342 protein-coding genes, 8 tRNA genes, 3 rRNA genes and 100 pseudogenes (2 of these 453 cut by a window edge) are annotated in these 461,373 nt (G+C 54.9%); 267 read left to right on the top strand and 186 right to left on the bottom strand.

What is annotated here, in order from left to right; translation table 11 throughout:
• The 7 genes from TKWG_RS13780 to TKWG_RS13750 form a co-directional block, all read left to right on the top strand.
• A protein-coding gene (locus TKWG_RS13780; protein WP_041710316.1) for a DNA-3-methyladenine glycosylase family protein crosses the window boundary here: on the top strand, positions 1-149 show its 3' portion. 475 nt of this gene lie to the left of the window's left edge; only the last 149 of its 624 coding nucleotides appear in the window; the start codon falls outside the window, past its left edge; it ends in the stop codon at positions 147-149.
• 46 nt (positions 150-195) lie between these two features.
• Entirely contained in the window at positions 196-1,155 is a 960-nt protein-coding gene (locus TKWG_RS13775) for an acetyl-CoA carboxylase carboxyltransferase subunit alpha (RefSeq protein WP_014751412.1), read from the top strand.
• Positions 1,156-1,181: 26 nt separating this feature from the next.
• Positions 1,182-2,180: a tRNA lysidine(34) synthetase TilS gene (gene tilS, locus TKWG_RS13770; protein ID WP_081489301.1), complete on the top strand. Its 999-nt coding sequence runs from the start codon at positions 1,182-1,184 to the stop codon at positions 2,178-2,180.
• 426 nt (positions 2,181-2,606) lie between these two features.
• On the top strand, positions 2,607-2,921 hold the full coding sequence (locus TKWG_RS13765) for a PepSY domain-containing protein (protein WP_322786634.1): 315 nt from the start codon (positions 2,607-2,609) through the stop codon (positions 2,919-2,921).
• A gap of 573 nt (positions 2,922-3,494) precedes the next feature.
• Positions 3,495-4,733, top strand: a complete 1,239-nt coding sequence (gene sorA / locus TKWG_RS13760) for a SorA family sulfite dehydrogenase catalytic subunit (RefSeq protein ID WP_014751408.1) — start codon at positions 3,495-3,497, stop codon at positions 4,731-4,733.
• 11 nt (positions 4,734-4,744) lie between these two features.
• Positions 4,745-5,155, top strand: a complete 411-nt coding sequence (locus TKWG_RS21685; protein WP_014751407.1) for a hypothetical protein — start codon at positions 4,745-4,747, stop codon at positions 5,153-5,155.
• Between the two features lie 97 nt (positions 5,156-5,252).
• Positions 5,253-5,906, top strand: coding sequence for a glutathione S-transferase (locus TKWG_RS13750; protein ID WP_041710311.1), 654 nt, complete (start codon positions 5,253-5,255; stop codon positions 5,904-5,906).
• Here the strand turns inward: TKWG_RS13750 and TKWG_RS13745 are convergent.
• Complete coding sequence (locus TKWG_RS13745) at positions 5,899-6,795, bottom strand: LysR substrate-binding domain-containing protein (RefSeq protein ID WP_014751405.1); 897 nt, start codon at positions 6,793-6,795, stop codon at positions 5,899-5,901. The two genes, TKWG_RS13750 and TKWG_RS13745, sit on opposite strands and share 8 nt — an antisense overlap.
• A gap of 126 nt (positions 6,796-6,921) precedes the next feature.
• On the opposite strand from TKWG_RS13745, the gene TKWG_RS13740 reads away from it, so the two are divergent.
• Positions 6,922-7,761 carry a class II aldolase/adducin family protein gene (locus tag TKWG_RS13740; protein ID WP_014751404.1) on the top strand — a complete coding sequence of 280 codons (840 nt, stop codon included), beginning with the start codon at positions 6,922-6,924 and terminating at the stop codon, positions 7,759-7,761.
• Positions 7,762-7,867: 106 nt separating this feature from the next.
• Positions 7,868-9,240: pseudogene (locus tag TKWG_RS13735) on the top strand (MFS transporter).
• 29 nt (positions 9,241-9,269) lie between these two features.
• On the opposite strand, the gene TKWG_RS13730 reads toward TKWG_RS13735, so the two are convergent.
• Positions 9,270-9,950, bottom strand: coding sequence for a GntR family transcriptional regulator (locus TKWG_RS13730; protein WP_014751402.1), 681 nt, complete (start codon positions 9,948-9,950; stop codon positions 9,270-9,272).
• 251 nt (positions 9,951-10,201) lie between these two features.
• On the opposite strand from TKWG_RS13730, the pseudogene TKWG_RS13725 reads away from it, so the two are divergent.
• Positions 10,202-11,763 (top strand): annotated as a pseudogene (locus TKWG_RS13725) (Rieske 2Fe-2S domain-containing protein).
• A 69-nt stretch (positions 11,764-11,832) separates the two neighbouring features.
• Positions 11,833-12,831, top strand: coding sequence for a PDR/VanB family oxidoreductase (locus TKWG_RS13720; protein ID WP_014751401.1), 999 nt, complete (start codon positions 11,833-11,835; stop codon positions 12,829-12,831).
• Positions 12,832-13,009: 178 nt separating this feature from the next.
• Here the strand turns inward: TKWG_RS13720 and TKWG_RS13715 are convergent, their stop codons facing one another.
• From TKWG_RS13715 to TKWG_RS13705, 3 genes are all read right to left on the bottom strand, one after another.
• Positions 13,010-14,998, bottom strand: coding sequence for an acetate--CoA ligase family protein (locus TKWG_RS13715; protein WP_014751400.1), 1,989 nt, complete (start codon positions 14,996-14,998; stop codon positions 13,010-13,012).
• Between the two features lie 113 nt (positions 14,999-15,111).
• Complete coding sequence (locus tag TKWG_RS13710; protein ID WP_014751399.1) at positions 15,112-15,912, bottom strand: enoyl-CoA hydratase/isomerase family protein; 801 nt, start codon at positions 15,910-15,912, stop codon at positions 15,112-15,114.
• A 28-nt stretch (positions 15,913-15,940) separates the two neighbouring features.
• Positions 15,941-16,933, bottom strand: coding sequence for a Bug family tripartite tricarboxylate transporter substrate binding protein (locus TKWG_RS13705; protein ID WP_014751398.1), 993 nt, complete (start codon positions 16,931-16,933; stop codon positions 15,941-15,943).
• Positions 16,934-17,084: 151 nt separating this feature from the next.
• Between TKWG_RS13705 and TKWG_RS13700 the strand changes: the two genes are divergently transcribed.
• Positions 17,085-17,861, top strand: coding sequence for an IclR family transcriptional regulator (locus tag TKWG_RS13700; protein WP_014751397.1), 777 nt, complete (start codon positions 17,085-17,087; stop codon positions 17,859-17,861).
• A gap of 119 nt (positions 17,862-17,980) precedes the next feature.
• Here the strand turns inward: TKWG_RS13700 and TKWG_RS13695 are convergent, their stop codons facing one another.
• Positions 17,981-18,388, bottom strand: coding sequence for a DUF1801 domain-containing protein (locus tag TKWG_RS13695; protein ID WP_041710310.1), 408 nt, complete (start codon positions 18,386-18,388; stop codon positions 17,981-17,983).
• Positions 18,389-18,408: 20 nt separating this feature from the next.
• Entirely contained in the window at positions 18,409-18,960 is a 552-nt protein-coding gene (locus TKWG_RS13690) for a GNAT family N-acetyltransferase (protein WP_041709531.1), read from the bottom strand.
• A 352-nt stretch (positions 18,961-19,312) separates the two neighbouring features.
• Here TKWG_RS13690 and TKWG_RS13685 point away from each other — a divergent pair, with 352 nt between their 5' ends.
• The gene (locus tag TKWG_RS13685) at positions 19,313-20,512 is read left to right on the top strand and encodes an MFS transporter (RefSeq protein WP_041709529.1); all 1,200 of its coding nucleotides are present in this window, start codon (positions 19,313-19,315) and stop codon (positions 20,510-20,512) included.
• A gap of 30 nt (positions 20,513-20,542) precedes the next feature.
• On the opposite strand, the pseudogene TKWG_RS13680 reads toward TKWG_RS13685, so the two are convergent.
• A pseudogene (locus TKWG_RS13680) lies at positions 20,543-21,516 on the bottom strand (glutathione S-transferase family protein).
• Between the two features lie 350 nt (positions 21,517-21,866).
• Here TKWG_RS13680 and TKWG_RS13675 point away from each other — a divergent pair.
• The 4 genes and pseudogenes from TKWG_RS13675 to TKWG_RS13660 all read left to right on the top strand — a co-directional run bounded on the left by TKWG_RS13675 (position 21,867) and on the right by TKWG_RS13660 (position 26,974).
• Positions 21,867-23,365: pseudogene (locus tag TKWG_RS13675) on the top strand (catalase).
• Positions 23,366-23,767: 402 nt separating this feature from the next.
• Positions 23,768-24,676: a LysR family transcriptional regulator gene (locus tag TKWG_RS13670; protein WP_014751393.1), complete on the top strand. Its 909-nt coding sequence runs from the start codon at positions 23,768-23,770 to the stop codon at positions 24,674-24,676.
• Between the two features lie 212 nt (positions 24,677-24,888).
• Complete coding sequence (locus TKWG_RS13665; RefSeq protein WP_014751392.1) at positions 24,889-25,872, top strand: Bug family tripartite tricarboxylate transporter substrate binding protein; 984 nt, start codon at positions 24,889-24,891, stop codon at positions 25,870-25,872.
• Positions 25,873-25,942: 70 nt separating this feature from the next.
• Entirely contained in the window at positions 25,943-26,974 is a 1,032-nt protein-coding gene (locus tag TKWG_RS13660; protein ID WP_014751391.1) for an amidohydrolase family protein, read from the top strand.
• Positions 26,975-27,003: 29 nt separating this feature from the next.
• Here the strand turns inward: TKWG_RS13660 and TKWG_RS13655 are convergent, their stop codons facing one another.
• The 7 genes from TKWG_RS13655 to TKWG_RS13625 all read right to left on the bottom strand — a co-directional run bounded on the left by TKWG_RS13655 (position 27,004) and on the right by TKWG_RS13625 (position 34,067).
• Positions 27,004-27,897 carry a LysR family transcriptional regulator gene (locus tag TKWG_RS13655; protein ID WP_014751390.1) on the bottom strand — a complete coding sequence of 298 codons (894 nt, stop codon included), beginning with the start codon at positions 27,895-27,897 and terminating at the stop codon, positions 27,004-27,006.
• 113 nt (positions 27,898-28,010) lie between these two features.
• Positions 28,011-28,982 carry a Bug family tripartite tricarboxylate transporter substrate binding protein gene (locus tag TKWG_RS13650; protein WP_014751389.1) on the bottom strand — a complete coding sequence of 324 codons (972 nt, stop codon included), beginning with the start codon at positions 28,980-28,982 and terminating at the stop codon, positions 28,011-28,013.
• A 75-nt stretch (positions 28,983-29,057) separates the two neighbouring features.
• Complete coding sequence (locus tag TKWG_RS13645) at positions 29,058-30,044, bottom strand: Bug family tripartite tricarboxylate transporter substrate binding protein (protein ID WP_014751388.1); 987 nt, start codon at positions 30,042-30,044, stop codon at positions 29,058-29,060.
• Between the two features lie 100 nt (positions 30,045-30,144).
• On the bottom strand, positions 30,145-31,167 hold the full coding sequence (locus TKWG_RS13640) for an acyl-CoA dehydrogenase family protein (RefSeq protein WP_014751387.1): 1,023 nt from the start codon (positions 31,165-31,167) through the stop codon (positions 30,145-30,147).
• A 9-nt stretch (positions 31,168-31,176) separates the two neighbouring features.
• Entirely contained in the window at positions 31,177-32,328 is a 1,152-nt protein-coding gene (locus TKWG_RS13635; RefSeq protein ID WP_014751386.1) for an acyl-CoA dehydrogenase family protein, read from the bottom strand.
• 36 nt (positions 32,329-32,364) lie between these two features.
• Positions 32,365-32,829, bottom strand: a complete 465-nt coding sequence (locus tag TKWG_RS13630; protein WP_014751385.1) for a MaoC family dehydratase — start codon at positions 32,827-32,829, stop codon at positions 32,365-32,367.
• Positions 32,830-32,843: 14 nt separating this feature from the next.
• Positions 32,844-34,067, bottom strand: coding sequence for a CaiB/BaiF CoA transferase family protein (locus tag TKWG_RS13625; RefSeq protein ID WP_014751384.1), 1,224 nt, complete (start codon positions 34,065-34,067; stop codon positions 32,844-32,846).
• Between the two features lie 287 nt (positions 34,068-34,354).
• Between TKWG_RS13625 and TKWG_RS13620 the strand changes: the two genes are divergently transcribed.
• From TKWG_RS13620 to TKWG_RS13610, 3 genes are all read left to right on the top strand, one after another.
• A complete protein-coding gene (locus TKWG_RS13620; protein WP_014751383.1) occupies positions 34,355-34,972 on the top strand; it encodes a TetR/AcrR family transcriptional regulator in 618 nt (205 codons plus the stop codon).
• Positions 34,973-35,061: 89 nt separating this feature from the next.
• Entirely contained in the window at positions 35,062-36,174 is a 1,113-nt protein-coding gene (locus TKWG_RS13615; RefSeq protein ID WP_014751382.1) for an efflux RND transporter periplasmic adaptor subunit, read from the top strand.
• The gene (locus TKWG_RS13610; protein WP_014751381.1) at positions 36,171-39,236 is read left to right on the top strand and encodes an efflux RND transporter permease subunit; all 3,066 of its coding nucleotides are present in this window, start codon (positions 36,171-36,173) and stop codon (positions 39,234-39,236) included. The genes TKWG_RS13615 and TKWG_RS13610 overlap by 4 nt, the downstream gene beginning before the upstream one ends.
• Before the next feature lie 729 nt (positions 39,237-39,965).
• On the opposite strand, the gene TKWG_RS13600 is transcribed toward TKWG_RS13610, so the two are convergent.
• Positions 39,966-40,043: transfer RNA gene (locus TKWG_RS13600), tRNA-Arg, on the bottom strand.
• Positions 40,044-40,335: 292 nt separating this feature from the next.
• Between TKWG_RS13600 and TKWG_RS13595 the strand changes: the two genes are divergently transcribed.
• Positions 40,336-40,788: a hemerythrin domain-containing protein gene (locus TKWG_RS13595; protein ID WP_202947713.1), complete on the top strand. Its 453-nt coding sequence runs from the start codon at positions 40,336-40,338 to the stop codon at positions 40,786-40,788.
• Positions 40,789-40,970: 182 nt separating this feature from the next.
• Here TKWG_RS13595 and TKWG_RS22640 read toward each other — a convergent pair whose 3' ends face one another.
• Together TKWG_RS22640 and TKWG_RS13585 are read right to left on the bottom strand one after the other, a co-directional pair.
• Positions 40,971-41,105, bottom strand: a complete 135-nt coding sequence (locus tag TKWG_RS22640; RefSeq protein ID WP_014751378.1) for an entericidin A/B family lipoprotein — start codon at positions 41,103-41,105, stop codon at positions 40,971-40,973.
• Between the two features lie 126 nt (positions 41,106-41,231).
• Positions 41,232-41,804: a ferritin-like domain-containing protein gene (locus tag TKWG_RS13585; protein WP_014751377.1), complete on the bottom strand. Its 573-nt coding sequence runs from the start codon at positions 41,802-41,804 to the stop codon at positions 41,232-41,234.
• A gap of 230 nt (positions 41,805-42,034) precedes the next feature.
• Here TKWG_RS13585 and TKWG_RS13580 point away from each other — a divergent pair, with 230 nt between their 5' ends.
• Positions 42,035-42,484 (top strand): GNAT family N-acetyltransferase, encoded by a 450-nt coding sequence (locus TKWG_RS13580; RefSeq protein ID WP_014751376.1) that lies wholly within the window; start codon positions 42,035-42,037, stop codon positions 42,482-42,484.
• A gap of 153 nt (positions 42,485-42,637) precedes the next feature.
• Here the strand turns inward: TKWG_RS13580 and TKWG_RS13575 are convergent, their stop codons facing one another.
• Positions 42,638-43,321 (bottom strand): FMN-binding negative transcriptional regulator, encoded by a 684-nt coding sequence (locus TKWG_RS13575; protein WP_238534176.1) that lies wholly within the window; start codon positions 43,319-43,321, stop codon positions 42,638-42,640.
• A 298-nt stretch (positions 43,322-43,619) separates the two neighbouring features.
• Between TKWG_RS13575 and TKWG_RS26035 the strand changes: the two genes are divergently transcribed.
• Genes TKWG_RS26035 through bioA form a run of 6 tightly spaced genes read left to right on the top strand, consistent with a single transcriptional unit; the run spans position 43,620 to position 46,812 of the window.
• The gene (locus tag TKWG_RS26035) at positions 43,620-44,156 is read left to right on the top strand and encodes an aminotransferase class I/II-fold pyridoxal phosphate-dependent enzyme (protein ID WP_081489300.1); all 537 of its coding nucleotides are present in this window, start codon (positions 43,620-43,622) and stop codon (positions 44,154-44,156) included.
• A complete protein-coding gene (locus tag TKWG_RS26030) occupies positions 44,048-44,410 on the top strand; it encodes an aminotransferase class I/II-fold pyridoxal phosphate-dependent enzyme (protein WP_081489299.1) in 363 nt (120 codons plus the stop codon). Before TKWG_RS26035 ends, TKWG_RS26030 begins: the two co-directional genes overlap by 109 nt.
• Complete coding sequence (locus TKWG_RS26025) at positions 44,392-44,811, top strand: aminotransferase class I/II-fold pyridoxal phosphate-dependent enzyme (protein ID WP_050981618.1); 420 nt, start codon at positions 44,392-44,394, stop codon at positions 44,809-44,811. Before TKWG_RS26030 ends, TKWG_RS26025 begins: the two co-directional genes overlap by 19 nt.
• A 2-nt stretch (positions 44,812-44,813) precedes the next feature.
• On the top strand, positions 44,814-45,137 hold the full coding sequence (gene bioD / locus TKWG_RS26020; RefSeq protein ID WP_014751374.1) for an ATP-dependent dethiobiotin synthetase BioD: 324 nt from the start codon (positions 44,814-44,816) through the stop codon (positions 45,135-45,137).
• Entirely contained in the window at positions 45,086-45,433 is a 348-nt protein-coding gene (gene bioD / locus TKWG_RS26015) for an ATP-dependent dethiobiotin synthetase BioD (protein ID WP_407636851.1), read from the top strand. The genes bioD (TKWG_RS26020) and bioD (TKWG_RS26015) overlap by 52 nt, the downstream gene beginning before the upstream one ends.
• 23 nt (positions 45,434-45,456) lie before the next feature.
• The gene (gene bioA / locus TKWG_RS13560) at positions 45,457-46,812 is read left to right on the top strand and encodes an adenosylmethionine--8-amino-7-oxononanoate transaminase (RefSeq protein ID WP_202947712.1); all 1,356 of its coding nucleotides are present in this window, start codon (positions 45,457-45,459) and stop codon (positions 46,810-46,812) included.
• 24 nt (positions 46,813-46,836) lie between these two features.
• On the opposite strand, the gene TKWG_RS13555 is transcribed toward bioA, so the two are convergent.
• Positions 46,837-46,929: transfer RNA gene (locus TKWG_RS13555), tRNA-Ser, on the bottom strand.
• 160 nt (positions 46,930-47,089) lie between these two features.
• Positions 47,090-48,351 (bottom strand): annotated as a pseudogene (locus TKWG_RS13550) (aspartate kinase).
• A gap of 343 nt (positions 48,352-48,694) precedes the next feature.
• Between TKWG_RS13550 and TKWG_RS13545 the strand changes: the two are divergent.
• From TKWG_RS13545 to TKWG_RS13525, 5 genes and pseudogenes are all read left to right on the top strand, one after another.
• Positions 48,695-49,564 carry a 2-hydroxyacid dehydrogenase gene (locus tag TKWG_RS13545; protein ID WP_014751371.1) on the top strand — a complete coding sequence of 290 codons (870 nt, stop codon included), beginning with the start codon at positions 48,695-48,697 and terminating at the stop codon, positions 49,562-49,564.
• 240 nt (positions 49,565-49,804) lie between these two features.
• Positions 49,805-50,698, top strand: coding sequence for a 3-hydroxyisobutyrate dehydrogenase (mmsB, locus tag TKWG_RS13540; protein WP_014751370.1), 894 nt, complete (start codon positions 49,805-49,807; stop codon positions 50,696-50,698).
• Positions 50,695-51,860, top strand: a pseudogene (locus TKWG_RS13535) (acyl-CoA dehydrogenase family protein). Before mmsB ends, TKWG_RS13535 begins: the two are co-directional and overlap by 4 nt.
• A gap of 73 nt (positions 51,861-51,933) precedes the next feature.
• A complete protein-coding gene (locus tag TKWG_RS13530) occupies positions 51,934-53,193 on the top strand; it encodes a magnesium and cobalt transport protein CorA (RefSeq protein WP_014751369.1) in 1,260 nt (419 codons plus the stop codon).
• 160 nt (positions 53,194-53,353) lie between these two features.
• Positions 53,354-54,500, top strand: a pseudogene (locus TKWG_RS13525) (NAD(P)/FAD-dependent oxidoreductase).
• 227 nt (positions 54,501-54,727) lie between these two features.
• Here TKWG_RS13525 and TKWG_RS13515 read toward each other — a convergent pair.
• On the bottom strand, positions 54,728-55,276 hold the full coding sequence (locus TKWG_RS13515) for a tellurite resistance TerB family protein (protein ID WP_014751367.1): 549 nt from the start codon (positions 55,274-55,276) through the stop codon (positions 54,728-54,730).
• A 17-nt stretch (positions 55,277-55,293) separates the two neighbouring features.
• Entirely contained in the window at positions 55,294-55,425 is a 132-nt protein-coding gene (locus TKWG_RS26010; protein ID WP_264300241.1) for a hypothetical protein, read from the bottom strand.
• A gap of 225 nt (positions 55,426-55,650) precedes the next feature.
• Here TKWG_RS26010 and TKWG_RS13510 point away from each other — a divergent pair, with 225 nt between their 5' ends.
• Positions 55,651-56,136, top strand: coding sequence for a YajQ family cyclic di-GMP-binding protein (locus TKWG_RS13510; RefSeq protein ID WP_014751366.1), 486 nt, complete (start codon positions 55,651-55,653; stop codon positions 56,134-56,136).
• A gap of 257 nt (positions 56,137-56,393) precedes the next feature.
• Here TKWG_RS13510 and efp read toward each other — a convergent pair.
• The 7 genes and pseudogenes from efp to acnB all read right to left on the bottom strand — a co-directional run bounded on the left by efp (position 56,394) and on the right by acnB (position 67,345).
• A pseudogene (efp, locus tag TKWG_RS13500) lies at positions 56,394-56,950 on the bottom strand (elongation factor P).
• A 96-nt stretch (positions 56,951-57,046) separates the two neighbouring features.
• Positions 57,047-58,366 carry an elongation factor P maturation arginine rhamnosyltransferase EarP gene (locus TKWG_RS13495; RefSeq protein WP_014751363.1) on the bottom strand — a complete coding sequence of 440 codons (1,320 nt, stop codon included), beginning with the start codon at positions 58,364-58,366 and terminating at the stop codon, positions 57,047-57,049.
• A complete protein-coding gene (locus TKWG_RS13490) occupies positions 58,350-59,549 on the bottom strand; it encodes a DUF2863 family protein (RefSeq protein WP_014751362.1) in 1,200 nt (399 codons plus the stop codon). The genes TKWG_RS13495 and TKWG_RS13490 overlap by 17 nt, the downstream gene beginning before the upstream one ends.
• Before the next feature lie 176 nt (positions 59,550-59,725).
• Positions 59,726-62,413 (bottom strand): aconitate hydratase AcnA, encoded by a 2,688-nt coding sequence (gene acnA, locus TKWG_RS13485; RefSeq protein WP_014751361.1) that lies wholly within the window; start codon positions 62,411-62,413, stop codon positions 59,726-59,728.
• Positions 62,414-62,564: 151 nt separating this feature from the next.
• Positions 62,565-63,754, bottom strand: a pseudogene (locus TKWG_RS13480) (aminotransferase-like domain-containing protein).
• A 391-nt stretch (positions 63,755-64,145) separates the two neighbouring features.
• Entirely contained in the window at positions 64,146-64,517 is a 372-nt protein-coding gene (locus TKWG_RS13475) for a glyoxalase superfamily protein (protein ID WP_014751360.1), read from the bottom strand.
• 244 nt (positions 64,518-64,761) lie between these two features.
• Positions 64,762-67,345 (bottom strand): annotated as a pseudogene (gene acnB / locus TKWG_RS13470) (bifunctional aconitate hydratase 2/2-methylisocitrate dehydratase).
• 231 nt (positions 67,346-67,576) lie between these two features.
• On the opposite strand from acnB, the gene TKWG_RS13465 reads away from it, so the two are divergent.
• Entirely contained in the window at positions 67,577-68,551 is a 975-nt protein-coding gene (locus TKWG_RS13465) for a hypothetical protein (RefSeq protein WP_014751356.1), read from the top strand.
• A 212-nt stretch (positions 68,552-68,763) separates the two neighbouring features.
• On the opposite strand, the gene TKWG_RS13460 is transcribed toward TKWG_RS13465, so the two are convergent.
• The 6 genes and pseudogenes from TKWG_RS13460 to TKWG_RS13435 all read right to left on the bottom strand — a co-directional run bounded on the left by TKWG_RS13460 (position 68,764) and on the right by TKWG_RS13435 (position 73,995).
• Positions 68,764-69,039 carry a GNAT family N-acetyltransferase gene (locus TKWG_RS13460; RefSeq protein ID WP_014751355.1) on the bottom strand — a complete coding sequence of 92 codons (276 nt, stop codon included), beginning with the start codon at positions 69,037-69,039 and terminating at the stop codon, positions 68,764-68,766.
• A 59-nt stretch (positions 69,040-69,098) separates the two neighbouring features.
• On the bottom strand, positions 69,099-69,410 hold the full coding sequence (locus TKWG_RS13455) for a hypothetical protein (protein ID WP_238534175.1): 312 nt from the start codon (positions 69,408-69,410) through the stop codon (positions 69,099-69,101).
• A gap of 388 nt (positions 69,411-69,798) precedes the next feature.
• Entirely contained in the window at positions 69,799-71,250 is a 1,452-nt protein-coding gene (locus TKWG_RS13450) for a bifunctional 2-methylcitrate dehydratase/aconitate hydratase (protein WP_014751353.1), read from the bottom strand.
• Positions 71,251-71,289: 39 nt separating this feature from the next.
• Positions 71,290-72,516 (bottom strand): bifunctional 2-methylcitrate synthase/citrate synthase, encoded by a 1,227-nt coding sequence (gene prpC, locus TKWG_RS13445; RefSeq protein WP_014751352.1) that lies wholly within the window; start codon positions 72,514-72,516, stop codon positions 71,290-71,292.
• A gap of 27 nt (positions 72,517-72,543) precedes the next feature.
• Positions 72,544-72,840 (bottom strand): beta/alpha barrel domain-containing protein, encoded by a 297-nt coding sequence (locus TKWG_RS13440; RefSeq protein WP_014751351.1) that lies wholly within the window; start codon positions 72,838-72,840, stop codon positions 72,544-72,546.
• Between the two features lie 166 nt (positions 72,841-73,006).
• Positions 73,007-73,995: pseudogene (locus tag TKWG_RS13435) on the bottom strand (malate dehydrogenase).
• A gap of 177 nt (positions 73,996-74,172) precedes the next feature.
• On the opposite strand from TKWG_RS13435, the gene TKWG_RS13430 reads away from it, so the two are divergent.
• The 7 genes and pseudogenes from TKWG_RS13430 (at position 74,173) to TKWG_RS13400 (ending at position 79,944) form a co-directional block, all read left to right on the top strand.
• Complete coding sequence (locus TKWG_RS13430; RefSeq protein WP_014751350.1) at positions 74,173-74,928, top strand: GntR family transcriptional regulator; 756 nt, start codon at positions 74,173-74,175, stop codon at positions 74,926-74,928.
• A 97-nt stretch (positions 74,929-75,025) separates the two neighbouring features.
• Complete coding sequence (gene sdhC / locus TKWG_RS13425; RefSeq protein ID WP_014751349.1) at positions 75,026-75,439, top strand: succinate dehydrogenase, cytochrome b556 subunit; 414 nt, start codon at positions 75,026-75,028, stop codon at positions 75,437-75,439.
• Complete coding sequence (gene sdhD, locus TKWG_RS13420; RefSeq protein ID WP_014751348.1) at positions 75,439-75,816, top strand: succinate dehydrogenase, hydrophobic membrane anchor protein; 378 nt, start codon at positions 75,439-75,441, stop codon at positions 75,814-75,816. The genes sdhC and sdhD overlap by 1 nt, the downstream gene beginning before the upstream one ends.
• Before the next feature lie 3 nt (positions 75,817-75,819).
• Positions 75,820-77,598: a succinate dehydrogenase flavoprotein subunit gene (gene sdhA / locus TKWG_RS13415; RefSeq protein ID WP_014751347.1), complete on the top strand. Its 1,779-nt coding sequence runs from the start codon at positions 75,820-75,822 to the stop codon at positions 77,596-77,598.
• A gap of 10 nt (positions 77,599-77,608) precedes the next feature.
• Positions 77,609-78,325 (top strand): succinate dehydrogenase iron-sulfur subunit, encoded by a 717-nt coding sequence (locus TKWG_RS13410; RefSeq protein ID WP_014751346.1) that lies wholly within the window; start codon positions 77,609-77,611, stop codon positions 78,323-78,325.
• A gap of 6 nt (positions 78,326-78,331) precedes the next feature.
• Positions 78,332-78,591, top strand: a pseudogene (locus TKWG_RS13405) (FAD assembly factor SdhE).
• 39 nt (positions 78,592-78,630) lie between these two features.
• Entirely contained in the window at positions 78,631-79,944 is a 1,314-nt protein-coding gene (locus tag TKWG_RS13400; RefSeq protein WP_014751344.1) for a citrate synthase, read from the top strand.
• A 448-nt stretch (positions 79,945-80,392) separates the two neighbouring features.
• Here the strand turns inward: TKWG_RS13400 and TKWG_RS13395 are convergent, their stop codons facing one another.
• Positions 80,393-80,791: a DoxX family protein gene (locus TKWG_RS13395; protein WP_202947793.1), complete on the bottom strand. Its 399-nt coding sequence runs from the start codon at positions 80,789-80,791 to the stop codon at positions 80,393-80,395.
• Positions 80,788-83,069: pseudogene (locus TKWG_RS13390) on the bottom strand (NADP-dependent malic enzyme). The gene TKWG_RS13395 and the pseudogene TKWG_RS13390 overlap by 4 nt, the downstream one beginning before the upstream one ends.
• A 621-nt stretch (positions 83,070-83,690) precedes the next feature.
• On the opposite strand from TKWG_RS13390, the pseudogene TKWG_RS13385 reads away from it, so the two are divergent.
• The 12 genes and pseudogenes from TKWG_RS13385 (at position 83,691) to TKWG_RS13330 (ending at position 100,621) form a co-directional block, all read left to right on the top strand.
• Positions 83,691-86,563 (top strand): annotated as a pseudogene (locus TKWG_RS13385) (2-oxoglutarate dehydrogenase E1 component).
• A gap of 33 nt (positions 86,564-86,596) precedes the next feature.
• Positions 86,597-87,833: pseudogene (odhB, locus tag TKWG_RS13380) on the top strand (2-oxoglutarate dehydrogenase complex dihydrolipoyllysine-residue succinyltransferase).
• Positions 87,834-87,923: 90 nt separating this feature from the next.
• Positions 87,924-89,354, top strand: coding sequence for a dihydrolipoyl dehydrogenase (lpdA, locus tag TKWG_RS13375; protein WP_014751342.1), 1,431 nt, complete (start codon positions 87,924-87,926; stop codon positions 89,352-89,354).
• A 213-nt stretch (positions 89,355-89,567) separates the two neighbouring features.
• Positions 89,568-90,571, top strand: a pseudogene (gene zapE, locus TKWG_RS13370) (cell division protein ZapE); the annotation flags it as partial.
• Positions 90,572-90,680: 109 nt separating this feature from the next.
• Positions 90,681-92,087: a tryptophan--tRNA ligase gene (locus TKWG_RS13365; RefSeq protein ID WP_014751340.1), complete on the top strand. Its 1,407-nt coding sequence runs from the start codon at positions 90,681-90,683 to the stop codon at positions 92,085-92,087.
• Positions 92,088-92,260: 173 nt separating this feature from the next.
• Positions 92,261-92,824: a D-alanyl-D-alanine dipeptidase gene (ddpX, locus tag TKWG_RS13360; RefSeq protein ID WP_148274546.1), complete on the top strand. Its 564-nt coding sequence runs from the start codon at positions 92,261-92,263 to the stop codon at positions 92,822-92,824.
• Positions 92,825-93,057: 233 nt separating this feature from the next.
• A complete protein-coding gene (locus TKWG_RS13355; protein WP_041709520.1) occupies positions 93,058-94,608 on the top strand; it encodes an ABC transporter substrate-binding protein in 1,551 nt (516 codons plus the stop codon).
• A gap of 323 nt (positions 94,609-94,931) precedes the next feature.
• Positions 94,932-96,101: an ABC transporter permease gene (locus TKWG_RS13345; RefSeq protein WP_014751336.1), complete on the top strand. Its 1,170-nt coding sequence runs from the start codon at positions 94,932-94,934 to the stop codon at positions 96,099-96,101.
• Positions 96,007-96,822: pseudogene (gene ddpC / locus TKWG_RS22635) on the top strand (D,D-dipeptide ABC transporter permease); the annotation flags it as partial. The gene TKWG_RS13345 and the pseudogene ddpC, both read left to right, overlap by 95 nt.
• Positions 96,822-97,874 carry an ABC transporter ATP-binding protein gene (locus TKWG_RS13340; protein ID WP_014751334.1) on the top strand — a complete coding sequence of 351 codons (1,053 nt, stop codon included), beginning with the start codon at positions 96,822-96,824 and terminating at the stop codon, positions 97,872-97,874. The pseudogene ddpC and the gene TKWG_RS13340, both read left to right, overlap by 1 nt.
• Positions 97,867-98,829: an oligopeptide/dipeptide ABC transporter ATP-binding protein gene (locus tag TKWG_RS13335; RefSeq protein ID WP_014751333.1), complete on the top strand. Its 963-nt coding sequence runs from the start codon at positions 97,867-97,869 to the stop codon at positions 98,827-98,829. Before TKWG_RS13340 ends, TKWG_RS13335 begins: the two co-directional genes overlap by 8 nt.
• Positions 98,819-100,621, top strand: coding sequence for an ABCB family ABC transporter ATP-binding protein/permease (locus TKWG_RS13330; protein ID WP_014751332.1), 1,803 nt, complete (start codon positions 98,819-98,821; stop codon positions 100,619-100,621). Before TKWG_RS13335 ends, TKWG_RS13330 begins: the two co-directional genes overlap by 11 nt.
• A 219-nt stretch (positions 100,622-100,840) precedes the next feature.
• On the opposite strand, the gene TKWG_RS13325 is transcribed toward TKWG_RS13330, so the two are convergent.
• Positions 100,841-101,803, bottom strand: a complete 963-nt coding sequence (locus TKWG_RS13325) for a Bug family tripartite tricarboxylate transporter substrate binding protein (protein WP_014751331.1) — start codon at positions 101,801-101,803, stop codon at positions 100,841-100,843.
• 147 nt (positions 101,804-101,950) lie between these two features.
• On the opposite strand from TKWG_RS13325, the gene TKWG_RS13320 reads away from it, so the two are divergent.
• The 3 genes from TKWG_RS13320 to TKWG_RS27200 all read left to right on the top strand — a co-directional run bounded on the left by TKWG_RS13320 (position 101,951) and on the right by TKWG_RS27200 (position 104,033).
• Positions 101,951-102,901 carry a dihydrodipicolinate synthase family protein gene (locus TKWG_RS13320; RefSeq protein WP_014751330.1) on the top strand — a complete coding sequence of 317 codons (951 nt, stop codon included), beginning with the start codon at positions 101,951-101,953 and terminating at the stop codon, positions 102,899-102,901.
• A gap of 194 nt (positions 102,902-103,095) precedes the next feature.
• Entirely contained in the window at positions 103,096-103,452 is a 357-nt protein-coding gene (locus tag TKWG_RS27205; protein ID WP_407636850.1) for a Bug family tripartite tricarboxylate transporter substrate binding protein, read from the top strand.
• Positions 103,453-103,460: 8 nt separating this feature from the next.
• A complete protein-coding gene (locus TKWG_RS27200; RefSeq protein ID WP_407636849.1) occupies positions 103,461-104,033 on the top strand; it encodes a Bug family tripartite tricarboxylate transporter substrate binding protein in 573 nt (190 codons plus the stop codon).
• 90 nt (positions 104,034-104,123) lie between these two features.
• On the opposite strand, the gene TKWG_RS13310 is transcribed toward TKWG_RS27200, so the two are convergent.
• A complete protein-coding gene (locus TKWG_RS13310) occupies positions 104,124-106,499 on the bottom strand; it encodes a Tex family protein (RefSeq protein WP_014751329.1) in 2,376 nt (791 codons plus the stop codon).
• A 73-nt stretch (positions 106,500-106,572) separates the two neighbouring features.
• Here TKWG_RS13310 and TKWG_RS13305 point away from each other — a divergent pair, with 73 nt between their 5' ends.
• A complete protein-coding gene (locus TKWG_RS13305; RefSeq protein WP_014751328.1) occupies positions 106,573-108,708 on the top strand; it encodes an ATP-dependent DNA helicase in 2,136 nt (711 codons plus the stop codon).
• A gap of 80 nt (positions 108,709-108,788) precedes the next feature.
• On the opposite strand, the gene TKWG_RS13300 is transcribed toward TKWG_RS13305, so the two are convergent.
• Positions 108,789-109,613 (bottom strand): outer membrane protein assembly factor BamD, encoded by an 825-nt coding sequence (locus TKWG_RS13300; protein ID WP_041709515.1) that lies wholly within the window; start codon positions 109,611-109,613, stop codon positions 108,789-108,791.
• Between the two features lie 157 nt (positions 109,614-109,770).
• Here TKWG_RS13300 and TKWG_RS13295 point away from each other — a divergent pair, with 157 nt between their 5' ends.
• From TKWG_RS13295 to phaR, 5 genes are all read left to right on the top strand, one after another.
• Entirely contained in the window at positions 109,771-110,679 is a 909-nt protein-coding gene (locus TKWG_RS13295; RefSeq protein WP_085946370.1) for an RluA family pseudouridine synthase, read from the top strand.
• Positions 110,676-111,482, top strand: coding sequence for a peptidoglycan editing factor PgeF (gene pgeF / locus TKWG_RS13290; protein WP_407636848.1), 807 nt, complete (start codon positions 110,676-110,678; stop codon positions 111,480-111,482). The genes TKWG_RS13295 and pgeF overlap by 4 nt, the downstream gene beginning before the upstream one ends.
• 103 nt (positions 111,483-111,585) lie before the next feature.
• On the top strand, positions 111,586-113,214 hold the full coding sequence (locus tag TKWG_RS13285; RefSeq protein WP_014751324.1) for a PHA/PHB synthase family protein: 1,629 nt from the start codon (positions 111,586-111,588) through the stop codon (positions 113,212-113,214).
• Between the two features lie 51 nt (positions 113,215-113,265).
• Complete coding sequence (gene phbB / locus TKWG_RS13280) at positions 113,266-114,003, top strand: acetoacetyl-CoA reductase (RefSeq protein WP_014751323.1); 738 nt, start codon at positions 113,266-113,268, stop codon at positions 114,001-114,003.
• A 45-nt stretch (positions 114,004-114,048) separates the two neighbouring features.
• On the top strand, positions 114,049-114,624 hold the full coding sequence (gene phaR / locus TKWG_RS13275; protein WP_014751322.1) for a polyhydroxyalkanoate synthesis repressor PhaR: 576 nt from the start codon (positions 114,049-114,051) through the stop codon (positions 114,622-114,624).
• 159 nt (positions 114,625-114,783) lie between these two features.
• Here phaR and TKWG_RS13270 read toward each other — a convergent pair.
• A pseudogene (locus TKWG_RS13270) lies at positions 114,784-115,942 on the bottom strand (GNAT family N-acetyltransferase).
• A gap of 67 nt (positions 115,943-116,009) precedes the next feature.
• Here TKWG_RS13270 and TKWG_RS21665 point away from each other — a divergent pair.
• A complete protein-coding gene (locus tag TKWG_RS21665) occupies positions 116,010-117,095 on the top strand; it encodes a CobW family GTP-binding protein (protein ID WP_014751318.1) in 1,086 nt (361 codons plus the stop codon).
• A gap of 301 nt (positions 117,096-117,396) precedes the next feature.
• Here the strand turns inward: TKWG_RS21665 and TKWG_RS13260 are convergent, their stop codons facing one another.
• Together TKWG_RS13260 and TKWG_RS13255 are read right to left on the bottom strand one after the other, a co-directional pair.
• Positions 117,397-117,606 carry a CsbD family protein gene (locus TKWG_RS13260; protein WP_014751317.1) on the bottom strand — a complete coding sequence of 70 codons (210 nt, stop codon included), beginning with the start codon at positions 117,604-117,606 and terminating at the stop codon, positions 117,397-117,399.
• 417 nt (positions 117,607-118,023) lie between these two features.
• Positions 118,024-118,745: pseudogene (locus TKWG_RS13255) on the bottom strand (haloacid dehalogenase type II); the annotation flags it as partial.
• 438 nt (positions 118,746-119,183) lie between these two features.
• Here TKWG_RS13255 and TKWG_RS13250 point away from each other — a divergent pair.
• The 3 genes from TKWG_RS13250 to TKWG_RS26005 all read left to right on the top strand — a co-directional run bounded on the left by TKWG_RS13250 (position 119,184) and on the right by TKWG_RS26005 (position 121,290).
• Positions 119,184-120,236, top strand: coding sequence for a YadA-like family protein (locus TKWG_RS13250; protein WP_171815167.1), 1,053 nt, complete (start codon positions 119,184-119,186; stop codon positions 120,234-120,236).
• A 314-nt stretch (positions 120,237-120,550) separates the two neighbouring features.
• Complete coding sequence (locus TKWG_RS22630; RefSeq protein WP_081489296.1) at positions 120,551-120,745, top strand: hypothetical protein; 195 nt, start codon at positions 120,551-120,553, stop codon at positions 120,743-120,745.
• Positions 120,746-121,155: 410 nt separating this feature from the next.
• Positions 121,156-121,290, top strand: a complete 135-nt coding sequence (locus TKWG_RS26005; RefSeq protein ID WP_264300240.1) for a hypothetical protein — start codon at positions 121,156-121,158, stop codon at positions 121,288-121,290.
• Between the two features lie 98 nt (positions 121,291-121,388).
• On the opposite strand, the gene TKWG_RS13240 is transcribed toward TKWG_RS26005, so the two are convergent.
• Entirely contained in the window at positions 121,389-121,958 is a 570-nt protein-coding gene (locus tag TKWG_RS13240) for a TetR/AcrR family transcriptional regulator (protein WP_041710271.1), read from the bottom strand.
• Positions 121,959-122,144: 186 nt separating this feature from the next.
• Between TKWG_RS13240 and TKWG_RS27530 the strand changes: the two genes are divergently transcribed.
• Both TKWG_RS27530 and TKWG_RS13235 read left to right on the top strand, forming a co-directional pair.
• Positions 122,145-122,495 carry an MFS transporter gene (locus TKWG_RS27530; protein WP_322786545.1) on the top strand — a complete coding sequence of 117 codons (351 nt, stop codon included), beginning with the start codon at positions 122,145-122,147 and terminating at the stop codon, positions 122,493-122,495.
• 127 nt (positions 122,496-122,622) lie between these two features.
• On the top strand, positions 122,623-123,669 hold the full coding sequence (locus TKWG_RS13235; protein WP_322786544.1) for an MFS transporter: 1,047 nt from the start codon (positions 122,623-122,625) through the stop codon (positions 123,667-123,669).
• Between the two features lie 192 nt (positions 123,670-123,861).
• Here TKWG_RS13235 and TKWG_RS13230 read toward each other — a convergent pair whose 3' ends face one another.
• The 3 genes from TKWG_RS13230 to TKWG_RS13220 all read right to left on the bottom strand — a co-directional run bounded on the left by TKWG_RS13230 (position 123,862) and on the right by TKWG_RS13220 (position 126,534).
• A complete protein-coding gene (locus TKWG_RS13230; RefSeq protein ID WP_014751312.1) occupies positions 123,862-124,689 on the bottom strand; it encodes a DNA-binding transcriptional regulator in 828 nt (275 codons plus the stop codon).
• A 91-nt stretch (positions 124,690-124,780) separates the two neighbouring features.
• Complete coding sequence (locus TKWG_RS13225; protein WP_014751311.1) at positions 124,781-125,524, bottom strand: HpcH/HpaI aldolase family protein; 744 nt, start codon at positions 125,522-125,524, stop codon at positions 124,781-124,783.
• Positions 125,525-125,577: 53 nt separating this feature from the next.
• Complete coding sequence (locus TKWG_RS13220; protein ID WP_171815166.1) at positions 125,578-126,534, bottom strand: Bug family tripartite tricarboxylate transporter substrate binding protein; 957 nt, start codon at positions 126,532-126,534, stop codon at positions 125,578-125,580.
• 202 nt (positions 126,535-126,736) lie between these two features.
• On the opposite strand from TKWG_RS13220, the gene TKWG_RS13215 reads away from it, so the two are divergent.
• The gene (locus tag TKWG_RS13215) at positions 126,737-127,171 is read left to right on the top strand and encodes a hypothetical protein (RefSeq protein ID WP_014751309.1); all 435 of its coding nucleotides are present in this window, start codon (positions 126,737-126,739) and stop codon (positions 127,169-127,171) included.
• A 230-nt stretch (positions 127,172-127,401) separates the two neighbouring features.
• Here the strand turns inward: TKWG_RS13215 and TKWG_RS13210 are convergent, their stop codons facing one another.
• From TKWG_RS13210 to mdeB, 7 genes and pseudogenes are all read right to left on the bottom strand, one after another.
• Positions 127,402-128,058: a hypothetical protein gene (locus tag TKWG_RS13210; protein ID WP_148274545.1), complete on the bottom strand. Its 657-nt coding sequence runs from the start codon at positions 128,056-128,058 to the stop codon at positions 127,402-127,404.
• Positions 128,059-128,087: 29 nt separating this feature from the next.
• Entirely contained in the window at positions 128,088-128,723 is a 636-nt protein-coding gene (locus TKWG_RS13205; RefSeq protein WP_014751307.1) for a flavin reductase family protein, read from the bottom strand.
• On the bottom strand, positions 128,724-129,584 hold the full coding sequence (locus TKWG_RS13200) for an amidohydrolase family protein (RefSeq protein ID WP_014751306.1): 861 nt from the start codon (positions 129,582-129,584) through the stop codon (positions 128,724-128,726).
• A 432-nt stretch (positions 129,585-130,016) separates the two neighbouring features.
• Positions 130,017-131,003 (bottom strand): Bug family tripartite tricarboxylate transporter substrate binding protein, encoded by a 987-nt coding sequence (locus TKWG_RS13195; RefSeq protein ID WP_014751305.1) that lies wholly within the window; start codon positions 131,001-131,003, stop codon positions 130,017-130,019.
• 555 nt (positions 131,004-131,558) lie between these two features.
• A complete protein-coding gene (gene queD / locus TKWG_RS13190) occupies positions 131,559-132,011 on the bottom strand; it encodes a 6-carboxytetrahydropterin synthase QueD (protein ID WP_014751304.1) in 453 nt (150 codons plus the stop codon).
• A pseudogene (gene queE, locus TKWG_RS22620) lies at positions 132,008-132,638 on the bottom strand (7-carboxy-7-deazaguanine synthase). The gene queD and the pseudogene queE overlap by 4 nt, the downstream one beginning before the upstream one ends.
• A gap of 46 nt (positions 132,639-132,684) precedes the next feature.
• Positions 132,685-135,441 (bottom strand): annotated as a pseudogene (gene mdeB, locus TKWG_RS13180) (alpha-ketoglutarate dehydrogenase).
• A gap of 120 nt (positions 135,442-135,561) precedes the next feature.
• Between mdeB and TKWG_RS13175 the strand changes: the two are divergent.
• Positions 135,562-136,041 (top strand): Lrp/AsnC family transcriptional regulator, encoded by a 480-nt coding sequence (locus TKWG_RS13175; protein ID WP_014751301.1) that lies wholly within the window; start codon positions 135,562-135,564, stop codon positions 136,039-136,041.
• A 188-nt stretch (positions 136,042-136,229) separates the two neighbouring features.
• Here the strand turns inward: TKWG_RS13175 and TKWG_RS13170 are convergent, their stop codons facing one another.
• The 3 genes from TKWG_RS13170 to TKWG_RS13160 form a co-directional block, all read right to left on the bottom strand.
• On the bottom strand, positions 136,230-136,907 hold the full coding sequence (locus TKWG_RS13170) for a Hint domain-containing protein (RefSeq protein ID WP_014751300.1): 678 nt from the start codon (positions 136,905-136,907) through the stop codon (positions 136,230-136,232).
• Between the two features lie 14 nt (positions 136,908-136,921).
• Positions 136,922-137,452: a hypothetical protein gene (locus tag TKWG_RS13165; protein WP_014751299.1), complete on the bottom strand. Its 531-nt coding sequence runs from the start codon at positions 137,450-137,452 to the stop codon at positions 136,922-136,924.
• A gap of 607 nt (positions 137,453-138,059) precedes the next feature.
• Positions 138,060-138,136: transfer RNA gene (locus tag TKWG_RS13160), tRNA-Met, on the bottom strand.
• A 70-nt stretch (positions 138,137-138,206) separates the two neighbouring features.
• On the opposite strand from TKWG_RS13160, the gene scpB reads away from it, so the two are divergent.
• From scpB to typA, 9 genes and pseudogenes are all read left to right on the top strand, one after another.
• Positions 138,207-139,319 (top strand): SMC-Scp complex subunit ScpB, encoded by a 1,113-nt coding sequence (scpB, locus tag TKWG_RS22615; protein ID WP_014751298.1) that lies wholly within the window; start codon positions 138,207-138,209, stop codon positions 139,317-139,319.
• Between the two features lie 117 nt (positions 139,320-139,436).
• Positions 139,437-141,000: pseudogene (gene rluB, locus TKWG_RS13145) on the top strand (23S rRNA pseudouridine(2605) synthase RluB).
• Positions 141,001-141,522: 522 nt separating this feature from the next.
• Positions 141,523-142,010, top strand: a pseudogene (rimP, locus tag TKWG_RS13140) (ribosome maturation factor RimP).
• On the top strand, positions 142,007-143,491 hold the full coding sequence (gene nusA, locus TKWG_RS13135) for a transcription termination factor NusA (RefSeq protein ID WP_014751294.1): 1,485 nt from the start codon (positions 142,007-142,009) through the stop codon (positions 143,489-143,491). The pseudogene rimP and the gene nusA overlap by 4 nt, the downstream one beginning before the upstream one ends.
• On the top strand, positions 143,475-143,642 hold the full coding sequence (locus tag TKWG_RS23670; RefSeq protein ID WP_171815165.1) for a hypothetical protein: 168 nt from the start codon (positions 143,475-143,477) through the stop codon (positions 143,640-143,642). Before nusA ends, TKWG_RS23670 begins: the two co-directional genes overlap by 17 nt.
• 16 nt (positions 143,643-143,658) lie before the next feature.
• Positions 143,659-146,642: pseudogene (gene infB, locus TKWG_RS13130) on the top strand (translation initiation factor IF-2).
• A 6-nt stretch (positions 146,643-146,648) separates the two neighbouring features.
• Positions 146,649-147,059 (top strand): 30S ribosome-binding factor RbfA, encoded by a 411-nt coding sequence (rbfA, locus tag TKWG_RS13125; RefSeq protein WP_014751293.1) that lies wholly within the window; start codon positions 146,649-146,651, stop codon positions 147,057-147,059.
• Between the two features lie 14 nt (positions 147,060-147,073).
• The gene (truB, locus tag TKWG_RS13120) at positions 147,074-147,832 is read left to right on the top strand and encodes a tRNA pseudouridine(55) synthase TruB (protein WP_014751292.1); all 759 of its coding nucleotides are present in this window, start codon (positions 147,074-147,076) and stop codon (positions 147,830-147,832) included.
• Positions 147,829-149,642: pseudogene (gene typA / locus TKWG_RS13115) on the top strand (translational GTPase TypA). Before truB ends, typA begins: the two are co-directional and overlap by 4 nt.
• 307 nt (positions 149,643-149,949) lie before the next feature.
• Here typA and TKWG_RS13110 read toward each other — a convergent pair.
• Positions 149,950-150,153 (bottom strand): hypothetical protein, encoded by a 204-nt coding sequence (locus tag TKWG_RS13110; RefSeq protein WP_014751290.1) that lies wholly within the window; start codon positions 150,151-150,153, stop codon positions 149,950-149,952.
• 333 nt (positions 150,154-150,486) lie between these two features.
• On the opposite strand from TKWG_RS13110, the gene TKWG_RS13105 reads away from it, so the two are divergent.
• Positions 150,487-151,377, top strand: coding sequence for a polyphosphate kinase 2 family protein (locus TKWG_RS13105; RefSeq protein WP_014751289.1), 891 nt, complete (start codon positions 150,487-150,489; stop codon positions 151,375-151,377).
• A 228-nt stretch (positions 151,378-151,605) separates the two neighbouring features.
• Here the strand turns inward: TKWG_RS13105 and TKWG_RS13100 are convergent, their stop codons facing one another.
• From TKWG_RS13100 to TKWG_RS13075, 6 genes and pseudogenes are all read right to left on the bottom strand, one after another.
• A complete protein-coding gene (locus TKWG_RS13100; RefSeq protein ID WP_014751288.1) occupies positions 151,606-151,866 on the bottom strand; it encodes a hypothetical protein in 261 nt (86 codons plus the stop codon).
• A 323-nt stretch (positions 151,867-152,189) separates the two neighbouring features.
• Positions 152,190-153,261, bottom strand: a pseudogene (locus TKWG_RS26320) (ABC transporter ATP-binding protein).
• Positions 153,262-153,276: 15 nt separating this feature from the next.
• Entirely contained in the window at positions 153,277-154,191 is a 915-nt protein-coding gene (locus TKWG_RS13090; protein WP_014751286.1) for a carbohydrate ABC transporter permease, read from the bottom strand.
• Positions 154,169-155,104, bottom strand: a complete 936-nt coding sequence (locus TKWG_RS13085; protein ID WP_014751285.1) for a carbohydrate ABC transporter permease — start codon at positions 155,102-155,104, stop codon at positions 154,169-154,171. The genes TKWG_RS13090 and TKWG_RS13085 overlap by 23 nt, the downstream gene beginning before the upstream one ends.
• Entirely contained in the window at positions 155,101-156,456 is a 1,356-nt protein-coding gene (locus TKWG_RS13080) for an ABC transporter substrate-binding protein (protein ID WP_014751284.1), read from the bottom strand. Before TKWG_RS13080 ends, TKWG_RS13085 begins: the two co-directional genes overlap by 4 nt.
• A gap of 15 nt (positions 156,457-156,471) precedes the next feature.
• Positions 156,472-157,452 (bottom strand): annotated as a pseudogene (locus TKWG_RS13075) (TauD/TfdA dioxygenase family protein).
• A 245-nt stretch (positions 157,453-157,697) separates the two neighbouring features.
• On the opposite strand from TKWG_RS13075, the gene TKWG_RS13070 reads away from it, so the two are divergent.
• On the top strand, positions 157,698-158,123 hold the full coding sequence (locus TKWG_RS13070; protein ID WP_014751283.1) for a GNAT family acetyltransferase: 426 nt from the start codon (positions 157,698-157,700) through the stop codon (positions 158,121-158,123).
• A 334-nt stretch (positions 158,124-158,457) separates the two neighbouring features.
• On the opposite strand, the pseudogene TKWG_RS27195 reads toward TKWG_RS13070, so the two are convergent.
• From TKWG_RS27195 to pqqA, 8 genes and pseudogenes are all read right to left on the bottom strand, one after another.
• Positions 158,458-159,451 (bottom strand): annotated as a pseudogene (locus TKWG_RS27195) (bile acid:sodium symporter family protein).
• 169 nt (positions 159,452-159,620) lie between these two features.
• Positions 159,621-160,622: a sigma-54-dependent Fis family transcriptional regulator gene (locus TKWG_RS27525; RefSeq protein WP_456047808.1), complete on the bottom strand. Its 1,002-nt coding sequence runs from the start codon at positions 160,620-160,622 to the stop codon at positions 159,621-159,623.
• Complete coding sequence (locus tag TKWG_RS25070) at positions 160,619-161,722, bottom strand: sigma-54-dependent Fis family transcriptional regulator (protein ID WP_041709509.1); 1,104 nt, start codon at positions 161,720-161,722, stop codon at positions 160,619-160,621. The genes TKWG_RS27525 and TKWG_RS25070 overlap by 4 nt, the downstream gene beginning before the upstream one ends.
• 223 nt (positions 161,723-161,945) lie before the next feature.
• Positions 161,946-163,136: a pyrroloquinoline quinone biosynthesis protein PqqE gene (gene pqqE / locus TKWG_RS13050; protein ID WP_014751281.1), complete on the bottom strand. Its 1,191-nt coding sequence runs from the start codon at positions 163,134-163,136 to the stop codon at positions 161,946-161,948.
• Positions 163,137-163,144: 8 nt separating this feature from the next.
• Positions 163,145-163,408, bottom strand: coding sequence for a pyrroloquinoline quinone biosynthesis peptide chaperone PqqD (pqqD, locus tag TKWG_RS13045; RefSeq protein WP_014751280.1), 264 nt, complete (start codon positions 163,406-163,408; stop codon positions 163,145-163,147).
• Positions 163,401-164,159 carry a pyrroloquinoline-quinone synthase PqqC gene (gene pqqC, locus TKWG_RS13040; RefSeq protein WP_014751279.1) on the bottom strand — a complete coding sequence of 253 codons (759 nt, stop codon included), beginning with the start codon at positions 164,157-164,159 and terminating at the stop codon, positions 163,401-163,403. The genes pqqD and pqqC overlap by 8 nt, the downstream gene beginning before the upstream one ends.
• The gene (gene pqqB / locus TKWG_RS13035; protein ID WP_014751278.1) at positions 164,156-165,085 is read right to left on the bottom strand and encodes a pyrroloquinoline quinone biosynthesis protein PqqB; all 930 of its coding nucleotides are present in this window, start codon (positions 165,083-165,085) and stop codon (positions 164,156-164,158) included. The genes pqqC and pqqB overlap by 4 nt, the downstream gene beginning before the upstream one ends.
• A gap of 63 nt (positions 165,086-165,148) precedes the next feature.
• Entirely contained in the window at positions 165,149-165,223 is a 75-nt protein-coding gene (gene pqqA, locus TKWG_RS13030) for a pyrroloquinoline quinone precursor peptide PqqA (RefSeq protein WP_014751277.1), read from the bottom strand.
• 259 nt (positions 165,224-165,482) lie between these two features.
• On the opposite strand from pqqA, the gene TKWG_RS13025 reads away from it, so the two are divergent.
• The 4 genes from TKWG_RS13025 (at position 165,483) to TKWG_RS13010 (ending at position 168,622) form a co-directional block, all read left to right on the top strand.
• Entirely contained in the window at positions 165,483-166,340 is an 858-nt protein-coding gene (locus tag TKWG_RS13025) for an alpha/beta fold hydrolase (RefSeq protein ID WP_014751276.1), read from the top strand.
• Positions 166,337-166,522, top strand: coding sequence for an alpha/beta fold hydrolase (locus TKWG_RS13020; RefSeq protein ID WP_014751275.1), 186 nt, complete (start codon positions 166,337-166,339; stop codon positions 166,520-166,522). The genes TKWG_RS13025 and TKWG_RS13020 overlap by 4 nt, the downstream gene beginning before the upstream one ends.
• Positions 166,523-166,924: 402 nt before the next feature.
• A complete protein-coding gene (gene gfa, locus TKWG_RS13015) occupies positions 166,925-167,494 on the top strand; it encodes an S-(hydroxymethyl)glutathione synthase (protein ID WP_014751274.1) in 570 nt (189 codons plus the stop codon).
• Between the two features lie 15 nt (positions 167,495-167,509).
• Positions 167,510-168,622: an S-(hydroxymethyl)glutathione dehydrogenase/class III alcohol dehydrogenase gene (locus TKWG_RS13010; protein ID WP_014751273.1), complete on the top strand. Its 1,113-nt coding sequence runs from the start codon at positions 167,510-167,512 to the stop codon at positions 168,620-168,622.
• 152 nt (positions 168,623-168,774) lie between these two features.
• On the opposite strand, the pseudogene fba reads toward TKWG_RS13010, so the two are convergent.
• The 8 genes and pseudogenes from fba to TKWG_RS12970 form a co-directional block, all read right to left on the bottom strand.
• A pseudogene (gene fba / locus TKWG_RS13005) lies at positions 168,775-169,829 on the bottom strand (class II fructose-bisphosphate aldolase).
• A gap of 61 nt (positions 169,830-169,890) precedes the next feature.
• Positions 169,891-171,914 (bottom strand): annotated as a pseudogene (gene tkt, locus TKWG_RS13000) (transketolase).
• Between the two features lie 10 nt (positions 171,915-171,924).
• Complete coding sequence (locus TKWG_RS12995) at positions 171,925-172,806, bottom strand: phosphoribulokinase (RefSeq protein ID WP_014751270.1); 882 nt, start codon at positions 172,804-172,806, stop codon at positions 171,925-171,927.
• A gap of 105 nt (positions 172,807-172,911) precedes the next feature.
• The gene (locus TKWG_RS12990; RefSeq protein ID WP_041709504.1) at positions 172,912-173,994 is read right to left on the bottom strand and encodes a class 1 fructose-bisphosphatase; all 1,083 of its coding nucleotides are present in this window, start codon (positions 173,992-173,994) and stop codon (positions 172,912-172,914) included.
• Positions 173,909-174,829, bottom strand: a complete 921-nt coding sequence (locus tag TKWG_RS12985; protein ID WP_014751268.1) for an HAD-IA family hydrolase — start codon at positions 174,827-174,829, stop codon at positions 173,909-173,911. The genes TKWG_RS12990 and TKWG_RS12985 overlap by 86 nt, the downstream gene beginning before the upstream one ends.
• Before the next feature lies 1 nt (position 174,830).
• Positions 174,831-175,799, bottom strand: a complete 969-nt coding sequence (cbbX, locus tag TKWG_RS12980) for a CbbX protein (RefSeq protein WP_014751267.1) — start codon at positions 175,797-175,799, stop codon at positions 174,831-174,833.
• Between the two features lie 66 nt (positions 175,800-175,865).
• A complete protein-coding gene (locus tag TKWG_RS12975) occupies positions 175,866-176,285 on the bottom strand; it encodes a ribulose bisphosphate carboxylase small subunit (RefSeq protein ID WP_014751266.1) in 420 nt (139 codons plus the stop codon).
• Between the two features lie 66 nt (positions 176,286-176,351).
• A pseudogene (locus TKWG_RS12970) lies at positions 176,352-177,739 on the bottom strand (form I ribulose bisphosphate carboxylase large subunit).
• Between the two features lie 258 nt (positions 177,740-177,997).
• Between TKWG_RS12970 and TKWG_RS25065 the strand changes: the two are divergent.
• From TKWG_RS25065 to TKWG_RS12950, 6 genes and pseudogenes are all read left to right on the top strand, one after another.
• On the top strand, positions 177,998-178,135 hold the full coding sequence (locus TKWG_RS25065) for a LysR family transcriptional regulator (RefSeq protein ID WP_322786542.1): 138 nt from the start codon (positions 177,998-178,000) through the stop codon (positions 178,133-178,135).
• A 146-nt stretch (positions 178,136-178,281) separates the two neighbouring features.
• A pseudogene (locus TKWG_RS27190) lies at positions 178,282-178,826 on the top strand (LysR substrate-binding domain-containing protein).
• A 293-nt stretch (positions 178,827-179,119) separates the two neighbouring features.
• Entirely contained in the window at positions 179,120-179,746 is a 627-nt protein-coding gene (locus TKWG_RS12960) for an amino acid kinase family protein (protein WP_014751264.1), read from the top strand.
• A gap of 170 nt (positions 179,747-179,916) precedes the next feature.
• Complete coding sequence (locus tag TKWG_RS12955; RefSeq protein ID WP_014751263.1) at positions 179,917-180,465, top strand: cytochrome b; 549 nt, start codon at positions 179,917-179,919, stop codon at positions 180,463-180,465.
• 30 nt (positions 180,466-180,495) lie between these two features.
• Positions 180,496-180,705 carry a hypothetical protein gene (locus tag TKWG_RS25050; protein WP_238534172.1) on the top strand — a complete coding sequence of 70 codons (210 nt, stop codon included), beginning with the start codon at positions 180,496-180,498 and terminating at the stop codon, positions 180,703-180,705.
• Positions 180,702-181,442, top strand: a complete 741-nt coding sequence (locus TKWG_RS12950; RefSeq protein WP_238534171.1) for a beta-propeller fold lactonase family protein — start codon at positions 180,702-180,704, stop codon at positions 181,440-181,442. The genes TKWG_RS25050 and TKWG_RS12950 overlap by 4 nt, the downstream gene beginning before the upstream one ends.
• Positions 181,443-181,551: 109 nt before the next feature.
• On the opposite strand, the gene TKWG_RS12945 is transcribed toward TKWG_RS12950, so the two are convergent.
• From TKWG_RS12945 to thdT, 4 genes are all read right to left on the bottom strand, one after another.
• Positions 181,552-182,286, bottom strand: a complete 735-nt coding sequence (locus TKWG_RS12945; protein WP_014751262.1) for a hypothetical protein — start codon at positions 182,284-182,286, stop codon at positions 181,552-181,554.
• Between the two features lie 47 nt (positions 182,287-182,333).
• Positions 182,334-183,245 (bottom strand): quinoprotein dehydrogenase-associated putative ABC transporter substrate-binding protein, encoded by a 912-nt coding sequence (locus TKWG_RS12940; RefSeq protein WP_014751261.1) that lies wholly within the window; start codon positions 183,243-183,245, stop codon positions 182,334-182,336.
• Positions 183,246-183,340: 95 nt separating this feature from the next.
• A complete protein-coding gene (locus tag TKWG_RS22600; RefSeq protein WP_238534170.1) occupies positions 183,341-183,976 on the bottom strand; it encodes a c-type cytochrome in 636 nt (211 codons plus the stop codon).
• 120 nt (positions 183,977-184,096) lie between these two features.
• Positions 184,097-185,944, bottom strand: a complete 1,848-nt coding sequence (gene thdT / locus TKWG_RS12930; protein ID WP_014751259.1) for a thiol dehydrotransferase — start codon at positions 185,942-185,944, stop codon at positions 184,097-184,099.
• Between the two features lie 686 nt (positions 185,945-186,630).
• Here thdT and TKWG_RS25045 point away from each other — a divergent pair.
• The 13 genes and pseudogenes from TKWG_RS25045 to ftsB all read left to right on the top strand — a co-directional run bounded on the left by TKWG_RS25045 (position 186,631) and on the right by ftsB (position 199,543).
• Positions 186,631-186,813, top strand: a complete 183-nt coding sequence (locus TKWG_RS25045) for a carboxymuconolactone decarboxylase family protein (RefSeq protein WP_014751257.1) — start codon at positions 186,631-186,633, stop codon at positions 186,811-186,813.
• 400 nt (positions 186,814-187,213) lie between these two features.
• Positions 187,214-187,594: a hypothetical protein gene (locus tag TKWG_RS12920; protein ID WP_014751256.1), complete on the top strand. Its 381-nt coding sequence runs from the start codon at positions 187,214-187,216 to the stop codon at positions 187,592-187,594.
• A gap of 401 nt (positions 187,595-187,995) precedes the next feature.
• Entirely contained in the window at positions 187,996-188,316 is a 321-nt protein-coding gene (locus TKWG_RS12915) for a DUF485 domain-containing protein (RefSeq protein WP_041709499.1), read from the top strand.
• Positions 188,309-190,025, top strand: a pseudogene (locus tag TKWG_RS12910) (cation acetate symporter). The gene TKWG_RS12915 and the pseudogene TKWG_RS12910 overlap by 8 nt, the downstream one beginning before the upstream one ends.
• Before the next feature lie 154 nt (positions 190,026-190,179).
• A tRNA-Asn gene (locus TKWG_RS12905) sits at positions 190,180-190,255 on the top strand.
• A gap of 865 nt (positions 190,256-191,120) precedes the next feature.
• A complete protein-coding gene (locus TKWG_RS12895) occupies positions 191,121-191,519 on the top strand; it encodes a hypothetical protein (protein WP_041709495.1) in 399 nt (132 codons plus the stop codon).
• Positions 191,520-191,576: 57 nt separating this feature from the next.
• Positions 191,577-191,966: a cupin domain-containing protein gene (locus TKWG_RS12890; RefSeq protein ID WP_014751249.1), complete on the top strand. Its 390-nt coding sequence runs from the start codon at positions 191,577-191,579 to the stop codon at positions 191,964-191,966.
• A gap of 9 nt (positions 191,967-191,975) precedes the next feature.
• Positions 191,976-192,781, top strand: a pseudogene (locus tag TKWG_RS12885) (NAD-dependent protein deacetylase); the annotation flags it as partial.
• Positions 192,782-193,159: 378 nt separating this feature from the next.
• Positions 193,160-194,812, top strand: a complete 1,653-nt coding sequence (locus TKWG_RS12880; protein WP_014751247.1) for a CTP synthase — start codon at positions 193,160-193,162, stop codon at positions 194,810-194,812.
• Between the two features lie 10 nt (positions 194,813-194,822).
• Positions 194,823-195,678 (top strand): annotated as a pseudogene (kdsA, locus tag TKWG_RS12875) (3-deoxy-8-phosphooctulonate synthase).
• A gap of 111 nt (positions 195,679-195,789) precedes the next feature.
• Positions 195,790-197,435 (top strand): annotated as a pseudogene (locus TKWG_RS12870) (MDR family MFS transporter).
• 335 nt (positions 197,436-197,770) lie between these two features.
• Entirely contained in the window at positions 197,771-199,057 is a 1,287-nt protein-coding gene (gene eno / locus TKWG_RS12865; protein ID WP_014751242.1) for a phosphopyruvate hydratase, read from the top strand.
• 30 nt (positions 199,058-199,087) lie between these two features.
• Positions 199,088-199,543, top strand: a complete 456-nt coding sequence (gene ftsB, locus TKWG_RS12860) for a cell division protein FtsB (protein ID WP_014751241.1) — start codon at positions 199,088-199,090, stop codon at positions 199,541-199,543.
• Between the two features lie 173 nt (positions 199,544-199,716).
• Here ftsB and TKWG_RS12855 read toward each other — a convergent pair whose 3' ends face one another.
• From TKWG_RS12855 to TKWG_RS23660, 15 genes and pseudogenes are all read right to left on the bottom strand, one after another.
• Positions 199,717-200,028: a hypothetical protein gene (locus TKWG_RS12855; protein ID WP_014751240.1), complete on the bottom strand. Its 312-nt coding sequence runs from the start codon at positions 200,026-200,028 to the stop codon at positions 199,717-199,719.
• A 1-nt stretch (position 200,029) separates the two neighbouring features.
• Positions 200,030-200,623 (bottom strand): hypothetical protein, encoded by a 594-nt coding sequence (locus tag TKWG_RS21655; protein WP_148274540.1) that lies wholly within the window; start codon positions 200,621-200,623, stop codon positions 200,030-200,032.
• Between the two features lie 370 nt (positions 200,624-200,993).
• Positions 200,994-201,917: an Hsp33 family molecular chaperone HslO gene (hslO, locus tag TKWG_RS12845; RefSeq protein ID WP_014751238.1), complete on the bottom strand. Its 924-nt coding sequence runs from the start codon at positions 201,915-201,917 to the stop codon at positions 200,994-200,996.
• Positions 201,918-201,940: 23 nt separating this feature from the next.
• Positions 201,941-202,462 carry a gamma carbonic anhydrase family protein gene (locus TKWG_RS12840; RefSeq protein WP_014751237.1) on the bottom strand — a complete coding sequence of 174 codons (522 nt, stop codon included), beginning with the start codon at positions 202,460-202,462 and terminating at the stop codon, positions 201,941-201,943.
• A 21-nt stretch (positions 202,463-202,483) separates the two neighbouring features.
• Positions 202,484-203,923, bottom strand: coding sequence for an AMP-binding protein (locus TKWG_RS12835; protein ID WP_014751236.1), 1,440 nt, complete (start codon positions 203,921-203,923; stop codon positions 202,484-202,486).
• Positions 203,920-204,377, bottom strand: a pseudogene (locus TKWG_RS12830) (RDD family protein). Before TKWG_RS12830 ends, TKWG_RS12835 begins: the two are co-directional and overlap by 4 nt.
• Before the next feature lie 86 nt (positions 204,378-204,463).
• A pseudogene (locus tag TKWG_RS12825) lies at positions 204,464-206,034 on the bottom strand (THUMP domain-containing protein).
• A gap of 11 nt (positions 206,035-206,045) precedes the next feature.
• Positions 206,046-206,465, bottom strand: coding sequence for a CopD family protein (locus tag TKWG_RS12820; RefSeq protein ID WP_014751234.1), 420 nt, complete (start codon positions 206,463-206,465; stop codon positions 206,046-206,048).
• Positions 206,466-206,472: 7 nt separating this feature from the next.
• Complete coding sequence (locus TKWG_RS12815; RefSeq protein WP_014751233.1) at positions 206,473-207,753, bottom strand: glutamate-5-semialdehyde dehydrogenase; 1,281 nt, start codon at positions 207,751-207,753, stop codon at positions 206,473-206,475.
• 7 nt (positions 207,754-207,760) lie between these two features.
• Positions 207,761-208,822: a DNA polymerase III subunit delta gene (gene holA, locus TKWG_RS12810; protein ID WP_014751232.1), complete on the bottom strand. Its 1,062-nt coding sequence runs from the start codon at positions 208,820-208,822 to the stop codon at positions 207,761-207,763.
• Positions 208,823-208,827: 5 nt separating this feature from the next.
• A complete protein-coding gene (locus TKWG_RS12805) occupies positions 208,828-209,397 on the bottom strand; it encodes an LPS-assembly lipoprotein LptE (protein WP_014751231.1) in 570 nt (189 codons plus the stop codon).
• Positions 209,398-209,415: 18 nt separating this feature from the next.
• Positions 209,416-212,072, bottom strand: a pseudogene (leuS, locus tag TKWG_RS12800) (leucine--tRNA ligase).
• A gap of 149 nt (positions 212,073-212,221) precedes the next feature.
• Complete coding sequence (locus TKWG_RS12795) at positions 212,222-212,923, bottom strand: helix-turn-helix transcriptional regulator (protein WP_014751230.1); 702 nt, start codon at positions 212,921-212,923, stop codon at positions 212,222-212,224.
• 252 nt (positions 212,924-213,175) lie between these two features.
• A complete protein-coding gene (locus TKWG_RS23665; RefSeq protein WP_171815164.1) occupies positions 213,176-213,322 on the bottom strand; it encodes a hypothetical protein in 147 nt (48 codons plus the stop codon).
• Between the two features lie 32 nt (positions 213,323-213,354).
• Positions 213,355-213,528: a hypothetical protein gene (locus tag TKWG_RS23660; RefSeq protein WP_171815163.1), complete on the bottom strand. Its 174-nt coding sequence runs from the start codon at positions 213,526-213,528 to the stop codon at positions 213,355-213,357.
• A 251-nt stretch (positions 213,529-213,779) separates the two neighbouring features.
• Here TKWG_RS23660 and TKWG_RS12785 point away from each other — a divergent pair, with 251 nt between their 5' ends.
• Positions 213,780-214,037 (top strand): hypothetical protein, encoded by a 258-nt coding sequence (locus tag TKWG_RS12785; RefSeq protein WP_014751229.1) that lies wholly within the window; start codon positions 213,780-213,782, stop codon positions 214,035-214,037.
• 48 nt (positions 214,038-214,085) lie between these two features.
• Here TKWG_RS12785 and TKWG_RS12780 read toward each other — a convergent pair whose 3' ends face one another.
• Positions 214,086-214,754, bottom strand: coding sequence for an LOG family protein (locus TKWG_RS12780; RefSeq protein ID WP_014751228.1), 669 nt, complete (start codon positions 214,752-214,754; stop codon positions 214,086-214,088).
• Here TKWG_RS12780 and polA point away from each other — a divergent pair.
• Positions 214,753-217,469, top strand: a pseudogene (gene polA, locus TKWG_RS12775) (DNA polymerase I). The gene TKWG_RS12780 and the pseudogene polA sit on opposite strands and share 2 nt — an antisense overlap.
• A 29-nt stretch (positions 217,470-217,498) precedes the next feature.
• Here the strand turns inward: polA and TKWG_RS12770 are convergent.
• Both TKWG_RS12770 and TKWG_RS12765 read right to left on the bottom strand, forming a co-directional pair.
• Positions 217,499-218,284: an HpcH/HpaI aldolase family protein gene (locus TKWG_RS12770; protein WP_014751226.1), complete on the bottom strand. Its 786-nt coding sequence runs from the start codon at positions 218,282-218,284 to the stop codon at positions 217,499-217,501.
• 54 nt (positions 218,285-218,338) lie between these two features.
• A complete protein-coding gene (locus TKWG_RS12765; RefSeq protein WP_014751225.1) occupies positions 218,339-219,328 on the bottom strand; it encodes a Bug family tripartite tricarboxylate transporter substrate binding protein in 990 nt (329 codons plus the stop codon).
• A 232-nt stretch (positions 219,329-219,560) separates the two neighbouring features.
• On the opposite strand from TKWG_RS12765, the gene TKWG_RS12760 reads away from it, so the two are divergent.
• Both TKWG_RS12760 and TKWG_RS27185 read left to right on the top strand, forming a co-directional pair.
• A complete protein-coding gene (locus tag TKWG_RS12760; RefSeq protein WP_014751224.1) occupies positions 219,561-220,451 on the top strand; it encodes a LysR family transcriptional regulator in 891 nt (296 codons plus the stop codon).
• 125 nt (positions 220,452-220,576) lie between these two features.
• Positions 220,577-221,301 (top strand): annotated as a pseudogene (locus TKWG_RS27185) (LysE family translocator).
• Between the two features lie 167 nt (positions 221,302-221,468).
• Here the strand turns inward: TKWG_RS27185 and TKWG_RS12750 are convergent.
• A complete protein-coding gene (locus TKWG_RS12750) occupies positions 221,469-222,380 on the bottom strand; it encodes a LysR family transcriptional regulator (RefSeq protein WP_014751223.1) in 912 nt (303 codons plus the stop codon).
• A 173-nt stretch (positions 222,381-222,553) separates the two neighbouring features.
• Between TKWG_RS12750 and TKWG_RS12745 the strand changes: the two genes are divergently transcribed.
• The 3 genes from TKWG_RS12745 to TKWG_RS27175 all read left to right on the top strand — a co-directional run bounded on the left by TKWG_RS12745 (position 222,554) and on the right by TKWG_RS27175 (position 224,642).
• Positions 222,554-223,579 carry a TauD/TfdA family dioxygenase gene (locus tag TKWG_RS12745; RefSeq protein ID WP_014751222.1) on the top strand — a complete coding sequence of 342 codons (1,026 nt, stop codon included), beginning with the start codon at positions 222,554-222,556 and terminating at the stop codon, positions 223,577-223,579.
• Positions 223,580-223,650: 71 nt separating this feature from the next.
• Positions 223,651-224,109, top strand: a complete 459-nt coding sequence (locus TKWG_RS27180; protein ID WP_081489291.1) for a Bug family tripartite tricarboxylate transporter substrate binding protein — start codon at positions 223,651-223,653, stop codon at positions 224,107-224,109.
• The gene (locus TKWG_RS27175) at positions 224,106-224,642 is read left to right on the top strand and encodes a tripartite tricarboxylate transporter substrate-binding protein (protein WP_050981614.1); all 537 of its coding nucleotides are present in this window, start codon (positions 224,106-224,108) and stop codon (positions 224,640-224,642) included. The genes TKWG_RS27180 and TKWG_RS27175 overlap by 4 nt, the downstream gene beginning before the upstream one ends.
• A gap of 51 nt (positions 224,643-224,693) precedes the next feature.
• Here the strand turns inward: TKWG_RS27175 and htpX are convergent.
• Positions 224,694-225,579: pseudogene (gene htpX / locus TKWG_RS12735) on the bottom strand (protease HtpX).
• 183 nt (positions 225,580-225,762) lie between these two features.
• Between htpX and TKWG_RS12730 the strand changes: the two are divergent.
• Entirely contained in the window at positions 225,763-226,647 is an 885-nt protein-coding gene (locus TKWG_RS12730; RefSeq protein WP_050981724.1) for a DMT family transporter, read from the top strand.
• Positions 226,648-226,867: 220 nt separating this feature from the next.
• Here TKWG_RS12730 and TKWG_RS12725 read toward each other — a convergent pair whose 3' ends face one another.
• Complete coding sequence (locus TKWG_RS12725) at positions 226,868-228,007, bottom strand: aromatic ring-hydroxylating oxygenase subunit alpha (RefSeq protein ID WP_041710224.1); 1,140 nt, start codon at positions 228,005-228,007, stop codon at positions 226,868-226,870.
• A 261-nt stretch (positions 228,008-228,268) separates the two neighbouring features.
• Here TKWG_RS12725 and xseB point away from each other — a divergent pair, with 261 nt between their 5' ends.
• The 10 genes and pseudogenes from xseB to dnaB all read left to right on the top strand — a co-directional run bounded on the left by xseB (position 228,269) and on the right by dnaB (position 235,717).
• Positions 228,269-228,523: an exodeoxyribonuclease VII small subunit gene (xseB, locus tag TKWG_RS12720; RefSeq protein ID WP_014751219.1), complete on the top strand. Its 255-nt coding sequence runs from the start codon at positions 228,269-228,271 to the stop codon at positions 228,521-228,523.
• Positions 228,520-229,434, top strand: a complete 915-nt coding sequence (locus tag TKWG_RS12715; protein WP_014751218.1) for a polyprenyl synthetase family protein — start codon at positions 228,520-228,522, stop codon at positions 229,432-229,434. Before xseB ends, TKWG_RS12715 begins: the two co-directional genes overlap by 4 nt.
• Positions 229,435-229,580: 146 nt before the next feature.
• A pseudogene (gene dxs / locus TKWG_RS12710) lies at positions 229,581-230,875 on the top strand (1-deoxy-D-xylulose-5-phosphate synthase); the annotation flags it as partial.
• 93 nt (positions 230,876-230,968) lie between these two features.
• Positions 230,969-231,379, top strand: coding sequence for a transketolase C-terminal domain-containing protein (locus TKWG_RS27170; protein WP_407636929.1), 411 nt, complete (start codon positions 230,969-230,971; stop codon positions 231,377-231,379).
• Between the two features lie 15 nt (positions 231,380-231,394).
• A pseudogene (gene folE2 / locus TKWG_RS12705) lies at positions 231,395-232,190 on the top strand (GTP cyclohydrolase FolE2).
• 389 nt (positions 232,191-232,579) lie between these two features.
• Positions 232,580-232,959: pseudogene (gene rpsF / locus TKWG_RS12700) on the top strand (30S ribosomal protein S6).
• 24 nt (positions 232,960-232,983) lie between these two features.
• Positions 232,984-233,322 (top strand): primosomal replication protein N, encoded by a 339-nt coding sequence (priB, locus tag TKWG_RS12695; RefSeq protein ID WP_014751216.1) that lies wholly within the window; start codon positions 232,984-232,986, stop codon positions 233,320-233,322.
• Between the two features lie 69 nt (positions 233,323-233,391).
• Positions 233,392-233,667, top strand: a complete 276-nt coding sequence (rpsR, locus tag TKWG_RS12690) for a 30S ribosomal protein S18 (RefSeq protein ID WP_014751215.1) — start codon at positions 233,392-233,394, stop codon at positions 233,665-233,667.
• A 14-nt stretch (positions 233,668-233,681) separates the two neighbouring features.
• On the top strand, positions 233,682-234,137 hold the full coding sequence (gene rplI, locus TKWG_RS12685; protein WP_014751214.1) for a 50S ribosomal protein L9: 456 nt from the start codon (positions 233,682-233,684) through the stop codon (positions 234,135-234,137).
• Positions 234,138-234,334: 197 nt separating this feature from the next.
• Positions 234,335-235,717 (top strand): replicative DNA helicase, encoded by a 1,383-nt coding sequence (dnaB, locus tag TKWG_RS12680; protein WP_014751213.1) that lies wholly within the window; start codon positions 234,335-234,337, stop codon positions 235,715-235,717.
• 107 nt (positions 235,718-235,824) lie between these two features.
• On the opposite strand, the gene TKWG_RS12675 is transcribed toward dnaB, so the two are convergent.
• From TKWG_RS12675 to TKWG_RS12660, 4 genes and pseudogenes are all read right to left on the bottom strand, one after another.
• Positions 235,825-236,856: a bile acid:sodium symporter family protein gene (locus tag TKWG_RS12675; protein WP_014751212.1), complete on the bottom strand. Its 1,032-nt coding sequence runs from the start codon at positions 236,854-236,856 to the stop codon at positions 235,825-235,827.
• A gap of 363 nt (positions 236,857-237,219) precedes the next feature.
• Positions 237,220-238,878 (bottom strand): PhoH family protein, encoded by a 1,659-nt coding sequence (locus TKWG_RS12670; RefSeq protein WP_238534167.1) that lies wholly within the window; start codon positions 238,876-238,878, stop codon positions 237,220-237,222.
• 239 nt (positions 238,879-239,117) lie between these two features.
• A pseudogene (locus TKWG_RS12665) lies at positions 239,118-239,602 on the bottom strand (peroxiredoxin).
• A gap of 1 nt (position 239,603) precedes the next feature.
• The gene (locus tag TKWG_RS12660; RefSeq protein ID WP_014751208.1) at positions 239,604-240,047 is read right to left on the bottom strand and encodes an Mth938-like domain-containing protein; all 444 of its coding nucleotides are present in this window, start codon (positions 240,045-240,047) and stop codon (positions 239,604-239,606) included.
• A 388-nt stretch (positions 240,048-240,435) separates the two neighbouring features.
• On the opposite strand from TKWG_RS12660, the pseudogene alaC reads away from it, so the two are divergent.
• The 4 genes and pseudogenes from alaC to TKWG_RS12635 all read left to right on the top strand — a co-directional run bounded on the left by alaC (position 240,436) and on the right by TKWG_RS12635 (position 245,992).
• Positions 240,436-241,559, top strand: a pseudogene (gene alaC, locus TKWG_RS12655) (alanine transaminase).
• Positions 241,556-242,860 carry a homoserine dehydrogenase gene (locus TKWG_RS12650; RefSeq protein WP_014751207.1) on the top strand — a complete coding sequence of 435 codons (1,305 nt, stop codon included), beginning with the start codon at positions 241,556-241,558 and terminating at the stop codon, positions 242,858-242,860. Before alaC ends, TKWG_RS12650 begins: the two are co-directional and overlap by 4 nt.
• A gap of 81 nt (positions 242,861-242,941) precedes the next feature.
• Positions 242,942-244,375 (top strand): threonine synthase, encoded by a 1,434-nt coding sequence (gene thrC / locus TKWG_RS12645; RefSeq protein WP_014751206.1) that lies wholly within the window; start codon positions 242,942-242,944, stop codon positions 244,373-244,375.
• A gap of 388 nt (positions 244,376-244,763) precedes the next feature.
• Positions 244,764-245,992: pseudogene (locus TKWG_RS12635) on the top strand (NnrS family protein).
• 109 nt (positions 245,993-246,101) lie between these two features.
• On the opposite strand, the gene TKWG_RS27165 reads toward TKWG_RS12635, so the two are convergent.
• From TKWG_RS27165 to hpnC, 5 genes and pseudogenes are all read right to left on the bottom strand, one after another.
• Positions 246,102-246,266 carry an FAD-dependent oxidoreductase gene (locus tag TKWG_RS27165; protein WP_407636928.1) on the bottom strand — a complete coding sequence of 55 codons (165 nt, stop codon included), beginning with the start codon at positions 246,264-246,266 and terminating at the stop codon, positions 246,102-246,104.
• Positions 246,266-247,147, bottom strand: coding sequence for a hypothetical protein (locus tag TKWG_RS25025; protein ID WP_238534166.1), 882 nt, complete (start codon positions 247,145-247,147; stop codon positions 246,266-246,268). Before TKWG_RS25025 ends, TKWG_RS27165 begins: the two co-directional genes overlap by 1 nt.
• Positions 247,084-247,713, bottom strand: a complete 630-nt coding sequence (locus TKWG_RS12630; protein ID WP_014751201.1) for an NAD(P)-binding protein — start codon at positions 247,711-247,713, stop codon at positions 247,084-247,086. The genes TKWG_RS25025 and TKWG_RS12630 overlap by 64 nt, the downstream gene beginning before the upstream one ends.
• Positions 247,697-248,577 (bottom strand): annotated as a pseudogene (gene hpnD / locus TKWG_RS12625) (presqualene diphosphate synthase HpnD). The gene TKWG_RS12630 and the pseudogene hpnD overlap by 17 nt, the downstream one beginning before the upstream one ends.
• Positions 248,567-249,412, bottom strand: coding sequence for a squalene synthase HpnC (gene hpnC / locus TKWG_RS12620; RefSeq protein WP_014751200.1), 846 nt, complete (start codon positions 249,410-249,412; stop codon positions 248,567-248,569). Before hpnC ends, hpnD begins: the two are co-directional and overlap by 11 nt.
• An 84-nt stretch (positions 249,413-249,496) precedes the next feature.
• Between hpnC and alr the strand changes: the two genes are divergently transcribed.
• The 16 genes and pseudogenes from alr (at position 249,497) to phoU (ending at position 263,525) form a co-directional block, all read left to right on the top strand.
• The gene (gene alr, locus TKWG_RS12615; RefSeq protein ID WP_014751199.1) at positions 249,497-250,672 is read left to right on the top strand and encodes an alanine racemase; all 1,176 of its coding nucleotides are present in this window, start codon (positions 249,497-249,499) and stop codon (positions 250,670-250,672) included.
• The gene (locus tag TKWG_RS12610; protein WP_014751198.1) at positions 250,662-251,369 is read left to right on the top strand and encodes an SDR family oxidoreductase; all 708 of its coding nucleotides are present in this window, start codon (positions 250,662-250,664) and stop codon (positions 251,367-251,369) included. Before alr ends, TKWG_RS12610 begins: the two co-directional genes overlap by 11 nt.
• Positions 251,370-251,627: 258 nt before the next feature.
• Positions 251,628-252,987 (top strand): annotated as a pseudogene (gene radA, locus TKWG_RS12600) (DNA repair protein RadA).
• A 236-nt stretch (positions 252,988-253,223) separates the two neighbouring features.
• Positions 253,224-253,994, top strand: a complete 771-nt coding sequence (locus tag TKWG_RS12595; RefSeq protein WP_014751197.1) for a sulfite exporter TauE/SafE family protein — start codon at positions 253,224-253,226, stop codon at positions 253,992-253,994.
• Positions 253,995-254,046: 52 nt separating this feature from the next.
• Positions 254,047-254,826: an ABC transporter permease gene (locus TKWG_RS12590; protein ID WP_014751196.1), complete on the top strand. Its 780-nt coding sequence runs from the start codon at positions 254,047-254,049 to the stop codon at positions 254,824-254,826.
• A 5-nt stretch (positions 254,827-254,831) separates the two neighbouring features.
• On the top strand, positions 254,832-256,526 hold the full coding sequence (locus TKWG_RS12585; protein WP_014751195.1) for an ABC transporter permease: 1,695 nt from the start codon (positions 254,832-254,834) through the stop codon (positions 256,524-256,526).
• A complete protein-coding gene (locus TKWG_RS12580) occupies positions 256,526-256,945 on the top strand; it encodes a group II truncated hemoglobin (RefSeq protein ID WP_014751194.1) in 420 nt (139 codons plus the stop codon). The genes TKWG_RS12585 and TKWG_RS12580 overlap by 1 nt, the downstream gene beginning before the upstream one ends.
• Positions 256,938-257,660 carry a 3-deoxy-D-manno-octulosonic acid kinase gene (locus TKWG_RS12575; protein WP_014751193.1) on the top strand — a complete coding sequence of 241 codons (723 nt, stop codon included), beginning with the start codon at positions 256,938-256,940 and terminating at the stop codon, positions 257,658-257,660. Before TKWG_RS12580 ends, TKWG_RS12575 begins: the two co-directional genes overlap by 8 nt.
• 73 nt (positions 257,661-257,733) lie before the next feature.
• Positions 257,734-258,837, top strand: coding sequence for a polyamine ABC transporter substrate-binding protein (locus tag TKWG_RS12570; RefSeq protein WP_014751192.1), 1,104 nt, complete (start codon positions 257,734-257,736; stop codon positions 258,835-258,837).
• A 1-nt stretch (position 258,838) separates the two neighbouring features.
• Positions 258,839-259,962 (top strand): annotated as a pseudogene (locus TKWG_RS12565) (ABC transporter ATP-binding protein).
• Positions 259,959-260,872 (top strand): annotated as a pseudogene (locus TKWG_RS12560) (ABC transporter permease subunit). Before TKWG_RS12565 ends, TKWG_RS12560 begins: the two co-directional pseudogenes overlap by 4 nt.
• On the top strand, positions 260,869-261,669 hold the full coding sequence (locus tag TKWG_RS12555; protein WP_014751189.1) for an ABC transporter permease subunit: 801 nt from the start codon (positions 260,869-260,871) through the stop codon (positions 261,667-261,669). Before TKWG_RS12560 ends, TKWG_RS12555 begins: the two are co-directional and overlap by 4 nt.
• Positions 261,666-261,833 carry an arsenate reductase family protein gene (locus tag TKWG_RS25020; protein ID WP_014751188.1) on the top strand — a complete coding sequence of 56 codons (168 nt, stop codon included), beginning with the start codon at positions 261,666-261,668 and terminating at the stop codon, positions 261,831-261,833. The genes TKWG_RS12555 and TKWG_RS25020 overlap by 4 nt, the downstream gene beginning before the upstream one ends.
• Positions 261,833-262,021, top strand: a complete 189-nt coding sequence (locus TKWG_RS25015; protein WP_014751187.1) for an ArsC/Spx/MgsR family protein — start codon at positions 261,833-261,835, stop codon at positions 262,019-262,021. The genes TKWG_RS25020 and TKWG_RS25015 overlap by 1 nt, the downstream gene beginning before the upstream one ends.
• 17 nt (positions 262,022-262,038) lie before the next feature.
• The gene (gene rpiA / locus TKWG_RS12545; RefSeq protein WP_041710212.1) at positions 262,039-262,716 is read left to right on the top strand and encodes a ribose-5-phosphate isomerase RpiA; all 678 of its coding nucleotides are present in this window, start codon (positions 262,039-262,041) and stop codon (positions 262,714-262,716) included.
• 63 nt (positions 262,717-262,779) lie between these two features.
• Positions 262,780-263,525: pseudogene (phoU, locus tag TKWG_RS12540) on the top strand (phosphate signaling complex protein PhoU).
• A 425-nt stretch (positions 263,526-263,950) separates the two neighbouring features.
• Here the strand turns inward: phoU and TKWG_RS12535 are convergent.
• Positions 263,951-264,222: pseudogene (locus TKWG_RS12535) on the bottom strand (oxidative damage protection protein).
• A 12-nt stretch (positions 264,223-264,234) separates the two neighbouring features.
• Positions 264,235-265,592: pseudogene (argA, locus tag TKWG_RS12530) on the bottom strand (amino-acid N-acetyltransferase).
• 100 nt (positions 265,593-265,692) lie between these two features.
• Here argA and hrpA point away from each other — a divergent pair.
• From hrpA to TKWG_RS12510, 4 genes and pseudogenes are all read left to right on the top strand, one after another.
• A pseudogene (gene hrpA, locus TKWG_RS12525) lies at positions 265,693-269,572 on the top strand (ATP-dependent RNA helicase HrpA).
• Between the two features lie 11 nt (positions 269,573-269,583).
• Positions 269,584-273,108 (top strand): DNA polymerase III subunit alpha, encoded by a 3,525-nt coding sequence (gene dnaE / locus TKWG_RS12520; RefSeq protein WP_041709484.1) that lies wholly within the window; start codon positions 269,584-269,586, stop codon positions 273,106-273,108.
• 86 nt (positions 273,109-273,194) lie between these two features.
• Positions 273,195-274,283, top strand: coding sequence for a glycosyltransferase family 4 protein (locus TKWG_RS12515; protein WP_041710211.1), 1,089 nt, complete (start codon positions 273,195-273,197; stop codon positions 274,281-274,283).
• Positions 274,280-275,161 (top strand): polysaccharide deacetylase family protein, encoded by an 882-nt coding sequence (locus TKWG_RS12510; RefSeq protein WP_014751181.1) that lies wholly within the window; start codon positions 274,280-274,282, stop codon positions 275,159-275,161. Before TKWG_RS12515 ends, TKWG_RS12510 begins: the two co-directional genes overlap by 4 nt.
• A gap of 165 nt (positions 275,162-275,326) precedes the next feature.
• Here TKWG_RS12510 and TKWG_RS12505 read toward each other — a convergent pair whose 3' ends face one another.
• Positions 275,327-275,995, bottom strand: a complete 669-nt coding sequence (locus tag TKWG_RS12505) for an isochorismatase family protein (protein ID WP_041709481.1) — start codon at positions 275,993-275,995, stop codon at positions 275,327-275,329.
• Positions 275,996-276,144: 149 nt separating this feature from the next.
• Here TKWG_RS12505 and TKWG_RS12500 point away from each other — a divergent pair, with 149 nt between their 5' ends.
• The gene (locus TKWG_RS12500; RefSeq protein WP_014751179.1) at positions 276,145-276,516 is read left to right on the top strand and encodes a winged helix-turn-helix transcriptional regulator; all 372 of its coding nucleotides are present in this window, start codon (positions 276,145-276,147) and stop codon (positions 276,514-276,516) included.
• A gap of 217 nt (positions 276,517-276,733) precedes the next feature.
• On the opposite strand, the gene TKWG_RS12495 is transcribed toward TKWG_RS12500, so the two are convergent.
• Both TKWG_RS12495 and TKWG_RS12490 read right to left on the bottom strand, forming a co-directional pair.
• Positions 276,734-277,492 (bottom strand): YdcF family protein, encoded by a 759-nt coding sequence (locus TKWG_RS12495; RefSeq protein WP_014751178.1) that lies wholly within the window; start codon positions 277,490-277,492, stop codon positions 276,734-276,736.
• A 3-nt stretch (positions 277,493-277,495) separates the two neighbouring features.
• Positions 277,496-278,455, bottom strand: a complete 960-nt coding sequence (locus tag TKWG_RS12490; protein ID WP_014751177.1) for a glycosyltransferase family 9 protein — start codon at positions 278,453-278,455, stop codon at positions 277,496-277,498.
• Between the two features lie 140 nt (positions 278,456-278,595).
• Here TKWG_RS12490 and msbA point away from each other — a divergent pair.
• A pseudogene (gene msbA, locus TKWG_RS12485) lies at positions 278,596-280,351 on the top strand (lipid A export permease/ATP-binding protein MsbA).
• 74 nt (positions 280,352-280,425) lie between these two features.
• Positions 280,426-280,788 carry a hypothetical protein gene (locus TKWG_RS12480; protein WP_014751176.1) on the top strand — a complete coding sequence of 121 codons (363 nt, stop codon included), beginning with the start codon at positions 280,426-280,428 and terminating at the stop codon, positions 280,786-280,788.
• Positions 280,789-280,809: 21 nt separating this feature from the next.
• On the opposite strand, the pseudogene rng reads toward TKWG_RS12480, so the two are convergent.
• Positions 280,810-282,272, bottom strand: a pseudogene (gene rng, locus TKWG_RS12475) (ribonuclease G).
• 164 nt (positions 282,273-282,436) lie between these two features.
• Here rng and folE point away from each other — a divergent pair.
• The 9 genes from folE (at position 282,437) to TKWG_RS12435 (ending at position 292,726) form a co-directional block, all read left to right on the top strand.
• Positions 282,437-283,162, top strand: a complete 726-nt coding sequence (gene folE / locus TKWG_RS12470) for a GTP cyclohydrolase I (protein WP_050981723.1) — start codon at positions 282,437-282,439, stop codon at positions 283,160-283,162.
• Between the two features lie 392 nt (positions 283,163-283,554).
• Positions 283,555-284,013, top strand: a complete 459-nt coding sequence (locus TKWG_RS12465; protein WP_171815162.1) for an alpha/beta hydrolase — start codon at positions 283,555-283,557, stop codon at positions 284,011-284,013.
• A gap of 80 nt (positions 284,014-284,093) precedes the next feature.
• On the top strand, positions 284,094-284,474 hold the full coding sequence (locus tag TKWG_RS21635) for a hypothetical protein (protein ID WP_014751173.1): 381 nt from the start codon (positions 284,094-284,096) through the stop codon (positions 284,472-284,474).
• Positions 284,475-285,733: 1,259 nt separating this feature from the next.
• Positions 285,734-287,274: ribosomal RNA gene (locus tag TKWG_RS12460) — 16S ribosomal RNA — on the top strand.
• 240 nt (positions 287,275-287,514) lie between these two features.
• Positions 287,515-287,591, top strand: a tRNA-Ile gene (locus TKWG_RS12455).
• A 12-nt stretch (positions 287,592-287,603) separates the two neighbouring features.
• Positions 287,604-287,679, top strand: a tRNA-Ala gene (locus tag TKWG_RS12450).
• A gap of 521 nt (positions 287,680-288,200) precedes the next feature.
• A 23S ribosomal RNA gene (locus TKWG_RS12445) occupies positions 288,201-291,072 on the top strand.
• 219 nt (positions 291,073-291,291) lie between these two features.
• Positions 291,292-291,404, top strand: a 5S ribosomal RNA gene (rrf, locus tag TKWG_RS12440).
• The 16S, 23S and 5S rRNA genes sit together here with 2 tRNA genes alongside, the layout of an rRNA operon.
• A gap of 356 nt (positions 291,405-291,760) precedes the next feature.
• Positions 291,761-292,726, top strand: a complete 966-nt coding sequence (locus tag TKWG_RS12435) for an acyltransferase family protein (RefSeq protein ID WP_014751172.1) — start codon at positions 291,761-291,763, stop codon at positions 292,724-292,726.
• Positions 292,727-292,890: 164 nt separating this feature from the next.
• Here TKWG_RS12435 and TKWG_RS25010 read toward each other — a convergent pair whose 3' ends face one another.
• The 8 genes and pseudogenes from TKWG_RS25010 to TKWG_RS12405 all read right to left on the bottom strand — a co-directional run bounded on the left by TKWG_RS25010 (position 292,891) and on the right by TKWG_RS12405 (position 297,800).
• On the bottom strand, positions 292,891-293,073 hold the full coding sequence (locus TKWG_RS25010; RefSeq protein WP_238534420.1) for a hypothetical protein: 183 nt from the start codon (positions 293,071-293,073) through the stop codon (positions 292,891-292,893).
• Between the two features lie 38 nt (positions 293,074-293,111).
• Entirely contained in the window at positions 293,112-293,561 is a 450-nt protein-coding gene (locus TKWG_RS25005; protein ID WP_050981611.1) for a type III PLP-dependent enzyme domain-containing protein, read from the bottom strand.
• A 131-nt stretch (positions 293,562-293,692) separates the two neighbouring features.
• Positions 293,693-294,175: a hypothetical protein gene (locus TKWG_RS25000; protein ID WP_050981610.1), complete on the bottom strand. Its 483-nt coding sequence runs from the start codon at positions 294,173-294,175 to the stop codon at positions 293,693-293,695.
• A gap of 45 nt (positions 294,176-294,220) precedes the next feature.
• A complete protein-coding gene (locus TKWG_RS21620) occupies positions 294,221-294,724 on the bottom strand; it encodes a T6SS immunity protein Tdi1 domain-containing protein (RefSeq protein WP_014751171.1) in 504 nt (167 codons plus the stop codon).
• A 66-nt stretch (positions 294,725-294,790) separates the two neighbouring features.
• Positions 294,791-295,264 (bottom strand): TM2 domain-containing protein, encoded by a 474-nt coding sequence (locus TKWG_RS12420; protein ID WP_014751170.1) that lies wholly within the window; start codon positions 295,262-295,264, stop codon positions 294,791-294,793.
• Between the two features lie 377 nt (positions 295,265-295,641).
• Positions 295,642-296,418: an FAD-dependent oxidoreductase gene (locus TKWG_RS26590; protein ID WP_322786632.1), complete on the bottom strand. Its 777-nt coding sequence runs from the start codon at positions 296,416-296,418 to the stop codon at positions 295,642-295,644.
• Positions 296,337-296,894, bottom strand: coding sequence for an FAD-dependent oxidoreductase (locus TKWG_RS26585; RefSeq protein WP_322786539.1), 558 nt, complete (start codon positions 296,892-296,894; stop codon positions 296,337-296,339). The genes TKWG_RS26590 and TKWG_RS26585 overlap by 82 nt, the downstream gene beginning before the upstream one ends.
• 81 nt (positions 296,895-296,975) lie before the next feature.
• Positions 296,976-297,800: pseudogene (locus TKWG_RS12405) on the bottom strand (ferritin-like domain-containing protein).
• A gap of 92 nt (positions 297,801-297,892) precedes the next feature.
• Between TKWG_RS12405 and TKWG_RS12400 the strand changes: the two are divergent.
• The 5 genes and pseudogenes from TKWG_RS12400 to TKWG_RS12375 all read left to right on the top strand — a co-directional run bounded on the left by TKWG_RS12400 (position 297,893) and on the right by TKWG_RS12375 (position 304,230).
• Positions 297,893-298,855, top strand: a complete 963-nt coding sequence (locus TKWG_RS12400; RefSeq protein ID WP_014751166.1) for a D-2-hydroxyacid dehydrogenase — start codon at positions 297,893-297,895, stop codon at positions 298,853-298,855.
• Between the two features lie 141 nt (positions 298,856-298,996).
• Positions 298,997-300,608: pseudogene (locus TKWG_RS26000) on the top strand (GMC family oxidoreductase).
• 497 nt (positions 300,609-301,105) lie between these two features.
• A pseudogene (locus TKWG_RS12385) lies at positions 301,106-301,898 on the top strand (phosphoadenylyl-sulfate reductase).
• A gap of 52 nt (positions 301,899-301,950) precedes the next feature.
• Positions 301,951-302,901 (top strand): sulfate adenylyltransferase subunit CysD, encoded by a 951-nt coding sequence (cysD, locus tag TKWG_RS12380; protein WP_014751160.1) that lies wholly within the window; start codon positions 301,951-301,953, stop codon positions 302,899-302,901.
• A 19-nt stretch (positions 302,902-302,920) separates the two neighbouring features.
• Positions 302,921-304,230: pseudogene (locus tag TKWG_RS12375) on the top strand (sulfate adenylyltransferase subunit 1).
• 292 nt (positions 304,231-304,522) lie between these two features.
• On the opposite strand, the pseudogene TKWG_RS12370 reads toward TKWG_RS12375, so the two are convergent.
• The 5 genes and pseudogenes from TKWG_RS12370 to TKWG_RS12350 all read right to left on the bottom strand — a co-directional run bounded on the left by TKWG_RS12370 (position 304,523) and on the right by TKWG_RS12350 (position 310,401).
• A pseudogene (locus TKWG_RS12370) lies at positions 304,523-305,604 on the bottom strand (sulfate/molybdate ABC transporter ATP-binding protein).
• A gap of 99 nt (positions 305,605-305,703) precedes the next feature.
• The gene (gene cysW, locus TKWG_RS12365; RefSeq protein WP_014751157.1) at positions 305,704-306,615 is read right to left on the bottom strand and encodes a sulfate ABC transporter permease subunit CysW; all 912 of its coding nucleotides are present in this window, start codon (positions 306,613-306,615) and stop codon (positions 305,704-305,706) included.
• Between the two features lie 11 nt (positions 306,616-306,626).
• On the bottom strand, positions 306,627-307,463 hold the full coding sequence (cysT, locus tag TKWG_RS12360) for a sulfate ABC transporter permease subunit CysT (RefSeq protein WP_014751156.1): 837 nt from the start codon (positions 307,461-307,463) through the stop codon (positions 306,627-306,629).
• 25 nt (positions 307,464-307,488) lie between these two features.
• Positions 307,489-308,505: a sulfate ABC transporter substrate-binding protein gene (locus TKWG_RS12355; protein WP_014751155.1), complete on the bottom strand. Its 1,017-nt coding sequence runs from the start codon at positions 308,503-308,505 to the stop codon at positions 307,489-307,491.
• A gap of 322 nt (positions 308,506-308,827) precedes the next feature.
• A pseudogene (locus tag TKWG_RS12350) lies at positions 308,828-310,401 on the bottom strand (TerC family protein).
• Positions 310,402-310,605: 204 nt separating this feature from the next.
• Here TKWG_RS12350 and TKWG_RS12345 point away from each other — a divergent pair.
• Together TKWG_RS12345 and TKWG_RS12340 are read left to right on the top strand one after the other, a co-directional pair.
• Entirely contained in the window at positions 310,606-312,417 is a 1,812-nt protein-coding gene (locus TKWG_RS12345) for an ABC transporter ATP-binding protein/permease (protein WP_014751152.1), read from the top strand.
• A 116-nt stretch (positions 312,418-312,533) separates the two neighbouring features.
• Positions 312,534-312,904 (top strand): annotated as a pseudogene (locus tag TKWG_RS12340) (GNAT family N-acetyltransferase).
• 68 nt (positions 312,905-312,972) lie between these two features.
• On the opposite strand, the gene TKWG_RS12335 reads toward TKWG_RS12340, so the two are convergent.
• Positions 312,973-313,362 (bottom strand): SirB2 family protein, encoded by a 390-nt coding sequence (locus tag TKWG_RS12335; protein ID WP_014751150.1) that lies wholly within the window; start codon positions 313,360-313,362, stop codon positions 312,973-312,975.
• 266 nt (positions 313,363-313,628) lie between these two features.
• On the opposite strand from TKWG_RS12335, the gene TKWG_RS12330 reads away from it, so the two are divergent.
• The 9 genes and pseudogenes from TKWG_RS12330 to TKWG_RS12295 all read left to right on the top strand — a co-directional run bounded on the left by TKWG_RS12330 (position 313,629) and on the right by TKWG_RS12295 (position 321,334).
• The gene (locus TKWG_RS12330; RefSeq protein WP_238534165.1) at positions 313,629-314,144 is read left to right on the top strand and encodes a TSUP family transporter; all 516 of its coding nucleotides are present in this window, start codon (positions 313,629-313,631) and stop codon (positions 314,142-314,144) included.
• The gene (locus TKWG_RS24980; RefSeq protein WP_238534164.1) at positions 314,092-314,346 is read left to right on the top strand and encodes a TSUP family transporter; all 255 of its coding nucleotides are present in this window, start codon (positions 314,092-314,094) and stop codon (positions 314,344-314,346) included. The genes TKWG_RS12330 and TKWG_RS24980 overlap by 53 nt, the downstream gene beginning before the upstream one ends.
• 161 nt (positions 314,347-314,507) lie before the next feature.
• Positions 314,508-316,958 (top strand): annotated as a pseudogene (rnr, locus tag TKWG_RS12325) (ribonuclease R).
• A 101-nt stretch (positions 316,959-317,059) separates the two neighbouring features.
• Positions 317,060-317,794, top strand: coding sequence for a 23S rRNA (guanosine(2251)-2'-O)-methyltransferase RlmB (gene rlmB / locus TKWG_RS12320; RefSeq protein WP_014751148.1), 735 nt, complete (start codon positions 317,060-317,062; stop codon positions 317,792-317,794).
• A gap of 19 nt (positions 317,795-317,813) precedes the next feature.
• A pseudogene (locus TKWG_RS12315) lies at positions 317,814-319,057 on the top strand (cystathionine gamma-synthase family protein).
• A 197-nt stretch (positions 319,058-319,254) separates the two neighbouring features.
• The gene (locus TKWG_RS12310) at positions 319,255-319,527 is read left to right on the top strand and encodes an HU family DNA-binding protein (protein WP_014751147.1); all 273 of its coding nucleotides are present in this window, start codon (positions 319,255-319,257) and stop codon (positions 319,525-319,527) included.
• A 342-nt stretch (positions 319,528-319,869) separates the two neighbouring features.
• On the top strand, positions 319,870-320,802 hold the full coding sequence (locus tag TKWG_RS12305) for a DUF808 domain-containing protein (RefSeq protein WP_014751146.1): 933 nt from the start codon (positions 319,870-319,872) through the stop codon (positions 320,800-320,802).
• A 56-nt stretch (positions 320,803-320,858) separates the two neighbouring features.
• A tRNA-Val gene (locus TKWG_RS12300) sits at positions 320,859-320,934 on the top strand.
• Positions 320,935-321,082: 148 nt separating this feature from the next.
• Entirely contained in the window at positions 321,083-321,334 is a 252-nt protein-coding gene (locus TKWG_RS12295) for a hypothetical protein (protein ID WP_014751145.1), read from the top strand.
• A gap of 129 nt (positions 321,335-321,463) precedes the next feature.
• On the opposite strand, the gene TKWG_RS12290 is transcribed toward TKWG_RS12295, so the two are convergent.
• Positions 321,464-321,688 carry a hypothetical protein gene (locus TKWG_RS12290; RefSeq protein ID WP_014751144.1) on the bottom strand — a complete coding sequence of 75 codons (225 nt, stop codon included), beginning with the start codon at positions 321,686-321,688 and terminating at the stop codon, positions 321,464-321,466.
• A gap of 61 nt (positions 321,689-321,749) precedes the next feature.
• Positions 321,750-322,067, bottom strand: coding sequence for a hypothetical protein (locus tag TKWG_RS12285; RefSeq protein WP_014751143.1), 318 nt, complete (start codon positions 322,065-322,067; stop codon positions 321,750-321,752).
• Positions 322,068-322,371: 304 nt separating this feature from the next.
• On the opposite strand from TKWG_RS12285, the gene TKWG_RS25995 reads away from it, so the two are divergent.
• From TKWG_RS25995 to TKWG_RS12255, 8 genes and pseudogenes are all read left to right on the top strand, one after another.
• Positions 322,372-322,503 (top strand): hypothetical protein, encoded by a 132-nt coding sequence (locus TKWG_RS25995; RefSeq protein ID WP_264300239.1) that lies wholly within the window; start codon positions 322,372-322,374, stop codon positions 322,501-322,503.
• On the top strand, positions 322,500-322,883 hold the full coding sequence (locus TKWG_RS24035) for a metallophosphoesterase family protein (RefSeq protein ID WP_014751141.1): 384 nt from the start codon (positions 322,500-322,502) through the stop codon (positions 322,881-322,883). Before TKWG_RS25995 ends, TKWG_RS24035 begins: the two co-directional genes overlap by 4 nt.
• Before the next feature lie 107 nt (positions 322,884-322,990).
• Positions 322,991-323,506, top strand: coding sequence for an exonuclease SbcCD subunit D (locus TKWG_RS24030; RefSeq protein ID WP_014751140.1), 516 nt, complete (start codon positions 322,991-322,993; stop codon positions 323,504-323,506).
• Entirely contained in the window at positions 323,507-325,450 is a 1,944-nt protein-coding gene (locus TKWG_RS12275) for an AAA family ATPase (RefSeq protein WP_014751139.1), read from the top strand.
• 2 nt (positions 325,451-325,452) lie between these two features.
• Complete coding sequence (locus TKWG_RS12270) at positions 325,453-326,586, top strand: SbcC/MukB-like Walker B domain-containing protein (RefSeq protein WP_014751138.1); 1,134 nt, start codon at positions 325,453-325,455, stop codon at positions 326,584-326,586.
• A 270-nt stretch (positions 326,587-326,856) separates the two neighbouring features.
• The gene (locus tag TKWG_RS12265; RefSeq protein WP_014751137.1) at positions 326,857-327,543 is read left to right on the top strand and encodes a response regulator transcription factor; all 687 of its coding nucleotides are present in this window, start codon (positions 326,857-326,859) and stop codon (positions 327,541-327,543) included.
• A gap of 66 nt (positions 327,544-327,609) precedes the next feature.
• On the top strand, positions 327,610-328,716 hold the full coding sequence (locus TKWG_RS12260) for a sensor histidine kinase (protein ID WP_014751136.1): 1,107 nt from the start codon (positions 327,610-327,612) through the stop codon (positions 328,714-328,716).
• Positions 328,716-330,595, top strand: a pseudogene (locus TKWG_RS12255) (potassium transporter Kup). The gene TKWG_RS12260 and the pseudogene TKWG_RS12255 overlap by 1 nt, the downstream one beginning before the upstream one ends.
• A 337-nt stretch (positions 330,596-330,932) precedes the next feature.
• Here the strand turns inward: TKWG_RS12255 and TKWG_RS12250 are convergent.
• A complete protein-coding gene (locus tag TKWG_RS12250; protein ID WP_014751135.1) occupies positions 330,933-332,153 on the bottom strand; it encodes an argininosuccinate synthase in 1,221 nt (406 codons plus the stop codon).
• A 193-nt stretch (positions 332,154-332,346) separates the two neighbouring features.
• The gene (gene argF, locus TKWG_RS12245) at positions 332,347-333,297 is read right to left on the bottom strand and encodes an ornithine carbamoyltransferase (protein WP_014751134.1); all 951 of its coding nucleotides are present in this window, start codon (positions 333,295-333,297) and stop codon (positions 332,347-332,349) included.
• A gap of 282 nt (positions 333,298-333,579) precedes the next feature.
• On the opposite strand from argF, the gene TKWG_RS24975 reads away from it, so the two are divergent.
• Positions 333,580-333,879, top strand: a complete 300-nt coding sequence (locus TKWG_RS24975) for a DUF3579 domain-containing protein (protein ID WP_014751133.1) — start codon at positions 333,580-333,582, stop codon at positions 333,877-333,879.
• A 442-nt stretch (positions 333,880-334,321) separates the two neighbouring features.
• On the opposite strand, the gene rpsT is transcribed toward TKWG_RS24975, so the two are convergent.
• From rpsT to lpxK, 8 genes and pseudogenes are all read right to left on the bottom strand, one after another.
• A complete protein-coding gene (rpsT, locus tag TKWG_RS12235; RefSeq protein WP_014751132.1) occupies positions 334,322-334,588 on the bottom strand; it encodes a 30S ribosomal protein S20 in 267 nt (88 codons plus the stop codon).
• Positions 334,589-334,779: 191 nt separating this feature from the next.
• A pseudogene (gene murJ, locus TKWG_RS12230) lies at positions 334,780-336,390 on the bottom strand (murein biosynthesis integral membrane protein MurJ).
• A gap of 82 nt (positions 336,391-336,472) precedes the next feature.
• Positions 336,473-337,229: pseudogene (locus TKWG_RS12225) on the bottom strand (3-hydroxyacyl-CoA dehydrogenase).
• An 18-nt stretch (positions 337,230-337,247) separates the two neighbouring features.
• The gene (gene adk / locus TKWG_RS12220) at positions 337,248-337,907 is read right to left on the bottom strand and encodes an adenylate kinase (protein WP_014751130.1); all 660 of its coding nucleotides are present in this window, start codon (positions 337,905-337,907) and stop codon (positions 337,248-337,250) included.
• Between the two features lie 65 nt (positions 337,908-337,972).
• Positions 337,973-338,760 (bottom strand): annotated as a pseudogene (gene kdsB, locus TKWG_RS12215) (3-deoxy-manno-octulosonate cytidylyltransferase).
• A 1-nt stretch (position 338,761) separates the two neighbouring features.
• Positions 338,762-338,938, bottom strand: a complete 177-nt coding sequence (locus TKWG_RS24970) for a hypothetical protein (protein ID WP_238534457.1) — start codon at positions 338,936-338,938, stop codon at positions 338,762-338,764.
• 60 nt (positions 338,939-338,998) lie between these two features.
• Positions 338,999-339,070, bottom strand: a pseudogene (locus TKWG_RS26580) (Trm112 family protein); the annotation flags it as partial.
• 148 nt (positions 339,071-339,218) lie between these two features.
• Positions 339,219-340,099: pseudogene (gene lpxK, locus TKWG_RS12205) on the bottom strand (tetraacyldisaccharide 4'-kinase); the annotation flags it as partial.
• A 667-nt stretch (positions 340,100-340,766) separates the two neighbouring features.
• Between lpxK and xseA the strand changes: the two are divergent.
• A pseudogene (gene xseA, locus TKWG_RS12195) lies at positions 340,767-342,073 on the top strand (exodeoxyribonuclease VII large subunit).
• A gap of 50 nt (positions 342,074-342,123) precedes the next feature.
• Entirely contained in the window at positions 342,124-342,699 is a 576-nt protein-coding gene (locus tag TKWG_RS12190; protein ID WP_014751123.1) for a superoxide dismutase, read from the top strand.
• Between the two features lie 90 nt (positions 342,700-342,789).
• Here TKWG_RS12190 and TKWG_RS12185 read toward each other — a convergent pair whose 3' ends face one another.
• The 3 genes from TKWG_RS12185 to TKWG_RS12175 form a co-directional block, all read right to left on the bottom strand.
• Positions 342,790-343,146 (bottom strand): hypothetical protein, encoded by a 357-nt coding sequence (locus TKWG_RS12185; protein WP_014751122.1) that lies wholly within the window; start codon positions 343,144-343,146, stop codon positions 342,790-342,792.
• 9 nt (positions 343,147-343,155) lie between these two features.
• On the bottom strand, positions 343,156-343,545 hold the full coding sequence (locus tag TKWG_RS22575) for a DUF192 domain-containing protein (protein ID WP_171815161.1): 390 nt from the start codon (positions 343,543-343,545) through the stop codon (positions 343,156-343,158).
• A gap of 174 nt (positions 343,546-343,719) precedes the next feature.
• The gene (locus TKWG_RS12175) at positions 343,720-343,968 is read right to left on the bottom strand and encodes a cold-shock protein (RefSeq protein WP_014751120.1); all 249 of its coding nucleotides are present in this window, start codon (positions 343,966-343,968) and stop codon (positions 343,720-343,722) included.
• Between the two features lie 238 nt (positions 343,969-344,206).
• Between TKWG_RS12175 and clpS the strand changes: the two genes are divergently transcribed.
• The 9 genes and pseudogenes from clpS (at position 344,207) to TKWG_RS24955 (ending at position 351,974) form a co-directional block, all read left to right on the top strand.
• Complete coding sequence (clpS, locus tag TKWG_RS12170) at positions 344,207-344,515, top strand: ATP-dependent Clp protease adapter ClpS (protein WP_014751119.1); 309 nt, start codon at positions 344,207-344,209, stop codon at positions 344,513-344,515.
• A gap of 43 nt (positions 344,516-344,558) precedes the next feature.
• Positions 344,559-346,688, top strand: a complete 2,130-nt coding sequence (gene clpA / locus TKWG_RS12165; RefSeq protein ID WP_014751118.1) for an ATP-dependent Clp protease ATP-binding subunit ClpA — start codon at positions 344,559-344,561, stop codon at positions 346,686-346,688.
• Positions 346,676-346,858 (top strand): ATP-dependent Clp protease ATP-binding protein ClpA, encoded by a 183-nt coding sequence (locus tag TKWG_RS27160; RefSeq protein WP_014751117.1) that lies wholly within the window; start codon positions 346,676-346,678, stop codon positions 346,856-346,858. The genes clpA and TKWG_RS27160 overlap by 13 nt, the downstream gene beginning before the upstream one ends.
• Before the next feature lie 2 nt (positions 346,859-346,860).
• A pseudogene (locus TKWG_RS27155) lies at positions 346,861-347,378 on the top strand (paraquat-inducible protein A); the annotation flags it as partial.
• 156 nt (positions 347,379-347,534) lie between these two features.
• Entirely contained in the window at positions 347,535-348,137 is a 603-nt protein-coding gene (locus TKWG_RS27150) for a paraquat-inducible protein A (RefSeq protein WP_407636927.1), read from the top strand.
• Between the two features lie 89 nt (positions 348,138-348,226).
• Positions 348,227-348,985, top strand: coding sequence for an MlaD family protein (locus tag TKWG_RS21610; protein ID WP_050981609.1), 759 nt, complete (start codon positions 348,227-348,229; stop codon positions 348,983-348,985).
• Positions 348,982-350,073: a PqiB family protein gene (locus tag TKWG_RS12155; protein ID WP_050981608.1), complete on the top strand. Its 1,092-nt coding sequence runs from the start codon at positions 348,982-348,984 to the stop codon at positions 350,071-350,073. The genes TKWG_RS21610 and TKWG_RS12155 overlap by 4 nt, the downstream gene beginning before the upstream one ends.
• A pseudogene (locus tag TKWG_RS24960) lies at positions 350,070-350,636 on the top strand (PqiC family protein); the annotation flags it as partial. The gene TKWG_RS12155 and the pseudogene TKWG_RS24960, both read left to right, overlap by 4 nt.
• 183 nt (positions 350,637-350,819) lie before the next feature.
• Complete coding sequence (locus TKWG_RS24955; RefSeq protein WP_050981721.1) at positions 350,820-351,974, top strand: ABC transporter substrate-binding protein; 1,155 nt, start codon at positions 350,820-350,822, stop codon at positions 351,972-351,974.
• A 254-nt stretch (positions 351,975-352,228) separates the two neighbouring features.
• Here the strand turns inward: TKWG_RS24955 and TKWG_RS12145 are convergent.
• From TKWG_RS12145 to TKWG_RS12110, 8 genes and pseudogenes are all read right to left on the bottom strand, one after another.
• Positions 352,229-353,229 (bottom strand): annotated as a pseudogene (locus TKWG_RS12145) (Bug family tripartite tricarboxylate transporter substrate binding protein).
• A gap of 137 nt (positions 353,230-353,366) precedes the next feature.
• On the bottom strand, positions 353,367-353,813 hold the full coding sequence (dut, locus tag TKWG_RS12140; protein ID WP_014751113.1) for a dUTP diphosphatase: 447 nt from the start codon (positions 353,811-353,813) through the stop codon (positions 353,367-353,369).
• The gene (locus tag TKWG_RS12135) at positions 353,810-354,328 is read right to left on the bottom strand and encodes a hypothetical protein (protein WP_014751112.1); all 519 of its coding nucleotides are present in this window, start codon (positions 354,326-354,328) and stop codon (positions 353,810-353,812) included. The genes dut and TKWG_RS12135 overlap by 4 nt, the downstream gene beginning before the upstream one ends.
• A 66-nt stretch (positions 354,329-354,394) precedes the next feature.
• Complete coding sequence (locus TKWG_RS12130) at positions 354,395-354,814, bottom strand: DedA family protein (protein WP_014751111.1); 420 nt, start codon at positions 354,812-354,814, stop codon at positions 354,395-354,397.
• A 224-nt stretch (positions 354,815-355,038) separates the two neighbouring features.
• Positions 355,039-356,254, bottom strand: a pseudogene (gene coaBC / locus TKWG_RS12125) (bifunctional phosphopantothenoylcysteine decarboxylase/phosphopantothenate--cysteine ligase CoaBC).
• Entirely contained in the window at positions 356,251-356,769 is a 519-nt protein-coding gene (lspA, locus tag TKWG_RS12120; RefSeq protein WP_014751110.1) for a signal peptidase II, read from the bottom strand. Before lspA ends, coaBC begins: the two are co-directional and overlap by 4 nt.
• Positions 356,762-359,629: an isoleucine--tRNA ligase gene (ileS, locus tag TKWG_RS12115; RefSeq protein ID WP_014751109.1), complete on the bottom strand. Its 2,868-nt coding sequence runs from the start codon at positions 359,627-359,629 to the stop codon at positions 356,762-356,764. Before ileS ends, lspA begins: the two co-directional genes overlap by 8 nt.
• Positions 359,619-360,584, bottom strand: coding sequence for a bifunctional riboflavin kinase/FAD synthetase (locus TKWG_RS12110; protein ID WP_041709471.1), 966 nt, complete (start codon positions 360,582-360,584; stop codon positions 359,619-359,621). The genes ileS and TKWG_RS12110 overlap by 11 nt, the downstream gene beginning before the upstream one ends.
• Before the next feature lie 112 nt (positions 360,585-360,696).
• On the opposite strand from TKWG_RS12110, the pseudogene purN reads away from it, so the two are divergent.
• From purN to TKWG_RS12085, 5 genes and pseudogenes are all read left to right on the top strand, one after another.
• Positions 360,697-361,308: pseudogene (gene purN / locus TKWG_RS12105) on the top strand (phosphoribosylglycinamide formyltransferase).
• Positions 361,309-361,407: 99 nt separating this feature from the next.
• Positions 361,408-362,768: pseudogene (locus tag TKWG_RS12100) on the top strand (RsmB/NOP family class I SAM-dependent RNA methyltransferase).
• Positions 362,769-363,151: 383 nt separating this feature from the next.
• The gene (locus TKWG_RS12095; protein WP_014751105.1) at positions 363,152-364,354 is read left to right on the top strand and encodes a DesA family fatty acid desaturase; all 1,203 of its coding nucleotides are present in this window, start codon (positions 363,152-363,154) and stop codon (positions 364,352-364,354) included.
• Positions 364,351-366,613, top strand: a pseudogene (locus tag TKWG_RS12090) (UvrD-helicase domain-containing protein). The gene TKWG_RS12095 and the pseudogene TKWG_RS12090 overlap by 4 nt, the downstream one beginning before the upstream one ends.
• Positions 366,614-366,907: 294 nt before the next feature.
• Positions 366,908-366,984, top strand: a tRNA-Val gene (locus tag TKWG_RS12085).
• 322 nt (positions 366,985-367,306) lie between these two features.
• Here the strand turns inward: TKWG_RS12085 and TKWG_RS12080 are convergent.
• Entirely contained in the window at positions 367,307-367,639 is a 333-nt protein-coding gene (locus tag TKWG_RS12080) for a winged helix-turn-helix transcriptional regulator (protein WP_014751104.1), read from the bottom strand.
• Between the two features lie 147 nt (positions 367,640-367,786).
• On the opposite strand from TKWG_RS12080, the gene TKWG_RS12075 reads away from it, so the two are divergent.
• From TKWG_RS12075 to TKWG_RS24020, 4 genes are all read left to right on the top strand, one after another.
• The gene (locus tag TKWG_RS12075; protein WP_014751103.1) at positions 367,787-368,113 is read left to right on the top strand and encodes a nuclear transport factor 2 family protein; all 327 of its coding nucleotides are present in this window, start codon (positions 367,787-367,789) and stop codon (positions 368,111-368,113) included.
• Positions 368,110-368,892 carry an SDR family oxidoreductase gene (locus tag TKWG_RS12070; protein ID WP_014751102.1) on the top strand — a complete coding sequence of 261 codons (783 nt, stop codon included), beginning with the start codon at positions 368,110-368,112 and terminating at the stop codon, positions 368,890-368,892. Before TKWG_RS12075 ends, TKWG_RS12070 begins: the two co-directional genes overlap by 4 nt.
• A gap of 313 nt (positions 368,893-369,205) precedes the next feature.
• Complete coding sequence (locus TKWG_RS24025; RefSeq protein WP_202947711.1) at positions 369,206-369,460, top strand: hypothetical protein; 255 nt, start codon at positions 369,206-369,208, stop codon at positions 369,458-369,460.
• A 20-nt stretch (positions 369,461-369,480) separates the two neighbouring features.
• Positions 369,481-369,903 carry a class I SAM-dependent methyltransferase gene (locus TKWG_RS24020; RefSeq protein WP_202947710.1) on the top strand — a complete coding sequence of 141 codons (423 nt, stop codon included), beginning with the start codon at positions 369,481-369,483 and terminating at the stop codon, positions 369,901-369,903.
• Positions 369,904-369,927: 24 nt separating this feature from the next.
• Here TKWG_RS24020 and TKWG_RS12060 read toward each other — a convergent pair whose 3' ends face one another.
• The 4 genes from TKWG_RS12060 to TKWG_RS12040 form a co-directional block, all read right to left on the bottom strand.
• Complete coding sequence (locus tag TKWG_RS12060; protein ID WP_014751101.1) at positions 369,928-370,872, bottom strand: alpha/beta hydrolase family protein; 945 nt, start codon at positions 370,870-370,872, stop codon at positions 369,928-369,930.
• Positions 370,873-370,889: 17 nt separating this feature from the next.
• The gene (locus TKWG_RS12055; protein WP_014751100.1) at positions 370,890-371,321 is read right to left on the bottom strand and encodes a PaaI family thioesterase; all 432 of its coding nucleotides are present in this window, start codon (positions 371,319-371,321) and stop codon (positions 370,890-370,892) included.
• Positions 371,322-371,947: 626 nt separating this feature from the next.
• Positions 371,948-372,508, bottom strand: a complete 561-nt coding sequence (locus TKWG_RS12045) for a hypothetical protein (protein WP_014751098.1) — start codon at positions 372,506-372,508, stop codon at positions 371,948-371,950.
• Between the two features lie 45 nt (positions 372,509-372,553).
• Positions 372,554-373,441, bottom strand: a complete 888-nt coding sequence (locus tag TKWG_RS12040; protein ID WP_014751097.1) for a LysR family transcriptional regulator — start codon at positions 373,439-373,441, stop codon at positions 372,554-372,556.
• Positions 373,442-373,694: 253 nt separating this feature from the next.
• Here TKWG_RS12040 and TKWG_RS12035 point away from each other — a divergent pair, with 253 nt between their 5' ends.
• From TKWG_RS12035 to TKWG_RS12015, 5 genes are all read left to right on the top strand, one after another.
• Positions 373,695-374,483, top strand: a complete 789-nt coding sequence (locus TKWG_RS12035; RefSeq protein WP_050981720.1) for a sulfite exporter TauE/SafE family protein — start codon at positions 373,695-373,697, stop codon at positions 374,481-374,483.
• A 127-nt stretch (positions 374,484-374,610) separates the two neighbouring features.
• A complete protein-coding gene (locus TKWG_RS12030) occupies positions 374,611-375,381 on the top strand; it encodes a YoaK family protein (protein WP_014751095.1) in 771 nt (256 codons plus the stop codon).
• Positions 375,382-375,633: 252 nt separating this feature from the next.
• Positions 375,634-376,803: an exonuclease domain-containing protein gene (locus tag TKWG_RS12020; protein ID WP_050981605.1), complete on the top strand. Its 1,170-nt coding sequence runs from the start codon at positions 375,634-375,636 to the stop codon at positions 376,801-376,803.
• A complete protein-coding gene (locus TKWG_RS24015; RefSeq protein WP_050981604.1) occupies positions 376,803-377,048 on the top strand; it encodes a hypothetical protein in 246 nt (81 codons plus the stop codon). Before TKWG_RS12020 ends, TKWG_RS24015 begins: the two co-directional genes overlap by 1 nt.
• Before the next feature lie 158 nt (positions 377,049-377,206).
• Entirely contained in the window at positions 377,207-377,659 is a 453-nt protein-coding gene (locus TKWG_RS12015; protein ID WP_014751094.1) for a YaiI/YqxD family protein, read from the top strand.
• On the opposite strand, the gene TKWG_RS12010 is transcribed toward TKWG_RS12015, so the two are convergent.
• Complete coding sequence (locus TKWG_RS12010; protein ID WP_014751093.1) at positions 377,644-378,819, bottom strand: NAD(P)H-dependent flavin oxidoreductase; 1,176 nt, start codon at positions 378,817-378,819, stop codon at positions 377,644-377,646. The two genes, TKWG_RS12015 and TKWG_RS12010, sit on opposite strands and share 16 nt — an antisense overlap.
• Before the next feature lie 617 nt (positions 378,820-379,436).
• Here TKWG_RS12010 and TKWG_RS23295 point away from each other — a divergent pair.
• The gene (locus TKWG_RS23295; RefSeq protein ID WP_148274537.1) at positions 379,437-379,634 is read left to right on the top strand and encodes a hypothetical protein; all 198 of its coding nucleotides are present in this window, start codon (positions 379,437-379,439) and stop codon (positions 379,632-379,634) included.
• Between the two features lie 112 nt (positions 379,635-379,746).
• Positions 379,747-379,907: pseudogene (locus TKWG_RS22565) on the top strand (DUF1328 family protein).
• Between the two features lie 46 nt (positions 379,908-379,953).
• Here the strand turns inward: TKWG_RS22565 and TKWG_RS12000 are convergent.
• Positions 379,954-381,195, bottom strand: a complete 1,242-nt coding sequence (locus tag TKWG_RS12000) for an MFS transporter (protein ID WP_014751091.1) — start codon at positions 381,193-381,195, stop codon at positions 379,954-379,956.
• Between the two features lie 377 nt (positions 381,196-381,572).
• Between TKWG_RS12000 and TKWG_RS24010 the strand changes: the two genes are divergently transcribed.
• From TKWG_RS24010 to TKWG_RS11980, 4 genes are all read left to right on the top strand, one after another.
• On the top strand, positions 381,573-382,286 hold the full coding sequence (locus TKWG_RS24010; protein WP_041709460.1) for a PIG-L family deacetylase: 714 nt from the start codon (positions 381,573-381,575) through the stop codon (positions 382,284-382,286).
• Entirely contained in the window at positions 382,286-384,052 is a 1,767-nt protein-coding gene (locus TKWG_RS23045; RefSeq protein WP_041709457.1) for a hypothetical protein, read from the top strand. The genes TKWG_RS24010 and TKWG_RS23045 overlap by 1 nt, the downstream gene beginning before the upstream one ends.
• 129 nt (positions 384,053-384,181) lie before the next feature.
• Positions 384,182-384,853 carry a uracil-DNA glycosylase gene (gene ung / locus TKWG_RS11985; RefSeq protein WP_041710184.1) on the top strand — a complete coding sequence of 224 codons (672 nt, stop codon included), beginning with the start codon at positions 384,182-384,184 and terminating at the stop codon, positions 384,851-384,853.
• Between the two features lie 318 nt (positions 384,854-385,171).
• Positions 385,172-385,678, top strand: coding sequence for a Crp/Fnr family transcriptional regulator (locus tag TKWG_RS11980; protein ID WP_322786631.1), 507 nt, complete (start codon positions 385,172-385,174; stop codon positions 385,676-385,678).
• A 122-nt stretch (positions 385,679-385,800) separates the two neighbouring features.
• On the opposite strand, the gene TKWG_RS11975 is transcribed toward TKWG_RS11980, so the two are convergent.
• From TKWG_RS11975 to TKWG_RS11965, 3 genes are read right to left on the bottom strand one after another with little or no spacing between them, the layout of a single operon-like run.
• Positions 385,801-386,355, bottom strand: coding sequence for a carboxymuconolactone decarboxylase family protein (locus TKWG_RS11975; RefSeq protein WP_014751088.1), 555 nt, complete (start codon positions 386,353-386,355; stop codon positions 385,801-385,803).
• Between the two features lie 8 nt (positions 386,356-386,363).
• Complete coding sequence (locus TKWG_RS26570; RefSeq protein ID WP_014751087.1) at positions 386,364-386,990, bottom strand: DUF4286 family protein; 627 nt, start codon at positions 386,988-386,990, stop codon at positions 386,364-386,366.
• Positions 386,987-387,877 (bottom strand): amidohydrolase family protein, encoded by an 891-nt coding sequence (locus tag TKWG_RS11965; protein ID WP_014751086.1) that lies wholly within the window; start codon positions 387,875-387,877, stop codon positions 386,987-386,989. Before TKWG_RS11965 ends, TKWG_RS26570 begins: the two co-directional genes overlap by 4 nt.
• A gap of 274 nt (positions 387,878-388,151) precedes the next feature.
• Here TKWG_RS11965 and TKWG_RS11960 point away from each other — a divergent pair, with 274 nt between their 5' ends.
• From TKWG_RS11960 to TKWG_RS21590, 10 genes and pseudogenes are all read left to right on the top strand, one after another.
• Positions 388,152-388,436, top strand: a complete 285-nt coding sequence (locus TKWG_RS11960) for a Flp family type IVb pilin (RefSeq protein WP_014751085.1) — start codon at positions 388,152-388,154, stop codon at positions 388,434-388,436.
• 26 nt (positions 388,437-388,462) lie between these two features.
• Positions 388,463-389,860: a hypothetical protein gene (locus TKWG_RS11955; RefSeq protein WP_041710177.1), complete on the top strand. Its 1,398-nt coding sequence runs from the start codon at positions 388,463-388,465 to the stop codon at positions 389,858-389,860.
• 1 nt (position 389,861) lies between these two features.
• A complete protein-coding gene (locus tag TKWG_RS11950; protein ID WP_014751083.1) occupies positions 389,862-390,572 on the top strand; it encodes a hypothetical protein in 711 nt (236 codons plus the stop codon).
• A 37-nt stretch (positions 390,573-390,609) separates the two neighbouring features.
• A complete protein-coding gene (locus TKWG_RS11945; RefSeq protein WP_014751082.1) occupies positions 390,610-391,320 on the top strand; it encodes a hypothetical protein in 711 nt (236 codons plus the stop codon).
• A 15-nt stretch (positions 391,321-391,335) separates the two neighbouring features.
• Positions 391,336-392,367 carry a Flp pilus assembly protein CpaB gene (cpaB, locus tag TKWG_RS11940; RefSeq protein ID WP_014751081.1) on the top strand — a complete coding sequence of 344 codons (1,032 nt, stop codon included), beginning with the start codon at positions 391,336-391,338 and terminating at the stop codon, positions 392,365-392,367.
• An 11-nt stretch (positions 392,368-392,378) separates the two neighbouring features.
• A pseudogene (locus TKWG_RS27145) lies at positions 392,379-393,551 on the top strand (type II and III secretion system protein family protein); the annotation flags it as partial.
• Positions 393,552-393,806: 255 nt separating this feature from the next.
• A complete protein-coding gene (locus TKWG_RS27140) occupies positions 393,807-395,921 on the top strand; it encodes an ATPase, T2SS/T4P/T4SS family (protein ID WP_407636926.1) in 2,115 nt (704 codons plus the stop codon).
• Positions 395,918-396,763, top strand: a complete 846-nt coding sequence (locus TKWG_RS11930; protein ID WP_014751079.1) for a type II secretion system F family protein — start codon at positions 395,918-395,920, stop codon at positions 396,761-396,763. The genes TKWG_RS27140 and TKWG_RS11930 overlap by 4 nt, the downstream gene beginning before the upstream one ends.
• A gap of 11 nt (positions 396,764-396,774) precedes the next feature.
• Positions 396,775-397,650: a type II secretion system F family protein gene (locus TKWG_RS11925; RefSeq protein WP_014751078.1), complete on the top strand. Its 876-nt coding sequence runs from the start codon at positions 396,775-396,777 to the stop codon at positions 397,648-397,650.
• Complete coding sequence (locus TKWG_RS21590) at positions 397,647-398,021, top strand: DUF192 domain-containing protein (protein WP_014751077.1); 375 nt, start codon at positions 397,647-397,649, stop codon at positions 398,019-398,021. The genes TKWG_RS11925 and TKWG_RS21590 overlap by 4 nt, the downstream gene beginning before the upstream one ends.
• A gap of 79 nt (positions 398,022-398,100) precedes the next feature.
• On the opposite strand, the gene TKWG_RS11915 is transcribed toward TKWG_RS21590, so the two are convergent.
• Positions 398,101-398,985 (bottom strand): LysR family transcriptional regulator, encoded by an 885-nt coding sequence (locus TKWG_RS11915; protein ID WP_014751076.1) that lies wholly within the window; start codon positions 398,983-398,985, stop codon positions 398,101-398,103.
• 101 nt (positions 398,986-399,086) lie between these two features.
• Here TKWG_RS11915 and TKWG_RS11910 point away from each other — a divergent pair.
• The 8 genes and pseudogenes from TKWG_RS11910 (at position 399,087) to TKWG_RS11870 (ending at position 408,134) form a co-directional block, all read left to right on the top strand.
• Positions 399,087-400,757: pseudogene (locus TKWG_RS11910) on the top strand (acyl-CoA dehydrogenase family protein).
• A 74-nt stretch (positions 400,758-400,831) separates the two neighbouring features.
• Positions 400,832-401,811, top strand: a pseudogene (locus tag TKWG_RS11905) (Bug family tripartite tricarboxylate transporter substrate binding protein).
• A gap of 2 nt (positions 401,812-401,813) precedes the next feature.
• Positions 401,814-402,955: pseudogene (locus tag TKWG_RS11900) on the top strand (CaiB/BaiF CoA transferase family protein).
• A gap of 150 nt (positions 402,956-403,105) precedes the next feature.
• Complete coding sequence (locus TKWG_RS11895) at positions 403,106-404,899, top strand: acyl-CoA dehydrogenase (protein WP_014751073.1); 1,794 nt, start codon at positions 403,106-403,108, stop codon at positions 404,897-404,899.
• Between the two features lie 154 nt (positions 404,900-405,053).
• A complete protein-coding gene (locus tag TKWG_RS11890) occupies positions 405,054-405,698 on the top strand; it encodes a peroxiredoxin (RefSeq protein WP_014751072.1) in 645 nt (214 codons plus the stop codon).
• 589 nt (positions 405,699-406,287) lie between these two features.
• On the top strand, positions 406,288-406,500 hold the full coding sequence (locus TKWG_RS11880; RefSeq protein WP_014751070.1) for a hypothetical protein: 213 nt from the start codon (positions 406,288-406,290) through the stop codon (positions 406,498-406,500).
• A 306-nt stretch (positions 406,501-406,806) separates the two neighbouring features.
• Positions 406,807-407,193 (top strand): 50S ribosomal protein L19, encoded by a 387-nt coding sequence (gene rplS, locus TKWG_RS11875; protein WP_014751069.1) that lies wholly within the window; start codon positions 406,807-406,809, stop codon positions 407,191-407,193.
• Between the two features lie 221 nt (positions 407,194-407,414).
• Positions 407,415-408,134 carry an NUDIX hydrolase gene (locus TKWG_RS11870; RefSeq protein WP_014751068.1) on the top strand — a complete coding sequence of 240 codons (720 nt, stop codon included), beginning with the start codon at positions 407,415-407,417 and terminating at the stop codon, positions 408,132-408,134.
• Between the two features lie 74 nt (positions 408,135-408,208).
• Here TKWG_RS11870 and TKWG_RS11865 read toward each other — a convergent pair whose 3' ends face one another.
• The 3 genes and pseudogenes from TKWG_RS11865 to TKWG_RS11855 all read right to left on the bottom strand — a co-directional run bounded on the left by TKWG_RS11865 (position 408,209) and on the right by TKWG_RS11855 (position 410,949).
• Positions 408,209-408,739 carry an ATP-binding protein gene (locus tag TKWG_RS11865; protein WP_014751067.1) on the bottom strand — a complete coding sequence of 177 codons (531 nt, stop codon included), beginning with the start codon at positions 408,737-408,739 and terminating at the stop codon, positions 408,209-408,211.
• A gap of 52 nt (positions 408,740-408,791) precedes the next feature.
• Positions 408,792-409,681 (bottom strand): annotated as a pseudogene (rsgA, locus tag TKWG_RS11860) (ribosome small subunit-dependent GTPase A).
• Positions 409,678-410,949, bottom strand: coding sequence for a M48 family metallopeptidase (locus TKWG_RS11855; RefSeq protein ID WP_041709453.1), 1,272 nt, complete (start codon positions 410,947-410,949; stop codon positions 409,678-409,680). Before TKWG_RS11855 ends, rsgA begins: the two are co-directional and overlap by 4 nt.
• 53 nt (positions 410,950-411,002) lie before the next feature.
• Here TKWG_RS11855 and orn point away from each other — a divergent pair.
• The 8 genes and pseudogenes from orn to aceA all read left to right on the top strand — a co-directional run bounded on the left by orn (position 411,003) and on the right by aceA (position 419,242).
• Positions 411,003-411,547: pseudogene (gene orn / locus TKWG_RS11850) on the top strand (oligoribonuclease).
• Positions 411,548-411,567: 20 nt separating this feature from the next.
• Positions 411,568-411,993: a holo-ACP synthase gene (gene acpS / locus TKWG_RS11845; RefSeq protein ID WP_014751064.1), complete on the top strand. Its 426-nt coding sequence runs from the start codon at positions 411,568-411,570 to the stop codon at positions 411,991-411,993.
• Positions 411,994-412,101: 108 nt separating this feature from the next.
• Complete coding sequence (gene nagZ / locus TKWG_RS11840; RefSeq protein WP_041710167.1) at positions 412,102-413,130, top strand: beta-N-acetylhexosaminidase; 1,029 nt, start codon at positions 412,102-412,104, stop codon at positions 413,128-413,130.
• Positions 413,093-414,919, top strand: a pseudogene (uvrC, locus tag TKWG_RS11835) (excinuclease ABC subunit UvrC). The gene nagZ and the pseudogene uvrC overlap by 38 nt, the downstream one beginning before the upstream one ends.
• A gap of 50 nt (positions 414,920-414,969) precedes the next feature.
• Positions 414,970-415,542, top strand: coding sequence for a CDP-diacylglycerol--glycerol-3-phosphate 3-phosphatidyltransferase (gene pgsA / locus TKWG_RS11830; RefSeq protein WP_014751061.1), 573 nt, complete (start codon positions 414,970-414,972; stop codon positions 415,540-415,542).
• Positions 415,543-415,584: 42 nt separating this feature from the next.
• On the top strand, positions 415,585-416,916 hold the full coding sequence (locus TKWG_RS11825; protein WP_041709450.1) for an MFS transporter: 1,332 nt from the start codon (positions 415,585-415,587) through the stop codon (positions 416,914-416,916).
• 271 nt (positions 416,917-417,187) lie between these two features.
• A complete protein-coding gene (locus TKWG_RS23655) occupies positions 417,188-417,337 on the top strand; it encodes a hypothetical protein (protein ID WP_171815092.1) in 150 nt (49 codons plus the stop codon).
• 604 nt (positions 417,338-417,941) lie between these two features.
• Positions 417,942-419,242, top strand: a pseudogene (gene aceA / locus TKWG_RS11820) (isocitrate lyase).
• A 320-nt stretch (positions 419,243-419,562) separates the two neighbouring features.
• On the opposite strand, the gene mltB reads toward aceA, so the two are convergent.
• Positions 419,563-420,732, bottom strand: a complete 1,170-nt coding sequence (mltB, locus tag TKWG_RS11815; RefSeq protein ID WP_238534163.1) for a lytic murein transglycosylase B — start codon at positions 420,730-420,732, stop codon at positions 419,563-419,565.
• A 147-nt stretch (positions 420,733-420,879) separates the two neighbouring features.
• On the opposite strand from mltB, the gene TKWG_RS11810 reads away from it, so the two are divergent.
• The 3 genes from TKWG_RS11810 (at position 420,880) to TKWG_RS11800 (ending at position 423,705) form a co-directional block, all read left to right on the top strand.
• A complete protein-coding gene (locus TKWG_RS11810; protein ID WP_014751058.1) occupies positions 420,880-421,806 on the top strand; it encodes a histone deacetylase family protein in 927 nt (308 codons plus the stop codon).
• Positions 421,807-422,024: 218 nt separating this feature from the next.
• On the top strand, positions 422,025-422,774 hold the full coding sequence (locus TKWG_RS11805; protein ID WP_014751057.1) for an electron transfer flavoprotein subunit beta/FixA family protein: 750 nt from the start codon (positions 422,025-422,027) through the stop codon (positions 422,772-422,774).
• Position 422,775: 1 nt separating this feature from the next.
• A complete protein-coding gene (locus TKWG_RS11800; RefSeq protein ID WP_014751056.1) occupies positions 422,776-423,705 on the top strand; it encodes an electron transfer flavoprotein subunit alpha/FixB family protein in 930 nt (309 codons plus the stop codon).
• Between the two features lie 484 nt (positions 423,706-424,189).
• Here the strand turns inward: TKWG_RS11800 and TKWG_RS11795 are convergent, their stop codons facing one another.
• The 3 genes from TKWG_RS11795 to TKWG_RS11785 all read right to left on the bottom strand — a co-directional run bounded on the left by TKWG_RS11795 (position 424,190) and on the right by TKWG_RS11785 (position 427,787).
• Positions 424,190-425,065, bottom strand: a complete 876-nt coding sequence (locus tag TKWG_RS11795; protein WP_014751055.1) for a Bug family tripartite tricarboxylate transporter substrate binding protein — start codon at positions 425,063-425,065, stop codon at positions 424,190-424,192.
• Between the two features lie 112 nt (positions 425,066-425,177).
• On the bottom strand, positions 425,178-426,794 hold the full coding sequence (locus tag TKWG_RS11790; RefSeq protein ID WP_014751054.1) for a sulfatase family protein: 1,617 nt from the start codon (positions 426,792-426,794) through the stop codon (positions 425,178-425,180).
• A gap of 9 nt (positions 426,795-426,803) precedes the next feature.
• Positions 426,804-427,787 (bottom strand): Bug family tripartite tricarboxylate transporter substrate binding protein, encoded by a 984-nt coding sequence (locus tag TKWG_RS11785; protein WP_014751053.1) that lies wholly within the window; start codon positions 427,785-427,787, stop codon positions 426,804-426,806.
• A 139-nt stretch (positions 427,788-427,926) separates the two neighbouring features.
• Between TKWG_RS11785 and TKWG_RS11780 the strand changes: the two genes are divergently transcribed.
• Positions 427,927-428,871 (top strand): LysR family transcriptional regulator, encoded by a 945-nt coding sequence (locus tag TKWG_RS11780; protein ID WP_014751052.1) that lies wholly within the window; start codon positions 427,927-427,929, stop codon positions 428,869-428,871.
• 158 nt (positions 428,872-429,029) lie between these two features.
• Here TKWG_RS11780 and TKWG_RS24945 read toward each other — a convergent pair whose 3' ends face one another.
• From TKWG_RS24945 to TKWG_RS11765, 4 genes are all read right to left on the bottom strand, one after another.
• Positions 429,030-429,170 carry a M48 family metalloprotease gene (locus TKWG_RS24945; protein ID WP_014751051.1) on the bottom strand — a complete coding sequence of 47 codons (141 nt, stop codon included), beginning with the start codon at positions 429,168-429,170 and terminating at the stop codon, positions 429,030-429,032.
• Positions 429,148-429,762 (bottom strand): M48 family metalloprotease, encoded by a 615-nt coding sequence (locus tag TKWG_RS11775; protein ID WP_014751050.1) that lies wholly within the window; start codon positions 429,760-429,762, stop codon positions 429,148-429,150. Before TKWG_RS11775 ends, TKWG_RS24945 begins: the two co-directional genes overlap by 23 nt.
• 350 nt (positions 429,763-430,112) lie before the next feature.
• Positions 430,113-430,820, bottom strand: a complete 708-nt coding sequence (locus tag TKWG_RS11770) for a BPSS1780 family membrane protein (RefSeq protein ID WP_014751049.1) — start codon at positions 430,818-430,820, stop codon at positions 430,113-430,115.
• Between the two features lie 5 nt (positions 430,821-430,825).
• Positions 430,826-431,794 carry a homoserine kinase gene (locus tag TKWG_RS11765; RefSeq protein ID WP_014751048.1) on the bottom strand — a complete coding sequence of 323 codons (969 nt, stop codon included), beginning with the start codon at positions 431,792-431,794 and terminating at the stop codon, positions 430,826-430,828.
• 182 nt (positions 431,795-431,976) lie between these two features.
• Between TKWG_RS11765 and TKWG_RS27135 the strand changes: the two are divergent.
• The 6 genes and pseudogenes from TKWG_RS27135 to yfaE all read left to right on the top strand — a co-directional run.
• Positions 431,977-433,171: pseudogene (locus TKWG_RS27135) on the top strand (chloride channel protein); the annotation flags it as partial.
• On the top strand, positions 433,154-433,759 hold the full coding sequence (locus tag TKWG_RS21575; protein WP_407636925.1) for a CBS domain-containing protein: 606 nt from the start codon (positions 433,154-433,156) through the stop codon (positions 433,757-433,759). The pseudogene TKWG_RS27135 and the gene TKWG_RS21575, both read left to right, overlap by 18 nt.
• Positions 433,760-433,932: 173 nt before the next feature.
• Positions 433,933-434,861: pseudogene (dusA, locus tag TKWG_RS11755) on the top strand (tRNA dihydrouridine(20/20a) synthase DusA).
• Between the two features lie 307 nt (positions 434,862-435,168).
• Positions 435,169-437,441: pseudogene (gene nrdA / locus TKWG_RS11750) on the top strand (class 1a ribonucleoside-diphosphate reductase subunit alpha).
• 28 nt (positions 437,442-437,469) lie between these two features.
• Positions 437,470-438,601 (top strand): annotated as a pseudogene (gene nrdB, locus TKWG_RS11745) (class Ia ribonucleoside-diphosphate reductase subunit beta).
• On the top strand, positions 438,598-438,930 hold the full coding sequence (gene yfaE, locus TKWG_RS11740; protein ID WP_014751039.1) for a class I ribonucleotide reductase maintenance protein YfaE: 333 nt from the start codon (positions 438,598-438,600) through the stop codon (positions 438,928-438,930). Before nrdB ends, yfaE begins: the two are co-directional and overlap by 4 nt.
• Here the strand turns inward: yfaE and TKWG_RS23290 are convergent.
• On the bottom strand, positions 438,884-439,171 hold the full coding sequence (locus tag TKWG_RS23290) for a hypothetical protein (RefSeq protein ID WP_148274534.1): 288 nt from the start codon (positions 439,169-439,171) through the stop codon (positions 438,884-438,886). The genes yfaE and TKWG_RS23290 overlap by 47 nt on opposite strands.
• Before the next feature lie 273 nt (positions 439,172-439,444).
• On the opposite strand from TKWG_RS23290, the gene TKWG_RS11735 reads away from it, so the two are divergent.
• The 3 genes from TKWG_RS11735 to TKWG_RS11725 are packed head-to-tail and all read left to right on the top strand — an operon-like array spanning position 439,445 to position 442,352.
• A complete protein-coding gene (locus TKWG_RS11735; protein ID WP_041709446.1) occupies positions 439,445-440,503 on the top strand; it encodes an alcohol dehydrogenase in 1,059 nt (352 codons plus the stop codon).
• Positions 440,504-440,511: 8 nt separating this feature from the next.
• Positions 440,512-441,537: a diacylglycerol/lipid kinase family protein gene (locus tag TKWG_RS11730; RefSeq protein WP_081489283.1), complete on the top strand. Its 1,026-nt coding sequence runs from the start codon at positions 440,512-440,514 to the stop codon at positions 441,535-441,537.
• A gap of 8 nt (positions 441,538-441,545) precedes the next feature.
• Positions 441,546-442,352: a metallophosphoesterase family protein gene (locus TKWG_RS11725; RefSeq protein ID WP_014751036.1), complete on the top strand. Its 807-nt coding sequence runs from the start codon at positions 441,546-441,548 to the stop codon at positions 442,350-442,352.
• Positions 442,353-442,555: 203 nt separating this feature from the next.
• Here the strand turns inward: TKWG_RS11725 and TKWG_RS11720 are convergent, their stop codons facing one another.
• The 3 genes from TKWG_RS11720 to TKWG_RS21565 form a co-directional block, all read right to left on the bottom strand.
• Entirely contained in the window at positions 442,556-443,014 is a 459-nt protein-coding gene (locus tag TKWG_RS11720; RefSeq protein ID WP_041709443.1) for a CBS domain-containing protein, read from the bottom strand.
• Between the two features lie 235 nt (positions 443,015-443,249).
• Positions 443,250-444,122, bottom strand: coding sequence for a YihY family inner membrane protein (locus TKWG_RS21570; protein WP_171815160.1), 873 nt, complete (start codon positions 444,120-444,122; stop codon positions 443,250-443,252).
• The gene (locus TKWG_RS21565; RefSeq protein WP_050981601.1) at positions 444,079-444,672 is read right to left on the bottom strand and encodes a YihY family inner membrane protein; all 594 of its coding nucleotides are present in this window, start codon (positions 444,670-444,672) and stop codon (positions 444,079-444,081) included. The genes TKWG_RS21570 and TKWG_RS21565 overlap by 44 nt, the downstream gene beginning before the upstream one ends.
• A 335-nt stretch (positions 444,673-445,007) precedes the next feature.
• Between TKWG_RS21565 and TKWG_RS11710 the strand changes: the two genes are divergently transcribed.
• The 4 genes and pseudogenes from TKWG_RS11710 (at position 445,008) to TKWG_RS11695 (ending at position 448,910) form a co-directional block, all read left to right on the top strand.
• Positions 445,008-445,376 (top strand): DUF2069 domain-containing protein, encoded by a 369-nt coding sequence (locus TKWG_RS11710; RefSeq protein WP_041710162.1) that lies wholly within the window; start codon positions 445,008-445,010, stop codon positions 445,374-445,376.
• Positions 445,377-445,378: 2 nt separating this feature from the next.
• Positions 445,379-446,863 carry a protein adenylyltransferase SelO gene (locus TKWG_RS11705; protein ID WP_014751033.1) on the top strand — a complete coding sequence of 495 codons (1,485 nt, stop codon included), beginning with the start codon at positions 445,379-445,381 and terminating at the stop codon, positions 446,861-446,863.
• Between the two features lie 171 nt (positions 446,864-447,034).
• Positions 447,035-448,090: a chorismate synthase gene (gene aroC / locus TKWG_RS11700; protein ID WP_014751032.1), complete on the top strand. Its 1,056-nt coding sequence runs from the start codon at positions 447,035-447,037 to the stop codon at positions 448,088-448,090.
• A gap of 206 nt (positions 448,091-448,296) precedes the next feature.
• Positions 448,297-448,910, top strand: a pseudogene (locus TKWG_RS11695) (glutathione S-transferase family protein).
• A gap of 62 nt (positions 448,911-448,972) precedes the next feature.
• On the opposite strand, the pseudogene fahA reads toward TKWG_RS11695, so the two are convergent.
• A pseudogene (fahA, locus tag TKWG_RS11690) lies at positions 448,973-450,300 on the bottom strand (fumarylacetoacetase).
• A 129-nt stretch (positions 450,301-450,429) separates the two neighbouring features.
• A complete protein-coding gene (locus tag TKWG_RS11685) occupies positions 450,430-451,713 on the bottom strand; it encodes an aspartate aminotransferase family protein (RefSeq protein ID WP_085946391.1) in 1,284 nt (427 codons plus the stop codon).
• A gap of 408 nt (positions 451,714-452,121) precedes the next feature.
• Between TKWG_RS11685 and leuC the strand changes: the two genes are divergently transcribed.
• The 9 genes and pseudogenes from leuC to TKWG_RS11640 form a co-directional block, all read left to right on the top strand.
• Positions 452,122-453,525: a 3-isopropylmalate dehydratase large subunit gene (leuC, locus tag TKWG_RS11680; RefSeq protein WP_014751030.1), complete on the top strand. Its 1,404-nt coding sequence runs from the start codon at positions 452,122-452,124 to the stop codon at positions 453,523-453,525.
• Positions 453,526-453,529: 4 nt separating this feature from the next.
• The gene (leuD, locus tag TKWG_RS11675) at positions 453,530-454,186 is read left to right on the top strand and encodes a 3-isopropylmalate dehydratase small subunit (RefSeq protein ID WP_014751029.1); all 657 of its coding nucleotides are present in this window, start codon (positions 453,530-453,532) and stop codon (positions 454,184-454,186) included.
• A gap of 31 nt (positions 454,187-454,217) precedes the next feature.
• A pseudogene (gene leuB, locus TKWG_RS11670) lies at positions 454,218-455,292 on the top strand (3-isopropylmalate dehydrogenase).
• Positions 455,293-455,438: 146 nt separating this feature from the next.
• Positions 455,439-456,568: pseudogene (gene asd, locus TKWG_RS11665) on the top strand (aspartate-semialdehyde dehydrogenase).
• Positions 456,569-456,570: 2 nt separating this feature from the next.
• The gene (locus TKWG_RS11660) at positions 456,571-456,786 is read left to right on the top strand and encodes a hypothetical protein (protein WP_014751028.1); all 216 of its coding nucleotides are present in this window, start codon (positions 456,571-456,573) and stop codon (positions 456,784-456,786) included.
• Between the two features lie 28 nt (positions 456,787-456,814).
• Positions 456,815-457,578, top strand: a pseudogene (truA, locus tag TKWG_RS24940) (tRNA pseudouridine(38-40) synthase TruA); the annotation flags it as partial.
• A gap of 540 nt (positions 457,579-458,118) precedes the next feature.
• Complete coding sequence (locus tag TKWG_RS11650) at positions 458,119-459,219, top strand: TRAP transporter substrate-binding protein (RefSeq protein ID WP_014751027.1); 1,101 nt, start codon at positions 458,119-458,121, stop codon at positions 459,217-459,219.
• A gap of 115 nt (positions 459,220-459,334) precedes the next feature.
• Positions 459,335-459,949, top strand: a complete 615-nt coding sequence (locus TKWG_RS11645) for a TRAP transporter small permease subunit (RefSeq protein WP_041710160.1) — start codon at positions 459,335-459,337, stop codon at positions 459,947-459,949.
• Positions 459,950-459,951: 2 nt separating this feature from the next.
• A pseudogene (locus tag TKWG_RS11640) lies at positions 459,952-461,373 on the top strand (TRAP transporter large permease); it runs 332 nt beyond the window's last position.

Here is a 461,373-nt window from a genome sequence, read left to right as displayed (position 1 = left end):
TGCCAATCGATGATCCGGGCCTGCTCAAGGCAATCTCGGAGCACTATTTCAGCGGTGAACCTGTATCGCGGTACGAGGTACGTGAAGTAGCGCAATCGTGGCAACCGTGGCGAACAGTTGCGACATGGTACTTATGGCGCAGCCTGTAAAGGCGCAGCAGGGTACGCGTGAACAACCATTCATGACAAGATAACTATGAAATTTACTTTTTTAGAATTTGAAGGACCTATAGCAGAGCTCGAGCAGAAGATCGAGCAGTTGCGCCATGTTTCCTCTGATTCAGCAGTCGATATTTCCGAAGAAATCACCAAACTGCAGCAAAAAAGCGAGAGCCTGACCAACAGTATCTATTCCAAACTCACGCCCTGGCAGACTGCACTGGTTGCCAGGCATCCGCAACGACCATATACCATGGACTATGTCCGTGAAATCTTTACCGATTTTCACGAACTGCATGGTGATCGCATGTATGAAGACGATCTGTCCATCGTGGGGGGGCTGGCCCGATTCTCCGGCGAAGCCTGCATGGTTATCGGCCATCAGAAAGGGCGCGACACCAAAGAGCGCGCCAAACGCAATTTCGGCATGCCACGCCCTGAAGGCTATCGCAAGGCGTTGCGTCTGATGCGTCTGGCAGAAAAATTCCAGTTGCCGGTATTCACTTTTGTGGATACCCCGGGTGCTTATCCGGGTATTGGCGCCGAAGAGCGCGGGCAGTCTGAAGCCATTGGGCACAATCTGTACGCCATGGCGGAGCTGCGGGTTCCCATTATTTCCACGATTATTGGCGAAGGCGGCTCAGGTGGCGCGCTGGCGATTGCAGTGGGTGATGTAGTGCAGATGCTGCAATACTCCACTTATGGCGTCATTTCCCCCGAAGGCTGTGCCTCCATTCTGTGGCGCAGTGCCGACAAGGCACCGGTTGCAGCCGAAGCGCTGGGCATTACCGCGCCGCGCCTGCTGGAGCTGGGTCTGATTGATAAAGTGGTGCCGGAGCCGGTGGGCGGGGCGCAACGCGATGCCGTGAGCATGGCCAAAACCCTGAAACGGTCGCTTTCCGAAGCGCTGCGGCAGGTCTCCGGCATGGACGTTGACGAGCTTCTGGACAAAAGGCTGGAGCGACTCATGTCTTATGGTCGTGTCCAGGATAAATAATTCTTTCTTGCAGCAGCCGGGCTGGCTTGAAGATACTACGCTTCTTGAGCCTTGCATGCTGTTCTTGGCACGATAGACGCAGGCAATATTGCAATTGGGGTAAGCGGCGGGGCCGATTCGGCCATGCTGCTGGTTGCCGCCAGCCAGATTGCCGCGCAGCAAAAAAAACCATTCACGCTGTTCACGTACACCACGGGCTGGTGGCCACGGCTGACGCCTGGGCTGCACATACGGCACAACTGGCGCAGCAGGTTGGCGTGGCTTTTCATTTCCTGCCAGTGCAGGTCGCGTCGGACACCGGCAAGGGCGTTGAAGCGGCGGCTCGGCTGGCGCGCTACAACGCGTTTGAACGTTGGTCAGTAAATCACGATTGCCATCATATGCTGCTTGCCCATCATCGGGACGATCAGGCCGAAACCATGCTGCTGCGTCTGTTGCGCGGAGCCGGCGTGCAGGGCATGTCAGGCATGGCGGCCCATACCCGGCGCGGACCCCTGCAGTTATACCGCCCTTGGCTGGGCGTGGGACGCAGCCGGATTCTGGAAGCGGCTGCCCGCTATGAAACCAAGACCGGCTGGGTGCCCGTGCAGGATCCGACCAACCAGGATGAGAAATATACCCGTGCTGCCGTGCGCACCCTGCTTACCCCCGTTCTGAACAAGCGCTGGCCCCAATGGCAGGGCAACCTGCTGCGCCATGCGCGCGTGATGGCGGAAAGCAGTTTGCTGTTGCAAGACCTGGGCGATATGGATTTGCAGTATTGTCTGCTCACTGAAGACGGGCTTGGCTTTTCTCTGGTCCGCTGGCGTGAGTTGCCGCAACATCGCCAGGCTAATGTGCTGCGCCAGTGGTTGGGCCGCCTGCATATTGCCATGCCTACCGAAGCGCGACTGAATCAGTGGTTGCAGCAATTGCGGCAAGTGCATGCACTGGGACATGATCGCAATATTCTGCTCAAGCATCAGGGCTGTAGTATCGTTTGCCGGCGCGGCCAGGTGCAGGTGCTTCTGGACCCAGTGGATTGATTGATCCTGTTTGGTTGCGCGTGATCCGAAGTGGTCTGCCGCCAAAGACAAGAAGACGTATCAGAGAAAAATAGATTCCCCCTGGCGTACCGTTGTACGAAGCCACTTTGCACAGACAGTGCCCTTTGCCGATTCGTGGACCGGTTTGCAGGAAAAATCCGCGTTTTCATCCCGCCTGGCAATGTGTGCGGCATGACGGGACATCTGCCGTATGCACCCGCTTGCGAGCCAGTAAACCGGGCAATCAGACTGCAATGTGTTTCTGCTGCCAGCCAGATGTGTCAGCATTTTTCAAAATGAACAGACTGCTTTTTTTGTGACTATATTGACTCAGAACGCGGCTTTTTAGTCGTGTCTGCAGAAGTATCAATCTGGAATTTCTGTCCGACTCCTGACATATTCACAAGGTGAGATCATGAAAAAAATATTAACTGCTGGCATGCTTGGTCTGCTGATGGCAGTCGCGCTGCGACCGGGGCCCTGGCGTATCAGGGCGGGCATCGCGGCGATGTTTCTCCTGCACAGGCGATGCGTATTGCCGAAAGGGCCGTAGGCGGCCAGGCCTATAAAGTCGAACCCGACCATTATCGGGGACGGCGCGCGTATACGGTGGATGTCAGAAAGGCCAGAAGGGTGGTGCAGGTGGATGTGGACGCGCGCAATGGAAAAATCCTGAATATGGAACGTCATAGTCGTCGTGGTCCCGTCACGCAACATCCACGGGCATACCATCATCGTTGAACCTGTATTGTCACGTCATGTCTTGCGGCATCGCGCCGAATCATGCCTTGACGCATGGCATCGCGGAATTAATCACAATTGAAATAGTGACATTAGCCGCAGGCAATCAGGTGGTACCCCATTACAAATGAATTTGAGCGTAGCCAGCGAGCCGATACATCGCAAGCAAATCACTATGCCGCAACCGAATCACTGCGGCATCATGGCTACATAGCCCAATATGATTGTCGCGTATCAACTTACTCTGACCTGAATGTTTCGTCATAAAATGCCGGGCATTCTGGTACGGCCGGATTCTGTTGTGGCTACATTATTGCAACAGTGTATCGATGTGTATTTTTGTCGCAACCGGGCATATTGAGTAAGTACTTGATTTAACTTTATTTGCATGCGTGCTGCGCGCTCCTGGTTCCATGAAGGAAATTCAACTGGTTCTATACCGGGCAAATCACTTGTACTAATATAAAAAAAGATATTGCCCTGTCTGTTGCATGCCGGCCATGCCGGTCCACTTGCAGCGACGGCTCGTAGCTGCGCTGTGTGGCGCGCCGGTAATACAAACAAGGAAGAGACATGCAAGACCCAAACCGCTCTCATGCTGCGCGACGGCGCTTTTTGAAATCTGCCGGCTATACAGGCATCGGATTATGGTCCGGCCTGGCGCTGTCTCCGGCATTGGCCGCGGACAAGGACACCATCACATTGCCTTTTGGCAACGGCGAGCGTGTGCTTGAAGCCTTTCCAGGCAAACGTCCCCTTATCGTTCTGACCAATCGTCCCCCGCAGCTGGAGACGCCATTTTCAGTTTTCAACGACGGCCTGATTACGCCGAATGATGCTTTTTTTGTGCGTTATCACTGGAGCGGCATTCCCACAGAAGTCGACTTGAAAAGTTTTCGACTGAAGGTGCATGGCTCAGTCAGCAAGCCGCTGGAGCTGACGCTGGATGAACTAAAGAAACTTCCCAACAAGCAAATCACTGCTGTACATCAGTGTTCCGGTAATAGCCGCGGTTTTTTTGAACCGCGCATAAACGGTGGGCAATTGGGACATGGTGCGATGGGCAATGCCAAGTGGAAAGGCGTCGCCCTGAAAGACGTGCTTGAACTTGCCGGTGTTGCGGGCTCGGCCAAACAGGTGGCCTTTAACGGACTGGACCATCCCCCTGTTCCCAATGGACCGGATTTTATCAAGGCATTGGATATTGATCATGGTATGGACGGGGAGGTAATGCTGGCATGGTCAATGAACGATGAGGATCTGCCTTTGCTCAATGGCTATCCGTTGCGTCTGGTTGTGCCTGGCTACTTCGGCACTTATTGGGTCAAGCATTTGAATGACATCCATGTGATGGACGACGTTTTTGATGGATTCTGGATGAGCAAGGCCTATCGTATTCCAGATAGTGATTGTCATTGTGTAAAGCCCGGAGAGGCACCAGGTAAAACCATCCCGATTGAACGGTTCTCGGTTCGTTCGTTTATCACAAACGTGGCTGAGGATACGCGGATCACGGTAGGCAAACCGCTGGCCTTGCGAGGCATTGCGTTTGATGGCGGTTCGGGAATTAAATCGGTGCAGTTATCGACCGACGGTGGCAGCAACTGGTTGGACACCAAACTGGGCGAGCAAATCAGCAAGTATTCCTTTCGCGAGTGGACCGGCGAGTTCACCCCCCGGAAACAAGGCGAATTCAAACTGATGGTTCGGGCGACCAATCATAAAGGTGAAACCCAGCCCATGCAGGCCAACTGGAATCCGTCAGGCTATCGCATGAACCGCATTGAACAGATTCGTGTAATCGCAGCATAGGGAGCGCAGCAATGGAATATTTATCTATACGTAAACAGATGCTGCGCTGGGTCGTCGTCGGCTGTGCATGGCTGCCTGTGGCCGCCATCGGCGCCGGCGTCGAATTTCCCCAGGAAGCCGGTGGCTATAAGAAAAGCGATTTGCCCGGATACCAGATTGCCAATGGCCTGTGCCTGATGTGTCATTCATCTCAGTATGTTTCGTCGCAGCCTCCAAAGTCATCGCCAAAATACTGGAACGCCACCATTCACAAAATGAAAGACGTTTACAAGGCGCCGTTGCAGGACGATATGATTCCTGCTGTGGTGGAGTATCTGAGCGTTGAATATGGTGGCCAGGACCGCGCAGCAGCGCATGCCGATTATGAAAAAGCCATGGCAGCACTGAAGAATCCTGCTGCCAGCGATAGCAGTAAAAAATAGCGCCGCTTGCATCCTTGGCAGGCGAGTGTGGTAGAGTCAAAGCATGCCTGAGCTTCACGAATGTGAGGCAGGCATCCTTTTTTATCGTGGCTCTGTTATGTCCTATCCTGTTCTCTATTCTTTCCGACGTTGCCCCTACGCGATGCGCGCCCGGCTGGCCATCGCGGCCAGCGCGCAAACCTGCCAATTACGTGAGATCGTTCTGCGCAACAAACCGGCAGCCATGCTGGCCGCCTCGCCCAAGGGAACTGTGCCGGTATTGGTTCTTCCTACAGGGCAGGTGATTGAGCAAAGCCTGGATATCATGTTATGGGCCTTGCGCCAGCACGATCCATTTGGCTGGCTGACGCCGACAGGAGGTTCGTTGGCCGATATGCTGGCGCTCATTGAATCTTGCGAACACGATTTCAAGTGTCTTCTTGACCGCTACAAATATCCGCAACGTTACGAACTGGAACACGGGTTGCAGCACCGCACTCAGGCGGCAGACTGGCTAATGACACTGGAAGGCACTCTGAGCCATACGCCGTATCTTTCGGGCTTGCATTGCGCGCTTGCCGACATGGCCATTGCACCGTTTGTCAGGCAGTTTGCTCATACTGATTTTGCCTGGTTTGAAACGCAGGCCTGGCCGCATGTGCTGCGCTGGCTTGAAGACTGGAAGCAGTCAGCAATTTTTGCGCGCGTGATGCACAAGTATGCGCCGTGGGAAGAAGGGCAGGCACCGGTGCTGTTTCCACCACCTATGTAGGCTGCGTTTTGGCTATCTGATATAACCAATCCTTGAAGATACGAATTTTTGGGACCTGACTTTCATTCGCGCGCCAGGACACCGTGTGAGTGACTACGTTCATTTCTTTAAAAACGCCTTTTCCCAGTTCGATCAGGTCGCCGCGAGCGAGCTCGCGCTCGGCCAGGCGGGTACTCTCCAGTGCCACGCCCATGCCGTCAGTCGCTGCCGATAGCGACATTGCGGCACGATCAAATGATGGCCGAGGTCTGGCCGGCAACCGCAGGTTGTTCAAGGTAAACCAACTGGCCCAGGTCACATTATTCAATTGTGAATCAATCAAAACCAGTTTTTTCATCAATGCCGCCGCGTCTACGCCCGGTTCAATCAGCGAGGGCGAACACAAGGGCACATTTCTCTCGGTGCCAAGCGGCTCATTCACAATGCCGGCACGGTCAATGATCGTGCCATAACAAATAGAAATATCCAGCTCGCGCATGCGAACCAGATCCACCTGTTCCGATCCGGTTGTCAGGCGAATCGTAATATCGGGATGCGCTTTCATAAATTGTGGCAGCTTGGGCCCGAGCCATTTGACTGCCAGGCTGGGGGCGCAATAGAGCGCCAGCACCTGCGCTTTGGGTGCGAGTGATACTTCGGCGCAGGCGGCTTCGATAACATCAAATATTCTTGACAGACTCTCCAGGAACCGCTGCCCTTCGAGCGTGAGCTCAACACGTCGGTTGCGTCGGATAAAGAGTGCGCACCCAAAATAATCTTCAAGTTTGCGGACCTGATGACTGATGGCCGATTGGGTCAGATGCAATTCCTGGGCGGCCAGGGTGAAGCTTTTTAAGCGGGCGGCCGACTCAAAGGCGCGTAGCAGCGTGAAGTGCGGGATATTTCTCATATTTGTCATTATCCATGAATCACATTCATGATTCCATGAAGAACTATCGTTTGTCAAGGGGGCTGCTGCGTGGGACGATGAGGGCGTTCAAATTTCATCTATTGCGTATTTAACAGGAGAAATCGCATGGCAGCTGTACTCGAAAAAACCGGTATCGTGCTCGATGACGGTCGTGTATCCATTTACCAGCCCGAACAAAAAGAGTTGATATTTCCCCAGCTCCCGGAGTTTACGAGTGTCTTGGCACACAGACAACATTTGAAAGAACGGCTTGTTGCCGCGTGCCGCGCTTTTGCCTTGCAGGGGTACGACTACGGTTTTGCCGGACACCTGACCATTCGGGATCCCGAAGATCCGGGATTGTATTGGACCAATCCGATGGCGGTTCATTTTTCACAGGTAAAGGTATCAAACCTGATTCTTGCAGATCACACCGGAAAAGTCGTTGAGGGCAGGCATGCCATTAATCGGGCAGGGTTTGTCTTGCACGCAGCGGTACATGAGCAGCATCAGGATATTGTCGCCATGTGCCATGCGCATACTGTGTATGGGACTGCATTTGCGGCTTTGGGAAAACCACTGGCGCCCATCAGTCAGGATGCTGCAGCGTTTTTTGAAGATCATGTTGTGATTGGCGACGAAGCTGGGCAGGTTGCGGTGGAGGTCAAGGCCGGCCATAAAGTGGCCAATGCATTTGCCGGTGTGAAGGCGGCCATTCATCAGAATCACGGTTTGCTGACGGCGAGCCGTCACAGTATAGAGGCTGCGGCGTTCTGGTTTATTGCGCTTGAACGTTGCTGCCAGCAGCAATTGATGATTGAGGCTACCGGGATCACACCTCGCCTAGTCACACCAGAGCGCGCACGTTATAGCCGGGAACACGTGGGCAGTGAATACATCGGTTGGTTGCATTTCCAGGCAATCTGGGATCAGTTAGTGGCTACGCAGCCTGACATGTTTGATTGATGTTTATATGGCGGCTTTCGCATGGCGTGCGTCATGCGAAACGAACAAGCCTGAGATGACAACAATCAGGCCGGCCAATTAACCCTACTTTTTGGTGGAGACAATAATGCAGATTGAAAATGATGTTGAACAAGGCGCTGTCAAGGATGAGGCAGGGCTCTACAGGAAAGTGATGTGGCGGCTCCTGCCATTTCTCTTTCTTTGCTATATGTGCGCCTATCTGGACCGTATCAATGTGAGCTTTGCCAAATTACAGATGCTGAGTGATTTGTCGTTCAGCGAAGAAGTTTATGGATTGGGTGCAGGGGTATTTTTCATTGGATATATGCTTTTCGAAGTACCCAGCAATTTGGTTCTGTTGCGAGTGGGGGCAAGGCGCTGGATAGCCAGGATTATGGTGACATGGGGAGCTGTATCGGTATGCATGATGTTTGTGTCCAGCCCGACAAGTTTTTATGTTCTGAGATTTTTATTGGGCGTTGCCGAAGCGGGGTTTATTCCTGCCGTCTTGTTGTACCTGACGTACTGGTTTCCCTCTTCGCGCAGAAGTAAAGTGACTGCGCTGTTTCTTACAGGCATTCCTATGTCAGGTGTGATAGGGGGACCTTTATCCGGCTGGATACTGAATGGTATGGGGGGCGTATATGGCCTGTCGGGATGGCAGTGGCTGTTTGTGTTGGAAGGTATTCCAACGATCGTCATTGGCGTTATTGCCTTTTTTTACCTCGATGACAGCGTCGCCGATGCCAAATGGTTGAATAGAGCAGAAAAAAAAGTCATTGCGGCAAATTTGCATGTCGATAAAGAGGGACATCAATTGCATTCGATCAAAGATGGGTTGCTTAATCCCAAGATATGGCTCATGAGCTGTATTTATTTCTTTTTTTCCATGGGGCTATACGGGGTAAGTTTCTGGCTGCCATCGCTGATCAAGGCAACAGGAGTAGACGATCCACTCAATATCGGTATATTGTCTGCCATACCCTATGGGGCAGCGGTGATTGCGATGGTGATGGTCAGCCGCCACTCCGACGATAAGGGTGAACGTAGGTGGCATTTAGCCGTTCCAGGCATTGTCGGCGCACTCAGTCTTTGTGCCAGCGTCATCTTCGCTCATAGCCCCGTTGTGGCAATTTTTGCCCTCACCATAGGAACCATGGGCGTAATGACGACCATCTCTCAGTTCTGGACATTGCCTCCTGCCATTTTGGGCGGAGCTGCAGCGGCAGCAGGCATTGCGCTTGCAAATTCAGTTGGCGGTATATCCGGTATGGTCAGCCCTATCTGATTGGCTGGTTCCAAACTCACACCGGTAATACCGGTAGCGGGATTTACGTTCTCGCTGTCAGCATGATGATTGCGAGCGCGCTGGTCTTTGCCATCCCGGCCAGAATGGTGAACAGTAAAAAGCAAGCAGTCATGAAGGTTCAGAACGAGACCGGGGGCGTACGCCGTCCCGTTGTTGCGGCAGAAATCTGACTGCTGTAAAGACAAGCAGAGTGATCAGGCTATGCCTGGTTGCTTTGCTGTTTTAGCACTTCGTCCAGTCGTTTTACCAGACTGATACGGGCGCGTTGGGTATGTAAATCGGTCAGTTCCACTGCGCGTTTGCTATCGCCTTCTGCGATTGCGCTGGCAATGGCTTCGTGTTCATCCCAAATGGATTGCCGTTGCGCAGATGATTGCAGCACTGCGCCCATCACTCGCCGTAAATGGTTCCAGTGCACGAGAGCACTCTCTGCAATCAGCGGATTGCCCGAAGCCTGGTAGATGGCGGTATGAAAGGCAATGTCTGTATCGATAAGCGCTTTGACGACCCCACTTTGGGAGGCTTGACGACCGTTAATAATCAGTTGCGGATCTATTTTTGCCTTGCGCTCGGCAGCAAGACGAACGGCGAGCATGTCCAGAGCACCCCGGATCTCATAAAGCCTGCCGGTCCAGTCCGGGTCAAGGGGAGAGACCAGAATGCCTCGTCCTGGCGCATCCTGAACAAAGCCGTCTTTTTTCAGTAAGCGTAATGCCTGTAGCACCGGCGAGCGGGAAACCGCCATTTGCTCGGCAATCTCTTCCTGAGTGATGCGCATTCCGGGTGCCAGACTGCCATCGCTAATTGCGTCAAGCAGCGCTTTATACACTTCGTCGACGTAGTCGGGACGGGACTGAAGTTTCATAAGTTTGTTGTTCATGATGTTCTTTTAAGACGTCTGTGTTTGATAAAGCCGCAGGCCACGGGCGCGATATTGCAGACAAGCGCTGCCAAGTCTGCTCGGTTTTACAAATTGTAGCGCATTCTCTGTATACAGAATACAAAATCAAGGGTTTACCCATATGTACAGGGTTTAAGTAGCATCTTATTCTCTGTATACAGAGTTCAGTATACATTAAATTGATAATTAACCCGCAATGGGCATTCACAACCTTGAGAGGACGAGAGCAAATGAGCAAACCAATGGATAAAGCAGAGCAGGGTCGAAGCGCCGGCACTTCGGCTACGGTGACAAAAAAACTGATTCCTTACGGCGGCTATTACACCAATAAGATTCCCGGTCATGATCCCGAATTGACAGAGGTCGGGCCGGGTACGCCGATGGGCGAATACATGCGCGGTTTCTGGCATCCTGTTTGCATGGCAATGGAATTGACCGACACGCCCCGATTTTTGAAAATCCTGGGTGAAGAGTTGGTGGCGTTCAGGGACGGTCGCGGGCGCGTGGGTGTGTTGCATGCCCATTGTGTCCATCGTGGCGCTTCACTGGAATATGGGGCAATTCAGGAACGTGGCATTATGTGTTGCTATCACGGTATGGTGTTTGATGTTGACGGCACCTGCCTGCATGCGCCGTTTCCTAAGGGCGAAGAAAAAGAAGCAGAAAAATTTGCCTGTTCCATTCAGCAGGGGGCATACAAAGCGGTGGAACGCAACGGGCTTATATTTGCGTATATGGGTCCACCGGATAAAGAGCCGCCGTTTCCTGAATGGGAAGGAAATTTTACCGTCGCCGAAGGTGATGAACTGGTGCCATTCAGTAATTTCCAGCATTGCAACTGGCTGCAGGTGCAGGACAATGCGGCAGACAATTATCACACCATGGCATTGCATGCGGCAAAGAATGTGGTTGATGGGCATTATCAAGGCACGACCTTTGATGAAGTTGGCGCCGCTTCCATGGAGGTGCCGCCTGATATGCAATTTATTCCCGTGCATCAGGGTCGGAGCCTGGCTTGCTCAGGAGCCCGACGAGTGGACAAAGACCGGCTGTTTATTCGCGTACAGCACCAGATACTGCCGAATCTGAGCCTGCACGCATATACCTCGGAAGATGCTCAAAGAAAAAGTTGTTCAGCCGTTTTCATATCATCCGCTGGACCGTACCTGTGGATGATGAGAATGCCAAAATGATCGGTTGGCGTGTCATGGGCCCGGGTATCGATACGCGTGGCGTGGGAGACAAAGGCATGGTGGGCTATGAAACCATCGATTTCCTGGAAGGGCAGGTCGCGATGCGTCGACCAGAGCGTTTTGGAAAATATAAGCTGGAAGATATGCCACCCATTCCGTCCAACCACCGGGAACGGGCCAATTATAAAGAATGCCAGTATGCACCTGGCGATTATGAAGCCATTATTAGCCAGCGTCCGATTGCGATTCATGCGCTGGAGAATCCGACCAAATTTGATGCCGGCTTGTATATGTTCAGAAAGCTGTTGCGGGATGCCATCCGTGGTACTAACCCGGCAGCCTCGGCCGATGGCTTCAGGCAATGGCTGTTGGAGACTGGCGGCGCACCCAATAGTTACTGCTCGGGTAATGTCTTTGACCTGCCCGAAGCGCAGACCGTTGAGGCCGAAGTGGCGCAGCGGCGATTTGTCGCCAAGCAGATTGTTGCCATTCTGACAGAAAGCGACAAGCACACGGGTTCTGCCCGCACGGATTTTGTGCGCGACAGGATGGAGCTGCTGGAAAAAACGGCGAAAGACACTTACGGTCAACAGGTGTAAACGACGGGCGGGTACTGTGCCCGCCGCGAGCGCGTTGCACATAACGATATCAACGATGGTAGACAGGATATGAGCACAGATATAACGACGAATCCGGCGAGCGCGACAGCGTCAACGCTTTCATTGCTGATCAGGCAGATCCGTTATGAGGCTGCCGGCATCAATTCATATGAACTGGTTCATCCCCATGGTGACGATTTGCCGGCATTTACTGCCGGCGCTCATCTGGATATACACATACAGCCAGGCTTGATACGGCAATACTCGCTGTGTAATGATCCTTCAGACACAAAGCGCTACGTCATTGCTGTGCTCAAATCCGAGAGCGGGTTGGGCGGATCAAAAACCTTGCATGAAACGCTCAGGGTGCAGGACCTAGTCAAGGTCAGTGTGCCGCGCAACCATTTCCCGCTGCAACCTGATGCCAGAAAAATTCTGCTTTTGGCAGGAGGCATTGGTATAACGCCCTTAAAATCGATGATCCATACCCTCGATAGTTGGTCCATAGATTATCAATTGCATTATTGTGCGAGGGACGCGTCATGCGCGGCGTTCACCGACGCTTTCGCTGACCATACAAAGGTGCATTTGCACTTTGATAATGGCGATCCGGCCCGAGGTTTGGATATTGCATCGCTGCTTAGCGCCCCGGAGGACGGCACACACGTGTATTTTTGTGGTCCTCCCGGTTTTATGCAAGCCTGCACACAAGCGACGCAGGGCTGGCCCGACGGTACCGTTCATTGTGAGTATTTCAAGGCACCGGCGGCTGAGCGTAAAGATAAAGAATCGGATTCAGAATCTGACGGCAGCTTTAAGGTGAAAATAGCCAGTTCAGGCCAGTACATTGGTGTACCTGCCGATAAAAGTTTGATAGAAGCACTGTCCGAGGCGGGAATTGAACTGGAGACGTCTTGCGTTTCCGGTTTGTGCGGGACATGCAAGATTCGCTATCTGGAGGGTGAGGTTGATCATCAGGACTACATTTTGAGTCCCGATGAACAAGCTGAATATCTGACCGCGTGTGTGTCCAGAGCGAAAAGCGAGCTGCTGGTGCTTGATCTGTAAAATATGCAATGACCGATTGCCGTGCCTGCGTTTTGTGGTGCCGGCCTGCCTGGTGAGGAGTCCATGAGATGACAGTGCCGGCAATCCTCTGGTCATTGCATTGCCCAATGCAATCGTTGGCCGGTATTAATTGACCGGACTGGTTGGCCAGATTAATCAGTCGAGTTAATCGGTCCCATCAATCGCCCAGGATCGCAATACCATCTGCCGCTTTGACGCCTTGCCCGTCAGGCAGGACAAACAGCGGGTTTATTTCAGCTTCAATAAGCTTGTCTCCCAGGCTGGCCACCATATTGGAAAAGTTCACGATGGCTTGGGCCAATGCTTGCTGATCCGCTTTAACGCGGCCGCGATAGCCATCGAGCAGAGGCCAGGTACGCAGATCATGCATCATGTCATAGGCCTGGGAAAGACTGAGCCCGCCTTGTTCCGGCAACAGACGCATGGTCGTGTCCTTCAGCAATTCTGCAGTCACACCTCCCATGCCAAGCAAAATGGCACTGCCCAGCGCATCACGATGAAAACCCAGGATCAGCTCGATGCCCGATGTCACCATCTGCTGCACCAGAAACTGCTCAGCACGCACACCGGTTTTGGCATGGACTTCTGTTTGCATCCGGGTAATGCAATCGGCTACCTGCTCTGGCGCAACACCCACGCACACGCCACCGACATCGCTTTTATGCATGATCTGGCTGGACAATATTTTCAGTACAACGGCAGAGCCATATCGCAGGGCGGCAGCCTGCGCCTGCGCCGGGTCCGAAACGATGGTCTGTTCGGCGCCGTCAATGCCGAACCGGGAAAACAGGTCTCTGGCCTGGGCTTCGTTCAATGTTCCCACTAACAGAGCTGCCAGCGGGGGCGACGGGACAGCGCCTGGCGCCTGCAGTGTAGATTCTGCCTGGGTTTGCCACATGGCTTCCAGGGCAATAGCGCAGGACTCCGGTTCCATAAAGGCAGGTATGTGCTTTTGATTGAGCAGACGGGCCACGTTTGGTGCATGGGGGCTGACGAATGCAATAATGGGCTTGTCTGTTTGCGGCAAGCAATCACAAATGGCATCGGCCATCAATTGCGGATTGCCCAGGCTGGATGAACCCACGACCATGACCAGTGCGTCATAGTCGTCACTGGCCGACAGAGCGCTAATGGCGCCGCGCAACAGATCAGGCTGTAAACCGGCCAGGGTCACATCAACCGGGTTGCGATCCAGCGCTGCCGGCATATCGCCCTGAAGTGCTCGTAATGCGGCAGCAGTCTGCTCGCCCGGTGCCGGAGCCTCGAAACCGGCTACACCCAGGCTGTCTGATACTAATGTGCCCGCGCCGCCGGTTGAAGTGAGGATGGCGACACGTCTGCCGCGCAGCTTGCGTCCGGTTGATAATGCGCTTGGCATATCCAGCAGGTCGCTGAATCGCTGGGCACGGATCACTCCGGTTTGCAGGAACAGGGCGTCATACATGGTGTCCTGGCCAGCCAGCGCGCCTGTGTGCGAGACGGCCGCCTGGGCCCCCGCTTCAGATTTGCCGATCTTGAATGCCACGACAGGCTTGCCGGCATGTCGCGCGCGCAAGGCGGCGGCGCGAAATTTCTGTGGATTGCGAATGGATTCGATATACAGTGCAATTACTTTGGTGGACTCATCATCGACCAGATAGTCGATGAAATCGGCCATTTCCAGGTCCACTTCATTACTGGTCGATATCAGTTTGGACATGCCCAGTCCGCGTGCCGCTGCACGCGAGAGCAGGGCGCCCAGAATGCCGCCGCTTTGCGAGACCACGCCAACGTCGCCGACCGGGAACTGGTCCATTTCCAGCGCTCCGCTTGCAGATAGCGGAATGCCATCGGTCAGATTGACCAGGCCGATGGTATTTGGTCCAAGTATTCGCATTGCGCCGGCGGCCTGCTGCAGTTGTTGCTGGCGCTCTTTGCCTTCGGCGCCTGCTTCGGCGTATCCGCTGGCAAGCACGATGGCTGCTGCGGTGCCTTTTTGCGCCAGTTCCCGAACCGCCTGATGCGCACGCCCGGCGCCCAGCAAAATAATGGCAACATCCGGAACGGCCGGCAGGGAGTTAATGTCCGGATAACACGGAACGTCGCCAATATGAGTGACGCGCGGGTTAACGGGATAGATGGGGCCATCAAAGCCATGTTTGCGCAAATAGGCCAGGGCCTGCCTGCTGTTTTTCTCAAGTCGCCAGAGGCGCCGATGATAGCCACGCTGCGTGGCCGAATAAGACGTGATATTGCATTCATGATTGTGTTGCTTTCCCGTTATTTGGCGGTCTTTTTTTCGGCCATCCTGGCCAGGAATGCCATCACGGCTTCCCGGTGCTCGGTGCTGGTGTAACAGATGCCCTGGGCCTGGCTTCCCTGGGCAAATGCCTGCGTTGCAGTCAGCTCGAACGTCTGATTCAAAATGGTTTTTCCCAGTGCCAGTGCAGTGCCTGAACCCGCGCTCAGTTCTTTTGCCCATTGCTGTGCGTTGTCCAATAATGCATCGGGCGAGACCAGGCGATCCGCAATCCCCAAAGTCAATGCTTCCTGTGCGGCGATGGTGCGTCCGCTGAATATGAGATCCTTGGCTTTGGGCAGGCCGATGCGTCGCGGCAGGAAGTACATACCGCCGCCATCGGGAATCAGGCCGCGATTAATATATGACCAGCTGAATGTGGCGGCTTCCGAGGCGACGATAAAATCGCAACTCATGGCGGTATCGGCGCCCAGGCCTGAGGCCGCACCATTGACCGCGGCAATGGTGGGCTTGGGCATGGTATGCAGCAGTGATATGGCATGGTGAACGCGCTGCTGGCGACTCCAGCCGTTGATGGCGACCTCTCCGGGTGCTGCCTGCATGCGTCGCTGCATGCCAGCGATATCTCCGCCTGCGCAAAACCCCTTGCCATTGCCGGTCAGAACCAGCGCCCGAATGGATCTGTCGGCCGCGATTTGTTCCAGAGCTTCGATAAACTCGGTCCGCATATCGTCACTCATGGCATTGCGTTTTTCAGGCCGATTGAGAAATACAGTTGCAATACCGGATTGCACCTGGACGTTGATCAATGTGTGTGTCATATCACTGCTTCCTTTGTTTCGATTGTGACTAGTCCAGCGTAATATTGCTGGATGAAATTACCTTTTTCCAACGCGCTTGTTCGCCTTTGATATAGTCTTCGAGTGCCTTGGGGGTGCCTGTTGAGATCACCAAGCCCTCGCCTTGAACTTTTTTTCTGAATGTCTCGGTGGCGGCGGCTTTATGCGCAGCGGCATTCAGCGTCGCGATGACCTCGGGTGGCGTACCGGCGGGTGCGTACAGGCCATACCAACTGTCCAGCACATAGTCGGGCACCCCGCTTTCGGCAATGGTGGGAGTGTCCGGCAGTGCAGGAGAGCGCTCGGCTGTGGTTACACCCAGTGCCCGCAAGGTGCCCGCTTCCAGGGATGGGCCTACCGCAGCGGCGGTGCCGAACATCGTATCGACATGGCCGCCCAGCAGATCATTGAGCGCCGGCCCTGCGCCCCGATAAGGGACATGCGACATGTTTATTTTTGCCAGAGATTCGAGCAGTTCACCGGCCAGATGCGCCGAGGTGCCGACGCCCTGAGAGGCATAGGTGAGCGTGCCGGGCTTTTGTTTTGCTGTCTCGATCAGATCCTTTACAGATTTGATCGGGCTGTCGGGCCGGACCACGAGCACGCTGGGAGAATGGCCGATCATGCTGATTGCAGCGAATGCCTTATCTGTATCGTAAGGCAGCTTGGGATGCAGATAAGGATTAACGACATGGGCAAAAGTCGCCATCAGCAGCGTGTATCCGTCGGGGCGCGCCCTGGCCACTTCATCCGAGCCGATTGTGGTGCCTGCCCCGGGCTTGTTCTCTACTATCACCGGCTGTTTCAGTTCGCGCGCCATGCCTTCTGCCAGCAGTCGGGAGATCATATCCGTGCCGCCACCAGGGGCGAAGGGGACGATCAGCCGTACCGGCCGCTCCGGAAAGGCTGCATGTGCCGCCTGGCCCGCAAGGGCTGCTGTCAGGCCGGTGATGGCCACAAAGGCTGCCTTCAGGCAAGCACTTGATATGTTTCTTTTTTTCATGAGGTCTCCTGTCATTGTCTGGTTGTTCAGGTACTGCTTTGCAGCGCCCCAAACTTGTGTTGGCGTATCAATATTACGATTGCAGTTTATGCGTTAAACTTGGCAAAAGTAATAACTCAATTTCACTGGATGGAATTGACAAGGAGGACATATGGTCAGCAGTAAAGTGCAGGAACGACTGGGTCGACCGGCTCAAAATCGTTCATTGGAGCGTGGGATCGACATTCTTCGGGCGTTCCGTCCAGGCGCCGACTTGATAGGGAACAGTGAGTTGGCTGAACGCACAGGCCTGGCGCCGGCAACGGTCAGCCGCTTGACGCAAACACTGGTGCGCACTGGAATGCTTGATTACGATGCCCGCGAACGAGCCTATCGCCTGGCGGCGCCGTTACTCAGCTTTGGGCACGCTATGCGTTCAGGATCGCCGGTATTGAAAATTGCAGGGCCGCTGATGCAGCGCGTTGCCCAAGCGCACAAAATCAATGTGGGTATAGCAGTGATAGACCACGATGAAATGGTCTATCTGGAATCGGTGCGCTTCAACAGAAAAGTTTCGCTGCGCAATGTAGTCGCAGGGCAGCGGGTACCCATTGAATTGACTTCACTGGGCCGGGCATATCTGGCAAGCATGACACCGCAGGCGCGCGATGAGTTGATGCAACGCTTGCACCTGCGTCGCCATGCAGACTGGGCTTCGCTGGAACGGCAAATTCAGCAATCCTTGCGGCAGGTGCGAAAATCTGGTTTCTGCGCCGCATCCTGGCAACCGAACGTGATTGCGCTGGCAACGCCGTTGCGTTTCAAATATCAACCCGTTCATGTATTGAATGTCAGCGTTAATACGCATCTGCCGGTAGTCGATATTGTGAGCAGACTCAGCCCCGTTCTGATGGAACTGGCCAGCGCTGTACTTGGAGCGGAAGATTGATTGACCAGCGGTATTAGCGTTGGAACAGATTGAACGGCAGCAGCGAGGCATGAGTCGGGCAGCTAGCGATTGCAATCGTGATTGTTTTAGCGGGACTGTCCAACTCTGGCTTGCGTTGTTTAATCAGTTTTTCCTGCCCGGTGTTTTTTCAATTGCCGGGCTTGCTGCTTTTGCTGATTAAACTGGATCGCGGCCTGGATAAGCTTCTTTAGTGCTGGCTTATTGATTTTATCCCCTTCAAACAGGTCAATAGCGCGCCACTGTTTTCCGTCCAGGCCGGCGTTAAAGAGTTTCTCGGGATCGGGCAAATGGGCACCCTGGGAAAAGGTGAGTTTGACTTTGTTCTTGTGTGCGTTGCCAACCACGATATGGCCGTCGCGAGACCATACCGGGCTGCCCATCCATTTCCAGTCTTCGACGATGTTACTGTCGGCGGCAAGAATCGTCTTGCGCAGCTCTGCCAGCATGCTGCCACGCCAGTCTGCCAGTTTTGCGATCAGATCGTCAATGTGTTCAGAAGCGGCCATGGCAATCATTCTCCAGCGGGTTATCTGGTAAAAGGCGGGGTCGCGCGATAGAGCACATGCTGGCGTAACGGGTGACCTTCGGGCAACGCGGGATGCCCGAAATCATCACTGGCATGGTGGCGCATGCCTAATCGCTGCATGACCAAGATGGACGGCGTGTTGATTGCTGCAGTATAAGCCACGACTTGTGGCAAGCGTAAGGTGTCAAAGGCGTAGGCGAGGGCAGCGCGTGCGCCTTCGCTGGCGTAGCCCATTTTCCAGTAAGGACGGGCGAGACGCCAGCCAATTTCCACACAGGGCATAAACGGGGCATCGAAGGAGGGCACGGACAACCCGATGAACCCGGCAAAATCAGTCACACCGGTAATCTGCACTGCCCAAAATCCAAATTGCGTGGTGTCAAGGCGGTCGCGTATTCGCGCAGCGAGGGCGTCGCTCGCCTGTCGATCCAGCACAGCGGGGAAATAACGCATCACTTGCGGATCGGCATTCAGTTCGGCAAAGGCAGGCAAATCGCTATCGCGCCATGGCCTTAAAATTAAACGAGAGGTAGAGAGCACTGGCGCAGACATGTTTGACTTTTGAAGGGGTGTTCCGGAATATTTTACACACGATACGTTGCTTTGTTCATGCGGGAACACTAGCCATTGCCAATATTTGATCAACGTTGCTTTCGGGTTATTGATCAAAACTATATGTTTCTGATGCTTATTTCTTCAAAATCGTCGAACTGCCAATGCCCAATGTTCAGTGAGTACTTTGCATATATTACCGACGCTTGGCCAATGGGGACTGACGATCTTCTCCAGATGGTCGGGCAATGTCCATGCTGCGGTGCGTTACAATTAAAACTTCGATCATAAAAATCTCAATCAGAGGCATCCGTTGAATACGCAGTCGATTCCAATAAATAAAGTCAAGCTCATGCTTTATTTTCTGTTGTCCGGATTTATTTTGAGTCAGGCTTATCGTACTGTGGGCGGTATCCTTTCGGTCCCATTGAAGACCGAGTTCATGCTCGATAGCGACAGGCTGGCCGGGGTGATCGGTTCATTTCATATTGCATTCGGCTGCCTGCAGGTAGTGATCGGTATTTTGATCGACAACTTTGGTATTCGAAAGACCATTCTTGTTGTTTCTCCGTTTTCAGTGGTGGGCGCGGTGCTGTCTGCCATGGCCGTGTCTCCGGCAATGCTGCAGTGGGGGCAGATTTTGATTGGCTTTGGCTGTGCGCCGGCCTTTCTTGCGTGTATCGTTCTGATGGCCCGGCATTTTTCGGGCAAGCAGTTCTCAATGATGTATGCCTTTGCCTTGGGATCGGGCAGTCTGGGCTTGATTTTTACAGCGACACCGACCGCCTGGCTGGTGGGACATTTCGGCTGGCGTAGTTGCTTTTATATTCTGGCTGTCTTGAGCTTTCTGACCTGGCTGCTGATTTATTTTGGCGTTCGTAATGTGGACAGCGGTCTGGAGGCATCATCGCTCAGTCTTAAACAGAAGACCCTTGTGGCAGTGCGTTCAATATCGGGCTATAAGGCCTTGCTGAAAATTCGGGAAACGCCCGGTATTCTGTCGCTGGTGTTCGTCATTTATGCCGCGTTTTTGACGCTGCGAGGCTTATGGCTGGGGCCGTTACTGGTCGAGCGTCATCACGCAAGCCTGGTTTTTGCAGGAAACCTGGCCCTGCTGCTGTCCATTATTTCGGTATTCAGCCCGATGCTGTTCGGTCGCCTGGATCCGGGTCCAGGCAAACGCTACGCGTATTTATGCGTTCAGCCGTGGGTTCTGGTGATTGCGTTCGTTGTCCTGGCGTATAGCCAGCAGCTGTGGCTCAGTATCGCGGCAATCGTGGTAATTGCAGTGGCCGCCAGCAATACCGTCTGGCAGCTGGCTGACGCCAAAGAGGTGTACCCGCAGAACATGCAAGGGCGCGCCATTGCGCTATTTAACACGTCGCTGTTTCTTGGCGCATCATTTATGCAGTGGATCTCGGGCAAGGCTCATGATATTTTTAATTTGCAGGGCCAAGATATTTTTACCTCGGCCTTTCTGATGTCCGCTATTGTCCTGTCCATAGGAATTATTGCATACATCATATTGCGGCGACCGGCACGCCGAGTGTAAGCGGTGGGGCAGGAGGTAGGGCTTGCTGCTTTATAGCTTACGGCTGGGCGGGCGGTCCAGATCCAGAACCGGACCTAACGGGACGATTCCATTCGGATTGATGGTCTGGTGGCTCTGATAGTAATGCTGCTTGATATGTTCAAAGTCAATAGTGGCGGCCACGCCCGGCCATTGATAAAGCTCGCGGGTGTAGCTCCACAGGTTTGCGTAGTCGGTCAGTCGCCTCAGATTGCATTTGAAATGGCCGTGATATACCGCATCAAAGCGGATCAGGGTGGTGAACAGGCGCCAGTCAGCTTCGGTCACGGTTTGCCCTAGCAGATAACGCTGCTGACCTAACTCAGTCTCCAGCGAATCCAGTGTGGCAAACAGGCTCATAACTTCTTTTTCATAAACTGCCTGGTCGGTCGCAAAGCCCGCCTTGTACACGCCGTTATTGATACTGTTATAAATTCGCGCATTGACCTGATCAATTTGCGGCAACAGCGCAGCAGGCGAGAAGTCAACTGGTGTCGCGCCAATGTCGTCAAATGCGCTATTGAGCATGCGGATGATTTCTGCTGATTCGTTGTTCACAATGGTGTTGCGTTCCAGGTCCCACAGAACCGGCACCGTGACGCGACCACTATAGTCGGGCTGTGCTTTCAGGTAGACTTCATAAAGATAGCGGGCGTTGCCAACCGGATCGCCCACGACGCCGCGCCCGGTTCAAACGTCCAGCCCTTGGCCCCCATGTATGGGTTGACAACAGACACGCTGATCTTGTCTTCCAGACCTTTGAGTGCGCGCAGGATCAGAGTGCGATTTGCCCATGGGCAGGCCAGCGATACATATAGATGGTAGCGTCCGGCTTCGGCCTGAAACCCGCCATCGCCGCTCGGCCCGGGGCTGCCGTCAGCGGTGACCCAGTGACGAAACTGCGCATCGCTGCGGACAAAGCGTCCCCCGCTACCGGCTGTGTCGTACCATTGATCCTGCCATTTTCCATCGATTAATAGTCCCATTGTATTCCTTGCTATTGCGCTGTCGGATCGGATTCATTCTTGCTTGGGCGGCTCCAGCCGGTAGCCAGGCGCGGGGTGCGTATAGCAACGCGCCGCGGTCGCAGAGATGTGCCGGCTCCAGAGCATTGAATGACTCTTTACGGCCTATGATAGCCCCTGCCGCCATGAAATTGCAAAGAAGGCCACTGTGTTTCAGGAGAAAAGACCGCGGCCAGCCGCTATTCGATTAGATGGAACATGAGTAGGATAGACTTTCCCAATTGCCGCCGGAAATGGCTTATATTAACGGTGTGAAGCCGATCATTACAGAGATGGCTTTGCTTATTTTTGTGCAACAGGAGATGTTTTCCATGAATGAATCCAGCAAAAAAAACGCTACTGGCTCTACCACAGGCGCAGGTGCACCTGCGCAAAGTGATCGCAACTCGCTTACTGTCGGACCAAACGGGCCCATTTTGCTTCACGATGTTCATTTTCTTGAGCAAATGGCGCACTTTAACCGTGAAAAAGTGCCGGAGCGTCAGCCACATGCAAAGGGTGCCGGCGCATTTGGCGAGTTCGAAACGACGGAAGACGTCTCTGCATACACGAAAGCTGCAGTCTTTCAAAAAGGCTGTAAGACCGAGATGCTGGCACGGTTCTCTACCGTAGCAGGCGAGGCGGGCAGCCTGATACCTGGCGCGACGTGCGTGGCTTCTCTCTGAAATTCTATACAGACGAGGGCAACTACGATCTGGTGGGTAACAACACACCGGTATTTTTTGTGCGCGATCCGATGAAATTTCCGCACTTTATTCGCAGTCAGAAACGGCTGCCTGATTCCGGCTTGCGCGACAATCATATGCAGTGGGACTTCTGGACCAGCAATCCTGAAACAGCGCACCAGGTTACCTATCTGATGGGTGAGCGTGGGCTGCCACGCACATGGCGGCATATGAACGGTTACGGTTCACATACCTATATGTGGGTCAATGCCGCCGGTGAAAAATTCTGGGTTAAATATCATTTCCATACGAACCAGGGAATGGCATTTTTCAGTAACGCCGAAGCTTCTGACATGGCGGGTAAGGACGCCGACTTTCACAGGCGTGATCTGTTTGATGCCATTGCTCGCGGCGAGCATCCGAGCTGGGTGATGTCGGTGCAGATCATGCCCTATGCCGATGCGGCCAAGTATCGTTTCAACCCCTTTGATCTGACTAAAACCTGGTCGCATAAGGATTATCCGCTGATCAAGGTCGGCACGATGACACTGAATCGCAATCCCGAGAACTTTTTTGCGCAGATCGAACAGGCTGCATTTTCGCCCGGTAATGTGGTTCCAGGTATCGGTCTGTCTCCGGACAAAATGTTGCTCGGACGCGCCTTTGCATACAACGATGCGCAGCGTAATCGGATCGGTACCAATTTTCATCAATTGCCGGTGAACCGCCCTAAAGTTCCCGTCAATACTTATATGTTCGATGGTCAGATGGCTTATGAGCATAGCGGTAATGCACCTGTTTACGCGCCTAACAGTGCGGGACGTGACTGGGCAGACGCCACCGGGAAAATGGACGACGGCTGGGAAACGGATGGCGATATGGTTCGTCAAGCTTATACGCTTCATGCAGAAGATGATGATTTCGGCCAGCCCGGCACGCTTGTTCGCGAGGTCTTCAATGATGATCAGCGCAGCAAGCTGGTAGAGCAGGTGGCCGGCAGTTTGCTGGGAGGCGTGCGCAGTCCGGTTCTGGAGCGCGCTTTCGATTACTGGAAGCGCGTTGATGCAGACGTCGGGCGTCGTATTGAAGAAAAAGTGCGTGCAGGCAATGCACCCGAGCCGGCAGCCGGCGAAGGCGAAGCCTGACCCTGAATCCGGCAGATCGCCCGCGAGCGTGCACATGCGTCTGGCTCAAGTGACTGGCGTAGATCAATGGCCTAGGCAAAGATTTACGCGATGAGCTTAGTTGATGTGTTTAAGCGATGTGATTAGACAAGGCGTGTAAGCGGGTGAGGGCGGTTCAAAACAGCCTTCCGGAGCGTTGAATGCCAACTGTGATAGTTGGTATTTCAGCGCTTTTTTGTTGGCAATATTGATAGTTGCCACAAGCAACTGTGTGATGCCGCCATCATAAGCGCTGCCCCGACGTTGTTAATTTTATCTTGGCAGCGCTATTGACGTGATGGCCGCATAATATCTGTACGACATGTGCTCAAGCATAATGGTATAACCATTTCTGACGCCGGTTTATTCTTAAAGGAGTGGGCGATGGATTTGCGGCAGCTTGAGTGCTTTATTTGTGTAGCCGAATTAGGCAGTTTTACGCAAGCAGCGATGGTGCTTGGCGTAGGGCAGCCCGCGCTTAGCCGGCAAGTCAGAGGCCTGGAGGTAGAACTCAGGCAGACTTTGTTCTACCGCAATGGACGCGGTGTGTCTCTCACCGAACCAGGTAAACGGTTGCTGGCACACGGACGGATAATCCAGACGCAATTTGAGCATGCCCGTCATGATGTAGACGATGCCAGAGGCTGCGCGCTTGGACGTGTGACTATTGGCCTTCCTTACGCCGCAGCTCGGGCGCTAAGCATTCCTTTTATAAGAGCATTCAGAGAGCAATATCCGAAAGCTAGCCTATGTATCACCGAAGGTCTGACTATCCATCTGTACGAATGGCTACAGGCGGGGCGGATCGATATTGCCTTGTTGCACGACCCGTTACCGTCTCCTGGCCTCGATTTATATCCGGTTCGCAAGGATAACCTTCTATTGCTTGCGTACAAGGAGAGGGAAGCGTCGGCCATTGGTCCATCGATACCCTTGCGCAAAGTGGCAAGCTTGCCGCTCATCATCCCTTGTCGACCACATCCGTTGCGCATGATGGTTGAGACCCGGCTGGCCAACATGCAGTTGAAGCCCAACATTGCGCTTGAAATTGACGCGGTAGCAACGATCGTTAAAATTGTCTCGCAAAATGAGGGGTTTGCCATAGCGACGGATCACGCCGTGGCGATCAGCGACGCAAAGGAACATCTGCATATGCGTCGTATTGCCGCTCCGCGCATGATCAGTACACTGGTTATGGCTACTTCAGCGGACCGACCTCGCACAACACTGGTCGTTCGCACCTGCGAACTGTTGCAAAAAATTGTGGGCAACCATTCTCGAGGTACTGGCTAGGGTGCCGGCGATGTCTTGTTGTTCCGGTCAAATACGGCGCTCAATACCTAGTTCAGATATGTATTTTAGGAATATTAGCTAGTCTGAAATGCTTCTTTTATTTGAAACGAAGAACTATTAGCATGGCCCGGTGGTGAAAAAACAATTGTTTCGCTACAGATTTGAGGGCAGTGATACCGCCAGTTACCATAAAAACAGCAGGAGACAAGCTCATGAAACATATCACCGAACAGCTAGTCAGGAAATTTCTCATATGCGTCATTGCGGCTTTTAGTGTCATTGGCGTGCCGGCCAACGCGGCGTATCCAGAAAAACCGATTACATTGGTCGTTCCCTTTCCGCCAGGGGGGGCCGTTGATACATTAGGCCGAATTTTTGCGGACAGTATTAATGCCCAAACCGGTAAACCGGTGATCGTGGAAAATCGGGCTGGAGCCAATGGCAATATTGGCACCGAGGCAGTGGTAAGGGCTGCGGCTGACGGTTATACGGTATTGATTGGGGCAAACGGCCTGGCTACCAACCCGGCGGTGTATCCCAAGCGGGGGTTTAATGAGGTCAGAGATCTTGCTCCGGTCGCTTACGTAGGTTATGCACCGTTAATCCTTGTCGTTACTCGGAATTCTCCGTACAAGACATTTTCTGAAATGTTGAGTGAGGCCAAGGCTAAGCCGGGTGCCATTTCTTTTGCCACGTCTGGTAGTGGAAGCGCGCCCCACCTGGCCTCAGAGCTGCTAAAAATAACGACCGGTACCGACATGCTGCACGTTCCCTACAAGGGAGGCGCACCAGCCAAACTTGATCTGGTTTCGGGTCGGGTTTCTTTTATGTTTCTCAATCCTCTGGAGGCCGTACCCCAGGTGGAAAGTAAAAAGTTGCGCGCTTTGATGGTTGACAATGATAAGCGCATTGCGCAAATGCCTGAGGTTCCTACCGCCAAAGAGCTCGGTTATCCCGATCTAGAGGCAAAAGTCTGGTGGGGATTTGCGGTGCCAAAAGCGACTGCACCTGAAATCGTCCAGACGCTTAATGCATACATCAACAATGCCTTGAAAGACCCCACAGTCCAAAGTAAGCTGGAGAAAATGGCGATTGAAATTGGTGGCGGAACGGTCGAACAATTCAGTACGTTTTATCTTGATCAGGTCGACAAATGGGAGAAGGTAGTAGAAAAGGCCAACCTTCGCGCCAACTGATACTGAATCCAATCAACTGCCTGTAAACAAGTAGACTTGCCTGGCATTGCATGAATTAATAGGATGGGGAATGATTATTGATTGCCACGGACACTATACGACGGCGCCCAAAGCGCTTGAAGATTTCAGAAAGCGCCAGATTGCCATGCTGGCCGAAGATCCGGGTGGCGAGTGTGAGCGAATGCGCCATATTACCGATGAGCAGATTCGCGAATCCCTGGAGACAAACCAATTGCGTATTCAACAGGAACGTGGGGTCGATCTGACCTTATTTTCTCCTCGTGCTGGTGGTATGGCCCACCATATAGGTGATACACGCACTAGTGAGCTTTGGACACGGCATTGCAACGATTTGATTCATCGCGCAGTATGCCTGTTCCCGACCAAGCTGGCCGGTGTTTGTCAACTGCCGCAATCACCAGGCGTAAGCACTGCCAATTGCGTATCTGAACTTGTACGGTGTGTGCAGGAACTTGGATTTGTAGGCTGCAATATTAATCCAGATCCTACTGATGGTTATTGGACAGATCCGCCTCTGAGCGCTCATCATTGGTACCCGCTTTTTGAAAAAATGGTTGAACTGGACGTTCCCGGAATGATTCATACCAGTTGCTCATGCAACCCCAATTTTCATTTCACCGGTGCACATTATCTAAATGGAGATACAACTGCTTTCATGCAGTTTGTCCAATCAGATCTGTTTCGCGATTTTCCTACACTCAAATTGATTATCCCGCATGGGGGTGGGGCCGTGCCATATCACTGGGGGCGTTATCGCGGTCTTGCCCAGAACATGGGCCGGCCGCCATTGAGTACATTGCTTGAAAACGTGTTCTTTGATACATGCGTTTACCATCAGCCTGGCATTGAGTTGCTGTTGAACGTCATACCTCACGAGAATGTCTTGTTCGCCTCGGAAATTATTGGTGCAGTCAAAGGCTTGGATCCGCAAACCGGTTTTAATTATGATGACACGAAACGATATATCGATGCCATTGATTGGCTTACGCCTGATGAGCGTGAACTGATCATGGGCGGCAATGCCTTGCGAGTGTTCGGCCGGTTACGCAAGCAGCTGGAGTTCCAGCAGCGCAGTTCGTGATAGCTCTAATGAGCTTCAGTATTCGGCTATCATGTGCGAACCGACATATCCGAAGCCAGCGCCCTAAATCTGGAGGTAGCCATGGATTCGGTTTCCTGCCTGTATACCAATCCATAGCCGATACGCTTGATAGTCGATTCGTCTTCAAGCCGTTTGTAGATGATGCGATAGCGGTTGATGTTTTCCATCACCGACGGCACCAGGGCCAGCCCAAAATTGCTTTCGACCAGTGATAGTACCGTCTGCACCTGCACGGCCACCTGGGATACCTTTGGCGAGAAGCCGGCAGACTGGCATGCAGCCATCATCGCGTAGTGCAGACCGCGGGCATGCTCGGACGAATAGACGATGAATGGGATGTCGGCCAGATCGCTCAGGCGTACCGTCTGGGTGGCCAACGGGTGCCCCTCGGGCAGCGCCAGAATGAAATGATCGTTCTCCAGAATTTGCATATTGACATCGGCGCTGGCCAATATCGGCGTTCTGATCAGTCCGATATCGAGCTTACCCGAACTGACTGCCTGCACGATTTGTGTCGAGGTGGCCTCACTGAACGAGAGCGAAATTTTTGGATATGACGTACGAAATGCCGATACCAGCTTCTGGAACAGCTGTTGTGTGGTTGAGCCGACAATGCCGATACGCAACGAGCCATTGGTGCCTTCGCGGATTTCAAGCGCCGTTTGTTCCACCTGCTCGGCAGCCTGCAAAAGGCGAATTGAGAGTGGCAGAATATGCGCGCCTTCCTCTGTGAGCGACACGCCTTTGGGATTGCGAAGAAACAGCGCAAGCCCCAGTTCGGCTTCGAGTTTCTGGATCGAGACCGAAAGCGGGGGCTGGGCAATATGCAGTTTTTCGGCTGCCTTGTGAAAGTTCAGCGTTTCGGCGAGCACGACAAAATGTCTGATACGGCGCAGTTCCAATTTGAATATCCTGATAATCGCATACCTGGGGCGTTGCCGGTAGGCATTACGGCAACAGTATGAGCGATTTTATCAAGCCTGGCAGAACTGTGGCTGATGTTGCGCCGGCAAGCTTACTGTTTGGCAATACCTGCGCGCGCCGCCGCCTGCGACCAGCGTTCAATTTCGGTCCGTTGAAAGCGGGCCAAATCGTCTGCGTCGCCAGGGAATGCTTCCCAGTTGATTTTTGCCAGAAAGGCTTTGGCATCGTCCGTTTGATAAATGTCCTCCAGGGTTTTGCTTAGCAGATCGCGCAAGTTATCGGGCAGACCGGCAGGGCCGAACGCTGCTGTCCAGTTGACCATGTAATAGTCAGGATAGCCCAGTTCCTTCAAAGTGGGAATGGACGGGGCGCTGGCCAGTCTATCAGTGCCGGTGACGGCAATGATTTTGACTTTCCCTGCATTGGCCAGCGGCAGTATGGCGCCATAGTCGGCAAATACAAAATCCACCTGGCCTGAAGCCAGGTCGGTGAGTGCTGGTGCTGCCCCCTTGTAAGGAATTTGTCTGGCGCTAATCTGTGCCATGGACAGAAATAATTCGGTTGCAATCCGATAGGAAGCACTTCCGCTACCGTAGTTCATTTTCCCGGGATGTTTTCTTGCATACTCGAGCAACTGGGGAATGGACGAATAAGGTGCAGATGCATTGACGGCAACGCCCATTGCGCCAAAGCTGAGTTTGGCCAGTGGCGTCAGACCCTTGACCGGGTCGTAGGGCAGGGACTTGAACATCGCTACATTGGTGGCGACGGGCGAATTGCTGGCAAACAACAGGGTGTAGCCATCAGGCTTGGCATTGGCTACGGCTTCGGCGGCGATGAAACTGTTGCCGCCGGGTTTGTTTTCCACCAGGACAGGAACCCCGAGTTTGTCGGACATGTTTTTGGCCGCATAACGGGCATTGGTATCGGTCCCGCTGCCGGGCGGAAACGAGACGATCATTTTGATGGGTTTTTCCGGATACGCAGCCCATCCGGCCGCCGGGACAATCGACGCGCCAAGTACGGCTGTGACCCAAAGCGCTGCTAAGGGGAATGTTTTCATGTTGTCTCCATCGTTCTATGTTGAATGTCATGACGCGTATGCTGGCTGGCGAGCCTGCTGCAACATGCATTCGCTTCAATTGGATTTGACGCCGGCTTCCTGCACCACCTGTTTCCAGCGTTTGGTTTCCTGCAGGATAAATTGGCGGTAAGCCTCAGGTGTTGAACCAAGCGTCTCTGTTCCCTGTTTTTGCAGGTTTGCCCTGAAGTCGGGAGAATCCAGCGTATCCCGGATGGTTTTGTTCAGTTTGTCGATAATCGGCTGTGGCGTGCCGCGTGGCACCACGACGCCTTGCCAGGCGCCGATCTCAAAGCCTTTCACGCCGGCTTCGTCGACAGTCGGCACGCCGGGCAACACTTGCTCGTTACGCTGCAAGCTTGCCAGCGCCAGGATCTTCACTTTTTTTCCGCGAATGGCCGACAGGGAATCATTTAGTGTGTTGACCATGTAATCAACCTGACCGCCCATCAAATCGACCATCGCGGGGGCGCTGCCCTTGTATGGCACATGCAATGCCTTAATATCCAGTCCTTTGTTGAGCAAAAACCCACCCAGATGGGTGATGTTGCCCATTCCGCTGGAGGCATAGCTCGTCTTGTGTGCAGCGACATGTACCTTGAGCTGCTGCAGATTGTCTACCGGTATCTTTGGATTGACCAGTACGACCAGCGGCACGTTGGCCGTTGTCGATACGGCATCGAACGCTGTCGTGGGGTCATAGGACAAGTCCGGGTACAGGGCCAGGCTCAATGCAATGGATGATGTGTTGTACAGGATGGTGTAGCCATCGGGCTTGGCGGTGGCCACATGTTGCATGCCGATGGTCGCATTGGCGCCACCGCGGTTTTCCACTACGAACGGTTGCCCAAGACGTTGCGCCAATTGTTTCGCCAGTTGTCTTGCAACGATGTCGGTCGGACCACCTGGTGGAAACGGCACCACCATGGTTACCGGCTGTTGTGGCCATGTGATATTGACGGCAGCGGCTGCGCTGCAAAAGCTGGTCAGAGCACAGCCAAGAAGTGCTGCTGCGGCAGATTTGCGGGTGTTGCAGAAATACATGATCGTCTCCTCATGTGATTGTGGACTGCACCTGCGTGAGCGTGCTTATGGCCAGACTGTATTTAACGGGCCGGCTCGCTGGAACCGGCATCTAGCCTGTTTATTGTTCATCCAGGGCTGAAGTCAGGACTGCAAAAAGCGTGTCATTGTTTTTGTTCAGGATGTGCTGTCCGATTTCAGCCGCCCAGTACTGGGCGGAGCCGAAGCAGGACTTGCACTCCCGGATTCTGCGGGTGTACTGATGCAAGGGGTATTCCTGGCTGATGCCAATCGCTCCGTGTATGGCATGTGCGATATCGGCAATTCTGTCTGCAATATGTGCGATTTGAAATTGCGCAATGGCAAGTTGTTGGGAATTCGGTGCCGTCACAGCATTGTCGTTGTTGGTGGCGGCCATCTGCAATGCCATATCGGCAGCGCACACGTGTTCGGCCACTTCGCTGATCTGATGCTGCACGGCCTGAAATTTGCTTACCGGCCGGCCAAATTGCTGGCGTTGAGCAGCATAGTCCAGCGTGAGTTCGAAGGCTTTTTCCATGGCGCCCACCGTTACTGCCAGCATGGCAAATACACTCAAATTAAATAGATCTTGTGCTGCTTGCTCGTGCAGATCAAGCCTGGTCAGGCTCTGCGCCGGCCAGGCCACGGCTGCAAACAGACCGCCATGATAGGCCTGCAAAATCCGGCGATCTTGACTGTGCGCCAGGAAGCATTGCTGATCAGTGGCGATCAACATATGGTCAACCGAATGGCCATGCCAGGCTTTGTGCAGTGTGGCCGAACGGGCCTGCGCATCAACTTGTAGCGCCGCACTGGCATAGCTGAACATGCCGTCGGGCAGGTCCACACTGTGCGCATGTGCCCAGGCACGTATGACCACGGTCTGGGCAAACGGTATGGGCACATTGTGGTAGCCTTCCATCTTCAGTAATGCAACCGCTTCATACAGGCTGATGCCGCTACCGCCGGCCGCTTGCGGCAGCAGCAGGTCGGCAAAGCCACTGGCGTCAATTTCATTTGATATTTCTCTGCGCTGTTCGGCCGTGATTTGCCGGCCAGGCGATGCGCCTGATGTGAGGTGACCGAACAGTTCGCCAAGGGCATCTTCGAGTAATGTGTCCATGTTGTTTCCTTAGCGCAAGCCCAGGCCGCGTGCAATAATGCCGCGCAGTATTTCGCGCGTACCGCCGCGCAGCGAGTAGCTGGGGCAAATCTGGCTGACGAATGACAGTGTGTTGATCAGCTCTGTAGACGGCATGTGAGCGGGATACAGGCCAAGGCACCGGTCAATCAGTTTGGGAATATCCTGTTCCAGCGACGTGCCGTAGTCCTTGACGAGTGTGGCTTCAAGTGCCGGGTTTTGTCCCTTGGCCAGTTTTGCCGTTACAGCAAGCGACATGGCGCGCAACACCGCCAGTCGCGCTGTGATTTCACCCACCGTGCTTTGAATAACCGGACTGTCCCAACCCTGTTGTCGACATTCGCGGATAAAGCATTCGACCAACGCCATGCTGGAGTACAGGCGTTCCGGGCCGCTGCGCTCGAAAGCCAGCTCTGCGTTGACCTGCTCCCAGCCCGCGCCTTCCTGGCCGATCAGGGCATCTGGCGCCAGTTGGACGTCTGTAAAAAACACTTCCGAAAAATGCGCATCACCGGCCAGATCATGAATGGGCCGGATGGTGATGCCAGGCAAGCTCAGGTCGATAATAAATTGCGATAGGCCTTTGTGCTTGTCCTGGGCGGTACCGCTGCTGCGCACCAATGCGATCATGTAGTGCGAGCGTTGCGCATTGGTGGTCCAGATTTTGCTGCCATTGAGCATCCAGCCATCATCATTTTTTATTGCCCGGGTGCGGATGCTGGCCAGATCGGATCCCGAGTCGGGTTCGCTCATGCCAATACAAAAGAAGGCTTCGGCCTGGCAGATTTTGGGCAGATAGAAGTCGCGTTGTGTCTGGCTGCCATAACGCAGAATCAGCGGGCCGCTCTGCCTGTCGGCAATCCAGTGTGCCGATACGGGCGCACCGGCGCCGAGCAACTCTTCTGATACCACGAAACGGGTGAAATAGCCCTTGTCGGCGCCGCCATATTGCTGCGGCAGGGTAAGGCCCAGCCAGCCTCGCTGCGCAAGTTTTTTGCTGAAATCCGCATCGAACCCCATCCAGGATCGGGCGCGTTCAAACGCAGTCATATGCTGCGTATTTTCCTGGATGAAGGCGCGTATCGGTTGTCGCAGGTTTTCGTCCTGGTCGGGCAGCCGGGCAAGTTCAAGATTGGTCAGCATGGTTGCTCGCTTTGTTGTGCAGAAATCACGTCTGAATTATTGCGGGCGGCCAGCCAGCATGCGTTTGACGTCATAACTGATCACAACCACATCATTTTGATTTTTGATGTCTATATGGGTATCGACGACGGCGCGATTTTGCTTGCTGGTCGGTTTGATGCCCGTGACCAGGACATCGGCATGCACGGTGTCGCCCGCGATAACCGGCGCCAGCATCTTTTTATGCACCTCGAGCAGGGCAAGGCCGGTGCCCTGAACCATCGATTGCATGAGAATGCCTTCGATAATGCCGTAGGTGAGCGCACCGGGTACAGGCCTGCCCGATATGGCACCGGCATCGAACGTCTTGTCAATGAATATGGTTTCGAGCATGCCGGTGCAACTGATGAAATTGATGATATCGGTTTCAGTAATGGTTCGCTTGAAGGTAACAAACTTCTGGCCCACTTGCAGATCCTGCCAGTAAAACCCCATGCCCAGTACTTTCGGGTCGTTTTGCATTTTTTATACTCCTGTTAAGTGGTTTGGTCCGGCCGATCACTGCCTACAATATGCTGCTCGCATAAATGGTCGATTTGTTCCGGGCCATAGCCCAGCCGGTCCAGAATTTCCCGAGTGTGTTCGCCAAGCCGTGGCGGCATTTTTAATGGCACCTGTGAATTGGACAGGTGGATCGGATTGTTGGTGTAGCGGTAACGGTGACCCTGGTCGGTCAGCTCTGAGAAAAAACCGGCAGACTGCAAATGCGGATCCTGTTCCAGCTCATTGAGCGTATTGACACGTGCCGCAGGAATTTCCTGCTCATGGCAAAACTGTAACCAATGGGCGGTGGAATGACGTTTAACGATGCTGCCGGTCAGCTCGTACAGCTGATTGATATTTTGCGTGCGCGCGCTGATACTATGAAAGCGGCCGTCCTGCGCCAGTTTGTCATGCCCCGATTCAGTAAAGAACCGCTTCCAGTGCTCATCGGTATAGGGCATCATGCAAATATGGCCGTCGGTTGTCTGGTAAGGTCGGCGCCACTCGGACAGTACCCGGACATAGCCGGCGTCCAGATCCTTGTCGGCCAGATGACGTCCGTAAAAATGTTCAACCAGCACATACGAGACCATGGACTCGAACATCGGGATTTCGATCAGTTGTCCGCGACCATCACGCTCGCGCTGAAAGAGGGCGGCCAGAATCGCGTGCGCAGCCATCAGGCCGCAGGTTTTATCGGCGGCAATGATCGGCATATAACGGACGGCGCCGGTCTGTTGCCTGATCAGATCCGGTATGCCGGACAGGCCCTGAATAATATCGTCATATGCGGGCATGCCGCTATAGGCGCCATTCGATCCGTAACCCAGCAGCGCCGCGTAGATCAATTTCGGATTGTGTCGGGTAAGCGTGGCCGGGTCCAGTCCCAGTTTGGTCAGTTTCTGCGGACGGATACTGTGCATGAAGACATCAGCTTCTTGTAGCAAGCGCTTGAGCACTTCAAGGCCTTCCGGAGTTTTTATATCGATTGCAATACTTTTTTTGTTTCTGTTGGAACCCAGAAATACGGCAGATAAGCCTTCCTGGTAGGCTGGGCCCGTATAGCGTGTGGAGTCGCCCTGTAGTGGTTCAACTTTGATGACTGTCGCGCCGTAGTCGGCCAGGATCAGAGAGGCGTACGGGCCAAAGACCACGGAGGTCAGGTCAACTATGGTAATGCCGGCCAATGCACTGGGGGAAGAAGTGGTGTCGTTCATATTATGATTTTCCGAATAGGAAAAGCATAATCACAAATACGATATTGGTCCAATATTAAAAATAGATTATTTGATATTTGATGAGTATCAAGTTGGCCCGCAACTATTGTTCACTATTGCCAATGACTCATGCTCATGCCCGATGATCCGGGGGATGCCGTGGTCTCAACCTGCACCTACCAGGTCTTTCGTATTGAGTGAATAAGAGGATTTCGTTATGAATAGTGTCTAAAATACGAAATAGTCACTTGTTGTCGAATGATCCGGCATGAGGTAACCTTGCGTTCATGACCAAATCCATTACTTCCCCCGTCTCGGTGCGTGGCCCGGCTGATCACGATGTGAGAGATCAGATCGTTGCCGCCGCCACTGAGCATTTCAGCCACTATGGCTACGAGAAAACCACTGTTTCTGACCTTGCCAAGGCTATTGGCTTTTCCAAGGCTTATATCTATAAGTTTTTCCAGTCCAAGCAAGCCATTGGCGAAGTCATTTGTGCCCATTGCCTGAACCAGATCGAAACTGAGATCAGGACGGCGGTTGAGGATGCCGAGCGTGCACCCGAAAAACTTCGCCGGATGTTCAGCGTGGGTGTTCAAGCCAGTCTGCGGCTGTTTTTCCGCGACCGCAAACTATATGAGATCGCGTCCTCGGCCGCCGGTGGGCGCTGGCACGCGGTGCTTGTTTATGAGGAACGCATCCAGGGCATGATTACGGATATTTTGCAAGAAGGGCGCAGGACCGGAGATTTTGAACGCAAGACGCCGGTAGATGAAGCGACCATGGCAATCTATCTGGTTATGCGCCCGTATTTGGATCCGCTGTTGTTGCAACACAACTTCGATTATGCCGATGCAGCGCCAGCCCAGCTGTCCAGTCTGGTACTGCGCAGTCTGTCACCGTAATCTGCTCAAATTTGTAGAATAGTGACTATTGACTAAAATGGTCACTTAATGCAAAATGAAAGTCCTCATCAAATTGCCGATGGACTTTCATGTGCCTGTACCGCCTCGCCACCTATACCGCTATTGGCGCGCTCTCGCTGTTGCTCACCGCTTGCAGCGAAAATACGCGCGCTGACCCGCGTGCCGATATCCCGTTGGTCCGTGTGGCTGCGGTGCAGCGCGCCACGCCTGCTGCACGCGCTTTTACCGGCACCGTGGCTGCACGGGTGCAAAGCGATCTGGGCTTTCGGGTGTCCGGCAAGGTACTGGAGCGGCTGGTGGATACCGGACAAACCGTCAGGCGTGGCCAAGTGCTGATGCGTATTGATGCAGTCGATCTGAAGCTGGCTGCCCGGGCGCAGCAGGCCGCTGTCGCTGCCGCTGGTGCACGTGCGAAGCAGACGGCAGAAGACGAAACCCGCTACCGTCGCCTGCGGGGAACCGGGGCCATATCGGCATCGGAGTATGATCAGGTCAAAGCGGCGGCCGATGCCGCCAAGGCTCAGCTGAATGCGGAGCAAGCCCAGGCAGAAGTGGCCCGCAATGCGAATCAATATGCGCAGCTGCTGGCAGATGCCGATGGCGTGGTCATGGAAACCCTGGCCGAACCCGGGCAGGTTGTGGCCACAGGGCAGGTTGTGGTGCGCATTGCCCACGCCGGGCAGCGTGAGGCTGTTATCCAGTTGCCGGAAACGCTGCGCCCGAACGTGGGTGCTATCGCCCAGGCCAGCCTGTTCAGCAAACCGGACGTCGTTATTCCGGCCACACTGCGGCAGCTATCGGATGTTGCCGACCGACTGACCCGTACGTTCGAAGCGCGATATGTACTACAGGGCGCATTCGCCGATGCGCCGTTGGGCACCACGGTCACGGTCAGGATCCCGGACGAGCCAGGATCTGCTGCAAGTGATTGGCTGGTGCCGATAGGTGCACTATCTGACTCGGGCAAAGGGCCGGGCGTGTGGGTTGTTAACGGCGAGTCTTCGACCATAGACTGGCGTCAAGTCACGCTCGTGCGTCTGGATGTCGATAGCGCTTTTATCGCCGGTCCATTCAGGCAAGGCGATCGGGTGGTTGCGCTGGGTGCCCATTTGCTCCATGAAGGCCAGAAGGTCAGGGTGGCCGACCAGCGCGTTAGCCTGGGGCACGGGAGTCAGCCGTGAGCAAGCGCGGTTTCAACCTGTCAGCGCTGGCCGTACGCGAGCACTCGGTAACTTTGTTTTTAATTTGCATGATTTCGGTGGCCGGCCTCATCGCCTTTTTCCAGCTGGGTCGTGCGGAAGATCCGGCATTCACAGTCAAAGTGATGACCGTTATTACTGCGTGGCCGGGCGCGACCGCGCAGGAAATGCAGGACCAGGTTGCCGAGAAGATTGAAAAGCGCATGCAGGAGCTGCGCTGGTATGAACGCAGTGAAACGTATACACGGCCCGGTCTGGCTTTTACTACCGTGACCCTGCTTGACAGCACGCCACCATCGGAGGTGAGCGAGGCGTTCTATCAGGCTCGCAAGAAAATCAGCGATGAGGCGGGCAATCTTCCGTCCGGCGTGATCGGCCCAATGGTCAATGACGAGTACGCAGATGTCACCTTTGCCCTGTTTGCCCTTAAGGCCAGGGGAGAGCCGCAACGCCTGCTCGTGCGTGATGCGGAGAAGTTGCGGCAGCGTCTGTTGCATGTGCCTGGTGTAAAGAAGGTCAATATCGTTGGCGAGCAATCTGAACGAATTTATGTGGCTTTCTCGCACGAACGCCTGGCCACGCTGGGGGTAAGCCCCCAGGCCGTGTTTGCCGCGCTCAACAGCCAGAATGAACTGACGCCGGCCGGTTCGGTGCAAACCAAGGGCCCCCAGGTATTTATCCGCCTGGATGGGGCTTTTGATGAATTGCAGAAAATCCGCGATACGCCTGTCCTGGCACAGGGCCGTACCTTGAAACTATCGGACATAGCGACGGTGACACGCGGCTATGAAGATCCGGCCACGTTCATGATCCGCAATGGTGGCGAGCCCGCTCTGCTACTGGGTATCGTGATGCGCGACGGCTGGAACGGGCTTGATCTGGGCAAGGCAATAGATAAGGAAGTGGCAGCCATCAATACCGATATGCCGGTAGGGATGAGTCTGAGCAAGGTCACCGATCAAGCCGTTAACATCAGTTCAGCGGTCGATGAATTCATGGTCAAGTTTTTCGTTGCCTTGCTGGTGGTGATGTTGGTGTGTTTCGTAAGCATGGGCTGGCGTGTGGGGATCGTGGTCGCTGCTGCTGTGCCGCTCACGCTGGCGATCGTGTTCGTGATTATGGCTGCAACCGGCAAGAACTTTGACCGCATCACCCTGGGCTCTCTTATCCTGGGGCTGGGCCTGCTGGTGGACGACGCCATTATCGCCATCGAAATGATGGTGGTGAAAATGGAAGAGGGCTATAGTCGCATCACCGCCTCAGCTTATGCCTGGAGCCATACGGCGGCGCCCATGCTGGCCGGTACGCTGGTTACCGCAGTTGGCTTCATGCCCAACGGTTTTGCACGTTCTACCGCGGGGGAATACACCAGCAATATGTTTTGGATTGTTGGCATTGCCCTTATCGCTTCCTGGGTGGTAGCGGTGGTTTTTACGCCTTACCTTGGTGTGAAGCTTTTGCCTGAACTGAAAAAAGTAGAGGGCGGCCACGGTGCTCTCTACGACACGCCGCACTATCACCGCTTTCGACAACTGCTTGCTCAGGTGATCAAAGGCAAGTGGCTGGTTGCTGCTACGGTTATTGGTCTTTTTGTTGTTGCTGTGCTGGGCATGGCAGTGGTCAAGAAACAGTTTTTTCCGGTATCTGATCGTCCTGAAGTGCTGGTTGAGGTGCAGATGCCTTATGGCACTTCGATTGAGCAGACCAGTGACACCGCAGCCAAGGTGGAAGCCTGGTTGGCTCAACAGCCCGAGTCCACAATTGTCACCGCTTATGTCGGACAAGGTGCGCCCCGCTTTTATCTGGCAATGGGGCCGGAATTGCCCGACCCGTCTTTTGCCAAAATCGTGGTCCGCACCGATAACCCGGACGAGCGCGAGGCGTTGAAATTCAGATTGCGTCAAGCGATCGCCGATGGTCTGGCTCCCCAGGCGCAGGTTCGCGTTACCCAACTGGTCTTTGGTCCTTATTCGCCTTTTCCTGTTGCTTACCGTATTAGCGGTCCCGATCCCGACAAGCTGCGTCAGGTCGCAAGCCAGGTGCAGCAAGTGATGAATGCCAGTCCGATGATGCGTACGGTCAATAATGACTGGGGAATGCGGGTGCCGACGCTACACCTGGCCCTGCAGCAGGATCGGTTGCAGGCGCTGGGGCTTACTTCCAGCTTGGTCGCGCAGCAATTGCAGTTCTTGTTTAGCGGCATTCCGATCACTGCGGTGCGTGAGGACATTCGTACGGTGCAGGTTGTTGGGCGCTCGGCCGGCCAGGTCCGGCTTGATCCTGCAAGAATAGGTGACTTTACCTTGACGGCTGCCGATGGCCAGCGGATTCCGCTTTCGCAAATAGGCAGCGTTGATGTGCGCATGGAGGAGCCGCTCTTGCGTCGACGTGATCGCATGCCCGCGATTACTGTCCGGGGCGACATTGCGGAAGATCTGCAGCCACCAGACGTGTCGGCGGCCATTACCCGGCAGCTTGAGCCAATCATGAACAAGCTTCCGGGTGGCTATCGCATTGAACAGGCTGGCGCCATCGAGGAGTCCGGCAAGGCAACGGCGGCGATGTTGCCTTTGTTTCCCATCATGCTGGCCATTACGCTGCTTATCATTATTCTTCAGGTCCGGTCAATCTCGGCCATGGTCATGGTTTTCCTGACCAGCCCCTTGGGGCTGATTGGTGTGGTGCCGATTTTGCTGCTGTTCCAGCAACCATTTGGCATCAACGCACTGGTCGGCCTGATTGCGCTGTCCGGAATTTTAATGCGCAATACGCTGATCCTGATCGGGCAGATTCATCATAACGAACAGGCAGGACTCAGTCCATTTGATGCCGTGGTGGAGGCGACCGTCCAGCGTGCACGACCGGTGATTTTAACTGCCCTGGCGGCTATCCTGGCGTTTATTCCATTGACCCACTCGGTGTTCTGGGGAACGCTTGCATACACGCTGATAGGAGGCACCTTTGCAGGGACCATTCTGACGCTGGTTTTTTTACCCGCGATGTATTCCATCTGGTTCAGAATCAAGCCCGACAAGGCAAGTTGATAGGCTTTCGGGCATATCGTGCATGCCCCTGTTCAGTCTGGTCTATTTCAGCTAGGGGCCTTGCGGGACGCCGATACTGGCGCGACGTGATCTAAGCCGTGTAACGGCTTGACGTGCAGGCCTGGCTATGTGAGGCGCAAAAACAGGGTGTTATCGCCAGGAGCTGTGAACCAGCCTGATCGACTGGGCCTCGTTCAGGCGTTTGGCTTCCTGTTCTGCGTAGTCCCGCTCTCCCGGCTCGTATGAGCTTCATACAGGCAACTGCTGCGGTGCCATTTGCACTCGTTGCCGAGATTGGCAGCGACCGGCTTTTTATTGGCGCCTCCACCGCAGCCGGCGACAAAGACGGCGAGAGACAAGACAACGGCACATCGGCCAAATGTTTGAACGGACATGTTTCCTTCTCCCAAAGAGGTGTAGCGGCCATTTTATAGCATGTCTGCCAGACGTCATGAGAATGGTCGGGTTAAACGGGAAAACGGCGCTGTGCGGGTTGTGAGACGAAAAGCGGTTAAAAGCAATAAGACCGGGGGGCGGGCGCGTGACACGCTCCCCCCATGTATGGGGTAGTGGGGCGCGCGCGCCGATCAATCCTGGTTGAACGCCTGTTCCTGCTTACGGTATCGCCAGCCATTCTGAATCGAGTGTTTTTGCGATTCAACAGGTCAATTATGTATGTTTCAACAGCACAAAAAACAAAAGGCCTCCATATGGAGGCCCTAAGTAATGTGGCGCGCCCGGCAGGATTTGAACCCACGACCCCTTGGTTCGTAGCCAAGTACTCTAATCCAACTGAGCTACGGGCGCGCTGTAACTGCAAGAAAAGAATTATGCGCTAAAGAGCATCGGATTGCAAGTTCTTTTCATGTTGAATCTTAAAAAATGTTGATAACGCGCGACATGCCTGTCATTTCAGCTTTTTTTGCTTTGATTTTGTTGCTCGAGTACAACGTCAATTGTTGCATATTCATCCAGGTTGAGGCTAGATGTGGGAGGCGATTGGCTGCAGGTGAATTTTGTTGCCATTTGCTTATGGCTTTACGACGGCCATCGCGTATGGCGCAAAAGCCCCGAATAACGGAAAACACGAAAGGGACCTATGATGGAAACAATTTATGATGCACTGCGCGAGAGCCATGAAACCCAACGCAGTCTCTGTAAGCGGCTGCTTCGTACCAAACCAGGTACGGGCAGCAGGGACGATATTTTCAAGGCGTTGTATGTTGAACTCGAAGCGCACGCGGCGGCAGAAGAACGGTTTTTATATGCGCCCATCCTGATGGATGACAACGGCTTGTCGCCTTCGCGACATGCGCTGGCCGAACACCACGAAATTGAGGAAATGCTGGAGGATTTGCAGTCTGAGCCGTCCAACTCACCAGGGTGGCTGGCGCAGGCCAAGGCGTTGTCAAAAAAGGTGCATCACCATTTGCGTGAAGAAGAGAAAAAATTCTTTCAGGCATCTGGAAAAATTCTGACGGATGCGCAAAAAACAAAACTGGCAAAGCAGTATCGTCGTGATTTCGAGCGGATGAAGAAGGTGCTCGCCTAGAAACCTGGCGACCGGTGCGTTTTACGACACCGGCGCGGCGAATCCGGGAGCGGCGACAGAATAAAAAAAGCTGCCTGTGTCATGCATGCATAAGGGCATACACAAGGCAGCTTTTGGTCGATCACCGATCTTGCCGTCTGTTGTTAGACAGGGAGCATTACCAGGATGCTGACGCCTGAAATTTATTTATGGCGTTCAGCAGCGCCTGATATCGCAGCACCACCGCGTTCCAGATCTTGTCCGGCGCCGGAAATGGTATTGCATGCAGCCAGGCCGAGCAGAGATACCAGTACAGCAACAAGTCCCAATTTTTTCATGATTTATTCTCCTATGTCGGTCTAATTACAAATACAACCGTGATAATCCGCGATTCCGAATAAACTGTCAACGTCCGATTGTCGTTGGGGGAAATTTTTTCAGGGAATGTTATTTCAGCTGACTACTCATTTGGTTGCCACCGATCGCATCCAGTCGCTCAGCTCGTCGGCATGCTCCTCTTCGTCATTAAGGATGTTTTCCAGGAGCCGGCGTGTTGTCGGGTCCTTGTCGCCGATCAGCTCGATCATTTGCGTGTAGGACTCGATCGCGACCCGCTCGGCAATCAGATTCGATTTGATCATCTCGTGCAAGTCTGCGTCGTCGTTGTAATCAGCATGGCTGCGGACCAATAGCGTGTCTGGTGCGAAATCCGGCTCGCCGCCCAGTTGTACGATACGTTTGGCAATGGCATCGGCATGGGCTGATTCTTCATTGGCATGAACCAGAAATTCGTCGGCAATGGCAGGGGACTCCAGTCCCGTCGCGGTAAAGTGGTGGCGCTTGTAGCGCAAAGTACAGACAATCTCTGTGGCAAGCGCATCGTTCAGCAGGCGCACAATGTCTTCACGCCAGGGATTGTCTTGCGCTATAACAGCGCCATCATCCAGGCTTTGCTTTGCTCTTTCAATGGCCGCCTCGTCCAGTTGCAGGCGATTGGCGGTATTTTTTTTCATGCTTGTCTTGCTCTTCTCTTTCATAATAACTCCTGTCTTTAAATAAATATTTAATAAGGAATATCGGATTCAGAATAGTGTCAGATAGAATGAATGCCAGCTAGCCATAGATCTATGTTCAAATAATAACATCAATAGACAAGGCGAAAAAATGACTGACGCAATAGGCAGCGATCATATGCCAACGCTCGTGGCGTTATCGCTGCAATGCTATCGTGGCTGATTCGCAATCGCTTCAACGACAGGAAAAACATATGCAGGATATGGATATAAGACGTGCGCAGGTTGAAGATTTTGACCAGTGGAGCGTGCTATGGCGCGGCTACCTGGCGTTTTATGGCGAGCCGGAAGACGCGCAGACCAGCCAGATAACCTGGCAGCGTTTGATAGACGGACAAGAGCCCATGCATGCGCTTGTGGCTGTCCGGGGCGGCCAGGTTGTCGGGTTTGCGCATCTCATTGGGCATCGTTCTACCTGGTCGCAAAAAGACCGTTTGTACCTGAATGACTTGTTCGTTGCACAGGCTCACAGGCAGAACGGTGTCGCCCGGCAACTGCTTGAGCACGCCCGGGATTTTGCGGCCCGCAACGATTATGATTGGTTGTACTGGACCACTCGTGAAGGTAACGCTACCGCAAGAATGCTTTACGACCAGATCGCCAGCCGAACAGACTTTGTACAGTATCGTATTTCCATAGATTGAACCTGATTCGTTGAGTGTCAGGCTCAACGAACACATCCCCATCACATCGGCGTGTCTATGCTTTGACGGAACATCGCGTGCACATTTTATCGTCGTCCATTGTTAAGCCGTGAGGTCATCCGCCGTTGCTGTTGCTGCGTACAGCTGGGGCCGTCAGGTTTTGCCTGAAGACTCCATCGCCTGCGCCAGCGCGCGCTCGCCAGATAAGCCATCGCCATTGCGCAGGTTTTCAATAACGCCGGCCTGATCTGCCGGGCTGCGATTTTGGCTCAACTTCCATTTCCCTTCGATGCTGGTAACGGTGATCTCCAGCCCGACGATGGCGCGTTTTTGCCGGTCGATAAAATCGGCTGGCGCATCTGTGACGTGCCACGGATCAGGTCTGCCGGTTTCCTGCAGGCGGGTTAATGCGCTGATCTGGCTTTGCAGCCAGTCGGCATCATCTGTGGCGGCCAGGGTGCCTCGCATCTGCGCCATGACATAATTCCAGGTAGGGACCACCTGATGGGTTGTGGCCTTGCTTGCATACCAGGATGGCGAAATGTAGCCTTGTTCACCCTGGAATACCACCAGACAGGCAGGATCTGCCGCCAATAATTTCCAATGCGGGTTGGCCCTCGCCATATGTGCCCGCAATACGCCCTGTTCGCCCTCTTCGGGAAAATACAGAAATGGTATTGGGCTGGCCTGCACGCCGTCCGGGCTCTGCGAAATCAGCAAACCCAAGGGATGCTGGCGTATCAAATTTGCAATTGCCTGGGTGTCGGCAACGCGAAAGTGGGAGGGGTTGTACATGACAGTCTGATTCAAAGTGGGATGCCGGTCAGCGGGTTGCACGCTGTAGTCCTATGTACAGTATACGAAGTGCGATGCACAGGCAAGATGCCCAGACGCACGTACCAGATATAAAAATGGGTTGGCCTGGTTTTGCCAGGCGGCAGGTACCCCGCTTATGCTTGCTTGATCTTTGTTGATAGGGAGGGCAGGGGACTGGATGGTATTTATGTTCAGGTAACATCGTCGTTCGTCTTCTATCTTGCGTCTATTTTTCAAATAATTAAAATTTCATTTGCGATGCCTTCTTTCTAGAATAGGGGCTGAACGTCGCATATGCCCGGTTGATGCCGGGAGTCTCATGTTTGCGACAAAGAGTCAGGTGTTGCCCCATATGTATCATTTTTACGATCAATATTGTGTTGAACAGGCCGCCAAAAGTCGACTGCGCGCATTGCCGCCGGTAGATCTCCCGGTGTCGTTCGATTTTTCCAGTAATGACTATCTTGGTCTGGCCACGCACCCGGATGTCGTGAATGCCGCTATAGAAGCCGCCAGACAATGTGGTGCCGGCTCAACCGGTTCCCGACTGCTGTCCGGCAACTACCGTCTGATAGAGTCTTTTGAGCGGCAGATCGCCCTGGACAAACAGACCGAAGCCGCCGTCATATTCAGTTCTGGGTATCAGGCCAATATGACCGTACTGGCCAGTTTACTGAGCCAGCGAGTCCTGCCGGCGCCACCCATTGTTTTTTTGACAGGCTCAATCACTCCAGTCTCTATAACGCGATGTTTTTATCGGGGGCCGAATATGTGCTATTCGAGCGCAACGACATGGCCGACCTGCGCCGTCAGTTGCAACAGTATTATGTGGCCTCCCGGCCCGCGTTTATCGTGACTGAAACGGTTCACGGGATGGAAGCGGATGTGTTGCCCATCGCGGATTTGCTGGAAATTGCCGCCAGCTACAACTGTTTTCTGTATCTGGACGAAGCGCATGCCACCGGTTTGTATGGTCCGCAAGGCTATGGCCTGTCCACGACCGTTGATCTATCGCCGGTGCCGCATATGGTGATGGGAACCTTCAGCAAGGCTATCGGTGGGCAGGCGCCTATATTGCCTGCAATGCGATCATGCAGCAATTCATTCTGAACAGAACGACCGGCTTCATTTATTCAACGGCGCCATCGCCCATGAGCGTGGCGGCCGCCGCCCAGGCATGGCGTATGGTTCCGACGCTTGCTGTACAACGCCGGCAGGTATTTGCCATGGCCGATTTGCTGCGCCAGCTGCTGCGTGCACGCGGTATAACCGTCATGGGTGATGGCACCAATATCGTGCCGGTATGTCTGGGAGATGAATCGGGCACGCTGGCATTGAAGCAGGCATTGCTTGATGAGGGGATGATGGTATCGGCGATCCGACCGCCCACGGTCCCGACAGGTACGTCGCGATTGCGTATTGCCATTAATGCGCTTCATGACAGCGATAGCGTGCACCAACTGGCCCAGGCCATTGTGCGGCACGTGTCTCGTCCAGCGACAGGGTGTTGAGGATGCGTATTTTTGTCACAGGAACCGATACCGATGTCGGTAAAACGCTAGTGTCGGCCTGGCTTTGTCGGCATTTTGGGCTGGATTATTTCAAGCCGGTGCAGGCGGGCCTGCAACCGATGACCGATAGCGAGTGGGTGAAGATCCATGCCGGTTGTCATACTTACCCGGAAACATACCGGCTGCGGGAGCCGGCATCACCTCATCATGCCGCCCGGCTGGAGGCAGGCGGCTCGCGCTGGACGACATACACCTGCCTGTCGCGCCACGGCTGGTGGTGGAGGGCGCCGGCGGCGTCATGGTCCCGCTGGGTACCGAATGCCTGATGATTGATCTGATCGCCAGGCTGGGTCTTCCGGTGCTGGTGGTGGCCTTAACCAGGCTGGGAACGCTTAACCACACGCTGCTTACCTTGCAGGCCCTGCGCTTGCGCGGTATTGCTGTGCTGGGCGTCATACTCAACGGGCCGCTTTGCGACATGACGGCCCGCACCATTGCAGACTATGGTCGTGTACCCGTGCTGCAGCAAATTCCACCGCTACCGGATGGTGTAAGTGCCTCTGCCTTGATGCAAATTGCGCCGACTGCCGCACTTAAACGTGCTTTGGGAATGCAAGAATGAACATGGACAAAGGGAGTGTAAAAATGAATCGGAGAATGGATTGCACGTTGGCGCAACGGGATAAGGCGCTGGTGTGGCATCCGTTTACGCAGGAGCAAACTGCCGCGCCACGCCTGCCGGTCTCGCATGGGCGCGGCCCTTGGCTTTACGATACGGACAATCGTGCCTATCTAGATCTGGTATCAAGCTGGTGGGTGAACCTGTTCGGGCATGGCTGCCCGCACATCGCGCAAAGTATTGCCGCGCAGGCAAACAAACTGGAGCATGTGCTGTTTGCCGGTTGCACCCATGAGCCTGCCGTGCAACTGTGTGAGTCGCTCAATGCCATGCTGCCCGCGCAACTGGGCAAGTTCTTCTTTTCCGATAATGGTTCTACGGCTGTTGAAGTGGCGCTGAAAATGGCGCACCAGTACTGGAAGAATGCGCATGGGCAGGAGCGCAAGCTGTTTATCGGCTTTGAAGGCGGCTACCATGGTGACACCTTTGGCGCCATGTCCGTTGGCGCGCATTGCGGCTATCACGATCAATTTCGTTCCTTGTTTTTCGAATCCGTAGCGATCCCTTTTCCGCAGACTTGGTGGAACGACCAGGAGGTGCAGGCCAGCGAGCAGGCAGCGCTTGCGGCATTGGAAGCTGCTTTGATACGGCATGCCGGCCAGGTCGCTGCCATGATCATGGAGCCGCTGGTGCAGGGTGCAGCGGGCATGCGTATGTGCCGGCCGCAATTTGTGGCCAAGGCATGTGCGCTGGCTCGTGCACACGACACGTTGGTGATTTTCGACGAAGTGATGACCGGCTTTGGTCGCACCGGTACCCGCTTTGCGTTCGAGCAGACAGGCGTGGTGCCGGATTTCCTATGCGTGTCCAAGGGGATAACGGGTGGTTTTCTGCCGTTGGCACTGACCATCACGGGTGACCATATCTACGAGGCTTTTTTGTCCGAGCAGGCTGATCGTGCATTTTCTCATGGGCATTCCTATACGGCCAATCCGCTGGCCTGTGCCGCAGCCGTCGCGGCCATGGATTTGCTGGTTACCGATGAGACTGCCCGTGCGCTGCAGGTGCTGCCGCAATGTCATCATGAGGGATTGCAACTGCTGCAACAAGCCGTGCCGGCGATACTGCGTCCGCGGGTTACGGGAACCATTGCAGCCTTCGATCTGCCGCCGTCGTATCCGCATTCAGCCGGGCAGTTGCACCAGCGTTTCCTGGAAAAGGGCCTGTTGATTCGCCCCATTGGCCAGACAGTGTATGTGTTGCCGCCTATGTCACCAGTCCTGCGCAGTTGCGGGCAGCGTATGAAACGATGGGGCAGGTGCTTGCGTCGGGGTAAGGGTCAAGCCCGTACAAATGAACGCCAAAATGAAAAAAGCCCTTGAATTTCAAGGGCTTTTAGGTGTTTTTGGCGGAGACGGAGGGATTCGAACCCTCGATGCAGGTTTTAGCCACATGCTTCCTTAGCAGGGAAGTGCCTTCAGCCTCTCGGCCACGTCTCCGAACAATCCGAGATTCTAACACGGTTTTTGTGGCCACCGCCACAAAATTTAGTCAAAATGCCAGCAACAGGCGGAAAATTGAACGGGGTGTGGCGACAGCGCCATTGCCTGGCATGCTTGCCGCCCCGAACCTGTTGTTTCTCTTACAGTCAGGCCGCAATCAGGCCTGTTCGGCTTCCTGGTCCAGGCCGAAGGCTTTGTGCAGGGCGCGAACAGCCAGTTCCATGTATTTGTCTTCAATCAGGACCGAGGTCTTGATTTCACTGGTGCTGATCATCTGGATGTTGACGCCTTCCTTGGCCAGCGTGCTGAACATCTGGCTGGCGACACCGGCGTGCGAGCGCATGCCGATACCCACGATAGACACTTTGCACACTTTGTCGTCGGTCAGCACTTCGCGAGCGCCGACTGCAGGCAGGATGGTGTCAGTCAACAATTCCGTCGCCCGTTTGAATTCGTTACGGTTCACGGTAAAGGAAAAGTCGGTGGTGCCATCTACAGACTGGTTCTGGATGATCATGTCGACGTCGATGTTGGCTTTGGCAACGGGGCCCAGAATGGCATAGGCCACGCCGGGCTTGTCAGGTACACCCAGCAACGTCAGTTTGGCTTCGTCGCGGCTGAACGCGATACCGGAAATGACAGCGGATTCCATTTTTGAATCTTCCTCAAAGGTAATTAATGTTCCTGAATTTTTCTCTTCCTGCAGGGCAATGGCAGGGTCGGTGAGCGATGACAGGACGCGCAGCGGCACTTTGTATTTGCCGGCAAATTCGACGGAACGGATCTGCAGGACTTTGGAGCCAGCGATGCCATTTCCAGCATTTCTTCAAACGAGATAACAGACAGGCGCCGGGCTTCTGGCACTACGCGCGGGTCGGTGGTGTAGACGCCATCGACATCTGTATAGATCAGGCACTCGTCGGCGCCGATCGCTGCGGCAATGGCAACGGCCGATGTATCGGAGCCGCCGCGACCCAGGGTCGTGATGTGGCCCTCTGGGTCAACGCCCTGGAAACCGGTGACGATAACGACCCGGCCGCTGTCCAGCTCTGCCTTGATGCGTTTGTCGTCGATGGACTTGATGCGCGCCTTGGTAAAAGCCGAATCTGTTTTCACAGGCACTTGCCAGCCGGTAAAGCTGCGGGCCTTGATGCCTTCGGCCTGCAGGGCCAGGGCGAGCAGGGCGCTGCTGGCCTGTTCGCCGGTAGAGGCGAGCATGTCCAGTTCGCGACCGTCGGGCAAGTCGGAAATGTCCTTGGCCAGCCCCAGCAGGCGGTTGGTTTCACCGGACATGGCTGAGGGCACAACCACGACCTGATGGCCTGCGTTGTGCCACTTGGCTACGCGTTTCGCAACATTCTTGATTCGTTCAACGGAGCCCATGGAGGTTCCGCCGTATTTGTGGACTATGAGAGACATCGAATTTGCAATAAAAGTTGCCCGAGATCGGGAGTAACCCATTATTCTACAACGAGTCAAATATTTATTCTGGAAAAAGCCCGCCTGTCGGGGCATTGCTTCATGTTACCGCCTGGCGATGCGTACTGCGGGGCCATCGCGTTAATGCTGCGACCGTGTAAGCCGCGTTCGTTATGCGCTTCGCGTGCGGACCCGGACATGTCATGTGATCACAGGCGTGGTATTCTCTTTTTCAGTGAACGTAAACAATGTTTTTTGAGGAGGATATCATGGCAAAAACAAAAATCGTCCAGGTCGCAGCGGCACGCCACTGGTCAATAGTCATCTGCAGGAGAACTACGAGGTGCTGGCCTTGTGGGAGCAAGCAGATCCGCAGGCGTTTCTGGCCGAACATGGCACGGGTGTACGTGGCCTGGTCACCACTGCGGGACATGGACTGAAAAATGAGTGGCTGGACAGCCTGCCTGACCTGGGCGTGGTCAGCAGCTTCGGGGTCGGCTACGATACGATTGATGCCGGTGAGCTGAAAAAAAGAGGCATACAGCTGGGCAATACGCCAGATGTTCTTAATGCGTGTGTGGCCGATCTGGCGGTGTGTCTGCTGCTGGGCAGCGCCCGGCAACTGGTCTGGGGTGATCGTTATGTGCGCGAAGGGCGCTGGCCGGTAGAGGGCCAGTTCCCACTGGCGCAGAGCGTATCAGGCAAGAATGTGGGGATTGTGGGCCTAGGCGGTATTGGCATTGAAGTGGCGCGCCGCCTGGCCGGTTTTGATTGCCAGATCCACTACCATAATCGCAAGGCGCGCGATGACGTCTCCTATGGCTATGAAGCCTCGCTGACGGCGCTTGCCGAGTGGGCCGATTATCTTGTGCTGACATGCGTGGGCGGACCCTCCACGCATCATCTGATCAGTCGGGAAGTGTTGCTTGCCCTGGGACGCAAGGGGACGGTCGTCAATGTTTCCCGGGGTACGGTGATTGACGAGACGGCCATGATCGAGTTACTGCAGCAGGACAAGCTGGGCTTTGCTGCGCTGGATGTGTTCGAGCATGAGCCGGATGTGCCGCCGGCGTTGCGCGAGCATGCGCGTGTGACGCTCATGCCGCACTCGGCCAGCGCGACGGTAGAAACCCGATTGAAAATGAGCCAGCGTGTGATTGATAACCTAGACCGGTTCTTTGAAACGGGCCAGGTAATATCGCGGGTCGTATAGGGAAGAGCGACGCCGCGCGCTGACAGGGCTGCAGAACGTCTTATAAATGACATTCTGAAAGACCATTTCGCAGTATCTTGCGGTATCGACATTTTCGTATAATGCGTTCACGGCCTGCCGCAGCATGCTTATAAACAGTGCGGGTGCAGGACGTGGCCAATTATAGGCAACATTGTCCGGGTCACAGGCGGGGCGGTCGTCCTTTTGTGTGCCGGACGAAAAAAAATAACGGAGACAGCAATGAATATCGGTTTTATCGGGCTGGGTAATATGGGCGCACCAATGGCGCTGAATCTGCTCAAGGCGGGCCATCAACTGCAGGTGTTTGATCTGGTGGACTCTGCCGTGGCCGAGCTGGTCCAGGCAGGCGCGACATCAGCTGCTTCACCCCGGGAGGTGGCAGCCGCCCGTCCCGAGGTGCTCATTACCATGCTGCCTGCTTCGGTGCATGTCCGCAAGGTCTACCTGGCAGAAGATGGGGTATTGGCCGCAGTCGATCCAAGCGTGCTGTTGATAGACTCTTCCACCATTGATCCACAAACGTCGCGCGAGGTTGCCGCGGCGGCGCAACGGCAAGGCAATGCCATGGTGGATGCGCCGGTTTCCGGCGGCACGGTGGGCGCCAAGGCTGGTACGCTGACGTTTATGGTTGGCGGTGAACAGGCTGCCTTCGACAAGGCGCGGCCAATACTGGAGCACATGGGCAAGAATATCGTCTATTGCGGCGGGGCCGGCAACGGGCAGGTTGCCAAGGTTGCCAACAATATGCTGCTGGGCATTTCCATGATCGGTGCGGCAGAAGCCATGAGCCTCGGCGTGTCGCTGGGTATGGATCCCAAGGTATTGGCCGGCATTATCAATACCTCATCCGGCCGTTGCTGGAGCACCGAAGTCTATAATCCCTGGCCCGACGTGGTTGAAACGGCGCCGGCATCCAAAGGCTATGCCGGCGGTTTCGGGGCCGATCTCATGCTCAAGGACCTGGGGCTGGCCACCGAAGCGGCCCGCGCAGCCAAAGTACCGGTAGTCATGGGTGCAACTGCGCAGCAGCTATATCAGACTTTCAGCGCACAGGGCAATGGTCATCTGGATTTTTCCGCCATCATCCAGTCCATGGGAAAGGTTGAGAAATGAGTACATTCGACACAGCGCTAAGCGAAGAACAACGCATGATCCGCGATATGGCGCGCGACTTTTCCCAGCAGGAAATTGCGCCGCACGCCGCCGCCTGGGAAGCTGCGGGCTGGATTGATGATGACGTGCTGCGCCGCATGGGAGACCTTGGTCTGCTGGGCATGGTTGTGCCCGAGGAGTGGGGCGGATCAAAAACGGATTACGTGTCGTATGCACTGGCGCTGGAAGAAATATCCGCTGCTGATGCGGCAACCGGCACGCTGGTGTCGGTTCACTGCTCTGTCGGTTGTGGGACGTTGCTCAACAGCGGCAATGAGGCCCAGAAAAAGCAGTGGCTGCCCGACCTGGCCAGCGGTCGCGCCATCTCGTGCTTTTGTCTGACTGAGCCGCAGGCCGGGTCCGAGGCGCACAATCTGAAAACCCGTGCCCAGTTGCAGGATGGCAAGTGGGTGCTCAACGGCGCCAAGCAGTTCGTGACCAATGGCAAGCGCGCCAGGCTGGCCATTGTGTTTGCGGTGACCGATCCGGATCAGGGCAAACGTGGTATTTCGGCGTTTCTGGTGCCGACCGACACGCCGGGGTTTATTGTGAGCAGGGTGGAAAGCAAACTGGGTATCCGGGGTTCGGATACCTGCGCCATTACGCTTGAAAATTGCACGATTGGCCAGGAAAATCTGCTGGGCGAACGTGGCCGTGGCTTATCGATTGCACTGTCGAATCTGGAAAACGGGCGTATCGGTATCGGGGCGCAGGCGGTGGGTATTGCACGCGCCGCGCTTGAGGCCGCGATTACTTACGCCAAAGACCGTATTCAGTTCAATGAGCCCTGATCAAACACCAGAGTATCGCCAATATGCTGGCAGACATGCATACCCAGGTCAACGCTGCACGGCTGATGGTGTTGCATGCGGCGTCATTGAAGGACAAGGGTATTGCCTGTTTGTCCGAAGCGTCCCAGGCCAAGCTGTTTGCATCCGAGATGGCCGAGAAGGTCTGCTCGCAGGCGATTCAGATTCACGGCGGCTATGGCTATCTGGAAGACTATCCGGTGCAGCGCTTTTACCGCGACGCCCGCATTACCCAGATTTATGAGGGAACCAGCGAAGTACAGCGCATGATCATCACCCGCGGATTGGTTGACTATAACGGGTTTTGCCCCTGAGATCGCTTGCATTTGCGGCAGGCGCGGGTGTAAGGTAAAAATGGTATCATCGCCAATCTGCAGGGAGCCCGTTATGGAAGATGACAAAAAAGCCGATGCCAGCGAAAAAAGCAATGAAAGCATGGGGCCTGCCGGTCCCCGGGAAAATGTGAAAGATCAGGACGGTGCCACCGCCGCTGCAGGCCAGGCCGACAGCAAGGCGGGGGCTCAGCTAGCCGACGCTCTGAAGAACAAGGCGAGCGAGCAGGCCGGCAGTGTTGCCGGCGATAACGTTGCCGCGGCCAATGTCTCCACCGCCGGTGCCCCGCAAAAAAAGGCGGGAGCAACCACTGCGGCAAGCAAAACCACCGGCGTCGATAGCACCTCGGGCGTCGTGGCTTCGGTGGAGTATGTCCGCGGTCAACGTCACGCCGTTATTGCCCCGGAAAAGATTTCCGGCTACAAGCGCGACGCAGATCACCTGCTGTGGACGGGTCTGAAGGATCCGTCTGACGAAGAATTGCGCATGACTTGTAAGAACCTGTCTTTCAGCAAGCTGGCGACCAAGGAGATCGTCAAGCGGCATTACCGTCCGAAAGTGATTGACTATGGCGACTATATTCTGATTGTCGCCGTTACCATTTCGCGCGAAAACAAGAAAATCGTTTATGGCGAGATGCAGATGATTTTCGGGCAGAGCTTTATTCTTACCGTCAGGCGCGGTGAAGCCATGACCAATACGCCTTTGCGCAAGCGCCTGGAGGGCTCGCCGGAATTGATTGCCCGGGGCAGTGACTTTGTCGTGGCCGAGATACTGGATGGGCTGGCCGACAGCTATCTAATGCTGGCCGGCAGCTTTGAAGTTGACGTTGAACAGCTGGAGCAGAAAATGATTCTGCATGGCTTTCGTGAATCGGATGTGCGCAAACTCTACAAGATGCGGCGTGATTTACTGCGTGTGCATACGTCCATCGCGCCTGTCATTGAAATCTGCACCCGCATGTCGGTGGTCAATCTGGCTTTTGTGGAACAGGACTCGCAGGGCTATTATCGTATCGTTGCTGACCGTGTGGCGCGGATTGACGACCAGATGAACGCCTTGCGCGAATCGCTGGCCTTTGCCTTTGAAGCCAGCCAGATGATTGCACAGGCGCACCAGACCGACATTACAAAAAAGCTGGCCTCCTGGGCTGCGATACTGGCGGTACCCACCGCCATCGCCGGGATCTACGGCATGAACTTTACCAATATGCCGGAATTGAACTGGACCTACGGCTATCCGTTGATCATGTTCTTGATGTTCCTGATTTGCGGTCTGTTATTTCGTCAGTTTCGCAAGACCGGCTGGTTGTAAATCCCCATGTAATCCATGGGGTGAGCGTGCTTTTATGGTCAATCTCATTCATAATATCTCAGGGTGTGTCCGGTCTGGCGTTACCCGGCCAGATACGGCGCGCATAACGATGCGCTGATGACAAAAACAGCAGCCATCGGCCAACAAAGCGGAGGAAGATTTGAGCGAGACAGCAGTGTTTGACTATATTGTTATCGGATCCGGGATTGCCGGCGCCTCTTTTGCATATCAGCTGTCGCAGCGGCCGGGCACGATTCTGGTGCTGGAACGCGAGGCGCATGCAGGATACCATTCAACCGGGCGCTCAGCCGCCATGTTTATTGAAACTTACGGACCGCCGCAACTGCAGGCGCTGACCCGTGCCTGTCGGCCATTTTTCGAGCAAGCCCAGTCCAGTGGCTTTTCCGAACATCCGGTGCTGCATCCCAGGGGCTGCATCTATGTGGCAACCCATGCGCAAAAAGAAATTCTTGACAGCACCTATCGTGAGCTGCTTGCCCGCGCCCCGAATGTTGAATGGCTGACCGCGGCGCAGGTCCTGGAACGCGTGCCGTGTATGAAGCCGGATGACTTGTACGGCGGTATTTACGAACGAGATGCAGAGGATATCGATGTTGATGCCTTGCACCAGGCTACCTGAAAGGAATGAAGCGCAACGGCGCTGAGCTGATTTTCTCCGTGGATATTCGCCAGGGACGACGGCAGGACGGGGTCTGGACCCTGGAAAGTGCCGACGGCAGGCAATTTCGCGCACGTCACGTTGTTAATGCCGCCGGCGCCTGGGCCGATGTAGTGGCGCAGGCTTGCGGTGTGCAGGCCGTGGGTATCCAGCCACGCCGACGCAGTGCATTTACTTTCACTGCGCCCGAAGGCTGAACCTGGAAACGCTGCCAATGGTCTGCGATATTGAAGAGACCTATTATTTCAAGCCAGATGCCGGTCAGTTGCTGGGTTCGCCTGCCAACGCGGATGATGTGGAGCCGCAGGATGTCGTGGCCGAAGAGCTGGATATCGCAACCGGCATTTATTACATTGAGCAGGCAACGACCTTGCAGATTCGCAGACCCACGCATGTCTGGGCTGGCTTGCGCAGTTTTGCGCCGGACGGCAATCTTGTTATTGGGTGGGATCCTGCAGCAGACGGATTTTTCTGGCTGGCAGGCCAGGGCGGCTATGGTATTCAATCGTCTGACGGTGTTTCCCGCCTGGCTGTTGCGCTGGCCTTGAACGAGGACGTGCCAGACGACTTGCTGCTCCAGGGCGTAGACCCCGGACTGTTGAGCCCCTTGCGATTGCGTGCAGGCTGAGCTTGCATGAAGGTTTGTTTGAAATCTGCTATGCAATCACCATAAAAAACACCCCAAAGGTGGGAGTGATACCCAACTTTGGGGATGTTGGCCAGCCATAGCGCACCAGGGTAATAAGCGGGCCGCTCTTGCCGGGGCGGACCGGCGAAGCGGCCGGGGTCCGGATTTGAGTTGGCCCGGAGTTACGTGACGCCGCCCAGTTGCCGCGTTTGCCGACCAAAGACGTATTAAGCCTTGGCGACCTGTGTTTCCAGTTCTGCTTTGAGTTCCGGCGTCAGGTCAAGTTGCTTGGCCAGTTCATCCAGATACGCTTTTTCCATGAAGTTCGTACTGTCAATAATAGATACGCTAATGGCATACATTTGCGATGCCAGATGCGGGTCTGTGGCCAGACTGGCGATGGCGACCGGATCTACCGGTTTGGCCAGTTCGGCCTTGAGCCATGCCTGTTCTTCTGGCGTGCTCATTTTGCTGAAATACTGGTCCAGGATGGTCTGTTCGTTTTCTTCGATATGGCCATCGGCCTTGGCGGCGGCAATCATGGCTGTCAGAATGGCCTTGCTTTGCTCTTCGGCCTGCGCTGCCGGCAATTGATTGATGGGCGTCGGGGGCTGTGGCTGGGCTGCTGCTGGGGTAGGGGCAGATGCCTGCATTTCGGGCTGGCGGTCGGACTGGTTTGCCTGCCAGCGCTGGTAGGCACGATATGCTACTGTACCCAACGCGGCCAATCCGCCGTAGGTTGCCAGATTGCTGTTGGCTTTGTGCCCCACCAGCATGCCCAATACACCGGCACTCAGGCTGTTTTGTCACCGTCGGACAGCAGTGACTTGTCGCCGGAGGTGGCATTTTTTACTGATGATCCAGCCTGGTTCATTGCTGATTTGCCGGCGCTGAGCAGGGATTCAAGTATATTAAGTGCACTCATGATGGGTATCCTTATTCAATGGTGGGGACCGATAGCGGCCAAACTGAGTCAGATCAATCGACATCTATCAATGCTCAGACCAAGTCTACCAAGTTTGAGTGTCATATTGCAGTCAGTATTTGCCGGTTTTTTAAATATTTACGTTCGCGATTGCGTCGCTGTTTCGTTGAAACGGCATGACAGGACGCGTAGAATATCCTTTAATTTCAATAGATGGAGAGAGGAATGCCAAGTTTTGACGTGGTCAGTGAAGCCGAAATGACAGAGGTGCGTAACGCTGTCGACCAGGCCAACAAAGAAGTTTCCACCCGTTTCGATTTCAAAGGGTCCGACGCCCGTATTGAGCAGAAAGATCTGGAATTGGTGATTTATGCCGACGATGATTTCAAGGTGGGGCAGGTGCGCGAGGTGCTGCTCAATAAGCTGGCCAAGCGCAACGTGGACTTGCGCTTTTTGGAAAAAGGCAAGGAAGAAAAAATTTCAGGTGACAAACTCAAGCAGTTCAATACCATCAAGAAAGGCGTCACCGGCGATCTGGCCAAGAAAATCGTGCGTATTATCAAGGACAGCAAACTGAAGGTGCAGGCTAGCATTCAGGGCGATACCGTCAGGGTCACCGGCGCCAAGCGCGATGTGCTGCAGGACGTGATTGCCCTGCTGAAAAAGGAAGTGGCCGATGCGCCGCTAAGCTTCAACAATTTCCGGGACTAACAGACTAACAATGACGTGGACTAAGGCAGATGCGTAGAAAGTGCGAGATATTAGTAGCGCCATATTGTTGATTGGCTATTCGGGCTGATCTACCGATGTTGATAAGCGCAATCTGGTATTGCGACAAGCTGCCGCAAATTTGATGACAACATAAAAAAAGCCCGCCTGGCCCGCTGAATGATCAGCCGGGCTGGCGGGCTCTCTCATAATCGGGCTTGCGCATTCCACGGAAAACGCGACGGCCCGATTATGCATCATTACATGACACGGCTGCGGTATTCGTTGGTGCGTGTGTCGATTTCGATTTTATCGCCGATATTGCAGAACAGGGGTACGGCCAGATTGTAACCGGTACTGATGGTGGCTGGCTTGAGCACTTTGCCTGAGGTATCGCCCTTGACAGCAGGTTCCGTGTAGGTGATTTCACGAACAATAATCGTAGGCAGTTCTACAGAGATGGCACGGCCTTCGTAGAACACGACTTCAACGGTCATGCCTTCTTCCAGGTAGTTCAGTGCGTCGCCCATGCTCTCGGCTTCGACTTCGTACTGGTTGTATTCTTCGTCCATGAATACGTACATGGGATCTGCGAAATACGAATAGGTGCACTCTTTCTTTTCCAGCATGACGACTTCGAATTTTTCATCAGCTTTGGAAACCTGTTCGCTGCCCGAGCCTGTCAGCAGGTTTTTGAATTTGAGTTTGACAACAGCGGAGTTACGGCCGGATTTGTTGTATTCAGCTCTTTGCACGACCAGGGTTCGGTGCCCACCATGACGACGTTACCTACGCGCAGTTCTTGTGCGGTTTTCATTAAATATGCTCCGGATGGAATGGATGTGGCAGATTCCGCTGCAGACCTGGCAGGTGTGGTGCCTGAACGCGGACGCCGGCGGAAAAAAGTATGATTTTAGCCTGAGTTGGCGGCTTTTTCATAAAAAATCCGGATGGATTCCGATAATGTCTTGTTTTTAGACAAATTTTCAGCAAATGTGCGACAGCTTCTGCGCCAGCTATCCAATTGCCCGGGTGTATTGAGCAAGGTTGTCAGCTGGTTGGTGAAGTAGGCATGCCTGGATGGTGAATTCCAGCTGCGCATCATGGCCTTGGTCTCTTCGTGTCCGGGAAAAAGCGCCAGCCATGCCTGCAATTTTTTCAGGTGTATATCGTCACTTTGTTCGTATATCTGCCAGAGAAAAGGTTTGCGGGACCAGATCGCCCGGACAAAACTATCTTCGCCGCGTACAAAGTTCAGATCGCACAGCCATAACAATTGATCGTATTCGTCCTGGGGCAGAAAAGGGATGCGCAAAAGCGTGACGCCCGGCAACGCGGTCTGCGGCGCCTGCGCAGCGTCGTCCTTCAATAAGGCAGGGCCTTTGACCTGCGCCGTCCCCAGAGGGGCTGCTGCCCCGGAGGCGGCATTGGACATACCCGGCAACGACGCGGGGGTGTTGCTCATACCAGTATCAGGTATTGAAACGGCGCCATGCAATTGGGTGATGGCATCGCGTTCCAGGTGCGGCAGGACTGACTGGGGTACCAGCAGTACGACCGGTCTGCGTGATTTTCGCAGGGCATGCAACAGGCTGCGATAGGGCGCTGACGCGTAGCAGAACAAACTGACAAACAGCGTGTCATCGTCCAGATAGGCCTGCACCTGCGGCAGGCCAAGACGCTGCAGAAACTGTTTTTTCTTTGCTGAAGAATGCATCCAGCTGCGTCGACGTTCATTTAATCCGGCTTCGCCTATCAGCCCGCCGGTCTGGTCTGAAAAACCGGGAAAGAAGAAATACTTCGTGATGCCGTTGCGTTGCGGTGAAGGCTGGGCGTGAAAGCCCGCCGTCCAGGATTCGGCCGACAGATACTCAAGATTGAGCCATAGCTTGGTATGGCCGGGCATGGCATCAATGTATCGGGCAGGGGGATCGCAGGCGAATGCCTCGATCACCAGTTGCGCCGGCGTATGCGAGGTCTGATTGTCGGTCCAGTGAATGATCCGGATGCCTTCGACCAGTTGTTCATCCAGTTCAGGCTGCACCGCCGGGGCCAGGCGAGAAAAAACGGTCAGATCGTCAACCCAGAGTCTGACCTGTGCCGGCCATTCGCGCTGCAGAGAGCGGGCAAGCCGCCAGCACACGCCGATATCACCAAAATTGTCGACAACCCGGCAGAAGATATCAATATCGAGGTCGTTGCCGCGTGTCAGGGGTTTAGTGGAAGCGTCCAATCGGATCCTCCGATACGTCAGGCATCATCACGGGCATCAACTCGCCGGCCGGATTGGGGAATAACGGTTCGTCCGACACATCACTGCTGCCATCGAGCACTTCCTTGAGGCAAGTGATATGGCGGATGCCGCTATTTTGCAGATGCTCCAGCAAGGTATTGAGCTGGGCAAAGTCGTTGATGGTCTCCAGCTGCTGATCTTCGGTCTCGTCCGGAAAGACCGGCCACAGGCACCCGTAAATCACTTCATGCGATTGCAGCAGCGTAAAGCCGATCCTGATCTCCCGCAGGGCGTCGTCCTGATACAGGGCGACGGTGGCGCGAAAGGCATCGGGCGTGGTGTCAAAGACCGTTTGCAGCCATTGCGTGGCTGCTGTGATGGCTGCAAAACGGATACGTTTGTCAGCCTGGCGATTGGCAATATAAAACGCGTCTGGCAGCATGAGCTCTATGCCGCAGGCCGGCAGCAGCTTCTGGAACAGCGGCGTCGCTGCGGTACGCCAGTTGTCAAGGCAGGCCTGGCGTTGTTCACTGAACGGCCCTTCGGCCTGCTGCCAGCGGAAAACCGCCTGGCCTTTCGGGGTGCAGAAGGCAGCCAGCACGAAGCGGCTGTCCGACATCAACTGCATGTCTTCGGATACCTCATCAACCGGGACTCCGGAACGCACATGCGTGCCGAAAACCTTGCCGGTAATGGCCATCATCCACTGGAAAACGCCGGTAAATGAGCGGGGCATCTGATCGACGCTGAGAATTTGCGGATGGATTGCCATTCGCACATCACTGGCGGCAATATATTGCCCAAGCAACGTGCCGAGCGCGTGCTGTGCGGTGTCATCCAGGATGGGCAAGGGGATCTCGAAACGGGTCCAGGCAATCACAGGGATGGCCACGAACACGCAGTCATAGGTCACGCCATCATGGACCCATTCGCAGGACTCCGATAGCGTTTCTGCATTTTCCAGCAGAATGTCATGGGTTTCGGAGTCGCTGTCGGATAAATGATCCAGCAGTCTTTCCACCGTTTTCTTGCGGTTCTGCTTAAAAATATCCAGAAGAGACGTCTGAATCAGATTTTCCCAATAACGATCTTCAACAATGCAGCCTGATTGTTTCAGGGCAAGGCATAAATCGAGTAGCGGTTGATCGCTGGCGTGCAGGCTGGCTGGTTTTTTCCGGTTCATTACACTTGTAGTTGCGCTGCCGGTCTGTCTTTAAAAGACAGGCCGGGCAGCAAGTTAGGATCGCGTCGCTGCGCTGATCGGGCAAAACACCATTTGTTCGCCCGGGTCGGCGGTGCTGGGATATGTGGCAGAAGACTCAGCCGGTTTTTCCAGCACAGTGCGGACCCTGGCGTCTATTAAAGCAACTGGCGCAGTACGAACGGCAAAATACCGCCGTTCTGGTAATAATCAACTTCAATCGGTGTGTCAATACGCAGCAGAACGATGACATCCTGTGAGCTGCCGTCATCCCTACGGATGGTCAGCGTCACATCCTGCTGAGCCTTGATACCGTTTTCCAAGCCGCTGATATCGAAGGTTTCGGTGCCGGTAATGCCCAGTGTATCGACACTGTCGTTGTCCTTGAACTGCAGCGGCAACACACCCATGCCAACCAGATTGCTGCGGTGGATGCGTTCAAAGCTGCGTGCAATCACGGCCTTGACGCCCAATAATTGAGTCCCCTTGGCAGCCCAGTCGCGCGAAGAACCTGTGCCGTATTCTTCACCGCCAAACACCACGGTGGACACGCCATCCTGAATGTATTTCATGGCTGCATCGTAAATGGACATCTGCTCGCCACTGGGTTGGTGCAGGGTTTCGCCGCCTTCCACACGGCTACCCGTAGGCAACGGCGGAATCATCAGATTTTTGATCCGTACGTTGGCAAATGTGCCGCGCATCATGATTTCGTGATTGCCACGGCGTGATCCGTAGCTGTTGAAATCCGCTTTCATAATGCCGTGCTCGTTGAGCCAGCGACCGGCAGGCGAGGTTTCCTTGATGGACCCGGCAGGCGAGATATGGTCGGTCGTGACCGAGTCGCCAAAGATGCCCAGTGCCCGGGCATTCTTGACCGGCGGCATGGGTGACGGCGTCATTTCAAAGTCGTCAAAGAACGGCGGCTTGGCGATATAGGTCGATTCAGGCCAATTGTAGACGTCTCCGGTCACGCCCTTGATGTTTTCCCAGAGCTTGCCTGGATTGGCTTTGACCTGGGCGTAATTCTGTCGATAGACTTCGGGCTGCATGGCGGCCGTCAGCAGTTCCTGCACTTCCTGTTCGCTCGGCCAGATGTCGCCAAGCCAGACGTCGCCGTTTTTGCCTTTGCCAACCGGCTCGGTCATGAGGTCCTTGTTGATGGTGCCAGCCAGGGCATAGGCGACCACCAGTGGAGGTGAGGCCAGGAAATTGGCCTTGATATTCGGGTGGATTCGGGCTTCGAAGTTGCGGTTGCCGGACAGCACGGCTGCGCAGACCAGATCATTTTCAGTGATGGACTGGTTGATATCGGCCGACAGGTCGCCCGCATTGCCAATACAGGTGGTGCAGCCGTAGGCCGCGACGTCAAACCCGAGCTTGTCCAGGTAGGGCAGCAGGCCGGTTGCCGTCAGGTATTCGGTGACCACTCGGGAGCCGGGCGCCAGCGAGGTCTTGATATGGCTGGAGATTTTCATGCCGGCCTGTACCGCTTTTTTGGCCAGCAGCCCCGCAGCCAGCATCACACTTGGATTGGACGTATTAGTGCAGGAGGTGATGGCGGCAATCAGGATATCGCCATTTTTGAGCTTGGTGCCTGCGCTGGTCTCGAAAGTCTGCTCGAATTTTTCAGGGCTCTGGTTAAAGCCGTTTTCGATGGCCGGTTTGATGAACAGGTCGGCAAAGGTGTCCTTGACGTTGCCGATTTCAATACGGTCTTGCGGACGCTTGGGGCCGGCCAGGGAAGGGGCCACGGTGGACAGGTCAAGGTGCAGCAGCTTGGTATAGCGGATATCCTTGCCCTTGGGAATGCCGTACATGTTCTGGGCCTTGAAATAATTTTCAAGCGCGATCACTTCCTGCTCGGTGCGGCCGGTGCCCTTGAAGTAGTCAATGGTGTGATCGTCGACAGGGAAAAAGCCCATGGTGGCGCCGTATTCCGGCGCCATGTTGGCTATGGTGGCGCGATTGGTCACCGACAGCGTGGTCGTGCCTTCGCCACAGAACTCCACGAATTTTCCAACAACCTTCTCACGGCGCAGCATTTCGGTCAGGGTGAGCACCAGATCGGTCGCGGTAACACCACCACGCAGTTTGCCGGTGAGCTCCACCCCGATCACATCGGGCGTGAGGAAATAAACCGGCTGGCCAAGCATGGCCGCTTCTGCCTCAATGCCGCCCACGCCCCAGGCGACCACGCCAATGCCATTGATCATGGTCGTGTGGCTGTCGGTACCCACCAGCGAATCAGGATAGTAAACATTGTTTTTCTGGTAGACGCCGCGGGCCAGGTATTCAAGGTTGACCTGGTGAACAATACCAAACCCCGGCGGCACGACGCCAAAGGTATCGAAGGCTTGCATGCCCCATTTCATGAACTGATAGCGTTCCTGGTTACGCCGAAACTCTACTTTCATGTTCAGATCCAGCGCTTTTTTGGTGCCGAAATAGTCGATCATGACCGAGTGATCCACCACCAGGTCAACCGGCACCAGTGGTTCGATCCGTTTTGGGTCCCGGCCCATTTTATCGGCCACCGCGCGCATGGCGGCAAGATCGGCCAGCAATGGCACGCCGGTAAAGTCCTGCAGGACGACACGGGCAACCACAAAAGGAATTTCGTCTTCGCGCTTGGCTACGGGTTGCCAGTTGGCAAGCTGGCGTACATGTTCTTCGGTTATTTTCTTGCCATCGCAGTTGCGCAATACCGATTCAAGCACAATTCGAATGGAAACCGGCAGCGACTGGACGTCAACGCCAAGCTGCCTGCCCAGTTCGGGAAGGGAATAATATTTTGCAGTGTTGCTGCCGATACTGAATTCTTTGAGGGTGCTTGTTAACGACATTTTTATCTCCGGGGCGGTTCCGCACAAACAGTATGAAGTGTAGATCATTTTACTCCTTTTTAGCTGTGCGACCGGCAACAAAAAAGGCGGCTACCCCACAGGATAGCCGCCTTTTTCGAATATTACAGTTGAATTTAAATGAGCGGGCGCATCATGCCGTGAAGAGTTTGCCCAGATCGGCAATACCCGCCCGGATTTTTTCTTCGGTTACGGTCACGAAACTTAAGCGCAGCGTGTTTTTTGGCGCATTGACGTTGGGGTAGAAAGGTTCCCCCGGCACATAGGCCACTTTGTACTGTTCAACGGCCTGGGCCAGCGCCTGGGTCGTGTCGAATTTGTCGTCCACTTTAACCCAGATAAACATGCCACCGGTGGGGCGGGTCCATTTGGCCGACTTGGGAAAGTGCTCGTCCATGGCGTCGAGCATGTACTGGCACTGATTGCGATACAGCTCGCGCACCTTGGGCAGATGCGTGTTCAGGAAACCATCCTTGATGGTTTCGTATACGGCCATTTGGGTCACCGTCGCGGTGTGCAGGTCGGTCGCCTGTTTGATTTGCACCAGTTTGGCAATGATTTCGCGTGGCGCTACCAAGTATCCCAGGCGCATACCAGGGGCCAGCACCTTGGAAAAAGAGCCCATGCGCAAGACGGTCGCGCCGGCCTGGCGCCCCAGATGCAGCAGCCCGGGCAACGGTTCGCCCACGTAGCGCAATTCGCCGTAAGGGTCGTCTTCGACAATGGGCACGTTCAGGCGGGCACAGCGCTCGACCAGTGCCTGGCGGCGTTCCAGATCCATGGTGCGACCGGTCGGATTCTGAAAGTTGGGCAGGCAGTAGATAAAGCGGGCGCCGTCGGCTTTCTCGTCGCTGATGTCTTCAGGTATCAGGCCGCCATCATCGGTAGCCACTGGCTCATAAACGGGTTCGAACAGTGAGAATGACTGAAGCGCGCCAGATAGCTGGGAGATTCGACCAGCACTTTGCTGCCCGGATCAATCAGCAGTTTGCCGATCAGATCCAGCGCCTGCTGGGAACCGGAAACGATAAGCACCTCGTCAACGTCGATCTGTGTGCCGCGCGCCTGGAAGTCGCTGACGACCCACTCGCGTAGTGGTCGGTAGCCTTCGGTCGGTCCGTATTGCAAAGCCACCTTTGGGGACTCAGACAGTACCTTGTCGTATGCGGCGCGGATCTGTTCGGTGGGGAAACCCAGATGTGAGGGCAGGCCGCCCGCGAACGACGTAACGTCAGGACGTTCGGTAATTTTCAGGATCTCGCGGATCGCGGAGCTGGTCAGTTGCGTAGCACGTTGGGAAAATTGAAAAGGAACTCGGTTCATAATGACGGTTGGAATTGTTCGGACTGATAGATGAGGCGCAGGTTGCGCACTGGCACAGCCCGGCATCACAGGAATGGCTTTAACCCATACAGAACCGCAAGTCTTGTGTAAAAGACATGTTTATAGAAATTTTGTTAATTCGTATAAAGCGTCTATCTGGTAAAGTATGCTGTTGATTACACCACCACCGGCGCGGCTTTTCAAGCGATTGATGCAAAAGTGCCGAATTTGTGAGCCAAAGGTGGTTTTTGCCGCAAAACTGTTATGGCCAGCTCACCAATACAGCGCCAATAAAGGCTCGCCGCGCAGTCAGGATGGCAGCGCAGCTATGCACATCCGGTGGTTGATACGGCTCGCAGGCTTTTTTTGCGAAGGGTATAAATCTGTCACGTCAGCCGTGTTCATGGTGCTGCTCGCAAAACCTTAGGTGGTTGCCGAAAGGGTCTGCAATATTCATGGTGAAACCCCATGATTCTTTGGTTACGCCCGGGCGTGCAAATGACGCTTTCTTGCTGATCAGTTCTTGCTGCAGCGCGTGGATCCCTTCCATGGGCAGGAAAACGGCGCTACCCGGCGTGCCGTCGCCAAAGTGTTCGCTCAAGTGCAGCACCAGGCTGTCACGGGCAATCTCCATGTATAACGGCAGGTCAGGCGCAAAGCGATGCTCCCAGCGCTTTTCAAAGCCCAGAAAATCCAGGTAGAACGTCTGGGCAAGCGGGATGGAGAAAATGCGCAGAATGGGGATGGGGTGATCAAGATGCATGATAGCGTATCCGAAAAAAGGTCGGTCAGCGGGTATTCGCGCTGCATGAACCAAAGGCGGTCCTTAGCGGCGCCAGGCGCAACAGGGCTATGGTACAGCACTGGCGTGCCGTCGATGAAGCGGCGGCAAGAGACCATCATAAAAATGAGACAAAAAAACCCGGTACTGTGTACCGGGTTGATTGACACGCAAGCGTGCCGGCTTTATGCCGCTCAACCCCGAAGGCAGAGCGATGACCGAATGATCAGATGCCAACAGAATCGGCAATTTCCTTGAAGTCTTCGATTTGGTCGAAGTTCATATAGCGGTAAATGCTTTCGCTGTTCTTGTCGATAATGCCCATGTCGGCCATGTATTCTTCGCGCGTCGGAATTTTGCCCAGACGCGAGCAGATGGCGGCCAGTTCGGCAGAACCCAGGTACACGAAAGTGTTCTTGCCCAGGCGGTTAGGGAAGTTACGGGTACTGGTAGACATGACGGTTGCGCCTTCGCGCACCTGTGCCTGGTTACCCATGCACAGCGAGCAACCCGGCATTTCCATGCGGGCGCCAGCGACCCCAAGTACGCCATAGTGGCCTTCTTCGGTCAGTTGCTTCTGGTCCATTTTGGTCGGTGGAGCAACCCACAGTTTCACCGGAATATCGCGTTTGCCTTCAAGCAGCTTGGAAGCGGCGCGGAAGTGTCCGATGTTGGTCATGCAGCTGCCGATAAACACTTCGTCAATTTTCGCACCGGCCACATCCGACAGGGTTTTGACGTCGTCCGGGTCGTTCGGGCAGGCAACAATAGGCTCGTGCACATCGGCCAGGTCGATCTCGATGACCGCAGCATATTCGGCGTTGGCATCAGGTTCGAGCAATTGCGGATTGGCAAGCCACGCTTCCATGGCTTTAATGCGACGGCCCAGAGAGCGCTCGTCTTCGTAGCCATTGGCGATCATCCATTTGAGCAATGTGATATTGCTGTTCAGATATTCGATAATGGGTTCTTTATTCAGACGCACGGTACAACCGGCAGCAGAGCGTTCTGCCGATGCATCCGACAGTTCGAATGCCTGTTCGATTTTAAGATCGGGCAGACCTTCGATTTCCAGAATGCGGCCGGAGAAAATGTTTTTCTTACCCTGTTTGGCAACGGTTAGCAGGCCATTCTTGATGGCATACAGGGGAATGGCATTGACCAGGTCACGCAAGGTGACGCCGGGTTGCATCTTGCCCTTGAATCGGACCAGCACTGATTCGGGCATATCCAGGGGCATGACGCCGGTGGCTGCGGCAAAGGCGACCAGACCGGAGCCGGCAGGGAAACTGATGCCGATCGGGAAGCGTGTGTGCGAATCACCGCCAGTACCCACTGTATCGGGCAGCAGCATGCGATTGAGCCATGAGTGGATGATACCGTCGCCGGGACGCAGCGCAATACCACCGCGATCACTGATAAAGTCAGGCAACTCGTGGTGGGTTTTGACGTCTACGGGTTTCGGATAGGCTGCGGTATGGCAGAAAGACTGCATGACCAGATCTGCAGAAAAGCCCAGGCAGGCCAGATCCTTAAGCTCGTCACGGGTCATGGGGCCGGTCGTGTCCTGGCTGCCCACTGATGTCATTTTCGGCTCACAGTATGTGCCAGGGCGAACACCGGTGCCTTCAGGAAGGCCACAGCACGGCCGACCATTTTCTGGGCCAGAGTGTAGCCTTTGCCCGAATCTGCGGGGTCAACCGGCAGGCGAAACAGGGTAGATGCAGGCAGACCCAGCGCTTCACGGGCCTTGGCGGTCAGGCCACGACCAATAATGAGGGGAATACGGCCACCGGCGCGCACTTCGTCAAACAGTACTTCGGACTTGACCTTGAATTCGGCGATCACCTTGCCGTCTTTCAGGGCCTTGCCTTCGTAGGGGCGCAGTTCCACAACATCGCCCATGTTCATGTCGGAGACGTCCAGTTCGATCGGCAGCGCGCCGGCATCTTCCATCGTGTTGTAGAAAATGGGGGCGATCTTGCTGCCCAGACAGACGCCGCCAAAGCGTTGTTTGGCACAAAAGGAATGTCCTGGCCGGTGAACCACAGCACGGAGTTGGTGGCCGATTTACGTGAAGAACCGGTACCGACCACGTCTCCGACGTAAGCAACCAAATTGCCTTTTGCCTTGAGTTCGTTCAATTGGCTGATAGGACCGATTTTGCCCGGCTCCTGAGGCTCAATGCCTTCGCGCGGATTTTTCAGCATGGCCAGGGCGTGCAGCGGGATATCCGGACGGCTCCAGGCGTCGGGCGCCGGAGACAGGTCATCGGTATTGGTTTCGCCGGTGACTTTGAAAACGGTAATGGTCAGGCTTTCCGGCACCTCAGGGCGGCTGGTGAACCATTCGGCATCGGCCCAGCTTTGCAATACGGCCTTGGCGTTGGCGTTGCCTTTTTCGGCTTTTTCCTGGACATCATGAAATGCGTCGAATACCAGCAGGGTTTTTTTCAATGCTTCGGCGGCCAGCGTACCCAGTTTTGCGTTGTCCAGCAGGTCAACCAGGGGGCTGATGTTGTAGCCGCCCAGCATAGTGCCGAGCAGTTCAGTGGCTTTTTCATCGGAAATAAGGGTGCATTTTTCTGTACCAAAGGCCACGGCAGCCAGGTAAGACGCCTTGACTTTGGCGGCATCGTCAACACCAGCCGGTACGCGGTGGGTAATCAGATCAAGCAGAAAAGCCTCTTGCCCGGCGGGCGGCGCCTTGAGCAGTTCAATGAGTTCTGCCGTTTGCTTTGCCGAAAGAGGTAGCGGAGGGATGCCCAGCGCATCGCGTTCTGCGGCGTGCTGACGATAGGATTCCAACATATAAGACCCTTGAAATAGAGGAGGAGGGAAATGATTTTCGCCTATCATTATAAGGGTTTAGCGCTATATTAGCAAATGTCTTATATAAGACATAAGACTGAGAGCCACACTGCAGCAGAGGGCGAAACCCGTTACAATCTCCTTCGGCCGACAGCGGGTTTTCAATTCTGTGTCAGGCTGACAGCAGTCAGATGCGGTTTGCCGCCGCTCAACGAATCGTAAGGAAACAAAATGGCCGCAACAAAGAAGTTCACACTTGCCGTTGGTACTATTGCGGTGGTCGCAGCAGCCGCTGCGGCCGCCTGGTTCGGCGCCAATTACTACGCCAAAACCCAGATTGAGAAAAAACTCAACGCCTATCTGGTCGAAAACGACATCCAGAATAACGTGACCTGGGGCTCGCTGGACGCGTCCATACTGGGTAACGGTTCCCTGCATGACGTCAAGGTGGTGCGCAAGGATGACCCGGCAAAGTTTTTTACCATCAAAAACGTCACGGTGCATGAACTGCAGACCGGCAGCGACAACCAAAAAGTGGACTTCGCCTTTTCGGGGCTGGCTGACGAGACCGGCAATAGTCCGTTTCGCGCGGCGTTGATGGAAAAGGCAGGTCAACTGGGCTATGACAGCCTGCCCTTACTGGACGGACGGCTCAAGGGTACGCTGAACGAAAAACAGGATACATCCGACTACGATGTCACTCTGAATCAGCCAGAGGTGGGCAATATCAACCTGGTGCTCAAAGCCGATAAAATCGTCGAACTGGTCAATACCGTTCGTACCCGCGAAGAAGAGCTCAAATCCAATCCGCTGCTGCTGATCAGTGCGCTCTCGCCCGTCACCATACGGCAATTGAATATCAAGTTTGACGACGCCGGCCTGATGCCGCGCGTAGTAAAGGTGCAGCAGGGCGTGGCGCCGGTAGACGGCAAACCGACAGCGCAACAGAAAGAGGCGTTTGACGCCCGCCTGGCCAAATCAGAAAGCGACTGCCGTCAGCAAGCGCCGACGCTGGGGATCGCAGATCCCGAAGGTGTTTGCACTGCGGTCAGCCGTTTCATGAAGAACGAGGCCAAGAGCCTGAATGTGCAGGCCAGCCCCAATCCGCCCCTGCAGCTTATGACATTTGTCATGCAAACGCAGATGGGCAACCCGCAGGGTATTATCAAGGCGGTGCAGCAGCTGAACCTGAAGGTCACCAACTGAACGAACTGGCTGGCCACGGTTGGGCGTTAAATAGAAACAGAACGACCGCAATTATATTTGCGGTCGTGAGAAAGCAGAAGATCAAAGGCTTTGTGTTTGAACGCTTTGCGTATGGCACAAGGCCTTTTTGGTATATGTTGCGTAGCGGCACTGTGCTACAGCGCCGATGAGGCTGGATTGGTATTTACAGCGACCATTTGCAGCACGTTGCTTCAGGCGCGAAGCGGCTGCAGTTCCGGATGGCGTTGGAAATAGGCTGCCGTGTAGCTACAGACCGGATTGATTTTCCAGCCATTATCGCGCGCCAGATCCAGGGCGAACTCGGTCAGCTGGCCAGCAATGCCTCGCCCGCCGACAGCATCGGGCACAATGGTGTGCAATATATGCATGACCGGCGCCTGCAGCCGATAGTCAATGTAGCAAAGGCTGTTCTCAACGGTAGTTTCGATGCGGCCCGCGTCGGGCCTGTGGGTAATGTGCAAGGTCATCGGCAATCCTTTTTTATGAGCGGTCGCAAGCGCAGGGCGCTGCGCCGCAGTAACGGGTATTATTGTTTGGCCGTCAGCATCAGGCCCCAGAAGATAATCATCAGAACAATACCCAACAGGCATGCGCCCCACAGGCCAAGCAGTGGCCAGCGAATGCGCAGCGGAACCGTTTTGGGGTTGACATGCGCCAGCAGGATATTGGCATGGCCGGCGAGCCACACGGTGCTGTTGGGCAGAAACAGACGCAGAAAATAATCCAGCAAAATCGCCCCGCGGATCCCCAGTGGGTAGCGGTTAAACGGTTGCTGTGTCAGATAAGGGTGTTTAAGCAGGGCGTTGGTCTCCTTGAGCGAGACAAAGGCCAGATACAAAATGGAGGCAACGGCAATAACAAGACAGGCGACCAGGCAGGTCTCAGGATAAACGGCAGCGCCGTCGCGATATAAGGATGAAACATGGCAGGCAAATGGTATGGCAAAAGTGAATGGCGAATCCTTTAATAGTAAGCGAATTTTCTGGTAAAGAGGGTAGGGAGATGGCCCGGTGGTGATATTTCCCGCCGGTGCAGCGCGTTTGCCGAATGACAGCGGGTTGCCTGGGGATGGTGCCGGGTAACAGCCACAGCAGCAAAAGAGGCATGTCGAACAATACCCATGAGCGAGCCCTGCGCTTGTCGGGCGCCGCAGGGTCGGCAAGCTCCGGGAGCGCTTTATGGGCGCTCTCCGTGTCGCAGTTCAATGCTCCGATGCGTCAGCCCATTTAAATGACATACATGTCCACGTACTCGTGGACAGGCATGGCTTCAAGCGTTTTCTGATCCAGCGAGGCCGCCAGGATGTTCTCCTGTTGCTTGTCTGGAAACGCCCGTGCCAGGTTGATGCGGAATTTGGCCTCCAGCAGCGGGATGCCTTCTTTACGGCGACGTTTGTGACCTATCGGGTATTCGCAGACGACCTCATCCAGCTTGCTGCCATCGGTAAATTCAACCGTCAGGGCATTGGCGATGGAACGCTGCTCGGGATCATGATAATCGCGCGTGAAGGCAGGGTCCTCGACGCATTCGATTTTTTCGCGCAATGCGTCGATACGTGGGTCAGCAGCGATTTCGTCCTCGTAGTCTCCGGCAGTGAGGCGGCCAAACAGCAGGGGCACGGCGACCATGTATTGAATGCAGTGATCGCGATCAGCCGGGTTATTGAGCGGACCTTTTTTGTCGATGATGCGGATACACGCTTCGTGGGTGCGGATCGTAATTTTCCTGATATCGTCTGCAGTCTTGCCGGCGGTCTTGAGCTGATCATGAATCTGCATGGCGCATTCAACTGCTGTCTGCGCATGAAACTCAGCCGGGAACGAGATCTTGAACAGCACGTTTTCCATGACGTAGCTGCCATAGGGGCGCTGGAACTTGAACGGCTGCCCGTTGAACAGCACATCATAAAAGCCCCAGGTTTTGGCCGTCAGGACCGATGGGTAACCCATTTCGCCTGTTTTGGCGATCAATGCCAGGCGCACGGCGCGACTGGTAGCGTCGCCGGCAGCCCAGGATTTACGACTGCCTGCATTGGGGGCGTGACGATAGGTGCGAAGGCTTTGACCATCCACCCACGCCAGCGATACGGCGTTGATGATTTCCTCGCGCGTCAGGCCGAGCATGTGCGCGACCACCGCGGTAGAGGCCACTTTGACCAGAACGACATGGTCCAGGCCTACTTTGTTGAACGAATTTTCAAGGGCTATGCACCCCTGGATTTCATGCGCCTTGATCATGCCTGTAAGCACGTCGCGCATGGTCAGCGGCGCCTTGCCGGCGGCTACTGCGTTGCGCGAGAGCCAGTCGGCCGTGGCCAGAATGCCACCCAGGTTGTCCGATGGATGGCCCCATTCTGCAGCAAGCCAGGTGTCATTAAAGTCAAGCCAGCGAATCATGGCGCCGATATTGAACGCCGCCTGTACCGGATCCAGCGCAAATTGGGTGCCGGGCACCTTGGCGCCATTGGGCACCGTAGTGCCCGGCACGATGGGACCCAGCAGCTTGCGGCATGCCGGGTATTCCAGCGCTTCCAGCCCGCAGCCCAATGTATCGATCAGGCAGTTGCGCGCCGTTTCATACGCATCATCGCTGGTAATCTTGTAGTTGAGCACGTAGTCGACAATATCGACAAGTACCTGATCGGGTTCAGGACGGACATTCAAAATAGGACTGGACATGTAGTTCCCCGTCACACAATATAAATAATACGGTCGTGATTATTTGCGTTTGGACAGCGGTACGAACTTCCGATCGTCCGGACCGGTGTAATTGGCGGTCGGCCGGATGATCTTGTTGTCGATGCGCTGTTCAATAATGTGAGCTGACCAGCCTGCTGTACGCGCAATGACAAACAGCGGGGTAAACATCGATGTAGGAATGCCCATCATGTGGTAGGACACCGCAGAGAACCAGTCCAGGTTCGGAAACATCTTTTTGATGTCCATCATCACTGTTTCCAGTCTTTCGGCAATGTCGAACATCTTGGTGGTGCCTGCATCCTGGGAGAGTTTTTTTGCCACCCGCTTGATCACCACATTGCGCGGGTCGGATATGGTGTACACCGGGTGACCGAATCCGATAATCACTTCCTTGTTTTCTACACGCTTGCGAATATCGGCTTCGGCCTCGTCAGGCGTGTCATAGCGTTTCTGCACTTCAAACGCCACTTCGTTGGCGCCGCCGTGTTTTGGTCCACGCAGCGCGCCAATGGCGCCGGTAATGGCCGAGAACATATCCGAACCCGTGCCGGCAACAACGCGACCGGTAAATGTAGAGGCGTTGAATTCATGTTCAGCGTACAGAATGAGCGATGTGTGCATGGCGCGAACCCATTCTTTTGATGGTTTCTCGCCATGCAGCAGGTGCAGGAAATGTCCGCCAATGCTGTCGTCGTCCGTTTGCACATCAATGATGCGGCCGTTATGGCTGAAGTGATACCAGTAGAGCAGGGCAGAGCCCAGGCTGGCCATCAGCCTGTCGGCGATGTCGCGGGCGTCGGCTATGTTGTGATCGTCCTTTTCGGGCAGGGTGCAGCCCAGGACTGAAACGGCGGTGCGCATGACATCCATCGGATGACTATGGGCGGGCAGCGATTCAAGCACGGTTTGCAGGTTGGCGGGCAGGCCACGATAGCGTTTGAGCTTCTGCTTGTAGGCGGTCAGTTCAGCCTGCGTGGGCAGTTTGCCATGGATGAGCAGATGCGCGATCTCTTCAAACTCGCTGGAGTCTGCCAGGTCAAGAATGTCATAGCCGCGGTAATTCAGGTCGTTGCCGCTGCGTCCCACTGTGCAGATGGCCGTGTTGCCGGCGACCACGCCGGAAAGGGCAACAGACTTTTTCGGCTTGAAACCGGCAGGATTGTCTCCGGTAGCCGGGGTTGCGGCAGAGGCTGTCGCGTTGGCGGTTTTGCTGGCTTTTGTTGGCTTGGTCGCTTTTGTAGACATGATGAATCTCCTGACTATTGTGAAATATTATCTTTTGCTGGCGAACAGGGCGTCAAGCTCCTGTTCAGAATTGTGCTGGCCGATGCGATCGTGAAGCTCGTCGCGTGTCTGCGTCTGCTCGAAAGGGCTTTTCTGATGGCCATCGTGGCTGACGGTGGTGTAGGCGTTCTGCGCTGCCCTGCTTATGGCACGAAAAGCCGACAGGGGATACAGTACCATACCCACGCCGGCGCTGCCGGGTTCTTCTACGCCGATCATCTGCAGCAGTGTTTCTTTGGAGAGGGCCTGGCCAAAGCGCTCACCTGCGGACACAATGCTCGACATACAGTCTTCGAATACATTTGCTATGCAGAAAGAGAATCTGCGCCTGTGCGATTGAACACTGTCTTTCAGAAGATCATGGTCACCGGTTGCGGGACGTGGTCGTGTTTGGGTCGCAGTACAGTTAAAAAAATAGCCACGACATCGTGGCTATTTGTATATCAATGGATCAGCCCAGCAGATCGGCTACGCCGTCGCGTTCTTCGAGCAGCTCGTTCAGGGTAAAGTCCATGCGTTCACGGGAAAATTCGTTAATTTCCAGGTCTTTGACAACCGTGTACTCGCCGTTTTCCGTAATGACCGGCACGCCGTAGATAATGCCTTCGGGAATGCCATAAGAGCCGTCAGATGGAACACCCATGGTGACCCATTTGCCGTTGCTGCCCAGGACCCAGTCACGAACGTGGTCAATGGCTGCATTGGCTGCCGATGCCGCAGAAGACAGGCCGCGCGCTTCGATGATGGCGGCGCCGCGTTTGCCCACGGTAGGGATGAACGTATCCTTGTTCCACGCATCGTCGTTGATGAGTTTTTCCAGGCCTTCGCCACCAACGGTGGCAAAGCGGATGTCAGGGTACATGGTGGGAGAGTGATTGCCCCAGACCACCAGTTTTTCAATATCCTTGACGGCCTTGCCGGATTTTTGCGCCAGTTGGGTAAGGGCACGGTTGTGATCCAGGCGCAGCATTGCGGTAAAGTTCTTCGCAGGCAGATCCGGCGCAGATTTCATGGCAATATAGGCGTTGGTATTGGCAGGTTGCCGACAACCAGCACTTTCACATTACGGCTGGCCACTTCATTGAGGGCCTTGCCTTGGGCTGTGAAAATTTGTGCGTTGACCTTGAGCAGATCTTTGCGCTCCATGCCGGGGCCGCGCGGACGTGCGCCAACCAGCAGAGCGATATCAGCATCTTTGAATGCGGTCTTGGGGTCGCTGTGAGCAGTAATTTCCTGCAGCAATGGGAAGGCGCAGTCATCCAGTTCCATGATGACCCCTTTGAGGGCCTTTTGCGCTTTTTCGTCGGGAATTTCCAGCAGTTGCAGAATAACGGGCTGGTCTTTACCAAGCATTTCGCCTGATGCAATGCGGAAAAGCAGAGCGTAGCCGATCTGACCGGCGGCGCCCGTGACGGCGACACGTACGGCGGGTTTGGACATAGGGATCTCCAATAAATAAGGGGAAAAAAATGAATATATTTGAAGTGATTTTAACGCTAAAGCTTAGTAGAAATCTGCGGTATCGTCAAATTGTCTTATAACTTATATCTTATATAAGAATAGACAATTCTGCTTGCAATATGAGATAATAAGCAGGTTTTAATTTGTTCATAGAACATGTCTGAAATCCCAACCCCTTCGTTGAAATCGTCTGCTGCGGCATTCAGCCCTTTGTACAAACAGATCAAAGACCTGCTGGTCCATAGTCTGCACGAAGGCGAATGGAAGCCGGGTGAAAGTATCCCCAGCGAACTTGAACTTGCAGCGCGCTTTCAGGTCAGCCAGGGCACCGTGCGCAAGGCGATAGACGAGCTGGCGGCCGAGAATCTGCTGATTCGTCGCCAGGGCAAGGGAACATTTGTTGCTACGCACCATGAGGCGCAGGTTCGTTATCGTTTTTTAAGGTTAAAATCCGATAGCGAAGAAAATGCGGCGCGTGCCCAAAGTGTCTATCTACAGTGCACTCGCCAGCGTGCGACGCAGGATGTGGCCCGTGTGCTTTTGCTGCGTGGCAGCGATTCTGTGATCTATATCCGGCGAATCATGTCCTTTGGTGCGGTTCCCACGGTGCTCGATGAGATCTGGCTTCCGGGAGATGCATTCAAGGGCTTGAGTATTGAAAAGCTTCAGGCAATGAACGGTCCGCTATACGGTTTTTTCGAGACGGAGTTCGGTGTAAACATGGTTCGCGCCGATGAAAAGCTCAAGGCCGTGGCCTGTGATGAAGAAACTGCCGGGCTGCTCAAAGTCGGACAAGGTACACCGCTGCTGCAGGTCAATCGCGTGTCCTACACCTATGGGGACAGACCCATGGAGATTCGCCGCGGTTTATATGTTACAGAACATTATCATTATCGAAATGGTTTAAACTAATTCGATCTGAATGTGCGAGGACCGGCCAGCGGTTCTTCGCCTTTTCACGTGCGTTTTTTATTTTTAATTTGTTGTAGTTTGTTTCCTAGAGGCCGTTATGTCAGACACCCCGTCAAAACAGCGCCCGCAATATCGTAATATCGATATTGCCCAGATTACAAAATACCACCTGCCGGCCGCCGGCAAAGTGTCTATTTTGCATCGAATCAGTGGCGCTCTGCTTTTTCTCAGTCTTCCCATCATCCTGATCCCACTTTTTGCAGCCAGCGTGGCTTCGCCGGAAAGTTTTGCATCGTTGGGCAGCGGGGCGGGTGGTCTCATTCTCAAGCTGATCTTGCTGGTTTTGCTTTGGGGCTTCATGCATCACCTGTGCGCCGGCATCCGCTATCTGGTTCTTGACCTGCATATCGGAATCGACAAGGTCTCGGCACAGAAAAGCGCTGCCGTGGTAATGGGAGTCAGCCTGGCGCTGACCCTGGTGTTCGCCGTTAAAATGTTTGGAGCGATCTGATGGCCAAGGAACTGGTAGGTACTAAGCGGCTGGTTGTGGGTGCCGGCTACGGTATCAAGGATTTCATCGTACAGCGTATTACAGCCGTGATTCTGGCTGTGTATTCAGTCATTTTCCTGATTGCTGCGCTGTTCACCCCCATTAACTACGAATCCTGGAAGGGTTTCTTTACGTTCTCCTGTTGGGGCCTGCCCGTCGGGCAGATTGCCGCAACGCTGGCGTTTTTCTCGCTTGCCTGGCATGCGTGGATCGGCGTGCGCGATATCTGGATGGATTACGTCAAGCCCGTAGGTGTCCGACTGACGTTGCAGGTGCTCACTATCCTGTGGCTGATTGCCGCCATCCTGTATTTCGCAAAAATTGTCTGGAGTTTATAAGCCGTGGTCGCTATCAATTCATCATTACCGCGCCGCCAGTTTGATGTAGTGGTTGTAGGTGCCGGCGGGTCCGGCATGCGCTGCTCCCTTCAATTGGCTCAGGCCGGATTATCCGTCGCCGTCCTTTCCAAGGTTTTTCCAACCCGTTCCCATACGGTCGCCGCACAGGGCGGTATCGGTGCTTCGCTGGGCAATATGAGCGAAGACAACTGGTACTGGCATATGTACGATACCGTCAAGGGATCAGACTGGCTGGGCGACCAGGACGCCATTGAGTTCATGTGCCGTCAGGCGCCTCATGCGGTTTACGAACTTGAACACTTCGGCATGCCGTTTGACCGTAATGCCAATGGCACGATTTATCAGCGTCCTTTCGGCGGTCACACCGCCAACTTCGGCGAGAAACCCGTACAGCGCGCCTGTGCTGCGGCTGACCGTACCGGACACGCGCTGTTGCATACCTTATATCAGCGTAACGTTGCCGCGCGCACCCAGTTCTTCGTGGAATGGATGGCGCTGGATCTGTTGCGCAACGACGCCGGCGATGTCGTGGGCGTTACCGCGCTCGAAATGGAAACCGGTGAGGTCTATATCCTGGAAGCCAAGGCGGTCGTACTGGCTACCGGTGGTGCCGGCCGTATCTGGCAGGCCTCCACCAATGCTTTCATCAATACAGGCGACGGCCTGGGCATGGCTGCCCGTGCCGGTATCTGTCTGCAGGACATGGAATTCTGGCAGTTTCACCCCACCGGCGTGGCCGGTGCCGGCGTGCTTATTACCGAAGGGGTGCGCGGCGAAGGCGGTATCCTGTTGAACAAAGATGGCGAGCGGTTCATGGAGCGCTATGCGCCAACCCTCAAAGACCTGGCGCCGCGCGACTTTGTATCGCGTTCAATGGACCAGGAAATCAAGGAAGGCCGTGGTTGCGGTCCTGATGGCAGCTATGTCGTGCTCAAGCTGGATCACCTGGGTGCAGATGTCATCAACAAGCGCCTGCCGTCCATTCGCGAGATCGCTATCAAGTTCGGTAACGTGGACCCCATCAAGGAACCGATTCCCGTGGTACCTACCATCCATTACCAGATGGGCGGTATTCCGGCCAACTATCATGGCGAAGTGGTTACCTGGGAAAACGGCGAAGAAAAAATCGTCAATGGCCTGTATGCGATCGGCGAATGTGCTGCCGTCTCTGTGCATGGCGCCAACCGCCTGGGTACCAACTCACTGCTGGACCTGGTGGTCTTTGGTCGCGCAGCGGGTAACCGTATTGTGGAGTCGCATCTGGAGCGCCAGATGTCGCATCAGGATCTGCCCAAAGAGTCTCTGGACTTCTCTCTGTCACGCGTCAATGAACTGGAGTCGCGTACAACAGGCGAAAAAGTACAGGACGTGGGTAACAGCATTCGCGCTTCCATGCAGCGTCACTGCGGTGTGTTCCGTACCCTAGAGCTGCTCAGGGAAGGCGTCGGTCAGATCGATGAGCTGGCCGAGCAGGCCAAGCATGTCAAGTTTGATGATAAGTCCAAAGTCTTCAACACGGCACGTGTCGAAGCCCTGGAACTGGCCAATATGACTGAAGTGGCACGCGCCACGATCCAGTCGGCAGCGAACCGTACCGAAAGCCGCGGCGCGCATGCCCTGAATGATCATCCTGAACGTGATGATGTGAACTGGCTCAAGCACACGTTATGGCACTCTGCTGATAATCGCCTGGAGTACAAACCAGTGCATATGAAGCCGCTGACCGTCGAGTCGTTCCCTCCAAAAGCACGTACATTCTAAGCAGAGTATTATGAGCACAAAACGTATCATGAAATTCGAGATTTACCGTTACGATCCTGACAAGGACGAGCGTCCCTACATGCAGAAACTGGAAGTGGAACTGCAACCGACAGACAAGATGCTGCTGGACGCCATTATCCGTATCAAGAATGACGTTGATGACAGCCTGGCCATCCGTCGTTCCTGCCGTGAAGGTGTGTGTGGCTCCGATGCCATGAACATCAATGGCCGCAACGGTCTGGCATGCACGACCAATCTGAACGAGCTCAAAGAGCCGATTGTTCTGCGCCCGCTGCCTGGTCTGCCGGTTATTCGCGATCTGATCGTGGATATGACGCACTTCTTTAACCAGTACCATTCCGTGCGTCCGTATCTGGTCAACGAGACGCCGCCGCCGGAAAAAGAGCGCCTGCAATCGCCCGAAGCCCGCGAAGAACTTGATGGTCTGTATGAATGTATTCTGTGCGCGTGCTGCTCGACTTCCTGTCCTTCATTCTGGTGGAACCCTGACAAATTTGTCGGCCCTGCCGGATTGCTTCAGGCTTACCGGTTTATTGCAGACAGTCGCGACGAGGACACCAATGCCCGTCTTGACAATCTGAATGATCCATACCGTTTGTTCCGTTGCCATACCATTATGAATTGCGCCGACGTATGTCCGAAAGGGCTGAATCCGACCAAGGCAATTGGCAAGATCAAGGAACTGATGGTTCGTCGTGCGGTCTGATCAAAAATGACCACACTAAACGAACTGGAACGGGCACGCCTTCGCTGGCGAGCCGCCGGGGACTGCTTGAAAACGATCTGATTATTACCAAATTTCTGGATCGTTATGAACAGGAGTTGACTGACGAGGATGTCTCGTCGCTCACCCAGCTTTTTGAACTTGATGACAACAGTCTGCTTGATATTCTTCTTGACCGTGCCAATCCGGAAGGTATCTATGATACGCCTAATATACAACGCCTTATCGACTTGATGCGGCAGGGATAGCAGGCAGACCGAAGTCTGGTTTTTTCTTAAGGATGTTAAATGAACCTCTCTGACAAGAAAGCGATTCTGAGCTTTTCAGATGATTCTACGAAGATTGAGCTGCCTATTTACAAGGGCACGGTAGGACCGGATGTAATCGACATCCGCAAGCTGTACAGCCAGACCGACATGTTTACCTATGATCCCGGCTTCATGTCCACAGCGGCCTGCGAATCAGCAATCACCTATATTGATGGTGAGAAAGGCGAATTGCTGTACCGCGGATATCCTATAGAGCAATTGGCAGTCAATTGCAGTTTCCTGGATATCTGCTACTTGATCCTGAACGGAGAGTTGCCCAATTCAGCGCAGAAAGAAGACTTTGACCAGACAGTAACGCACCACACAATGGTCAACGAGCAGCTGCATTTTTTCCTGCGCGGCTTTCGCCGTGACGCCCACCCGATGGCTGTGCTAACTGGCCTGGTTGGCGCGCTTTCCGCGTTCTACCACGATTCTACCGATATAACCAACCCCGAGCACCGTCATATTTCAGCGATTCGACTGATTGCGAAAATGCCAACGCTGGTGGCCATGGCATATAAGTATTCTTTGGGTCAGCCTTATATCTATCCGCAGAACAACCTGTCCTATACAGGCAACTTCCTGCGCATGATGTTCGCTACGCCTTGCGAAGAATACAAAGTCAACGATGTGGTAGAGCGTGCGCTTGACCGCATTTTCATTCTGCATGCCGACCATGAGCAGAACGCTTCTACGTCGACCGTGCGGCTTTGCGGTTCTTCGGGTACTGATCCTTTTGCGGCGATTGCTGCCGGCGTGGCTTGCCTGTGGGGCCCAGCTCATGGCGGCGCCAACGAAGCCTGCCTGAAAATGCTGGAAGATTTGCAAGCCAACGGCGGTATCGAGAAAGTTGGCGAGTTCATGGAAAAAGTGAAGGACAAGAACTCAGGCGTGCGTCTGATGGGTTTTGGCCATCGCGTTTACAAAAACTACGATCCGCGCGCCAAGCTGATGCAGGAAACCTGCAAGGAAGTGCTCGAATCGCTGGGTCTGCAAGACGATCCATTGTTCAAGCTGGCGATGGAAGTCGAACGCATCGCTCTGGAAGATCCTTACTTCGTCGAGCGCAAGCTGTACCCGAACGTCGATTTCTACTCAGGTATCGTGCAGCGCGCCATTGGCATCCCAACATCACTGTTCACCGCGATTTTTGCGCTGGCTCGTACAGTGGGCTGGATTGCGCAGTGGAACGAAATGCTGTCTGATCCCGATTACAAAATCGGCCGTCCACGCCAGTTGTATACCGGCTACTCGGCTCGTGATGTTGGCAATATCGAGACCCGCAAATAATCTCGCGTCTTGCTTGTCGGGAAAACCGCAGAGCTTACTCTGCGGTTTTTTTTCGTCTGACAATTTACACTCGTTTCGTCTGTACTCATCTTTTGCATTTTGCGCTTATGCGGTTTGCCGGCAGCTCGCTCGCCGTGAACGGTCGCTCCTGACCGGGATGACTTGGGGCGCACGATCCTGCCATGAGCGTATGGGCTGGCCGCTAATGACACGGGCGACACCTGACAGCGTTGGGTGAAAAAAAGATATGAAAAAATCGGACTGGTAGAGTAAGTGTGTAAGAGAGCGAGGACAAGAAAAGGAGGACGGTGAAAAAAGGAGGGAAGTAAAAAGGTAGGAGGGAGGTAAAAGGTAGGAGCGTAAAAAAGCCGAACCACGGTTGTGATTCGGCGGGCTGGCGATACTGTGCTGCTGCAGCTTGTGCAGGCAGCAGATTTTACGTACCGGACTAGTTGTTGTACGGGCTATTCATGCTGAAACGGCCCGCGCCGGAAAAAAAGACAGCGACAGCGGTAAACAGGAAGAAGTATTGCGTTTCCAGCCTGAGCGCGCCGTTGCCCGTGACCATGAACAGTTGGCCGCTATGGGCCAGCGCAATGGCAACCAGCATGTTGATTGCGATCAGCACTGCGGCAATACGCGAGTATAGGCCCACGATCAGCAGGATTGGCGCAATCACCTCTCCAATGTACACGGCATACCCCAACCATCCGGGCAGGCCGGTAGAGGCGACCATACCCATAATGCCGCCAATGCCGTTTTGCACCTTGAAGATGCCGTGCATGAGCAGGAGAATGCCAAGCGTCAGGCGCAGCACCAGTTTTGACAGATCATCCGAACGCATTATTTAGGCTCCTCAAGCGTGTCAACGACGGCCAGCGCGGTCATATTGACAATGCGCCTTGTGGTTGTACTGGTGGTCAGAATGTGGACCGGCTTGGCAGCACCCAGCAGAATCGGCCCCATGGCAATGCCGTGGCTGCCGGTCATTTTCAGCATATTGTAGGTGATATTGCCGGTATCCAGATTTGGCATAATCAACAGATTGGCGCGACCGGCCAGGGTGGAGTCGGGATAGGCGTCCAGGCGGATGCGTTCGGACAATGCGGCATCGGCATGCATTTCACCATCCACTTCCAGGTCTGGCCGACGCTGTGCGATCAGGCGACGGGCCGAAGCCATCTTGCGTGACGAATCCGAAGGACGGCTGCCGAAATTGGAGTGCGACAACAGGGCGATTTTGGGCTGAATGCCAAAGCGGATCATTTCATCGGCAGCCTGGATCGTGATGTCTGCAACCTGCTCGTCGGTCGGATCTTCGTTCACATGCGTATCGCAAATGAACAGGGTCTGGTCAGGCAGGATCAGCACGTTCATTGCCGCATAGGTGGTTACGCCTTCCTTCAGGCCAATCACTTCCGACACATATTTGAGCTGGTTGTCAAAGCGGCTGCCAACGCCGCAGATCATGGCATCGGCGTCGCCGCGGTCCATCAGCAAGACACCGATCAGGGTGTTGTGCTTGCGCACCATGGCTTTTGCTACGTTGGGCGTGACACCATCGCGACCCTTGAGCTTGTAGTAAGCCGTCCAGGTTTCGTTGAAACGTTCGTCGTCTTCGGGGTTGACCACTTCCATGTTGGTGCCGGCGGCAGGCGCAGTCTCCAGTTTCTTGACGCGCATCTCAATCACGGCAGGCGTCCGATCAGAATCGGATAGGCCAGTTGCTCGTCGATCACGGTCTGCGCTGCGCGCAATACACGTTCGTCTTCCCCATCGGCATAGACCACGCGTTTTGGTGGCGTGGTGCGTGCCTGTTTGAACAGCGGACGCATCAACGGTCCTGAGCGGTAGACAAAGCCCAGCAGTTGCTGGCGGTAAGCATCCATGTCTTCTATCGGACGGGTGGCGACGCCCGACTCCATGGCCGCCTTGGCAATGGCCGGGGCGATCTGGACGATCAGCCTGGGGTCAAAAGGCTTCGGAATAATATATTCGGGACCAAAGCTCAGGTCCTGCCCTTCGTAGGCCAGGGCGACTTCATCGCTAGGCTCGGCCTGCGCCAGATCGGCAATGGCCTGCACGCAGGCCATTTTCATTTCTTCGGTAATGCGAGTGGCGCCCACGTCGAGCGCGCCGCGGAAGATAAAGGGGAAGCAAAGAACGTTATTGACCTGGTTTGGGTAGTCGGAACGGCCGGTGGCGATAATGCAGTCCGGGCGCACCGCTTTGGCGTCTTCCGGACGAATTTCAGGGTCGGGGTTGGCCAGGGCCAGAATCAGGGGCGAAGGCGCCATCGTGGCAACCATGTCCTGCTTCAGTACATCCTTGGCCGAGCAGCCCAGGAAGACGTCGGTGTCGCGCATCACATCGGCCAGGGTTCGATCCTCTGTTTTCTGTGCGTAACGCGCCTTGTTCGGTTCCATATTCTCGTCGCGGCCTTCCCAGATCACGCCGCGAGAGTCCACAACATAGATATTCTGGCGTGCAACGCCCAGGTTGACCAGCAAGTCCAGGCAGGCAATCGCTGCGGCGCCGGCACCCGAACATACCAATTTGATCTTGCCGATATCCTTGCCGACGATTTTCAGGCCATTGAGAATGGCAGCCGAGGAAATAATGGCCGTACCGTGCTGGTCATCATGGAAAACCGGAATTTTCATGCGTTCACGCAGTTTTTTCTCAATATAGAAGCATTCCGGCGCCTTGATGTCTTCCAGGTTGACGCCGCCCAATGTGGGTTCCAGCGCGGCGATAATGTCCACCAATTTGTCTGGGTCGTTTTCGGCCAGTTCGATGTCGAACACGTCAACGCCGGCAAATTTCTTGAACAGGCATCCTTTGCCTTCCATGACGGGCTTGGAGGCCAGCGGGCCGATATTGCCCAGTCCCAGCACCGCAGTCCCGTTGGTGATGACGCCGACCAGATTGGCGCGCGAGGTGTATTTCGAAGCGGCTATATCGCCTTCGGCAAAAATGGCCATGCAGGCTGCGGCCACGCCAGGCGAATAGGCCAGCGACAGGTCATCCTGGTTGGCCAGCGGTTTGGTCGGAGTAACGGAAATTTTGCCCGGTGTCGGATAGGCGTGGTAATCCAGGGCAAGTTTGTTACGGTCGTGACTCATGGTTTTTATCCTTAAGGTTCAACAATATTGTTATGCTCATTGCTATGCTTGAATCGCAGTTTCGATATGATAACGCCGTTGCCGGCGTTGCGGCGGGAACTTGGCCCCTGCGGCTGCAGGCCGTGACCGCTACGATCTGCATGTGGGGCATTGGCGGTTTCTGTTGGCGTGCTCGGCGCAGTGGCGCGGCTTATGGTTAGCCGCCAGTCAGCGGCAGGGCGCTGGCGATTATCAATCGAGGCTGCGGCGGCCGGGATGCTTTGACCGCCTTGGTCAGGCGAGCCTGTTCAACCAAAGCGGTCAGCCGTCGGTTTGCCTTTGGGCTTTGTCGAACACTTGCGGCCAAACCGATGGCCGCATTCATGCAGCGGGTCTTGTGGCGTGGGTCGTTAGCAACGAATTATCGAAATATACCAAGCACAATCGATTGAAACCGGTAATTTCTTTCATAATCGAAAAAGTTCCTTGGATTAACCCCTCCCGATGGTTATACTTGAATGCATTGGCTATCAAGGCTATGTTATGTGCCTTCTGCCCGCTATCCGCAACTCGGTCTAGCCGTAACCCGGAAGGTATACCTGCATCTCAAAGGGTGAAACACCCGCAACGGTGAAGCGATTTATGACAACGGAAACTGAAAAAAATCTACCTCTTATTTATTTGGGAGTAATGCTCCCTACGTTGAAGAACTGTACGAAGAGTACCTGGCCAACCCGGCTGCCGTGGGGGACCACTGGCGTGACTATTTCGATCAGCTTCAGCACGCACCTGCCACAGACTGCTCCCAAAGTACCCGGGACCAGAGCCATTATTCTGTTGTTACTTCCTTTGCCCAGCGCGCCAAGGCCAATGCCTTTGCCCAGCTGCCAGGGGAGGCGCGCCCACCCTGGAGGTGGCCAGCAAACAGCTTCATGTCCAGTCATTAATCGCTGCCTATCGCACCCTTGGGGTGCGCTGGGCCGAGCTTGATCCGTTGAAACGCCGCGAACGCCCTGAAATTCCGGAACTCGATCCCGCCTTTTACGGTCTGACCGAGGCCGATCTGGATCAGGTGTACTCTGCCACTAACACCTATTTCACCAAACAGGGCACCATGACCCTGCGTGAAATTCTCAATTCCCTGCGTGATACCTATTGCGGTGCTGTTGGCGCCGAGTTCATGCACATGTCCGATCCCAAGGCCAAGCGCTGGGTCCAGGAACGCCTGGAGTCTACCCATGCCAACGGCTCTTTTGATGGCGATACCAAGAAACGCATTCTGCAGCAACTGACCGAAGCCGAAGGGCTGGAGCGTTTTCTGCACACCAAATATGTAGGCCAGAAGCGCTTTTCACTCGAGGGCGGCGAGAGCTTTATCGCCGCGATGGACGAGGTTGTCAATCACGCCGGTGATCTGGGCGTTCAGGAAATTATCGTGGGCATGGCTCACCGTGGCCGCCTGAACATGCTGGTCAATATCATGGGCAAAATGCCCGGCGACCTGTTTGCCGAGTTTGAAGGCAAGCATGCCGAAGGCCTGACCGATGGCGATGTGAAATATCACAACGGTTTTTCCAGTGACCTGTCCACCCGCGGTGGTCCGGTTCACCTTTCCCTGGCATTTAACCCCTCGCATCTGGAAATTGTTAATCCGGTTGTGGAAGGCAGTGTGCGGGCGTCAGGAACGCCGCGCCGATCCTTTGGGGCAGCAAGTATTGCCCGTGCTGGTGCACGGCGATGCGGCCTTTGCCGGCCAGGGCGTGGTCATGGAAACGCTTAACATGGCGCAGACACGTGGTTACGGCACTGGCGGTACGCTGCATATCGTGATCAATAACCAGATCGGCTTTACCACATCTGACCCGCGCGACTCACGTTCAACGCTTTACTGTACCGATGTGGTCAAAATGATCGAAGCACCGGTCTTTCACGTGAATGCCGATGACCCTGAAGCCGTGGTGTTCGCAACGCGCCTGGCGCTGGACTACCGCATGGAGTTCAACCACGACGTGGTCGTGGATATCATCTGCTACCGTAAACTGGGGCATAACGAGCAGGATACGCCGTCGCTGACGCAGCCACTGATGTACAAGAGCATTGGTGCGCACCCTGGCACGCGCAAAATCTATGCCGACAAACTGACCACGCAGGGCGTATTGGCTGATGGTGAAGGCGAAGAGTTCGTCAAGAATTATCGCCGGCTGATGGAAGACGGCCAGAAAACCGTCGAACCCGTTCTGACCGACTACAAAAACAAATATTCTATCGACTGGACACCGTTTCTGGGCGCCAAGTGGACAGACAGTGCCGATACGGCCGTGCCACTGGCCGAACTCAAGCGTATTGGCGAGCGCATTACTACTGTGCCAGACACCTTTACGCCCCACAATCTGGTGAAAAAACTGCTGGCCGACCGCCGCGCAATGGCAATGGGCGAGCAGAACCTGGACTGGGGCATGGGCGAGCACCTGGCGTTTGCAACGCTGGTGGCATCTGGCTATACCATCCGTATTACCGGTCAGGATTCCGGCCGCGGCACCTTCACGCACCGCCATGCGGTATTGCATGATCAAAAACGCGAACGCTGGAACGATGGCACCTATATTCCACTGCAGAATGTCTCCGATTCCCAGGCGCCATTCACGGTCATCGATTCGGTGCTCTCGGAAGAGGCGGTGCTGGGTTTTGAGTACGGCTATTCCTGCTCCGAGCCCAACACCCTGGTTATCTGGGAAGCGCAGTTCGGCGATTTCGTCAACGGTGCGCAGGTCGTGATTGACCAGTTCATCAGTTCAGGCGAAGCCAAATGGGGACGCCAGTCCGGTCTGACACTAATGCTGCCGCATGGCTACGAAGGTCAGGGCCCAGAGCACTCTTCGGCACGTATCGAACGCTTCCTGCAACTGTGCGCCGACCATAACATGCAATGTGTACAGCCCACGAATGCCGCACAGATTTTCCATCTGCTGCGCCGCCAGATGATTCGGCCGTTCCGCAAGCCGCTGGTGATCTTTACGCCGAAATCGCTGTTGCGTAACAAGGATGCAACCTCGCCGCTGAGCGATCTGGCCTCCGGCGAGTTCCACCCTATCCTGGGCGACATGGACAGCAACCTTGACGGCAAGAAAGTCAAGCGCGTACTGGTGTGCTCAGGCAAGGTTTACTATGATCTGATGAACGCACGCAAGGAACGGGAAGCCAGTCATGTTGCGATCCTGCGGGTAGAGCAGCTGTATCCGTTTGCACACAAGTCGTTTGCCAGTGAACTGGCCAAGTATCCGAATGCGACGGAAGTCGTATGGGTACAGGACGAGCCCCAGAATCAGGGACCATGGTTCTATATCCAGCACCACCTGTATGAAGACATGTCTTCCGGACAGCGCCTGGGTTATGCCGGACGTATCGCTTCGTCCTCGCCTGCGGTTGGCTATATGGCCAAACATATTGAGCAGCAAAAAGCCTTGGTGGAACAGGCTTTTGCACCCAAGCTCAAAGGGTTCATTCTGACCAAGTAAGCGGTCTAATTACAATTTTACGGATTATCGAAAATGGCTATTATTGACGTTGTAGTTCCTCAGCTCTCCGAATCGATCTCAGAGGCGTCCCTGCTTGAGTGGAAAAAGAAAGTAGGCGAAGCTGTAACTCAGGATGAAACCCTGATCGAAGTCGAAACCGACAAGGTCGTTCTGGAAGTGCCGGCACCGGCCAGTGGCGTGCTAACTGAAATCGCCCAGGGCGATGGCAGCACGGTCACTTCAGGCCAGTTGCTGGCAAAGATTGACACTGAGGCCAAGTCCGGTGCCGCTGCGCCTGAAGCTGCGGCCGCTGCTCCTGCTGCCGAGCCTGCCAAGCCGAGGCGGCCCCGGCCAAAGCTGAAGCGGCGCCTGCCAAAGCAGCAGAAGCCAGCAAAGGCAGTGCAGGTGTTGCATCGCCCGCGGCCAGCAAAATCCTGTCTGAAAAAGGCATCGCTGCAGGCGATGTAGAGGGCTCTGGTCGTGACGGTCGTGTGACCAAGGCCGATGCCGCATCTGCCAAACCGGCAGCGCCTGCCGCCGCTGCCGCCCCAGCCAGCCTGTCTCTGGACGGCCGTCCGGAACAGCGCGTGCCTATGACTCGTCTGCGTGCGCGTATTGCCGAGCGCTGATCCAGTCTCAGCAGGAAAACGCCATTCTTACGACTTTCAACGAAGTCAACATGAAGGCCGTGATTGATCTGCGCAATGCCTACAAAGATCGCTTTGAAAAAGAGCACGGTGTGAAACTGGGCTTCATGTCCTTTTTCGTCAAGGCAGCGGTTGCCGCACTGAAAAAATATCCATTGCTTAACGCCTCTGTTGATGGCAAAGATATCATCTATCACGGTTACTTCGATATCGGTATCGCGGTCAGCAGCCCACGCGGCCTGGTAGTGCCCATTGTGCGCAATGCAGACCAGCTGTCTTTTGCTGAAATCGAAAAAACCATTGCTGATTACGGTGTTAAAGCGCGCGAAGGTAAAATCAGCCTGGAAGATCTCACTGGCGGCACCTTCTCCATTTCCAACGGTGGTGTCTTCGGTTCCATGCTGTCCACCCCCATCATTAACCCACCGCAGTCTGCCATCCTGGGCGTACATGCCACCAAGGATCGTCCTGTGGTAGAAAATGGTCAGGTGGTCATCCGTCCGATCAACTTCCTGGCCATGTCATACGATCACCGTATCATTGACGGCCGCGAAGCAGTGCTGGGTCTGGTCGCCATGAAAGAGGCGCTGGAAGATCCGCAACGCCTGCTGCTGGAACTGTAATCGACGCAGTCTGAATGCGCCCCTTCGCGGGGCGCGCGTTTTTCATAGGATGCGTTAGCGCATCTGCTCTATCGAAATCAAGAGAATATTATGTCTTCACAATTTGACGTTGTCGTAATTGGTGCCGGCCCTGGCGGCTATATTGCAGCGATCCGTGCTGCGCAGCTGGGCAAGAAAGTAGCGTGTATTGATGCCTGGGCTGATGATGCCGGCAATCCCAAGCCCGGCGGCACCTGCACCAATGTCGGCTGCATTCCGTCCAAAGCCCTGCTGCAATCGTCTGAGCATTTTGAACAGGCCAACCACCATTTTGCCGAGCACGGCATCGAAGTGGGCAGCGTCAAGCTCAAGCTGGATGCAATGATCGGCCGCAAGGACACAGTTGTCAAACAGAACAACGACGGTATTTTGTATTTGTTCAAAAAGAACAAAGTCACGTTCTTCTCCGGCGTCGGCGCGTTCGATGGCAAGGCCGAAGACGGCAGCTGGAAAATCAGCGTCAGTGGCAAAAAAGCGGAAAGTCTGACGGCGAGCCATGTGATCGTGGCTACCGGTTCAGTCGCTCGCGCCTTGCCTGGCCTACCTTTTGATGAAAAACAGATTTTGTCCAACGACGGTGCCTTGCGTATTGCCGGCGTGCCCAAGAAACTGGGCGTAATCGGCGCCGGTGTGATCGGTCTGGAAATGGGTAGCGTGTGGCGTCGTCTGGGCGCAGAAGTGACCATTCTGGAAGCCGTGCCAGAATTTCTGGCTGCGGCCGACGTCCAGGTAGCCAAGGAAGCGCAGAAGGCATTTGCCAAACAGGGCCTGAAAATTGAAACCGGTGTCAAAATCGGCGAGATCAAATCCACAGCCAAGACCATCACCGTACCGTATACCGACGCCAAAGGCGCGGAACAGTCGCTTGTCGTAGACAAACTGATTGTCTCTATCGGCCGGGTGCCTTTTACCGGCAATCTGAACGTGGACAGCGTCGGCCTGCAATTGGACGAGCGCGGCTTCATCAGCGTTAATGAAGAGTGCAAGACCAACCTGCCAAACGTTTGGGCAGTGGGCGATGTGGTGCGCGGTCCGATGCTGGCGCACAAGGCCGAAGAAGAGGGTGTTGCCGTTGCCGAGCGCATTGCCGGTCAGCATGGTCATGTCAACTTCGATACCATTCCCTGGGTGATCTATACTTCTCCGGAAATTGCATGGGTCGGCAAAACCGAACAGCAACTGAAGGCAGAAAAACGCGAAATCCGCACAGGCAGTTTTCCGTTCCTGGCCAACGGCCGCGCCCGCGCTTTGGGCGACACAACCGGCTTTGCCAAGGTGATTGCCGATGCCAAGACAGATGAAGTGCTGGGCGTGCATATTATCGGCCCCATGGCTTCGGAATTGATTGCCGAAGCGGTTACTATCATGGAGTTCAAAGGTGCCGCTGAAGATATCGCGCGTATCTGCCATGCGCACCCAACCTTGTCCGAAGCGCTGAAGGAAGCCGCACTGGCCGTTGATAAACGTGCCCTGAACTTCTGATCGGCTGCACCATGTTGAATACGGCCAGGACACCTGTTATTACCGGTGTCGGCCGTCAGCCTGATATTTCAGTATCGGGCGATCCGGGGTGCCACTGGCACCCCGGCCTGTTCCTGCGGTACTACCGTATTGGTCTGCCTGCCGGGTAGGGCGCGCCGTTGCCAGCTTGCGAGCCCTGCCATTCATCCGAATTGATTCAAATCGACCTGCTTCATGAACGTACTGCAATATTACGAAAAGACCCTTGCTGAGCGCGGCTATCGTGCCGATGACGCTCAGCAGCGGGCCATTGCGCGCCTGCAGGTTTTTGCCGACGAACTGGTTGCCTATCAACAGGAATTGAGTAAACCGTTTCGACGATTTTTCCGCAAGCCCGAGCCGCCGCGCGGCGTCTACATGTGGGGCGGGGTTGGCCGCGGCAAAAGCTTTCTGATGGATTCTTTTTTCATGACGGTACAGATCGAGCACAAGACGCGGATTCACTTTCATGAGTTCATGCGCAGCGTGCACCACCAATTGCAGGCGCTGCGCGGCAAGAGTGATCCGCTGGACGAAGTGGCGCGCATCATCAGCGATAAGTACAAGCTGATCTGTTTTGATGAGTTCCACGTCTCGGATATTGCAGATGCCATGATTTTATACAAGCTGCTGCTTAACCTGTTTGATAATGGCACCAGCTTTGTCATGACTTCCAATTATGAGCCATCGACGCTGTATCCCGATGGCTTGCACCGTGACCGGATCCTGCCTGCCATCGCTCTGATTCAGAAACGCATGGATGTAGTCAATGTAGACACGGGCGTCGATTATCGTCAACGGACGCTGGAGCAGGTGCGCATGTACCTGACGCCGCTCAATGAGGATACCCGGGCACAGTTGCAGCAGGCGTTTGACAGCCTGGCCGAAACGGCGCCCCAGGACACGGATCTGCATATCGAGAACCGGGTCATCCGGGCTGTGGCGGTCGCCGGATCGGTGGTATGGTTCAGTTTTGCGCAGCTTTGCGGCGGGCCGCGCTCGCAAAATGACTATCTGGAACTGGCCAATCGCTATCAGACAATCATCCTTTCCGACGTGCCCCGCATGATGCCCCGGCACTCGTCCGAGGCCCGGCGTTTTACCTGGCTGATTGATGTCCTGTATGATCACCATGTCAAGCTGATCATGTCGGCCGAATGCCTCCCGAGGAACTGTATACCGAAGGAGTGCTGGCCAACGAATTTCATCGGACCGTCTCCCGTATTACCGAAATGCAGTCCAGGGAGTACCTTGAGTCTGAAAGACGATTGTCGGTGAAACTTTAATACTATTGCAGTTGGAATGAATATGAGTGCTGAACAAACTTCCCCAACCAATGGCGCAAGCCGGAATGTGCGCGTATTGACGGGCATTACCACATCCGGAACGCCACACCTGGGCAATTATGCGGGCGCGATCCGGCCGGCAGTTGCGGCCAGTCGCCAGCCCAATGTCGACGCCTTCTTTTTTCTGGCCGACTATCATGCGCTGATCAAATGTGATGACCCGCTACGCGTGGCCAGCTCGCGCCTGGAAATTGCCGCGACCTGGCTTGCCGCCGGGCTGGATCCCGACAAGGTCACTTTCTATCGCCAGTCGGACGTGCCGGAAATTCCGGAGTTAAGCTGGATCCTCACGTGCGTTACACCCAAGGGCCTGATGAATCGCGCCCATGCTTACAAGGCATCGGTGGATCAGAATGTGGCCCGTAGCGTTGAGCCCGATGACGGGGTGAATATGGGGCTGTTTTCTTATCCCGTATTGATGGCCGCCGATATTCTGATGTTCAACGCCAACCGCGTGCCGGTTGGCCGTGACCAGATCCAGCATCTGGAAATGGCGCGCGATATCGCACAACGCTTTAACCATCAGTACGGGGCAGGGCGGGATTACTTCGTGCTGCCCGATGTACAGATTGACGACGATGTGGCTACGCTGCCCGGTCTGGACGGCCGTAAAATGTCCAAGAGCTACAACAACACCATTCCGCTTTTCGAAGGGGGCGCCAAGGCGTTGTCAACCGCCATTGCGCGCATCGTGACCGATTCGCGCGCGCCAGGTGAAGCCAAGGACGCCGACGCGTCCCATTTGTTTCTCATTTACAAGGCGTTTGCAACACCTCAGGACACCGAAGACTTCCGTCGCGAACTGGCGGACGGCATGGGCTGGGGCGATGCCAAGAAAAAACTGGCCACACACTTGGAGACCATTCTGGCGCCGATGCGCGAGCAGTATGTCACACTGATGGACAACCCCGAGCGGATTGAAGATATTCTGCAGGCAGGCGCTGACAAAGCGCGCAAGCTGGCGGTCCCGTTCATGCAGCAAATTCGCGAAGCAGTCGGCTTGCGCAATGGAACACGGGTAAAAAGCGCGGCGCCGGTCAAAAAGAAAAGCGGCAAAACGGCCCGTTTTATCAGTTTTCGTGATGAAGACGGCGCCTTCAGAAGCCGCCTGGTGTCGGCCGATGGCGATACGCTCTTATTGTCAGGTGCCTATGCGGAGCCCAAACAGGCCGGGCAGTTTGCATCGCAACTGCTGTCATTGGATCTGCGCGCGCTTATCCACCGCAATCCCGACTATAGTGTCACGGTTGTGCTGGATGAGCAGGCGCTGGGTTCGAGTCCGGCCATGCATTCAGATATGGAGCGCGAAGCGCTGATCGTGCGGCTGTTGCAGGCAGTGGAGTCGCTGGCGCCTGAGCGCGACGCATAGTCTTCTGGCCGTATCGTTTGGTCCGATGAGTTGGCCGGTAGCGACAAGGGCATGGATGCGCGCGCTTGCCGCGACTGCCCTGGTTGCTTACGCATCCCATGCCGTATAAGATTTGCGATAAGCGAAATCACGCTATGGCAATATTGCCTCCATTTTTCAAACAGAGTCAGCATATGGATACCCGGGTGACCGATCACGATTTGCATATCATCAATGAAGCACAGTATGGCGTTGTCATTGATCTGGTGTATGCCAGCAGCAATAACATCGCAGGGCGTATCGTGTACCAGACCGCGCAGTGCGCATTGCATAAGGATGCGGCGCCGTTATTGCTCCGGGCGTCGGCGCTGGCCCGTTCTGCCGGATACACCCTCAAGGTTTTCGACGGTTACCGGCCGCCAGCAGCGCAGCATATCTTCTGGTCGGCGCTGCCCGATGCCCAGTATGTTGCGGATCCGTCACAGGGATCGCATCATTCGCGCGGCACGGCAGTAGACGTGACTTTGCTGGATGAGCATGGCGTCGAACTGGATATGGGCACGGGCTTTGACGCCATGGAAGACGCGTCGCACCACGATTATGCAGATCTGCCCGCAGCGGTGCAGAAAAACCGGTTGCTCTTGCTGGGTATCATGCTGCATGCGGGTTTTCGGGGCATCAAGTCCGAATGGTGGCATTATGAATTGCCCAATTCAAGCGCCTACCCGATTATCGAAAGCACGCTGGTAACGGTATAGCAAGGCAGAGTGCATTAGAGCGATTCTGGTATAGGGATATATGACTATTTCCTATTCCAATTACATTTGCTAAGATTTGTCCTTCATGTGCAGGGGGGAGTGTCCATTTTTCTCTCCTGCATTCCAGTCATTGTCGCCAATGCCTGTCAACCGCAACACCCTGGTGCAGTCTGCGCAGGGAGCGGCAATCAGGCCGGGCGCCTGTCATCAGGTCAATCTACCGGAGCCTTACCATGTCAGTTCGCCGTACGTTTATAAGAAACGCATTCATGGTGGCCTGTGCCGCCACCCTGGGATTGTCTGTCGGCGTCGCGGCGCAGGCGGCTACGCCCAAGAACATGCTGGTCATCTCCAAGAGTGCCGATCCGCAAATGCTGGATATTGCAGTGACCATGGACAATAATGACTGGTCCATTACTTATCCCAGCTATCAGCGTCTGATCAAATACAAGGCAGGCGGCTCGACCGAAGTGGAAGGCGAACTGGCAAAAAGCTGGACAACCTCTGCCGATAAGCTGACCTGGACATTCACCCTGAACGACGGGCAAAAGTTCAGCGACGGCACCCCTGTTAATGCGCAGGCGGTCAAATACAGTTTTGACCGTCTCATGAAAATGAAGCAGGGTCCGTCCGAACCGTTTCCGGCTGGGTTGCAGGTGACGGTCAAGGATCCCATGACGGTCGAGTTCAAACTGGATCAACCTTTTGCGCCGTTTCTGAATATTCTGGCCAACAATGGCGCGGGCATTGTCAATCCGGCAGTAGAGCAGCAGGCGGGCGGCGCAGACAAATACCTGGCAGGGCATACGGCCGGTTCGGGGCCGTATCAGCTGGCTAAATGGAATAAGGGCCAGAGCCTGATCCTGGAGCGCAACCCGCATTATGGCGGACCCAAGCCCGCACTTGAAAAAGTCGCATTCAAAATCGTGCCCGAAGCATCGGCGCGGCGCCTGCAATTGCAAAATGGTGATCTGGACATCGTCGGCAGCATCCAGCCTGACCAGGTCAAGGCCATGCAAAATGCCAGCGGCGTAGTATTCAAGAAAGTACCGTCGCTCCTGGTTACGTATCTGTATCTGAACAACAAAAACGGACCACTAAGCAATGTGACACTGCGCAAGGCAATTGCCCAGGCAGTCGATTACAACGGCATGATCAACGGTATCATGAATGGCGAGGCAAAACCGCTTAATGGTCCCATCCCCCAGGGGATGTGGGCCCACGACGATGCCGCCCCCGCTTTCAAAACCGATGTGGCGGCCGCCACGGCAAGCATAGGCGGGGCAGCACCGGCCAAACCGCTTACCTTGCTGTACTCCACCAAAGAGCCATACTGGGAGCCCATTGTGCTGTCGGTCCAGGCCAGCCTTCAGGCCGTTGGCGTCAAGGTAAGACTGGAAAAACTGGCCAATGCCACCATGCGCGACCGTCTGGGCAAAGGCGACTTTGATATCTCGATCGGCAACTGGTCTCCGGATTTTGCCGATCCCTTCATGTTCATGAATTACTGGTTTGATTCGTCCAAGCAAGGGCTGCCTGGAAACCGGTCGTTCTATTCCAATCCTGAAGTGGACAAACTGGTGCGCCAGGCTGCCCAAGAGACCGATCAGGCCAAGCGAACAGAACTTTACCAGCAGGCGCAAAAGCTGGCCGTGAAAGATTACGCCTATGTCTATCTGTTCCAGCACAGCAACCAAATGGGCTTGCGCGACAATGTGAAGGGTTATGCATACAATCCCATGCTGCATGATGTCTATAATGTAGCGGATATTTCCAAAGACTGACCAGAACAGGTAATGCCGGGGGCGCATGTGGCGCCCGGCCTGCCATTGGCGTTGCCAGCAGCGCTATAAAACCCCCCGGCAATGGCCACCGTATCAACAACTGGCAACATATCGTTTTTTTTCAATCATAGGAGATGCGGCTGCCGTGTTGACAATGACCAGCCCCAGCGTGATGCCGTGCGTGCCTTGCGGTTATTTTGCAAAAAACAGCCACTTGCGCAGCTTTGTCGTGGCAAGCGCGATTGTTGTGGGTTGATTTAACCGGGTGAAGTAGCGGTCTTGCCTGCAACAAGACGCCGCCACCCATTCCGAAAGGGCCTGTTTTGTTTTTCCAGATATTGTGTAAGCGCCTGCCCTGGCTCATTCTGGTCATGCTGGGCGTATCAGTGATCACTTTCATCGTGTCTCATCTGATTCCCGGCGACCCGGCACGGCTGATTGCCGGAGATCGGGCGACCGAAGAAATCGTGGCCGGCATCCGGCAAAAGCTTGGGCTGGATCTGCCGCTTTACGAGCAGTACTGGGTCTACCTCAAAGGTTTGTTGCACGGGGACCTGGGTACATCCATTCGCACAGGCCGCCCGGTTGTCGACGATCTGCTCGCATTTTTCCCGGCGACCCTGGAGCTGGCCATTGTGGCGCTGGTCTTTTCCATGCTGATTGGCATTCCACTGGGCGTTTTGTCAGCCGTGTACAAAAACTCCTGGGTCGATCAGCTGGCGCGCACCCTGGCCGTGACGGGTATTTCCATGCCGGCATTCTGGCTGGGGCTGGGCTTGCTGATTATTTTCTATGGCCATTTGTCCTGGTTTCCTTCAGGCGGGCGTATCGACAGCCTGCTGGGTGATCCACCAACCGTGACTGGTTTTTTTCTGATTGATTCGCTTATTGCCGGAGACTGGGATTTGTTTTCCAGCACCGTTGAACACCTGGTGCTGCCGGCCTTTACCCTGAGCTTCGTCCATCTGGGCGTGGTGGCCCGGCAGATCCGCTCTTCCATGCTGGAGCAACTGTCCGAGGATTATGTGCGTACCGCCCAGGCCTATGGACTGGGTCGCTGGAAAATTATCCTGGGCCATGCACTACCCAATGCGCTGATTCCGTCTGTGACCGTACTGGGTCTGGCCATGGGTGATCTGTTATACGGTGCCGTGCTGACCGAGACGGTCTTTGGCTGGCCCGGCATGGGTCTGTATGTGGTCGAATCCATCCAGGCACTGGATTTTCCGGCAGTCATGGGGTTCGCGGTGCTGGTCTCGTTTGTCTATGTCCTGCTCAATATGCTGGTTGATCTGCTGTACAGCGTGCTGGACCCACGTATCAAGGATGCAGCTGATGAGCACCGCCAACACTACCACAACTTCGCAACTGTCCTATTCGCTCGCTTATTTCTGGTATCAACTGCGCCGCAGCCCCATGATGCTGCTCGGGCTGCTGCTAATTATCCTCATGTGTCTTGCCGCAATTCTGGCGCCATTGCTGACCGCGCATGATCCGAATGCCATTGATCTGGGCAGTCGGCTGCTGCCGCCATCGGCTGCTCATTTTTTCGGGACTGACGAAGTCGGTAGGGATCTGTTCAGCCGGGTACTGTATGGTGCGCGTCAATCTATTGGCGTCGGTATTTTCGTTGCGTTCGTTGCCAGTGCTATCGGTTCGGTGATTGGCTGCTTTTCCGGTGTCATTGGCCGAACCGTAGATACGATCATTATGCGCACAATGGATATCGTGCTGTCGGTCCCATCGCTGGTACTGACGATGGCACTGGCCGCGGCCTTGGGGCCAAGCCTGTTCAATGCGATGATTGCGATTACGATTGTGCGTATTCCCTATTATGTGCGGCTGGCACGCGGCCAGACGCTGAGCATTCGCGAGATGGCTTATGTCCAGGCGGCTAAAACATTTGGCGCGGGTCGAAGACATATCGTGCGCTGGCATGTCTTGCGCAATGCATTGCCGCCGGTGATTGTGCAAATGACGCTGGATATCGGCAATGCGATTCTCATGGCCGCCGCACTCGGGTTTATCGGTTTGGGCGCCCAGCAGCCTACCGCCGAATGGGGGGCCATGATCGCCTCGGGCCGTAATTTTCTGCTGGATCAATGGTGGTATTCCACATTTCCCGGCGTGGCGATCCTGATCACCGCCATCGGTTTCAATCTTGTGGGCGACGGTGTTCGTGATATGCTGGACCCGAAACAGAAGGTGAAATAATGACGCCGTACAGTGAGCTCAATACGTCGCGGCACGTTGCGGCGTCGGCAGCAGGGCAGGACAGTATCCCGCCGGTCCTGGACATAGATAATCTGCATATTGAATTTCCGATTTACCGGGGCGCTGTCCGGGCGCTCAATGGCGTGACCATTCAGGTGCAGCCGGGGGAAATCGTGGGTATTGTCGGCGAGTCGGGCTCGGGAAAGTCTGTGACTGCAATGATGAGCATGCGTCTGATTCCGCAATCCAACTATGTTGTTCGCCAGGGCAGTATTCATAAATCGGGAAAGAACATACTGGAGGCGTCGGAAAAGCAAATGCGCCAGATTCGCGGCAGCGATATGGCCATGATCTTCCAGGAGCCCATGACTGCGCTGAATCCGACCATGAGAGTTGGCCGTCAGATTACAGATGTCATCAGAAAGCACACTGCGCTGTCCCCGAAACAGGCGCGCGAGCGTGCTATCTCGCTGCTGCGGGATATGCATATTGCCGACCCCGCGCAGGTATTCGATGCCTATCCCTTCGAGTTGTCCGGCGGCATGCGCCAGCGGATCATGATTGCCCTGGCGTTTTCCTGTGATCCATCGTTGCTGATCGCTGATGAGCCGACAACAGCCCTTGATGTTACGGTGCAGAAACAGGTTTTAATGCTGCTGCGCGAACGGGCGAAGAAGACCGGAACGGCCATTTTGCTTATCACGCATGATATGGCAGTGGTATCGCAATTTTGTGAACGTATCTATGTGATATACGCAGGCAGCGTGGTAGAGCAGGGCGCAGTCGCCGATGTGATTGGCCGGCCAAACCACCCATACACCCGCGGGTTGCTTGGAGCGTTGCCTGAAAACGCGAGCGCCGGCGCGCCGCTGCTTGCAATTGCCGGGCAGGTGCCCAATCTGGCCGATCTGCCTGAAGGATGTGCTTTTCGTAACCGCTGCAGCTTGCAGGCGCCGGCCTGTAGCCAGGTGCCACCGCTCATGTCCGTGGCCGGCTCCCCCGGGCATGCTGCTGCCTGCTGGATGACCGTTAATGAGGAACACGATGCCTGAAGCTGTTCTCACACTTGATGACATCCATGTCCGTTTTCCCGTAAAACGCAACTGGCGCGGCCAGGCCCGAACCTGGGCGCATGCGCTCAATGGGGTAGACCTGACGGTCAGGCGCGGCGAAACGCTGGGCGTGGTGGGCGAATCCGGCTGTGGCAAAACTACCCTGGCCCAGGTGCTGATGGGTCTGCAACAACCGACACAAGGTCAATTGCGCTGGAACAATGACCGAGGCCAGCCCAATGTGCAAATCGTTTTCCAGGACCCGCAATCCTCGCTGGATCCGCGCTTGCCCGTCTGGAAAATCATCACCGAACCGTCCTACGTTAAAGGCGAATCCCAGGAGTCGGTGATGCGGGCACGTGCGTCACGACTGGCGCAACAGGTCGGCCTGTCGCCAGATTATCTGAACCGCTATCCGCACGAGTTTTCGGGGGGGCAGCGCCAGCGTATTGCCATTGCCCGCGCGCTGGCCTCCGATCCGGATGTCATCGTACTCGATGAGCCGACCTCGGCACTTGATATTTCAGTGCAGGCGCAGATTATTAATCTGCTGTTCACCTTGCAGCGGGAACATCAGCTTACGTATATCCTCATTTCCCACAACGTCTCGGTCATCCGGCACATGAGCAACCGCATTGCCGTCATGTATCTGGGGCAAATCGTGGAGCTGGGTGACACCGCGCAGGTCCTGGCCCGGCAGCGCCATCCTTACACGCGGCTATTGCTGGATGCCGTACCGGTGCTGGGCGCGCCATTGCCGGAGAGCGGGGCGCAGGCCATTCCTGAACTGCCGGGCAATCGCGTGTTGCCAACGGGTTGCTTTTTCCTGGACCGCTGTGCTTTTCGCAAGCAGGGATGTGAACAGCAGCAACAGCTCAAACCCGTATCCACAGAAACGCCGATGCATAGTGTTCGGTGCCACCGTTACGATCATGATGAACCCGATGGAAAATAGCAAAACGCAGGCAGATGCATCACGTGCAGCAAGAAAAAAAGGATTTGGCGTCATTGTTTCATTGCTGCCCTATATCTGGATGTTCAAGTGGCGGGTGATGGCCGCGCTAGCCTGCCTTGTGATCGCCAAAGTGGCCAGCGTCATGCTGCCTGTATACCTCAAGGACATTGTCGACCAGCTCAGCCTGCCCGGAACGGCGCTGATGTTGCCGGCTGCCGCGCTGCTGGCCTACGGCTTTGCCCGTATCTCCAGCAGTATCTTTTCAGAGTTGCGTGACGCCCTGTTTTCCAAGGTCACGCAGGGCTCAATACAGCGTATTGCCACCACAATCTTTACGCATCTTTTCGGTCTTTCCATCCGCTATCACCTGGAGCGACAGACTGGCGGCCTCAGTCGCGACATGGATCGGGGCACCAAGGGTATTGGTTTCCTGCTTAACTTTACCTTGTTCAATATTCTGCCGACCTTGCTTGAACTGACCATGGTCATGGTCATTTTACTGGTTCGCTATGATATCTGGTTTGCTGTTGTCATCCTGGCCACCATCGCTGCCTATATCGTATTCACACTTGTGGTCACGGAGCGGCGCATGGTCATGCGCCGGCGCATGAACAGCCTGGACAGCATGGCCAACACACAGGCGATCGACGCGCTGATCAATTATGAAACCGTCAAGTATTTCAATAACGAATCGTATGAGATCCATCGCTACGATAGCAATCTGGGCAGTTGGGTAGACTCGGCAGTTAAAAACCAGATATCGCTGAACCTGCTGAATGCCGGCCAGGGCGTCATTATCACGCTTGGCATGGTGGTCCTGTTGTGGATGGCGGCCGGACGGGTGACGACCGGCCAGATGACGGTGGGAGATATTGTCCTTATTTCTGCCTATCTGACGCAGCTGTATGCACCGCTCAATTTTCTGGGATTCATCTATCGTGAAATCAAGAACTCCCTGTCGGATATGGAGCGCATGTTCGGTATTCTTGATCAGCACCAGGAAATTGAAGACACGCCACAGAGTGTGCCCCTGGACACGCGCGATGCAGAAATTCGCTTTGATCATGTGGGTTTTGCCTATGAACCGGAAAGGCAGATATTGCATGACGTGAATTTTACGATTGCTGCGGGCGAAACGGTTGCCGTGGTTGGCACCTCGGGCGCCGGCAAATCTACGCTGGCGCGGTTGCTGTTTCGCTTCTATGACGTTACTTCAGGACGGATCACGATCAACGGTCGTGATATCCGGGAGTACACGCAACTGAGTCTGCGCCAGCATATCGGGATCGTGCCGCAGGACACGGTTTTGTTCAATAACAGTATTTATTACAACATTGCCTATGGGCGTCCTGATGCAACACGGGAAGAAGTGCTGGAAGCCGCCCGGGCTGCCAGCATTCACGAATTTGTGATGTCGTTGCCCGAGGGTTATGACACGCAGGTGGGCGAGCGTGGTCTGAAATTGTCCGGGGGCGAAAAGCAGCGCGTGGCCATTGCCCGCACCATTCTGAAAAACCCGCCCATCCTGGTGCTGGATGAAGCAACCAGTGCGCTGGATACACGCACCGAAAGAGCGATTCAGGATGAACTGTACAAAATCACCAAGGGCCGCAGCACCATGATTATCGCCCACCGCCTGTCCACGATCGTGGAAGCCGATAGAGTTCTGGTCATGGATCAGGGCAGGGTGGTCGAGCAAGGCTCTCATGTCAGGCTGTTGCAGGCCAATGGCGTGTACGCGCGTATGTGGGCCATGCAGTTTGCTGCAACGGATGAAGGCACCGATGTTTGAATAGTGAGGTGGCGGGGAGCAGGTTCAGTCGGACAAGCCGATCCGCGCAGAAGCACAGGCGCGTGCAATAGATACCGGGGAGTACTGCGGATGCCATATACGTGTCGGCCGGCAGTCACGGCACGCCATTGGCACCGGTAAACTGACACCCATTTTGTTGGTGCGAACTGGCACAATGCAGATGCAATATACGCTGTTATTGCATCTGCTATTTGGCTTCTATTGGCTCAGCCCGGCTGACTTGATCACTTCTTTCCACTTGCTTACTTCTTCCTTCTGGAATTGGGTAAATTCGTCCGGATTATTGCCCACGACCGTGAAGCCCAGTTTTTTCATGGTTTCCTGCGTGCGCGGCTGCTTCAGACTTTCGCTGACTGCCTGGTGCAATTTGTCTATGACGTCTTTGGGTGTGCCCGTTGGCGCGGCAACCCCTTGCCAGGAGTACACGACCATGTTCTTTATGCCAGATTCAGCCATGGTTGGCGTATCGGGCAGCTCCGGAGAGCGCTGCGCACCGGTAATTGCTAGCGCCTTGAGTTTGCCGCTTTGCACGTGTGTCAGTACAGCCCCCAGGTTCTGGAATGACACATCGACCTGCGCACCCAGCAAGTCGGCAATTGCTGCTGCACCGCCTTTGTAAGGGACATCGATGCCCGTGGTGTTGCTGCGCTGTCGGAACATCACCGCTGACAAATGGTCAGACGAACCCGTGCCGGAAGAGGCATAGGAAATTTGGTCAGGATGTTTGCCCGCATACTCGATCAGTTCGGCCACGGTTTTTACCGGAATTTTCGAGGATACCACCAGCACATTCGGATTGCGCACCAGTTGACTCACGTAATCGAAGTCTTCACTGGGCTTGTAAGCCAGTTTTTTATAAAGCCCTTCGTTAATGGCAAAGGTGCCGATAGAGCCAACCATCAAGGTGTAGCCATCGGGCTTGGCGTTTTTCAATTCCTGTGCGGCAATGGCACCGTTGGCACCCGGCTTGTTTTCGACGATGACTGTCTGGCCCAGCACTTTTTCCATTCCCGGTGCGATGGCGCGTGCGGTGATATCCGAAGAGCCGCCCGGCACGAAGGGCACAATAATTCTTACTGGTTTGTCCGGATAGGCTGCCAGTGCCGGTCCCGCTACCATCAATGTTGTTGCAAGTGCACCCGCGATCACTTTCTCAATCATACGTTTTGTCTCCGTCAATATTATTCTGTTAAGATAAGATGTCTGATGTTATTTATACTTGTATGACAACTATATTTATACATCGGTATAAAGTCAAATGAAATATCAAATCAACTTACGGGTCACTTCTCTACAGCAGGATTGCAAATGAAAATATCGCCAGTTTCATCCCAGGATCTCCAACGCTCCGTGATTGCAGTACCGCCTTTGGCGCGCGACACGGAATATCGTCTGAACAAATCTGCTAATCGGGCCTTGTTATCTCATCTTTATGAAGGTGGTGTGCGTACGGTGATGTACGGCGGCAATGCCAATTTCTATCATCTGGGCGTCAATGATTACGCCGATACGGTGGCGCAACTGGCCGAACTGGCCCAATCCGATATGTGGGTGCTGCCTTCGGTTGGTCCCGATTTTGGGAAAATGCGCGACCAGACCGCGATTTTGCGTGGCTTTGACTTCCCCACGGCAATGCTTTTGCCAATGACGTTTCCTTATACGCAGCAGGGGCTGGCTGACGGCATTCGTTATTTTTCAGATGCGTTCGGCGACAAAATCGTGGTTTACATCAAGTCCGATAATTATCTGCCTGCCGAAACCATGGCCAGCCTGGTTGAAGAAGGGCGGATTGTGAGTTTCAAATATGCAGTGGTGCGGCGCGATCCTACCGATGATCCGTATCTGCGTTCCATTCTTTCCTGCGTCAGTCCCGAGCTGATTGTCAGTGGCATTGGCGAGACGCCGGCCATTGATCATATGGCGCATTTTGGCCTGAAAACCTTTACCAGTGGTTCGGTGTGCCTGGCGCCTGCCGGTTCGATGGGTCTGTTGCGCGCAATGCAGGCGAACGATACGGCGACCGCGCGCACCTTGCGCGCGCCATACATGGCGTTTGAAGCGCTGCGCGATGGCATCAACCCGATCCGGGTCCTGCACGACGGCGTGACATTGGCCGGCATTGCCGATATGGGGCCGATCTTGCCGATGTTCTCTGGATTGACCGAAAATGAGGTGCAGCAGGTCGGGCCGGTCGCTCGTCAACTGGCCACCTGGGGACGCAGTTTGCTGGTGGAAAATACCCAGGAAAGCTGTGCTTGATTTACTATTGGGCCAGGCGGACCTGTTGTTATCCGTAGTTCGACCGGATGACTGCAACATCGTGCTGGCACAATGATCATACGGGAAAGCCAACGCAGCAGGACGACATTGGGCGCCGCGCTTGTAACGCTTTCAATATACAGATTTTAATCTACACAACGGGGGCATGCAGCCCGCCAACAACGGAGACGAGGATGATAAATTTCAGCAAAACAGTCAGCGCCATGATTCTGGCTTTGGGGATTGCCGGCAGCGCCAGCGCAGCCTATCCGGATGCACAACCGGTCAAGGTACTGGTTGGCTACACGCCTGGCGGCACCACAGACCTGGTGGCGCGGATTGTTGCCAAGGGATTGAGCGATGAGCTCAAGCAGAGTTTTGTGGTGGAAAACAAACCGGGCGCCAGCAACAATATTGCCATGACGGACGTTGCCCGCGCCAAACCCGATGGCTACACGCTTATCGTCACGACCATTGCCAGTTCAGTTAATGCCACGTTGTTCAAGAAGCTGAACTATGATCTGAAAAAGGATTTTGCGCCGGTCGCCTGATTGCCAAAGTGCCCAACGTGCTGGTGGTCAATCCCAAGCTGCCGGTCAATAATGTGAAAGAACTGGTTGAATACATCAAAAAGAACAAGGACAAGGCCACCTATGCTTCTTCAGGTGTTGGTTCCTCGCAGTTCCTGTGTGGCGAACAACTGAATCAGGATGCCGGAACCCAGGTTCTGCATGTGCCGTTCAAGGGCAGCGCGCCAGGCCTGACCGCAGTGATGTCCGGCGACGTACTAATGGAGTTTGATAATATGCCGTCGGCCTGGCCGTTTGTCAGTTCCGGCAAGCTCAAGGCGCTGGCGGTGACCAGCAAGGAAAAATCGGCAGTGGCGCCCCAATTGCCCACGATGATCGAGGAAGGCTTCAAGGACTTTGATATTTCGTCGTGGTTCGGCGTATTGGCCCCGGCTCAAATGCCCAAGGAAGACGTGGCCTTGCTCAATAAGGCGATTCTCAAAGTGGTAGCCAAACCCGATGTGCAGAAACAACTGGCAAATCTGGGCGCTATTCCGCAGGAGATGACCCCAGAGCAATTTGGCTCATTCATCAATGACGAGGTGGATCGCTGGGGTGCCTGATTACCAAACTGGGCGTAAGCGCTAACTGATCTGCCAACTAACCCATCTGATCGCGGCCCGTTATGTAAACGGGCCGCAGTCTTTTATCTTCTATTTTTTAAGTTTGGCAAATGCAGCGGCCATGGCGTTCATGGATGTGGCCGCCGGCGCCTGATTGCGCGCCGGTTGTCGCCCGCCACCGTTTGATCTTGGCGCAGCCGCGCCCGGCCGTGAGTCGCGTCGCGCCACAGGCCCGGTATCGTCGTTCAGCCTCATGGTCAGGCCGATACGATTACGCGCCACGTCCACTTCCTGCACCTTGACTTTGACGGTCTGGCCCACGCGAACCACGTCCCGCGGATCTTTCACAAACGTGTCGGACAGGGCGGAAATATGCACCAGGCCGTCCTGGTGCACGCCAATGTCTACAAACGCGCCGAAATTGGCGACGTTGGTGACCACGCCATCCAGAATCATGCCTTCTGACAAATCCTTGATCGTTTCGACGCCTTCCTGGAAAGTGACGGTCTTGAACTCGGGGCGGGGGTCACGCCCTGGCTTTTCCAATTCCAGGAAAATGTCTTTCACGGTGGGCAGGCCGAAGCGTTCATCGGTGAATTCGTTCGGAGACAGTCCGCTTAGCGCTTCCTTGTTACCCATGACCGTTTTGACATCCTTGCGGATTTTATCCAGGATGCGCTCGACGACAGGATACGCTTCGGGGTGAACGGCAGAGGCATCCAGCGGGTTGTCGCCGTTCTGGATGCGCAGAAAGCCGGCTGCCTGTTCGAAGGCCTTGGCACCGAATCGCGAAACGTCCATCAGGGTTTTACGCGTTGGGAATGCGCCATTCTGGTCACGCCAATCGACGATATTGCGGGCCAGCGTGGAGTTCAGGCCTGATACCCGTGAGAGCAGGGCGGCCGAGGCCGTGTTTACATCGACGCCCACCGCGTTCACGCAATCCTCGATAACGGTATCCAGTGAACGTGCCAGCTCCCGCTGGTTGATATCGTGCTGGTACTGGCCGACACCGATAGCCTTGGGCTCGATTTTTACCAGTTCGGCCAGGGGATCCTGCAGGCGGCGGGCAATGGACACCGCACCGCGCAGGCTCACATCCATGTCGGGAAATTCCTTGGCAGCCAGTTCCGAGGCCGAATACACAGAAGCACCGGCTTCGGAGACAACGATTTTGCGCAGTCCCGCATTGGGCAGGGCTTCGATCAGCTCGGCGGCCAGCTTCTCGGTCTCGCGCGAGGCTGTACCGTTACCGATGGCAATCAGTTCAATCTTGTGTTTGTTGACGAGGGCTGCCAGCGTGGCCAGAGATCCGTTACGATCGCGCCGTGGCTCAAAGGGATAGATGGTGGCGGTATCGAGCACTTTGCCGGTTTTGTCGATGGCGGCCACCTTGACGCCAGTACGAATGCCCGGGTCCAGGCCCAGCACTGATTTGGGGCCGGCCGGCGCTGCCAGCAGCAAATCTTTCAGGTTTGCAGCAAAAACGCGAATGGCTTCGGCCTCGGCCTCTTCGCGCAGTTTGGTGATGAATTCGGATTCGAAGGCGGTGAGCATTTTCACGCGCCATGTCCAGCGTGCTACGTCGGCCAGCCATTTGCCACGGGCGTTGGCTGCGGGGGAATAATCGGCATCCAGTTCCAGAAAACGGCTGATGCGTTCTACACAAGGATGAGGTACCAGCGCATCCTGTTCGTCGCTCAGGCCGATGCGCAAATCCAGCGCCCCTTGCTGGCGACCGCGCAACAGGGCCAATACGCGATGCGAGGGCAGGCTACGGATGGATTCGCGAAAATCGAACCAGTCACGAAAATTGGCGCCTTCCTCTTCTTTGCCTTCAATAACCTTGGAGTACAGAAAGCCATGCTGGCCCAGGTAGTCGCGCATATTGGCAACCAGGTCTGCATTCTCGGAGAACTGTTCGGCCAGAATGTCCCGTGCGCCATCCAGTGCAGCGCGGGTATCTTTGACGCCCAGCTCTTCATTGACATAGTCCTGGGCCGCAACTAGCGGATCGGCATTGCTCTCGGTCAGCAACAGGTCGGCCAGCGGTTGCAGGCCGGCTTCCCGGGCGATCTGGGCGCGGGTGCGGCGCTTGGGCTTGAAGGGTGCGTACAGGTCTTCCAGGCGCTGCTTGGTGTCGGCCGCTGCGATGGCTTCGCTCAGCTCGGGCGTAAGCTTGCCCTGACCGCCAATGGATTCGAGCACGGCGGCGCGGCGCGACTCCAGTTCCCTGACATAGGCCAGTCGCACTTCCAGGTTACGCAATACGGTGTCGTCCAGGCCGCCGGTGGCTTCCTTGCGATAGCGCGCGATAAACGGAACGGTCGCCCCGTCGTCAAGCAGCGAAACGGTCGCTTCGATCTGGCTGGCACGAACATTGAGTTCGGCAGCCAGCAATGCAATAATGCGCGCCGGGTCAACCAGCGGGGAAGAGGCAGTAACAGAAGGAGAGGATGCGTTCATACTTAACGGTAATAATTAAACTTAACGCGACATTGTGCCATAAGCATCGCGGTTGGCGCAGCAGAACTGGAGTATGATGCCACATGTAATGCCGCAAGGCGAGGTCGTAGGAAACGTTGTGCGAGTACTTGATTTTGATATTTCCGACTGGTTTGGTCAGGAGGGACCGCTGGCGGCAGCGGTGCCCGGCTATACGCTGCGCGACGCGCAGATCCAGCTGGCGCAGGCCGTCGATGAAACGATTGCCTCGCATTCGGTGTTGGTGGCCGAGGCCGGCACCGGCACCGGTAAAACCTGGGCCTATCTGATTCCGGCGTTTCTGTCGGGCGGCAAAGTGCTGATCTCCACCGGCACCCGGACCTTGCAGGATCAGCTGTTCACCAAAGATGTCCCACGGGTTCGTGATGCCCTGGCGCTGCCGGTTCAGGTCGCGTTGCTCAAGGGCAGAAGCAATTACGTCTGTCATTATCATCTGGATCGGCTGGAGCAGGACGAGCGCGCGCTCAAGTCCAGGGATGAAATCTCCCAGTTGCGGCAAATCCGCGTATTCGCAACCCGCTCGCGCTCCGGTGACAAAACCGATTGTGGTCAGGTGCCGGAAGACGCCGATATCTGGAACCGGGTAACCTCGACCCGGGAAAACTGTCTTGGTCAGGACTGCCCCAACGTCAAGGAGTGCTTTTTGCTCAAGGCACGCCGGCAGGCGCAGGAAGCCGATGTTGTCGTCATTAACCACGCCCTGTTTTTTGCCGATCTGGTGTTGCGGGAGGAAGGCATTACAGACCTGTTGCCGGCCGCCGATGCAGTGGTATTCGATGAAGCGCACCAGTTGCCCGACACGGCCACGCGTTTTATGGGCGATGTGGTCTATTCGGGCAATATCACCGATTTTCTGAAATCTGCCGAAGTGGCGGCGCTGGCGTATGCGCGTGACAGCGCCAAATGGACCGAAGCCTGCCAACGGGTATCTTATTATGTGAAAGACCTGCGCCTGGTGGCGGCGCCCATAGAAAAAATGCCCGGACGCAAGGCGACCTTTGAGCAGATTCCCGAAGCTGATCGGTTTTTTGATATTCTGAATAAGCTTTACGATGAGCTGGTTACGCTCACGGGCATGCTCACTGCTGTGCAGGAGCGCCATCCCGATCTGGCGACTGCGGCAAAGTCGGGCACGGAATTGTGTGCACGACTGTACCGCTGGTCGCAACCGGTTATTCTGCCGGAAGGCGTGACCCGCGACAACGCTGAACCGGCTGTTAATGCGATGCCGCGAACAGGACAGGCGGCTGAATCCAAAGCCGGTAACGTGGTGACCGAACAGCTGGTGCGCTGGGTCGAGGTGGGGCTGCACCATTTTCGTCTGCAAATGGCGCCGTTGTCGGTTGCTGATGCTTTCTCGCGCCAGCGGCGCAAGGATCAGGCCTGGATTTTTACCTCTGCCACCTTGTCGGTCTACAAGGATTTTTCGCACTACACCCGTCAGCTCGGGCTCTATGGCGCCCGTACCGAAAGATGGGAGTCGCCTTTTGATTACCAGGACCACGCCATGCTGTATGTGCCTGATCATCTGCCCGAGCCGCAGTCACCCGATTTTCAGAAGCAGTTTGTGACAACGCTGATCCCGTTAATCCAGGCCAGCCCGGGTGGTGTGCTGGTATTGTGCACAACCTTGCGCGCAGTCGACAATATATCGGCCTTGCTGCTGGAGGCCTTTGATACGCATTTCATTGAACGACCGGTATTGCGCCAGGGGGAAAGCTCGCGTGGCACTTTGCTGGAACAGTTTCGCCAACTGAAGAACGCCGTGCTGGTCGGCAGCGCCAGTTTCTGGGAAGGAATAGATTTACCGGGCGATATGCTTACCCTGGTGGCGATTGACAAACTGCCTTTTGCGCCACCCGATGATCCGGTGCTTGAAGCCCGTATCAAAGCCTGTCGCGAGTCCGGCGGCAACCCGTTTTTTGAATACCAATTGCCCAGCGCCGCCATTGCCTTGAAGCAGGGTGCAGGTCGACTGATTCGCACCGAAAAGGATTGGGGGCTGCTGGTGGTCGGGGATCGGCGCCTGGTTGAGAAACCCTATGGAAAACTATTGTGGCGCGGTCTGCCGCCGTTTCGTCGTACGCGCAAGCTTGACGAGGCAACCGCCTTTCTCCAGACCCATGCAAAGGAGATCGCACTACCGGCGGGCGATGACGCAGTATCGTAAATTCGTTTGCAACCGGTGCAGTAACAAAAAGGCGACCCATGGGCCGCCTTTTTTACCTGAAGGTATGAGTCCGGTCTGTCTTAATTGAAGACGCGTGATGGATTCAGCCATGAGAACCAGCCACCGCTGTCCTCTAGGCCTTGTTCATAGTATTTGCTGTTAGGGTAGTTCTGATCCAGAATCCGTTTTGCATCGTTGGCCTGGTCGGCCATGCCAAGTTGCTGGTACGACTTCATCATGATATATAGCGCAGGTTCGGCAGCGGCCACACCGGTAAAGTCTTTCAGGACCGACTGACTGCGGTTGATGGCAGCAACATAGGCATGACGTGTGTAATAGTATTTTGCCACGTTGACTTCGTTGTCGGCAATGGTGCTAACCAGCCATGTCAGGCGCTGCCTGGCGTCACGGGTATAGCGGCTTTCCGGATAGCGCTGGATAAGCTCATTGAACGCGTCATATGACTGGCGCAGACCCTTGGGGTCGCGTTCGCTGGGATCCTGCCCGGTCAGGCTGCGCAGATAGGAGCTGGGCGGCGTAAACGTAACCAGACCTTTCAGATACAGCATGTAATCGGTGCCCGGATGGCTGGGATACAGGCGCAGGAAGCGGTCAATGACAGCCACGGCCTTTTCCGGTTCGTTGTCCTTCCAGTTCACATAGGCCTGATCGATCAGCGATTGCTGGGCGAAACTGGAATAGGGATAACGGGCTTCGACTGCTTCCAGATAGGTGCGCGCGGTTTTATAGTCATTACTGCGCACGTTGTCGCGAGCCTCCTGATATAACTGGGGCGCTGACATACCGGCTGTTCTGTCAGCTTCTCGGGTCATCATGCTGCTGCAACCTGCAATAGTCAGGCAGCCCAACGCAATGAGAGAAGTTCGAAGCAAACGTTTATGCATAATTTGGAAGTGACTGTTAGTTAAAGTTCAAAAAGCAATCTGATAATACCATTGCCGCGTTATTATAAGAACATTATATGATTTTACAGTGTTTTCTATCGATGTCAGACCCAACTTTGCAGGATGCCGACGAAATTCCCGACAATGAGCAGCGGCAATTCCGTCTTCCCATGACGATGATCGGCGAGCGCTGGATAAGGTCCTGGCTGCGCTCATACCCGAACATTCACGCAGCAGGCTGCAGGGATGGATAGAACAAGGGCATGTGCTGGTCAATGGCGTACCCGGCAAAATCCGCCAGAACGTAGGCGCCGACGACCTGCTGCTGGTCACCATGCAGCTGGCGCCCGAACAGACGGCCTTTACACCGGAACCGGTAGATTTTATGGTCGTGGCCGATTCTGCAGACTGGATTGTGGTCAACAAGCCCGCCGGCCTTGTCACCCATCCCGGCGCCGGCAACTGGTCGGGTACGCTGTTAAACGGTCTGCTCTACAGGTATCCTGAACTGGCCCATGTGCCTCGGGCTGGCATTGTGCACCGCCTGGACAAGGACACCGATGGTTTGCTGGTGGTGGCGCGCAACGAAGCGGCCCAGACGCATTTTGTCAGGCAATTGCAGGCGCGCACCATGGGAAGGGAATATGAAGCGCTGGTAATGGGACATAGCCCTGCCAGCGGCAGCGTCACCCTTCCTATCGGTCGTGATCGCCATGTACCGGTGCGCATGTCCACCGTCACGCCGATTGCAGCCAAGGAAGCGATTACCCATTATGAGCGCCTGGCTTTCGGCTATATCGACGAGGCGCCCGTCAGCCATGTGCAATGCAGGCTGGAAACTGGCAGAACCCACCAGATCCGGGTTCATATGCATGCGCTGGGGCATCCTTTGCTGGGTGATACCCTGTACAACGGCAAGTTGCTAGGCCCCGCGCAGCGTCAGATGCTGCACGCAAGGCGCCTCACCTTTATTGATCCAGCCACGGATCAGCCCCGGTCATTTGACGCGGCTCGCCCTGACGATATGGAGCGGGTAATGGCAGCCATTGAATGGACATCAAAATGAAACCGTTACATGTGACCGGACAGCGCTGGCCAGGCGTGCGTTATTTCACTAGCACACGTCATGGAGGCGTGAGCCAGGCGCCCTACGATAGCAATAATCTGGGGCTGCACGTCAAGGATGATCCGCAGGCGGTATGGGAAAACCGCAAGCGGCTGCGTGCTTTGTTACCGGGGGACCCGGTCTGGCTTGACCAGGTGCATGGCACCAGCGTACTGGATGCAGATGCGGCCCGGGTTGGGACTGATGTGGCGGGACCGTTTGACGCCAGTATGACGATGACGCCTGGTCGGGTATTGGCTATTCTGACCGCCGATTGTCTGCCGGTGGTATTTGCCTCGGACAAGGGCGTGGCGGCAGCTCATGCGGGCTGGCGTGGTCTGGCCGCAGGCGTGCTGGAAAATACTGTCAAAAAACTGCATAGTGCCTGCGGTAAACTGCCTGATTACGCTTGGATTGGCCCTGCCATTTCCCGCCAGGTATTTGAAATCGGTCCGCAAGTGCGCGAGGCGTTCCTGGATGTGGATCCCACGGTGGCCTTTTGCTTCATGCCGCATCCGGACAATCCAGGCAAGTGGCTGGCCGATCTTTCCGGCATTGCAGCTCATCGCCTGGCGGTGCTTGGCATCAGGCAGGTTGAACAAAGCGGCCTGTGCACCTACCGGCAGGATGACCTTTTTTATTCCTACCGGCGCAGCCAGACAACCGGCAGATTGGCCACGGTTATTTGGCTCGAGCCTGATTGTCTGCGGCGGCCGGTAATTTGTGCAGAGCCAGGCCTGGTGGGCGCTCAGGGTTTCCCTTAGTGGGGTAGATACCGTCTGACGTACTGTTTGTTTTTATATAGAATGATTTGTACACGGTGAGCATGCACGAATGAACATCAGACCACCACAGCCGGAGAGACGAGTGACCAACGAGACTGATCAAGCACGGGCAGGCCAGGCAGATCCGGCACAGGATGCAGCCTTCCCGGCGCGGTTGCAGACCGAGTTTCTCGCCAAATGGCAGCAAATAGCCGCGGCAGGCCAGCAGGGTACCTTGCCACCGCTCACCGACAGAAGGTTCAGCAGTGCGGCCTGGCAGGAAAGCCCGCAGCACCTGCTGATGGCCCACCTCTATTTGCTGTCGGCCAGTATCATGCAGAAAATGGTCGAACAGGCTGCGGTACCCGATAATGTGCGGGAACGGCTGCGATTTTCGGTTGAGCAGTGGAACGACGCCATGTCGCCCGCCAACTATTTTCTGACCAACCCCGACGCGCTTAAAACCTTTACAGACACGAATGGCGAGTCTTTGCAGAAGGGGTTTCTGAATCTGCTGGGCGACCTGCGCCGCGGCCAGATTTCCCAGACAGATGAATCCAGCTTCGAAGTGGGTAGCAATCTGGCCACAACAGCGGGTTCCGTGGTATTTGAAAATCCCTGGTTCCAACTGCTGCAGTATGCGCCGCAAACGGCAACCGTGTACCGACGGCCGTTGCTGATGGTCCCGCCGTGCATCAACAAATATTACATTCTGGATTTGCAATCGGGCAATTCCCTGGTGGAGTATGCAGTGAGCCAGGGCTTTACCGTATTCATGGTGTCCTGGCGCAACCCGACCGTGGCAGATACCGATGGCATACAAAAGTCAACCTGGGACGACTATATAGAAAAGGGCGTGCTGACCGCAATCGATACGGTCTGCCAGATTACCGGTCAGTCGCAGATCAATGCCCTGGGATTCTGCGTAGGCGGCACCATGCTTTCCAGCGCGCTGGCAGTGGCGCGCGCACGCGGCGATAACCCGGTGGCCAGTGTGACGCTGCTGACCACGCTGCTCGATTTTGAAGATACCGGGGTACTCGATGTGTTCGTCGATGAAGCGCATGTGGCCTATCGGGAGCAATTGCTGGGGCAGGGCGGGATGATGACGGCCAAAGAACTGGCCACCACCTTTTCGTTTTTGCGGCCCAATGAACTGGTCTGGAACTATGTCGTCAGCAATTACCTGAAAGGCAAGGCACCGCCCGCATTCGACCTGTTGTACTGGAACTCCGACGGGACCAACCTGCCGGGTCCGTTCTTCACCTGGTACTTTCGGAATATGTATCTGGAAAACAGACTGTGCCGCGCGGGCGCGCTGAAAATATGCGCCGAAGCGGTCGATCTTGCCGATCTGGACATGCCGGCATATGTTTATGGCTCAAAAGAAGATCACATCGTTCCCTGGCATGCCTCGTTTGCCTCGGCACGTCTGCTCTCGGGCGATGTCCGATATATTCTGGGCGCTTCCGGCCACATTGCAGGTGTGATCAATCCGCCGGCAAAGAACAAACGCAACTACTGGACCAGTGATACCATGCAGGTGCAGCAGACCGATGCCCGGCAATGGCTGGAAAGTGCAGAGTCGGTACCTGGCAGCTGGTGGCCAGACTGGGCCGGCTGGCTGGCGGGGCATAGCGGGCGCAAGGTAAAAGCTAAAGCAACGCAGGGCAATGCCGCCTACCCGCCACTGGCCCCGGCGCCGGGGCAGTATGTAAAAGTCAAAGCCTGACCAGGCCAATGCATCGTTTTATTACCGTGAAAGTAGCCTAAGGAGTTCAAAATGACACAAAAAATAGCATATGTTACGGGTGGGATGGGAGGTATCGGGACCTCTATCTGCCAGCGCCTGCACAAAGACGGATTCACGGTTATCGCCGGCTGCGGTCCGCAGCGCAATGCCCAGCAGTGGATTGACGAACAGGCGGCACAGGGGTATACATTCTATGCATCGGCAGGAAATGTATCCGACTGGGATTCCACCGTCGCCGCATTTGAAAAGGTCAGGGCTGACCACGGCCCCGTGGACGTGCTGGTCAATAATGCCGGCATTACGCGGGATGGCGTGTTTCGCAAAATGTCCATTGATGACTGGCGCGCGGTCATGGATACCAATCTGAACAGCCTGTTCAATGTGACCAAGCAGGTAATTGAGCATATGTATGAAAAGCGCTGGGGGCGTATCATTAATATCAGTTCGGTCAACGGACAGAAAGGGCAGTTTGGCCAGACCAACTATTCCACGGCTAAAGCAGGTATTCATGGCTTTACCATGGCTCTGGCGCAGGAAGTTGCAAGTCGTGGCGTTACCGTCAATACGGTCTCCCCTGGTTATATCGGCACCGACATGGTGCGCGCTATCCGCCCCGAGGTGCTCGAGCAGATTGTCGGCACGATCCCTGTTCGCAGGTTGGGCACGCCCGAAGAAATTGCCTCGATTGTGTCATGGCTGGCTTCAGACGAATCCGGCTTTTCCACCGGCGCCGACTTCTCGGTCAACGGTGGCCTGCATATGGGTTAAGTCCTTCAATCGGACAAAGACAGTTATTTAAAGGTTAAACAGGTAATGGCTAAAGCAACTGAAACGGACACCGTCCGCACAATTAAAAAATATCCCAATCGTCGGCTCTACGATACGCAGACCAGCACGTACATTACGTTGCAGGATGTGAGACAGTTGGTGTTGGACAATGTCCGCTTTCAGATGCTGGATGCCAAGTCTGGCGAAGAACTCACGCGCAGTATCCTGCTGCAAATTATCCTTGAAGCGGAATCCGGTGGCGTGCCCATGTTCAGTTCCAACATGCTGGCGCATATTATCCGTTTCTACGGACACGCCATGCAGGGCGTCATGGGTTCCTATCTTGAGAAGAACATGCAGGCATTTGTCGATATTCAGGACAAACTGGCCGAACAGTCAAAAGGCGTGTACACACCGCAATTTGGCGCTGAAGCCTGGTCGCAGTTCATGAACATTCAGGCGCCGCTGCTTAACAATATGATGAACAATTACGTTGAGCAGTCCAAGAACATGTTCGTGCAGATGCAGGAGCAGATGCAGAACCAGACCAGCAATATATTTGGCGGTTTCCCGTTTAACCCCGCCGATCTCGATAAAGACAAAGATAAAGAAGACAAATAAGCGGGCGGCTGCACAGCTCGCCTGGTTGTCCAGGGGCTGGTCGCCATGATCAGCGCTATGCTGTTCGGGGGGCACGCCCGCCTCAGGCAATGACCGGTCCACATGCCTTTGTGGCTGCGGCCCGGCAACGGGTGCCGATCGTGCTCCGGCACTGGACGGTTACTCGGGCTGTGAAGGAGCACGCGGTATCGGAGCGTCGTTCTGTTTCCTGAAAGGCGAATGTTCGTGCAGATCGTCCAGGTAGGCCTGGACATGCACCGTCTCCTCATCAAGAAAGCGATGGATGGCGTCCGCAAATTCAGGCCGGGCGATCCAGTGTGCCGAATAGGTTGTCTGCGGCAGCAACCCGCGCGACAACTTGTGTTCTCCCTGAGCCCCGCCTTCAAACAGTGCAATGCCGTGGGTAATGCAATAGCGTATGCCCTGCATATAGCAGGTTTGAAAATGCAGGCCAGGTATATATTCGTGCGCGCCCCAATAACGACCGTACATTTTATTGTTACCGATCATGTTCATGGCACAGGCTACCGGGCTGCCCTGGCGCTGCGCAATTACAAGCAGCAGGCTATCCGGCGCATGTTGTAGCAATTGGCTGAAGAACGCCTCGGACAGATAAGGCTGGCGACCACGCTCGTAATATGTATTGCAATAGCAGGAAAAGAAAAACGACAGATCTTCAGCGGTAATCTGGTGACCGCGCTTATATTCAAACGTGATATCGGCCTGTGCCACCTTGCGCGCTTCCTGGCGAATTTTCTTTCGTTTGTCATAGGTCAGACTGGCCAGGAAGGCATCGAAATCGGCATAACCGGCATTGTTCCAGTGGAACTGGACGCTTTCGCGTACCATGTAGCCGGATTCGCGTAGTACGGCCAGATCGTCCTGTTCGGGAAACAGTACGTGGATGGACGACACTTGCATGCGTCCGGCTACTTCAATGGCCGCCCGGGCCAGTACGTGCCTGGCCTGGCGTTGCGACCGATCAGGCGGGGGCCGGTAACCGGCGAAAACGGGGCGGCGCATAACAGTTTGGGATAGTATTCAAGGCCGTACTGGCTGAAGGCTCGCGCCCAGGCCATATCGAAGACAAATTCGCCTGGGAATGAGTTTTCAAATACATTGGCATGAAACCGGCAGGCTGCCGGTGCTGATCGTATAGAATCAGGTGACACGGTTGCCAGCCGGTCTCCTCGCTGGTGCAGCCGGTATTTTCCATGGCACGTAAAAATGCCGGAGAGATAAACGGGTTATCGTCGGACCAGGCGCGCCAGTCAAAGTCCGGCAGATCGGCCAGCGAGTGCAGGAGTTCTACCTGCATGTTGTTTACGTCTTCAGACGACACTGCATACCACCGTTTATTGCTACCACCACTTCAGACTCCTTGTATGACTACGACTGCATTTGATACCGACAACCGGGTTGCCATTACCGCTGTTACCGGTTTTCTGGGTAGCGGAAAAACCCGTTATATCAACCAGCTGTTACAGCAACCCGGCATGGCCAATACGGTTGTGATCGTAAACGAAATCGGCCAACTGGGAATTGACCAGGCAAACTGGTCATTCGTACAGCCTTCCACTATTCTACTAGAAGGCGGCTGCCTGTGCTGTCAGATGCAGGGCTCCATGAGCGCGACACTGCAGCGCCTGTTCACCGATGCCCTGGCGCGGACCATTCCTCGCTTCAATCGCATTATTGTAGAGACCAGCGGTCTGGCAGACCCGTCGGCCTTGCGTTTTACATTGCATAGTGATTTTTTCCTCAAGGAACGTTTCTTCTACAATGGCTGCATCTGCATCGTGGATGCTGTCAATACCGATAAGCAGAGCGCTTATGTTGAATGGTCCCGACAACTGGTGCAGGCGGATCTGGTCCTGCTGTCCAGAACAGACAGCGCCACAGCAGAGCAGGCATGGGTCGTTGCCCAACATGTATCAAGCAATACTGATGCACCGGTCATGAGCATACCGCACTTTTTTGCGAACGCAAATCCGCTGGATTTGTTGTCAGCGCTGCACGTATCGTCCAGGCCAGGCGCCGGATCTTCCAATTTTCTGACAGGGCCGCTGGCCGGCGCTATTCGTACCGGCCGGCAAAATGCGGTGCAGCAGCTGGAGCAGGAGCAGGCGCATCAGCGACCCAAACCACAAGCTTCACTAAGGCCGGTGCAGGCGCACTCGGCCATCACGATCGTGACGCTTGAGTTTACCGAGCCGCTACGGCGTAGCGTGTTCAATCAGGCCCTGGAGGCGATGCTCGCCAGCCTGGGCACGGCATTGATCAGGCCAAAGCGTTATTGCGTTTTGTTGACGATCCAGGTCTGTATCTTTTCAATATCGTACATGCACAGCGTTATCCCGCCCAGCGCTTGCGAGTTGCGCAGACGCAGGATCGGGCTGCAATGGTGCTGTTTCTTGATGGTGCTATGGAACAAGCGAGATTGCCAAAGGCAGAGGATTTTTATCAGATAAGCATTCGAACCTGACTGACCTTGGCATTATATAAAGGGGGTGCGGCAGTTGAAAAGGCCGCAAGCTTTGCACCGTTAGCGACTCGGCGGCAAAGCTTGCGGTATGGTGCTTGAATGTATATCGTCGCTGCTGCGGACTGCTGGTTTATCTGAATTTTCCATGTCGCCCAACACCAGGTCGTTCAATCGTCAAGTTGTTCAACCGTCAGGCAGCTTACCCTTCGGATAAATCGACTCATCAGAAAAATCAGATCGTTTAGTGCTGGCCAGCGATTTGCGTATCAGCGAACAGGGCCGCTGGATCAAACGTCGTTATTGTGGCGAGACCAGAAGTCACTCACTTGCTTTTCTGCTTCCTCTTTGGTGCGACCATACTTTTCCTGCAGGATGCCTGCCAGTTTCTGGGCACTGCCATTGACCTGGGCGACATCGTCGTCAGTCAACTCTCCCCATGTCTGCTTTACAGAGCCTTTGACCTGTTCCCATTTGCCGGCTGCAATATCTTTATTCATGCTGTGCTCCTGTTTCAGTTAATGTAAAAATCAGCGTTTGATACTCTGATCACTTGAGTCTTTAGCGTAGCATGCACAATGGCATGGCAATTGTCATGGATGTAACGCACGGTAAAAGGTCACCATCGCGGTGCCCATGTCCTGCAAACGCAGCTATGTCAATTGTATTTCCGGTGAAAATCTGCAGACCCCTGATATACAACGGCGTGCAGCAGATTTCGGCATTGCCTGCGGGCACGCAAATACGCCTGCATGAAAGGTGAATATAAATAGTTACAAGAATCCGCAGTAGTCTCGTGAGTACGTGCGTCGGGTCCATTTACATCTTTCAATTGCAAGAGCATTGCACGTTTCATCTGCAAGGTTGCATTGGCAGTCTCAGGTACTCATCTCATTTTTTATGTGCATGCCAACAGATTATGTCGGCGAGCAGCCAAGCTTTTGCGCCAGGTCAAGCATATCCCGCGCCACGACATCCCAATCCTGTTCGGGCACCAGGTCTTTTGTTTGCTGTGGACCGTGCTCGGTAGGGCGGGGAATGAAAGCCGTGCGCATGCCGCAAAGGCGCGCTGCGGCAAGATCACTGTTGTGTGCCGCGACCATGCAAATCTGCTCGGGCCGCAAATCCAGAATCTCTGCCGTTCGCAAATAGGCTTGGGGCGCGGGCTTATAGGCCTGGGCCGTTTCGGCCCCAAGAATGGCGTCCCAGGGCAGGCCGGCCCGTTTGGCCATATCAAGCATCAGCCGGATATTGCCGTTAGATAGCGGAGCAATAATATAGCGGCTTTTGAGGCGAGTGAGCCCCAATACGGAATCAGGCCATGGATCCAGCCGGTGCCAGGCCAGATTAAGTTCGGTCAGGGCATCCGCAGGCAGGCTGGCGGCCGACGCTCCAAACGTTGCCAGCGTTTTCTCCAGACTCTCCCTGTGCAGCACATCCAACCTTGTAAAGGGGCGTCTGCACTGCGAACCTCTTCCATTGACGGTGAATAATGACTGCGCCAGACGTCGGCAAAGGCTGCCGGGTCAATGGTTGTCAGTGCATGCCTGCGTGCAAACTCAGTCACTTCGCTGATGACACCGCTGCGCCAGTCTACGACCGTTCCAAAAACATCGAATACCAGTGCGCGCAAATCAAGCTCAATTGCATCTGCCATAGTTTATTTCCTTTTAGAAGGGTGTGCGGGCGAAGGCTCCCGCGCAAAAAGTGTTTTGTGTACATGATAACCAATGTATTGCACAGGCAAGCGGCCTGCTTGCGGATGGCGTTGAATTAATGACCGGCAGCACTGCCGGCCAACCGGATTTCCGATTTGGCAAACGTGTGTGTGATTGTACTAACAGCCGAGCCGCGGGAGACATGGTTCTGTGGCGGTGATGTGACGACGTCATTGTGATCATTACATCCTGATTCTCCAGAGTAAATGTACGCGTCTTTCGGCATTTACGGATTTTTTGATCTGTTCCAAATCTCTAGAATATTTTTGCTGCTGCCAGACCTGAATCCGGCATCCGATTGCCGGATCAGTTATCTGCACGCTGGCGTATATATTGATTCAATGAGAGAGAAAGATTGTATGTTTAGACTCAAGAGAACTCTACCGCAAGTGACCGTAATCACGCTTGCTTCCATGCTGCTATTTTGCCAGCAGGCGGGCGCAGAGCAGGGCGAACCGCGCTCCACCCAGCTGGGTCACGAGGCCGAGGCCATTGGCGATGGTGCCGTGGCCATCGGTTGGGGCGCAAACGCTCGCGGAAAAGATAGCATCGCAATTGGTTCCAAAGTTCAAATAATCGGTCCTGCCACAACCTTTGCCTCAGAGGGTGGCATCGCCATAGGAGCGGGTTCACAATCGCATAGGGCCGGCGACGTCAATTTTGGTTCGCGCACACTGTCGGGGTTGCGCGATGGTATCGGCGACGACGAGGCAGTCACCATGCGCCAGATGAAAGCGGCGCGGGCCTATACCGATACTGTAAAAAATGATCTGATCAAAATGGTCGATCAGGCTGGCTCGCCCGTGCTGGCTCAAGCGAAGGCCTATTCCGACTTGTCCAGAAACCAGGCCATTGCAGCGGCCAACGCCTATAGCGACGCAGTCAAGAACGAAACCATTATTCAGGGTAAAAAGCATGTGGAGCAGATTATTGCGGCCGGGCGTGCACAGCACGATACAAAGCTGCTGTCACAGGCAAAATCGTACTCGGAACGGCAAAATCAGGCCACGCTGGAAAACGCCAATGCGTACAGCGAGAAAGTAGGGCGTGAGGTCCTTTCCAGTGCAAACGCTTTCACGGAGTTTCGCAGTCGGCAGGCCCAGGACAATGCGGTCACGCTGTCCAGACAATATACGGACCGACGTGTCGGCCAATTGGAATCGCAAATAAAAAAATTCCGCCGACGGGCTAATGCCGGTATTTCCGGCGCAATGGCAATGACTACCCTGACACCGCCGCCCGCGAATGCGAACGCCTCTTTTGGAATGGCGATGGCAACATACAGGAATCAAGTGGCACTGGCCTCTGGTGTCACCTTCAGGACGGGAAAAAACAGTAATCTGCGCCTGAATACTTCATGGGATTCTGCTGGTGGCATTGGTGCCGCTGCTGGTTTTAATGTGGCCTGGTAGCCCGGGCAGGAGGCACTTGCAAGCGATTACGGGCCTCCGTAGTTGACTGTGAATCCCAGTCCGTGGCTATTCTGGCGCCTGTGCCTTGGACATAGCTGCTGGTGCCAAGATGTTCGCTCGCAGGGGAGGTTCACGCAGACGAACACCCTTGCGGGTTTTTTCATCATCAGAATGGGCCAATAGTGGCTTTTTCGCCATCATTTTCAGCATAAAGTTTGCAATTGTATATAAGTGAAATCAAATTTACATTTATGATATCCGTAGCTGCAGGTTCGTCGGTAAGATGACCGTATTTAACCCATGGGGAATCCAAAATGAAAAAAATGATTGCGTTTCTTGGTCTTTCTGTCGTTTTCCTGGCTGGCTGTACGGCCCGGGGACCATCTGTTTCAGTCGATCCAGGTGGTATTTATCCATATGGTTACGATGGCGGTGGTCACGGTCACTATCGAGGAGGCGGCGGCGGTCGCTTCTGCCCACCCGGACAAGCCAAGAAAGGCAACTGCTAATTGCAAATGCCTGGCACTACATAAAGCCCGTTTGCACAAGACGGGCTTTTTTTTACTTTTTTCCAGTGGGTTGTGCCTGCATACGCCTGAATCGAAACGATAATAAAAAAATTTTGCCATACAAGAAAACGGCCATAAAACGCGCACTTCTGCCCGCAAACTGAGTCGCTTATATTGGCCAGACAGTCTGAGCCCATCGGTGCGAGCAGGTCACTTTATTGCTTGAACGGGCTGCTTCATTGAACCGGTCCTTTTGAAAGGCCTTCTAGTGCCTGCGCGGGCAACTGCTCTCTGTATCTGAACGATCCATTTGCCCAATTGCCCCAGAATATTGTCAGGCATCAAGCCCGGGAAAAATGGGTTGAGCTACAATAATGAATTCAGATAATGGTCAATATAAGGAAATTGGCATGACAAACGACACAACGCCCAAGGCCTATGGTGTGCCCAAATTATGGGATGGTTATGGCTTCCCATTTGTTTTTGTTCCGGTGCTGGTGGGTGCCTGTGTGGTGCTGTTACTTTTGGAGCAACTTTTTTCCTGAATGAACGTACGTGTTCGTTGCGTTAATGGCGCACTATGGCAAAAAAAGCCAGCGCTTGTTCGTCCCCGGTAATAAACAATTAAACAGGATATAGCCTGTCAGTCCGGTCGTTCAAGCAGACGCTCAATATCTCCAAATACCGCTTGCCATTCCTGTGGCGACAGATCAAAGAAGTTGAAACTGCGAAGCAGGAAGGCGCCTTCGTTGGCGATAAAGGCCAGCCGGGCATTGCGCCCTTGTGCAGTGGAAAAATCCAGCCCGCCCAACTGTCTGGCGTACCACGCGCGAGTTTCGGCCAACTGGTCGGAGTTCGGAACCAGCCCGGCGAGCATGGCGGCAAAACGTGACTCATCCTGTACATCGGCCTCTCTGGTAACCTTTATATGGGCGCGTACATGCGCAATCGCGTCCGTTTTATCGCCTGCCGCCTGCGCAACCTCTGCGTCGAAATGATCGCTCCAGCGCATGATCATCGCCTTGATCAGGCCTTCCTTATTGCCGAAACAATACTGTACGCCGCCCTTGGTAATATTTGCTGCTTTGGCTAATGCGTCCATTGTCAGGCCGGCAACACCATGTTGCGCAACAATTTTCTCTGCTAATTCCAGCAGCTTCTCTCGGTCAATCGACCGCGGCCTGCCAACGGTTTGTGATTTGTTTTGGTTCATATCAAAAATTACTTTCCATACGTATGGATTTATATTATAGTGCATCTCTTGATTCCTACAAGGAATAATTTGATTTCATACCAAGCAACATATCGGTCCCAAGCGCACGCCTACCGATGCTGACTGTATGTGGCTCGCACGCCCAGGCTTTTACTCATGGCCGTCGGAGCAAACGAATTTTTTATCATGATTGCAACTAACAAACCTGCACACAACCGGTGGCTGATACTGGCTATCGTCTCCAGCGCCTTGTTTCTTATTGTTATTGACCTGACGGTGCTTTACACCGCGTTACCGCGTTTGACGCATGATCTGCAGGCCAGTGCTTCACAGAAGCTGTGGATCATTAATGCTTATCCATTGGTGGTTGCCGGTCTGCTGCCGGGCCTGGGCACGCTGGGTGACCGCCTCGGACACAAGCAGCTTTTTCTTAACGGTTTGCTGGTATTTGGCGTGGCATCGCTGGTGGCAGCTTTCGCACGTAGCCCGAAGTACTTATCTGCAGCCGTGTATTGCTTGCCGTGGGCGCCGCCATGATGATGCCGGCCACATTGTCCATTATTCGGCTGACCTTTGAGGATGATAAGGAACGTGCCTTTGCTATTGGCATCTGGCTGCCGTTGCGTCCGGCGGTGCCGCTTTCGGGCCGGTAGTTGGTGGTATTTTGCTGGAGTTTTTCTGGTGGGGTTCGGTCTTTCTGATCAACGTGCCTGTGGTCGTGATTGCCTTCGTAGTGGGCGCGCGCGTTCTGGAAAAACGGCCGGGTAATAAAACCCGTAAATGGGATCTGATCAGTTCCGCGCAAATCATGGTTGGCCTGATTGGCCTGACCTATGCAATCAAGGAACTGGGAAAGCCGCAGGCTGACTGGGTTGCATTTGTCATCACGCTGGTGCTGGGCATTGGTGCTCTGTTCATTTTTTATCGTCGACAAAAGCGTAGTGCGGCACCTTTGATTGATCTTGGTTTATTCCGCAATAAACAGTTTCTGCTTGGGGTCATCGCTGCATCGGTTATGTCGGCAACGCTTATTGGATTCGAACTCGTTTTTAGCCAGCGGTTGCAATTGGTAAGTGGTTACTCTCCATTGCAGGCCGGCCTGCTCATTTTGCCAATCCCTCTTGCGGCTTTTTTTGCCGGACCGCTAATGGGATCATTGCAGCCAAAGCTTGGTACGGCTCGTCTGCTATGGCTTTCATTGCTGGTCTCGGCAGTTGGCTCACTTTGGTATTTGTTTATATTCGATGGCGCCATCCTGTGGTGGTCAGTGGCGCTGGCGGTTTTCGGATTTGGTGCGGGTGCGGCCATTACGGGCGCATCCACAGCCATTATCAATAACGCTCCCGCCAGTCGGGCAGGCATGGCAGCGTCAATAGAGGAAGTGGCCTACGAACTGGGGGGTGCAATGGGCGTCACTATTTTCGGCAGTATCATGTCTGTGATTTATACGATGAAATTGGTGTTGCCTGCTGATTTTTCTGTGCCGGGTATTGTGCGCGACAGCCTGGACCAGGCGCATCTGGTTGCAGAGCAATTGCCACCCGAACAAAGTCAACGGCTACTGTCGATTGCTTTCGCTTCATTTGACTACGCCTTTATCGGGGTAGTAGTGGGAGTGACTGCTATGCTGTTTTTGACCGCCGGCGCTATTTATCTGACGAGCTTGCGGTCAGCCGACAGCGTGGATTCCAGTCTTGATACAAATCATTAAGGGTCTTTGAAAAAAAGCATTGTACAGCCGCCAAGCGCACAAAAGACGGGCCGAAATGTGGATGGCGTTGCGCAGCACGAAGTGGAGACAAGAGCGATCCATACGCCCATGTAGTTCTCAGCCAATTTGTGCATACATCAGAATAAATAGGCGACTTACGTGTGTCCCGAGTGTCGCTTGGCATACGGCTTATTATTTTTGGCGTTTCAAGCCTTTATTCATGTCGGAGATTGCCTTGTCTTTTGCCGAATGATTTAATTGCTGCAGGCGGGTGCTCACGTTTCTTGCCAGTTCCTGAAGATCAGCAAGATAAGTGGCAATGGCCTTTTTATCAGTCAGAACTGATGAAAAAAAAGTCAGACCCACTGTGGCAACAACTCGGTTTTGAACGAGAATTGGAACAGCGATTGTTTGCGAAACCGGTCGAACCGTCCTGCTTCGTGTGGCAAATCCATTGCTGCGTATATCCCGGAGTAACTCTTGGAAAGTTACCCGGTCACGAGCAGGCGCATCTTCTGCATTACTCGAGAGGGCGAGGGCGTCAAGGATTATTTCCTGCTCCTCATTGTCACAGAATGCCAGATAGGCGCGTCCTAAAGCCCGGCTGGCCAGACTGAGCCGCATATTGATCGATGAATGCAACAGCGCCAGCGGAGACAGCGGAATGGTGCTGTAGCGCACCACCACCGCGTTGTCTTCAAAAACAGCGATTGCCATTGGCCATTTGACCTTCAGCGTCATTGCGTCCATGAGTGACATGGCAGCTTCGACAATTTGAGGCTCACTATGGTATCCCGTGGACAAGGATCTGACTTCCGAAGTCAAATAATAGGCGCCATGTTGTGGTGCATGCCGCACGAGGTGCAGATCCTCGAGTGTTCGCAGCAGACGTACGATGGTAGGCTTGGGTAGAAGGGTCTGCAGATGCAGCATATCTACGGTCGAGACGGGCTGACGATTCATAGCCTGTAAGATGGCGATGGCACGCGCAACGGAGCGAACGGATTGAGATGAGCTCAAAACAGCTTCCTGCAAAAGATTGATGTCGTATTTTGATCGGTCCGGGCTTGACCGTTATCGTTTCTCTTGAAAACCTAGTCCGGTTTTCATATTACACGACCTGGGAAGATGCCGCCGCTTGCGCGGCCTGGCGCAGCAAGGATTGATCGGATCCCACGACGATCCAGTTAGCTCCTAGTGCCGCATAGGTATCGCGCTCCTCGATATTGCCGACGGCGATACCGGCGATTTTTCCTGCCGATCGGGCACGTTCCATGGCGCTTTCGGTTACGCGCGTGATGAGCGCGTGTTTCGGATCGTCAAGTCCGAAGGACAGGGCTAGGTCTGCGCGACCTATAAAAATGCCGTCGATGCCGTCAACAGCCAATATATCCTCAATTGACTCGACGGCTGCTTCACTTTCGATCTGGGCAATGATCAAGGTGTTGTCAGCAGCGTTCAGGCATTGTTGCATATTAAGCGTTCCATAGCGGGCTGCACGAGGCGAGCTTGAAAAACCGCGCTCGCCACCCCGGTAACGTGCTTTTTCTACAACGGAGCGGGCCTGATGAGCACTGTCAACATGTGGCACAAGCAAGCCCGCTGCACCAATGTCAAGCACTGAAAGGATGGTAGAAGCGGCCGTATTAGGAATACGGACGATCAATGGCCAGCTTGCCGCGCGTCCGGCGAGCATGAGCAGATCAAGCGTCGATCTGTCCAGAGGCGCATGTTCGGCATCCAGTACACCGAAATTGAGCGAAGTAAGGCCTAGAATTTCAATGACATGAACCGAACTTGATTTGATGAATGTTCCGATCTGTGCTCGGCTGATGGATGAATTTGATGTTTTCATATATTTTTCATTGTGTGCAGGCAGTCACGTTTTTTACAGGCAGTCCGGCGAGCTCATTTTATTTTCATGCCCATGTCCTGCATTAGCTTGGTAAAGTATCGGTCCTCCTCTTCTACAGCATGGCTGTAGTCTGCAGGATTCAGAAACTCAATCTCGTTGTAACTCTTTTGCATCAGGTCAATGTAGCCTGGATCCTGGATAGCATATTCAACGGCGCCGGCAAATTTATCGACAATATCCGAGGGGGTGCCATGCGGCATGAAAAAACCGTAGCGTGCTACCACTGCAATGTCTACGCCTTGTTCACGCATCGTTGGGACATCCGGTGAAGGAGCAAAGCGCTGCGCACTGGTGACAGCTAAAGCGATTATTTTTCCGTCCTGCGTTTGTGGCATGATAAGGCTTGGTGTGGCAATGGCTGTTTCGACGATGCCTGAGAGCAATGCGGTTGTGGCGGGCCCGCCACCCTGGTACGGTATTTCCTCAATTGTTATTCCGGCGACAGTGGCCATGGCATCGGCTGCCATTTGTGTTGATGTGCCATGTCCGGGAGAGGCGTATCGGATTTTGCCAGGCGCAGCGCTTGCCCGAGCCAGAAAGTCCTTGAAGTTTTTGATGCCCGATCGCTCATGAGTGACCAGGGTGAACGGAATTGCGATGACATTGGCCACTGGCGCAAAGCTTTTCCAGGTATAGGATGCTCCTATTATTTTAGGAGCGGTAACAATTGCTCCGCTACCGGCAAACAAAACGGTATAGCCGTCCGGTTTGCTGGCTGCTACCCGCGAGGAGCCGATAATGCCACCTGCACCACCAACATTTTCGACTACAACAGCTTGGCCAAGTTTTTCCTGTAAGCGCTCTTGTAGCGGTCGGATGTAATGATCGGATCCACCCGCTGCGTAAGGTACGATGACCCGAATGGGTTTTGTCGGGTATTCTCCGGCAGCACAAGTGACCATGGGGATCAAGGACGCAGCGGCTAAAGTGCAACAACGGATCAGGTTCAAGGTGTCTCCTTTTGGCATTTATGGTGTTGTCAATTCGTACTGTGCATTGATAAAAACGAGTATAAGAACGCCCTGACGGCGTGCCAAGCAATGTATTAGAGCTTTCCGACAGGTGAAATATTATTTCGGTGTCGTAGCAGTATTGGAGTTAGTTCAGTAGTATTGAAATGGATGAGGTTGAATCTTTCCATTCGAGGACGAAATGCAGAAAACGCTTTTGATAAGACAGGAGCTTGAGGCGCTGGCCGTTGACTATTGGTATGAAGTAGATGCCAATGGAGGGGTGCGAGCACATGAGTTTTATACCGCAGACGCGATCTTTTCCACGAGTATGAAGACGCGACAGGGGCAGTCGCAAATACAGGATTTTTACCGTATACGCAGGCAACGGGGCCCGCGTCTGTCTTTACATATCGTGCAAAATTTTCGACTTGAACAGGTACAGGACCAGCAGGCACGCTGCGGCTATATTATGAGTTTATATGCTGCCGACGGCGAGCCCGTGCTGCCTTCGCGACCGCCTATCATGATTGCGGCGGTCAAAGAGACATTGCTGCGCCAGCCTGATCGCTCATGGCGCTACAGTGAGCGCACATTGACCGCATTGTTTCGTGACAATACACCAACCACAGGATAATAGGGAAGGGCCAATTGCTTATGCGTCGGCGGTGTAGTCACCGGCGTTATAGACCCATCCCTTGGCAATAAAATCAGCGCGTGGGGGTGAAAATATGTCCACAAGAACGTGTTTTTCATCCCCGACGCCTTCTGAAGTATGTACGAGGTGTACCGGGATCACAAGGAGCGATGGCGAGGGCGCGTCACAGTGTTCATCGTCCTGCCACAGATTGGCGTCTTTGCCCCAATTTACTCGTAAATGGTGTTTGTAGTGGCCTGGATGGCCAATGATCCTTGCTCGTGATTGGCGTGGCTGTGAGGGCTCAACAGAGTGCGAGTCCGAGGGCCGTCGTAGGCGACCCAGTTGATGCTGAGCGTTTCTGTCTGGAACATTTTCAGGCGGGGATTGTCGGCTGGCGCAGCAATATCGTCCAACTGCAGTACCTGTATGGCACCGTGACTGGTCTGGCGCCGATACGGCACACCTACAGGACTAATACGTGGATCCGGATCTGTATAGGCTGCAGCGTTCAACACTTTATTCGGATCAATATCGCTCCGTGATGAGGCAATGATACAGTAGCGTCCACCCCGTTGTAGCGTTACTGAATAGCGCCCGGACGGTACGATACAAATCGAGCCGGCTGGTGCTGTCAAGCCAGGTTTTTGCTCCTGATGGATTGTGCCACCTGCATCGGGCATGAGAACCAGTGTCTCGTATTTACTTTCTACGGAAACTATTTCACCGTCGGCGTCGGCTTCAAGCCACTCCACGATGAAATTTTGCCCTTGCATCAGCCAGCGCCGCAGGGCCCCAATTTGCTCAGAGGAGGCTTCATCGAATATCTGGAAACTACGTTTGCGTACGCTGAACGGGCTCATGGTCTGGTCTGGAGATGGCTGCATGTTGTTTTCCTTGATGACTAAATTGCTGATCAATGAGATGTTCCGGTGCGGCGAAAAGGCGCGGGCATTTGCAATACGGTACCGACAGTTGCGTAGTCGATCCCGCCCAGGCGCGTCAGTGGTCTTGCCCTGCTGGAATCGAAGCGGCCATCTTCTGTCAGGTACTGTTCGTCCATATGTATGCCCACCACGCGTCCCAACACCACGCTGCTGCGAGTTTCGCCGGGATGCTCGGGCAATATCTCCACGATTTGCAAAAGCTGGCATTCCAGATTGGCGGGGGCCGCGGCGACACGTGGCGGGCGCACATGGATAGATGGCGCTTTTTCCAGGCCCGCCAGTTCAAACTCATCGGTATGCCGCGGGCAGGGCGTGGAGGTCAGGTTCATCGCTTCACGCAGATCCCAGGAAACCACATTGGTCACAAATTCCCCGGTCTCCCGTACATTGGCAAGCGTGTCTTTTTCCAGCCGATCGTCCGGCGTATTACAAGAGAACATCACGACGGCCGGGGCGGTTGAAACCAGATTGAATTGGGAAAATGGCGCCAGATTGACTTTGCCTGAACTGCTGATCGTGCTGATCCATCCAATGGGACGAGGTGCAACGATTGCATTGAACAAAGAGCGTTTAAAGCCGGGTGTGGCAAGAGGATCCAGAAACATCTATTCTTCCTTGAAACCAAAAATCCGGGCCGGGTTATCCCACAGCACCTTGCGCTGACTCTGAATATCCGGAAACCAATGCGATAGCGTGCCCAGTTCCGGTCCGTAATCGATACGCGTTCTAGCGCGAAGAAAGGGCCAGTCCGACCCCCAGATACAACGCTCTTCAGAAAAAGCCTCAATGAGCTTTGCAACATAGGGCTCCGCATCGTGATAAGGCCAGCCTTGTCCGGAGAAACGAAATAGCCCCGACAGCTTGATGATAGCGTTTTGTGACCGTCCCAGTTCCAGCAGAGCCTGAAACCCGGGTTGATTAACACCCTTTTCCAATATAGGGCGACCACAATGGTCAATCACGATAGGCGATCGGGATAGCCGCAATATATCGAATGCAGCCAGCAAGTGAGCTTCTTCGTGGTAATGAATCTGTACGATAAGGTCGCGCTCTTCGGCCAGCGAAAGCAGTCTTGCGCCGCCAGCGCCGGTTAGCGCAGGGCTGGCTGGAAAGCTTAGATTGAAGCGTATTCCAGCAATACCCGCAGATATCATGGCGTCCAGTTGCTCCTCTGTGATGTCATGTGGAACCACTGCGATACCCTTGAAGCGTCCGTTAGATGCGCCAATGACATTCATCATATTGCGGTTATCGACGCCGTATCCGCCAAGAGGATTGATCAGCACGGCATGGCTCATGCCATGCGCATTCAGAACTGCAGCATATTGTTGGGCCGTTCCCGTTTCATTGGCCAGTATTGAAAATCCGCTGCTTTCATGAAGAGGATATTTGGTCAGGTCATAAACGTGGGCGTGTGTATCGACAGCAAATGACGGCGTACGGTCTTGTATTTCTGTGGAAATCATAATGAGTAAACCTGGTGTGATCCGATGCTCAAGGGAATCGATTCAGTGTAGGAGCAGGTCCGCTGCCGGGTCAATATCAAGTTGCAAGCTTTCCACTGGGTGAAAAGATGGGCTGGTTAACCGCTATCTGCGCAGTGGGCGAGTAACGAGTACGAGGTGCGCGTGCACGATCTATAGAATTGGTACACAAGATCGTGGGCTGGACCAAATGGTGTGTTGATGTACACCCGTTTATTAAGCGATAGTGGACCTGTAGTTCATAGTCCGAGCGCCATCATCCGGGTAAGCGCGCCCGTAAAACCATGGGCCGGAGAAGCGTTGATAAGGCGCAGCCTGTCTGGTCATGCTGACTGTGTCGCAGTAGCGGAACCTGCGAAGACTCATAAAAAACCGGATCCTCGATCTTGTGCACGCCAGTGAGCACAGGCAGCTTTATTGAGCGCCCAGATGAATGGCGCTGGCCACTTCCCCATAGATCTTGCGCTCTTTTGCCAGGCGTTGTGAAAACTGATCGGCAGTCAAAGGTTCAGCGGCAACGCTTCCCTGAGTAAGCAGGGCGTTTTTGAACGCGTCTGTTTGAATAATTTCGTTTACATCCGCATTGATCTTAAATACGATTTCAGGCGGTGTACCTGCCGGGGCCAGCAATCCATGCCATGTGCTGACTATAAAGTCGGGCACACCGCTTTCGGCGAACGTTGGAACATCCGGAAGTTGCTTGAAGCGCTGATTGGAAGCGATCGCCAGGGCGCGTAGTTTCCCCTGTTGGATAAAGTTCATTACGCTGCCGGTGGAAGGCATCGACATATCCACGACACCGCCGATCAGATCCGTCATCCCTTGTGCTGCGCCTTTATAAGGCACATGCATGATGCGAGTGTCCGTTTTTAACTTGAACATTTCACCGGCCAAATGTGGGATACCGCCGATTCCCTGAGATGCATAGCTAAATTTATCGGGTGCTGTTTTTGCCGCGGCTATAAACTGATCCAGGGTTCGATACGGAGCATTGGCATTGACGACCAGTACATTGCTCACGTCGACCGTCATGGCGACCGGTGAAAAGGATTTTTCAACGTCATAACGCAAATTCTTGTTGACGAATTTATTCAAATTATGACTTGTTGCCGTTACCAGAATGGTGTAACCGTCCGGCTTGGCATTGGCTACGGCGGTGGCTGCAATCGTGCCATTGGCGCCCGGGCGGTTATCTACAATAACGGCTTGTCTCCAGCGCTCTGACAACGCCTGCGCCAGCAGACGAGCCGATTGGTCAATAGCCCCACCGGGACTGTAGCCAACAATGAAGGTAACAGTGTGGTTTGGAAAGGGCTCGGCGAGAGATGTCCCGCAAGACAGGGCAGCGCACAGGGCAACAACAGGTGCGAGAAAGCGAACTGATCGTATCTGGTTATTCATGTGACTTGTTCTCTTTGTGTGGATATGAGTGCGTGGACAAGCTGTCTGGCACGACTGAAAGCGCCAGGACACTATGATCAGGCCTCTCAAGGTAGTCGCGCAGGCCTCCGACTGCCGAGCAGCGATTCAAGCTGTGTTCTGCCGTTCCGATGGCTTTTCGTCAACATGAAAATGGCGACCGTCATCCCTGCAGTCCCTGCCATCCAGGTGCGGAAGCTTTAAAAAACGAAAACTTGACACGATCGGCTGTCATTGGCGACCAGTAAACAGACGGGCCAGTGTAGGATTAAGGTGTGAATTGCGTCAACGCCGGATTTGGAACTTTCCGTACAGTGAAACGGAGTTGGCCGATAATTTCACAGTTGTGATGCCTTCCCGATGTGTGCGTCGCAAACGGCATATGGGTTCAAAGGGATCGATATGGTGGGCAGGGGAAAGGAACAGGGCACTGGAGGTGGCAGCCGTTTTCACCGTCCAAGTGATTGCATGGGGCGCAGCGTAAAACCTAGAGCCATGCTATAGCGCCATATCCTGGAATGAGTGTGCTGGGGTTCCCTAAGCCTGAGATCCGTAACAATCGGCCCAGCAGTTGGGCGTTTCGTATAGCCTGGCGTGCGTCAGTTTCAGTTGATCCCCGTATTGTGCCTGATAAGCGGCGGCCAGGGTATCGAACGCGATCTGGACCAGGTTTTCGGCAGTGGGAATCCGATCCAGCACAACGGTTTTATGATCAGCCAGGGAATCCAGGAAGCTGCGTACGGCCGTATCACCGCTATACACCAGGAAGGCATGATCCCATACGTCGACGATCAGCGCTTTGGCGATGGCTTTGACATCGGAAAAATCGATCACCATGCCGCGGTCAGGGGCGCCGTCAACCGTTGAAACGGGGCCAGAGAGCGTTATTTCAAGCGTGTAGCGGTGGCCATGCATGTTGCGGCACTGGCTTTTGTGATCGGGAATGCGGTGGCCGGCATCAAAGTGCAGCGCACGGGTCACGGTAATCATGGAATGCCTATATATTTATGAGTTTGCACGCTCAGGCGCCACTTGGGATGATCCATGCAGTACTGCACCGCGTGTTCAGTGGCGGCCAGGCGACCCGGCCCGTCCATGGGCTGCAGGAAAAAATGCGAAAAATCCAGGGCTTCAAAGCGCTCAGGCGGGGCATCAGATTGCAGAAAGACAAGTTTCAGTTCGTCGCCTTGCGTTTGAACCAGTGGATTGTTGCCCTTCGGGCTCACACAGATCCAGTCGATTCCCGCCGGTGCGGCCAGCGTGCCATTGGTTTCTATGGCAATCTCGAAGCCTTCGGCATGGACCGCGTCGATAAGAGCGACATCCAGCTGCAGCAGCGGTTCGCCGCCGGTAAATACAACATAGCGCGAACTGCGTTCGGGCCCCAGGTTTTGGCCAGCGTCGTGGCCAGGGTAGCCGCGCTGGCAAACTTACCACCGCCGATGCCGTTGGTCCCAACAAAATCGGTGTCGCAAAACGTACAGGCCGCAGTAGCACGATCAATCTCGCGCCCAGACCATAAGTTGCATCCGGCGAACCGGCAGAAGACGGCCGCGCGGCCGCTTGCGCCCCTTCGCCTTGCAGCGTCTTGAAGATTTCTTTTACCGCGTATGTCATGTATTGGGCCAAAATGGAGCTAATGTCACATTCTAGCTAATTGGGGTCAGTCCGGCAGGGGTAAAGGCTGCAATTTCGGAAATTTCTGATTTTCCTTAACACTCCCAGGGCGCTGATCGGTTACGCTGATCTGATAGCGTGTCAGTGCCTCGGCGCACAGTGTTCTGCTAATTTTCCCTGTTGCGCAAGCGCATTGAGCGCAGCAATCACAATTGAAAATTTGTCGACCTCAAAAAATTCCCGGAGCCTGGCGCGCGTGTCGCTGCGACCGAAGCCATCGGTACCAAGCACGGTGTATGGGCATTGTATATATGACGCAATAAGTTGCGGCAATGCCCGCACATAATCCGTAGCAGCAATTACCGGAATATCACCGTTGATGCAGTCGGCCACATAGCCCGTCCGTGCAGGCTGATCCGGGTGCAAGCGGGTCCATCGCTCAGCCTGCCTGGCTTCTCTTGCCAATTCGGTAAAACTGGTAACACTCCATATGTCACTCTCGATATTCCAGTCCTGGGCCAGTAACTGTGCGGCTGCCAGCACTTCAGGAAAAATGGCGCCGGAACCCAGCAGTTTCACTGTTGCACGAGGTTTATCGACGTTCTGTTCAGAAAACGGATACATGCCTTTGATAATGCCGCTTTCCACGCCCTCCGGCTGAGTAGGTTGCGCATAGTTTTCATTCATCAGGGACAGGTAATAGAAAACATCTTTCTGCTCAACGAGCATCTCGTGCATGCCATGGTCAAGGATGACGGCAACTTCAAAAGCGAAGGCGGGGTCATATGCCCGGCAATTCGGTATGGTCGACGCGATAAGCTGGCTGCTGCCGTCCTGGTGTTGCAGGCCTTCGCCGCCAAGCGTGGTTCGTCCGGCAGTGGCCCCGAGCAGAAAGCCCCTGGCTCGCTGGTCGCGGCCGCCCAGATCAGATCTCCTATCCGCTGAAACCCGAACATGGAGTAAAAAATGTAAAACGGCAGCATGGATATCCCGTGCACCGAATAACTGGTTGCAGCCGCTACCCACGAGCTGATTGCGCCCGCTTCGCTGATCCCTTCTTCCAGAATCTGCCCATCCTTGGCTTCGCGGTAGCTGAGGATCGAATCGATATCTTCGGGTTCATACTGCTGGCCAGCACTTGCGTAAATTCCTACCTGTTTGAACAGATTGGCCATGCCAAATGTGCGGGCCTCGTCCGCAACGATGGGAACCACATGCTTGCCTAGCTTGCTATCCTTCAGCAAGCCGCCAAGCATTCGCACAAATGCCATGGTGGTGGACATCACCTTGTCGTTGGCTTTGATGGCAAATTGTCCATAGAGCTCAATAGCTGGTACAGGTAACGGCGGGGCGGCCTGGTTACGGTTCATCATGCTGCCACCCAACGCTTTTCTACGTTCCTGTAGATAGCGCATCTCCGCGCAAGCGCTGTCGGGTTTGTAAAATTCAAGATTTTCGGTCTGCGTGTCTGTCAAGGGCAGGTGGAAACGGTCTCGGAAGGCCAGAAGCGCTTCCTTCGTTAATTTTTTTTGCTGATGCGTGGTCATTTTCCCCTGGCCGGTATCGCCCATTCCAAACCCTTTTTTCGTTTGGGCCAGAATGACGGTCGGCTGTCCTGGGTGATTGGCGGCCGCTTTATAAGCTGCGTGGATTTTCACCAGATCATGGCCACCGCGTTTGAGCATATCAATCTGTTCGTCACTGAGCGCGTCGGCCAGTTTTTTCAACTGCGGATTCTGCCCAAAAAAATGCTCACGGTTGTAACGCCCGTCCTTGGCGGCAAAAGTTTGAAATTGCCCGTCTACCGTTTCAGCAAAGATTTTTTGCAACGCCTTTTCGTCGTCACGCGCCAGCAATGCGTCCCAGTCTGAACCCCACACCAGTTTGATCACGTGCCAGCCGGCGCCTTTGAACAGCATTTCCAGCTCGTCGATAATCCTTCCGTTGCCTCTGACCGGGCCGTCCAGTCTTTGCAGGTTGCAATTGACAACCCAGACAAGATTGTCCAGCCGCTCTCTGGCGGCCAGGGTCAGGGCGCTCATGCTTTCTGGTTCATCCATCTCGCCATCACTGAATACGCCCCACACGGTGCGGCCTTCAGTGTTCTGAAGGCCCTGTGCTGCAGATAGCGCATAAACCGGGCATGGTAAATCGAGCTGATCGGGCCAATGCCCATGGATCCTGTGGGAAATTGCCAGAAATCGGGCATCAGCCATGGGTGAGGGTAGCTGGACAGGCCCATGACGCCTGCGCGTTTTGCTTTTATTTCCTGCCGATAGTGCAATAGATTTTGCTCATCCAGCCGGCCTTCCAGGAAAGCGCGTGCATAAACACCCGGTGAGGAATGGGGCTGAAAAAAGACAAGATCACTTGCCACACCGTCTTGGGGAGCGCGAAAGAAGTGATTAAAGCCGACTTCAAACAAATCAGCGGCGCTGGCGTAACTGGCAATATGGCCGCCCAGATCGGCAAACTGACCATTTGCGCGCACCACCATGGCCAGCGCATTCCATCGCATAATGGACGCCAGTTTTTCTTCGATTTCCAGATTGCCAGGAAAGGGCTCCTGTTTATTTGCCGGTATCGTATTGATATAGGGCGTTCCGATAGCGGGTTGCCAGGGAATGTTCAGATCGCGACTTGTATCGAGCAGGACATTGAGCAGATGCTTGGCTCTGGCAGGCCCCGACGCGGCGGTTACAGAGGCAAGGGCATCACACCATTCCTCGGTTTCAAGCGGGTCATCGTCGTCTGTTCCTGAGCTCAAGTGCCGGGGGTTATAGGCAAGGCTGAAATCGTTCATGATATTGTCTCCGTGATGGCTATATTATAATTTATAGAAGACAATATATTTAACTGATTATGCTGTAAAATTGTCCAATATTCAGCATTTAATTTTTTTAAATCAATAGATGGCGGCATAATGAGCTTTGATGATATTGACCTGAAAATACTGAAAGAGCTGCAGAGCGATAGCAATCTTTCAAACGTGGAGCTGGCAAAACGCGTGCATCTTTCGCCATCCCCGTGCCTGGCGCGGGTCAAGGCCCTGCATTCGGCGGGCATCATCCGGCAATACGTTGCGTTGCTGGATGCCCAGAAACTGGGTTTGCATTTAAACGTTTTCATCTCGGTCAGCCTCAAGCGCCAGGATCGCACGTCGTTGCAGGCGTTCGAATCGCGGGTTTGTTCGCGGGACGAAGTCATGGAGTGCTATTTGATGTCCGGCGATGCTGACTATCTGATCCGGGTGGCCGTGCCGGATATTGAGTCGCTGGAGCATTTCATCATAGAGCAGCTGTCACCAATGCCGGAAATAGAAAAAATAAGATCCAGTTTTGCGCTCAAGCAGGTCCGCTACAAAACCGCGCTGCCATTACCGGCAGCAGGGAGTGGTGATTGATGCCGTTGCTCGGGAGTGCAGAGATTAAGGCCGACACAGTCCAGATGAATAGATGTTATGCATGCCACTGCGTAACTTCAAAGTCATGCCTGACCTTGCACTCGTAGCGTCGGGCGCTCGGATCCTGCAGCGCCAGCGAATCGTAAGCGATATCAATTGACGGCGCGGCGCTGAGCGCAGAGCATCTTTTACCCAGCTCGCTTTTGTCCTTTTGGAACTTGCATCCAATTGGCGCGCTCAAGTAGTTTTGCACGAATCCCTTCCAGTACTGGACCTTTGCGAATCAACGTGATGCCGGGTATGTCAGGTCGGCCAGTTGCGGGTCCGAAATCTGGATTCATTGCGACGTGATGTGCGTTCTGAAACATCCTGCGGTTACCCGTATCGACGTACGATTCAGCGGGCATACCTTCGGCCAGCAGGATGTCGAACTGCTCGAGCTCCACATGGAAATACTGGAACGATTGCATGTCGAACTGCTGCGCAATTGAAATGCCGTTCTCCAGGGCCATAGCCGGCACCAAGTAGCCATCAAAGAAAACGTGATGGCCCGGAGACATGACCAGGTCGCAATGCGGCACGTTGTCGGCGATACAGCCTTTCTTAAATAGGATAGGGAAAGCTCGTTTCGCATCTTGTTCCGGAATGCGCTTTTTGAACAGGGTTCGGTATCCGATCCATTTCACGGTGGCCGTTCCGCCGCCAGCTGTCAAAACTTGATCGCCCGCCTTGAGGCTTTCGATTCTAGTTTCACCAACTGGCGTTGCAATATGAGTGCCTTTCAGATAGCAGGCGTAATAAACGGTGCCACCGTTAATCTGAAACTTGGCAGGGTCAATATATAGTGGCTGATTGGGGCTAAGCATTTGGCCTCTTAAACTCACCTCTCCGACAATGTTGCCTGATAATCCTTGAAGACCAGTGATGTGCCTAAGAGTTGATCGTATTCTACGTAATCGGCGCCCACGAATGACAAGTGACTATATTCGGACGGGCCGTACTGGATATTGAGCGTACTTACGTCCAGGCCGGTCGCATCAATGATTGTGTCACCAGCGCCTTCAATAACGTATTCTTGTCCAGCGGGCATGCTGGAGAGAAATTCATTGGAAATTTCCAGTGTTGCATTATCGTCCACTTGGAAACCATGAGAAAAATTTTCAGCCTGATTGATGGGAGACAACAACTTGACATGTGAATTTTCGTATAAATGCAAAAAATCATGGTCAACATCCTGAGTCACGTAGGTATATTGAACCTCGAGAACATCGCCTGTTGGCCCGTTCTCATTACGAACATCCAGAACCGAATAGCCATCCGAAAGAACATTTAATACTGTATCGCCGTCATAGTCGCTTTGATCTATTATTCCGACGCCTTGATTTGTAAGGTCAATATCTACTGTAGCCATGTCTCACCTATCCTGTTAACTGGTTAATTTTTGTTCTGGACGGGCGAGGTTGCTTATTCACCCTTACTGTTTGTAAATAATTGAAATATTTAACAGACTGATTATTAACAAATATAAGGTGAAAATCAACGGATAATTTTGTTTCGAGTAGTGAAATAATTCGTCAATAAAATCAAATGCTTATGAGTCGGCATGTTCAATTGTCAACGGTATTATGATTTTGAGACAATCTATCTGCCCCACAAATCCCTGTCATCTCGGTTGAGGTCCAACATTTACGATTGCGGATTGACTGCAAGGGATGCGTTCGGGAAAAATCGCGATATTAAACAAAAGGGGTATCGTTCTTTGGCGGTACGCTGCGCTAGCCATGTTGTCATGGCGCCATGATTACGGCCAAGCGTTGTTTTAAATAGGGTTGCGCGGCCTCAAAGGACACAGGTAAATCAGTTTTGTCCCGACTGATTCGTTGCAATATTGTAGACAGCTGATGACCGTGGTCAGGTGGCCGGCAGAGGGTGCCGCACAAACAAGATAAAGGCAGGGGGCTGGAAAATGAAAATGGCCCAAGTGCTTTTTAATATGCACTTGGGCCATTTTTTGAATCTGGTTGCGGGGGCAGGATTTGAACCTACGACCTTCGGGTTATGAGCCCGACGAGCTGCCAGACTGCTCCACCCCGCGTCTGTGTAAGAAAAGAATATTAGCCCATTTTGAGTTATGATGCAAGTCTGATAATACAAAGCGACATATCATGGACCAGAATTTATCTCGAAAAATCCTAGAAACCGCCTTGCTGTGCGCCGATGAGCCTATGAAAATAGGGGATTTGCGCAAGTTGTTTAGTGATTTGGATGAAATTGACAATGATGTAATTAAGCAACAGTTGCAGGTATTGCAAGACGAATGGGCAGATAAAGGTTTAGAATTATCGGAATTGGCAAGTGGTTGGCGTTTTCAAAGCCGACCCGAGATGCAAAAGTATTTAGAACGCCTGAATCCAGAGAAGCCGCCCAAATATTCACGGGCAGTCATGGAAACTTTGGCAATTATTGCCTGGCGTCAGCCTGTCACTCGCGGAGACATAGAAGATATTCGCGGGGTCACGGTTTCATCACAAATCATCAAAACGTTAGAAGAGCGCGGCTGGATAGACGTGTTAGGACATCGCGATGCCCCTGGGCGTCCGGCGTTACTGGGCACGACAAAGCAGTTTCTCGATGATCTTGGACTCAAAGCGCTTGATGACTTGCCTGTACTGGAAAGTGGCGAGGCGGGCATGCCGGATTTGTCCGGGCTGGATATGAATATCACGGCTTCGGAACAACCTGCTCAGGAGCAGGTAGAATCAGAAATGGGTTCCGATGACTCTGCATCTGACGCGTCAGCGCCCGATGCGGTCGGCTCGGTGCAGATTGATTCAACCCTGTCTGAGTCGACGCTGGCAGAGGTTGATGGCGATGATGCTGATATCCAGGTCGTGTCCGAGTCAGCGTATCGGTTGCCCGATGTGATGGCCGAATCGACCAGTGATGTATCGGAATTGACCGATGAAAGCTCTGATGAAATCAGCGAAGTATCAGAAGAAGGCAATATTGGTGCAGACGGATTTGTTCCTGCTGCCAGCGCGCAAGCGCAGAATACCGGAAAGACTCAAGAGCGCGTTGCCTGCGGCGATGTGACCGAAGAGATGGTTGCTGCAGACGAGACAGCATCAGCCGCCCAAGAGATGCCGGCTGGGTTCGACCCAGATTCGACATCGCAAAATGAACAGCCAGACGATCATAGCGTTGATCCTGCTGATGACATTTCATCAGACCGGGAGGCGAGTGATAATCAAAACGACGATTTAAAGAATAAAACATAGTTTTTTGGAGTTACCAACATAATGAATAGTTCGGATCACGTTGATGCGGAAAATAATTCAAATGAAACGCGTTCAAACCGTTCAAACGAATACGACAATGATTCTGTCACCAGAGTAATTACGATTCAGGGAGCCGACCTGACCGGTGCGGCACCTGAGGCCGATGCGCGTCAGAAAGGCAAGGGGCGCAAGTTGCGCACGCCGTTTCGTCGCCGTCGCGCCGATGCGGTGGTGGAAAAAACCGAGCAGCTCGAAGTGGCGGCCGAAGTGAGTGCTGCGCCAGTCAAGAAAGCGCAGCCGCGCCCGCGTCGTGCGCCGGGCGCAGGGCCCCGGCGGCAAGGGGCGTACGCCTCAGGCACGTCCGGAACGCCAGGAGCAGGTGGGCAGCCCCTTTACCGCGGCCCAGGATGAGCAGGATGCGGATCAGGCGCTGGCTTATCTTGATGGCACTGCGCGTCTTGAGCAGAAACTGAACAAGATTCTCAATAGCGATGCCGTCAATCCCAAGCTGCATAAAGTATTGGCGGATGCCGGTGTCGGTTCACGTCGGGATATGGAGGAGTTGATTATCGCCGGTCGCGTGTCGGTCAATGGTGAGCCTGCTCACATTGGCCAGCGAGTCGGGTCGCAGGATCAGGTTCGGGTAAATGGCCAGTTGGTGATGCGGCCCAATGCCAAGCGTCCGCCGCGCGTTATCCTGTATCACAAACCTGCCGGAGAAATTGTCAGTCATGACGATCCCGAAGGTCGTGCATCTGTGTTTTCGCGTTTGCCCAAAATGCGCACTGGCAAGTGGATTTCTGTAGGCCGGCTGGACTTGAATACCGAAGGGTTGCTGATATTTACCACTTCGGGCGATCTGGCGCACCGGTTCATGCATCCGCGGTTTGGTAACGAACGCGAGTATGCGGTGCGTGTGCTGGGAGAGATGACGGACGCTCAGCGTGAAAGCCTGGTTACCGGCATTGTGCTGGAAGATGGCGCAGCATCCTTTACCAGTATGGAATTTATTGGTGGCGAAGGGAGTAACCGCTGGTTCCGGGTTACGTTGCAGGAAGGTCGCAATCGTGAAGTGCGACGCATGTTCGAGGCTGTGGGTGTGACGGTCAGTCGCTTGATTCGCACCCGTTTTGGCGACATCGTGCTGCCTCGCAATCTGAAGCGCGGTCGCTGGGAAGAGCTGGATCCGGCGCTGGTCACGGCGTTGATGATCCAGACCGGATTGGTCAAAGAGGAAGACAGCTCAGATCATCGCCGGCCGCGCCAGCCTATTTCCCACGATAATGCCATGCCTCCGGGTTTTGAGACGCCGGTCAAGGTGCGATCTCATGCGCCGGGCGGGCGTTCGGCGCACGGGCGTGGTAATGGTAATGGCCGCCCAGGGACCGCCGCGCCTGGCGCTGGCGCGCCCCGTCAGGGTCGTGCTGGTACCGGGTTATACAATAACCGACGTCAGAGCGGACCAACTGAGGGGCGTGGCGAAGGTCGCAACGGCGCGCGGCAGGCCGACAAGAGCGAGCAGCCTCGTAATGGCAAAGGCGGCGGACGCGGCGGTAATGCCGGCGGGCGCTCCAATACCCGCCAGGCGTCATCGCGTAGTCGTGATGAATGGCAGCCGTCCGGCCCGTCTGCGCATGAATCTCAATTGGGGTTTATTGGTCGCAATCGTAACGGACGATAGGCAGATGTACCATGGTCTGCGGTACTGCGGATGAATGTAAGCGCTTGTCGCGGACCAAATTGATGTTATGTTGAATAAATAGTAAAGTATTGATTATTCTGTTATAATTTCTGATTAACTAATTGCCTGGTTAGTGTTTTGTGCCTGTGCTTGTTGTGCTTGCCTTAAGGCGGCTCAAATTAAGGTGGCCCAAAAGGGTTTGTCTTAATGCATTGTAAAGGGCGTTGTGCGCAGTGTTCACGGTAGTTTAGCCGCAAGGTAGATTTGCTCGGTCTTTGATCAGATGCAACGCCGGAGGGGCGGCAAGGTGCTCTGCGCTCGTGCCCGGTACCAAAACAATAACCAGAAACAGCTATGTATACCTTATTTTTTCAGGCAAGCGGCTTTTATGGGTCTGGCCGGATGGAAATGTCGGGTAGGCTGCCAACAAATGGCTGCATCTGCAAATTGCTGCATCTGCGGTTTTTTTTGCGCGCATAACTGTAATCAACAATGGGCTGGAAAAGGCCCATTTTTTATTGTATGACTGATTTATACACACTTACCGAACAGGCAATCGCCGGCCTTGGTGTTGAACTCGTTGATGTCGAACGGGCTGCACTGGGCTGTTGCGGGTCACGATCGACCGCGAGGGCGGGATTACGATTGAAGACTGCGAACAGGTGTCGCGGCAATTGTCGCGCGTATTCGAAGTGGAAAACATCGAATATAAGCGGCTTGAAGTGGGCTCTCCGGGTGTAGACCGGCCGTTGCGCACGCGTCGCGATTTTGATCGGTTTGCTGCGCAGCAGGCGCGTGTGGAAGTAAAATTAAGGGAACCGCAGGACAATCGCAAGGTATTTACCGGCATTCTGCGGCATAAAGATAGTTCAGATGGTGCGCCGACAGAGACATTCTGTCTGGAATTTGACATTAAAAAGAACGAGACACAGACAATTGAATTTGCTTTCGATGATATCGAAAAAGCAAAGCTGGATCCGGTTCTTGATTTCAAGGGTAAAAAGCGATGAGTCGCGAAATTCTTCTGCTTGTAGATGCATTGGCACGTGAAAAAAACGTATCGCGTGAGGTCGTATTTGGTGCGCTTGAAAACGCGCTTGCCTCTGCGATGAAAAAACGTTTTAAGGAAGACGCCGATATTCGTGTCGATATTGATCGTTCGAATGGCTCGCATGAGGGCTACAGACGCTGGTTGGTGGTGCCTGATGAGGCAGGTCTGCAGGAGCCGGATCGCCAGGAACTGCTTTCTGAAGCGCAGGAAATTCAGCCTGGTATCAAGGAAGGCGAATATCTTGAGGAGCCGCTCGAACCGATTGAGTTCGGTCGTATCGGGGCCCAGGCTGCCAAACAGGCAATCATCCAGAAAATTCGCGATGCCGAAAGAGAACAGGTGCTGAACGATTTCCTGGATCGTGGCGAGACCATTATTTCCGGGACCATCAAGCGGCTCGACAAGGGTGACGCCATTATTGAAACGGGCAAGATTGAAGCGCGCCTGCCTCGTTCCGAAATGATTCCCAAAGAGAATCTGCGCGTAGGTGACCGGGTTCGCGCCTGGGTTGCCAAGGTTGACCGTACGGCAAGAGGGCAGCAGGTCCTGCTGTCGCGCACCGCTCCAGAATTTATCCGTGAGCTGTTTGAGAATGAAGTTCCCGAGATCGAACAGGGTTTGCTTGAAATCAAGGCAGCGGCCCGCGACCCCGGACTTCGCGCTAAAATTGCAGTTGTGGCATATGACAAGCGTATTGACCCCATCGGTACATGCGTGGGTATGCGTGGCTCGCGCGTTACCGCCGTTCGTAACGAACTGGGCGGAGAGCAGGTCGATATCGTATTGTGGGCCGACGAACCGGCCGAATTCGTGATCGGCGCATTGGCGCCGGCCGCGGTCGAATCCATTGTTGTAGATGAAGACAAGCATGCCATGGATGTGGTTGTCGACGCCGAAAATCTGCCCAAAGCGATTGGTTCGCGTGGTCAGAACGTGCGTCTGGCTTCTGATCTGACCGGCTGGCAGATCAATATCATGACACCGGAAGAAAATCAGAATCGCCAGCAGGAAGAGCGCACAGGCCAGCGCGCCATGTTCATGGAGCGCCTGGATGTCGATGAACAGGTAGCTGATATTCTGATTGATGAAGGCTTTACCGGACTGGAAGAAGTGGCTTATGTCCCTATCCAGGAATTGCTGGAAATTGATGGCTTCGATGAAGAAACCGTCAACGAATTGCGCAACCGCGCACGTACTGCCCTGCTGACCGAGGCCATTGCCCAGGAAGAGCGGGTTGAAACAGCGCAGGATTTGCTGGATCTTGAAGGCATGACCCCGGAACTGGTTGCCACTTTGGGCGACGCCGGCGTGGCAACGCTTGATGATCTGGCCGAACTTGCGACCGACGAACTGGCTGAAATCACGGGTATGACAGATGAACAGGCCAGCGAAATTATCATGCGCGCCCGGGCGCACTGGTTTGATGACGACGAAAAGTGATTGCGGGGTAGCACTGTTGAGTGTGTATCGTCGCATGGTTGGCTACCGTGCAGGCGATGCACTCTATGCCAGCGGCTTTGTCGATCCAGCCCTGAATAACGAAGTTCACACTTTGCTCAGTGGCCATCAGCCAGTAATTGAAACGTTGTAAGGGAAGAGAGAACTTAATGCCCAGTAATACCGTAAACCAGTTTGCCGTCGAACTCAAAATGCCAGCGAATGTGTTGCTTGAACAGCTTCGCTCGGCTGGCGTGAATCTGAAATCGGTGGAAGATGTCGTGACCGAAAGCGACAAAGCGAAACTTCTGGACTCGCTGCGTCGTGCGCATGGTGCAAAAGATGGAAAAAAAATCACCGTCACTCGTCGCGAAACATCAGAAATCCGTCAGGCGGATGGCTCCGGCCGTTCGCGGACCATTCAGGTCGAAGTACGTAAAAAACGCGTCTTCGTCAAACGGGATGTCACTGAGGCCAAGTCAGATGCAGCCGATGCACCTGAAACAAACGAGACTGCCGCAGCTGTCGGTTCTGAGCAGGTTGCAGCACCGGTTGTTGCCGATACTCAGGTAGCCGCGACGGCTCCGGTTGAAGCGACAGCGTCGCCAGCACCAGCCTCCGTACCGGCACCAGAATCCGCAACGGCCAGCCAAGCGGCGGCCTCGCAGGCCGAGGCGACCCAGCCAGCCGCAGGCGAAAAAGTACAGGAATCGCAGGAAACGCAAAAAGCGCCAGCTGCAGCTGTTCAGGCGCCAGCAGAGACTGCGCAGACGGCCACTGAACAAGCGGCTGCGTCGCCTGCTCAGGCAACGGAACCAAAGCCAGCGCAAAGTACGGCAACGCCTGCGGCTTCAGAAGCTGCTGCGGATCCGTCGGCAACAGATCGTGCGCCGGCCGCTGCCGATGCGCACAACCCAGGCACCCGGGATCAGGCCAAGCCTGAAACGGTTCGCAGCGAGCAGACCAAACCGCGTCAGCCTGACACATCGCGTGCCGCAACAGGCGCCCGCAAACCTGTGGCCCCGCGCAGCGAAGCCGCCGATGCCCGTCGCGATGAAGCGCGCCGCCAGGCTGAAGCCGAGGCTGCCGCCCTGCGCGACATGTTGAACAAGCCGCGTAAAGTACTGCGCGCCACGCCTACTGCCGAAGGGGCAGAAGCCACTAAAAAGGCCGGCAAGAAGGATGTCAAAACCCTTGCTGCTCCTGGCTCGCACAAGCCTGCTGAAACAGACAAGAAATGGTCAGACGAACAGTCTCGCGGGAAAAAAGCCGTTGCTGAAAAACGCGCCGGTCCCGCAGGCAAGGAAGACGGCTGGCGCTCTTCCGGTGGTCGTGGTGGATCACGCGGTCGCAATAAGCACCAGCACGCACAGGTGAATCAGCCATCTACACCCGAATTTATTGCTCGTGAAGTTCACGTGCCCGAGACTATTACTGTGGCCGATCTGGCCCACAAAATGTCTGTCAAGCTGCCGAAGTGATCAAAGAGCTCATGAAGCTGGGCCAGATGGTCACCATCAATCAGGTCCTGGATCAGGAAACCGCCATGATTGTGGTCGAAGAGCTGGGGCATCATGCGATTGCTGCCAAGCTTGACGATCCCGAAGCGTTCCTGGATATCGGTGATACAGGTGCAGACGCAGAGTTGCTGCCACGTGCACCGGTGGTGACTGTCATGGGTCACGTTGACCACGGTAAAACCTCGCTGCTCGATTACATTCGCCGTGCCAAAGTGGCCTCGGGCGAAGCCGGCGGCATTACGCAACATATTGGTGCCTACCACGTTCAGACCGAAGGCGGCATGGTGACGTTCCTGGATACCCCGGGCCACGAGGCGTTTACCGCCATGCGTGCCCGTGGCGCCAAGGCTACCGACATTGTCATTCTCGTTGTGGCGGCCGATGACGGCGTGATGCCACAAACCAAAGAGGCGATCCATCACGCGAAAGCGGCTGGTGTGCCCATGGTTGTGGCAGTCAACAAGATCGATAAACCCGAAGCCAATCCGGAACGCGTTAAGCAGGAACTGGTTACTGAAGAAGTGGTTCCCGAAGAATATGGCGGTGACGTTCCCTTTGTGCCGGTTTCGGCCAAGACAGGGAAGGGCATCGATGAATTGCTGGAAAACGTGTTGCTTCAGGCCGAAATTCTTGAGCTGAAAGCGCCGGTAGACGCACCAGCCAAGGGTATCGTGATCGAAGCGCGCCTTGATAAGGGTCGCGGTCCGGTGGCCACCATTCTGGTGCAAAGCGGTACGCTCAATCGTGGCGATGCATTGCTGGCCGGCGCAAGCTTTGGCCGCGTGCGTGCCATGCTTGATGAAAACGGTAAACCGATTACCAAAGCCGGTCCGGCTATTCCTGTTGAAATCCAGGGTCTGACAGAAGTGCCTCAGGCAGGTGACGAGGTGCTGGTGCTGGTTGACGAGCGCAAGGCGCGCGAGATCGCGCTGTTCCGTCAAGGCAAGTTCCGTGACGTCAAACTGGCCAGACAGCAGGCAGCAAAACTCGAATCCATGTTCGACAACATTGGCGAAGGCATGCAGACATTGTCGCTGATCGTCAAGACCGACGTGCAGGGTTCCCAGGAAGCGCTGGTGCAGTCCCTGACCAAACTGTCAACCGACGAAGTGCGTGTCCAGGTTGTGCACGCGGCAGTCGGCGGCATTACCGAGAGCGACATCAACCTGGCTATTGCCTCCAATGCTGTTGTGATCGGGTTCAATGTCCGTGCAGACCAGAGCACCAAGAAACTGGCTGAGACTAACGGTATTGATGTGCGTTACTACAACATCATTTACGATGCGGTCGATGACGTTCGCAATGCCATGTCCGGCATGCTGGCGCCTGAAGAGCGTGAAGAAGTGATCGGTATGGTTGAAATCCGCGAGGTCTACAGTATTTCCCGTATCGGTAAAGTGGCCGGTTGTATGGTCACCGAAGGCGTGGTCCGTCGTGATTCACAAGTGCGCTTGTTGCGTAACAACGTGGTGCACTGGACCGGTTCGCTCGATTCTCTCAAGCGCTTCAAGGATGACGTCAAGGAAGTCAAGTCCGGCTTCGATTGCGGTATCACCTTGCGTGGCAATTCCGATATCGAAGTTGGCGATCAGCTTGAAATTTTTGAAATCAAAGAAATTGCCCGCACACTGTAAATTATTATGAACCGTCATAAATCCTCCGGTGCAAACCGGAACGTCCGTCTGGCCGAGCAGATCCAGAAAGATCTGGCAGTGCTGATTCAGCGCGAGCTCGATATGTCGCGCTCGGGCCTGATTACTCTGACAGGCGTGGATTTGTCGGCCGATTACGCGCACGCCAAGGTATGGTTCACCGTACTTGGCGCTGAACCGGAAACGGCGGCTGCCCTGCTTAATGAGAAAGCAGGCTGGCTGCATTCCCTGTTGTTCAAGATGTTGCATATCCACACTGTTCCTACGCTGCGTTTTTTCCATGACGATCAGCTGGCGCGCGGTATTGAAATGACACAACTGATCGACCGCGCCAACCGGCCGGAAGACTATCCGGAAAGCGTCGATCCGCTACCGGACACCAAAGACGATCGCAAGTAACATCAGGGCAGGCGATGGGAAGAAAACGCGGGCAGGAGATCGACGGCGTCCTTTTGCTGGACAAGCAGTTCGGATATTCCAGCAACCAGTCGCTGCAACGCGTGCGTCGCATGCTGGATGCGAAAAAAGGGGGCCATACCGGCACGCTGGATCCATTTGCGACCGGCTTGCTGGTTTGCTGTTTTGGCAAGGCAACAAAAATTTGCGGGACCATGCTGGATGCCGACAAGTCCTACATTGCGACATTGCAGTTTGGCACGGAAACCGATTCAGGCGACTTGACCGGCACTGTTGTACAACAGGCACAACTGACAGCCGAATCGGTAACCCGTGAAAAAATCGACATGGTATTGCCACAGTTTCGCGGTTCAATACTACAGATTCCGCCAATGCATTCGGCGCTCAAGCGTGACGGGCGCCCGCTTTATGAATATGCCCGTCAGGGAATAGTACTGGAAAGAGAGCCGCGCGCGGTAGTGATCCATGACCTGCAGGTGCAGGCCCTGGACGAAACCTCGATGGTGCTGGCTGTCGATTGCAGCAAGGGTACATATATCAGGACACTGGCCCAGGATATTGGTCGGGCGCTGGGCTGTTTCGCTCACTTGACCGCTTTGCGCAGAACGCGTGTCGGTCCTTTCGATCTGACCGGTGCCACGACGATAGACCAGCTCGAACAGATGGAAAACAGGCTGACACCCCTGATACCGCTAAATGAAATACCGGACGGCCTGCTGCCGTCCAATATACGACAAAAGGAAGATACATTATGAGCCGAGCGCTCCGTAACGTTGCGATTATTGCGCACGTTGACCATGGGAAAACAACGCTGGTTGATCAGCTTTTACGTCAGTCCGGTACATTCCGGGACAACCAGGCGATGGTTGAGCGTGTCATGGACTCGAACGATATTGAAAAAGAACGTGGTATCACGATTCTGTCCAAAAACTGTGCCGTGGAATATGAAGGCACACACATCAATATTATTGACACTCCGGGACATGCCGACTTTGGCGGTGAGGTAGAGCGAGTACTGTCCATGGTTGATGGCGTGCTGCTGCTGGTAGATGCGGTCGAAGGCCCGATGCCGCAGACCCGTTTCGTGACCAAAAAAGCACTGGCCCTGGCTTAAAGCCGATTGTGGTTGTCAATAAGATTGACCGCCCTGGCGCACGCCTGATTTTGCCATCGATACCACGTTTGATCTGTTTGACAAACTTGGCGCGACCGAAGAACAGCTTGATTTCCCAATCGTATATGCTTCCGGGCTGAGCGGTTATGCGGGTCTGACTGATGATGTTCGCGAAGGCGATATGCGTCCGCTGTTTGATGCGATTTTGCAATATGTACCTCAGCGTAACGATGACAAAGAGGCGCCCCTGCAGTTGCAGATCATTTCGCTTGACTACAACAGCTACGTCGGCAAGATCGGTGTAGGCCGTATCAACCGTGGTCGGATTCGTCCTGGCCAGGAAGTGATGGTTCGTTTTGGTGAAGACGGTGAGCAGAGCAAGGGCCGCGTCAACCAGGTATTGAAATTCAAGGGCCTGGAACGTGAGCAGGTTGAAAGCGCCGACGCCGGCGACATCGTCCTGATCAATGGCATCGAAGAGATTGGTATTGGCTGCACCTTGTGCGATCCCAACCATCCTGAGCCATTGCCTATGCTCAAGATTGACGAACCAACCTGAACATGAATTTCATGGTCAACACATCGCCGCTGGCCGGCCGTGAAGGCAAATTCGTGACAAGCCGCCAGATCCGCGATCGCCTGAACCTGGAGCTCAAATCCAATGTGGCGCTGCGTGTACGGGATACCGGAGACGACACCGTCTTTGAAGTATCGGGCCGAGGCGAGCTGCATCTGACGATTCTGATTGAAAACATGCGGCGTGAAGGCTTTGAGCTGGCCGTGTCGCGACCGCGCGTGGTTTACAAGGAAATTGATGGCGTTCGTCATGAACCGATGGAGCTGCTGACAGTTGACCTGGAAGATGATCACCAGGCGGCGTGATGGAAGAGCTGGGTCGTCGCAAGGGCGAACTGCTGGACATGCAATCGGACGGTCGTGGTCGCACCCGTATGGAATATCGCATTCCTGCGCGTGGCCTGATCGGCTTCCAGAGCGAGTTTCTATCCATGACCCGCGGTACCGGTCTGATGAGCCATATTTTCGACGACTACGCGCCTGTGCGTGAAGGCAGTATCGGCGAGCGTCGCAACGGTGTACTGATCAGTCAGGATAATGGTGACGCGGTTGCCTATGCCTTGTGGAAATTGCAGGATCGTGGCCGCATGTTTGTGTCGCCGGGTGAAGCCCTGTACGAAGGCATGATCATTGGTATTCACAGTCGTGATAATGATCTGGTGGTTAATCCAATCAAGGGTAAACAGCTGACCAACGTGCGCGCTTCGGGCACCGATGAGGCCGTGCGCCTGGTGCCGCCAATCAAGCTGAACCTGGAATACTCGGTGGAGTTCATCGACGAAGACGAACTGGTGGAAGTGACGCCCAAAAATATCCGTTTGCGTAAGCGTCATCTGCTGGAGCACGAACGCAAACGTGCCTCACGTGGTGTTTGATAGTATTACCGACAGGTCATAAAGCCTTTATAAGCGCTGACCTTGTTGATAAGTAGAAAGCCGTGCCCGGTTTAACCGGTGCACGGTTTTTTTTGCCAGGTATGGCGCAGCAAGGCGCAATGAATGTACCGGGCTTGTCGCTCTCTCCGTGTTGCTGAGCACCTCTTCCGATTTGTTTTATCGTACTCGAGCTGCCGCCTGCAATAGCAACAGCAGCTGCGGTTGGGATATGTAGCCCATTATCAGTGTCTGTGGCTGATGCCGCGGCTGCGTAATCGTAGAGCCAATATCAACAGAGCAGGATGGCTTACTGCCATTGATAAATAATAACCACTGCCAATAACAGGCCCGCGATCACGATCCAGCGCATCATTAGTGATCCGTTCTGCCTGATCCATACAAAACTTGCACCGACACTGCGAGACCATAACTGGTTCAGGGCCGGGCTGAAAAATCGTCCAATCCACCAGAGGATGATAACGATCAAAAGCAGCTTAATGACGGTTGCCATAGTTATTCAATACTTAATCACATGTTGACCACATCTTACCCACAACTTTATCCTTATGTGGACAGAAGTCTCGCTTATCAACAGAATATGTTGAGAATGATGTGGATAGGATTTTAATAATTCTGTAAAACATCGACAAGTGCATGATATTGAAAGTGTTTTCGATTTCTGATCACTATTTGATCAACGGCACTTATACACATGGTAGCCAGAGCGCCAGCACCGGGCGTTCTTGCTCAGGTTTGTGAACCCCGCTGTGGCGCAAGCGATGTTACAGTAGAATCGGATTTCATCCCATAGCTTGCATATCCGCCTAACACTCAGGAGCATTTGATGGCTGCATTGCCCGAAACCGGTTTCTCTGATCACTTTCGTATTACTAATGGAAAAAAATTCAGTTTGAAAAAATGCCTCACAGATCCGGACGTCGAGCCCGATAAAAAAGATGCCCAAAAGAAATTGCAGGAATATGTGGCAGGCATAGCGGATTTACAGAATGTTCTTTACGCCGATAATCGCTGGTCATTGCTATTGGTTTTTCAGGCAATGGATGCAGCCGGAAAGGATTCGACAATCAAGAACCTGCTGTCCGGCGTCAACCCCCAGGGCTGCGAAGTCTATTCGTTCAAGCGCCCCTCGGAAGAGGAGTTGGGGCACGATTTTTTGTGGCGCACCAGCAAATGCCTGCCCCAGCGCGGCAATATCGGTGTTTTCAATCGTTCTTATTATGAGGAAACACTGGTGGTGCGTGTTCATCCCACCATACTTGATGGCCAGCATCTACCCAAAGCCTGCCTGACAGAAAATATCTGGGACGAGCGGTTTGAAGATATTCGTCATTTCGAAAAGCACATGGACCGCAATGGCACCAAGGTGCTGAAATTTTTCCTGCACATTTCCCTGGAAGAACAGAAAAAGCGTTTTCTGGAGCGGCTTGATAACCCGGCAAAAAACTGGAAGTTTGAAAGCGCCGATCTGGAGGAACGAAAATTCTGGAACGAGTATATGCATGCTTACGAGGAAACGATTAAAAACACGGCGAGCGAAGCCGGACCCTGGTATGTGATCCCAGGCAACGATAAACCTTACGCACGTCTTGCCGTGGCCGACGCCGTGCTGCAGACATTGCAATCGCTGGACTTGAGCTATCCGACGCTGGAAAAGGAAGAGCAGAAGAATCTTGCGGGTTACAAAACCCAACTGGAGCTGGAAGCACAAGGATAATGGCCTGCGTTTGCTCTCGGCGGTCTCGCAGCCGGCACTCAGGCCGGCTTGTATTCGTGACTTGTGTCAGGATTAACTGGCCATGTATTCCTGCTAATGGCACAGCATCGGCGGATCACTGTTTTGAAACAGAGTCTTCAATATAACAACTGTGATTATCTTGCTGTGCAGCGTTATCGCGCTTGTGATTGGCTTTTTGCGCGTTCAATATCAGGGCCATAACGCCAATCAGTGGGCGTTGAAGACTTGCTGCATCGCAGCGATAAAGAGGCCTGCATTCGCAATATCTATGTGGATCCGGCCTACGGTATTGGTCAATACATTCCGGTCGCCGGATACAGGCAAAAGCCTTGATGACAAGCGATAAAAATTACGAATAACGATATAAGAATAATGACTAAATTCTATCAGCTGCGCACTTGATGCCCTGATGCTGACAATGCTATATTGACCAAACTTAAGCAGCATCCGAATGCCGGCGATAGCCAAGATAGCTCTTGGCAGTTCCTTGTGGGCTGCTGCTGGTTTCCCCCGTAACTGTATAACGTTGAACAGGAGAAAGACAGTGTCGGATTCAAATAAATCTCAACGTATCAGAACCCGAATTGTAAATCGCTCTTTTGACTTTGAACGCGCTTCCCTGGCGTTGTTCAAGCAGTTGAAATTGTCTGCGACCCAGTCGGTCAGACTGGGTTTGACCAGCGAATGGAAAGACCCGCCGCGCGTGCGTTGGTAGCCAAAATGCAATGGTGATGATCCTGGTCACCATTGCGGTTGAAGCCGCATCCTGTTGAATCACCAGTGGCAGTTCCTCAATTTAAACGTTGCCCGGTGTCGGCATCGAACAGATGAGCCTGTTCGATGATCGGTAAAATCCGGATCGGACTGCCGACGTTCAGGGATAAACGCTCCCTTTGTGAAATAAGAATATCGCTGTTGCCCAGCCTGGCGGCGACATGGGTTTCGCTACCGGTCGGCTCAATGACAAGCACCTGGGCCTTAAGACCCGCGTCCTTTACGGTGCGCACATGTTCGGGCCTGACGCCATAAATGACCGATTGCGCGGCCGGGCATGAGCTGAGATGTTCTGTATGGGCAATTGAAATCCCTCTTCGGTAAGCACGTAAGAAGCATGTCGGCCTATATGCAGACTTCCCCTGATCAGGTTCATCGATGGCGATCCGATAAAACCGGCAACAAATGCATTGATCGGGCGATCATATAACTGCAAGGGTGTACCGATCTGTTCGATCCGACCGTCTCGCAAAACAACGATGCGATCGGCCATGGTCATTGCTTCGACCTGATCGTGGGTGACATAAATGGTGGTGGTGCGCAGCTCCTGATGCAGCGCCTTGATCTCTGTGCGCATTTGTATGCGCAGTTTTGCATCCAGATTAGACAATGGCTCATCAAACAGAAAGGCGGCGGGCGCCGAATAATTGCTCGGCCCATGGCCACGCGCTGGCGTTGTCCGCCGGACAAGTGGCGCGGAAAGCGATCCAGTTGCTGCTCCAGTCCCAGCGTTGCTGCAACCTGTGTCACCCGAGCAAATCGTGTCTGCCGGTCAACGCCTTTTATCTTAAGGGCAAACCCCAAATTGTCGCGTACGCTCAAATGAGGATAGAGCGCGTAGTTCTGAAATACCATGGCCATATCACGGTCTTTCGGCGCTACATCGTTCAGCACTCGCTGGCCAAGCGTGATCGTACCGGTCGACAATGGTTCCAGGCCGGCGATGGTGCGCAACAGCGTGGATTTTCCACAACCGGAGGGGCCCACCAACGCGACAAACTCCCCATCTTCTATGTCAAGATCAATGCCGTGCAGGATCTCGCGGTTCTCGTAGTGCTTTACCAGCTTCTGTAATTTAATAGCAGACATAATGTGTTTCCAAAGTCAGTCCTTGATTCCGCCTGCGGTCAGGCCATGTACCAAATAGCGCCGGATAATCACCATGAACAGCAATACCGGCAGCATGACCAGCGTGCCTGCAGCTGAGATTTTTCCCCATTCCCAGCCTTCATACTGAAGGAAATTGACAATGGCAACCGTAGCCGTAACCGCTTGTGTCCGGGTCAGCACCAAGGCGTAGAAAAAATCGCTCCATGCAAAGATAAAGCACAGGATCGCTGTAGAGGCAAGACCAGGTGCTGCAAGGGGCAGGGTAATGCGCAAGAACCCTGACCATACACCACAGCCGTCCAGCCAGGCTGCCTCCTCCAGGCTGGCCGGAACCGACGCGAAAAAGGACTGCATCAGCCAGATAACGATGGCCAGGTTGAAGGTCATGTAGATCAATGTGAGTCCGGCAAGCGTGTCTTGCAGACCCAGCCAGCGAAAGGCCAGGAAAAATGGAATCGTAAATGCGATAGGTGGCGCCATCCTGGTAACCAGAATCCACAGGGCGATCTGTTTACGCACCTTGAATTTCCAACGAGTCAGCACATATGCCGCCGGCACACCCAGCAGCATGGAAAATGTGGTGGACAGTACGCTCACCAACACACTGTTGCCCAGTGCTGTTAGAAAGCTGCCATCGGCGAGCAGGCTTTGAAAATTCTCCAGCGTAGGTACGAACCCGAGTGTTGTGTCAAAAATCTCCAGTGCCGGTTTGAATGCCAGGTGAATTGTCCATATGACAGGCAGCATAATCACAAGCATCACAAGCAGCACAGTGATGGTGCGGGCATAGCGCCGCAGTACCTGAACGCTGCGGGCCAGGCTTCTTGCCCAATGACGCAGGCCAGAGTAAGCCAAACCATGGCTTGCCAGCGGCTGCGTGTACTGCTCAAGTGTTTTTGATTGGGTCATGTGAATTCCGGGTAAATTGGGTGACAATCAGACTCAAAAAGAACACGCCGGCAAGAATAAGTACGGCGATCGCACTCCCGTATCCCCAATATGAAAAATTAAAGGCTTGGGTGAATCCGTAATAGTTGCTGACTTCGGTGACATTACCGGGGCCGCCATCTGTCAGAATATAGATGAGCGGGAAAGCCTTGAAACTGTCTATCAGGCGGAACAGTCCGCAAACGACAAGCACGGGCCGGACGTGCGGCAATACAATGTATCTCAGAACCTGTATCCGGCTTGCGCCGTCCATTCTTGCCGCTTCTACGGGATCGGCCGGCAGCATATGCAGCGACGCCAGTATCATCAATAGCGTAAATGGGAACCACTGCCAGGTGTCCGCAACCGCAATTGCCCATAATGCGGTGTGCGGGTTGGTCGTGAGCGCCTCAAGTGTCAATCCCGAAAACTCAAGTAGCCGGTGCAGGGGGCTGATGTCCGGCGAGTAGATGATCTTCCATATCAACGCCACCACCACAGGAGGAATCAGCATGGGAATCAAAAAGACGCTGCGTGCATATTGCAGGACAGAGGATTTGCCGTTAAGCAGCAAGGCCAGGCTTGTGCCTGCCGTCAGTTGCATGGCGACCGTAAGGAGCGAGAGCTTGCACTGGGTGATGGCCGAATCAAGAAATCGCTCGTCCTGCATGAGTTGGCGAAAATTAACCAGTGGATCTGAAAAATTGAATGAAACTGTCGGATCCACAAGACTGAGCGGCGTCAGGCTCGTCACAAAAAGCGCTAAAGCAGGTGCCAGCGTGATCACCAGAAGCACGGCGAGCGCAGGCAGCAGGCCCAGCAGAAATGATCTGTTGCGAGACTGCTCCCACGACACCGGTATGCAAGAGGCGTTGCCACGCGCTGTTGATCTCATGACAGTTTGATACCTGAGCGGCGCAACTGGGCGACCGCCTGGTTCTGGGCCTGTTCCAGTGCCTGCTTTGCAGACAACTGGCCGGTGACGACCAAAGGAATCACTTTGTTGATTTGCTGATCGATCTGGGGATAGACGGAAACGGTACGATATTTCATATGGCCGCTGGCTGACGCCATGTCAATACTCTCAAGGGCCAATTGCGCCAGATCCGAACCATTTATCAACTGGCGTTTGCGAAATGCTGCAGACTTGATATCTGACAATCGTGCAGGCGAGCCATAGCCGGCGGCCACTGCTTTGGCTGTTATCTCTTTTGACAGGGCCCATTGGATAAATGTCCAGGCAGCCTCCTTGTTTTTCGAACCCGCCGGTATACCCAGGCCATGTACGCTGGTGCCGGGAAAACGTCCGGCCGGTCCTTTTGGCGCCAAGCCAAACTTGACTGTGTGCAAGGTACGACTTGATTTCGGATCGCCCAACTGCGCCAGATGCAGTTGCCCATGATCCGAAAAATTGACCCGCCCCTGCTTGAGCGCCTGCGTTACCTGGTCAGGCGTATAGCTGAGGGCGCCGTTGGGGCCGAACTCACGGATCAGGCCCGCATAGTATTCGACAGCGGCAACCGCTTCCGGGGTGGTAAGCGTTGGCATCAGGTCGTCGGGTACCTTGCGGAAAATGTCAGCGCCGAAAGCATGCAGATAAGGAACAAAAGACCAGCCATAATGATTGTCCGCAACAAAGCCGGCCACTTTGTCTTTTTTGTTTACCGCGCGCAGCACCTTGACCAGATCATCGGTGGTGTCCGGAAAATCAAGACCGGCCTCCTGTACCAGGTCGAATCTTGAAGAAACGTGCAGTAGCGCTTCCGAGGTCCAGGGCACACCGTAAAGCTTGCCGTCTATGCCGGTTTCTGCTTCGCGCGCACCCTTCACAAAATCATTGAGATCCCACTCGGCGGGTGTGCGATTGGGATCGGCGATATAGTCGTCAAGCGGGGTCAGCCAGCCCGAATTAATCCATCTGCTGGAGTAGATGAAGGTGACGTTGACAACATCATAGGCCGCGCCTTTCGTTGATAGTTCCAGATCGGTGCGCTGGTTGTATACCGGAAAGGACGGCGTGTCAAAATTGATCCGGGCGCCGGTCAGCGACTCAAATTCGCCAATCCACTGACGTAATAAGACAGGGTATGCTGCACTGAACGTGGAAACATTCAGGGTAATGCCGTCCAGCGGCTTTTTGCCGGATGCGATGGCCCAGGATGGCACGGCCAGCGAAAGTCCGGTTGCTGCGATTTTACGCAATGCCTGGCGTCTGGTGTGGCGGTATTTATTGGGTACGTTGTTCATTGTCGCTCACTTGAGTCAGAATGCCAGGGCCGGCTCAGGCGATGATCCAGGCGCTACAACGCCGCTGGCTTGCTCGGGATGTGCACTGTCTTGTGGCGCAGTTTTTGTGCGGCTGTGTTGCCCCTGGACTGACGTGGCTACTGCCCCCTGAACCGTCACGCGTCGTACAACCCTGGCTGATTCCCGTAGTCATTGACTGCATAATGCTGCGTGGCGCGGTTATCCCACATGGCAACATCGTGTTGGCGCCATCGCCAGCGAACGGTATTGTCCAGCCGTGTGACACGGCTTTGCAGCAAGTCGAACATGCGGGCCGATTCACTGCTTGAAAATTTTCAGCGATTTGATGAAGTGGCCCAGAAGCAGGGCCCGTTCTCCGGTGACAGGATGGACATGGACGACCGGATGTTCAGCTTCGTACAGATCAGAAATAAACACCTTCTTATGGTGTTCAAGTCTGGCCTTATCAAGCTCCTGACGGTCTTTGGCATAGTCATAGTCGTTGCTGTGAACCGCCCATAGCTGTTCGGCAAGCGCCTTCAGTTCGGGTGGCAACTTGTCATAAGCACGAACTGTATTGGCCCATACCGTGTCGCCGCCGTATGCAGGCACAGTAACGGCGCGCAAAATACCGATTTTAGGGTAGTGTGCCTTGAACGTGACGTCCGTATGCCAGGAGTCAGCGCGGCCACCGCCCTTGGAGGCATCAAGTTCGAACAGTCGGGTTCCTTTGCGGGACGGGACGGTCGGATGGGCTTCGGTTACGCCAAAGCGCGCACCAAACGCCTGGTGGATATCATCGTTCAAGTGCGCCTGCCCGCGGAAAAAAATCACCTTGTGCGTGAGTAAAGCCCGCTCGATATCATCAATGACGTTTTGCTGCAGATCGCCCGAGATACGCAGCCCTTCGATTTCGGCACCGATATGGCCGGCAACGCGCCGTAAGGTGAACGATGCATAGGGTGCTTCAACGTTTTCTGTCTGATTGTTGCTCATGTTTATTCTCCCAAGTGTCTGACGATGTTAAGCAAGGTATCGTCCCGAGGGAAATAAAAGATAAGCATGATTTAATTGCTTGCTTGGAAATATACTTATCCGTTAACGGTTTGGCTGCGGCGCTTGTGGTTAACAATCCGGTATCAGCGGATTGCGCTTGTGGTCGATAATAGATACTGCCCGCATTGGCGCCTGTGCTATTCTTTTGTGTCCGGAACAAACCCATACTCGTGAGCGCAAGGCAGATGCAGATTCAATTCAGACAGTTTCATCCCGATGATACCGAAGCGACGGTGGCACTATGGCAGGCTTGTGGACTGACTCGACCCTGGAACGATCCGCATAAGGATATCGAACGCAAGTTGCAGCAGGAGCCCGAGCTGTTTATCGTGGCCGAACACAACGGGCAGCTTTTGGGCTCGGTGATGGCAGGCTATGATGGGCATCGCGGCTGGATTTATTATCTTTCCGTATTGCCGCAGTATCAGTCGCAAGGCCTGGGCAAAAGCCTGGTGCTGCAGGCAGAGCAAAGGCTGCGCAGCAAAGGCTGTCCGAAAATCCAGCTAATGATCAGGCACGACAACAGCGGCGTGCAGGATTTCTATCGCACGCTGGGCTACGAGAGCGCAGAGGTTGTGGTGCTGGGCAAGCGTTTGATAGAAGACGTGTAGGAAAAGCGCTGTAAGCAGAAAGCGGCGCAATGCACGGCGTGCGCAGGGAAGGCGTAATCACAGTTGTGATTATGGTGTGCATTGTGCATGCTGACCATGCAAGCCGGGCGACTTGGTTGACAGAGCTGTTTGAATATTGCTGGCGGGCGCCTGGCCACTGTCGTGGTACAAAGTGCAGTGAATTGGCAGCGGTAAGTTGCCTGAAAATGCCCAGGCTGGGCATAATGTGTGCTGTCTGGGTTGGGTGTATCGCGACGAGCTATTGTCGGCCCGGGCCGATAGACCGGCATGGCCGGTCTATTGCTCGTTACTCGTTGCCTGGTTGCTTAACCGCTTAATCGCGTAGCGCTGCGGTGGCGTCTGACACCGGATGTTCCTTGTCTTGCGCCGTAGAGGTCGCGTCATCGTTTTTGAAACGCTGGTACAGGGTGGCGACCAGCGGGCCGGTAATGTTGTGCCAGACGCTGAAAATCGCGCTTGGCACGGCAGCTGCCGGTGAGAAGTGGGCCGTTGCCAGTGCGGCGCCCAGGCCGGAGTTTTGCATGCCCACTTCAATAGACAGGGTCTTGCGCTGTGCGACACTCAGGCCCGACAATTTTGCCAGCCAGTAGCCCAGCAGCAGGCCCAGGCCATTATGCAGGATCACGACAGCAAAAATCTCCAGGCCACTGCTTGCGATCTTTTCCTGGTTGCCGGCGACCACAGCCGCAACAATGGCAACAATGGCTACGACCGACACCAGAGGTAATACGCTACGCCGGCCTGCACTTTTTCCTTGAGCACCATTTGCGCAATCAGTCCCAGAGCGATGGGCAGAATCACGACCTGTACGATGGACCAGAACATGGCTGCAGCGCTCACATCCAGCCACTGGCTGGCCATTAGATAGATCAACCCGGGCGTGACGATTGGCGCCAGCAAGGTGGTGACAGAAGTAATCGCCACGGAAAGGGCGATGTCTCCGCGTGCCAGAAACGTCATGACGTTCGAAGCGGTGCCGCCCGGGCAGCAGCCAACCAGAATCACGCCCACGGCGACTTCAGGGCTCAGGTTCAGTCCGGTAGCCAGCAGCCAGGCCAGTCCTGGCATGATAATGAATTGACCAAGTACGCCAATGGCAACCGTGCCAGGCGCTTGAATACCTCGGCGAAGTCGTTTTTGGAAATGGTCAGGCCCATGCCGAACATGATGATGCCAAGCAGGGGGACAATATATTTGCCTAACCAGGCGTAGCTGGCAGGATTGAAAAAAGCCAGTATTGCAAACAGCAATACCCATATGACAAATGTCTTGCCAACGAATTGGCTCAGGCGGGCGATGGCCTGCATCATGAATAGTCCTTGAGATAATGAACGTGCGGCATCGGTCGCCGCGCCACATATGTACAGGCGCGCGTCGCCGGCCGGCCACGGCAAAGCAGTGTAAGAATAATGTAGGGTGTGCTACCGACTGAGGGCCCGACAGGCAGGTAAGCCCGGGACCGGTTTGTAGTGCAGATCATGCGGAAAACAAAGACACCGGCCTTTGGGGCCGGTGTTGCGGTGCAGTAAATTGATTGTACCGCTTTTCAGATGGTGGTGGGGTTACCCTGCGTGGACAGGGTAATGTTGTGCCGGTGCAGTTTGCGATACAGGGTATTGCGGCTGACACCCAGCGTTCGCGCACATCGCTGATATTCCAGCGATGGGTCTCCAGCAGCTGGATCAGGGTAATTCTTTCACTTTCCTGCAAAGGGTTAACCGGTTCGTGTTCGTCGCTCACAGCCATACAGTCTGTCAACCCAATTGACGCAACGCCATTGCCTGTCGGTTGTGAATGCTGATCTGCCAGCGGCCCGGGCAAGTGCTCCACACCAATGATTGTGCCTTCGGCCAGGACGGCCATGGTGCGCAACACATGGCGCATCTGGCGCAAATTGCCAGGCCAGACGTATTGCATGAGAATCTTCAGCGCCTGATCGCTGAGTACTACCGGTTTGCCGGCTTCTTCCTGGAGGATGGCCTCGATAAGCTGGCGTTTGTCCTGGCGTTCGCGCAGCGGTGGCAGGCGTATTTCTACGCCGTTGAGGCGGTAGTACAAGTCTTCCCTGAATTGACCCTTGGCAACCAGATCGGTCAGATTCCGGTGGCTGGCGCTGATCAGTTGAATGTCTACATCGACCGAAGCGTCAGCACCGAGCGGGGTAACCTTGCGCTCATCAAGCACGCGTAGCAGGCGTGCCTGCAATGCCAAAGGCATGTCGCCAATTTCATCAAGCAAAAGCGTGCCGCCATGGGCCTGCAGTATTTTGCCGCTGCGACCCTGGCGCTGGGCGCCGGTAAAAGCACCTGCTCGATAGCCGAACAATTCACTTTCGATCAGGCTTTCGGGCAGCGATGCACAGTTGACGGCGACGAAGGGGCCATCGCGACGGGGGCTGCGATCATGAACCGCGCGGGCGAGCACTTCCTTGCCGGATCCTGTCTCGCCATACAGCAACACCGGAACTCCTTTGCTCACGACGCGTTGTGCCAGTTCGAATTGGTCGCGCAAGACAGGATCGCCAAGTTCAACGCAGCAACGTTGCCCGGCTTGACGGTTCTGGCAGGCAGGCTGGCCGGCTCGGACGCTTTGTCCTGTGCGGGCAGACCGGATGTTTTGGATGGTGCGCTGTGAAAGGTCAAATGGGTGGAGCCGGCAGGAGGCAATTGGGCCACGGCAAAAAAACGACTGGACGCCCCGGCCCGATAGATCGGTACAGGGTGAAACGAGCTTTGCATACTGCGTTGCAAGAGCGATTCAAGCGTCAGCTGGAAAATTTCATCGAAGCGATAACGGCGCAGCGCCTGCATGTCGGGAAAGCCCAACTGGAACAGCGCACTCTGGTTGGCTGCAACAATAGTGCCGTCCTCTTCGACCATCAGCTTGCCGTCATGCACGGTATTGATGCTTTCGGGCCGGCTGTGGAAATGCACCGGATGCGCTTGCTTGCAATTGACGGTAAGCAGGCGGTTTTCAATCATGCGGGCGGTCATGCCGATGAGCACCAGCGAATGCTGTTGCAGCAGCGACGAGCGGCTGGTCACATCCAGTACTGCAATCATTTTTCCGGTGTGATCCATGACCGGAACTGCGGAACAGGTAAGCAAAATATGTTTGTATAAAAAGTGGTCGGTCTGACGGATGGCAATGGGCTCGCCTACGACCAGGCAGGTGCCCATCCCGTTGGTGCCCACTTCCTCTTCACTCCAGATTGCCCCCAGGCGCAAACCCAGCCCGGAAAGATCACTTTCCAGGTGATCAGCGGCCACCATGTGCAAAATACAACCGTCGGTATCCACGAGCACAACGGCCAACTCCGGATCAGCCAGTTGCTGATACAGAATATTCATTTCATGTTTGGCTTCGGTAATCAGGACCCGCTTCTGTTCCGAGCGTGCGATCCGCTCGGCGTGGGTCAGAACGGGAGGCAGGCGACGGCTTTCCGGGTCCAGGCCATAATCGTTGACGCAACGCCCCCAGGAACTGGCGACCGCCGGATCAATGTCCGGAACCATGACGCCGCGATGCACAATCTGGTTAATCCGCTCAATGTGGTTGCTGACCTCCAACGAGTACATGTCTCCTCCTGCTATGTACATCAGCGCTTGTCCTTTCGGTGGCTGATGCCGATTTTTGTAATCTGTCTCGGTGCTTGTATACGGGTTGTATGCCCGCTACATATTGATGTTGTCTGCGCAACATTAAACTGCGAACATATCGGTGACCCGTTAGTGGCCGGGGAACCTGTCCATACTCACCCAATTGTATATCACATGATATGTTATGCGTGCCTCGTTTTCCCTATAAGGGCGACATTTTGTCTTCGCTTGCCGGCACGCCGGTGGCCATGTCGGCAGACAGCCGGCGCGAGTTGGCGTCGTTGCGAAACACCAGCGGTTTTTCCTGGACGGCGACTGTCGGCTTACGGCCGATCATATCCGTAATAACATGGTGATAGGGTGATTTATCGCAAACCGGATCGGCGTTGGCGGCATTGCCGGTCAGGGCCAGCGCCTGGCAGCGGCAGCCGCCGAAATCCCGTTCCTTTTCCGGACAGGTGCGACAAGGCTCCTGCATCCAGGCATCACCGCGGAACTTGTTGAATGCGTCGCTGTGGTACCAGATATCATGCAGGGCGGTATCGGTTACCTGCGGGAACTGCAAGCCAGGAATGGTTTTTGCGGCATGACAGGGCAGGGCGCTGCCATCGGCAGAGATGGCCAGGAAAACGGATCCCCAGCCGTTCATACAGGCTTTTGGTCGCTTTTCAAAATAATCCGGCACCACAAACAGAATACGCATCCGATTGCCGATTTTCTCGCGATAGCGCGCAACGGCGGCTTCGGCGCGCTGCAATTGCTCCCGATCAGGCAACAACTGTTCGCGGTTGATCAGACCCCAGCCGTAATACTGTGTGTTGGCCAGTTCAAGATACTCCACACCCATTTTGTCGGCCATCTCGATAATGCGTTCGATATGGTCCAGGTTATAGCGATGCAGGACCACATTCAGCACCATGGGATATTCGAATTCGCGAATCATGGAGGCAACGCGAGATTTCAAATCAAAGGTTTTGGTGTGGGTCAGGAAATCGTTCATTTCCCGCGTGGAGTCCTGGAAGGACAGTTGAATATGATCGAGCCCGGCTTCCCGCAGGGCGGCAAGCCGTTCGCGCTTCAAGCCAACGCCGGACGTAATAAGATTGGTATAGAAACCCAGTTGGCGACCTTCTGCCACAAGTATTTCCAGGTCATCGCGCAGCAAAGGCTCGCCGCCGGAAAACCCCAGTTGTGCCGCGCCCATTTCCCGCGCCTGGCGCATAACGCTGATCCACTGGTCGGTAGTAAGCTCGTTCAGGTTGCTGGCATAATCCACCGGGTTATAGCAGAACACGCAGTGCAGCGGACAGCGATAGGTCAGTTCGGCCAGCAGCCACAGCGGGGGCGCAATGGTCGGTTTCTGCTTTTGCTCAGCAACTTGGGGCATATCCATGGTGACCTCTATTTGATCCAGCCACGCTCCTGCGCAGCCTGCAGAAATGATTCAACATCCTTCTGCAATCCTGTCGTGGCAAAGCTTTGTTCCAGATCGGCAACGATCTGGGCAATATTTCGTTCGCCATCACAGCGACGTAGAATTTCGGCGGCGCTGTCATTGAGCTTGACCATGCCTTCCGGATACAGCAGTACATAGGCGTTTTGCGCCTTTTCGTACTGCAGCCGGAACAGGCGCGACAACAGGGGCTTTTCGGGCAAGTCAGGCATGGGTTGTCTCGCTGTTGTGCTGGCAGGCTTTTTCAATGGCGTCCAGCATGGACCATAGAATGTCCAGTTTAAATTGCAGTATTTCCAGTGCCCGCGCTTGCTGCTGGCGGGTGGTAAAGTAATCGAGCGTGACCTGCAGCCCGTGTTCGACATCCCGTTCCGCCAGAGAGATCCGACTACGGAAATATTCCAGTCCTTCTGGCTCGATCCACTGATAATGGCCGGGCCAGTTTGCCAGCCTGTCTTTATGAATCTTCGGTGCAAACATTTCGGTCAGTGATGAACAAACCGCTTCCTGCCATGGCACCTGGCGCGCAAAATTAACATACGCATCTACGGCGAAACGTACGCCGGGTGCGACCAGCTTCAAAGACCATAAATCCTCGCGGCTGATACCCACCGCCAGGCCCAGACGCGTCCAGGCTTCAATGCCGCCCTCATTATCGCCAAAACCATCATGGTCCAGCATGCGCAGAATCCAGCGGCGGCGGGTTTCCCTGTCGGGGCAGTTGGACATGACCGCAGCATCTTTGAGCGGAATATTGATCTGGTAATAGAAGCGGTTGGCGACCCAGCAGCGGATATCGTCCTGACTCAACTGGCCACTATTCATTCGGATATTGAATGGATGGTGGATGTGGTAGCTGGCGCCCTTGGCGCGCAGCTGCCGTTCAAATTCGGCCCGGTCCCAGGCCTGGGGGTCGGTTTGTTTCTGGTTATATCCAGCAAGATTCGACAGAACGATGCTCACAATGTGATCTCCATGCCGTCAACGGCGATTTCAATATTATGCCGTTGCAGCACTGCAGCTTCTTCCGAATCCTGATTCAGAATCGGATTGCTGTTGTTAATATGAATAAGAATTTTGCGTTTATTGTCGCCCAGCGAGTCCAGAACGCTGATCATGCCGTTAGGTCCCGATTGCGGCAGATGGCCCATCTGGGCGGCAGTCTTGCGTGACAGGCCAAGACGGATCATCTCGTCTTCGGTCCACACCGTGCCGTCTACCATGACGCAATCAGCGCGGGACATGGCCTCCAGGACCAGCGGTTCGATCTGGCCCAGACCGGGTGCATAAAAAAGACTTTTGCCGGAGCGCTCGCTGGTAATAAGCAGGCCGATATTGTCGCCCACCTGCGGATTATTGCGGTTGGGCGAATAGGGCGGGGCCTTGCTGGTGAGCGGAAACGGGGTAATGGTAATGCCCGGCAGCTCGACCAGTTGCAAAGGCGGGCTGAAGCGATTTTCTTCAACGGTGATGTGCCGGTGCGTCAGGCCGCAATAATGCGACAGGACCTGGGTGAGCGGTAGGCCGGTGCTCAGGTCGTTCCATACCGGCTCAGTGCAATACAAGGGGATGGGGCTGCCGCTTTCGCGCAGCATCAGCAGGCCGGTCACATGATCGATCTGGGCATCCATTAATATTACAGATGTGATACCGGTATCACGCACGCTGCGCGCGGGCTGCAGGGCAGGGTTAGCCTGGATTTGTTTGAGAATATCGGGAGAAGCATTGACCAGCAGCCACTGAATACCGTCGGCCGATATCGCAATGGATGACTGGGTACGGGGGATGGCGCGGATGCTTTGTCGGCGCACACCATCACAATTGGGACAGTTGCAGTTCCACTGCGGGAATCCGCCACCGGCGGCAGAGCCAAGCACAAGAATTTTCATAGGTAGCAAGTAAAACGGCACTGGCTCTCGCCAGCGCCGCATGGTATGAGCGTAGGATGCAGATTAACGGTTGGCAATGTACATCGTGATTTCAAAGCCAAAACGCAGATCGCAAAACTCAGGTGTTGTCCATTTCATAAATATCTCCTGTTCAGATGGAAAATGTCGAAGTGGCAGGCAGAAGGTGTATGAGCCAGCTACCAGCATGATACTGATAATTGAATATGGCTACTGCCCCGCATGACTGTAAAACGATGCGCAGTCAAATTAATGGTAGCATGACTCGCATATTTGTCAAGGCGCTTTAACCTGCAAAAAATTTCCGGTTTATGCCTTGGCCATTATATCAGTTGTAATGTGCGATCCTGTTTTCATCTTCTGTCCGGAACTTGTTTTTATGAGCATGCCATTGTCCCAAGGTTATCTGCAGACCCCCGATGGGCACCAGTTGTATTACGCCGAATTCGGCAATGTCCGGGCGCCTGCCGCAGTCGTTCTGCATGGCGGGCCGGGCAGTAGCAGTAATCTGGCCATGCTGGAGTGGTTTGACCTGAATCGCTGGCGGGTCGTCCTGTTTGACCAGCGCGGCAGCGGCAAAAGCCTGCCCACCGGAAGTCTGGAACATAATACAACGGCGCATTTGGTAGACGATATTGAACGGTTGCGACAGCATCTGGCCATTTCGGCGTGGACCGTCGTGGGCGGATCTTGGGGAGCATACCTGGCCCTGGCCTATGCGGCCAGGCATGCAAAACACATTCGTCATCTCGTGCTGCGCGGCACGTTCCTGCCTTCCCGGTTGCAGCTGGACTGGTTCTTCCAGCAATTGCAGGCATTGGTGCCGCAAGCCTGGGACAGCCTGACCGAGACCATGAGCAATAGTGAAAAAGAATCAGTCTTGCAGACGCTGGCGGACCGGCTGCTGGGCAGTGATCGCGAGAAAATATCGGATGCAGCCGAGCGCTGGAGCAGCTATGAAAGCAAGATTATGGTCAGCATGATGCAGGGTAAAGTCACGCAGCAAGCACCTAAGGGGCAGCAGGCCGCAAAAAAGCAAGTCCAGGATCAGAGCGCGACAGACCAGACGGCTGTCGGCACGGCAGTCTCCAGGCTGACAGTGGCCAAGACGAACCCGATCGGGCTAAGGCGGCGCAGCGCATTATCCATAAATATCGTATCCAGGCACACTATTTGCGCCACATGGGGTTTATCGACCTGCCTGCGCTACTGGCGCAACTGCGCGAGGTGCCGATGAAGGCTACTTTGCTGCATGGCACGCATGACTGGATATGTCCGGCCGCCAATGTGCATTTGCTGCAGCGCTTCCTTCCCGGCGCCGATGTGCACTGGGTACCGGGTGGCACCCATACGCCGTCGGATCCACTCATTCTTGCGGCGCTGACTCAGACCATGGCGCAGCTCTCGGACGCGTCCTGACACAATCGCACGCCCGGGCATCTGGACAGGTTTGCCTGCGTGGTTTATTTGTCTGATTGTCCCTGCGATGCCGCGGTCTGGCAAGCTTGCATATTGCGGCAGAGCGGGGCAACAGACCAGGCGCGGCATCGCCTGCTGATGCAGTATCTGTATCGCACCGCGTGCATCTGCGGCGAGCATGGCACAGCCTGTATCGTATTCTGAACAACTGCAGACGCGCTCGTTCCAGCGAGCGATGCCGGGCTGTTGCCAAAGGGGAATGGTTCTGCTTCTATTCACTGTAGTTTTCGCCAGGCAGGCAATTGTTTCCGATGATTGGCATGGAAGTTGCTTGAGTGATGGTTATTGCGGGGGAGATGCCCGATCAAGTCAGAAGCAGTCATAACCAATCCGGAGACACATATGAGTTACAATATCCATCCAGCCGTTAACAATGGCGTTCAGGCTAGTACAGACAATAACTTTACCGGTGGCAAACTGGTTTGTAATTGCGAGACAGACAGGGTCGAAGTAACAGTGAACTCGCAATCGGCCCACAATCACCTTTGTGGTTGTTCCAAATGCTGGCGGCCCGCCGGCGCCCTGTTTTCGCAGGTTGCCGTGGTGCCAAAAGAGTCTGTGCAGGTCACAGCTCATGGCGACAAGCTCAAGGTGGTCGACGAATCGGCAGCCATTCAGCGTTATGCGTGCAGCGGCTGCGGCGTTCACATGTATGGCCGTATTGAAAACACGCAGCATCCATTCTATGGGCTCGATTTCATTCATACAGAGCGTTCTCCCCAGACCGGCTGGTCTGCGCCCACCTTTGCCGCTTTTGTCTCGTCCATTATTGAAACAGGTACCGATCCTGCGGAAATGGATGGCATTCGTGCAAGACTGAACGAACTGGGATTGCCGCCCTATGATGCGCTGTCGCCAGCGTTGATGGACGTTATCGCAACACACGTTGCAAAATCGAAAAATGCATCTTAAGCAGGAGTTGAAGTAATGGAAACAAAAGCCGCTGTTGCCACCAAAGCCGGGGCGCCACTGACGATCGAGACTGTCCAGCTGGACGGCCCGCGTGCATTCGAAGTGCTGGTGGAAATCAAGGCATCGGGTGTGTGTCATACAGATATGTTCACGCTGTCCGGTGATGATCCGGAGGGCATTTTTCCAGCTATTCTGGGCCACGAAGGCGCCGGTGTGGTCGTAGAGGTGGGCTCTGGCGTCACCACGCTCAAACCTGGCGATCACGTGATTCCGCTTTATACGCCAGAGTGCCGCAATTGCGTATTCTGCCTGTCGCGCAAGACCAATTTGTGCGGTGCCATTCGCGAAACCCAGGGCAAGGGCCTGATGCCCGATGGCACCAGCCGCTTCAAATTGAATGGCAAGGATGTATTTCACTACATGGGTACGTCCACGTTTTCCAATTACACGGTGGTGCCGGAGATTGCACTTGCCAAAATCCGCGAAGATGCGCCTTTTGAAAAGGTCTGCTACATCGGCTGCGGCGTCACAACCGGTGTTGGTGCAGTCATCTATACAGCGAAGGTACAGCCCGGCGATAAGGTGATTGTATTTGGTCTGGGCGGCATTGGTTTAAATGTCGTTCAGGGTGCGCGCATGGCCGGTGCCGATATGATTATCGGCGTAGACATCAATCCGGCACGCGAAGAGCTGGCTCGCAAGTTCGGCATGACGCATTTTGTCAATCCGAAAGAAGTCGAAGGCGATATCGTTCCCTACCTGGTGAGTCTGACCAAGGGCGGCGCCGATCATACCTTTGAATGTATCGGCAATGTGAATCTGATGCGCCAGGCGCTGGAGTCCTGCCATAAAGGCTGGGGCAAGAGCACGATTATCGGCGTGGCCGGTGCGGGCCAGGAAATCTCGACACGACCATTCCAGCTGGTTACCGGCCGCGTCTGGCAGGGTTCGGCATTTGGCGGCGCACGCGGTCGTACCGATGTGCCAAAAATTGTTGACTGGTACATGGAAGGCAAGATCAATATTGATGACCTGATCACACATGTCATGCCAATCGAGAAGATCAACGAGGCATTTGATCTGATGCATGCGGGTACCTCGATCCGTTCCGTGGTTACTTTCGATTGATGCGGCGCCAGGCATGCTGCTTAAGTGGCGTGCCTGGTGCTCATTAGCGGTATACCTGCTGTGTCGGTATGGCACAACAGCCAAAAAGAAGGGGCTCTCTATATTGAGCCCCTTCGTCATTGCAGTGAATGGTAAAGCGCGATCGACAGACCTCAGGCGGCAGCGGCCTGCTGCGCATAGATGCCGGCCATCTTTTCCAGCGCGATCGGCTTGATGACCGAAGCCTGGCCCGCACAGCCAAACGCTTCGAAACGCTCCTGGCAAATCTGCCGTGCCGCCGCGGTTGCGTCCTTGAAGAACTTGCGCGGATCAAATTCCGCCGTGTCCTGCATCATGCTGCGACGCATTGCACCTGTCATTGCCAGTCGGATGTCGGTATCGATATTGACTTTGCGCACGCCATTTTTGATGCCTTCACAAATTTCCTCTACAGGCACGCCGTACGTCTCACGGATGTTGCCCCCATGCTGGCGAATAACGTCCAGCCATTCCTGAGGAACTGAAGAGGAGCCGTGCATGACCAGATGCGTATTGGGAATGCGCTCGTGGATGGCGCGGATACGCTCAATGGCCAGAATATCGCCGGTGGGTTTGCGGGTAAATTTATAGGCGCCGTGGCTGGTGCCAATGGCAATGGCCAGCGCATCTACGCCGGTTCGGGCAACAAAGTCGGCGGCCTGTTCCGGATCGGTCAGCAGTTGCTCGTGCGACAATATCCCTTGCGCACCGGAGCCATCTTCTTCGCCCGCCTGGCCCGATTCAAGTGAGCCCAGGCAGCCAAGTTCACCTTCGACCGAAACACCGACGCAGTGCGCCATATCGGCGACCTGTCGCGTTACAGCCACATTATATTCATAGCTTGAGGGCGTTTTCATATCGGCCAACAGAGAACCATCCATCATCACACTTGAAAAGCCGGAGCGGATTGACGCCTGGCAAACTGCCGGACTGGCGCCATGATCCTGATGCATGCATACCGGAATGTCGGGGTAGGATTCAATGGCTGCCTCGACCAGCCGGCGCAGGAAGCTTCGCCGGCATATTTTCGGGCGCCGGCAGAAGCCTGCAGGATGACCGGGCTGTCGGTGCTTGATGCGGCCTGCATGATCGCCTGGATCTGTTCCAGATTGTTGACGTTGAAGGCGGGAATGCCGTAACCATGCTCGGCAGCGTGATCCAATAGTTGACGTAAAGAAACGAGGGCCATGTAAATCTCCTTGGGTAAAGCAGGGGGCATTAAGCACGAGAAACCCTGCGAACGAATCGTGTTATGAAGCCTGGTTAAGCAATGCATGAACTGCCTTGCATGCTGCCTGGGGGGTGATGCCGAAATAGTCATAGAGCTGACCCGCCGGTGCTGATTCCCCAAAGGTGTCAATGCCGATGGCGGTACCGTTGTTGACCACACCACGCCAGAACCAGCTGGAGCCGGCTTCAATGCTGACGCGCGGCATCTCCGGGGGCAGGATCTGATCACGCCACGCTTGTGGCTGGGCAAAGAACAGTTCCACGCATGGCATGGATACGACGCGCACCGCAATGCCGTCCTCGCGCAAGGCCGTTGCCGCTTTGACTGCGATACCCACTTCTGATCCGGTCGCAATGAGGACCGCCTGTGCATGGTCAGCGTCCTGCAGAATGTAGCCGCCACGCGCAATCTGCTCGCGCTGGGTTTTCTCGCGGGTGAACGGTGTCAGGTTCTGGCGTGACAATATCAGGCAGGTCGGGCCATCTTGTCGCTTCAATGCCTGCTGCCATGCAATGGCCGTTTCTTCGCCGTCGCAGGGGCGCCATACACGGTTATTGGGTATAACACGCAGCGCACTCAGGTGCTCCACCGGTTGATGTGTGGGACCGTCTTCGCCCAGCCCGATGGAGTCGTGGGTAAACACATGAATCACGCGTTGTTTCATGAGTGCGGCCATGCGAATCGCATTGCGCGAGTAATCCGAGAAGGTCAGGAAGGTGCCCCCATAGGGAATGAATCCACCGTGCAGGGCAAGGCCGTTCATGACTGCGGCCATGCCGAATTCGCGCACCCCGTAGCTTAGATAATTACCCTGGCCTGATGATTGACCCACACCGAGGATTTGACATTAGTCAGATTTGAGCCGCTCAGATCTGCCGAACCACCGAATAAGCCTGGCAGTTCGGGCGTGATGGCCTCAAGCACAATCTGCGACGCCTTGCGGGTAGCAATGTTGCCATGCAGCGCTTCGCTGGCGTCCAGCAAGTTTTCCAGGGCCAGCAGCGCGTTATCGGGAATGTCGCCAGCCAATCGTTGCGCCAGCTCCCGCGCGTCTTCAGGGTAGCGCGCCTGCCAGCGATCAAACTGCTGTTGCCAGAGCAACTGCCGGGCCGCACCTTGCTCGGTGGCGCTCCAGTCGTCCACCACATCCTGTGGCAGTTCGAATTCTGCATAAGGCCAGTTTCTTGCGGCTCGCATGGCTGCAATTTCATCGGCACCCAGCGGGGCGCCGTGGACCGAATGGCTGCCAGCCTTGGTTGGCGCGCCGTGGCCGATATGTGTACGGCAGCAGATCAGCGTCGGGCGCGCTTGCGCGGCTGGCTGCGATTTGGCCTGAAAGATGGCTGCATCAATCGCCGCCGGGTCATGTCCGTCGACATTGGCAATCACATTCCAGTTATATGCAGCAAAGCGTGCGACGGTGTCGTCGCCGAACCAGCCGGCCACGTCGCCGTCAATGGAAATGCCATTATCATCGTAAAAGCAGATCAGCTTGCCCAGCCCGAGCGTGCCGGCCAGCGAGCAGGCTTCATGGCTGATGCCCTCCATCAGGCAACCGTCGCCGACAAAGACGTAGGTGTAATGGTCCACAATCATATGGCCGGGGTGATTGTATCGGCACGCCAGCAGTTTTTCGGCAAGCGCCATGCCCACGGCGTTGGCCAGGCCTTGCCCCAGCGGGCCGGTGGTGGTCTCTACGCCGGGCGTGATGCCCACTTCGGGGTGGCCAGGGGTGCGCGAATGCAGTTGGCGAAATTGCCGGATTTCATCGAGCGGCAGATCGTAACCAGTCAGGTGCAGTAAAGCGTACAGCAGCATGGACCCATGGCCATTGGACAGCACAAAGCGGTCGCGATTGAACCAGCCAGGGTCAGCGGGGTTATGGGATAGATGGCGACGCCACAGCACCTGGGCGATGTCGGCCATGCCCATGGGGGCACCCGGATGCCCCGATTGCGCCTGCTCGACCGCATCAGCAGCCAGAAAGCGCAATGCATCTGCATGGCGGGTGTCTTCTAGGGTTATTTTTTCGGCAAGATTCATCAGGGTCTCCTCAGGTCTGTGCAGCGCGCTTCTTGCGTTCCATCATGCGCCAGATAAATGGGGTAAAGATCAGTTGCATGGCTAGCTCCATCTTGCCGCCGGGTACCACGATCGTGTTGGCCCGCGACATGAACGAGTCGTGAACCATATTGAGCAGATACTGAAAATCGATGCCCTTGGGATTGGCAAAGCGAATGACCACAAAGCTCTCGTCCGGCGCCGGTATGTCTCTTGCAATAAACGGATTGGACGTATCGACGCAAGGCACGCGCTGAAAATTGACGTGGGTCAGTGAGAACTGCGGACAAATATGATTCACATAGTCGGGCATGCGGCGCAAGATGGTGTCCGTGACCGCTTCGGCCGAATAGCCCCGGGTGGATTTGTCACGCCACAGTTTCTGAATCCATTCCAGATTAATCACCGGCACCACGCCAACCAGCAAATCGGGATATTGCGCAATATTGACCTTGTCATGCACGACCGCGCCGTGCAGGCCTTCATAAAATAGCAGGTCGGTATCGGGCGGAATGTCTTCCCATTCGGTAAACGTACCAGGCTCCTGTTTATAGGGCGCCGCCTCGCGCGCATCATGCAGGTACTTGCGCCGCTTGCCCGAACCATTTTCGCTGTAGGTGCGAAACAGGGTTTCGAGTTCGGCAAACAGATTGGTATCCGGCCCGAAATGGCTGAAATTGGCGTTACCGTTTTTTTCTGCGGCAGCCAGCCGCTCTTTCATTTGCGCACGGTCGTAGCGATGAAAGCTGTCGCCTTCAATGGAAGCGGCGGTCACCCCTTCGCGACGGAATATATTTTCGAAGGTTCGGGTCACCGACGTGGTTCCTGCGCCTGAAGAACCGGTAATGGAAATGATCGGGTGGCGTTCTGACATGATTCTGGCCCTTTGATAAATGAAAGATGGCGTTATTGCCGGCATGGTGCAAAGACGTTATGCAACGGCAATACAAGCTGCCGATGTCTTGCGCGCATGGCGGTTTCACAGCATGTTTGGCGATTCGGTGAACAAGCTGCGTTCATGGAAAAGCGGATTGGGCGAGTCGACCCTGCGCGGATGCTTGTGATACTCTTCGATCCGCTCCACTTCGTTCTTTGATCCGAAGATAAAACCAATACGCTGGTGAATTTCAGTGGGTACAACCTGCAATACCGGTTCATGTCCGGTACTGGCGCGGCCACCTGCCTGCTCCATGATAAATCCGATAGGATTGGCTTCATATAACAGCCGCAGCCTGCCATTACGAGCCGGCAGTTTATTGTCTCGCGGATACAGAAACACGCCGCCACGCATCAGGATCCGGTGCGCTTCGGCAACCAGCGACGCGATCCAGCGCATGTTGAAATCCTTGCCACGCTCACCGGTTTTACCGGCAATGCATTCGTCCACATAACGGCGCACTGGTTCATCCCAGAAGCGACTGTTGGAAGTATTGATGGCAAACTCGTTGGTGTCTTCCGGCACTTGCAGATTGGGGTGGGTCAGCATGAACTCGCCCACCAGCGGACAAAGCGTGAAAGCGTGTACGCCGTTGCCCACTGACAGCACAAGCATCGTCGACGGGCCGTAAATGGCATAGCCTGCGGCCACTTGTTTGACGCCAGGCTGCAAATAGTCTTTGACCGTGGTCGTGCGCCGAGAGTCAGGCGTGCGCAGCACGGAGAAAATACTGCCGACCGCCACATTTACGTCAATATTGGACGAACCATCAAGCGGGTCAAACAGCAGTAGATAACGCCCGCGGCTATATGGCTTGGGAATGCTGTACGGTTCGTCCAGCTCTTCGGACACCATGCCGGCCAATTGTCCGCCCCACTGATTTCCTTCGATAAACAGATCGTTGCTCAGAATATCCAGCTTTTTCTGATCCTCGCCCTGCACGTTGGTCGAATCGGCACTGCCATTGACGCCGGCCAGAGCGCCGCAGGCGATGGCATGTGAAATTCTGCGACAGACCAGTGCGATATTGAGGATCACGCTATTGAAGTCTCCTCCTGCTTCGGGAAAGCGGCGCCGCTCGTCGATCAGGAACTGGGTCAGGGTAGGTCGTTGCGGTGTTTGCATGAGTGTCTCCTCGAGTTGAATCATTTGCTGGCGCGTCTTCGGTTGGCCTTGGATCCGCCTTGCGTCCGCTTTCAGCCGGCCTTGAGCAGGGGATCTGCGTGCAGGCATTTGAGCGTGAACAGATCCACCATGGACTGGTGGATGCCGTTGCCTGGCGGCACTGGCAGATCCGGATCGCCAGGTGCGGCAGCACCAGCATGGCGCCGGCAAAATCCTGGCCTGCGGTGTAATGGGTGGGCGTGATGATGGTTGAAATACCGGCGCGGGCCGCTGCGCGCAAGCCGTTTTCCGAGTCCTCAAAAGCAATGCAGTTGGTCGCTTCCACGTCCAGTTCGGCCAGCGCCTGCAGATACACGTCGGGCTCAGGTTTTTTCTTGCCAGGTGTGCTGGCATCGCAAATTGCCACGAAAAATTTCCTCCAGTCCGATCCCAGGCAGTGATGCAACAAGGCCTGTACGTTGGCTGCAGTAGTGGTGGTGGCAATGGCTAGCGGTATACCGGCGCAATAAGCATCGATAATCAGCCGGTGAATACCCGGACGCAAGGTGATCTGGCCGTTATCGACCAGGCGCGCATATTCCTCGGTCTTGATCGCATGAACCTCACGGATCTTTCTTGCGGCCTGTAGCGTGCTGGCGCCTTCAGGATCTACGGAAAGCCAGTAGTGCGCCATGCGCTCCTTGCCACCGCTAATTGCCAGCAATTGGGTGTACAGGTCTTCGTCCCAGTACCAGTCGAGTCCGGCCAGGATAAAGGCGGTATTGAATGCGCGCAGATGTACGGTTTCAGTATCGGCCAGTGTCCCGTCTACATCAAAGATCAGTGCTTTAAGCATGTTATGTCTCCCCGTTGTCTTGCTGCCGGTCATGCTGGTTGCTGGCCTGAGGATTGGCAGACGATGCATCAGAAAAGACTCGGCTGGCCCGAATATCCTGCGCACCAATCGTTTGCAGGGCGGCGTCGCTGACATTGTCGGGGTCGCGCATCAGTCTGGACGCGTGGCGCAGGCGGGCACGCTCCAGTGCATTGCGCACGCTGCGGGCGTTGGCAAAATAAGGCTGCTGCATGCGCTTGGCGATGTATTGGGAAAACGCCTGCTGCGCCGGTTCATCAAAGCGATACTGCATGTCCTCAAGCATGATGTCTGCAATCTTTTCCAATTCTTCGGGTGCGTAGTCAGGAAAATCAATATGGTGGGCCACACGCGAGGACATGCCGGGATTGGAAGAGAAAAAACGATCCATTCTGTCTTTGTAGCCGGCAAAGATAACCACGAGATCGTCACGGTTGTTTTCCATGACCTGAAGCAGGATTTCAATGGATTCCTGGCCATAGTCACGTTCGTTTTCAGGACGGTAAAGGTAGTAGGCCTCGTCAATGAACAGTACGCCGCCCATGGCTTTTTTCAGTACCTCCTTGGTTTTCGGCGCCGTATGCCCGATGTATTGCCCGACCAGATCGTCTCGCGTTACCGCCACCAGATGGCCGCGCCGCAGGTAGCCCAGTTGATGCAGTATTTGCGCCATACGCATTGCAACCGTGGTTTTACCCGTTCCGGGATTGCCAGTGAAACTCATATGCAGGCTGGGCGCGCCGGTACGCAGTCCGCGTTCGGCGCGCAGTTTGTCAACCAGAAGCAGTGCGGCAATATCCTGGATACGTTGCTTGACCGGCACCAAACCCACTAGTTCGCGATCGAGCTGCTGCAAGGTGGCGGCAATCGCCTGACGGTCTTCAGATGCCGTGCTGTTGCGTGCTGCCTGCACTTTTTCCGGTGTTGCTGCGTCCAGTGTGGTTTGAGCCATGGTTTTCTCCTTTAGCGTGGGTGTAACGCCGGGGCAATACGGGCCCCGTCAGGCCGGATCAACGGATCAATAGCGGCTGCCTTCTGGAGCTGCCGCAACGGCATAGCTTTCAATCGTGTAGCGCATGCGTCGTCCGTCGATTTCCTGGCGAACCAGACGAAAGCCTGGTTCATGGGCGGGACGGTTGACGATGAATGACATCACCACAGACTCTACGGTATGAGTGGAATCGAACGCGGTGACCCGGATATAGTGATTGGGGAAGGTATTGCGTGCCTGTTCGATCTCCTGCAATATGCCGGCGGCATCGCGCAGATCGAACATGGGATTGCCGAACATTTCCCAGAAAGTGTTGCGCGGATGCGGATCATCGGTATATTCAATGCCGACGGCCCAGCCGTTGTCCAGGCAATACTGCAGTTGTTTGGTGATCTGTTCGTTGGTCAGATCAGGTAGAAACGAGAAGGTGCCTTGTGTAATTCGCATGATGTTCTCTCTTGTCGTGAAGTTCAGTGGCCGTGGCCTGCTTGTTTATCTATTGCATTTGTGATTTCAGGCAACAGATGGCATGGGCGTGTAGTCGGATGTATCGGTGGACTGATAGTTGAAGGTCACTTCGCCCCAGGTGTCCAGTGCCGCACGCAAGGGACCGCAATGCTTGGCAGCGTCCTTGAGAATTTGCGGGCCTTCTTCAGCGATATTGCGCCCCTCGTTGCGCGCCAGCACCATTGATTCGAGTGCAACGCGATTGGCTACAGCGCCGGCCTGAATTCCATCCGGGTGGCCAATGGTGCCGCCGCCAAACTGCAGAATCACGTCGTCACCGAACAAATCCAGCAGTTGGTGCATTTGCCCTGCGTGAATGCCGCCAGAGGCTACCGGTAGCACCTTGCGCAAGGCCACCCAGTCCTGATCGAAGAAAATGCCGCGTGGCAGATCAGTCTGTGTATAGGATTGACGGCAAACGTTGTAATAACCTTGTACCGTCATGGGGTCGCCTTCGAGCTTGCCCACCGCGGTGCCGGCATGCACGTGATCCACCCCGGCCAGACGCAGCCACTTGGCAATGACCCGGAAAGACACGCCGTGATTTTTCTGGCGGGTGTAGGTGCCGTGACCGGCACGGTGCATATGCAGAATCATGTCGTTCTGGCGACACCAGTGCGAGATGGACTGGATAGCCGTCCAGCCGACGACCAGATCGACCATCACAATGACCGAGCCCAGCTCTTTGGCAAACTCTGCGCGGCGGTACATCTCTTCCATGGTGCCGGCGGTAATGTTCAGATAACTGCCCTTGACTTCGCCGGTCGCAGCCGATGCCTTGTTGACGGCATCCATCACAAACAGAAAGCGATCGCGCCAATGCATAAAGGGTTGCGAGTTGATGTTTTCATCATCCTTCATGAAATCCAGACCGCCCTTGAGCCCTTCGTATACCACGCGACCATAATTGCGCCCGGACAGACCCAGCTTGGGTTTGGTGGTGGCGCCCAGTAGCGGGCGACCGAATTTGTCCAGGCGCTCGCGTTCCACGATAATGCCTGTTGGCGGTCCGGCGAAGGTTTTTACATAGGCGGCAGGAAAGCGCATGTCTTCCAGTCGGGCTGCCTTGAGCGGTTTGAAGCTGAACACGTTGCCGATAATGGACGCCGTGACGTTTGTGATAGAGCCTTCTTCAAATAGAGAAAGGTCGTAGGCGATATAGCAGAAATATTGTCCTTCGTTGTTGGGCACCGGATCCACCTGTATGCCTTGGCGCGGTACTTGTCGCAAGCGGTCAGCCTGTCGGTCCACACCACGGTCCAGGTGGCTGTTGAGGATTCTCCGGCAACGGCGGCAGCTGCCTCGATGGGGTCAACGCCGTCCTGTGGCGTGATGCGAAACACCGCGAGTATGTCTGTGTCCGCGGGCTCGTAGTCACCATCCCAATAGCCCATTTGAGCATATTTGAGTACACCGGCGGCATAGCGTTTTTTCTGATCCCTGATTTGGACGTTGCTGATATCGTTCATTGTCTATCTCCTGAGTGCCTTGCATGATCAAGCCGGCAGGATGCTGCGTCTGACCGGTATGAACAAACTATACAAATGGCCATGCTTCAGGTCTAATAATAAATATCGAAGAAAACATAAGCACAGGCTTATAGATCAATATGCGACGTTACACACTGAGACTGCCAAGACACTTTTCTGGAAGTGGCTCGTGCCGAGTCTGTATCCAAGGCAGCAGAGAAACTGCATGTGACGCAGCCGGCTGTCTCCACGCAACTGCGACAACTGGAAGACGCCTGGGCGTCGCGCTGGTGGAAGCCAATGGCAGGCAGATCCGCCTGACCGCAGCCGGGCGCGAGGTTGAGCAATATGCAATTGCGGCAACGTCGCAGCTCAGTCAGCTTGATGATGCGGTTGAAGGGTTGAAGGGCTTGCAGCGCGGACGCATCAACCTGGGTATCGTGGGCACCGCAAAGTATTTTGTTCCCATGCTGCTGGTGCATTTTCGCAAGCGTTTCCCTGGCATCGAAATTTCGCTGCAGATTCAGAATCGTGATCAGATTTTCAATATGCTCGAGCGTAATGAACTGGATCTGGCTATTACAGGCAGGGTGCCCGAAAGGCTTGATTGTCTGTCTGAAGCCTTTGCCACCAACCCACTCGGGTTTGTGAGTGCACCGGAGCATCCGCTGTCCCGACGTCGTCAGGCACCGCTATCCATTTTCAATGATATCGATTTTGTGGTCAGAGAGGCCGGTTCGGGAACACGGCGACCATGGAAAGTATATTTGCCCAAAACAACATCAGCCCGCGTATTGTGATGGAGATGCCCAGTAATGAATCCATCAAGCAGGCGGTGATGGCAGGCATGGGGCTGACCTTTCTGTCCTTGCGCACGGTGCGGCACGAGCTTGCCGCAGGCCATCTGGCATTGCTGGATATCCAGGGAACCCCTATTTTGCGACAGTGGCGCGTGGCGCATTTGCGTACCAAAAAGCTGGCGCCCGCTGCCTGGGGCTCAAAGCGTTTTTGATCAGTGATGGCGCCGCCCTGATCAACGTCTGGGCCTGAGTGCGTAACGGTACACATTGTCACGCATGCGTAGCAGTCTTGGTTGGCAGCGGCGCCTGTTAAGCCGCAGCAATGCGCACCGGATCTGCAAGAGTGCGCTGCGTATTTCTCACAGGCGCGCTAATGCCCGCAGGCAAGGGCCACGGGGTCGGCAAGTAATATGTCCGCAAAAGCCTGGTTGCCTGACAATTCTGGTATGAATATTGCTTTTGTTAACCTGGAGCCATTATAAAAAGATAAGACCAGGAGAGGGACATGTGGGTAGTCAAGCTTGACGGTGCTCTGGCTCATGATGACACATTACAGGATTGGGTTGAAGAACTGAGTACTGTCGGCGGGGGACGGGTCATTATCGTGCCTGGTCGCTGGCATGGCGCAGATTTTGTAAGGGAGATGAAGGCACGCTGGTCGCTGGATCGCCTGGTAACGCATAATATGTTGCTGCTTACGGGCGCGCAGTACGGATTATTGATCAGCAGCATGGCGCCGCAGATCAGTCCGGTGCTGGATGCGCGGCATGTGCGCCAGACGCTGCAACGGGGCGGCGTCGCGCTATGGATGCCGCTGTCGCTGATGCGAGATATACCGGATGATCTGACCGACTCCACGATTTCATCCGATAGTATCGCAGCATGGCTGGCGACACATTTGAATGCAGAAAGGTTGATTTTGGTAAAAACGCGGCCGTTTTTTTCGAACGTGAATGTGGCGCAGCATATCCGCGACGGCGTACTGGATGAAGGATTCCGCAAGTACGCAGATCAGCTGGCCTGCCCGGTTACGTTGCTGCATAAAAGCGAGCTGTCGCGTTTTCATTTGATGCTGCTCAATGGCAGCAGTTCGGATTTGCTGGATCGTGCAGGAGAAACAATCAGGGGATGAATGACAATTGCCATATCAGCGCATGCATTTTCTTTTCGCGTAAATGAAGGCGGTTGCCGGCAATGACATAGGTGGTTAGTCGTGTTAGAGTTCAGGCAGACAGCCGGTTTTTTTAGACCGGCGGATTTAATCAATAAAACCGGCACACATAGCCGAAGGGGATGACATACATGGATGCACCTCGTTATACACGAGTGGCAATGCTGCTGCATTGGCTGATCGCACTGTGCCTGGTAGGGCAGTTCGTTCTGGGCTGGTATCTGGAAAGCATACCGCGGGGTGTGCCCGATCGCAGCTATTTTGTGAATATACATAAAAGCACAGGGATGCTGATCGGCCTGCTGATTCTGGCGCGTATTGGCTGGCGCCTTACCCATCGCCCTCCCGCCTTGCCCAGGTCCATCCCCACGTGGCAGCAAAAGGCCGCTTCCACCACTCATTTTCTGCTTTATTTTTTCATGCTGATGCTGCCGCTCACCGGCTATATCGCATCCAACTTCAGCAAATGGGGCGTCAAGTTTTTCAACACTATTGAAATGCCTCCCTGGGGCGTGGAAGATAAAGCGATTTATGCGTTTTTCAATCAGTTGCATGGGTTGATTTCCTGGATACTGCTGTGTCTGATCATTCTGCATGTGCTGGCCGCTGTCTCGCACCTCGTGTCGGGGCATCGGGAGGTAATTCATCGAATGCTGCCTGGCTCCTCATCAGGCCGGTAGCACCACTATGTTGTTAAAGGAGACTTAAGGATGAGACAAAAAATACTAATTACAACACTTGCCGCGGCAGTGCTTTCGTTCGGCACCGCAGCCACAGCCGAACCATTTGCGTATGTGCCTAATGAAGGCGGTGCCAGTATTTCTGTCATCGATGTCGCGACCGACAAGGTCGTGGATACGATCAAGGATCTGGGGGAAAAGCCCAGGGGCTGGCGGCCAGTGGAGATAATCTGTATGTGAGCCAGAAAACCAATAACCAGCTCAATATTGTGGATTTGAAACAACGCAAGGTGATTGGCAGCGTGAGCCTGGGTGACTCGCCTGAGGGGGTATACGTCTCGGCCGATGGCCGCTGGATTGCCGCGGCGATTGAAGAGAATAATACCGTTGCCATCATTGATACCCAGACCAATAAAATGGTCGATGAGATCAAGGTAAAAGGAGATAATCCAGAGCACGCGGTCTTTTCGCCGGACGGTAAAAAGCTGCTGGTGAGCGCAGAAGATGGAAATACGGTTGATGTCATCGATTTTCCGGCTCGCAAGGCAGTTGCCGAAATCGAGGTGGGTAAACGTCCTCGCGGAATAGGCTATCTTCCTGACAATAGCAAGGCTTATGTCGCTTCCGAAAACAGTAACGAAGTCTATGTAATTGATTTGCCGAACAATAAAGTACTGAAAAAACTGGCTGGCGGCGTACGTGCCAACGGCGTGACGGTCAGCCCCGATGGCAGCCGCGTGTATATCTCCAACGGCGGGGATGGGAGTGTATCGGTGATTGATACGGCCAAAGATGAAATCGTTGCCACTGTCAAAGTGGGTCAGCGCCCGTGGAACATGGCCATTTCGCCCGACGGCAAAAAACTGTATGTGGCCAACGGCCGCTCCAACAGCGTATCTGTGATCGACACTGAAAAAAATACGAAGATTAGCGATATTGCAGTGGGCGAACGTCCATGGGGGGTGTATATCCACTGATCGCTATACCGGCGGCTTGGCTGGCCGGACAGTGATTGTTGGCCTTATGACGGCCGAAGGGCCCATTGTATAGAACGGGCCCTTTGCTGGCACAAAACCGGGATGCTTGCTATCCCGGTATTTCGCCCCCGGAAATCGTCATGGACGTATCGACCTGAGCTGGCTGGTTTTCAGCAAATTTTTCACTTGTATATACCTGATACAGACCACCCGGTATATTCGGACTGATCACGAAGATATAGCGCTTGGCGGCATACTTGCCAATCTTTTCCTTCATCGGATCATTGATATACGGCTGGATCACAATGCGATCGGCCGCAACCTGCTTGTTCTCAAACTTGACATTGACCTTATCTACTTTCACGTTGCTGTCGGCCAGCGCCAGCCTGATACGCTTGCGAAAGTAAACGGTGGAGCCGCCGGTAAATCGCTTCATTTCGGCAATATCGCGCTCCAGAAATCCCAGCAGGGCAGGGTTTCCTTCGGCATGCTCAACAGGCGCGATCGGCGTATGGTTCGGGCCGGAAAGAAAATACACGTCGACCGATGCTGTGCCGTCTTTGTGCCGTTGGCGAACATCCACTTTGACCTTGTCATTGAGCGTCACCATGCTGGGACCCGCCTGACGGTACGTGTAGTCAATGGACTGGCGGGTCGTGTTGGCAAAATGCTTGTCCAGAAACAGCTTGCGTTCAGCTTCGGTAATGGGATCTGTTTCGGGCCTGGATTCGGCCGCGGTTGCGGCGGGCTGGTCGGTATTGGCCGCCAGCACGGGCGTCGCCTGGCACGATAGCGCCAGCAGTAGCGCAATGGCGCCGGATCTGAAAATAGGGCGGTCAATCATGTTTGGTCTCCTGTCTTGTCGATCCGCAGCAGTGTCAACGACGCTGTTCAGTCGTCGTCATCTTCAATGCGGTCCACGGGGGCTGTGGCCGGCGGAACATCGTATTCTTTGAGGATAGCGGCAATCTCCGGTCCACTGGAGTCGATTAACTCATTGAGCTTGTCACGCAGTTTTTTGCTGTCATGTCGCACGCCCATGGCGATATTGAATGCAAAACGATGCGGGCCGATCTGGGTGTCAAAGGGTACGACGGTCATGGGCACGCCGCCATCACCATGCTTGGCGTAGTAGCCGGCAATAGGGCCCCAGGCAATGGCAATGTCGATTTTTCCGTTGGCCAGATCATGCTCGATAATCTGTCCTGGATATTGTTCCGGGTCCCCGGTTTGCAACTGATACGGTACCATGCGTTCCAGCAGGCTGTGCGACAACAGCCAGTTCACCGGTGGTGTGCCGGAGAAGGCGCCGATCTTGATTTTGGACAGTGTCGCCTGATCCAGCGACATGATGTCCTCCGGTTTCTTGATGCCATCCAGGCCCTTGCCCTTGACGTAGACAATCGCGTAGGTTGATGTCATGTAGCGCTTGGTGGGAATGCCGCGTTCAAAGCCGGGCGATACGCCTGTGACCACATCGCATTTAAAGCGGTCGGTCTTTGGATCCTTGGCCGTTAACGTTGCTCGCGTAAAACCCATACGCTGCGGATACCAGGTGTGCTCCAGCTTCCAACCCAGTTTTTTTGCGAACAGGGCGGCGATTTTGTTTTCGTAGCCGCTTTCATCCTGCCGGGACATGGGCATATTATTGGGATCCTGGCACACCCGCAGGACCTTTTCACCGTCCTTGTCTTGCTTTTTTGGTTCCTGCGCCAGTGCAGTTGCTGCAAGCAGGCCTGCGCTCAACGTGAATGTGAGCAGCAATGCAGCGCGTGGGATGGGCAGTAATTTATCTGACAGCATGGAATACGTCCTTCCGACAACGATAATAACAATTGAAATAAAAAACGGCAACGCAGGCAGGGCTCAAGGATGAGCACCTGCCTATAGTAACGCTTTTATTTATCCAGCGGGTACACATGCCCGGGTTCCAGTTTGCCGTCGGCACGTGCTTTCAAATAGGTGTATAGATTATCAATATTCTTTACCAGGCGCGGTACGCTTTCAAATGGGGGCATACCCTGAGGCAGGCGTCCCTTGAGCACAGTTGTCTTGAACTCTTCTTCCGACAACTTGCTCATCGCCACGATCAGTGAGGGTCCGACAAGCCCTTCCTGCTTGGCGCCGTGACAGCGCGCGCAATCGAGTGCCCGCCAGGTTTTCCAGCCTTGCAATACATGGTCATCGGCCTTGTTGCCTTCCTTGACCACATATTTTACTTTGCCGCTATCGGAGGCTGCTGGCGCGTCTGCGGCCTTGTCAGCTGCTGGTTTGTCGGCGGCCGCCGGCTTTTCGGCTGCAGTCGCGGGGGTCGGCGCAGCGGCGCCGGCCGGCACTTGCCGTTTTTCTGTCGATTCCGCCTTGAGGGTGCCTTGTGTTGTTTCTGCGCCCCCGTCACCAAAAGTGGTTGTCGTTGCTGCCAGCATTGTGGCCAGCAATTGCTTTCCAGGGGTGATATCTGCGGCTTGCGCAGAGAAGGTACAGATTCCAGCGATAGCGAGTCCTGCTCCGATTGTGCGTAAACGTAAAGTCATATTGAGTTTGTCCCAGATTTATCATGCAGGCATTGCATGCCCCACATGAATTTGTGTTTCTTTTAATGCCTTGATATTGCAGGGTGAACGGCGCGAACCGGTCACCCTGCATGACGCTATTTATTGCGTTTTGGTGGTTTTTTCTGCCGCTGCGGTAGCGACATTGTCAGGCAATGCGAAGACCATCAGCGCACCGCCAAGTTCGGTGTATTTGGCCAGATCCTTGTATCCGCCAACCGCACCCAGGCCGTCGGTGGATTTTTCAAGACCTGCTGCCAGACCAATGCCGGCCCAGCCGCCAATACCGGACAATACGCCAATGTACTGTTTGCCTTCGTACTTCCAGGTGGTGACGTTGCCAATCACGCCAGACGGTGTTTTGAACTTCCACAGTTCCTTGCCGCTGGTATCAATGGCCTTGATGTAGCCTTCAAGCGTTCCGTAGAACACGACATCGCCTGCTGTCGCAAGGGCGCCGCTCCATACGGAGAATCTTTCAGGAATACTCCACAGGATTTTGCCTTTATCAGCGTCCCAGGCAATGAAGTTACCCATGCCGCCATGGCTGTTGGGGGTTGGGAACATGGACACGGTCGCGCCAACGTACGGCTGACCGGCTACGTAGTCGACTGCAAATGGTTCATAATCCATGCAGACGTGGTTGGTGGGAACGTAGAATACGCCGGTTTTGGGCGAGAATGCAGCGGGTTGCTGATCTTTGGTGCCCAGTGCAGAAGGACAAATTCCCTTGACGTTGACGTCTTCACCGCCCTTGGCCGGGCTGTACTTGCTGTTAACAACAGGACGGCCGGACTTCATGTCGATTTTATCGGCCCAGTTGATGGTCGGATCGTATTTCTCGGCAACCAGCAATTCTCCGGATTCGCGGTCAAGCGTATAGCCAAAGCCGTTGCGGTCGAAGTGAACCAGTGCCTTGCGGTCCTTGCCACCGACCTTGATGTCGGCAAGGATATTTTCGTTAACGCCGTCATAATCCCATTCGTCATGCGGTGTCATCTGGTAAACCCACTTGGCTACACCGGTATCCAGATCACGTGCGATGATGGACATGGACCATTTGTTGTCGCCTGGGCGTTGCGATGGATTCCAGGTGCCGGGGTTGCCGGTACCGTAATACACCAGATTCAGGGCAGGGTCGTAACTGAACCAGCCCCAGGTGGTGCCGCCGCCAATTTTCCACTGATCGCCTTTCCATGATTTGAGCGAAGAGTCTTTGCCCACAGCAGCCATTTTGCCGTCGGTCCAGGTCATGGTTTTTTCGGGATCAAACAGCATCTCGTTATCCGGGCCTGTCGAATAGGCTTTCCAGGCTTCCTTGCCGTCTTTCAGGTTGTAGGCAATCAGACGCCCGCGGACACCGAACTCACCGCCGGAAATGCCGGTGATCACTTTATCCTTGAAAATATGTGGCGCGTTGGTATTGCTTTCACCTACCTTGAAGTCGCCGTTCTTGACCTTCCATACTTCCTTGCCGGTTTTGGCATCCAGGGCCACCATGGTGGTGTCGGCCTGTTGCAGAATAATTTTGCCGTCGCCGAACGCCAGGCCACGGTTGACAGTATCACAACACATGATGGTTATGACGTTGGGATCCTGGGTAGGCTCGTATTTCCAGAGCAGACTCTGATCCTTCAGACTGATGGCATATACCTTATTGGGAAAGGGACTGTGAACGTACATGACGTCCCCAATAACCAGTGGTCCGCCCTCGTGTCCACGCAGTACCCCGGTGGAGAAGGTCCAGGCCACCTGAAGGTTCTTCACGTTGTCCTTGTTGATCTGATCCAGCTTACTGTAGCGCTGGTTGGCGAAGTCGCCTGCCTGAACTGCCCAGTTATCCGGGTTTTTCATTGCTTCCTGCAATTGTGGATCCGCCTGTGCCGTGCCGGTAATGGCCAGCGCACCTGCGACACATAGCATCTGTTTAAGGGTTATCTTAAAAGACATGTCTTCCTCCGGGGTTATCGTTATATATTTCAGAACACGAATTAAAGGTCTTACGCGAACATAGCACGCGCAGCATGCGTATGGTCATAGAGAGCTATAAGCACAATTCATGCCAATCTTTGGGAGGATGACCGGTACATGCGTAAATGGCGGCGTATCGACGTATCGGGCACGATCGGTTTGATGTGGCAGCGCATACCGGTCGCCATGTGCATATATACACGTGCGCAAATGTACCGCAAGCAGAACAAGGTCAGGACATTATGTGTCGTTTTAGGACAGGCGCCTTTTGCGCAGGGTCGAAGGGCTGCGAACGGGCGGAGCGGACAATGAGCGGTGCTCAGAAAAACATTCATTGAAATCAAAGCCGGTGTTTGGCATGATGAGCACTCGGTTGTATTTGAATGGCGTGTGTGTTGAAAACCCGAGACTGTTGCGAGTGCCCGGGCATGAATGGACAGACATGATCAATATCACAACTGAAATTGCGACCCATTGTTGTGGCAACAGTTGCTGCCACGCCCGGATGGGTCTGAATAGTAAATAAAATTCCCAGGGAGATAATGACATGTATGATATGAAACATCTTGCCCACATGAAAGACCTTGATGCCGCAGCGCCGCAAGCCATGCAGGCGTTTCGCGCATTTGATGAGGCTGCGTTTGCCGATGGCGCCTTGAGTGCACATGCAAAAACAGATTATCGCGCTTGCTGTTGCCGTTACCACGCAATGTCCTTATTGCATCGCAATACATACCAAGCAGGCGCGCGAGGCCGGTGCAACCGATGCCCAGCTAGCCGAAGCTGCACTGGTTGCTGCAGCGATCCGTGCCGGCGGGGCGGTGACGCACGCAACACATATGTTCTGATGATTTCCCACCGGGCTTGCAGCGCCTGGATAGTTCAGGCCAGCGCGCTGGTGCCGAGCGAGCGACGCTGCCTCTGGAACCACGGGTGGATCGTGGTTGCAGTAGTGCTCAGGAACCGGCACAGTGTGTGACATTGTTGTGTCGAAAGCTACTAAGGCTGCGACTGTCTATGTTGTTCAGTGTCGTCGGTCGCCGGCCGGGTGTCATGATGTGCAACGCCGCCTTGCAGGCGATATCCGTGGGCAGGGCGCTGGACAATGCTCAGGGCTGAGCGTGGCACAATAATTGCTTGCAACAGAATGGAAGAGGGCGCAATAGGAGGAGCGAACAAAAACAGGCAGCGGTTCGCTTGCGCCGTCTTTGATGTGCATAGTCTGCTTTATTCGATTTGTAGGACGACATGAAATTTCCCATTAAAAAAATATTCTCCGCCCTGTTACCCCTGGCCGTTCTGGGCGCAGCACCGGCCAGCGCCCAGGCTAATGATTTTCCTACCACGACCAGAGTAGAGTACGTGCTGGAGTGCATGCAGAAACATAATCGTGATTATGAATATTTTTATAAATGTTCATGTGTGATCGATGATATTGCCAAAAACGTAAACTATAACGAGTTCAACGAGATATCGACTGCAGCCCGTTATGCCCGCCTGGGAGGCGAGCGCGGCAGTGTCTTTCGCGATCCGAAAGACGTCAAGCGCATGAGTAAAAAATATAAGACGCTGGAGGCCAATGCCAATAAAGCCTGCTTTGTGAAAGCACCGGTCGATGATGATGATTGAGGTCCAGACTGATTAGCTGATTCATATACTCGGCGCTTGCCGTGGCCGTAACGGTCATGCTGGCTCGGCATGTCATAAATGTTGTCAGAAGTCTGCACTCTTGAAAATTCATTCTGCCATGCGTTCATGCCGTGTACCCCGACTGGCTTTACCCGGAGCATACTCACAATAGTGTGTGAGATCGGTTGACGGGCCCGCCCTGAGCCGATTGCGCCAATAAACTGCAACTGCAGACATATATTTGGACACTGTTTTAAATGAGCTTTACCTATGTATTGCTAGGGTATATCACTAATTGCAGAAACATAGGGCTACAGGTAAAACGGTCATGTTTGCTGCATAAATGATAAGCATTTGAAAACAACGATCAAAATTTAACGATACTTTCTGGGAGGAAAGATATGAGTGAGGATATCGTTCAGCGGGTGATGGCGAACCCGAAGTATAAGGAAATGACGCGAATGCGCAGCACGTATGGTTGGGTCTTTTCCGCCATCATTCTGGTTGCCTATTATGTCGGCTTTATCGGCATTATTGCGTTTGACAAGCAACTGTTCGCTCAGTCCATCAGCGGTGGCGCCATGACCTGGGGCATTCCCGTAGGCTTTGGTTTGATGATTCTGATCATCGCACTCACCGGCATCTATATTTGGATTGCGAACTCCAAATTCGACGCAATGGAACGCAGCTTGCTGAACGACGTAGGGGCCACTCATGAATAAAGGCGTGTCGCGGTTTCTGATCGGTATTGCATTTACCGGTCTGTTTTTATCTCTTGCCTATGGTGCAGATGCCATTGGTGAAACCACCAAGCAGCAGGTCAATATAACGGCGATCATTATGTTCGTCGTTTTTGTTGGACTGACGCTTTTTATCACCAAATGGGCCGCTGCCCGTACCAAATCTGCCTCGGACTTTTATACGGCTGGCGGCGGCATTACCGGCTTTCAGAATGGGTTGGCCATTGCGGGCGACTATATGTCTGCTGCGTCTTTTCTGGGGATTGCTGCACAGGTCATGGCCAGCGGTTATGACGGCCTGATCTACTCTATCGGTTTTCTGGTAGGCTGGCCTATCATTATGTTCCTGATGGCTGAACGCCTGCGCAACCTGGCAGGTTCACCTTTGCCGATGTTGCCAGCTATCGCTTTGCGCAGATGCCGGTACGTACCTTTGCCGCTTGCGGCACCATCGTCGTCGTGTTGTTTTATCTGATTGCCCAAATGGTAGGTGCAGGGCAGTTGATCAAACTGCTGTTCGGCCTGGATTACTGGATCGCAGTCGTGATCGTGGGTGTGCTGATGATGGTCTACGTGCTGTTTGGCGGGATGACGGCTACGACGTGGGTGCAGATTATCAAGGCGGTCATGTTGCTCGCGGGTGCGTCGTTCATGGCCTTCATGGTAATGAAGCTGAACAATTTCTCTTTTGAGGCGCTGTTTTCCAAGGCTATCGAGGTCAAGACGGCGGGCGCACTGGCTGCCGGTAAAACGGCAGAGGAGGCGGCAGCAGCAGGCAAATCCATCATGGGCCGGGTTCGTTCATCAAGGATCCGATTTCTGCCATTTCCTTTGGTATGGCCCTGATGTTCGGTACTGCCGGTCTGCCACATATTCTGATGCGTTTCTTCACGGTGCCCAATGCCAAGGAAGCGCGTAAATCGGTATTCTGGGCCACTACCTGGATTGGTTACTTCTACGTGCTGACCTTCATTATCGGTTTTGGTGCGATTATCTTCGTGTCTACCAATCCTGATTTTCTTGATGCGAAAGGCGGCCTGATAGGCGGCGCCAACATGGCGGCGGTGCATCTGGCCGATGCCGTGGGCGGACATATTTTCCTGGGCTTTATCTCGGCAGTGGCGTTTGCCACCATTTTGGCCGTGGTGGCAGGGCTGACCTTGTCGGGCGCATCTGCGGTGTCTCATGATCTGTATGCTTCGGTGTTCCGCAAGGGTAATGTCGATTCGGCCACCGAACTGCGGGTATCGCGTATCACAACGTTCGTGCTGGGTGTGCTGGCCATTTTGCTGGGCATCCTGTTTGAGAAACAGAACGTGGCCTTCATGGTATCGCTGGCGTTTGCCATTGCGGCATCGGCCAATTTCCCGGTGCTTTTCCTGTCAATTATGTGGAAGAAAATGACCACACGCGGCGCTGTGATTGGCGGCTTCCTGGGATTGATCTCCTCGGTCGCGCTGACCATCGTCTCGCCCGATGTATGGGAAGTGACGTTGGGCAACCCCGTGGGCAGTGCGCTGTTCCCTTATAAGTCACCAGCGCTGTTCTCCATGGTCATTGCCTTTGTTGGCATCTGGTTCTTCTCTGTCACCGACAAGAGCAAGCGTGCCGCAGTCGATATCGCTGCATATGACGCCCAGCGCGTACGTGCGGAAACCGGTATTGGCAGCAGCAAGGCATCTGCGCATTAACGATCGCGCTAATTGCCGGTAAACACGCGACTTCGGTCGCGTGTTTTTTTATGGGCGTCAGCTAAATGCAACATTTCCGTAAAAAAGAAGAGGGGGAGGAGGCAAGGGCTTGCATTACTATCCGGTTTCTGGCTATAATCATTTTCTTAATTGATCCCCGATAGCTCAGTCGGTAGAGCGACGGACTGTTAATCCGCAGGTCACTGGTTCGAACCCAGTTCGGGGAGCCACAAAAATTTTGTAGTAATATCAACGAATTAGCCACCTTTTTAGGTGGCTTTTTTGCGTGGGTTGCTTTTGTGCGCTGCGGCTCAGGGTGGATTCGAAATAAGAGGGGCGATGTCACGCCGAATGTCTTGCAGCGCTGATATCGCCCCCGGTATGCGTTTGCAGTTCGTCAGCGGCGAGTGTTTTTGCCGTCGTGGATTTGCATTTCTATCTGGTCCAGCCATTTGTCACGAGCGAATCTGTCCGCTCGATACCAATCCCTGTATCCTTTGTCCGTTACGTTCGATTTTAACCAATGGTCAAACTCCGGACCTTCTTTTTTTGACAGGTCTACACTGCGTTTACGTCTGCGAAATGGCATGTTCATACGTGCTCCTTATTCGAGTTGTTAACGAAGTAGAGCTTAAAATGTAACATGCTCGATAAGGATAGTTGTTACAAAATATATCGGAAGGGGGCAATAGCTATTGGGTAATCAGAGTGTTGTGCTACGAGTAGTTGCCTGGATGCAAGGCAAAGCCCTGGATACAAGCCGACGCAAAAAGTCACAGCTGCCGACGAACATGCAGAAAATTTTTGCTCGGCCGTTGCGAGCGCGCTGCGCGTCGCTGGTTGCAAAGCGCCTGTTGCCGGACGAAAGAAGCCAGAGCGCTTGCGACTGGTGACAGGTGGGTTATGACACACCAGAGGCATTTGATGGCATACCAGGAGGCGGTGGCCATAGTTGTCAGTCAATGTAAAAAATCTGTGGGATAATCTGCTTATTAAATTGGGTAGAAACAGGGTGCAAGAGCAGCCGTTATGGCAGAAATTGTCAGGCGGTGTATGATTTCTGCGATTGGTTCATGCCGTGTTCAGGAGTAAATAATGAAGAGAATGCGATGGTTGTTGCTGGGCTGCCTGATTAGTGCAGGGCTGGTGGCGTGCACGGTTCCCAGTAAAACCGATCTGATGGGCAACGCCGATTATTTTGATCCGGCCTTTCTTAATAAAAGTCTGATCAAAGACAAGACAACCGTGGCCCAGGCCATCCAGGTTTTTGGCGAACCCGATCGCACGACTCGCAATTCCAATAACGAAACCACACTCAAATATGCGCGCAAGTCGTCTGGCAGCATGGCCGGCAATATGGTTGGCGCTGTGCCGGTGGTCGGGCCCATGGTGGATTCGGCGGGCCGGCTGCTAAGCCCCGGTAAGGCGGATGTGGGCAAGCAGGTTTTGGAAATTAAGTTTGTCAACGATGTTTTTCAATCCTGGGAAATGTAAATCCCGGGCCGATAGGGGTCCGTATTTCGGATCCGTTCACTTTATGGAGTAAGCCGTATGAAAGGTTTTGTCGATGATATCGAAGAATTGACCGTGAATAATGATCTTTACCGCAAGGTGCTTTACACGGGGAAAAACCTGCAATTGGTCTTGATGACGCTGCAGCCGGGTGAAGAAATCGGGGAAGAGGTTCATGAAGGCCATGATCAGTTCTTTCGCATCGAAGAGGGCAAGGGCAAAGTCGTGATCGACGGACAAACCCATGCCATCGAGGATGACGACGCGGTGATCGTTCCTGCCGGTGCGCGTCACAATGTGATCAATAGCGGCGATCAGCCCCTGCGTCTGTACACCATTTACGGCCCGCCTGAGCACCGTGATGGCGTCGTGCATGCCACCAAGCAGGATGAGCAGGAAGAGCATTTTGACGGTAAGACCACAGAGTAGGCCAGGCCTATGAAAGCGCCGGCTATTGCCGATCTGCAGGCCTTCGTGCAGCAGCATGCGGGCCTGTTGGTGATTACCGGCGCCGGTTGCAGTACCGATTCTGGCATTCCGGCCTACCGCGATACTGAGGGTGCGTGGATGCGGCCGCCACCCATGACATTTCAGCAGTTCATGGCACCGAGGCGGCGCGCCAGCGCTATTGGGCACGCAGTATGGTGGGATGGTCGATGTTTTCCGGCGGTAAGCCGAATGCGGCGCATCAGGCCTTGCGATCGCTTGAGGCCAAGGGCTACACAGGTTTGCTGGTGACGCAGAATGTTGACGGGTTGCACCGGCAGGCTGGTCAGTCCCGGCTGCTGGAGTTGCATGGATCTCTGGCAAGTGTGGTCTGTATGCATTGCAACAACAGGCTTGATCGCCTGAATTATCAGCAGCAACTGCTCAATGAGAATCCCGCCTGGGCGGATATGACGGCTGTCATGGCGCCGGATGGCGACGTGGATCTCGAAACAGATTTTTCTTCCTTTCGTATTCCGGCTTGCGGCCGGTGTGGCGGCATCCTGAAACCGGACGTGGTGTTTTTTGGTGAAGCGGTTCCGCGCGCCCGTGTTGATGCGGTCTATCAGGCCCTGGCGCAGGCCAGCGCCGTTCTGGTGGTGGGCTCCTCGCTGATGGTTTATTCGGGCTACCGTTTTGTGCGCGACGCTGCCAGGCAGGGCAAGCCGGTGGCGGCCATCACGTTGGGCAAAACACGTGCTGATGCAGTGCTTACACTCAAACTGAATGCCGCTTGTGCTCCGCTGCTGACTGCGCTTGACACCGTTCTGGCACAGGTCTCTTCAGAGGCTGACGGGCTTGCCGGGATCGGCTGGCAGCGGTATAGCAGACCCCTATGGGAAAACTCAGGGGCAAATCGTATTCGAGATGTCCTGTAGCGGATTGCCCGCGAATGCTACATGTATAGGGTGGTTGCCCACAGGGACAGCAGGCCAATGGTCACAAAAAAGGCAATAACGTAGCAAAGCAGCATAAGCAGGGTTTTTCGTTTTCGGTCCATGATCTTTTCTTGATATTTACATCAGTCATTATACGACCTGTTTTGAACCGAAGGCGCCGGCGCCTTACAAAAGCGGCATGCTCAAGCTATAATTCAAATTTCCTGCTACGGCCCTTTTCGCGGGGCCCTTACTCCAATGACAAAGTATGTATTCGTTACCGGCGGCGTGGTCTCTTCGTTAGGCAAGGGAATCGCCGCCGCGTCGCTTGCGGCTATCCTTGAATCGCGTGGCCTGAAGGTCACCATGCTCAAGTTAGACCCGTATATCAACGTGGATCCGGGTACGATGAGCCCCTTGCAGCACGGTGAAGTATTCGTCACCGAAGACGGCGCCGAAACCGATCTTGATCTCGGCCACTACGAGCGATTCATTTCGGCTCGCATGCATAAATCCAATAACTTTACCACTGGCCAGATATACGAATCCGTGTTGCGCAAAGAGCGCCGCGGCGATTATCTGGGCAAGACCGTGCAGGTTATTCCCCATATCACAAATGAAATTCAAGATTTCATTATCCGTGGTGCAAGGCAGGCCTGGGATGGGCAAACCGATGTGGCCATTGTGGAAATCGGCGGCACCGTTGGCGATATTGAATCCCTGCCATTTCTGGAGGCGGTGCGGCAAATGAGTCTGCGCCTGGGCCGCAATGGCGCCGCTTTCGTGCATTTAACGCTGGTGCCGTTTATTGCCTCTGCGGGCGAGCTCAAAACCAAGCCAACTCAACACTCGGTGCAAAAGCTGCGCGAAATTGGTATTTATCCGAACGCGTTGCTGTGCCGTGCTGACCGCGAAGTGCCCGAAGACGAGCGGGCCAAGATTTCCCTGTTTTCCAATGTGCCGCTGGATGCCGTCATTTCCGTATGGGACGCCGATTCCATCTACAAAATTCCGTCCATGTTGCATAACCAGAAACTGGATGAACTGGTTTGCGATGCGCTGGCCATTTCTCCGCCGCCGGCTGATCTGTCCATGTGGGACGGCCTGATCGATGCACTGGAACATCCACAGCATGAGGTGCACATTGGTATGGTCGGCAAATATGTTGATCTGACCGAGTCATACAAATCGCTGATTGAAGCGCTGCAGCACGCCGGTATTCATACCCGTTCCAAAGTCGTTATCGACTATATCGATTCGGAGGATCTGGAAGGTGGTGCGGTTGAAAAACTGGCTGCGCTGGATGCCATTCTGGTGCCGGGCGGTTTCGGCAAGCGCGGTACCGAAGGCAAGATTCGCGCCATTCAGTATGCACGTGAAAACAAGGTCCCTTACCTGGGGATCTGCCTGGGCATGCAACTGGCCGTTATTGAATTTGCCCGGCATGTGGCCCAGCTTGGCGGCGCCAACAGTACCGAGTTTGATCCGGCAGCGCCGCATCCGGTCGTGGCGCTTATTACCGAGTGGATGGATCGCGAAGGCAAAGTGGAAAAACGTACGGCGTCTTCCGATCTGGGCGGCACGATGCGCAAAGGCGCCCAGCGCTGTCCGGTCAAGGAAGGCACGCGTGCCTATGATATATATGGTCCCGAGGTCAACGAGCGCCATCGCCACCGCTATGAGGTCAACAATGTCTATGTTCCGCGTCTTGAAGAAGCCGGCATGGTCATCAGTGCCCGCACGCCGACCGAGAACCTGCCAGAAATGATGGAAATTCCGGGCCACCCATGGTTCATGGGGGTCCAGTTCCATCCTGAATTTACTTCTACGCCGCGTAATGGCCATCCGCTGTTCTCCAGCTTTATCCGGGCAGCACTGGACTATCAGAAACAGCGGCAGAACCAGGGATAAGGAAATCACCATGAATCTTTGCGGCTTCGACGTTGGTCTGACCAAACCGTTTTTTCTGATTGCCGGCCCATGCGTGATCGAATCACGCCAGATGGCGTTCGATACCGCAAGTGCGTTGCAGGATATTGCCGGACGCTTGGTATTCCATTTATCTACAAAAGTTCGTTTGACAAGGCCAATCGTAGCTCGGGCACCTCTTATCGCGGACCGGGAATGGACGAAGGCCTGCAGATTCTGGCCGATATCCGGGCGCAGCTGAATGTGCCTGTCCTGACCGATGTTCACGATATTACCCAGGTAGAGCGCGTTGCAGCCGTTGTTGATGTATTGCAGACGCCGGCTTTTCTGTGCCGCCAGACCGATTTTATTTCGGCCTGTGCTGCTACGGGCAAGCCGGTAAATATCAAGAAAGGGCAGTTTCTGGCGCCGGCCGACATGCTGCAAGTTGTGGCCAAAGCCAAGGCCGCCGCCATTGCGGCTGGCGGCGATGGCGCCAATATCATGGTCTGCGAACGCGGGGCCTCTTTCGGCTATAACAATCTGGTCTCGGATATGCGTTCATTAGCCATTATGCGCGCCACAGAATGTCCGGTGGTTTTCGATGCGACGCATTCGGTGCAGTTGCCTGGCGGGCAGGGTACGTCCTCTGGTGGTCAGCGTGAATTTGTGCCTGTGCTGGCGCGGGCTGCGGTCGCGGTGGGGGTGTCCGGTCTGTTTATGGAAACGCATCCGGATCCGGCCGTGGCGCTCTCGGACGGCCCCAATGCCGTCCCCCTGGCGCATATGGAAGCCTGCTGCGTTCACTCACTGATATTGATCGTATTGTTAAAGGTCAAGGCTTTATCGAAGACCAGTTCAGCGCCTGATTGCATCGTTGGCCATCGACATTAGTATTTGTCCGGTCGGCGGCGTTGTCAGGCAGGCGGCACACATAGCCCGGTGAGCGTTGATGCCGGCGTTTACTTTGAACGGGAAGTATGGTTACCAGAACAATCGAAGTGAATGAGGAAAAATCGGCATCGGGACGACTGCTGCCGTTTCGACAATCTTTAATGGCGGTGCTGGGCATCTGTTTTGTCGGCATGCTGGTGGGGCTGGATCAAACCATTGTCGGCACCGCCTTGCCTACCATCGTGGCCGAGCTCAATGGTTTTGAGCTATACGCGTGGGTTGGCACTTCCTATCTGCTGGCCTCGGTTATTACTGTTCCTATCTGTGGTCGCTTGAGCGACTATTACGGACGCAAGCCATTCGTGGTTGCGTCCGTTATTATTTTCACCATTGCTTCAGTGCTTTGCGGGATGGCCGGCAGCATGACACAACTGGTGCTGGCCAGGGCCTTGCAGGGCATTGGTGGCGGGATGCTGGTAGGCACCGCCTTTGCCTGTGTACCGGACTTGTTTCCTGACGCCAAAGTACGCCTGCGCTGGCAGATTCTGCTCAGTTCATCTTTTGGCATTGCCTCGGCCGTCGGTCCCTCACTGGGAGGTTTCTGACCGAATACTATGGCTGGCGTTCGGTGTTCTATGTCAATCTGCCGGTAGGTCTGATCAGCCTGTTCTTTATCTGGCAATATTTGCCGCTGATCCGTTACAAGCGTGAACAGACAATCCGCCTGGACTGGCAGGGGGCGGTGCTAATCGCACTGTTTCTGGGCTGTCTGCAACTGGCGGTGGAACTGTTTGCCACGCATGGCGTTTCCTGGCAGGTAGGCGTGTTTTCCATCGTGTCCGTTGTGGCGTTTGTTGTTCTGATACGCTGGGAGCGACGTTGTGCTTTTCCGCTATTGCCGCTGGAGGTCTTTCGCGATCGCAGCCTGGGCACCATGTTTACCTTGTCGTTATTGACCGGTTTTGTGATGTTCGGCATGCTGTTTTATATTCCGCTACTGCTTCAGGGCGGTTTCGGCTATTCTCCAAATGACGCTGGTATGCTGGTCACGCCGCTGGTGGTATGCATTACCGTGGGCAGTATCCTGAGCGGTCGCATCGTTATTCGCCTGGCCCGGCCCAACTGGATTCTGTATATCGGCTTTGTATTGACGGCAATCGCCGTGGCTGGCGTTGTTTTTTATGATCGTGATATGTCGCAGCTGGTCTTTTTGCTGTACATGACCCTAGGCGGTGTTGGCCTGGGTTTTATTATGCCCAACCTGACGATCTTTAGCCAGGAGTTGTCCGGTCGCAATAATCTGGGCATTGTGACGGCGCTGGTGCAGTCTATCCGCATGATTGGCGGTATGCTGGGAACAGCCATTATCGGCACGATGGTCAATTACTATTATCTGGCCGGCATTCAGGCCGATGCAAAAAGAATCGACTCCCCGGAGCTGGTTCTGGCCTTGTCCGATCCTCAACTGCTGGTCAGGACAGACAGTCAGGCGGGGCTGATTACGGAAATGGCCAGTCTGGGACAGAATGCCTTGCCTTGGTTGGAGGTGGCACGCGAACACATGGTCGGTGCGATCGAATCGGGCCTGATGGTGGTGTTTGCTGTGAATGTGATCGCTCTGTTGTGGCTCTACAGGCTGCCGCTGATCCGCTTTGCCAGCCTGGGCAACACCGTGGCCGAGCCACCTGCCGGCAGGCGCCGGTGGCGGCGGCGGGGCAGGGGCAACGATTAGCCGATAAAATGTATGGCGAGGGTCGCCTACAGTCGCGGGGGACGAAGTGGCGAGTTATGCAATAGGCAACTGAATCTGCAGCAGCGATACGCAACGGACCGGCGGTCAACGCCGCTGGGCAACGCCGCAAGGAGGCGCTGGACCGCGTTGCTGCATGGCCTGGTTGCACCGTTTGCCGTTTTACCTGTTGGTCATGGCCCGGGCTAAAATGTAAAAAAACTGATACAAGTTCAATTGCCAGCGGATGCAAAATTACAAGATTGGCTGAGTAAGGTACAATCTACGCAATAAAACCCCATCAAAATCACTGTTTATCAGGCAGGAAAGTCATTACCATGAGTGCAATTGTTGATATTATCGGTCGCGAAATCCTGGATTCCCGTGGGAATCCAACCGTAGAGTGTGATGTATTGCTCGAATCCGGCGTTATGGGGCGGGCTGCTGTACCGTCTGGTGCCTCTACTGGTACGCGCGAAGCTGTTGAACTGCGTGACGGTGATAAGTCCCGTTACCTGGGCAAAGGCGTGCTCAAGGCAGTGGAAAACGTCAATACTGAAATTTCCGAAGCGCTCATGGGCCTGGATGCGCAGGAACAGACTTTCATTGACCACACTCTGATCGACCTGGATGGAACCGAGAACAAGGAGCGCCTGGGCGCCAACGCACTGCTGGCAGTGAGTATGGCCGTGGCACGTGCCGCAGCCGATGAGTCCGGTCTTTCCCTGTATCGCTATTTTGGCGGCAGCGGCCCCATGAGCATGCCTGTGCCCATGATGAACGTCATCAATGGCGGCGCCCATGCCAACAATACGCTCGATATGCAGGAATTCATGATCCTGCCGGTGGGCGCAACCAGTTTCCGTGAATCGCTGCGCATGGGCGCAGAGGTTTTCCACGCGCTGAAAAAACTGATTCATGGTCATGGCATGTCTACTGCGGTGGGCGACGAGGGCGGTTTTGCGCCCAATGTGGCCAATCATGAGTCGGCCATTCATCTGATCCTGAATGCGATTACCGAAGCCGGCTACGAGCCTGGTACCCAAATCGCGCTGGGCCTCGATTGCGCCAGCTCCGAATTTTACCGTGACGGCAAATATCATCTGGCAGGCGAGGGCAATATTTCCCTGACGTCGGCCGAGTTTGCCAATTTGCTGGCCTCCTGGTGCGACAAATACCCAATCATCAGCATCGAAGACGGTATGGCCGAAAACGATTGGGATGGCTGGAAAATCCTTACAGACCAGTTGGGCAAGAAAGTGCAGCTGGTGGGCGACGATCTGTTTGTGACCAATACGAAAATCCTCAAGGAAGGTATCCAGAAAGGCGTTGCCAACTCCATTCTTATCAAGATCAACCAGATCGGTACACTGACAGAAACCTTTGCAGCCATTGAAATGGCCAAGCGCGCAGGTTACACGGCAGTTATTTCACACCGCTCCGGTGAAACCGAAGACTCGACCATTGCCGATATTGCCGTGGCCACCAACGCCATGCAGATCAAGACCGGCTCGCTGTCTCGTTCGGACCGTATGGCCAAGTACAACCAGCTGCTGCGTATTGAGGAAGAACTGGCAGAAGTGGCCCGCTTCCCGGGTCTGGATGCGTTTTACAACATCCGTTAAGCGCTGCGGCGCGAGTATTGAGCATTTGTCATGCGCTTACTATACCTTGCCCTGATGGTTGCCTGCGTAGCCATACAATATCCGCTGTGGTGGGGGGAAGAAGGGTGGGCGCGCGTGACAGTGCTCAAGCAGCAACTGGAAGCCCAGGAAGAGAAAAACAAGGCGTTGCTGGCACGTAATAATGCGATGGATGCTGAAGTTCATGATCTGAAAACCGGTACCGATGCGCTTGAAGATCGCGCCCGTATTGAAATGCGCATGATCAAAAAAGACGAAACCTATGTGCAGATCCTGACGCCGAACGAGCCGCAGCCGGATGTGCCGGTAAGCTACGAAGTACCAGGAGCACCCAAGGCCAAGGCAGCTCCCGCTGCGGCAGCCAAGCCTCAGGCCTCGGGCAAAGCCCAGGCAAAAGCGACAACTGGCACACGCGCAAAGCCTGAGAGCGGCAAGCCAGCCAGATCTTCAAAACCGGCACAGCAATAACCGTCGGCTAGGCTTATCCTGCAGGCGTCGCTCATGCTGAGCCGGCTGGATCAGGACAGAGCCAGATCAGAAGCCACCCGGAACCAGATCCAATCCGGGCGAATCAAGCCCAAATTAATATAATTTCGACGAACAACCGTTTACCGGTTGTCGTGCGTGCTTATCGGCAATCCTTAAGGCAGGCAAGCCGACTCGGCTGGCAGCGCATTTTCGGGCAGTTCAGTCGTTGTAGGCGGTGCATCCGGCGCGCGTTGTCTCATTGCTTGATCGGCATCAGGCCTGGTCTGCGAGGCAGGCCTGTCGCTGGGAAGCGTTGCGTCGGCCGGTGCAGGCCGCCTGGCAATGCTGCCCGCCGGGTCGCCGCCGCGATTGCTGGATCTGGTCGGCTTGCGTAGCGGTGCCGGTGAGTTGGCAAATGCATCGCGCTGCCTATAGCGAACGTGTGTTGTTTGCTCGGACAGCCAGAGCACCGGATGCGATTGCATTTCAATTGTAATTGATGCGCTGATCGGTAGCGCACCCTCGGTGGCCAGTGGCGATCCGGAAGCACCGATGGCGCCGAACACCGTACGCAATAGCGCTCGCATGCCCGGCACGACGGGCACATACAAATAGCGTGCTGCAATTGCAGGGTGTTGGCATCGTAGATCGTGCTACCCGAGGTGGGGCGCGCGGAAATTGTTGATGTTGCCTTTGCTGATAATTGTTATTGATGGCCGGATTGCCGGTTTGCACAGCAATGGGAAGATCCTTTTGCATGAAGTCGGCAAATTCGGCGATGTTTGGATGAGTAATAATGATGTCCCATGCGAGCTGGTTGCTGTTTTGCTCGACTCGTTTGTGTTGGTGGATCATCCGCTCCCGTGGGTCGCGAAAATCGCCCGCTGGTGCATATAGCGGAGTCAGTGCATCCAGGAATGCGTCTTCGATGGCCCGCGGCCTGGCGTGGTTCACACTGCCGGCGCGGCCGGCTTCAAGCAATGCAAGGCTGACTGCTTCGCGCGTCATGTACCAGCGCGACGCTTCGTAGCTGGCCATGGCCGCAAGCAGCAGGGGGAGGGCGACAACGAGAAATTCCACGATCGCAAAGCCATGCTGGCGTGCCAGCCAGACGGCCGCTGTTTTCGCTTGTAGGCAGCCAGGACGGGATGTATGGACGAAAGCAGGATGGCGGCGGGCGCAGAACAAAAAAAGAATGGGCGGGAAGGTGTATTGCATCCCCGCAGTGTGCGCAAAACGAGGGCAAATGTATAGTGTGGGTTTCTACGCTGGATAAGTAAGTGCTGCGGTAACCGGGGTGTGCTGCGCAAGCTAATGCTAACAACCGTTTAGTACAACCCGTGTTTGCTGGTCTGTGAAGCGCGGGATGGGAGGAAAGCAGCCGCCAGTATAGCGGTGCTCCGTGTGCTGCAGCTGAGCCAGCAGGCATGTCTGCCCGTTGCTGCTCAGTTTAATGCGCAATGGGTTCGGGCGGATCTTCGGGCGACTGGCCATCGATAAACAGACGGGCGCAATCGATCGCATCGAAGGTATACGGCTTGCCGCAGAAATTGCAGGCGATGTCAATTTGTTCCTGTTCGCTCAGAATGCTCTCTATTTCATCCCGACCGAGCATTTTGAGCATATTGCCGACGCGTTCACGTGTGCATGGACAAAACCAGCGCACCGGTTGTGGCTCGAAAGTGAGTAAGGGCTCTTCCCAGAACAGGCGGTGAATCAGTGTTTCTGGAGACTCGCTAAGCATTTCCTCCTGCGTCAGGGTCTGCGCCAGAATGCGGGTGCGCTGCCACGATTCCTGGTGCGCTTCGGCATCATCGGCCGTACCGCCGTGGTCGGGCAGTCGCTGCAGCAGCAGACCCGCAGCGCGTTGCTCGTTGGCGGCCAGCCAGATGTGCGTATCGAGCTGTTCCGACTGCTTCATATAATGTTCCAGGACCTTGGCGACCGAATCGCCTTCCATGGGAACCACGCCCTGATAGGGTTGCTGGCCTTCCTGCCGGTCTGTCGGATCCAGAATGACAATAAACCGACCATTGCCATTGCTGTTGAGCAGCGACTGGAATGTGGCATTGTCGGGTACCACAAACTCCTGGCGCAACTGCACGGTGGCGCGCAGGCTCAGGTCGGATTGGCACTCGACCACGATCAGGGCCAGCGGCCCGTCGCCCTGCAGTTGCAGCACGAGTGAACCATCGAATTTAATGTTCGAGGCAAGCAGTACCGAGGCGGCACATAGTTGCCCAAGCAGGTCGCGAACGACTGGCGGGTAGCTCTGATGCGCCAGACCGGTATGCCAGGTCTCGGTCAGATCGACGGTCTGGATGCGGGTGCTGCGATCGTCAAGCAGGTATTTCTGTAATTGGTCAGTCGTCATGGCAGAGTGGCGCAGGGCCGAAATTACGTCAGGCGTTTAAGGCCGCTGCGATAGCGCTGCCCCTGCCATACGTAATGAGCAGTATTTTTGTGAATGTTGGCAATTTCGTCTTCGCTCAGCGTACGTGCAATTTTGCCGATACCGATAACAAGCGAGCCATCGGGGATGACTTTGCCTTCGGTAACGATGGCGCCGGCGCCGATGATGCAGTTTTTGCCAATGCGGGCGTTGTTCAGGACAATGGCCTGCATGCCGATCAGAGACCCTTGGCCGATGGTGCAGCCGTGCAGCATGGCCTGATGGCCCACGGTGACGTTCCTTTCAATGGTCAGGGGAACGCCTTCGTCTACATGCAGTACGCTGCCTTCCTGTACGTTGCTGCCTTCCTGGATCAGGATAGGCGCGTTGTCGCCGCGAATGGCCACATTGGCCCAGACGCTGACATTTTTTTCCAGGGTGACGTTGCCAATGACCGTCGCGCTGTCAAAGACAAAAGCGGTGGCATCGATATTTGGCGCCAGTTCATCGATCTGATACACAGCCATATTGACTATTTCTCCTATTTCCTAGCTGGTTACGCTATCGGCGTCAGTGTCGGCATCACGCCAGACGTAGCCATCCTTGTCGATGTGGCCGCGAATGGCGGTTGGGATCCATTCTTGTGGCTCAGCCTGCAGCGGATGGATCTGGGCGCCAGACCAGTAGTGCAAGGCAACCGCCGGATCGGGATAGTCGTTCTGGTCGGTCCTGTTGACTGCGATGAAACCCTTCTGGCCCGTTTTCAGGGGCTTGCCGGCCTGGTCGATAACAGTAATCCGATGGCCCGGGTACACACGGCCCATGCTACCCTGGCGAGGCGCCCATTTTTCCTGACTTTCGCCAATGATGTAGCCAAAGCCCAGCGGCGCCGCAACGACGTTGATGTCAACGTTAAAGCGCTCTTTGGCCCATTGGCCCAGCGATGGGTCGTAATCGGTGTCCAGGCAGCTGATGCTGCGGATGGCCAGTTCGAATTCTTCCAGCGTATCGGGATATTCGCGGATACGGCGCAAATCCTGGCCGGATGCGTGAATATTGGTAATCTGATAGTGTTCGAGCAGCGTAAACAGGCGCGGTATGGTGCGTCCGGCCGGGCAGCCGACAATGGATTTACCGAAATAAAGTGTGGGCAACAGGGCATTGAGCAGACCGTTGGGGCTGTTCCAGTCGTAGGAAGTCCAGAATATATCGTTTGCTTTCGGAAACCAGTTCTGTGAAGCGACAAAGCCGGGCAGGGTGCCAATGAGTGAGCTGTGATCCAGCAGCACGCCCCGCAACGGTTCGTTTTCGGTCGTTGCTGGATATACCAGAATGGCCGGCGTGGAGGCGCTCACGACATGCGGGGTGAAGGTGGACGGTTGGCGCGCCAGCAGGGTCCGCCAGGAAATGATTCGATCATCATCGGTATGGATGCCGATGATCTGTTTGACTGGCGAATGATTGTCAACCGCTGAAATAAGCGCTGTAATGGAGTGCTTGTCGACCACCGCGACCCGTGCCTGCGAATCATGCAGTCTTTCTGCATATTCAGCGTTGCTCAGGGAGGCGGTCAGGGGCACCACAATCGCACCCACGGTCAGGACGGCCAGCTGGGTAATCGCGCTTTCAGCCGAGTGCTGCAGCGCGACCGCGACGCGGTCCTGCGGCTGCACACCCATGCGGATAAAGCCGTTGGCCAGTTTATTGACCTTTTCGGACAGTTGCCCGTAAGTCAGTAATGTGAGCTGCCCGACCTGATCTTCGAAATAAATGGCGACCTGGCGTGCTTCGTGCGGGCTGGAGGCCCAACGGTGACAGCAGGCATCCGCTATATTGAATACCGTGGGAACCAGCCATTCAAATGATTTATAGAGTGACGAATAATGATCGGTCATAAGGTGGCGTAAAGAATCGGGGGCGCTAAAGAAATAGGGCAGTGAGTGCAAAAATGATCCTGCCTGCTGCCCGTGGACTTCTGATTCTATCATTGAATCGCCGCCGGCGATAGGTCGACCAGACGGGTGCCGGCCAGCCTGTCATGCAACATCAGGCCGTCCCGGTCAAACCAGCTATAGACAAAGTTGAGAAAGGGCGTAAATACAATAAACAGGGTGATGGACGGCCAGCCCAGCGCGTTGGAGGCAAGGTACACCAGATAGGCGCCCAGCAGCGGGATGGGCCAGCACAGCGCATAGCGCAGCACGAGTTTGCCCAGGGAAGGACGGGCGCTTGGCGGCTGACGAGCCTGATATTCCAGGTTTTCATGGGCAACGTCTGTCCGTGTTTTCGCCAACAGAGCACAAAGTACAGGCCTATGGCAACAAACAGCACCGCCTGGCGGGTGCCCAGCAGGGTCAGGCCGCTGCGGCTTTGCGTGAGCGTGTCGAAAATGTAATCGGCAAAGAAGACAACGCCGAACAGGAGCACGGCCTCGTACATCATGCAGGCAAACAGACGCAAACGGGAAGGAGAACGGCGCGACAACAGCGCCGCGTCAGGAGAAGCAGAAGGTTTCATGCAGTGGGCTATCAGGGTTTACGGTAGCTTTCAGCAACCATTTCAAATGAAAACAGGCGGCAGTCAAGCGCTCCATTGTACAGGGGTGTACGACGGCGCGGTTTCAGGCGCAGTTTTCCGGGCAGTTCCAGATCGCTGGAAATCACATGAACCTGCCATCCGGCAAATTGCTGTTTAAGGCAGGCGGACCAGTCTCGCCAGAAACCGTCGTCCTGTTCGTCCATTCGTTCCCCATAAGGGGGGTTGGTGACCAGCCAGCCGCTGTTTGTCGGCGGTTGCAGGTCCAGGGCATTGGCCCGGGCGAACTGAATGGAGTCTGGCGCCAGATTGGCACGCTGCATGTTTTCGCGTGCAGCCTCCAGCGCATGCGGGTTCAGATCGCAGCCGTATAACGGGGTTTCCAGCTCCGGGGCAATGCGGCTGAAGGCATCTTCTTTCAGAGCTGTCCATTGGCGGGCGTCGGCATTGCGCAGCCGCTCAAAACCAAAGGGGCGGGAGATGCCCGGCGGCACGCCTTGCGCGATCCAGGCCGCTTCGATCAAAATTGTGCCGCTGCCGCAAAAAGGGTCCAGCAGGGGCTGAGAAGGATCCCAGCCCGAGAGCGCCAGAATGCCGGCGGCCAGATTCTCGCGCAGCGGCGCTTCACCCTTGTCCAGACGCCAGCCGCGTTTGAACAGGGATTCGCCGGAGGTGTCAAGATATAACGTGCCTGAATCCCGCGTCAGAAAAAGATGCACCCGGCGTCGGGGCGGACCGTGTCGATGCTTGGGCGCTCGCCTTCGCGGTCACGCAGGCGGTCGCAGATGCCGTCTTTTGCCTTCAGATTGCAGAACATCAGGCTTTTCATGGGACTTTGGATGGCCGAAGTATCAACCCGCAGAGAATGTTCCGCGCCAAACCAGCGCTCCCATGGGGCGTCGTAAGCCAGTTCGTAGATATCGTCTTCCTTGAGCACCAGGCCATGTGCCACCTGCACCAGAATCCGGGTGGCCAGGCGGGAGTACAGGTTGGCCCGCAAAATGCCTGCCCAGTCCGTTTCGAAGGCACAGCCGGCGCGTCCTTTTTCTACCTGCTCAAAGCCCAGCGCCTGCATTTCCTCGCAAAGAATTTCCTCCAGACCCTGCGGGCACGGCGCAAATACCCTGAACGTCTCGGTCAGGCGCGAAGAGGGGCGCGGCCGCGCTTGTTCGGCTTGCTGCGACGTACGGGCAGCGCGATCCGCTGGCCTGGCCTGGGGCCTTTTGCTTGCCAGGGGAGCGCCAGGGTTAAAGTCGCGTTTGCCGGCCGCTGGCCTGGTGCGTTCCGTGCGCGCGGGGCGATCAGACGCCGTGCGGCGCGGTTCGCGCATGTCATGGGTTTGATCTGACGCGTTGCTGCGTGCGCCGGCGCGATCTGTGGGCAATGGGCGTCCCGGTTTGGCAGGCGTTGCTTTGCCCTGGCCGGAACGCAGCTGGCTCTGGGCTACGGCGCGCGCCCGTGCACCAGAGCGTACCCTGGGTTTTTCGTCGCTATCGTCGACTTTTCGAGGCGCACCGCTAAGACTGAGTTTCTTGCGGCTTGGGGGTGTATTGTCATCGGTCATGGCTAAGCCTGTCAGAAGGGTTTGGTGACCACAAGAATGACCACCGCCAGCAGTAGCAATACCGGTATTTCATTGAACCAGCGATAAAAGACATGGTCGCGCTGGTTGCGGCCCTGTACAAATTTTTTATAAATGCGAAAACAGGCGTGATGGTAGCCGATAATCAGCAGCACAAAAAGCAGTTTCGCATGCAGCCAGCCATTGGCAAGGCCGATTCGGTAATACAGCATGAGTACCAGGCCGAAAGCGACAGCCGGCACGGCCAGCATGGTGGTAAAGCGCAGCAGCCGCCGGGCCATGCCCAGCAGGACCGGATACACCGGACCATCCTGGGGCTGTTGGGCCAGATTGACAAAAATGCGTGGCAGATAGAACAGTCCGGCGAACCAGGCTGTCACAAAGACGATATGAAGGGATTTGATCCAAAGCATTTTATCGTTACCCGCGCAATTGGCCGTTGCCTTCGAGGACCCATTTATAGGTTGTCAGGCCCTCCAGGCCGACAGGGCCGCGCGCGTGCAGACGATTGGTTGAAATGCCGATCTCTGCACCCAGCCCGTACTCGAAACCGTCGGCAAAGACGGTAGGCAGGTTCACATAAACGGAGCTCGAATCGACTTCCCGCTGGAAGCGATTGGCGGCGGACACGCTGTCGGTGACAATCGCTTCCGTATGCCCCGAACTCCAGGTGGCGATATGCGTCATGGCGTCATCGATGGAGTCGACAATACGAATGGCCAGAATGGGCGCCAGGTACTCTGTTGCCCAGTCTTCATCGGTGGCGGCAGTGGCCTGCGGCACCAGTTTCAGGGTACGGGGACAGCCGCGGAGCGCCACGCCTTTTTCCACATAGGCTGCGGCAAGCCGGGGCAGAACCTGTTCTGCAATGTCCTGATGCACCAGCAGTGTTTCCATTGAGCCGCACACGCCGTAGCGATAGGTTTTGGCCTGAAAGGCAATGGCGTGGGCCATCTCAAGATCGGCTGCGCGGTCTATATACACATGGCAGTTGCCGTCAAGATGGCGGATCATCGGTACCGTCGCCTCTGCTTCCAGGCGTCGGATCAGGCCCTTACCACCCCGGGGAATAATTACGTCGACGTAATCGCTCAGGGTAATGAGCCGGCCTACAGCGGCGCGGTCTGTGGTATTGATGGTTTGCACCGCATGCGCGGGCAGGCCGGCGAAAGCCAGCCCTTCCTGAATAATTTTGCCCAAAGCCTGATTGGAGCGAAAGGCCTCGCTGCCGCCGCGCAAAATGGCGGCATTGCCCGATTTCAGACACAGCGCAGCTGCATCGATCGTGACATTGGGGCGAGATTCATAAATGATGCCGATGACCCCCAGCGGGATGCGCATTTTCGAGACTTGCATGCCGTTTGGCCGGATGCGGGTTTCACTGCGGCTGCCTACCGGGTCTTCCAGCGCTGCGATCTGGCGCAGGCCGGTTGCCATCAGGCCCAGTGCTTTATCCGATAGCGTCAGGCGATCGAGCATGGCCGCCTCCAGACCGTTGTCGCGCGCTTTTTGCAGATCCAGTGCGTTTTCGGCCTGCAATTGCTCTGCCTGGGTTTCCAGCGTACGGGCAATATGCAGCAGGGCGGCCGACTTCTGTTTGTCGTCTGCGCGCATTAGCAGGCGGGCGGCGGCTTTGGCTTGCTGGCCATAGGTCAGCATTTGCGTATCGATATCGAGATTTTTACTGGTTTCGGTTGTCATGATTGAATCAGTGAGAGGATGCGGTCGTGTCTGCCATACGCAGAACGAGTCGGGCCATTTCCTGCCAGGCGTCGGTCAGTCTTCCGTCAGCAGGAAAACCCTTGAACAGACGATCAATGTCGTGGGCGTGCTGGATCAAGCCCATAATCTGCGAAAAGGGCAGCCGGTCCAGCGTATTGAGGATCAGCTGATCCTTGGGCGGAAACAGACCGAGCTTGCGCGTCAGGTTCCTGGGATTGTGTCCGTTCTGCCTTGCCTGAGCAAGTGTATAAAGATTACGAATGTCATAAGTAAGCAGGCCCAGCACCATTGGCAACGCCTCGCCCTCGGCCTGCAACCCATGCAGCACCTTGAGCGCGCGCTGACCATCGCCGCGCAAAATGGCATGACTCATGTCAAAGACATTATAGCGGCTCACGTCCAGAACGGCACTTTCCACTTCTTCCAGCGTCAATTCGCCTTCAGGATATTGCAAGCCCAGCTTGAGGATTTCCTGATGCGCCGCCAGCAGATTGCCTTCGACCTTATCGGTAATCCACGCCAGGGTTGCTGGATCGGCGTGCTGCTTCTGGCGCTTGAGCCGGCCCTGAATCCAGGCGGGCAATTGCTCGCGGCTGATGACTGGCGTATTGACCAGCACAGCGTGCTGCGTTACGGCGGTATACCATTTTGCAGAGGATATGGTCCTGTCTGCCCGTGGCAGAATCAGGACAACGGAAATATCGGTCAATTCCTGCCTTGCGGCGCGATTGGCCAGCGAGACCAGTGCGTCGCCGCCGGTTTTGCCGGGCTTGCCGGTGGGCAGTTCAAGTTCCATCAGCTTGCGATCGCCGAACAGGGAAATGGACTGGGTGTTCTCTTCTATGGCATTCCATGGGCCGGTGGCCGTCAGGCTGAGTGTGACCCTTTCGGTATAGCCCTGAAGCCGACAGGCTGCGCGCAATGCGTCCAGCGCTTCGTTGCGCAACAGTAATTCGTCGCCGCTGATCACATACAGCGGGTGCAACTGCACATCCGGCTTACCCAGATCGGCAATGAAGCGTTCGTAGTTTGGGGTTTGTCCTGCCATCGCGCTTATCGAACGAACTGCGCTTCACCTTGCGTGCCGGCACCCTGCTGATAGCCCTGGATCACGTCATCAGAACTGATGCGCCGGACCAGTTGTCCCACCATTTGCGCTTCCATGTCCTGATATAGCGTAACCATTTCCTGGGCTTTGGCCTGGGAGTTGGCTTCGTCATAAGGCAGCGTACGTGTGGAGGTGAGGGTGGACGGCGGGATCAGCAATTGACCGCTATTGGAAACCAGCTGAAAAGTCAGGCGCAGCGTCAGCTCGTACTCTTCAACCTGGCCCTGAGAGTTGAGCGAGACTTCACGCTGTGACTGGACGCGTTCCAGTTGCGAGAGGACCACCTGTGCTGCCGATGCATCGTCGACAAATTGCAGTGATGGTGAACTGGCTTGCAGAGATCGACGCAAGTAGGCGCCAAAGCGCGAGTTGCTTTCAATATTGGTGTACATCGTGGTAAACGGCAGCGGCTTTTCACCACGCAGTTTGAAGCCGCAACCGGCCAGCACCAGGCTGAGCAAGAGGGCTGCCAGCAGGGCCTGATGCCAGCGCGAGAAAGAAAGAGAGTACACCATGGTTTTCACCTGCTGAAATTAACCAACAATATTGACAAGTTTTCCGGGAACCACAATAACACGTTTCGGCGGGCGTCCTTCCAGGAATTTTTCCAGCGAAGGATGGCTTTTGGCGACCGCTTCAATATGTTCGCGATCTGCGCCATTCGGTATCTGGATAGACCCGCGCAATTTGCCATTGATTTGCAGCATGAGCTCAATTTCATCGGCAATCAGCGCGGCTTCGTCCACACTGGGCCAGGGCGCGTCAAGAAGATCGCCGTATTGTTGAACGTAGCCCAGTTCGTTCCACAAATGCCAGGTGATATGCGGCACAATCGGATACAGCATGCGAATCAGGATCCCGGTCACCTCGCGCAAGGCGGCGTTTTCGAGTTCGCCTCGGGAAGTGCCGCATCGTCAATGGCATTGAGCAGTTTCATGTTGGCCGACACTACCGTATTGTACTGAATACGTTCGTAGTCGTAGTTGGCCTGGCGCAGCAGCGAATAAGCTTGCAGGCGCAGGTCCTTGACGGCCTTGCTGGCCTGGGAAAAGTCGCTAGCCTGGGCCGGTGCCGCCAGAATGCGCGCTTTGAGCCCGTTTGCTATGGACCACACGCGTCGCAGGAAGCGATGCGAGCCGTCCACGCCCGAGTCGGACCATTCCAGTGTTTGTTCCGGCGGGCTGGCAAACATGACAAATAGCCGGGCAGTATCGGCGCCCATCGTATCGATCAGCGCTTGCGGGTCTACGCCATTGTTCTTGGATTTGGACATGGTGCCCACGCCGCCGTACTGGATGGCCGAGCCGTCGCGGTTAAGGGTGGCACCCGTAATGGCGCCTTTATCGTCATAGGTATTGGTGACTTCTTCAGGCCAGAAGTATTCAACCGCGCCTTGCGGCGTGCGGCGCGAATAGATATGGTTCAGCACCATGCCCTGGCAGAGCAGTTTGGTGAACGGTTCATCGAACTTGAGCAATCCCAGATCGCGCATGACCTTGGTCCAGAACCGCGCATATAGCAGATGTAATACTGCGTGTTCAATACCGCCAATGTACTGATCCATGGGCATCCAGTAATCATTGCGCTGATCTACCATTGCACTGTCGTTGCCGGCAGAGGTATAGCGCATGAAATACCAGGAGGAATCCACGAAGGTGTCCATGGTGTCGGTTTCGCGCCTTGCCGGTTTGCCGCAGGAGGGGCAGGTGCAAGACAGAAAATCCTCGTCTTTTGCCAGCGGATTGCCGCTGCCGTCGGGAATCAGGTGCTCGGGCAGACGCACCGGCAGATCGGCTTCGGGTACCGGCACCGGCCCGCAGCTTTCGCAGTGGATGATCGGAATGGGGGTGCCCCAATAGCGCTGGCGGGAAATACCCCAGTCGCGCAGCCGCCATGTGGTCTGTTTTTCGCCCAGGCCTTTGTCGGCCAGAGCAGTGGCCACGGCATCGACCGCCTGACGATAATCCAGGCCATCGAACTGGCCGGAATTGACGACACGGCCCTGCTGCTTGTCACCGTACCAATCCTGCCATTGGGTGTTGTCAAAGGTTTTGTCGTCCACTTGCACAACCTGTCTGATCGGCAGGTCATATTTGAGCGCAAAGGCAAAATCACGTTCGTCATGGGCCGGTACGCCCATGACTGCACCATCGCCGTAGCTCATCAGTACATAGTTACCCACCCAGACTTCGACAGCATTGCCGGTCAGGGGGTGGATAACGTTCAGGCCGGTTGGCATGCCTTCTTTTTCACGGGTGGCCATTTCGGCTTCGGTGGTGCCGCCCAGCTTGCATTTTTCGATAAATGCGGCCAGTTCCGGATTGCCGGCAGCGGCATGGGTTGCCAGCGGATGTTCGGGCGCGACTGCGCAGAATGTGACACCCATGATGGTGTCCGGCCGGGTCGTAAATACAAACATGCGACCGTCCTGGATCAACTGGTTCTGGCTATCGTGGATATCATGCGTAAATGCAAAGCGTACCCCTTCGCTTTTGCCCAGCCAGTTTTCCTGCATGAGGCGCACCCGCTCGGGCCAGCCTGGCAGATTGTGCGTTACCTGGTCCAGCAATTCTTCGGTGTAGTCTGTGATACGCAGATAGTAGCCGGGAATTTCGCGCTTTTCGACCAGTGCGCCGGAGCGCCAGCCCCGACCGTCGATGACCTGTTCGTTGGCAAGCACGGTCTGATCCACCGGATCCCAGTTCACTACCTGCGTTTTGCGGTAAGCAATGCCTTTTTCCAGCATTTTGAGAAAAAGCCATTGGTTCCATTTGTAATACTGCGGGTCGCAGGCACACATTTCCCGCGACCAGTCGATGGCCAGCCCCATCGCCTTCATTTGTTTTTTCATGTAGGCAATGTTGTCATAGGTCCATTTGGCGGGCGGCACCTTTGATTTGATAGCGGCATTTTCTGCAGGCATACCGAAGGCATCCCAACCCATAGGCATGAGCACGTTGAAACCGCGCATGCGCAATTGGCGAGCCATCATGTCGTTGATCGTGTAGTTGCGGACATGACCCATATGCAGCTTTCCGCTAGGGTAGGGCAACATGGAGCAGGCATAGAATTTGGGCTTCTCGTTGCCATTTGCATCTTTTGCGTGTTCGGTCACAAGATAGGCGTCACGCTCCTGCCAGTGTTGCTGGGCGGATTGTTCAAGGTCGGTGGGGTGGTAGTGATCCTGCATCATAAGTTCGCACAAAAGTGGACGCAATGTGTTGCGGGCCGGCAAACGGGAGAGGCGGCACGGTCCGGCGTCCGGAAACAATGGGGTTAACCCGTTATTATAGATGTTAGCCGACCGAACCGTGGGCGATGAACCCCTAATATGAAATTCTATGACGGGATCATGCCGGCGATAAATGCGCTCATTGCCGCGCTATGCCGGTTCTGGGTATGGGTTTTGTCCAGAATTTGTTTGGTGTGGTAATTGACGGTATGCGATGAGATACCCAGGATATGGGCGATATCGTCATTGCTCTTGCCGTCGGCGATCCATTTGAGGATATCGGTTTGCCGTGGCGTCAGGTGGATGGCCAGTTGCTGGCGATGGCGCCGGGCAAGGATCAACTGGCACAGATGCTGCAAGGCATAAATCATCAGCTGGTATCGGGCCAGCTCATCGGTCAGTTCCTGCTGGGTGATCGGTCGGTTCAACCTGATCAGCGTCAGTACGGCGCCGGTGTGGCCCTGCAAGTTGGTGCCCGGGGCGAACAGGCCATAGAAGTTGCGGTGTTCTCTTGCTGCCAGTTCGGGATGGATGGTATAGAAATCCTTCAATTCCCAGACCAGGCCGACTTGCCGTTGCATGACGGCGGGAATGATGGTGTCGTGGATCAGGTGCCGGTCGTCCAGCCGGATAAGCGCATCGGGGATGGTGCCCAGATGGTGGTAGCGGGGCGTGGTAAAGGGAGTGGGATGCCTCTGGATGTAGTCAAAACAGTCGAAATCCAGCATGGCAAGTGCCCGATTGATCAGTGCCAACTGTGTGGCTTCGTCCTGAGCGAGTGTGAAGGTATTGTTGTCAGTGGTGGACATGCCGACCCCCCTTTTTCAAATACGGAATCTCGATCGTATCGGAAAGGGCAGAAATCCAATGGTCGATATGCGCAAGGACGGATAAAGTTGTCTACTCATGAGCAAACGCCCATCGTTGTCAGGTGCAACCGACCCCAGATTGGCGGGCAGATGTGGTTTGTGTGCGCGTAAAGAGCACAAGGCTGGGGGCACGCAGCGGGGTGCTAGCGGGTAGCCCGGCGGCCCGGTAGTCCATACAGGAGCGCTCTGCGATCAGTTTCCGCCGTACAAATCGGCTTTTTCCCGCGGTGCGGCCTCGGCGGCGCGCTGCGGATCGTAGAGCACAGTGCTGGTGCCAACGCCAGTACCTACGCCTGCGCTCGCGCCTGATCCGATGCTGGTGCCCACGCCAACGCCCACTCCCGCGCCAGCCGAAACCCGCCCGCCGTGACCTACGCCGATGCCTGCACCGACTGGCCCGATGCCCGTGCCAAGCTGATGCCACCGCTGCCGATACCCAGTGACAGACCGCTGACCAGCGGTACACTGACCCCGAAACCGGTGGAGCAACCACCCAGCAGCAGGGCGCCAACAATGATGACAGTCGTTTTAAGCGTGTTTGACATGTAGCGCCTTCGGTAATGGCTTTCCATAATGCCGCATGGGCTGGAAAAACGAAAAAGAGATAAAAATCTAGCACACAACACTGCGATAGCTATTAAAACAAGTGCAATTTTTTGCAAACTAGTGTCATTAATGCCGGGGCGCGCTTGCCTTGGAAGTTCAAGCCTGTCTCGGCCGGGTTATGATGCGGCAACTGTTTTTCATTTGATCCCGGAGTGACCATATAATACCCGGATGATACCAAGGAGAATTGATGATTCGCCATTTCGTGATACCGGTTGTTGCTGTCATGGTGCTGTCCGGCTGTGCATCCAAAGCGATTTATGACCAGAATGACCTGCACTTGATCCTGCCTTGCAAAACGGATACTGCAGCATGCATGACAAAAATGGAGCAATCCTGCGCCCAGGTCAAAGGGCAGGTCATGTCACGCAATATCGTTCAGGAGGAACTGCCAGTGGTACAGGTCATTTGCCGCCCCCCGGCCAAAAAGAAACCGGCGCCCGAATAAGGCACAATACCCGCTCGGTGCCGGTGCGCTAACACATGGCACAGCTGCTTAACATAGTCCGACACAGCTGGCATCCAGAACGTACTGCTGGTGTTTGGTCTGAATGTGCTCAACCACTTTTTGCGGATCGTCTTCGACAATGAACAGATCCAGATCGTGTTCCGAAATCAGCTTGTTGACCACCAGCTGGTTGCGGATCCAGTCCATCAACCCTTGCCAGAATTCGGTGCCGACAAAGACAACCGGTGCTTTGCTGGCCTTGCCGGTCTGGATCAGCGTGAGGGCCTCGAACATTTCGTCCAGGGTGCCGAACCCGCCGGGCATGATGATGTAGCCTGCGCTGTTCATGAAAAAGGTCGTTTTGCGCGATACAAAATATTTGAAATACAGGCTGTCGGTCTGGTAGCGATTGTCTTTCTGTTCGTGAGGCAGTTCGATGTTCAGTCCGATACTGGTTCCGCCTGCTTCATGGCAGCCTTTGTTGGCTGCTTCCATGATGCCGGGACCGCCGCCGGAAATAACATTGAAGCCCGCCTTGGCAAGAAGGCCGCTAATCTCTTGCGTTTTGGTATAGTAGGGCGAATCTGACCGGATCCGTGCACTTCCAAAAATGCTCACCGCTGCGGTCAAATCCTTGAGATGATCTGCCGCTGTAAGCAGCTCGCTGGTTATCTCGTTTATCTGACCCTGAATCGTTGTTGCTTTTGTTACTGACATGAAAAAAACCTTGTTACTTGTTGACGGATCAAGCTATTTGTACCGCGCCTTCTATGCGATGCCCGATCTGCGTAATGCGCGTGGAGAGCCCACAGCGCCCTGTATGGCGTGATAAACATGATGCGAAAATGCATTGATGATTATAAGGCGGATTATGCCGCATGTATTTTCGATGCCAAGGGCAAAACCTTCAGGGATGATTTGTATCCCGAATACAAGGGGGACAGACCGCCCATGCCCGATGACCTTGCTGTGCAGACCGGCCCCATTCATGAGGCGATCCGCGCAATGGGCTGGCCCGTTATTGCCGCGCCGGGCGTGGAAGCGGATGACGTGATTGCGACGTTGGCCGATATGGCTGCCCGCTCTGATATTCACACTATTATATCAACTGGCGACAAGGATTTGGCTCAACTGGTCAATTCCCATATTTCACTGGTAAACACCATGACCGGTGAAAACCTGGACGAAGCCGGCGTGCTGGCCAAGTTCGGCGTCAGGCCCGAACGCATCGTGGATTATCTGATGCTTATCGGCGATAACGTCGATAATGTGCCGGGGGTGGCCAAAGTGGGACCCAAGACCGCGGTCAAATGGCTCAGCGAGTATGACAGCATTGATAATCTGGTCGCGAATGCGGACAACATCAAGGGTGTTGCGGGTCAGAACCTGCGCGATGCGATCCCGCAGTTTGAACTGACCCGTAATCTGATTACCGTCAGGCGCGACTGTGAACTGACCGAATTCATGCAGGGCGTACAGGACCTGCTACCCAAGCCGCCGGATGTACCCACGCTGACGACGATTTACGATCGCTACGGCTTTCGCACCTGGCTGCGCGAGCTAACCGGCGATGCAGATCGTGTACCCGAACAGGATGCACGGGTGGCGCAGAATTTGCCCGATGCACCCGCACAGGTCAACTACCAGACAGTGGATACTGCTGACAAGTTCAGTGCATGTCTGGAGGCGATCAAACAGGCCGAATGGGTTGCCATCGACACCGAAACCACGTCCCTGGACCCCATGCAGGCCAGCCTGGTGGGTATTTCACTTGCCATTGAACCGGGTTCCGCCTGGTACATTCCGCTGGGCCATCGAGGAACCGGCGCCGGCATACAGCTGGACAAGGCCCAGACGCTTGCGGCGCTGCGCGACTGGTTGCAGGATGAGGTCGCGGCCAAGATCCTGCATAATGCCAAGTATGACAGTCATGTTTTTCTGAATGAAGGCATTACGCTGGCGGGGATCGAGCACGACACCATGCTCATGGCTTATGTACTGGAGTCGCATCGCAGTGTGGGCATGCAGGAACTGGCGCAGCGTTATCTGGGACGCACCGGCACTACCTACGAAGAAATCTGCGGCAAAGGCGCCAAGCAAATCTGTTTTGATGAAGTGGATATTGAAACGGCAACGCATTATGCCGCTGAAGATGCCGACTTTACCTTGCAGCTGTTTCATGCGCTAAGCCCCATGCTGCGGGATCAGGAAGGGCTGCAGCGTATTTATCGGCTCGAAGTGCAGGTATCCCGGGTACTGACGCAGATTGAACGCAATGGCGTGCGTATTGACGAGGCCATGTTGCGCCTGCAAAGCGCGCAGATCGGCGCAAAGCTGGTCGAGCTGGAAAATAAAGCCTATGAACTGGCCGGCCAGCCCTTTAACCTGAATTCCACCAAACAGCTGGGTGAAATACTGTTTGGCAAAATGAATCTGCCCGTGCTGCGCAAGACGCCCAAGGGCGCGCCGTCGACCGACGAGGATGTGCTGTCAAAACTGGCTGCAGATTACCCACTGCCGCGCACATTGCTGGACTATCGCAGTCTGGCCAAGCTCAAGTCCACCTATACGGATAAGCTGCCGAAAATGATTAATGCATCCACCGGACGGGTGCATACCGATTATGCACAGGCGGCGGTTATTACCGGCAGGCTTGCCTCGTCGGATCCCAATTTGCAGAATATTCCGGTACGTACCGAAGAGGGTCGCCGTATTCGCATGGCGTTTGTCCCTTCGGATGGCGGCGTGATTGTTTCCGCCGATTATTCCCAGATCGAATTGCGGGTAATGGCACATTTGTCGGGCGATGTCAATTTGCAGAAGTCGTTTCAGCAGGGCGAGGATATTCACCGTGCCACCGCCGGCGAAGTATTTGGCGTGGCGCCAGAGGCAGTCAATGCCGAGCAGCGCCGTGCAGCCAAGGCCATCAATTTTGGACTGATCTACGGCATGAGCGCGTTCGGACTGGCGGCCAATCTGGGCATCACCCGCGATGCAGCGCAAACATACATTGATCGCTATTTTGCGCGTTACCCTGGTGTGGCCGATTACATGTCGCGCATCAAAAAAGAAGCTTCTGCCAAGGGCTATGTGGAAACGGTTTTCGGCCGCCGCTTGTGGTTGCCCGAGATCAATGCCAAGGGGCCACGCCGTGCCGGGGCAGAGCGGGCCGCCATTAACGCACCCATGCAGGGCACATCGGCCGATCTGATCAAAATGGCCATGGTGGCGGTACAGGCCTGGCTGGAAAAGGAACAACTGGCTTCACGCCTGGTCATGCAGGTGCACGACGAGCTGGTGCTCGATGTTCCCAGTAGCGAGCAGGCGCTGGTCAGTCAGGCATTGCCGGGGCTGATGTGCGACGTAGCCACACTGGCTGTGCCGCTTGTGGCTGAAACCGGGATCGGCAATAACTGGGAAGAGGCTCACTAACGGCAGGGCAATCGCGCCAACGCCCGCGCTCAATAGCGCAGTTGCGTATCCCGCCCCGCGGCAGTGGCTTGCGCCAGTGCCCGCGTAATGATGCTGGTAGAAACATTGGCGAAGTAGCGGGCGCCCCAGGCCCGGTATTTTTCTTCATCGGCCGGCGTCAGCGCGATAATGCCGGGACACTTACCGGCTGCCGCCACCGCTTCCAGCCCGCGCCGGATCGCCTGCTGCACGGGGGCCGCATCCCAGTTGCTGCCATGTCCCATGGCATGGGCCAGATCATTGGGGCCGATAAACACAACATCTACCCCCGGCACCGCCGCAATATCAGCGGCGAATTCAATCGCTTCGGGTGTTTCGATCATGGCAACAAATACGACACCATCGTTGCTGCGTTGAGTGTGGCCGTCTCCGCCAAAGGCGCCGTAGCCGGCGGCGCGCGTACTGAAGGCGCTGCCGCGTTTGCCCAGTGGAGGATAGCGCACCATGTCGGCCAGGCGCCGTGCCTGGCTGGCGCTTTGCACCATGGGCACCTGGACCGCGCTGGCGCCCATATCCAGAATGCGCGGCAGATCGTGCTCGAAACAGCGCACGACGGGGGCGATTCCGGCTGCGCGCGCTGCGCGCAACATGTGTTCGGTCACGCCAAAATCGGCGCTGCCGTGTTCGTTATCCAGGATGATAAAGTCAAAGCCTGCATAGGCGCACATCTCCACTATTGCCGCGGAAGGCAGCCCGTTGAACAGGCCGCGCAGGGATTGGCCGGTACGCAGGACGTCCGGCAAGGTACCATCAACAGGGTAACGGGGTTCACTCATAATAAATGGCTCTATGTGATTCAACGAGGTTCAATGTAGCGCAGCGCGACAAGGTTAATTGGCGTGGATGCCGGCATCCTTGATGATCTTGCCCCATTTGTCGATTTCGCTGCGCTGGAACGTGGAAAACTGCGCCGGACCACGGCCGTCAGGGGCGACGCCCAGGGTCATCAGTTTGGCGCGAACCGCGGGGTCCTGCAGAACTGCTGCTACTTCCCTGGCCAGCCGATCAAGGACGGGAGCAGGGGTGCCGGCTGGCGCGAAAATGCCCTGCCACGATTGCATTTCGAAACCAGGCAGACCAAGCTGGGCTAGCGGCTTTACACCTGGAAGGTCGGCCAGTGCGGTGGCCGATGTGACGCCGAGCACCTTCACCCGTTTGGCGTCGATCATCGGACGGGCGGCAGCGACGGTGTCAAATACCATATCGATCTGGCCACCGATCAGGTCTACCATGGATTGTGAGCCACCCTTATAGACAATCTGGCGCAGGCGCGTGTTGGAGATGGACTGGAATAGTTGTCCGGACAGATGCTGTGATGTACCCGCACCGGCCGTTCCATATGTCAGCCCATCGGGTTGCGCACGGGCTGCGTCTATTAGTTGCTGCACGGTATTAAAACGGCTGTCAGCGCGCACAACCAGCGCATTGCTGACCATACCAACTAGCGCCACGGGTGCGAAATCCTTGATCGGATCGTAGCTTAGCGCTTTGATGAAAAAAGGGTTGACTGCGTGGGTTGTAATTGTCCCGCCTACAATCGTGTAGCCGTCCGGCTTGGCTCGCGCAACCAGTTGCGTGCCGACGACGCCGGATACGCCAGGCTTGTTTTCGACAATGACCGATTGCCCCAATCGTGCACTGAGCTGTTCGGCCATCAGCCGTCCAACGCCGTCAGAAACGCCACCGGGCGAGAAGGGCACAATATAGTGGATGGGTTTGGCAGGCCAGGGGGTTGCCGCGCTCTGGGCCAGGACGGGAAGGGCAGCGCAGGTCAGCGCCAGGGTGGCTGCCAGTGTGTAATAACGTGAGGTACGCAGCATAGTGAATTTATCTCCTGATAGTCGGAGGCCTCTGCCTGGCGCCTCTCGGGTTGTGCTGCCGCTGTTGGGCAGCGCGGGTCGTATGATTGACGATCCTGCTTTTGCGAGCAAAACCGTGCAGCGCTCAATCTACGGTATTGGAAGCAGATTATGGATGGTGTTCAATAAGTCGTCCAATATATTATTGGGATATAATTGAGTCGAATTTGATATCAATAAAGCCAGGATGAAAATGGAACTGCGGCATCTTCGATACTTCGTCGCTGTGGCCGAAGAATTGCACTTCGGGCGTGCGGCAGCCAGAATGCATATTTCGCAGCCGCCGCTGTCCCAGCAAATTCGCCGGCTTGAGCAGACGCTGGGTATCACGCTGTTTCATCGCACCCAGCGCCATGTGCAACTGACTCATGCCGGACAAGTGCTGCTGGCGCATATCAAACCACTTCTGGCGCGCTGGGACGAGACGCCGGGCATCCTGGCGGCAGCACAACGCGGCGACGCCGGATTTCTGCGGGTGGGCTTTACCGCGGCCAGCGCCTATTACCTGATTCCCACTGCAATTGGCACCTTCACGCGGCAGTTTCCTGCTGTGGAGCTGACCCTGCACGAGATGATCTCCAACGACCAGGTGCAAGACCTGTTGCAGGATCGGCTGGACGTCGGATTGATGCGGCCACATGCCCGCCATCCGCAGTTGATGAATCGTAAACTGCTGCAAGAACCGTTCATGGTAGTGTTACCCACCAATCATCCGCTGGCCGCCAGCGAGGCAATTGACTTGCCCAGCCTGCAGGGTCTTCCGGTGATCAGTTTTACGCCGGAAAACTCCCCTTATTTGCGTGATATGGTGGAGGGGCTGCTTAGTCGAAACGGGCACAAGCCTGCCATCGTCCAGCGTGCCACCCAGCCTCACACACTGGTTTCGCTGGTCGCTGCAGGCCTGGGTATAGCGCTGGTACCGGAACTGACATCACGCAACCGTCTGGACGGGGTTGTATACCGCCCGCTGGCGGTGGATGATCCGCCGGTCGTTGAAATGTATGTCTGTTGGCGCAAGCAGGCAATGTCGCCACTGCTGGAAAATTTCCTCTCCTGCTTGTCCCAGGCGGCTCAAAGCCGCTGAGCGCAAGGTTTACTCCGCCTGTTTTTGATTACAGTTGTGAATGCGCTGATTGCATTTGTCATCAGGGCGCAAGACTTGTTTTGCAGCCGGATGGCGAGCCATGGCATAGCGCGGTTTCATCTGAAATGATATGCTTTAACATCCTTGTCCCGCAATCACATCTGACGGTCGATCCCCATGCTAGATATTGTCCACTTTCCGCTATTTGCGGCTTCCGCATTTGCGCTTTCAATTACGCCAGGCCCGGACCTGCGTACGTGGTGGGACAAAGCCTGGGAAACGGCAGGCGCGCCGGGGTCATTTCCGCCGCGGGGGTTGCCATTGGCAGCTGTACGCATACCGTTGCCAGCGCCGTGGGCCTGACCGCACTGCTGGCGGCATCGCCGTTGCTGTTTACCATTGTCAAGTTTCTGGGCGCCGCTATCTGATCTGGCTCGGCGTCAAAATGTTGCTGGGCAGTCTGCAGCGCAGCAAGGCTTCGCAGGCCGCTGTCGCCTTGCCTGTAGCCAATACCCATTCGCTATTGCTGCGCGGCTTTCTGACAACCATTACCAACCCTAAAGTGCTGTTATTTTTTATCGCATTCTTCCCCCAGTTTGTCACTGTGGGCGGAGACAACCAGGCAGTTTCCTTCCTGTTGCTGGGGTTGGCCTATGCCGTGATCGGCTTTGTTTGCGACGCCACGTTTGCATGGCTGGCCGGAAGTGCGGCAGGAGCGGTCTCGCGTAATCAGACTGTCAAAGTCTGGATCGATCGCGTGGTTGGCCTGGCGTTTATTGCGCTTGGCTTGCGTATCTGGCTGACCAAGCGTCGATCAGACAATACGTTGATCATAGTTGATCTTATATAGATCCAACTGCTGCCAAATGGCCCGCATCCCAAAATAAAGCTCGCGATATATCTTAAGGCGCACTTGCTTAAAAGAGTGCTTGGTAAGTGCGATTAGCAAAGTCCGGCAGCTATGTTTGCTCTAGTCGCGATCGTTATCGTTGTTCGCCCAATGCTTCGTTTATCTGCTTATCTGTCAGGGTCGCGCGAGGACTCCAGGTACGCCAGGAACAAACGTATAAACGGCTCTACGGTCGGGCTGGGTGAACGTGCTTTGGGGGTGCTGGCGCATAGGGTCCAGTAAGTGGTCGATTCCGGCCGGAAATAACCACAGTGCATCCCGTCCATATTGACGGTCGATAGCAGTGAAGCAGGAACAACACCAATACCTAGTCCGGCGCTGATCAGGCCGAGCGCGGTGCCCACGTGGTTAACTTCAAATGCCGGCTGCAGTATCCGGCCAAATCGCAGAAACTGTGTATCCAGCAACTGGCGTACACTGCTGTGCTGTCCCCTGACAATCAGGTCGTGTGGGATGATATCGGGCCAGTCCACGCTTCGGCGTGATGCTAGCGGATGATCCGTCGCACACAGCACAACCAGTGGATCCTTGAACAGAAGGAGCTGTTCGAGATCGGGGGCATCCGGTTGTTCTGGCAGGAGCGCGATATCGGCACTGCCGGCTCTTACCATTTCAATACCGACAGTGGTCAATACATCGTGGATTTTCAAGTGGATATCCGGATAGGCGGCCTTGTAGCGGACCAGGACCTTGGGCAGTACTCCGGCTGCGACCGATGGCGCCACGGCAATGGTTAACTGGCCATGGTTGCCTGACACGACGTCCTGCATGTGATCAAGGCCGCATGCTACCTGGCTGGTGATGCTCAAGGCAACTTCAACAAACTCTCTGCCCACCACCGATAATGAAACAGTGCGCGTGTCGCGATCAAAAAGTCGCGCGCCCAGGATTTGCTCCAGCCGGTGAATATTGGCACTGAGCGCAGGCTGCGATAGGTGCACGGCAGAAGCAGCCTGGCTAAAGCTCAGCGTGCGCGCGACAGCGAGAAATGCCTCGATCTGCTTGAGTGTAATATTCATAGATATCCTGGTGGTTGATCTTATTTGCAAATATGATAAGTTTATCAAAAAAAGAAAATAGACAAATAAATTACCCCAACTTATAGTCCCCCTCAGTAGCGCATTCACGGTGCGATCTAAAACCGAACAGATCGCGTGCCGCAATACAACCCGGATAATCAAAGGGAGACGGAATGAACAATGGCATCAAAGGCGCTTTAAGCGGCCCCGAAATATGGACCGGCGCACAGCTGGCCGATAGGCACGATTGGATCGAAACGCTTGAACCACAGGATATTGCCGAGATCGACACCATGCTGGGCACTGTTCAGAAAGGGAGCTTCGAGCCGGGCGATTTTGCTGCGGACGATTTTTTCTTGCCACGACTGAAAAAGCGATTTGAGGCAGTGCAACGTCAGCTAGAGGAGGGACGTGGATTTCTATTGATTCGCGGGCTTCCTGTTGAACGATACACTCTGCAAGAGAATCGGATCATTTTCTGGGCTTTGGCACTACTTGTCGGGCAGCCGCAGGCACAAGACCGCTTGGGAAGTCGGATGCATAGTGTCACCAACACCAATTTACGCGTGGAGGGTTCGGACGAAGTGCGCAGTTATCAGACCGATGATGAACTGACGTTTCACAACGATGGCGGCGATGCTTTCATGTTGCTATGTCTGAAAACGGCGCGATCCGGCGGTATGAGTAAACTGGTGAGTGTTGGCACTATATACAATGAAGTGTTAAGGCACCGCCCCGATTTGATCGATGTGTTGCAGCAGCCCTTTCATTTCGATGCCCGCGGCCAGCACCCAAGTGGATTAAAAGTGCAAAGTGTACCGATTTTCAATTTCTTCCAAGGCAAGCTCAGTGCCCTGTATAAACGCCGCTATCTGTTGGCGGCCCAGCGTTTTGACGAGGTTCCGCGCCTGACCGAGGCGCAGCAGCAAGCCATTGATCTGGTTGAGCAGATTTGCAATGATCCGGCAATTCAGCTGGGCTTTTACATGAAGCCGGGTGATATGCAGATTGCCAATAATTATTCAGTGCTGCATGCCCGGACCAAGTATGAAGATTTCAGCGATCCCCAGGCCCGTCGACATCTGTTGCGGATCTGGTTGACGTTGCCAAATGGCCGTGCACTGCCGCCGGTGTTTGCTCAGACCCGGGAGTTCGGGACTTCCTATCTGAATCGGCATGCAAGCGCGGCGCAGGTATGACACACAAACACTAGCCGTTGATAACGACCCGTGCGCGATGCACCAATGATTCAAATATTGGAACGATAAAAATGACGAGACATCTATTTGGCATCCTTCTGACCGCAGGCACGGTCGTCTGCAGTAGTCTCCTGGCATCCTCATCGGTAGCCGCCGCGGCGAGTACAGCCGGGGAAATGTATCCGACTAAGCCCATCCGTATCATCGTACCGTACACGCCAGGGGGAAATACAGATATTCTTGGACGCCTGATCGCCGAGCACCTGGGCAAAGCCTGGGGCATTGCTGCGGTTGTGGAAAACCGGCCGGGAGCAGGGGGCACTATTGGCGTCAATACGGTTGTCAAGGCAAAACCTGATGGCTACACAATGGTGCTGGGCGCGTTTGGAAATATTCTTGTGGCCCAGAGCCTGTATAAAGATCTTCCTTATGATCCGGTCACAGACTTGGAGCCGGTTATTCTGCTTGCAACACCGCCAACCATTCTGACTGCAACGGCCGGCCTGCCAGTGCAGGATGTCCAGGCTTGATTGCTTACGCCCGTCAAAATCCCGGAAAGCTCAATTATGGTTCATCAGGGAAGGGGACATCGAACCACTTGTTTGGTGAATTGTTCGCTTCGATGGCCAATATCAAATTGACCCACATTCCCTATAAGGGTAGTGGTCCGGCTATCAATGATCTGGTAGCGGGGATGACGCAGTTGAACTTTGCGCCTTTTCCTCTGGTGCTTTCGCAAATCCGGGCCGGCACCCTCAAGGCTTTGGCGGTAACTGGTGCAAACCGCTCGCCGGCGCTTCCCAATGTGCCGACGATCGCCGAGTCGGGCTTGCCGGGCTACGAGGGCAATGGCTGGTTCGGGCTGATGGCGCCCAAAGGAACGCCCTCGCATATCATTAAAAAGCTGAATGTTCAAATCAACCGAATATTAAACGATCCTGAAGTACGTAAAACACTGTCTGCCGAAGGTGCCATTCCTGTCGGCGGAACTGCACAGCAAGCAGCAGCGTCTGTTACGCAGGGGATAAAAAAATGGCGGGCGCTGGCAGAACAGATCAATTAATACTGCCAGCGGGTTAGGCCGGCTTCTGGGTTTCTGCCAGGCCCCGGTAGGTCAGGACTGGACGATGCGCGCGCGTAGCGCGTTAATGCGGTGTTCAATGGGCGGGTGAGTAGAAAACAACGCGGCGACACCGGCTCCGCCACTGATGCCTGAAGACTCGAATTGCTTGGGCAACTCGCCTGGGTGCAGGCCGCCCAGCCTGGCCAGTGCGTTGATCATGGGCGAGGCGGAGCCGAGCATTTGCGCTGAGCACTGCATCGGCGCGATATTCGCGCTGACGCGAGAACCACGCCACGATAATGGACGCCAGCACCCCGAACACGATCTCACAGACCAGGACGGTAATGTAGTAACCTGGTCCGACGCCACGTTCATTTCGGAAAACCGTGCGGTCAATGAAATAACCGACCACACGGGCCAGGAAAACGACAAAGGTATTGACTACGCCCTGGATCAGGGTCAGGGTGACCATATCTCCATTGGCAATGTGCGCCACTTCGTGACCAAGCACTGCAGTCACTTCTTCTTCGGTCATGCTGTCGAGCAGGCCGGTGGATACCGCCACCAGCGAGTCGTTCTTGAAGGCGCCCGTGGCAAACGCATTGGGCTCGCCTTCATAGATGGCCACTTCAGGATGACCAATGCCGGCGCGATCGGCCAGTTGATGAACGGTATCGACCAGCCACAGCTCTCGCTGGTTGCCGGGCGCCGCAGGATCAATCATTTTCAGCCCCATGGTCCATTTGGCCATTGGCTTGCTCATGAACAGGGAAATGAAAGCGCCAACGAAGCCGACCACGGCAGAAAATACCAATAGCTGACCCATATTGATGCCATTGGCATCCATATAGCGGTTCACGCCCAGCAGGTTCAGCGTAATGCCCAACACTACCATGACGGCCAGGTTGGTCATAAGAAAAAGAATAATGCGTTTCATGCAGCAGGTCCTTGTAGGAAGGGATCACCCGGATGACATATTTCGGGTCCGAATAAGTTTGTCATCTGGAGCTTAAAAATAACTGAATCAGACCAGATCAATTATATAAGGGCAATGTCGTCCTTTTACAGTGTTGTTCGCAGTAGAATGTTATTTTATTTTCAAGAAATTTCCGGATTTAACATGCAGGCACTGTGGATGTTAGTGGCTTCTCTCATGTTTGCCATCATGGGAGCATCAGTCAAACTGGCATCCGAACATGCCGCATCGTTGTCACTGGTGATCCTGTTCCGGGGCCTGCCATCGGTCGTACTGCTGGTTATCTGGGCCGTCTTCACCCGCAAATCCCTTAAACCCAAAAGTATACGCTTGCACCTGATACGCAATGTGTTTGGCGTTGGCGCCATGTGGATGGCGTTTTATGGGTACAGCGTGCTGCCCCTGGCTACCAGCACCAGTTTGAATTACACCTCGCCCCTGTTTATTGCGGGCTTTCTGCTACTGTCGGGCAAGGCAACCAACGACATTGTGCGCACGCTTGCGGTGGGTATTGGTTTTGCCGGTGTACTGCTGATCTTGCGGCCAAGTATTACCGAAGACCAGTGGTTTGCCTGCGCACTGGGCTTGCTGGCCGGCGCTTGCGGCGCCGTCGCCATGATGCAGGTACGTCAGTTGGGCTCCATTGGCGAACCCATCTGGTTAACTGTCATGTATTTTTCCATTTTTGTGACCAGCACCAGTTTGATAGGGATCAAGGCCCATGGCATTGGCCAGCCTGATCTGGTGGCCTGGGTTGCCTTGCTGGTGGTCGGCTTATCCGGCTTGTTCGGCCAGCTGGCGCTCACGCGTGCCTTCGGTTCGGGCTCGCCGCTGCTATCGGCGGCGCTGCAATATACCACTATCATTTTTTCCGCGGGTATTGGCATTCTGGTATGGCACAATGCGCCGGACGTGCTGGCATGGCTGGGTATGGGTATGGTGATTCTGGCTGGCCTGCTCTCGGCGTGGCGCACGCTGGCGTTGGCTGACAGACAAAAGAAATCGCAGGTGGTCAAGACCACGTCCTGATGTTGCCGACTGGAAAAGGGCGGGTTATGGGCAGGCGTCTGAAGACAGGAAATATGTCCATGAAAACAGATAAGATGCATGTTCCCGAAAGTGGCACGCATAAATCGCACCGGAAATCCGCAACCAGAAGAAAGGCGCCTATATAGGCGCCCATAAAGCCTGCTGCCTGGTGCGCGCATACCTGCCAGAGAAGGCGCGCGCAGCCAGGGGATGAAGCCAATCAGGCCATCAACTTGTTATACCACTCGTGAAAGTGTTGCATGCCGTCTTCCATGGGTGACTGGTACGGGCCGGTTTCTGATGTGCCGCGTTTGTACAGCGCCTGACGGCCGGCATCCATGCGTTCGGCAATTTCATCGTCTTCGATCGCCGTTTCCATGTAGGCGGCCTGTTGGGCCTGTATGAAATCACGCTCGAACATGGCGATTTCTTCCGGATAGTAAAACTCAACCAGATTGACCGTTTTTTGCGGGCTGACCGGATACAGCGTGGACAACACCAGTACATGCGGGTAGAGCTCAATCATATGGGTTGGGAAATAGGTAACCCACATGGCGCCGAAATCTGGTGTTTCACCCTGGCGGAACTTGAGCAACTCGTCATGCCATTTCCTGTACACCTCGGAGCCCGGATTAGCCAGTGCCTGATGTACGCCAACGCGTTGCAGGCTGAAGGTTTCGGCAAAATCCCAGGTCAGATCGTCACAGGTGACAAAGCTGCCCAGGCCAGGGTGGAACGGGGCCACGTGATAGTCTTCAAGATAGACCTCGATGAACGTTTTCCAGTTGTAATTGCATTCGTGCACAATTGCGCGGTCAAATACATAGTCGGAAAAATCGAACTCCGGGCGCGCAAACAGCGGCGCCATGTCGACTGCCGGATTGCGTGGGCCTTCGAAGAGCAGGCCGTTGCAATTCTGTAGCGGGAACTGCTGCAGGTTCTTACAGGGATTGCTGTCAAATTGCGGCGCGCCAAGCAGGGTACCTTGATTGTCATAGGTCCAGCGGTGCAGCGGACAGACAATATTGCCGCCGGAACTGCGCAGATTACCGTGATTATTGGTTGTGCTGGTCACATCGCCCGCCTGGCCACCCAGCATGATGGCCTGTCTGTGGCGACAGACATTTGACATAAGGCTGACATTGTCGCCGTTGCGCACCAGCAGGCGGCCGGCTTGTTCATGTGCCAGCGTGCGCCAGTCTCCGGATTCGGGCACCAGTTTTTCATGTCCGACGTACAGCGCCGAGGCATCGAAGATGCGGGCCTGCTCCTTTTTAAAGATATCGTCGTTAAAGTAGACGTCGACTGGCAATTGCGTCGTCGCCGGTGATACATGTGCCAGTTTGGCAATATCAGACATGAGATGCCCCCCGATGAAAACAAATGCCGCCTCACCAAGGGTCATGAGCCGGCATAAAGTGTCAAAAAAATTAAAAGGAGGGTAATTTTAAAGAAAATCAATACCTTAGTCAAGGCTGTCGGGCCTGGGCAATGGTGCGAAAATCGGTGCCCGGGGCTGGGGGCATTGACTTTGCGGCAAAAGTGGCAAATCTGCAACCGAAGCCCCCGCTGATTTCGTACAATGAGCAAATTGCACAACTGAAAGCATTGGAGATGGGTTTTGACTGAAAATGCAAAAACCGACACTGCGGCATTGCCCGATCAGTTCGAAGCGGCGCTGGGCGAGCTCGAATCGATCGTGACGCAAATGGAAGACAACAGCATGTCGCTGGAAGCGTCCATTGCTGCCTACGAACGGGGTGTTCGGCTGGCGCGCGTGTGTCAGGACAAGCTGGATGCTGCTGAACAGCAGATCAGTGTGCTGCGCAATAATATGCTGGTCCCCCTGGGCGAGACAGGATCGTCCGAATCATGAATGCCATGGTTGTATCGTTTCAGGACTGGTTGCCGGCCTGCATTGAAAAGATTGAAGGATCGCTGGATAAAGCGCTGCCGCCTGCCGACGAGACGCCGGCAAAGCTGCATCAGGCCATGCGTTATGCTGCGCTTGGCGCGGGCAAGCGACTGCGCGCAGCGCTGGTGTATGCGGCCGGGCAGGCAAGCGCGCAGCAAAGCGCCTTGCCTTCCGCCTTGGAGCACACACTGTCGCGTGCCGCGGTTGCAGTTGAGCTGATCCATGCCTATTCGCTGATCCACGATGATCTTCCCTGTATGGATGACGATGTTCTGCGGCGCGGCAAGCCTACCGTGCATGTGCAGTTTGACGAGGCAACTGCTATGCTGGCAGGAGACGCGCTGCAACCGCTGGCCTTTGCGCAACTGGCGCAAATGTCAGTCGCGCCGGCGCTCGTGGTACAGGCGGTCAATGTGCTGGCGCAGGCTGCGGGCAGCCAGGGCATGGTGGGCGGACAGGCCATTGATCTGGCCAGCGTCAACACGCGTCTTGACCCCGAACAATTGCAATTTATGCACCGGCTCAAAACCGGGGCATTGATCGAAGCCAGCGTACAGCTGGGGGCGATTGTGACCGCTGCCAATTCGGATATCCGGATGGCGCTGGAAAATTATGGTTCGGCCATCGGCCTGGCATTCCAGGTGGTGGACGATATTCTTGATGTGACCGCCGATCAGCAGGCGTTGGGTAAAACGCCGGGCAAGGACGCGGCGGACAACAAACCTACCTATGTTTCTGTGATGGGGTTGGCGCAGTCCAGAGAATTTGCTCAGCAGCTGCATGAGGCGGCCCTGGATGCCATCAAGCCCCTGGGCGAGCCGGCCTGCCGACTGCGGGAACTGGCAGACCTGATAATCCATAGAAAATCCTGACGATCTTTTGATGCCAATCCGTGATTCATACTGCCTGGCCGTTGCTGATCTGCAGCGCCGGGCACCCAAGACGATTTCATGACAAAGTTACTAGATACACTTGATTCACCGCCGATGTGCGCAGACTCAGCCAGCATCAACTGAAGATGGCGGCGACCGAGCTGCGGGCCTTCATTCTGGATTCCGTATCGCGCACGGGCGGCCATTTGTCATCCAATCTGGGTACGGTAGAGCTTACGCTGGCCATTCATCATGTATTCAATACGCCGCATGATCGGGTTGTCTGGGATGTCGGGCATCAGTCGTATCCGCACAAGATACTGACCGGCAGGCGCGGGGATATGCCGGGACTGCGCCAGCATGGCGGCATTTCGGGTTTTCCGCGTCGCTGCGAGTCAGAATATGACGCGTTCGGCACTGCACATTCGTCAACGTCCATCTCGGCGGTGCTGGGTATGGCCGTTGCGTCCAGGAACCTGAATATCGATCGGCAGCATATCGCGGTGATCGGCGACGGTTCCATGACTGCAGGCATGGCCTTCGAGGCGCTGAACAATGCAGGCGTGACGCCAGGCGTCAATGTGCTGGTGATCCTGAACGACAACGATATGTCCATTTCGCCACCGGTTGGCGCCCTCAACCGCTATCTGGCGCGACTATTGTCCGGCGGGCTGTATCGCGATGCCAAGAACGTTGGGCGTGCCGTGCTGGAGCATATGCCTGCGCCCATGCTGGACATTGCCCGACGCGTCAAAGGGCATGCCAAGGGCATGATCAGCCCGGCGACGCTGTTTGAGGAGCTGGGTTTCAATTATGTAGGGCCCATTGATGGTCACGATATGGATTCCCTGGTTCCAACCCTTCAGAATTTAAGGGAATTGGGCGGCTTGCAGTTTCTGCATGTTATAACCAAAAAAGGTCAGGGCTACAAACTGGCTGAAGCCGATCCGGTGCTGTACCACGGACCCGGCAAGTTTGATCCTGAACTGGGTATCCAGAAGCCGGCCAAGCCGGGTAAACAGACTTTTACCCAGGTGTTTGGCGCCTGGCTTTGCGATATGGCCGCGCAGGATTCGCGCCTGATTGGAATCACCCCCGCCATGCGCGAAGGTAGCGGGCTGGTCGAGTTTGAAAAACGGTTTCCGCAGCGGTATTTTGATGTCGGTATTGCCGAACAACATTCGGTCACGTTTGCCGCGGGCATTGCCTGCGAAGGGCTCAAGCCGGTGCTGGCCATTTACTCGACATTCCTGCAGCGCGGCTACGACCAGTTCATTCACGACGTGGCCTGCAGAATCTGGATGTCACCTTTGCGCTGGACCGGGCAGGACTGGTGGGCGCTGACGGGGCGACACATGCCGGCAATTACGATATTGCATTTTTGCGATGTGTGCCCAATATGGTTATAGCCACGCCTTCCGATGAGAACGAAACCCGCTTGCTGCTGTCTACCTGTTACCAGCATGCTGGCCCGGCTTCTGTCAGGTATCCGCGAGGTAGCGGATCCGGCGCGCAGGTAACAAGCGCTTTGGATGTGGTTGAGCTGGGCAAGGCCGTGCTGCGGCGCAAGGGTGAAAAGCTGGCTATTTTGGCCTTTGGTACGTTGTTGCATGCTGCTGCGCCGGTCGCGGAAAAACTCAATGCGACGCTGGTGGATATGCGGTTTGTCAAACCACTGGATGATACGTTGCTGCTGGCGTTGATGCAGTCTCACCAGCAACTGGTTACCGTGGAAGAGGGCGCCATCATGGGTGGCGCAGGCAGTGCAGTGGCCGAGCTGATGCATGCCAATGGCCTGTGTTGCGATCTGCTGCAGTTAGGGTTGCCGGATGTTTTTATTGATCATGGCGACCAGGCGGGTCTTCTGGCCGGTGTCGGACTGGATGCAGCAGGAATAGAGCAGGCGATCGCCCGGCGTTTCGGACAGTCGCCGGCTGATAAATAAATATAGAGCGAATAAATGAATTCACAAATTGAACCGTCGGTGCTGATGCCCGATGTGCAAAGTACGCTGGATGAGCGACATATCACTATACAGCGCGTGGGTATCCGGCAGGTCAAGCAGCCTATGGTGCTGCAACTGGCTGACGGCTCGGTGCAGGCGACCATTGCTGAATGGACGTTTACGGTGATGCTGCCGGCACACGAAAAGGGCACACATATGTCCCGTTTCATGGCGCTGCTTAACACCTGGCGAAACCGGCCCATGACGGCCGAAACATTCCGGGCCATGGCGCTTGAAATGCTGCCGCTGCTGCATGCCGAAAAGGGTGATATTACGGCAACCTTCCCCTATTTCATCAATAAGACGGCGCCGGTGTCCGGCGTGGAAAGCTGATGGACTATCAGGTCACCTGGGTGGCCCGGGCGCAAGGGACGCAGGCCGTCGTTGAGCAGACTGTGCTGGTGCCGGTCATGAGCCTGTGTCCGTGCTCCAAGGCGATTTCCGAATACGGGGCACATAACCAGCGCTCTCACGTCACGGTCAGCCTGATCGCCGAGCAGCACTATGAACTGGATGATCTGATCCGGCGTATCGAGGCGCAGGGCTCCTGCGAGCTGTGGGGGTTGCTCAAGCGCACTGACGAAAAATATGTGACCGAAAGGTCCTATGACAATCCGAAGTTCGTCGAAGACTGGTGCGCGATGTCGCTGCGGTATTCCAGAAGCTACCCGGTGTTGTCAGTTACAGGGTTGAGGCCGAGAATTTCGAGTCTATCCATAACCATAGCGCCTACGCAGTGGTAGAAGGTTAGTCGCGTTGATGCCACTATCGGGTGATTTGCGACATCCGGCCGCTGGTTGGCCGGGCGCAAACGTCGCCTTGAAAAAAACAGTGGTAAATCAGCATCTTGGCGTGTAAAAAAGACCACCTTCGGTGGTTTTTTTGCTTTTTTCGTGTTATAGTCTACGGTTTCTTGCTCGCTCCGGTACGGGGTTGCGGGCATGTTTGTGGTCATTTGCTTGTTGATTTGGGTGTTTACCCATTAGAACAATGACAATGCCGCCGGCATGCCAATTGCGCAACCAGTAGTGTCGGCGGGCTGCCCCCCGCGATTTGGTGTTCTGTGTTGCGCTGCCTGTCATGTACAGTTGGCCGTCAATGCAAATAGCCTATTGGCGGACATTCCACAAGGAGTTATCTATGCGTCACTACGAAGTAGTGTTTATTGTTCACCCGGATCAGAGCGAGCAGGTGCCCGCAATGATCGAACGTTACCAGGCAACGGTAACAACTGACGGTGGTACCGTACACCGTCTTGAAGACTGGGGTCGCCGTCAATTGGCTTACCCAATCCAGAAACTGGTCAAAGCTCACTATGTCTGCATGAATATCGAATGCTCACAAGCTGCATTGGATGAGCTTGAGCATGCGTTCCGCTACAACGACGCCGTACTGCGTCACCTGGTTATCAAGCTAGCAAGCCTCATACCGGCGCGTCAGTGATGATGAAATCTGTTGAGCGTGAAGAAGCCCGCAAGGCAACTACCGAACAGACATCAGAACAGGAAAACGCAGGTTAATGGCGCATTGCGCCAGGCATCAATATGAACCAGCTTAGCCTGCAGGCCCGCATACTTGAAATGGGCGTCCTCAGGCATACTCCGGCAGGACTGCCGGTGCTGGATCTGATCCTGACGCATGAGTCCGAAGTGATTGAAGCCGGTCTGCCGCGGCTCGTCCAAATGACGATTCCGGCCAAGGCCATCGGCCAATGGGGACAGAAACTGGCCTCATTGCCACTGGGAGCCGAAATGCGCGTACGCGGATTTCTGGCGCCGACAAGGAAAAATTCAAGCCGGTTGGTGTTACATATCCAGCAGGCTCAATTTCCCGGCGGAGCAAACACAACGGACCCAACGCCATCACCAGGCATCCTGGCATAACGGACTGAGCGGTACGCTCACTATTGAAATTCAGAGGGTCAGGCCCTCGCATACATAAAAGGCAATATCATGGCTTTCATGAAAAAAGGCAAGGATAAACGCAGTAAGTTTCCTCAGCAAAATCCATTGTTCAAACGCCGGAAATTCTGCCGCTTCACGGCAGCCGGCGTCGAAGAGATCGACTACAAAGATATCGATACCCTGCGTGATTTCATCACAGAAACAGGCAAAATCATTCCTGCACGTCTGACCGGCACCAAAGCGCACTACCAGCGCCAACTGGACACCGCCATCAAGCGTGCACGCTTTCTGGCTCTGTTGCCGTACACAGATAACCACAACTAATCAGGAAAACCATCATGCAAGTTATTCTTCTCGAGAAAATTGTCAATGTCGGCAACCTGGGTGAAGTGGTTCGTGTAAAAGACGGCTATGCTCGCAACTTTCTGATTCCGCAGAAAAAAGCCCGCCGTGCAACACAAGCTGCCATCGCCGAGTTTGAAGCCCGTCGCGCAGAACTGGAAAAAGTCCAGGCTGAAAAACTGGCAGCTGCCCAGGCTCAGGCTGAGAAACTCAATGGTTACACATTGCAAATCGGCCAGAAGGCTGGTGTAGATGGCCGTCTGTTCGGTTCTGTGACCAATATGGACATCGCAGCTGGTCTGGTCGCCGCTGGTTTTGAAGGCATCGAAAAAAGCCAGGTTCGCCTGACTGACGGCGCGCTCAAAGCGGTTGGCGAGTATCCTGTACAGGTTTATTTGCACGCTGACGTGGTGTCTGACATCACTGTCAATGTTGTAGGCGAAATGGTGTAATTCATTTGCTTTTATCGCTGTAGCAGTACACCAAAGAGCCGGTTTATCCGGCTCTTTGTTTTTACAGAACACCCCCTCACGCCAGGGCGGCGAACTGCGTATAATGACATCTTTGTCTGTGTCGTTTTGATCCTGTTTTGCTGCTGCTTCTGGCTGCCACAGATCATCACGCTATCCATTTCCCGGTTTACCCTGCCATGAATGCTCCTGATCCTCAACTGGATTCCCTGCGCCTGCCACCTCATTCGGTTGAGGCGGAACAATCCGTGCTTGGCGGATTGCTCATAGACAATGCGCAACTGGAAAATATCAGCGGTCTGCTCAATGAGGATGATTTCTATCGTCATGACCATCGCCTGTTATTTCAGCATATCTGTAAATTGATCAATCTGGACCGTCCGGCCGACGTCATCACCGTGCACGAATCGCTGGTGCTCGAGAGCAAGTCGGACGAAATCGGCGGACTGGCTTATCTGGATGCGCTGACGCGCAACACGCCCTCAGCAGCGAACATTATTCGCTATGCTGAAATTGTTCGTGAGCGGGCGATCCTGCGCAAGCTGGTGACGTTTGCCGATGAAATTGCATCCGAGGCGCTCAACCCCAGGGGAAAAGAAGCGCGTCAGCTGCTTGATGAGGCTGAAACGCGTATCTTGCAAGTGTCCGAGGGCTCGTCTTCGGGTAGCGAATTCAAGGAAGTGGGCGATTTGCTGGTCGACGTTCTGAAGCGGATCGAAGAGCTGGGTGATGGCAATCACGGTGATGTCTCCGGCATTCCTACCGGTTTTGTCGACCTTGACCGCAAGACGACGGGTTTGCATCCGGGTCAGCTGATCATCGTGGCCGGTCGGCCGGCCATGGGTAAAACGTCGTTTTCCATGAATATTGCTGAACACGTCGCAATTGACGAAGGCTTGCCTGTCGCGGTATTTTCCATGGAGATGGAGGCCACGCAGCTGGCAGCCCGGATGATTGGCTCTATCGGCAAGCTGGATCAGCAGCGCATGCGTACCGGCAGGCTGCTGGATGAGGACTGGCCCAAGCTGACTCACGCCATGCAATTGTTGCAGGAAGCGCAGATCTATATTGATGAAAGCCCGGCGCTAAGCCCGCTGGTACTGCGCTCACGTGCGCGCCGGCTAAAGCGCAAGTGCGGCAAGCTGGGCCTGATCGTGGTCGATTACTTGCAGCTCATGTCGGGCAACGCCCTGTCCAAAAATGATAACCGGACTGCCGAAATTTCTGAAATCAGCCGTTCACTCAAAACCCTGGCCAAGGAGATGGAGTGTCCCGTTATCGCATTGTCGCAGTTGAACCGGGGCCTCGAGCAACGCACCAACAAGCGGCCCATCATGAGTGACTTGCGTGAATCGGGCGCGATTGAGCAGGACGCCGACCTGATTCTGTTTATTTATCGTGATGAAGTGTATCACCCGGACAGCCAGGATAAAGGCTCTGCCGAAGTCATTATCGGCAAGCAGCGTGCGGGCCCCATTGGTACGGTTCGGCTGACATTTGCCGGCGAATTTACCAAGTTTATGAATTACGCCGGCCCGGGCGACAGTTTTATCGCAGAATAAAAAAGCAAAAGGGGCAGGGCCTGCATGTTGCCGGTCCTGCCCCTTTGTTTTTTATGTACGCTCATGCGCCAGGCGCTGTGAGCTATGTCCTTTCCTGCCGCGCTTGGTTATACCGGTTTTTTGAGCAAGGTCTCGTCGTCCTGGTCAACCGGAATCTCTTCTGGTCGCTTGCCCAGTTTGGCGGCGATGACAGCGCATACCATCAGCTGGATCTGATGAAAGATCATGAGCGGCAAAATAATGGCGCCTACCGCCTGACCGGCAAACAACACCTGCGCCATGGGCAGGCCGCTGGCCAGACTCTTTTTCGATCCGCAAAATACAAGTGTGATACGGTCTTCCAGTGAAAAGCCCATCAGGCGACCGATCAGTGACGTCAGAACCAGCACAATGGCCAGCAACAGAACACTGGCAATCACAACCGCAATTAGCGCACCTATTGGCGTTTTCTGCCAGAGGCCTTCATTGACCGCCTCGGAAAAGGCAACATACACTACCAGCAGAATGGAACCCTGATCTACAAACTTCATGAGCGAACCATGCCGGCCGATAAACCCCGAGGTCCAGGGACGACTGAAGTGACCCAGTGCAAAAGGCACCAGCAGTTGCAGGGTAATCTGCCAAATGGCTTCCAGTGCCTGGTGTGAGTCTGCTGTAGCGTTGCTATCGGCAATCAGCAAATTGACCAGCATGGGCGTGATGAAAATGCCCAATATGCTGGAGGAGGAGGCGCTGCATACGGCGGCCGGAATATTGCCGCGGGCGATGGAGGTGAACGCGATAGCCGACTGTACGGTGGCCGGCAGCACGCACAGATAGATAACACCCTTGTACAGATCCGGTGTCAGCATGGGTTCCAGTACTGGCCGCAGAACGACACCTAACAGCGGAAACAGAATGAACGTGCAGGAAAATATCACCAGATGCAGCCGCCAGTGGGTGGCGCCGGCAATGATCGCCTGGCGCGACAGGCGCGAGCCATGCAGGAAAAATAGCAGTGCAATGGCCAGATTGGTGACCAGCTCAGCGACAGGCATGCCACGGCCATGCGCAGGTAATACAGATGCAATAACAACCGCGACGATCAACAATAGGGTGAAACGGTCGATTTTCAGGAAACGAAGCAGGGACTGGGACATTACGTGTATCTACGTTAAGAATTAAATAGTGCGGCCATTGTACTCAATCCTGCATGGGATTCATCCCGGACCACGCGCGTGGTGGCAGTAAGGGCGCAATATATGCTGCACTTTTGAGGTGGCAAATGCATGCGCCGGCCTTTGGTCATTTACTCGCAGTGCTTGATTTACCTGGCTTGCGGGCCGATGTGTTGGTTCGGCGCAGGGTTTGCTGACCGCGCGTGGGCCAAGAAACGGACATTAGGTAAAATCAGCTTGAACTTTAAGTAATGTATTCTTTTTTCCAAAAAATAAAAAGGCCGGCGCCCCCCTATTTGGGAATGTCGCCGGCCTTTGTCTTTCAATAAGATTGGCCGAGCCGGGTTACAGCGCGTCTCCGGCATAATCGGCCAGGCGCGAACGTTCGCCTTTTTGCAGCGTAATATGCCCGGAATGTGGCCAGCCTTTGAAGCGGTCGACGACATAGGTCAGGCCTGAACTGCCTTCGGTCAGGTAGGGAGTATCAATCTGCGCGATATTGCCAAGGCAAATAATCTTGGTGCCCGGGCCGGCCCGCGTAATCAGCGTTTTCATCTGCTTGGGCGTCAGGTTCTGCGCTTCATCGATAATCAGATATTTGTTCAGGAAAGTGCGCCCGCGCATGAAGTTGAGCGACTTGATCTTGATATGCGATTTGACCACCTCCTTGCTGGCGCTGCGATCCCATTCACCGGATGAGCCATCATTCTTGGTGCCGGTATTGAGAAACTCCAGGTTGTCCTCGAGCGCACCCATCCAGGGCTGCATTTTTTCTTCTTCGGTGCCTGGCAGAAACCCGATGTCTTCACCCACCGGCACGGTTACCCGGGTCATGATGATTTCAGTGTAGCGCTTGGTTTCCAGCACCTGAGTCAGCCCGCAGGCAAGCGCCAGCAGGGTCTTGCCGGTGCCGGCCTGGCCCAGTAGGGAGACAAAGTCAATATCCGGATTCATGAGCAAGTTGAGTGCGAAATTCTGTTCGCGGTTGCGTGCCGTGACGCCCCAGACATTGTTTTTCTTGTGGGTATAGTCGCGCAAGGTGGCCAGCACGGCTGTTTTCCCGTTGACCTCACGCACCTGGGCGTACAGCGGCGAGTCGCCTTCAAGATAGACGAACTGGTTGACCACGAAGTCGGCACACAGTGGCCCCTTGATCTTGTAGAAGGTGGTGCCGCCCTGTATCCAGGATTCGACATCCTTGCCGTGTTTGGCCCAGAAATTGTTCGGCAGCAGCATGGCCCCGTCATAAAGCAGGTCGGAGTCTTCCAGCGAATGATCGTTCAGGTAGTCTTCGGCCTCCAGACCCAGCGCCCGCGCCTTCAGGCGCATATTGATGTCTTTGGAGACCAGTATGATCTGGCGTTGTGGCTGTTCGCGATGCAGGGTTTGCACCACGCCAAGAATCATATTGTCGGCCTTGCCGTTGGGCAGGTCTACCGGCAGCCGGCCTTCCATATTCTGCGTCTGAAACAGCAGGCGGCCGGTGGCATCCTTGTTGCCCAGTGCATCCAGCGGCATGCCCGTAAGGATATCTTCAGTCTCGGCTACCAGCGCGTCCAGCGAGCGGCTGACCTGGCGTGCGTTGCGCGCCACTTCGGTCATGCCTTTCTTATGATGGTCCAGTTCTTCCAGCGTCATCATGGGCAGGAAAATATCATGCTCTTCAAAGCGGAAGATCGATGTGGGGTCATGCAGCAGTACATTGGTGTCCAGAACAAAGAGCTTGGACAAGCCGTTGTTGCCGGCCGTGTTTACCGCCCGGACCGGCGCACCGCGTGTGCTGCCCGATTTGCCGCCGGCCGGTGCGGTACCGGTACCTGCGTCGGCGCGACGCGCCGTGGTGGTGCGACGGCCTTTGGTATCGGCCTGTTCGCGCGCTGCGGTGCGCTTGTTGCTGCGCTTGCTTGGCAGCCTCCCGGGTCTGTGCCGGCTCGATCGTATCGGCAGGCACAGCAACGCCGGCCGGTGCCGTATTTGCGGCATCCTGGGCGTAGTCTGTTGCATTGGCTGCGTCGGCGCTTGCCACAGTGCCGGGTTGATCCTGCTTCTGACGCTTGCGTCCACGGGGCGCCGCGGTCGCGGTGTCTTCCCTGGAGGCTTTTGGAACCGGCATTCCCGTCATATCCAGGATGTCGGCAGGTTTGGCAGGCAGCTTTGGAAGTGGCATAGATAGTTTCTCACATGGCTGTTGTTCCATGGGCGGTTGCGCCATGGAAAAGGGTACCCCGCAGGGCCGGGTGGGACTAATCCTGTTGCGCGGCATTCAGGGTGCGCACTGCTTCAAGGACGGCATCAACATGGCCTGGCACCTTTACTTTTCGCCACTCCTGCACAAGCTTGCCCGTGCTGTCGATCAGAAAGGTGCTGCGTTCAATTCCACGTACCTGTTTGCCGTACATGTTCTTCATCTTGATCACGTCGTATTGTGTACATAAGGCTTCGTCGGCGTCGGACAACAGGGCAAAGGGCACATTTTGCTTGGCGGCAAAATTTTCGTGGCTTTTGAGCGAATCGCGCGAGGCTCCCAGGATGACGGTGTTTTCGTTTTCGAAATCGCTCAGCGCATCCCGGAACCCTGGGTTTCTGTGGTGCATCCCGGAGTGTTGTCCTTGGGATAAAAATACAGCACGACATTTTTGCCTTCCAGTGCAGTCAGGGAGACCGGACCAAGCTGACTCTCGGCCTTGAATGCCGGCGCTTTCTTGCCGATGGTGGGGGGACTGGTCATTTTATTCTCCTTCGCTGAGCATGAGCGCCACAGCAACATTGCGGCCTTCTGCCATCAGTACATTATAGGTGCGTGCCGCGGCCTTTGAATCCATGGCTTCAATGCCCACGCGTGCCGCAAGCAGCGGCGCGGTCACTGCTGCGGGCAGAAAGTGCTGGTGTGTGCCGGTTCCCACAAGCAGTATTTCAGGTGTGTTCTCAAATTTAGTGGTGGGGGCGTCGTCAAGAAAATCGATGGCGCTGCCTTCAACCTTTCGGATGTCTGCAGCCAGAATCAGCTGATCTGTTGTAATGTCGCTGACAGCGGTCACGTTCCACGGGCGGACAGCACCTTCAGGGCGAAACGCAATGGCATGGGTATATTTGACTTCATTGACTTCGATGAAGTGGTCCCCATAGCGGGTGACCGTATTTAATGCGGTTGGCTGTTCTCTTTTCAGTTCCACAAAGACTCCTTGTGCGTTTATCTTATTCTAACTGTATTTCATATATGTGATAGTGGTCCTGCGATATTTTGCGCTACGTGGGTGCAGCAGGTTGCACGTTGTGATATGAGACCAGGGATATGGCAGGCGCTTGCGGCGTTGCTGTCTTTGGGGCAGCCGCAGGTTCGGCAAGGCCCCAATCCCAGCTTTTTTTGTACTGCAATGACACGGCCATTGCAAATTTTTTTTGTGCACAGGCAAAATCGTTTGCCGTCTGGTCTTATATAGGCTAGATTTACTGGTTTCACCCTAAATCTGTTCCTTCACTTATTCCAGGTCCGTCATGAGAAACTTCCCACGTATAGAAAGGCTCCCTCCCTATGTGTTCAACATTACCGGTGAGCTGAAAATGGCGGCGCGCCGACGTGGCGAAGACATTATCGACATGTCCATGGGTAACCCGGACGGGCCGACACCCAAGCATATCGTGGATAAAATGGTAGAGGCGACCATTCGTCCCGATACCCATGGTTATTCGGTATCCAAGGGCATTCCGCGCCTGCGCAAGGCGATTGCAGACTGGTATTCACGCCGTTATAACGTCATTCTGGACCCGGACCGCGAAGCCATTGTCACCATCGGATCCAAGGAAGGCCTGGCGCACCTGATGCTGGCCACGCTCGATAAGGCGACACGGTGTTGGTACCCAATCCCAGCTATCCCATCCATATATACGGCGCGGTCATCGCCGGCGCCAATATTCGCTCCATACCCATGAAAAAAGGGCTGGATTTCTTCGAGGAAATCGAGCGGGCTGTGCGCGAGTCCATTCCCAAGCCGAAAATGATTATTCTGGGCTTTCCCAGCAATCCCACGGCGCAATGCGTTGATCTGCCGTTTTTCGAACGGGTGATCAAGCTGGCCAAAGAGCACGATATTCTGGTGGTGCACGATCTGGCCTATGCCGACATTACGTTCGATGGCTACCAGCCGCCGTCGATTATGCAGGTGCCGGGCGCCAAGGATGTGGCGGTCGAGTTTTTTACCATGAGTAAAAGCTACAATATGGCTGGCTGGCGGGTCGGCTTCATGGTGGGTAACGCCGAGTTGGTCAATGCGCTGGCCCGCATGAAAAGCTACCACGATTACGGGACGTTCACACCGATACAGGTGGCTTCCATTGCTGCCCTGGAAGGCCCGCAGGAGTGCGTGGCCGAAGTGGTTGCGCACTATAAAAACCGCCGCGATGTACTGGTCAAAGGGCTGCACGAAGCCGGTTGGATGGTGGAGATTCCCAAGGCGGCCATGTACATCTGGGCCGAAATTCCTGAGCCCTACAAGGCAATGGGATCACTGGAATTTTCCAAAAAACTGCTGGCCGATGCCAAGCTGGCGGTATCGCCCGGTATCGGTTTTGGTGATCTGGGTGACGATCATGTGCGTTTTGCCATGATCGAGAACGAACAGCGTACGCGCCAGGCAATCAGAGGAATTAAAGAAATGTTCAAAAAAGACGGGTTCCTGAAAAAATGAATCCAATGAAGGTAGGTTTATTAGGTTTTGGGGTTGTAGGCAGTGGCACCTACGCGGTGTTGACGCGCAATGCAGAGGAAATATCACGGCGCGCCGGACGCCAGATCGTGGTGTCCAAAGTGGCTACGCGTACGCCGGCCAAAGCGGTGGCCGTGTTCGGTGACAAAGTGCCGGTCAGCAATGATATGGCTGGTCTGGTGGCCGATCCCGAGGTGGATATTGTCGTGGAACTGATCGGCGGCACCACGCTGGCCCGTGAGCTGGTGCTCACCGCGATTGAAAACGGCAAGCATGTGGTCACGGCCAATAAAGCCTTGCTCGCCCTGCACGGCAACGAAATATTTGCCCTGGCCAGCAAGAAAGGCGTCATGGTGGCATTCGAGGCCGCGGTGGCTGGCGGCATCCCGATTATCAAGGCGATTCGCGAGGGCCTGACCGCCAACCGTATCCAGTGGCTTGCCGGTATTATCAACGGCACCACCAATTTCATTCTGTCGCAAATGCGCGAGCACGGCTTGCCTTACGACACCGTGCTGGCACAGGCTCAGCAACTGGGTTATGCCGAAGCCGATCCTGCGGGCGATGTCAAGGGTATCGACGCGGCGCATAAACTGACCTTGATGGCATCCCTGGCATTTGGTATTCCCATTCAGTTCAGCAAGGCGTATATCGAAGGTATTACCGACCTGGACCAGCAGGATATTGTCTATGCGGAACGGCTGGGCTATCGCATCAAGCTGCTGGGCATTACGCGACGTCGCGACCAGGGTATCGAGCTGCGGGTGCATCCGGCCCTGGTGCCGACCAAACGGTTGATTGCCAATGTAGAAGGCGCCATGAACGCGGTAGTTGTCAATGGCGATGCAGTGGGCGATACGCTGTATTATGGTCCCGGCGCAGGGTCCGAAGCCACGGCCTCGGCGGTGGTGGCCGATCTGGTCGATGTGACCCGCCTGCATACGTCCGATCCTGGCAATCGCGTTCCCCATCTGGCCTTCCAGCCGAGCGCACTGTCAGACACGCCGATCCTGAAGATGGAAGACGTGCGCACTTGTTATTATCTGCGCCTGTCTGTGGAAGACCGTTCCGGCGTGCTTGCCGATCTGACCCGGATCCTGGCGGACCATCAGATTTCCATCAATTCTATGATGCAGGAACAGGATGGAGAAAACCGCGCCATTATTATTTTCCTGACACACGAGGCCCGCGAAGGCGATGTCAATACGGCGATCAAAACCATTGAAGCTATGCCTTTCGTGCATTCGTCCATTACGCGCATCCGCCTGGAACATCTGGATTGACTGATCTGACCGGCACGACCGCAAGCAGCAGGGTCGTGTCTTCTTGTGTCCGGCGCATGATGCCGGAATAACGGAGCAATAATGAAATACATTTCAACCCGTGGCGGCATGAGCCCGGTTTCATTTTCCGAAATTCTTCTCGAAGGGCTGGCACGCGACGGGGGCCTTGCGGTGCCCGAGAGCATTCCTTCGGTCAGTGCCAAGCAGCTCGAACTGTGGCGCTCGCTCTCTTATGCGGAGCTGGCCACGGAAATATTGAGCCTTTACATTGACGATATTTCGCGTACCGACCTGGAACGCATCTGCAAGGCGGCCTATAACGAATCGGTTTTCTCGGGCAGCGAGATTGTGCCGCTTAAACCGCTGGGCAAATCAATGACGCTGGTGGGCCTGTCCGAAGGTCCCACGCTGGCGTTCAAGGATCTGGCCATGCAGTTTCTGGGGCAGGTTTTTGAGTTTGTGCTGGCGCGCGAAGGTCGCAAGTTGAATATTCTGGGCGCCACCTCGGGCGATACCGGCTCTGCGGCGGAGTACGCCATGCGCGGCAAGCTGGGCGTGTCTGTTTTCATGCTGTCGCCACATGGACGCATGAGCGCCTTTCAGCGTGCCCAGATGTATTCGCTGATGGACGAAAATATTCATAATATTTCGGTCAAAGGCGTATTCGATGATTGCCAGGATATCGTCAAGGCGTTGGCCGGCGATGTCTCGTTCAAGACCAGTTACCATCTTGGTGCGGTCAATTCCATCAACTGGGCTCGTATCTGCGCGCAGATTGTATATTACTTCTGGGCGTGGCTGCGCAGCACCGATGCTGCGGCCGGCACCGGTACCGACGTGTCCGGTTACAAGGTATCGTTCACGGTGCCATCGGGCAATTTCGGCAATATTTTGTCCGGCCATTTCGCGCGCCAGATGGGGCTTCCCATTCATCGCCTGGTATTGGCAACCAACGAGAACAATGTGCTGGAAGAGTTTTTCCGTACAGGTGTTTATCGTCCCCGCGTCAGCGCCGAAACCCTTGCTACTTCCAGCCCGTCCATGGATATTTCCAAGGCGTCCAATTTCGAGCGTTTTGTATTCGACCTGTTGGGGCGCGACGCCAAACGGCTGGCTGCAACCTGGAAAAAACTGGAGCAGGAAGGGGCATTTGACCTGTCTGCAGAAAAATTGCGTTTTACCGAAGAGTTCGGTTTCGTCGGTGGCAGCAGCACGCATGCGGATCGCCTGGAAACGATCCGCCAGGTGCAAGAGCAAGCCGGCATTCTGATCGACCCGCATACGGCCGATGGTGTGAAGGTCGCCCAGGCATTCGTCGAAGACGGCATTCCAATGCTGGTTCTGGAAACCGCGTTGCCAGCCAAGTTTGGCGAGACTATTCTGGAAGCCACCGGCCAGCAGGCCCCCGTTCCTGACCATCTGAAGTCGCTGGCAGATTTGCCGCAGAAAGTGGTCATTATGGACAATGATGTGGAGTCCATACGCGATTACATCAAGGCGCGGGCATTGCTCTGATCAGACATGGGGCAGCCGACGGTTCACTGTCACATTGGCCTGGGTACTGGCCAGTGTCCCGCAAGTAAAACAAAGGTCGATCCGCTGGGTCGGCCTTTTTTTACGGACCCAGGCAACGAACCTGCTTTTATACGAAACGGCCTGCGTCGCGTGCATGGTGATGCCCATCATCCCGCGCGCCGCGATTGTGCCTTGCCATTCGCATTCAAATATAAAAGGTGTATCAGCACGCCGGTTCATGCCCCAACCACGGCGGCTTTTTGGCAATATCTGCTTTGTACTTTGTACGTGCTTGACTTTGAGCAAACATAGCGGATGAGCAGGGCGGTGTTTTTATAAAATATGTATATAATATGCATATTATTTGCTCTGTCCGGTACGGTTTATCATGCAAGCCCCCACTTCTGCGCAATCGCGTTTTTCCCTTTCTGCATTTCTGTCTCTCGGGTTTCGTCCCTTGTATATATGCGGCGCTGCCTGGGCGCTCATTTCGATTGCGATCTGGATTTTTACTCCCCATTTGTTAACCGGGCGATTGAGCGGCGTCTGGTGGCATGCGCATGAGATGTTATGGGGCTTTGTGGCCACTATCGCTGTTGGTTTTCTGACTACCGCCAGCGCCACCTGGACCGGTACTAATCCGCTGAAGGGAACGGCGTTGGGTGTGCTGGCACTATGCTGGCTGGTGGCACGCCTGGCATTTTTGATGCCAGGGCAGGCGGCATTTGTGCTGGGAGTCGTGGGCGATACGCTTTTTTATCTGATTGCGGCCGTAGCGCTCTGGCGCGTGATTTTCAAAGCCAGGAATAAACGCAACTACATCCTGCCATGGGCCGTACTGGTACTTGGACTGAGCAATCTTCTGTTTCTGCTGGCAGTGGCACAGGGCCAGGCGTTGCTGCTGATCGAGGTGTTGCGCGTTGGCATTCTTTGCATGGTGTTTATTACCTTGCTCATTGCGCGACGCGTGATTCCGTTTTTTGCTACCCGGGCGATTGCCGGTCTGGACATTCCTGCGCATGAACGCGCCGGGCAGGTGCAACTGGTTGCCTGCGTTGTGGCAATCCTGGCCGTTGTCCTGCAACAAGACTATGTGCTTGCCATGGGAGCGGCGGTTGCGGGTGGCATTGCCCTATATCAATTGGTTCAATGGAAACCGCTAGAAGTGGTTCGCGTGCCATTGTTGTGGGTGCTGTATCTTGCCTGGTTTTTCCTGGGCATCGGCCTGCTGCTGGCCGCCTGCTATTTTGTGGGATGGCGCCCATTTTTGCTGGCGCGACAGGCTGTATATATGCATGTCATTGCCATGGGCGGCTTCTCCATCATGATTATCGGCATGATAACGCGCACAGCACTGGGGCATACGGGTCGTCCCCTCAAGCAGACCGCCTGATGGTCAGCAGTTATATCCTGGTCGTCATCGCGACGGTGGCGCGCCTGGTCGCATTAATGCTGCCCGCGTTCGCCTTGCCCATGTTGAATCTGTCGGCCGCGGCGTGGATTGTCGCGTTCGGCCTGTACCTTTACCGTTTTGTGCCTATCCTTGTAACCCCCAGGCCTGCGGCAGGCAATACCGTGCCTGCCGGGGTGATGCGGCCGCAGGAAACCAAACCATAAGACGAAAAGTAAGTTACCTCTAAACTTATAAGCACTTTCAGAAACCGATAGCCGCTGAAAGGGCTGCCAGCGTCCGTGCGATGACGCGGCCAAGAAGGCCGTGGGGTCATCAATCTGTTACAGGTTTGGTTCTGCTGGCTAACGACGCCTGGGCTGCCTGCGCCGCAGCCAGCCCGCTCATAACCGCACCTTCGAGTACGCCAGGATAGCCGGTATCGGTCCAGTCACCGGCCAGAAACAGGCCAGGCCAGGGCGTTACACTGTCAGGCCGGATCAGCCAGGGGTGGCTGCAAACGTCGCTCGCTTTTCCATGATCAGTTCGAAACCGGTGACAGGCGGCAGCGTTATGCCGGCGGGCAATTGGTCGCGAACCTGGGAGAGGATCGCATGGGCAATTGCGTCGCGCTCCATGCCGATCAGATGGTCGGCATGGCTTATGACAATTGAAATGGCATGGGGCCAGCGGTTATTTGGAAAGTGGCTATTACTAGTATCCGGTGTTGCCGCAATGGCGGAGGCGTTGTCCATAGATCCAGTGGCGGCATCGGGATGCATGAACCGGCTGCGGTTAAATAGCCACTGCCCGTCGTGCCCGGCCTGGCGATTTTCCTTCAGCATATACATGCAGCCGGGCAGGGGAAAGGCGTGCTCCAGGAACACAGTCAAGGTGGCAATGGCGTGGTATTCAAAGGCATTCAAATGCTCAAGCAGTGCACGTTTTTCAACCAGTGATGGCTGGTGCTTGTCATCAACGATGTGCGGGGTGCGTTGCATATGATCATCTGTTATCGGGGCGTCGGTCCGGTTATTCGTCTGGTTAGGCAGCAGCCCGGACAGCAGGCGATGGCACATGCCCGCTGGCGCGGCCAGGATCACGGCATCGAAAAAGGGGCCGCCTTCATGGCCTGGATCATGCCCGATCTCACCATGATCCTGCGTCTGACGCGGTGGCATGGATGGCCGGTTGGCCGTGTGCAGTCGATAGCCGCCTGGCCCGGCACTCAGGCCAAGCACCGGCGTGCTGGCATGAATCATAAGTTGTGGCGCCAGCACTTCAGGCCACAGGGCGCTCAGGTCGACGCGTGGCAGAATCAGGTCGCTGGCATGTGCACCTGCGGCCAAGCTATCCCTGAGCACCACGGCAAACAGCGCCATTGACGCATCGCCAATCGGCGTATTGAGCGTGGCAATGCACAAGGCTCCCAGAAGAGGTGGATCAGCGCGCTCGGCTGGCGCCGTTTTTGCAGCCAGGCGAAGACGGTGGTGTCGGGCGCCACACGCCAGCCACCCAATTGCAGTTGCAATAGCGTTCGGAACAGGATGTATTTCTCACCAAGGCTCAGGCCCTTCATGCGAAGCAGCGCCAGGGGCAATCGAAGTGGTCCTGGATGGGCCGGATTGACGGCCAGATGCAAGGCGCCATCCAGCGTGGCCAATTGCAGCGGCAGCCGCAGCAGCGCATGGTTGCTGTCGACGCCGATGTCTTGCATGAGTGCCAGAGTGTGGCGGTAGGCCCCCAGCATCAGGTGCTGGCCGTTATCGAGCACCAGGCCGCGGCGTGCAATCACTGCCTTGCGGGCGCGCCCGCCAAGCACCGGCGATTGTTCAAACACCTCGGTGTGCCATCCCGCAAGCTTGAGGGTGAAGGCGGCGGCCAGGCCGGCCCAGCCAGCACCTACCACGGCAACACGCGGCTGGGAGTGATCAGCGTTGAGGGACATCCAGCTTTCGCATTTTACGAATGAATCCCTTGCCGCCACCCACCCAGATTCTCCAGGCAATCATCAGCTTGCGCAGCGGCGTCAGGGAAATGCGGCTGGTCAGCACCGGCCAGCCGTCCTTTTCAATTTCACATAGCAGGGTGTAGTAGATAGCTGCCATCATCAGCCCGGGGCGCTGTGCGCGGCGGTCCTGTTCGTGCAGCAGTTCAACGGCTTCCTGGTAGAGCTGGCGTGCGCGGGCAGTCTGAAAGGCCATCAGCGCGCGAAAATCGTCGGTTTGCTTGCTGTTCAGAATATCGGCGGCCTTGACATTATGTTTCTGCAGGTCATCAATGGCAGATAGATGCGTCCGCGTCGCGCATCGTCGCCGACGTCGCGAATGATGTTCGTCATTTGCAATGCCAGACCGAGCTTTTCTGCGTAGGCCAGGGTATCGCTGTTCTGATAGGTAAAAATCTGTGCCGACAGCTGGCCCACCACGCCGGCCACATGCCAGCAATATTTGCGCAGGCCGGGCCAGTCCATATAGCGAGTCTGGTCCAGATCCATTTGCATGCCGTCGATGATCGCCTGGAACTGCTCTTCGCGCAGCCCGAAAGTGCTCAGGTGCGGTTGCAGCGCCTGCGCCACCGGGTGTTCGGCCCGTCCTTCGAACAGGCCGTTAATTTCTTTGCTCCACCAGGCCAGCTTGATGCGGGCAACCGAAGGATCGGTACATTCATCCACAACATCGTCCACCTCCCGGCAGAACGCATACACGGCCGTAATGGCCCGGCGCTGCTGTGCAGGAAGAAACAGAAAGGCGTAGTAAAAGCTCGAGCCGCTACGCGCCGCTTTCTCTTGGCAATATTGGTCAGGTGTCATAATAATTATTTCGTACGCTGCGCCACACAATCAGGGCCCAGTCTTTTTTATTCAGTGTTGGTCGGTGGTCAAAGACGTCGCCCGCAACGGCGTCAATTTTTTCCAGTATGCGCATGCCACCCTGGACGATCATACGCAGCTCCAGGCCTGGCCGGCCATGCAGTCGTGAGCACAGCGGTGCACCGGCAAGCAGTATTTTACGTGCAAATGCGGTGTTTTCCTGCATTAACTGCGGCCAACGCGGATTCAGTTGCCGGTTGTCAAGGTCCGCATGGGTCATGCCGTGGGCAGCAAGCCGGTCAGCCGGCAGATAATAGCGATGGCGTTGCGTATCTATCGCGATATCCTGCCAGAAGTTAATCAGTTGCAGGGCGCTGCAGATATGATCCGATAGTCGCAGCGAGGATTCGTCTGTCACGCGGTACAGATGCAGCAGCAATCGGCCTACCGGATTGGCAGAGTAGCGGCAGTAATCGAGCAGGTCCGTGTCGTTCTGAAACGGCTGGTGCCGCACGTCCTGGCGGAAAGCGACCAGCAGATCGCGCAGGGGTGCAACCGGTAACTGGTGCAGGTGCATTTCACGTTGCAGGGCAAGAAAAAGGGACTGCGGCACATTCTCGAAATGCGTTGCTGAAAAATCGCTGGCCTGCAACTGAACGACAGCCTGGTCAAAGGCATCGAGCTGAGCCAGGCGTTCCTGGGCGCTGGCCTGGCCTTCGTCGGCAATATCATCAGCGCGTCGGGCAAAGGCATAAATGGCCGTGACCGCTGATCGCAGGCGTCGGGGCAGCAATATTGAGGCTACCGGGAAATTCTCATAATGATCGACGGACATGAATACGCGCTAATGTGATGATGCAATGATTATAATTTACGCTGATCATTCAAGTACGATGAAATTGACTAGTGGAGCCACACCATGCCGCGTCCCATCCGGGCAGTGATATCACAACAGGCCATGTCGCACAATCTGAGCGTTATACGGCAGTACCTTGACAATGCCCGGCAAGCCCCGGTAACGGCTGCAGACGGCGCGCAGCCCGCGCCCATGGGCGCAACGCATATCTGGGCCGTGATCAAGGCCAATGCCTATGGCCACGGGCTGGAAACGGCCATTGGCGGCTTTGCGCAGGCCGACGGGCTGGCCATGCTGGATCTGCAGGAAACGGAGCGTGCTCGCGAGGCTGGCTGGCAGGGTCCGTTGCTGATGCTCGAAGGGTTTTTCGAGACGCGCGATCTGCCGCTGCTGCAGAAGAACCGGGTGGTCAGCACCATTCACCATCCCGAGCAGATCCGCATGCTGCAGGCCAGCACCCTGGCCGGGCCGCTGGATGTCTTTCTGAAAATCAATACGGGCATGAACCGGCTGGGCTTTGCGCCACAGCAGTTTGACCAGGCGCATCAGGATTTGCTTGCCTTGCAGCAGCAAGGCAAGGTGGGACGCATTGGATTCATGACGCATTTTGCCGATGCTGACGGCGCACAAGGTGCGGTCGATGTGCCGGCAACGGTCTTTCGCGATACGGTGGGCCAATGCCAGGGCAGCATCAGTCTGTGCAACTCGGCTGCCGTGTTGCGATATCCACAGCTTGCTGTCAGTGCGGCAGACAACTGGGTTCGTCCCGGCATCTGTTTGTATGGCTCATCACCCTTTGCCAATACGACCGGCGAAGAATTCGGACTGCGCCAGACCATGACGCTACAGGCGCGTTTACTCTCGATCCAGCAGGTGAAGCAGGGGCAAAGCGTGGGTTACGGGTCAACCTATACCGCTACGCGCGATATGCGCATTGGCGTGGTGGCCTGTGGCTATGCCGACGGTTATCCACGCAGCGCACCGTCCGGTACGCCGGCATGGGTCAACGGCGTCGCAACTGAGCTGGCGGGCCGCGTGTCAATGGACATGCTCACCGTTGATCTGGACCCGATTCCCGATGCTGCCGTGGGTGACTGGGTAACCCTCTGGGGCAATAACGGCCCGCATATCGATGAGGTTGCCGCAGCCGCGGGTACAATTGCCTATGAACTGCTGTGCGCGCTGGCGCAACGCGTTCCGGTCCATGTTCAATACTCAGGAGAATCCGTTGAAAAATAAGTGCGTCCTTGTAACTGGTGCGACCAAGGGTATTGGCTGGGCCATTACCCGCCGTCTGAGCGATGCTGGTGCCCATGTGGTCGGTATCGCCCGGCAGGTCAGTGATATTGATTTTCCGGGATTTTTGTATCAGTGCGATTTGAACGATGCGGGCCATACTGAAGAAATGCTGCGCATGATACGCGAAAAATATCCGGTAGATGCTGTGGTCAACAATGCGGGTATCGTGCTGGCGGAAAACCTGGGCGAAGTCAATTTATCTTCGCTGTATCAATCCTATGATGTCAACTTGCGTGCGGCCGTACAGGTGACACAGGCATTTGTCGAGTCAATGAAAGTACGGCGCGAAGGGCGGATAGTCAATATTGCCAGTCGCGCGGCAGGGGGCAAGGCCGGGCGTACCAGCTATTCGGCCTCTAAGGCGGCCTTGATCGGCTGCACCAAAACCTGGGCGCTGGAATTGGCCGAGTATGGCATCACCGTCAATGCAGTCTCGCCCGGCCCCATCGAAACCGAGTTTTTCCGCAAGGGGCAACCGGCTGGCAGCGAAGAAGAAAAGCAACTGCTTACGCGTGTGCCCATGAAGCGCCTTGGGCGTCCTGAAGAGGTTGCGGCCGCGGTGGCCTTTTTGCTCTCTGATGAGGCTGCTTATATTACCGGCCAGAATCTGGGTGTAGACGGCGGCGCATCCTTATAGAGGGCTTCTCACGCCTTCATTGTGGTCTGGTCAGGTGCGTCAGCAACGTCGTCAATCTTCAAACACGGCACCAGGCTTTTTTTGGGAATCGTGACCAAAGACCTTGATGAATCCGGTTTGCGAGCTGTTCCGATAGCAGGAACGATTGTGTCGCCGGTAGCCGTATTTATCATACATTTCAGCAACGGTAACGTGGCTGCATCAGCAGTTTTTTCATTTAATGACAGCCCTTGCAGGGCAGTGGGAATCAGGCGCAGTATGGCAAAAGCAAAAACGGTGTATGTGTGTCAGGAGTGCGGCGGCGTCAGCGCCAAGTGGCAGGGACAGTGCCTCATTGCCAGGCATGGAACACCATGGTGGAAACCGTAGAGCGGGGCAGTGCACCGGCTGCGCCCAACCGTTATGCACATCTGGCCGAAGCGGCGCCAGTTCGCAATCTGGCCGATATTGAAGCGCGCGACACGCCCAGGCAGCCAACAGGTTTGTCCGAATTTGACCGGGTGCTCGGTGGCGGGCTGGTGCCTGGTGGCGTGGTGTTGATCGGCGGTGATCCGGGTATCGGCAAGTCAACGCTGTTGCTGCAGGCATTGGCGGCGCTCTCATTGCACACGCAGGTGCTGTATATTACCGGCGAAGAATCCGCAGAGCAGGTCGCCTGCGTGCCAAGCGCCTGGATCTGGCTACCGGCGCCGTGCAACTGGTGGCCGAAATTCAGCTCGAAAGCATTCAGGCGGTGTTGCAGCAGTACAAGCCTGCCGTTGCTGTTATCGATTCCATACAAACACTGTATTCCGCAGAATTGTCATCCGCTCCGGGGTCGGTCTCCCAGGTGCGCGAATGCGCCGCGCAGCTGACCCGCATTGCCAAGCAGACCGGCGTTGCCATGGTCATGATCGGCCATGTGACCAAAGACGGCACACTGGCCGGACCTCGTGTCCTGGAGCACATTGTTGATACGGTCCTGTATTTCGAGGGCGAAACTGACTCATCCTATCGCCTGATCCGGGCCTTCAAGAACCGCTATGGTGCGGTGAACGAGCTGGGCGTGTTCGCCATGACGGATAAGGGACTCAAGGGCGTGAGCAACCCTTCGGCGCTGTTTCTGTCGCAGCACACGGACAATGTACCCGGTTCCTGCGTAGTTGCGACCCAGGAAGGCAGTCGCCCGCTGCTGGTCGAGATCCAGGCGCTGGTCGACACCGCGCATGTTCCCAATCCGCGACGCCTGACGCTGGGCGTGGATGGCAGTCGCCTGGCCATGCTGCTGGCGGTATTGCACCGTCATGCGGGCGTGGCAACCTACGACCAGGATGTTTTTGTCAATGCAGTGGGCGGCGTCCGGATTACCGAAACCGCAACTGATTTGCCCGTGCTGCTGGCCATTCTTTCTTCGTTGCGCAATAAGCCTTTGCCCAAAGGATTAATTGCCTTTGGCGAAGTGGGGCTGGCCGGCGAAGTGCGTCCGGCGCCGCGCGGGCAGGAGCGCTTGCGCGAGGCAGCCAAGCTGGGTTTCAGCCTGGCGCTGATTCCCAAGCACAATGCGCCCAGACAGCCGATAGAAGGACTGGAAATCAAGGCTGTCTCACGCCTGGACGAGGTGCTGGAGCTAATTCGCTAGACATCGGCGTGATCCGCAAGATGGTCACCGCAGACGCCCGACGCCGGCCGATACCCGGCTGGAGACCGAAAATGGCAGCAGATAGCGGGGCTGGCCGGGCGGATGGATCAGGGCGCTGCTTGCGGCTGATCACTGGTGCCTGTTTGGCAACCCACAGTCTGCTCGCATTGACATGAGCATTTGAGGGCGCGGTCACTGCATGGCGACCGGCTCGAACCGTTTAACATTGAGAAAGCATGGATTGGTATCTGAATCTGTTGTTGTTTGTTTCGCTGGGGGCAGCCATTGGGTTTGTGGGCGCCATTGTCGGTATCGGCGGCGGGTTGATCGCCATTCCGATGCTGGCGCTGGTTTTTTCCATGCCGCAGCAACTGGCCCAGGGTACGGCCCTGCTCATGATTGCATCCAATGTGGTGCTCACACTACGCAATTATCACAAGCGCTCGCCCATTGATTTTCGTAGCGTGGCTATCGGCGTGGCCGCCAACGTCGTGGCCACTCACCTGGCGGCGCTGGTGGCGCAGGACATGAGTCCTGTGGTACTGCGAAATCTGTTTGCGCTGTTTTTGGGGTCGGTAGCCACGTTCTACGTATGGCAAACCCTGCGCACGGGCAAAAAACGTGAGGCGGCCGAGACCGGCCCTTCCCGGCGCATGGGCTTTATACAATATGTCATACTGGGCTCTATTTCGGGTGCCATTGGCGGCTTGTTCGGCGTAGGTGGCTCGCTCATCCTGGTGCCGGTCATGACGGTGGTCTACCGGTTTCGGCAGACCTCGGCGCAGGCGATGGCGCTGTCCATGATACTTCCCGGTACACTGGTGGCACTCATTACCTATTCGTGGCACGGTAATACTGACTGGACGGTAGGCATTGCCTTATCCCTGGGAGGTATGCTGATGATCCGTCAGGGTGTGCGCCTGGCTTTTTATCTACCTGAGCGTACGCTCAAACTTATCTTCGCCGGCGTTTTGTATCTGACGGTGGCATTGCTGCTGTTGAAATAGATCCCTTCATTCAGGAGAACACTTTGGGTCCCTTGGCAATATGGCAAATGGCATGGCGCCTGTTCCGCCGCGACTGGTTGTCGGGGGAGTTGCGTCTGCTGGCGTTAGCCTGGTGGTGGCGGTCACTGCGGTCTGCAGTGTGGGTTTTCTGGCCGATCGCGTCTCTTCGGGTCTGAATGACAACGCCGGCCAGGTGCTGGGCGCAGATCTGTTGTTCGAGTCCGATACGCCTATCGAGCCGGAGGTGGTCGAACAGGCCCACGCGATGGCGCTGCAAACGGCCAAGACCTGGCAATTTCCTTCCATGGTAACGTTTGACAAGCAGTCCAGGCTGGCCTCCATCAAAGTGGTGTCAGAGGGATATCCGCTAAAGGGCACCGTTACGCTGCAGGGCGCGGGCGATGAGGCAAACAGCCAGAACCGGCAGGCTGTACAGCGCATTCCGCCGGCGGGCACGGTATGGGTAGACCCGGCATTGCTGGCCCAGTTGCAGGCCTCGCCAGAGGCACAGTTGCGGGTTGGCATGAAAACACTGCAGGTGTCGGCAATCATTGAAAATGAGCCCGATCGCAATGTCGCCTTTGTTAACATCGCCCCGCGCCTGATGATGAACGAAGCGGACATGCAGGCCACCGGGCTGCTGGTGCCGGGCAGCCGGGTCAAAGAAACCCTGCTGATGGCCGGCGATGCCGAGGCAGTCGCGCAAATGCGCACCTGGCTGACTGCCAGGCCGGCCAAGGGCGCCAGATCATCGGCACCGATTCGGCCCGCCCCGAGATCCGGGCATCGCTGGACCGCGCTGAACAGTTTCTGTCGCTGGTTTCTGTCTTAAGCGTCATGATCGCCAGCGTGGCCATTGCCCTTGCGGCACGCCGGTTTTCTGCGCGCCACCAGGACGGGCTGGCCGTTATGCGCAGCCTGGGTGCCACCCAGGGAACCATCCTGAAGCTGGTCGCTATCGAGTTTATGCTGATCGCCACCTTTGCCTCTATCGCCGGTGTCGTGCTGGGTCTGGCGTTGCACTACGTGCTGATGTATTTTCTGGCCGGCCTGATTCCGGCGACCTTACCCGCAGTCTCGTGGGCGCCGGGCGTGGCAGGTCTGGTGACCGGTTGGGTGCTGGCCTTCGGCTTCTCCGTGATACCGGTGATGCATCTGTCGCGGGTGCCGCCATTGAAGGCGCTGCGGCGCGAACTGGATGTCGCAGCCAGTCGCCCATGGATCGCCATCGGAGTCGGTATTGTCATCTGGGTCGGTTTGCTGTTACTGCATACCGGCAACACCACGCTGGCCCTGATCAGCGCGGCGGGTTTCATCGGGGCGATGCTGGTGTGTGCGGCAATCACCTGGACCATCCTGCGCCTGCTGGCTCAATTGCGTCATCGGCTGGTGTCGCGGCCGGTCCTGCGTTTTGCACTGGCCGGCCTGGTAAACCGGCGCGGCATGACAGTCGTGCAAATATGTGCACTCACGCTGGGCATTATGATTATCCTGCTGCTGGGCCTGCTGCGCACCGATTTGCTGGCGGCCTGGCAGAATAATCTGCCCCCCGATGCGCCGAACCGTTTCCTGATCAATATTCAGCAGGACCAGAAACCGGCGCTGGGCCAGATGTTCGCCAAGGCCGGGCTGGGCCAGCCCTTGCTAGATCCCATGGTGCGCGGGCGCCTGGTCCGGATTGGCGACAAGGACGTGGATCCTTCGGCTTACGAGTCTGAACGCACGCAGCGGCTGGCCGAGCGTGAATTTAACCTGTCCTGGTTGAGCCAGTTGCCGCCCAGCAACCGTATCGCCAGCGGTCGCTGGCTGGATCCCAACGCTGCTGAAGTGTCGTTTGAAGACGATATTGCCGGCCAGCTGGGTGTCAAACTGAATGACCAGGTGACCTTCGATGTGGCTGGTGAGCTGGTGACCGCCAGGGTGACCAGCCTGAGGACCGTGAAATGGGACTCCATGCAGGTCAATTTTTTTGCCATTCTCTCGCCTGCCGTATTGCAGGATAAGCCGGCGACCTGGATTACGGCTTTTCATTTGCCGGAACAGCAGGCTGCATTTACTCAGGACGTCGTCAGTCAGTTTCCGAATATCACGGTATTTGACGTGTCGGGCATCTTGCGCCAGTTACAAACGATTCTCGATAGTGTGGCAGCGGCGGTTCAGTTTCTTTTTGTGTTTACGCTGGCTGCGGGCGTGGTCGTGCTCAGTACCGCGTTTCTTTCCACTCAGGATGAACGGATGTATGAAGCGAGCCTGTTACGGGCCATGGGCGCCACTTCACGGCAGCTGGACCAGGCCCAGCGCAGCGAACTGATCGTGATCGGCGTTGTGTCGGGAACGCTGGCTGCGGCCTTTGCGATACTGATCGCGCAACTGCTGGCCGTGCAGGTGTTTGACATCACGCTGCGCACCGGTATCATGCCATGGATAAGCGGAATCATACTGGGGATCATTGCATCATGGGCAGGGGGTAAAATGGCCTTGCGTGCTGTGAAAAATACGCCCCCGCTACTCATTTTACGGAGTGCCGACTAATGGCAAGATTATTGAATATTGTGGAAAATCTGGACACCACGACAACCTTTTATGACCAGATCGGCGGTGAGGCGGGTTTGCATGCCCTGGTGGAACGCTTCTATGATCTGATGGATATTGAAGATGATTTCAAGGCGCTGCGCGCTGTTCATGGCGATTCACTCGAACACGCAAGAGAAAAGCTGTTTCTGTTTCTGAGCGGTTATTTGGGTGGCCCCGACCGGTATATTGAAAAATTCGGTCACCCCATGTTGCGGGCCCGGCACCTGCCGTTTTCCATTGGCATTCAGGAACGGGATGAATGGGTTGCCTGCATGGGACGCGCCATGATCGATTGCAACGTACCGGCACCGTTGCAGGAGCATTTGCTGCATTCGTTCTTTGGCGTGGCCGACTGGATGCGGAACAAAGATGGCTGAGCCTGATTTTCACAGCACCCATCGGCCGGGACGCCAGATGCATCATGGGATTCGCATTCACCCTGATTTTCCGATTCCGGCCCGGATTGAAATTTTCACGCCACGGACCTGGGGCGAGAAAGCAACCAAGGTCTCGGATGGGGGGCGCAATACTGCCTGGTATCTTTCCACGCCCTGGGGAGAAGCCGTGTTGCGTCACTATCATCGCGGTGGCCTGATCAGCCGGTTTGTGGACGAACGCTATTTATGGATCTCAGAGGAAACCACCCGCTCGTTTGCTGAGTTTGCGCTCCTGAACGAACTGCATGCCCAGGGCCTGCCGGTGCCGCGTGCCATGGCTGCTTCCTATCAGCGACGCGGCGTTACTTACCGTGCTGCCATCATGACCGAGAGACTGCACAATACGATATCCCTGGCGCAGGCAATCAGCCAGGCAGGGCCGGCCAGTATCAAGCTGGTCGAGCCTGTGAGTGCCGCCATTCGCCAGTTGCATGACGCCAATGTCTATCACGCGGATCTGAATGCCCACAATATTCTGGTGGACGACATACAGAAAATCTGGCTGATCGACTTTGACAAGTCATCGCGCCGGACCATGACGAAAACGCTGCGTGAGCAATCACTTGAACGCCTGGGCCGCTCACTGCAAAAGCTGCTCGGGGAGCAGGGCGTCATTTTTTCGGGACAGCTGCAACAGCAATATCAGCAAAGCTGAAAAAATTCGGTGACCCAGGCGAAAAATGCCTTTATTATTTCTTTTTTTTCTAACCTGATTTGGGGAAACCGCAATGAAACCGTCCTCTGTCCGCCGCCTTGTTCTCGCGCTGTCCCTGGCCTGCACTGCAAGTGCCGTTCATGCTGCCGAAGAAAAGGTGCTGAATGTCTACAACTGGGCTGAATACAGCGCGCCGGACACGATTCCGGGTTTCGAAAAACAAACCGGCATCAAGGTGCGCTATGACACCTATGATACCAACGACATTCTGCAGGCTAAGCTGCTTACCGGAAAGTCCGGTTATGACGTGGTTGTGCCCTCAACCCATTATGCCTCGCGCCAGATCGAAGGCGGTCTGTTCCAGAAACTGGATAAGTCTAAAATACCGAACTGGAAAAATCTGGATCCGGCCATCATGGAACTGGTTGCACAGGTCGATCCGGGCAACCAGTATCTGGTGCCCTGGGGCTATGGAACCAACGGTATCGGCCTGAACGTCACCAAGGCCAAAGCGGCCCTGGGTGAAAACGCCGAACTGGGCAAGTGGGAAACACTGTTCGATCCGGAAAATGCCAAGAAATTGCAGTCTTGCGGCATTTCCATCCTGGATGAGGCCGCGCAGGTCTTTCCTGCCGTTCTGCATTATCTGGGCAAGGATCCCAATAGCGACAAGGCTGAAGATTACCAGGCGGCCCTGGACGTGCTCAAGAAAATCCGTCCGTATATCCGCCAATTTAGCTCATCGGGTTATATTGATGAACTGGCTTCAGGTGACCTGTGCATGGTGTATGGTTTCTCCGGCGATGTCATGATCGCCGCCAGTCGGGCCAAGGAAGCCAAGAAAGATTACGTGATCGACTATTACATTCCGGCTGGCGGAGCGCCGGCATGGTTTGATACCATGGCCGTGCCCAAGGACGCACCTCATCCGGAAAACGCCATGACGTTCATCAATTACATTGAAGAGCCCAAGGTGCATGCGGCCATTACCAACAATATGTTCTATCCCAATGCCAACAAGGCGGCACGCGAGTTCGTCAACAAGGAAATTGCCGACAATCCCATGATCTACCCGGAAGCCGACGTAGCCAAGACCCTGTTTGTGATCAAAGCCCAGCCGATGAAAATTGCCCGCCTGCAGACCCGCTTGTGGGCCGAGCTCAAGGCAGGGAAATAAGATGGCCGAGCGGCATTTGTCGGCGGCAACCAGCGACGCGGATGAATTCGTCAAGCTGGTTGATGTCGTCAAGATTTTCGGTGACACCGTTGCCGTGCAGTCGGTCAATCTGACGGTGCGGCGCAACGAGATTTTTGCGTTGCTGGGCAGTTCGGGTTGCGGCAAGTCAACCCTGCTGCGCATGCTGGCCGGTTTTGAAGCGCCAACCTCGGGCAAGATCCTGCTGGACGGGACTGATCTGACCGGTATTGCACCGTATAAGCGGCCGGTCAATATGATGTTCCAGTCGTACGCGCTGTTTCCTCATATGACCGTAGAGGCCAATGTGGCCTACGGGTTAAAGCAGGAAGGCGTTGATCGCCAGGAAATCCATGATCGCGTGTTCGCTGCCCTGGATCTGGTGCAAATGGCCGGCTATTCGCGCCGCAAGCCTTCACAGCTGTCGGGCGGGCAGCAGCAGCGTGTGGCACTGGCGCGCAGCCTGGTCAAGCGGCCCAAGCTGTTGTTGCTGGATGAACCCATGTCGGCGCTGGACAAACAGATCCGCCAGAAGACCCAGATCGAACTGGTGCGGATCCTTGACCAGGTCGGCGTGACCTGCGTCATGGTGACCCATGACCAGGAAGAAGCCATGACCATGGCCAACCGCATCGCGTCATGACCGAGGGACAGATTGTACAAACCGGCAGCCCGCAGGAAGTGTACATGTTTCCGAATTCGCGCTTTGTTGCCGGGTTCATCGGCTCGACCAATATCTTTACCGGTACGATCGTGGTGGATGAGCCGGACCATATCGTGATCGAAAGCGATGAGCTGATGCGCCCGCTGTTTGTCAATCACGGGGTCAGCGAGCCGCTGGGCATGGAAGTGTTCGTGTCCATTCGTCCAGAGCAGATTCGCGTGCTGATTGACCAGCCCGACGACGAAACCAATATCGGACACGGTATTGTCACGCACGTGGCCTGGATGGGCAGCTACACGCTCTATCAGATTCGCCTGGATTCGGGCAAGGTCATCGAGGCCAGCGTGCCAGGCATTGAGCTGGCGCAGGAAAATGCGCCCGGCATTGATGACGAGGTCTTTGTAACCTGGGGGCCGGACAGCGCAACGGTGCTGCCGTCATGAAGCCCTTGCATTCGCTGCGCAACTATCGTCCCGACCAGCGTGCGTGGGCCATTTTGCCACCGTATATCTGGCTGGTGCTCTGTTTGCTGGTGCCGTTTTTCATTGTTCTGAAGATCAGTTTTTCAGAATCCACGTTTGGTATTCCTCCTTATGGACCACTGGTACAGATAGAGGAAGAGGTACTGACGCTTTCCCTGCACTTTGAGGGATACCTGCTGCTTCTGACCGATCCGTTGTTCATCGGTGCCTATCTCAAATCGCTGAAAATGGCATTGGTGACCACCTTGTGGTGTGTGGCTATCGGCTATCCAATGGCGTACTATATCGCCCGTTCAGCGCCACGCCAGCGCAACTTGCTGCTGCTGGCTGTCATCCTGCCATTCTGGACCTCGCTGCTGTTGCGCGTCTATGCCTGGATCGGCATTTTGCGCAACGAAGGCTTGTTGAACCAGTTTCTTATGTGGACCGGCATAACTTCGACGCCTATCGAGATTTATCGCACCGATATGGCCGTCTATATCGGTCTGGTATACACCTACCTGCCATTTTTTATCCTGCCGCTGTACACGAACCTGGTCAAGATGGACCGGCGGCTTTTGCAGGCAGCCTATGATCTTGGCGCGCGCCCGTGGAAGGCATTTTTCACCATTACGCTACCGCTGTCGGTTCCCGGCGTAATCGCCGGCGCATGCTGGTTTTCATTCCGACGGTGGGCGAGTATGTGATTCCCGAACTGCTGGGGGGAACCAACACATACATGATGGGTCGCCTGATGTGGGATCAGTACTTTACCGACACCAACTGGCCAGTGGCTGCAGCGGTGGCCGTGACCATGACGCTTTTCCTGCTTATTCCGCTCGTGATATTCCAGTACAGCCAGGCCAGGGCCCTGAAAGGACGGGACGAATGAAACAGGAAAATATCTGGCTCAAGTGGCTGTTTCTGGGTGCAGGCCTGCTGTTTCTGTATATTCCCATTCTCAGCCTGATTGTCTTTTCGTTTAACGAATCGGCGCTGGCCTCAAGCTGGTCAGGCTTCTCGCTACGCTGGTACCAGAGCCTGTCGCAGGACCGGGCTTTGCTCAGTGCGGCCTGGCTGTCACTGCGTATTGCGTTTCTGACGGCGACCGCAGCGGTGATCATCGGCACCTGGGCCGGTTATGTGCTGGCGCGCAAGGGGCCGTTCAAGGGATTTGGCCTGTATATCGGCATGTTGAATGCGCCGCTGGTTATTCCAGATGTCATTTTGGGTATTTCACTGCTGTTGATGATTATCGAAATCCGAAACATGACTGGTTTCCCTGAAAGCAATGGCATTTTCACCATCTGGCTGGGCCATGTTACGCTGTGTGTAGCGTACGTATCGGTGGTCATTCAGTCGCGGGTGCGCGAACTGGATCGTTCTCTGGAAGAGGCGGCGCTGGATCTGGGGGCGCCCCCGTTGCGGGTGTTTTTCACCATCACGCTGCCGCTAATTGCTCCTGCACTGGTATCGGCCTGGCTGCTGGCCTTTACATTGTCCCTGGATGATGTGGTTATTGCCTCCTTCCTGAATGGTCCGGGCTATACTACCTTACCAATCGAAGTCTTTTCGCGCGTGCGGCTCGGCATAAAACCGGAAGTCAACGCGCTGGCAACGTTGATGATCCTGCTGGTCGGGACATTCGTGATTGTTGCCAATTATTTTCAGGGACGTGCAAAGCAATGAGTGTAATACGCCAATACGGGCTGAAACGGTGCAGTACTTGCGTAAAAGCGCGCAAGTGGCTACAGGAGCGAGGCGAGCAGGTTGAATTTACCGATTATCGCGATGAGCCGGCAGACAGCGCGCTGCTCAAGACCTGGGCCGCGCCGCAGGCGGGGCACAATTGATGATCAATCGCAATTCCCAGACCTGGCGTGGTTTACCCGAAGATCGCAAAACACCCGCCACCGAACAGCAATGGCTGGCGCTGGCCGAGGAGTTTCCTTCACTGATCAAGCGGCCGGTCACGATGTTCGCCGATGGTGCGACCACATTCGGGTTTGCCGAAAGCACTTTTGCTGCCCATCTCTCGTAACAGGTAGGATCATGGAACTGAAGTCACAGGAACAATTGAAACGCGACGTGGCGCAGGCCGCCGTCGGGTATATCCGGCCTTTTTTTGGCGCCGATGCCGTGATCGGCGTGGGCACGGGTTCAACCGCCGATCTTTTCATTGATGAACTGGCAAAATATAAAAATGAATTTGCCGGCGCTGTTGCCAGTTCGGAACGCAGCGCAGCCCGTTTGCGCGGGCACGGCGTGCGCGTGCTGGATCTGGCCGAAACCAGTAAACCGTTGCCGGTCTATGTGGATGGCGCCGATGAAATTAATCCATTGCTGCAAATGGTCAAGGGTGGTGGCGGGGCGCACACACGGGAAAAAATTGTGGCCGCTGCGTCTGAACGGTTTGTCTGCATCGTGGACGAAACAAAATGCGTGGATCTGCTGGGCAGCTTTGCCATCCCGCTTGAAGTGATTCCCATGGCCGTGCCTATTGTGATGCGCAAAATAGCAGCGCTGGGCGCCACGGCCACTGTGCGGGCTGATTTTATTACAGATAATGGCAATCCGATACTTGATGTTGCGGGCATGCGCCTGGCCGATGCGCGTGAAATGGAAACGGCCATGAACGCGATCGCCGGCGTGGTCACTTGCGGTCTGTTTGCGCTTGAACCGGCAACCGTTGTAATGGTTGCAAAGCAGCAGGGGGTAGACATTCGCGAACGCTGATGTCATATTCTTGTCATTGAACGGTCTTAAACTTCTCTTATCTTTCTTATCGCAGGCATCGCCATGGCACAACATACCAACACCCGCTTTGATGCGGAACTCGAAGATATCCGCTCCCGTTTCTTACGCATGGGTGGTCTTGTAGAGGCAATGATCGAAGACAGCATGCTGATTCTGGCCGACGGCAATCTGACCGTTGCAGAACGGGTGTTTGAGCGGGAAAAGGAAGTCAATCGTCTGGAAATGGATATTGACCATTCGATTGCCCAAATCCTGGCGCTGCAGCAACCCACGGCTGTGGATTTGCGTTTGGTGATATCGGTATCCAAAATGCTTACGGACATGGAGCGCTCCGGAGACGAGGCCGAAAAAATCGCCAAAATGGCGCGTCGTCTGTACGAGAGCCCCAACCGCTACGAGCCCATTGTAGATATGACGCATTTTGCCGTTGGCGTTCAGAAAATGCTCAATCGCAGCCTGGATGCCTTTGCACGCAAGGATGCCATTCTGGCGGCCGATGTCGTGCGCAGCGACAAAAAGATCGACAAGCAATGGAAAAGCATATTGCGTGAGGTGAGCAGCTACATGATTGAAGATCCGCGCACCACCACGGCATGTATAGACTTGATCTTCATTGCCCGTGCCTGGAGCGAATTGGCGATCATGCCAAGAATATGGCAGAACGGGTCATTTATCTGGTGCAGGGTGAAGACGCCCGCCACACCAGCGTCAAGAACGTTGAATCTATGGCGCGTGGTGAAGAGGAGCCAACAGCGCCCCCCGCCCCGGTGGCTGACCAGAGCAATTGATATTTTCAATCCGTCAGTAGCCCGGGTATTGAAAGCCAATTGCAATTGGGATTATCTTAGTAAACGGATATCGAGTAATCAATACCGGTCAGTAATACCTAATCAGCAATGCTCAATTAGCAATATCCAATATGAATAAGCAGCAATAATAAATGACTCCGCATGAAAGTGCGGAGTTTTTTTTGCCGTGAAAAGCGCTTTGGTATACCGGCTCAAAACAGGGCCACAGGTCTGCGGGCCTGTCAGCAAGCGGCGCAGACAAGCACGTAACCATCAGAGTGCGCGCTATGCGGATATGAGCGTCAGCGGCGGGCCGCTTGCCGTGCCGGCGACAAAAAACCGGGCCAGGCCCGGTCAAGGATGCTGTTATTGCGTGTGCAATAAACGGCGCAGCATCACAGATGTGATGCTATAGAAAAAATGCATCAGGCTGAAGGCGGCACGTAGCCTGGGCTTCGACATCCACATCGTCAAACAGAAAACTTTCCATTTGCTGCTGCAGATATTTACGGGCCCGGGCATCAGCCAGGTTCAGGCGGTTCTCATTGACAATACGCGTTTGAATGTCAGTCCACTGCTGCCAGGCTTCCTTGGAAATCGAATTCCAGATCTTGGTGCCCAATTCGCCCGGATAGGGAGGATAGTCCAGACCTTCGGCCTCTTTTTTCAGTTTGATACATTGAATCATTCGGGCCATGGCAATTCTCGCTTAAAGTTTTTTGATAAAGATATGACTGTTGCGACTACGATTGTAGTTCATTTGCTTTTCCTGGGGCAAATCGTTGATGGTTCCCTGTACGAAGCCGCGTTTGATAAACCAGTGCGAGGTGCGTGTGGTCAGTACGAATAGTTTTTTCATGCCCATGGCGCGCGCACGTGCTTCGGTATGGCGCAGCAGGATTTCTCCTTCACCAGAGCCCTGCCATTCGGGGTTGACAATCAGGCAGGCCATTTCCGCCATCTGGTCTGCGGGAAACGGATTGAGCGAAACACAGCCATAAATGACGCCATCGTGCTCCAGCACGGTGAAGCGCTCTACATCGCGTTCAATGACATGGCGGCCTCGCGGCACCAGGGTGCCATCAGCCTCCAGTGGTTCAATCAGTTGTACGATCGCGCCAATATCGTCAATGGTGGCGGTGCGCAGGTCATCCAGCGTGTCCTCCACACCATCGTTCCGACGCCATCATGGGTAAAGTATTCCAGCAGAATGCTGCCGTCCAGATCGAAGGGGATCAGGTGGGCACGGGCCACGCCGCGCTTGACCGCCTTGGCGGCATGGGACAGATAACTGCGTGTATCCACGTCAAGCGTGCCTTCGCGAATCATCGCTTCGGCATCTTCGCGTGCGATTTCCGTGATAATCTGGCCAAGGCTGTCGCGCAACATGCGATTTTGAGTCAGGAAAATCAGTTTTTCGGCACGCAGGGCAACCGCGGTACTGGTGGCAATGTCTTCCATCGCCAGGTTGAATGCTTCACCTGTTGGTGAAAAACCAATGGGCGAGAGCAGCACCACGCCACCGTGGGACAAGACTTTTTTCATGGCATCCAGATCGAATTTGCGCACCTTGCCGGTATGACGAAAATCGACACCGTCGATGACGCCAATGGGCTGGGCGGTCACAAAGTTGCCTGAAATGATATGAATCTGTGCGTTGGACATGGGCGTGTTGGGCAACCCCTGGCTGAACGCAGCTTCAATATCCAGCCGAATTTCACCAGCTGCTTCCTTGGCGCATTCCAGGGCTTCGGCAGAGGTAGGCTCCGGTTCACGACCAAACTGGAAGGAAAACCCTTTCAGGCGCAACTGTTCGTTCACCTGGGGCAGGCAGCCATGAACCAGTACAATGTGCACCCCTAGCGAGGTAAGTAGGGAAAGATCCTGAATCAACGCATTGAGCGCGCCGGCCTGGATCAGATCGCCACCAAATCCAACCACAAATGTCTTATTGCGCAGAGTGTGCACATAGGGAGCGACATCGCGAAACCATCGCACAAATTGTGCGGGAACAAATTCAGGTGCATCCTGGGCAGAATAGGTTTCGGGGTCAGGGGCAATGGTCACGGTGGTATGGATTCCTTGAATTGATGTGAAATACCGCTATCTAATAAATATGCGGCCTGCCAAAATTATAATGTTGGCTGAATGAACAGATTGAAATTGTATGAAAAAAAAGGAAGATCGGGCCGCTGATACGGCAAAGAAACCACAGAATGCGCGCCAGGACACGCCTGCGCGTGCTGTGCGTGCGCCGCGCGAGATCCCGCCCATCACCTATCCGGAAGCGCTGCCCGTCAGTGAGCGACGACATGAAATTGCCCAGGCGCTACAGGAAAACCAGGTCATCATCGTCAGCGGTGAAACCGGCTCGGGCAAAACCACACAACTGCCCAAGATCTGCCTTGAGGCCGGGCGGGGCCGCACACGCCTGATCGGCCATACCCAGCCAAGACGCCTGGCCGCGACCTCGGTTGCTCGCCGGATTGCTGAAGAGCTCAATACGCCTCTGGGCGAGCTGGTTGGCTATCAGATCCGGTTTAACGACAGGACGGGTCCGGACGCCGCGATCAAGCTGATGACAGATGGCATTTTACTGTCTGAATCGCAAAAAGACCCGCTGCTGCGCAAATACGATACGATCATTATTGATGAAGCGCATGAGCGCAGCCTCAATATTGACTTTTTGTTAGGTTTTTTGCGCGTGCTGTTGCCGCGCAGGCGCGATCTCAAGCTCATTATCACATCTGCAACTATTGATGCAGACCGCTTTGCCCGGCATTTTGCCGATGCCGATGGCAAACCGGCGCCGGTTATCGAAGTGTCGGGCCGGCTGTTTCCTGTCGAAGTGCGCTACCGACCGGTGCATTTTCTGGACGACGAAGACGAGGCCAGGCCGGCGGCCCGATCGACAGCAAACGAAACGCGCCGTCTGGACCGTGACGGCGAAAAAGAGCTGGTTGATGGCATTGTGGCTGCGGTTGACGAGTGCGCCGCCCACGGCGCCGGCGACATATTGATATTTTTGCCGGGCGAGCGCGAGATCCGCGAGGCTGCCGAGGCACTGCGCAAGCACCATCCGCCCAGCACCCAGATCCTGCCGCTGTTTGCCCGTATGTCGCAGCAGGAGCAGGAACGCATTTTCCGTCCCGACACCAATCAGCGCCGGGTGATTCTGGCCACCAACGTGGCTGAAACCTCGCTCACGGTACCCGGCATTCGCTTTGTGGTCGATAGCGGGCTGGCTCGCGTTAAGCGTTATTCGTGGCGCAATAAGGTCGAACAGCTGCAGATCGAACCCATCAGCCAGGCCTCGGCCAACCAGCGTGCCGGGCGTTGCGGCCGTATCGGCCCGGGCGTCTGTATCCGCCTTTATGATGAAGAGGGCTTTGCCCAGCGTGCGAAATTTACCGATCCGGAGATTCTGCGATCATCACTGGCGGCCGTGATCCTGCGCATGAAAGCGCTGCGCATGAGCGAGATCGAGTCGTTTCCGTTTGTCGATCGGCCGGCGGGCAAGGCGGTGGCCGACGGCTATAACCAATTGCAGGAACTGGGCGCCTGGATGAACACAATGCCTTGACTGCAATCGGCAAGACGCTGTCACTCTTGCCGCTGGATCCGCGCATCGCACGCATGATTCTGGCCGCCAACGATCAGCATTGCCTGCATGAGATGTTGATCATCGCTGCAGCCCTGTCCATTCAGGACCCGCGCGAGCGCCCCTTCAATGCGCGCGAGGCCAGCGAACAGGCGCATGTGCGCTTTCGTGACGACAAGTCCGAATTCATGTCCTACCTGAAACTATGGAACTGGTATGAAGATGCGGTGCGCCACAAGGGTTCACAGCGCAAACTGGTTACCCAGTTGCGCGGTGAATTTCTCTCGCCCCTGCGCTTGCGCGAGTGGCATGATGTGCACACGCAATTGCTGCAATTGGTGCGCGAGCAGGGCTGGCGTGTCAACACGACCGAGGCTACCTTTGAACAGGTGCACCGCGCCTGCTGACCGGCCTGCTGGGCAATATCGGCCTCAAAAGCGAGGAGAGCGCCCAATATCAGGGGGCGCGCGATATTCGTTTTGTGGTTCACCCGGGATCGGCACTGATCAAAAAAAGCGGCAAATGGATTGTCGCTGCCGAGCTGGTCGAAACCACCCGATTATTTGCGCGGTGCATTGCCAATGTGGACCCCCGCTGGATCGAAGCAGCCGGCGCGCATCTGCTGAAGAAACACTGGTCTGACCCGGCCTTCAATGCCAGCCGCGGGCAGGTACTGGCCAACGAGCGAGCCACGCTTTATGGTCTGATGGTCTACAGCGGCCGCAAGGTCAATTACGGCAGAATCGCACCGGCCGAGGCGCGCGAGATCTTTATCCGGCAGGCTTTGGTTGACGGCCAGATTAACGCTACGCTGCCATTTATTGCGCATAACGCCAAGGTCATACGGGAAATTGAAAAAATGGAGCATCAGGCCAGACGGCCCGATATTCTGATTGACGATGAATTGATCTTTGCCTTTTACGATAAACAGATTCCTGCCGATGTCTGCCAGACGCAGACGCTGGTCAATTGGTACGGCAAGCTGGACCAGGCGGCTGCCCGGCAATTGTTGCTGAACCGTGAAGATCTCATGCGTCACGAGGCATCGGGTATTACCTCGGAGGTGTTTCCCAAGCGCACGGAGTGGGAAGGCATGTCTTTGGCGCTGTCTTACCATTTCGAACCCGGTTCGCCCAAAGACGGGGTGACCGCAACCATTCCGGTGTTTCTGCTCAATCAGGTAGATCCGGTGCAAAGCGAATGGCTGGTGCCGGGCATGCTCAAGGAAAAGGTGCTGCACCTGCTCAAATCGCTGCCGCAGAAACTGCGGCGTCATTGTGTGCCGCTGCCCGATTATGCCCAGGGGTTTTTCGAGCGCTGGTTTGACAAAGCCGCCGATCCGGATCGCTCGCTGCTGGTGGCGCTGGCCGATGATATTCGTGATGAACTGACGATTCGGGTGGCTACCAGCGACTTCAAGCCGGAGACGCTGCCGGCACATTTGTTCATGAACTTTCGGGTGGTGGATGAGCATGGCCGCATGCTCTCGGCCGGCCGTAACCTGAGTCAGCTGAAGGCCGAACATGCGCCGGCTGCGCAGGCATCGTTTCAATCCATGGTCAGTCGCGACAAATCGGTGGCCCAGGTGGTCAGCCAGGACGATATCGTGCAATGGGATTTCGGCCAGCTACCGGAAATCATGGAAATCCGCAAGAAGAACGAAGTCTTCATTGGTTACCCGGCGCTGGTGGATCTGGGACAAAGCTGCACCATTGATGTTTTCGATGATCCTGATGTTGCTGCGCGCAAGCACCGACTGGGGTTGTTGCGTCTGTTTCGCATTGCCATGAAAGATCAGTTAAAGCAACTGGCCAAATCCATTCCGGAACTCACGCGTATGGGCATGCTGGCCGTTTCGCTGATGAATCAGGAGAGCCTGCGCGATCAGATTGTCGAGGCGGCTCTGGGACAGGCCTGCCTGGCCGAGCCGCTGCCGGCCAATGCCGAGCAGTTTGAAGCGCGGCGTCTGGACGCCAAGGGTCGCATAGGCCTGTTGATTCAGGAAGAGGCCCGGCTGGCGCTGACCACCCTGACAGAGTGGGCGGCATTGCAAAAGAAACTGGTCTCGGTACGTTCGTCGGCCAAGACGCTGCACGACGATATCGTGGCGGGCGCAAGCGTCTTCATGACGGCGCAATTTCTGACCGATCACCCGCACAGCCGGCGTACCCATTATCCGCGCTATCTGAAGGCGGCGTCGGCGCGTATCGACAAATACCGCAGCGATCCGGCGCGCGATGCCCGCCTGATGCAGGAGATGGCGCCCCTGGTACTGAACTACCAGCGCATGCGCAGTGCGCTCAAGGGCCAGGCCGATGAGCGGCTGGACGACTTTTTCTGGATGCTGCAGGAACTGCGCGTGGCCCTGTTTGCACAGGAGCTGCGCACCCCGGTGCCGGTGTCGGTACGGCGTTTGCAAAAAAGCTGGGAAAGCCTTAATCGTTGATACAATAGCTTATGACTTCAGTAGATGCTTCTCCCATATTTGTCCATTTGCGCACCCACTCGGAATTTTCCGTGGTGGACGGGACCGCGCGCATCAGCGAACTGGTGGCCGCCGCTGCCGCCTATTCGCAACCGGCCATTGCGCTGACCGATTTATCCAATCTGTTTGGCCTGATCAAGTTCTACAAGGCAGCCCGGGGCAAGGGTATCAAACCCATTGCCGGATGCGATGTGTGGCTGGCCAATGAGCAAGACCGCGATAAGCCATTTCGCGCACTGTTGCTGGTGCAGAACCGCCAGGGGTATCTGGCCCTGTGCGAAGTGCTCTCACGCGCCTGGACTGCCAATCAGTACAAGGGCAGGGCAGAATTGCAGCGTGAGTGGCTGGAGAATCAGCCAGGCCTGATTATGCTTTCCGGTGGCATGGCTGGCGACGTTGGCCAGGCATTACTTGCCGGGCGGGTAGACCAGGCCGAAGCGCTGGCACGCCGCTGGGCCGCATGGTTTCCACGCTCCTATTTTATTGAATTGCAGCGTACCGGCCCGCAAGCCGATGAGCGCTATGTGCAGCTGGCCATGCAACTGGCGGCCCGGCTGGACCTGCCGGTGGTTGCGACGCATCCGGTACAGTTCACCCGGCCGGAAGACTTCCGGATGCACGAAGCGCGCGTCTGTATTTCAGACGGCGAGCTGTTGGGCAACAAATCGCGCACCCGCCGCTTTTCAGAAGACCAGTATGTGCTCAGTTCGGCACAGATGGCCAGCAAGTTTGCCGATGTGCCTTCAGCCATCGCCAATACGGTTGAAATTGCCCGTCGCTGTTCGCTCACGTTGTCGCTGGGCAAACCGCATCTGCCAGATTTTCCGACACCTGACAACAGTTCGCTGGACGAGTATCTGGTCAAACTGTCCGAAGAAGGCCTGGAAATACGCTTAAAGCAACTGTATCCGGACGACCAGGAGCGCGAAAAGGCGCGGCCCGCATATCAGGACCGGCTCAAACTGGAATGCAAGACCATCATTGGCATGGGGTTTCCCGGCTACTTTCTGATCGTGGCGGACTTCATCAACTGGGGCAAGCAGAACGGCGTGCCAGTGGGCCCGGGGCGCGGCTCCGGTGCCGGTTCGCTGGTGGCCTATGCCTTGGGCATTACCGATCTTGATCCCTTGCGCTACGATTTGCTGTTCGAACGGTTCCTGAACCCCGAACGGGTATCCATGCCTGACTTCGATATTGACTTCTGTCAGGATAATCGCGAGAAGGTGATTGAGTACGTCAAGGAAAAATACGGGCGCGATGCGGTCAGCCAGATTGCCACATTTGGTACGCTGGGAGCCAAGGCGGTGGTACGCGACGTGGGCAGGGTATTGGAGCTGCCATATTCCCTGTGTGATGGGCTGTCCAAACTGATTCCATTCAATCCGGCCAACCCCTGGAGTCTGGCCAAGACGCTGGAAGAAGAACCGGAATTTCGTCGTCGTTACGATAATGACGAAGAGGTCAAGGCGATCGTGGATCTGGCGCGACCGCTGGAAGGCCTGACCCGCAACGTCGGCATGCACGCCGGTGGCGTGCTGATCGCGCCGGGCAAACTGACCGATTTTTGCCCGCTGTATTGTCAGCCAGGCAGCGATACCAGTGTGGTTTCCCAGTATGACAAGGACGACGTCGAGGCCGCAGGCCTGGTCAAATTCGACTTTCTGGGCTTGCGCAACCTGACCATTCTGGATTGGGCGGTACGCTATGTGCGGCGCTTCAATCCGAGCATGCGCGACTTTGACATCATGTCGCTGTCGCTGGATGATCCGGGAGCCTATCGCATCTTGTGCGAGGGCAATACGACGGCGGTGTTCCAGCTTGAGGGCCGGGGCATGAAGGAGCTGCTCAAAAAGCTGCTGCCCAATACGTTTGAAGACATTATTGCGGTGCTGGCCCTGTATCGTCCCGGTCCCCTGGAGTCGGGCATGGTTGATGACTTCGTCAACCGCAAGCACGGGCGCGCCGAGGTTGATTATTTCCATCCCTCGCTGGAGTCTACGCTGCGCAGCACCTACGGCGTGATCGTATACCAGGAACAGGTGATGTTGATTTCCCAGATTGTAGGCGGCTACAGTCTGGGGGGCGCCGATCTGCTGCGCCGTGCCATGGGTAAGAAAAAGGCCGAGGAAATGGCCAAGCATCGCGAGCTGTTTGAAAAAGGCGCGGTGGAAAAAGGCTATGACGGTGATCTGGCGGTGCGCCTGTTTGACCTGATGGAAAAATTCGCCGGCTATGGTTTCAACAAAAGTCACTCGGCCGCCTATGCACTCATTTCCTATCAGACGGCGTGGCTCAAGGCGCATCATCCCGCCGAATTCATTGCCGCGACCATGTCCTCGGATATGGACGACACCGACAAAGTACAAATCTTCTGGCGCGATGCGCTGGACAATGGCGTTGCCGTGCTGCCGCCTGATGTGAACGAATCGGTTTACCGCTTCGAACCGGTAGAGGACGATGCCATGCGCGCGGGCAAACCGCCGCGCACCATTCGCTTTGGCCTGGGCGCCGTCAAGGGCACCGGCCAGGGCGCCGTCGAAGAGATTCTTCGGGCACGCGAGGCAGGCGGGCCGTTTCTGGACCTGTACGACTTCTGCAAGCGCGTCAATCGCCACACCGTCAATCGCCGTACCATGGAAGCGCTGATTCGCGCCGGCGCGTTCGACGAACTCGAACGCAACCGCGCCGCGCTGCTGGCCGCGTTAACGCATGCCATCGATGCAGCCGACCAGGCCGACCGCAGCGCCGACCAGGTCTCCCTGTTCGGTGACGATTCGGGCGCCATCGTGCAGGACCAGGTTGCCCGTGTGCCGCCCTGGAATCTGCATACCGAGCTCATCGAAGAAAAGAATGCGCTCGGTTTTTATTTCAGTCATCATTTGTTTGATGTCTGGCGCGACGAGGTGCGCCGGTTTGCGCCCACCAAACTGTCTGGCATCAACGAGTCACGCGATGCGCAATGGGTGGCAGGTGTGCTGATCGGGCAGCGATTCTTTGCCAGTAACCGCAAGAGCCCAGGCCAGCCCGAAGCCGATGATCGCTTGTATTTCCTGTTGCTTGACGATGGCTCGGCCCAGGTGGAAATCATGTGCCCCGGCAGCGTGTATGAGCTCAATCGCCATATTCTGAAAAGCGATAGCCTGGTCATTGCGCGGATCAAGGCCAAGGTCAATCGCTTCAATGGCGGGCTGCGCATTAGTGCAGACAGCCTCTATGATTTGCAAAAAGCGCGCGAGGAGCGGGCCCGCTGCCTGCAAATTGAAATTGCAGATGGCATGTCGGTCAGCATGCTCAAGTCTTTGCTGAATCCTTACCGCGCTGAACCCGAGAATGGTATCCCGGGCGTGCGCGTGCAACTGAGTTATGTGTCAGCCCGCCAGGGCTATAAATGCGATATTGAACTGGGTGAGGAATGGCGCGTGCGCATGGCCGACAGCCTGTTTGAACGACTGCGCGAACATCAGCAGTCTGGTTCCGTAGAGGTAAGCTACTCGTGAATACATCCGCCAAACCACCGGTTGTGCAGGACGTGCCCCCAGCGGCAGGCAGCCCCGCAGCAGCGGCTGAGAAAACGTCCCGACCGTTGCGCATTGTGCACTCCGAAGCCGCTGTTTCCTTTGGCGGACAGGAGCACCGTATATTCAAGGAAATGCGCGCAATGCGCAAGCGCGGACACCATATGGAGCTGATCTGCCGGCCCGAAGCCCAATTGGTGGCGCGCATGCGCGATGAGGGGTTTGTCGTGCACACGGTTCCCATGGGCGGGATCGTCAATTTTGTAAAAGGGGTGGCGGCGATTCGCCGCATCCTGAAAGCAGGGCGGTTCGATGTGCTCAACACGCACAGTCGCAAGGATACGCTGATCGCCGCGCTGGCCGGGCGTCTTGCCGGTACGCCGCTTATTGTCCGCACCCGGCATCTGGCCATTCCCATTGGCTCATTGCTATCCTACACCTGGCTGCCACATAAGGTGGCAACGGTCAGCAATCATGTGCGGCAAATGGTGCTGGATAAAGGCGTAGCGCCAGAAAAAGTGGCCACGATCTATTCTCCGGTGGAGCCGCCAGCGCCCGTGGCGCAATCGACCCTGCGCGAGGAACTGGGACTGGACAGTTCGGCGATCGTGGTAATTTGTGTTGCGGTGATGCGTGAAAAAAAAGGTCATATCTTTCTTATCGACAGCATGAAGGCCTTGTTTGAACGCTATCCGGATCTGCACCTGGTGCTGGTCGGCGCCGGCTCGCCAACATTTGAAAAAGTCAGCAAGCATATTGCCGACAGTGGCTTGCAGCAGCGCGTACATCTTATGGGTTACCGAAAGGACGTACCCAATCTGCTTGCCGGCAGCGACATCTTTGCCCTGGCTACCGAACAGGAGGCCTCGGGCACGGTATACGTAGAAGCGCAAATGAGCGGTCTGCCGGTGGTGGGTACCGATGTCGGTGGTGTTTCCGAGATGCTCAGAAACGGCGAAACCGGTATCCTGGTCCCCTTGCATGACGCCGCCGCGCTTACCCAGGCGCTTGATACGTTGATTCAAAATCCGGCATTACGTACGCAGATGAGCCGCGCAGCGCATAAATGGCTTTATGATGAAGCTGTGTTTTCTCCGGAAATGCTGGCCATCAATACCGAAGCCGTTTACTGCAAATGGCTGGATGAAAAATCATGACAGACAATGCAAAAAATGTGCCGGTGCTCATGTATCACCATGTGCACCCGCTCAAAAGCCCCCTTAACGTACAGCCCGATGTGTTCGAGCGCCAGCTGGCTGCCTTAAAGGGCGCGGGCTATCGTTCACTCACGATTGAGCAGTTTGCCGATTACCTGAACGGTGCGTCGGTGCCCGACAAATCCGTGCTGATCACTTTTGATGACGGTTATCTGAATAACTACACTTACGCCTATCCGTTACTTAAAAAATATGGAATGACAGGCGTGTTATTTGTAGTCACCGGTTGGGTGGGCGAAGGCGAGCCGCGTCCGACCATGGCCAATGCCGATCCTGCAGACCTGCCGGCCGCCTTTGTACACGAAGAGTCCAAGCATTTGGTGGCATCCGGCGAAACCGACAAGGTCATTCTACGCTGGTCCGAGCTCCAGGAAATGGACGCCAGTGGCGTCATGCAGATCCATTCGCATACCCATACGCATACCCGCTGGGACAAGGTTGCATCTAGTCGCGAAGAAAAAATTGAAAAAATCAGTGAAGAACTCGCGCTGTGCCGCGGGCTGATCGCTCAGCGGCTGAACAAGCAGGATGACTTTATCTGCTGGCCCCAGGGGTATTTCGACGAAGACTACAAACAGGCCGCCCGCGACCTGGGTTTTCGCTATTTTTTCACCACCGATGCCTATGGGTTTAACCGGCAGCATGGCGACGCAGAAAATATCTATCGCATTGCTGTGTCCAACCGCAGTGGCAAATGGCTGCTCAATCGGCTGTTCTACGCCAGAGATACGCTGGCCGGACGCCTTTACGGCAAATTCAAGAAGTGGAAAAAGATGCGTCGCGAAGCCCGGAAACGGGCCAGCCAAGCCCACTCATAAACTTCGACAGTGTTGAGCGCCGTGGATAACAACGGCTTATGTTTGTGATGGATCTTGTGCATACCGGCGGAACATTTAACACAAATGACATGGCCGGGCAGCCAGGGCGGACGTTTCATATTGGATCTGCAAAGACCCCGTCCGCCTGCTGCTAATAATTATTAATTACTGATATTTATCGAGATTGGTTTCGGGACCATTTTTTGCAATTTCCTGAGCCTTATCATAGCTTTCCATGAGACATTTGTACTCAGGGCATACATGTTCGGCAAGGATCTGGGCAAAACGGGATCCTTCAGGCCGATTCCATGTCCGCATTAATTCGGCCACAATAGCAAAGGTATCCGTAGGAATGGCGCCGGCCTGAGCCACACGTGCAATCGTGGCGTCAGTTGCCAATTTACTCCAGTTGCCTGAAGCATCTACTACACAATAGACTTTGTAGCCTTCCTGGATTGCACTGACTGCGGGAAATGCCATGCACACGCTGGTAAGCGTGCCGGCAATAATCAGCGTTTTACGTCCGGTCTTTTCAACTGCTTCAACGAACAACGGGTTGTCCCAAGTATTAATCTGGCCTGTACGAGGAACATAAACAGCATGGGGAGCGTGGGTATGGATTTCAGGAATGAGCGGACCGTTAGGACCATCAGGGACCGAGGCAGTCGTAATCACGGGTATGTTCAAAAGCGTTGCCGTTTTCGCAATCGCAGTGACGTAGTGTCGCAAATCGGGAACTGGCAAATCTCTAACAGTGTTAAATAGTCCACTTTGGTGGTCAATGAGTAAAATGACTGAGTCATCGGGGTCAAGCATACCGTTCGTAGCAGACATGTGCAGCTCCTAAAATTGAAATTTAAATGGCCTGATTCTGCAAGGTTTTAATTTGCAGCGGGTTCTAATATAGTCGGTGTCTGACAGCGCGACAAGTAGTTACCGTGGTGATACCACCTTGCCGCACATCACAGGCTTTCGAGGGAAAAATGGAAACAAAAGTATCAAAAAAAGCAGCGAGCTGCCCGGTTGAAACAACGTTGAAAGTGCTCAGCGGCCGATGGAAGGTCCTGATTATCCAGTTTTTACTTGAACGGCCCAGACGATTTGGGGAATTGTCTCGCTGTCTGGGGCCGGTCTCTGCGCGAACGCTGACAAAGCAATTGCGCGAACTGGAAGAAGATGGTCTCATTCTCAGGAAGGATTTTGAGCAAATATCTCCCAAAGTTGAGTACTCCGTTTCTGAGCTTGGCAAAATGGCCGAACCTATTTTGCTTGCGATGGGTGTATTGGGTGAGGCGCTTGAAAACAGAATGGAAAAATCAAGCCGGATTTCTAAAAAAACAGATGCTCACGGTTAATTTCAATACAACGACACCGAGCGCATCCGAGGCAGGCGCGTGAAATCTTATATCCGCGTGCCCGGCGCTGAATAATGATACATCGCCGCCCCACCGGCTAATGCGCTACCAGTCTTACTAGCATCGGTTTGGCAGATCCTGGTTTATTCGCGTCGCCTTTATCATTGTTGTTGATGCTCGCGTTGGAAAATGCCGAGATTCGACCGGCGGCGCGGCATCACACCCAGCCGCGCAGCCAATATACCAATACACCAACATACTCCTTGAGAATCGAGCGGCTGCCTGCCAACGCCCGTTCATTGGGTATCAGAAGTGAAAAATTCTTGTCGTCGGGTACGGTGATTTGAGCCGGATTGGGGGCTGCGGTGACGTCCAGCCCATATTTACTGAATGAGGCCATGGAGCGGGGCATGTGCAGAGCAGAAGTGACCAGCAAAATGGAATGAATCTGATGGTCGCGTAATTGCTGCACCGTGAGCGCGGCATTCTCATGCGTGGTACGGCTCTCATTTTCAAGAATGATGTCTTCTGCCGGTACGCCCAGGGTTTTGAGCCTGGCAGCCATGCCACGCGCTTCGCTGACGTCGCCCGATAACGCGCCACCCGACACCAGTATGCGAGGCGCTTTGTGCTGGAAGTAAAGTTCCGCGGCCGTATCCACGCGGGCAATTTTGGAATCAGGCTCCAGCGGTTCAAACCAGTTGATGCGATTATTGGCCGTGGCGCCGCCGAGCACGACGATGGCCTGTGCTACCGGATATTGTGCGGCGGGCCGATGCGGGTAGCTGTTTTCAAGAATGCCGCCAAATACGATGGAGGTAACCGGCAGCGACCAGATCAGTACCCATAGTATGCCGGCAAAAATAAGTGACAGTCCGCTGCGCCTGAAGCGAATCAGGCAAAGTACAAACCCCAGGACCATCAGAAAAATACACAGGTTCAGGGGGACAACAAGATTGATCAGAGAGCTGAACATGTTTTATTCGTTCCGCAATAATTGATTGACTGTGTCCAGCACATCGGCGACCGATGGCCAGTGTCCATAGGTACCCAGCAGGTGCGCGCGGGGCGTCCACGGACGGGTACGCGTGGGGTTAGTGACCCCGATCAGGGTAAGCTGGGGTGTTTCGGTCAGCGCGGCCAGATGGGCCACACCCGAATCGTTGCAGATGACCAGACTACACTGCCGAAGCAACGCAACAAAACCGCCAAGATCCAGCGGGGGCAATACTGTCGCACTTGGCGCATTGGCCAGCGCCTGGGCAGCCTCGCTGGCCGGAGGCGACATGACAACAGTATAACCTTGCGCCTGCAGCTGACGGGTCAGCTCATCAAAGTGTGGCCATACCTTGTTCCTGCCCTTATGCTCTCCGGTGGCCGTTGGCGCGATCAGTATCGGTGCGCCGCTTGCCCCTGTCGCCGACAATGCCGCTTGCGCCGTAGCGACCGCGTCTGCGTTCGAGGGTAGATACAGGCTTTGCGCCGGTTGCGCGGCCAGCGTCACTCCCCAGCGGGCAAAGGCCTCGCGGGTAAGCCAATACCAGGATTGCACGGCGTGCAGTGTTTGTGATGGTTTGGCAAAGCCCCATTTGAGCAACAGCGAACGGCCATCGTCACGGTACCCCGCGCACGGCAGCCCCGCCAGACGGAAGGCCAGCGCGCTGGTCAGCGAATCGGGCAGCAGCAGCCCCACGCTGCGTCCGGTACCGGGATGGGCGCTGCGATGGGCTTTGATGCGTTGACGGTCCTGGCGCCACTGGCCACTGAGCGCCAGAAACTGCAGGCCGGGCAAGTCTGCCAGCAGTGCCTGGGCCCACGGCTTGCCGCAGGCCACGATGGTCAGGCCGCTGGCCAGTGCTGCCTCTACCGCAGGTCTGGACATGCAAACGTCACCAATCCAGTTTGGCAGCCGGATGTAAACACGTTCTAGGTTTTTCATGCTCCGGATTTTAGCGTGGTTTTTATGTTGCCGCGGCAAACTTCTCCCGATGATCCAGCCAAACAGACACGCAAGGCCGGCCTAAACCGGTAAAATCCCCCGGATGAACAGTAAGAAAATGACAGTATAAGGTACCCAGATTGGATAACTCTTTCAAAAGCGGTAGCCGCAAAACCGTATTTCGACGTATTTACGCCCGGGTCGGCGACTACTGGCAGGCCCTGGTCGCAGCGCTGGTACTGGTGTCCGTGGCCGCAGTCACCCAGCCTGCGCTGGCCTATATTATGAAACCGCTACTTGACGAGGGTTTCAATGGCGCCAAGCCCCACTATATCTGGTCCATTCCGCTCACCGTCGTGGGCTTGTTTCTGGTGCGTGGCATCCTGAACTTTCTGAGCGATTATTTGCTGGCCTGGATTGCCAACAATATGTTGCTGGGTATTCGCAAGGATATGTTTGAAAAGTTGCTGGGCATGCCTGACGGTGAGTTCCAGAAGGGCGACACCGGCAGGCTGATGAATCGCTTCACCATTGACGCCGGCAATATTACAGACTACGCCACCGAGGTATGCATCATTCTGGTGCGTGACGGCGCGGTGGTCATTGCCTTGTTGGCCATGTTGTTGTATCTGTCATGGCAGTTGACGCTGATTATCTTCATCATCATGCCCATTTCCGTCATTACCACAAGGATATTTATCAAGCGGTTGCGTCGCATCAATATGAAGACGGTGGATATCAACGCAGAGCTCACCCGGGTCGTTAAAGAATCCATTGAAGGTCAGCGTGTGGTCAAACTGTTCAACGGTTACAATTTTGAGCGTGGGCGCTTTTTGTCGGTCAATAGCGGGCTGCGCCGGTTTGCCATGCGCTCGGCCATTGCCAGTGCCGCCATGACTCCTATCACCCAGCTGAGCATTGCATTTGCCGTAGGTATTGTGATCGCAACCGCGTTGTACCAGGGGAGCACCGGCGCCTGACGGTCGGCTCATTTGCCGCGTTTCTCACGGCCCTGGCGCAAATCTTCGATCCGGTCAAGCGCCTGACCAATGTGGCCGCACGCATGCAGAAAATGCTGGTGGCGGCCGACAGCGTGTTTACCTTGATCGATAGCACCCAGGAAAACGACACCGGTAAAAAAATCCTGGACTCCGATCACTTGGGTAGTATCTCGTTTGAAAACGTGAACTTTCGGTTTCCCGATGCCACCAGCGATACCCTGAGCGACATCTCCTTTACCGTCAAGCGCGGTGAAACCATTGCGTTTGTTGGCCGTTCAGGCAGTGGGAAAACCACGTTGGTCAATATGATTCCGCGGTTTGTCGATCCGGTCAGCGGGCAAATTACAATGGACGGAACCAATATTGCCGAATACACATTGGAGAGCCTGCGTTCACAATTGTCGCTGGTGAGCCAGAGCGTGGTGCTATTCGAAGGCACGATGGCCCAGAACGTAGCTTACGGCTTTTTCGGCGACACCAACGAAGATCGTATACGGGAAGCGCTGGCCTCGGCCAATTTACTCGATTATGTCAATTCGCTGCCACAGGGGCTGGAAACGCCTATTGGCGAAAACGGCGCCTGGCTCTCGGGCGGGCAACGGCAGCGCCTGGCCATTGCCCGGGCCTTATCAAGAACGCGCCCATCCTGATTCTTGACGAAGCAACCTCGGCGCTGGACAACGAATCGGAAAGACAGGTTCAGGCTTCATTGGAAACCCTGATGAAGGGACGCACCACATTTGTGATTGCACACCGTCTTTCCACTGTGCAGAACGCTGATCGTATTCTCGTGCTGGATCGCGGACGTATCGTGGAACAGGGAAACCATACCGAGCTCTTGAAAAATAGCGGACTGTACGCATCTTTATATAACATGCAGTTTCGCGATAGCTGATGGCCCTTGAATTGGCCATACAGACTTGCGTATCATACTGATTTTATTACCTATATTTGTATTTGAGATATATTATGACCCAATCCTCTCCCAGCCAGGGCGCTTTCTGGGGATATGAACATCCCGAGGTCAAAGGGCCCAATGCATTGATGTTTTTTACCTGGGATCTGTCCAAGACCATCGAGCAGGCATTCAAGGATGCAAATGATGACAACATCAATGACTTTCTGGATACTGCCCAGACTTCAATTGATGCGCTGCTGCAAAAGTATATTGAAATTGAAGCAGACCCGGCCACCTTTGACGGCCAGAGTATCCGCCTGCGTTTCGAACAGAGTGAAGAAAGCAATACACCGCTGATTGCCCTGGAAACCTCGCCTCATCTTGAGGACCGGATCATCAAGATGCAGGCCCGGGTTCAACCCGGTCATAGCTGATCAGCCCTGCAATCGTCCTGATCAGATCAGGACGATATCGTACATCTCCTGGGAATACCGGTTGTCCACTTCAAGGGTAACCGGTTTGCCGATAAAATCGCCCAGCGTAGCCAGATACTGGCTTTCTTCTTCCAGAAACAAATCAATGACCCCTTGGGAGGCAATCAGCCGGAATTCCCGGGGGTTAAATTGTCTGGCTTCCCGTAAAATTTCACGCAAAATGTTGTAACACATGGTCTGTGGCGTCTGGATCTGACCACGAGCGTCACAGGTGGGGCAGGGCTCGCACAGTTGGTGAGATAGCGAGTCGCGGGTGCGTTTGCGCGTCATCTCTACCAGCCCGAGCGGGGAAAAGCCGTTGGTTGTGGTTTTCGTGCGGTCACGACTGAGGCTTTTTGCAATTCGGCCAGCACCGCATCCTGGTGGTCTTTATTGTCCATATCGATAAAGTCGATAATGATGATGCCGCCCAGATTGCGAATGCGCAGCTGGCGCGCAATGGCGTGCGCTGCCTCCAGATTAGTCTTGAATATGGTGTCGTGAAAGCTGCGTCCACCGACAAAGCCGCCCGTGTTCACATCAATGCTGGTCAATGCTTCGGTCTGATCAATAATCAGGTAGCCGCCCGATTTCAGGTCTACCCGTCGCGAGAGGGCAGACTTGATCTCTTCGTCTACATTGGCCGTGTCAAACAGAGGCCGCTCGCCGTGATAGTGGTTGATTTTGTTGGAGATGCCTGGGGTGTAAATATCGGCCCAGGTCTGCAGGGTTTGCACGGTGACACGAGAGTCAATCTCGATGGATTCTGTTTCGGGGCTGACCATATCCCGCAAGACTCGCTGCGCCAGCGTCAGGTCTTCATAAAGCAGGGACGGCGCTGCCTGCGTCATGACTGCGGCCTGTATCATGGACCAGCGGCGGGCCAGGTATTCCTGGTCGCGGGCGATTTCATCGTCGCTTGCGCCTTCAGCCTGGGTACGAATAATGTAGCCGCCTTTCTCATTGGCGGGCATGTGGGCCGTGACCCGCTCTTTCAGGCTGTTGCGTTCTTCTTCAGATTCAATTTTCTGGGAAATGCCGATATGATTGTCGTAGGGTAAATACACCAGCATGCGACCGGCGATGCTGATCTGGTTCGACAGCCGTGCCCCCTTGTTGCCAAGTGGGTCTTTGATCACCTGCACCAGTAGCGTTTGCCCCTCAAACAGCAGCTTTTCAATTTGTGTATAAGGAATGCCGGTATTGCGTACGGCACGGTTTTCGCGCAGGTCTGCAATATGGATGAATGCTGCACGTTCCAGCCCGATGTCAACGAAGGCGCTTTGCATGCCGGGCAACACCCGTACGACCCGACCCAGATAAATATTGCCGACTTTTCCCCGCTGTCGCGTGCGCTCAAGATGAATCTCCTGGACCACGCCATGTTCTATCAGGGCAACGCGGGTTTCAAACGGTGTTACGTTGATCAGAATGTGTCCGCTCATATTATTTTCGTCTGCTACAGTTTCAAGGTTGGTGCTGTCAGCTTAGCATGAGATGTCTGCACAAAGCGACGGCCAGCATACAGGGCTTGACGATAAACAGTATCATAATGCATTGGATCAGGTTCATATTTCAGACAAGGACAAGTGTCGTGAGTGATAGCAACATAAAAAAGGACAACGAACAACAATCGGAGCAGGCGACGCATCCGGATGACAGGGGTTATATTTCCACACGGATCCGCCAGCGTATTCGCCAGGCCGGCGCCCGCTTTCATGCCAATGACAATATCGCCCGCTTTATCGAACCCGGCGAGCTTGAGCTGCTGCAACAGGAAGTACAGGAAAAAATGCAGGCGGTACTCTCCAGCCTGGTCATCGACACCGAGAGCGATCACAACACCAATGAAACCGCCAAGCGGGTGGCAAAGATGTATTTGCGTGAAGTCTTCGTCGGCCGTTATACCGAAGCACCGCAAGTGACCGAGTTCCCCAACATCGAAAAACTCAATGAGCTGATGATTGTCGGGCCGATTCAGGTGCGCAGCGCCTGCTCTCATCATTTGTGCCCCATCATGGGCAAGGTCTGGATTGGCATCATGCCCAACGAGCACTCCAATCTCATAGGCCTGTCAAAATATGCAAGACTGGTTGCCTGGCTGATGGAACGCCCGCAAATCCAGGAAGAGGCCGTCAAGCATGTGGCAGATTTGCTGATGAAAAAAGTAAACCCGGACGGCCTGGCGGTAGTCATGGATGCCGACCACTTTTGCATGCAATGGCGCGGCGTCAGGGATATGGAATCGCGCATGATCAATAGTGTCATGCGCGGGTCCTTTCTGAATGACTCGGATTTGCGCCGGGAATTTCTGTCGCTGATCAAGGCGCGTTAATACTTATATCTGGTGCCGGCGCGTCGGACAGGGCAGAGATGCGAACGGCTGATCAATAGCCAGTGACAAATCCGGCTTCGTGTAGGCACCGTATGGGTCGTGCGTTCGGACAGATCATCCGGGCAGACAGGGCAGACAGCTATCGGGTGCTACTGTCATTTGTTATAGAGTGATAAATATAGAGCGATTAAGATAACAACATGATATTGAAGAAACTGAAGCGACGTTTATCGGACAGTTTTTTCCTGCGAACGAGGGTGTGTCAGGTCCGTTGTGCCTGCGTCGTTCTGCTTGGCGCCATTGGCGGGCAAACGGGTTGGGCCCAGCCGGTGCAAGAAATTACGCAAATCGTGCCAACTGCCGGCAAGCTTTATTACATCAGGCATCAGGACATGATCTGGCAGACCCACCAATACCGTGTGTTTGTTGCCACCCCACGCTCAGCACCCGCTGACAAGCGAATGCCTGCGGCGCTTTATGTGCTCGATGGCAATGCCCAATTTCCGCTTGCAATCAATGCCATTGATGAAAAATGGACTGCCATGTCAGGTAACGCGCAGTTGTCCGCAAGTTTGCCCGTTATAGTCGGCTTGGGATATCCCGAGGCAAAGGCATATCCACTTGCGGCGCGTACTCGTGACTACACCTACGCCGCACCCGGAGAGGCATTTGTTGCCGGGGGTGGAGCAGCGAACTTCTACGACTTTGTCAGCAGCCAGGTCATCCCCTATATAGAGAAGCAGTATGCGACCGATCCGGAGCATCAGATTCTTTCAGGTCACTCTTTCGGCGGCCTGTTTGCTCTCTATGTATTACTTAATCACCCGGACGCATTTGACACTATGTTATAGGCAGTCCGTCCTTATGGTGGGGCAATGGCAGCATTGTGAACAATGCGCAGGCACTCGCAGCTCAACGGAGAACGGGTAGTATGTTTGTTCGTGACTCTGCTGCTATAGATACTGCTGCTATAGATAGGGGTGTTATAGATAAGGATGTTATAGATAAGGATGCATTTGCCTATAACGATAAGGACGGGTTGTCTGTCACGATTTTGCAGGGCGAATATGAGGAAAATCCCAGGGCCGATCCCAATATCACCCCAGAGCGGCTGGCCCGGATCCAAAAGCGTAATAACAATAAGCAGGTGACCGCGCGCCAATTGGACGACTGGTTACGCGAGCAGGGTGTTGAAAGTCAATTTATGCTGGTGGCCCGAGCCAATCATGGTGGCGTAATTCCGGCAGTGATCGAAGCCGCGGTGCAGCGGGCCCTGGAAAACAAAGCCGGGCGAGAAAATAAGAATAAATAAAATACTCCTGGCCAGGGAGCCGGGAAGTAGAACGCACAGAGGGACCTGCATGGGGAGCCCATTTAAACAGCGGGTTCGCTTGCCGGTGATACTCGGATATCTCGGTAGTTTTTCAATATGTTTACTGAAAGCGTAAAAAATGGCGGTCAATTGTAGGTAAGTACAGCGCGAGGGTGCCATGCGATAGCAAAAGGCAGTACCAAGACCAGGGAAAGGAGAGCCAGGCGCTATTTATTAGCAGTATTTGCGGTTGTCCATTTTGCCTGTTGTTGCCTTTTTGCTGCAAAAACCACACATGATGCGAGCGGGCTTAAAAATTATTAAAAATGTCGTAAAAAGGTGAAACTGAATCAAATCATGCGCTTAGGGTAATTACGGATCTTAAAACGGCTGACTGGGTGAAGTATTTTGAGAATTAGGCTTGCCAAGGGTCAAATGGCTTGCTATAGTTTCGATCTTTCCTGCTTAACAAACAACGCAGGACACCTCAAGAAGGGTACCGCATGAGCGGCAAATTCTTTAGGTAAATCAAAGCGTTGTGAATGTACTTCGGTATGTTTGGGTGGGGAAATCGCAGAAGGTGTGGCGAGCAGTTATGAGTGGTTTTTTGTTTTTGGCGGTTGCTCAGGCGATGGTCGATAAGGAAACGAAAAGCCGATCATGAAGAAGTAGAAAGTAAAAATAGTTCTTGCTTTTTGTTTCTAAGTGGTTCATAATAGCGGGCTACGCTACTGAGAAGTGAAGTGGTTTTGTAGTGAGTTTGAAGGGATTTTTTGAAGTGAGTGAGAAAAGAAATTTTCGAGCTGTTGCAAAAAAGCCTTGACAACAAAAACCAGATGCTTCATAATCTCGTTTCTCTGCTGATGACACACAACAGTGTGACGGCAGCAAGAGAAAAGAAGTGAAGCGGTGAGTTAGTAATAACTTGCTGAGCGGTACAGAATTTAGCAGTATGTGATTCTTACTATAATTAGTATGAACGCCGAATGTGACAGCGCAATGTCACCGCTTACTCCAGTGGGAGCTAAGAAGAAATGTTCTTTAACAACTAACAGCCGATAAGTGTGGGCGCTTGGAATGAGTGCGCAACATGGTCTAACCGGGGGTACCTGGCTAGATTGTGATGCTAACAATATATATTTTAGGCGCTCACTTGAAATACAGAAGTAAGGTTTATATCACTATAAACGTTATTTCTTTTGAGTGAAGCAGCGACCATTTACCTATTTAAACAGTTAAATGGCAATTAAACAGAGATTAAACTGAAGAGTTTGATCCTGGCTCAGATTGAACGCTAGCGGGATGCCTTACACATGCAAGTCGAACGGCAGCGGGAAAGTAGCTTGCTACTTTTGCCGGCGAGTGGCGAACGGGTGAGTAATGTATCGGAACGTGCCCAGTAGCGGGGGATAACTACGCGAAAGCGTGGCTAATACCGCATACGCCCTACGGGGGAAAGGGGGGGATCTTAGGACCTCTCACTATTGGAGCGGCCGATATCGGATTAGCTAGTTGGTGGGGTAAAGGCCTACCAAGGCGACGATCCGTAGCTGGTTTGAGAGGACGACCAGCACACTGGGACTGAGACACGGCCCAGACTCCTACGGGAGGCAGCAGTGGGGAATTTTGGACAATGGGGGAAACCCTGATCCAGCCATCCCGCGTGTGCGATGAAGGCCTTCGGGTTGTAAAGCACTTTTGTCAGGGAAGAAAAGGTTTCGGATAATACCCGGAACTGATGACGGTACCTGAAGAATAAGCACCGGCTAACTACGTGCCAGCAGCCGCGGTAATACGTAGGGTGCAAGCGTTAATCGGAATTACTGGGCGTAAAGCGTGCGCAGGCGGTTCGGAAAGAAAGATGTGAAATCCCAGGGCTCAACCTTGGAACTGCATTTTTAACTACCGAACTAGAGTATGTCAGAGGGGGGTGGAATTCCACGTGTAGCAGTGAAATGCGTAGATATGTGGAGGAACACCGATGGCGAAGGCAGCCCCCTGGGATAATACTGACGCTCATGCACGAAAGCGTGGGGAGCAAACAGGATTAGATACCCTGGTAGTCCACGCCCTAAACGATGTCAACTAGCTGTTGGGCCCTTCGGGGCTTAGTAGCGCAGCTAACGCGTGAAGTTGACGCCTGGGGAGTACGGTCGCAAGATTAAAACTCAAAGGAATTGACGGGGACCCGCACAAGCGGTGGATGATGTGGATTAATTCGATGCAACGCGAAAAACCTTACCTACCCTTGACATGTCTGGAATCCTGAAGAGATTTAGGAGTGCTCGCAAGAGAACCGGAACACAGGTGCTGCATGGCTGTCGTCAGCTCGTGTCGTGAGATGTTGGGTTAAGTCCCGCAACGAGCGCAACCCTTGTCATTAGTTGCTACATTTAGTTGAGCACTCTAATGAGACTGCCGGTGACAAACCGGAGGAAGGTGGGGATGACGTCAAGTCCTCATGGCCCTTATGGGTAGGGCTTCACACGTCATACAATGGTCGGGACAGAGGGTTGCCAAACCGCAAGGTGGAGCTAATCTCATAAACCCGATCGTAGTCCGGATTGCAGGCTGCAACTCGCCTGCATGAAGTCGGAATCGCTAGTAATCGCGGATCAGCATGTCGCGGTGAATACGTTCCCGGGTCTTGTACACACCGCCCGTCACACCATGGGAGTGGGTTTTACCAGAAGTAGTTAGCCTAACCGCAAGGGGGGCGATTACCACGGTAGGATTCATGACTGGGGTGAAGTCGTAACAAGGTAGCCGTATCGGAAGGTGCGGCTGGATCACCTCCTTTAAGAGCGAAGCGCACGAAGCGAAAGCGTCCACGCTTATCGGTTGTTAATAAGAACGAGTACAGCGGTCTGTGTACGAAGTTGGGTTTGTATGAATTGTTATTGATTATCAATGATGGTTTAATGCGAGCGGCTTTGTATATGGATGAACAATCAGGTTTCGCTGGGGTTGGCTTTGCGAGTGGTTGATGAGCGCTGATGGCGCCGACAGATCACGAGCGGTTGCTGACTGATGTGAAGTTGGGTCAGTAGCTCAGTCGGTTAGAGCACCGTCTTGATAAGGCGGGGGTCGTTGGTTCGATTCCAACTTGACCCACCAAACAGGTTTGTTGGGGGATTAGCTCAGCTGGGAGAGCACCTGCTTTGCAAGCAGGGGGTCGTCGGTTCGATCCCGTCATCCTCCACCAATAATGATTGTGGCACATCGATTGTGAAAGCATGATTGCCCGGTGGCGCGCCAAGTACATAAAACACGTTCTTATTGACGAACACACAGAATTTAAGTGCTTTCTTTTTTAGAAAGAAGGTGCTAAAATACTGATCCTCTCGAATTTGGGTTTACCCGAATGAGGGTGGTGAAGTAAAGCATTATTGGCTGTATATGTTCTTTAACAATTTGGAAGAAGCACAACTAAAGTATTCAAAGGGTACTTATGCGATCCACCAGGGTCGGGTAAGTAAACGATGAAAAATTGGGTTGTGATTGCATTATTTTATGAAGTTCTATTAACTCAAGCTTCATGATCGAATGCGCTTTTGTCTTGTGATTCAGGATTTATTCTGGGTTGCTGGGTGTGAGTGGATTTGAGAGTGAGGAATGACATTGATGAACGGCACACAAACGCAAAAACTCAGCATGTTTATGCAGTGAATTCAAAAGGCACTGTATAGACGAAGCAGTAAATTCCTATAGCCTTTAGTGTTATAGGATCAAGTGACTAAGTGCACATGGTGGATGCCTTGGCGATCACAGGCGATGAAGGACGTTATAGCTTGCGAAAAGCTACGGGGAGCTAGCAAATAAGCATTGATCCGTAGATATCCGAATGGGGGAACCCACTGTCTTTGACAGTATCCTGTACTGAATACATAGGTACAGTGAAGCGAACCGAGTGAACTGAAACATCTAAGTAACTCGAGGAAAAGAAATCAACCGAGATTCCGAAAGTAGTGGCGAGCGAAATCGGAACAGCCTTGACGAGATAGCAGCATTGGTAGTTGAACGGGATGGAAAGCCCGGCCGTAGCAGGTGATAGCCCTGTAGACGAAATCTTTGCTGTGGTACTAGGCGTCGAATAAGTAGGGCGGGACACGTGAAATCCTGTCTGAATATGGGGGGACCATCCTCCAAGGCTAAATACTCGTGATCGACCGATAGTGAACCAGTACCGTGAGGGAAAGGCGAAAAGAACCCCGGAAGGGGAGTGAAATAGATCCTGAAACCGTGTGCATACAAACAGTAGGAGCCTCCTTGTGGGGTGACTGCGTACCTTTTGTATAATGGGTCAGCGACTTACATTCAGTGGCAAGCTTAACCGAATAGGGAAGGCGTAGCGAAAGCGAGTCCGAATAGGGCGAATTAGTCGCTGGGTGTAGACCCGAAACCAGATGATCTATCCATGGCCAGGTTGAAGGCACGGTAACACGTGCTGGAGGACCGAACCCACTAATGTTGAAAAATTAGGGGATGAGCTGTGGATAGGGGTGAAAGGCTAAACAAATCTGGAAATAGCTGGTTCTCTCCGAAAACTATTTAGGTAGTGCCTCGCGTATTACTGCCGGGGGTAGAGCACTGTTATAGCTAGGGGGTCATGGCGACTTACCAAACTATGGCAAACTCCGAATACCGGCAAGTACAGCGCGGGAGACAGAGCACTGGGTGCTAACGTCCAGACTCAAGAGGGAAACAACCCAGACCGCCAGCTAAGGTCCCTAAATATTGCTAAGTGGGAAACGAAGTGGGAAGGCATAGACAGTCAGGAGGTTGGCTTAGAAGCAGCCACCCTTTAAAGAAAGCGTAATAGCTCACTGATCGAGTCGTCCTGCGCGGAAGATGTAACGGGGCTAAGCAATATACCGAAGCTGCGGGTTCGTGATTTATCACGAGCGGTAGGAGAGCGTTCTGTAAGCCTGTGAAGGCAGCTGGAGACGGTTGCTGGAGGTATCAGAAGTGCGAATGCTGACATGAGTAGCGATAAAGGGAGTGAAAAGCTCCCTCGCCGTAAGTCCAAGGTTTCCTGCGCAACGTTCATCGGCGCAGGGTGAGTCGGCCCCTAAGGCGAGGCAGAGATGCGTAGCTGATGGGAAGTTGGTTAATATTCCAACACCATTGTTAAATGCGATGGGGGGACGGATTGCGGAATGTGAGCGGGTGATTGGTTGTACCCGTGACTGGTACTGAGAAGGTGGTTAGGTAAATCCGGCCGCGTAATTCAAGGTATTGGTGCGAAGCGAATTTATTCGTGAAGTCATAGGAAGTGGTCCCAGGAAAAGCCTCTAAGCTTCAGTTTAACAATGACCGTACCGCAAACCGACACAGGTGGACGGGATGAATATTCCAAGGCGCTTGAGAGAACTCAGGAGAAGGAACTCGGCAAATTAATACCGTAACTTCGGGAGAAGGTATGCCCTAGTAGCGTGTTAAAGCGCGAATGGGCCGCAGAGAATCGGTGGCTGCGACTGTTTATTAAAAACACAGCACTCTGCTAACACGAAAGTGGACGTATAGGGTGTGACGCCTGCCCGGTGCTGGAAGGTTAAGTGATGGGGTGCAAGCTCTTGATCGAAGCCCCAGTAAACGGCGGCCGTAACTATAACGGTCCTAAGGTAGCGAAATTCCTTGTCGGGTAAGTTCCGACCTGCACGAATGGCGTAACGATGGCCACACTGTCTCCTCCTGAGACTCAGCGAAGTTGAAGTGTTTGTGATGATGCAATCTCCCCGCGGCTAGACGGAAAGACCCCATGAACCTTTACTGTAGCTTTACATTGAATTGTGAACCGGCCTGTGTAGGATAGGTGGGAGGCGTTGAATTACGGTCGCCAGATCGTAGGGAGCCATCCTTGAAATACCACCCTGGTTTGTTTGCGGTTCTAACCTAGGCCCGTTATCCGGGTTGGGGACAGTGTATGGTGGGCAGTTTGACTGGGGCGGTCTCCTCCCAAAGTGTAACGGAGGAGTTCGAAGGTACGCTAGGTACGGTCGGAAATCGTGCTGATAGTGCAATGGCATAAGCGTGCTTGACTGTGAGACTGACAAGTCGAACAGGTGCGAAAGCAGGACATAGTGATCCGGTGGTTCTGAATGGAAGGGCCATCGCTCAACGGATAAAAGGTACTCTGGGGATAACAGGCTGATACCGCCCAAGAGTTCATATCGACGGCGGTGTTTGGCACCTCGATGTCGGCTCATCTCATCCTGGGGCTGTAGCCGGTCCCAAGGGTATGGCTGTTCGCCATTTAAAGAGGTACGTGAGCTGGGTTTAAAACGTCGTGAGACAGTTTGGTCCCTATCTGCCGTGGGCGTTGGATACTTGACGGAGCCTGCTCCTAGTACGAGAGGACCGGAGTGGACATACCTCTGGTGTATCGGTTGTCATGCCAATGGCATTGCCGAGTAGCTATGTATGGAAGAGATAACCGCTGAAGGCATCTAAGCGGGAAACTCGTCTGAAGATAAGGTATCCCGGGGGCTAGACCCCCCTGAAGGGTCGTTCGAGACCAGGACGTTGATAGGTCAGGTGTGTAAGCGTAGTAATGCGTTTAGCTAACTGATACTAATTGCCCGTGCGGCTTGATCCTATAACTCTGCAGGTTATAAGTAGACATGTTAAGTCATGGTTCTACGACTGCGCTGAGCATAGTGTTTGAGTGTCGTTCAAAAAACTGAAGTAAATTGCAGCAAAATCAATCACCAACGCAAGATTGACTCATCTGCCCCGCCGAATACATAATAGCTTGTGCTTCTTCCAAATTGCTAACGCATAGCAACCAGCTAGCGCTAAGCCATACCAGCTTACGCTTGACGACCATAGCAAGGTGGACCCACTCCTTCCCTTCCCGAACAGGACAGTGAAACGCCTTTGCGCCGATGATAGTGGATGGACATCTGTGAAAGTAGGTCATCGTCAGGCTTTTTATTCCTTCAAACGCCCGCAATTATTCATTGCGGGGCGTTTGTGCTTTGTGGTCACCGGTTTTTATATAAACGCCCATAATATATAGACTACAGACATATTCATACACACATCATAAGTACGCTGTTGATGCGCTGGTACGACGCCTTATCGTTGCTTCGCGTTGCCTTGTCTCTCTCTATATTGCACTCGTCTATTCGGCCTTCCCTCCAAATAAATCCCCTCGCTTAACACAAGCGCCTGCAAATACCATTGCATGCGGTTATCGTTACATTCGACAGCAATTGGTAGGCATCCTTCATGCCTTGGGCGCCTCGGATCGTTACAATATATGATTAAACAAAGGATGATACATGCAGCGTAACGCGGGAACAGATGGGCTGAAGATAGCATTGGCAATGATGGTGGTCGCCTTGCACGCATCGTTGTTTACCGAGACCGCAGAGTATCTTAATTACATCTTTGTAAACGGTCTGCTTCGCATTGCTGTGCCGACTTTTTTTATCATCAATGGCTTTTATTTCTATCCTCTGGTCGCCCGAAATCGTTCCTTTAGCGATTGGGCCAGGCGTCTGGCGGTGTTATACGGCATCTGGATGTTGCTGTATTTGCCGTTCTATTGGCCGGTACACTGGGAGCTGGCCCGTGATCAGATTGGCCTGCTAGAGAAGCTGGTATTTGGTTATCATCATTTATGGTACCTGGTGGGTACCCTTGGCGCTGGGGCGGTATTGTATGTATTGCGCAGGCGCAGTGATAAGTACATTCTTAGCTCTGCCGTAGCGTTGTTCGTTGTGGGTTATGTGTTGCAGGCACTTGGCAATTATGCGCCGATCGAAGAAGGGGTGCCGGGGTACCTGTTGAATTCCGGCTGGATTTTCCGCAACTTTCTTTTCTTTGGCTTTCCCCTGTTCGCCATCGGGTACCTGATCGCCAAACACCGCCTGCATAAACTGCCTCGGCGTGATCCGCAATTGCTGTGCGCCATATTCGCGTCAGTCATGCTGCTGGTAGCGGAAAGCTCCGTGCACTATTTTCTGCATCCTGCCAAAGCCGGTGTGGATATGTACCTTTCTTTGCTGTTGCTGTGTCCGCTGCTGTTCCTTTTCTTTCACAGCCGCTCAGCAAGATTGAATACAGACTTTCTCTCCAAGCTTTCTACAGCCATTTATCTGACGCACGTATTCTTTATCAATATTTTGCTAAATACAGGCTGGATGGAGCAGGGCACGCCACTGTTTGTCATGGTGATGTTTGCCAGTACGATTGTGTCTGCACTGCTGGTCTGGTCTGATCGCAGGTGGAATATTCTATTCTGATAGCCACCTTTCACATGGAATGCATCGCGCGTGGCAGCCTGTCGGTTGCTACGCATAGCCACAGTCCGGCAGGATAATTGCTTGCGCAGATATGAATGGACGGCAGCAGGCAGCTATTTTCTACATAGCCGCAACAAGACGCAATATAAGCCAGCGAGCAGGATTCAGAAGCGCGTGGTAATGTAGGACCGCGCCTGGCCGTTGTCGTCAATAACAGGCATCCATTTCCACTTATCGAATGTGGTGCAGGGATGAGAGATACCCAGAATAATCCTGTCACCCACAACCGGAGCAGGGCCGGCAGCGTCAAAATGTAAATAGGCGTGCTGGTCATTGAGGCCCGTGATCTGCCAGGTTGCGCCTGGCGCACTGCGAACCCGTTCACCTACGCGCGCGTACCCTGTGACAAATTGGCAGTCGTCAGGTCATAGGAGATATCGCGTTTGCCGCAGGTAAGCAGGGCCAGCCCGGGTTCCGGCACCGATTGCACCATGGTCCATACCTCAAGCGCTGCTTGCAGGCTTTCCTGCAGGTGTTCGCGCTCCTGCACTTTGGCCAGATGGCGCTGGTAAACACCATGATCATGGGTGATATAGCATCCGGAGCGCAGTACGCCTCGTACGGGCCGTTCCAGACTGATTTTCAGGCCGGGGACGACCAGATCGAAAATGGCCGAGCCGCCGGCCGAAAGAATAATTTCGTCGGTATCGAACAGCTGCTGTTGGTCGCAGGCGCGCGCGACAGCTTCACAACGGCTCATCAGTGTATCAACGGCCGGCTTGTCTTTTTCTGTATCTGTGGCCAGGTTCCCTTCATAGCATTCAATGCCGCCCAACGCAAGTACGGGCGATTGATGGATGCAACGGGCCAGCGTCAGTGCTTGCTCAAATTCGCGGCAGCCAGTCCGCTGGCCTGCAATACCAATTTCCAGCAGGCAGTCAAAACGTATGTGTTGCTGCGGGTTGTCTATACTGTAACGCCCTGCCCAGGTTTCGATATACCTGACCTGTTCGATTGAGTCGACCAGAAACCAGATGCGCAGGTCGGAATGCGTTTGCAGGAGTGACTGTAATTGGCACAGGTCTGCATCACAAATAACCTGATTGGCAATAATGATGCGTTTGGCGCCGGCTGGATGCCTGTCCGGGCCTGAAACACGGTGGCGAAGGTGAGGCCCCAGGCACCGGCCGCAAGCTGGCGGTCAAACAGTTCTGGCGACATGGTGGTTTTGCCATGCGGCGAAAGGCTGACACCCTTGTCGTGGGCAAAACGCTGCATCCACTGCAAATTATGTTCCAGCGCCGCCTGGTTCAGCACCGCCAAAGGGAATGCAAAGGCGTTGTCATAAACGTTAAGCCGGGCTGCGTCAAAGGCGTCGGGCGCCGTTGTGCCGAGTTCTGCCGGAAAATGCTTTAGCGTGCAAGCCTGTATCGGAAGGGGATTGCTCATCTCTGTGTCCTGCTTCATGCGCTGCGGGGAGGGTGGCGTTAATTACTATTCCGGTTTTTTGCTGCCGATATCCGCATCCGCGGGTGAATCAGGGTCATCAGCCGTGTCGTCTGGAAGCTCGATCTGGCTCAGCTTTTGCCAGAGCGCACCCATTTCGTCGAAATATTGGTAAATATCAACCGCCGTGAGTTCATCGGTTTCGAACGAGCCACCCAGGACAGGTGGTGTAGCGAGCGCAAAAATGGCATTGTCTGGTAGCGGGGTTTCCAGCAACGGTGCCATCAGCAGTAGCGAAAAATAATCGGTAATGAATTCGGGGTCGGCAAGCACGGTGCGAAACTCATCGAAGTCGGAGGCAATGTGCTCCAGTTCACCGTCGTTGGTGTCCAGAAACAGAATATGACCTGTTTCTGGTTCAAGCAAAAAGCAGTCTGCCGTTTTGGTAACCAGCAGGATTTCGACCTGGGCGGGCAGCAGCCATTGCCAATGGTTCAGCAGCCGCGGCTGATCAAGATTGTCCGTGGCAATGGTCAGGTCGTTCAGATTCACGTGCGCTCCTTGCGTCGTTGGCGCCGGCAGAGGTGTCGGGCCGCCTGCGACCCTGCCGGGTGGTGATTATGACGATTGAATGCGCAGACGGTATTCTTCGTCATTCATGAAAATATATCTTACCGCATCGATCAGGCTCAGAAATACTGTGAGTGGCAACCAGATGAAACTGATGATCAGATACAGCAGCCCCATGCCGATCTGGCCGTTGTAAAAACGGTGCGCACCCAGCCAGCCCAGGAAAATCGCCAGAAAAATGGCTATTTTACGGGAGCTTGCCTGGCGGGTCAGTTCTTCATCCTTATTCTTATATATCCAGATGCACACGATCGCCGTCACCACCAGGGCGACCAGTATTTTGACGGGATGTCGGGAGACATATTCGGAGACGGTGTAATACAGATCGGAGAAGTTATAGATGACCAGGCCGGTGATGTCATGCAGCCACACCGCCAGCGCGGTGAACACGCCTTCGCCGAAGGTCAGGCCGATCAGGACAATGATAAAGACGATAATGGGCAGGAGGATTTTCTGGAGCATGGCAGCGGGTCTCGGTAGGCACTAAACGACAGTTAGGGATTGACATTGCTAAATCGCATAACGGACGCGGGTTAATGAGGCAGTAAATCTGGGTCAGTAAACGTTGTATAGGCGTTAGAAAAGCGTTAGATAAGCGAATGTTAGATAAGGTATATTCGCATAAAAACAAGGCAGGGCCAGAGGAATTGGGCGCATGGATGCTTCATTGCGTTTCGGGTACAAAATACAGCTATGCGTCATAGATTGGCCCTTTGCCTGATTGTAATCGTCACCGGCTTGCCAGCGGTCACATGCCAGGGCCTTGGCGTGTCGGCCGGACCAGGCGAGCACGAAGGCCGCCATGGCCAAACCGGCCTTATGCCGTCTGTGCCTGGCGCTTACGCATCGGCCAGCGTAAATACGTTTTTGCCGAATGGCAGCGCCTGGCCGCGCAGCAAATGGCTGATGACGCTTGCAGACCCCGGCGCCAGGGTAAAGCCCAGAGCGCCCTGGCCGATATTGAGCCACAGGTTACCATAGCGGGTGCCGTCAATAATGGGTTTGCCTTTTGGCGTGGCCGGACGCAGCCCGGTCCAGAGCGTGGCCAGGTCATAATTGCCCGCATCGGGAAACAGATTGCGGGCTTCCTGCTTGAGCGCTTCAATACGCGAGGTATCGATGCGGCGGTTTAAGCCCACCATGTCGGCCATGCCGGCGATGCGCAGGCGCTCTCCCAGCCTAGCGTAGACGACCTTGCGTTCATAATCGGTAATGCTGACCATCGGCGCGTCGGCGGCGCGCTCAATCGGCACGGTCAGGCTGTACCCTTTGAGCGGGCTGACCGGCACCGCAATGCCCAGCGGTTTGAGCAGCGCTGTGCTCTCGCATGCCAGTGCCACCACAATATGATCCGGGGTCAGGTGTTCGCCGGCCGTTGTCTGCACGCTCACTTTGCGATTGCTGTCGGCCGCTAGCTGGCGGACAGTGGTATTGAATCGGAATGTGACGCCGCGCTGCTGTAAAATATTTTTCAGGGCAACGGCAAGCTGAAAGCAGTCTGCACTTTCTTCGCTTTCGGTAAAGATGCCGCCGCTCAGGTGATCCCGCATGCGTTGCAGGGCCGGCTCCAGCGAGATACATTCTTCGACCGACAGGGCGCGTTGCTCGCAACCCAATGAACGCTGAAAGTCCAGTTGTTCGACGGCATGATCGAAGGAATCGCGACTGCGATGCACACCAGTTTGCCCGCCCGTTTATGGTCAAAGGAGATAGCCTCCTGTTGCATCATTTCGTGATATAGGTCACGGCTGAGAAACGACAAGGCGAGTAGCTCACGCGTCGTCTGGTTACTTTGAGCCGCATTGCAGGCTTTGACAAAACGCACGTTCCAGCACAGGGTGGCAGGATCCAGGCTGGGACGAAAACGCAGGGGTGAGTTGCGGTCCAGCAGCCATTTGGGCACGTGGCTCATGACGCCCGGGCCGGCCAGTGGCGCAACGTAACTGTATGACAGTTGCGCCCCGTTGGCAAAACTGGTCTCCAGCGCAACATCGTTGTTTCTCTCAATCACAGTGACGTTGTACCCGTCCCGGTTGAGATAGTAAGCAGTTGTCAGCCCGATGATGCCGGCCCCAAGTACCAGAACGTCCATAATTTTTCCGTGAATATGAAAAGGCATTGGTTCTATTGCCGGGGCCCGGATCAGGCCGGCCTGTGAAGACCAATAGTGCAATTATAAGGAATTCAGCCAGTCAATATCGGCCTGGGTGAACCCGGCCGCCATTCTGGCCTGGACATTGAACGGCCCGCGAGGCTTGCCGACGCGATAGGTATCGATCAGCGTCGCATAAGCGGCCACCGGATCCTGGTTCTGTTGCTCGCAGCAGTACAGGTACCAGCGATTGCCGGTTTTGACATGGCCGATTTCGTCGCGCAGGATAATATCCAGAATCTCAACGCCGCGCTTGTCGTTGACTGCCCGCAACTTGTTCTGGATTGCCGGAGATACATCCAGGCCGCGCGCCTCCAGGGTGCGCGGCACGAGTGCCAGCCTGGCCAGGATATCATCGGCGGTTTTTTCCGCATATCCCATAAGCCATTATGGGCGGCAAAGTCGCCATACTGATAGCCCTGAGGCTGCCAGATGCCCGCGTACGAGTGAAAAGTGATAGGCCTCTTCCCGTGCGACCTGCAGCCAATCGTAGTAAAAATCATCGGGCATGCCCGGAAAACGCCAGATGATATCCAGTGCCAGATTGATGGCATTGAATTCGATATGGGCGATGGAGTGCATGAGCGCCGCTTTTCCCTGTTGCGTCTGCGTTGAACGTATCGATACTTCACGCGGGTCCACCAGTTGCGGCCGTTGCGGTCGACCCGGCAGCGGCCGCGTGGGTTGCAGGATCAGATCGGCGCATGCGGGCAGGGTGGATACCAACTTGTCAACAGCGGTGATTTTTTTGCACGGATCGGACTCGGCCAGGGCATCCAGTGCTGCCTGACGAAGCGATAGGTACGCAGCAGGCGCGACAGGAGGCGGCGTGACAGAAGAGGGCATGTCAGTTTACAAACAATGTGTTCACTAAAACCTCTATTTTAGTCAATGGCAGGCAATGGTATAGTCTTGTTTTGACTTTCACAGGAAAACTCATGTCTTCTTCTGCTCGCATTGTCTTTCTTGATCGGGCTACGTTGCCTGACTTTATCGCCCTCAAGGCATTTGAGTTCGAGCACGAAGTGATCGCCTACGACCAGACAGCGCCGGCCGACGTTGCCCAGCGGATTCGGAACGCGCAAATCGTGATTACCAACAAGGTGCCGGTGTCGGCGCAAGACGTGGCGCAGGCGGGCGAGCTCAAATTGGTTGCCGTGGCGGCAACCGGGACCAATATCGTTGATATTGAGGCATGCCGCGACAAGGGTATTGTTGTGACCAATATTCGCAATTATGCAGTCAATACGGTGCCCGAGCATACACTGGCTTTGATTTTTGCACTGCGTCGCAGTTTGCTTCCCTACCATCGCTCGGTCGGACAGGGACGCTGGGCGCAAAGCGGGCAGTTTTGCTATTTTGATTATCCGGTCAGTGATCTGGCCGACAGCACGATTGGTATATTCGGTTCAGGTGCGCTCGGCAGCGCGGTGGCCAGGCGCGCTCAGGCATTGGGCATGAAGGTGCTGTTTGCCGCTCGCAAGGGAGAGACCGAAGTAAAGGAAACGCATACCCCCTTTGAAGAGGTGATCGCACAGGCTGATATCCTCACGCTGCATCTGCCGCTGACCCCGGCAACCCGCCATATGATTGGTGCGGCAGAATTGGCGCAAATGAAGCCGACCGCTCTTTTGATCAACACGGCCAGGGGTGGACTGGTGGACGAAGCCGCACTGGCCGAGGCCCTGGAAAACAACAGTATAGGTGGTGCGGGTTTTGATGTGGTGACCCAGGAACCCATGCCCGATACGCATCCATTCATGCGCCTGATGAACCGACCGGACTTTATCCTGACGCCGCATGTAGCCTGGGCCAGCCGTCAGGCGATTCAGTCGCTGGCGGACCAGTTGGTGGATAACATCAATGCGTTCGTGCGTAACGATATCCGCAATCAGGTTTGATTTGGATACATCCGTCGCGTGTGCTTACAGCTTATACCTTTCATAGGTAGAAGTACGCGTTGTCATAACGCTGAATATTTTCAATAATGATCAGGATACGGACCTATCCGTATAACAAATAATAATAAGCAGAGTGGAAGCATGCCAGAAACAACGACGCTATATGGCGATTTTGATTACATCATTGCGGGGGCCGGTTCGGCGGGCTGCCTGCTGGCCAACCGCTTGTCTGCAGACCCGTCCTGCAGGGTCTTGTTGCTGGAGGCCGGCGGTGACGATAAATGGCGCTGGTTGCATATCCCAGTAGGGTACCTTTATTGCATCGGTAACCCCAATACCGACTGGTGTTTTACCACGCACCCGACGCCGGGCTCAACGGCCGCAGTATTGCCTATCCGCGAGGTCGTGTGCTCGGTGGCAGTTCCGCCATCAATGGCATGATCTATATGCGCGGGCAGAAAGAGGATTACGATGGCTGGCGCGATGCCGGCAACGCAGGCTGGGGCTGGGATGATGTGCTACCGCTGTTTAAGAAGTTCGAACATCATTACGCGGGCGATACAGCGTTCCATGGTGGCCGTGGTGAGCTGCGCGTTGAGCAGCAGCGTTTGCGCTGGGACATCCTGGATGCCTTTCGGCGTGCCGCCGAGCAGGCAGGCATTCCCCAAATTGAAGACTTCAATTGTGGCGACAATGAAGGCTCTTCGTATTTTCAAGTTACCCAGAAAAAAGGCGTGCGTTTCAGCGCGTCCACTGCATTCCTGCGACCGATCAAGGAGCGCAGCAACCTTACCGTTATCACAAATGCAATGATAGACCGGGTCAATTTCGCAGACCGGACGGCCCAGGCTTGCGCTTTCGCCATAACGATCACTTTTTCCACGCTAATGCGCGTTGTGAAGTCATTCTGAGTGCCGGTGCCATCGGCTCGGTGCAAATTCTTCAGCGCTCGGGGGTTGGCGCGGGCGATCTCATGAAATCGCTGGGCATCCCGCTGGTTCACCATTTACCTGGGGTGGGTCGCAATCTGCAGGACCATCTGCAGTTGCGCATGATATACAAGGTAAACAAGGTGCGCACGCTCAACACCATGATGCAATCACCGTTGGCCAAAGCCTACATGGGCCTGCAATACGCCTTTATGAAAAAGGGCCCGTTGACGATGGCGCCGTCACAGCTGGGTATTTTCGCGCGGTCCTCTCCAAGGCAACAACGCGCCAATGTGGAATACCATGTACAGCCGCTATCACTGGAAAAATTCGGCGACGGCTTGCATCCGTTTCCTGCCTTTACTGCCTCTGTATGCAACATTCGGCCAACCAGCCGCGGTACGGTGGCCATTGTTTCTCCTTCGCTTGAAGACCGGCCTGATATTCTGTGCAATTATCTGAGCACCGACGAAGATGTTCAGGTTGCCCTGGAGAGCATCCGGCTGACACGGCGTATCGCCGATCAGGCTGCACTTGAAAAATATACGCCTCAGGAGTTCCGGCCAGGTCCGCTGGCCAAGACTGATGATGACCTTATACGGGCGGCCAGCGATATCGGCACAACCATCTTTCATCCGGTGGGCACCTGCAAGATGGGCGCCGATGAGATGGCCGTAGTCGACGCCAATTTGTGTGTGCACGGGGTTAACAAGCTGCGTGTGATCGATGCGTCGGTCATGCCCACCATTACGTCGGGAAATACAAACGCGCCAGCCATGCTGATTGCGGAAAAAGGTGCCCAGCTGATATTGGCCGCTCGCTGACCAGGTCTGCAGGCGCGGCGCAGCAAATCGTCGGGTTTTCTACAGACTAGCGGGTCACCACAGCCGAGGGCCCGTTAAACGCGTCTGCGTGTATTAATAAGTTAATAAGCGCGTCCATGTTTATTCGCATGCGCGCAGGCTATTGTCTGGCAGCGCTTGCCGGCAGCGAGTGGTTTTGGCAGGCACTTCTGGCAGTCACTTGTGGCAGTCACTTATATTATTTGCATATATTGACATGCCTGCCTGAAATAACACGAATCATAACAGCGATTGCAGATCGCAGGCCAGGCACATACCTGGCGCTGCTGACAACAGCGCGCCTGGCCGCCGTCGATACAACCACAGCACCGCTTGGCCAGCCTGGTTTATATCCACCATCTATAAATAAAGACATATTTATTCGTTCTGAATCCTGAGACGAGCCGATAAGATAAAGCCTCACCGAAGTAGGCTGGCCCGCATATCGGGTGCAGCACTACACCTTGGACGGATAAATTATGGCTTTTCACTCTGCGCAAACGCAAGCATCGGTTTTTGAACGCCCGATCCTGTGGGCGCCGCCAAAGCGTGCAATTGACCTGCTGCACTGGATGAAAAATGCCAGCAGTTGCGCGAACGGTTGCTTGCTATCGCGCGATCGCACTCGCACACGCGCCTGGCATCCAGCCTGTCGGCGGAAGATATGGTTATTACAGACGTGATATTGCGCGAGGCAGGACTAAGCGAACACTACCAGGATATCGCCGCGCATATCGACATCTTTACACTGGAGACCGGCCGTCTGCCAGCAGAAACACTTACGCTACTGGACCAGATCCAGTCTCGCTACGGTACACGACTGGCCATTTACACACCCGATGAGTCGGCCGTGCAGGCGTATATCGATCAGTACGGTATCAATGGCTTTTACGAAAGCTTACAGGCACGCCGCCAGTGCTGCGATATTCGCAAGGTGGTGCCGCTGGCGGCAGCCTGGCGGATGCCGATGCCTGGATTACCGGCCAGCGTCGTGAGCAATCAGTCACGCGCAGCGATCTGGATTTGCATGAACATGATGAGGCTCGAGGGATCAGCAAATACAACCCCCTGTTTGATTGGTCCGAGCAGGACGTTTGGGCATATGTGCAGCGTTATTCGGTGCCGGTAAACGCGTTGCATTACCAGGGGTATCCAAGCATTGGTTGCGATCCCTGTACCAAGGCGATCCGCGTGGGCGAAGACCCGCGCGCCGGCCGCTGGTGGTGGGAAAACCAGGACAGCCGCGAATGTGGTCTGCACGTTCACAATTGACATTGCTCCGCAGGCAATGAGACAAACACATTATCAGGGAAACACATTGGCTATGGATACATTATCCGGTTCGATTAATCACCACCCCGCGCATCTGCATACCGGGCATCTGAAGCGGCTTGAAGCCGAGTCCATTTATATTATTCGCGAAGTCTATGCACAAAGCAGATCGCCCGCCTTGCTGTTTTCGGGCGGCAAGGATTCGGTGGTCATGCTGCACCTGGCCCGCAAGGCGTTTCGCCTGGGAAAGCGGCCTTCATCATTGCCTTTTGCGCTGGTCCATATTGATACCGGCCATAATTTTCCGGAAGTCATCCGCTTTCGGGATGAGCTGGTCGCGCAACATGGATTCACGCTGGTGGTGGGGCACGTGGAAGACTCCATTCGCAAGGGAACCGTCAAGCTGCGGCGTGCCACGGATTCGCGCAATGCCGCGCAGGCAGTGACGTTGCTGGAAACGATCGAGGCCCACGGCTTTGATGCGCTTATGGGGGGGGCACGGCGCGACGAAGAAAAAGCCCGGGCCAAGGAACGTATTTTTTCCTTCCGTGATGAATTCGGCCAATGGGATCCCAAGGCACAGCGCCCGGAGCTGTGGGAATTGTATAACGCCCGTGTTCATCCGGGCGAGCAGATTCGCGTGTTCCCCATTTCGAACTGGACCGAGCTGGACATCTGGCAATACATTGAACAGGAAAATCTGGCCTTGCCTGATATTTATTATGCGCACGACCGCGAGATTGTTCGTCGCAACGACATGCTGGTGCCGGTTACGCCGCTGACGCCCAGGCAGGAAACGGAGCGTAGCGAAGTGGTCAGTGTCCGTTTCAGAACGGTGGGCGATATCAGTTGCACCTGCCCGGTCGCCAGTACGGCTGCCACACCGGCAGATATCATCCGGGAAACGGCCATCGCCGAGATTACCGAAAGAGGGGCCACGCGCATGGATGACCAACTGAGCGAAGCATCCATGGAAAAACGCAAGAAAGAAGGCTATTTCTGAACAGCCAGGAATTACATATATGACAACTGAAAATACAAACGGACTCTTGCGCTTTATTACAGCGGGTTCGGTCGATGATGGAAAAAGCACGCTTATTGGACGGTTGCTGTTTGACAGCAAAGCGGTATTGAGCGATCAACTGCTGGCTGTGCGCAATGCTAAACACAAGCGCACAATTGGCGAGCAGATTGATTTTTCCTTGCTGACTGACGGGCTGGAAGCAGAACGGGAGCAGGGCATTACGATCGACGTTGCCTACCGCTATTTTTCGACGGCAAAGCGCAAGTTTATTATTGCCGACACGCCAGGCCACGAACAATACACGCGCAATATGGTGACCGGTGCGTCGACAGCCGATGCTGCAGTCGTGTTGATTGATCCGGTGCGCGCCCTGGATGCGCAGGATAACGTGAGCTTGCTGGCGCAAACCCGCCGACACAGTGCGTTATTGCGCTTGCTCGGCATCAGGCACATTGTGGTGGCCGTCAACAAAATGGATCTGATCGGTTTTGATCAACAACGGTTTGAGAAAATCTGTGATGCCTATGCACAATTGGCCACTCAACTTGGCCTGACTGACGTGCGCTATATTCCAGTGTCGGCACTGGGTGGCGACAATGTCGTCACGCGCAGCGAAAACATGCCCTGGTATCAAGGGCAACCACTGCTGTCGATACTGGAGTCGCTCGAACTGGCTCAGCCAGGCGAGAATGATCCTGCTGCCCTGCGGTTTCCGGTGCAACTTGTGGTACGCCAGGATGGTAACCAGGCAGACGATTTTCGTGGCTATATGGGCAAAGTTGCCGGTGGACAACTCTCTGTCGGCCAGGCACTCAGGGTGTTGCCGGGCAATCAGACGGGAATTGTCAAGGAAATACTGGGCCCGGACGGCGAAGTATCTACCGCGGTGGCGGGCGATGTTCTGACAATCAGTCTGGACCGGGATATTGATGTATCGCGTGGTGATATCTTTGTTGCTGCAGATGCACAGGTTGAGGCCAGGCGTGATATCCATGCGGATCTGTGCTGGTTTGATGCCGACCCGCTGCAACTGAAGCGCAAGTATCTGTTGCGCCATACGTTTGCCAGCATTCCGGTCAGAATCAACAGGATCAATAAGGTACTGGACGTAAAAACACTGTTAAACGAAACGGGCAGCGAGCAATTGCGCCTGAACGATATTGGCGAGGTCCAGCTCACGTTGCAAAAGCCCTGGTGAGTGACAGTTATGACGAGAATGCCGTCACCGGGTCCTTTATCCTGATTGACGAGGTCAGCAATAACACGGTTGCTGCCGGTATTATCAAGGCAGTGGCGAAAACGGCATGACATCTCTTTTGGCCGGGAAGGTGCATGATAGCTATCTCGCAGCCTGGGTGGGGTACCAGTAGCGTATTGTAAAAGTGGATTGTTAAACCCGGCACCGTTTTGAACGGCACCGCCAGAAGCAGGGCTGAAAAGCCCGCCTTTGACGGTGCCTTTTTTTGTCAAGTATATTGGGCTTTGAAGCTGGCGGCGGCAAGGCGTTACGCGCAACGTGACGGTGAACAAATGCCGGCGCAACCATCCGGAATATCGCCGAGGATCGGGTAGCGTTGGACGATAGCGCCGCGCCAGATATTCAGGCAGCAGCCGACACGTTGCTTCGGGTGAAGACGGCCATTTTACGAGGCTTGACATAAACCGTATCGCCCGGGTTCAGTCCCAGCAGCCGGTAGCGTTCGCGCGTCATGACAACTTCAATGGGATCCGGAGAGCCTGCGCGAGCAAGTTCCAGACGCACAACCGGGCCGATGGCATGTACATGCTCGATCGTTCCGCGGTCCAGCGCATTGCTGGCGTCCTGGGTCAGTTCGATATCGTGAGGGCGGATGTACGCAGTCACTTCATCGTCGCTGCTGCCGGGGATATTGCCCGGCGCCAGGGGTTGTGCATAATCGCCGCGAGTGAACTGTTCATCCTGAATACGACCGTGAAAGAGATTGACGTCGCCAGAAACTGGGTGACAAACGCGCTGGCCGGATGTTCATAGATTTCGTCGGGTGTGCCCACTTGCTCTATCCGGCCATGGTTCATTACGACAACCCGATCAGAGACTTCCAGCGCTTCTTCCTGGTCATGCGTAACGAAGATACTGGTCAGATGAATCTCGTCATGTAATTGCCGCAACCAGCGCCGCAGATCCTTGCGAACCCGGGCATCCAGTGCCCCAAAAGGCTCGTCCAGCAACAGCACTTGCGGCTCGACGGCCAGCGAGCGGGCCAGCGCGATACGCTGACGCTGCCCGCCTGACAGTTGGCTGGGATACGCATCGGCCAGCCAATCCAGTTGGACCATTTTCAGCAAACGATGTACCTTGTCGTGGATTTGCGCTTTCGATGGGCGGCTGCGCCGTGGCTTGACGTTCAGCCCGAAAGCAATATTATCGAATACCGTCATATGGCGAAACAGCGCATAGTGCTGGAAAACGAAGCCGATGCCGCGCTCGGTAACATGCTTGTGTGTGGCATCGACGCCTTCGAACAGCAACTGGCCTGAATCGGGTTGCTCCAGCCCGGCCACGATTTTGAGCAGCGTTGTTTTGCCGCAGCCGGACGGCCCCAGCAGCGCCAGCAATTGGCCGCTGTGGATCTGCAGGCTGATATTGGCCAGGGCGGTAAAGTCACCAAATGTTTTTGTGACATGACGAACTTCAATGCTCACAATAAATTCCTTGTTCTGTCTGCAGGGGCAGTGGTTGCTGCAAGGTGAAAAATCGGACGGCAACCGCAGCGGTTGAACCGATTGCCGGCTGTATCAATTTCATGTTGCGCTTATCGCGGCAGCAGTGCCGATTCGGCTGTCTGCGGTCGATTGCACGGGGCTGCCGCTGCGCCGCAGCGATTGCTGGTGAGAACGATGCTGACGCCATTCGATGACGGATTTGAGGATCAATGTGACGATGGCCAGCAGCGCCAGCACCGAAGCGCATACAAACGCGCCGGCAATATTGAATTCGTTATAAAGGATCTCTACGTGCAGGGGGATGGTATTGGTGACCCCTCGTATATGACCGGAAATAACGCTGACGGCACCAAACTCGCCCATGGCCCGGGCATTGGTCAGGATCACGCCGTACAGCAGGCCCCATTTGATATTTGGCAATGTGATATGCCATAGTGTCTGCAGGCTGCCGGCACCCAGCACCAATGCGGCCTGTTCTTCATCGGCGCCCTGCGCCTGCATCAGTGGAATGAGTTCACGGGCAACGAACGGAAAGGTGACGAAGGTGGTCGCCAGCACAATACCGGGGACGGCAAAAATAATTTTCAAATCATGCGCATCCAGCCACAAGCCCAACGCCGTCTGGTTGCCAAAGAGCAGTAGATACATCAGGCCGGCAACCACAGGTGACACCGAGAATGGCAGATCAATCAATGTGATCAGAAAGCTCTTGCCGCGAAAATTGAAGCGAGCGATGGCCCAGGCGGCGGCGACGCCGAAAATCACATTCAGGGGCACGGCAATGGCAGCCGTCAGTAGCGTCAGGAAAATGGCCGACAGCGCGTCCGATTCGCTCAGGGTGTCACGGTAGAATGCCCAGCCCCTGCTGAATGCTTCTGCAAAGACCAGCAACATGGGCAAGGCGATAAACAGCAAAATGAAGACAAGTGCAATAGCCGTCAGCAGAAGACGTATCCAGGTTTTTTCGGTGCGGCGAAATTGGGTGTTCATCTGGCTGCCTTTCAGTTCATGCCGTTACGTTTATTATTCCAGCGCTGAACCAGATTGATCAGCAACAGGACCAGGAAGGAAATCATCAGCATCAGCACGGCCAGCGCGGTCGCGCCGGTGTAGTCCGACTGTTCCAGCTTGGCGGTAATCAGCAGCGGTGTGATTTCCGAGACCATGGGAATATTGCCGGCGATAAAAATTACCGAGCCATATTCGCCGGCAGCCCGGGCAAAGGCCATGGCGGCGCCGGTAAGCAGGGCCGGCGCAATGGCGGGAAAGATAACCTTGGCAAAGATTTGCCAGCGATTGGCGCCAAGGCAGGTGGCGGCGTCTTCCAATTCCGGTTCCAGATCTTCCAATACCGGCTGGACTGTCCGAACGATAAAGGGCAGGCTGATAAAGATCAGCGCAATCACAATGCCGGTTGGCGTATAGGCAATCCGGATACCCAGCGAGGCAAACAGGCTGCCCAGCAGGCCGTTGGGTGCATACAGGGTCGTCAACGCAATACCGGCAACGGCAGTGGGCAGGGCAAAGGGCAGGTCGATGAAAGCATCGATGAGCTTTTTCCCTGGAAAAGTGTATCTGACCAATACCCAGGCAGTGACCAGACCGAATACGACATTGATCAGCACCGCAATCAAGGAAGTGCCGAAGGTCACATATAGTGAGTGAATCACGCGTTCGTTCAGAATGGTTTTCAGAAAGCCTTCGATCCCGGACTGGGCTGCCCAGCCAAACAGGACGGCAAACGGAATCAGCACAATCAGGCTGAGCCAGAAAAGGGTAATGCCCAGCGTCACGCCAAAGCCGGGTAAAACCGAATATTGTTTTCTAAGCAGCGTCATTGCAGCACGTCAATTGAAAGTGGCATTATTTTTTCAGGTAGATCTGATCAAAAATGGCGCCGTCAGCAAAATGCTTTTGGTTGGCTGCATCCCAGCCGCCCAGCTCAGCAATCGAAATGGTTTTTAGTGGCGGAAATAGCTTGTCTGCTTCTGCGGCCAGGCTCGGATCGGTGGGGCGGTAGAAGTTTTTGATCGCGATGCGCTGCGCTTCGGGCGTATACAGGAAATTCAAATAGGCGGTGGCCACTTCGCGGGTGCCGCGCTTGTCCACGACCTTGTCGACAATGGCCACCGGCGGCTCGGCCAGTACCGAAAGCGAAGGCACGATGATGTCAAACTGCCCCTTGCCCAGTTCTTTTTGGGCCAGGAATGCTTCGTTTTCCCAGGCCAGCAATACGTCCCCGATCTGGCGCTGTACGAAAGTCAGGGTTGAGCCGCGTGCGCCCGAATCCAGGACTGGCACATGGCTGTACAGGTCCTTCAGATACTGTTTTGCAGATTCCTCAGTGCCTTCCGGCCGGGCCTTGGCCCAGGCATACGCAGCCAGATAGTTCCAGCGTGCGCCGCCCGACGTCTTGGGGTTGGGGGTGATCACCTGGACATCTGGTTTAATCAGGTCGCCCCAGTCGCGAATACCCTTGGGGTTGCCCTTGCGCACCAGAAACACAATGGTGGAGGTAAAGGGCGTACTGTTGTGCGGGAACTTGGTCTCCCAGTCTGCGTTAATACGCTTGCTCTTGCGGGCGATATTGTTGATGTCGATGGCCAGCGCCAGGGTCACCACGTCGGCATCCAGGCCGTTGTCCACCGAACGGGCCTGGGAGCCGGAGCCGCCATGCGATTGTTTGATGGTCAGCTTGTCGCCGGTTTTTTCCTGCCATTGCGCAGCAAAAATACCGTCTATCTCCTGATACAGTTCGCGGGTGGGATCGTAGGACACGTTCAGTAAAGTAAGGTCTTTGGCGTGCGCCGCAGACAGGAGGGCAGCGACCGAGACGGCGGCAATCGAGATATTGCGAAAAAGGGTGGAACGGGTAGTCATGAGCGGCCTGTGTCTGTCAAAATTGGAGGAGAGCAATAATGCAAGTGGGTTCAGTGTAGAGAACCCGGCCGCCGGCACGAACGATTAAATTCTGATAATGATATGCACAGGAACAATATAAAAGCGCGTTCGGTAAAGTGGCAGATATAAGCCTGTGGCGGCAGGATCTGCGCCACGTCTCGTTTTATTTCGTTTGTGATAAGAAGAAAAGAATGAAAAAATAAAGCCCGCGAAAGCGGGCTTGGAAAATCAGGTAATAAGTTTATAAACGGAGATGCTATCGTTGATGGCGCTTGCACCACGCAGTGCGCAATATCAGGTTTTATATATCCAGCAACTCTTCGGGGTTTTTCTCGCGATACTGTTCGACGCTGACCTGGCCAATACGCCGGCCGTCCAGAGCCACGACCTTGAAGACGGTTTTGATCGGGCCATGTTCCAGTTCGAAGACATCGCCGGGCTCGGCCAGCCGGTCAAACTGTCGCAGCAGGTAGCCGGCCAGCGTGGCGGTCTCTTCGTTGTCGTCGTACAGTCCATCAATGTTCAGGATCTGCTCCAGGTGACGCAGGTCGGCTGCGCCATCGATCATCCAGCGTCCTTCGCCCAGCTCCACAATGTCGGGGGTTTCATCTTCGTCCGGGAATTCACCGGCGATTGCTTCGAATACGTCCATCGGCGTCACCAGGCCTTCGATCGCGCCAAATTCATCTGTGATTACCACCAGTTGGCCGCGACTTTCCTTAAGTGTCTGGATCAGCGTCAGGATGTTGATGGACTCGGGCACCACCAGCGGCTTGCGCAGTTTTTTGACATTGATTCGGCCTTCGGTAAGAATATCTGCAATCAGATCACGTGCCCGGCCGACTCCGATGATTTCATCCAGCGCACCGCGGCAGATCGGAAAGAAGGTATGGGGCGTGTTGATGATTTCATCGCGGATCTTATTGATATCATCTTCGATATTGATCCATGAAATATCTGCACGCGGCGTCATGATCGAATGAATGCTGCGGTCGGCAAGCGTGAGCACGCCGCTAACCATATAGCGTTCTTCGTCTTCAAAAACAACGGGTTGTTCAGCCTGCTGGTTGGGATTTTCCATATGCGCCTCGTCCGGCGGACGTTTGCCCAGCATTCGCAAAATCCCTTCGGCCGTACGCTCGCGCATGGGGCGGGTGGCTTCGGTGCGCTTGATGCTGTGACGCGCGATCTGGTTGAAGATTTCGATCATGACCGAAAAACCGATGGCCGCGTACAAATAGCCCTTGGGCACCTTGAAGCCAAAGCCTTCGGCCAGCAGCGAAAAGCCGATCATAAGCAGGAAACCCAGGCACAGCACGACCACGGTCGGGTGCTGGTTGACAAAGTTGGTCAGGGGCTTGGATGCAACCAGCATCACCGCCATGGCGATGATCACGGCAGCAAACATGACCGGCAGATGATCGACCATACCAACAGCGGTGATAATCGAGTCCAGCGAAAAGATGGCGTCCAGGGCAATGATCTGTGTGACAATCACGCCGAAGCTGGCATAGACGCGCGGGCCGGTAGAGGCCCTGGTTTTGCCTTCAAGCCGTTCATGCAATTCAAGGGTACCCTTGAACAGCAGAAAGAAACCGCCGGCGATCAGGATCAGGTCCCGGCCCGAGAACGACAGCGTGTAAAGGGAAAATAGCGGCGTGGTCAGTTTGATCAGCCACGACATGACTGACAGCAGCATGAGCCGCATGATCAGGGCCAGGGCAAGTCCGGTAATGCGAGCTTTGTCACGCTGCTTGGGGGGAGTTTGTCGACGAGAATGGCAATAAAGACAAGGTTGTCTATGCCCAGCACCAACTCCAGAACAATCAGTGTAATCAAGCCTACCCATATATTTGGGTCAAGCAACAGCTCCATCAAGGGACTCCAGTTATTTAGATCATCAAATAGTAGCAGATAAATCCACGGGTTTTCAGGACCTTGCGAGCGCGATAATTATTACATTCGTGCACGCTCGGATTGACAGCATCCCCGCCAGTTAAGGTAAAGTGACTCTTTTTCGCGGATGCTGCGCCCGATGGTTGCGCAATGCAGTGCACAAATCAGGATACAGGAGTGTGAATGGACTGGGGTCAGGAATTAAAGGATAGTGCCTTCTGGCTTATACAGGCCTATGTGATTTCATTTGCCGCTATCGTGGCCAGCGGCTGGTTGCTGACGCGCTATACCCATTGGGGGCGGCAGTTTTGGAAGCTGGCCGGCGATTATTTCAATCCCCGGCGCTCGGCACGCCCCCTTGTGATGTTCAGCGTCATCTTGCTGCTCAGTCTGTCAGGCGTACGCGTCAGTGTGCTGTTTTCCAATTGGTACAACAGCATGTATACTGCGCTGCAAAAACTGGACGAGACCAGTTTCTGGATTCAGATGGGTGTTTTTACCATCCTGGCAGGTATTCACATTATCCGCTCCCTGGTCACATTCTATCTGCAGCAGGCCTTTACGATCAACTGGCGCGAATCGCTCAACGGCGTTTTCCTGAACAAATGGCTGTCGCGCACCAGCTATTACCGTTCCCATTACCTTAGCACGCCGGCAGATAACCCGGACCAGCGTATCCAGCAGGACATCGCCAACTTCGTCACGGTATCGCTCGACCTTTGTCTGGGGGTAGTCAGCTCTCTGGTTTCGGCGGTCGCCTTTACCATTATCCTGTGGACCCTGTCTGGTGACATTACGCTGGCCGGGGTCACCATCCCGCGGGGCATGGTTTTTGCCCTGTTTATTTATATTCTGATTGCCACTGTCTTTGCATTCCGGATCGGCCGACCCCTTATTCTGCTCAATTTCCTGGATGAGAAATTCAATGCGGACTATCGATATTCCCTGGTCCGCGTGCGTGAATACGCCGAAAGCATCGCTTTCTACAAAGGCGAAAAAATCGAAATGGGCAAGCTGATGAGCCGTTTTAAGCAGATTATCAGCAATGTCTGGGCTATTGTGCATCGAAGCGTCAAGTTTCAGGGGTTCAACTTCTTTGTCTCGCAGACTGCGGTCATTTTCCCCTTTATTATTCAGGCGCCGCGTTTTTTCTCCGAGCAGATTACGCTGGGCGCCATGACCCAGAGTGCCCAGGCATTTGGCACGCTGCATGATAACTTGTCGTTCTTCCGTAACGCGTATGATACTTTTGCCGGCTACCGGGCCACACTGAATCGGCTGCATGGATTTCTCACCAATATTGAAAATGCCGACGCCTTGCCATTGCCCGATGTCCGGCAGGATGGCGACACGGTTCTGCTTGAGGATGTGAGCATTCGTACGCCGCTAGGCCAGGAACTGGTTAATGATCTGTCCATGCGTGTCGAAAAGGGCCAGTACTGGCTGCTGCAGGGTCCTTCGGGCTCTGGTAAGACCACCATTCTGCGCGCCATAGCTGGCCTTTGGCCATATTCCAGCGGCACGATCGTACGCCCCGAAGACGATATTTTGTTCCTGTCACAGAAGCCGTATGTGCCGGAAGGCTCCTTGCTTGAAGCGCTGTATTATCCGAATTCGGTGCCGGCAGACGGCCTGGAAAAAGGTAAGCAGGCCCTGCTTGACGTACACCTGGCTCACCTGCAAGCTCGGATTGAGGAAACAGTCAGTTGGTCGCACACCCTGTCGCTAGGCGAGCAGCAGCGCGTTGCCTTTGCCCGTTTGCTCCTGGCAGCGCCGTCCGCCGCTTTCATTGACGAGGCTACGTCGGCAATGGACGAAGGTCTGGAAGACGCGATGTATCGTCTGGTCCACCAGCGTCTGCCCCAGTTGAAATTGATCAGCGTCGGCCACCGCAGCACATTGATTCCGCAACACTCGCATCTGTTGCATCTGAACGGTGACGGGACCTGGTACACGCGACCCATAGAAACGCCGCCTGCACCGGCGCAGGCCTGATTGCCGGAGAGATGATAATGGAACACCAACAGCCCGATACACCCAGGAACGCGAACAATGCGCAAGCAACCGTGTTGCGCGTTGACAACTGGGACGCGCTCAAAGACCATGCCGCGATGGTGCGGCACGAAGTGTTCGTGATGGAACAACAGGTGCCGCCAGAGCTGGAAATGGACGAGATGGATGTGCAATGCATCCATGCCGTCGCCTACGACGCGCAACAGCGGCCGGTAGCGACAGGCCGGCTGCTGCCCGACGGTCATATCGGTCGCATGGCGGTGCGCAAGATCGCCAGAGGCACGGGCATTGGCGGGCTGGTATTGCAGCGCCTGATTGAGGCAGCGCGCGTGCGCGGTGACGCCGAGGTGGTGCTCAGCGCCAGGTTCATGCCATGGGGTTTTATGCGCGTTACGGTTTCGTGGCCGAAGGCGAAGTCTATATGGATGCCGGTATACCCCATCGCACAATGAGTTTGCCGCTAGCCTGACCGGGTTTGCTATCCGGCAGGCAATGGCTCTCGTGTGGGAAGGGGCAGGGAGCCGACTGGCAGGTAGCTTACGCGCCCAGGGCGGGACTGAGCCACGACCATGGGCTATGCTTGATGGCGGCGCCCATGATATAGATGAACGTGAGCACTGCAAGCACCGCAAACATGGCTTTTTGTCCGGAAGTACGGGCTCGTTTGATCGCCATGGTGCCCAGTACGATATACAGCACCAGCCCGATCAGCTTGGCCACAATGAATGCCTGCATGCCGATGAAAGACAGCAGGTACAGGCCACAGACCAGTAACAGCGTATCAATCACATGAGGCGCGATGCGCACAAATGGCCGCGCCAGCAGCGCTGAACCAGAGATTGACCAGCCGGCGCGCAAAATAAAAAAAAGCAGACTCAAAATGGCGAGCGTCATGTGAGAATGTTTGACCATCAAATAACCGGACATACGGCAGCTTCCTGGTAAATACCTGATTTGCGGCAGATATATTGAGTAAAAGATCGGCCTGGTGTCCACGACTGCGGATACCAGCCTTTTCCGTGAATATTGCAGTGCTCATTTTACCTTGGATAGGCACAATTTCCGGTATAGTTGCAACGCTGCCTGTTCGTATTCTATCCCGTCAGGTCAGCATCACCGGACAGGGTAGCAGGTGTTCAACATGGAAGTAGAGCTGGGCTGGAACGTTTTTCTCATTCTGTTTTTTTGTGGCCATGCTGGCCGGTTTTGTAGATGCACTGGCCGGCGGAGGCGGACTTATTGTTATTCCGGTCATGATGCTGATGGGCTTTCCGGTGCTCAATGTGCTGGCAACCAATAAACTGCAGGGTAGTGTGGGTACGCTTGCGTCCTCTCTGACCATGATGCGTCGCGGCGTTATTCAGTTTCGTGAACTGCGCGTGCCGGCCCTCATGTCTTTTGCGGGGGCGTGTCTGGGCACGGTGCTGATCCAGATGATCGACCCAAGTGTGCTCGATTTCCTGATTCCTCTTGTGCTGCTGGCCATCGGGCTGTATTTTTTGCTCACCCCTTCGGCCGGGCAGACAGAAAGGGCCGCGCGCATCGGCGCCAAACCTTTTGAGTTAGGCGTGGTGCCGGCCATTGGTTTTTATGACGGTTTTTTCGGACCAGGCGCGGGTTCTTTTTTTTTCCCTGGCCAATATTACGCTGCGCGGCATGCATATCGTCAAGGCGTCGGGCGCGGCGCGATTATTCAACTTTGCCAGTAACGTCGCCTCGGTCGCGGTGTTCATTGTGGGCGGCCAGGTGCTGTGGCTGGTTGGCGCGGTCATGATTTGCGGTCAGATCGTCGGCTCGATATCAGGCTCGGTGGTGGCAGTCAATCATGGCGCTCGCCTGATTCGACCATTGATCGTGGTGGTCTGTTTTGCCATGGTCATCCGGTTTCTGGTGCAGCGGTTCTGGGGCTGATACAGCCGCAGGTGGAGGCACCGTGATTGTTTTGTCTTATCGGCCAGTGACCTGTATTTGAACAAAGATGGCAGATTAATGTAATAGAATGGTGATAACCTAAAGCTCAAAGGCCCCGCAAGGGCCGGTGTGCAACTCATCCAATCTTAAAGAATTTACGCATGGCAACGAGAAAAAAATCAGCTAATACCCAGCAGTCGTCGCTGCCGCTGCCCGAACCCGGTCACGATTACGATCCGGATGTCCCGTCACGGGAAAATATACTCAGTTTGCTGCGTGGCGCAGACAAGCCGCAATCCTTGCAACAGCTTATCAATCACTTCAATCTGACCCGGCAAGGGGGGTAGACGGGCTGGAGAAACGCCTGGCGGCCATGCAGCGTGACGGACAGCTGGACAATATGCCACAAGGCTGGCAGATCACAACAAAGCCCAAAGACTATGTAATCGGACGCGTTCAGGGACATCGCGATGGTTTTGGCTTTCTGATTCCTGACGATGGCGGCCAGGATCTGTTTCTGTCGCCAAGGGAAATGCTTAAGGTACTGCATGGCGATCGGGTCCAGGTCAAGCCTACCGGAGAATACCGTGGCAAGCCCGAAGGCACTATTGTCGAGGTGCTGGAACGCAGCACCAACAGACTAGTAGGTCGTCTGCTGCAGGAGCAGGGTATATATGTGGTGGCGCCTGAAGACCAGCGCATCAAGCATGATATCCTGGTGCCTGCATCGGACGTGGGCGGCGCCCAGCATGGTCAGGTCGTCACGGTTGAAATCGTGCAGCAGCCTACCCGCCACACCCAGCCGCTAGGGCGTATCATCGAAGTGCTCGGGGAAATTGACGATCCGGGCATGGAAATTGAAATTGCGGTACGCAAGTTTGATGTGCCCGTGGGGTTTTCCGAAGCGACGCTGGCGCAGGCCGATGCCTTGCCGGAAACCGTGATGCAGCGGGATCTGAATGGCCGGGTTGATCTGCGCGACGTACCTTTTATTACAATCGACGGCGAAGATGCTCGCGACTTTGACGACGCAGTCTACTGCGAGCCGGTCAATATCGGTACAGAACAGCGGCGGCGCAAGGGATGGCGTCTGCTGGTGGCCATTGCCGATGTCAGTCATTATGTGTGTCCTGAAGACGCCATTGATTCCGATGCGTTGGCGCGTGGTACCAGTGTTTACTTTCCGCGGCGTGTCATCCCCATGCTGCCCGAGAAGCTGTCCAATGGATTGTGTTCACTCAATCCTCAGGTAGATCGCCTGGTGCTGGTGTGCGACATGGTGATCCCAGCTACCGGCGCCAAGGCTGGTACGGTTGCAGCCTATCAGTTCTATAATGCGGTCATCCATTCGCATGAACGCACGACCTATACTCAGGTCTGGACAGCGCTGCAGCAAATTGACGGGCCCACTGCCCGTGCCTTAAAGCACGTGTTGCCACATATTCAGGACCTGTATACGCTCTATCAACTGCTGGACGGCACGCGCAAGAAGCGTGGCGCGATGGACTTTGACACCATCGAAACCAAGATCATCAGCAATGAACTGGGCAAGATCGAGCAGATCGTCCCGCATGTGCGCAACGATGCCCACAAACTTATCGAGGAATGCATGCTGGCCGCCAATACCTGCGCGGCTGAGTTTGTCAAGACTAATAAGCGCCTGGGCCTGTATCGTGTGCATGAAGGGCCTACACCGGAAAAACTGAAAAACCTGCGCGAGTATTTGCGCACACTGGGCTTGTCCTGGCCGGGGGCGACGAACCCAGCGGCAAAGATTACGCCGCGCTGCTGGATGCGGCGCGGGCTCGCCCCGATTTTCAAATTATCCAGACCATGGCGCTGCGCTCTATGCAGCAGGCGATCTACAGCCTGATGATGCCGGGCACTTCGGCCTGGCTTATCCCAGCTATACGCATTTTACGTCGCCGATCCGGCGCTATCCGGATCTGCTGACCCATCGTGTCATCAAGGCCATTCTGGCCAAGCGCGCCTATGTTCCGGAAACGGCTGGCGTGGCCTGGGTGGAAGGCGAGTCACGTCAGCAGCATGAACATGCCCTGTGGGAGAAACTGGGAGTTGTGCTGTCGGCCTACGAGCGGCGTGCCGACGATGCTTCGCGCGACGTTGAAGCGTGGCTCAAATGCTGGTTTGTACGCGAGCATGTGGGCGAAGTATTTAGCGGCAAGGTCACCGGGGTCACTTCCTTTGGCTTGTTCATCACGCTCGATACGCTTTATGTCGAAGGGCTGGTGCATGTGTCAGAGCTGGGGACCGATTACTTTCAGTTCAATGAAAGTCTGAATGAATTGCGCGGCGAGCGCACCGGCAAGAAATACCGGTTGACCGACAGTGTGCAGGTACAGGTGACGCGCGTGGATCTCGAAGCACGACGCATTGAGTTTGCCCTGGTCAAAGGCATTACGTACGATTCTCTGCGCAAGGAAGCCCAACGCCAGGATACGCCGCCGCGTCAACCCAAGCGAGCTGCCAAGCCCAAGCCGGCCGGTATCAAAAGCCGCGGACAGCAGGCGCTTGAGCGTCGGGCTGCGGCAAAAAAAGCCGGTAAAAAGGCTGCACAGCCTGCCGGCAAGAAAGCATCCCGCCGTCGCTGATCCCTTACGATATCAGCGATTCGGCCATCAGGAGCCCGATGTGTGTATCCGCCTTGGATCAGCGCATCGGGTGGTAAATATATTGAGTTCAGGAACCTATTATGTCTAGCCGTCAGATACTGGCAGGATTTCATGCCGTGACCGCAAGAATGCGTCATGCCGCCGATTCCATTCGGGAAATTTATATAGAAGCGTCGCGTAGCGACAAGCGCATGCAGAGCCTGGTTGACCTGGCCAAACAACATGAAATCAAGGTCATTCCCGTGTCGCCAGACCGGCTTGAAGGCCTGGCCAAAGGCGTGCGTCATCAGGGCGTGATAGCCGTGGCGGACCCCAAACAGCTGGCGGTCAACGTCGATGATGTGCTCGATGTCATTACCGAGCCGGCGCATCTGCTGATCCTGGACGGCGTGACCGATCCGCATAATCTGGGCGCCTGCCTGCGTACTGCAGATGCGGCCGGCGTGCATGCCGTGATCGCGCCCAAGGATCGCGCGGTCGGGCTCAATGCCACCGTGCAGCGGGTCGCTTGCGGTGCAGCCGATACCGTGCCCTATATCATGGTCACCAATCTGGCCAGAACGATGCGGGCGCTGAAGGACCGGGATATCTGGCTTGTCGGTACCGATGATGAGGCCTCCAGCGACATGCACGCGGTTGATGCCCGAAGCGCGGTGGCCTGGGTTATGGGGGCCGAGGGCGAGGGTCTGCGGCGGCTGACGCGGGAAACCTGCGATCAACTGGTCCGGATCCCCATGCTGGGGTCTGTCGAAAGTTTGAATGTAAGCGTTGCCAGTGCGGTCTGTCTGTTTGAAACAGTCCGTCAGAGAAAGTAATTTTTATCAGAGATGCAATATGAAGGAAAAACAGCTGACCACAACTGTGTTGCACGCCGATCGGCGTGATCGTATAGAACACGGAGCGATCCATAAGCCCATCCATGTGTCGACCGAATACGCCTATGATGATGCGCGTGAACTGGCCGCGGTATTCCAGGGCAAGCCTGGATACACCTACGCCCGTCAGGGTACGCCTACAACGGCGGCGCTGGAAAACAAAATTACCTTGCTGGAGCAGGGCAAGGGCACCGTCACCTTTGCCACCGGCATGGCTGCGCTAAGCGCCATCTTCCTGACGCTGCTGCGTAAGGGCGACCATCTCATTTCCAGTAGTTACATTTTCGGCAATACCAACAGCCTGCTGGGTACGCTGACGCAGTTCGGTATCGAAATCACGTTTGTGGATCCTACCGACGCTGCCAGCATCAGCTCGGCAATCCGGCCCGAAACGCGCATGGTGTTTGTCGAAACCATTGCTAATCCGGGAACTCAGATTGCCGATCTGGAGAATATCGGTTTGCTGTGTCGCGACCATAATTTGGTGTACGTGCTAGACAATACGCTGACCTCACCGTATCTGCTCAAGGGCCGCGATGTACATGCGGCGCTGGTCATGAATTCCTTGTCAAAATATATCTGCGGTCATGGCAATGCCCTGGGTGGTTCGGTGACCAATACCGGGCTGTATGACTGGTCGACCTATGCAAATATTTACGATGACTATAAAAAAGGCAGTTCCGACAGCTGGGGATTGACCCAGATTAAAAAGAAAGGGCTGCGCGATATGGGCGGGACCTTGTCTGCTGAGACTGCGCACAAATCGCCGTCGGCGCCGAAACGCTCGCCCTGCGTATGAACCAGGCGTGCTCCAATGCATTTGCACTGGCCCGGTTTTTGCAATCCCATCCGGCAATTGCGAGCGTGCGTTATCCCGGACTGGCCGATCATCCGCAACACGAACTGGCCACAAGGCTTTTCGCTGGCCGTTACGGCGCACTGCTAGGCGTAGAATTGATTGACAGCATTGATTGTTTTGATTTTCTCAATGCGCTGGACGTTGTTATACTGGCAACGCATTTGGGTGATTCGCGGACCCTGTCGCTGCCGGTGGCGCACACCATTTATTATGAAATGGGTGCACAGCGGCGCGCGCAAATGGGGATCGCAGATAACCTGTTGCGAATCTCTGTGGGCATTGAAGATGAAGTTGATCTGATCAATGATTTTGCTCAGGCGCTTGATCGCTGCATGGGGAAATAGACAAGGCAAAATCGGTTTTTTATACCGTGCCGGGGTGTATGAAAAAAAACACAATATTTCGTTTTTGATTGAAATTTGTTAAAAAGCTAATAAATATGCGGCTGTTGCCAGGTTTTTTTCTTGACAGCCATTGATTTAGAGGCGATTATATTCCGGATGAATTAACCATCATAATTTACTAACTTGGGGTTGTCTGAATGAACAAAACAGAACTCGTTGAATACATTGCTACCAAAGCAGATATCTCTAAAGCTGCTGCTGGCCGCTCTCTTGATGCCGTTATCGCTGCTGTTAAACAACAGCTGAAAAAAGGCGGTACCGTAACTCTGGTTGGCTTCGGCACTTTTGCCGTTTCTACCCGCGCTGCTCGCACTGGCCGTAACCCACGCACAGGTGAAGCCATCAAAATCAAGAAAGCTAAAGTGCCTAAGTTCCGTCCAGGTAAAGCACTGAAAGACGCTGTCAACTAATTCATCGTTGAGGGCGGGTCGCCGCTGCACAAGGCAGCAGGTTGACCGCAAGTAAACAAAAAGCCGGTTGCTTGAAAAAGCAGTCGGCTTTTTGTTTGTTCGTTACGATGCCTTGGCGTTATTGATGTTGTTGCTACTGCCTGAAAAGGTGTCTTGTTTAACGGATTGCGACGACCCATGGTGTAATCGCAGCTTGCCCGGAAAACGATGATTTGCAAAGAAAAACCTTTATTATTTTCGCCAGACTCAAGTATTATTTTAGCTGGCGTAAAGTTATTGCATTGCTACGGGTCGATCTTGTGTCGATAGCCGACACCTACAAATACCAAAATGGGGAACATTATGGCAGCAGGAAGCCTACTGGCGTTACTGGACGATATTGCAAGTGTGCTGGATGACGTGGCGCTGATGAGCAAGACCGCCGTCAAGGGGTCCGCCGCGACATTTGACGATGTCGCCGTGTTGGGCAAGACCGCCATGAAAAAAACGTCGGGTGTGCTGGGCGATGATCTGGCATTGAATGCGCAGCAGGTTACGGGCGTCAATCCCGACCGCGAACTGCCTGTTGTCTGGGCCGTAGCGAAAGGGTCGCTGCTCAATAAAGTCATTCTGGTGCCGGCCGCGTTGCTGATCAGTTATTTTATTCCGTGGCTGATTTTGCCGCTGCTGATGCTCGGTGGTGCATTCCTGTCATTCGAGGGGGCGGAGAAGGTCATTCATACATTCTTTCACAAGGGCAAAGAAAAGCACGCAGGGCAGGCTGTGCCGCTGGATGAAAAAACGAAAATCAGCGGAGCCATTCGTACCGACTTCATCCTCTCTGCCGAAATTATTGTCATTTCGCTGGGCGTGGTGTCCAGCGAACCCATCATGACCCAGGTCATTATTCTGAGCGTGATCGCATTGCTGATTACGGTCTTTGTTTATGGGCTGGTTGCCGGTATTGTCAAGCTGGACGATCTTGGGCTGTATCTGTCCAGTCGGCGAAGCAGTATCGCCCAAAAAATAGGTCAGGGCATTCTCTGGCTTGCCCCATATCTGATGAAATTGCTGTCCATTGTCGGCACCATTGCCATGTTCCTGGTTGGCGGCAGCATCATTTTGCATGGTATCCCCGGCGCCGAGCACTGGCTCGAGTCTATTCTGCCGGGACACGGTGCCGGCATGCTGAGTGCTATCCTTACTTTACTGGCGCACTTTGTGATCGGTCTGATTGTGGGCCTGGTTATTGTTGCTGTAGTGTCACTTTTTCACAAAAAAGAACATGCGGCGTAAAAAATGCTTGCATTGTTCTTCGGACCTCCTTATAATTTAATGCTTAGTTGATCGACGGGTGCTTAGCTCAGTTGGTAGAGCGGCGCCCTTACAAGGCGTAGGTCACAGGTTCGACCCCTGTAGCACCCACCAATCCGAAGGTCAATTACCAATACGAATTAAGGGTTTGCGAATTTATCGTAAGCCCTTTTTTGTTTTTCAGTGTTGCTCATATTTAGCCGTTGCGTGGCAGCTGCTGCAAGGCCTGTGTCGAGCTTTTCAGTGTATTTAGAAAGGCCGCATGGTTGTCATTGATGCGCTCACCGTTAAAGCGATAACCGTTAAAGCGATAACCATTAAAGCGATAACCATTAAAGCGCTCATCATTAAAGCGCTCATCATTAAAGCGCTCATCATTAAAGCGCTCATCATTAAAGCGCCAATGGCCACAATCATCGCAACCGATACGACGCAGCGCAAAAGGGTAGCACGCACGTCAAGTCCGTTTTTACCAGTTTATCCAAACGTAAAAAAGCCTCTACATTGGTCCTGAGGAAAAACGCAAGCAATGGTTTGATTAAATGCGGGCGGCAGCGCGGCAATCTGTAGTAAAGGAAATTCTCTCACGCCTGGTTGCACATCTGCCCGATCACTATTTGCGGGCAGTGTACAACCAAGGGACTCAGACGAGGTCGAACCAGCTTTTGAGCAGTTGCACCGATTCGGCGTCACCGCTTTGCGTATCGGGTCCCTGAATATCCATGATTGCATTCTGATCTACTGCGAACGATTGGTTGGCAATTTCCTCGGCGCGGACCATAAACGCGTCACGGGCAGTGCCGGCTTTGGCGACAGCATCAAGGAAGGTGCTGAGCGATTCGCGGCCATGTTCATTCAACTTATACATAAATCATTCCTTTTGATAGGTGCAATAAGGTATAGGCAGTCTACCATCAACCGGGAATGGATTAACCTGGTGTTACGTTCTTTTGCAGGACGGTGAGCAGCGAAGCGGCCACGTTCTTCAGGTCGTGGCTCAGTGGCGCCACTTCCAGTTCGAAGCGGCCCGCTTTGCGCAGATGTCGGCGCAGCTGTTGTAAAAATTCAATATCAAAGATATAGGCCGTGGAGCCCGGGCTGTGCTGTACAGCGCAATCGTCAGGATTGACATAGCAGTTGCCGGTGGAGTCTATATGCGAAGCCTGATTACTATCCACAATGATTTTGACAGCGTTGCTGGCAGTGGATACAGAATATGATGGGGATGTTGGGGCAGAAATACTCATTGAGCGCTCCTGTTTAGCTGGTTTGACCGAATGTCGGGGCAGCAAGTTGGACTAAATTCCCCCATACAGACCTTCGTTAGAAGACTGCAATGAATTTATATTATTGCAGGCCGTATCCGGCTGTCAACCCATCAGGCTGGAATCGCCAAAATTAGTAGCGTACAAATGCACGGATGATAAAGGATTACTGACAGGATAAGATAGAGCCTGTCGGGTTCGCTGGCCCCAAACAAATTTGGATCGGCCACGGTGCCAGGCCGGCAGTCCTGGTCATTTTGTCTTTTTTTTTGCGTTGTTGTGCTTCATGAAATTTATCCATACCTCCGATTGGCATCTGGGTCGATCACTGTGCAATCATCCGTTGCTGGATGATCAGGCCCATGTTCTGCAGCAAATTGCAGACTATGCCCAGCAGCATCAGCAGATGCGCTGGTGATTGCCGGCGACGTATACGATCGTGCTGTTCCGCCAGCTGGCGCAGTGCGACTGCTGAACGATTTTCTGAACCGCATGCACGGCCTGAATATTCCAGTTGTAATTATTCCGGGTAACCACGACAGCGCTGACCGGCTGGGCTTTGCAGCGACCCCATTGAATGCGTCCGGAGTACATATCATCGCCGATTACGAGCAGATGCTGCAGCCGGTTGTGGTCGAAACGCAAGCGGGGCCCTTGTACTTTCATGGCATTCCCTATACCGATCCGATTCAGGCGCGAGTGTATGCGCAGGAGCCCATTGATAGCTATGAGCAGGCGCACCGGTATCTGATTGAGCGAATTGCCCAAAACCAACCGACCCAGGCATTCATGTCCTGATCTGCCACTGCTTTCTGGCCGGCAGCCAGGAAAGCGAATCGGAGCGCCCGCTGGCTGTCGGCGGCGCCGACCAGGTTCCTGCGGCGCTGTTTGAGGGTTTTGCCTACGTGGCGCTGGGCCACCTTCACGGGGCTCAGGCCTTTCGGCAGGGGCGTATACGTTACAGCGGCTCGCCACTCAAATATAGTTTTTCCGAAGAAAAACACCATAAAGGCGTACTGCTGGTCGATATCAATCAGGATGGTGTCGCGGCGGCGACGGCGTTGCCGCTGCATCCGCTGCATGATGTACGCAGCATCGAAGGCAGGCTGGACGATCTGGTTCGCGCGGCACAGACAGACGCGCACTGCGATGACTATTTGCTTGCCAGGCTCACCGATGATCACGCGATTCTTGATCCCATGGGAAAACTGCGGGCGGTCTATCCGAATTTGCTGCAAATGGAAAAACCCCAGTTATACCAGGACGAGACGCAGCCGCTGATGTCGGCAGCCAGGCTGCGTCGCGATGAGTTTTCACTGTTCTGCGATTTTTTTGAACAGGTCAGCGGGCAGCCCATGACACAGGCACAAAGTGCAGCCATGCAGGATGTGGTCGATAACGTATTGAAAAGGGAAGTATAAATGGTTCCCTTATATTTGCATCTGCAGGCCTTCGGACCCTTTGCCGACGAGCAGAAGCTCGATTTCACGCAACTGGGGTCTAATCCGCTATTTCTGATTAACGGACCAACCGGGGCCGGCAAAAGTACCTTGCTCGATGCCATCTGTTTCGCCCTGTACGGAGAAACCACGGGTGGTGAGAAAGATCCGCGTTCGCTGCGCTCGGATCTGGCCGATCCGGCGACGGTGGCGCGTGTGGTGTTCGGCTTTCGGCTTGGAGGCAAGGTATACGAAATCCAGCGCCAGCCCGCGCAGCGGGTTCCCAAGACCCGGGGCAGCGGTCTGAGGGAGATCGCAACCGAAGGCACCATGCTTGATCTGACGGACGCCACCCCCAAGGTGCTTGTAGCAAAAAAGGCCGGGCAGATTACCGATTATGTAGAAAGCCTGACAGGATTGAAAGCTGAGCAGTTTCGCAAGGTCATGGTATTGCCGCAGGGCAAGTTTCGCGAACTGCTGCTGGAAACCTCGCTCAAGCGCGAAGCCCTGTTTGCGCAGCTGTTCCAGACCGATGTTTTCCGGCAGATCGAATTGCAATTGCAGGAACGGGCCAAAGATATTCGCACCCGTCGCGAGGCCAATGAGCTGCAGATTGCCGGGTTGCTTGAGCAGGCCGATATTGCGGAGGAAAAGCTGCTGGCCGCCGATATTGCCGAACTGGTTTCATCCGAAGCGTTGGCAAGAGCCCGTCGTGCCGACACGGCGGATCTGCATATGCGCGCTCAGCGCAAGATCGACGAGGCCCGGCGGATACGCACACAGTTTGAACAACGCGATGCGTTGGCCGCGCAGCTGGCACAGCTGGAGCAGCGTCAGTCAGCTGTCGCCGGTCAGGAGGGTGCATTACGCCAGGCCCGTGCCGCGGCTCAGTTGCGGCAATGGCATGATGGCGCAGAGCAAATCAGTCAGCGCCTGGCTCTGACCCAGGCGCGCCTGGCAGATGGCCAGTTGCGCCTTGAGGCGCTCACGCAGCAACTGGCACAGGAGAAAGCGGACCAGGCAACCCATGCGATTGCCTATGAGCAGACCGCTGCGCTCAATGTTGAACGCGGTCGCTTGCAGGCGCTTTTTCCCAAGGCGCAGGAGTGGCATCGCCAGCAGCAGTTGCTGGCTACACTGAATGCAGATCTGACCCAGGCGCGCCTTGCGTTACAGGCCCAGACAGCAGAGCAGCAAGCCAGACTGGAACGAATGGCGGGTATAAAGCAAGAGCATAAGGCATTGCAAGCAATGGTGGCGGCGTTGCCAGAGCAGAGTGTCGTGGTGGCGCACAACAAGGCGCGACTGAGCGAGCGACTTGCCTGTGACGCACTGGCCGGGCGCTTGAAGGCGCTGCGTGATGAACACGCTGCAGCGGCAAACGAGCAAGGCCGCATGCAGAATGGCTTGCGGTCGGCCCAGCACGAACAGGACCGACTGGAGCTGGCCTGGCACCAGAGTCAAGCCAGCCGTCTGGCCGCCCGCCTCCAGCAAGGGCTGCCATGCCCGGTATGTGGCAGTGTTTCTCATCCAGCACCGGCACCGTCGGATGGACACGAGATCAGCGACCAAATGTTGCGCCAGGCCAGGCAGCACGTACAGGCGGCGGGCCAGCGACTTGCTGCTCACGAGGCCCGGTTGACGCAACTGGCGCGTCAGTGCGACGAGGTGCAGACCGAACTGGACCAGCGCCGGCAAGCACTGGGACAGGATGCACACTCGGATCTGGTGCAATTGCAACGCAGATTCAAGGAACAGGAGTTGCAACTGCAGGCGAGTCAGAGCGCGCGTCAAAAGCTGGATGAAGGCATGCGCTTGCTGGCGAGGCTGGAGCAGGATCAGCAGACGCTGGAACAGACCCTGACAGGGCTTCGCACCCGTCTTCAGACCTTGAGCGTGACACAGGCAGCCAGCAAGCGACGGTAAGCATGCTCGAGCAGGAACTGCCCGAGCACGCGCGGTCCGAAGCCCTGTTGCGTTTGCAAATCGACAGGTTAACGCAGCAGATTGAAGAGCTGACCCAGGCATGGCGTCAGGCAGAGAACATCGTTCGGCAGCGGGAGGACCAGATACTGGGTTTGCAGTCTACGATCGCTGCGCTGCAGGCGCAATTGGCGCAGGATAAGCAGCTTCATGCGGCTGCGATGCAGCAGTACGAGCACGCCCTGCAGCGCAGCGAGTTTGCAGATACTGCGAATTGGCAGGCCGCGCAACGGGATGAAGCGCAATGCGCAGCACTGCAAAGTGCGATAGATGGCTATTACGAAGCATTGCATCAGACTCGCGGGCGGTACGCCGAGCTGGGTAAGGCGCTCGACGGCCTGGTTCAACCCGATCTTGATCAATATGCGCGCGAGGCGCAGGACGCAGCTACAGTTGCCCAGCAAGCCGAATTGGCCTGGCAGCAGGTTCGTGATCGCCTGCTGGCACTTACCACCTTGCAGGAGCGGCTCGTAAAAATCAGAACAAGCAGTGCGGCTCTGGATGAAGAATATGCGGTGTATGGCACACTCAGCGATGTTGCTTCGGGACGCCAGGGTAGCAAAGTCAGCCTGCAGCGTTTTGTGCTGAGCGTGCTGCTGGATGACGTGCTGATCGGTGCATCGCTGCGGCTTCGTAAAATGAGTCGCGGGCGCTATCAGCTGATGCGCCGTGAACAGGCGGGTCGTGGCGCCTCGGGTCTGGATCTGGACGTCATGGATGAGTACACCGGCCAGCAGCGCGCCGTTGCAACGCTGTCTGGCGGTGAATCGTTCATGGCGGCGCTGGCCCTGGCCCTGGGCTTGTCCGATGTCGTGCAGGCCTATGCCGGCGGGATTCGTCTTGATACCCTGTTCATTGATGAGGGTTTCGGTAGTCTGGATGCCGAGTCGCTGGAGTTGGCCATACGAACGCTCGTCGATCTGCAGGCTGGAGGCAGAACCATCGGCATCATCTCCCATGTCAGTGAACTCAAAGAGCAGATGTCGTTGCGGGTGGATGTGATTCCGCACGTGTCGGGCAGCCGGATTCGCGTACAGGCGCCCGGGGTTATGGACACGCAATTGCTGCACAGCAACTGAACGGCAATATCGGGCGCGATGGCATTAACTTACTGCATACGTGGTACGCCAGCGGCATTGTGCCACGGTCTGTAGGCGACAAGGGCCTTGCCTGGCGTCCTGAGCGCCGGGCTCATCGGCCGCTCACTTGCGCAGGTGCACAAAAAAATCAAAAGCCATCGGGAGAAATTGAGTAGAATAATGGTCTGGTCTCAATTTAAGTGATTGAAATTTCAGCTTTTTGTCAGAAAGTTGGGTAGAGCTGACCGTTAAACTACAGGCAGAATCAATATGCGAATTTTAGTAATCGAAGATGACAATATTCTGGGTTCAGCCCTGCAAGAGTTTCTGCGCGAACAGGGATATGCTGTCGATTGGGTCTCCAACGGTAGCCAGGTTTTTGGCGCAGTGTCGGGCCAGGTGTACCAGTTGCTTATTCTTGACCTGAATTTGCCGGATATGAACGGACTGGAGGTTCTCAAGCAATTGCGGGCGCAAGGCCATCAGGAGCCAACACTGATTCTGACCGCCCGCGACGATGTTGAAGATCGGGTTGCAGGGCTTGACGCAGGGGCCGATGATTACGTGACCAAGCCGTTTGAGTTGTCCGAACTGGCCGCCCGGGTGCGTACCTTCGCGCGGCGCCAGTCCGGCCAGTCCAGTCCGGTCATAGAAGTGGGGCCGTTGCAGTTTGATACGGTCGGCCGCGAGGTGCGCGCCCACGGCGAACGGCTGAATCTCTCTGTGCGCGAGTTGTCGGTGCTCGAAATGCTGATGGCCCGCCCTGGTAGAGTGGTAACCAAGCGACAGATCGTCAATTCGCTTTCGGCCTGGGATGCAGATTTCAGCGAAAATGCGGTCGAGGTTTATGTATACCGTCTGCGCAAGCGCCTGGAGGGCACCGGTACGTCGATCCAGACCGTACGCGGGTTTGGCTACCTGCTTGAAATAGATGATGCGGCTGGCACCACGGCCTGAGAAAACATTGAACCAGCCCGGGCTATGCTCTAGAATCTGCGGCAGGACTTCCTTTTCTCTTATTCCATGACCAATCCCCAACATGGCGGTGCCCGACGCAGTAGTTCTTTTCTTCAGAAAGGATCCCTGTTTCGTCATTTGATCATCCGACTGATCCCGGCGCTGCTGGTCCTCATTATTCTTGATTTCAGCGCAACCCTGTTGATCATGCAGGATGCACTTGACTGGGTGGTCAAGGACATTTTCATTGTCATTATCATTGGGCAGTTGCTGCTGGTGGCCCTGTTTGCCTGGCTGGTCTTTTATGGCGTGCGCTCGGGGCTGCGTTCGGTCAATATGCTGGCTGGAGAAATTTCCCAGCGCTCTGAAGAGGACCTGCAACCCATTGAATTGCACAATGTGCCCACCGAGCTGCTGCCTTTGCTGGATCGCCTGAACGATTTGTTGCGCAAGCTGGATGAATCCCTGGTGGCTCAGCGCCGCTTTATTGGACACGCGGCGCATCAGTTCCGCACACCCCTGGCCGGCCTGCGCCTGGAATCGGAACTGATGCTGGCACGCACACTGCCTGATGACGTCAGAGAGCGTGCCGAGAGAATCAAAACCATCAGCAACCGTCTTATCCACCTGGGGCAGCAATTGCTGGTGCTGGCCCGGGCCGATCCGGGCATCCGTCCCCAGGATGTATTTACAAAAATCAATTTATGCGAATGGGTGCAGAACGCCGGTCTGGAATGGGTGCCCAAGACGCGGCAGCATGGCGTTGACCTTGTTCTGGATGCCCCAGATACCGCGGTGTGGATAGACGGGGATGTCCTGCTGCTGGAAGAGTTGCTGGGTAACCTGATCGACAACGCGCTCAAGTACGCCCAGGGGGCAAATAATATTACGCTGACTGTGGGATCCAACCCGCCATCGCTCACTGTACGTGACGATGGTTGCGGCATTGATCCCGAAGATGCGGCACAGATTTTCGATGCTTTTTACCGGTCGCCCAAGGCAGGTGCCACAGGAACTGGTCTGGGCCTGACGATCGTGCGCGAAATTACCCGTGCCCACGGCGCCTGGTGGAGCCTGCTGAGCCGGCCGCAAATCCAGGGTACGCAAATTACAGTGATTTTTCCCGGGCCACGTATCGGCACCCGACTTACCCGTTCAAAGGTTGATAAATAATGCAACAGGATTCAAAGAAATCTCCTGGCGCCGGCATGTTGCTTGGTGCCCTGGGCGTGGTCTACGGCGATATCGGCACCAGCCCGCTGTACACCATCCAGGCCAGTCTGAACGGCGCCGGCGTTGGCGTAGGGCAGGATGCGGTACTGGGTATCCTGTCCATCCTGTTCTGGCTGGTAATGATCGTGGTTTCGGTCAAATATGTCATTCTTGTGCTACGTGCAGACAATAAGGGCGAGGGTGGGGTGCTGGCGCTGATGGAACTGGCGATCCGCAATATCAAACCCGGCTATCGGCCGATTCTGCTCGTGCTCGGCATTTTCGGCGCCTGCCTGTTCTATGGCGATAGTGTGATTACTCCGGCCATTTCGGTTCTATCTGCGCTGGAGGGCATCAGTGTCGTTTCGGACCGGCTTGATCACTGGATTCTGCCGCTATCGGTCATCATCATGATCGGCCTGTTTATGATCCAGTCCCACGGCACCGGGCTGGTCGGCCGTCTGTTCGGGCCGATCATGTTTGTCTGGTTCTTTGCCCTGGCATTGCTGGGTATCTGGAATATTATCGACAATCCGGTGGTGCTGTTGGCGCTTGAGCCGATTTATGCCTGGCGCTTTATCATGAATGACCCGGTGCATAGCTTTTTGCTGCTCGGATACGTGGTGCTCGCGCTGACCGGCGCTGAAGCGCTCTATGCTGATATGGGTCATTTCGGACGACCGGCTATCAGCCGAGCCTGGTTCTGGTTTGTATTGCCCGCCTTGCTGCTTTGTTATTTCGGTCAGGGTGCCATGGTAATTCAGAACCCGGCCGCAGCAAAGAATCCGTTTTTCATGTCCGTGCCGGTCTGGGGACAAATTCCCATGGTCATTCTGGCGACTATGGCCACCATCATTGCCTCTCAGGCTGTCATTTCAGGTGCGTTTTCGGTTACGCGCCAGGCGGTGCAGATTGGTCTGTGGCCACGCATGGAAATCCTGCATACCTCAAGCGAAGAAGAAGGGCAGATTTACATGCCGCGCGTCAATGGGCTGCTTTTTGTTGCCGTGGTTGTACTTGTGCTGGTGTTCCAGAGTTCTGAAAAGCTTGCCCATGCATACGGTTTTGCCGTGACAGGTACGATGCTGATTACGTCGATTCTGGCCTTCAGCGTGATGCCCGGAATGTATAAGGGCTTTCGTCGAACCATTATTTACGTGCTGCTGTGCATCTTTCTGATTATCGACGTCCTGCTGTTTTCGGCCAATGCCATCAAGATCGAAGAGGGCGGCTGGCTGCCATTGCTCATTGCCCTGGGCCTGTTTACGCTGATGATGACCTGGCGCAAGGGACGGGAACGCCTGGATCGGATTGATATTGACGAGGCGCAACAGCTCAAGCCTTTTCTGAATATGCTGTTGCACGATACTGTACCCCGCGTTCCTGGCACAGCGGTATTCATGCATTCGAATCCGCAGCGTGTGCCGTCAGCCTGTTGCATAACCTGAAGCACAACAAGGTGTTGCACGAGCAATTGGTCTTTTTGTCGGTGAAAAGCGCCGATGTGCCTTTTATCTCGCAGGAAGACCGGTTTGTGATTTCCGAGGTTGATGCCAACGCATGGCAGGTCACGGCGACCTATGGGTTCAAGCAGGAGCCCAATGTACCCGAAGTGCTCGAGCAGGTTCACGCTGCGCATCCGCAGATTGATTTGTCGCCTATGGTGGTGTCCTACTTTATGTCGCGCCAGACCATCATGGTGTCAAACCGTGCGCCATTGATCAAGCGCTACCGCCGCAGGCTGTTTGCCTTCATGTCCCGCAACGCAGCGCGCAGTACGCGTTTTTACAAGATACCTCCCAATCGCGTGATTGAAATGGGAATACAGGTCGAACTGTAGTCTGGCGTGTTCGTTCGCAGGCTGAGGTGCTTATGGTAAATCCGGCAGCGCATGCAGCAAGGCAGCAATGACGCGGCGAGGTAGTAACTACCTTGCCGGGCAGATTAATGACATGCCAAAGTAGTAATGGTGGGCAAGGCAACAACAACGAGCATGCGATTTAACGACGACGCGCGGCAACCAAGGGTAGCGCATGCCGCTCAGGCCTGCACGGCGGCAGCTCCTTCGGTGCTTATGCACCGCCTATGGGGGATGGGCTGGCGGTTTCGAGCATTCGCGCAGATAAAATAAAACCGCCGGTCACGCCGGCGGTCTGTTTATGGACGTGCGCAAAAATTTATTTACGACCGGCTGTGGTTTCAATGCGCATACGCAGTGCGTTCAGCTTGATGAATCCGCCGGCGTCGGCCTGGTTGTACGCACCGCCGTCATCATCAAAAGTGGCAATGGTTTTGTCAAACAGGGTGTCTTTGGAATCACGGGAGACGGTGTAAACATTGCCTTTGTACAGTTTCAGGCGCACCCAGCCGTTGACGAACTGTTGTGAATGATCAATCAGCACCTGCAGCGCCTTGCGCTCCGGAGACCACCAGTACCCGTTATAGATCAGCGCTGCATAGCGAGGCATCAGGTCGTCTTTCAGGTGGGCAACTTCGCGGTCAAGGGTAATGGATTCGATGGCGCGATGTCCGCGCAGCATGATGGTGCCGCCCGGTGTTTCGTAGCATCCGCGGGATTTCATACCGACATAGCGGTTTTCGACCAGGTCAAGACGTCCGATGCCATGTTTGCCGCCCAGTTCGTTCAGTTTGGTCAGCACCTGGGCCGGTGTGAGCTTTTCGCCGTTGATGCCGACGATATCGCCACGTTCATATTCCAGATCTACATATTCAGGAGTATCGGGTGCCTGTTCCGGGGAGACCGTCCAGCGCCACATGCTTTCTTCGGCTTCGGCCTTGGGGTCTTCCAGGTGACGGCCTTCGAAGCTGATATGCAGCAGATTGGCATCCATGGAATAAGGTGCGCCCCCATTCTTGTGTTTCATATCGATTTCGATGCCTGCTTTTTCAGCGTAGGACAGCAGTTTTTCGCGCGACAGCAGGTCCCATTCACGCCATGGCGCAATAACCTTGATGGCGGGGTTCAACGCGTAATAGCCCAGTTCGAAACGAACCTGGTCGTTACCTTTGCCGGTTGCGCCATGTGATACGGAATCAGCACCCACCTGATTGGCAATTTCAATCTGGCGCTTGGCAATCAGCGGACGGGCAATAGAGGTGCCCAGCAGATATTCGCCTTCGTATACTGCATTGGCGCGAAACATGGGGAAAACGAAATCACGCACGAATTCTTCGCGCAAGTCGTCAATGAAAATGTTCTCGGGCTTGATGCCGAATTTTTCAGCCTTGCGGCGTGCCGGCTCGAGCTCCTCGCCCTGTCCGATATCGGCGGTAAACGTAATGACTTCACACTGATAGGTGTCTTGCAGCCACTTCAGAATGACTGAGGTATCAAGACCGCCGGAGTAGGCGAGAACAACTTTTTTGACTTCGCTCATTAGGAACTCGTATATTTAGCAGGTTGTTAGAAATAGCGGGGTTGTCGGGCTGAGGCGGACCACCGGATGTCCGGCAGCGCGCGACGCTGCATCAGGGTTTGTGGCAGATATGGCCATGAAACTGTTGCAGCGGCGCGTGTTCAGGTGCGACGCATAGACGGTATTTTAGCGCGTTTCATGATTGCTGACAGTCTTACGCTTGTACGTCGGGCAATCGTCCGAGCAGCAGAAATTCCATCAAGGCCTTCTGCGCATGCAGACGATTTTCCGCTTCGTCCCAGACAACACTTTGCGGGCCGTCAATCACCTCGCCGGTGACTTCTTCGCCACGGTGCGCAGGCAGGCAATGCATAAACAATGCGTCCGCTTGCGCAGCCTGCATGACCTGGCTGTTGACCTGCCAGTTTTTGAACGCGCGTTTGCGTTTTTCGTTTTCTTCTTCGTAACCCATGCTGGTCCACACATCGGTGGTGACCAGGCTGGCACCGCGGCATGCTGCGGCCGGGTCGTCAAACTGTTCCAGCACATCGCTGGATACCCCGGCAATCCGGTCCTCTTCCAGGCGGTAACCTTTGGGGGCAGAGACATGCATCTTGAAACCCAGCAATTGGGCCGCCTGTATCCAGGTATAGGCCATATTGTTGGCGTCACCAATCCAGGCAACGGTTTTGCCCTTGATGGCGCCGCGATGCTCCATATAAGTCAGGATATCGGCCAGGATCTGGCAGGGATGAAATTCGTTGGTCAGCCCATTGATGACCGGCACGCGCGAGTGGGCGGCAAAGCGCTCGATACGCGTCTGTTCAAAGGTACGGATCATGATGATGTCGACCATCCGGGAAATTACGCGCGCAGTATCTTCTATCGGTTCGGCGCGGCCCAGTTGCGAATCGGTGGTGGTCAGGTGAATCACCGAGCCGCCCATTTGGTACATGCCTGCCTCAAACGAGACACGGGTGCGGGTGCTGGCTTTTTCAAAAACCATCGCCAGCGTGCGGTCATGTAGCGGCATGTGCGGCTCGTATCGCTTGAATTTGCTTTTGATGATCAGCGCGCGATTGAGCACGTAGAGAAGTTCGTCAGAAGTAAAGTCTTTGATCTGCAGGAAATGCCGCATCGGGCCGGTCGATTGCAAGGTTGTCATGGCAGGATGATTCAGTCGCTAACGTAAACAAATAAACAGGTAAGTAGTACGAAACAGAAAAACAGTATGAAATCGGAAAAAAAACAGCTTCCGGCAACACTCCGCGAGGAGGCGCCAGGCGCTTGTCTTGAGAGGGAATGGGCGTGTTCCGGCACCGGGATATATCTGTTGTTTCTTTCATATAACCCGGCAAATTGCCGGTGTCGCCAGACGCTATCATATACAATTCTGTCTTTAGTATATCTTTGTTCTCTGACGGTTTTTATCGCAAGAGACTTTTTCTTGAAGATAATTGAAGTGCAACAATTAATTATCCACGGAGTGACCGAAGAAGGCCAGCGCTTTCGCCCGAGCGACTGGGCGGAAAGGCTCGCCGGCGTGATGTCGCATTTTCGTCCCGGTGGCAATGTTGGCCCGGGCAATCACATCACCTATTCGCCCTATGTTGTGCCCAATATCATTGATGGCGTCAAATGTGTGATTGTTGACTTTCGTCTGCGCGAACTTGAGCCCCTGGCCTGGAAATTTGTTGCAGACTTTGCCAAAGATAACAAACTCAAAACGTCCGAACGGACACGCTGATTTTTTTCGGCCTTTCCCTTTTACTTCCGGACTTTTACTTGCGGCTTTTTACGCCACGATTTTCAAATCCGTTCTTGTCATTTGACCTGTTTTGTCGATTCGGGTGTGGCTGCGTGCGTGTAGCCCGCCGTTGGTGGGATGTGGTTACCGGAGTGGCCAGTCATGCGCCCAGCAACTATCGGCAGGCGTGGATAAGCTGTCGTGGCGGCTGCTGGGAAGAAAGCGCGGCTCAACTCAATAGGGAAGGGATTGCCTGGAAGGGGCGTGGGGGTACATCGGTATATCGGCCGGCAAAGGCCGACAAAGCATAAAGCGCGGCTCAAAGCCACGCTTTATGCTTACCATTGACGCAAACCGTGAAGCTTGCCGGTATTTGAGGCGATGCGGCTTGGTGCGCGCTATCGCTTATCCTGCCCCGGCAAGGTACTGCCAGAGATGCAGATCAGGCGCTGATTGCGCGGATTGCGGCAGACAGGCGGCTTTTGTGACGAGCAGCTTTGTTTTTATGGATGATTTTTTTGTCAGCTACGCGATCAATAACGCTGGTTGCCTTGGCAAACACTTCGTTTGCGGCAGTCTGGTCGCCGGCATCAATTGCCTGACGTACGCGTTTGACAGACGTGCGCAGCAGTGAGCGCAGGCTGGAGTTGTGTTTGTTACGAGCAACGGATTGACGTGCACGTTTGCGTGCTTGTGCAGTATTGGCCATGGTAGTTCTTTAATTAAGTTAATTCAGCAAAGTCTGGTAGTTTAGCATATTCATCGTGTTATGCAAGAAATCTGTGCAAAAACACCGGTTTACGCCGTATTTTTACAGATTTGTGCGCTCAGGACAACAGCTATCCCGCACTGGCGGCCTCGTAATCCCAGGTGCCGTTGCAGGTACGGGCATAGTTGCGGCTAGCGACGGCGCGTAAAATCGGCCGGTCGAAACCCAACCAGAAACAGCGCAGCAAAGTAGACCAACCCGCAGGAAACCAGCAGGGTAAGCAATGTGAGCAGGCGCGACAGGGTAAAGGTTACATGCGCCGGCAACAGTTGCTCCAATGCGCCGTTGATCCAGGTGTTGATGGTGCCCGGGGTCAGGACGGTCCAGCTCATATACTGCTGCAAAAACAGAATCCACAAGGCCAATGCGAGCACGGCAGGCGCCAGTCTTGCAAAAAACACCAGCCATCCTGCGCGAGGCTGGTAGATATTTTTGCGGCGCAGTCCCACCAGCAGACACAGTGCGTTCACTGTCGCACCAAGCCCGATGGACAGTGCAAGGCCGGCGTGGTGAATGAACGGGACAAAAATCAGATTCATGATTTGGGTAAAAATAAGGACGCCAATGGCGATTTTTACCGGTGTCCGAATGTCCTGTTTGGCGTAGAAACCGGGCGCCAGGATCTTGACGGCCAGAATACCGATCAGTCCGACCGCATACGCCATGACCGACAGGCGAGTTTGCTGCACGTCGGCGGCATTGAAAGCCCCGTAGTTGAACAGGGTGGCGACCAGGGCGTCCGAAGCTAGCGCCAGCCCCAGGCAGCCGGTAAACCGAGCAGCAGCACCAGTTTCAGGCCCCAATCGAGCAAATGGCTATAGGCTTGCGTATCTTGTTTGCTATGTGCGGCTGACAGGCTGGGCAGCAGCACTGTTCCCAGCGCAACCCCCAGCAGGGCGGTGGGAAACTCCATCAGCCGGTCGGCAAATGAGAGCCATGTGACGCTGCCGGCAGGCAGCCAGGTCGCGATATTGGTGTTGATCAGAATGGAAATCTGGGCGACAGACACCCCCAGTGTTGCCGGACCCATCTGGCGGATGATCCTGCGCACCAGCGGATCGGCCCAGGCTTTTCTGACATTCAATGAAAACCGGGGGATCAGCCCAGCCGTGCCAGCGCCACCCATTGCATGACCAGTTGGGCGACACCGCCAAGCATGACGCCGACAGCCAGGGCGTATACGGGTGTGGCAAACAGATCCGTAAACAGTACGCAGGCCAGAATCATCGACAGATTCAGCAGGATAGGCGTGAACGCCGGGATGGCGAACCGGCTCCAGGTGTTGAGCACAGCAGAGGCAAAGGCGACCAGCGACATGCACAGGATGTACGGGAACATTACCCGTGTCATCCATACGGCTGATTCAAAAGCGGTATCCGTGGAGGCGTGGGACATCCCGGTAGCCATCGCGGTAACCACCCATGGCGCAGCGATAATGCCCAGGATGGTGATCAGCATCAGCGCATAAAGCAGGACGATAAAGACATGATCCAGCAGTACCTTGACCTTGTCCTGGTCGTGCCGATTGCGGCTTCGCCAAGAATCGGCACGAACGCCTGGGAGAAAGCGCCTTCCGCGAACAGGCGACGCAGCAGATTGGGAATCCGGAATGCGACCCAGAACGCGTCGGTCAGCGGGCTGGCGCCGAACGTTCTGGCAACCAGGATATCGCGGGCCAGGCCCGAAATGCGCGATAGCAGGGTGAGGCCGCTGATGGTGGCGGCAGACCGTAAAAGGCTCATGGATTTGTCAGAAAAAAACAAGGCACGTGAATATTACGCCTTTGGCGAACTCACGTGCCTGTGATCGGGATGACAGTAAAAATTATTTTGGCGCAAGCCGGATGGCGCCGTCAAGTCGAATGGTCTCACCGTTGATCATTTCGTTGGTGATGATGCTATAGACCAGCTTGGCGTAATCCTGTGGTGTTCCCAGGCGTGACGGGAACGGGATGTTGGCCGCCAGCGAGTCCTGTACTTCCTGAGGCATGCCAAAAATCATGGGCGTGCCGAAAATACCGGGTGCGATGGTGTTGCAGCGGATGCCGGAGCGGGCCAGATCGCGGGCAACGGGTAAAGTCATGCCGACGACGCCGGCTTTTGAGGCCGAATAGGCGGCCTGGCCGATCTGCCTTCATAGGCGGCCACCGATGCCGTGTTGATGATGACGCCGCGTTCCCCTGTGGTTCCGGCTCGTTGCTGTTCATGGCGCTTGCGGCCAGGCGTAACATATTGAAGGAACCGATCAGGTTAACAGCAATAACTTTCTGGAAAAGATCAAGGGGGTGTGCGCCGGTTTTGCCAACCGTGCGCGAGGCCGGTGCGATGCCCGCGCAGTTGACCAGACCCACCAGTTTTCCGGCAGCGGTGGCGGCGTTCACGACAGCGTTGCCGTCTTCTTCACGGGTCACGTCGCAATGCACATATTGCTGGTTCAGTTCGCTGGCAAGCTGCTGGCCTGGCTCATCCTGAACATCGGCAATAATTACCCGCGCACCCTGTTCGACCAGCATTCTGGCCGTGCCAGCGCCCAGGCCCGATGCGCCACCGGTAACGATAAAAACTTTATCCCTGATTTCCACTTTGCTTTCCTCGCGAGATTAAGATTGACTCAACGCTTGTTCGATACGGCGGGTAATTTCTTCTACCTTGCCGACCCCTGAAATATGGACATATTGCGGCGCTTTGGGATCTTTCTGTGCAGCCCAGTCGGAGTAGTACTTGACCAGGGGGCGCGTCTGGTTGCGATACACTTCCAGACGTTTTCTGACAGTTTCTTCCTGGTCATCGTCGCGCTGCACCAGTGTTTCGCCGGTCAGGTCGTCCTTGCCTTCCACTTTAGGCGGATTGAACCGCAAATGATAGGTGCGTCCGCTGGCGGGGTGCACGCGACGCCCGCTCATGCGCTCGATGATGTCCTCTTCGGGAACATCAATCTCAATGACGTAGTCCAGGCCGATATCGGCATTTTTCAATGCATCAGCTTGTGGAATCGTGCGTGGAAAACCATCAAACAGGTAACCTTTTTTGCAGTCATCTTCAAGCAGGCGGTCCTTGACCAGCCGGATGATAATGTCGTCGGACACCAGTCCGCCATTATCCATCACTTGTTTCGCCTCGAGGCCGACAGGAGTTTGGGCTTTGACCGCTGCACGCAACATGTCGCCCGTGGAAATTTGCGGAATACCGTATTTCCGGGTGATAAAAGTTGCCTGAGTGCCTTTGCCTGCGCCTGGTGGCCCTAACAAAATGAGACGCATGGATCCCTCCTGGATGTTGTTATGTGTTACTGACGGAATGCTATTTTATATGATGCATTGCAAAATTAAACCGAGTTGCGGTAAAAACCGCGAACTCGATCGAGATCTTCCTGTGTATCGACGCCCGGCATGGGTGCGCTGGCGGTCACCAGCACATGAATGCGAAAGCCGTGCTCCAGTGCCCGGAGCTGTTCGAGTGACTCGAAGGTTTCCAGCGCCCCCTGACTGAGGGACGGAAAAATTTTCAGGAACCCGCTACGATAAGCGTATAAGCCAATATGATGCAATGCGGGAAAACCTGTAGGCAGCTCTGACGGTACGGTCCCGAAATCGCCGTTACCGGCAGCAAAATGGTTGCGTGCCCACGGAATGGCGCCCGGGAAAAATACAGCGCGTATTGGTCAGAGGAGCAAACGACCTTGACAATATTCGGATTGAAAAAATCCTGCCGGTCAGCCAGCGGATAGGCGCAGGTTGATATGGCGGCTGCGCTGTGCGCCTGCAGATCGCCGGCTGTCAGATTGATGATGTCCGGTTCGATCATGGGTTCATCGCCCTGAACGTTAACGATGACCTGATCATCGGGCAGCGCCAGCTGGGCAACGACTTCGGCCAGCCTGTCGGTGCCAGAAGGGTGATCGGCTCGGGTGAGCAAAGGCGTGAAGCCGTGATGGCGCACGACATTGGCAATGTGCGGGTCATCTGTGGCGATATAAACCTGGCTGGCCGCAGAGCGTGCTGCCTGCTGGGCCGTACGCACGACCATGGGCAGCCCGCCGATGTCGGCCAGCATTTTACCGGGCAGCCGGGTAGAGGCGGCGCGCGCCGGCACAACGACAATAAAGCCTGTCATATTAATCTGTGGCGCCGGGTGTGGCGGAGCCGGATTGGCCGGATCCCGTTGTCTTGCTGTCGGTTGGTTTTGGCGTCGGGTCTGCGGCGGACTCGCTCGGACGACTGTCCTGGGGACGAGCACCTGTTGCCGATGAGTCGTGATTCTGACTGAGCGCGCGGGCCTCTTCCTTGAGCATGATGGGTATACCGTTTCGGATGGGGTAGGCCAGTTGGTCGTACTGACAGATCAGTTCCTGCTCACTCTGATCATGGCGCAGCGGGCTGTTGCACAGCGGGCAGACGAGGAGCTTGAGAAAATGCGTGTCCATAGTAAGTGTGGTGTAATCGATTGAATGGATCAGTATACCGGTAATGATTTGAGTTGTTCGGCGATTCGGTCAAAAAAAACTGCATCGGAAAACCGAGGGCGACTTCCATGCTCCACAGGCGCTCGTCCTGCATGGCCTGGCATTTGGCCGCGTCTTTTGCTGTCATCAGAATCACGTCGGCATCAATGGCGCGAATCTCGGACACCGAATAGGCGTGATGATCGGGGAAGGCGATGGTTTGCTGCGCGCCGATACCCGCATGGGCCAGAGTCCGGAAAAATCGTGGCGGATGACCGATGCCTGCAATGGCAGCAATGCGCTGTCCCAGGTGCTCTGTCACCCATTGCGCCGCCGGCATGCTCCGACCGGAGCGCAAATGCACCATGCAGGTTGGGTGCAATTGCATGTTCACCTGCTGCGGCTTGCGCGGCTGGCCTGGGTCAGGGGTATCTGGCGCCGGCTCTGCAACGGGCTCATCTGCAGGGGTATTGATGATCAGATAATCAACTGATGCCAGTCTGGTAGCCGGTTCGCGCAAGGGACCGGCAGGCAACAGGCGGCCATTGCCGATGCCGCGGCTGTCCTGCACCGCGATTTCGATATCGCGCCCGAGGGCAAGGTGTTGCAGGCCATCGTCGGCGATGATGACCGTGGTGTCCGGATACTGTTGCAACAGGCAGTGCGCAGCCCGCGCCCGGTCCGGGTGTATCGCGACGGGCGCACGCGTGCAAGCATGGCGGGCTCATCTCCCAGGTAAGCGGCCTCGACCTGGGTGCCGTGGCCATGGCGAGGCTCGGGACCAACGGCAACGCCATAGCCGCGACTGACTACGCCGGGGCGCCAGCCGCGTTGCCGCAACGCAGCGATCAGGCTCAGAACAAATGGGGTTTTACCGGTGCCGCCAACAAAAATATTGCCTACGACGATGACCGGGACCGGCAGGCGTTTCGGTTTTTTCAGGCCGTACCTGTAGAGGCCCTTGCGGATGGCTACGGCCAGGCGCGTGACCCACGACAGCGGCAGCAGCATGTTAGACAGCCATCCGCCGCTTTGCCATTGGCGCAGCAGGGTGTCGGTCAGGGTGGATTTTTTTTTCTGTACCATGGTCGGGTATGGTGACTGGCGTCCGGTAAAATCGGAAACGGCCAGTGTACTTGTTTCTTGTGCCGGAAAAGGACTTCATGAACCAGCGACGCAACGATGGTCACCCGGACCTATCGCGCCCATCGCGCCCATCGCTATCGATATCGCCGGATATCATGACTATTATCGCATCAAATCGGGACAGCGTTTTTTGAGCTGGCCGGCATTTGCACCGATGCCCGATTGCACAAATCGCTGGTTTAGAGAGCGACGGGCAAATCATGCAATGCACAAAATAAATGTCAAGTCGTGGCGCCAAAAATGGCAAATGTAACTACTCACATTTTCTGTGGATAATTCTGTGAATAAGATGCTGTAATGGCGTATCTACACAAGTGCCGGGCTTGTTTGCTTAATCATTGTGCAATTTAATTGAAATATTTATTTTTCTTTAAATTCAACAAGATATGAGATATTTCTGAGAAATCAAGTCAGGAAGCCATTGTAATGCGCCGAAAAAAAGCCCAGGCACTTGATTTTTAAATTATGTGGACAGTTTGGAATTGGAATTTTGGAAAATCAGGAAAATTACGACGTCTTGTCAAGCGAAAAAATGTTATCGGTCGCTCAACTGAACCGGCGCGTCGGTCGACTGCTTGAAGAAGGCGTACCCACGTTATGGGTTACGGGCGAGATTTCCAATTTTGTCCGGGCTTCCTCCGGTCACTGGTATTTCACCCTCAAGGACGATCGCGCCTCGGTACGTGCCGTGATGTTTCGCGGCAAGACCGCGCAGCTTGATTTTGTCCCTGCCTCGGGGGACCGGATTGACGTACGTGCACGCGTGACGTTGTACGAGCCTCGTGGCGATTATCAGTTGCAGGTCGAATCGATGCGTCGGGCGGGACAGGGCAATTTGTATGAACAATTCCTGGCCATTCGTGCCCGCCTTCAGCAAGAGGGTCTGCTGGATGCGTCACGCAAACGTCCGTTACCGGCATTTGCCCGTCGCGTCGGCGTCATTACTTCGCTTGGAGCGGCGGCCTTGCAGGATGTGCTCAGCGCGCTCACGCGCCGGGCACCGCATGTAAGCATCGTCATCTATCCGACCACGGTACAGGCAGGGATGCCGCCACCGAAATCATGAGTGCCCTGGCGCAGGCCCAGATGCGCAATGAAGTAGACGTCTTGCTGCTGGTTCGCGGGGGTGGCAGTATGGAAGACCTGTGGAGTTTCAACGATGAAGCGCTGGCCCGATTGATTGCGGCCAGCCGGATTCCGATCGTGTCGGGCGTAGGGCATGAAACCGACTTTACGATCGCCGACTTTGTCGCAGACCTGCGTGCACCTACACCAACGGCCGCCGCCGAGCAGGTCTGCCGGCCCCGGCAGGACATACTGAATGATATTGCCGGATTGACCAGCAGGCTGTCGCGACATCAGCAGCGTATGCTGGAACATTACAGTTTGCGGCTGGATCGCCTGACGGGACGGCTGGTGTCGCCGGCGCAGAAAATCCGTGCCGATCGGGTGCGAGTTGTGCATGCGGTCAGGCAACTTGATAGCCAATTGCGGACCGGCTTGACTCATAAAAGGAATCGGGTCGCCATGCTGACTCAGGCGCTGGAACATACCGCACCCCAGGTGACGCAAGCACGGAACCGGGTTGCAACGTTGCTGGCACGCCTGGATCGCGCGACAGATCGCGTCATCAGCCAGACGCAGCGCCGGTTCGAGCGCACCCATACACAATTTGAAACTATAAATCCGCGTGCCGTGCTGGGACGTGGCTATGCCATCGTCTATGATGAAGCAGGGCATGTACAGCGCGACCCTGGCGCGCTGCACGATGGACAGACCCTGAAGGTGGAACTGGAGAAAGGTACGCAGCAAGTCAGGGTCATTCCCAATCGCAGCTAGAATTTAAGGTATCATCAGAGGACCTTTTTCACTTTGACAAGGAGATCTACATGGCACACAGCTTACCTCCACTTCCCTATGAAATGGATGCACTTGCTCCCACAATTTCTAAAGAAACGCTCGAATACCACTATGGCAAACATCATAAGGCCTATGTTGACAAGCTGAACGAACTGATCCCTGGTACAGAATTCGAAAACGCCAGCCTGGAAGAGATCGTGAAAAAATCTGATGGCGTGATGTTCAATCAGGCAGCGCAGATCTGGAATCACACTTTCTACTGGAACAGCCTGACACCTGGTGGCAGCGAACCGGCAGGCGCCGTGCTCGAAGGCATCAACAAAAAATGGGGCAGTGTTGATAAATTCAAAGAAGAATTCAACAAAGCTGCAGCAGGCAACTTTGGTTCAGGCTGGACCTGGCTGGTGAAAAAAACCGACGGTTCGCTCGATATCGTCAATACCAGCAATGCCAAAACACCGTTGACCACAGACGACGTTCCGCTGCTGACCTGTGATGTCTGGGAGCACGCTTACTATATTGACTATCGTAACGCGCGCCCCAAATATCTGGAATCTTTCTGGAAACTGGCTAACTGGGATTTTGCCAGCAAAAATCTGGGTTGATAACGCCAGGCAGGGATTTATCCCCGCATGAAAAAACCGCCAGTGCAGTGTATGCCTGGCGGTTTTTTTTGGGCTGCGGCGCATTGCGCATCAACGCATGCATTGCTCGACAATCGTGACGATATCTGCAGATGTATCGGGAGCCACTCGCAGGGTCACGCGCGACCCGGCATTGGAATCAAGAGAGCGTGGCGTAACGCTGATTTTTGCTTTTGGGTCATTCGGTCCTGGAATGCCGCCAAAATAATAGTCGGCATCGGACTCTGTCAAGTGGGCCGCTGGATAGGGGCCTTTCCAGCCGTTGATAATGCAATTGGCCAGTTGTTTGGGTTGAACATCGGAATTTCGTTCAATAGCCGGTTTTTGATATTCGGGCAGGGTTATGCCTGCGCAGCCAGCCAGCAAGCTTATGCAGCTTCCCAGCAGGGCGATCCTGATTCCTTTCATATATAACCTTTACTGTAGTGTTGCCGGCACGCCATCTTTTGCAGCGGGCAGGGTGTCCGGTATGACAGCCTTGATATTATCACCGACGCGGATGCGGTGGCTACGAAACCAGTCACGGTTCATCTCCAATGCGTAGCGGGCATCTGCGCCGGAGCAATGCGGCACTTCGCTATGCGGCTGCATTTCGTCTATGGCGACAATGGTGCCGTGCCTGTCCAGGAAGGCGATGGAAAGGGGGATCAGGGTGTTTTTCATCCAGAAACAGCGGGGCTGATCGTCAACAAACACAAAAAGCATCCCGTGATCACGTGCCAGCGTTTTGCGATGCATCAGCCCTTTGGCACGCAACGGCTCGGTATCGGCCACTTCAGCGGTGATCTTGTTGTTGTTGATCTGCAATGAGATATTTGCGGAGGAGGTGCCGGAAACAGACGACCCGGAAACAGAAACGCGGGCTACAGCAATCCGTGGGGCCAGCAATAGGCCTGCCAGGATGGTGCAGCCCGCAATAAGCGCTAACCGCAAGAACCTTGATGCGGGCAGGGATATGGACATAGTCTGTAATTATACAGGCTATGCTGCCATTATATTAAGTGCCTGTTGCCCTTTTGGACCTTGTGCAATCTCGAAAGTAACGCGCTGACCTTCTTTGAGTGTTTTGAATCCATTCATTTGGATGGAAGAAAAGTGGGCAAAAAGGTCTTCGCCGCCGCCATCGGGTGTAATGAAACCGAATCCTTTGGCGTCGTTAAACCATTTCACGGTCCCGGTCTGTTTGTTACCGCCTTCTTCCGGGACTGATGTTTCTGTTGTTTCTGACATTCTTACAGCCTCTGCTCAAGATTTTACCAACCCATGGCAAATGACCGGTGACGCGCCATATGCCGAAAAGATACTGAAACAGCTTTGTGGATACTATTTTTCAGTATAAATAAATGATGCGGATTAAAATTATGTGAGTCAATAGTGGAAATTACCGATAATTCTGGGGTTCATAAACAACACCACTTGAAATATCGTATAAAGTATCAATATAAAGACTTTCTTAAGCAGGTTTGGTATGGCTCAGCAGTCAGGCATTGTCACTGAAGCGCAAAAGGCAAAATTGGCGCCCCCACCCATGTATCAGGTGTTACTGCTAAACGACGATTACACCCCGATGGACTTCGTGGTTTCGGTTTTACAAAAGATTTTTTCGAAAACAGAAGAAGAAGCCACGGTGATCATGTTAAAAGTACATCATGATGGCAAGGGAGTGTGTGGCGTTTATACCAGAGATATTGCCGCCACCAAGGTGGCAACGGTTGCGCAGTACGCGCGTTCTCATCAGCACCCTTTGCAGTGCGTGATGGAACCCGTGGATTTGTAATGGTCCTGGCATTTCCAGGGCAGTTGTTTAGACGGAGGAAATTGTGATTTCTCAAGAACTCGAAGTGACACTTCATATGGCATTTGTGGATGCGCGTTCGGCACGCCACGAATTTATTACCGTCGAACACCTGTTGCTGGTACTGCTGGACAATGCGGCCGCCAGAGAGGTACTGGCCGCGTGCGACGCCGATATCGAACAGTTGCGCAGCAAGCTGCGCGCCTTTATTGACGCCAATACGCCGATCGTGGGCGGCTCCGATGAAGTAGATACGCAGCCAACCCTGGGTTTTCAGCGCGTTATCCAGCGGGCCATCATGCATGTCTCCTCCAATGGCAATGCGAAAAGCCCGGCCACCGGCGCCAACGTGCTGGTTGCCATTTTCAGTGAAAAAGATTCCCATGCCGTGTTCTATCTGCAAGAGCAGAACGTGACACGCCTGGACGTGGTCAACTATATCTCCCACGGTATCACCAAGTCTGCTGCGCCATCGCCAGACGAAAGTGCTGCGCCTGCCGAGCCGCAAGCCGGCGAATCCGAAGAGAACAAATCGCCGCTCGCACTGTATGCTTCCGATTTGAATGCGCTGGCCAAGGCTGGCAAAATTGATCCGCTGATCGGGCGGGACAGTGAAATCGAGCGGGTGGTGCAAATTCTGTGCCGGCGCCGCAAGAACAACCCCCTGCTGGTCGGAGAGGCGGGCGTAGGCAAAACCGCGATTGCCGAAGGCCTCGCGCTGCGTATCTCAACGGGCAATGTGCCTGACATTCTGTCCAAGGCCCGCGTCTATGCACTGGACATGGGTTCATTGCTGGCCGGCACCAAATACCGGGGCGACTTCGAGCAGCGTCTGAAAGCCGTGCTCAAACAACTGGCCAGCCAGCCCGATGCGGTCTTGTTTATCGACGAAATTCACACATTGATTGGTGCCGGTTCTGCCTCAGGCGGCACCATGGACGCTTCCAACCTGCTTAAACCGGCGTTGTCTTCGGGCGCGCTGCGTTGCATGGGGGCGACCACCTACAAGGAATATCGCGGTATTTTCGAAAAAGATCACGCGCTGTCGCGTCGCTTTCAGAAAATCGACGTCAGCGAGCCGACGGTTGAACAGACCATCCTTATCCTGCGCGGTCTCAAGTCCAAATTCGAAGAACACCACCACGTTCGTTATTCGGCGGCCGCCATTACCGCGGCGGCAGAGCTGTCTGCCAAACATATCAATGACCGGCATTTGCCGGACAAAGCCATTGATGTACTGGACGAGAGCGGCGCGGCGCAGCGGCTGTTGCCTAAGTCACGGCAGAAAAAAGTCATCGGCAAGGCCGAAATTGAAAACGTCGTGTCCAAAATGGCCCGGATTCCGCCGCAGTCAGTCAGCACCGATGACCGTAATAAGCTGGCGACGCTGGATCGTGACCTGAAAACAGTGGTTTTTGGCCAGGATGCTGCCATTACGGCACTGGCCTCTGCGATCAAGATGTCACGCTCTGGCCTGGGCAAACCCGATAAGCCGATTGGTTCCTTCCTGTTTTCCGGTCCCACGGGCGTGGGCAAGACCGAGGTGGCTAAACAGCTGGCCTTCATTCTTGGCGTCGAACTAATTCGCTTTGATATGTCCGAATATATGGAGCGCCACGCGGTATCGCGCCTGATCGGTGCGCCTCCGGGCTATGTCGGTTTTGATCAGGGTGGCTTGTTGACCGAAGCGGTCAATAAGCAGCCGCACAGCGTATTGCTGCTTGACGAGATTGAAAAGGCCCATCCGGATATTTTCAATATCCTGCTGCAGGTCATGGATCACGGCGTGCTTACCGATAACAACGGTCGCAAGTCCGACTTCCGTAACGTTGTCATTATCATGACCACCAATGCCGGAGCTGAATTGCTCAACCGTCGTTCCATCGGTTTTGCCGACAGTCGCCAGAGCGGCGACGAGATGGCTGAAATCAAGCGGATGTTCTCGCCGGAGTTCCGTAACCGGCTGGATGCCATCATTCCGTTTGCATCGTTGTCTGAAGACATTATCATGCGCGTGGTGGACAAATTCCTGATTGAGCTTGAGCACCAGCTGCAGGCCAAACGGGTAGAGGCGACTTTTACCGATGGTCTGCGGCAGCATCTGGCCAAAAAAGGCTTTGATCCGCTGATGGGCGCGCGCCCATGCAACGGCTGATCCAGGACGTGATTCGCCGTGCTCTGGCAGACGAACTGCTGTTTGGCCGCCTGGCAAATGGCGGGTCAGTCTATGTCGATATCGATGACAAAGACGAAGTCACGCTCACTTTCAATGATTCCGATCCGAAGGAAAAAAAGGATTCTGAGGAAGAAGCGCTGGTCTCCTGAGTATGACGGGCAATTACATCGCCTGCCATCATTGCGGGCAACTGCATGAACGAAGCGCGCTGGTCTCGGGCCAGCGCGCTTCTTGCGTGCGTTGCGGCACGGTCTTGTGGTCGCAGGGCGTGCTTAACAGTTCGGCCTGGCTTGCAATTGTCCTGGCCTCGCTCATCGCCTTTATCATTGCCAGTTTTATGCCGGTGGGCACCATCACGGCAGTCGGGCTCAAAAGCAGTTCCACTTTTCTGGAAGCGGTCGCTGCGACGTGGCGCGCCGGTTATCCCAGTGTTGCCATCATGTGCTTTGCCACCGGCTTTCTGATGCCGTTGCTGGATGCCTGATTCTGGCCTGGCTCCTGGCGTTTTCGCGCAAGGGACGGCGCGCGCCAGGGCTCAATCAGCTGAGTCGCTGGCTGCATCTGGTGCGACCGTGGGCCATGGTTCCGGTATTCATGCTGGGTGCACTCGTGGCCATCGTCAAACTGGCCGATATGGCCTCGCTCACGCCTGGGGCCGGTTTGTGGGCTTATGCGGCGCTCACGTTTTTGCTTACCGGTCTGAGCAAGCTCAATTCCGAACGGATCTGGCTGCTGGCCGAACAGGATGGTGCCGTCAAGAACATACCAGTGACCATCGACCAGCAGCAGTTCCCCCTGGACTGCGAGATATGCGGCCAGATTACCATGAGCGCGGAACCAGAGGCGCAGTGTCAGCGCTGCCATAATCATGTGCATTTTCGCAAACCTGAGCACAGAACCCGTACGCTGGCCATTTTGCTTACCGCTATTATTCTGTACTTTCCGGCCAATCTCTATCCTGTCATGATTAACACCACGGTATTGGGCGGCACCGCTTCCCATACCATTCTGGGCGGCATTCTGGAATTGTGGAATCTAGGGTCCTGGGATCTGGCGCTGATCGTATTTATCGCCAGTTTTGTGGTGCCGCTGACAAAAATTGTCATTCTGGGCATTTTGATCGGTCGTTCGCCCCAGGGCCGTCGTGATACGATGATGCGGTACACGCGCATGTATCAGACCGTGGAACTGATTGGCCAATGGTCCATGCTGGACGTCTTCGTGGTCATCCTGCTGACGTCGCTGGTCGATTTCGGCTCACTGATGTCGGTCAGGCCCGATATTGGCGCCGCTGCCTTTGGTATGGTTGTGGTCGTTACCATGCTTGCGACAATGAATTTCGACATTCGAAAGGGCTGGGATGAGGTCGATGACGATATCGAACAGCCCGGCTATCAGCCGGCAGCCACTGCACCCACCTTTTCTTAGTCCCCTAATTGGCGAACAAACAGGAACGGATCATCGTTTATTCTATAGAATGCATAGTTTACTGAACCAGTTGCCGGCAGGAGCATCATATGTCTGAAAAAGATCTGCCACCATCGGACGCTTCCGAGCGCCCGTCGCAAGGCGGGGCGTCGCCGGCCGATCATCAAACACCCGCGTCCGGGCAGGCAGCAGGCGCCGCGGCACAAGGCCAGGGCGGCTCGGCTCAGGAACATGCACAGGCCGGCACACAGAACGTTTCCTCCAACCAGCCTAATCCGGTGATCGCCAAGACGCCGGTCATCACGCAAAAGAAAAATAAAAATATTTCGTGGATCTGGCTGGTGCCTCTCATCGCTGCAATCATCGGATTATCGTTGCTGGTGCGTGGCTATATGCAACAAGGGCCGATTGCGACCGTGACTTTCAAAACGGCAGAGGGCCTGGAAATTGACAAGACTCAGGTGCGCTATAAGGATGTCGTGGTGGGCACGGTGACTGATATTACCCTGACCGACGACCACAATTCGGTGCTGGTGCAGGTATCGTTCAAGCAAAACGCCGAGTTTCTGATGCGTGAAGGGGCCCGGTTCTGGGTGGTCAAGCCGCGCCTGGCTGCCAGTGGCGTGTCCGGGCTGGGCACGCTGGTGTCCGGCGCCTATATCGGCGTGGACATTGATGATTCGCATCAGAGCAAGGCAGAATATCGCAATGAATTTGTCGGCCTGGAAAAGCCGCCTGAGCTAGTCAGCGGCCGACCTGGCAAACGGTTTACCATTACCGCTCCCAGTCTGAATTCTCTTGATTTGGGCTCGCCGGTCCTGTACCGCCGCCTGGAGGTAGGCAGGTGATCAACTACACGCTCAGCAAGGATGGCAAAGGCGTTGAAGTCCAGATTTTTGTTGATGCGCCCTATGATCGCTTTGTCACCAAGGACAGCCGCTTCTGGAATGCCAGCGGCGTTGACCTGTCCCTGAATGCAGGGGGGCTCAATCTGAAAACCCAGTCACTGGTTTCCGTTCTGGCCGGCGGGATTTCCTTCGGCCAATTACCGTCCAGCGATGAAAAGACACCGCCCGAACCGGCGCCTGACGGAACCCGGTTTGTACTGAACCCGACAGAAGATAAGGCCCTGGCCAGGCCTGATGGGCTTGCCTTTCCGATACGCATGAAGTTCGACAAGTCGGTCAGGGGCTTGCAGACAGGCTCAGCCATTGATTTCAAGGGTATTCTGTTGGGTGAAGTCAAAAATATCTCCATGGAATTTGATATTGCCACCAAAGAAACCACGGTGATTGTCGACGGTGTGATCTATGAGAATCGGTTAGGCGCCGCGATACCCGAAGCGCAACGGCGCGACAAAAATGGCGAAGCGCTTCATGATGTGGCGCTCAAGGAGTTTGTCAGCAGCGGCATTCAGGCGCAATTGCGTTTTGCCAATATTTTTACCGGTCAGTTGTACGTGGCATTGGATTATTTCCCGGAGATGGCCAAAAAGCCGCCAGTTCCAGACGTCAACAAGCAGCCGGTGCAAATTGCTACTGTGCCTGGCAGCTTTGACGAATTGCAGCAGCAGCTGAATGTCATCGTTGAAAAACTGAAAAACCTGCCGATAGACTCTATTGGTCATTCGCTTGATGAGACCTTGCAAAGCATATCCAAACTGGCGCGTACCCTGGATTCCACCATGGTGCCGGCCCTGACCACGACCGTACAGAAAGCGGGTCGTTCGCTGGATGGCGTCAATAAAACCCTCGGCAGTGTTCGTGGCGTGGTGGCCGACGAGAGCCCGGTCATGCTGCAGCTCAATGGCATGATCAAGGAACTGTCGCGGGCGGCCAAGTCCATTCGCAGCCTGGGCGACTATCTGCAGGCCGAGCCCAGTTCGCTGATTCGAGGTCGTTCGCAAGACAACATCCCGTTCAAGGAAAGTCAATGATGAGGCGTAATTTGTCCGCAACCCTGCGACCATTGGCGTTGATCGCCGTTACTACCATGCTCGGCGCCTGCGCCTCTGCACCTACGCAATATTACACGCTGGCCGCCACCGATTCGGCCAATGTGCAGGGCGCGGCCCGATACGGTGTCAACATCCATGATGTGACCATTCCCGATGTCGTGGATAAACCGCAATTGATGATTCGCAGTTCAACCGATTCGTCGGCCGTGGTTCCTCTCAATGGCTCGCGCTGGGCGGGTTCATTGCAGGATGAAATCCAGAAAACCCTATCGGCCAATCTGGTGAGCCGTCTTGGGGCCATCAATATTCAGGGTATTACCGGCAGTGAACAGAAGCTGCCGGTCTGGTTGATTCAGACCACTTTTCATCGCTTTGATATGATTCTGAACAAAGCAGCGGTGATTGACGCCACCTGGCGCATCAACCGGTGCGCATGGGGGCACAATCGATCCCGTGTTTGCCAGACCAGGATCCAGGTTCAGGCCGGCAGCGGCGTCGATGCATTGGTGCATAGCCAGTCGCAGGCGCTCGCTCTATTGTCCGATGTGATTGCGGGGGCCATCGATGGCCGTACCCAGGTGCGAGCGACCGATGGCGCCAGATTCAGTCGCTGGGCTGTCATTCGGGTTAGAATGCGGCCACTTCTTGCAGTGTTCTGTCGGGGGGCGAGCTGTTGCATAACCCTGAGGCGGCGCAAGATACATTGTTTCTCCAGAGGTTTATCCATGAAATTGAAGACTACCATTTGTGCCGGCCTGCTTGCCGCAACTCTTACGCCACTGGCTTTTGCGGATGTGACTGTGGGCATTACCCTTTCGACCACCGGCCCGGCGGCGGCCATTGGCATTCAGTCGCGCAATGCGATTGACCTGTGGCCCAAAACGCTGGGCGGCGAGCCCGCCAAATATATCGTGCTTGATGATGGCACCGATGTGAGCAAAGCAGTGCGCAATGCCCGCAAGCTGACCTCCGAAGACAAAATCGATATTCTGGTGGGACCCAATACGACTGCGGCTGCCCTGGCAATTCTGGATGTGCTGAAGGAAACGAAGACGCCCATGATCGCCCTGGCGGCATCAGCCGCCATTGTGACGCCGCCCGATGATCCGGGTCGCCACTGGGCCTTCAAGATGCCGCAGAATGACAGCCTGATGGCCCAGGTGCTGGTCGAAGACATGGTCAGGAAAGGCTTCAAGAAAATCGCCTTTATCGGTTATGCCGACTCTTACGGAGAAAACTGGTGGAAGGAGTTTTCCAACCTGGCAGCCGGCAAGGTGGATGTGGTTGCTCGCGAGTCGTATCAGCGGACCGACCCGTCGGTTACCGGACAGGTGCTCAAGCTGATGGCAGCCAAGCCCGACGCTATCCTGATTGCCGGTTCCGGTACGCCTGCCGTGCTTCCTGGAAAAACGCTCAAGCAACGTGGCTACAAAGGAGTGATCTATCAGACTCACGGCATTGGTACGCTGGAGTTCTTGCAAGTGGGCGGCAAGGATGTAGAAGGCACCTTGTTCCCTACCGGTCCGGGTGTGGTCGCCAAAGGCTTGCCCGATACCAATCCGGTCAAGAAAGTGGCCAGCGAATTTACAGAGAAATATGAAGCCAAATACGGCGCCAATTCAGCCACGCAGTTTGCTGGCGACGCCTGGGGGGCGTATATGGTACTGGACAATGCCGTGAAGCAGGCGCTGCAGCACAAAGTCCAGCCGGGCACACCGCAGTTTCGCAGTGCCTTGCGTGACGCCATTGAATCGACCAAAGAGCTCACCGTACCCAATGGCGTGCTGAATATTTCTGCCAAGGATCACCAGGGCTTTGATAACCGCGCCCGTGTCATGGGAAAAATCGAGGACGGCCGCTTCCAGTATGCTGCAGAATAATAATGCAGGATATGGCTGTGCGGTAAGGCGCGCATAAGCCATTGAGCCTGTACAGGTATGAGAGAGGGACCGCATCTTTGTGCAAAAACAGGATGCGGTCTTTTTTTGCCAGGGCCGCAAAGCAAACTGGCATCACACCGCTCTAATTGCAAGTGTGATGCCAGGTGATAATTGCCGTGGTGCCTGTTGCGATTGCGCCTGCTGCGATCGTGACAGCTGCGGCGCTTTATGTTTGCAAGCCAGGCATTCTTGCATTACTGTGCGGTGGCACCGGAGATTTTAACGATCTCCTTGTATTTTGCCATTTCACTTTTGACCTTCGCAGCAAACTCCTCGGGAGAGGATGGCTTGGTATCCGAGCCCATGGTCAGCAGTTGTTTCTTGACGGCTTCGTCCTGCATGGCGGCGGCAAAGGCCTGGTGCAAGGTGTTGACGACAGCATCGGGCGTACCGCCAGTGGCAAAAATACCGAACCATGTGCTGATATCAAAATCCTTGATGCCAGAGGCTTCCATGGTAGGCACAGCTTTCATGATGTTTGATGTGGCTTTGGTGGTCAGCGCCAGGGCGCGCACCTTGCCGTCATTGACCAGGGGCAGGGCAGAGGCCAGGTTATCGAACATAAACTGGGTCTGGTCCGAGAGCAGCGAGAGTTTGGCGGGGCTGGCGCCTGATAGGGAACATGCACAGCATCAATGCCAGTGCGCTGCTTGAGTAGTTCGCCGGCAAGGTGGCCCGCACTGCCGTTGCCGCCCGAGGCGTAATTGAGCTTGCCGGGATTTTTTTTGGCAAATTCAAGCAGTGACGCAACATCCTTGATATTGTTTTTGTCCGAGAATGCCGTACTGACCACCAGCACATTGGGTACTTCGGATACCAGCAATACGGGTTCGAAATCCTTCACCGGATCGTAATTCAGGCTTTTGTACAGCCACGGGTTGATCGCGTGTGTCGCGACCGCGCCCATGACGATGGAATAGCCATCGGGCTTGGCGCGAGCGACCATGCTTGCACCGATATTGCCGCCCGCGCCTGGTTTATTTTCCACAATAATGGTTTGTTTCAGCGTCTTGCCCGCATGTTCAGCCAGCAGACGCGCCACGCCATCGAGCGGGCCGCCGGGAGAATAGGGCACAACAAAGGTAATTGGCTTGCTCGGATACGATTTTTCCTGAGCCAAGACCGGTTGCAGCAGGGCGGCACCCATCAGGGTGGCCAGTGCGCTTTTTAACAGCGTTCGTTTTGTCTGATTCATTACTTTTTCCTGGAAAATAAAGGGGACCGGCGTCGTATGAGCTAACCGCTCCAGCTGTTTTACGGGTACCGGTTGCCAGGCCCCGTGCTCTGGAATGCGATGGACATCATACGGTGCCGACCGATGCTGCAGCCGTGTCAGTGGCTGCCGGTACTGCCAAAACCGCCTGTGCCGCGTTCGCTTTGTGTAAATTGCTCAACGACATTGAACGACACTTGCATGACGGGTACGACGACCAGTTGCGCGATGCGCTCCATGGGTTTTAAAACAAAAGGCGTCTGGCTGCGGTTCCAGACGGAGACCATCAGGGGGCCCTGATAGTCGGCGTCGATCAGTCCGACCAGATTACCCAGCACGATACCGCTTTTATGTCCCAGGCCCGAGCGCGGCAAAATCATGGCGGCATAGCCAGGATCCTGCAAATAAATGGAAATGCCCGTAGGCACCAGCAGCGAGGCGCCGGGCGCCAGGGTTTGCTCCTGGTCGACGCAGGCACGCAAATCCAGTCCGGCCGAGCCGGTAGTGGCATAGGTTGGCAACTGGTCGCGCATGCGTTCATCTAAAATTTTGACATCAAGTTTCATGTTTGTTTCTTGGTTTTGACTGAAGTGGGAAATCGTTTGGCGGCATTGCGGATCCGCCTGAAAATAATAAACAGAATGACCAGAATGAAGATCAGCGGTCCACCCACGCCGTCCATGTCCAGGCCGTTACCAGGGCCGGCGTTGTTGGCCAGGATAAAAACGGCCACGGCAATCAATCCTGCCACCAGGGCAAAGGGAAAAGACGAGCTCTTTTTCTTTGCAGATGCAGCCGGCCGGGTTTCAAATCCGGTGTGCTGCTTGCCGCTAGGTGGCACGGGAAAGCCGATATCCGCCTGGCCACTCCCAACCGTTGCCGTCCCGGCGGCGGTGCTGCGTGGCGTGCCGGCTGGCGTCGCTTTGCTATTGCCCCGTGCTTTTGTATCAACCAGCTGAGAGGGAAAGCCCGAGGAAAAGTCCGGGTTCACTGCCTGTTCCTTCATATCAAAATGGCGACTCAGTTCTTCTACATAACTGGCAAAGTCGCCATTTCTGGGTTCGCGGTAGTCCATATTCATTGTTGCGCTCCATTGGCTGTCACTGCGTGGATAGCTGCGTTTTGCTGCGCCGGCGTCACGGATTTTTCACGGCTGACGTCCAGCCCGCTTTCGCCTTGAAACGATAGCGATGATACACACCACTGCCAGTATTGCTAGGATGGCGGCGCTGCCTGTTGCGCCCAGCGCATCGGCTCCACGCACGCCAAGATACCCGGGCAACAGCAGCCATGGGAACCAGATCGCCCCGGAAAGCACATTGGCCAGCTGAAATCGCCCCTGTGGCATCTTCATTATGCCAGCCATGCCGGGGATAAGCGAGCGGAATGCGCCCATGAAGCGACCTGCAAATACCGCCAGAAAGCCATATCGGTAAAACAGCAGACGGGCCCGTGCGACCGAGCGCCGGCGTTTGCGCAGGGCGCCGCTTTTAAGCAGGGCGGGGCCGTAGGCGTTGCCAATCCAGTAGGAAACGGCATCACCCAGGATGCGCCCGCGATTCCCCATAGCAGTACGTCGGTAAAGTGGAGCGTACCATTGGCAATCAATATCCCTGTCAGCGGCAAGATGACGGTCGCCGGAACGAATAAGCCAACGATCAGCAGTGATTCTCCGAAAGACACCAGGCCGATTACCGGCCCGGCCCAGTGTTGATGCAGGGTGATAAATGCCAGAATCTGATCAATATAGGGTTGCATCGGTGATCGGGATGAGGCGGCCTGGGCCGGCGATCAAGGGCGTGTGGAGGTGTTGGATCTGAGGGTGCGGTTGGCGATTTCTGCGATCAGTCGCCGCGCGGCATCCAGCTTATCCAGTACGGGCAGGGGGTGGCTACCCTGATCGTCGAACAGCACCATGCGGGACTGATCCGACTCCATGGTTTCCTGAGCCAGATTGCCGACCAGCAGGGGTATTTTTTTTCGTTTGCGCTTGGCTTCGGCATAGTCGTGCAGGTTTTCGGTTTCAGCGGCAAAACCAACACACCATGGGCCTGGGCCAGGGCGGCCACTTCAGCAGAATATCCGGATTTTCGGTCAGCGTCAGGTCCAGGCCACTTTGGGCACCGGTTTTTTTAACTTTCTGGGCTTGCGTATTGCTGACCCGCCAGTCTGCTACAGCCGCTACCGAGATAAAGATGTCCTGCTCCGGCGCCAGTTGCATGACGTGGGCATGCATTTGCCGGGCTGTTTTTACATTGATGCGATCAACGCCGTAAGGCGCATCCAGCGCAGTGGGGCCGGAGACCAGCGTCACGCGCGCACCGGCTTCCCAGGCAGCGCGGGCAATGGCGTAACCCATTTTTCCCGAGGACCGGTTGCTGATAAAGCGAACCGGATCAATATCTTCCTGTGTCGGTCCCGCGGTCACCAGAATGTTTTTGCCGGCAAGTGCTTTGCTCTGGAAGAAAGCGTGCGTTTCAAAAACAATCTGCTCCGGTTCCAGCATGCGTCCATCGCCCACCTCGCCACAGGCCTGCGAGCCGCTGGCCGGTCCCCAGAGCCTGACGCCGTCATTGCGCAGTTGCGCCGCATTGCGTTGCGTTGCCGGATGGCCCCACATTTCCCGATTCATGGCAGGCACCACCACCAGCGGGCACATCCCGCGCGCCAGACACACCGTCGAGAGCAAATCGTCTGCCAGGCCATGAGCCAGTTTGGCCATGAAATCGGCGCTGCCCGGTACGACCAGAATCAGATCGGCCTGGCGACTCAGATTGATGTGCGCCATGCTGTTTTCCATGCGCTCGTCCAGCGTTTCGGTATACACCGGATTGCCGGAGAGCGCCTGGAATGTTGTGGGTGTGACGAACTGGGTTGCCGCATGCGTCATGGCAACCGTGATGGTCGCGCCGTGATCCTGCAGCCGGCGCACCAGTTCAGCCGCCTTGTAGCAGGCGATGCCGCCGGTGACGCCGATCAGGATACGCTTGCCGGAAAGCGGACTCATGTCTGTTGCTCCCTTTTGTTGCGCAGATAGCGCAGCAGTTCATCCAGGACCAGCAGTACGGCCCCGATGGTAATAAACGTGTCGGCCAGATTGAACGCCGGGAAATAGGCGTCGTTCCAGTAAAACAGCAGAAAATCAATGACATGCCCGTAGAGCGTTCTGTCTATGACGTTGCCGATGGCCCCGGCCAGTATCAGCGCCAGCGCCAGGCAGAAAAGCGGCTGCTCGCGGTGCTTGCGCAGCAGATACAGAATGAACGCCGACGCGGCCAGGCCCAGCGCCATGAAAAACCAGCGCTGCCAGCCAGCGCCGTCTGCCAGCATGCTGAAGGCTGCACCCTGATTGTAGATCAGAATGAAATCGAAGAACGGCAGCACATTCACGCGTTGCAGATACTCGAAATTCTGCTCAAAGTACTGTTTGCTGATTTGGTCTGCGGCGAGCAGCACCAATGCCAGCGCAATCCACATCATATACGGTATAACGCGTGCCGCCGGCTGTACTGCCTTATGCATAGTGCCTGTCCTCGCCACCGTGATGCAGATTATCGTCACAGCGTGAGCAAATATCCGGATGGTCGGCAATGGTGCCCACTTCTTCGCGATAATGCCAGCACCGTTCGCACTTGCGATGCTCGGATGGCGTGATTGTGAAATTGACACCTTCGCCCGGTGCGCCGGCATGTACCGTTGCACGTGACACGATAAATACAAAGCGCAGATCATCGTTCAGGCTTTGCAGATATTCCAGATCCAGTCCGTCGGCGAACACGTCAACCTCGGCCTGCAGCGCTGAACCGATCCGGCCGGCGCTGCGCACGTCTTCCAGTTGCTTGTTCAGATCGGCGCGAATCTGCAGGATGCGTTGCCACTTTTTACTTAATGCTGCGTGATCAGCCACTTCGGGCAGAGTGTGGAATACTTCGGTAAAGATCGTGACGGTGCTTGCGCTGTCAGTGTTTTTCAGCGTTGATTTCTGCAGTTCCTGCCAGGCCTCTTCGGCTGTAAAAGACAGCACCGGCGCCAGCAGCTTGAGCAGGCTCAGCGTGATGTGCAACAGGGCTGTTTGCGCCGAGCGCCGTGCCAGGCTATTGCGATCAGTGACATACAGGCGATCCTTGAGCGTGTCCAGATAGAACGAACCCAGATCTTCCGAACAGAAAATCTGCAGGCGCGCCATGGCCGGATGGAAATTGAATTCGTCGTAATAGGCGGTCACTTCATTTTGCATATCCAGCGTCAGCGCCAGCGCATATTGGTCAACTTCGAACAACTGGCTGGTTTCCACCATATCTTTTGCGGCATCGAAATCATTCAGATTGCCCAGCAGGAAACACACGGTGTTGCGGATACGGCGGTAACCTTCGACCACGCGCTTGAGGATCTGGTCGGAAATGGACAATTCACCCGAATAATCGGTAGAAGCGGTCCACAGTCTGATGATTTCGGCACCCAGCGAGTCGGATACTTTCTGCGGAGCAATCACATTGCCCATCGACTTGCTCATCTTGCGTCCCTGACCGTCGACGACGAAGCCGTGGGTCAGCAGGTTGCGGTAGGGTGGCTCGCCAAACAGCATGGAGGAAGTCAACAGCGACGAATGGAACCAGCCACGATGCTGATCCGATCCTTCCAGGTACAAGTCGGCCGGCCAGCGCAGCGTATCGGAATGCGAACCGGTGGTGGCATTGTCCTTGCCGCCCAGGACCGTAAAATGGGTGGTACCTGAATCGAACCAGACGTCCAGCGTGTCGCGGTTTTTCTCGTAATGCACGGCGTCTTCGCCCAGCAGTTCTGCCGGATCCAGCGCCTGCCACGCTTCAATACCCTGCTTTTCGACGCGCTGTGCAATCTGTTCAAGCAGTTCAACCGTGCGCGGATGCAACTGGCCGGTTTCCTTGTGCACGAAAAACGCCATGGGCACGCCCCACTGGCGCTGGCGTGAGAGCGTCCAGTCTGGACGATTGGCGATCATTGCATGCAGGCGGGCGCGTCCCCAGGCTGGATAAAAGCCGGTGGCGTCAATGCCTGCCAGTGCTTTTTCGCGTAGCGTGCCGGTGTGATCATTGGGCTGGCGATCCATGCCGGCAAACCACTGGCTGGTTGCGCGATAGATGATAGGCGTTTTATGACGCCAGCAATGCATGTAGCTGTGTTTGAGCGATTCCACATGCAGCAATGTTCCGGCGTCCTGCATTGCCTTGACGATATCCGGGTTCGCTTCCCAAATCGTCTTGCCGCCGAATAACGGCAGGGAGGGCACGTATTTGCCATCGCCCATGACAGGGCTGATGATATCTGCATCCGGCATGCCGTTGGCCTTGCAGGACTGGAAATCTTCTACACCGTAGGCGGGGGCGGAGTGCACAATACCCGTGCCGGTATCCACCGTGACATAGTCACCCAGGTAGACTGGAGACAGGCGATCATAGCCGGCGTCTGCGGTGGCCAGCGGATGGCGGAACGCAATATGGTCCAGCGCCTGCCCGGTACACTCGGCGATAACCGAGCCCTGCAACTGCCAGTGTTCCAGGCAGGCCTGCACGCGATCCTTGGCCAGCAGCAACAATGGGCCGGTAGGCAGCGGCTCGTTCAGGCGCACCAGGGCATAGACCACTTCCGGGTGCACATTCAGGGCCTGGTTGGAGGGAATGGTCCAGGGCGTTGTGGTCCAGATGACGACGGCGCCATCCTCTACGCTATCGCGGCCGAAAGCGGCAGCCAGTTTATCTTTCTGGGCAAAGGGAAAGGCCACGTCGATGGCCGGATCCTTGCGGTCGGCGTATTCCACTTCCGCTTCAGCCAGGGCCGAGCCGCAGTCAAAGCACCAGTTCACCGGTTTGAGGCCGCGGAACACGTAGCCTTTTTCCATGATGCGCGCCAGTGCCCGCAATTCATTGGCTTCATTGCCGTAGTTCATGGTCAGATAGGGATTCTCCCAGTCGCCCAGCACACCCAGCCGTTTGAAGTCGGCGCGCTGGCGGTCAATCTGCTCCAGGGCATAGGCGCGGGCCTTTGACTGTACCTCAGCGACCGGCAGGTTCTTGCCGTATTTTTTCTCAATCTGGATTTCGATGGGCATGCCGTGGCAGTCCCAGCCCGGGACATAAGGCGCGTCAAAGCCAGCCATCGTGCGGCTTTTGAGAATAATGTCCTTGAGAATCTTGTTGACCGCATGACCGATATGAATATCGCCATTCGCATACGGCGGGCCGTCGTGCAAAATGTAGGCAGGGCGACCAGCGCAGGCCTTGCGAATCGCCTGGTACACTTTCTTTTCCTCCCATTCAAGCACCCAGCCGGGTTCGCGTTTTGGCAGGTTTCCCCGCATCGGGAAGGGGGTTTCAGGCAGATTCAGGGTGTTCTTATAATCCATGGACAGCAAAGTAGTTGCGAGCAACGTCCGCATCGTGGCGGATGGCGTCAGTCAGAGTTTGTAAATCGGGGAATTTTTCTTCGTCCCGCACGGCGTGCAAAAAGCTTATTGTAATAAGTTTACCGTATGCCGATACGTTTTTATCGAGAATATGCACTTCCAGCAGGACTTGTCCGTCCTCTTCGACGGTCGGGCGCACGCCAAGACTGGCAATCGCTGCCAGCGGCCCGGCCTCCAGTCCCTCCACCCGGACGACGTATATGCCCGAGCGCAAGGCGCAGCGCGGCATGACTCGGACATTGAGCGTCGGAAAGCCGATAGTGCGACCAAGCTTGCGACCATGCACCACATGACCGCTGATTTGATAGGGGTGGCCAAGAAATTCGCTGGCCCGTTCAATATCTGCGTAGGCCAGCGCATGGCGCAATTCTGAGCTGGAATAGCGCACGCCATTAGGATCCAGGACATCGCGCAGCGTCTCCACCTCAAAGTCGAACCGTGCACCGGCTTCGCGCAGCAGGGCAATGTTGCCGCGTCGCTTGCTGCCGAAGCGGAAGTCTTCGCCGACATAAAGCCACTTGACCGCCAACTGGCGCACCAGGATATCCTCTATGAACTGTTCCGGCGTCTGTTGGGCAAATGCCTGGTCAAAGCGCCGGATATGAATATGCCGGATGCCGCAACACGACAGGGAGCGTACTTTGTCTCGCAGGGTTGAGATCCGCGTAGGCGCCAGCTCGGGGCGCTGTTCGCGCAAGGCGAAGTATTCGCGCGGGTGCGGCACAAATGTCATGACTGACGGCACCAATGCCTTGCTGGCTGCGGTTTGCACGACATGCGAGAGCAACTGCTGATGACCCAGGTGGACGCCATCGAAATTACCAATGGTAAGGGCGCTGCCGCTTTGGGCAGCCGAGGCAAAAGCCTGACGGGAGATTTGAAGAGGATTTTTCACGCCATACAGTTTACAATTTTAAACTTGAAAGCATTACGGAAGTGTTCAGTTGAAACCAACAAATCCTGCGGCAGCCCGGGTCGTCATCCTTATTTCCGGGCGCGGCTCCAATATGAAAGCCTGGTGCATGCCGCAAGCCAAATGGCAAATGTCAAGATCAGCGCCGTCATCTCGCATAGTGCCAACAGCGAAGGATTGGTCTGGGCGCGGGCGCAGGGTATTCAGACCGAACAACTGGTGTATGATGCGGCAGGCGGCCAGACCCGCGTTCAGTATGATCAGGCGCTGGCCGCATGCATTGATCGCTATCAGCCTGATCTGGTGCTGCTCGCCGGCTTCATGCGCATTCTGAGCGATGCGTTCGTGCAGCACTACGCCGGGCGGCTGATCAATATACATCCTTCACTTCTGCCCTGTTTCCGGGACTGCATACTCACCAGCAGGCACTGGATGCCGGGGTACGTGTTCATGGCTGCAGCGTGCATTTTGTTATTCCCGAGCTGGACCAGGGCCCATCATCGCTCAGGCGGTTGTTCCCGTCATGGCTGACGATACCGTCCAGAGCCTGGAGCAGCGGGTGCTGGTCATGGAGCATAAGCTCTATCCCCAGGTCATGCGCTGGCTCGCGCAAAAAGCAGTGTTTCTGGATGAACAAGGCAAAGTAGGCTTTACAGAAAAACTGCCCTTACAGCAGTTTTACGCAGACACGGAATATGTCAGCTGATATATCGCGTATATCGTTTACCGGTATCGTTCGCAGCGGCACCGGATATTTCACTATTGATATACCCCATTTGACATATCGTTCAATCAGGCAAAAATTATGACAATCAAATCCGCTAGAAAAGACACAGGACGCCGTTCTGTGAAACCCGATTTCACCCGACGCACGCCGCGCGCACCTCAGCCCGGTGCGCGCCAGCGGGGCGTCTACACCATTCGCCTGGGTCAGATCCGCGACGTTCTGAACGAAGTGCTCAAGTGGAAACATCCGGCAGATGCCGTGTTGTCTGCCTGGTTCCGGGCCAACAAATCGCTGGGCGGACGCGATCGCAATGAAGTGGCCGAGGCGGTGTTCGATGTGCTGCGTCATTTGCGTCGCTACCGGCAATACGCCGAAAGCGGTACAGGGCCTGCGCTGGAGCGCCTGGCCATTCTGGGACTGGCCTCGGTCGTGGGCAAGGACACCATTGCCGGCCAGCTTTCTGAAGAAGAGAAAAGCTGGCTGTTGCGCATGGACACCATCGACCCGGCTTCGCTGGCTCCTGAAATACGCGCCAGCCTGCCTGACTGGCTGTACGAACATATGAGCCAGCTGGACGAATTTGAAAGCCTGATCGCAGCGCTCAATACCAAGGCGCCGCTTGATCTGCGTGTGAACCCCTTCAAGGTCGACAGGGATACAGTATTGGCCCAAATGAAGGATACACCGGTGGCCGAGTTTGACCCGCAGCCGACACCGTATTCGCCCTGGGGCATTCGGCTCAACGGCAAGCCGGCCATTTCCCGCTGGGCCCTGTTCGAAAACGGCTCGCTGGAAGTGCAGGATGAAGGCAGTCAGTTGCTGGCGCTGCTGGTCGGACCAAAACGTACCGATATGGTGATTGATTTTTGCGCCGGCGCTGGCGGCAAAACATTGTTGCTGGGCGCATTGATGCGCTCGGCCGGTCGCTTTATGCCTTGGATGTATCGGCTGCGCGTCTGGCCAAAGCCAAGCCCCGTATCGCCCGTAGCGGCCTGTCGAACGTGACGCCGATTGCCATATCGAACGAAAATGATACCCGTGTGAAACGACTGGCCGGCAAGGCCGACAAGGTGCTGGTCGATGCGCCGTGTACCGGTGTCGGCACATTGCGGCGCAATCCTGATCTCAAGTGGCGTCAGTCTCCGGCCAGCGTGCAGGAACTGACTGAACTGCAGGCGCGCATTCTGAACAGTGCTGCACGCTGTGTCGCACCGGGCGGTCGGCTGGTGTATTCCACCTGCAGCGTGCTGCCGCAGGAAAACGAACAGCAGGTGGATGCGTTTCTGGCAGCGCATCCCGAATTCACACTGCTTAACGCCCAGGCGGTACTGGGAGACCGCTGCCCTGACCTGGGCATGACGACGCCTTATCTGAAGCTGCGCCCGGATGTTCACGGCACTGACGGCTTTTTTGCAGCTGTACTGGAACGCAGCAAATAAATTTACTGCCGCCCGGAACCTCTTGTTGTCAAAATGGTCTTAAAATAGAGAAATAGGCGCTTAAAACCCGCTAATTTCTCTGTGAATGTGCGTTTGTAACCTTGCGCAACACAATCGGCCTATAAACCCGCATTGCAGACTGGAAATAGGGCTATATTTAAATAAAAGCAGCCAGTACTGTGTCAGAATAATGACATTCTGCTCACGACTTGCTCAAAATCAAGAAAAAAGGCAATTTAATTTTTTCTTAGTTAAATCATAGTGTTATAATTCCTGCGCGATTTGATATCGCTCAGCATCCTGCCCGAATAAGGGCACACTGCCCGCCGCAGCGGGCCAATGCCCGGCAATCGACGGGCATCTCAGGAGACCTTAAAGGGTATATGGATACAATTCTCGATTTTATTTCCGGTGGCTTTTTGCAACTTGGCTGGTGGCAAGTTATTCTTGTCACGCTGGTGCTTACGCACATTACCATTGCAGCGGTAACGATATATCTGCACCGCAGTCAGGCTCACCGGGGGCTGGATCTGCATCCGGTCGTTTCGCATTTCTTTCGCTTCTGGCTCTGGCTGACTACCGGGATGGTCACGCGCGAGTGGGTGGCTATCCACCGCAAGCACCATGCAAAATGCGAACGTGAAGGCGATCCTCACTCTCCCATGATCTACGGTATCGACCGGGTCTTGTGGAAAGGGGCAGAGCTTTATCGTGAAGAGGCCGCCAACGAAGAGACCATCAAGCGCTTCAGTCACGGCACGCCCGATGACTGGATGGAACGCAACGTTTATTCCCGCCACACCACACTGGGTATTTTCACTATGCTGGCCATCGACCTGCTGTTGTTCGGCGCGCTTGGTCTGACCGTGTGGGCTGTGCAAATGGCATGGATCCCATTCTGGGCCGCCGGCGTGGTCAACGGACTGGGTCACTATATCGGCTACCGCAATTTCTCCAGTCCCGACACCAGCACCAATTTGTTCCCTATCGGCATCATCATCGGTGGCGAAGAGTTGCACAACAATCACCATGCCTACGGTACGTCCGCCAAGTTTTCCAGCAAATGGTATGAGTTCGATATCGGCTGGGGCTACATCCGGATCTTGCAGGCACTACGCCTGGCTCAGGTCAAGAAGGTTGCGCCCAAGCTCAAACTGGTCCGCGACAAGTCCGACTCTGTGACCGAGCAAACCCTGCAGGGTGTGATTACGCACCGCTATGAAATCATGGCGCGTTACGCCAGCATGCTGCGCCAGTCCGTTCAGTCTGAAATCAAGCGCCTGACCCAGTCTGGCGCCAGCGACCAGGAACGTGAGCTGCTGCAGAAAGTGCAGTCGCGCCTTGGACAGGCCGACCTGGCCTTAAATCCTCAGGAAAAACAGGAGCTCGACAGCATGCTGTCGCAAAACACGATGCTGGCCAAGCTGGTTCATATGCGCGAAGAATTGTATCGCGTATGGACAAGTTCCACTGCCAGCAGCGAGCAATTACTTGGTGATCTGCAACAGTGGTGCCAGCATGCGCAGCAAAGCGGCATTCAGGGCCTTGAACAGTTTGCTCTCCGTCTGCGCCGCTATGCCGCATGATCGGACAGTTAAATCCTGAGCAACTGGCGGCGGTAACCACAGCCAGTAAACATACGCTTGTTCTGGCTGGCGCCGGTAGTGGTAAAACCAAAGTACTCACTACCCGTATGGCCTGGCTGATCCAGAATGGAAAAGTCAGTCCTTACGGCGTGCTCGCCGTTACCTTTACCAATAAGGCGGCGCGTGAAATGCTTACGCGCCTGACGGCGATGTTGCCGGTGGATACCCGCGGCATGTGGGTGGGCACTTTCCACGGTTTATGCAACCGGCTTTTGCGTGCGCATTATCGCGATGCCGGTCTGCCACAAAATTTCCAGATCCTCGATATCGCAGATCAACTGGCAGCTATCAAGCGCCTGATCAAAGCCAATGATATCGACGACGAAAAGTTTCCCCCCAGGGATGTGCAGCGCTTCATCAATAATGCCAAGGAAAACGGCGAACGGCCCGAGCACGTTGAAGTGTGGGATGCGCATCGCAAGCGTCTGGCAGAAATTTATCAGCTGTACCAGGAACAGTGCCAGCGCGAGGGCGTTGTCGATTTTGCCGAATTACTGCTGCGCGCCTATGAGCTGTTGTCGCGTAATGCTCTGGTGCGCGAGCACTATCAGCGGCGCTTTCGTTATATTCTGGTCGACGAGTTTCAGGACACCAATACACTGCAATACAAGTGGCTCTGTCTGCTGGCCGGCGGCGATGCGTCGCTGTTTGCCGTGGGTGACGATGACCAGTCCATTTACGCTTTCCGTGGCGCCAACGTGGGCAATATGTCCACTTTTGAGCGCGACTATGCAGGTGACAATATTATCCGGCTGGAGCAGAACTACCGTTCTTTTGGCCACATTCTGGATGCCGCCAATGCGCTGATCGAGCACAATACCGAGCGTCTTGGCAAAAATCTGTGGACCGACAGGGGCGAAGGCGAGCTGCTTCGGGTTGTTGAACAGCCTACCGATCTGCTGGAGGCCCAGTGGTCGTGGATGAAATTCGCGCGCAGATTAATGAGGGTCGCATGCGCAGCGAAATTGCGGTTTTGTATCGCAGCAACGCGCAATCGCGGCCTATTGAACATGCCCTTTTTTCTGCACACATTCCTTACAAGGTCTACGGTGGTCTGCGCTTTTTCGAGCGCCAGGAAATCAAGCATGTCCTGGCCTACCTCAGATTAGTAGCCAGCGGCGATGATGATACCTCGTTCATGCGCGTCGTGAATTTTCCGGCGCGTGGTATCGGCGCCAGAACGTTGGAAAACCTCACCGATTCGGCACGTCAGATTGGTTGTAATCTGATTCACGCCGTAGGGGCGGTGTCCGGTCGCAGCGGCGGCAAGCTACTGGCCTTTGCCAAATTGATTGAAACACTGCGCGACGCCGCGCAAACGCTGACGCTTGCCGAACTGATCAAGCACGTCAATGATATTTCCGGCTTGACCACGCACTACGAAGCCGAACGCGAAGGAGCAGAGCGGCTGGAAAACCTGGGCGAGCTTATCAACGCGGCCACTGCGTTCTGTGCCGAGGAAAATCTGGAAGGCAAAGCTGCCATGGCCCTGGTTGAGCGTTCGGTCGCACCAGACGATCCGGATTCTCCATTTGCTCAGGAACAGACCACACCGCTGGCGCTTTTTTTGTCCCATGCCTCACTTGAAGCGGGTGACAACCAGGCGCAGGCCGGTCAGGATGCCGTGCAACTCATGACCATTCATGCTGCCAAGGGACTGGAGTTTGACTCTGTCTTTATCACCGGTGTGGAAGAGGGCCTGTTCCCTCATGAAAACAGTATGATGGCCGAAGACGGACTGCAGGAAGAGCGCCGCCTGATGTATGTGGCCATTACGCGTGCCAAGGAACGCCTGACCATCAGTCTGGCGCATGCACGCATGCTGCATGGACAGACGCGCTACTCGATGCGATCGCGCTTTCTGGACGAACTGCCCGAGGATCATCTGAAGTGGCTGACGCCGCGTACGCGTGAGCAGGCCGAGCCTTCCTGGGGCATGCGTTTGCATGTTGACGCGCATGCGCGTCCGTCTACGGGCAGAATAGAACCGCGGGCGCCCGCAGTTTAAGCTCGGGCGTCAGCGTCAGCGGCAAGCAATACCGGATCGGTCAGGGCGTGCGTCATGCGCGCTTTGGTGATGGAACAATCATCAGGTTAAGCGGACAGGGCGCAGATGCCCAGGCGGAGATTGTATTTAGGGATGCCGGCGCCAAAACGCTGGCCCTGGCTGTTGCCAAACTGGATATCATTGCCGCCTGAATGGATCGGGCCGGTGGGTAATGAAGCACATAAAGGAACTATTATGAAAGCGATGATATGCACTCTGGCCCTTATACTGGGTGTTGGTCTGCTCGGTGGTTGCGCCAGTAACGCGGCCGATAGCGGGCGCAGTGGTAGCAAAGTCCAGATTTATGGGACCGTAGACTCTGGTATTGGTTACCAATCCAGGAGCATATCCCGTGATTGAGACAATCTGAAGAAATTGTTTGCCTTTATGGCTTGAAAATGTGGACAAGCCAGGCAATACGGTGTTAGAATTCTCTTCTTTCTTGAAGGCGGTTAGCTCAGTTGGTTAGAGCGCTACGTTGACATCGTAGAGGTCGCTGGTTCGAATCCAGTACTGCCTACCAGTTTCATTTATTACAGCTTTATCTGGCCCTGCGGCTTTTTCAGCTCATTAGCTAGCGCATTTCAGCTCATTAGCTGGCAACATTTTCAGGGTTTTTTCAAGTCTTTTAAATTTTGTCACTAACCAGATAATGTCATCAGACCCGCAAGCATTGTGTGCTGCGGGTTTTTTGTTGCCTGTTCATTCTCTATCTGCTTGTCTATCTATCTCATATCGGCCGCCGCAGCGGCCATTGGCGACGTATCGCTATCGGGCAATTACGTGGCTCGATCGTTTTTAGGTGAACGCTCTAGGCGCGCGGACAGAACGCTTATTCGCCGCGCTCAGGGACGCTGTTCAGCCCATTTGAGCAGTGAATCCAGGGCAGGGCACAGCGCCTGGCCCCATTCGGTCAGGCCATATTCCACTTTGGGCGGCACCTCCTGGTGATCAATGCGGCGCACGATGCCATCGGTTTCCAATTGGCGCAGTTGCTGAATCAACATCTTCTGGGAAATGCCGGGTAGCGTGCGTTCGAGTTCAGAAAAGCGCAGTAAATTTCCGCCAAAAAGGCGAAATAAAATGAGCAGCTTCCAGCGTCCTTCCAGCACGCGAATTGCCTGCTCAACGCCATCGGCCGCGGTGTCAACGGTATATACGGGTCGGGGTAGGTTCATGGTCATTTCCCTGCGAGTCAATGGTGCATATTTTTAACACTTACTTTTTAGTGCGTACTTGTTGAAAAGTAAGTTTAGTGCCAGTATGTTCAAAAATCAAATGAAAGCTGTCGATTTTTGTTTACCCCTCTTGCACGGAGAACTTGAATGCCCATCCATTTACCAGAACCGATACAGGCCTATTTCGATGCCGACAAAGATAACGGCAAGGCGCTAGCCGATTGCTTTACTGAACAAGGTATCGTTATAGATGAAAAGCACACGTATAACGGACGCGCTGCCATTGAGCGCTGGCGTGCTGAAGCGACTGCAAAATACGAGTATACGTCTGAGCCTTTCGATGTGACCGAACAAGACCGGCAAATTATCGTCACCAGTCGTCTGCAAGGCAATTTTCCAGGCAGTCCAATTCATATCCGGTATCGCTTCGTACTGGAAAACAATAAAATCGCCTCGCTGGAGATTACCCCATGAGCTTTGAGCTGAATATTGAAGGGTGCCGGGCGTTGGTGACCGGTGGCACCGCGGGAGTGGGCGCAGCGGTTGTCAAGGCGTTGCATGAGCAGGGTGTGCGCATTATTGCCACTGCCCGCAAGGTACCCGATCGTGCGCCGGACAATATATCCTACATTGCAGCAGATGTTGCAACGCCAGACGGATGCGCTGCGGTATGCGATGCCGTACTGGAGCAATGGGGTGGTGTTGATTTTCTCATTCATGTTGTTGGCGGATCAAGTGCGCCACCTGGCGGTCATGTGGCGTTGAATGACCAGCATTGGCAACAGGAGCTGAATCTGAATCTGATGCCGGCTGTCCGTATTGATCGATCCTTGGTGCCGTTCATGGTCAAGCAAGGAGCGGGGGTGGTAATTCATGTTACGTCCATTCAGCATGAACTGCCATTGCCGGAATCGACAACGGCCTATGCCGCCGCAAAGGCTGCACTGGCTACCTACAGCAAGAGCCTGTCAAAAGAAGTGTCCCCAAAAGGTGTGCGCGTTATCCGGGTATCGCCAGGCTGGATTGAAACCGAGGCAGCCTCGCGGCTGGTTACCCGGCTGGCGCAAAGCAACAATACCGATTATGAGGGAGGACAAAAAATAATCATGGACGCGCTCGGCGGGATTCCGTTAGGGCGTCCAGCCAAGCCGCAGGAAGTAGCCGATCTTATTGCCTTCCTGGTTTCTCCCAGGGCAGGCTCGATTACCGGCACCGAATACGTGATTGATGGCGGCACCGTGCCTACGGCCTGACCGCAGCAATACCGTCTGGTATCTGAATCTGTATACGCAAGAGCGTACAACACGTGCGCGATTGCGCATTGCCGCCACAGTCAGAAGTGTCCTGTCCCGCATTGAAAGCACGCCGGGACAAATCTGCAATACATTTCATTGAGCGTTATCAATAATATTTTGCTAGTATTTATCGTATTGATCAGCTGACACTGGCGGGCAGGCATCGTTACCACAATGGCAGTGCAGCTTGAGGCGGACGCAGCTCGGGCACGCACATAATCTCGCGCTTTGTCGGGCAAGCCGTTCCTGGCGCAAACGGAAGGAAGTTGTGATGCAATACAAAGATCGTGAACCCGTGATGGCACATTTGCGTTTTCAGCAATATCGCGAATCCTTTGAAGGCCTCTCGCTGGCAGAGCGGTTCAAGCGGATTGAGCAAATCAATATGTGGGGGGGCGGTTCTGTTTCGGGGCTGGGCTCGGAGCGCCCGGCTACAGAGGCAATTCGCAACCGTCTGCCCGGACTCTTCGATCATCTGGGCGTGCAATCAATTTTGGATGCGCCTGCGGTGATGCAAATTGGGTAAGAGAGATAACAACCGGCATCGTGTATACCGGGATTGATATCGTACCATCGCTTATTGAACAAAATATCCACCAATGGACAGGCAATGAGGCCCATCGTTTCATGGTGGCAGATATCACGGTGAACCCTTTGCCGACAGCCGATTTGATACTTTGTCGCGATTGTCTGGTGCATCTGTCGTTCGCTCATATTGATGCTGCACTCGCCAACTTCCGGGCCTCGGGTGCCCGATGGCTGCTTACCACCACTTTTCCCATGATTGAAGAAAATGTTGATTGCGAAGACGGCGACTGGCGTGCGTTAAACCTGACACTGCCCGCCATTTTGCTGGTTGCAACTCAAATGCTCATTGGCGAATCATGTCTGGAGGCCAATGGAACGTGGCGTGACAAAAGCCTCGGCTTATGGCCACTTGCGACAACCACGGCCATGTCCAGGCGGTAATCATTGTGCCGACCTGGGTGCGCGTCAGGGGTTCGGGTGGGCCTCTTGTTTACTCCAATGACTAACGATCGTACCCCTTGCTGGCTCAATGGCTCCATCAAGAAGCCAGTCAAAGGCAATGGGCCATAGTGAGTCAGCGTAGCTGCTGTGAAAGAATGCGAAATGACCGATTGTCTTATGTTCAGTGCCGGCGGGAGATATCCGCAGATGATATCGCTCGCAACCGCTGTAGTAGTCAAGCACTCTGTCCAGTGCCGCTGGTGTACCAAAGGGATCGTCATCGACACCCAGCGCCAGCACCGCTGCCTTCACTTGCCGAAAGTGCGCTGGCAGCAGGCTTATTTCGGCAAGTGTTTTGCCGTATTTGCGACCGATAGACAATTCAAATCGGGAGCCCATGCCGGCCCAATCCATAGCCACACCTTTGGGGGTGTCTTCCATCCAACCCAGACGTTTGGCCGGCACGAATCCGAATACCCTTGCCAGTAGCGGCATGGCGATATGCCATTGGAGGATCATACGGATACGTGACCGGCGGGCATAGTCGCGCCAATAGGCGTATTGCGCGCCCATGGTAAAAATGCGCTCGATCAAATGTGCCGATGGTGCCAGTCCGATCAGGAATCCGCCAATCGAATGGCCTGCGACATAGATGGGAGAATGGCAAAATTGGGCGTGGACGTATTGAAGCACCGCTTCAAAATCCGCCTGGCCCCAATCGAGCCATCCTGCGGCAAGGCCGCGCAAAGTCCCATGCTTTGAATCGCCGATGCCGCGATAGTCGTAGGTCAGCACCGAGCAGCCCCGGGCGTGCAATGCCTGGGCAAACCTGTCGTAGTATCGACAGCGCACTGATGTGGCGCTATTGATGATGACCACAGGACTGCGCGAACTGGTTTGTGCATGGTGCCATACGTTCGCTTGCAACCGGTATCCATCGGTTGTGATGATCTCAATGGTCTGCGGCATGGAGACGCTCCTGCGGTTTAACCGTTGTGCACGACGTTGACGATGGTGGCCTGAATCAACGCAACGGTTTTGCCAACGGTGCCATTGTCGTCCAGCTTGCGAACTTCCCCGGTGCATACGGTTAGCAGCTTGCCCGCATTCTGAACTTTCCCGATTGCGATAAAGGCTGGGCCAAGCGCGGGGCGCAGCAGATTGATTTTAAATTCGGCAGTGACCACTTCATATCCGGTCGGCGCCATAGTCAGTGCGGCATAACCGCAAGCGCTGTCAACAATGCTGGTAACGGCGCCGGCATGTAAATAGCCGTGTTGCTGCGATAGATGTGCCGAAAATGGTACGGTGATATGTACTTCTCCTGCCTGTATCAGCGCCAATTTGGCGTCCAGGGTATGCATCAACCCCTGTTTGTTGAAGCTGGCGGTGATGCGTTGCTGTATGTTGTTGTCCATGACTTGTCATTAGTGAATTATTAATCAAGACGGAATGTCTCCCCTGGCCGATTATAGGAGAGGATTCGATGGCTCGTGCGAATGCGGGGCGTTGGCGCACTGATGCCGTTGATCGCTTGGCATGGGCGTCTGTTCAGGGAGCTCTCAGGGCGGAGGGTTGGGGACAGAGGGCAGACGGAGTCAGGTAGCAGGAAGGGCACAAAGGCGGCAAAAAATGTACTACTGACGATAGTGATGGCGCAATGGGGAATGGAGAGAGCAAGTAGGGAACTGAAGATGCTGTGATAAGCAGTAGATGCAGCACGCAGGCGAGGGCGGCAGGAAGATCACAGGCATCCGGTGCAGCGATGCCTGGCGATATAGCGCCAAAGGCTGACTATTTATTAGCCTTGAAGGCGCGAATCAAATCGCGGACCTGGAGCATGTAACCTTTTGCCACGTTCCTGTTGCCGGTGGACCGAGCCAATTTATACTTGGTTACTGCCTTTCGGATCAGGCCGATATGGACCTGTTGGTATGCTGCGTTCATACACATCTCCACGTGAATATACACCGATTTTACATTTTTATTACAAGTTGATGCATTCGGTGAAAACCACTATATGTTGCTTAATATCCACAAGTACTTATATGGATACGGGAGGATAAACGCAGGGCAAAAAAAAAGCAGCTGCAATAGCTGGCGAGTTCACCCAAAAGCAATGAGCTAACGCCATTATAGGCAGGCGGCTCCCAAAGCACAATTTAACAAATGTCAAGTTTGCATCTTTTGCAGTATTGGCGAACAAAAGAGATTCAAAAACGTGCTCTATAGCGCTCGTTCGAGCAGGCGCTGTCCCGGCAGCATCAGTGAACCAGCAGCAGTCCCAATCGTGCCAACGCATAGAAACCGAACCCGGCTGCGGCGATGCATGCAACGTAAGGTGGTGCGCTGAGCCAGGTCGCCTGCCCACGATAAAGCGGCTCGTAAAACCAGCAAAGGACAGGCTGTACAGAATGCAGGCAATGTGCAGGATTGTCCGGTTTGACAGCGAAAATCCCAGCATGAACAGCGCAGTGCCGATCATGAACGAAGGCAGCGCAACGGCAAAGCTGGCCGCGCGGTACATGGCTGCACCATCAATTTCCCATTGCGGGTCCGGTTGCTCGGCAGTGGTATCAGCAGAATCAGTATTGCGTAGTTTCATGCGCGCGATCTAGTTGGACAAGAAGGAGCCGAATGCGTCCTTCTCTTATTCAGGGGCCAGAATATGCTGCATCAGCGCCGTTACATAGGCTGGCAATTGTTCGCTGTCTCGTACGCATAGCATCAGATTGCGGCAAGCCCAGGTGTCGGAAAGGGCAATAATATTCAATTTCTGTGTCCGGTGGTGGCGTTTGGCCGCAGCCAGCGGCACAATGGCAATCCCGACCCCATTGCCTACCATTCTGCAGACTGCATCAATGCTGCGCACCCGCACCCGATAATGCAAGTGCCTGCCCGCCTGCCGACCATGCGCGGCAATATGCTCCTGCAAGGCGCTGCCTGCCACAAGACCGGCAAAATCCAGATGGCTGATCTGGGCAAGGCTGGTCGGATTCGCAATGGCTTCAGGATAATCTGGCCCGGTAATAACAACAAGTTGGTCCGCGCCTACCGGGAAACGTTGAAGGTCGTGCAGATCAGCCGAATCGGCAACCAGCCCGATATCGGCCATGCCCTGGCGGATCAGGTCAGCAATATCAGTACTGGTGCGTTCCTCCAGGTCAATTGAAATATCGGGGTGACGTTTCAGGAAGCTGCCCAGCAAAGCTGGTAGGTGTTCGTTGCAGGCCGAGGTATTGCCCAACAGCCTGACATGTCCTTTGATGCCGCTGCTGTACTGCCCCAGGTCGCCATGCATGCGTTCCCTTTGCTGTACGACAACGCTGGCGTGATGCAGTAGTGTGCGCCCGGCAGGCGTCAGTTGTACCCCTTTGTGGCTGCGATTGAGCAGCAGCACGCCCAGTACATCTTCCATTCCCTTTATGCGCTCACTGGCCGATGCTGTGGTGATGTGGCAGCGGCGCGCAGCCTCGGTGATGGTGCCCGATTCGTGCACGCTCAGGAACAGGCGAAGGTCGGTCAGGTCAAAGCGCATGGCCGCAGTATAACAGCCTGATTATGGAAATTCCTTAGTCTGCAATCGAGATTTCCTGATTTTCAGCTTTTTGATCAGCCCCTACAATAGGATCATGTTGCAACTTTATCCCTATGTAGCGGGCAAAACGCCAGGTAATTAGTTGTGGACACGGGTCGGGAGTGAGTCTATGCGGCCACGGTCCCTTTAAGGTATTTCCTAATGCGGGTTCATCATTGAGCATGCATTCACACTTTTTATGGCGCGCAAGTCCATGGATTTTTTCACTCAATATCTATCTATCTTCAACGCGAATCAGGCTTATTCGTTTGGTGCGCTGGCGCTGGTGACAATCGTTTTCATTCTTGCCGGCGCGGTCAAGGGCGTTGTGGGACTCGGTCTGCCAACCATTTCCATGGCGTTGCTGGCGTTGTTGATGTCACCGGCGCAGGCTGCGGCATTACTGGTAATCCCATCGCTGTTGACCAATATCTGGCAAATGCGCCCCTTTCATGCCGTACCTCAATTATGCCGCAGTATCGGCACGATGCAGATTGGAATATTTGCTGGCACGATTGCCGGCGCCTGGCTGTTTGGGGCGCCGGCCGGTCATGCGGCCAGCGTCGCCCTGGGCGTGGCACTGGTGGCCTATGCATGTTGGGGGCTGACCGGGCGTTCAATTGTTATTTCACCTGCTGCGCAAATCTGGATGGGACCATTGGTGGGCTTTGTGACGGGGTTCATTACCGCTGCAACCGGTGTCTTCGTTGTGCCGGCAGTGCCTTATCTGCAGGCGCTGCAACTGTCACGCGATCGCCTGATTCAGGCGATGGGGGTGTCTTTTACTGTTTCAACCATTGCGCTGGCTCTGGGGCTGTGGCTCAATCACAGCTATAGTCCAGGCGCCGCCGGAATCTCACTGCTGATGCTAATTCCCGCACTGGTGGGTATGTCGCTGGGGCGGTCGTTAAGACAGAGGCTGTCAGTGGCGCTGTTCAAGCAAGTTTTCTTTTGCAGTCTGATCGTACTGGGTCTTTATCAGGTGGCCGCTGCGGCTGCCTGACAACTACCGGTCGTGTGGCCCGATCCTGGTTCGCGCCATTGTTCTGCAATCGGCCTATAATAGGTGCAAACAATAAAACGATTGAAGCCCTTTTCACGCTTGTCTGTACAAGCAGACCGTCGCCTATATGCCACTCAGATATACCCGAGCACTGACAGATTCCGTTCGCACACAGAAAGCCGATAAACAGATCGGCACGCTGCTGGCCTTTGTGGCCGGTGCAATCAATGCCGGCGGATTCCTGGCGGTTCATCAATACACCTCGCACATGACCGGTATTGTGTCGACCATGGCTGACCAGTTGATTCTGGGCGCATACGATCTGGTTCTGGCAGGTGTAGCTGCATTAATCTGTTTTCTGTGCGGCAGCATCTGCACCACGGTTATGGTCAATTACGCCAGAGTGCGTCAAATGCGCAGCGAATATGCCTTGCCGCTGTTGCTGGAAGCGGTGCTGCTGCTGTGTTTCGGCATGCTGGGCGCCCGGATTGCCCAGATGCACGGTCTTTTTGTGCCGATCACGGTCATGATTCTTTCGTTTCTCATGGGCTTGCAGAATGCATTGATTACCAAACTGTCCCGTTCCGTTATTCGAACCACCCATGTGACGGGAATCGTGACCGATATCGGCATTGAGCTGGGCAAGCTGTTTTACTGGAACCGGGGGCGCATGCGCGAGGACAGCCATTTTGTGGTGGCCGATCGGGCGCGCCTGCGTCTGCACTGTGCGCTATTGCTTGCTTTTTTTTCCGGCGGCACCATGGGGGCCTGGGGGTTTAATCATATTGGCTATATTGCGACGGTGCCCCTGGCTTGCCTGCTAGTATTGATCTCCAGCATACCGGCCTTTGACGATATGCGCGCATGGGTCACCAACAGGCGGCGTCCGGCCGAATAGATTGAGCGCTGATGGACTCAAGGCAGGAGCGTTGGCTATTATGGGCTATGGTTATGCCTTGTGATTTCTTGTTAATCGCCAAAGTCGGTCATATCACTCGAATGCGTCGGGACCAGGACAGGGGAGCGGTCTCGATTAGTATGCCGATACAGGCGGGGCGGGCGCAATTGCAACATTGGGCAGGCCTCCACAACATCGCGGGTCAGAATGGTGTATAAATACTGTATAAATTTACAGTAATCAATATTCTCTATGCCCAACTGCGCTCCAACTGCTCCTACGCCAGACAAGCCGTTTGCCTTTGTCGATGTCGAAACGACCGGCGGGTCGGCCTCAACCGATAGTCTGACCGAGATCGCCATTGTGCGTTATGACGGGCACACCGTCACCACCTGGCAAAGCCTGATCAACCCGGAATGTCGTATTCCAGGCTATATAGAAAGCCTGACGGGAATTACCAGCGAGATGGTGGCCACTGCACCCACCTTTGCCCAGCTGGCGGAACACATTCAGCAATTGCTTGCCGGACACATTTTTGTCGCCCATAACGCCCGCTTTGATTATGGGTTTATCAAGAATGCTTTCCGGCGGGCAGGACAGGATTTCAAGGCAAATATGCTTTGCACCGTCAAGCTTTCCCGCCGGCTCTATCCGCAGCACCGGCGCCACGGACTCGATTACCTGATTCAGCGGCATGGCCTGAGAATGCAGGACAGACATCGTGCCTACGATGATGCCCATGCATTGCTGCAATTTTGGCAATGCGTCTGCCGGGAGCATGACCGTAAAATTGTTGATGATATCGTGCAGAGCCTGATAGCGCGGCCATCGCTACCGGCGCATATTGATCCTGCGGTGATTGATGCCTTGCCCAATAGCTTTGGCGTTTATGTGTTTTATGGCGAAAACGAGCTGCCGATATATATAGGCAAAAGCAATCGCTTGCGCCAGCGAGTACTATCGCATTTTGCCAGCGATCATACGGCGCCTAAAGAAATGAAAATTTCCATGCAGATTCGGCGGATCGAACATATTCGCTGTGCCGGCGAGGTGGATGCGTTGCTGACCGAGTCGCGCCTGATCAAAGAGCGCATGCCTACTTTGAATCGCCAGTTGCGCAGACAAAAAGATGTTTTCACCTGGCAACTTGTCGAGCGATCCCCCGGCCTGTGGGTTCCCATTCTTTTGGGCGGAAATGACATTGCGATCGGGCAGGGTTTGCATCTATATGGCTTGTTTTCATCTGCGCGGGATGCTAAAGAGGCGCTCCTGGCAATCATTAAAAGCGAAAAACTCTGCAAGGCAACGCTTGGTCTGGAAAAAGTAGCCAGCGCCAGCCCGTGTTTTGCACGGCAATTGAAGTCTTGCGCCGGCGCTGTGTCGGGCGCGAAGAGTCGCCTATTGCCCATTCTGCCCGGCTAATGACTGCCTTGTCTGCGTTAAGGCTGCGCGACTGGCCGTTCGAGGGTGCAGCGCTGCTGCGTGAGGGGAATCTGGTGCATGTCATTCATCAGTGGTGCTATTTGGGAACGGCACGGGACGAAACCGAGCTCCAGGACTTGATCGACTGTGGCAAAGGTGATTTTTCCCGGGATACCTATCGGATCCTGGTCAAGCATCGGGACAAACTGCTGGATGCCCGCGCAGTCAGCCTGACCCTGGCGTAACTGCAGGTCGGCTGCATCTGCTTGATGGTTTGGCTGGCAAAACGCCGTATAATTTTGCCAGCCGGCGCAATGGTGCGTAAGCATATACAGAATAATCGTATACACCCGACAGTTGGGTTACAGGCGGTCAATCAGGTTGTCTGCGTCAGGAGCAGAAAATGGAAATTTGGGTGGATGCCGACGCGTGCCCGGTTGTGATCAAAAACATTCTGTTCAGAGCAGCGGTGCGCTGGCAGGTGAAAACAACGTTAGTGGCCAATCAGATGCTCAATGTGCCTCCATCCGTTTATATTCAGTCACGTCAGGTGCCACGGGGTTTCGATGTTGCCGATACCTATATCAGCCAGCATGCCCGTGCTGGGGACCTGGTGATTACTGCAGATATTCCGCTGGCTGCCGAAGTGCTGGAAAAGGGGATTCAGGCATTGAATCCTCGCGGCGAGTTGTATTCAATGGAAACCATTCGCGAGCGGCTGACCATGCGAGACATGATGGAAGCGTTGCGCAGCGCCGGCATTGAGACCGGCGGCCCCAGATCTTTTGATCAGGCTGACACGCGAGCGTTTGCAGGCCAGCTTGACAAACTGCTGGCGCGTTACGCTAAAGCGTGATTGATCGCGGGTGGAATGTTCCCGGTCAGCAGATACTGAATGGTGTCGTATACGCTGCGAATCTGCTGGCCAAACGGCAGCGGATCCTTGCCTCGGAAAAACAAACCCTTGCGCACATCACCGTTGAATGCATCGGTCAGGCGCTGGTCGATGCAGAATTGACCGATTTTTGAAATGCCGTCGCGCAGCCCGCATACCTGCAGGCAATTCATGCTTTGTACACAGCGGCGCGGATCGGCCTTGGCCGATGCCTGGAGCTTTTGCTCGCTGCGCAGGTATTTCTGTAAATAGGGCGTCATCACAGCTCGCGCCGGCAGTCCGGCGACGGACATGAATTCGACAATATCTTCGTCGCGGGCGCCAGCCAGTACCTGCTTGAAGTTGTCATGCGCGTCGCCCTCGCGGGTGACGGCGAACGCAGTACCAATTTGTACAGCAGCCGCACCCCATTGGCGCAGTGCGGTACTGATCTTGCGAACATTGGCCATGCCACCGGCCAGAATGAGCGGGATTTTCTCGCCCTCCAGTCCCAGTTGCCGAAACACCTGCGCGGTTTCTTCCAGCACGCGGGCAAAAGAGAAGCGACCACTGCCCAGATCGTCAATGGTCGATGCCCCCAAATGGCCGCCCGCGTGATTGGGATGCTCGATCACAATGGCGTCGGGCAAGCGGTTTTTCTTCATCCAGCGCTTGAGTACAATTTGTATGCCGCGCGATTCGGACAGAATCGGAATGAGTGCAACGTCGGGATGATCCCGGGTCAGGTCCGGCAATTCCAGCGGCAGACCGGCTCCCATGACAATCGCCTGGGCCCCGGATTCGCAGGCTTGCTGCACAAGGGCGGCGTAATCGCTCACTGCCTTCATGACATTGACGGCGATTATCCCCCTGCCGTCGGCTTGTTTTAATGCCTTTTTCACTTCCCGGTCCAGGGCCACGCGGTTGAGCCTGTCATAGTGTTCCTGACTGGCCAGTGCCCGGGATTGTTCCAGCAAATCCGGATGCAGGTGCCGCAGGTCGATGCTGGCGATGGTGCCCACGGCATTTTCACGCGCGACCGCGGCCGACAGGCGGCTGGCGGAAATACCGACGCCCATGCCGCCTTGCACAATGGGCAATAATGTATGATTTTTGATTCTTAGGGGCGAGAAGGAATGCATGCGGGTTTCCTGGTTGGATTGAGCACAAAGCTGCCTTGCGGGTTCCCGTGATATTGATTGATGAGGCGCGGCATTTGTGAATATGTCATTGTGCGGGTTCTGGTCTTTGGTGCTGTTGACAAAAATCAATATCAATTGAATTAGGCAGCAGGCAACAGGGCAATCGGTCGGTTGGATTGGCAGCATCAGGCCACACCGCCCAGGTGCATCTGGCGGTCTTTGCAAATACTGAAAGACACGACCCCTGACTATGCTTGTTTGGGGGTAAACCAAGCGGGGCGGCGTGTATCTGCATGCGCGGATAATCGTTTCTGAAACGGATCGAAATCGGCCGGGGTTCGAATAGAAACCCTGCGAAATGCCAGTCATATTTGGTAATAGCAATCGCGCGGGCAGGCCATTACTATCGAATCGTGTATTTCATACACATGGTTCCGGCACCAAAATGGTATGCCGTCAAGAAAGGAGTATGACTATGGTCTCCATCAAAAAACTGCTTGCTATCGTTCTTGCTTCACTGTCTATGGGCGCGGCTACGTCTGCGTTGGCAAACGAGCGTCCTTCCGAACGTGGATATAGCAGCCACCCGTATACAATGCAGGTTGACCACCGCCATTATGGCGATCGTCATTATCACAGGCATCATCCACGTTATCGCCACCATGGCTGGCGCAACAAGCCGCATTATTACAGTGAGCATCGCCGGTATGACCGTGGTCATCGCTGGGACCGCCGCTATGACTCACATCGCCGGTATTATCGTTCGCGCGACGTATGGTAATATGCAATTGCAGTCTTTATTAATTAAATCGTGAGTACAGGCAGTGCCCGATTTCAGTTGAATTAAAGATCAGAATACTCAACCGTAAATGCTGTACGGGCCTGCTGTTTGATTATCAATAACCAGCAAGGTAGCAGGAGAAGCCCATGTTGCACTATGCCGTCGTGTTTTTCATTATTGCCATCATTGCCGCCGTTCTGGCTTTGGGGGTATTGCGGCCGGGGCCGCATCCATTGCCAAGATCCTGTTTGTTGTCTTTATTGTGCTGGCCATTTTGTCGCTGGTGTTTGGCGGCAGATTCAAGTAGGGCAGTCATGGTTGCCTGACGCGTTTGTTTCCTTGAAACACAGCGTTCAGGCGCTATCCCGCTTTTCGGTTGTTCGCATGTGCTTAAAAAGCAGTGCTGCGGCAACAAGCATAATCGCCCCGGTCATTACGAACACCGCCGTAAAGCTTGCGTGATTGGCAACTAACCCTCCGGCCAGCGGTCCCAGTACCAGGCCGGCATATTGCGTGGACGTTGCGTATCCAAGCACGCCGCCGGCGGCATCGGCCGGCACATTATGCCGGATCATGGCTGTCAGCGCCGGCATAATGCCGCAAAGCGTCATCCCCATCAGAAAGCGCAAGGCAATAAATTGCCAGTCGGTCTGGGCCAGCCCTTGCAGTAGTAACAGCACAGCCGTGGCGATAAAGCTGGCTATCAACATCTTAAGGTGCCCATTTGCGTCGCCCCAGCGTCCTGCCGTGGAAGAGAACAGCATGCTGCCGAAGGCGGTGGCGGACATGGCAATGCCCGCCAGCAAGGGAATCTGGTCGGTCAGCGTACGTAGCGATGCCAGATAAAGCGTAATGATGGGCTCTACCGACATATTGGCAAACATCAGCAAGGTACCGGCCAGCAGCATCAGCAACACCAGATTGCGCTGGCTGCCTGATTTCCAGAACGAGTAGGGTATCTCGTTCTCGGACGATGCTTGGCGTGGCTTGTGGGTCTCGCGGATCAAAAATACGGTGCAAAAAAACGCGATCAGAATAATGCCGCCGGCAACAAAAAAGGTCAGGCGGATTCCCAGTAATGCCGGCGCGATGCCGCCGACCAGCGGGCCCAGCAGATTGCCGGCAAGCGTGCCCGAGGCCAGCATCCCCACGGCCCAGCCGGTATGGGCGCGTGGTGTCTGGGTTGCCACCAGAATCGTGGCACCCGAGGCGTAGCCGCCCAACAGTCCGACCAGCAGTCGCAGCCAGAACAGTTGCCACACCGTTTGCGCACACCCGATAAGGGCAATGCCAATGGCCATGCCAAGGCTGGCGCGAATCAGAATGAGTTTTCTGCCATAGCGGTCGGCAAACCGGCCCCATACCGGGGCCATCAGGCCCGCAGCCAGGAAGGTAATACTGAAGATCCAGCCGGACCAACTGACGACCGCCTCGGGATCAGTCACGCCCAGGTTCTGGATATATACCGGTAGTATCGGCAGTATCAGCGTCATCGCCAGGATGGTGGTAAAGGAGCCAAAAAGGCAGACATACAGATTCTGTTTCCAGGCAATTTGCTGGACTTCATTTTCGCTGGCGGCTGGCGCGGTGGTCATAAATGGAACTTCGTTAAGGGAGTCATCTGGTGACTGATCAACTGCCCGGGGCTATCCAAGAGGCGCGTTTCGTATCACTGCCCGGCGTTGAGTCGGCAAGTGATACGAAACGCAGGAGTCTCACTTTAAACACAATTGAGATAATGTGGCTTAAAAACGCCTGAAAAATGCCTAAATTTACGGTCAATCGGTGCTTGCTATCTCGTGGTTGCCTGAGGATGTGTCTTATTTTTACGACGACGCCGGGCAATTGAAATGCAGCGACACAAACGCAACGGTTTTTTCTTATACAATCGCCTCACGCTGCAATCTCCCCTCATTCTTTAAGGCCGCGCCATATCCGGTAAGCGGCTGATTATCAAGGACTTACTGCACAGATGAATGTGCCTCGATCGCCCCTGTTTCAGGGACGGCTGCTAAAGATGTGCCTGACGACCGGGTTGCTGGTGGCGTTGGCGCACGCGCCGTCGGTTAATGCTGCGCCAACTCCGGGCGGTACCATGTCACACGCTGTCGATGTCACGGTCGCACCGACCCATACGGGTGCCGATACGCTTGAATCAACCCTGATAGACCCCGTTTCAGGCATGTTTGACCGGGCGTTAATGCCTGCGCCCGCCGTTCATCCTGCTTCGGTGACGCCGCAGGTGGTCAGCAGCGGTTCCACGGGTCCTGATCTGCCTGCAGTCCGATCAACTAGGGCTGCACCGCTCAGCACCCCGGTTTTTTCCCTGCTGGCGGCCAATGCCGTTACGGCCGAACCGGTCATGCCGTCGGGTTCCGGCATGGCTGGCGCGTCGGGGTCTTCGTTCAAACCATCTGTTTCATCGTCTCCTGTACCGCCGATGACTTCACGCAGTGCTGTCGCACCGGCCGATCGCAATAAATCACAGACGCAATGCCATGGCAGGCGCGATCAGATTTTCGTGGCCCATGAAGATGATGATCTGCTTTTCATGAACCCGGATATTTTCGATACGATCAGGGCAGGCGGCTGTATTCAGGTTGTTTATCTGACGGCCGGTGAGCGGGGCGAAGGCGTGGGATATATGTCTCAGCGCGAAAATGGCGTACGCGCCGCTTATGCCTGATGGCCGGCGCGGCCAACACCTGGGTGCAATCTGCGCTGCTGGTCAACAAGGTCCATCTTGCCCAGTATTCATTATGGAAAAATCCACGCATCTCGCTGGTGTTTCTCAGAATCAAGGATCCGTGGCTGGATAAGGGGTGGGGCGATTTGACACCGTTATCCCGGCTGGAAATCCAACCGGAGCAGATGGCTCAGTCCTTGGGCGACTATTTCGAAACTTACACGCGTGAGTCACTGGTCAAAACGCTATCAGCACTGATCTTGCGTTTTGAGCCAGGCAAGATCCGCTTGATGGACGACAGCGTACAGACGCCATACAACAAACTGTGCTGGCGCTGCACCGGACATGATCATCCTGACCACATTGCCTCGGCCAGGCTGGTCCGCGATGCGATGGCGATTACAGCGGGCAATTATGAAGCGGTCTCTTACGTCAATTATCCGAACCAGGAGCGGCCGCTGACCCTGACATTGCGGCAATTATCAGATAAATCGCGGATCTTCAATTTGTACGCCCAATATGACTACCGCTATTGCAACATACCTCTGAACTGCAGGGAGCCGATGGGGCCGGCAGCGCTGTGGGCAGAGCGCATGTACTATTCCAGCCAGTCGAATACGCCAGTCGTATCGCTGTACACCGAGGCCGCCGGCCTTGGCTTGTTTACACGCGGCGAATATAGCAATGCGGCGGTGTACTGGAACGACCGAAAGCAAACGTGGACCGTATTGGGAGGACTGGCGTTCACAGGGGTCAAGCCCTTTTTGACGCCCTCGGGTCACCTTGCGGTATTTGCCCGCGACGGACAGGGACAGCTGTATTTTCGACGCGCCCATATGGCTGCGCCCGACAATGACGCATCCTGGTCAGCATGGTTTCGCCTGCCGGTGCTGCTGACCACCCAGCCTCAGGTAGTCACGGTTGGCAAGCAGGTCAGGGTGGTGGGCATGGGCGCCGATGGTTACTATTATTACCTTCGGTCTACCGACATGCGCTCCTGGAAAAAAAGCCGCCTGCCGGTATTGAAAACCGCAAGCCAGACCTTTGCCTTGCTGCAACATGGAGTGCAACTCTGGATGCTGGCGCAAACACTGAAAGGCGAATTTTGGATCAGCGTCCATCACGAAAAAACGGGCTGGGGTCCCTGGAAGGTGGCTGCCGGTCCGGACAGCCAGGGGGGCCTGACAGCGCTGGTTACTGATCAGAACACCTTGCTGGCATATTACCGCAATCGTGCCGATGGACGTCTGTATCTGGCGCAAGGACGCCTGGATGACGATGCTCGTCATCCGCCACTGCGCTGGACCTCAATCACCGAGCAGGGGCCCGAGTTCCAGGATACGCCAGCCGTATTGAAAACCCGCTCCGGCAGTATGGTGATCGCAACCATGAGTCGCACTGGCAAGTCAATCTGGACCCGGGTGAATGATGTGCCAATGCGTATCAGTGGGCCGTTTGCATCTGCACCGGCCCTGGTTGAAACCGCCGCCGGCGTCATGATGTATGCACGCAAGGCCAGTGACAACCGCTGGATCCAGCAGTACGCAGCCCTGCGTCTGGTTGACCAGCAGTGGCGGGACAGCGAGCCGGTGATAGCACCTCCCTTTTATGGCGGGCACAGCTTTGATGGTTCTACCGACATCCCTGAACAGGAGCAGGCGCAACTGCAGATGCAGCAACAGCAACAGCAACAGCAACAGCAACAGCAACAGCAACAGCAACAGCAACAGCAACAGCAACAGCAACAGCAACAGCAACAGCAATAACCCCGATGGACAAGGGCAATGGCGCCGGCAGTGCGTGATGATCCATGTTCGGTGCCGGGCAGGCATCACAATAGTTGGTACAATTCGGTTTTTCACCAACCAACACGGCGCCTGGTGCCGCTAAAACACATGACTGAAGTCGTCCAAAGCTGGGCCGATGCCATCGGGCCCGAAAAGGAAAAGCCTTATTTCATATCGCTGCGCGAGCGTGTCCACCAGGCCCGGGAAAACGGCAATACGATATATCCTTCCGAACATGAAACATTCAGCGCCTTTCGATTAACGCCGCTGGACCAGGTCAAAGTTGTCATTCTGGGACAGGATCCGTACCATGGACCGGATCAGGCGCACGGTCTGGCATTTTCGGTCAAACCGTCCGTGCGCATTCCGCCTTCGCTATTGAATATTTACAAGGAGCTCAAAACCGATATTCCGGGATTCACCATGCCCAACCATGGCTATCTTGAAAAATGGGCGCAGCAGGGCGTGCTGCTTCTGAACACGGTGCTCACGGTCCAGGCTGGCATGGCCCATTCACATGCTGCCTGGGGGTGGGAGACATTCACTGACCAGGTGATCTGTGCGCTCAACGAAAAACGGGAACATCTGGTGTTCATGCTATGGGGCAATCACGCCAAAAAGAAAGGCGAATTCATAGATAAAAAGCGCCACCTGGTATTAACAGGCGTTCATCCCTCTCCGCTATCGGCAAGCCGTGGATTTTTTGGCTGCCGGCATTTTTCCAAGGCCAACGAATATCTCCTGGCCCAAGGCAAGGCCCCGATCGATTGGCAGGTATGAAAAAAATGGCAGGTCTAAACAAAAATTGATCGAAATGATGAGATTTTATTGACTTGTATCAAAATATATTTTTATTAATGCTCTCACAATAGCGCTTATTCTCATTGGAGGGATTAAGCCTATGGTTAGAGGTGGTCTATCTGTTTGTGAATTTCTGACTCGCTTGCCTATGTTCGAAGGCTTGACACCGGCAGCAGTCAAGACGATCGCCCTGTCAGTGACGCATCGCTCGTTCCATAAGGGCGCACTAATACACGACATCGTTGAAAAAGGGACGACCCGCAAGGGGTTCCATATTGTCGTCAATGGTAGTGTCAAATTATTGTTTGTCGCGCCAACGGGGGCGAAAAAGTCGTGCGTACCCTGGGACCGGGTGACAGCTTCGGCGAAGAGGGTGTCTTTTTGGAAAATATGGAAAGCCTGGTGTCGGCCCAGGCCACCAGCGCCCTGTTTCTATTGCATATATCAAAAGACAGTATGCTGTCCCTGCTTGAACGCGATCCGGCATTTGCCATGCGCATGCTCAGCAATATGAGCCGCCGGGTGTACACCTTGCTCAAAGACATAGAATCTTATACGCTCAAGTCGGCTACCCAGCGCGTGGTTGACTATTTTCTTGAGCATGCACAGCTTCAGGATGGCGGGCAGTTCCGCTTTAACACCAACAAGGCGCTGGTTGCTTCACTGCTGAACATTACCCCAGAGCATTTTTCACGCATCATGCGCGAACTGTGTGCGCGCAAACTTATCACCGTTGAGGGCAGGGACGTCTATATTCCTGACCCGGTTCGCCTGCAAGCCTACGAAACTCTGGAGAGTGGCTAGCGTCTTTATGTCGCCGAACACCGGCCATGTCTCATCGCATACTGCCGTATCTCGGTGCAATCTGGCAGCAGGTTGCTGCGTCCCGTAAGCATAGAGATTCCAGTCTTCGTTTAAATCAGGATTTATCTTGTGAACTGTGCCTGCGCGCCTTCGGGTAGTCCCACCTCAAACACATTCAGGGTCATTGAGATCAGGGTGTAATAGCCGGCCAGTCCCACCAAATCCACGACATTGTCCTGGCCTAGTGTTTTGATTGCCTTGTCGTACAGCCACTGGGGTATCTGACGCGTGGTAACCAGCGTATGTACAAATTCATGCACCACCTGTTCATCTTCCTGTGCAAACGGAATGGACTCTCGATTATTCATCAGTGCATCAATGGTGTCGGGTGAAACCCCCGCTTTGAGCGCGATTGGCTTGTGCGCCCACCATTCAAATTCAGATTGCCACAACACCGCCATTGTCAAAATAGCCAGTTCCGATAGTCGCGTGCAAAGGCTGGAGTCATAGCGGCAGTATTGGCCCAGCGCCTGCGCATGTTCGGCCAGACCCGGCCGATTCAGCCAGATGGCCAGGGGTCCGCGTACCTGGCCGCGTGGACCTGCGGCGATAGCTGCATATACCTGCTTTTGATGGTCGTTCAGAGTGGCCGGATCCGGCGCGGATAGGCGGGTCATCGTGTTCCTTACTCGATAATGTTGAACATGGTGCGTTTGGTGTTTTTGAAGTGGGGGCGTACCCGGCTGCTCCATTCGGTGCCCCGGACTGCGAGCCATGGCGGTGAACCAAAGGTGTCTTGTGTTTGTAGCAAATAGAGCGCATGGTAGCGGGGCGCGCCATCACGACTGTATAGGCGCATGGCCCTGACGGTGCCGGGTACGGCTGCCAGGCCTGGCATATGCTCTTGGGTATACCAGTCATTGAAGTCGCCTTCGGCGGCGCCGTCAACGTCGGTTTCCACAACGTAATGGCACACCGCTGTTTTGTCCCAGGCCTGGCCACGCAGATCCAGTGTGAGCTGCAGCAAGTCTGTGCTTGCCCCGGGATACCGTTGTGCAATGGCATCTGCAAGCGTACCGATTACCCGGACCGCACTTGTGGCTTTCGGCTGCTCTTTTTTGGCAGGCTCCTGCTTCATGGTGCTATCGAGCACATCTGCAAGATAGATATAAGTTTCGGGGGTGTCTACCGCATGGCACAGGTGAGCATGGCTGTTGTTGAGGTCCAGTACATTTTTCAGCAGCACATTGCAGTGCTCGCGGCTTAGCCGAATACCGGGAATGCGGATAATCATGACAGTCGACATCGTCATTTGGCGGCTCCGGTTGGCTGGCTATCCTCAAATCGATACAGTAGCTGTGGATTATCGACAAGAATTTTGTTGCGCAGCGCAGGATCCTCGCAGACAGCGCCGAAGATATTGAGCAACAGGCCGTCATCAGGTACGTCGCCCGCGACATTCGGGTGCGGCCAGTCGCTGCCCCACAGGGTACGTTCAGGCATAGCGTCAATAATGGCTCTCATGAATGCATGGCCGGCCGTATAAGGCGCGACGCCGCCAGCGAGCCGGTCCACGCCCGACACCTTGATCCATGCCTGCTGGCAGTGACGCAATTGCAGCAGCGCCTCGAAGGCTTCACCATGTAAGCCGTTATTCGTGTCTATTCTTCCCATATGATCAATCACAAAAGGAACGGGAAGCTTTTTGAGGTCCGGCAGCAGTCGCAGCAGTGATATTTCATCAGCGTGAATGCAGATATGCCAGCCCAAATCGGCAATCTTATCGGCCATGGCCGCCACGTCTTCGATTGTTGCCCCAGTCAGATGCGCAACGAAATTGAAGCGCACCCCTCGAATGCCGGCCTGATCCAACTGCAGCAATTGATCCCGGGTGACGTGCGCCGGCAGCAGTGCCACCCCGCGATATTGACCCTGGCTTCTTGCTATGGCATCTGTGATAGCTGCCATATCATAGCCATGACAGTTGGGCTGAACCAGTACGGCGCGGCGCAGGCCCAGATTGGCCTGTTTGGCGTTCAGATCGTCATAGCCGGCGTCGGGCGGCGTGTAGGAGCGATTGACGTCAAAAGGAAAACGTTCGGCCGGACCAAAAACATGGCAATGGCTGTCGCAGGCATTGAGCGGGACATCGAAGTTGATTTTCTCGGTGTGCTTTTTAGCCGGCGCACAGTCAAACATGGGTCGCGTTCCTTGGAGATATTCAGTGGCGGTATTTCAGAGGAGGTATTTCAAATGGCATATTGCTTCGTCTGTTGCCCATGTTAGTAGTCTGAGGCAGCAAGCGCAATGGGGCGGTTCTGAATTCTGTTATGCATAAAACGTATACACCCGGCAGCCAGCAGTAATAGCGGAAGAGGCCGCTTGTGAAAATGTCGCTGTCGGATTCTGCGAATTGCGCCCGTTTTCGCTGCGCGGCACACTATCTGCCTCATCAATCAATCGGAGGACAGATATGCAGGAACGTTTAAAAGCGCAACGCGGGCAAGGCATGACCGAATACATTATTGTTGTTGCTCTGGTGGCTATCTCTGCTATTGCAGTATTTCAGCTGTTCGGCCAGACGCTGCGGTCGCAAACGGCAGCCATTGCCAGGGAACTGGCCGGCGAAGACGGTTCCGCCGAATCCCAGGCTGCCCGCAACGCGGCTGAGCAGGCAGCAGGGCAAACTGCAGCAAAATCACTCAAGAGCTTTACGGGCAATGCAGACGCTGCCGGTGGCGGTGCAACGGGGCAGTAATTGCATTTGTCATGAACGGGCTGTACGTGAAATATTGGCAGAACACGCGGCTTGACACCCAGCGAGGTCAGGCGCTGGTGCTGGGGCTTTTTCTGGTAATGCTGTTGGCCGTGGCGCTTATTTATCAGTTCGGTGTCGGGCAGGTTGTCGGGCGCAAGGCGCGACTCATCCACGCGGCAGATGCGGCAGCCTATTCAGGTGCGCTGGTACAGGCCCGGGCGCTGAATATGCAGGCTTATATCAATCTTACACAGACGGCGCATCAGGTGGCGATGGCGCATCTGGTTACGCTCGGCTCCTGGAGCCTGTTTGCTGCAACACAGGGTCAGCAGTTGGCAATGTTCAATCCGCCTGCCCATGTGATCGGCATGATGTTTGGCGCGCAGCACCTGGCAGGGTACACCGCCTCTGCCGCTGCGTTAGGGTTACGAGACATGGCCCGGACAGGAGGCCAACTGCCACGTCTATTTGCAGAACATGACCGGATTGTTCGGCATGTGCTGCTAGCGGCCTCTGACGCCGTGCATCAGAGTATGCAAAGCAGCCGGGATCGGGCGATTACCCAGGTTCTTGAGCAAAACTTTCCGCAAAGCCGTGTCACGCAGAAAACGCTGTTAACACAGGATGGATCGGCTCGTCAGGCGGCAGCGCACGTGCCCGTACGCTATCCTGCGGATCGCTTTGCGCCTGTCTCATGGGAGGTCCACAATCATCTTGAAAAAACCTACGCCACGCGCTACAAGCCCACCTCAGGTTATCGGCGGTTTCTTGAAGATGTTGTGGCGCTTTATGATTTTCTGGATGTTCGAGACCACGTGCAACGCAATAGCTGGGCGGTGCGGTATCAATGTCCGCAACTGCGCCACGAGTTGCGGCGGCGTGGCCGAACTGTACTGAACAGCAGCGGCAACTGGCAATCAACAGATACGCAGTCCTACCATGCGCTCAGAAGCAATCAGTATATCGGCTGCTACTACCGGGAATATCCCATGGGGTGGGGCTGGATCCCCGGCCGCGCGAAAGTACCAGGCACAGATATGCCTTACTCGGAAAAGGTACCCGATAACTTTGGCGATATTGATTTTTGGCGCTGGGTTACCCAGGCTACCAGTTGGGATATCTTTTCCGGAAACGCCAATCCGCTGGCAAATTCACTAGCGGCTGTCGGCAAACCTCAATGGGAGGGAGGCGGTTTGGTGCCCTTTTACGATGTGCGCGATGCTTATCGCCGTCGCCCGTTGGGGTTCACGATTACCGTCAGGCAGCGTTTTACCGATCAGCCCACGCTTGCCATATCGACGTCGGCAGAGACGTTTTTCGAGCCAGCCAGTGAAAACAGGCGGTATCGCAACGAACAACCGGGCATGTGGCATCCGTTCTGGCAAGCGCATCTTGTCCCGAATCCGGTCAAAAAGGAAGACTGATATGAGACACCAGCAAGGACAGGCGCTCACAGAAGGCTTGATTGTACTTTTATGCGTGCTGGGTTTTTTTGCCGCTGCCACCTGGTTGGGACGATTGCAGGATGTGGCGCTGCATGAACAACATGCCAGCCGTTTTGGTGCGTTTGAGCTTGCCAGAGCGGGCAATATCGACAACGCGCAACTGTTGTCCCGGTTCTTCCACGGCCGACATGCGGGCTGGCGCAACCGACAGGGCAGCGCGCTGGTGGTCGACGACAGCATACAGGTCACGTACGACAGGCAGGCCGTGCTTGCTTCGCAAAGCCAGCCTGGCGCAATGGACAGGAACGCGACTGTGTTGCGCAAGGAGTGGGCACTGCAGGACAGCGGCATCGCCAATGTGTCACTGCGCATTCGTCCGCGAGTGACGACGCTGTCCGAACAAGCGCCAACACCTGTTGAACGTGCAGAGCGGATATCGGATTTGATTGACAGCCTGGCAGTGACACTGCGCAGGCATACCGCCATTCTGATTGATGCGGGGCACGCCATTGATGCGCGGTCTGCGCATGAGCGCGCGGCTCGTTCCCATACGGCATGGCAGCGGGTCGCGCGCGCGTCGTATGCAGCAGGCAAGAAAATTGCAACCACAGCCATGCCCCTGGACGCGCCCTGGGGGCGGGCAGCGCCGGTTTTTGACTGGTTCATGCCCTGGGCTGGCAAAACACCTTAAACCCCTATTATTGCTTGAATCATTTTTGGACCACTGTATGCAGGTTTTATTCGCCAAAATTGTCTTTGTATGTGCATCGTTGCTATGGTGTAGCGATGTGGCGGCAGCAAATGCCGTAGAAAATACCGCCGCGGCATTGCTGCGCAATGTATGCCGGCAATTGAAGTTATGCGCCAACGCGCAGCCGGTATCTTTTCAGCTATTTGGCATGCCTGCCGCATTCACGGTAATCCATCAGCAGGCGTCGCCGGAACAATTCATGCGGCGATTGCATGGCAGGTCTTCGCCGTTTTCGCGGTTCACTCGGGTCGGCAACCAGGTTTTCTATAGCGGTTTGCATGGCCAGATGACCCTGCAGTTGGTAGTCGACGGGCTCAACGCAAAATCGACCCATGCATTGTTGAGTGCGATGCAGGTACCCGCCGGCACCGGTCCAGCAACAGACTCAATCCGCCTGCTGGGCCGTCGCCTGCTGCGGCTATTGCCCGAGGGTGCCAGGCTGCTCATGGATATCTGTTATGCCAATCGCGAACGCACCTGCCACCAAGTCTATGCTTATGCGCGTTTGAGTACCGAACAGCTTGCAAGTGCATTGAAGGCGACGCTAATTGCCGCTAACTGGACAGCCCAAAGCACTGCGGCTGGCCTTGCCACCTGGGTTCGCGACGGCCGAACGCTTCAATATTTCCTGGCCAGCGTCAATGGCCATACAGCGCTTTATCTGACGGCGCCTGCTGTCTTGTGGTAGGGCGGAGGAAAAACAATGCAAATCTTCAGATTAAGCCGCAATACCTGGCTATTGCTTGCTGCCATTGTGGCAGGTCTGGCGGCGGCCTGGTTTGCGCGGCGCTATATACAGGATCATATCCGGGCGCTCGACGAGCAGGCCAAAGTGCGAACGGTCAACCGGATCGTTGCCGATTTTGATCTGCCCGAAGGATTGCGACTGGAACGTTTGCATCTGGCAGTCATGCCGGTCCCGGCCAGTTGGGTTCCCAGCGGCAGTATTGCTCCCGAAGAGGTGCAAAGTATCGAAGGCAAAGTGGTGACAACCGCAGTACGCAAAGGTGATATTTTGTTGCGCGCCAATCTGGCACCCCGTCGACACGAAGCGTTCTCACAGAAAGTGCGTAACGGCAGACGCGCCATTACCATTCCGGTGGATGCCATCAAGTCAGTCTCAGGTTTGCTGGTGCCGGGCGACCTGATTGATCTTTATGTGTCTTTCGAGTACCGCCGCAAGCGGATTACGGCGCCGCTGTTACAGGGCGTATTGGTGCTGGCCACCGGTAGTGACAGCCAACAGTCTGGTTCTGCAAATGAACCGACTCAAGGCACCGATTTTTCCACGGTTACGCTGGACACCGCACCGGAAGAGGCGGCCCGGCTGGTCGCAGCACGGCAGGCTGGCACCATTACGGCCCTGTTGCGCCATCCGAGTGACGCCAAGGCAAGCAACAAGGGCGTCCAGGGAGATTTGGCAACGCTGCTGGGCATTGCCAAACCGCTATCCGTTGCACGGACCAGACCGGCAGTTATTTATGGCAACCAGCCGCAACACAGGTTACCGGCACTTGTCACAGAGCCAAGGTCGAGCACGCCCGAGTTGTCCAGAGGACTTATTGAACTGCCCGAGACAGAAGACATCGTGAGCGCCTGGATCAACTCCCTGCCCGGTGTCAGTGCCTCGCCGGTTGAACCCGTAGTTACTAAAGACACCGTGTCGGCTGACGCTGATGATATTCGTGATAAAGAGACCGTTCAGATTCAGACGCCAGCCGTACCCACGAATTAGCAGGAAGCGCCATGAAGTTGATTTATGCATTTTCATTTTTTGTTGTACTGGAAGTCGGCATGATGGTGCCGTCGTATGCAGACGAGCAGTCTGCCTCGCAAATCACATTGCAGGTGGGTGACGTCAAGGTGTTGCCGTTTGTCGATCTGGCCCGTGTGGCCGTAGGCGACGGAAAGATTGTCAATGCGGTTAGCGATGCTGACAACGAGCTGGTGCTGTTTGCCCGGGAACCGGGGCAAACCGTGCTGAACGTCTGGGATAAAACAAATCGAAGTCAGCAGTTTCACATAGCGGTCCGTGCTGCCGGGGAACAAAAACTGCAACATGAAATACAGCGCATGCTCAGTACGATAGGGCGGATTAAAACGACACAGGTCGGTGACAAGATCATTGTCGAAGGAGACAATCTGAGCGATGCGGATCGTGAGCGCCTGCTGGTGCTCGTCAGGCATTTTCCGCAAATTGTGGATATGACCAGCCAGATCGGCTGGGATCAAATGGTACTGCTCGATGTACAGATTCTGGAGCTGCCCCGTAATGTACTGCAGGAGCTCGGTGTTAAATGGGGCACCCATGCCGGCGGGCTGTCCATGGGGGCCGTTTGGGATACCGCGTCCTCGCGCCTGTCGGCCAGACCGGGGCAAAGTGTGATGGATATTCCATTCAGGGCAATTTCGCCTGCTGGCTATTTTGGCCTGAACGCGCTATTGTCGGCTTCCCTGCAGAGCCTGGCTCAGGAAGGTCAGGCAGTCGTATTGGCCCAGCCGCAGTTGATGGCGCGCAGCGGGGCGACGGCAGAGTTTCTGGCTGGTGGCGAGGTCCCATATGTAACGACAGATAAAAACGGCCAGAACCAGACTGTATTCAAACCCTACGGTGTAAGTCTGCACATTACGCCGCGCATACAGAAAAACGGCAACGTGAGATCCAAAATAGACGTTGAGGTCAGCTCGGTCGATGCCTCCATGGCGCTTAATGGCGGACCCGCACTCAAAACGCGTCGTACATCCACAGAGTTCAATGTACAGTCCGGCCAGACGCTTGTGCTGGCCGGCTTTGTCTCTCGTGACCAGTTTCGCAATGCCGATAAGTTGCCCGGTATGGGTGATTTGCCTATTCTGGGTGCCTTGTTTCGCTCAAGCCGGTTCCAGCGCAATGAAACCGAGCTGGCTATATTTGTACGGCCTGTTGTGGTCTCCGCAGATAACAGTGATTTGCAAAAACGTGCAGCCCGTTCACGCGCCATCATTGAAGAGACATTTAAAAGCGCACCAATATTGAATACGCCAGTAACCGCGGACGGGTCCGATCAATTGCAAGCGACGGCAACGTCAGTCAAACGCCATTACCCCATCTGGATCCCGGCAGGCAGCGGTGGCAATATTCGCGTAAGTTGCCGCCTGCAAACCGTGCCAGTCATTGGCCGCACAGCAGCGCGAATGACATTGGACGCCAACGCAGTGTGCCGATACGGGTGCGTCACTCCCGATGGAAGCCCATGCTACGACTCCAGATATCCGATGCAGATCAAAATTTCTAAGGGTGAGACAGTGATTGAGATTGACATGCACTTTGAAGATGGAACATTTGAGCGTCGCCAATTTGCATTGCCAGCCATTGTAGGAAGGCAAAAGGATTGCCGCATTTGCCTGCGCAGCTGGCGCGTGGCCCGGCAACATGCCCGTTTGGTTCATCGGCAGGCCGGGGTCTTTGTTGAAGATATGGGCACGCTTGCCGGCACGATTATCAATGGCTTGCGTATTACCGAGTACGGGCCTTTAGCTGTCGCCGATGAAATACTGATTGGTCCGTGTCGCATGGTCATCCGTGATATCGTCGTTGGCAATTCGACGTCCGGGGGTGGCAGCGAGGTCATTGATACTATACACGGGCCGGGACAGGCTAGCAGTGGCCCGCCAGAACGTCGGCCACAACATCAGGGAGAACTGAGGCAATCCCGGCAGCCATCAACAAATTCGTTCTGTCAGCCATCAGACGGTTCGCTTGATACATCGGTGTATACGCCAGTTTATGATGCACACAATGATCAACCTCAGGTATCACAAGGTGGTCTGGCCGCAACGCAGCCGGGTCCTGTCCCGGCTCCGAACTTAATCGGGCGGCAGGACATGTCAGCGTTTGTCTCCCTGCGGCAGGCACCTGCTGAATGCGATCAGAACCATCGAGCAGACCGGGTACATGCTGGGCGCGATCAGCGCTGGCAATTGCAGCTGCATGCCAGCCTGCTGCAGGCGCTGGATTTACGCCGCAAGGACGTTTCCCAAATGACAGACTCGGCGTTGCGGCTTGAAGCTGCAGCTATGCTCGATCGTATTCTCGCTGAAAACCTGGCGTTGCCGCCGGAAATCGATCGTGAGCGCCTGAAGCAGAATGTACTGGACGAAGCAATCGGGCTTGGGCCGCTGGAGCCCTTATTGGCGGATCCGGCCATCACTGAAATCATGGTGAATCGCTACGATGAACTGTTTATAGAAAAGGCCGGGCGATTGATCCGCTATAAAGGCACATTCAGTAGCGAAAAATCAGTACTCGGGATCATCGAACGCATTGTTACGCCCCTGGGCCGTCGGATCGACGAAAGCTCGCCCATGGTCGATGCACGCCTGAAGGACGGCTCGCGCGTCAATGCCATTATCCCGCCGGTTGCCTTGCGGGGTGCCAGTCTGACGATTCGAAAATTTCCTCACTTTCGACCCGGCATGCAGGATCTGCTGCGCCTTGGCTCGCTCGATTGCGCCATGCAGCAATTTCTCACGCTCTGCATTCGACATCGCAAGAATCTTATTGTTTCAGGCGGTACCGGTTCCGGTAAAACCACCTTGCTCAATATCCTGTCCAACTGCATACCTGAACACGAGAGAATCATTACGATCGAGGACGCAGCAGAGTTACGCCTGAGTCATGATCATCTAGTCTCGCTTGAAGCTCGCCCGGCCAACCTCGAAGGCAAAGGCCAGGTGTTAATCCGCGATTTGGTCCGAAATGCCCTGCGCATGCGGCCGGACAGAATCGTGGTGGGAGAGTGCAGGGGAGCGGAAGCGTTTGACATGCTGGCGGCAATGAATACTGGTCACGAGGGCTCCCTGACAACCTTGCATGCCAATTCCCCAAGGGATGCGCTTGCCCGTCTGGAAACCATGATACTGATGGCGGGTATGGAGCTGCCATTGGCCGCAGTGCGGGAGCACATTGCCGGCAGTATCAATTTCATCGTGCAGCAAAGCCGTCTTGCTTGCGGTCGGCGCGTGATTACGTCGATCACGGAGATCTGCGGACTGGAAAGCGGTGTCATTAAATCACAGGAAATTTTTCGCTTCGAGCGCAAAGGCATGGGTGCCTTTATGGGGCTGGGGATTGCGCCTGATTGTTTTGACGCCTTGCGTGAACAGGGCATCCCCATTGATATGAACATGTTCAGCCAGTATACGCCAGCCAATTCCGGCTCTAATGCGTTTGTATCGCCGGAGAGTCAACTGCATGAATCACCACCGCCTTCACCATCACACACGCAGTTGCAGGAGTGTTCACAATGATCTGGGCAGTGCTGCTGTTTGTCGTGATTTTTATTGCAGTTGTCTTCATATTGCTGCAGCAAATATTTGGCCGTATCTTTAAAAACTGGGAAGATCGGCTCAAGACCGATACAACCCGCAGGCTACAGGATTTCTTTCTGTTTATCGATCCGTCTGCATTGTGGTCGGGCAATGTCGTGCTTTCGCTGTCACTGGCATTGATTGTCTGGGCGCTCAGCGGCTTATGGTGGGCGGCCATGCTGATCGGGGTGCTCATCTTTCTGTCGCCTAACTGGTTGGTAGCCAGGTTGCGCCGGCGGCGTCTCGCACAATTTGACGGGCAATTGCCCGCTATGTTGCTTGCGCTTGCCGGTTCCCTGCGAGCCGGGGTAGGCATCCAGGCAGCAATAGGCCAGATAACGGGTCAAGCGGCCGCACCGCTTTCGCAGGAGTTTGGCCTTGTACAGCGCCAGCAAAGGCTGGGCATCTCCTTTGAACAAAGCCTTGACGATCTTTTTGCGCGCATGCCTTCAGAGTCCACAGGATTGTTTGTGTCGGCCTTGAAAATAGCGACCCAGAGTGGCGGCAATCTTGCCGAGGCCCTTGAGCGAATAGCCCAGACGTTGCAGGCGCGCCAGCAGATACAGGGACGAATTCGGGCGTTGACGTCACAGGGGAAAATGCAGGCCTGGGTCATGGCCGGGTTACCGTTGCTCTTGATGATGGTGCTCAATATGCTGGATCCGGCAGCCATGCAACCCATGTGGTTCCATCCGGCAGGCTGGATCGTACTGGCAATTATCTTCTTGCTGGAAACGCTGGGTATCTGGCTTATTCTCAAAATCGTGAATATCGACATATAGGAACAAAAAAAATGGCGTTCTGGATCAGTTGCATATTCACGGGCATCTCCATTTGCCTGAGTCTTTACCTGTTGCTGTCACCTGCGAGCAACACGGTCGTTGTGCCACAAGCCTATCAGCAGCAAAAAGCATTGGCCTTGCTCTGGCCGTGGATTCATGTGCTGGGACGCGCCATTATTCCGTTCATGTCATGGAGATATCGTGCGCGTTTGCTGTCGTTGCTGCGCAATGCCGGGCTTGAGCCTGTGGCGCAGGTCGATCACGTGGCCGGCATCCAGTGCTTGTCTGCCTGCTGTGCTTTTGCCAGTACCGTTTTCATACAAGCGCCGCAGCTGCACGCGCGCCCCATAGTCGTTCTGGCGATTGCACTTGTCGTGGCGCTGGCAGGCTCGCTGTTGCCCCTGTTTTGGCTGCGCGAACGTGGTGCCAGGCGCCGGCAGCGGATCTTGCGTGAGTTGCCGTTTCTGCTGGATATGACCACCTTGTGCGTAGAGGCAGGTCAGAACATGCAAGGTGCCCTGTATTACACGGCAACCTTGTGTTCGCCAGGTATCCTGCGCGATGAATTGAGTTACTGCCTGAGCGAAATACGCACTGGCAAGCCTCGCATTGAGGCGCTCAAGGCCATGGCCGCGCGTACTGGCACTGCGGAGGTGTCCCAATGGGTCGCCTCCATTGCCCTGGCGGAAAGCACGGGCATGTCTCTCGGTCCGCTATTGCGCTCGCAATCGGACCAGCGCCGTCAGGAGCGCTTTAACCGTGCCGAAAAATTGGCTCTGGAAGCGCCTGTAAAAATGCTGTTGCCGTTGACTTTCTGTATCTTTCCCTGCACCTTTATCGTTTTGGCATTTCCCATCGCGATAAAAATCCTGCAGTCCGGAGTATGAATGTGTCCATCGCCTATCCATCTGCTTCTGTCTATAGATTAATCACCGTTGACCGTTTTTTCCAACGCCTGGTCGGTTTAATGGGAAGAAAGAGCATTGATCCTCGCCATGTTTACCACTTTGTTCCGTGCAATAGCATCCATACCTTTGGCATGGCTGTTCCGCTAACCGTTATTTTTCTGGACAGGCAATTTCGTGTCCTGCGTGTTATCAAACATCTTGCGCCAGCGCGCGTGGCCTGGCACTGCCGGGCGTGTTCGGTGCTGGAGCTTCGTACAGGGTCTATTACCTCAAACAGGCAAGCGCGCGAGCTGGTCGCTTTGCTCTTGCCCTCAGATGCAGTTAGAAAAAATGGCTGGCCTGATCATTAGCAAAACCCCAACGCAGCACACACAAAAAAAACCACGGTGGGCTTTACCAACCGAGCAAGAAGCGGTGCAGCGCGATGCCTCATGCGGCGTCATAGAATGCACTAATGGTCTCAATGGCCCGGCTGACGATCGGATCCTGTTTTTTTCTTGACCATATGACAGAGGTAATAGAGCGCTGCGTATGCGCAAATTCCAGAAACCGCAAATCGGGCAGGCCGCAGTGTTTCATGCAGGCCGGCACCAGTGATACACCCATGTTCTGCGACACCATGCTCAGAATACTCAGCCAGTGACGCGTCTCGTCTACGGCCTTGGGAAAGAACCCGGCACTGATGCACATCGACAAAAGTATCTCATAATAAACCGGCGATACATGACGCGAAAAAAAGATGAACCGCTGCGCGCTGAAGTCGGCCAGGGCAGGGGCCTTGCTTTGCAGTATCGGGTTGTTCTTGTGGGCGCATAGCAGGAACGGCTCGGTGACAATTACTTTATCCAGCAATTCGGTTGGCAGTCGATTGCTGTGGATGAATCCCACATCAACATGGCCCATTGCAACTTTATCGACAATGTCGCTCGAGTTGGATTCGGCCAATTCAATATCCATTTGCTCGCCTTCACGCCCCAATCGCTGCAATAATGCCGGCAGGCCGCGATAGACCATGGAGCCCACAAAGCCGATGCGCAGTCGGCCGCGCTCTGTCGTGTGGGCAAGGCGATTTTTCAGCGAACCGGCGTGACCGAGCAGAAAAAGCGCTTCCTTATAAAGTACGGCGCCCGCAGGTGTCAGACTGACATGCCGGCTGTTGCGTTCAAATAGCTGCGCACCCATTTTTTCTTCAAGTTGTCTGATGGCCAGGCTCAACGGCGGCTGTGAAATGTTCAGGCGCGCCGCTGCCTTGCTGAAATTGAGGGTTTCGGCAACGGCGACAAAATAGCGAAGGGCGCGAAGTTCCAGGTCCATATCTATATATTATATGTATAGATATAAATAAAATAGTATTTCCATATATACATCGTTTTATTTACGCTGTGAATATTATTGATATTCAGAAAGGCCAGGAGATGGAGACAAATAATATTCCCGATAGCCGGGGCAGCAATTTCTTTACGATGGATCCGTATTCCGGCCCCTTGTTGAAAACCTATCTGCCAGCCTCGCTGTATGCTCATCTGCTGCCGGTTTTCAATGAGCTGGGCGCGGCGGTGGGGTCACGTCTGGATGAACTGGCAGATACCGCCGATAAAAATCCGCCCCAACTTTCGGTGCGCAACCGCCAGGGCCAGGATGCCTGCACAGTGACCAAACATCCGGCTTATGTTGAACTGGAAAAAATGGCCTACGAAAAACTTGGCTTGGCAGCCATGTCGCATCGGCCGGCGTGCTGGACTGGGATCAACCCTTTCCGCCTGCGGCCAAGTACGCGTTGTCGCATTTATTCGTGCAGGCCGAGTTCGGGCTGTGCTGCCCGGTCAGCATGACCGATTCACTGGCGAGAACGCTGAAAAAATTCGGTGACCCAGCCTGGTCGAGCAGGTGTTGCCGCAAGTGACGGCAACCGAGTTTGCCGATCTGCAACAGGGCGCGATGTTCATGACCGAGCAGGCTGCCGGATCCGATGTCAGCGCGACGCAGGTGATCGCACAGCCGCAACAAGATGGGCACTGGCGCCTGACGGGGGATAAGTGGTTCTGCTCGAATCCCGATGCGGGCTTTGCCATGGTGCTGGCACGTAGCGAGGATGCCGACGGGCTCAAGGGCGTGTCACTGTTCCTGTTGCCCAAAATAGCTCCTGACGGTTCTCCCAATCAGTATCGAATCTTGCGCTTGAAAGACAAGCTGGGAACCCGTTCCATGGCCAGTGGTGAAATCAGGCTGGAAGGCGCTTCGCGTGGCTCGTTGGCGAGCGTGGCAAAGGCTTTCAACAGATGGCCGATATGATCAACAACTCCAGGCTGTCCAACGGGATGCGTGCCGCCGGCCTGATGCGTCGTGCGGTTAGCGAAGCGGTCTATTTCTGCGGTCATAGAAAGGCTTTTGGCAAGCGGCTCATCGAGATGCCTTTGATGCAGCGGCAACTGGTCAAGATGATGACGCGGGCCGAACAGGCACGCTCGGTCATGTTCCAAACGGCAACCGCGCTGGAAAAGGCAGATGGCGGTGATGAATTTTCCAGGGATTTGCTGCGTATCCTCACGCCACTGATCAAGTTTCGCGCCTGCCGCGATGCCCGCGTGGTAACCGGAGATGCCATGGAAGTGCGCGGCGGTTGTGGCTATATTGAAGAGTGGGTTGAGCCGCGCCTCATGCGCGATGCCCATCTGGGCTCTATCTGGGAAGGCACCAGCAACATCGTGGCTCTCGACGTATTGCGGGCGATACGCAAGAGCGATGGGCTGACCGCGTTGCAGACCCATGTGCAGACCCTGCTGGAAACAGGCCGGCCATGCGAGGCATCGATGGCAGGCCTGCAGGCCGATTGCATTGACAACACATTTGCGCTGGCAAGACGTGTGGCCGACAGCGACGATGCCGTCATGGCGCGGCAGGTTGCATCGGCGCTGTATCACGTGGCTGCGCTTGCCGGCATGCGCTGGGAAGCCGCTCATGCCGGATTGGAATCGCGGGCCATGCTGGCCGATCAGGTCCTGATTCATCGCCTGGCGCCGCGTGACCCTTTATCACAGACGAAATGCGAGGGTGCCATGCAGGCCCTGTTGGCTTACGCGCTGTAATCTGCATGCTTACTCAATTTTTACAATACGCGCGTCCGGCTATATTGCACGGCTCGCGCAACAGGAGGAGACTCATGAACAAATCAAGAATTTTTGCCCTGGCCGGCGCGCTGGCCTGTCTGGCGGTTTCCGGGGCTGCACTTGCTGCAGATAAATTTCCATCCGAAGTGGTCAAGCTCGTGGTGCCTTATCCGCCGGGTGGCCCGACCGATGCGCTGGCACGCCGGCTGGCGCAGGGCGCCGGGGAGAAACTGGGTACCACGATTGTGGTTGAAAACAAGGCTGGTGCCAATGGCAATATCGGCGCCGAGTATGTAGCGCGCGCCAAGCCTGACGGCTACACCATTATGTTCGGCACGTCCGGGCCGCTGGCGATTAACACCAGCATGTACAAAAAGCTCGGATACCAACCGGAAACCAGTTTCACGCCGATCATGAAAATCGGCCACTTACCCAATATCCTCGTGGTCAATCCCAAGGTTCCGGTAAAGAATGTGCAAGAGCTGATTGCCTATGCCAAAGCTAACCCGGACAAGGTGACCTATGCTTCCTCTGGTACCGGTGCGTCGTCTCATCTGGCGGGTGTGTTGTTCAACACCATGGCTGGCACCCGCATATTGCATGTGCCCTATAAAGGGACGGGGCCGGCGCTCAATGATTTACTGGGTGGACAGGTGTCCATGGCCTTTACCGATGTTCTGACTGCCTTGCCGCATATTCGCGAACACAAGCTGAATGCCCTGGGGCTGGCTGCAGGCCAGCGCTCCAAGGCCCTGCCCGAGCTGCCAACCATTGCGCAGCAGGGGCTGGACGGGTACGACGTCAGCGTCTTTTTTGGTATTGTCGGACCGGCAGGTATGTCTGATCAGGTAGTCGCGTCATTGAACGATGCGTTCAAAAGCGCATGGCAGAACCCGACATTCAGGCCACCCTGGGCAGCCAGGGCATTGTTGAAGCAGAAAAAAAGACGCCTGAAGAACTGGCCCGGTTTATTCACAGCGAAGTGAAAAAATGGCACGACGTCATCACCAACGCATCCATCAAGCTCGATTAACTATGACCGCAACACAGACCACTACTCCTGCAGCCTCACTTACGGGTATCCGCGTTGTCGACCTGACCCGGGTGCTGGGCGGACCGTACTGCACGCAGATTCTGGCCGACCATGGCGCCGAGGTACTCAAGATCGAACCGCCGGCAGGCGACGAGACGCGTGGCTGGGGGCCGCCGTTTATTGATGATACCGCCGCCTATTTCATGGGCGTCAACCGCAACAAGAAAGGCCTGATCGCCGACTTGTCTACCGAGAGTGGGCAGCAGTTTTTGCGCGAATTATTGTCTCAGGCAGATGTCCTGATCGAAAACTTCAAGCCGGGAACACTCGAAAAATGGGGGCTTGGCAAGGATGCACTGCAAGAGGCGTTTCCACAGCTGATCCATTGTTGCATTAGCGGCTTTGGTGCGGATGGTCCGCTGGGCGGCTTGCCCGGCTATGATGCCTGCGCCCAGGCCTTGTGCGGACTCATGAGCGTCAATGGAGAAAAGGGCGGCGCCCCACGCGCGTGGGCCTGCCGGTGGTCGATATGGTGACCGGGCTGAACGCGGCCATCGGGGTGCTGCTTGCCGTGAACGAGCGCAGATCCAGCGGCAGGGGGCAGTATCTGGATATTTCACTTTTTGATTGCGCCGTCTCGCTGCTGCACCCTCATGCGCCCAATTATTTTGCCAGTGGCAAGGTGCCTGGCCTGACCGGCAATGCGCATCCGAATATTGCGCCGTATGAAAGTTTTCCGACAGCCAGTGGCGAGCTGTTCCTGGCCGTTGGCAACAACCGGCAGTTTGCAACACTGTGCAATGTGCTCAAGCGTCCTGATATTGCCCAGGATGCGCGTTTTATCGATAATGCGCAACGCCTGGCGCATCGACAGGTTCTGCATGCGACGCTGTGTTCGGTACTGGCCGTACATCAGGCGGCCGAACTGGCCGATGCGCTGATGCAGGCCGGCGTACCCGCTTCACCGGTAAATAACGTGGCTCAGTTGCTGGCGCATCCGCACACCAGTCATAGAAAGATGGTGATTGAGCAGGACAACTATCGCGCCATCAATACGCCCATCAAACTGTCGCGTACGCCTGCGCAATTTCGCTCACCGCCCCCGGGCTTTGGCGAACATAACAAGGAGTACGGCCTGACGTGATCTGTTCAAACGCGGTTTAAATCGCACCGTCTGGTTACGGTTTTGCGGATAGTGTAATATTGATTTGACAGGTTTTGCCTGGGCGCCAGTCACGCTTGCGCCGCAGCGGGTTCGCCATTATTCAATTGACTACGACAAAACGAGACAGACATGACATACAAAACCCCTCTTGACGATATTTTCTTCAACCTTAGGGATATGGGCCTGCTTGAACAGGTACTGGCCCTGCCGGGGTATGAGGAAATCAGCGACGATATAGTTGACGCGGTATTGCATGAAAATGCAAAATTCGTTCAGGAGGTGGTGGCACCGACCAATCGCGATGGCGATCACCAGGGCGCCAAATGGGACAACGGTAAAGTGACCACGCCGGCCTCGTTTGCCCAGGCATTCAAGGCGTTTGCCGAGGGCGGCTGGCAGGGTTTGCAGCATTCACCGGATTTGGGTGGCCAAGGTTTTCCGAAGCTGATATCGGCCGTCATATCCGAAAATCTGAATGCGGCCAACCTGGCCTTTGCCTTGTGTCCGTTGCTCACTGACGGCTGCGTCGAGGCCATCACACAGGCGGGCAGCGATCAGCTCAAACAAACATTTATACCGCCCATGCTTGAAGGGCGGTGGACGGGCACCATGAATCTGACCGAGCCGCAGGCCGGCTCCGATCTGGCCTTGCTGACCACCAAGGCCATTGTCCAGGACGACGGCACTTATCGCATCAGCGGCCAGAAAATTTTCATCACGTATGGCGACCATGATCTGGCAGAAAATATCGTTCATCTGGTGTTGGCTCGCACCCCCGATGCGCCTAAAGGCGTCAAGGGTATTTCCCTATTCGTCGTGCCCAAATTCATGGTCAACGAGGATGGTTCGCCTGGCAAACGCAATGACGTCTGGTGCGCCTCCATTGAAGAAAAACTGGGCATCCATGGCAGTCCTACCGCTGTGCTTTTATACGGCGCCGGCAAAGGCGAGGTGGGCGAAGGCGCCATCGGTTATCTGGTCGGCCAGGAAAACTACGGGCTGCAATCTATGTTCATCATGATGAATGCGGCCAGATATAACGTGGGCATCCAGGGGATTTCGGTATCGGAGCGCGCGTTGCAGCAAGCCCGCGCCTATGCAGCAGACAGGGTGCAGGGCAATGCGCTGGAAGGCTCGGCCGGACCGGTCACCATTGACCATCATCCGGATGTGCAGCGCCTGTTGATGACCATGCGCGGATTGACCGAAGGTGGTCGCGCGGTGGCATTGTATGCGGCCATGTGCAATGATGTCGCGCATCAGCACGCAGATGAAAAAACAGCTGATTTGCATCGTGCCCAGTATGAATACCTGGTTCCCATCGTCAAAGCCTTTAGCACCGAAAACGCGGTCGAAGTGGCTTCATTGGGCATGCAGGTGCATGGTGGAATGGGCTACATTGAAGAGACCGGCGCGGCCCAGTATTATCGCGATGCCCGGATTCTGCCCATTTATGAAGGAACGACTGCCATCCAGGCCAATGACTTTATCGGGCGCAAAATTCTGCGTGACGGCGGTGCAGTCAGTCGCGGCTTCATCGCCGCCATGTGCGACACCGTGAATGCGTTGAACCAGCACCAGGATGATTCCGCGCTTGCCTTTATAGGTGCACAACTGGAAGTCGCGGTCCAGGCCTATCAGAATGCCCTGGATGCCACGCTCGAGTTTGCCGCCAAGGGACAAATGCGCAGTGCGTTTGCCGGGAGCGTGCCGCTTCTTATGCTTGCAGGTTATGTACATGCCGGCTGGCATCTGGCGAACGCGGCGCTCAAAAGCCGCGAGCGACAGTCGGATATCCATCGGCAGAAACAAGCCACCGCGGTATTTTATGCTGCCCATGTCTTGCCGCGTGCCCTGTCATTGTCATCCGCCGTCAAGGCAGGCGACAATGTGCAGGAAGCATTTTCAGCCGTCTTTTCCTAATACGCATGAGTGCCGCAGTTTTGTTTTAATATGCAAATTGGGTATATCAAAATTATTATTTATTCTTTTAGGGAATAAATAATCTTTGCCATAATCCCGGTATACAGTCCGATGCATTGCATCGGACATTCCCCACGCTTACCAAGGAGATACCATGAGCACAACACTGCGTTTGGGCGATACCGCCCCCGATTTTGAACAGAATTCGTCCACTGGCCCCATCAAGTTTCACGAGTTTCTGGGCGACAGCTGGGGTGTTCTGTTTTCTCACCCGGCCGACTTCACGCCTGTTTGCACAACAGAGCTGGGGTATACGGCAAAGCTGGCCGACGAGTTTGCAAAGCGTAATGTAAAAGTACTGGCTGTCTCTGTGGATGACGCCGATTCACACAACAAATGGATCGAAGACATCAACGATACGCAAAATACATCGGTGAATTTTCCGATTCTGGCCGATGATGACCGCAAAGTGTCTACGCTTTACGACATGATCCATCCCAATGCCAGCGCAACGGTCACGGTACGCTCTGTATTCATTATTGATCCGGCAAAGAAAATTCGCCTGACTATTACTTACCCGGCAAGTACCGGCCGCAATTTCAACGAAATCCTGCGCGTTATTGATTCGTTGCAACTGACTGATTCCCATAGCGTGGCTACGCCGGTCAACTGGGAAGACGGCGATGACGTGATCATTGTTCCGTCTTTGAAAGATCCAGAGGTGCTGAAACAGAAGTTCCCCAAAGGCTTTACGGAAGTACGCCCTTATCTGCGTACCACGCCGCAGCCAAATAAATAATTAGCCTCGCGGGCTTGTTCTGATTGTGCTTTGGCACCGTCGGAACGCCGCAATGCCTTTTGGCAGTGGTTCGAAAAAAAGCATGATGATAAACCATCATGGCTTTTTTGCGCATGACGAAGGCGTCCATATGGCCTTGTCCGAAGGGTCAATGCTTGTGGGGCAATGGTCTGGGTAGCGTTGCCTGCAAGCTGGCGCTCGTCCTGGGGAGGGTGGTTTGCGCGGACCCATTGGGCAGTGGTGGGCGGATATGGAGCAGCCTGCAGGCAGGGCAGGTTTTCATGGATCTAAGGAATAGGCAAAGCAGGGACAAGCTTTAATCTTTTGATTTAAAAGAAAAAAATGTTTTTGCAGCTGGATATGCAGATGGAATACAACACGGAAACTGAAATGAATTGAAATTGCGCTTGCAAAAAACACTGTATGGATATACAGTATCACTTATCGCAATGCATAGTCGCGATATAACTAGATTAGGGTCCTAGTTATCGCCTGCCCGCCGTTGAATGTGGTTCCAGTTTGGTGTTTTCCAGCATTCAAATTGTCATTCGGCCCGGGCGGGCACCTCTTAACTCTTGGAGAATTCATCATGACAACCCAAATTCGCAAGCCTGGTGCCCCTTCTGCTTCAACTATATCAGCCTGCCGCCAGTTCGACCAGTCTTTCGCTACGCTTTATCGTAAAAAAAGCAGCAAAATACAGCGCAGCAGTCATCTGCTGGCCGATATTTGCATGGTCGCGGCGTGGTTTGCATTAATTCCGGTCATGAACCTTTTAGGTACGGCGGCAGGTCTGGCTTAATGCCCTTATCGCCACGGAGTCAGCGCCAGAAGTCGCTTATCGCTAATCAGTAATGCTGATCGGGCATCGCCGTTTCCGCATAGGGCGCTGTATTTTGAAGTTTTGTTGCTTTTTTATTGAATTCAATAACTTAAGCTGCAATTGTTTCCGCAAAAATAGCCAGATTGCTGGTCAGCTTGCCTCTAATAAGTTATACTTGCGAGTTCTATTTATCCTCTGTCGGCAAACGCACCTGAATGGGTCGGTGCAATCACAAATAATGTGACGTTATTCTAAACAGCCGTTCATGATGAACCGGAGTCTATTATGAATCTTATCGAAAAACTCGAGCAGGAAGAAATTCAGCGCCTGACTGGTGGTACGCCTGTGACTGAATTTGCGCCTGGCGACACCGTTGTGGTTAGCGTGAACGTCGTTGAAGGCACCCGCAAGCGTGCCCAGGCATACGAAGGCGTGGTTATTGCCAAACGCAATCGTGGTCTGAACTCTTCTTTCATTGTCCGTAAAATTTCTTCAGGCGAAGCCGTTGAGCGGACATTCCAGCTGTATTCTCCACAAATTGCATCTATCGTCGTTAAACGCCGCGGTGATGTACGTCGTGCGAAACTGTATTACCTGCGTAACCGTTCCGGTAAAGCTGCGCGCATCAAAGAAAAACTGGTACGCAAGGCCGACAAACAGGCAACTGCATAAGCGGTTCTCAGTTACTGCTTTATCCAGTGTTATCCCTGTTGTCGCCGCCAGGTATCTTATGGTGGCGCAAATGGGTTGAAAAAAGCCGGCATTGCCGGCTTTTTTCAATGGGCGCTTAACACGCCTTCCAGTTTCATTTTGTTCCGGATGGACAGCAATGACGCTTGCGTGCCGTAAAATGGACATGTTGATAAATATAATTGATTCCATAGGACACTGTTTTGACTGAACCACTAAGAAAGCCTATTACGCCCGGTTTTGACGTGCAGGCACAAAAATGGACGGTGGCCAATGAAAACCTGCACGCTATTTCGCCTTCTATGCTCACGGTTGCGCTCATAGAACGCGCCTTTGATCATGGGCTGGTGTGGTCTGCTGATGCACTGGTTCACCAATGGAACGAAGCGAAAATCATTCAGTATCAATCAGAATCCTATATTGATTCTGCTGTTCTTATGCCTCTGGTAAAGCGCGATGATGAAATTTTCGTGCTGTTGACCAAGCGCTCCGAAAAACTGTATCACCATCCGGGGCAGATCAGTTTTCCGGGAGGGCGGGTAGAAGAGGACGATATCAATCCGCAGCATACGGCATTGCGGGAAACCTTTGAAGAAATCGGTGTGCCCACTCAGGCTGTTACGATGCTCGGTCAATTGCCCGAATTTTATACTGGCACGGGCTTTCTGCTGCGCCCCTATGTTGGCTGGCTCTCTAACACGGTTGAAATAAAAACAGACCAGGTGGAGGTTGCAGAGGTTTTTCAGGTGCCCCTTGCGTTTCTTATGGATCCGGCCAATCATCGTCTGCATCATGCTATCGCCCCTGATGGCAACGAACGATATTATTACTCCATGCCGTGGAACGGCTATTTCATTTGGGGTGCAACCGCAAACGTGATCAGAAATTTCTATCATCGCGTATTGGCGGTGGTTCAGGCCTGATCTGTCGAGCTTTCTTTTCAGTGAAATGGTTCTGTCATGAGTGAGAATGCAATTTCACCGTGGGAGCCAAGGCCTTATAAACGAAACTTTTCGGTTTGTATGGCGCCAATAACCATTTCAAGGGTTTCCTGTGCGGTTTTGTCGTCAACAGACAGGGCATGGGGTTCCAGCTCGCCGAGTGTGGAAAACTGCTGATGCAGGGCAGCGATAGGTTCTGGGTCTGTCAATGTGTCATTACCGCGTTGCTGACAGCGAGCAATGGCCAGCGCTAATGGAGGGCGCAGGACAATATAGTGAATTGGCGTGGCAATTGCCTGGAAAGTCGGTAAGAACCATGGGCCGATGATGCCATCAACAATAACAAAATAGCCGCCATTCGCGTAACTTTGCGCCACGCCAGAGAGTGCATCCATGACTATATGATTTTGTCTATGCGCACTGGGTAGATAGGGCGCAATGGCACCATTTTTGATGAAGCGCCAAAAATCATCGGCATGCAGGTGGACCTTTGCTGACCCCTGTTGTTGGGCCAGGGCCAGTGCCGTCGTGGTTTTTCCTGAGCCGGGCGGGCCAGTGAGAATAAGAATTTCGCCAGCGTGGTCCATAAACAATTCCGTGTAGATGCAATCGCGTCCTGCTGTCGATGGCCGAACAACCTTAATATTTCTGCGGCGCGGTCGACTCGGCCAGGATGCGCAAGTAAAGTTCGTGCCGCTTGGCGCTGATTAACCCCTGTTCTTTGGCTGCCAGCACCCCACAACCGGGTTCGTGCCGGTGCGAGCAATTATAGAATCTGCAATTCTGGCTGTATGGGCAAATTCGGGAAAGCCTTGTTCCACTTCGGTCTGACCCAGGTGTTTCAGGCCAAATGCCTGGAAACCAGGGGAATCGATCAGATCCCCGTCGGCACCGGGCAGGTGGTATAGGCGCGACGAAGTGGTTGTATGTTTACCGGTACCCAGCGCAATGGAGTGTTCTTGCGTGTCGGCACGGGCTTCCGGAACCAGGATATTCAAAATACTGGATTTTCCCATGCCGCTTTGGCCGAGCAACAGGCTGGTTTTGTTCGCCAGTAGCGGCAACAGACTGTCACGTAACGCCTGCGGCTGCAGGGTACTGGTTTCAATAATACGCACACCCAATGCGTTCATATCCGAGAGCAGGGCCCGTGCACGCGGCAGGCTCTCGGCCAGATCACATTTGTTCAAAATGATAACTGGCGTGATGTCGGCGCTGAACGCGCCAGCCAGTGCACGTCCGGTCAGATCCTCAGAAAACAAAGGCTCAACTGCAACCACGATCAGCAATTGATCGACATTGGCGGCAAATTGCTTGGCCCGCATTTCATCTGAGCGGTATAGTAAATTGCGCCGCTCGTGCACCCGTTCAATCCGCCCCTCGTCCTGCCCCTGGGGTTCAATGTCGACATAGTCGCCGACACAAATACCGGTTTTCTTGCCACGTGTATAGCATTGACGCAGCTGCCCGTCGTCCAGCTCCACCTGATAGTGACGGCCGTGAGCGGCAATAACGCGCCCGGCCATCATCCGTTTGTTGCCTGCAACTCTTGAAGCCGGCGGATGCGCAAGGAAGCCGGAGGATGGCTGTCGTAAAACGCCGAGTGCACAGGATCTGGCGTCAGGGTGGATGCGTTGTCATTGTATAGTTTGACCAGCGCAGAAATCAGCGCCTCGGAACTGGCCTGTGTGTGTGCGTAATGGTCGGCCTCAAACTCGTCCTTGCGGGAAAAGAAGCTGAATATCGGCGCAAAGAAAAATGTGAAGACAGGCATCGCCATAAAGAACAGCAGCAACGCCATGGCATCGTTGGAACCATTGATGACAGGGGAAACACCCAGCCCCTGATAGAACCAGATCTGGTTCTTCAGGAAACCCAGCACGGCAAAAAACACCAGCGCCAGCAAAAAGCTGAAAATCATGCGTTTTTGCACATGTTTATGGCTGAAATGTCCCAGCTCATGGGCCAGCACGGCTTCGATCTCGTCGGGGTTCAGTTTGCCCAGCAGGGTATCGAAAAAAACAATCCGGCGTGATTTGCCAAACCCGGTGAAATAGGCATTGCCATGGGCTGAGCGTCTGGATCCGTCCATGACGAACAACCCTTTGAGGGCAAAGTGGCAGCGCTGCGCCAGATTGTTGATGCGATCGGCCAGTTCGGGGTTGTCCAGCGGTGTAAATTTATTGAAAAGCGGGGCGATCCAGGTTGGAAATACAAACAGAATGAAAGCGTTGAACGCGACCCAGACCATCCATGCCCACAGCCACCACAGCGGACCGGATGCGGCCATCAACCAGAGCGTGACCGCTGCCAGTGGCAGACCCAGTACGACACTGACCAACAGTCCCTTGAGCGTGTCACTTACAAACAGGCCAAACGTCATGCGGTTGAAGCCGAATTTCTGTTCCAGTTTAAATTGCTTCCACAAGCTAAAGGGCAGTTGCAGTGCACCGGAAATCAGCAGAACCGAACCGAGCAGCAGAATCTGGCGCCAGAAATCGTGGGGAATAACGCTGATCAGAAACTCATTGATCAGTTGCAGACCACCAAGCAGGGTAAAGGCAATGAGCACCATTGCATCGAAGACCCGCCGGGTCACGGACAGCTTCATGCGCTCGACGGTGTAGTCGGCGGCGCGCTGGTGACTTTGCAGCCCGATTTTTTCGGCAAATTCGTCCGGCACCCTGGCGCGATGGCGCATAACATGGCGAGCCTGACGGCTTGCCAGCCACAAATGGGTGATCGTCTCTAGAAGAAGGAAAAGGACAAATAAAAGCGTAAACGGGGTTGGGGACATTTCTGTTGTGTGCTCTGTGCGAAAATAATGTTTCTGAACAATAAGGATCGAAAATGGCGGTAAATGATCTGCGACTGGTATGGCTGGACATGGAAATGAGCGGCCTGGATCCCGAAAAAGAACGTATTCTGGAAGTGCTGTTGTCGTCACTGAACCGGACCTCACGCTGGTAGCGGAAGGCCCGGTTCTGGTTATTCACCAGTCCGATGAGGTACTGGCGGGCATGGATAAATGGAATACATCTACCCATGGCCGTAGCGGCCTGACCGAAAAAGTGCGCACCTCTGTACTCACCGAAGAACAGGCGGAAGACATCCTGCTCGACTTTCTTGCGCCGCTGGTACCCAAAGGCGCATCACCACTTTGCGGCAATACGATCAGCCAGGACCGGCGTTTCATGTACAAGTACATGCCACGTTTCGAAAGCTACTTTCATTACCGCAATCTGGATGTCAGTACGCTCAAGGAATTGTCCCGTCGCTGGAAACCGGAGGTCTACAAAGGATTCGACAAGAAAAGCCGGCATGAAGCACTGGCTGATATTTACGAATCCATTGACGAACTCAAGTACTACCGAGAACATTTTATCAAGCTTTAGCACTTCACGGTGAAATGCCCATGGCTAACGAAGTCACACTGCCTGCAGCGATTGCCGGTATCGGTACGGACCTGATCCATATCCATCGAATCGCCCAGGCTTACGAGCGCTTTGGCGATCGTTTTGTCGCCCGGATTCTAGGGCCCCAGGAGCGCGAGAAGTTTCTGCGCAGACAGGCGCGTGACCCGCAGCGCGGCATCCGGTTTCTGGCTACCCGCTTTGCTGCCAAAGAGGCTTTTTCCAAGGCGATCGGGCTGGGCATGCGCGTACCCATGACGTGGTCGCGCATGCAAACGCTCAATGCGCCTAGCGGAAAGCCGCTGGTGGTGCTGGCATCGCCCCTGAAAGAGTGGTATGAATCCCGTTTCGGACCGGCCCATATTTCCCTGACCGATGAAGCCGATCTGGCCATGGCCTTTGCCATGGTGGAACGTAAGCCGGTTTAATCAACCTGTTACCCAAAACACCATAAAGGAGTCCAGGTGTCTGTTTCCCAATCCCGTCCTGCCAGCCGATCTGCCCATTCGGCCGCCGCTGCTGCCGCTGGTCGGCAAATGCCCGGTCCGGTGATGCTTGATGTTGCCGGCCACAGCCTGACCAGTCAGGAGCGCGATCGCCTGGCGCATCCGCTAACCGGCGCGGTTATCCTGTTTGCCCGCAATTACGACAATCCGCAGCAACTGGCCGAGCTGACCGCGCAAATTCACGAAGCCCGCGATGAACCACTGCTGATTGCCGTCGATCATGAGGGTGGCCGGGTACAACGGTTTCGCGACAAGGGTTTTACACAGCTGCCATCCATGCAGGACCTGGGACGTTATTGGGAGCGCAATCCGCTGCAGGCCATGCGTGCCGCGACCGAAATCGGTTATGTCCTGGCCGCCGAGTTGCGCGCCTGTGGCGTGGATTTCAGCTTTACACCCGTTCTGGATCTGGACTACGGTGTCAGCAAGGTTGTTGGCAGCCGCGCCTTTCATCGGGATCCGCGGGTTGTTGCAATGCTGGCGCGGGCGCTGATTCAGGGCCTGAGTCTGGCCGGTATGCGCTCCTGCGGCAAGCATTTTCCCGGCCATGGTTTTGTCGATGCCGACTCTCATGTCGCCATCCCGGTAGACGAACGGGATCTGGAGCAAATCATGGCAGACGATGCCATGCCCTATGATTGGCTGGGCGCACCGGTGCTATCGGCCGTGATGCCGGCACATGTCATCTATCCCAAGGTGGACGCCGCGCCTGCCGGTTTTTCCAAGGTTTGGGTGCAACAGATCCTGCGCCAGCGCCTGAAGTACGATGGCGTGGTTTTTTCCGACGACCTGACCATGGAAGGGGCATCGGTTGCCGGCGACATCACCGCTCGTGCTCAGGCCGCACTGTCTGCCGGATGTGATATGGTATTGGTATGCAACCGTCCCGATCTGGCCGATACCTTACTCGCTTCCCTGACAGTCGCGCCGGCGGCCACATCGGTTGCCCGAATCCGTGCCCTGAAGCCGGCTGTGCCGTTCATGGACTGGAATACCCTGCAATCAGACCCACGATATCAGTATGCCCGAGACTTTCGATCTCAAATCCTTTCTGAGTGACCTGCCGCACCTGCCTGGCGTTTACCGTCATCTGGATGCGGAAGGCACGGTATTGTATGTGGGCAAGGCCCGGGATCTGAAAAAACGCGTTTCTTCCTACTTTCAGAAAACCCTGACAGCCCGCGTATTGCGCTAATGGTCGCACGGGTGTGGCGCGTGGAAGTCACGGTGACGCGGTCCGAGGCCGAGGCGCTGATCCTGGAAAACAACCTGATCAAGAGTCTGCGGCCGCGTTACAACATCCTGTTTCGTGACGATAAGTCGTACCCGTACCTGATGATCAGTGCACATGATTATCCGCGAATTGCGTACTATCGTGGCATTACGAGTCGCAAGGGGCGTTTTTTCGGGCCGTATCCGATTCCTGGGCCGTACGCGAAACCATACAGATTCTGCAGAAGGTGTTTCGCTTGCGTACCTGTGAGGACACCGTTTTTGCCAATCGCTCGCGACCCTGTCTGCAGTATCAGATCGGACGGTGTACTGCGCCTTGCGTCAACTTTATCGACGAAGAAGATTACAAGCGTGATGTGCAGCAGGCCGTGCGTTTTCTGGATGGCGAGGCCGACGACGTGGTGAATGATCTGCAGGCACGTATGCAGCAGGCCTCTGACCAATTGCGCTTTGAGCAGGCTGCGGCGCTGCGGGACCAGATGCATGCACTGGCAACGGTGCTGCATCAGCAGTCGATGGAAGAGGTGGACAAGACCGATGTCGATATCATTGCCGTGGCGCAGGCGGCCGATAAGGCATGTGTGAACCTGGCCATGGTGCGTGGTGGCCGGCATCTTGGCGACCGCTCGTTTTTTCCGACGCAGGCCGATGGTGAAAATCGCGCCGAGGTCATGACGGCCTTCATTGCACAGCATTACCTGGAAAATCCGCTACCGCCGGTGCTGGTCTGTTCGGAGGCGCTGGCTGATGAAAATCTGCTGGCGCTGCTCAATGAACAGCAGCCATCGCGAATCAAAACCCGGTTGCAGACACGCCCTCAGGGGGTGCGCCGCACCTGGCTGGATCAGGCCTTGCGCAATGCCGAGTTTTCCCTGGCGCGCACGCTGTCCGAATCGGCTTCGCGGGCTGCGCGCACACGTGCGCTGGCCGAGCTGCTGCAATTGGATACAGATGATGAATCGCTCGATGCGTTGCGCATCGAATGCTTTGACATCAGTCATACCGCTGGCGAGGCAACCCAGGCATCCTGTGTGGTTTACCACCATCATGATATGCAGCCATCCTTATATCGCCGTTATAACATCGCCGGCATTACCGAGGGAGATGATTACGCGGCCATGCGCCAGGTGCTGATTCGCCGCTTTTCCAAGGTGGCTGACGGCGAGGCACCGCTACCAGAAGTGGTGCTGATTGACGGCGGCAAGGGGCAGGTCGAAATCGCCCGCCAGGTATTTGTGGAATTCGGTCTGGACACCCGTGTGATTGTCGGGGTGGCCAAGGGAGAAGGGCGCAAGGTCGGCCTGGAGACCCTGGTGTTTACCGACGAACGGGAACCGGTGGCGCTTGGGCTGGGGTCGGCAGCGCTGATGCTGGTGGCCCAGGTGCGCGATGAAGCCCACCGGTTTGCCATCACCGGCATGCGGCGCGCCGCGCCAAGGCCCGAAATGTGTCGCGACTGGAAGAAATCGAAGGCGTGGGCGCCAAACGCAGGCAGAAACTGCTGGCGCGTTTCGGCGGGTTTTCCGGCGTGGCTGCCGCCAGCATCGACGATTTGCGTTCGGTAGAAGGTATTTCCAGGGAACTTGCTGAACGCATCTATGAATCTTTGCGTTAGTGGTAGGATTACACATAATGCCTCCGCCGTATTTTGTGTATTAAAGCCCTATGCCACTGAACATACCTATTATCCTGACCTGGATGCGGATCGCCATGATTCCGCTGGTCATTGCGCTTTACTATCTGCCGCTGCACTGGATCGACGTCCCGGTGCGCGATACCATCGGCGCGCTGGCCTTTATTTTTGCAGCACTCACAGATTGGTTCGATGGCTGGCTGGCCCGACGCTGGAATCAGACTTCATCGTTCGGCGCCTTTCTGGATCCGGTTGCAGACAAGCTGATGGTATGCGCAGCCCTGTTGATCCTGCTTGATCTGAACAGGCTTGATTCATTTATTGCACTTATCATTATCGGGCGTGAGATAACCATTTCGGCGCTGCGCGAATGGATGGCAACCATCGGTGCACGCGATAGCGTGGCGGTGCATTGGCTGGGTAAATTCAAAACCGCTGCGCAAATGACCGCCATTCCCTGCCTGCTGTTTTATCAGGATTGGCATGCGATTCCGTTTGCACCCATCGGGACGGTATTGGTATACATTGCCGCCATTCTGACGATCTGGTCCATGTTCTACTACATGAAGAAAGCCTGGCCTATCATCAAGCAGCAGCAAAACTAACGCATTTTTCCGGCATATTCATCCGGCTATCACAGGTATCATATGACTTCGCAGGTTCTGACTTCTTCGATCAGGGCTCCCAATGCAGATGGGGATTCAAGAGACTGGAAGGTGATTGCGCTGATCGGGCTGTTGCATGGCGGCTCGCATTTTTATCAGCTGGTGTTGCCGTCGCTGTACCTGTCGCTAAATCGGGATTTTGGCTATAGTTTTGCAGAACTGGGGTTTCTGGCTACGGTATTCTTTGTGGTCTCCGGATTCGGGCAAGCGTCATCAGGCTTTGTCGTAGACCATCTGGGGGCGCGTCCCGTATTGCGTTTCGGATTGGCCTGTATGGTCGCCTCGGCGTTGCTGATTGCAGTGGCTGACGCGTATTGGGTCTTCATTATTGCTGCTTTCATCGGCGGTGCCGGCAACTCGGTCTTTCATCCGGTTGACTTTTCCATTATCAACCAGAATGTGAGCCAGCGACGGCTGGGCCATGCTTTCAGCATTCACGGCGTATCGGGCAATCTGGGCTGGGCACTGGCGCCCATCTTCATTACCTTTTTTATTGTTCAGACCGGTTCATGGCGCTTTGCCGCGGCAGCCGCCGCCGTTGTGCTTTTTGCTCTGTTTCTGGCAACCTTTATCGGGGCATCGCTGCTGGCAACGCCGGCGGCGCAGACCGATGCAAAGGGTGCGGCAACGGACGACAAGCAGGCCGATGAGTCGGTTCAGGAGCGGCCCCGCGCGGCTGAGCCCGGTTTTGCCGCCAAGCTGCGCATGCTGCATGAAAAACCCGGCGCTGTGGGCGCATTCCTGTTCTTTGCATTTACCTCGGGTTCAATGTCATCGGTGCAGAATTTTACGATTCCCATTCTTGGATCGCTATACGGCATTGGCAAGGAATGGGCCAGCTCCGCGCTGTCCATGTATATGGTTTCAGCGGGCGTGGGCCTGCTCATAGGCGGCTTTCTTGCGGGCAGCACCGACAGGACCGAACGTATTGTGGCCGGTTCGCTGGCCACGTCGGGACTTGTTTTTATTCTGCTGGCTATGGGAATGCTCCCTTCGGGTCTGGCCGTGGCCGGCCTGTGCGTGGCCGGTTTCTTAAGCGGCATGGCCGGGCCGTCGCGCGATATGCTGGTTCGACGCGTTACGCCCAAAGGTGCCCTTGGCTCCGTTTACGGTCTTGTCTATTCCGGCATGGACGTGGGTTCTGCGTTAGGACCTGTCGTATACGGTTTTATGCTGGATCACCAAACGTATCGCGGCCCCTGGCTGGTGTCTGGCCTGGCGCTGTTTGGCGCCGTGCTGGCCGCGTTCTGGGTTGCTTATTGCGCTCGCAGGCAGCAGCAAGTCCATTCTGTTGCCCAGGGTAGTGCCGCGTAATCGGTTCAATTGCCGGGCGACCCAGAGGCTGCTTTGATGGCGATAATGCGGGCTTTAAACCAATTGCAAACAGGTCATCAGTCGTCGTTTGCGCCGGCGCCTCAGTAAAGAGGTAGATAGCAACCCGGTCATTGACCCGACGCGATTGTGGCGTATACTGAATCTGATGATCTCTGGACATATTGTCACAGCGACCCCATATTTATACCGGTAATCATTGTTTTATTCGAAGCGCCCACGTGCGCATCGTCAAATTTACGGGGAGGCTCCCATGATGACAAACGTCAAACCAAGCATCAAACGATTGGCTGGATACGGCCTGGCACTGGTGGTGCTCCTGTTTGTGTTTTCCCTGTACCTCAACCCCGACCTGTACGTGTCTGTCTCCAATCTTTTCTGGTCCTGCTTCGGGGCAATTTAACAATTAGCGATCGCCACAGCTTGTTATGAGCCGTCTGCGTTCGAATATGACCGCAACACTGTATTTGCGCCTTTTCTGGCCAATTGTGGGCGTGCTGTTTGCCGCTAGCGATGACTGGCGGCGTGGTTGCCTGTAAACCGACGATGCGGTCGCCTGCTATGCATGTACTCACGGGCGCATGTCTGCGCACCTGTTCAGTCGCATTCCGCATTTCGCATATCGCATACATCGGCAATGACCGGCCAGCATAATATCAGGGTTTTTCAGCTTCAGTGCTGGTTCTGCGGACGTGTCAGTCTGACTGCGCTGACAAATTTTCGTGGAGAAAACCCTGTGGTGACGCAGACGCATGATGAGCGATGAAATACTGGCAAATTTCACATTATGATATTGCGATTTCATAACATGAATTTTACATGCTGCGATCGCAAAATTTATATTTCATTATCGCAAATTTGATTTCATAATATAAAACGAAAAATATAACCTATTGAATAATATAAATATAATAATTAGTCTTATATAAGATATAAGTGTATATTGCACTGCGGTGTTCAGATAGAATTTTCTCCATGGAATCTTTTTTTATATATAGGAGTTAATCATGTCAAAACGCGAAACCGCCATCCGTAACCTGCAAAAAGAATGGGCAGAAAATCCTCGCTGGCAGGGCATCAAACGGGGTTATGGCGCCGAAGAAGTTATCAAGCTGCGTGGTTCCCGGCAAAATGAGTACACACTGGCTCGTACCGGTTCAGAAAAACTGTGGAGCTTGCTCAACAACGAGCCTTTTGTCAATACACTGGGCGCGTTGACGGGCAACCAGGCAATGCAACAGATCAAGGCCGGTCTCAAAGCGATCTATTTGTCGGGCTGGCAGGTAGCCGGCGATGCCAATATTGCAGGTGAAATGTATCCGGACCAGTCGCTGTATCCCGCAAACTCAGTCCCTACAGTGGTACGCCGTATCAACAATTCGCTGACACGCTGTGACCAGATTCAATGGATGGAAGGCAAAGAAGAGGGCGATGAGGGCTATGTCGACTACTTTGCGCCGATCATTGCCGATGCAGAAGCCGGATTCGGCGGCGTATTGAATGCGTTTGAGCTGATGAAAGCATGATCGATGCCGGCGCTTCAGGTGTTCACTTTGAGGATCAGCTGGCTTCGGTTAAAAAATGCGGTCACATGGGCGGCAAGGTGTTGGTTCCAACGCGTGAAGCAGTCGCCAAGCTGGTCTCGGCACGTCTGGCCGCAGACGTGATGGGCGTGCCCACCGTGCTGCTGGCGCGTACCGATGCTGATGCAGCCGATTTGATTACCAGCGACGTCGATGAGAACGATCAGCCGTTCCTGACCGGCGAGCGCACGCCAGAAGGCTTTTTCCGCACCAAACCAGGTATGGACCAGGCAATTTCGCGCGGGCTGGCTTATGCACCATATGCAGACCTGTTGTGGTGCGAGACATCAACACCGAATCTGGACGATGCGAAAAAATTTGCGGAAGCCATTCATAAACAGTTCCCTGGAAAATTGCTGGCTTATAACTGCTCGCCATCGTTTAACTGGAAAAAGAACCTGGACGATGTCACCATCGCCAAATTCCAGCGCGAACTGGGCGCCATGGGCTACAAATTCCAGTTCATCACGCTTGCAGGCTTCCATGCACTGAACTATGGCATGTTTGAACTGGCTCATGGTTATGCACGCAACCAGATGAGTGCATTTGTTGAGTTGCAGCAGAAAGAGTTTGCTGCGGCAGAGCTGGGCTTTACCGCTGTCAAACATCAGCGCGAAGTGGGTACAGGCTATTTCGACGCCGTCACCCAGACTATCGAAGGAGGACGCTCTTCGACAACAGCGCTGACCGGTTCTACCGAAGAGGCTCAGTTCTCTCACGGTTGATGGTGCAGCCGGCCCGGTACGGTTTCTGGTTTGACCGGATCGGGTACAAAGATTTTATTATTGGCCAATGAATAAAAGGGTCACCGGACAGGATATGCCGGTGGCCCTTTTGCTGCGCCCATTTCATTGCTGATCGCAGGTTCAAGCAATAAAACCCGCATAACAAAGCGGCGTAATAAATCTGTGCTTATGGCCGGCAGCCTGATGGTTGCCGATTGCTCATTGCTCTTGTGTTAACCGGCAAGGGCCTGGGCCAGGGTCTGTCAGCCACCGACAGGTTATCCGGGCACACACTGGCGCTTGTCTGGACACATACAACATCAATACGGCATGGTTACCTGATAGCCGCTGCTACGTTGCCTGCTTGCCAGGCCATAGGCCAGCTCTGCCACAGAGGCGGCATAAAAATAGCTGCGATTGTATTTGGTGATCGCGAAAAAGTTGCGGGTGGCCGTGCGATATTCATGGCTGCCGCGCACTTCGTCGCGCAGGTCAATCACGCCGATTTCCTTGCCGTTCTGCCAGGTACCGCCCGTGCTGCCGGCGCGCAGTGTCGCGCCGCGACTTTGCAGCTGGCTCCAGCTCATTGAAGGTTCCAGACCGCCGTCGACCAGCGAGGCTGCGCCGGCCGGCAATGTGACCGGCGCGAAGACGGGGGTGTCGGCACGCCAGCCATGCTTGGCAAGGTAGTTGGCCACGGACAAAATGGCGTCCTGCGTACTGTAGCGCAGGTCAATATGCCCGTCATTATCGCCGTCGACCGCATAGTGCTCGATACTGACCGGCATAAATTGCGGCAGGCCGATAGCACCGGCAAATGATCCTGTCGCGCTGTTGGCGTCCACTTTGTCGCGATAGTCCAGATCCAGCAGGGCAGCCAGCTGGTTACGGAACATCTGGCCTTTTTCAGGGCGGTTCGGTTCCGGATGGTTAAAGCCCAGCGTGTACAGGGTATCCAGAACGCGGAATGATCCGGTCTGTTCGCCGTACACAGTTTCCACACCAATGATGGAGGCAATGATGGCCGCTGGTACACCGTAAGTTTTCTCGGCCCGGTTCAGCGTTTGTCGGTTGGCGTTCCAGAATGCGGTTCCCTTGCGCAGACGAATCGGCTCAACGAAACGGTTGCGATAGCTTTGCCAGGCACGGGTGACGCGTCCGCCCGAACCCTTGGGGGTCATCAGGCGAATGACCCGATCATCCACGGTAGCCGTGGCAAGCAACTGTTCGATATGCGAGCGTGGTATGCCATGACGCTCCGACACTTGGGCCACAAAGGTGTTCCGGTCCGCGCTTAACTTTCTATTTTCTGCAGCCCAGCCGGTGGGTCCGCTGGCGCCCGCTGAGGTTGCCGAGCCGTTATTGCCCGATTGGCTGGTGGAGGAGCAGGCTGCCAGGGACAGCAGCAATACAGGAACAAGCAGTGCAAATGATCGTTTCAAGAGGAACCCCGTGAAGTTGTGTTCGTATATGGCAATTAGCAGCATCATGCCACAAATTGCTGCAAAAACTGGGAGATTGAGTAAGGCCGCAGGATTGCCGCGCGTCTCGTTGCGCCGCAAAATATGGTAGATTGTATGCAGATAAAATAAGATCAATCAATAGTAAATCAGTTATTTGAAAGCAGGACGAATATTGTGGAGACACTATTCATAACGCATTCTTCGTGCCACAGGCACGAAATGCATGCCTGGCATCCAGAGTCGCCGGCGCGGCTGGATGCCATCAATGACCGGCTTGTCGCAAGCGGTCTTGCCGATTTTCTGACGCATGTGCCGGCGCGCGAAGCGCAGGAGGCAGACCTGTTGCGTGTTCATACCGAGGAACACTTGCGGTTTCTGCGCGAGCATGCACCACAGCAAGGGTATTTCAATGTCGATACCGAAGAAACCTGCATGAATCCTCATACATGGCAGGCGGCATTACATGCGGCAGGCGCCGGGCTGGAGGCCATTGATCAGATCATGGCCGGCCATGCACGCAATGCTTTTTGCGCTGTCCGGCCACCGGGGCATCATGCCGAGCCGGCGCGGGCCAGCGGATTCTGCTTTCTGAATAATGTGGCAATTGGCGTACGCTATGCGCAGCAGCAATATGGTATCAAGCGTATCGCCATTGTCGACTTCGATGTTCATCATGGCAATGGCACTGAAGCGGCATTTGCCAACGATGAGTCGGTCATGATGTGCAGTTTCTTTCAATACCCCCTGTTTCCGAACAGCGGTGTGGACCATCCGGCTGACAATATGCACAACAGTCCCGTGGCTGCCTACACCAAAGCCGACAAAATCCGTGAACTGGTTGCCGATCAATGGCTGCCGGCGCTGGAGGCATTCAGGCCCGAGCTGATTTTTATTTCGGCCGGTTTTGACGCCCATCGCGAGGACGATATGGGGCAGCTTGATCTGGTGGAAAAGGATTACGTCTGGCTCACCAGCCAGGTCAAGGCAATCGCCGACAAATACAGTCATGGGCGGATCGTGAGCATGCTTGAGGGCGGCTATGCACTATCGGCGCTGGGGCGAAGTGTAGAGGCCCATATCCGAACGCTGGCCGGGTTGTAAGCAGCCGGGCCGTTTTTTTTGCGATAAAAGCCGGTTATTGATCTGAAAAGCCGCTCCATTTGGCCGATATGGGGCGGTTTGTTGCGCTGTGCAAAACAGAAAACGCAAAATTCACGTGATTGATTGAATTAGTCAAATCGCTCGTGGCAAGCATGTAAAATAATCGGGTTCAGTAATAAGTCCGGGGCGAGTGCCCCGTAAATCAAGGAGATTGTTGGATGAAGGTATTGGTGCCTGTTAAGCGTGTTGTTGACTACAACGTCAAAGTACGCGTGAAGTCAGATCAGTCTGGCGTTGATATTGCAAACGTGAAGATGTCAATGAATCCGTTTGATGAAATCGCTGTCGAAGAAGCAACACGGCTCAAGGAAGCAGGTACGGCCACAGAAGTCATTGCGGTCTCTTGCGGTGTGGCGCAGTGCCAGGAAACGCTGCGCACGGCCATGGCCATTGGTGCTGACCGCGCTGCGCTGGTTCAGACCGATGTCGAGTTGCAACCCCTGGCCGTGGCCAAGCTGCTCAAGGCAGTTGCCGAGAAAGAACAGGTCAATCTGGTCATTCTGGGTAAGCAGGCTATTGACGACGACGCCAACCAGACCGGCCAGATGCTTGCTGCGCTGTTGGGCTGGCCGCAAGCCACGTTTGCCAGCAAGGTCGTCATCGAGGGCGAGAATGCCAAAGTGACGCGTGAAGTCGACGGTGGTCTTGAAACCATTTCGGTGAAACTGCCTGCCATTATCACAACCGATCTTCGTCTGAATGAACCGCGCTACGTTACGCTGCCAAACATCATGAAAGCGAAGAAAAAGCAGCTGGATACACTGACACCGGAAGAACTGGGAGTCGATGTCACGCCACGGATCAAAACACTGAAAGTGAGCGAACCACCTTCACGCAAGGCGGGTATCAAAGTGGCCGATGTGGCAGCGCTGGTAGACAAACTCAAAAATGAAGCGAAGGTGATTTAATATGACAACTCTAGTTATTGCAGAGCATGATAACCAGCAGTTAAAGCCGGCAACATTGAATGCGGTCGCAGCTGCACAGAAAATCGGTGGCGATATTCACATTCTGGTTGCCGGCAGCGGTGCACAGGATGTCGCAGCCCAGGCGGCCAAAGTAGCCGGTGTTGCCAGCGTGTTGCTGGCCGATGCCGACCATCTGAAAGATTCCCTGGCCGAAAACGTAGCCGAGCAGGTCCTGGCGGTTGCCGGCGATTACAGCCATATCGTTTTTCCTGCGACAGCATCCGGTAAAAATGTGGCGCCGCGCGTTGCCGCGAAACTGGATGTAGCGCAGATTTCCGATATTACTGCGGTCGATTCTCCAGACACATTCGAGCGTCCCATTTATGCCGGTAATGCCGTAGCCATCGTGCAGTCTTCCGACGAGAAAAAAGTCATCACCGTGCGCGTTACCTCTTTTGATGGTGTCGCTGCCGAAGGCGGCAGTGCCGAAATCAAAACCCTGCAGGCAGTTGCCGATTCCGGTCTGTCTTCATTTGTGGGTCGTGAAGTAGCCAAGAATGATCGTCCTGAACTGACGGCGGCAACGGTTGTTGTGTCTGGCGGTCGCGGCATGGGCAGTGCAGAAAACTTCAAGCTGCTCGAGCCGCTGGCCGACAAGCTTGGTGCCGCATTGGGCGCTTCGCGTGCTGCGGTTGACGCCGGTTTCGCTCCGAATGACTGGCAGGTTGGCCAAACCGGTAAAATCGTTGCGCCGCAACTGTACGTGGCTATCGGTATTTCAGGTGCCATCCAGCATCTGGCCGGCATGAAAGACTCCAAAGTCATCGTGGCTGTCAATAAAGACCCGGAAGCGCCGATTTTTGGCGTTGCCGACTACGGCTTGGTTGCTGACCTGTTCACCGCCGTACCCGAACTGGAAAAAGCAATCTGATCCCGTCCCGTTGCAGTACGTGCAGGCAGATGCAATTTATAAATCTGCCTGCACGATGTAGCAGGAAACACGTTTGGCATAAATTTCACCCCTGATATCGGCCTTTCTGAGGTCGGTGCCACGGGTGAAATGCTTTTCTGTGTAGCGATAATAGCAATTTGATTATCCGCAACTTGACTAGTGCTAGTTCGAAGCGCCAAGGTTCAAGCTACCCGGATTCAAAGCACCGACCGCTATGTCGCTGGTGCCCGCATCAAACGGGCGCCCAGACCGGAATATATATCAGACCCGTCGTCCTCTGAAGTCGTATCCACCATAAAACGGCGTCAGCATGCGTGATACAACAGATGCTTGTTCGCACAGGGCACAGCAGCGTCTTATTCGACTTTGATATTGGCTTTGCTGATGGTATCGCGGATGCGGCTGCCGTATTTCATCATCCATTGTTGCGCTTCTTGCGTTGACCCGCTCACCCTGTGTACATTCAAGTTGTCAAACTGAGTTTTGATCTGCGCCGATTGCATTGCCTGTGCGATTGCTGCGCTCCACTTTTCGGTAATCGCTTTGTCCAGCCCTTGGGCGCCATCAGCAAGAAGGCAAACTGCATGTCAAAATCTTTCAGGGCTTCAATGCCGCTTTCCGACAGGGTAGGGGTATCCGGTAGCGCGGGTTCTCTTGCCTTTCCAGCCACGGCAAGCGGGACCAGTTTTCCCGCCTTGATATGCTGCAAGGTAGAGCCGCCAAGTGCCAGAAACCCTGCCTCCACCTGGTTGCCAAGCAGCGCATTCAAGGCCGGCGCATTGCCCTTGAACGGGATGTTGGTCAGGTTAATGCCCAGCGCCAGTCGCAGGCTTTCCATGGCCAGGTGCCCGGGCGTGCCTGCGCCTGCCGATGAGTAGTTCAGCGCTTTGGCCTTGGATGCCGCAATCAAGGATGGGAGATCTTTGATTTCCGATGTTTTTGGAACCAGCAGGACCTGTTCGAATGTGCCCAGCAGACTGATCAAATCCAGCGCAGTTTCCGGGTTGAAACGTTTTTGTCCGAATATAAGCGGATTGACGGTGACCAGCGAGTCGATGGTTGCAAGAAACGTGTAGCCATCCGGCTTCTGGCGGGCTGCATTTTCTGCGCCGATCAGTCCGGATGCGCCGGGCTTGTTCTCAATCACTATCGGTTGGCCGAACTGGGCCGACAGGTTGGCGCTGACGGCACGGGTGGCCAAATCAAGTGCTCCGCCGGGAGGATAATTCACAATGATGGTGATTGGCTTGTCTGGATAGGCTGCGTAAGCCTGGTTGGCAAAGGCGAGCGCCAGGCCGGCGGCCAGTGCGTGTTTTGCAATGGAAATGATCATTGACATGGTTGTCTCCTGTTCCAGGTATGATGGCATCGCTCTTGGTTGCTGTGCACATCGTCCTGGAATCGATTTGGCCATATAGCCATTCGGCTATACAGCAACAGGTTGACCGGCGCTATTGCGTCGGTATCGTTGGCCAGCGATCTGAATCAGGCCAAAGCACTTGGATAGGGCTTTTCTCAACCAGTTCCAGGTTGGTATAGGCCAGTTTTTCCATCATCATGGCCCGAATGTTTGACGCTGCAGGTGTCTCCCATAGGTTAATCATTTCGTCGGGGTCGTTCTGCAGATCATAGAGTTCGCCCCAGGAGGCGGCGTCGTAAATGGTCATGCGATAGCGCTGCGTTAATAATGTTCGGCAGCGCACGCGTGTGTCAATGCTCAGAATGACGCGTTGGCCTTCTTCTTCAATCAACAGCGAATCGCGCAGGCCATTGCTGCGACCGTCCATCAACGGCTGCATGTCCTGGCCCTGAATGCCATTGAATGCGGGCACACGGGCGCGCGCCAGGACGGTCGGTGCAATGTCGATGGTGCTGGCAAGGGCGCCGGACACTTTGTTGGCAGCGGCAGGCATGGTTGGGTCTGACCAGATGAAAGGAACGCGGGTCAGGCCTCGGTAATGAATCGGGCCCTTTAGCATAAGCTGGTGATCACCCAGAAAATCCCCGTGGTCACTGGTAAAAATGACAATCGTATTGTCCTGCAGTCCCAGGCGTTCCAGTTCGGCCATCACCCGGCCGATTTGCGCATCGATATTGCTGATGGAGCCATAGTTCAACGCCAACGCTTCCTTTGCTTCGCGCTCGTCGCAGGCAAATACGGCAGTGCCTTTTTTTGTCGCTGCACCGGAATCGCGACGTTGATAGAGCCATTGGACATGTTGCGGTGGCTCATGATCGCTATAGAATGAAGCGGGCAGGGCCATGTCCTCGGGCTTGTACATATCCCAATATTGACCGGGTGGGGTAAAGGGATGATGCGGATCCGGAAATGACACTTGCAGAAAAAAAGGCTGTTCGCTGCCGGCGTAGTCGTTAAGCAGGTCAATGCTGCGGTCGGCGATATAGGCCGAAGGATACTGCTCTACGGTCAGCCGGGTGCGCCATGCCTGGCCGATCCGGGTCAATTTATAGTCCGGCGCCGGTATGGCATTGTCGGGCCCGATCAATGATTCCGCATTGGGCACTTCACGACGCAGCCAGTAGCGGTAGTGACCATGCACGATGTCGGCATGATCATCCACCAGATAGACTTGCTCGAACCCGTAGTACGGATAGTCAAGATCGTAATGATCGCTGTCCAGCCATTTGCCACGCTTTTCCTGTTCATAGTTACCGTTATCAGCTTCAAAGGCTTCGTCGCACAACCGGTCTGCCGGATCCTGTGGCCAGAGTGGCGCCAACGCAGTCATGTTCTGCAGATGTATTTTGCCGACCTGTGCGGTTTGATAGCCGGACAGACGCAGTGTTTCCACGAAAGTGCGTGCTTTAAGCGATAGCGGTATGCCGTTGTGGCGCGCTCCATGCACCGAAGGGTAACGACCGGTCATCATGCTGGCGCGATTCGGCATGCAGATAGGCGTCGCCACATGCATATTGTCCAGCCGAAACCCTTTTTTGGAAATGGCATCAATGTTTGGCGTCTGCACCACGCGATTGCCATAGCAGCCCAGATGGTCGGCCCGCAACTGGTCTGTTATGAACATAAGAAAGTTGACTGGTCTGCTCATGGTATTGCCTTATTGTTTGGCCGGTTTGGTTGATGAAAGGGCTTTTTGCCAGCGTTGCACGTTGGCGCTGACTTTATCGGCAAACGCCTGGCGGCTGGAGATGTTGGGAACCATTCCCAATGGCGTGAGCTCTTTGGCAAAGGCCTCCGATTTGATTACTTTTTCGAATGCCGCATGCAAACTGTCGGCCAGATCTGGCGCCAGGCCGGCCGGTGCAAAAAGACCAATCCATGACTGCACTGATGTATCTTTCTGAATATCAGAAAAATATTGCGTTTGGGCCACTTCAGCTACCCCGCTGAACATATCGTCTCGGGGGTTGGCGATGCCCAGTATCTTGATTCGTTTGTCGGCAAGAAATGGCTTGGCCGGCACCACGCCCGCCATCACAAGTGGAATATTGCCGGCGACGGTGTCTGTCATGGCCGGGCCGGCACCCTTATAAGCGACATGGGTGATATTGAGGCCCAGTTTTTGTGCAAACTGCTCCATCGCCAACGCATGCACGCTGCCAACGCCTGGCGATCCGAAGCTGTATTTACCGGGTGATCGAGCAATAAGATCGACAGCCTCGGTCAGCGTATTGGCTGGAAAGTCTTTATTGGCCGCAAGAATGACAATGTTCTCGGCAACATCTGCGACCGCGGTAAAGTCCTTGATGGGATCATATTTCAAGCCTGGTATGACAACGCTATTGATACCGTGGGTATTGGAGGTGCCCATCAGCAGTGTGCGTCCGTCTGGCTTGCCGCGCACCGCCTGTTGGGCCGCAATCGAACCACCGGCGCCGGGCTTGTTTTCAACGACTAGATTGATGCCTTGGTCGGCAGCCAGCTGTTTGGCCAGGATCCGGGTCAGTGCATCCACGGCGCCGCCGGGCGCGTAGGGAACAATAACCGTAATCTGTTGTGGTAGTGCCGTGGCAGCGATGGCTGCCGGGCCGATACAGCAGGCCAGTAGCGGCGCTAGAACGCATTTTAGGAAATGACTCATGAAATTGTCTCCTTGATATGATTATGCGTTCAAGTGTTCCACAGTTCCCTTTACTCTGTAAAATTCATTTATCGACTCACCGTATAACCAATTTGGCATAACCCCATGTTTCATCTGAAAAAACGCCAGGCTGATCTGCTTGTTGCATTGGCTGAGACTGCAGAATCTGCACAAGGCGTCGGTGCAGTTGCACATGACCCAGCCGGCAGCGTCCAAGGTTTTGTCCCAGCTCGAGCAGGAGGTGGGTTATGCCCTGTTTGAACGAAGTGCGACGGGAACCGTGCCCACTGCCTACGGCAGCCTGATGATCGAGTATGCTCGTCAGGTCCTGCACGCGACGCGGCGCATACAGTCCGAACTCAGTCAGGTCCAGTATCACGGGCAGCGTACGCTGGCCATTGGCGCATTGCCATCGGCCACATTATCGGTCGTGCCGGATTTGCTTAGCGCATTGCTTGCGCAGGTGCCGGATTTGCAGGTGAGCATTGAAGACGGCATTATTGAGCCCATGCTGGAAAAACTCAATGTCGGCCTCCTGGATATCGTTATAGGACGCAGGACTGAACTGATCGATCTGAGTGGCTTTGACCGGATCATTCTGGATTACGAACCTATGGTGCTGGTTTGCGGACTGCAGCATCCCCTGGCGCAGATCCGCAAGCTGGATGCCGGACACCTGCACGACTGTACCTGGATTTTTCCACAAGCGGGTACCTATGCAAATGCGAAGCTGATCGAACTGTGCGACTCTTTCGGACTGGCGCACCCGAGCATTGCCATCCGCTCCAGCACCACAATGACAAATGTAATCATGCTGGCGCGTGAAAATTTGGTGGCGGCGATGCCGCAAGGTATTGCCCGATATTTTGAACGGCAAAACATGTTGCATATTTTGCCACTGGAAAAAACGGTCAATTTTGGAGAAGTGCTGCTGTTTACCAACAAGCGCTTGGTGTATTCACCCAATGCTGCGCTCATCGCCCAGGCGTGCACGCTGATTCAGCAAAAAACGGCATTCAAGCGTGCATTGTCAGTAGAGCAAGAGAATGCTTTACAGAGGCCGGGGTCAGGCCCGAGCGAGTAACCGGTAGGACCGGAAGGGGCAGGTCAATAGAGCTGCAGTGCAAGCAGTGAATCAGAAGAGAAGGATCGAAAGAGAACGGCCGTGAGGTTAGAGCCGGAAGGGTAGAGCCGGAAGGGTAGAGCCGGAAAAGCTGGACCGGCCCGACCCATTGGCACCGGTTACATGGCTTCGATACGATCGGCCCGGCTACCCGAATCGGGGTGGCTGGAAAATACGCTGGCACTGCCCTGGGACAGGGATTCGAGCTTGCGCAGGGCAGACACGGCAGCCGATTTGTCATGCCCCTGTTCCTTGAGCACTCTTCAGGCCGAAGGCATCTGCGGCGTATTCATGCGATTGGGAATACTGGGCATTGACCAGACCGTTAGCAAGTGCGCCCAGCTGGCTGCCTGACAGCGTGGACAGAATGGGGACGCCACTGGCCGCGCCTGCCTGCTGTGCTGCCAGGGTGAGCATGCTGGAGCGGGCCTGGGCCTTGGAGTGACCTTCGATGACGTGTCCGACCTCATGGCCCAGTACAAACAGCAGTTCGTTGTCTGTCATTTTGTCCATCAGGCCTGAGTAGACGCGGATACTGCCATTGGGCAGTGCAAACGCGTTGACTTCAGGATTGAGATAGGCCTTGAACTGCAACGGCGTGCCCTGATAGCTGCGCAGATTGCGGGTGACCCTGGCAAGTCGGGTGGCATATTTGCTGCTCGCCGGAGCAATTCTGTTCTGGGAATCGAGCTGTTGCTGGGAACTCACAGCCAGTTCCTGAATTTGTTCGTCGGAAACGGTGGCCGCCTGAAACAGGGAGGAAGCGGCGCCGACCATGCCCGCCACATCCATATTCTGGCAGGCAGTCAGGGAACTTACGGCGAGTGCGGCAAGAGCGATGTGTCTGAACATGTATTTTCCTTTGATAAAGTCTTGCCGAGAGTGGCTACTCGCCCGGCCCGGGGGCGGCAGGCAAGGCAGCCATAAAGTACGGGATAGGTGCCTGCACGAGAGCAAAACCACTGAAAGCGACATAAAATTCTTGCTGATTATATGTATTTTGTCGCCTTTTGACCATTGGGGACAATAACAGGTCTCACAATCGGGTCCATCAAGGGCAGGCCTGCCTCATTGGCATGCTCATCGGACCGGTTACATCACCGTGGGTCTTTCCGTGCCGAAAATGGCGGCGTAACTGGAATAGAATCCGCAGTAAATGGTCGCAACCATGATCATCAGCACTACTTGCATTACAAATGCAATCAGCAGGCCTTGGCGAGTCTCAGTACCACCAGCAGGGGTATGACGATAAACTGCAGCAAGACAAACAACAGGAACCAGCTCAGGAAATACATCAGGAAGGCCCCTTTGTTGCGCCAGGACGCGACAAAGGAATAAAAAATGGCCTTGCCAATAGTGAGGCCTTCCCACCCGATCAGTTGCGGGACGTGCCAAAACATGAGGGTCACGACAAACAGCAAGATCGCCCAGCCCAGCAGCAGCACGATCGTGCCGCCATCGGGCAGCGCCTCTGCCGATGCGTCGGCGCCGCTCTGGGCACCGTAGACAATGCTGCTGATTTGCGCAATGGTCTGCTCATCCAGCAAGGGATAGAGCAGCACGACGCTCAGCAGCAGCAAGAGTGCGGCGTAAATGAAACCGGACAATGCCAGACGGGAAATGACCTTGGGTTTTTGCAGGCTGGCGATCCAGCTTTTGGGGTCAAGATGATTGAATCCTGCCGGCTTGCCCTGGATATCCCGGCAGGCACTAACCACAATCAGGCTGGCGATGGGCATGGTAATAATGAACAACCCGACCCCAAGTACCGGGATTTGCATCAAAATCTGGCTGATCAAATTGATGACAAACAGCAGCGCGAGCAAGGCAAATGGTTGCTTGCGAAAGATCTGGAAGGCGTCTTTGAGCCATTGCCAACCGGATGAGGCGGGAAGTGTTGCAGCAATCATGGTGGTTACGGTAGTGGCGGAGCCGGTTGTTGAACACGGAGCGTCAGGATACGCTCAAAATGCGTGGGGTCGTGTGGCTTGAGTGTCTGGGCAGGGCGCGGACGGAAATAATCATTCAGGCGGGATGCCCAGAAACGCAAGGCCGCTGCGCGCAGGGCTACCGGCCACATTGCCTTTTCGGTTTCCGTGAACGGGCGTTCCTGTGCATAGGCATCAAGCCAGGCCTGAACCAGCCAGGGTGTGAGTGCGCCGGTGCTGCGTTCTATGCACCAGTCGTTGACTGCGATCGCGACATCGAACAGCCAGGCATCGTGCCCGGCAAAATAAAAGTCAATGATGCCGCCCATGCGCGGATCATCATAGGTTCCATCGAACAGTACGTTATCGCGGAACAAGTCGCAATGGCAGGCACCGGCCGGCATATTCTTCCAGTCATTTCCCTGCTGGACCTGGCGCTGTTCATCCAGGCACGAAACAAATAGCGCGTTCTGGGATTCAGTCAGGAACGGCCGGATGGCCGGATAAGTTTCTTCCCACCACGGCAGGCCACGCAAATTGGGCTGATACAGGGTAAAGTCTTTGGCGGCCAGATGTGCCTGGGCCTGCGTGCGTGCAGCGATAATACAATGCTGTACGCCGGGGTCGGATTCGTACCCGCCGGGCAGGCGATCAACAATGGCTGCCGGTTTACCCTTCAGGGTGCCAATGCGCTTTCCGTCCCGCTGAGTCTGAGGCATGGGCACCTTGACGTCTTTGCTGGCAAGGGTATGCATCAGTTCGATGTAAAAATTCAACTGCTCATGATTGAGCACCTCGAACACCGTCAACACATATTCTCCCTGGGTCGTGTTCAGAAAGAAGTTGGTGTTTTCAATACCAGCGGTAATGCCGCGAAGGGAGACGAATTCTCCGAGTGCATAGTGACCCAGAAATTGGGCAGCTTCCTGGTTTGTGATGGGAGTAAAGACGGCCATGAGAAAATACGATACACAAAATCATTGAATGCCGATCATTTTAGTGCAGGTTGAGCACGATAAGCGCGTGGGGCGCTCTGCGTGCAAAAGAATCACAATCGAGTTTTGCTACAATGGTGCACTTTTCGCTGTTTGCCGGGATCTTTCTCGCGCGCCGCCCGTTATTTCTCAGAGACCAATGAATGGCCATGTTTTCTCCTTTTGAGGCACGCAACAAACTGACACAGTTTGCCTGGCTGACAAACCGTCCGGCGTTTTTTGTCTGGGCTATCGTCGTCGGCGTGGCTGGCGCGGGCATGACCATTCTGTTTCACATGGCCATACACTGGGGGCAATTGCTGACAGGGTCGGTCCCGGGCGAGATTGAGACTGTGGTTAGTCGCTGGACCGATACCGAGCGCATTCTGTTTCCTGCCGTGGGCGGACTGATCGCGGGCACCTTGCTGTGGCTGTCGTCAAAAGTGCGCAAGGATATGAATGCCGATTACATGGAAGCAGTGGCCCTGTCTGATGGCCGGCTGTCCCTGCGCCAGGGGGCGCTGCGGGTGCTCTCGTCACTGTCTACCGTGGTCAGCGGCGGTTCCATCGGTCGCGAGGGGGCCATGGTGCATCTGGGCGCCATGGTCGCGTCGGCCATCGGCCGCTTTCTGGCTTTTAACGCCAATGATATCCGTCTGCTGGTCGCTTGCGGGGCGGCAGCCGGCGTGTCGGCTGCATACAATGCACCCCTTGCGGCGGCGTTGTTTGTCGCTGAAATCGTTCTGGGAACACTGTCGGTCACGACGCTGGGCCGCTTATTATCTCGGCAGGCGTTGCCAACATTACCATGCAGCTTACCGGTTATTACCGCGTCACTTATGATGTAAAACCCATATCGCTGTCGATTGATGCGAGTCTGCTGCTGTTGTGTGCGCTGGCGATTGTGGCAGGCTTGCTGGCGCCGTTGTTCCTGCGGTTTCTGGATGCCATCCGCCAATTGTTTCGTAAAACCGGATTGCCGTTGCCATTGAGTCTGGCGCTGGGCGGGGCGCTGCTGGGCGGCATTCTGATTTTGCAACCTGCTGCGTCGGGCAACGGCTACGGGCCGATTGAAGACATGCTGACGCTGTCCTGGACCATGCCGGCGGTGTTGCTGATGCTGGCCTACAAGGTGCTGGCTACGGGCGCGACCGTGGGTTCGGTGCGACCGGCGGCGTCTTTACGCCCATGTTGATGGTGGGCGCCAGCGTGGGCATGCTGTTTTATCAGATCATTTCATTCGTAATGCCTGAGCTGGCGGCCCAGCCGGCACTGTATATATTGATTGGCATGGGCGCTTTTCTGGCAGCCGGCACGCACGCGCCGCTGATGGCGATCCTGATGATATTTGAAATGACTCACCGGATTGACCTGGTACTGCCGCTCATGTTCGCCTGCGTGATTGCAAATGTGGTCAGCAGCCTGTTCAGCACCCCGGCTATGTATGGCGTGACCCTGTCGCGGGAGCAGGCCGCAAGGCTGCGCCGGCAGATAAGCAGCATGACGCTCAAGGGGCTGGTCATTGAAGCACGAACGGTGCTGCGTCAGGATCAGACGCTGGAACAGGCCGTGGCCATGTTTCAGGATCATCCGGTGCGGTATATTTATGTGGTGGATGAGAATAATCACTACCAGGGCGTGCTGTCCAACCAGGAAGTGACGCGCTGGCTGCTGTCGCAGTCGCCCATGACCACGCCCATATCCGAGCTCATGGTGCAGCCTCATTTCATTCCGGTTCTGCATCCCGACATGACGCTGGGCGAGGGGCTGGAACTGTTTCTGACTTTTATGGGCGAACGTTTGCCGGTGTTGTTGTCAAAAGATGAACCGATATTGCTGGGAGTGGTGCGCAAATCGGCCATTCTTGAGCAACTGGAAGAGCAACGTGCACTGAGTGAGCGGCATCAGCCACCGCATATCGATTTTCGCATTTCCGGCGACAAATGATCATGACACATACAGAGATAACAGAGCGGGTTGCAGCAACGGGCCCGGGCACCTGCGGCGACACCGCCGATATCCATGCCGTTGCTGTTGCCGGGGCGAGCCCGGCAGGCAGCGCTGTGCTTGACTATTCGGATAAAGCCGGCCTGCGTCCCTGGCAGTTCAGTGTGGCGCCGATGATTGATGTCACAGACAGGCATTGCCGCTATTTTCACCGTTTGCTGGCGCCCAATGCGTTGCTGTATACAGAGATGATTACCACCGGCGCCTGGTTTTTGGCGATGTGCCAAGACATTTGCGCTTTAGCGCTCAGGAACACCCGGTTGCTTTGCAACTGGGCGGCAGCGAGCCGGCGGCGCTTGCCCATTGCGCCCGACTGGGGCAAAGCTGGGGATATGATGAAATCAACCTCAATTGCGGTTGCCCCTCAGAGCGGGTGCAAAAGGGGGCGTTCGGTGCCTGCCTGATGGCCGAGCCGGCTTTGGTGGCCGATTGCGTCAAGGCGATGCAGGATGCGGTCAGTGTGCCCGTCACCGTCAAGCATCGGCTTGGGCTGGACTACGATCAATCCTATGATTTTGTGCGTGACTTTGTCGGGCAACTGTATGAGGTGGGTTGCCGGGTGTTTATCGCGCATGCGCGTAACGCGGTGCTCAAGGGGCTGTCTCCCAAAGACAATCGCGAGATTCCGCCACTGCGCTACGACATTGTGACCCGGCTCAAGCACGATTTTCCCGATGCCCTGTTTGTTCTTAACGGCGGCCTTAACACGCCTGATCTGATCACCTCGGCGGTCGACGCATTTGACGGCGCGATGGTCGGGCGGGCCGCATGGCACGAACCCTATGTGCTGCGTGATATCAGTCGACGCTTGTGGCCCGACACCCCGGTTGCAGATGATGCAACGATCGTCCAGCAGATGGCCGGCTATGCCCGATCGGAAGTGGCGCAGGGCGTGCCGTTGCGCGCCATTGTCAAGCCCATGCTGGGTCTGTTCAACGGGCGCAAGGGCGCACGCCAATGGCGACGTCATCTGTCGGACCCGGCGTATCTGGCCACACAGAACCCGGATATCCTGCATCAGGCCTTTGCTTTTGTTAACTAACGACACCGCAGTGGGCATTGGCCTGGGTAGAAAGAGGGTGGTGTGAAAACTGAATTTGCCACGCATGAAAAAATGTGTGCGGCAATTGCGTATAATCAACATCGTTACATTTTTTCTGACAGATAAAATAATTATATTAATCAATGCGTTGTGTTGTTCTTCAAGGTTTTGCACGAAGCCGAAATTACTTGAAATATCCTTGCTAATACTATATATTGTGGTAAACCTAAAATAAAACACTATATATAGATTATAGTCGGTCCGGCTCCGAACCGTTCCATCAACCATCATGGATATGCATACGCTAATGAACAGCACACTCTTGGTCACTAAACGTGACGGCAGAAAAGAACCTATCGATCTGGACAAAATTCACCGTGTTATTGATTGGGCGGCAGAAGGTCTGGACCATGTTTCGGTGTCTCAAGTTGAGCTCAAATCCCATATTCAGTTCTACGACGGCATCAAGACTGAAGACATTCATGAAACCATCATCAAGGCAGCGGCCGATCTGATTTCACAGGCAACGCCTGATTACCAGTACCTGGCGGCCCGTCTGGCCATTTTCCATTTGCGCAAGAAGGCCTTCCAGCAGTTTGATCCACCATCGCTTTACGATCATGTTACCCGGCTCACCGAGATGGGCAAATACGACGAACACATCCTGCAGGACTACACCCGGGAAGAGTTTGACGAACTGAACAGCTATATCGATCACAGCCGTGATATGCGCTTCTCCTACGGTGCGGTCAAGCAGCTCGAAGGCAAGTACCTGGTGCAAAATCGTGTCAATCACGAAATCTATGAAAGCCCCCAGTTCCTGTATATTCTGGTGGCCGCATGCCTGTTCTCGAAGTATCCGAAAGAGACGCGCCTGTCGTACATCAAGGGTTTCTATGATGCGACCTCGCTGTTCAAGATCTCTCTGCCTACGCCGATCATGTCCGGGGTGCGCACGCCTACGCGTCAATTCAGCTCCTGCGTACTGATCGAGTGTGGCGATAGTCTGGATTCCATTAATGCCACGACCAGCGCGATCGTGCGCTACGTGTCGCAACGCGCCGGTATCGGCATCAACGCTGGTCGCATTCGTGCCGTTGGCAGTCCGATTCGCGGTGGCGAAGCACAGCACACCGGGTGCATTCCTTTTTACAAGCACTTTCAGACGGCAGTCAAATGCTGCTCGCAGGGGGGCGTGCGTGGTGGTGCAGCCACATTGTTCTATCCCATGTGGCATCTGGAAATTGAATCGCTGCTGGTGCTCAAGAACAATCGCGGTGTTGAGGAAAATCGCGTCCGTCATATGGACTATGGTGTGCAGATCAACCGGTTGCTGTATCAGCGCCTGATCAGAAACGGCGACATCACACTGTTCTCGCCTTCGGATGTGCCTGGCTTGTACGATGCGTTTTTCGAAGACCAGAACCGTTTCGAGCAACTGTATGCCCAATACGAGCAGGACCCAAGCATTCGCAAGCGCACAGTCAAGGCGACAGAACTGTTTTCACTGATGATGCAGGAGCGCGCCGGCACCGGTCGCATCTATATTCAGAACGTGGACCACTGCAATACCCACAGCCCGTTTGACCCGGCCGTGGCGCCCGTGCGCCAGAGCAATCTGTGCCTGGAAATCGCGCTGCCGACCAAGCCGCTGGAAGATATCAATGACGAGAACGGCGAAATTGCCTTGTGCACATTGTCTGCCTTCAATCTGGGCGCCATTGAATCGCTGGATGAACTCGAAGGCCTGGCCGATCTGGCCGTGCGCGCGCTGGATGCCTTGCTGGACTATCAGGACTATCCGATAAAGGCTGCTTATATTGGTTCCATGAAACGGCGTACACTGGTATCGGCGTCATCAATTACGCCTATTACCTGGCCAAGAACGATGCCAAATATTCCGATGGCAGCGGCAATGCGCTGACGCACCGTACCTTCGAGGCGATCCAGTATTATCTGCTCAAGGCTTCGGTGGGATTGGCTAAGGAGTTCGGCCCGTGCACGGCCTTTGACGAAACGACGTATTCCAAGGGAATTTTGCCGATCGATACCTATAAGAAGGATCTTGATGGCATTTGCAATGAGCCGCTGCATCTGGATTGGGAGTCGCTGCGCAAGGACATTACCACCCATGGTCTGCGCAATTCGACCCTGACAGCGTTGATGCCATCGGAAACATCCTCTCAGATATCCAACGCCACCAACGGTATTGAACCGCCGCGCGGCCTGGTTACCGTCAAGGCGTCCAAGGACGGGATTCTGAAACAGGTGGTGCCTGAGTACGAGCGCCTTAAGGACAAGTACGAATTGCTGTGGAGCATGCCCAACAATGATGGCTATCTGCAGATTGTGGGCATCATGCAGAAATTTGTGGACCAATCTATTTCGGCCAATACAAATTACGACCCGGCCCGTTTTGAAGGCGGTCGCGTACCCATGAACCAGATGATCAAGGACCTGCTCACGGCGTACAAGTTCGGCGTCAAAACACTGTATTACCAGAATACCCGTGACGGTGCGGAAGACAAACAGGAAGATCAGGCACAGGATGACTGCGAAAGCGGCGCGTGCAAGATCTGATCAGGCAGTAATTGAGTAAGAGAAAACAATGGAATACAGTACCTTTTGTCAGATTCCGAACGACCAGATGAAAGAACCCATGTTCTTTGGTCAGTCGGTCAATGTGGCACGTTATGATCAGCAGAAATATGAAATCTTTGAAAAGCTGATTGAAAAGCAGCTGTCCTTTTTCTGGCGCCCGAAGAGGTGGACGTGTCTCAGGACAGGATTGACTACCAAACGCTGCCGGAACATGAAAAGCATATTTTCATCAGCAATCTGAAATATCAGACACTGCTCGATTCGATCCAGGGTCGCAGCCCGAATGTGGCGCTGCTGCCGCTGGTGTCTATCCCCGAACTGGAAACCTGGATCGAAACCTGGTCGTTTTCCGAGACGATCCATTCGCGTTCGTACACGCATATCATCCGCAATATCGTGAACAATCCATCGGTGGTGTTTGATGATATCGTTGCCAATGAATATATTCTGAAGCGCGCGCGTGATATCGCCTTTTATTACGATGATGTAATTTCGTACACGCAGTTATATAACCAGTTTGGCGAAGGCACCCACATGCTAGCCGGCAAGGAAGTGGTTGTGTCCCTGCGTGAACTCAAGAAAAAGCTGTACCTGTGCCTGATGGTTGTCAATGTGCTTGAGGCCATTCGCTTTTACGTCAGTTTTGCCTGCTCCTTTGCTTTTGCAGAGCGCGAGCTGATGGAAGGTAACGCCAAGATTATCAAACTGATTGCCCGCGACGAGGCCCTGCACCTGACGGGTACGCAACACATGCTCAATATTTTGCGCAGTGGCGAAGATGATCCGCAAATGGCTGAAATCGCCAATGAAACCCGCGAGCAGTGCTTTGATCTGTTCAAACAGGCCGCCCTGCAGGAAAAAGAGTGGGCCGAATACCTGTTCAAAGGGGGTTCCATGATCGGGCTGAACAAGGACATTCTGTGCCAGTACGTTGAATATATTACCAACCTGCGCATGCAGGCAGTGGGGCTGCAGGCTGCATTCCCGGGCGTGCGGCAGAATCCGATTCCATGGATCAACGCCTGGCTGTCTTCAGATAATGTCCAGGTTGCCCTCAGGAAGTGGAAATCAGCTCCTACCTGATCGGGCAAATTGATTCTCAAATGAATACCGACGATCTGCAGCATTTCGAACTATGACATCTGTCGTAACGACCGATAGCAGGTTCGAATTGCTGGAGGGAGAAACGCTGCTCGAAGGGCTGGAACGCACTAATCACGAAGTGGAATTCCAGTGTCGCGCGGGCTATTGCGGCTCATGCAGGACGCATCTGCTGGCAGGTCGGGTGAGATATCTGACCGAACCGCTGGCCTATATTGCAAAAGACGAAATACTGCCTTGTTGTTGCGTGCCCGTGGGGCCGTTGCAGATTGAAGCCAGTTTGTTGCATATGCCTGAACAGCCGTCGCTAAGTGAAGAGTTCAATATTCAGACGTCGCTGGATTTCGGGGCTGACGAGCAGAAGTAGGTGCGCCCTGATGCCGTTTGTCTTTATCATTCGGCCGCAGGGCGTATTTGAGTGCGAACACCGTGGCAATGGACCACAGCAGCAGCCAGATAACGTGCATGGTCATTACGAAAATATCACGTCCGGCCAGTGGCGCCGCTTGTGACATGAAGTCGTTCAGGACCGATAGCGACAATCCGATCATCATTCCGGCAAAAAGCAGAACAGTTAGTACAAAAGACCATTTCGGATCTGGTTTCATCGATTTCCCCTGTGATCAGACACTGCCTGCCGGCACGCCTTTCTTGAGCGGGCAGGGTTACCCACCGGCAGTATTGACTGTTAGTCTAGGCCATCATCGTTCCCATGTGAAATACCGAATGCTTATGACTATATTGCTACGCTTCAGATAGCAGATTGATCATTATTATCCGAACTGTACACTGCATTAGCGAAACCCTCATATACAATACCTATTCCAAAGGAGCTGTTGCATGGCCCGCGGGGCATGCGCGAACATAGGAATGGTAAAGAGATGAAATGTTACTGCATTACTGGTTTCAAGTCCCCCTTGCAGATGATCGAGAAAGACGACTTTACGCCGCAAGGGACCCAGGTCGTACTGGACGTCAAGGCGGCCGGGGTCTGTCATAGCGACCTGCACTTGTGGGAGGGCGGGTACGATTTGGGCCAGGGCAAGCGCCTGGAGCTGAAGGATCGCGGCGTCAGCCTGCCGCTGACACCGGGTCACGAGACCGTGGGAACAGTGCGAGCAATGGGGCCGGATGCGGGGCAGCTGGATACTCAAAAAAATTACCTGATCTATCCCTGGATTGGCTGCGGCAGTTGTGTGGTCTGCCAGCGTGGCGAAGAAAATCTGTGTGCGGCGCCGGCCTGCCTGGGCATCCATCGTGATGGCGGCTACGCTACCCAAATCGTGGTGCCGCATCCGAGGTATCTGGTGGATATTGGCGATCTGGATCCGGTACAGGCAGCGCCTTACGCCTGTTCCGGCCTGACCACCTATTCGGCGCTGCGCAAGTTTGATCTGGCGGTGCTGCAAAATGAGCCCGTGATCATTTTTGGCGCCGGCGGCCTGGGCCTGATGTGCCTGCAATGGCTGCACGCCATGGGCGGCAAGGGGGCGGTTGTCGTCGACCTGGATCCGGCCAAACGCGAGGCCGCGTTGCAGGCCGGGGCGTTGGCGGCTGTTGATGGTAACAGCCCTACGCTGATCCAGGATATTCAGGCGGCGGCGGGTACACGTACCATCTGGTCCGTGATCGATTATGTGGGCGCTCCGTCTACGGCAACGCAGGCGTTCAATCTGCTGGCCAAGGGCGGCAAGCTGGTCATTATCGGTTTATTCGGCGGACAGAGCGAGTGGTCGCTGGCATTATTTCCCTTGAAGGCCGCTACGGTGCAGGGATCCTATGTGGGCAATCTGGCCGAGTTGCAGGAATTGATGGCGCTGGTCAGACAGGGTGGGATTCGTCCAATTCCTGTCAGCCGGCATCCCCTGGCACAGGCAGACCAGACTCTGATGGCCTTGCATGCAGGCAAAGTGATCGGCAGGGCGGTTCTGACGCCGTAAAAGGACTAATGATGACTGCTCCCAATAGTGAATCGCAGGCTCCTGATGATCATGAAGGCGTTCATGCGGATGTTGCCACGGTAGCTCCAGCGTCGGCCGATGTAGCGGGACGTGTTTTTGTCTTCTTTACCAATGCCAGCTCCGGCAACCAGGACACGGAAGTGTTTCTGGAAAAAATTGCCACTGCCATGCAGGGGCACGAGCACTACATTGTTTGCGTCTATCCGCAAGACAGTCATGAGCAAAAGCAAAAAGAAGCGGTCAGCCTGGTAAAAAAACATGATGCGATATTGGTGGTGGCCGGCGGTGACGGCACCATCAGCGCCATGGCCAATCATGCCATTGCCCAGCAGTTTCCGATGGCCATTATTCCCTTTGGCACGTTCAATATGTTTGCACGTGATCATGGCCTGTCCCTGGACACGGACACGGCATTGCGCGATTTGCTCACGGGCCGGATACAGGCGGTGCAGACCGGCGAGATCGGCGGCGTACATTTCATTGTGAATGCAACGCTGGGCCTGTATTCCCAGTTGCTGGCCGATCGGGAACAGTGGAAGAACCAGTTCGGCCGGCGCCGCGGTATTGCCATTTTCGCGGCATTTTCCACCATTATGAAATACGGTCGCTCCTATATTTTGCAATTTAATAAGGGCGAGGGCCGGCAATTGGTCAAGACAGTCAGCTTCATGGCCTGTAATAATAATCTTCAGGCCCAGCAGGCCGGCGTGCAATATGACGAGAAAATGGGTGATGGCTATCTCTACGGTATTGTGCTTAAACCATCAAGCCGCAAGCGTATGCTGCTGCTGGCCTTGAAGCTGATTTTCAAACGACTGGATCAGGATCGGCAGATCATCAGTTTTCCATTTGAGTCTCTGGATATCGACAAGAAAAAAGGGGGGCGCAACATCGAGGTTGCCATGGATGGCGAGGTTCATACACTACAGGCACCCTTTACCGTCAAGGCCAATAAAGACCTGCTCAAGATCCTGATGCCTGCATCGGTGGCGCAGCAGCCGTCACAGGAATAATATCGCGCATGTACCGAATTATTCAGCTTTCAGACGTTCACTTCGGCACGGTCAATCCACAAGTACTGAATGCGCTGGTCCATGCCGTCAGGCAGTTGTCTCCCGCCTTGTGCGTCGTGTCAGGTGATATTACCCAACGCGCCACGCGCCGTGAGTTCGTTGCGGCCAATGCGTTTCTGAAAACCCTGCCGTCGCCGGTGCTGTGCATTCCGGGTAACCATGATATTCCGCTGTTTGCGCTATGGGCCCGTTTCATGAATCCTTACGGGCGTTATCGCCGCTATCTGCACAAGGATGTAGAGCCGTTGTTCGAGACCGGCGCTGCGATCGTTATCGGCGTCAATACTTCCACGCCATTTCGACATAAGCGCGGCATTGTGACCGATGCACAAATAAGGCGGGTGGAACAACTGGCGCAAGACAATAGCGCGCGCAAAAGTGTGCTGGTGGTGGCGCATCATCCGTTTCATGTGCTGGATCCGGCCGATCAGGAGCAATTGGTCGAAAACCATGAGGCCGCTATCCGCGCCTGGTCTGCCGCCGGTGTCGATCTGATCCTGGGCGGACACATTCATATGCCGTTTGTCCATCCGCTGATCAAAAGTTATCCTGATCTTGCCAATCCGATGCTGGTAGTGCAGGGGGGCACCACCACCTCCTTGCGGGTCCGCCGGCATATTCCCAATTCATTGAATGTTGTGGATTTGTATCCGGAAAAGAAAATCCACATTACGACCTGGACCTATCAGCCCCGGGATGGCAGTCATCCCAACCGGTTCATGTGTGTGGAAAAGGATTTGTGGAAGACCAGCTAGATCTGCTCTGACTGATCGTCTGTTCCGCCTGATGCCCGGCAGGAGTTGCAGTTATAGGCGTGGCGCAGAAGAGGTCTGGCCCGATTCTGCAAGGGCGGTTACGGAGGCGTCACGGTCGATTGCAAGCGAGAAGGGCTTGCAAAAAAGAGGCAGGCTGCGGGTGTCTTTAGGCAAGCCGGCGGGCGCTGGGCCCGCCAGTTTTTTTAGTCTTTGTCGTCTTCTGTTTCGCCAGGCCAGTCGCGGATATAGGCCTTGAGCATTTTATTTTCGAACTTAGATGCTTCAAGCATGGCACGCGCCATATCATAAAAGGAGATGACCCCCATCAGCACCGGACCGTCCATGACGGGGACATAGCGTGCGTGATGCTCCAGCATCAGTCGCCGTACTTCCTCGGCTTCGGTATTGGGCGAAACGCTCACCGGCGCATCATCCATGATCTTGCGGATGGTGGTGTTTTCAAAAGCGTCGGGCGAATCATGCATGTGACGGATAATTTCGCGGAAAGTGAGCATTCCTGTTAGTTGCCCTTGTTCCATTATGACCAGCGAGCCGATATCGCGCTCACTCATGGTCGCAATGGCCTGCGCCACGGACTGATCCGGCGTGGCGGTGTAAAGGATATTGCCCTTGACCCGCAAGACTTCACTGATTTTCAACATGGCAATCCTCCTGTAGCCTATTTTCTTTTGTTCCGGTGCGTTGACCGGAAACTGATGCTGATTATATGGAAATGTACCTGAAATCGACCGTGATGCAAAGCCATTCAGCCGGGAGCTGTTCCCTGCAGGTCACAAACGGGATGGCGGTGACCCCCGTGACAGGCGCCATTAGCGGCGGCCCTGGCCGCTGCGCGCCTGGATGACGCATCCATTTTCGGGGGTTGATGTTCTGGCCTCAGCGGGGGCGTACTGTGGTATTCGTGGCACCAGGCGGCGTTGATGCTGTAGTTCGGTTGTGCTTGCCGTTATCGCTATCGGAGTCCGGGACAGGCGTTGCCGCCGGTTCCGAACCTGACTGCGTCAGATACAGGATGTCACGCAATTTAACGGTATTGTCTTCGGTCAGCAGCCGGGCGATGACCTGGCGCAACGCGGGGTCGTGACCGATTTCGATGACCTTGCTGTCAAACAAAAAGCAATCGGCCAGCGGGTCCAGGCTGGCATCCAGGCTGCTGGCCAGTACCCATCTCTCGGAGCGTTTGCCGGCCGTGTTGACAATGTAGCCCATGGATACCAGCGGCTCCAGAATATCCAGCGTTTCGCTATAGTTCATTTTGATCTGGCCGGCAATATAACTGGTGCCATAGCCGGGCGGATTCTGATCGCGTGCGCTATGCAACAGGCGCAGCACGAAAAGGGCGGTCACAAAATGTACGCCGGGTGACATCTTGTCGCGCATTTGTCCGCTGCGTATTTGTGGCGCCAGTGCGGCCACGGTCGCACCAAACAGCACCACCAGCCAGGACAGATAAATCCACAACAGGAAGATCGGGATCGTGGCAAAGGCGCCGTAAATCAACGTGTAGGAGGGGAACCGGGTAATATAGTACGCGAACCCGGCCTTCATGATTTCCAGCAGGACCGCGGTGGTGTAGCCGCCGATCATGGCGTCTTTCCAGGCGACTTTGCGGTTGGGAACAAGATAATAGAGCAGGGCGAAGATCAGCCCGAGACGATGACCGGCACCAGGGTGAATAACACGCTCTTGATCACGGAAAACTGGGTCACCAGCCCGAGTTTTTCCTGTGCAATATACGAAGAGGTCCACAGGCTGGCGCCCAGGAAAACAGGGCCGAGCGACAGAATGGCCCAGTACACCAGGATGCGTTGCCCGATCGGCGGCGACGGGTCACGTTCCAGATATCATTGAGCACCTCGTCGATCGTCATCATCAGCATGATGGATGTCACGATCAGAAAGCCGACGCCGATGGCCGTCAGCTTTGAGGCCTGCTGGGCGAACAGGTTCAGATAGCTCATGATGGTTTCCGATACGGTCTCGGGCATCAGGTTATGCGTCAGAAACTGCTCAAGCGAAATTTTGAAATCGGTAAACAGGGGGAAAGCGGTAAAAAGCGACAGGATTACGGCCAGCATGGGGACGATGGCCAGTACGGTCGTAAAAGTCAGGCTCGAGGCTACCTGTGTGAGCTTGTCGCGGATCAGCCGCTGGATGCCGAATTTGATGGCTTTCTTGTAGAATTCAAAGCCCAGTTCCGAGTCTCCCATGTTCAGCCGCAACTCCTCCTGAGCCTCCATCGCTTCCTGTTGTTCCTGTTTCTTTTGCTGTTCCAAATCGAAGTCGTTGTGTTTTGTCATGATCAGATGGCTGGTTTACCGCGTCGCTATGCCAACACGATGGTGCTTGGGTCAGGATCGTTTCAGTATAACAAACAGCAAGGCGCATGCCGTTGCACCTTGCCGCGTTGCGGTTGCAAATTGTAATTGCAGGGCGGTAACTGCACTTGCAGCGATTGTGGAGGTGACTAAGAATATAATGAACAGATCGATTAGCCAGACTGGACATTATTTTGACAAAGCTTTCTTCAGCGCCCGTTGCCGATGTGCAGCAGGCCGATCCTGCCAACCAGCAACAATCTGCGTCAGCACCTGAGCAGGCGTCCGCATCGGTCCACCAGCCACGGCAGGTTGCATTGAATCCGCAATATAGGGGGGCAGCGTTTGTTTCACTTTTGCTGCTGTTTTTGCTGTGTATCGCCTGGGAATTATTCCTTGATCCGCTGGTGCCTGGGGGCAGCGTATACGTGCTTAAGGCGTTGCCACTGCTATTTCCCCTGTATGGCGTTTACAAAGGCAATCTGTATACGCTGCAATGGTCATCTATGCTGGTGCTGTTGTATTTTACCGAAGGGGTGGTTCGCTGGTATTCTGATATCAGCACCACGTCCTCCATGCTCGGAGCTGTGGAGACCGTATTGTCGCTGGTCTTTTTTCTTGCCGCCATTCTATATGTGCGACCTGCCAAGCAGGCAGCAAAACGCGCCAAAAAACAGGGGAAATAAAGATGCAATCGAATCTGAAAGTCAGCAACCAGTTTGCATCCCTGTCGCCGGCGTTCTACACGCGGCTCAGGATGCAGGGGCTGACAGATCCGACCTTGCTGCATGTCAATCCTGACGTACTGGCCTTGCTTGGACTGACCATGGAAGATGCGCGTTCGCCGCAATTTCTGTCTATCATGTCCGGCAACGCCGACTTGCCTGGGGGCGTGACGCTCTCGGCAGTCTATAGCGGCCATCAGTTCGGCGTCTGGGCTGGGCAACTGGGCGATGGGCGCGCTCATCTATTAGGCGCCATCAGGGGTACAGACGGCAACGGCAAGCCGGCAGACTGGGAAATTCAACTCAAGGGATCGGGCAAGACACCTTATTCGCGCATGGGCGACGGCCGCGCCGTATTGCGCTCTTCCGTGCGCGAATATCTGGCCAGTGCGGCCATGACCGGCCTGGGCATCCCAACTACGCAGGCGCTTTGTCTGGTCGCCTCGGACGATCCCGTGTACCGCGAAACTGTTGAAACGGCGGCGATAGTGGCGCGTGTCGCGCCGTCCTTTGTCCGGTTCGGTTCTTTCGAACATTGGTATGCGGCAAAGGATCCGGCGCGCCTGCGGGAGTTGCTCGATTATGTGATCAGCAGTTTTTTTGCGGACCAGATTCCGCTCCCGGACAATGAACACACACTGAACGATGTCATCGAGCAGTTTGTCGATGTCGTGATCGAGCGCACCGCCACCTTGATGGCCGACTGGCAGTCGGTTGGCTTCAATCACGGCGTCATGAACACCGACAATATGTCGGTGCTGGGCCTCACGCTGGATTACGGCCCCTATGGCTTTATGGATGCATTCCGTATTAATCACGTCTGTAATCATACAGATACACAGGGGCGCTACGCCTGGAATGCACAACCATCCGTCGGTTTGTGGAATCTGTATCGTTTTGCCAACTGCTTTGTGGCCCTGGGCGCAGACCCCGAGCGCCTGAAAGCGCGGCTTGAACGCTACGAAGGCTTGTTTATTGCGGCCTACCGGGACCGCATGCTGGCCAAGCTGGGTTTACAAACCTGGCAGGAAGGCGACGATGAGCTGATTGATGGCTGGTGGCGTGTGCTGCATGAACAGTCAGCAGATTTCACCCTGAGTTTTCGCTATCTGGCACAGATTGATAATGATGAAAGCGCGTTGCGCAGGCTGTTTGCCGATACAGCCGGGCTTGAACAATGGCTGCTATCGTACCGCAAACGCCTGCAGGACAATGAGGGCGATGCCCAGGCTCGCGCCAGCCGGATGGATCGGGTCAATCCTCTTTATGTTCTGCGCAACTATCTGGCAGAAGAGGCGATTCAGGCCGCAGCAAAAGGGGATATGAGCGTGACCGATTCCCTGTTGCAAGTGCTGCGTGATCCCTATACAGCCCAGCCGGGCATGGAACATTTCGCGGAGCCGCCACCGGAATGGGGGCGGGAGCTTGAGGTCAGTTGTTCATCATAAGCGGGGGGCGGTAACTGCAGCAGCCGGCCGGTTAATCGCTGGATCGGGCAGCCCGGCAAGTAGCAGCCAAATGCATTTGGCATTAAGGCGTGCTCGGCGGCAGTTTCTGGTATTCTTCAGTACTTTCCTCGGTCCGCAACAGACGTGCAACACATTTTTACTGGATAAGATATGTCGGGTAACACATTAGGCAAACTTTTTTCGGTCACCAACTTCGGTGAATCCCACGGACCGGCTATCGGCTGCGTGGTCGATGGCTGTCCGGCCGGCATGACCTTGTCTGCCCAGGACATCCAGATCGAGCTTGACCGTCGGCGTCCCGGGACATCGCGTCACGTGACGCAACGGCAGGAGCCGGACACCGTTGAAATTCTGTCTGGCGTATACGAAGGCAAAACCACAGGAACGGCAATCGGCCTGCTGATCCGCAATCAGGATCAACGCAGCAAGGACTATTCCGCGATCGCCGATACCTTCCGTCCAGGCCACGCCGATCGGACCTACTGGGAAAAGTATGGCGTTCGTGATCCGCGTGGGGGTGGTCGTTCTTCAGCACGACTGACGGCGCCAACAGTTGCTGCCGGCGCCATTGCCAAAAAATGGTTGAGTGAAAAATTCGGCACGGTTATCCGGGGCTATATGAGCCAGCTGGGCCCCATCCAGATTCCGTTCAAATCCTGGGACGAGATTGCAACCAATCCGTTTTATGCGCCCGATGCCTCGGTGGTGCCCGAGCTGGAAGCGTTTATGGACCAGTTGCGCAAGGATGGTGATTCCATTGGCGCGCGCATCGAAGTGGTGGCCCAGGGGCTGCCGGCCGGTTGGGGCGAACCCCTGTATGACCGGCTGGATGCCGATATTGCATTTGCAATGATGGGCCTGAACGCCGTCAAAGGCGTATCCATCGGCGCCGGTTTTGAGTGTATTACCCAGCGCGGATCAGAGCATGGCGATGAACTTACGCCCGACGGCTATCTGAGCAATCATGCCGGCGGAGTGCTCGGTGGTATTTCTACTGGCCAGGACATCACGGTCTCACTGGCTATCAAGCCCACCTCCAGTATTCGCATTGAACGCAAGTCGGTCAACCGCGCTGGCGAGCCGGTCATGGTGCAGACGCTGGGGCGTCATGATCCCTGCGTAGGCATCCGCGCCACACCTATTGCCGAAGCGTTGCTGGCATTGATATTGATTGATCACGCGCTGCGCCAACAGGCCTATCGTTGATGTAGCAGTAGCAAGGCAATTGTAGTCGTTGTAGATACTATAGGCCTGGATGAGCAGCAGCGGTATCCAGGTGGGCTGCAAGTCTGTCAGTGCATGAAGTGCCGCTGTCGGTGGCGCTGCACCCGGATGATGTGCCGGCCGGTGCCCGTTATGAACCAACACCTGTATTGTGAATTCGCTGTCTTTTTAAACCGGAGAAACAGATGATGAAACTGTATGGATTTGGCCCTACGCGCTCGCTTCGTGCGCTGTGGGCGCTTCAGGAACTTGATGCGCAATTTGAATTTGTGCCCGTTAATCTGGCGGCGGGCGAAACCGGGACCCGGATTTTCTGCGCCTGAATCCCGCTGGCAGGCTTCCTGTGCTGGTTGACGGGGACCTTGTGCTTACTGAATCGGCGGCGATCGTTATGTATCTGGCGGAAAAGTACGCAGCCAAAGGGTTGATGCCTGCCGATTTGAAGCAGCGGGCACTTGCCTATCGCTGGTCCATGTTTGCAATGACGGAACTGGAACAGCCCTTGTGGAGAATTGCCAGGCATACCTTTGTCTACCCGGAAAACAAACGTTTGCCGCAGGATGTGGCGCTCGCCCGGGAGGAGTTTATGGAAATGGCGGCGATACTTGACGCCCACCTGCAGGGGCGCCAGTTCATTGTGGGCGATAGCATTACTTGTGCCGATTGCATTACCGCTTATGTGCTGGACTGGGGTAATGAGGCCGGATTGATTGAAGGCTTCCCGAATCTGACGGCTTATTTTACGCGGATGTATGCCAGACCCAGCGCGCCACAACGGATTGCCCAGGCGTTTGCGAACTGACGCAATAATGTAGCGGACAGGACAGGTGCTGCTGTGCTATCCGCTACGTTCAGGCCGCTGCTTTACTCAGCTTTGAAATTGGCTTTGAGTACGGTGCCTGACACCGATCCAAACGAAATATCGGGGTAGCCGTCTTTTTTACAAACGGCTTTCATGATGATTTCATCGCCATCTTCCAGAAAGCTGCGGCTTTCACCCCACGGCAGGGAAATGGGTTTTTTCCCGGCAGCGGCAAGTTCGAGCAAAGAACCTGCCTGATCGGCATTGGGACCGGACAGCGTACCGGTGCCCAGCATATCGCCAGGTTGCAGATTGCAGCCGTTGACCGTGTGATGGGTGATCAGCTGTGCGGCAGTCCAGTAGGCATCCTTGAAATTGCTGGTAGCCAGCGTAAAGGGCTGTTGACCGCTATCGCGCGACTGCTGCGTGGTGATTTGCACTTCCAGATCAATATCGTAGGCGCCGCCTTCAGCGTTGGCTTGCGAATGCAGATAGGGCAATGGCTGCGGATCTGTAGCGGGATGGGAAAATGCGGTACGGAAGGGCTCGAGCGCTTCCAGGGTGATGATCCATGGTGAAATGGTAGACGCAAAGTTCTTGGAAAGAAACGGGCCCAGCGGCACGTATTCCCAGGCTTGCAGATCGCGGGCCGACCAGTCGTTCAGGATGCAAAAACCAAAAATATGTTTTTCTGCCTGTTCGATATCAATGCGCTGGCCCTGTTCATTGCTTTCACCAACGAATATTCCCAATTCCAGTTCGTAGTCAAGCCGTTTGCAAGGGCCGAAATCCGGCGCATCGCCTTCATTCTGCGGTTTTGTCTGACCTACCGGGCGCGGGAATGCCTGACCGGATACGCCGATGCTGGAGGCGCGGCCATGGTAGCCGATGGTACCCATTTATAGTTTGGCAGTAGCGGGTTGTCCGGACGGAACTGTTTGCCGATAGACGTGGCGTGATGCACGGAGATATAAAAATCAGTGTAGTCGCCGATGCGCGCAGGCGTGATAAATTCGGCCTCGTCCTGCGCCACCAGCAATGGACGGATGGCCTCTTCATGCGGCGAGCCGGTGCGCAGGGCCTCTGATAACGCCAGGCGCAACGCAGACCAGTAGGGCTGGCCAAGCGCCATCAGGCCATTGAGCTGGATGGCCTGACATGCCTCCAGTGCCTGTTGCGCCTTGTCCGTAAACAGATTGAGGTCATACAGACGGGACAGGTCGACAATCTGGTTGCCAATGCCTACGCCGGGACGAAATGCTTCGCCGGATCCGCGGCGGCGAAACGAGGCAAAAGGCAGGTTCTGAATGGGGAAGCCGTTGCCGGTTGTGTTGGCACTGTCCACCCAGCTGGTGAGGTCTGCCTGGTGTGTCGCATTTAATGTAATCATGATTCAGTAGTTAACAATAAAAATTCCGGTTCAGAAGTGTACCCAATATTACAGTCGTGGCACATTCGCAGAATCCCGCAGGCGTCTTGCGGACACCTGCGGGCATCAGTGGCCAGTATCGGTGGTCACTTAAGCCGTTTGACTGATGGCCTGGCCAAGTACATCAAACAGCGTATTGATTTGTTCTTCATTGACAATCAGCGGCGGCGACAGGGCAATGGTGTCGCCGGTATAGCGCACCAATACGCCCGCATCGTAGCAGCGCTGGAAGACCTCGGCAGCCCGTGCGCCCGGCGCGTTCTCGCGCGGCGCCAGTTCCACGCCGGCCACGATGCCCAGGTTGCGTACGTCGATGACATTTGGCAAGCCGTTCAGGGCATGGGCAGCCGCTTCGAAAGCGGGCGAGAGCTTTCTGGCATTATCGAAGATGCCTTCAGACTGATAAAGCGCCAGGGTCGCGCCAATGGCGGCCATTGCCATCGGGTGGCCTGAATAGGTGTAGCCATGGAATAGCTCAATGCCGTTTTCGCTGGCGTTGACCACAGTATCGTACAGGGAATTTGTGACAGCAACCGCACCGGCCGGCACGGCCGCATTGCTGATACCCTTGGCCATGGTGATAACGTCCGGTGTGACGCCGAAGTAGTCGCTTGCCGTGTTGGCGCCCAGTCGGCCAAATCCGGTGATCACTTCGTCGAAAATCAGCAAAATGCCATGCTTGCTGGTGATCTCGCGCAAGCGTTCCAGATAGCCTTTGGGCGGAATCAGCACGCCTGTTGATCCGGCCATGGGCTCGACAATGACGGCGGCGATCGTGGAGGCGTCATGCAACGCTACGATTCGCTCCAGTTCGTCGGCCAGGTGTGCGCCCCAGGCAGGCTGCCCTTTGCTGAAGGCATTTTGCTCCAGATTGTGGGTATGGGGAAGATGGTCGACGTTGGGGATCAGCGAGTTGGAGAAGGCCTTGCGATTCGGGCTGATGCCGCCCACCGAAATACCGCCGAAACCTACGCCATGATAGCCGCGCTCGCGTCCGATCAGGCGGGTACGCTGTGGCTGGCCATTGGCACGATGGTACGCCAGGGCAATTTTCAGGGCGGTATCGACCGATTCGGATCCGGAATTGGTAAAGAAAATGCGCTGCATCCCTTTGGGCATCAGCGCCGCCACCGCAGTAGCGGTCTCGAATGCCAGCGGGTGGCCCATCTGGAAACTGGGCGCATAGTCCAGCGTGGCTGCCTGAGTGGCAATAGCCTGGACAATTTCGTCACGGCAATGCCCCGCATTGACACACCATAATCCGGCACATCCGTCCAGAATCTGGCGGCCGTCGGTGCTTTTGTAGTACACGCCTTTGGCAGAGGCAAGCAGGCGAGGCGCTGCCTTAAAGCTACGGTTGGCGGTAAAGGGCATCCATAAATGGGAAAGATCTGGGGTCTGTGTCGTCATTTGTGTCTCCGAGTAGATGTTCTATTCTACTCACAATAGCGGCAATTTTCTGTTTCGCTCGCGGGTTTGGCCGGGAAGCGACAATCAGGGGGCTATCGCCGTCGATATTGCATAATATAGTAGTATTGATACCAGTATAATATATTGGCTTGTTATCAATATTGATTCGGCCATAATACGCATATGGCGCTAGAAATGACGATGCCGACCGCGATCCTTGCCGGCGCGGGCTCGTCCGCTCTATTATGCGCAGTCCCGGAATTGATATCTTAACCATATCATAGTGTTGGGGCAGCAGCAGAACGAGCCGCGCACAGCAGGGCTCACGCAGCAGTCGATGAACCCGCATACCAGCATTATCAGGAGAACATTTTGGCTCAGACCCTTTACGACAAACTCTGGGACGCCCATGTGGTGCACCAGGAAGATGATGGTACCTGTCTTTTGTATATCGATCGTCATTTATTGCATGAAGTGACCAGTCCGCAGGCTTTTGAAGGTCTGGCGCTGGCTGAACGCAAGCCGTGGCGTCTGTCCGCCAATCTGGCGGTGGCCGACCATAATGTGCCAACAATGGGCCGTGCCCAGGGCATCAGTGACCCCATTTCGAAACTGCAGGTCGATACGCTGGACAAAAACTGCGAGACTTATGGTGTCACCGAGTTTCGCATGAACGATTTGCGTCAGGGTATTGTGCACGTGATCGGACCGGAGCAGGGTGCAACATTGCCCGGCATGACCGTGGTTTGCGGCGATTCGCATACCAGTACTCATGGCGCCATGGGCGCACTGGCCTTCGGCATCGGGACTTCTGAAGTGGAGCATGTGCTGGCCACGCAAACGCTGCTGATGAAAAAAAACAAGAACATGCTGATCCGTGTCAGCGGCGATCTGCCCTTTGGCTGTACTGCCAAGGATCTGGTCCTGTATATCATCGGTGTCATCGGTACCGCAGGCGGCACAGGCCACGCCATTGAATTTGCCGGCAAGGCCATCAGTGACCTGTCCATGGAAGGCCGCATGACTGTCTGTAATATGGCCATTGAAGCCGGTGCCCGTTCAGGCATGGTCGCCGTGGACGATAAAACCATCCAGTATTTCAAGAACCGTCCATACTCGCCTGCGGGCGTCTTGTGGGATCAGGCGGTGGGCTACTGGAAAACATTGCATTCGGATGCCGATGCCAAGTTCGACAAAATCATTGATATCGATGCCCGTCAGGTGCGCCCGCAAGTGACCTGGGGCACGTCGCCCGAAATGGTGCTTTCCATTGAAGATCGCATTCCCGATCCTGATCGTGAAAAAGATGAGGTTCGCCGCAATGGAATGGAACGTGCGCTGCAGTATATGGGTTTGAAGCCCAATACGCCCATTGCAGATATTCGGGTAGACCGGGTATTCATTGGCTCCTGTACCAATTCCCGGATTGAAGACCTGCGCGCTGCTGCCAAGGTGGCGCGCGGCCGCCGCGTGGCGTCCAATGTGATTCAGGCCATGGTGGTGCCCGGATCCGGGCTGGTCAAGCAACAGGCGGAAAAGGAAGGACTGGACAAGATATTTGTGGACGCCGGCTTCGAATGGCGTGAACCGGGCTGCTCCATGTGCCTGGCCATGAATGCCGACCGTCTGGAGCCGGGAGAGCGTTGCGCTTCCACCTCCAACCGTAACTTCGAAGGCCGTCAGGGCCAGGGCGGCAGAACCCACCTGGTAAGCCCGGCCATGGCCGCCGCAGCCGCTATTGCCGGCCATTTTGTCGACGTCAGAAAATTAGGATAACAGCATGGAAGCATTTACCATTCATGAAGGTCTGGTTGCCCCCCTGGATCGCGAGAACGTGGATACAGACCTGATCATTCCGAAGCAGTTTTTAAAATCTATCAAACGCTCGGGTTTTGGTCCCAACCTGTTTGATGAGCTGCGCTATCTGGATCATGGCGAGCCGGGCATGGACAATAGCAAACGACCGCTTAATCCTGAGTTCGTGCTCAATCAGCCGCGTTATCAGGGCGCCAGCGTATTGCTTGCGCGCAAAAATTTCGGTTGTGGTTCAAGCCGGGAACATGCGCCATGGGCACTCACGCAGTATGGTTTCAAGGCGATTATTGCGCCTTCGTATGCCGATATCTTTTTCAACAACAGCTTCAAGAATGGTCTGCTGCCGATTGTGCTCTCCGAGCTGGAAGTGGGTCGGCTGTTTGACGAAGTGCGCGCATTCAACGGCTACAAGCTGCGTATTGACCTTGAACGCCAGGTGGTCATTACTGCCGACGGACGAGAGCTGGGCTTTGAGGTAGACGCTTTCCGCAAATATTGCCTGCTCAATGGCTTTGATGACATTGGCCTGACCTTGCGCCGCTCCGACCAGATCCGCAAGTTCGAAGCCGAGCGTCTGGCGCGCCATCCCTGGCTCGAAGGCAGCGCCGGGTTAAGCCGATAAACCTATATCAAATTTAGAGAAATACCACGTTATGACACACACAATTGCAGTACTTCCCGGTGATGGCATCGGTCACGAAATCGTTGAGCAGGCGCAGCGGGTGCTGGGCGCCTGGGGCTGGACCTGAGCATGGAACAGGCGCCCGTGGGTGGCACGGCTTTCGATCTGCATGGTCATCCGTTGCCGGAAGCGACGCTGGCACTGGCCAAGCGCAGTAACGCCATTCTTTTTGGCGCCGTAGGAGACTGGAAATATGACTCGCTGCCGCGCGAGCATCGTCCTGAACAGGCCATTCTTGGCCTGCGCAAGAGCCTGGGCCTGTTTGCCAATTTGCGGCCGGCCATTCTATACCCGCAACTGGCTAATGCCTCGTCGCTCAAGCCGGAAATTGTATCGGGTCTGGATATTCTGATCATCCGCGAACTGACCGGTGATATCTATTTCGGCAAGCCCAGGGCGTACGCGTGGTAGAAGAGGGGGAGTTCAAGGGCGAGCAGGAAGGCTTTGATACCATGCGTTATGCCGAGTCCGAGGTGCGCCGTATTGCACGTATCGGCTTTGAAGCGGCGCAGAAACGCAGCAAGAAACTGTGCAGCGTGGACAAGGCCAATGTGCTGGAAACGTCGCAGTTCTGGCGCGATATCGTAATCGATGTGGCCAAAGACTATCCGGACGTCGCACTGTCGCATATGTATATCGATAACGCAGCCATGCAGCTGGTGCGCGCGCCCAAGGAATTTGATGTCATTGTGACGGGCAACATCTTCGGCGACATTCTGTCGGACGAAGCGGCCATGCTCACCGGCTCGATCGGCATGCTGCCGTCCGCCTCGCTCAATGCTTCCAACCAGGGCCTGTATGAGCCCAGCCACGGTTCAGCACCGGATATTGCCGGCAAAAATATTGCCAATCCGCTGGCGACCATTCTGTCTGCCGCCATGATGCTGCGTTATTCGTTGAATGAGGCTGCCGCGGCCGACCGCGTGGAAAATGCCGTAAAGGCCGTGCTGGAGCAGGGGTTGCGTACAGCCGACATTTTCGAGGCAGGCACCACAAAAGTTTCCACTTCTCAAATGGGTGATGCCGTATTGCAGGCATTAAACTGATATAGTTATAAAATTCAGTCACTTATAATGGCGGATGGCGCACAGGGCTGCGCGCATCCGCTATTGCAGTTGTATGCAGGCCGTTATATTGGCTACCGTTATCAGCAAATCAATTTTTTCAGCTTCACAGAATCAGGTAAAGAATCATGTCACAGTCAGTGGGTTTTGTCGGATGGCGCGGAATGGTGGGTTCCGTCCTTATGCAGCGTATGCGCGATGAGGGCGATTTTGCCTTTATCAATCCGGTCTTTTTTTCAACCAGCAATGCCGGCGGCAAGGCGCCTGCGTGGGCCGAGGGTGCTGCACCGTTGCAGGATGCCCATGACATTGACGCACTGAAGAAGCTGCCTATTATTGTGACCGCCCAGGGGGCGACTATACCACCCAGGTACATGGCAAATTGCGCGATGCCGGCTGGGACGGGATCTGGATTGATGCGGCCAGTACCCTGCGCATGAAAGACAATGCCATCATTGTGCTGGATCCGGTCAACCGTAATGTGATCGATGCGGCCATTGGCAAAGGCGTGCGCGATTTTGTCGGCGGCAACTGTACCGTCAGCTGCATGCTCATGGGGCTGGCAGGTCTATTCAAGCACGATCTGGTCGACTGGATGACCAGCATGACCTACCAGGCGGCTTCAGGTGGCGGCGCCCAGCATATGCGCGAGCTGCTTACCCAATTTGGTCAGCTGAATGCAGCTGTCAAACCGCTGCTGGACGATCCTGCCTCTGCTATTCTTGAGATCGACCGCCAGGTGCTGGCAAAACAGCAGGATCCTGCATTGCCGCGCGATATGTTCGGCGTGCCGCTAGGGGGCAGCCTGATCCCCTGGATCGACAAGGACCTGGGCAATGGGCAATCCCGTGAAGAGTGGAAAGCCGAAGCCGAAACCAATAAAATTCTGGGCCGTGGTGAAGGCTTTGGCAGCGCACCCATTCCCATTGACGGCTTGTGCGTGCGTATCGGCGCCATGCGCTGTCACAGCCAGGCACTCACAATCAAGCTGAAAAAAGATGTGTCCATTGACGAAATCAGCGACATGCTCAAGGAAGGCACGCAATGGGCTAAAGTCATTCCCAACACCCGTGACGAAACCATGCAGGATCTGACTCCGGTGGCCACAACCGGCACATTGGATATCCCGGTCGGGCGTCTGCGCAAAATGTCCATGGGACCGGAGTACCTGAGTGCATTCACAGTGGGCGACCAATTGTTGTGGGGCGCGGCAGAGCCGTTGCGCCGCATGTTGCGTATCAGCGTCGGAGAGCTGTAATCATGGAACTGCCCACCTGGATAGCGAATTACATTTCGTTCTGGCTGCTTGGAGTATTAGGCGTCATCGTCGTGGGCCTGTTCATCATGCAGCGGTATGATCAGCGCCAGAAATCCCGGACCCCAACGGGGCCGGGCTATGATGCGTTCCAGCAGAAACTCAAATCCATCAATCTGGATCTTGATGCACCTGACTCCGACGCATCAACCCGTTCCTGAGCAGCAAGCCACCCAGGTCGGCGAGCCTGTGTCCAGACGTATTGCGCTGGGCATTGCCTACAATGGTAAGTCGTATCTGGGCTGGCAGACACAGCCGGGCGGGCGTACTGTCCAGGACATGCTGGAAAAGGCGCTGGCGGCATTTACTTGCGAGGCAACGCCCACCATCTGCGCAGGCCGTACCGACACGGGCGTTCATGCGCGAGCCAGGTAGTGCACATTAATACTGCCATTCACAGGCGCATGGAGTCCTGGGTCAGGGGAGTCAATGCCCATCTGCCACCCGATATTACCGTGCGCTGGGCGAAGGAAATGCCCGCCGAGTTTCACGCGCGTTTTTCCGCGACGTCCCGCAGCTATGTCTATCTGCTCAGAAACGAGCGTATCATGTCTCCGCACTGGCATGGACGGGCAGGCTGGGATTTTCATCCACTTGATCTGAGCGCCATGCAACTGGCCGCACAGTATCTGGTTGGCGAGCATGATTTCAGCAGCTTTCGTTCGTCGCAATGCCAGGCTTCCAGTCCGGTTCGCACCATTGAGCATCTCAATATCGTCCAGCAGGGCGCATTTTTTGTTTTCACCTTCAGGGCCAACGCATTTTTGCATCACATGGTGCGTAATATTCTGGGGTGCCTGCTGTATGTCGGCAAGGGCCGCTATCGGCCAGACTGGATGCCACAGGTGATGGCTGCGCGTGATCGCAAGGTGGCGGCACCTACCTTCATGGCCGATGGGTTGTATTTTGCCCAGGCCAGCTATCCCGCCCATTTCGGCCTGGAGCAATTTGACGCCTTCGACCTGAGCAGGCCGATCGAGGCGCTGCTGTTTGAGCCTGAGCGGGCAATCTGGGCAACGCAACCTAACGCAAGGCTCAGGCTCAAGTGCGATTGCTGGCTCCAGCATGCATTCATGGGCGACACCGTCAGCTTTGCCGAACCCAGCATGATCTGCATAATCCCGGTAACAGTGCGCACGCTGCACGTCAGCGGCTGTTCAGCATGCCTGCACTCTCGCTTGTCTCTGTTTTTACCCTTGCAGTGGGGAAACCTTTTGCATTTTGTAATAAAAACAACAAACAAAAAACAGACTGAAACAGGCACAACGACCAATCTGCCTGGCCGTCATAAAATTATTTCATATGTAATAAAGATAGAAAAAACGGGGATTCTGTGGGCTGCCAGGGAGACTCGTTGCATTTAAAATGGCCGGTTTTCCCTGGGAAATAAGGGTAATTCTTGAGGGTAAAAAAATAATAATTCCTGTAGCATGCCCCGGTAACCAAAAGTTTCGCTTCCCTCTTACTCACAATACCCATTGGAGACATCAACGATGAAACGTCGTTCCTTCCTCAAGCAGGCCACCGCCGGTGTTGCCGCAACGGGGGGTGCCGTATTGGCATCGCCCGTTTTTGCGCAAGACGCACCCACGATCAGCTGGCGTCTGGCTTCGAGCTTTCCAACCAGTGCCGATGCGATCTATAACGGCAGCGTCAATTTTGCCAAACATCTGGCCGAAGCGACAGATGGCAAGTTCAAAGTCAGTGTCCATCATGCAGGAGAAGTGGTTCCTGCGCTGCAAGTGCTGGATGCGGTCCAGAACAATACGGTGCAATGTGGTCATAGCGCGGCTTATTATTATTACGGGAAGGATCCTGCCCTCAGTTTTGACGCAGCAGTGCCGTTTGGCCTGAATACGCGCCAGTACAATGCCTGGATGCGGGCTGGCAACGGTCTTGCACTGACCCGTGAAGTGTACAAAAAATTCAATATCGTCAACTTTCCTTGCGGCCATACCGGCACGCAAATGGGTGGCTGGTTCCGCAAGGAAATCAATAGCGTAGAGGACCTCAAGGGTCTGAAAATGCGTTGCAGCGCCTTTGCCGGCGCCGTGCTTTCACGCCTGGGCGTGATTCCGCAACAGGTCGCGGGCGGCGATATTTATCCCTCGCTGGAAAAAGGCACCATTGACGCAGCCGAATGGATTGGCCCCTATGACGATGAAAAACTGGGTTTTAACAAAGTTGCGAAGTACTATTATTATCCGGGCTGGTGGGAGGGCGGCTTTCAGGTATCGCTATACGTTAATGACGGCGAGTACGAGAAACTGCCTAAACACTATCAGGCTGCCATTATGCAGGCCAGTGCGCTGGCAACCGAAGAAATGATCGGCACGTATGATGCCAAGAATCCCGGTGCATTGCGTCGTCTGATCGCCGGTGGCGGTGTTCTGAAGCGGTTTCCCAAGGCTGTGCTTGATGCCTCGTTCGCCGAAGCGACCAAGGTGTATGAAGAGCTGTCTGCAAAAGACCCGCTGTTCAAGAAAATCCATGACGACTATATGGCATTCCGCAATGACGTTTACCCCTGGTTCGGGGTCGCCGAGTTCAGCTACGATGCATTCATGCTGGACGCATTGAGAAACAAAAAATAAAAACACCATGTAAAATCCTGTTTTGCAGGCTATTTTTGCCCTCAGGGTCAAATGGGCCGGCAAAACAGGCATATGCTGTTTCTCTTCTTTTTTCCTATTTTTGGTGCGAAAGCAAATGAAGTTTCTCTTCACTCTTTCCCGGGCTATTGACGCGCTCATGACTGCGGTCGGCCGCGTTGTGATCTGGCTCACATTGGTTGTGGTGCTGATCAGCGCTGCAAACGCGGTGGTGCGCAAAGTATTTCATTACAGTTCCAATGGCTGGCTGGAAATCCAATGGTATTTGTTTGGCGCGATTTTTCTGCTCGCGGCCGGCTATACCTTTCTTAAGAATGAACATGTACGCGTGGATATTATTTCACAGCGTCTGTCCAAGCGAACTCAGATCATTATTGAGACTGTAGGCGTGCTGTTCTTCATGTTACCGGCCTGCCTGTTGCTCATTTATCTGTCCTGGCCCTTTTTCATGCTGTCGTTCGAGACCAACGAACAATCTTCCAATGCCGGTGGGCTGGTGCGCTGGCCAGTCAAGTTGCTGATTCCTATCGGCTTCTCGTTACTGGTGCTGGCGGGTATCTCTCATCTGATCAAATGCGTGGCTTATCTCAGTGGAAAAGGTCCCGATCCCCTGGCGCCTTTGGGCGGAAAAACAGCGGAAGAGCTGCTGGCCGAAGAAATTGCGGCAGAAGCGGAACTGAAACGACAACAATCACTGCAGGCGGGTAACTAAGCATGGAGTTCTTAATTCAAAATATGCCGCCGATCATGTTCCTGACATTGATCTGCTTTTTGCTGCTGGGCTTTCCGGTTGCCTTCTCGCTTGCTGCTAACGGTATTCTTTACGCGTTGCTGGGTATTGCCTTTGGCGAATTTACGTTCCCGTTTCTGCAGGCATTGCCAGACCGGGTGTTCGGGATCGTGCAGAACGATTCGTTGCTGGCTGTGCCATTCTTTACCCTCATGGGCCTGATTCTGGAGCGATCGGGCATGGCCGAGGATTTGCTGGAGACCATCGGTCAGTTGTTCGGACCGATTCGCGGTGGGTTGGCTATCGCAGTCGTGTTTGTGGGTGCCATGCTGGCAGCCACTACCGGCGTGGTGTCGGCTTCGGTTATCTCCATGGGCCTGATTTCACTGCCGATCATGCTGCGTTACGGCTATGACCGCAAGCTGGCAACTGGTGTGATTGCGGCCTCGGGCACGCTGTCACAAATCATTCCGCCTTCATTGGTACTCATTATCCTGGCCGATCAACTGGGCCGTTCCATTGGCGATATGTATCGCGGCGCCATGATTCCTGGTTTTATTCTGGCAGGTGCCTACATCTTGTATGTGGTGGTGGCTTCGCTGATCAAGCCGTCATACGCACCGGCCTTGCCGCCGGAAGCCCGAGTCTATCGCGAGCCCAATGGCAGCAATGGTCTGCCTTCACTGGTGGTGCTGGTCGTTATTGCCAGCATCGGGGCCTGGTTGTTGGGACGTATGTTTCTATCAGAAAAAGCGCAGCCGATGAAGCCATCGTTCTGAATCTGTTGCTATGGGGCGTTATTGCATTTGCGATCGCTGGCCTGAACAAGCTGCTGCGGCTGAAAATGCTATCGCAGATTGCCGAGCGGGTGGTTTTCGTGATGGTGCCGCCGCTATTTTTGATCTTCCTGGTGTTGGGCACTATTTTCATTGGCGTGGCCACACCGACCGAAGGTGGCGCCATGGGGGCGGTTGGCGCCATTATCATGGCGCTGATCCGCGGCCGCCTGACGCTGTCGCTGCTCAAGCAGGCGATGGACACCACCACCAAACTGACCAGCTTTGTCGTCTTCATTCTGGTGGGTTCAACCATCTTTACACTGACCTTTACCGGGTTTGGTGGTCAACACTGGGTAGAGGGCCTGTTTGCCTCTCTGCCTGGTGGAGAGATCGGCTTTCTGATCGTTGTCAGCGTGGCCACGTTCCTGTTGGCGTTTTTCCTGGACTTCTTTGAATTGGCCTTTATTATCGTGCCCTTGCTGGGTCCGGTGGCCGACAAGATGGGTATCGACCTGATCTGGTTCGGTGTATTGCTGGCGGTCAACATGCAAACCTCCTTCATGCACCCACCGTTTGGTTTTGCCTTGTTTTACCTGCGCTCGGTTGCTCCCAAGCACGACTACACCG

Origin of the sequence: Advenella kashmirensis WT001, from assembly GCF_000219915.2 — a bacterium.
GTDB classification, from domain to species: Bacteria; Pseudomonadota; Gammaproteobacteria; order Burkholderiales; family Burkholderiaceae_B; genus Advenella; species Advenella kashmirensis.
Note: the sequence above shows the minus strand (reverse complement) of the source record. Positions and strands in the feature narration are given on the sequence as shown.

Excerpts from the sequence above, each read along its gene's own strand:
- TKWG_RS13775 (WP_014751412.1), top strand. The coding sequence starts at position 196 with ATGAAATTTACTTTTTTAGAATTTGAAGGACCTATAGCAGAGCTCGAG.
- sorA (WP_014751408.1), top strand. The coding sequence starts at position 3,495 with ATGCAAGACCCAAACCGCTCTCATGCTGCGCGACGGCGCTTTTTGAAA.
- TKWG_RS21685 (WP_014751407.1), top strand. The coding sequence starts at position 4,745 with ATGGAATATTTATCTATACGTAAACAGATGCTGCGCTGGGTCGTCGTC.
- TKWG_RS13750 (WP_041710311.1), top strand. The coding sequence starts at position 5,253 with ATGTCCTATCCTGTTCTCTATTCTTTCCGACGTTGCCCCTACGCGATG.
- TKWG_RS13745 (WP_014751405.1), bottom strand. The coding sequence starts at position 6,795 with ATGAGAAATATCCCGCACTTCACGCTGCTACGCGCCTTTGAGTCGGCC.
- TKWG_RS13740 (WP_014751404.1), top strand. The coding sequence starts at position 6,922 with ATGGCAGCTGTACTCGAAAAAACCGGTATCGTGCTCGATGACGGTCGT.
- TKWG_RS13730 (WP_014751402.1), bottom strand. The coding sequence starts at position 9,950 with ATGAACAACAAACTTATGAAACTTCAGTCCCGTCCCGACTACGTCGAC.
- TKWG_RS13720 (WP_014751401.1), top strand. The coding sequence starts at position 11,833 with ATGAGCACAGATATAACGACGAATCCGGCGAGCGCGACAGCGTCAACG.
- TKWG_RS13710 (WP_014751399.1), bottom strand. The coding sequence starts at position 15,912 with ATGACACACACATTGATCAACGTCCAGGTGCAATCCGGTATTGCAACT.
- TKWG_RS13705 (WP_014751398.1), bottom strand. The coding sequence starts at position 16,933 with ATGAAAAAAAGAAACATATCAAGTGCTTGCCTGAAGGCAGCCTTTGTG.
- TKWG_RS13700 (WP_014751397.1), top strand. The coding sequence starts at position 17,085 with ATGGTCAGCAGTAAAGTGCAGGAACGACTGGGTCGACCGGCTCAAAAT.
- TKWG_RS13695 (WP_041710310.1), bottom strand. The coding sequence starts at position 18,388 with ATGGCCGCTTCTGAACACATTGACGATCTGATCGCAAAACTGGCAGAC.
- TKWG_RS13690 (WP_041709531.1), bottom strand. The coding sequence starts at position 18,960 with ATGTCTGCGCCAGTGCTCTCTACCTCTCGTTTAATTTTAAGGCCATGG.
- TKWG_RS13685 (WP_041709529.1), top strand. The coding sequence starts at position 19,313 with ATGCTTTATTTTCTGTTGTCCGGATTTATTTTGAGTCAGGCTTATCGT.
- TKWG_RS13670 (WP_014751393.1), top strand. The coding sequence starts at position 23,768 with ATGGATTTGCGGCAGCTTGAGTGCTTTATTTGTGTAGCCGAATTAGGC.
- TKWG_RS13665 (WP_014751392.1), top strand. The coding sequence starts at position 24,889 with ATGAAACATATCACCGAACAGCTAGTCAGGAAATTTCTCATATGCGTC.
- TKWG_RS13660 (WP_014751391.1), top strand. The coding sequence starts at position 25,943 with ATGATTATTGATTGCCACGGACACTATACGACGGCGCCCAAAGCGCTT.
- TKWG_RS13650 (WP_014751389.1), bottom strand. The coding sequence starts at position 28,982 with ATGAAAACATTCCCCTTAGCAGCGCTTTGGGTCACAGCCGTACTTGGC.
- TKWG_RS13645 (WP_014751388.1), bottom strand. The coding sequence starts at position 30,044 with ATGTATTTCTGCAACACCCGCAAATCTGCCGCAGCAGCACTTCTTGGC.
- TKWG_RS13640 (WP_014751387.1), bottom strand. The coding sequence starts at position 31,167 with ATGGACACATTACTCGAAGATGCCCTTGGCGAACTGTTCGGTCACCTC.
- TKWG_RS13635 (WP_014751386.1), bottom strand. The coding sequence starts at position 32,328 with ATGCTGACCAATCTTGAACTTGCCCGGCTGCCCGACCAGGACGAAAAC.
- TKWG_RS13630 (WP_014751385.1), bottom strand. The coding sequence starts at position 32,829 with ATGCAAAACGACCCGAAAGTACTGGGCATGGGGTTTTACTGGCAGGAT.
- TKWG_RS13625 (WP_014751384.1), bottom strand. The coding sequence starts at position 34,067 with ATGAACGACACCACTTCTTCCCCCAGTGCATTGGCCGGCATTACCATA.
- TKWG_RS13620 (WP_014751383.1), top strand. The coding sequence starts at position 34,355 with ATGACCAAATCCATTACTTCCCCCGTCTCGGTGCGTGGCCCGGCTGAT.
- TKWG_RS13615 (WP_014751382.1), top strand. The coding sequence starts at position 35,062 with ATGTGCCTGTACCGCCTCGCCACCTATACCGCTATTGGCGCGCTCTCG.
- TKWG_RS13595 (WP_202947713.1), top strand. The coding sequence starts at position 40,336 with ATGATGGAAACAATTTATGATGCACTGCGCGAGAGCCATGAAACCCAA.
- TKWG_RS22640 (WP_014751378.1), bottom strand. The coding sequence starts at position 41,105 with ATGAAAAAATTGGGACTTGTTGCTGTACTGGTATCTCTGCTCGGCCTG.
- TKWG_RS13585 (WP_014751377.1), bottom strand. The coding sequence starts at position 41,804 with ATGAAAGAGAAGAGCAAGACAAGCATGAAAAAAAATACCGCCAATCGC.
- TKWG_RS13580 (WP_014751376.1), top strand. The coding sequence starts at position 42,035 with ATGCAGGATATGGATATAAGACGTGCGCAGGTTGAAGATTTTGACCAG.
- TKWG_RS26035 (WP_081489300.1), top strand. The coding sequence starts at position 43,620 with ATGTTTGCGACAAAGAGTCAGGTGTTGCCCCATATGTATCATTTTTAC.
- TKWG_RS26030 (WP_081489299.1), top strand. The coding sequence starts at position 44,048 with ATGTTTTTATCGGGGGCCGAATATGTGCTATTCGAGCGCAACGACATG.
- TKWG_RS26025 (WP_050981618.1), top strand. The coding sequence starts at position 44,392 with ATGCAGCAATTCATTCTGAACAGAACGACCGGCTTCATTTATTCAACG.
- bioD (WP_014751374.1), top strand. The coding sequence starts at position 44,814 with ATGCGTATTTTTGTCACAGGAACCGATACCGATGTCGGTAAAACGCTA.
- bioA (WP_202947712.1), top strand. The coding sequence starts at position 45,457 with ATGAATCGGAGAATGGATTGCACGTTGGCGCAACGGGATAAGGCGCTG.
- mmsB (WP_014751370.1), top strand. The coding sequence starts at position 49,805 with ATGAATATCGGTTTTATCGGGCTGGGTAATATGGGCGCACCAATGGCG.
- TKWG_RS13530 (WP_014751369.1), top strand. The coding sequence starts at position 51,934 with ATGGAAGATGACAAAAAAGCCGATGCCAGCGAAAAAAGCAATGAAAGC.
- TKWG_RS13515 (WP_014751367.1), bottom strand. The coding sequence starts at position 55,276 with ATGCTGGTGGGGCACAAAGCCAACAGCAATCTGGCAACCTACGGCGGA.
- TKWG_RS26010 (WP_264300241.1), bottom strand. The coding sequence starts at position 55,425 with ATGAGTGCACTTAATATACTTGAATCCCTGCTCAGCGCCGGCAAATCA.
- TKWG_RS13510 (WP_014751366.1), top strand. The coding sequence starts at position 55,651 with ATGCCAAGTTTTGACGTGGTCAGTGAAGCCGAAATGACAGAGGTGCGT.
- TKWG_RS13490 (WP_014751362.1), bottom strand. The coding sequence starts at position 59,549 with ATGAACCGGAAAAAACCAGCCAGCCTGCACGCCAGCGATCAACCGCTA.
- acnA (WP_014751361.1), bottom strand. The coding sequence starts at position 62,413 with ATGTCGTTAACAAGCACCCTCAAAGAATTCAGTATCGGCAGCAACACT.
- TKWG_RS13475 (WP_014751360.1), bottom strand. The coding sequence starts at position 64,517 with ATGCATCTTGATCACCCCATCCCCATTCTGCGCATTTTCTCCATCCCG.
- TKWG_RS13465 (WP_014751356.1), top strand. The coding sequence starts at position 67,577 with ATGGCCGCAACAAAGAAGTTCACACTTGCCGTTGGTACTATTGCGGTG.
- TKWG_RS13460 (WP_014751355.1), bottom strand. The coding sequence starts at position 69,039 with ATGACCTTGCACATTACCCACAGGCCCGACGCGGGCCGCATCGAAACT.
- TKWG_RS13450 (WP_014751353.1), bottom strand. The coding sequence starts at position 71,250 with ATGTCCAGTCCTATTTTGAATGTCCGTCCTGAACCCGATCAGGTACTT.
- prpC (WP_014751352.1), bottom strand. The coding sequence starts at position 72,516 with ATGTCTACAAAAGCGACCAAGCCAACAAAAGCCAGCAAAACCGCCAAC.
- TKWG_RS13440 (WP_014751351.1), bottom strand. The coding sequence starts at position 72,840 with ATGTCGAGCATTGTGTCCGCAGGTGAGCGCTTTGGCCAGGCCCTCTCC.
- TKWG_RS13430 (WP_014751350.1), top strand. The coding sequence starts at position 74,173 with ATGTCTGAAATCCCAACCCCTTCGTTGAAATCGTCTGCTGCGGCATTC.
- sdhC (WP_014751349.1), top strand. The coding sequence starts at position 75,026 with ATGTCAGACACCCCGTCAAAACAGCGCCCGCAATATCGTAATATCGAT.
- sdhD (WP_014751348.1), top strand. The coding sequence starts at position 75,439 with ATGGCCAAGGAACTGGTAGGTACTAAGCGGCTGGTTGTGGGTGCCGGC.
- TKWG_RS13410 (WP_014751346.1), top strand. The coding sequence starts at position 77,609 with ATGAGCACAAAACGTATCATGAAATTCGAGATTTACCGTTACGATCCT.
- TKWG_RS13400 (WP_014751344.1), top strand. The coding sequence starts at position 78,631 with ATGAACCTCTCTGACAAGAAAGCGATTCTGAGCTTTTCAGATGATTCT.
- lpdA (WP_014751342.1), top strand. The coding sequence starts at position 87,924 with ATGTCTTCACAATTTGACGTTGTCGTAATTGGTGCCGGCCCTGGCGGC.
- TKWG_RS13365 (WP_014751340.1), top strand. The coding sequence starts at position 90,681 with ATGAGTGCTGAACAAACTTCCCCAACCAATGGCGCAAGCCGGAATGTG.
- ddpX (WP_148274546.1), top strand. The coding sequence starts at position 92,261 with ATGGATACCCGGGTGACCGATCACGATTTGCATATCATCAATGAAGCA.
- TKWG_RS13355 (WP_041709520.1), top strand. The coding sequence starts at position 93,058 with ATGTCAGTTCGCCGTACGTTTATAAGAAACGCATTCATGGTGGCCTGT.
- TKWG_RS13340 (WP_014751334.1), top strand. The coding sequence starts at position 96,822 with ATGACGCCGTACAGTGAGCTCAATACGTCGCGGCACGTTGCGGCGTCG.
- TKWG_RS13335 (WP_014751333.1), top strand. The coding sequence starts at position 97,867 with ATGCCTGAAGCTGTTCTCACACTTGATGACATCCATGTCCGTTTTCCC.
- TKWG_RS13330 (WP_014751332.1), top strand. The coding sequence starts at position 98,819 with ATGGAAAATAGCAAAACGCAGGCAGATGCATCACGTGCAGCAAGAAAA.
- TKWG_RS13325 (WP_014751331.1), bottom strand. The coding sequence starts at position 101,803 with ATGATTGAGAAAGTGATCGCGGGTGCACTTGCAACAACATTGATGGTA.
- TKWG_RS13320 (WP_014751330.1), top strand. The coding sequence starts at position 101,951 with ATGAAAATATCGCCAGTTTCATCCCAGGATCTCCAACGCTCCGTGATT.
- TKWG_RS27205 (WP_407636850.1), top strand. The coding sequence starts at position 103,096 with ATGATAAATTTCAGCAAAACAGTCAGCGCCATGATTCTGGCTTTGGGG.
- TKWG_RS13310 (WP_014751329.1), bottom strand. The coding sequence starts at position 106,499 with ATGAACGCATCCTCTCCTTCTGTTACTGCCTCTTCCCCGCTGGTTGAC.
- TKWG_RS13305 (WP_014751328.1), top strand. The coding sequence starts at position 106,573 with ATGATGCCACATGTAATGCCGCAAGGCGAGGTCGTAGGAAACGTTGTG.
- TKWG_RS13300 (WP_041709515.1), bottom strand. The coding sequence starts at position 109,613 with ATGCATAAACGTTTGCTTCGAACTTCTCTCATTGCGTTGGGCTGCCTG.
- pgeF (WP_407636848.1), top strand. The coding sequence starts at position 110,676 with ATGAAACCGTTACATGTGACCGGACAGCGCTGGCCAGGCGTGCGTTAT.
- phbB (WP_014751323.1), top strand. The coding sequence starts at position 113,266 with ATGACACAAAAAATAGCATATGTTACGGGTGGGATGGGAGGTATCGGG.
- phaR (WP_014751322.1), top strand. The coding sequence starts at position 114,049 with ATGGCTAAAGCAACTGAAACGGACACCGTCCGCACAATTAAAAAATAT.
- TKWG_RS21665 (WP_014751318.1), top strand. The coding sequence starts at position 116,010 with ATGACTACGACTGCATTTGATACCGACAACCGGGTTGCCATTACCGCT.
- TKWG_RS13260 (WP_014751317.1), bottom strand. The coding sequence starts at position 117,606 with ATGAATAAAGATATTGCAGCCGGCAAATGGGAACAGGTCAAAGGCTCT.
- TKWG_RS13250 (WP_171815167.1), top strand. The coding sequence starts at position 119,184 with ATGTTTAGACTCAAGAGAACTCTACCGCAAGTGACCGTAATCACGCTT.
- TKWG_RS22630 (WP_081489296.1), top strand. The coding sequence starts at position 120,551 with ATGAAAAAAATGATTGCGTTTCTTGGTCTTTCTGTCGTTTTCCTGGCT.
- TKWG_RS26005 (WP_264300240.1), top strand. The coding sequence starts at position 121,156 with ATGACAAACGACACAACGCCCAAGGCCTATGGTGTGCCCAAATTATGG.
- TKWG_RS13240 (WP_041710271.1), bottom strand. The coding sequence starts at position 121,958 with ATGAACCAAAACAAATCACAAACCGTTGGCAGGCCGCGGTCGATTGAC.
- TKWG_RS27530 (WP_322786545.1), top strand. The coding sequence starts at position 122,145 with ATGATTGCAACTAACAAACCTGCACACAACCGGTGGCTGATACTGGCT.
- TKWG_RS13225 (WP_014751311.1), bottom strand. The coding sequence starts at position 125,524 with ATGAAAACATCAAATTCATCCATCAGCCGAGCACAGATCGGAACATTC.
- TKWG_RS13215 (WP_014751309.1), top strand. The coding sequence starts at position 126,737 with ATGCAGAAAACGCTTTTGATAAGACAGGAGCTTGAGGCGCTGGCCGTT.
- TKWG_RS13210 (WP_148274545.1), bottom strand. The coding sequence starts at position 128,058 with ATGCAGCCATCTCCAGACCAGACCATGAGCCCGTTCAGCGTACGCAAA.
- TKWG_RS13205 (WP_014751307.1), bottom strand. The coding sequence starts at position 128,723 with ATGTTTCTGGATCCTCTTGCCACACCCGGCTTTAAACGCTCTTTGTTC.
- TKWG_RS13200 (WP_014751306.1), bottom strand. The coding sequence starts at position 129,584 with ATGATTTCCACAGAAATACAAGACCGTACGCCGTCATTTGCTGTCGAT.
- TKWG_RS13195 (WP_014751305.1), bottom strand. The coding sequence starts at position 131,003 with ATGAATAACCAGATACGATCAGTTCGCTTTCTCGCACCTGTTGTTGCC.
- queD (WP_014751304.1), bottom strand. The coding sequence starts at position 132,011 with ATGATTACCGTGACCCGTGCGCTGCACTTTGATGCCGGCCACCGCATT.
- TKWG_RS13175 (WP_014751301.1), top strand. The coding sequence starts at position 135,562 with ATGAGCTTTGATGATATTGACCTGAAAATACTGAAAGAGCTGCAGAGC.
- TKWG_RS13170 (WP_014751300.1), bottom strand. The coding sequence starts at position 136,907 with ATGCTTAGCCCCAATCAGCCACTATATATTGACCCTGCCAAGTTTCAG.
- TKWG_RS13165 (WP_014751299.1), bottom strand. The coding sequence starts at position 137,452 with ATGGCTACAGTAGATATTGACCTTACAAATCAAGGCGTCGGAATAATA.
- scpB (WP_014751298.1), top strand. The coding sequence starts at position 138,207 with ATGGACCAGAATTTATCTCGAAAAATCCTAGAAACCGCCTTGCTGTGC.
- nusA (WP_014751294.1), top strand. The coding sequence starts at position 142,007 with ATGAGTCGCGAAATTCTTCTGCTTGTAGATGCATTGGCACGTGAAAAA.
- TKWG_RS23670 (WP_171815165.1), top strand. The coding sequence starts at position 143,475 with ATGACGACGAAAAGTGATTGCGGGGTAGCACTGTTGAGTGTGTATCGT.
- rbfA (WP_014751293.1), top strand. The coding sequence starts at position 146,649 with ATGAACCGTCATAAATCCTCCGGTGCAAACCGGAACGTCCGTCTGGCC.
- truB (WP_014751292.1), top strand. The coding sequence starts at position 147,074 with ATGGGAAGAAAACGCGGGCAGGAGATCGACGGCGTCCTTTTGCTGGAC.
- TKWG_RS13110 (WP_014751290.1), bottom strand. The coding sequence starts at position 150,153 with ATGGCAACCGTCATTAAGCTGCTTTTGATCGTTATCATCCTCTGGTGG.
- TKWG_RS13105 (WP_014751289.1), top strand. The coding sequence starts at position 150,487 with ATGGCTGCATTGCCCGAAACCGGTTTCTCTGATCACTTTCGTATTACT.
- TKWG_RS13090 (WP_014751286.1), bottom strand. The coding sequence starts at position 154,191 with ATGACCCAATCAAAAACACTTGAGCAGTACACGCAGCCGCTGGCAAGC.
- TKWG_RS13085 (WP_014751285.1), bottom strand. The coding sequence starts at position 155,104 with ATGAGATCAACAGCGCGTGGCAACGCCTCTTGCATACCGGTGTCGTGG.
- TKWG_RS13080 (WP_014751284.1), bottom strand. The coding sequence starts at position 156,456 with ATGAACAACGTACCCAATAAATACCGCCACACCAGACGCCAGGCATTG.
- TKWG_RS13070 (WP_014751283.1), top strand. The coding sequence starts at position 157,698 with ATGCAGATTCAATTCAGACAGTTTCATCCCGATGATACCGAAGCGACG.
- TKWG_RS25070 (WP_041709509.1), bottom strand. The coding sequence starts at position 161,722 with ATGTACTCGTTGGAGGTCAGCAACCACATTGAGCGGATTAACCAGATT.
- pqqE (WP_014751281.1), bottom strand. The coding sequence starts at position 163,136 with ATGGATATGCCCCAAGTTGCTGAGCAAAAGCAGAAACCGACCATTGCG.
- pqqD (WP_014751280.1), bottom strand. The coding sequence starts at position 163,408 with ATGCCTGACTTGCCCGAAAAGCCCCTGTTGTCGCGCCTGTTCCGGCTG.
- pqqB (WP_014751278.1), bottom strand. The coding sequence starts at position 165,085 with ATGAAAATTCTTGTGCTTGGCTCTGCCGCCGGTGGCGGATTCCCGCAG.
- TKWG_RS13025 (WP_014751276.1), top strand. The coding sequence starts at position 165,483 with ATGAGCATGCCATTGTCCCAAGGTTATCTGCAGACCCCCGATGGGCAC.
- TKWG_RS13020 (WP_014751275.1), top strand. The coding sequence starts at position 166,337 with ATGAAGGCTACTTTGCTGCATGGCACGCATGACTGGATATGTCCGGCC.
- gfa (WP_014751274.1), top strand. The coding sequence starts at position 166,925 with ATGAGTTACAATATCCATCCAGCCGTTAACAATGGCGTTCAGGCTAGT.
- TKWG_RS13010 (WP_014751273.1), top strand. The coding sequence starts at position 167,510 with ATGGAAACAAAAGCCGCTGTTGCCACCAAAGCCGGGGCGCCACTGACG.
- TKWG_RS12995 (WP_014751270.1), bottom strand. The coding sequence starts at position 172,806 with ATGTCAGAACGCCACCCGATCATTTCCATTACCGGTTCTTCAGGCGCA.
- TKWG_RS12990 (WP_041709504.1), bottom strand. The coding sequence starts at position 173,994 with ATGCAAACACCGCAACGACCTACCCTGACCCAGTTCCTGATCGACGAG.
- TKWG_RS12985 (WP_014751268.1), bottom strand. The coding sequence starts at position 174,829 with ATGCTTAAAGCACTGATCTTTGATGTAGACGGGACACTGGCCGATACT.
- cbbX (WP_014751267.1), bottom strand. The coding sequence starts at position 175,799 with ATGGCTCAAACCACACTGGACGCAGCAACACCGGAAAAAGTGCAGGCA.
- TKWG_RS12975 (WP_014751266.1), bottom strand. The coding sequence starts at position 176,285 with ATGCGAATTACACAAGGCACCTTCTCGTTTCTACCTGATCTGACCAAC.
- TKWG_RS12960 (WP_014751264.1), top strand. The coding sequence starts at position 179,120 with ATGTGGGTAGTCAAGCTTGACGGTGCTCTGGCTCATGATGACACATTA.
- TKWG_RS12955 (WP_014751263.1), top strand. The coding sequence starts at position 179,917 with ATGGATGCACCTCGTTATACACGAGTGGCAATGCTGCTGCATTGGCTG.
- TKWG_RS25050 (WP_238534172.1), top strand. The coding sequence starts at position 180,496 with ATGAGACAAAAAATACTAATTACAACACTTGCCGCGGCAGTGCTTTCG.
- TKWG_RS12945 (WP_014751262.1), bottom strand. The coding sequence starts at position 182,286 with ATGATTGACCGCCCTATTTTCAGATCCGGCGCCATTGCGCTACTGCTG.
- TKWG_RS12940 (WP_014751261.1), bottom strand. The coding sequence starts at position 183,245 with ATGCTGTCAGATAAATTACTGCCCATCCCACGCGCTGCATTGCTGCTC.
- TKWG_RS22600 (WP_238534170.1), bottom strand. The coding sequence starts at position 183,976 with ATGACTTTACGTTTACGCACAATCGGAGCAGGACTCGCTATCGCTGGA.
- thdT (WP_014751259.1), bottom strand. The coding sequence starts at position 185,944 with ATGTCTTTTAAGATAACCCTTAAACAGATGCTATGTGTCGCAGGTGCG.
- TKWG_RS25045 (WP_014751257.1), top strand. The coding sequence starts at position 186,631 with ATGCAAAAACAGATTATCGCGCTTGCTGTTGCCGTTACCACGCAATGT.
- TKWG_RS12920 (WP_014751256.1), top strand. The coding sequence starts at position 187,214 with ATGAAATTTCCCATTAAAAAAATATTCTCCGCCCTGTTACCCCTGGCC.
- TKWG_RS12915 (WP_041709499.1), top strand. The coding sequence starts at position 187,996 with ATGAGTGAGGATATCGTTCAGCGGGTGATGGCGAACCCGAAGTATAAG.
- TKWG_RS12895 (WP_041709495.1), top strand. The coding sequence starts at position 191,121 with ATGAAGAGAATGCGATGGTTGTTGCTGGGCTGCCTGATTAGTGCAGGG.
- TKWG_RS12890 (WP_014751249.1), top strand. The coding sequence starts at position 191,577 with ATGAAAGGTTTTGTCGATGATATCGAAGAATTGACCGTGAATAATGAT.
- TKWG_RS12880 (WP_014751247.1), top strand. The coding sequence starts at position 193,160 with ATGACAAAGTATGTATTCGTTACCGGCGGCGTGGTCTCTTCGTTAGGC.
- eno (WP_014751242.1), top strand. The coding sequence starts at position 197,771 with ATGAGTGCAATTGTTGATATTATCGGTCGCGAAATCCTGGATTCCCGT.
- ftsB (WP_014751241.1), top strand. The coding sequence starts at position 199,088 with ATGCGCTTACTATACCTTGCCCTGATGGTTGCCTGCGTAGCCATACAA.
- TKWG_RS12855 (WP_014751240.1), bottom strand. The coding sequence starts at position 200,028 with ATGCAATCGCATCCGGTGCTCTGGCTGTCCGAGCAAACAACACACGTT.
- hslO (WP_014751238.1), bottom strand. The coding sequence starts at position 201,917 with ATGACGACTGACCAATTACAGAAATACCTGCTTGACGATCGCAGCACC.
- TKWG_RS12840 (WP_014751237.1), bottom strand. The coding sequence starts at position 202,462 with ATGGCTGTGTATCAGATCGATGAACTGGCGCCAAATATCGATGCCACC.
- TKWG_RS12835 (WP_014751236.1), bottom strand. The coding sequence starts at position 203,923 with ATGATAGAATCAGAAGTCCACGGGCAGCAGGCAGGATCATTTTTGCAC.
- TKWG_RS12820 (WP_014751234.1), bottom strand. The coding sequence starts at position 206,465 with ATGCTTTGGATCAAATCCCTTCATATCGTCTTTGTGACAGCCTGGTTC.
- TKWG_RS12815 (WP_014751233.1), bottom strand. The coding sequence starts at position 207,753 with ATGACAACCGAAACCAGTAAAAATCTCGATATCGATACGCAAATGCTG.
- holA (WP_014751232.1), bottom strand. The coding sequence starts at position 208,822 with ATGGCAGGACAAACCCCAAACTACGAACGCTTCATTGCCGATCTGGGT.
- TKWG_RS12805 (WP_014751231.1), bottom strand. The coding sequence starts at position 209,397 with ATGGTGTACTCTCTTTCTTTCTCGCGCTGGCATCAGGCCCTGCTGGCA.
- TKWG_RS12795 (WP_014751230.1), bottom strand. The coding sequence starts at position 212,923 with ATGTCCACCACTGACAACAATACCTTCACACTCGCTCAGGACGAAGCC.
- TKWG_RS23660 (WP_171815163.1), bottom strand. The coding sequence starts at position 213,528 with ATGTCAAACACGCTTAAAACGACTGTCATCATTGTTGGCGCCCTGCTG.
- TKWG_RS12785 (WP_014751229.1), top strand. The coding sequence starts at position 213,780 with ATGATTCGCCATTTCGTGATACCGGTTGTTGCTGTCATGGTGCTGTCC.
- TKWG_RS12780 (WP_014751228.1), bottom strand. The coding sequence starts at position 214,754 with ATGTCAGTAACAAAAGCAACAACGATTCAGGGTCAGATAAACGAGATA.
- TKWG_RS12770 (WP_014751226.1), bottom strand. The coding sequence starts at position 218,284 with ATGAGTGAACCCCGTTACCCTGTTGATGGTACCTTGCCGGACGTCCTG.
- TKWG_RS12765 (WP_014751225.1), bottom strand. The coding sequence starts at position 219,328 with ATGCTGCGTACCTCACGTTATTACACACTGGCAGCCACCCTGGCGCTG.
- TKWG_RS12760 (WP_014751224.1), top strand. The coding sequence starts at position 219,561 with ATGGAACTGCGGCATCTTCGATACTTCGTCGCTGTGGCCGAAGAATTG.
- TKWG_RS12750 (WP_014751223.1), bottom strand. The coding sequence starts at position 222,380 with ATGAATATTACACTCAAGCAGATCGAGGCATTTCTCGCTGTCGCGCGC.
- TKWG_RS12745 (WP_014751222.1), top strand. The coding sequence starts at position 222,554 with ATGAACAATGGCATCAAAGGCGCTTTAAGCGGCCCCGAAATATGGACC.
- TKWG_RS27180 (WP_081489291.1), top strand. The coding sequence starts at position 223,651 with ATGACGAGACATCTATTTGGCATCCTTCTGACCGCAGGCACGGTCGTC.
- TKWG_RS12730 (WP_050981724.1), top strand. The coding sequence starts at position 225,763 with ATGCAGGCACTGTGGATGTTAGTGGCTTCTCTCATGTTTGCCATCATG.
- TKWG_RS12725 (WP_041710224.1), bottom strand. The coding sequence starts at position 228,007 with ATGTCTGATATTGCCAAACTGGCACATGTATCACCGGCGACGACGCAA.
- TKWG_RS12715 (WP_014751218.1), top strand. The coding sequence starts at position 228,520 with ATGAATGCCATGGTTGTATCGTTTCAGGACTGGTTGCCGGCCTGCATT.
- priB (WP_014751216.1), top strand. The coding sequence starts at position 232,984 with ATGAACCAGCTTAGCCTGCAGGCCCGCATACTTGAAATGGGCGTCCTC.
- rpsR (WP_014751215.1), top strand. The coding sequence starts at position 233,392 with ATGGCTTTCATGAAAAAAGGCAAGGATAAACGCAGTAAGTTTCCTCAG.
- rplI (WP_014751214.1), top strand. The coding sequence starts at position 233,682 with ATGCAAGTTATTCTTCTCGAGAAAATTGTCAATGTCGGCAACCTGGGT.
- dnaB (WP_014751213.1), top strand. The coding sequence starts at position 234,335 with ATGAATGCTCCTGATCCTCAACTGGATTCCCTGCGCCTGCCACCTCAT.
- TKWG_RS12675 (WP_014751212.1), bottom strand. The coding sequence starts at position 236,856 with ATGTCCCAGTCCCTGCTTCGTTTCCTGAAAATCGACCGTTTCACCCTA.
- TKWG_RS12670 (WP_238534167.1), bottom strand. The coding sequence starts at position 238,878 with ATGCAACAGACTACGCCCAGGATGCCGCAAATACGGCACCGGCCGGCG.
- TKWG_RS12650 (WP_014751207.1), top strand. The coding sequence starts at position 241,556 with ATGAATCCAATGAAGGTAGGTTTATTAGGTTTTGGGGTTGTAGGCAGT.
- thrC (WP_014751206.1), top strand. The coding sequence starts at position 242,942 with ATGAAATACATTTCAACCCGTGGCGGCATGAGCCCGGTTTCATTTTCC.
- TKWG_RS25025 (WP_238534166.1), bottom strand. The coding sequence starts at position 247,147 with ATGGCGCTGTTTGCCGTGGTGCTCAGGGATAGCTTGGCCGCAGGTGCA.
- TKWG_RS12630 (WP_014751201.1), bottom strand. The coding sequence starts at position 247,713 with ATGTCCCTCAACGCTGATCACTCCCAGCCGCGTGTTGCCGTGGTAGGT.
- hpnC (WP_014751200.1), bottom strand. The coding sequence starts at position 249,412 with ATGTCCGTCGATCATTATGAGAATTTCCCGGTAGCCTCAATATTGCTG.
- alr (WP_014751199.1), top strand. The coding sequence starts at position 249,497 with ATGCCGCGTCCCATCCGGGCAGTGATATCACAACAGGCCATGTCGCAC.
- TKWG_RS12595 (WP_014751197.1), top strand. The coding sequence starts at position 253,224 with ATGGATTGGTATCTGAATCTGTTGTTGTTTGTTTCGCTGGGGGCAGCC.
- TKWG_RS12590 (WP_014751196.1), top strand. The coding sequence starts at position 254,047 with ATGGCGCCTGTTCCGCCGCGACTGGTTGTCGGGGGAGTTGCGTCTGCT.
- TKWG_RS12585 (WP_014751195.1), top strand. The coding sequence starts at position 254,832 with ATGATCGCCAGCGTGGCCATTGCCCTTGCGGCACGCCGGTTTTCTGCG.
- TKWG_RS12580 (WP_014751194.1), top strand. The coding sequence starts at position 256,526 with ATGGCAAGATTATTGAATATTGTGGAAAATCTGGACACCACGACAACC.
- TKWG_RS12575 (WP_014751193.1), top strand. The coding sequence starts at position 256,938 with ATGGCTGAGCCTGATTTTCACAGCACCCATCGGCCGGGACGCCAGATG.
- TKWG_RS12570 (WP_014751192.1), top strand. The coding sequence starts at position 257,734 with ATGAAACCGTCCTCTGTCCGCCGCCTTGTTCTCGCGCTGTCCCTGGCC.
- TKWG_RS12555 (WP_014751189.1), top strand. The coding sequence starts at position 260,869 with ATGAAACAGGAAAATATCTGGCTCAAGTGGCTGTTTCTGGGTGCAGGC.
- TKWG_RS25020 (WP_014751188.1), top strand. The coding sequence starts at position 261,666 with ATGAGTGTAATACGCCAATACGGGCTGAAACGGTGCAGTACTTGCGTA.
- TKWG_RS25015 (WP_014751187.1), top strand. The coding sequence starts at position 261,833 with ATGATCAATCGCAATTCCCAGACCTGGCGTGGTTTACCCGAAGATCGC.
- dnaE (WP_041709484.1), top strand. The coding sequence starts at position 269,584 with ATGACTTCAGTAGATGCTTCTCCCATATTTGTCCATTTGCGCACCCAC.
- TKWG_RS12510 (WP_014751181.1), top strand. The coding sequence starts at position 274,280 with ATGACAGACAATGCAAAAAATGTGCCGGTGCTCATGTATCACCATGTG.
- TKWG_RS12505 (WP_041709481.1), bottom strand. The coding sequence starts at position 275,995 with ATGTCTGCTACGAACGGTATGCTTGACCCCGATGACTCAGTCATTTTA.
- TKWG_RS12500 (WP_014751179.1), top strand. The coding sequence starts at position 276,145 with ATGGAAACAAAAGTATCAAAAAAAGCAGCGAGCTGCCCGGTTGAAACA.
- TKWG_RS12495 (WP_014751178.1), bottom strand. The coding sequence starts at position 277,492 with ATGTTCAGCTCTCTGATCAATCTTGTTGTCCCCCTGAACCTGTGTATT.
- TKWG_RS12490 (WP_014751177.1), bottom strand. The coding sequence starts at position 278,455 with ATGAAAAACCTAGAACGTGTTTACATCCGGCTGCCAAACTGGATTGGT.
- TKWG_RS12480 (WP_014751176.1), top strand. The coding sequence starts at position 280,426 with ATGACCCAATCCTCTCCCAGCCAGGGCGCTTTCTGGGGATATGAACAT.
- TKWG_RS12465 (WP_171815162.1), top strand. The coding sequence starts at position 283,555 with ATGATCTGGCAGACCCACCAATACCGTGTGTTTGTTGCCACCCCACGC.
- TKWG_RS21635 (WP_014751173.1), top strand. The coding sequence starts at position 284,094 with ATGTTTGTTCGTGACTCTGCTGCTATAGATACTGCTGCTATAGATAGG.
- TKWG_RS12435 (WP_014751172.1), top strand. The coding sequence starts at position 291,761 with ATGCAGCGTAACGCGGGAACAGATGGGCTGAAGATAGCATTGGCAATG.
- TKWG_RS25000 (WP_050981610.1), bottom strand. The coding sequence starts at position 294,175 with ATGAGCAATCCCCTTCCGATACAGGCTTGCACGCTAAAGCATTTTCCG.
- TKWG_RS12420 (WP_014751170.1), bottom strand. The coding sequence starts at position 295,264 with ATGCTCCAGAAAATCCTCCTGCCCATTATCGTCTTTATCATTGTCCTG.
- TKWG_RS26585 (WP_322786539.1), bottom strand. The coding sequence starts at position 296,894 with ATGGACGTTCTGGTACTTGGGGCCGGCATCATCGGGCTGACAACTGCT.
- TKWG_RS12400 (WP_014751166.1), top strand. The coding sequence starts at position 297,893 with ATGTCTTCTTCTGCTCGCATTGTCTTTCTTGATCGGGCTACGTTGCCT.
- cysD (WP_014751160.1), top strand. The coding sequence starts at position 301,951 with ATGGATACATTATCCGGTTCGATTAATCACCACCCCGCGCATCTGCAT.
- cysW (WP_014751157.1), bottom strand. The coding sequence starts at position 306,615 with ATGAACACCCAATTTCGCCGCACCGAAAAAACCTGGATACGTCTTCTG.
- cysT (WP_014751156.1), bottom strand. The coding sequence starts at position 307,463 with ATGACGCTGCTTAGAAAACAATATTCGGTTTTACCCGGCTTTGGCGTG.
- TKWG_RS12355 (WP_014751155.1), bottom strand. The coding sequence starts at position 308,505 with ATGACTACCCGTTCCACCCTTTTTCGCAATATCTCGATTGCCGCCGTC.
- TKWG_RS12345 (WP_014751152.1), top strand. The coding sequence starts at position 310,606 with ATGGACTGGGGTCAGGAATTAAAGGATAGTGCCTTCTGGCTTATACAG.
- TKWG_RS12335 (WP_014751150.1), bottom strand. The coding sequence starts at position 313,362 with ATGTCCGGTTATTTGATGGTCAAACATTCTCACATGACGCTCGCCATT.
- TKWG_RS12330 (WP_238534165.1), top strand. The coding sequence starts at position 313,629 with ATGCTGGCCGGTTTTGTAGATGCACTGGCCGGCGGAGGCGGACTTATT.
- TKWG_RS24980 (WP_238534164.1), top strand. The coding sequence starts at position 314,092 with ATGCATATCGTCAAGGCGTCGGGCGCGGCGCGATTATTCAACTTTGCC.
- rlmB (WP_014751148.1), top strand. The coding sequence starts at position 317,060 with ATGTCTAGCCGTCAGATACTGGCAGGATTTCATGCCGTGACCGCAAGA.
- TKWG_RS12310 (WP_014751147.1), top strand. The coding sequence starts at position 319,255 with ATGAACAAAACAGAACTCGTTGAATACATTGCTACCAAAGCAGATATC.
- TKWG_RS12305 (WP_014751146.1), top strand. The coding sequence starts at position 319,870 with ATGGCAGCAGGAAGCCTACTGGCGTTACTGGACGATATTGCAAGTGTG.
- TKWG_RS12295 (WP_014751145.1), top strand. The coding sequence starts at position 321,083 with ATGGTTGTCATTGATGCGCTCACCGTTAAAGCGATAACCGTTAAAGCG.
- TKWG_RS12290 (WP_014751144.1), bottom strand. The coding sequence starts at position 321,688 with ATGTATAAGTTGAATGAACATGGCCGCGAATCGCTCAGCACCTTCCTT.
- TKWG_RS12285 (WP_014751143.1), bottom strand. The coding sequence starts at position 322,067 with ATGAGTATTTCTGCCCCAACATCCCCATCATATTCTGTATCCACTGCC.
- TKWG_RS25995 (WP_264300239.1), top strand. The coding sequence starts at position 322,372 with ATGAAATTTATCCATACCTCCGATTGGCATCTGGGTCGATCACTGTGC.
- TKWG_RS12275 (WP_014751139.1), top strand. The coding sequence starts at position 323,507 with ATGGTTCCCTTATATTTGCATCTGCAGGCCTTCGGACCCTTTGCCGAC.
- TKWG_RS12270 (WP_014751138.1), top strand. The coding sequence starts at position 325,453 with ATGCTCGAGCAGGAACTGCCCGAGCACGCGCGGTCCGAAGCCCTGTTG.
- TKWG_RS12265 (WP_014751137.1), top strand. The coding sequence starts at position 326,857 with ATGCGAATTTTAGTAATCGAAGATGACAATATTCTGGGTTCAGCCCTG.
- TKWG_RS12260 (WP_014751136.1), top strand. The coding sequence starts at position 327,610 with ATGACCAATCCCCAACATGGCGGTGCCCGACGCAGTAGTTCTTTTCTT.
- TKWG_RS12250 (WP_014751135.1), bottom strand. The coding sequence starts at position 332,153 with ATGAGCGAAGTCAAAAAAGTTGTTCTCGCCTACTCCGGCGGTCTTGAT.
- argF (WP_014751134.1), bottom strand. The coding sequence starts at position 333,297 with ATGACAACCTTGCAATCGACCGGCCCGATGCGGCATTTCCTGCAGATC.
- rpsT (WP_014751132.1), bottom strand. The coding sequence starts at position 334,588 with ATGGCCAATACTGCACAAGCACGCAAACGTGCACGTCAATCCGTTGCT.
- adk (WP_014751130.1), bottom strand. The coding sequence starts at position 337,907 with ATGCGTCTCATTTTGTTAGGGCCACCAGGCGCAGGCAAAGGCACTCAG.
- TKWG_RS24970 (WP_238534457.1), bottom strand. The coding sequence starts at position 338,938 with ATGCTCAAGGAAGAGGCCCGCGCGCTCAGTCAGAATCACGACTCATCG.
- TKWG_RS12190 (WP_014751123.1), top strand. The coding sequence starts at position 342,124 with ATGGCACACAGCTTACCTCCACTTCCCTATGAAATGGATGCACTTGCT.
- TKWG_RS12185 (WP_014751122.1), bottom strand. The coding sequence starts at position 343,146 with ATGAAAGGAATCAGGATCGCCCTGCTGGGAAGCTGCATAAGCTTGCTG.
- TKWG_RS12175 (WP_014751120.1), bottom strand. The coding sequence starts at position 343,968 with ATGTCAGAAACAACAGAAACATCAGTCCCGGAAGAAGGCGGTAACAAA.
- clpS (WP_014751119.1), top strand. The coding sequence starts at position 344,207 with ATGGCTCAGCAGTCAGGCATTGTCACTGAAGCGCAAAAGGCAAAATTG.
- TKWG_RS27160 (WP_014751117.1), top strand. The coding sequence starts at position 346,676 with ATGCAACGGCTGATCCAGGACGTGATTCGCCGTGCTCTGGCAGACGAA.
- TKWG_RS27150 (WP_407636927.1), top strand. The coding sequence starts at position 347,535 with ATGAGCGCGGAACCAGAGGCGCAGTGTCAGCGCTGCCATAATCATGTG.
- TKWG_RS21610 (WP_050981609.1), top strand. The coding sequence starts at position 348,227 with ATGTCTGAAAAAGATCTGCCACCATCGGACGCTTCCGAGCGCCCGTCG.
- TKWG_RS24955 (WP_050981721.1), top strand. The coding sequence starts at position 350,820 with ATGAAATTGAAGACTACCATTTGTGCCGGCCTGCTTGCCGCAACTCTT.
- dut (WP_014751113.1), bottom strand. The coding sequence starts at position 353,813 with ATGAAACTTGATGTCAAAATTTTAGATGAACGCATGCGCGACCAGTTG.
- TKWG_RS12135 (WP_014751112.1), bottom strand. The coding sequence starts at position 354,328 with ATGAATATGGACTACCGCGAACCCAGAAATGGCGACTTTGCCAGTTAT.
- TKWG_RS12130 (WP_014751111.1), bottom strand. The coding sequence starts at position 354,814 with ATGGGGAATCGCGGGCGCATCCTGGGTGATGCCGTTTCCTACTGGATT.
- lspA (WP_014751110.1), bottom strand. The coding sequence starts at position 356,769 with ATGCATAAGGCAGTACAGCCGGCGGCACGCGTTATACCGTATATGATG.
- ileS (WP_014751109.1), bottom strand. The coding sequence starts at position 359,629 with ATGGATTATAAGAACACCCTGAATCTGCCTGAAACCCCCTTCCCGATG.
- TKWG_RS12095 (WP_014751105.1), top strand. The coding sequence starts at position 363,152 with ATGGATACAATTCTCGATTTTATTTCCGGTGGCTTTTTGCAACTTGGC.
- TKWG_RS12080 (WP_014751104.1), bottom strand. The coding sequence starts at position 367,639 with ATGAACCTACCCCGACCCGTATATACCGTTGACACCGCGGCCGATGGC.
- TKWG_RS12075 (WP_014751103.1), top strand. The coding sequence starts at position 367,787 with ATGCCCATCCATTTACCAGAACCGATACAGGCCTATTTCGATGCCGAC.
- TKWG_RS12070 (WP_014751102.1), top strand. The coding sequence starts at position 368,110 with ATGAGCTTTGAGCTGAATATTGAAGGGTGCCGGGCGTTGGTGACCGGT.
- TKWG_RS24025 (WP_202947711.1), top strand. The coding sequence starts at position 369,206 with ATGCAATACAAAGATCGTGAACCCGTGATGGCACATTTGCGTTTTCAG.
- TKWG_RS12060 (WP_014751101.1), bottom strand. The coding sequence starts at position 370,872 with ATGCCGCAGACCATTGAGATCATCACAACCGATGGATACCGGTTGCAA.
- TKWG_RS12055 (WP_014751100.1), bottom strand. The coding sequence starts at position 371,321 with ATGGACAACAACATACAGCAACGCATCACCGCCAGCTTCAACAAACAG.
- TKWG_RS12045 (WP_014751098.1), bottom strand. The coding sequence starts at position 372,508 with ATGAAACTACGCAATACTGATTCTGCTGATACCACTGCCGAGCAACCG.
- TKWG_RS12040 (WP_014751097.1), bottom strand. The coding sequence starts at position 373,441 with ATGCGCTTTGACCTGACCGACCTTCGCCTGTTCCTGAGCGTGCACGAA.
- TKWG_RS12035 (WP_050981720.1), top strand. The coding sequence starts at position 373,695 with ATGGATTTTTTCACTCAATATCTATCTATCTTCAACGCGAATCAGGCT.
- TKWG_RS12030 (WP_014751095.1), top strand. The coding sequence starts at position 374,611 with ATGCCACTCAGATATACCCGAGCACTGACAGATTCCGTTCGCACACAG.
- TKWG_RS12020 (WP_050981605.1), top strand. The coding sequence starts at position 375,634 with ATGCCCAACTGCGCTCCAACTGCTCCTACGCCAGACAAGCCGTTTGCC.
- TKWG_RS24015 (WP_050981604.1), top strand. The coding sequence starts at position 376,803 with ATGACTGCCTTGTCTGCGTTAAGGCTGCGCGACTGGCCGTTCGAGGGT.
- TKWG_RS12015 (WP_014751094.1), top strand. The coding sequence starts at position 377,207 with ATGGAAATTTGGGTGGATGCCGACGCGTGCCCGGTTGTGATCAAAAAC.
- TKWG_RS12010 (WP_014751093.1), bottom strand. The coding sequence starts at position 378,819 with ATGCATTCCTTCTCGCCCCTAAGAATCAAAAATCATACATTATTGCCC.
- TKWG_RS23295 (WP_148274537.1), top strand. The coding sequence starts at position 379,437 with ATGGCGATCGTCATTATCACAGGCATCATCCACGTTATCGCCACCATG.
- TKWG_RS12000 (WP_014751091.1), bottom strand. The coding sequence starts at position 381,195 with ATGACCACCGCGCCAGCCGCCAGCGAAAATGAAGTCCAGCAAATTGCC.
- TKWG_RS24010 (WP_041709460.1), top strand. The coding sequence starts at position 381,573 with ATGAATGTGCCTCGATCGCCCCTGTTTCAGGGACGGCTGCTAAAGATG.
- TKWG_RS23045 (WP_041709457.1), top strand. The coding sequence starts at position 382,286 with ATGGCCGGCGCGGCCAACACCTGGGTGCAATCTGCGCTGCTGGTCAAC.
- ung (WP_041710184.1), top strand. The coding sequence starts at position 384,182 with ATGACTGAAGTCGTCCAAAGCTGGGCCGATGCCATCGGGCCCGAAAAG.
- TKWG_RS11975 (WP_014751088.1), bottom strand. The coding sequence starts at position 386,355 with ATGACCCGCCTATCCGCGCCGGATCCGGCCACTCTGAACGACCATCAA.
- TKWG_RS26570 (WP_014751087.1), bottom strand. The coding sequence starts at position 386,990 with ATGACGATGTCGACTGTCATGATTATCCGCATTCCCGGTATTCGGCTA.
- TKWG_RS11965 (WP_014751086.1), bottom strand. The coding sequence starts at position 387,877 with ATGTTTGACTGTGCGCCGGCTAAAAAGCACACCGAGAAAATCAACTTC.
- TKWG_RS11960 (WP_014751085.1), top strand. The coding sequence starts at position 388,152 with ATGCAGGAACGTTTAAAAGCGCAACGCGGGCAAGGCATGACCGAATAC.
- TKWG_RS11950 (WP_014751083.1), top strand. The coding sequence starts at position 389,862 with ATGAGACACCAGCAAGGACAGGCGCTCACAGAAGGCTTGATTGTACTT.
- TKWG_RS11945 (WP_014751082.1), top strand. The coding sequence starts at position 390,610 with ATGCAGGTTTTATTCGCCAAAATTGTCTTTGTATGTGCATCGTTGCTA.
- cpaB (WP_014751081.1), top strand. The coding sequence starts at position 391,336 with ATGCAAATCTTCAGATTAAGCCGCAATACCTGGCTATTGCTTGCTGCC.
- TKWG_RS27140 (WP_407636926.1), top strand. The coding sequence starts at position 393,807 with ATGACATTGGACGCCAACGCAGTGTGCCGATACGGGTGCGTCACTCCC.
- TKWG_RS11930 (WP_014751079.1), top strand. The coding sequence starts at position 395,918 with ATGATCTGGGCAGTGCTGCTGTTTGTCGTGATTTTTATTGCAGTTGTC.
- TKWG_RS11925 (WP_014751078.1), top strand. The coding sequence starts at position 396,775 with ATGGCGTTCTGGATCAGTTGCATATTCACGGGCATCTCCATTTGCCTG.
- TKWG_RS21590 (WP_014751077.1), top strand. The coding sequence starts at position 397,647 with ATGAATGTGTCCATCGCCTATCCATCTGCTTCTGTCTATAGATTAATC.
- TKWG_RS11915 (WP_014751076.1), bottom strand. The coding sequence starts at position 398,985 with ATGGACCTGGAACTTCGCGCCCTTCGCTATTTTGTCGCCGTTGCCGAA.
- TKWG_RS11895 (WP_014751073.1), top strand. The coding sequence starts at position 403,106 with ATGACATACAAAACCCCTCTTGACGATATTTTCTTCAACCTTAGGGAT.
- TKWG_RS11890 (WP_014751072.1), top strand. The coding sequence starts at position 405,054 with ATGAGCACAACACTGCGTTTGGGCGATACCGCCCCCGATTTTGAACAG.
- TKWG_RS11880 (WP_014751070.1), top strand. The coding sequence starts at position 406,288 with ATGACAACCCAAATTCGCAAGCCTGGTGCCCCTTCTGCTTCAACTATA.
- rplS (WP_014751069.1), top strand. The coding sequence starts at position 406,807 with ATGAATCTTATCGAAAAACTCGAGCAGGAAGAAATTCAGCGCCTGACT.
- TKWG_RS11865 (WP_014751067.1), bottom strand. The coding sequence starts at position 408,739 with ATGGACCACGCTGGCGAAATTCTTATTCTCACTGGCCCGCCCGGCTCA.
- TKWG_RS11855 (WP_041709453.1), bottom strand. The coding sequence starts at position 410,949 with ATGTCCCCAACCCCGTTTACGCTTTTATTTGTCCTTTTCCTTCTTCTA.
- acpS (WP_014751064.1), top strand. The coding sequence starts at position 411,568 with ATGGCTAACGAAGTCACACTGCCTGCAGCGATTGCCGGTATCGGTACG.
- nagZ (WP_041710167.1), top strand. The coding sequence starts at position 412,102 with ATGCCCGGTCCGGTGATGCTTGATGTTGCCGGCCACAGCCTGACCAGT.
- pgsA (WP_014751061.1), top strand. The coding sequence starts at position 414,970 with ATGCCACTGAACATACCTATTATCCTGACCTGGATGCGGATCGCCATG.
- TKWG_RS11825 (WP_041709450.1), top strand. The coding sequence starts at position 415,585 with ATGACTTCGCAGGTTCTGACTTCTTCGATCAGGGCTCCCAATGCAGAT.
- TKWG_RS23655 (WP_171815092.1), top strand. The coding sequence starts at position 417,188 with ATGATGACAAACGTCAAACCAAGCATCAAACGATTGGCTGGATACGGC.
- mltB (WP_238534163.1), bottom strand. The coding sequence starts at position 420,732 with ATGATGCTGCTAATTGCCATATACGAACACAACTTCACGGGGTTCCTC.
- TKWG_RS11805 (WP_014751057.1), top strand. The coding sequence starts at position 422,025 with ATGAAGGTATTGGTGCCTGTTAAGCGTGTTGTTGACTACAACGTCAAA.
- TKWG_RS11800 (WP_014751056.1), top strand. The coding sequence starts at position 422,776 with ATGACAACTCTAGTTATTGCAGAGCATGATAACCAGCAGTTAAAGCCG.
- TKWG_RS11795 (WP_014751055.1), bottom strand. The coding sequence starts at position 425,065 with ATGTCAATGATCATTTCCATTGCAAAACACGCACTGGCCGCCGGCCTG.
- TKWG_RS11790 (WP_014751054.1), bottom strand. The coding sequence starts at position 426,794 with ATGAGCAGACCAGTCAACTTTCTTATGTTCATAACAGACCAGTTGCGG.
- TKWG_RS11785 (WP_014751053.1), bottom strand. The coding sequence starts at position 427,787 with ATGAGTCATTTCCTAAAATGCGTTCTAGCGCCGCTACTGGCCTGCTGT.
- TKWG_RS11775 (WP_014751050.1), bottom strand. The coding sequence starts at position 429,762 with ATGTTCAGACACATCGCTCTTGCCGCACTCGCCGTAAGTTCCCTGACT.
- TKWG_RS11770 (WP_014751049.1), bottom strand. The coding sequence starts at position 430,820 with ATGATTGCTGCAACACTTCCCGCCTCATCCGGTTGGCAATGGCTCAAA.
- TKWG_RS11765 (WP_014751048.1), bottom strand. The coding sequence starts at position 431,794 with ATGGCCGTCTTTACTCCCATCACAAACCAGGAAGCTGCCCAATTTCTG.
- TKWG_RS21575 (WP_407636925.1), top strand. The coding sequence starts at position 433,154 with ATGATATTTGAAATGACTCACCGGATTGACCTGGTACTGCCGCTCATG.
- yfaE (WP_014751039.1), top strand. The coding sequence starts at position 438,598 with ATGACATCTGTCGTAACGACCGATAGCAGGTTCGAATTGCTGGAGGGA.
- TKWG_RS23290 (WP_148274534.1), bottom strand. The coding sequence starts at position 439,171 with ATGAAACCAGATCCGAAATGGTCTTTTGTACTAACTGTTCTGCTTTTT.
- TKWG_RS11735 (WP_041709446.1), top strand. The coding sequence starts at position 439,445 with ATGAAATGTTACTGCATTACTGGTTTCAAGTCCCCCTTGCAGATGATC.
- TKWG_RS11730 (WP_081489283.1), top strand. The coding sequence starts at position 440,512 with ATGATGACTGCTCCCAATAGTGAATCGCAGGCTCCTGATGATCATGAA.
- TKWG_RS11725 (WP_014751036.1), top strand. The coding sequence starts at position 441,546 with ATGTACCGAATTATTCAGCTTTCAGACGTTCACTTCGGCACGGTCAAT.
- TKWG_RS11720 (WP_041709443.1), bottom strand. The coding sequence starts at position 443,014 with ATGTTGAAAATCAGTGAAGTCTTGCGGGTCAAGGGCAATATCCTTTAC.
- TKWG_RS21565 (WP_050981601.1), bottom strand. The coding sequence starts at position 444,672 with ATGACAAAACACAACGACTTCGATTTGGAACAGCAAAAGAAACAGGAA.
- TKWG_RS11705 (WP_014751033.1), top strand. The coding sequence starts at position 445,379 with ATGCAATCGAATCTGAAAGTCAGCAACCAGTTTGCATCCCTGTCGCCG.
- aroC (WP_014751032.1), top strand. The coding sequence starts at position 447,035 with ATGTCGGGTAACACATTAGGCAAACTTTTTTCGGTCACCAACTTCGGT.
- TKWG_RS11685 (WP_085946391.1), bottom strand. The coding sequence starts at position 451,713 with ATGCCCTTTACCGCCAACCGTAGCTTTAAGGCAGCGCCTCGCCTGCTT.
- leuD (WP_014751029.1), top strand. The coding sequence starts at position 453,530 with ATGGAAGCATTTACCATTCATGAAGGTCTGGTTGCCCCCCTGGATCGC.
- TKWG_RS11660 (WP_014751028.1), top strand. The coding sequence starts at position 456,571 with ATGGAACTGCCCACCTGGATAGCGAATTACATTTCGTTCTGGCTGCTT.
- TKWG_RS11650 (WP_014751027.1), top strand. The coding sequence starts at position 458,119 with ATGAAACGTCGTTCCTTCCTCAAGCAGGCCACCGCCGGTGTTGCCGCA.
- TKWG_RS11645 (WP_041710160.1), top strand. The coding sequence starts at position 459,335 with ATGAAGTTTCTCTTCACTCTTTCCCGGGCTATTGACGCGCTCATGACT.